This is a genomic window from Sphingobacterium sp. ML3W, from assembly GCF_029542085.1.
Classification (GTDB): Bacteria; Bacteroidota; Bacteroidia; order Sphingobacteriales; family Sphingobacteriaceae; genus Sphingobacterium.
Genome location: NZ_CP107036.1, coordinates 5,593,051 through 6,054,423 on the forward strand (window position 1 = coordinate 5,593,051; position 461,373 = coordinate 6,054,423).

At 40.5% G+C, this 461,373-nt stretch carries 362 protein-coding genes, 9 tRNA genes, 3 rRNA genes and 1 other RNA gene (2 of these 375 cut by a window edge); 182 read left to right on the top strand and 193 right to left on the bottom strand.

Translation table 11 applies throughout. The features are described 5' to 3' along the window. The 7 genes in view from OGI71_RS23140 to OGI71_RS23170 are tightly spaced (at most 58 nt apart) and all read left to right on the top strand, a layout consistent with a single transcriptional unit that may run on beyond the window. Positions 1-1,091: the 3' portion of a tetratricopeptide repeat protein gene (locus OGI71_RS23140; RefSeq protein WP_282252293.1), read on the top strand. Its footprint begins 1,948 nt before the window's first position; 1,091 of the gene's 3,039 nt are visible here — the last part of the coding sequence; its start codon lies off the left edge, out of view; the stop codon is at positions 1,089-1,091. 6 nt (positions 1,092-1,097) lie between these two features. Further along, complete coding sequence (locus OGI71_RS23145; protein ID WP_282252295.1) at positions 1,098-2,849, top strand: TonB-dependent receptor; 1,752 nt, start codon at positions 1,098-1,100, stop codon at positions 2,847-2,849. 40 nt (positions 2,850-2,889) lie between these two features. Beyond that, positions 2,890-4,308: an SPOR domain-containing protein gene (locus tag OGI71_RS23150; protein ID WP_282252297.1), complete on the top strand. Its 1,419-nt coding sequence runs from the start codon at positions 2,890-2,892 to the stop codon at positions 4,306-4,308. A 25-nt stretch (positions 4,309-4,333) separates the two neighbouring features. Then, complete coding sequence (locus tag OGI71_RS23155; protein WP_120260062.1) at positions 4,334-5,041, top strand: MotA/TolQ/ExbB proton channel family protein; 708 nt, start codon at positions 4,334-4,336, stop codon at positions 5,039-5,041. Continuing rightward, a complete protein-coding gene (locus tag OGI71_RS23160; protein WP_282252298.1) occupies positions 5,041-5,451 on the top strand; it encodes a biopolymer transporter ExbD in 411 nt (136 codons plus the stop codon). Before OGI71_RS23155 ends, OGI71_RS23160 begins: the two co-directional genes overlap by 1 nt. Before the next feature lie 58 nt (positions 5,452-5,509). Further along, a complete protein-coding gene (locus OGI71_RS23165; protein ID WP_120260060.1) occupies positions 5,510-6,337 on the top strand; it encodes an energy transducer TonB in 828 nt (275 codons plus the stop codon). A gap of 11 nt (positions 6,338-6,348) precedes the next feature. Further along, positions 6,349-7,656 (top strand): folylpolyglutamate synthase/dihydrofolate synthase family protein, encoded by a 1,308-nt coding sequence (locus OGI71_RS23170; protein ID WP_282252299.1) that lies wholly within the window; start codon positions 6,349-6,351, stop codon positions 7,654-7,656. 246 nt (positions 7,657-7,902) lie between these two features. On the opposite strand, the gene OGI71_RS23175 is transcribed toward OGI71_RS23170, so the two are convergent. Together OGI71_RS23175 and OGI71_RS23180 are read right to left on the bottom strand one after the other, a co-directional pair. Further along, on the bottom strand, positions 7,903-8,922 hold the full coding sequence (locus tag OGI71_RS23175; protein ID WP_282252300.1) for a type I asparaginase: 1,020 nt from the start codon (positions 8,920-8,922) through the stop codon (positions 7,903-7,905). A gap of 13 nt (positions 8,923-8,935) precedes the next feature. Continuing rightward, entirely contained in the window at positions 8,936-9,703 is a 768-nt protein-coding gene (locus tag OGI71_RS23180) for a TatD family hydrolase (protein ID WP_282252301.1), read from the bottom strand. A 321-nt stretch (positions 9,704-10,024) separates the two neighbouring features. On the opposite strand from OGI71_RS23180, the gene OGI71_RS23185 reads away from it, so the two are divergent. From OGI71_RS23185 to OGI71_RS23195, 3 genes are read left to right on the top strand one after another with little or no spacing between them, the layout of a single operon-like run. Further along, a complete protein-coding gene (locus tag OGI71_RS23185) occupies positions 10,025-11,419 on the top strand; it encodes a TolC family protein (RefSeq protein WP_282252304.1) in 1,395 nt (464 codons plus the stop codon). A 1-nt stretch (position 11,420) separates the two neighbouring features. Continuing rightward, positions 11,421-12,377, top strand: a complete 957-nt coding sequence (locus OGI71_RS23190) for a biotin/lipoyl-binding protein (RefSeq protein WP_282252306.1) — start codon at positions 11,421-11,423, stop codon at positions 12,375-12,377. Between the two features lie 11 nt (positions 12,378-12,388). Beyond that, positions 12,389-13,567 (top strand): ABC transporter permease, encoded by a 1,179-nt coding sequence (locus OGI71_RS23195; RefSeq protein ID WP_282252308.1) that lies wholly within the window; start codon positions 12,389-12,391, stop codon positions 13,565-13,567. A 78-nt stretch (positions 13,568-13,645) separates the two neighbouring features. Here OGI71_RS23195 and OGI71_RS23200 read toward each other — a convergent pair whose 3' ends face one another. From OGI71_RS23200 to OGI71_RS23210, 3 genes are all read right to left on the bottom strand, one after another. Further along, entirely contained in the window at positions 13,646-14,656 is a 1,011-nt protein-coding gene (locus tag OGI71_RS23200; protein WP_282252310.1) for an FKBP-type peptidyl-prolyl cis-trans isomerase, read from the bottom strand. Positions 14,657-14,679: 23 nt separating this feature from the next. After that, positions 14,680-15,690: a DHH family phosphoesterase gene (locus OGI71_RS23205; protein ID WP_282256160.1), complete on the bottom strand. Its 1,011-nt coding sequence runs from the start codon at positions 15,688-15,690 to the stop codon at positions 14,680-14,682. A gap of 117 nt (positions 15,691-15,807) precedes the next feature. Next, positions 15,808-18,447: a hypothetical protein gene (locus OGI71_RS23210; RefSeq protein ID WP_282252311.1), complete on the bottom strand. Its 2,640-nt coding sequence runs from the start codon at positions 18,445-18,447 to the stop codon at positions 15,808-15,810. A 269-nt stretch (positions 18,448-18,716) separates the two neighbouring features. Here OGI71_RS23210 and OGI71_RS23215 point away from each other — a divergent pair, with 269 nt between their 5' ends. The 5 genes from OGI71_RS23215 to OGI71_RS23235 all read left to right on the top strand — a co-directional run bounded on the left by OGI71_RS23215 (position 18,717) and on the right by OGI71_RS23235 (position 25,109). Continuing rightward, positions 18,717-19,106, top strand: coding sequence for a DUF423 domain-containing protein (locus tag OGI71_RS23215; RefSeq protein ID WP_120260053.1), 390 nt, complete (start codon positions 18,717-18,719; stop codon positions 19,104-19,106). A 151-nt stretch (positions 19,107-19,257) separates the two neighbouring features. After that, positions 19,258-21,741 carry a primosomal protein N' gene (gene priA, locus OGI71_RS23220; RefSeq protein ID WP_282252314.1) on the top strand — a complete coding sequence of 828 codons (2,484 nt, stop codon included), beginning with the start codon at positions 19,258-19,260 and terminating at the stop codon, positions 21,739-21,741. A gap of 224 nt (positions 21,742-21,965) precedes the next feature. Beyond that, positions 21,966-22,622 carry a protein-L-isoaspartate(D-aspartate) O-methyltransferase gene (locus tag OGI71_RS23225; RefSeq protein ID WP_120260051.1) on the top strand — a complete coding sequence of 219 codons (657 nt, stop codon included), beginning with the start codon at positions 21,966-21,968 and terminating at the stop codon, positions 22,620-22,622. 193 nt (positions 22,623-22,815) lie between these two features. Next, positions 22,816-24,639, top strand: coding sequence for a DNA mismatch repair protein MutS (locus tag OGI71_RS23230; protein ID WP_282252316.1), 1,824 nt, complete (start codon positions 22,816-22,818; stop codon positions 24,637-24,639). Positions 24,640-24,707: 68 nt separating this feature from the next. Next, the gene (locus OGI71_RS23235) at positions 24,708-25,109 is read left to right on the top strand and encodes an acyl-CoA thioesterase (protein WP_104383990.1); all 402 of its coding nucleotides are present in this window, start codon (positions 24,708-24,710) and stop codon (positions 25,107-25,109) included. Between the two features lie 73 nt (positions 25,110-25,182). Here OGI71_RS23235 and OGI71_RS23240 read toward each other — a convergent pair whose 3' ends face one another. Beyond that, a complete protein-coding gene (locus OGI71_RS23240) occupies positions 25,183-25,557 on the bottom strand; it encodes a DUF779 domain-containing protein (RefSeq protein ID WP_282252319.1) in 375 nt (124 codons plus the stop codon). Positions 25,558-25,620: 63 nt separating this feature from the next. Further along, positions 25,621-27,123, bottom strand: coding sequence for an aldehyde dehydrogenase family protein (locus tag OGI71_RS23245; RefSeq protein WP_282252320.1), 1,503 nt, complete (start codon positions 27,121-27,123; stop codon positions 25,621-25,623). A gap of 199 nt (positions 27,124-27,322) precedes the next feature. Between OGI71_RS23245 and OGI71_RS23250 the strand changes: the two genes are divergently transcribed. Continuing rightward, positions 27,323-28,225: an AraC family transcriptional regulator gene (locus tag OGI71_RS23250; protein WP_282252321.1), complete on the top strand. Its 903-nt coding sequence runs from the start codon at positions 27,323-27,325 to the stop codon at positions 28,223-28,225. A 5-nt stretch (positions 28,226-28,230) separates the two neighbouring features. Here OGI71_RS23250 and smpB read toward each other — a convergent pair whose 3' ends face one another. Beyond that, the gene (gene smpB, locus OGI71_RS23255) at positions 28,231-28,686 is read right to left on the bottom strand and encodes an SsrA-binding protein SmpB (protein ID WP_223582125.1); all 456 of its coding nucleotides are present in this window, start codon (positions 28,684-28,686) and stop codon (positions 28,231-28,233) included. A 409-nt stretch (positions 28,687-29,095) separates the two neighbouring features. Between smpB and OGI71_RS23260 the strand changes: the two genes are divergently transcribed. The 5 genes from OGI71_RS23260 to OGI71_RS23280 are packed head-to-tail and all read left to right on the top strand — an operon-like array spanning position 29,096 to position 33,517. Further along, positions 29,096-30,295 carry a pyridoxal phosphate-dependent aminotransferase family protein gene (locus OGI71_RS23260; RefSeq protein ID WP_108635089.1) on the top strand — a complete coding sequence of 400 codons (1,200 nt, stop codon included), beginning with the start codon at positions 29,096-29,098 and terminating at the stop codon, positions 30,293-30,295. A gap of 11 nt (positions 30,296-30,306) precedes the next feature. Beyond that, complete coding sequence (locus OGI71_RS23265) at positions 30,307-31,428, top strand: hypothetical protein (protein WP_282252324.1); 1,122 nt, start codon at positions 30,307-30,309, stop codon at positions 31,426-31,428. Beyond that, complete coding sequence (locus OGI71_RS23270; RefSeq protein WP_282252325.1) at positions 31,425-32,417, top strand: NAD-dependent epimerase/dehydratase family protein; 993 nt, start codon at positions 31,425-31,427, stop codon at positions 32,415-32,417. Before OGI71_RS23265 ends, OGI71_RS23270 begins: the two co-directional genes overlap by 4 nt. A gap of 9 nt (positions 32,418-32,426) precedes the next feature. After that, positions 32,427-33,119 carry a CDP-alcohol phosphatidyltransferase family protein gene (locus OGI71_RS23275; RefSeq protein WP_282252327.1) on the top strand — a complete coding sequence of 231 codons (693 nt, stop codon included), beginning with the start codon at positions 32,427-32,429 and terminating at the stop codon, positions 33,117-33,119. A gap of 14 nt (positions 33,120-33,133) precedes the next feature. Next, a complete protein-coding gene (locus OGI71_RS23280) occupies positions 33,134-33,517 on the top strand; it encodes a GtrA family protein (protein ID WP_282252329.1) in 384 nt (127 codons plus the stop codon). Between the two features lie 579 nt (positions 33,518-34,096). Here the strand turns inward: OGI71_RS23280 and OGI71_RS23285 are convergent. Next, positions 34,097-34,279, bottom strand: coding sequence for a hypothetical protein (locus OGI71_RS23285; protein WP_282252330.1), 183 nt, complete (start codon positions 34,277-34,279; stop codon positions 34,097-34,099). A gap of 568 nt (positions 34,280-34,847) precedes the next feature. Here OGI71_RS23285 and OGI71_RS23290 point away from each other — a divergent pair. The 6 genes from OGI71_RS23290 to OGI71_RS23315 all read left to right on the top strand — a co-directional run bounded on the left by OGI71_RS23290 (position 34,848) and on the right by OGI71_RS23315 (position 41,390). Next, positions 34,848-36,377 (top strand): 16S ribosomal RNA (locus OGI71_RS23290). A 123-nt stretch (positions 36,378-36,500) separates the two neighbouring features. Then, positions 36,501-36,577 (top strand) — tRNA-Ile (locus OGI71_RS23295). A gap of 97 nt (positions 36,578-36,674) precedes the next feature. After that, positions 36,675-36,748 (top strand) — tRNA-Ala (locus OGI71_RS23300). Positions 36,749-36,978: 230 nt separating this feature from the next. After that, positions 36,979-39,860, top strand: a 23S ribosomal RNA gene (locus tag OGI71_RS23305). Between the two features lie 146 nt (positions 39,861-40,006). Beyond that, a 5S ribosomal RNA gene (gene rrf, locus OGI71_RS23310) occupies positions 40,007-40,118 on the top strand. Together the 16S, 23S and 5S rRNA genes with 2 tRNA genes alongside form the textbook arrangement of a ribosomal RNA operon. Positions 40,119-40,448: 330 nt before the next feature. After that, the gene (locus OGI71_RS23315) at positions 40,449-41,390 is read left to right on the top strand and encodes a TIGR01212 family radical SAM protein (RefSeq protein ID WP_282252331.1); all 942 of its coding nucleotides are present in this window, start codon (positions 40,449-40,451) and stop codon (positions 41,388-41,390) included. Positions 41,391-41,526: 136 nt separating this feature from the next. Here the strand turns inward: OGI71_RS23315 and OGI71_RS23320 are convergent, their stop codons facing one another. Together OGI71_RS23320 and OGI71_RS23325 are read right to left on the bottom strand one after the other, a co-directional pair. Then, positions 41,527-41,994 carry a nucleoside triphosphate pyrophosphohydrolase family protein gene (locus tag OGI71_RS23320; RefSeq protein WP_120262186.1) on the bottom strand — a complete coding sequence of 156 codons (468 nt, stop codon included), beginning with the start codon at positions 41,992-41,994 and terminating at the stop codon, positions 41,527-41,529. 105 nt (positions 41,995-42,099) lie between these two features. Further along, the gene (locus OGI71_RS23325) at positions 42,100-43,824 is read right to left on the bottom strand and encodes a pseudouridine synthase (RefSeq protein WP_282252334.1); all 1,725 of its coding nucleotides are present in this window, start codon (positions 43,822-43,824) and stop codon (positions 42,100-42,102) included. A gap of 242 nt (positions 43,825-44,066) precedes the next feature. On the opposite strand from OGI71_RS23325, the gene OGI71_RS23330 reads away from it, so the two are divergent. After that, positions 44,067-44,879 carry a lytic transglycosylase domain-containing protein gene (locus tag OGI71_RS23330; protein WP_282252336.1) on the top strand — a complete coding sequence of 271 codons (813 nt, stop codon included), beginning with the start codon at positions 44,067-44,069 and terminating at the stop codon, positions 44,877-44,879. Between the two features lie 98 nt (positions 44,880-44,977). Here OGI71_RS23330 and OGI71_RS23335 read toward each other — a convergent pair whose 3' ends face one another. Both OGI71_RS23335 and OGI71_RS23340 read right to left on the bottom strand, forming a co-directional pair. Then, positions 44,978-45,628, bottom strand: a complete 651-nt coding sequence (locus tag OGI71_RS23335; RefSeq protein WP_282252338.1) for an outer membrane lipoprotein carrier protein LolA — start codon at positions 45,626-45,628, stop codon at positions 44,978-44,980. Between the two features lies 1 nt (position 45,629). Beyond that, positions 45,630-48,365: a DNA translocase FtsK gene (locus OGI71_RS23340; RefSeq protein ID WP_282252340.1), complete on the bottom strand. Its 2,736-nt coding sequence runs from the start codon at positions 48,363-48,365 to the stop codon at positions 45,630-45,632. Positions 48,366-48,638: 273 nt separating this feature from the next. Here OGI71_RS23340 and OGI71_RS23345 point away from each other — a divergent pair, with 273 nt between their 5' ends. Beyond that, entirely contained in the window at positions 48,639-49,148 is a 510-nt protein-coding gene (locus tag OGI71_RS23345; RefSeq protein WP_282252343.1) for a GNAT family N-acetyltransferase, read from the top strand. Between the two features lie 139 nt (positions 49,149-49,287). Here the strand turns inward: OGI71_RS23345 and tyrS are convergent, their stop codons facing one another. Next, on the bottom strand, positions 49,288-50,568 hold the full coding sequence (gene tyrS, locus OGI71_RS23350; protein WP_282252344.1) for a tyrosine--tRNA ligase: 1,281 nt from the start codon (positions 50,566-50,568) through the stop codon (positions 49,288-49,290). Between the two features lie 103 nt (positions 50,569-50,671). On the opposite strand from tyrS, the gene OGI71_RS23355 reads away from it, so the two are divergent. Continuing rightward, complete coding sequence (locus OGI71_RS23355; protein WP_282252346.1) at positions 50,672-51,355, top strand: hypothetical protein; 684 nt, start codon at positions 50,672-50,674, stop codon at positions 51,353-51,355. A gap of 79 nt (positions 51,356-51,434) precedes the next feature. Continuing rightward, positions 51,435-53,135, top strand: coding sequence for an amino acid permease (locus OGI71_RS23360; RefSeq protein WP_282252348.1), 1,701 nt, complete (start codon positions 51,435-51,437; stop codon positions 53,133-53,135). 74 nt (positions 53,136-53,209) lie between these two features. On the opposite strand, the gene rlmF is transcribed toward OGI71_RS23360, so the two are convergent. Both rlmF and OGI71_RS23370 read right to left on the bottom strand, forming a co-directional pair. Then, on the bottom strand, positions 53,210-54,121 hold the full coding sequence (gene rlmF / locus OGI71_RS23365) for a 23S rRNA (adenine(1618)-N(6))-methyltransferase RlmF (RefSeq protein WP_223581191.1): 912 nt from the start codon (positions 54,119-54,121) through the stop codon (positions 53,210-53,212). 76 nt (positions 54,122-54,197) lie between these two features. Further along, complete coding sequence (locus OGI71_RS23370) at positions 54,198-56,144, bottom strand: KUP/HAK/KT family potassium transporter (protein ID WP_120262196.1); 1,947 nt, start codon at positions 56,142-56,144, stop codon at positions 54,198-54,200. Between the two features lie 259 nt (positions 56,145-56,403). On the opposite strand from OGI71_RS23370, the gene OGI71_RS23375 reads away from it, so the two are divergent. Continuing rightward, on the top strand, positions 56,404-56,835 hold the full coding sequence (locus tag OGI71_RS23375; protein ID WP_282252354.1) for a T9SS type A sorting domain-containing protein: 432 nt from the start codon (positions 56,404-56,406) through the stop codon (positions 56,833-56,835). 92 nt (positions 56,836-56,927) lie between these two features. On the opposite strand, the gene ispG is transcribed toward OGI71_RS23375, so the two are convergent. Beyond that, positions 56,928-58,934: a (E)-4-hydroxy-3-methylbut-2-enyl-diphosphate synthase gene (ispG, locus tag OGI71_RS23380; protein ID WP_282252355.1), complete on the bottom strand. Its 2,007-nt coding sequence runs from the start codon at positions 58,932-58,934 to the stop codon at positions 56,928-56,930. 45 nt (positions 58,935-58,979) lie between these two features. Further along, positions 58,980-59,927 (bottom strand): DUF5668 domain-containing protein, encoded by a 948-nt coding sequence (locus tag OGI71_RS23385; RefSeq protein WP_282252356.1) that lies wholly within the window; start codon positions 59,925-59,927, stop codon positions 58,980-58,982. 244 nt (positions 59,928-60,171) lie between these two features. Between OGI71_RS23385 and OGI71_RS23390 the strand changes: the two genes are divergently transcribed. From OGI71_RS23390 to OGI71_RS23400, 3 genes are all read left to right on the top strand, one after another. Beyond that, on the top strand, positions 60,172-60,906 hold the full coding sequence (locus OGI71_RS23390; protein ID WP_120262200.1) for an ABC transporter permease: 735 nt from the start codon (positions 60,172-60,174) through the stop codon (positions 60,904-60,906). Positions 60,907-60,915: 9 nt separating this feature from the next. Next, entirely contained in the window at positions 60,916-61,674 is a 759-nt protein-coding gene (locus tag OGI71_RS23395) for an ATP-binding cassette domain-containing protein (RefSeq protein WP_282252358.1), read from the top strand. A 185-nt stretch (positions 61,675-61,859) separates the two neighbouring features. Beyond that, positions 61,860-62,765 carry a class I SAM-dependent methyltransferase gene (locus OGI71_RS23400; protein ID WP_282252359.1) on the top strand — a complete coding sequence of 302 codons (906 nt, stop codon included), beginning with the start codon at positions 61,860-61,862 and terminating at the stop codon, positions 62,763-62,765. Positions 62,766-62,862: 97 nt separating this feature from the next. On the opposite strand, the gene OGI71_RS23405 is transcribed toward OGI71_RS23400, so the two are convergent. The 3 genes from OGI71_RS23405 to OGI71_RS23415 all read right to left on the bottom strand — a co-directional run bounded on the left by OGI71_RS23405 (position 62,863) and on the right by OGI71_RS23415 (position 67,459). Next, positions 62,863-64,641, bottom strand: coding sequence for a hypothetical protein (locus tag OGI71_RS23405; RefSeq protein WP_282252360.1), 1,779 nt, complete (start codon positions 64,639-64,641; stop codon positions 62,863-62,865). A gap of 84 nt (positions 64,642-64,725) precedes the next feature. Further along, on the bottom strand, positions 64,726-65,568 hold the full coding sequence (gene purU / locus OGI71_RS23410; protein ID WP_282252362.1) for a formyltetrahydrofolate deformylase: 843 nt from the start codon (positions 65,566-65,568) through the stop codon (positions 64,726-64,728). Between the two features lie 37 nt (positions 65,569-65,605). Continuing rightward, complete coding sequence (locus tag OGI71_RS23415; RefSeq protein ID WP_120262205.1) at positions 65,606-67,459, bottom strand: DNA topoisomerase IV subunit B; 1,854 nt, start codon at positions 67,457-67,459, stop codon at positions 65,606-65,608. A gap of 166 nt (positions 67,460-67,625) precedes the next feature. On the opposite strand from OGI71_RS23415, the gene OGI71_RS23420 reads away from it, so the two are divergent. Next, complete coding sequence (locus tag OGI71_RS23420; protein WP_282252363.1) at positions 67,626-68,777, top strand: SPFH domain-containing protein; 1,152 nt, start codon at positions 67,626-67,628, stop codon at positions 68,775-68,777. A 22-nt stretch (positions 68,778-68,799) separates the two neighbouring features. Further along, complete coding sequence (locus OGI71_RS23425; RefSeq protein WP_282252365.1) at positions 68,800-69,909, top strand: hypothetical protein; 1,110 nt, start codon at positions 68,800-68,802, stop codon at positions 69,907-69,909. 73 nt (positions 69,910-69,982) lie between these two features. Here the strand turns inward: OGI71_RS23425 and OGI71_RS23430 are convergent, their stop codons facing one another. From OGI71_RS23430 to OGI71_RS23445, 4 genes are all read right to left on the bottom strand, one after another. Next, positions 69,983-70,975 (bottom strand): hypothetical protein, encoded by a 993-nt coding sequence (locus OGI71_RS23430; protein WP_282252367.1) that lies wholly within the window; start codon positions 70,973-70,975, stop codon positions 69,983-69,985. Between the two features lie 31 nt (positions 70,976-71,006). Further along, the gene (locus tag OGI71_RS23435) at positions 71,007-72,116 is read right to left on the bottom strand and encodes a hypothetical protein (protein WP_282252369.1); all 1,110 of its coding nucleotides are present in this window, start codon (positions 72,114-72,116) and stop codon (positions 71,007-71,009) included. Positions 72,117-72,126: 10 nt separating this feature from the next. Beyond that, positions 72,127-72,870, bottom strand: a complete 744-nt coding sequence (locus OGI71_RS23440) for a hypothetical protein (RefSeq protein WP_282252373.1) — start codon at positions 72,868-72,870, stop codon at positions 72,127-72,129. Between the two features lie 267 nt (positions 72,871-73,137). Then, positions 73,138-73,635, bottom strand: a complete 498-nt coding sequence (locus OGI71_RS23445; RefSeq protein ID WP_104385737.1) for a cupin domain-containing protein — start codon at positions 73,633-73,635, stop codon at positions 73,138-73,140. Positions 73,636-73,834: 199 nt separating this feature from the next. Between OGI71_RS23445 and OGI71_RS23450 the strand changes: the two genes are divergently transcribed. The 11 genes from OGI71_RS23450 (at position 73,835) to OGI71_RS23500 (ending at position 83,203) form a co-directional block, all read left to right on the top strand. Beyond that, the gene (locus tag OGI71_RS23450) at positions 73,835-76,060 is read left to right on the top strand and encodes a helix-turn-helix domain-containing protein (RefSeq protein WP_282252375.1); all 2,226 of its coding nucleotides are present in this window, start codon (positions 73,835-73,837) and stop codon (positions 76,058-76,060) included. 49 nt (positions 76,061-76,109) lie between these two features. Beyond that, positions 76,110-76,337: an AtpZ/AtpI family protein gene (locus OGI71_RS23455; protein ID WP_233789610.1), complete on the top strand. Its 228-nt coding sequence runs from the start codon at positions 76,110-76,112 to the stop codon at positions 76,335-76,337. Then, a complete protein-coding gene (locus OGI71_RS23460; protein WP_282252379.1) occupies positions 76,330-76,728 on the top strand; it encodes a hypothetical protein in 399 nt (132 codons plus the stop codon). The genes OGI71_RS23455 and OGI71_RS23460 overlap by 8 nt, the downstream gene beginning before the upstream one ends. Before the next feature lie 94 nt (positions 76,729-76,822). Then, the gene (gene atpB, locus OGI71_RS23465) at positions 76,823-77,911 is read left to right on the top strand and encodes a F0F1 ATP synthase subunit A (RefSeq protein WP_282252380.1); all 1,089 of its coding nucleotides are present in this window, start codon (positions 76,823-76,825) and stop codon (positions 77,909-77,911) included. A 36-nt stretch (positions 77,912-77,947) separates the two neighbouring features. After that, on the top strand, positions 77,948-78,136 hold the full coding sequence (gene atpE, locus OGI71_RS23470) for an ATP synthase F0 subunit C (protein ID WP_028070619.1): 189 nt from the start codon (positions 77,948-77,950) through the stop codon (positions 78,134-78,136). Positions 78,137-78,246: 110 nt separating this feature from the next. Beyond that, a complete protein-coding gene (locus tag OGI71_RS23475; RefSeq protein ID WP_282252383.1) occupies positions 78,247-78,747 on the top strand; it encodes a F0F1 ATP synthase subunit B in 501 nt (166 codons plus the stop codon). A gap of 29 nt (positions 78,748-78,776) precedes the next feature. Further along, positions 78,777-79,319, top strand: coding sequence for a F0F1 ATP synthase subunit delta (locus OGI71_RS23480; protein ID WP_120262216.1), 543 nt, complete (start codon positions 78,777-78,779; stop codon positions 79,317-79,319). A 54-nt stretch (positions 79,320-79,373) separates the two neighbouring features. Then, positions 79,374-80,948, top strand: coding sequence for a F0F1 ATP synthase subunit alpha (gene atpA / locus OGI71_RS23485; protein WP_282252384.1), 1,575 nt, complete (start codon positions 79,374-79,376; stop codon positions 80,946-80,948). A 78-nt stretch (positions 80,949-81,026) separates the two neighbouring features. Then, the gene (atpG, locus tag OGI71_RS23490) at positions 81,027-81,929 is read left to right on the top strand and encodes an ATP synthase F1 subunit gamma (RefSeq protein ID WP_282252386.1); all 903 of its coding nucleotides are present in this window, start codon (positions 81,027-81,029) and stop codon (positions 81,927-81,929) included. Positions 81,930-82,161: 232 nt separating this feature from the next. After that, positions 82,162-82,839, top strand: a complete 678-nt coding sequence (locus tag OGI71_RS23495; RefSeq protein WP_282252387.1) for a DUF4919 domain-containing protein — start codon at positions 82,162-82,164, stop codon at positions 82,837-82,839. Beyond that, a complete protein-coding gene (locus OGI71_RS23500) occupies positions 82,805-83,203 on the top strand; it encodes a hypothetical protein (RefSeq protein ID WP_282252388.1) in 399 nt (132 codons plus the stop codon). The genes OGI71_RS23495 and OGI71_RS23500 overlap by 35 nt, the downstream gene beginning before the upstream one ends. A 5-nt stretch (positions 83,204-83,208) precedes the next feature. Here the strand turns inward: OGI71_RS23500 and OGI71_RS23505 are convergent, their stop codons facing one another. Next, the gene (locus OGI71_RS23505) at positions 83,209-84,255 is read right to left on the bottom strand and encodes a beta-ketoacyl-ACP synthase III (RefSeq protein ID WP_282252389.1); all 1,047 of its coding nucleotides are present in this window, start codon (positions 84,253-84,255) and stop codon (positions 83,209-83,211) included. 77 nt (positions 84,256-84,332) lie between these two features. Between OGI71_RS23505 and OGI71_RS23510 the strand changes: the two genes are divergently transcribed. The 3 genes from OGI71_RS23510 to OGI71_RS23520 all read left to right on the top strand — a co-directional run bounded on the left by OGI71_RS23510 (position 84,333) and on the right by OGI71_RS23520 (position 88,039). Then, a complete protein-coding gene (locus OGI71_RS23510; protein ID WP_077437687.1) occupies positions 84,333-84,614 on the top strand; it encodes an ATP-dependent Clp protease adaptor ClpS in 282 nt (93 codons plus the stop codon). Between the two features lie 103 nt (positions 84,615-84,717). Then, a complete protein-coding gene (locus OGI71_RS23515) occupies positions 84,718-87,162 on the top strand; it encodes a TonB-dependent receptor (RefSeq protein WP_282252390.1) in 2,445 nt (814 codons plus the stop codon). A gap of 67 nt (positions 87,163-87,229) precedes the next feature. Beyond that, positions 87,230-88,039, top strand: a complete 810-nt coding sequence (locus tag OGI71_RS23520; RefSeq protein WP_282252391.1) for a DUF1080 domain-containing protein — start codon at positions 87,230-87,232, stop codon at positions 88,037-88,039. Positions 88,040-88,151: 112 nt separating this feature from the next. Here the strand turns inward: OGI71_RS23520 and OGI71_RS23525 are convergent, their stop codons facing one another. Continuing rightward, positions 88,152-88,856: a YjjG family noncanonical pyrimidine nucleotidase gene (locus tag OGI71_RS23525; RefSeq protein ID WP_282256161.1), complete on the bottom strand. Its 705-nt coding sequence runs from the start codon at positions 88,854-88,856 to the stop codon at positions 88,152-88,154. A 118-nt stretch (positions 88,857-88,974) separates the two neighbouring features. Here OGI71_RS23525 and OGI71_RS23530 point away from each other — a divergent pair, with 118 nt between their 5' ends. From OGI71_RS23530 to OGI71_RS23590, 13 genes are all read left to right on the top strand, one after another. Continuing rightward, positions 88,975-89,850, top strand: a complete 876-nt coding sequence (locus tag OGI71_RS23530) for a HAMP domain-containing sensor histidine kinase (protein WP_120262223.1) — start codon at positions 88,975-88,977, stop codon at positions 89,848-89,850. Then, positions 89,840-90,547: a response regulator transcription factor gene (locus OGI71_RS23535; RefSeq protein WP_120262224.1), complete on the top strand. Its 708-nt coding sequence runs from the start codon at positions 89,840-89,842 to the stop codon at positions 90,545-90,547. The genes OGI71_RS23530 and OGI71_RS23535 overlap by 11 nt, the downstream gene beginning before the upstream one ends. Before the next feature lie 10 nt (positions 90,548-90,557). Further along, a complete protein-coding gene (locus OGI71_RS23540; protein ID WP_282252392.1) occupies positions 90,558-91,076 on the top strand; it encodes a hypothetical protein in 519 nt (172 codons plus the stop codon). Continuing rightward, positions 91,076-92,113, top strand: a complete 1,038-nt coding sequence (hemE, locus tag OGI71_RS23545; protein WP_282252393.1) for a uroporphyrinogen decarboxylase — start codon at positions 91,076-91,078, stop codon at positions 92,111-92,113. Before OGI71_RS23540 ends, hemE begins: the two co-directional genes overlap by 1 nt. Before the next feature lie 276 nt (positions 92,114-92,389). Continuing rightward, entirely contained in the window at positions 92,390-92,986 is a 597-nt protein-coding gene (locus OGI71_RS23550; RefSeq protein WP_282252394.1) for an RNA polymerase sigma-70 factor, read from the top strand. A gap of 75 nt (positions 92,987-93,061) precedes the next feature. Continuing rightward, complete coding sequence (locus tag OGI71_RS23555) at positions 93,062-94,078, top strand: FecR family protein (protein WP_282252395.1); 1,017 nt, start codon at positions 93,062-93,064, stop codon at positions 94,076-94,078. Between the two features lie 48 nt (positions 94,079-94,126). Continuing rightward, the gene (locus OGI71_RS23560; RefSeq protein WP_282252397.1) at positions 94,127-97,489 is read left to right on the top strand and encodes a TonB-dependent receptor; all 3,363 of its coding nucleotides are present in this window, start codon (positions 94,127-94,129) and stop codon (positions 97,487-97,489) included. Positions 97,490-97,530: 41 nt separating this feature from the next. After that, a complete protein-coding gene (locus tag OGI71_RS23565; RefSeq protein WP_282252398.1) occupies positions 97,531-99,054 on the top strand; it encodes a RagB/SusD family nutrient uptake outer membrane protein in 1,524 nt (507 codons plus the stop codon). Between the two features lie 5 nt (positions 99,055-99,059). Then, on the top strand, positions 99,060-99,335 hold the full coding sequence (locus OGI71_RS23570; protein ID WP_282252399.1) for a LysO family transporter: 276 nt from the start codon (positions 99,060-99,062) through the stop codon (positions 99,333-99,335). Next, complete coding sequence (locus OGI71_RS23575) at positions 99,325-99,927, top strand: lysine exporter LysO family protein (protein WP_282252401.1); 603 nt, start codon at positions 99,325-99,327, stop codon at positions 99,925-99,927. The genes OGI71_RS23570 and OGI71_RS23575 overlap by 11 nt, the downstream gene beginning before the upstream one ends. After that, positions 99,924-101,834, top strand: coding sequence for a trehalase family glycosidase (locus tag OGI71_RS23580; protein ID WP_282252402.1), 1,911 nt, complete (start codon positions 99,924-99,926; stop codon positions 101,832-101,834). Before OGI71_RS23575 ends, OGI71_RS23580 begins: the two co-directional genes overlap by 4 nt. A gap of 214 nt (positions 101,835-102,048) precedes the next feature. After that, the gene (locus OGI71_RS23585) at positions 102,049-102,609 is read left to right on the top strand and encodes a CopD family protein (RefSeq protein WP_282252404.1); all 561 of its coding nucleotides are present in this window, start codon (positions 102,049-102,051) and stop codon (positions 102,607-102,609) included. A 56-nt stretch (positions 102,610-102,665) separates the two neighbouring features. Further along, complete coding sequence (locus OGI71_RS23590; RefSeq protein WP_282252406.1) at positions 102,666-103,472, top strand: DUF4476 domain-containing protein; 807 nt, start codon at positions 102,666-102,668, stop codon at positions 103,470-103,472. 165 nt (positions 103,473-103,637) lie between these two features. Here the strand turns inward: OGI71_RS23590 and OGI71_RS23595 are convergent, their stop codons facing one another. The 4 genes from OGI71_RS23595 to OGI71_RS23610 all read right to left on the bottom strand — a co-directional run bounded on the left by OGI71_RS23595 (position 103,638) and on the right by OGI71_RS23610 (position 109,135). Then, positions 103,638-105,068: an NAD-dependent succinate-semialdehyde dehydrogenase gene (locus OGI71_RS23595; protein ID WP_282252408.1), complete on the bottom strand. Its 1,431-nt coding sequence runs from the start codon at positions 105,066-105,068 to the stop codon at positions 103,638-103,640. Between the two features lie 816 nt (positions 105,069-105,884). Continuing rightward, positions 105,885-107,099: a bifunctional 3,4-dihydroxy-2-butanone-4-phosphate synthase/GTP cyclohydrolase II gene (locus tag OGI71_RS23600; protein ID WP_282252409.1), complete on the bottom strand. Its 1,215-nt coding sequence runs from the start codon at positions 107,097-107,099 to the stop codon at positions 105,885-105,887. A gap of 72 nt (positions 107,100-107,171) precedes the next feature. After that, the gene (locus OGI71_RS23605; protein WP_120262236.1) at positions 107,172-108,656 is read right to left on the bottom strand and encodes an LptF/LptG family permease; all 1,485 of its coding nucleotides are present in this window, start codon (positions 108,654-108,656) and stop codon (positions 107,172-107,174) included. A 101-nt stretch (positions 108,657-108,757) separates the two neighbouring features. Beyond that, positions 108,758-109,135 carry an START-like domain-containing protein gene (locus tag OGI71_RS23610; RefSeq protein ID WP_223581119.1) on the bottom strand — a complete coding sequence of 126 codons (378 nt, stop codon included), beginning with the start codon at positions 109,133-109,135 and terminating at the stop codon, positions 108,758-108,760. A 65-nt stretch (positions 109,136-109,200) separates the two neighbouring features. Here OGI71_RS23610 and OGI71_RS23615 point away from each other — a divergent pair. The 3 genes from OGI71_RS23615 (at position 109,201) to OGI71_RS23625 (ending at position 111,919) form a co-directional block, all read left to right on the top strand. Then, positions 109,201-109,274 (top strand) — tRNA-Met (locus OGI71_RS23615). A gap of 292 nt (positions 109,275-109,566) precedes the next feature. Continuing rightward, a tRNA-Met gene (locus tag OGI71_RS23620) sits at positions 109,567-109,640 on the top strand. A gap of 362 nt (positions 109,641-110,002) precedes the next feature. Further along, on the top strand, positions 110,003-111,919 hold the full coding sequence (locus tag OGI71_RS23625; RefSeq protein WP_282252411.1) for a peptide-N-glycosidase F-related protein: 1,917 nt from the start codon (positions 110,003-110,005) through the stop codon (positions 111,917-111,919). A gap of 52 nt (positions 111,920-111,971) precedes the next feature. Here the strand turns inward: OGI71_RS23625 and OGI71_RS23630 are convergent, their stop codons facing one another. The 3 genes from OGI71_RS23630 to OGI71_RS23640 form a co-directional block, all read right to left on the bottom strand. Next, positions 111,972-113,651, bottom strand: coding sequence for a hypothetical protein (locus tag OGI71_RS23630; RefSeq protein WP_282252413.1), 1,680 nt, complete (start codon positions 113,649-113,651; stop codon positions 111,972-111,974). A 1-nt stretch (position 113,652) separates the two neighbouring features. Continuing rightward, the gene (locus tag OGI71_RS23635; protein WP_282252414.1) at positions 113,653-114,429 is read right to left on the bottom strand and encodes an ABC transporter ATP-binding protein; all 777 of its coding nucleotides are present in this window, start codon (positions 114,427-114,429) and stop codon (positions 113,653-113,655) included. 112 nt (positions 114,430-114,541) lie between these two features. Beyond that, on the bottom strand, positions 114,542-114,931 hold the full coding sequence (locus OGI71_RS23640) for a hypothetical protein (RefSeq protein ID WP_282252415.1): 390 nt from the start codon (positions 114,929-114,931) through the stop codon (positions 114,542-114,544). A gap of 206 nt (positions 114,932-115,137) precedes the next feature. On the opposite strand from OGI71_RS23640, the gene OGI71_RS23645 reads away from it, so the two are divergent. Next, entirely contained in the window at positions 115,138-115,398 is a 261-nt protein-coding gene (locus OGI71_RS23645) for a hypothetical protein (protein ID WP_282252416.1), read from the top strand. Here OGI71_RS23645 and OGI71_RS23650 read toward each other — a convergent pair. The 6 genes from OGI71_RS23650 to rplM all read right to left on the bottom strand — a co-directional run bounded on the left by OGI71_RS23650 (position 115,395) and on the right by rplM (position 120,218). Continuing rightward, complete coding sequence (locus OGI71_RS23650; protein WP_282252419.1) at positions 115,395-116,219, bottom strand: AraC family transcriptional regulator; 825 nt, start codon at positions 116,217-116,219, stop codon at positions 115,395-115,397. The two genes, OGI71_RS23645 and OGI71_RS23650, sit on opposite strands and share 4 nt — an antisense overlap. Before the next feature lie 124 nt (positions 116,220-116,343). Beyond that, positions 116,344-117,207, bottom strand: a complete 864-nt coding sequence (locus OGI71_RS23655; RefSeq protein ID WP_282256162.1) for an SDR family oxidoreductase — start codon at positions 117,205-117,207, stop codon at positions 116,344-116,346. 319 nt (positions 117,208-117,526) lie between these two features. Continuing rightward, positions 117,527-118,363: a translation elongation factor Ts gene (gene tsf / locus OGI71_RS23660; RefSeq protein WP_120262244.1), complete on the bottom strand. Its 837-nt coding sequence runs from the start codon at positions 118,361-118,363 to the stop codon at positions 117,527-117,529. Between the two features lie 197 nt (positions 118,364-118,560). Then, entirely contained in the window at positions 118,561-119,358 is a 798-nt protein-coding gene (gene rpsB, locus OGI71_RS23665; protein WP_104385702.1) for a 30S ribosomal protein S2, read from the bottom strand. Between the two features lie 18 nt (positions 119,359-119,376). Beyond that, positions 119,377-119,763: a 30S ribosomal protein S9 gene (gene rpsI / locus OGI71_RS23670; protein ID WP_077437656.1), complete on the bottom strand. Its 387-nt coding sequence runs from the start codon at positions 119,761-119,763 to the stop codon at positions 119,377-119,379. A gap of 11 nt (positions 119,764-119,774) precedes the next feature. Further along, a complete protein-coding gene (gene rplM, locus OGI71_RS23675; RefSeq protein WP_120262245.1) occupies positions 119,775-120,218 on the bottom strand; it encodes a 50S ribosomal protein L13 in 444 nt (147 codons plus the stop codon). Positions 120,219-120,453: 235 nt separating this feature from the next. On the opposite strand from rplM, the gene OGI71_RS23680 reads away from it, so the two are divergent. The 5 genes from OGI71_RS23680 to OGI71_RS23700 all read left to right on the top strand — a co-directional run bounded on the left by OGI71_RS23680 (position 120,454) and on the right by OGI71_RS23700 (position 126,330). Further along, entirely contained in the window at positions 120,454-122,175 is a 1,722-nt protein-coding gene (locus OGI71_RS23680; RefSeq protein ID WP_282252432.1) for a hypothetical protein, read from the top strand. After that, complete coding sequence (locus tag OGI71_RS23685; RefSeq protein ID WP_282252434.1) at positions 122,165-122,968, top strand: DUF4292 domain-containing protein; 804 nt, start codon at positions 122,165-122,167, stop codon at positions 122,966-122,968. Before OGI71_RS23680 ends, OGI71_RS23685 begins: the two co-directional genes overlap by 11 nt. Before the next feature lie 108 nt (positions 122,969-123,076). Then, positions 123,077-124,390 carry a peptidoglycan DD-metalloendopeptidase family protein gene (locus tag OGI71_RS23690; RefSeq protein WP_282252435.1) on the top strand — a complete coding sequence of 438 codons (1,314 nt, stop codon included), beginning with the start codon at positions 123,077-123,079 and terminating at the stop codon, positions 124,388-124,390. A gap of 93 nt (positions 124,391-124,483) precedes the next feature. Beyond that, positions 124,484-124,681, top strand: coding sequence for a twin-arginine translocase TatA/TatE family subunit (gene tatA / locus OGI71_RS23695; RefSeq protein WP_208642640.1), 198 nt, complete (start codon positions 124,484-124,486; stop codon positions 124,679-124,681). A 182-nt stretch (positions 124,682-124,863) separates the two neighbouring features. Next, positions 124,864-126,330: a LysM peptidoglycan-binding domain-containing protein gene (locus OGI71_RS23700; RefSeq protein WP_282252437.1), complete on the top strand. Its 1,467-nt coding sequence runs from the start codon at positions 124,864-124,866 to the stop codon at positions 126,328-126,330. An 8-nt stretch (positions 126,331-126,338) separates the two neighbouring features. Here OGI71_RS23700 and OGI71_RS23705 read toward each other — a convergent pair whose 3' ends face one another. Then, positions 126,339-126,851, bottom strand: coding sequence for a phosphoribosyltransferase family protein (locus tag OGI71_RS23705; RefSeq protein ID WP_120262251.1), 513 nt, complete (start codon positions 126,849-126,851; stop codon positions 126,339-126,341). A gap of 105 nt (positions 126,852-126,956) precedes the next feature. Then, a complete protein-coding gene (locus OGI71_RS23710; protein ID WP_120262252.1) occupies positions 126,957-127,538 on the bottom strand; it encodes an NlpC/P60 family protein in 582 nt (193 codons plus the stop codon). A gap of 529 nt (positions 127,539-128,067) precedes the next feature. On the opposite strand from OGI71_RS23710, the gene thrA reads away from it, so the two are divergent. The 5 genes from thrA (at position 128,068) to OGI71_RS23735 (ending at position 135,651) form a co-directional block, all read left to right on the top strand. Then, positions 128,068-130,515, top strand: a complete 2,448-nt coding sequence (gene thrA, locus OGI71_RS23715; RefSeq protein ID WP_282252438.1) for a bifunctional aspartate kinase/homoserine dehydrogenase I — start codon at positions 128,068-128,070, stop codon at positions 130,513-130,515. An 88-nt stretch (positions 130,516-130,603) separates the two neighbouring features. Continuing rightward, positions 130,604-131,542, top strand: coding sequence for a homoserine kinase (locus OGI71_RS23720; RefSeq protein ID WP_282256163.1), 939 nt, complete (start codon positions 130,604-130,606; stop codon positions 131,540-131,542). A gap of 127 nt (positions 131,543-131,669) precedes the next feature. Beyond that, positions 131,670-132,977 (top strand): threonine synthase, encoded by a 1,308-nt coding sequence (gene thrC, locus OGI71_RS23725; protein WP_282252439.1) that lies wholly within the window; start codon positions 131,670-131,672, stop codon positions 132,975-132,977. Between the two features lie 229 nt (positions 132,978-133,206). Continuing rightward, complete coding sequence (locus tag OGI71_RS23730) at positions 133,207-134,394, top strand: class I SAM-dependent rRNA methyltransferase (RefSeq protein WP_282252440.1); 1,188 nt, start codon at positions 133,207-133,209, stop codon at positions 134,392-134,394. 60 nt (positions 134,395-134,454) lie between these two features. Next, on the top strand, positions 134,455-135,651 hold the full coding sequence (locus OGI71_RS23735; protein ID WP_262903043.1) for an MFS transporter: 1,197 nt from the start codon (positions 134,455-134,457) through the stop codon (positions 135,649-135,651). A gap of 145 nt (positions 135,652-135,796) precedes the next feature. Here OGI71_RS23735 and OGI71_RS23740 read toward each other — a convergent pair whose 3' ends face one another. The 7 genes from OGI71_RS23740 to OGI71_RS23770 all read right to left on the bottom strand — a co-directional run bounded on the left by OGI71_RS23740 (position 135,797) and on the right by OGI71_RS23770 (position 141,724). Next, a complete protein-coding gene (locus OGI71_RS23740; protein WP_282252441.1) occupies positions 135,797-136,558 on the bottom strand; it encodes an SGNH/GDSL hydrolase family protein in 762 nt (253 codons plus the stop codon). 34 nt (positions 136,559-136,592) lie between these two features. Next, positions 136,593-137,780, bottom strand: a complete 1,188-nt coding sequence (locus OGI71_RS23745) for an aspartate aminotransferase family protein (protein WP_282252443.1) — start codon at positions 137,778-137,780, stop codon at positions 136,593-136,595. Between the two features lie 61 nt (positions 137,781-137,841). Then, positions 137,842-138,261, bottom strand: a complete 420-nt coding sequence (locus OGI71_RS23750; RefSeq protein WP_259184299.1) for a hypothetical protein — start codon at positions 138,259-138,261, stop codon at positions 137,842-137,844. Next, positions 138,261-139,319: a hypothetical protein gene (locus tag OGI71_RS23755; protein WP_282252446.1), complete on the bottom strand. Its 1,059-nt coding sequence runs from the start codon at positions 139,317-139,319 to the stop codon at positions 138,261-138,263. Before OGI71_RS23755 ends, OGI71_RS23750 begins: the two co-directional genes overlap by 1 nt. A gap of 33 nt (positions 139,320-139,352) precedes the next feature. Then, positions 139,353-139,898 carry an RNA polymerase sigma factor gene (locus OGI71_RS23760; RefSeq protein ID WP_282252448.1) on the bottom strand — a complete coding sequence of 182 codons (546 nt, stop codon included), beginning with the start codon at positions 139,896-139,898 and terminating at the stop codon, positions 139,353-139,355. A gap of 21 nt (positions 139,899-139,919) precedes the next feature. Then, entirely contained in the window at positions 139,920-140,873 is a 954-nt protein-coding gene (locus OGI71_RS23765; protein ID WP_077437638.1) for a transketolase C-terminal domain-containing protein, read from the bottom strand. A 2-nt stretch (positions 140,874-140,875) separates the two neighbouring features. Then, a complete protein-coding gene (locus tag OGI71_RS23770) occupies positions 140,876-141,724 on the bottom strand; it encodes a transketolase (protein WP_104385684.1) in 849 nt (282 codons plus the stop codon). A 225-nt stretch (positions 141,725-141,949) separates the two neighbouring features. On the opposite strand from OGI71_RS23770, the gene OGI71_RS23775 reads away from it, so the two are divergent. Continuing rightward, positions 141,950-144,370 carry a glycoside hydrolase family 3 N-terminal domain-containing protein gene (locus OGI71_RS23775; RefSeq protein ID WP_282252450.1) on the top strand — a complete coding sequence of 807 codons (2,421 nt, stop codon included), beginning with the start codon at positions 141,950-141,952 and terminating at the stop codon, positions 144,368-144,370. A gap of 137 nt (positions 144,371-144,507) precedes the next feature. Here OGI71_RS23775 and OGI71_RS23780 read toward each other — a convergent pair whose 3' ends face one another. The 4 genes from OGI71_RS23780 to OGI71_RS23795 form a co-directional block, all read right to left on the bottom strand. Further along, positions 144,508-145,062, bottom strand: a complete 555-nt coding sequence (locus OGI71_RS23780; RefSeq protein ID WP_120262262.1) for a NifU family protein — start codon at positions 145,060-145,062, stop codon at positions 144,508-144,510. Between the two features lie 72 nt (positions 145,063-145,134). Further along, positions 145,135-146,484 (bottom strand): adenylosuccinate lyase, encoded by a 1,350-nt coding sequence (gene purB / locus OGI71_RS23785; protein WP_223581076.1) that lies wholly within the window; start codon positions 146,482-146,484, stop codon positions 145,135-145,137. 128 nt (positions 146,485-146,612) lie between these two features. Beyond that, entirely contained in the window at positions 146,613-146,834 is a 222-nt protein-coding gene (locus OGI71_RS23790; protein ID WP_120262264.1) for a hypothetical protein, read from the bottom strand. A 151-nt stretch (positions 146,835-146,985) separates the two neighbouring features. Beyond that, complete coding sequence (locus tag OGI71_RS23795; protein ID WP_282252454.1) at positions 146,986-147,210, bottom strand: hypothetical protein; 225 nt, start codon at positions 147,208-147,210, stop codon at positions 146,986-146,988. Positions 147,211-147,553: 343 nt separating this feature from the next. On the opposite strand from OGI71_RS23795, the gene OGI71_RS23800 reads away from it, so the two are divergent. Then, on the top strand, positions 147,554-148,903 hold the full coding sequence (locus OGI71_RS23800; RefSeq protein ID WP_282252455.1) for an acyl-CoA dehydrogenase family protein: 1,350 nt from the start codon (positions 147,554-147,556) through the stop codon (positions 148,901-148,903). Between the two features lie 86 nt (positions 148,904-148,989). Here OGI71_RS23800 and OGI71_RS23805 read toward each other — a convergent pair whose 3' ends face one another. The 5 genes from OGI71_RS23805 to rplS all read right to left on the bottom strand — a co-directional run bounded on the left by OGI71_RS23805 (position 148,990) and on the right by rplS (position 155,259). Beyond that, positions 148,990-149,772, bottom strand: a complete 783-nt coding sequence (locus OGI71_RS23805) for an META domain-containing protein (protein ID WP_282252456.1) — start codon at positions 149,770-149,772, stop codon at positions 148,990-148,992. 121 nt (positions 149,773-149,893) lie between these two features. After that, complete coding sequence (gene yidC / locus OGI71_RS23810; protein ID WP_282252458.1) at positions 149,894-151,717, bottom strand: membrane protein insertase YidC; 1,824 nt, start codon at positions 151,715-151,717, stop codon at positions 149,894-149,896. A 39-nt stretch (positions 151,718-151,756) separates the two neighbouring features. Next, on the bottom strand, positions 151,757-153,367 hold the full coding sequence (locus OGI71_RS23815; RefSeq protein ID WP_282252459.1) for a CTP synthase: 1,611 nt from the start codon (positions 153,365-153,367) through the stop codon (positions 151,757-151,759). Positions 153,368-153,491: 124 nt separating this feature from the next. After that, positions 153,492-154,577, bottom strand: coding sequence for a carbohydrate-binding family 9-like protein (locus OGI71_RS23820; RefSeq protein WP_282252461.1), 1,086 nt, complete (start codon positions 154,575-154,577; stop codon positions 153,492-153,494). Between the two features lie 334 nt (positions 154,578-154,911). Continuing rightward, entirely contained in the window at positions 154,912-155,259 is a 348-nt protein-coding gene (rplS, locus tag OGI71_RS23825) for a 50S ribosomal protein L19 (protein ID WP_077437627.1), read from the bottom strand. A gap of 342 nt (positions 155,260-155,601) precedes the next feature. Between rplS and OGI71_RS23830 the strand changes: the two genes are divergently transcribed. Both OGI71_RS23830 and OGI71_RS23835 read left to right on the top strand, forming a co-directional pair. After that, positions 155,602-155,675, top strand: a tRNA-Pro gene (locus OGI71_RS23830). Between the two features lie 283 nt (positions 155,676-155,958). After that, entirely contained in the window at positions 155,959-158,499 is a 2,541-nt protein-coding gene (locus tag OGI71_RS23835) for a tetratricopeptide repeat protein (protein ID WP_282256164.1), read from the top strand. A 187-nt stretch (positions 158,500-158,686) separates the two neighbouring features. Here the strand turns inward: OGI71_RS23835 and OGI71_RS23840 are convergent, their stop codons facing one another. From OGI71_RS23840 to OGI71_RS23875, 8 genes are read right to left on the bottom strand one after another with little or no spacing between them, the layout of a single operon-like run. Further along, positions 158,687-159,229 carry a hypothetical protein gene (locus tag OGI71_RS23840; protein ID WP_282252464.1) on the bottom strand — a complete coding sequence of 181 codons (543 nt, stop codon included), beginning with the start codon at positions 159,227-159,229 and terminating at the stop codon, positions 158,687-158,689. 8 nt (positions 159,230-159,237) lie between these two features. Beyond that, a complete protein-coding gene (locus OGI71_RS23845; protein ID WP_282252465.1) occupies positions 159,238-160,491 on the bottom strand; it encodes a condensation domain-containing protein in 1,254 nt (417 codons plus the stop codon). After that, entirely contained in the window at positions 160,488-161,759 is a 1,272-nt protein-coding gene (locus OGI71_RS23850; protein ID WP_282252467.1) for a condensation domain-containing protein, read from the bottom strand. Before OGI71_RS23850 ends, OGI71_RS23845 begins: the two co-directional genes overlap by 4 nt. A gap of 3 nt (positions 161,760-161,762) precedes the next feature. Beyond that, positions 161,763-164,168 (bottom strand): nucleotide disphospho-sugar-binding domain-containing protein, encoded by a 2,406-nt coding sequence (locus OGI71_RS23855; protein ID WP_282252469.1) that lies wholly within the window; start codon positions 164,166-164,168, stop codon positions 161,763-161,765. Beyond that, positions 164,161-164,943, bottom strand: a complete 783-nt coding sequence (locus OGI71_RS23860; protein ID WP_282252470.1) for an alpha/beta hydrolase — start codon at positions 164,941-164,943, stop codon at positions 164,161-164,163. Before OGI71_RS23860 ends, OGI71_RS23855 begins: the two co-directional genes overlap by 8 nt. Next, on the bottom strand, positions 164,934-165,233 hold the full coding sequence (locus OGI71_RS23865) for a phosphopantetheine-binding protein (RefSeq protein ID WP_104385668.1): 300 nt from the start codon (positions 165,231-165,233) through the stop codon (positions 164,934-164,936). Before OGI71_RS23865 ends, OGI71_RS23860 begins: the two co-directional genes overlap by 10 nt. Then, complete coding sequence (locus tag OGI71_RS23870; RefSeq protein WP_282252473.1) at positions 165,221-169,465, bottom strand: beta-ketoacyl synthase N-terminal-like domain-containing protein; 4,245 nt, start codon at positions 169,463-169,465, stop codon at positions 165,221-165,223. Before OGI71_RS23870 ends, OGI71_RS23865 begins: the two co-directional genes overlap by 13 nt. Before the next feature lie 19 nt (positions 169,466-169,484). Next, positions 169,485-176,465: a type I polyketide synthase gene (locus OGI71_RS23875; protein WP_282252475.1), complete on the bottom strand. Its 6,981-nt coding sequence runs from the start codon at positions 176,463-176,465 to the stop codon at positions 169,485-169,487. 585 nt (positions 176,466-177,050) lie between these two features. Between OGI71_RS23875 and OGI71_RS23880 the strand changes: the two genes are divergently transcribed. After that, positions 177,051-177,124: transfer RNA gene (locus OGI71_RS23880), tRNA-Pro, on the top strand. 387 nt (positions 177,125-177,511) lie between these two features. Here the strand turns inward: OGI71_RS23880 and OGI71_RS23885 are convergent. From OGI71_RS23885 to OGI71_RS23905, 5 genes are all read right to left on the bottom strand, one after another. Next, positions 177,512-177,931 carry a hypothetical protein gene (locus OGI71_RS23885; protein ID WP_282252476.1) on the bottom strand — a complete coding sequence of 140 codons (420 nt, stop codon included), beginning with the start codon at positions 177,929-177,931 and terminating at the stop codon, positions 177,512-177,514. A gap of 8 nt (positions 177,932-177,939) precedes the next feature. After that, complete coding sequence (locus OGI71_RS23890; RefSeq protein ID WP_282252478.1) at positions 177,940-179,034, bottom strand: efflux RND transporter periplasmic adaptor subunit; 1,095 nt, start codon at positions 179,032-179,034, stop codon at positions 177,940-177,942. A 6-nt stretch (positions 179,035-179,040) separates the two neighbouring features. Next, positions 179,041-182,199, bottom strand: a complete 3,159-nt coding sequence (locus tag OGI71_RS23895; RefSeq protein WP_282252480.1) for an efflux RND transporter permease subunit — start codon at positions 182,197-182,199, stop codon at positions 179,041-179,043. An 11-nt stretch (positions 182,200-182,210) separates the two neighbouring features. After that, a complete protein-coding gene (locus tag OGI71_RS23900; RefSeq protein ID WP_282252482.1) occupies positions 182,211-183,599 on the bottom strand; it encodes a TolC family protein in 1,389 nt (462 codons plus the stop codon). Positions 183,600-183,681: 82 nt separating this feature from the next. After that, positions 183,682-184,110 carry a hypothetical protein gene (locus OGI71_RS23905; RefSeq protein ID WP_282252483.1) on the bottom strand — a complete coding sequence of 143 codons (429 nt, stop codon included), beginning with the start codon at positions 184,108-184,110 and terminating at the stop codon, positions 183,682-183,684. A 246-nt stretch (positions 184,111-184,356) separates the two neighbouring features. Between OGI71_RS23905 and OGI71_RS23910 the strand changes: the two genes are divergently transcribed. Continuing rightward, entirely contained in the window at positions 184,357-184,791 is a 435-nt protein-coding gene (locus OGI71_RS23910; RefSeq protein ID WP_158656154.1) for a hypothetical protein, read from the top strand. Between the two features lie 210 nt (positions 184,792-185,001). Further along, a tRNA-Pro gene (locus OGI71_RS23915) sits at positions 185,002-185,075 on the top strand. A 366-nt stretch (positions 185,076-185,441) separates the two neighbouring features. On the opposite strand, the gene OGI71_RS23920 is transcribed toward OGI71_RS23915, so the two are convergent. Then, a complete protein-coding gene (locus tag OGI71_RS23920; RefSeq protein ID WP_282252484.1) occupies positions 185,442-186,452 on the bottom strand; it encodes a substrate-binding domain-containing protein in 1,011 nt (336 codons plus the stop codon). Positions 186,453-186,700: 248 nt separating this feature from the next. Between OGI71_RS23920 and OGI71_RS23925 the strand changes: the two genes are divergently transcribed. The 10 genes from OGI71_RS23925 (at position 186,701) to OGI71_RS23970 (ending at position 203,918) form a co-directional block, all read left to right on the top strand. Further along, positions 186,701-189,838, top strand: coding sequence for a TonB-dependent receptor (locus OGI71_RS23925; protein ID WP_282252486.1), 3,138 nt, complete (start codon positions 186,701-186,703; stop codon positions 189,836-189,838). Between the two features lie 17 nt (positions 189,839-189,855). Next, a complete protein-coding gene (locus OGI71_RS23930) occupies positions 189,856-191,421 on the top strand; it encodes a RagB/SusD family nutrient uptake outer membrane protein (protein ID WP_282252488.1) in 1,566 nt (521 codons plus the stop codon). Between the two features lie 31 nt (positions 191,422-191,452). Then, positions 191,453-192,337 (top strand): DUF5017 domain-containing protein, encoded by an 885-nt coding sequence (locus OGI71_RS23935; protein ID WP_282252490.1) that lies wholly within the window; start codon positions 191,453-191,455, stop codon positions 192,335-192,337. Next, positions 192,334-194,985, top strand: coding sequence for a glycerophosphoryl diester phosphodiesterase (locus OGI71_RS23940; protein WP_282252491.1), 2,652 nt, complete (start codon positions 192,334-192,336; stop codon positions 194,983-194,985). The genes OGI71_RS23935 and OGI71_RS23940 overlap by 4 nt, the downstream gene beginning before the upstream one ends. 22 nt (positions 194,986-195,007) lie before the next feature. Next, positions 195,008-196,453: a hypothetical protein gene (locus OGI71_RS23945; protein ID WP_282252493.1), complete on the top strand. Its 1,446-nt coding sequence runs from the start codon at positions 195,008-195,010 to the stop codon at positions 196,451-196,453. Further along, positions 196,453-197,919 carry an SGNH/GDSL hydrolase family protein gene (locus OGI71_RS23950; RefSeq protein WP_282252494.1) on the top strand — a complete coding sequence of 489 codons (1,467 nt, stop codon included), beginning with the start codon at positions 196,453-196,455 and terminating at the stop codon, positions 197,917-197,919. The genes OGI71_RS23945 and OGI71_RS23950 overlap by 1 nt, the downstream gene beginning before the upstream one ends. A 140-nt stretch (positions 197,920-198,059) precedes the next feature. Beyond that, positions 198,060-198,737, top strand: a complete 678-nt coding sequence (locus OGI71_RS23955; RefSeq protein ID WP_282252495.1) for a GDSL-type esterase/lipase family protein — start codon at positions 198,060-198,062, stop codon at positions 198,735-198,737. A gap of 65 nt (positions 198,738-198,802) precedes the next feature. Further along, positions 198,803-201,085, top strand: coding sequence for an FAD-dependent oxidoreductase (locus OGI71_RS23960; RefSeq protein ID WP_282252497.1), 2,283 nt, complete (start codon positions 198,803-198,805; stop codon positions 201,083-201,085). 44 nt (positions 201,086-201,129) lie between these two features. Then, the gene (locus tag OGI71_RS23965; RefSeq protein ID WP_282252499.1) at positions 201,130-202,812 is read left to right on the top strand and encodes a sodium:solute symporter family protein; all 1,683 of its coding nucleotides are present in this window, start codon (positions 201,130-201,132) and stop codon (positions 202,810-202,812) included. A gap of 125 nt (positions 202,813-202,937) precedes the next feature. Next, the gene (locus OGI71_RS23970; RefSeq protein ID WP_282252500.1) at positions 202,938-203,918 is read left to right on the top strand and encodes a DUF1080 domain-containing protein; all 981 of its coding nucleotides are present in this window, start codon (positions 202,938-202,940) and stop codon (positions 203,916-203,918) included. 44 nt (positions 203,919-203,962) lie between these two features. On the opposite strand, the gene OGI71_RS23975 is transcribed toward OGI71_RS23970, so the two are convergent. Together OGI71_RS23975 and OGI71_RS23980 are read right to left on the bottom strand one after the other, a co-directional pair. After that, positions 203,963-204,256, bottom strand: a complete 294-nt coding sequence (locus OGI71_RS23975) for a hypothetical protein (RefSeq protein WP_282252502.1) — start codon at positions 204,254-204,256, stop codon at positions 203,963-203,965. 45 nt (positions 204,257-204,301) lie between these two features. Next, on the bottom strand, positions 204,302-204,721 hold the full coding sequence (locus OGI71_RS23980) for a hypothetical protein (RefSeq protein ID WP_282252503.1): 420 nt from the start codon (positions 204,719-204,721) through the stop codon (positions 204,302-204,304). A gap of 295 nt (positions 204,722-205,016) precedes the next feature. Here OGI71_RS23980 and OGI71_RS23985 point away from each other — a divergent pair, with 295 nt between their 5' ends. Beyond that, positions 205,017-205,763, top strand: coding sequence for a copper homeostasis protein CutC (locus OGI71_RS23985; protein WP_282252504.1), 747 nt, complete (start codon positions 205,017-205,019; stop codon positions 205,761-205,763). 34 nt (positions 205,764-205,797) lie between these two features. On the opposite strand, the gene OGI71_RS23990 is transcribed toward OGI71_RS23985, so the two are convergent. Continuing rightward, the gene (locus OGI71_RS23990; protein WP_120262149.1) at positions 205,798-205,968 is read right to left on the bottom strand and encodes a spore protein; all 171 of its coding nucleotides are present in this window, start codon (positions 205,966-205,968) and stop codon (positions 205,798-205,800) included. 32 nt (positions 205,969-206,000) lie between these two features. Then, positions 206,001-206,071: transfer RNA gene (locus tag OGI71_RS23995), tRNA-Cys, on the bottom strand. A gap of 379 nt (positions 206,072-206,450) precedes the next feature. Between OGI71_RS23995 and OGI71_RS24000 the strand changes: the two genes are divergently transcribed. The 3 genes from OGI71_RS24000 (at position 206,451) to OGI71_RS24010 (ending at position 208,986) form a co-directional block, all read left to right on the top strand. Beyond that, entirely contained in the window at positions 206,451-207,059 is a 609-nt protein-coding gene (locus OGI71_RS24000; protein WP_282252505.1) for a porin family protein, read from the top strand. Positions 207,060-207,174: 115 nt separating this feature from the next. After that, positions 207,175-208,305: an AI-2E family transporter gene (locus tag OGI71_RS24005; protein ID WP_282252507.1), complete on the top strand. Its 1,131-nt coding sequence runs from the start codon at positions 207,175-207,177 to the stop codon at positions 208,303-208,305. Positions 208,306-208,728: 423 nt separating this feature from the next. Next, on the top strand, positions 208,729-208,986 hold the full coding sequence (locus OGI71_RS24010; RefSeq protein ID WP_282252509.1) for an outer membrane beta-barrel protein: 258 nt from the start codon (positions 208,729-208,731) through the stop codon (positions 208,984-208,986). Between the two features lie 73 nt (positions 208,987-209,059). Here OGI71_RS24010 and rpsJ read toward each other — a convergent pair whose 3' ends face one another. The 4 genes from rpsJ to rpsL all read right to left on the bottom strand — a co-directional run bounded on the left by rpsJ (position 209,060) and on the right by rpsL (position 212,651). Then, on the bottom strand, positions 209,060-209,365 hold the full coding sequence (rpsJ, locus tag OGI71_RS24015; protein WP_028070501.1) for a 30S ribosomal protein S10: 306 nt from the start codon (positions 209,363-209,365) through the stop codon (positions 209,060-209,062). A 128-nt stretch (positions 209,366-209,493) separates the two neighbouring features. Continuing rightward, complete coding sequence (fusA, locus tag OGI71_RS24020) at positions 209,494-211,617, bottom strand: elongation factor G (protein WP_223580996.1); 2,124 nt, start codon at positions 211,615-211,617, stop codon at positions 209,494-209,496. A gap of 133 nt (positions 211,618-211,750) precedes the next feature. Further along, positions 211,751-212,218 carry a 30S ribosomal protein S7 gene (gene rpsG / locus OGI71_RS24025; RefSeq protein ID WP_046671863.1) on the bottom strand — a complete coding sequence of 156 codons (468 nt, stop codon included), beginning with the start codon at positions 212,216-212,218 and terminating at the stop codon, positions 211,751-211,753. Between the two features lie 19 nt (positions 212,219-212,237). Beyond that, positions 212,238-212,651, bottom strand: coding sequence for a 30S ribosomal protein S12 (rpsL, locus tag OGI71_RS24030; protein ID WP_073405808.1), 414 nt, complete (start codon positions 212,649-212,651; stop codon positions 212,238-212,240). An 858-nt stretch (positions 212,652-213,509) separates the two neighbouring features. On the opposite strand from rpsL, the gene OGI71_RS24035 reads away from it, so the two are divergent. Both OGI71_RS24035 and OGI71_RS24040 read left to right on the top strand, forming a co-directional pair. Continuing rightward, on the top strand, positions 213,510-213,974 hold the full coding sequence (locus tag OGI71_RS24035; protein ID WP_282252543.1) for a hypothetical protein: 465 nt from the start codon (positions 213,510-213,512) through the stop codon (positions 213,972-213,974). Positions 213,975-214,479: 505 nt separating this feature from the next. Continuing rightward, positions 214,480-216,066, top strand: coding sequence for a hypothetical protein (locus OGI71_RS24040; protein ID WP_282252544.1), 1,587 nt, complete (start codon positions 214,480-214,482; stop codon positions 216,064-216,066). Positions 216,067-216,176: 110 nt separating this feature from the next. Here the strand turns inward: OGI71_RS24040 and OGI71_RS24045 are convergent, their stop codons facing one another. The 4 genes from OGI71_RS24045 to fsa form a co-directional block, all read right to left on the bottom strand. Next, positions 216,177-217,394, bottom strand: a complete 1,218-nt coding sequence (locus OGI71_RS24045; RefSeq protein WP_282252545.1) for an IS256 family transposase — start codon at positions 217,392-217,394, stop codon at positions 216,177-216,179. Then, positions 217,395-219,527, bottom strand: coding sequence for a ribonuclease R (rnr, locus tag OGI71_RS24050; RefSeq protein ID WP_282252547.1), 2,133 nt, complete (start codon positions 219,525-219,527; stop codon positions 217,395-217,397). Positions 219,528-219,787: 260 nt separating this feature from the next. Beyond that, positions 219,788-220,216 (bottom strand): transcriptional repressor, encoded by a 429-nt coding sequence (locus tag OGI71_RS24055; protein ID WP_120262141.1) that lies wholly within the window; start codon positions 220,214-220,216, stop codon positions 219,788-219,790. A gap of 130 nt (positions 220,217-220,346) precedes the next feature. Further along, positions 220,347-221,006 (bottom strand): fructose-6-phosphate aldolase, encoded by a 660-nt coding sequence (gene fsa / locus OGI71_RS24060; protein ID WP_120262140.1) that lies wholly within the window; start codon positions 221,004-221,006, stop codon positions 220,347-220,349. A 179-nt stretch (positions 221,007-221,185) separates the two neighbouring features. On the opposite strand from fsa, the gene OGI71_RS24065 reads away from it, so the two are divergent. Beyond that, on the top strand, positions 221,186-222,406 hold the full coding sequence (locus OGI71_RS24065; protein WP_282252550.1) for an MFS transporter: 1,221 nt from the start codon (positions 221,186-221,188) through the stop codon (positions 222,404-222,406). A 52-nt stretch (positions 222,407-222,458) separates the two neighbouring features. Here OGI71_RS24065 and OGI71_RS24070 read toward each other — a convergent pair whose 3' ends face one another. The 7 genes from OGI71_RS24070 to OGI71_RS24100 form a co-directional block, all read right to left on the bottom strand. Continuing rightward, positions 222,459-222,914, bottom strand: coding sequence for a retropepsin-like aspartic protease (locus OGI71_RS24070; RefSeq protein WP_282252552.1), 456 nt, complete (start codon positions 222,912-222,914; stop codon positions 222,459-222,461). A gap of 128 nt (positions 222,915-223,042) precedes the next feature. Further along, positions 223,043-223,981 carry a malate dehydrogenase gene (locus OGI71_RS24075; protein ID WP_120262138.1) on the bottom strand — a complete coding sequence of 313 codons (939 nt, stop codon included), beginning with the start codon at positions 223,979-223,981 and terminating at the stop codon, positions 223,043-223,045. 398 nt (positions 223,982-224,379) lie between these two features. After that, positions 224,380-226,710, bottom strand: coding sequence for a BamA/TamA family outer membrane protein (locus OGI71_RS24080; RefSeq protein ID WP_282252554.1), 2,331 nt, complete (start codon positions 226,708-226,710; stop codon positions 224,380-224,382). Then, complete coding sequence (locus tag OGI71_RS24085; protein ID WP_282252557.1) at positions 226,676-231,961, bottom strand: translocation/assembly module TamB domain-containing protein; 5,286 nt, start codon at positions 231,959-231,961, stop codon at positions 226,676-226,678. The genes OGI71_RS24080 and OGI71_RS24085 overlap by 35 nt, the downstream gene beginning before the upstream one ends. A 320-nt stretch (positions 231,962-232,281) precedes the next feature. Then, the gene (locus OGI71_RS24090; RefSeq protein WP_223580977.1) at positions 232,282-232,656 is read right to left on the bottom strand and encodes a DoxX family membrane protein; all 375 of its coding nucleotides are present in this window, start codon (positions 232,654-232,656) and stop codon (positions 232,282-232,284) included. Between the two features lie 22 nt (positions 232,657-232,678). After that, complete coding sequence (locus OGI71_RS24095) at positions 232,679-233,020, bottom strand: DUF4342 domain-containing protein (protein ID WP_282252561.1); 342 nt, start codon at positions 233,018-233,020, stop codon at positions 232,679-232,681. Between the two features lie 185 nt (positions 233,021-233,205). Next, positions 233,206-235,842: a valine--tRNA ligase gene (locus tag OGI71_RS24100; RefSeq protein WP_282252563.1), complete on the bottom strand. Its 2,637-nt coding sequence runs from the start codon at positions 235,840-235,842 to the stop codon at positions 233,206-233,208. Positions 235,843-236,530: 688 nt separating this feature from the next. On the opposite strand from OGI71_RS24100, the gene OGI71_RS24105 reads away from it, so the two are divergent. Next, positions 236,531-238,117 carry an LTA synthase family protein gene (locus tag OGI71_RS24105; RefSeq protein WP_282252567.1) on the top strand — a complete coding sequence of 529 codons (1,587 nt, stop codon included), beginning with the start codon at positions 236,531-236,533 and terminating at the stop codon, positions 238,115-238,117. A gap of 4 nt (positions 238,118-238,121) precedes the next feature. Then, positions 238,122-240,047: a sulfatase-like hydrolase/transferase gene (locus OGI71_RS24110; RefSeq protein ID WP_282252569.1), complete on the top strand. Its 1,926-nt coding sequence runs from the start codon at positions 238,122-238,124 to the stop codon at positions 240,045-240,047. 6 nt (positions 240,048-240,053) lie between these two features. On the opposite strand, the gene OGI71_RS24115 is transcribed toward OGI71_RS24110, so the two are convergent. From OGI71_RS24115 to OGI71_RS24130, 4 genes are all read right to left on the bottom strand, one after another. Then, the gene (locus OGI71_RS24115) at positions 240,054-241,130 is read right to left on the bottom strand and encodes a hypothetical protein (RefSeq protein WP_282252571.1); all 1,077 of its coding nucleotides are present in this window, start codon (positions 241,128-241,130) and stop codon (positions 240,054-240,056) included. Positions 241,131-241,456: 326 nt separating this feature from the next. Continuing rightward, positions 241,457-242,698: a 2-oxoglutarate dehydrogenase complex dihydrolipoyllysine-residue succinyltransferase gene (odhB, locus tag OGI71_RS24120; protein ID WP_282252573.1), complete on the bottom strand. Its 1,242-nt coding sequence runs from the start codon at positions 242,696-242,698 to the stop codon at positions 241,457-241,459. Positions 242,699-242,761: 63 nt separating this feature from the next. After that, positions 242,762-245,503: a 2-oxoglutarate dehydrogenase E1 component gene (locus tag OGI71_RS24125; RefSeq protein ID WP_282252575.1), complete on the bottom strand. Its 2,742-nt coding sequence runs from the start codon at positions 245,501-245,503 to the stop codon at positions 242,762-242,764. A gap of 181 nt (positions 245,504-245,684) precedes the next feature. Beyond that, positions 245,685-246,959: a deoxyribodipyrimidine photo-lyase gene (locus OGI71_RS24130; protein WP_282252576.1), complete on the bottom strand. Its 1,275-nt coding sequence runs from the start codon at positions 246,957-246,959 to the stop codon at positions 245,685-245,687. A gap of 517 nt (positions 246,960-247,476) precedes the next feature. On the opposite strand from OGI71_RS24130, the gene OGI71_RS24135 reads away from it, so the two are divergent. The 3 genes from OGI71_RS24135 to OGI71_RS24145 all read left to right on the top strand — a co-directional run bounded on the left by OGI71_RS24135 (position 247,477) and on the right by OGI71_RS24145 (position 250,815). After that, positions 247,477-248,346 carry a hypothetical protein gene (locus OGI71_RS24135; RefSeq protein ID WP_282252578.1) on the top strand — a complete coding sequence of 290 codons (870 nt, stop codon included), beginning with the start codon at positions 247,477-247,479 and terminating at the stop codon, positions 248,344-248,346. Positions 248,347-248,567: 221 nt separating this feature from the next. Beyond that, positions 248,568-250,406 carry a UbiD family decarboxylase gene (locus tag OGI71_RS24140; RefSeq protein ID WP_282252580.1) on the top strand — a complete coding sequence of 613 codons (1,839 nt, stop codon included), beginning with the start codon at positions 248,568-248,570 and terminating at the stop codon, positions 250,404-250,406. Positions 250,407-250,479: 73 nt separating this feature from the next. Continuing rightward, positions 250,480-250,815: a HopJ type III effector protein gene (locus tag OGI71_RS24145; protein ID WP_282252581.1), complete on the top strand. Its 336-nt coding sequence runs from the start codon at positions 250,480-250,482 to the stop codon at positions 250,813-250,815. A 141-nt stretch (positions 250,816-250,956) separates the two neighbouring features. Here the strand turns inward: OGI71_RS24145 and OGI71_RS24150 are convergent, their stop codons facing one another. Continuing rightward, on the bottom strand, positions 250,957-251,418 hold the full coding sequence (locus tag OGI71_RS24150; protein WP_282252582.1) for a VOC family protein: 462 nt from the start codon (positions 251,416-251,418) through the stop codon (positions 250,957-250,959). Positions 251,419-251,640: 222 nt separating this feature from the next. Next, positions 251,641-252,216 carry a Crp/Fnr family transcriptional regulator gene (locus OGI71_RS24155; RefSeq protein ID WP_282252583.1) on the bottom strand — a complete coding sequence of 192 codons (576 nt, stop codon included), beginning with the start codon at positions 252,214-252,216 and terminating at the stop codon, positions 251,641-251,643. 237 nt (positions 252,217-252,453) lie between these two features. Between OGI71_RS24155 and asnB the strand changes: the two genes are divergently transcribed. Then, positions 252,454-254,142: an asparagine synthase B gene (gene asnB, locus OGI71_RS24160; RefSeq protein WP_282252584.1), complete on the top strand. Its 1,689-nt coding sequence runs from the start codon at positions 252,454-252,456 to the stop codon at positions 254,140-254,142. A gap of 150 nt (positions 254,143-254,292) precedes the next feature. Further along, positions 254,293-255,858, top strand: a complete 1,566-nt coding sequence (locus tag OGI71_RS24165; RefSeq protein ID WP_282252585.1) for a M20/M25/M40 family metallo-hydrolase — start codon at positions 254,293-254,295, stop codon at positions 255,856-255,858. Positions 255,859-255,941: 83 nt separating this feature from the next. Here the strand turns inward: OGI71_RS24165 and OGI71_RS24170 are convergent, their stop codons facing one another. Both OGI71_RS24170 and OGI71_RS24175 read right to left on the bottom strand, forming a co-directional pair. After that, on the bottom strand, positions 255,942-258,119 hold the full coding sequence (locus tag OGI71_RS24170; RefSeq protein ID WP_282252586.1) for a S9 family peptidase: 2,178 nt from the start codon (positions 258,117-258,119) through the stop codon (positions 255,942-255,944). Positions 258,120-258,277: 158 nt separating this feature from the next. Next, entirely contained in the window at positions 258,278-259,006 is a 729-nt protein-coding gene (locus OGI71_RS24175) for a DUF1080 domain-containing protein (protein ID WP_282252587.1), read from the bottom strand. Between the two features lie 183 nt (positions 259,007-259,189). On the opposite strand from OGI71_RS24175, the gene OGI71_RS24180 reads away from it, so the two are divergent. The 3 genes from OGI71_RS24180 (at position 259,190) to OGI71_RS24190 (ending at position 261,091) form a co-directional block, all read left to right on the top strand. Further along, complete coding sequence (locus OGI71_RS24180) at positions 259,190-259,558, top strand: dihydroneopterin aldolase (protein WP_282252589.1); 369 nt, start codon at positions 259,190-259,192, stop codon at positions 259,556-259,558. Positions 259,559-259,638: 80 nt separating this feature from the next. Continuing rightward, on the top strand, positions 259,639-260,364 hold the full coding sequence (locus OGI71_RS24185) for an ATP-binding protein (RefSeq protein WP_282252591.1): 726 nt from the start codon (positions 259,639-259,641) through the stop codon (positions 260,362-260,364). A 283-nt stretch (positions 260,365-260,647) separates the two neighbouring features. Next, complete coding sequence (locus tag OGI71_RS24190; RefSeq protein ID WP_282252592.1) at positions 260,648-261,091, top strand: Hsp20/alpha crystallin family protein; 444 nt, start codon at positions 260,648-260,650, stop codon at positions 261,089-261,091. A gap of 141 nt (positions 261,092-261,232) precedes the next feature. On the opposite strand, the gene OGI71_RS24195 is transcribed toward OGI71_RS24190, so the two are convergent. Further along, positions 261,233-261,670 (bottom strand): thioesterase family protein, encoded by a 438-nt coding sequence (locus tag OGI71_RS24195; protein ID WP_282252594.1) that lies wholly within the window; start codon positions 261,668-261,670, stop codon positions 261,233-261,235. Between the two features lie 75 nt (positions 261,671-261,745). Here OGI71_RS24195 and OGI71_RS24200 point away from each other — a divergent pair, with 75 nt between their 5' ends. The 4 genes from OGI71_RS24200 (at position 261,746) to OGI71_RS24215 (ending at position 265,531) form a co-directional block, all read left to right on the top strand. Beyond that, positions 261,746-262,294 carry a sigma-70 family RNA polymerase sigma factor gene (locus OGI71_RS24200; RefSeq protein ID WP_282252596.1) on the top strand — a complete coding sequence of 183 codons (549 nt, stop codon included), beginning with the start codon at positions 261,746-261,748 and terminating at the stop codon, positions 262,292-262,294. Then, complete coding sequence (locus OGI71_RS24205; protein ID WP_282252597.1) at positions 262,284-262,925, top strand: hypothetical protein; 642 nt, start codon at positions 262,284-262,286, stop codon at positions 262,923-262,925. The genes OGI71_RS24200 and OGI71_RS24205 overlap by 11 nt, the downstream gene beginning before the upstream one ends. 81 nt (positions 262,926-263,006) lie before the next feature. Then, positions 263,007-264,662 (top strand): AarF/UbiB family protein, encoded by a 1,656-nt coding sequence (locus OGI71_RS24210; RefSeq protein WP_282252598.1) that lies wholly within the window; start codon positions 263,007-263,009, stop codon positions 264,660-264,662. A gap of 83 nt (positions 264,663-264,745) precedes the next feature. Continuing rightward, on the top strand, positions 264,746-265,531 hold the full coding sequence (locus OGI71_RS24215; protein ID WP_282252601.1) for an SDR family oxidoreductase: 786 nt from the start codon (positions 264,746-264,748) through the stop codon (positions 265,529-265,531). 125 nt (positions 265,532-265,656) lie between these two features. Here OGI71_RS24215 and OGI71_RS24220 read toward each other — a convergent pair whose 3' ends face one another. Next, a complete protein-coding gene (locus tag OGI71_RS24220; protein ID WP_282252603.1) occupies positions 265,657-266,250 on the bottom strand; it encodes a YceI family protein in 594 nt (197 codons plus the stop codon). Positions 266,251-266,357: 107 nt separating this feature from the next. Further along, positions 266,358-266,945: a Crp/Fnr family transcriptional regulator gene (locus OGI71_RS24225; protein WP_282252606.1), complete on the bottom strand. Its 588-nt coding sequence runs from the start codon at positions 266,943-266,945 to the stop codon at positions 266,358-266,360. Positions 266,946-267,301: 356 nt separating this feature from the next. Here OGI71_RS24225 and OGI71_RS24230 point away from each other — a divergent pair, with 356 nt between their 5' ends. Next, positions 267,302-267,841, top strand: a complete 540-nt coding sequence (locus OGI71_RS24230) for a GNAT family N-acetyltransferase (protein ID WP_282252607.1) — start codon at positions 267,302-267,304, stop codon at positions 267,839-267,841. A 21-nt stretch (positions 267,842-267,862) separates the two neighbouring features. On the opposite strand, the gene OGI71_RS24235 is transcribed toward OGI71_RS24230, so the two are convergent. From OGI71_RS24235 to OGI71_RS24265, 7 genes are all read right to left on the bottom strand, one after another. Next, on the bottom strand, positions 267,863-268,264 hold the full coding sequence (locus OGI71_RS24235; protein ID WP_282252608.1) for a DUF1634 domain-containing protein: 402 nt from the start codon (positions 268,262-268,264) through the stop codon (positions 267,863-267,865). Positions 268,265-268,408: 144 nt separating this feature from the next. Continuing rightward, the gene (locus OGI71_RS24240) at positions 268,409-269,242 is read right to left on the bottom strand and encodes a sulfite exporter TauE/SafE family protein (RefSeq protein WP_282252609.1); all 834 of its coding nucleotides are present in this window, start codon (positions 269,240-269,242) and stop codon (positions 268,409-268,411) included. A gap of 189 nt (positions 269,243-269,431) precedes the next feature. Beyond that, positions 269,432-272,539: a CusA/CzcA family heavy metal efflux RND transporter gene (locus tag OGI71_RS24245; protein WP_282252610.1), complete on the bottom strand. Its 3,108-nt coding sequence runs from the start codon at positions 272,537-272,539 to the stop codon at positions 269,432-269,434. A gap of 22 nt (positions 272,540-272,561) precedes the next feature. Continuing rightward, complete coding sequence (locus OGI71_RS24250) at positions 272,562-273,653, bottom strand: efflux RND transporter periplasmic adaptor subunit (protein WP_282252611.1); 1,092 nt, start codon at positions 273,651-273,653, stop codon at positions 272,562-272,564. Further along, complete coding sequence (locus OGI71_RS24255) at positions 273,643-275,001, bottom strand: TolC family protein (RefSeq protein WP_282252613.1); 1,359 nt, start codon at positions 274,999-275,001, stop codon at positions 273,643-273,645. Before OGI71_RS24255 ends, OGI71_RS24250 begins: the two co-directional genes overlap by 11 nt. A 100-nt stretch (positions 275,002-275,101) precedes the next feature. Next, complete coding sequence (locus OGI71_RS24260) at positions 275,102-276,499, bottom strand: HAMP domain-containing sensor histidine kinase (RefSeq protein ID WP_282252615.1); 1,398 nt, start codon at positions 276,497-276,499, stop codon at positions 275,102-275,104. Continuing rightward, a complete protein-coding gene (locus OGI71_RS24265; RefSeq protein WP_282252616.1) occupies positions 276,496-277,194 on the bottom strand; it encodes a response regulator transcription factor in 699 nt (232 codons plus the stop codon). The genes OGI71_RS24260 and OGI71_RS24265 overlap by 4 nt, the downstream gene beginning before the upstream one ends. Before the next feature lie 161 nt (positions 277,195-277,355). On the opposite strand from OGI71_RS24265, the gene OGI71_RS24270 reads away from it, so the two are divergent. After that, a complete protein-coding gene (locus OGI71_RS24270) occupies positions 277,356-279,869 on the top strand; it encodes a phospholipase C, phosphocholine-specific (protein WP_282252617.1) in 2,514 nt (837 codons plus the stop codon). Between the two features lie 289 nt (positions 279,870-280,158). Here the strand turns inward: OGI71_RS24270 and bioD are convergent, their stop codons facing one another. The 6 genes from bioD to bioB all read right to left on the bottom strand — a co-directional run bounded on the left by bioD (position 280,159) and on the right by bioB (position 286,141). Next, positions 280,159-280,791, bottom strand: a complete 633-nt coding sequence (bioD, locus tag OGI71_RS24275) for a dethiobiotin synthase (RefSeq protein WP_282252619.1) — start codon at positions 280,789-280,791, stop codon at positions 280,159-280,161. Between the two features lie 186 nt (positions 280,792-280,977). Further along, complete coding sequence (gene bioC, locus OGI71_RS24280) at positions 280,978-281,784, bottom strand: malonyl-ACP O-methyltransferase BioC (protein WP_282252620.1); 807 nt, start codon at positions 281,782-281,784, stop codon at positions 280,978-280,980. Position 281,785: 1 nt separating this feature from the next. Next, entirely contained in the window at positions 281,786-282,493 is a 708-nt protein-coding gene (locus OGI71_RS24285; protein WP_282252621.1) for a pimeloyl-ACP methyl esterase BioG family protein, read from the bottom strand. Next, on the bottom strand, positions 282,490-283,647 hold the full coding sequence (locus OGI71_RS24290) for an 8-amino-7-oxononanoate synthase (protein ID WP_282252623.1): 1,158 nt from the start codon (positions 283,645-283,647) through the stop codon (positions 282,490-282,492). Before OGI71_RS24290 ends, OGI71_RS24285 begins: the two co-directional genes overlap by 4 nt. An 85-nt stretch (positions 283,648-283,732) precedes the next feature. Beyond that, a complete protein-coding gene (gene bioA, locus OGI71_RS24295; protein WP_282252624.1) occupies positions 283,733-285,019 on the bottom strand; it encodes an adenosylmethionine--8-amino-7-oxononanoate transaminase in 1,287 nt (428 codons plus the stop codon). 39 nt (positions 285,020-285,058) lie between these two features. Next, positions 285,059-286,141 (bottom strand): biotin synthase BioB, encoded by a 1,083-nt coding sequence (bioB, locus tag OGI71_RS24300; protein ID WP_282252625.1) that lies wholly within the window; start codon positions 286,139-286,141, stop codon positions 285,059-285,061. 142 nt (positions 286,142-286,283) lie between these two features. On the opposite strand from bioB, the gene OGI71_RS24305 reads away from it, so the two are divergent. Next, positions 286,284-287,765, top strand: coding sequence for a PLP-dependent aminotransferase family protein (locus OGI71_RS24305; RefSeq protein WP_282252626.1), 1,482 nt, complete (start codon positions 286,284-286,286; stop codon positions 287,763-287,765). A 102-nt stretch (positions 287,766-287,867) separates the two neighbouring features. Here OGI71_RS24305 and OGI71_RS24310 read toward each other — a convergent pair whose 3' ends face one another. The 4 genes from OGI71_RS24310 to OGI71_RS24325 all read right to left on the bottom strand — a co-directional run bounded on the left by OGI71_RS24310 (position 287,868) and on the right by OGI71_RS24325 (position 293,004). After that, a complete protein-coding gene (locus OGI71_RS24310) occupies positions 287,868-288,356 on the bottom strand; it encodes a MepB family protein (protein WP_282252627.1) in 489 nt (162 codons plus the stop codon). A gap of 593 nt (positions 288,357-288,949) precedes the next feature. Beyond that, on the bottom strand, positions 288,950-290,920 hold the full coding sequence (locus OGI71_RS24315; protein ID WP_282252628.1) for a transglutaminase domain-containing protein: 1,971 nt from the start codon (positions 290,918-290,920) through the stop codon (positions 288,950-288,952). Between the two features lie 250 nt (positions 290,921-291,170). Next, positions 291,171-292,439, bottom strand: a complete 1,269-nt coding sequence (locus tag OGI71_RS24320; protein WP_282252629.1) for a carboxypeptidase-like regulatory domain-containing protein — start codon at positions 292,437-292,439, stop codon at positions 291,171-291,173. Next, positions 292,426-293,004 (bottom strand): sigma-70 family RNA polymerase sigma factor, encoded by a 579-nt coding sequence (locus OGI71_RS24325; RefSeq protein WP_282252630.1) that lies wholly within the window; start codon positions 293,002-293,004, stop codon positions 292,426-292,428. Before OGI71_RS24325 ends, OGI71_RS24320 begins: the two co-directional genes overlap by 14 nt. 81 nt (positions 293,005-293,085) lie before the next feature. On the opposite strand from OGI71_RS24325, the gene OGI71_RS24330 reads away from it, so the two are divergent. Continuing rightward, on the top strand, positions 293,086-294,951 hold the full coding sequence (locus OGI71_RS24330; protein ID WP_282252631.1) for a von Willebrand factor type A domain-containing protein: 1,866 nt from the start codon (positions 293,086-293,088) through the stop codon (positions 294,949-294,951). Between the two features lie 303 nt (positions 294,952-295,254). Continuing rightward, on the top strand, positions 295,255-295,665 hold the full coding sequence (locus tag OGI71_RS24335) for a hypothetical protein (RefSeq protein ID WP_282252632.1): 411 nt from the start codon (positions 295,255-295,257) through the stop codon (positions 295,663-295,665). Between the two features lie 124 nt (positions 295,666-295,789). On the opposite strand, the gene pstB is transcribed toward OGI71_RS24335, so the two are convergent. The 4 genes from pstB to OGI71_RS24355 are packed head-to-tail and all read right to left on the bottom strand — an operon-like array spanning position 295,790 to position 299,121. Continuing rightward, complete coding sequence (pstB, locus tag OGI71_RS24340) at positions 295,790-296,536, bottom strand: phosphate ABC transporter ATP-binding protein PstB (RefSeq protein ID WP_282252633.1); 747 nt, start codon at positions 296,534-296,536, stop codon at positions 295,790-295,792. Beyond that, positions 296,526-297,383, bottom strand: coding sequence for a phosphate ABC transporter permease PstA (pstA, locus tag OGI71_RS24345; RefSeq protein WP_282252634.1), 858 nt, complete (start codon positions 297,381-297,383; stop codon positions 296,526-296,528). Before pstA ends, pstB begins: the two co-directional genes overlap by 11 nt. Then, positions 297,373-298,263: a phosphate ABC transporter permease subunit PstC gene (pstC, locus tag OGI71_RS24350; RefSeq protein WP_282252635.1), complete on the bottom strand. Its 891-nt coding sequence runs from the start codon at positions 298,261-298,263 to the stop codon at positions 297,373-297,375. Before pstC ends, pstA begins: the two co-directional genes overlap by 11 nt. A 6-nt stretch (positions 298,264-298,269) precedes the next feature. Further along, positions 298,270-299,121 carry a PstS family phosphate ABC transporter substrate-binding protein gene (locus OGI71_RS24355; RefSeq protein ID WP_282252636.1) on the bottom strand — a complete coding sequence of 284 codons (852 nt, stop codon included), beginning with the start codon at positions 299,119-299,121 and terminating at the stop codon, positions 298,270-298,272. Between the two features lie 300 nt (positions 299,122-299,421). Between OGI71_RS24355 and OGI71_RS24360 the strand changes: the two genes are divergently transcribed. After that, positions 299,422-300,201 (top strand): hypothetical protein, encoded by a 780-nt coding sequence (locus tag OGI71_RS24360; protein ID WP_282252638.1) that lies wholly within the window; start codon positions 299,422-299,424, stop codon positions 300,199-300,201. 26 nt (positions 300,202-300,227) lie between these two features. On the opposite strand, the gene OGI71_RS24365 is transcribed toward OGI71_RS24360, so the two are convergent. The 7 genes from OGI71_RS24365 to OGI71_RS24395 all read right to left on the bottom strand — a co-directional run bounded on the left by OGI71_RS24365 (position 300,228) and on the right by OGI71_RS24395 (position 311,063). Beyond that, a complete protein-coding gene (locus OGI71_RS24365; RefSeq protein ID WP_282252640.1) occupies positions 300,228-300,890 on the bottom strand; it encodes a DUF6266 family protein in 663 nt (220 codons plus the stop codon). A 344-nt stretch (positions 300,891-301,234) separates the two neighbouring features. Then, positions 301,235-303,127 (bottom strand): alpha-L-fucosidase, encoded by a 1,893-nt coding sequence (locus OGI71_RS24370; RefSeq protein WP_282252642.1) that lies wholly within the window; start codon positions 303,125-303,127, stop codon positions 301,235-301,237. A 42-nt stretch (positions 303,128-303,169) separates the two neighbouring features. Continuing rightward, positions 303,170-304,867 carry a RagB/SusD family nutrient uptake outer membrane protein gene (locus OGI71_RS24375; protein ID WP_282252644.1) on the bottom strand — a complete coding sequence of 566 codons (1,698 nt, stop codon included), beginning with the start codon at positions 304,865-304,867 and terminating at the stop codon, positions 303,170-303,172. A gap of 2 nt (positions 304,868-304,869) precedes the next feature. After that, positions 304,870-308,283, bottom strand: coding sequence for a TonB-dependent receptor (locus OGI71_RS24380; protein ID WP_282252646.1), 3,414 nt, complete (start codon positions 308,281-308,283; stop codon positions 304,870-304,872). A 204-nt stretch (positions 308,284-308,487) separates the two neighbouring features. Further along, positions 308,488-309,660, bottom strand: a complete 1,173-nt coding sequence (locus OGI71_RS24385) for a FecR family protein (protein ID WP_282252650.1) — start codon at positions 309,658-309,660, stop codon at positions 308,488-308,490. A gap of 64 nt (positions 309,661-309,724) precedes the next feature. Continuing rightward, the gene (locus OGI71_RS24390; RefSeq protein WP_282252652.1) at positions 309,725-310,261 is read right to left on the bottom strand and encodes an RNA polymerase sigma-70 factor; all 537 of its coding nucleotides are present in this window, start codon (positions 310,259-310,261) and stop codon (positions 309,725-309,727) included. Between the two features lie 307 nt (positions 310,262-310,568). Then, complete coding sequence (locus OGI71_RS24395) at positions 310,569-311,063, bottom strand: hypothetical protein (protein ID WP_282252654.1); 495 nt, start codon at positions 311,061-311,063, stop codon at positions 310,569-310,571. Positions 311,064-311,240: 177 nt separating this feature from the next. Between OGI71_RS24395 and OGI71_RS24400 the strand changes: the two genes are divergently transcribed. Beyond that, entirely contained in the window at positions 311,241-312,287 is a 1,047-nt protein-coding gene (locus OGI71_RS24400; protein ID WP_282252656.1) for a fatty acid desaturase, read from the top strand. On the opposite strand, the gene OGI71_RS24405 is transcribed toward OGI71_RS24400, so the two are convergent. The 3 genes from OGI71_RS24405 to OGI71_RS24415 form a co-directional block, all read right to left on the bottom strand. Then, complete coding sequence (locus OGI71_RS24405; protein WP_282252658.1) at positions 312,259-312,762, bottom strand: helix-turn-helix transcriptional regulator; 504 nt, start codon at positions 312,760-312,762, stop codon at positions 312,259-312,261. The genes OGI71_RS24400 and OGI71_RS24405 overlap by 29 nt on opposite strands. Positions 312,763-313,201: 439 nt before the next feature. Further along, positions 313,202-313,816 carry a DUF417 family protein gene (locus tag OGI71_RS24410; protein WP_282252660.1) on the bottom strand — a complete coding sequence of 205 codons (615 nt, stop codon included), beginning with the start codon at positions 313,814-313,816 and terminating at the stop codon, positions 313,202-313,204. 71 nt (positions 313,817-313,887) lie between these two features. Further along, complete coding sequence (locus OGI71_RS24415) at positions 313,888-314,763, bottom strand: helix-turn-helix domain-containing protein (protein ID WP_282252662.1); 876 nt, start codon at positions 314,761-314,763, stop codon at positions 313,888-313,890. 262 nt (positions 314,764-315,025) lie between these two features. On the opposite strand from OGI71_RS24415, the gene OGI71_RS24420 reads away from it, so the two are divergent. Continuing rightward, complete coding sequence (locus OGI71_RS24420; protein WP_282252663.1) at positions 315,026-315,766, top strand: hypothetical protein; 741 nt, start codon at positions 315,026-315,028, stop codon at positions 315,764-315,766. Positions 315,767-316,121: 355 nt separating this feature from the next. Here the strand turns inward: OGI71_RS24420 and OGI71_RS24425 are convergent, their stop codons facing one another. Next, positions 316,122-316,304, bottom strand: a complete 183-nt coding sequence (locus tag OGI71_RS24425; RefSeq protein WP_282252664.1) for a hypothetical protein — start codon at positions 316,302-316,304, stop codon at positions 316,122-316,124. Between the two features lie 261 nt (positions 316,305-316,565). On the opposite strand from OGI71_RS24425, the gene OGI71_RS24430 reads away from it, so the two are divergent. Then, positions 316,566-317,453 carry a sugar phosphate isomerase/epimerase gene (locus OGI71_RS24430; protein ID WP_282252665.1) on the top strand — a complete coding sequence of 296 codons (888 nt, stop codon included), beginning with the start codon at positions 316,566-316,568 and terminating at the stop codon, positions 317,451-317,453. 119 nt (positions 317,454-317,572) lie between these two features. Then, entirely contained in the window at positions 317,573-318,391 is an 819-nt protein-coding gene (locus OGI71_RS24435; protein ID WP_282252667.1) for a universal stress protein, read from the top strand. Positions 318,392-318,646: 255 nt separating this feature from the next. Here OGI71_RS24435 and OGI71_RS24440 read toward each other — a convergent pair whose 3' ends face one another. Both OGI71_RS24440 and OGI71_RS24445 read right to left on the bottom strand, forming a co-directional pair. Further along, positions 318,647-319,084: a hypothetical protein gene (locus tag OGI71_RS24440; protein WP_282252668.1), complete on the bottom strand. Its 438-nt coding sequence runs from the start codon at positions 319,082-319,084 to the stop codon at positions 318,647-318,649. A 72-nt stretch (positions 319,085-319,156) separates the two neighbouring features. After that, positions 319,157-319,657, bottom strand: a complete 501-nt coding sequence (locus OGI71_RS24445; RefSeq protein ID WP_282252669.1) for a GNAT family N-acetyltransferase — start codon at positions 319,655-319,657, stop codon at positions 319,157-319,159. A 514-nt stretch (positions 319,658-320,171) separates the two neighbouring features. Between OGI71_RS24445 and OGI71_RS24450 the strand changes: the two genes are divergently transcribed. After that, positions 320,172-321,365, top strand: a complete 1,194-nt coding sequence (locus OGI71_RS24450) for a DUF5009 domain-containing protein (protein WP_282252671.1) — start codon at positions 320,172-320,174, stop codon at positions 321,363-321,365. 110 nt (positions 321,366-321,475) lie between these two features. Then, complete coding sequence (locus OGI71_RS24455; protein WP_282252672.1) at positions 321,476-322,522, top strand: glycoside hydrolase family 18 protein; 1,047 nt, start codon at positions 321,476-321,478, stop codon at positions 322,520-322,522. A 140-nt stretch (positions 322,523-322,662) separates the two neighbouring features. On the opposite strand, the gene OGI71_RS24460 is transcribed toward OGI71_RS24455, so the two are convergent. From OGI71_RS24460 to OGI71_RS24475, 4 genes are all read right to left on the bottom strand, one after another. Beyond that, positions 322,663-323,814, bottom strand: a complete 1,152-nt coding sequence (locus OGI71_RS24460; RefSeq protein WP_282252674.1) for a Gfo/Idh/MocA family oxidoreductase — start codon at positions 323,812-323,814, stop codon at positions 322,663-322,665. 20 nt (positions 323,815-323,834) lie between these two features. Further along, the gene (locus tag OGI71_RS24465; protein ID WP_282252676.1) at positions 323,835-324,893 is read right to left on the bottom strand and encodes a sugar phosphate isomerase/epimerase; all 1,059 of its coding nucleotides are present in this window, start codon (positions 324,891-324,893) and stop codon (positions 323,835-323,837) included. Positions 324,894-324,954: 61 nt separating this feature from the next. Next, positions 324,955-325,527 (bottom strand): gluconate 2-dehydrogenase subunit 3 family protein, encoded by a 573-nt coding sequence (locus OGI71_RS24470; RefSeq protein WP_282252677.1) that lies wholly within the window; start codon positions 325,525-325,527, stop codon positions 324,955-324,957. 4 nt (positions 325,528-325,531) lie between these two features. Next, positions 325,532-327,211, bottom strand: a complete 1,680-nt coding sequence (locus OGI71_RS24475; protein ID WP_282252678.1) for a GMC family oxidoreductase — start codon at positions 327,209-327,211, stop codon at positions 325,532-325,534. A 229-nt stretch (positions 327,212-327,440) separates the two neighbouring features. On the opposite strand from OGI71_RS24475, the gene OGI71_RS24480 reads away from it, so the two are divergent. Then, the gene (locus tag OGI71_RS24480; RefSeq protein WP_282252679.1) at positions 327,441-328,289 is read left to right on the top strand and encodes an AraC family transcriptional regulator; all 849 of its coding nucleotides are present in this window, start codon (positions 327,441-327,443) and stop codon (positions 328,287-328,289) included. Positions 328,290-328,329: 40 nt separating this feature from the next. Here the strand turns inward: OGI71_RS24480 and ssrA are convergent. The 3 genes from ssrA to OGI71_RS24495 all read right to left on the bottom strand — a co-directional run bounded on the left by ssrA (position 328,330) and on the right by OGI71_RS24495 (position 331,841). After that, positions 328,330-328,697: a transfer-messenger RNA gene (ssrA, locus tag OGI71_RS24485) on the bottom strand. A 198-nt stretch (positions 328,698-328,895) separates the two neighbouring features. Beyond that, positions 328,896-329,378, bottom strand: coding sequence for a hypothetical protein (locus OGI71_RS24490; protein WP_282252680.1), 483 nt, complete (start codon positions 329,376-329,378; stop codon positions 328,896-328,898). A 432-nt stretch (positions 329,379-329,810) separates the two neighbouring features. Then, positions 329,811-331,841 (bottom strand): M3 family metallopeptidase, encoded by a 2,031-nt coding sequence (locus OGI71_RS24495; RefSeq protein WP_282252682.1) that lies wholly within the window; start codon positions 331,839-331,841, stop codon positions 329,811-329,813. Positions 331,842-331,936: 95 nt separating this feature from the next. Between OGI71_RS24495 and OGI71_RS24500 the strand changes: the two genes are divergently transcribed. Further along, positions 331,937-332,464 carry a hypothetical protein gene (locus OGI71_RS24500; RefSeq protein WP_282252684.1) on the top strand — a complete coding sequence of 176 codons (528 nt, stop codon included), beginning with the start codon at positions 331,937-331,939 and terminating at the stop codon, positions 332,462-332,464. A gap of 103 nt (positions 332,465-332,567) precedes the next feature. Here OGI71_RS24500 and OGI71_RS24505 read toward each other — a convergent pair whose 3' ends face one another. After that, positions 332,568-333,773, bottom strand: a complete 1,206-nt coding sequence (locus OGI71_RS24505; RefSeq protein WP_282252685.1) for a pyridoxal phosphate-dependent aminotransferase — start codon at positions 333,771-333,773, stop codon at positions 332,568-332,570. A gap of 212 nt (positions 333,774-333,985) precedes the next feature. Between OGI71_RS24505 and OGI71_RS24510 the strand changes: the two genes are divergently transcribed. The 4 genes from OGI71_RS24510 (at position 333,986) to OGI71_RS24525 (ending at position 338,474) form a co-directional block, all read left to right on the top strand. Further along, the gene (locus OGI71_RS24510) at positions 333,986-334,975 is read left to right on the top strand and encodes a cation diffusion facilitator family transporter (RefSeq protein WP_282252687.1); all 990 of its coding nucleotides are present in this window, start codon (positions 333,986-333,988) and stop codon (positions 334,973-334,975) included. 80 nt (positions 334,976-335,055) lie between these two features. After that, positions 335,056-336,846: a translation elongation factor 4 gene (gene lepA / locus OGI71_RS24515; protein WP_282252688.1), complete on the top strand. Its 1,791-nt coding sequence runs from the start codon at positions 335,056-335,058 to the stop codon at positions 336,844-336,846. 68 nt (positions 336,847-336,914) lie between these two features. Next, positions 336,915-337,802 (top strand): tetrahydrofolate dehydrogenase/cyclohydrolase catalytic domain-containing protein, encoded by an 888-nt coding sequence (locus tag OGI71_RS24520; RefSeq protein WP_282252690.1) that lies wholly within the window; start codon positions 336,915-336,917, stop codon positions 337,800-337,802. Between the two features lie 150 nt (positions 337,803-337,952). Further along, complete coding sequence (locus tag OGI71_RS24525) at positions 337,953-338,474, top strand: hypothetical protein (protein ID WP_282252692.1); 522 nt, start codon at positions 337,953-337,955, stop codon at positions 338,472-338,474. A 338-nt stretch (positions 338,475-338,812) separates the two neighbouring features. Here the strand turns inward: OGI71_RS24525 and OGI71_RS24530 are convergent, their stop codons facing one another. Beyond that, complete coding sequence (locus OGI71_RS24530; RefSeq protein ID WP_282252694.1) at positions 338,813-339,685, bottom strand: serine hydrolase; 873 nt, start codon at positions 339,683-339,685, stop codon at positions 338,813-338,815. A gap of 83 nt (positions 339,686-339,768) precedes the next feature. Here OGI71_RS24530 and OGI71_RS24535 point away from each other — a divergent pair, with 83 nt between their 5' ends. Continuing rightward, complete coding sequence (locus tag OGI71_RS24535; RefSeq protein ID WP_282252695.1) at positions 339,769-340,383, top strand: DUF1543 domain-containing protein; 615 nt, start codon at positions 339,769-339,771, stop codon at positions 340,381-340,383. Between the two features lie 118 nt (positions 340,384-340,501). Here OGI71_RS24535 and OGI71_RS24540 read toward each other — a convergent pair whose 3' ends face one another. From OGI71_RS24540 to OGI71_RS24565, 6 genes are all read right to left on the bottom strand, one after another. Then, positions 340,502-341,986, bottom strand: a complete 1,485-nt coding sequence (locus tag OGI71_RS24540; RefSeq protein WP_120262017.1) for an amino acid permease — start codon at positions 341,984-341,986, stop codon at positions 340,502-340,504. A gap of 145 nt (positions 341,987-342,131) precedes the next feature. Next, positions 342,132-342,779, bottom strand: coding sequence for an NAD(P)H-binding protein (locus OGI71_RS24545; RefSeq protein WP_282252697.1), 648 nt, complete (start codon positions 342,777-342,779; stop codon positions 342,132-342,134). An 8-nt stretch (positions 342,780-342,787) separates the two neighbouring features. Continuing rightward, positions 342,788-343,201 (bottom strand): Rrf2 family transcriptional regulator, encoded by a 414-nt coding sequence (locus OGI71_RS24550; RefSeq protein ID WP_282252698.1) that lies wholly within the window; start codon positions 343,199-343,201, stop codon positions 342,788-342,790. Positions 343,202-343,320: 119 nt separating this feature from the next. Then, positions 343,321-344,007, bottom strand: a complete 687-nt coding sequence (locus OGI71_RS24555; RefSeq protein ID WP_282252699.1) for a hypothetical protein — start codon at positions 344,005-344,007, stop codon at positions 343,321-343,323. A 153-nt stretch (positions 344,008-344,160) separates the two neighbouring features. Continuing rightward, a complete protein-coding gene (locus tag OGI71_RS24560; RefSeq protein ID WP_282252701.1) occupies positions 344,161-346,107 on the bottom strand; it encodes a M1 family metallopeptidase in 1,947 nt (648 codons plus the stop codon). A 93-nt stretch (positions 346,108-346,200) separates the two neighbouring features. Beyond that, positions 346,201-346,548, bottom strand: a complete 348-nt coding sequence (locus OGI71_RS24565) for an ArsC family reductase (protein WP_282252703.1) — start codon at positions 346,546-346,548, stop codon at positions 346,201-346,203. A gap of 331 nt (positions 346,549-346,879) precedes the next feature. Between OGI71_RS24565 and fbaA the strand changes: the two genes are divergently transcribed. From fbaA to OGI71_RS24595, 6 genes are all read left to right on the top strand, one after another. Beyond that, on the top strand, positions 346,880-347,959 hold the full coding sequence (gene fbaA, locus OGI71_RS24570) for a class II fructose-bisphosphate aldolase (RefSeq protein ID WP_120262012.1): 1,080 nt from the start codon (positions 346,880-346,882) through the stop codon (positions 347,957-347,959). Positions 347,960-348,179: 220 nt separating this feature from the next. After that, the gene (locus OGI71_RS24575) at positions 348,180-348,854 is read left to right on the top strand and encodes a head GIN domain-containing protein (RefSeq protein WP_282252705.1); all 675 of its coding nucleotides are present in this window, start codon (positions 348,180-348,182) and stop codon (positions 348,852-348,854) included. Positions 348,855-349,087: 233 nt separating this feature from the next. Next, positions 349,088-349,756: a sterol desaturase family protein gene (locus OGI71_RS24580; RefSeq protein ID WP_223580800.1), complete on the top strand. Its 669-nt coding sequence runs from the start codon at positions 349,088-349,090 to the stop codon at positions 349,754-349,756. 231 nt (positions 349,757-349,987) lie between these two features. Continuing rightward, entirely contained in the window at positions 349,988-350,164 is a 177-nt protein-coding gene (locus OGI71_RS24585) for a hypothetical protein (protein WP_223580798.1), read from the top strand. Further along, positions 350,154-350,603 (top strand): tetratricopeptide repeat protein, encoded by a 450-nt coding sequence (locus OGI71_RS24590; RefSeq protein ID WP_282252712.1) that lies wholly within the window; start codon positions 350,154-350,156, stop codon positions 350,601-350,603. The genes OGI71_RS24585 and OGI71_RS24590 overlap by 11 nt, the downstream gene beginning before the upstream one ends. 207 nt (positions 350,604-350,810) lie before the next feature. Then, a complete protein-coding gene (locus OGI71_RS24595) occupies positions 350,811-351,401 on the top strand; it encodes a 2,3-bisphosphoglycerate-dependent phosphoglycerate mutase (protein ID WP_282252714.1) in 591 nt (196 codons plus the stop codon). A 94-nt stretch (positions 351,402-351,495) separates the two neighbouring features. Here OGI71_RS24595 and OGI71_RS24600 read toward each other — a convergent pair whose 3' ends face one another. The 4 genes from OGI71_RS24600 to OGI71_RS24615 all read right to left on the bottom strand — a co-directional run bounded on the left by OGI71_RS24600 (position 351,496) and on the right by OGI71_RS24615 (position 354,780). Next, positions 351,496-352,692: a nucleoside recognition domain-containing protein gene (locus OGI71_RS24600; RefSeq protein WP_282252716.1), complete on the bottom strand. Its 1,197-nt coding sequence runs from the start codon at positions 352,690-352,692 to the stop codon at positions 351,496-351,498. An 18-nt stretch (positions 352,693-352,710) separates the two neighbouring features. Continuing rightward, entirely contained in the window at positions 352,711-353,670 is a 960-nt protein-coding gene (locus OGI71_RS24605; protein WP_282252717.1) for a FeoB small GTPase domain-containing protein, read from the bottom strand. A gap of 6 nt (positions 353,671-353,676) precedes the next feature. Beyond that, complete coding sequence (locus tag OGI71_RS24610; protein WP_282252719.1) at positions 353,677-353,925, bottom strand: FeoA family protein; 249 nt, start codon at positions 353,923-353,925, stop codon at positions 353,677-353,679. A 195-nt stretch (positions 353,926-354,120) separates the two neighbouring features. Then, a complete protein-coding gene (locus OGI71_RS24615; RefSeq protein ID WP_282252721.1) occupies positions 354,121-354,780 on the bottom strand; it encodes a metal-dependent transcriptional regulator in 660 nt (219 codons plus the stop codon). A gap of 117 nt (positions 354,781-354,897) precedes the next feature. Here OGI71_RS24615 and OGI71_RS24620 point away from each other — a divergent pair, with 117 nt between their 5' ends. Together OGI71_RS24620 and OGI71_RS24625 are read left to right on the top strand one after the other, a co-directional pair. Next, on the top strand, positions 354,898-357,213 hold the full coding sequence (locus OGI71_RS24620) for a TonB-dependent receptor (RefSeq protein WP_282252722.1): 2,316 nt from the start codon (positions 354,898-354,900) through the stop codon (positions 357,211-357,213). A gap of 118 nt (positions 357,214-357,331) precedes the next feature. Next, positions 357,332-358,420: a S41 family peptidase gene (locus tag OGI71_RS24625; protein WP_282252723.1), complete on the top strand. Its 1,089-nt coding sequence runs from the start codon at positions 357,332-357,334 to the stop codon at positions 358,418-358,420. A 142-nt stretch (positions 358,421-358,562) separates the two neighbouring features. Here the strand turns inward: OGI71_RS24625 and OGI71_RS24630 are convergent, their stop codons facing one another. Next, complete coding sequence (locus OGI71_RS24630) at positions 358,563-359,087, bottom strand: hypothetical protein (RefSeq protein WP_223580784.1); 525 nt, start codon at positions 359,085-359,087, stop codon at positions 358,563-358,565. A gap of 326 nt (positions 359,088-359,413) precedes the next feature. Between OGI71_RS24630 and OGI71_RS24635 the strand changes: the two genes are divergently transcribed. Next, entirely contained in the window at positions 359,414-359,614 is a 201-nt protein-coding gene (locus OGI71_RS24635) for a hypothetical protein (protein WP_282252724.1), read from the top strand. A 6-nt stretch (positions 359,615-359,620) separates the two neighbouring features. Further along, the gene (locus OGI71_RS24640; RefSeq protein ID WP_282252725.1) at positions 359,621-359,917 is read left to right on the top strand and encodes a hypothetical protein; all 297 of its coding nucleotides are present in this window, start codon (positions 359,621-359,623) and stop codon (positions 359,915-359,917) included. Between the two features lie 55 nt (positions 359,918-359,972). Here OGI71_RS24640 and OGI71_RS24645 read toward each other — a convergent pair whose 3' ends face one another. Next, positions 359,973-361,232, bottom strand: coding sequence for a hypothetical protein (locus tag OGI71_RS24645; RefSeq protein WP_282252726.1), 1,260 nt, complete (start codon positions 361,230-361,232; stop codon positions 359,973-359,975). 163 nt (positions 361,233-361,395) lie between these two features. Between OGI71_RS24645 and OGI71_RS24650 the strand changes: the two genes are divergently transcribed. After that, entirely contained in the window at positions 361,396-363,144 is a 1,749-nt protein-coding gene (locus OGI71_RS24650) for an alkaline phosphatase D family protein (protein ID WP_282252727.1), read from the top strand. A 93-nt stretch (positions 363,145-363,237) separates the two neighbouring features. Here OGI71_RS24650 and OGI71_RS24655 read toward each other — a convergent pair whose 3' ends face one another. The 3 genes from OGI71_RS24655 to OGI71_RS24665 form a co-directional block, all read right to left on the bottom strand. Next, positions 363,238-363,510, bottom strand: a complete 273-nt coding sequence (locus OGI71_RS24655; protein WP_282252729.1) for a hypothetical protein — start codon at positions 363,508-363,510, stop codon at positions 363,238-363,240. 101 nt (positions 363,511-363,611) lie between these two features. Next, entirely contained in the window at positions 363,612-364,853 is a 1,242-nt protein-coding gene (locus tag OGI71_RS24660; protein ID WP_282252731.1) for a hypothetical protein, read from the bottom strand. Between the two features lie 11 nt (positions 364,854-364,864). Beyond that, positions 364,865-367,711, bottom strand: coding sequence for a TonB-dependent receptor (locus OGI71_RS24665; protein WP_282252733.1), 2,847 nt, complete (start codon positions 367,709-367,711; stop codon positions 364,865-364,867). 508 nt (positions 367,712-368,219) lie between these two features. On the opposite strand from OGI71_RS24665, the gene OGI71_RS24670 reads away from it, so the two are divergent. From OGI71_RS24670 to OGI71_RS24700, 7 genes are all read left to right on the top strand, one after another. Beyond that, on the top strand, positions 368,220-368,786 hold the full coding sequence (locus OGI71_RS24670) for a sigma-70 family RNA polymerase sigma factor (protein WP_282252734.1): 567 nt from the start codon (positions 368,220-368,222) through the stop codon (positions 368,784-368,786). A 69-nt stretch (positions 368,787-368,855) separates the two neighbouring features. Further along, positions 368,856-369,974 carry a FecR family protein gene (locus OGI71_RS24675; RefSeq protein WP_282252735.1) on the top strand — a complete coding sequence of 373 codons (1,119 nt, stop codon included), beginning with the start codon at positions 368,856-368,858 and terminating at the stop codon, positions 369,972-369,974. Between the two features lie 30 nt (positions 369,975-370,004). Then, entirely contained in the window at positions 370,005-373,412 is a 3,408-nt protein-coding gene (locus OGI71_RS24680) for a SusC/RagA family TonB-linked outer membrane protein (protein ID WP_282252736.1), read from the top strand. Positions 373,413-373,415: 3 nt separating this feature from the next. Continuing rightward, positions 373,416-374,903: a RagB/SusD family nutrient uptake outer membrane protein gene (locus OGI71_RS24685; RefSeq protein WP_282252738.1), complete on the top strand. Its 1,488-nt coding sequence runs from the start codon at positions 373,416-373,418 to the stop codon at positions 374,901-374,903. Between the two features lie 5 nt (positions 374,904-374,908). After that, a complete protein-coding gene (locus OGI71_RS24690) occupies positions 374,909-375,679 on the top strand; it encodes a DUF4843 domain-containing protein (protein WP_282252739.1) in 771 nt (256 codons plus the stop codon). 11 nt (positions 375,680-375,690) lie between these two features. Continuing rightward, positions 375,691-377,160, top strand: coding sequence for a PKD-like family lipoprotein (locus OGI71_RS24695; RefSeq protein WP_282252741.1), 1,470 nt, complete (start codon positions 375,691-375,693; stop codon positions 377,158-377,160). Positions 377,161-377,223: 63 nt separating this feature from the next. After that, a complete protein-coding gene (locus tag OGI71_RS24700; RefSeq protein ID WP_282252742.1) occupies positions 377,224-378,696 on the top strand; it encodes a TlpA disulfide reductase family protein in 1,473 nt (490 codons plus the stop codon). Positions 378,697-378,821: 125 nt separating this feature from the next. On the opposite strand, the gene OGI71_RS24705 is transcribed toward OGI71_RS24700, so the two are convergent. From OGI71_RS24705 to OGI71_RS24720, 4 genes are read right to left on the bottom strand one after another with little or no spacing between them, the layout of a single operon-like run. Next, entirely contained in the window at positions 378,822-379,763 is a 942-nt protein-coding gene (locus OGI71_RS24705; protein WP_282252743.1) for a glycerophosphodiester phosphodiesterase family protein, read from the bottom strand. A 17-nt stretch (positions 379,764-379,780) separates the two neighbouring features. Further along, positions 379,781-380,296 (bottom strand): shikimate kinase, encoded by a 516-nt coding sequence (locus OGI71_RS24710; RefSeq protein WP_282252745.1) that lies wholly within the window; start codon positions 380,294-380,296, stop codon positions 379,781-379,783. Between the two features lie 6 nt (positions 380,297-380,302). After that, a complete protein-coding gene (locus OGI71_RS24715) occupies positions 380,303-381,487 on the bottom strand; it encodes a BT_3928 family protein (protein ID WP_282252746.1) in 1,185 nt (394 codons plus the stop codon). A gap of 7 nt (positions 381,488-381,494) precedes the next feature. Further along, a complete protein-coding gene (locus tag OGI71_RS24720) occupies positions 381,495-382,037 on the bottom strand; it encodes a DUF1599 domain-containing protein (RefSeq protein ID WP_259187495.1) in 543 nt (180 codons plus the stop codon). 230 nt (positions 382,038-382,267) lie between these two features. Between OGI71_RS24720 and OGI71_RS24725 the strand changes: the two genes are divergently transcribed. The 4 genes from OGI71_RS24725 to cysM all read left to right on the top strand — a co-directional run bounded on the left by OGI71_RS24725 (position 382,268) and on the right by cysM (position 385,318). Next, the gene (locus OGI71_RS24725; RefSeq protein ID WP_282252750.1) at positions 382,268-383,065 is read left to right on the top strand and encodes a HipA family kinase; all 798 of its coding nucleotides are present in this window, start codon (positions 382,268-382,270) and stop codon (positions 383,063-383,065) included. Further along, a complete protein-coding gene (locus tag OGI71_RS24730; protein WP_120259515.1) occupies positions 383,043-383,426 on the top strand; it encodes a DUF3037 domain-containing protein in 384 nt (127 codons plus the stop codon). Before OGI71_RS24725 ends, OGI71_RS24730 begins: the two co-directional genes overlap by 23 nt. 201 nt (positions 383,427-383,627) lie before the next feature. Further along, entirely contained in the window at positions 383,628-384,437 is an 810-nt protein-coding gene (locus tag OGI71_RS24735) for a serine acetyltransferase (RefSeq protein ID WP_282252752.1), read from the top strand. Between the two features lie 8 nt (positions 384,438-384,445). Then, complete coding sequence (cysM, locus tag OGI71_RS24740; protein ID WP_282252754.1) at positions 384,446-385,318, top strand: cysteine synthase CysM; 873 nt, start codon at positions 384,446-384,448, stop codon at positions 385,316-385,318. A 199-nt stretch (positions 385,319-385,517) separates the two neighbouring features. Here the strand turns inward: cysM and OGI71_RS24745 are convergent, their stop codons facing one another. Beyond that, the gene (locus tag OGI71_RS24745) at positions 385,518-385,877 is read right to left on the bottom strand and encodes a VOC family protein (protein ID WP_282252756.1); all 360 of its coding nucleotides are present in this window, start codon (positions 385,875-385,877) and stop codon (positions 385,518-385,520) included. A 320-nt stretch (positions 385,878-386,197) separates the two neighbouring features. Here OGI71_RS24745 and OGI71_RS24750 point away from each other — a divergent pair, with 320 nt between their 5' ends. Beyond that, on the top strand, positions 386,198-387,172 hold the full coding sequence (locus OGI71_RS24750) for a putative sulfate exporter family transporter (RefSeq protein WP_282252757.1): 975 nt from the start codon (positions 386,198-386,200) through the stop codon (positions 387,170-387,172). 50 nt (positions 387,173-387,222) lie between these two features. Here the strand turns inward: OGI71_RS24750 and OGI71_RS24755 are convergent, their stop codons facing one another. The 3 genes from OGI71_RS24755 to OGI71_RS24765 all read right to left on the bottom strand — a co-directional run bounded on the left by OGI71_RS24755 (position 387,223) and on the right by OGI71_RS24765 (position 388,802). Further along, a complete protein-coding gene (locus tag OGI71_RS24755; protein WP_282252759.1) occupies positions 387,223-387,684 on the bottom strand; it encodes a GNAT family N-acetyltransferase in 462 nt (153 codons plus the stop codon). Positions 387,685-387,732: 48 nt separating this feature from the next. Next, a complete protein-coding gene (locus tag OGI71_RS24760; RefSeq protein WP_282252761.1) occupies positions 387,733-388,191 on the bottom strand; it encodes a MaoC family dehydratase in 459 nt (152 codons plus the stop codon). 185 nt (positions 388,192-388,376) lie between these two features. After that, the gene (locus tag OGI71_RS24765; RefSeq protein WP_282252762.1) at positions 388,377-388,802 is read right to left on the bottom strand and encodes an SRPBCC family protein; all 426 of its coding nucleotides are present in this window, start codon (positions 388,800-388,802) and stop codon (positions 388,377-388,379) included. A gap of 231 nt (positions 388,803-389,033) precedes the next feature. Between OGI71_RS24765 and OGI71_RS24770 the strand changes: the two genes are divergently transcribed. The 7 genes from OGI71_RS24770 (at position 389,034) to OGI71_RS24800 (ending at position 395,575) form a co-directional block, all read left to right on the top strand. Next, a complete protein-coding gene (locus OGI71_RS24770; protein WP_282252763.1) occupies positions 389,034-389,840 on the top strand; it encodes an alpha/beta hydrolase in 807 nt (268 codons plus the stop codon). Between the two features lie 203 nt (positions 389,841-390,043). Further along, positions 390,044-390,496 (top strand): hypothetical protein, encoded by a 453-nt coding sequence (locus tag OGI71_RS24775; RefSeq protein ID WP_282252764.1) that lies wholly within the window; start codon positions 390,044-390,046, stop codon positions 390,494-390,496. A 317-nt stretch (positions 390,497-390,813) separates the two neighbouring features. Next, positions 390,814-391,707, top strand: a complete 894-nt coding sequence (locus OGI71_RS24780) for a DUF3347 domain-containing protein (protein ID WP_282252765.1) — start codon at positions 390,814-390,816, stop codon at positions 391,705-391,707. A 12-nt stretch (positions 391,708-391,719) separates the two neighbouring features. Next, positions 391,720-392,151, top strand: a complete 432-nt coding sequence (locus tag OGI71_RS24785; RefSeq protein WP_282252767.1) for a hypothetical protein — start codon at positions 391,720-391,722, stop codon at positions 392,149-392,151. Between the two features lie 11 nt (positions 392,152-392,162). Next, positions 392,163-392,819, top strand: coding sequence for a DUF3347 domain-containing protein (locus OGI71_RS24790; RefSeq protein WP_282252769.1), 657 nt, complete (start codon positions 392,163-392,165; stop codon positions 392,817-392,819). A gap of 4 nt (positions 392,820-392,823) precedes the next feature. Continuing rightward, complete coding sequence (locus OGI71_RS24795) at positions 392,824-393,288, top strand: DUF2231 domain-containing protein (RefSeq protein ID WP_282252772.1); 465 nt, start codon at positions 392,824-392,826, stop codon at positions 393,286-393,288. A gap of 10 nt (positions 393,289-393,298) precedes the next feature. Further along, positions 393,299-395,575 (top strand): multicopper oxidase domain-containing protein, encoded by a 2,277-nt coding sequence (locus OGI71_RS24800; RefSeq protein WP_282252774.1) that lies wholly within the window; start codon positions 393,299-393,301, stop codon positions 395,573-395,575. Between the two features lie 379 nt (positions 395,576-395,954). Here the strand turns inward: OGI71_RS24800 and OGI71_RS24805 are convergent, their stop codons facing one another. Both OGI71_RS24805 and OGI71_RS24810 read right to left on the bottom strand, forming a co-directional pair. Then, positions 395,955-396,953, bottom strand: a complete 999-nt coding sequence (locus tag OGI71_RS24805; RefSeq protein WP_282252776.1) for a beta-ketoacyl-ACP synthase III — start codon at positions 396,951-396,953, stop codon at positions 395,955-395,957. 305 nt (positions 396,954-397,258) lie between these two features. After that, on the bottom strand, positions 397,259-398,698 hold the full coding sequence (locus OGI71_RS24810) for a PLP-dependent aminotransferase family protein (protein WP_282252778.1): 1,440 nt from the start codon (positions 398,696-398,698) through the stop codon (positions 397,259-397,261). 221 nt (positions 398,699-398,919) lie between these two features. On the opposite strand from OGI71_RS24810, the gene OGI71_RS24815 reads away from it, so the two are divergent. Continuing rightward, complete coding sequence (locus OGI71_RS24815; RefSeq protein ID WP_282252779.1) at positions 398,920-400,086, top strand: aminotransferase class III-fold pyridoxal phosphate-dependent enzyme; 1,167 nt, start codon at positions 398,920-398,922, stop codon at positions 400,084-400,086. Positions 400,087-400,313: 227 nt separating this feature from the next. Further along, positions 400,314-400,730 (top strand): NUDIX domain-containing protein, encoded by a 417-nt coding sequence (locus tag OGI71_RS24820; RefSeq protein WP_282252780.1) that lies wholly within the window; start codon positions 400,314-400,316, stop codon positions 400,728-400,730. Positions 400,731-400,750: 20 nt separating this feature from the next. Here OGI71_RS24820 and OGI71_RS24825 read toward each other — a convergent pair whose 3' ends face one another. The 3 genes from OGI71_RS24825 to OGI71_RS24835 all read right to left on the bottom strand — a co-directional run bounded on the left by OGI71_RS24825 (position 400,751) and on the right by OGI71_RS24835 (position 406,053). After that, positions 400,751-401,284, bottom strand: coding sequence for a hypothetical protein (locus tag OGI71_RS24825; protein WP_282252781.1), 534 nt, complete (start codon positions 401,282-401,284; stop codon positions 400,751-400,753). Between the two features lie 98 nt (positions 401,285-401,382). Continuing rightward, entirely contained in the window at positions 401,383-402,627 is a 1,245-nt protein-coding gene (locus OGI71_RS24830; RefSeq protein WP_282252782.1) for a hypothetical protein, read from the bottom strand. Positions 402,628-402,882: 255 nt separating this feature from the next. Next, complete coding sequence (locus tag OGI71_RS24835) at positions 402,883-406,053, bottom strand: AsmA-like C-terminal region-containing protein (RefSeq protein ID WP_282252783.1); 3,171 nt, start codon at positions 406,051-406,053, stop codon at positions 402,883-402,885. A 178-nt stretch (positions 406,054-406,231) separates the two neighbouring features. Between OGI71_RS24835 and OGI71_RS24840 the strand changes: the two genes are divergently transcribed. The 7 genes from OGI71_RS24840 to OGI71_RS24870 all read left to right on the top strand — a co-directional run bounded on the left by OGI71_RS24840 (position 406,232) and on the right by OGI71_RS24870 (position 420,904). Next, positions 406,232-407,581: a histidine kinase gene (locus tag OGI71_RS24840; RefSeq protein WP_282252784.1), complete on the top strand. Its 1,350-nt coding sequence runs from the start codon at positions 406,232-406,234 to the stop codon at positions 407,579-407,581. Between the two features lie 310 nt (positions 407,582-407,891). Next, positions 407,892-410,495 (top strand): zinc-dependent metalloprotease, encoded by a 2,604-nt coding sequence (locus OGI71_RS24845; RefSeq protein ID WP_282252785.1) that lies wholly within the window; start codon positions 407,892-407,894, stop codon positions 410,493-410,495. A 34-nt stretch (positions 410,496-410,529) separates the two neighbouring features. Further along, positions 410,530-413,868 (top strand): SusC/RagA family TonB-linked outer membrane protein, encoded by a 3,339-nt coding sequence (locus tag OGI71_RS24850; RefSeq protein WP_282252786.1) that lies wholly within the window; start codon positions 410,530-410,532, stop codon positions 413,866-413,868. 20 nt (positions 413,869-413,888) lie between these two features. After that, positions 413,889-415,208 (top strand): RagB/SusD family nutrient uptake outer membrane protein, encoded by a 1,320-nt coding sequence (locus OGI71_RS24855; protein WP_282252787.1) that lies wholly within the window; start codon positions 413,889-413,891, stop codon positions 415,206-415,208. A gap of 76 nt (positions 415,209-415,284) precedes the next feature. Further along, the gene (locus OGI71_RS24860; RefSeq protein WP_282252788.1) at positions 415,285-416,010 is read left to right on the top strand and encodes a response regulator transcription factor; all 726 of its coding nucleotides are present in this window, start codon (positions 415,285-415,287) and stop codon (positions 416,008-416,010) included. A gap of 262 nt (positions 416,011-416,272) precedes the next feature. Then, the gene (locus OGI71_RS24865; protein WP_282252789.1) at positions 416,273-419,380 is read left to right on the top strand and encodes a TonB-dependent receptor; all 3,108 of its coding nucleotides are present in this window, start codon (positions 416,273-416,275) and stop codon (positions 419,378-419,380) included. Positions 419,381-419,410: 30 nt separating this feature from the next. Then, positions 419,411-420,904, top strand: coding sequence for a RagB/SusD family nutrient uptake outer membrane protein (locus OGI71_RS24870; protein WP_282252790.1), 1,494 nt, complete (start codon positions 419,411-419,413; stop codon positions 420,902-420,904). Between the two features lie 206 nt (positions 420,905-421,110). Here the strand turns inward: OGI71_RS24870 and OGI71_RS24875 are convergent, their stop codons facing one another. Then, positions 421,111-422,292 carry a PepSY-associated TM helix domain-containing protein gene (locus tag OGI71_RS24875; RefSeq protein ID WP_282252791.1) on the bottom strand — a complete coding sequence of 394 codons (1,182 nt, stop codon included), beginning with the start codon at positions 422,290-422,292 and terminating at the stop codon, positions 421,111-421,113. Beyond that, entirely contained in the window at positions 422,293-424,623 is a 2,331-nt protein-coding gene (locus OGI71_RS24880) for a TonB-dependent receptor (RefSeq protein WP_282252792.1), read from the bottom strand. It lies immediately after the preceding gene. A gap of 352 nt (positions 424,624-424,975) precedes the next feature. Here OGI71_RS24880 and OGI71_RS24885 point away from each other — a divergent pair, with 352 nt between their 5' ends. Next, positions 424,976-425,881, top strand: coding sequence for a glycerophosphodiester phosphodiesterase family protein (locus tag OGI71_RS24885; RefSeq protein ID WP_282252793.1), 906 nt, complete (start codon positions 424,976-424,978; stop codon positions 425,879-425,881). Here OGI71_RS24885 and OGI71_RS24890 read toward each other — a convergent pair. The 8 genes from OGI71_RS24890 to OGI71_RS24925 form a co-directional block, all read right to left on the bottom strand. Then, the gene (locus OGI71_RS24890) at positions 425,878-426,303 is read right to left on the bottom strand and encodes a tetratricopeptide repeat protein (protein ID WP_282252794.1); all 426 of its coding nucleotides are present in this window, start codon (positions 426,301-426,303) and stop codon (positions 425,878-425,880) included. The genes OGI71_RS24885 and OGI71_RS24890 overlap by 4 nt on opposite strands. Positions 426,304-426,403: 100 nt before the next feature. Then, complete coding sequence (locus tag OGI71_RS24895; protein ID WP_282252795.1) at positions 426,404-427,951, bottom strand: SusD/RagB family nutrient-binding outer membrane lipoprotein; 1,548 nt, start codon at positions 427,949-427,951, stop codon at positions 426,404-426,406. 3 nt (positions 427,952-427,954) lie between these two features. Beyond that, complete coding sequence (locus OGI71_RS24900; protein ID WP_282252796.1) at positions 427,955-431,137, bottom strand: SusC/RagA family TonB-linked outer membrane protein; 3,183 nt, start codon at positions 431,135-431,137, stop codon at positions 427,955-427,957. A 595-nt stretch (positions 431,138-431,732) separates the two neighbouring features. Continuing rightward, positions 431,733-433,244 carry a sulfatase gene (locus tag OGI71_RS24905; RefSeq protein WP_282252797.1) on the bottom strand — a complete coding sequence of 504 codons (1,512 nt, stop codon included), beginning with the start codon at positions 433,242-433,244 and terminating at the stop codon, positions 431,733-431,735. A gap of 489 nt (positions 433,245-433,733) precedes the next feature. Continuing rightward, positions 433,734-434,009, bottom strand: a complete 276-nt coding sequence (locus OGI71_RS24910) for a hypothetical protein (protein WP_282252798.1) — start codon at positions 434,007-434,009, stop codon at positions 433,734-433,736. Continuing rightward, on the bottom strand, positions 434,006-434,713 hold the full coding sequence (locus OGI71_RS24915; protein ID WP_282252799.1) for a hypothetical protein: 708 nt from the start codon (positions 434,711-434,713) through the stop codon (positions 434,006-434,008). The genes OGI71_RS24910 and OGI71_RS24915 overlap by 4 nt, the downstream gene beginning before the upstream one ends. A gap of 130 nt (positions 434,714-434,843) precedes the next feature. Beyond that, entirely contained in the window at positions 434,844-437,081 is a 2,238-nt protein-coding gene (locus OGI71_RS24920; protein ID WP_282252800.1) for a Tex family protein, read from the bottom strand. An 86-nt stretch (positions 437,082-437,167) separates the two neighbouring features. Continuing rightward, complete coding sequence (locus OGI71_RS24925) at positions 437,168-437,686, bottom strand: twin-arginine translocase TatA/TatE family subunit (protein WP_282252801.1); 519 nt, start codon at positions 437,684-437,686, stop codon at positions 437,168-437,170. 240 nt (positions 437,687-437,926) lie between these two features. Between OGI71_RS24925 and OGI71_RS24930 the strand changes: the two genes are divergently transcribed. Beyond that, the gene (locus OGI71_RS24930; protein WP_282252802.1) at positions 437,927-439,300 is read left to right on the top strand and encodes an MATE family efflux transporter; all 1,374 of its coding nucleotides are present in this window, start codon (positions 437,927-437,929) and stop codon (positions 439,298-439,300) included. A 126-nt stretch (positions 439,301-439,426) separates the two neighbouring features. On the opposite strand, the gene OGI71_RS24935 is transcribed toward OGI71_RS24930, so the two are convergent. The 3 genes from OGI71_RS24935 to OGI71_RS24945 all read right to left on the bottom strand — a co-directional run bounded on the left by OGI71_RS24935 (position 439,427) and on the right by OGI71_RS24945 (position 444,924). Continuing rightward, on the bottom strand, positions 439,427-440,776 hold the full coding sequence (locus OGI71_RS24935) for a dihydrolipoamide acetyltransferase family protein (protein ID WP_282252803.1): 1,350 nt from the start codon (positions 440,774-440,776) through the stop codon (positions 439,427-439,429). Positions 440,777-440,888: 112 nt separating this feature from the next. Further along, positions 440,889-442,148 (bottom strand): competence/damage-inducible protein A, encoded by a 1,260-nt coding sequence (locus OGI71_RS24940; RefSeq protein ID WP_282252804.1) that lies wholly within the window; start codon positions 442,146-442,148, stop codon positions 440,889-440,891. A gap of 145 nt (positions 442,149-442,293) precedes the next feature. Further along, positions 442,294-444,924, bottom strand: coding sequence for a putative LPS assembly protein LptD (locus OGI71_RS24945; RefSeq protein WP_282252805.1), 2,631 nt, complete (start codon positions 444,922-444,924; stop codon positions 442,294-442,296). 201 nt (positions 444,925-445,125) lie between these two features. Here OGI71_RS24945 and OGI71_RS24950 point away from each other — a divergent pair, with 201 nt between their 5' ends. Next, positions 445,126-445,926: an N-acetylmuramoyl-L-alanine amidase gene (locus OGI71_RS24950; protein ID WP_282252806.1), complete on the top strand. Its 801-nt coding sequence runs from the start codon at positions 445,126-445,128 to the stop codon at positions 445,924-445,926. Positions 445,927-445,988: 62 nt separating this feature from the next. After that, positions 445,989-446,936, top strand: a complete 948-nt coding sequence (locus OGI71_RS24955; protein WP_282252807.1) for an MlaD family protein — start codon at positions 445,989-445,991, stop codon at positions 446,934-446,936. Between the two features lie 531 nt (positions 446,937-447,467). Here OGI71_RS24955 and OGI71_RS24960 read toward each other — a convergent pair. The 5 genes from OGI71_RS24960 to OGI71_RS24980 all read right to left on the bottom strand — a co-directional run bounded on the left by OGI71_RS24960 (position 447,468) and on the right by OGI71_RS24980 (position 452,846). Then, complete coding sequence (locus tag OGI71_RS24960) at positions 447,468-449,549, bottom strand: S9 family peptidase (RefSeq protein ID WP_282252809.1); 2,082 nt, start codon at positions 449,547-449,549, stop codon at positions 447,468-447,470. Positions 449,550-449,902: 353 nt separating this feature from the next. Further along, a complete protein-coding gene (gene creD / locus OGI71_RS24965; RefSeq protein WP_282252810.1) occupies positions 449,903-451,387 on the bottom strand; it encodes a cell envelope integrity protein CreD in 1,485 nt (494 codons plus the stop codon). A gap of 4 nt (positions 451,388-451,391) precedes the next feature. Next, on the bottom strand, positions 451,392-451,883 hold the full coding sequence (locus OGI71_RS24970; protein WP_282252811.1) for a Coq4 family protein: 492 nt from the start codon (positions 451,881-451,883) through the stop codon (positions 451,392-451,394). A gap of 52 nt (positions 451,884-451,935) precedes the next feature. Then, positions 451,936-452,238 (bottom strand): transcriptional regulator, encoded by a 303-nt coding sequence (locus OGI71_RS24975; protein ID WP_282252812.1) that lies wholly within the window; start codon positions 452,236-452,238, stop codon positions 451,936-451,938. After that, positions 452,235-452,846 carry a hypothetical protein gene (locus tag OGI71_RS24980; protein WP_282252813.1) on the bottom strand — a complete coding sequence of 204 codons (612 nt, stop codon included), beginning with the start codon at positions 452,844-452,846 and terminating at the stop codon, positions 452,235-452,237. Before OGI71_RS24980 ends, OGI71_RS24975 begins: the two co-directional genes overlap by 4 nt. A 149-nt stretch (positions 452,847-452,995) precedes the next feature. Between OGI71_RS24980 and OGI71_RS24985 the strand changes: the two genes are divergently transcribed. Continuing rightward, positions 452,996-453,077: transfer RNA gene (locus tag OGI71_RS24985), tRNA-Leu, on the top strand. Between the two features lie 68 nt (positions 453,078-453,145). Then, on the top strand, positions 453,146-454,471 hold the full coding sequence (locus OGI71_RS24990) for a trigger factor (protein ID WP_282252815.1): 1,326 nt from the start codon (positions 453,146-453,148) through the stop codon (positions 454,469-454,471). A 229-nt stretch (positions 454,472-454,700) separates the two neighbouring features. On the opposite strand, the gene OGI71_RS24995 is transcribed toward OGI71_RS24990, so the two are convergent. Next, entirely contained in the window at positions 454,701-459,086 is a 4,386-nt protein-coding gene (locus OGI71_RS24995; protein ID WP_282252817.1) for a translocation/assembly module TamB domain-containing protein, read from the bottom strand. A 51-nt stretch (positions 459,087-459,137) separates the two neighbouring features. On the opposite strand from OGI71_RS24995, the gene tsaD reads away from it, so the two are divergent. Then, the gene (gene tsaD / locus OGI71_RS25000; RefSeq protein WP_282252818.1) at positions 459,138-460,139 is read left to right on the top strand and encodes a tRNA (adenosine(37)-N6)-threonylcarbamoyltransferase complex transferase subunit TsaD; all 1,002 of its coding nucleotides are present in this window, start codon (positions 459,138-459,140) and stop codon (positions 460,137-460,139) included. A gap of 54 nt (positions 460,140-460,193) precedes the next feature. Here the strand turns inward: tsaD and OGI71_RS25005 are convergent, their stop codons facing one another. Continuing rightward, a complete protein-coding gene (locus tag OGI71_RS25005; RefSeq protein ID WP_282252820.1) occupies positions 460,194-461,015 on the bottom strand; it encodes a hypothetical protein in 822 nt (273 codons plus the stop codon). 72 nt (positions 461,016-461,087) lie between these two features. Here OGI71_RS25005 and OGI71_RS25010 point away from each other — a divergent pair, with 72 nt between their 5' ends. Beyond that, positions 461,088-461,373, top strand: partial view of an energy transducer TonB gene (locus OGI71_RS25010; protein ID WP_282252822.1) — the 5' end (the start) only. The gene runs 623 nt beyond the window's last position; only the first 286 of its 909 coding nucleotides appear in the window; the start codon lies at positions 461,088-461,090; its stop codon lies beyond the right edge, outside the window.

Consider the following 461,373-nt stretch of genomic DNA (forward strand, 5'->3'; position numbering starts at 1 on the left):
TTCAATCGATGGTGGAAAAATATCCACGAAGCAGTTATGTGCCACGTGCTTTGGTAACGATTGGTTTGGTTCAATATAACCAGGATAATAATGATGCTGCTCTAGCAACATTCCAACGTGTTGTTGACCAATATGCATCTACAGACGAAGCGAGACAGGCCATGCGTTCGATCGAGAATATCTATCTGGATAAAGGGGATGCGACGGGATATATCAAATACGCAACCGGAACCAACTTGGGCGATCTTTCTAAATCGGAACAAGATTCACGAACATTCTCAACAGCAACAACCTTATTCTCCCGTGGAAATTACCAAGGCGCTGTAGAAGCTGTAAATGCATATTTCGATAAATTCCCTAAACCAAATCAAGAGAAATATGCACGTTTCGTACGTGCAGAAAGTAATGCCGCTTTAGGTCATACAGAAGACGCGTTGCATGATTACAACATTATCTTGAACGACTGGACCTCACCATATACGGAGCGTACATTGATTTCGGTCTCTAACCTTTACTTGAAACAAAAGAAATATAATGAAGCTACGCAGTTGTTGAAAAAACTTGAGCTGACTTCTGAATATAAGTCTAATTATGGTTTTGCGATCAATAACCTGATGGTTTCTTATTATGAAATCGGTGATTATAAAGAAGCATTAAACTATACCAACGCAGTGAAAAACTACGAGAAATCTTCCGAAGAGGAGATTGCAAATGCGTTTTTATATGCTGGTAAATGTTATGTCAAGCAGAACAAAAAAGCGGAAGCCATGAAAGAGTTTAGCTTAGCAGCTTTGAAGAGCCGTACCGTATTTGGTGCTGAAGCGAAATACAATGTTGCTGTCATTCAATTAGAAAACAAACAATACGATGCTTGTATAAAAACAGCAATGGACTTGTCTGACAATTTCTCTTCTTATGAATATTGGGTGGCAAAAAGCTTTATCACAATGGCAGATGCTTATGCTGGTAAAGGCGATGCATTCCAGGCGAAAGCAACACTTGAATCAATTGTGGATAATTACGATGCGAAAGATGATATTTTGCCTGCAGCAAAAGAGCGTCTAAATAAATTGAACAACAAAAAGAAATAGGATACAATGAAGAAGTTGCAAAATAGAAATGTGAAGAAATATACCTTAGCAGCGCTTTTGATGGGCGTGGGATTGAATTCTTTTGCACAAGAAACAGGCAAGAAGAACGATCCTGAAAAACCGGTCACTATTGATTCTTTTGATGTTGTTCGTGATTACAAACCGATTCTTGCAGATGCTGTAAAAATCCGTCGTAGTCCTGATATGACCAACAAACGGGAATATCAGCCAAAATTAAACTATGGTAATATTATTGATAAAAAATTAGATATCAATACAGGTCTGAAACAACTGAATGTGCAGGAGATACCATTTGCACAGCCTTTTGAACACAGCAGTAACTATGTCAAATTTGGTGTAGGTAATTATAATACCATTTTAGGCGAAGCGTATTTAGCTTCCGAGCAGTTTGAAAATACACGTTTTGGGTTATTTGCGAAACATTTAAGCCAAAAAGGTAATATTGATGGTCAGAAATTCAGTACACAGGATGTTGGTATTTTTGGACGTCGTGTATTGGATGCCGTGACTGTAAAAGGAACAATCGGTTACAATAGATATGGTACGAATTTCTACGGTCAAACATTTGACCAACCAGGGACAACATTATTGAATACATCACCAGACAAACAAACATTTACCGATATTTATTTAAACGGTGAGCTAGCGAGTAATGTTGATCCGAAGAATGAGCAGTCAATGAGCTACTCCGCTAAAGTAGATGGTTACCTATTCAAGGATGCTTATAAAGCCAAGGAAAATTCCTTTGCCCTATCGGGATATTTGAATAAACGCATGAGTGCTTTCAATGTTGGAGCCAATGTGAGCGTGACCATGAACGATGTCAAAAACGAAAATGACACGGCAAATGTGAAAAATAATTTGTTTTTGATCAATCCATACATTCGATTTAAAGGAGATAACTATAACGTAACTTTGGGAGCCAACCTGACTTCGGAATTTGGTGACGAATCCCGTTTCAATGTTTTCCCATCGGTGGAAGCCGATTTTTCTTTGGCTCCAGAATATATCTCTTTATTTGCCGGTGTTAACGGAAATGTGAGACAGGGTTCATTCCGCAACTTTGCGAAGGAAAATCCTTATTTGGCACCAAATGTTGGAATCGCCAATTCCATTGAAAAATTGAATGTATATGGTGGTTTAAAAGGGAATGCTGGTGCAACATTTGGCTATAAAGTAAAGGTATTTTACAAGCAGATCGAAGGACTACCTTTGTTTAAGAATAGTGCATTTGGCAATGGCCAGGATGGTTATATTCCTTGGGCTTTTGATGTGGTCTATGATGGTCAGATCAATAAAGCTAAGCATATGGGATTGGAAGGGGAAATTAATGTACGCTTATCACAATTGGTTAACCTAGGCGGTAAAGTATTTATTGATGACTATAATCTGAGCGATGAAGAAGAGGCATGGGGCTTACCTAAATTTAGGTTGCAAGCCAATGCACGTTTCAATATCTCGGATAAATTCTTTGTGGATGCAGAGCTTTCTAGCCAAGGTAATACTTATGCGTATGTTTACGATTATAGCACCGATGGAAACCGCATAGCAGATAGTGGTCATAAGGTTACCATTGCTTCCTTTGCGGATTTAAATGCTGGTGCTGAATACCGAATTAAAAAACAATTTGGTGTTTTCGTGAAAGCAAATAATATCTTTGGAAAGGAATATCAGCGTTACATGTATTATCCAAGATTGGGATTCAATGTAATTGGTGGTCTTAATTATTCGTTTTAACGAATTAAGATTATAAATTTGCATTTTAAATCATAGAACAATGAATCTAGGCAAAAACATCAATAGTTTATTAAGACGCTATGCGGAAGTATACGTGCCCGGAATAGGTGTGTTCAAAAGAATTCATTCTCCGGCTCAATTTGATAAACAGAATAATGTGTTTTTGCCACCTATATCCTATGTCGAACTGGACTATTCTGCACAACATGGATTCAATATCGTGCATTATATTCAACAACAGGAAAACTTAAGTTTGGGGCAGGCGCAGCAAATTCTGGATGATACCGTGGGCACGTTAAGAAATGACTTAGGGCAATTTGGTCAGGTAAAGCTGGATGATCTCGGTCTATTGATTAGCTACGGTTCAAGTTTGGTATTTAAGCCTTTAGATTTATCTGGCTTTAATTTTCAACCTGTTGTCAATCTCGTTGGTCCTGAAATTGAAACCGTTATTCCGGTACGGGAGGATGAACATGGACTTGCTGAATCGGAGGAAGCCCTAGTGTCAGAACCTAATGAAGAATTGGTTAATGAGCCTAATGCTGTTGTTGACAACAATGTTGAAGCCGAAGAGAAAACTGTAAACGAACAGCGAGAGCCGCTAGATTTAGAAAATGATGACAATTTTACACCGACTGAATCCGTAACAGAATTGGTCGAACCTATCGCTCCGGTCGTGGAGGAGGATAGCATAGCGGAAAATACTGTGGAGGAGGATGCCAAGGTTGAAGCTGAACTTTTAGATACTGCAGCTGTTTCAACACTGATAGACGAGAACGATAACCAGGCAGTTGCTGAAGATGAGAAAATCGCGGAAAAAGAAGTTGGTGCTATTGCTGCTGCAAATTCTGCTTATGCGCCCAATATCTATGAGGAGGAACCGCGCAATTCAAATGCAATCTGGTATTGGATAACAGCGGCCATTGTATTGGTCATGATTGCAGTGGGTGTTTTATATACAAATCCGGGGCTGAAAAATTCGCTGTTTGGTGGGACACAACCGGCCCTAAAACCTGCTGGTGATACAATTGTTCAGAAAAATAATTTACCGATCAATGATACAATATCCAACACATTAGTGGCGGACAGTTTAAAGAAAGCGGATTCTCTAGCAAAAATAGCTCCTGATTCATTAAAAGGTACAGCCGTGACTGGCGGAAAGAAGACATCTGCACAAGCTCCGGTTTTGCAGGCAGATCCAGTTATCAAGGAATCTATTCCTGTTGCACAACCAAAGTATCAGCTCGTTATTGGTTCTGCACGTACAATGGCACAGGCGGAGGAGGAGGCAAAACGTCTTCGGGCGCTAGGTTATAAGACCGCGCGTGCTGTGGAAGGGAAGTTTAAAAAGAATAGAAAGAAAGTCATCTTGAATACCTACATGACAAAAGCGGAGGCCGACCTCGCTCAAAAATCTGTAGAGAAAAAAATTGAAGGTGCTTGGGTAGAAACATTATAGAAACTATATAAAACTATTAATAATTATGTCATTAGTGCAAGATACAGCAAGGGCTGCTGTAGATACGTTTAATCAAGCTGCGCAACAACCGTTACCTGCTGCCGCTAGTACAGAAAACATGAGTTTGATCGATATGATGATCAAAGGGGGATGGATAATGGTTCCAATCCTATTACTGTTCTTTATTGGATTGGTTATCTTTTTTGAACGCTATCTGACTATTCGCAGAGCAGCCAAATACGATAATAGTTTGATGTCTCAAGTGAAAGCAAATGTATTGTCGGGAAATTTAGACTCAGCGTTGGCTGTATGTCGTTCCAGTAACTCGGCCTTAGGACGTATGTTGCAGAAGGGACTATTACGAGTCGGCAGACCAATCAAAGATATTGAAGGTGCGATTGAAAACGTGGGTAAATTGGAAGTTGCCAAATTGGAGAAAAATATCAATATCCTTGGTATTATCGCGGGTATAGCACCAATGCTTGGTTTCGTTGGTACTATCTTTGGAGTAATCCGGATTTTCCATGAGGTAGAATTGGCGGGTGGTATTGACATCGCATCCGTATCCGGTGGTCTATATGTGAAAATGGTGTCTTCAGCTTCGGGTCTTGCTGTCGGTATCTTGGCTTATTTAGGCTATCATATTTTAAATATGATGGTTGAACGATTGATTTTACGTATGGAAACCGATGCAGTAGAATTTATTGATTTATTGGATGAACCAGGAAGATAATGAACTTACGAAGTAGAAAAAATAAACCATCTGCCGAAGTCCATACTTCAGCGTTAAACGACATCATGTTTTTCCTGATGTTGTTTTTCCTGTTGGCATCGGCGGTTTCGAATCCGCAAGTGGTCAAGCTATTGTTGCCAAAGTCGAGTGCAGGTGAGCAATCTGTTGCGAAAAAGACGCTTACAATATCCATCACAAAGGAATTGGGCTATTTCATTGATAAAAATCCGGTCCCTGTAGAGGGGTTGGAGGCGGCTATCCAGTCGCAAATGGCTAGTGGAGAAGAATTGACGATTATGCTTTACGTCGATAATACTGTTCCTATCCAAAATGTCATTTCGGTTATGGATGTAGCCAATCGTCTGAAAGTGAAGGTAGTCTTGGCAACGGAACCAAAAAAAGATAAGTAGGAACAATTAAACTTTTTCGAAGTTTATTGCTCATATGTTAATATAGGAGATTTATACAATGAGATATCATCTTCAACATGAAGAAAATAATTTCCCCAAAGCTTTGGGGATATCTACATTGGTCATGGCATCGTTGCTGTTGATTGGTTTCTTTGTGGTTTTTAAAGCACAAGCACCGGATGAGTATGGTATGGGCGGTATGATCGTCAACTATGGTACCTCTCCTGAAGGGATGGGGGATGATTACATGAGTGTGGAGGAACCTTCTGTGGATCCCAACGCAAATAATGAGCGTCCAGATCGTATAGACCCTGTGGAGACACCTACGCCAACGCCTACACAACAAGTTGCTGAAAAGGCAGTTGTCACGCAGGATCTGGAAGAGGCACCTGCTGTGACAAAAACAGAAAAGAAAGTGGTGTCAAAGGCGCCTGAAACGACCAAAGAAACGAAAGCAGTGGCACCACAGGCAAATGCAAAAGCGCTTTTCAAAGGGAATAAAAATAATGGTAAGGGCGCTGGTGATGGTACAGGTACAACACCCGGAAATCAAGGTTCTAAATTAGGGGATCCTTTGGCCAGCAATTATGGTGAAGGAGGATCAGGCAATGGCAACATGATGTTGTCCATTGAAAACCGTAGTTTTACACAACGACCAAGCATTGATGATAATGGCCAACAAGCTGGAAAGGTTGCTGTGGAATTCAGAGTGAATAAGCAGGGCGTTATTACCTATGCCCGTGCTGGTGTAAAAGGTACGACGATCACAGATCCTTCTTTATTGGAGAAATGTGAACGTGCCGTTAGAGGGGCGCGACTAAATCAATTGCCTAATGCCCCTGATACCCAAACAGGGCGGATTGTATTCAATTTTAGATTAAGATAAAAATCATTCAGATGAATGCTTATAAGGAGGTAATCGAGTATCTATATACTCGATTACCTATGTTTACAAGGGATGGCGCCTCGGCCTTCAAAAAAGACCTTGACAATACCATCAAACTTTGCAACGCGCTAGACAACCCGCAGCAAAAATTCAACACCTTACACATCGCTGGTACCAATGGAAAGGGATCTACTTCCCATATGCTTGCGGCTATATTGAGCGAAGCAGGCTATAAGACCGGGCTCTATACTTCACCACATTTACTGGATTTCAGAGAACGTATCCGTGTCGATGGTATGATGTGTGAACAGGAATTTGTTACGGATTTTGTTCAAACACACAAGGCTTTGATAGAAGAGGTAAATCCTTCTTTTTTTGAAATTACAGTAGCGATGGCTTTTGATTATTTTGAGAAGAGTAAAGTCGATATAGCTGTTATTGAAGTAGGACTCGGCGGACGATTGGACAGTACGAATATTATCCAGCCATTACTGTCTGTAATCACCAACATCGGTTTTGACCACATGAATATGCTTGGAAATACATTAGCTGAGATTGCTGGTGAGAAAGCAGGTATTATTAAAAGAAATACACCAGTGGTGATTTCTGAATATGCTTCTGAAACAGCATCTGTTTTCTTGGATAAAGCACATGTAGAACAGGCACCTATCCGATTTGCTTCCCAGGTATATCAAACAAGGATGCTAAGTGTAGACCAGGATTACCTGCATATTGAAGCTATTGATGAAAATGATGCTGAAGAACTTTATCAACTTGACCTTAAAGGGTCATATCAGGTGAAGAACCTTGCTGGTGTTCTTTTGGCGGTCGACGAATTACGTAAACAAGGATTTCAAATCAGTCGCCTTCATGTGCATGAAGCCTTGAAAAAGGTGCAATCTACTACAGGTATTCAGGGGCGTTGGCAACAGTTATCCAAAGATCCTTTTATAATCTGTGATACGGGACACAATGAAGATGGAATTCATGAGGTTATAAAAAATCTGAACAGCACCAGCTATAACAAATTACACTTTGTCATTGGTGCTATGCGGGATAAAGATCTATCGCACATGTTACCCTATCTGCCCAAAGATGCCGTTTATTATTTCTCAGCGCCGGATATGCCAAGAGCAATGCCTTCGGATTTGCTCCGAGAGGAGGCTGTGGTATTTGATTTGTATGGGGGAAACTACCCCTCTGTACAGGAAGCTTTTGTGGCTGCTAAAGCTGCTTATGAAGATGGCGACTTAATTTTTGTGGGTGGTAGTAATTTTGTGGTGGCTGAAGTCTTGGTCGCAATAGATAAGGGATTATAGTGTAAAGGATAAGGATCAGAGATACTGGGTTTGTCAGCCTAAGCTAATCTACACAGTCTATGATCCTTTTTCCTTGATTTTTACGCAGCATTTTCTTTTTGAATTATCTGTTTTTATTGATTTGTTTTTTTTTCTTTAAGGTATCAATGAATCTGCTACGTTCGGCTTATTGGCCAGAAAGAACCTTCAATCGATTTTCATAGCAGTTGGTGCTTGTGAAAGTATGAAGGTTTTTATTCCTTTTTTCTAATCATTAACAGTCAATTCTCCGCGAATATCTTTTTCGGCCCAGTAGGCAACTTCTTTTTGATCTTCGAGTTCGCCCTGAAGATACATCAACTTGGTGACAGCAGCTTCAAATGTAAGGTCATATCCATTGAGTACACCAATGGCTTTCAGACCTTGTGAGGTTTCATATCGCCCCAATTCAACCGAGCCAACCTTACATTGCGAAATATTAAGGATATTCTTTCCCTGTTCTATAGCTTCTTTTAATAAATCCAGAAACCAGCTGTCTGTCGTGGTATTGCCCGATCCAAAAGTTTCCATCACAATAGATCTTACATCCGAATCAAGAACCGATTTGATTGTCTGTGCAGATATTCCAGGAAAAAGTTTCAATACAGCAACTCGGTTGTCTAACTTGGTATGTAGGGTAAATTCTTTATCAATGTTATTCAATAAAGCATCCGTATTGTATTTAAGGTGGATGCCAGCCTCCACGAGTACGGGGTAATTTGGCGATCTAAATGCTTCAAATTTAGCTGAGTTATATTTGAAAGAGCGATTTCCACGGAATAACTTGTTATCAAAAAGGATACATACTTCCTGGATAATGGAAACACCATCTTGTTTTGCGGAAGCAATTTCAAGTGCCGTCATCATATTCTCGCGCGCATCGGTACGGATTTCTCCAATAGGCAATTGTGAACCAGAAAGGATTACTGGTTTTTGAAGGCCCTCTAACATAAAACTCAATACAGAAGCTGTGAATGCCATTGTATCCGAACCATGTAAAATAACAAAGCCATCGTAGTTGGCATAATTATCCTTTATGATTTGGGCCATTTCTATCCAGATCTCTGGCTTCATGTTGGAAGAATCGATGATCGGTTCGAAAGAGTGTACGGTCAATTTATAATCCAGACGGCTTAAATCAGGAAGATTACGCTTGATCAGTTCAAAATCGAAGGGTACAAAAGTGCCTGTTTCGTCTTTGACCATTCCAATGGTTCCGCCAGTGTAGATAATAAAGATATTGTGCATGGGATTCTATAGATTATATACCAAAAATACGTTTTGAATTTGCTGTTGTAATTTCTGCCACCTGTTCAATGGACACCGCATGTAGATCGGCTACTTTTTGTGCAATATAGACTAGATAGCTACTTTCGTTTTCTTTGCCACGGTAGGGAACAGGAGCAAGGTAAGGAGCGTCTGTTTCCAATACGATATGTTTTAAATCGATCTCTTTGACGACGTTGTCCAATCCTGCCTTTTTAAAGGTGACAACACCACCTATACCAAGCGCAAAACCTAAGTCAATAGCATGCTGGGCTTGCTCCAATGTCCCGGTGAAGCAATGAAGTATGCCAAACAACTTTTCGTCATGAAGTTCTTCCAGCAACTCGAATAATTCAGTGAAGGCTTCACGGCAATGAATGTCGATGGGTAAATTAAGGTCTTTAGCCCATTGCACTTGTGTTCGAAAAGCATCTTTTTGAATTTCCAATGTGCTTTTATCCCAATAAAGATCCAAACCAATTTCACCTATGGCATGGACTTTGTTGTTCTCCAAGCTCTTTTGGATATTGTTTAATTCGTCTACATAGTTTTCCTTAACATCGCAAGGGTGTAGTCCTAGCATAGGAAAACAGTGTTCCGGGTAAGCTGCAACCGTATCGAATACAGGTTTGATAGAAGCACTATTTACGTTTGGTAAAAAGAGTCTTTCTATATGGTTGTCTAAACAACGTTGTAAGTGTTCTTGCAGTTTATTGGTACCGGCGTGGTAGTAAATGTGTGTATGTGTATCAGTAAGCAACATAGTTTTCTGCGTGGAGGCAAAAGCGGATTAGGGTAAAAACTTCTTTTTATTATAATCGAATAAAGAGGTAGGCTTCATTACCAAAATTTCAATTCGTTCTCCAAAGATAACTTATTAATTAACAAAATGAAAATTAATAACGGATTCTCTTACTGCTTGATAATTGAGCTAGAAAAATCGAAAAGGAAAATTTGAGTCATATATGGGCTATACTTTTTTTCTTATCTTGGAAAAAATAGCATGTGGTAAAACATACTTTATTATTTGCTGTTAAACAGAAGAACGGTTGTTGCCCTATTTTTTAAAGAATAAATGAATCATATGATGAATAAGAAACTATGCATAGGGTTGTTTGCCTTTGTGTCAGTTGTGTGTTTAAATAAGCTGCATGCGCAGTCGCTGGTCGACCCATCGGTAAAAGATATTATTCAAAAAGCCTTTCAAACAAATAAGGAATTAAAACTAAAGGCATATGAAGTTGACAAAGCGCGATTGGAGGCAGAGGGTGTAAAAGCGAACAGGCTACCACATGTATCGGCCTTGGGATTATACGGATATGTGCATAGCAACGGTAGCGTAGATATTCCTACCGTGAATGTTCCACTCTTGAATTTGGGGCTTTTTGAGGGGGCTACTGGATTTAGCATGCATGGACAGGCGGCATATGCGGGTGTTTCGGTGAAACAAATTATCTTTTCAGGATTACAAATACCTAATGGAATAAAGGCCTTAAAAGAGAAGGCCGTTGCACAGCAATATCTGGAATCTGCGAGCCGTGAGACGCTGTCAAAAGATATTATTGCTTCCTTTGATCAGCTCATGCTCCTGGACGAGGTCGATAAGCTTATTGTAGATTCGGAGAAAAGATTAAAAAAAGAACAAGAAAAGGTCAATAAAGCAATTCAACATGGCTTGGCTATTCCTTATGACCGTGATAAACTCAAATTGGCTCTGCTGGAACTGGAAGAAAAAAAAGTTGAGGTAGCTGGAAATCGGGATCTCCTCTGTCAAAAAATTCAACAGGAAGCCGGTGTTCCTTTTCAGGAAGTCAATGGGATTCACTATGGACTGAAACCGATATTTTTGTCGGAGATCCCCAACGATGTTGAGCAACGATCAGAACTTAAGGCATTGGAGGCTTCATCAAAAGCCTATGAATACCTCTACAAAAAGGAAAAAGGGGGCGCTCTTCCAGCGGTTTTTGCCTTTGGATCGGCAAACTACTTAAATGTATTCAATTCAAAATTGAGTGTCAAAGACCAACCGTTATTGGGAACGGTGAACCTTCCATTAAATTCAATCAAGGGAAGTCCAAATCTCTTGGTTGGACTCGGAGTAAAATGGGATCTTTATACTGGAGGGGAGCATCATAACAAGATTAAACAGGTCAAACTTGATCAAACCATTAATGCTACAAAGAAGGAAGATACGGAGGAAAAACTAAATCTGTTATTGCGTAAAAATAGCGTTAGCTATAGTACGGGAAATCAAAAGCTGAAAGTAGGCGAACAACAACTGAAGGTTGCTGAAAACAACTTATCTATGGCCGTAAAGCAATATCAGGCGGGATTGATTGATGTGACAGAATTGTTGGCTGCCGAAAACGACTGGTATAAGGTCAATTTGGGCTATTTTAATAACGTTTTGCAACAACGAAATGCTGCAGTTGAATTATTACACACATCTGGAAAATTATTACAAACTATACATGAGTAACATGAAAAATTTATATGGGATATTAGCCTTGTCTATTTTTGTTTCCTGTACAAATCAAGTGAAAGAAAAGCCTATTGAGGGAAAAGTGGAGCGCGAACAGGTGACTGTGGTTACGAAAGTGCCCGGTAAAATTGCGAAGATCTTTGTTGCAGAGGGGGATTTTGTACATGCTGGTGATACTTTGGCTATTTTGAGCATTCCTGAAGTGGACGCAAAGGAAGAACAGGCGAAAGGGGCACTACAGTCTGCTGATGCACAATATAATATGGCTGTCAAAGGCGCGACCAAAGGGCAACTGGTTCAACTGCAGGCAAAGGTAGATGGTCTGAAGGAGCAATATGAGTTCGCAAAGAAATCAATTGGTAGACTTGAGGCGCTATTGCAGGATAGTCTGATTCCTCAGCAAAAGTATGATGAGACTTATGCAAAGTATCAAGGTGCTAAAAACCAATATCTTGCTGCACAGGCAGAAATGGCCGAAGCTAGGGCTGGTGCCCGACAAGAACAACAAGTGATGGCATTGGGGCAAAAAGAAAGAGCACTTGGAGCTGTGTCTGAGGTTAATGTTGCTGCACAGGAAAAATACGTGATTGCACCACAGGATATGAGCGTGGAGACAATCAATCTAAAAGTTGGTGAACTGGCGATGGCTGGCTATCCAATTGTTAACGGATACCTTGATCGTTCTACTTATTTTAGATTTACACTGCCTGAAAATCAGATCGGAAAATTACAAAAAGGTGTTACCGTAACGGTTGAAATACCTTATTTGAACCATAAAAAGGTGCCGGCTAAGATCGTTAGTGTTAAAGCATTGAATTCCTATGCCAATATTGCATCGGCTTACCCAGATTTTGATCCGCAGCAGGCTGTATTTGAATTAAAGATCGTACCTGAGGATATCGCTGGAACAAAAGATTTGTTAACAAAAACGCTCGTGGTTCTCCATGCGAATTAAAGTGAATGGATGTGAAAAGATTTCTAGAATTAATCCAACGAGAGTTTAAGCTCTTTTTTAATAATAAGGTACTGCTGATGCTCTTTTTAGGAGCACCTGTACTATATGGTATTTTGGTAGGACATGTTTATCAACAGGGCAAGGTGACCGAAATGCCTGTTATCGTAGTGGATGAAGATAACAGCCCTTTAAGCAGTTCATTTATAGATATGCTTTCGGACAATGAGAGCATTCAGGTTGCGAAGGTATTGCCATCCTTGTTTGATTCTAAGGATGTCGCTATTCAATATGATGCAACGACAATTGTTCATATCCCAAGGGGATTTGCTTCTGGTGTACAACAGAGCCGTTTGCCGGAGGTGACCGTGTTTGTTGATGGGGCGAATACATTAACCTCAAATACAGCTTTAATGGCTGTCAATGTCTGTGCGATGACGCTCAAGGCTGGTATACAGATTCAATCGCAAATGAAGCGTGGAGTACCGGCAAAGGTGGCGGCCCAACAGTATGAACCTTTTAAGACAACAATAGTCAAACAAAATATTCGAAGTGGAAATTATCTCTATTTTATGCTGCCGGGGGTACTCATTACCGTATTGCAACAGGTATTGTTATTGGGCTTGGCCCTATCTTTTTCCTCAGAATTTGAGGGAAATACGTTCGCTGATCTTGTCAAGAAAGTTTCCAATCCGATTGGACTTATTCTCGTAAAGATATTACCTTATGTTTTGATGTCTATCGGGATATTGGTATTATATTGGGCTTTTGGTAAGTACTATCGAATGCCACTCCAAGCGGACTTTGGCCGTTTTGTGCTTTGTACCTTGGTCTTTCTGTTGGCTGTATGTTTTATAGGTGTGCTTGTGAGTATGGTTTTGCCGTCCCAACTGAAATCAACAGAAGTGTTAATGGTAGTCGCGACACCAGCTTTTATCTTGAGTGGTTTTACTTGGCCTTCGAGCCTAATGCCGGGCTGGGTACAGGCTATTGCTAACGTTATCCCTTCTACACATTATCTTCGGATTTTTAGATTGCTATTTATCCAGCATGCTGAAAACTATCATACCAACAAACCGTTAATTGCATTGACTATTATTATGATTATCAGTTTTGTGCTGGCAGTTGCTGTACTTTGGTGGAAGATAAGAAAATTAAAGCAGGCTGATAAAAAGCAACAGGTGAAGGTTTAAAAAACAATGTTTAAACAAAAGAGCCGTTCCAAAACATGGAACGGCTCTTTTGTTTTTTAGCCGAATTTATCTGGCAAATTATTTTTTTGCTGCTGGAGCTTTTGCCGTAGGGGCAGTAGCAGTTGGAGCAACTACACCTGGCATTGTTGCCGCTGGTGTTGGAGCTGGAACTTTTCCTGGTTTGATATCCAATACCTCAACTTCAAATACCAATGGTGCATATGGCGGAATTTTACCTTGAGGACGATCGCCATAAGCCAATGAAGAAGGGATTACTAAAGTTGCTTTAGTGCCTTTGTTAAACAATTGGAATGCTTCAGTCCATCCTGGGATAACACCATCAACACCTAATTGGAATTTCAATGCTTCGTAAGGACGTTGTGGCATGAAAATTCCTTCTTTCTTTGCGATATCCGGAAGGTTCGTATCAAATACTTTTCCAGTAGTCAATGAACCTACATAATTAACATGGAGAGAATCACCTACTTTAGCATTTGCTCCTGTTCCAGGTTTAGTAATTACGTATTGAAGTCCTGAAGCTGTTTTTGTTGTTTTTAAGCTTTTATCTTTGATATATTTATCCAATTTTGCAGGCTCAGCAGCTTTGTGTTTGTTCAATTCTTCTTCAAAGTATTTTTGAACTTGTTCACCTAATTGTTGATCTGTTAATTTTCCTTTTTTGAAGTGTTTTTTGACTTTAATTGAGAAAACTAAAAACTTGTCAGCAAATTCTGGTTTAGGTTGATGTGTTTTTGCAGCCATGGAATCCAAATTAATTTTGAATACCAAGCTATCACCTTCACCAACATATTTGAATAGACCTGTAGGGTCTCCAGGATTTTTTGCAATAACACTATCTGGATATAATTGAACGATCTGAGGAATACCCATTTCGTAAGTGCTGCTCATTACAGAGTCTCTATCTGTCGATTGTACAATGTCAATTGCTAATAAATCGCCTGATACTGCTTTCTCTTTTGCATTATCATCCACGATTTTATACTCAAGACCACCTTCAGCCTTTTTGAATTTTTGGCATGACGTCATCAAAAGACCGGCAGCCGCGAAAAATAGAATTGCTTTCTTCATTTTCTAATGTATGTTACGATATCTTATTTTGTTAATATTTCTTTATAATTTGGTAAAATCGATTTGAATTTGGCGATCACAACAGCTAGGCTATCTTTCGAATTTCCGCCTGATGCATTAAGATGACCTCCCCCGTTGAAATACAATTTACAGATTTCATTACAAGGAACTTCTCCAATCGATCGCAAAGATAGTTTAATTTGTTCATTTCTGTCAATAATTAACGCAGCTAATCTAATTCCTTTAATGGAAAGTGCGTAATTGACCAAACCTTCTGTATCTCCAGTGATGACCTGAAATTGATTGAGGTCTTCTTTGGTGACATGAATGACTGCCGTATTATACTCATGAATAACTTCAAGACGGTTGAGAAGGCAAAACCCAAGGAACTTGAGACGAGTTTCCGAAGAGCTATTGTATATTTCTTCGTGGATCGCCCAATTTTGTGCGCCACAATCAATGAGAGTTGCGATGATACGGTGAATTTCTGAAGTGGTAGAACGAAAACGAAAAGATCCTGTATCAGTCATAATCCCAGTATATAAACAAGTAGCCATATCAGCGCTAATGTTGTCCGCATCTTGCATCTCATTCACCAAAAAGCGGTAGATCAATTGTGCAGTCGCAGCAGCAGATGGATCCCAAAATGCATAATCTTCAAACCCTTCTGGATCCAAATGATGATCGATCATGCATTTGATCCCTTTTGCTTGGCGAATAGGATCACCCATCTCATGAATGCGAGCCAGCCCATTGAAGTCCAAACAGAATAATAAATCTGCAGCTTCAATCTGTTGATTATGTAGGTTGATATTTTGCGTATAAATCTGTATATTTTCTAAACCGGGTAACCAGTCCAAAAAAGCAGGAAAATCTGATGGTACGATTAGATTGACATGGTGTCCTTTTGCGGTTAACCAAAAATACAATCCCAACGATGAACCCAATGCATCGCCGTCAGGTTTGTAATGCGTGGTGATTACAATGTGCTTTGGTTCAGCCAATAATTCTTTTAATTCTTCCGATTTTAGCATAGTCATATTAAGTCTGCAAACCTACTATAAAAAATTTAGATTAGACAAATTTTTTATAAACATCTTTCGCGTCTTATTGTGTTTTGTTTTGGAGTTAAAAAAATGATTTTCAGTTATTTAGAATTTGTAGGTGTAAACCTTAAAATCCTTTTTCATACAAATCAAATAATTAGCATTGTCGCCATAGTTAATTGGGCCATAATAGAATTTTGAAAATCCTTCGATAGGGAATCCATCCTGTACTAAACCATCTGAGCCGAAAAGATAAATCATCCGATTGTCTGTACCGACTCCCAAGACGTCGGATTTTCCAATCCGCTTAAAGAATAAAGGTCTGTTGCTTGCATCTTCGATAAATTTATATTCGAAATAGGATGAGGAGTCTCTGCTGCTATAAGCATTCAATTTATTGTTGGCCAAAATGATAAAGTCTCTGTCTGCACCGCCACTGATATCTTCAAAATTAAAGAAAGCATCTTTCCCCCAGCTGCCTAATTTAATTTTTTTTGCTTCACCTTCAAAAGGAACTTTGAAAATACTGCCTTTATTATCGGCAACATAGACAAACGAATTTTTTTCATCTGAGGCTGCTACTAAACCAATCGGATTCCGAACGCTTTCGCCGTCTGTATCTAAGCTTTGTTTGCGAATGATCTTACCATTTTCATTGAAAAAATAAACAGAAGCTGTGCTTGTACCCGCTATAATGTAATTGGTTTGCCCCAGTGTGGTTATTTTTAGATCAAAAAGTATACGGCTGTCTACCGTATTATTTTCAAATCCCTCTACTCTTTTGCCATCTAACGTATAGGCTAAGATCCGATCTGTTGCAGGAATATAGATACGTTGTTCTTTATTGAAGTTAGATACTGTGGCCCCATAGCTAGCCGTAGAAGGTAATTCGACAGAAAAACCATTCATATTCTTTCCGTCAGGCCTGATCCGATATAGTCTGCTTTTGGTGACAATAATGATGCTGAGATCTTGCAATTGAATTGGTTCACCCAAAATCTCGCCTTGAAATAAATTTTGCCAAAGTTCTTTTCCGTCTGGTGAAAATGCATGGACAGTATGATCCTGCTCCTGGATCATTATAAATTTGTTTTTGCCATCCTGATCCAAAACCCAAGGTTTGTTGATGATGCGGCTTTCGAGCTGAACAGTCCATTCAGGTTTTCCTCCAAGTCGTGTATCACTTTTATAAAGAGCGTATAAGTTGGACGAGAATGTCCCTTGATTACCACTTAATTGATAGGACCATGAGTAGAAATTTTGAAAACCAAACTGCTCTTCATCTTTGAAATTCTTGGCATAATCAGATTTTAAATTATCTAAGATATTGCTTTTGCCAGCTTTGGGTTCTAAATAGAAGGTTACATTGCTACGGCTATTTTGTAAAGCGGCGTGATTTTTGAAAATTGCTGTTCCCGATAGAAATTGCTTTTCACGGAAAGATTCACGATAATCTCTCAGGATGCCTGTTCGATTTGCGACAACCATTATACCATCAACGATGGTAAAGTATGGCCTTGTAAAGCTTTTGAACGGCTCTCCGAAGGAGGCATATAATAGCTGGGAATATTTAAATTGATAGATCGAGTCACCGACAGATGAACTGAATTTTTTGAAGTTATTTGCAAATAAGCTCGAATCGGATATGCTGATCAGGCCAAGTACATCTTGATTGTCTAATTCAGCCAACGCAAATTCATCATTAAAAAGAGGGGCGATGACACTATCGAATGATACCTTTGTATCGTCCTCAAGATTTTTAATGCTTTTGCTTACGCGATCGTACTCTTTTTGCTGAATCAATAGTTCTTTGAGCCCCGAACGGAAGCTATGTGGATCGGAAATACTGAAATCAATATATGATGCTGCATTTTTTGGTAAGTAGTTTCCTAATGCCTGCACTTGAGCGGTTTGATTGGCAAACAATTGTAAATAGCTGTTTTTACTTCCTGTTAGATCAGTTACGCCCTTGAAGATAAGCGCATCCTGTTTGAAATTCATATTCCAGGAAGTTTGTCCCTTGAGAGAATCAATTAAATTAAGGTAATTGCCAAATTTGGATTTCATCAATATTCGGGCAACCTGCGCTAACTGTTCATTGAAAAAATATAAACTGAGCGGTGTATTCTTATTGTTGTGATTGACGAAGAATTCAATTTGCTTTGTGTTTATTTTTTTTACATTCTTATCGAAAATTTGCGCAAGTACCTGTTTTGAATAGCTGGCAAAAATAATTTCATGGGAATAAGCGCAATAGAGCGTACTGTCTTTTATTCCTTTATTGAGTCCAAAGAATCGTTGGCCCAGTGTATCAAAGGGTTGAACTTTATAATTTTCTCCGATCTGCCCGATAAGGGTTGCCAGCGCGTTATTGTCAAGGCTCTGCCCAACTTGTACACTATAAAGAGGTGTTATCTGATCTTTTTCTTGATGAAAAGACAGTAATATCTGTTGCCCAGAGACGAAAGGTGTCAATTGTTCACTTTGCAATAACTCTGTTTTTAATCGCTCGAGATTACTAAAATTTCCCTGTCCTATAATGGCTTTAAATAATTCGTAATCCTTAAATATCGTGTCTACGGTCTCGTTATTGGCAAAGGATGTTATGGCCAGCGTATTTTCAGGAAGGTATTGTAAGGCCTTGGAATCCTGTTTATTATTTTTGTTGAAATCTCCGAAAAGATAAATCGTTGCCGCAATGACAGCGATGAACAATAGAATAGTGATGATTATTGTTTTTTTCATCAGAATATATATTTATGAGTGCTCATCTTCAATGGTATAGATGAACACGTTTCAGTCAATTTGTTTTTTATAGTAATGAAGCTATCAACCTGAATAAACTTATGATGGTTTCATCAGTAAAACAAACCTAACAAAAATATGCGGGAAGCGCTAGAAAATCATCTCAATAATGGGGCTTTGTAATATAAATTTAACAAAATATTCCTTATTTTGTTCGGTTTTTAATACATTTATCGGAGAAACACGTTTTCAGCATTCACTTTATAATAATGAATAAGAGAATCATTTTAGCCGCTTCGCTATTGGGAGCATTAGCTGTAATATTAGGTGCATTTGGCGCTCACGGTCTAGAAGGAAAGGTAAGTGCATATCATATCGAAACTTGGAAAACTGCAAATCAGTATCATTTCTATCATACCTTTGCATTGTTATTTTTATCGACTTTTTCGCGTGCGAAAACCTACTCAATCAAGGTGTCCTTTATTGCTTTTATTGTTGGTATTTTGTTCTTTTCAGGATCCTTATATATCCTTAGCATCAGGGAAATAACTGGTTTCGGAAATCCGGCTATCTTAGGTCCCATAACACCTTTAGGTGGCTTGTCATTGATTATCGGTTGGATAGCCTTATTTGTAGCGGCACTAAAAAATAAATCGTAATCCTACTGTTTAAATAGAATAAAGCTTGCTAGCTTTTTAGATAAAGAGCCTTCCAACGATTAAAAATCTAGGAGGGCTTTTATTTTGAGAGAGGTCACTCACGTATTCTTTCTGTCGCTTTTTTTGTATTTTTATCCCATAATAAGAAATTATGTCCAATCCGCAGTCTTCGATTTTTAGTGAAAGAGATACCTTGTTTATTGATGTGGTTCTACCGTTAGCTCTAGCACGAACATATACTTATCGTATTCCGGCTGACTGGAATGATCGGGTACAGATTGGGGTTCGGGTCATTGTGCAATTTGGACGAAACAAGATTTATTCGGCGGTCGTGAAATCGATCAGCAAAGAAGCTCCACTGAAATACGAAGCAAAGTATATTTTAGATATCATTGATGATAAACCTATCGTCAACCTTGCCCAGTTTAAGTTGTGGGATTGGTTGGCAGATTACTATATGTGCAGTTTGGGCGAAGTCATGCAGGCCGCACTTCCAGCAGCTTTAAAACTGGCAAGTGAAACCAAAGTGATCTCTTCTATAACAGAAGAATTTGATCGTTCGACACTCTCGGATAAAGAATACCTGATTATTGAGGCCCTGGAGGTGGCAGGGGAACTTAAAGTCAATGATATCGTGAAGTTATTGGGCCAGAAAACCGTATTTCCGATATTGAAGCAATTGTTTGACAAAGGGGTCGTACTTATCTCCGAGGAAATAACAGAAAGATATAAACCCAAAACAAAAGTATTCTTACGTTTTGGCCCTGACTTTAGAAATGAGGATGCCAAACGAGAATTATTGGATAGTCTCAATCGTGCTCCCAAACAGCAAGATGCAGTTTTGGCATTTATGCAACTTGTTAAAAAGACTGAAGAGATTACACGTCCGATGTTGGCAGAAGCTTCAGGTTGCGGTAATGGTGCTATCACGGCATTGATCGACAAAGGTGTATTTGAAGTGAAGGAGAAGGTCGTATCGAGATTTCAGGGAGAGGATATAGAACTAGATGCTAATTTTCAATTCAATGAAAATCAACAGCGTGCCTATAATGAGATCCAACAGTCTTTTGAGGAAAAAGAGGTAACACTATTGCATGGGGTAACTGCTTCAGGGAAAACTCAGCTCTATATACGACTTATCGAACAGGCAATAGCTGAAGGAAAATCAGCTTTGTATCTTCTGCCTGAGATCGCATTGACAGCACAGATTACTGCGCGATTAAAACTGCATTTTGGTGATAAGCTTGGTGTTTATCATTCGAAATTCAATGATAATGAACGTGCAGAGGTATGGCATAAGGTGATGAAAAATGAGTTTCAAGTTGTTATTGGTGCCCGTTCTTCTGTATTTCTTCCGTTTCAGGATTTGGGAATTATTATTGTCGATGAGGAACATGAAAGCTCATACAAACAATTTGATCCAGCACCGCGCTACCATGCGCGGGATACAGCCATTTATCTCGGCTTTTTACATCAGACTAAAGTGCTTTTGGGATCCGCAACACCATCGTTGGAAAGTTATTATAATGCTAAAGCAAAGAAGTATGGCTTTGTGCAATTATTGGAGCGGTATGGCAATGCGCAGTTGCCGAGTGTTGAGCTAGTCAATATTCCTGAAGAAGGACGAAAGGAAAATATGTTCTCCTATTTCTCCGGAACACTGTTAAAAGCTATTGAAGAAGCTGTTAAGAATAAGGAACAGGTTATTCTGTTTCAGAATAGACGCGGACACACCACCATGATCCAGTGTAATACCTGTGGTTTTGTTGCCAAATGCGTGAATTGCGATGTCAGTTTGACCTATCATAAAAGTTCCAATATGATGCATTGTCATTACTGTGGGCATGTTGAGCCACCGCTTCGGGTCTGTCCAGCTTGTGGAATGCCACATATTGAAAGTAAGGGCTTTGGAACAGAGCGGGTGGAAGAAGAACTTGAATTGCTGATGCCCGAGATCCGGATAGGCCGATTGGATCTGGATTCGACAAAAGGAAAATATGGCTTTGATAAGATTATTACGGCTTTCGATGAGCATGAGTTTGATGTGCTGATTGGGACACAAATGGTGGCCAAAGGACTGGATTTTGGACGTGTTAGTTTAATCGGTGTTGTGAATGCGGATACCATTATTAATTTTCCTGATTTTCGTGCCTATGAGCGTTCCTTCTCGCTCTTTTCCCAAGTTGCAGGCCGAGCCGGTCGTCGGGAAGCAGGTGGACGAGTGATTATTCAAAGTTATACGACAAATCATAGAGTCTTAGAGCAAGTCGTTAACAATGATTATGAAGGGATGTTTATGACGGAAATTACTGAGCGTAAGAATTACCTTTACCCACCTTTTTACCGACTTATTCGCATTGATATTAAGCATACGGATTTTCAAAAATGCTATGATGCCGCGAATCGTTTTGCAGCTGCTTTACGACCACAGCTCGGAGCTAGGGTATTGGGACCCGAACCACCGCTGGTCTCCCGTGTCCGAAATAATTTTATTCAGACGATTACGTTGAAGATTGAACGCACAAATATTAGTATCGCTAAGGTAAAGGAGTTGATTCGTTCGGTTTTATTGGATTTTGAGATTGATAAGACCAATAGCGGCGTTCGTGTTCAGGTCGATGTTGACCCTTATTAACGACATGTTTTTTATGTTCTCGTAGCGTCGGATCATGTGCTAACTGATCTGAACTTTTTGTAATGAAATTTCTGTAACTTTTTGATAATGTTACAGATATGATTTTTTTATTTGATTGTGATTTGTTGTGTGGTCTACGTTTAGTATTGTATATTGCTTTGATATTAAGTGATTTGTGAATAGTTCGGCTAAATATCCCTTTTTAAAGGTAAATTTGAAACATCATGGCGTATAAGTTTATTGATAATTATCGGGAGAGAGGTGCACGTAAGAAATTGGTTGAGCATCTAAAAGGAAGAGGTATTGAAGACCAAAAAGTATTGGAAGCCATTGGGAAGGTACCACGTCATTTCTTTTTTGATGAAACCTTTTGGAATCAGGCTTATCGAGACATTGCTTTTCCAATCGGTGACGGACAAACGATCTCCCAACCATACACTGTCGCTTATCAATCCGAATTGCTCCACGTGAAAAAAGGAGATAAAGTACTGGAAATTGGAACAGGATCAGGGTATCAAACTTGTATTTTGCTCGAACTTGGGGCCGATGTATATACGATAGAACGCCAAGAGAACCTTTATCAACGAACAATTCAGGTATTACCCTATATGGGATATAAGGCTAATTTCTTTTTGGGAGATGGCTCCAAAGGTATTGAAAAACATGCTCCTTACGATAAGATTATTGTAACTGCTGGGGCGCCATTCGTGCCTGAAATCATGTTGAAGCAGCTAAAGATAGGTGGGATTTTTGTGATTCCGGTGGGGGATGAGAAGTCTCAGAAAATGATGACAATAATTCGTGTAGGTGAAAATGATTTTGATCGCATTGAATTGGATACTTTTCGTTTTGTACCCTTGGTGGGTGACCAGGCCTGGTAATTTACATTGTCTCGAAAAAATTAAGGATGCTTCGAGCCCTTATTCGCTTTTTTGACAAGATAAGTAAATGAAAATATATTGTTTTCTATTTACTCCTGTGAATGCTCTCAGTTTAAAAGTTGTAGTTTGTTACAGATATGATTTTGGATAGGATGCATTTCGTCCAACTGATGGAATAAAAAATTATTTAAGAATGAATCCAATAACGACATTATACGACCAAAAGCATCAAGAAATTGCCTCCACGGTCTTAAAATTAAATAAGCAGGTGAATACCCTGAGTTTAACCCGGCTCTTTGTAATTCTTGGTGGGGGAGCCTTGCTATTTTATACTTTTCAGTTGGAAAGTCTTCCATTGGTTTTCTTTTGTTTCTTTGCCTTATTGTTTCTATTTGCGTATTTGGTACGCAGACAAAGTCAGTTGGAACTTCAGAAAAACTATTTTGAAGCCTATCTGAAGGTTTTGTCCAATGAGCAAAACATCATTGATGGAAAAGCAAATATGTATGCCCATGGAGAGAACTTTGAGGATGGTAATCATCCTTATAGCTCAGATATGGACGTGTTCGGCGCATATTCGTTATTTGCCCAATTGAATCGGTCAACAACAAAACAGGGGATTGATTTGCTGGCATCTTGGCTAAATGCACCTCTGGATAAAGAGCAAATCCAACGGAATCAGGAAGCGTCAAAGGAATTGGAGAGTGAATCGGAATGGATATGGGATTTTCAGGCGAAACTGCTGGCAAATCTGAATCATAAACTCGATATTAAGACTTTTTTGTCCAATTATTTTCAAAACCGAAATTTTAGTTTTGGAAATGCTTTCATGCGTATGTATGTCAAAGTTGGTCCAATTTTATTTGTGCTAGCGCTTGTTGGAAGCTTTTTTATTTCCAAATTTGCGGCAGTCGCAACGTTATTAGGTTTGTTTCATATTCTCTGGGCTTTCGCCAAAGCGGGTAGTGTTGGTTTATTTTCATCAAGGATAGACAAAATTGGTGGAATACTGGGTTCTTATGCCGATGCGATACAAGCGATAGAAAACCATGTATGGAAATCCGTTTCCTTACAAGAAATGGCTAATGAATTAAAGCAGGGAGGGCATGCTGAACCTATTTCAAAAGCATTTAAAAAACTAGCAGTTCTTATCAATAATCTGGATGCACGAAATAATGTGTTTGTTGGGTTATTTCTGAATCTCTTTTTGTTATGGGATTTTAGACAGGTATTGGCGATTATCGATTGGAAAAATAAGTATGAACAAGAAATCCTGAATTCATTTGATACGTTGGCAAAAGTTGAAGCTGTGAATAGTCTCGCAATTTGGAAAAGAAATCATCCGACTTATGTCTATCCGGTCATCTTGGTCAATCCAGAGGAGGATAAAATTGAGGCACAAGGTATTTATCATCCGCTTATTCCGAATGAGTTAGTGGTTGCCAACAATTATACCAGCAACGATCATCGGGTTGCATTGGTAACAGGATCCAATATGGCTGGCAAAAGCACATTCTTACGTACCATTGGTGTCAATGCAATTTTAGCTTATGCTGGAGCGAGTGTTGCGGCCTCATCATTTCAACTACCGATCTATAAACTTATATCCTATATGCGTATTAGAGACAATCTGAACGAAAGTACTTCCACTTTCAAGGCAGAACTCAATCGGATGAAATTTATACTGGATACTGTAGCTTCACATACGGATAGTTTTTTTCTGATTGATGAAATGTTACGTGGAACAAACTCGGTTGACAAATATTTGGGCTCACGCGCGATTATTAAGCAGTTGGTTCGCTTGGATGGTAAAGGTATGGTGGCAACGCACGATCTGCAACTGTCTAGTTTGGAACAGGAATTTCCAAAAGATATCAAAAATTATCACTTCGATATCCAGGTTGATGAAGGGCAGATGCTGTTTGACTATAAACTGAAGACAGGGGAGTGTAAGATCTTCAACGCTTCTTTGTTATTAAAGGGGATAGGGGTTGATATCGAGGAAAATATTGGATAAAAATGACTCAACTGTTTTTGGATAGCCTTACATTTGTGCTCTCTTGAATCCATTAAAAATAACAATAAATGACTTTACAAGAACGTATTGATTTATCAGAAACGCATGTATGTACAACAGTATTCCCGTTTTTGACAAATCATCACGATACCTTATTCGGCGGTAAGGCGATGTCTATCATGGACGAAGTGTCTTTTATGGCCGCAACGAGATTCTGCCGCAAAACTTTAGTGACAGTATCGACAGATCGTATTGATTTTAATAAAGCAATTCCTTCCGGGAGTATTATAGAGGCAATTGCGCGTGTCCAAAATGTCGGGCGTACGAGCTTAAAGGTGAAAGTAGAAATATTCCTGGAGCATATGTATAAAGAGGGACGGGAACTTGCGATCGAAGGGGTATTTACTTTTGTTGCTTTGGACGAAAACAAACAGCCAATTCCTGTTTTAGAAGGTTTGGATATTGAATAATCAACCTAATTTGACTGGGGAGAGATGACAAAAATTTACAAAAACGGGTGGATTATTCCACCCGTTTTTGTGTTTATTCACTACGTTTGATTGGGCTAAGTTCTTTCAATTCTTCGTCTGTAAAGAGCCGGTAATGTACCTTAAAGGTTTTTCCAAGTGGTGTTTCCAACGAAAAGCCACCAGGGCCAAAGCCCTCCAGTACATCAAGTGTGAAATGGGCATGTTTCCAATACTCAAACAGATCCCGGTCTACCCAAAACTCGTATCCTTCAACCAATCCGATCATGGCGTCATTCATGCGGGGAAAATAACCCCCTTTTTCAAAACATTGGGGCTGAGTCCCTTCACAGCAGCCTCCTGCCTGGTAAAACATCAATGCACCGTGTTTTGCTTCAAGGGTATGAATGAGCTCTTTGGCTTTGTCTGTACTATCTATTCTGTTGACCATTGCTGAAAGGATTGATAAATGAAGAATAAAGCATTCTTCATTGTGTTTTTAATTTACAGCGTATTAAAAGAACCCTAGCTTTTCCTTGCTGTATGAAATTAACATATTTTTTGCCTGACGATAATGGGCAAGCATCATCTTGTGATTTTCTCGGCCAATTCCGGATTGTTTATATCCTCCAAATGGAGCGCCAGCTGGATAAGAGTGATATTGATTAACCCAAACACGGCCTGCCTGGATGGCGCGTGGAACTTGATAAAGTTGATGTGCATCTCTGGTCCATACACCGGCGCCGAGACCATACATAGTGTCATTGGCAATAGTAATAGCTTCTTGTTCATCTTTGAAAGTTGTTACAGCCAAGACTGGGCCGAAAATCTCTTCTTGAAAGATCCGCATCTTATTATTTCCTTTGAATAGCGTTGGTTTGATGTAGTAACCTTCTTCAAAACCTGCGCCGACATTATTTTCGTCTCCCCCAGTCAGCACTTCGGCTCCTTCTTGTTTGCCTAGTGTGATATAAGACATAATTTTGTCTTTTTGAATTTTGGAAGCTTGGGCCCCCATCATTGTTGTCGGATCCAACGGGTCACCAACTTTGATCTGATTGACCCGATCGATGACTCTGGTAATAAACTTATCATAGATATCCTCCTGCACTAATAACCGTGAAGGACAAGTGCATATTTCGCCTTGATTGAGGGCAAATAAAACGGCACCTTCGATTGCTTTGTCCAAGAATGCATCGTCAGCATCCATGACAGAACTGAAGAATATGTTGGGGGATTTTCCACCCAATTCCAGTGTTACCGGTATAATATTTTCTGTAGCATATTGCATGACTAATCGCCCTGTTGCAGTTGATCCTGTAAAGGCTGCCTTCGCTACTTTAGGATTCGTTACCAAGGCCCGGCCTAGTTCTGAGCCAAACCCATTCACAATATTTATCACACCCGCCGGTATCAGATCGCCAATAATTTCCATCAAGACAAGGATTGATGCCGGTGTGCTTTCTGCTGGTTTTAAAACAACGGTATTTCCGGCAGCAAGCGCTGGAGCAAGTTTCCAGACCGCCATTAAAATAGGGAAATTCCACGGAATGATCTGTGCAATAACGCCGATTGGTTCGTGTACAATTAAGGAAACGGTATTGCTGTCTAATTCAGTTATCGATCCTTCTTCGGCGCGGATTACTCCGGCAAAGTATCTAAAATGATCAATAGCAAGCGGGATATCTGCATTTAGCGTTTCACGTACTGCTTTTCCGTTATCTATGGTTTCTACTGCGGCAATATATTCCAGATTAGCCTCGATGCGGTCTGCAATTTTATTGAGAATAATGCTGCGTTCGGTTGCTGATGTTTTCCCCCAGGTCTCAAAGGCTTTGGACGCGGTATCTACCGCCAGATCGAGATCTTCTTTCGTTGAATGTGCTACCTGGGTATATACTTTACCATCTACGGGCGAGATATTGTCAAAATATTTTCCTTGGATTGGGGCTACAAATTTGCCGCCGATGTAATTGTCGTATCGTTCTTTGAACGATGGTCTTTTAATTGCGCTCATATGATTTATTATTACTTATTTTTAATCCCTTCTTATCAAAGTTAGCCAGCAATTATGCAATACCGTAGCATTATTGAGGCAAAGGGTAGCATCATTGTTGCAGTATAGTTTAGGATATTATTCTGGGATAGCCCAAAACAAATGCTTGGATTTTTTTGTTATATTTGATTGATTTCCAATTATATTTAGTTGATGCGATATGAGTGATAGGACACTGATTCATACATTACCATTTTCTCAGGGAAGGGAACTCAGTACGCTGGTGGAAAACCGACGCGCGTTTACATTGGATAGCCTAGAACTGAATATATATGAGACATACCGTGTGTCGGAATATGTACCCCTGCAGTTTGATGACCTGGTGATGATCAATATGATTCAGGGGAAGAAAATTATGCACCTTGAACATATGAAAGCTTTTGATTATCTACCCGGGCAGATGATCGTATTGCCAGCGATGGTTGATATGCATATTGACTTTCCGGAAGCTACACTGGAGCGACCTACGCAATGTTCGGCCCTCACCATCCGGAAGGAAAAAATAGAAGCTGTATTGGATTATTTAAATGAATTTTATCCAAAGGAACAGTTGGGCCGCTGGCATATTGATCCTGAGCTTTTTCATCTTTACAATTCCAACGAGCTGGCCGAACTGGTTAATAAATTATTTCAGATTATAATAAGCGATAATCCGCTTAAGGATGTTTTGGCAGATCTGACATTTAAGGAGCTCACGATTCGATTGCTGCAGTCGCAGTCTCTTATGGCATTGAAGGTGGGGAAATCGCCCAACAAAGTACTTGTTCATTTACAGGAGTTTATCCGTAGGAATATTACCGAGAAGATATCCATAGATTTGCTGGAGAAAGCTGCTCACATGAGCAAGGCGAGTTTGACCCGGATGTTCAAACGGGAGCTAGGGCTGAGCCCAATGGAATATGTGATTCAGCAACGTATTGGTAAAGCAAAGCAGCTTTTGCTCTTGACCCGAAATGTAAAGGAATCCTGTTTTGGGGCAGGCTTCAACGATGTCAATTATTTCGTTCGCCTGTTTAAAAATAGGGTAGGCATTACGCCAGGAGCATTTGTCTTGGCGCAATGATAGAGTTAGAATTTCATGACGCGATCAAGTTCACGTTTGACATCTCTTTCCTTTATATTTTCCCGTTTATCAAAATCTTTTTTACCTTGTGCTAAAGCAATTTCAACTTTTGCAAAGCCGCGTGAGCTGATAAATATGCGCAAAGGAACAATTGTAAAACCACGTTCCTCGCCTTTTTCTTTTAATTTTTTCAATTCTCTTTTTGTCAGCAAAAGCTGACGGTCGCGTTTTGCTTCATGGTTATAAAATGAGCCCATGGAATATTCGGCAATATGCATGTTACGAATGTAAAGACCGTCATTAAAGAAACTGCAGAAACTATCGTTGATATTTGCTTTTCCCTCACGTATTGATTTTATTTCTGTGCCTAGTAGTCGAATTCCAGCGACGTATTTGTCCAGCAGATGATACTCAAAAGAAGCTTTTTTATTTTTTATATTGATATCTGAAGATAAAGCCATATATTGTTGTATATTAGTAAGTCTATACCATTGCTAGTGCAATGAACCTAAATGTAACTAATTATAGGATAATTTATAGTTCGCAAATATAATTATTAAAATTGTCTTATTTTATAGTAGAATTGTGTGGGGAGATGTTAGCGGAGTATTAAAATAAAATTAACTGTTTTGGGCGATGTGTTAAAAATATGACTAAATTTAAGTGAAAGTCAGATTATGTTTTCGTATGTTTGCAACGTTTTTTGGAATTATTGTGAATATATACAACGTAGAATTTTAACTTACATTGTGAGTAGAGCAGATTTTATTCGAAGACAGAGTTTTTTATATAAAAGTCCAATTCGAGAATTTTGTTTGTTACAATAACATCTAAAAGTTAGAAATAGTTTTAGAAATACCTTTTTATCGCATGAGTAAAGGAAAGTTAGGCGAAAAAATATCGCAATTTAAGATTGTAGAGGAGTTAAAAGCTAAAGGCTTATATGCCTATTTTAGACCTATTCAATCAAAGCAAGATACCGAGGTAAAAATCGATGGTAGACGTGTATTGATGTTCGGTTCTAACTCTTATTTAGGGTTAACGACTGATATACGTATTATAAAAGCAGCGCAAGATGCTTTGGAAAAGTATGGTACTGGATGTGCTGGATCGCGTTTCTTAAACGGTACGTTGGATATTCACGTAGAACTGGAAGAAAAACTATCTGCTTATGTGGGTAAAGAGGCCGCGATTCTGTTTAGTACAGGTTTCCAGTCAAATCTTGGACCATTGTCTTGTCTGATGGGACGTAATGATTATATTTTGCTGGATGAGCGTGATCATGCATCAATTATTGATGGTAGCCGTTTGTCATTTGCGAAAGTGATCAAATACGGTCACAATAATATGGATGATTTGCGTGCTAAATTATCTAGATTACCTGAGGAAAGTGCAAAATTAATTTGTACGGACGGTATTTTTAGTATGGAAGGTGATATTGTTAACTTACCGGAACTTACTACGATAGCTAATGAGTTTGATGCTGCTGTTATGGTTGACGATGCGCATAGCTTAGGTGTTATTGGGCACAAAGGGGCTGGTACAGCCTCACATTTTGGGCTTAATGACGATGTAGATTTGATCATGGGTACGTTTAGTAAATCATTAGCTTCTTTAGGTGGATTCGTAGCGGGTGATGCTGATGTGATTGATTTCTTGAAACACAATGCACGTTCGGTAATGTTTAGTGCGTCAATGACGCCAGCATCTGTTGCTTCTACACTGAAGGCGTTAGAGATCATTCAAAATGAACCTGAACACATCGAAAAATTGTGGAAAAATACGGATTATGCCAAAGCACAATTATTAGATCATGGCTTTGATCTAGGTGCTACGGAAAGCCCAATTTTGCCAATATTTATTCGTAGCAATGAAAAAACTTTCTGGGTGACTAAAATGCTCCAAGATGATGGTGTATTTGTTAATCCAGTTGTTTCTCCAGCAGTTCCTGCGGAGGAGTCTTTGATTCGTTTTTCATTGATGGCGACACATACTTATGACCAAATCGATGAAGCAATTGAGAAGATGGTTAAAGTATTCAAACAAGCTGAAGTTGAAACATTAATATAAAATCTAATCGTATGATTCAGATTGTACCCGTTGAAACAAAGAAACAAAGACGGCTGTTTATAGATTTCCCTCATAGCCTCTATGAGGGAAATCCTAATTATGTACCTGCCTTATTTCTCGAACAAGAAGACCTGCTCTCTCCTGATAAGCATCCTTTCTATAAACATTCCCAAGCACAACCTTTTTTAGCTTATCGTGATGATAAGATCGTTGGTCGAATCTGTGCGATTTGGAACAACAACCACAATGCCTTTAATCATGTCAATGAAGGGCAATGGGGATTTTTTGATTGCATCGATGATCAGGAGGTGGCCAATGCTTTGTTTGAAACTGCTGAGAAATGGGTGAAAGCAAAAGGGGGGGATACTATTGTAGGGCCTATCAATTTATCAACCAATGATACTGTTGGTTTATTGGTTGAAGGTTTTGATAAGCCTCCTGTTGCCATGATGCCTTATAATTCACCCTATTACATTGATTTGATTACCAATGGTGGATACAGTCATAAAGTAGACCTTAGGGCTTATTTGGTCATGGAAAAGACTGCGGATAAGCGTTCTGTTAAACTTTTGGAAAAGTTGGAAGAACGCTTAAAAAGGTCGGGGATTACGCTTCGTCAATTTAATGTAAAGGATTTTAAAAACGAAGCTGCGAAGGTTCGTGATATCTATAATAGAGCTTGGGATAAGAATTCAGGATTCGTTCCGATGACGGAAGATGAATTTAACTATACGGCTAAAGATCTGAAAATGATCCTTGATCCACGTTTTGCTATTGTAGCTGAAAAAGATGGTGAGCTCGTTGGTTTTGGTCTTGGTATTCCGGATATTAACCAAATCCTCATTAAGATGAAGAAAGGTCGTTTGCTTCCTACAGGTATTTTCAAACTGTTGTTTGGGAAGAAAAAGATCAATTTGCTTCGGGTGTTGATGTTGGGCGTATTAGAAGATTATCGCAAGCTTGGTATTGAAGCCTGTTTGTATGGCCGAATTATTAGAGAATCAAAAGATTCTAATATAAAAGGGGCCGAATGTTCATGGATGTTGGAGCATAATTATATGATGAACCATGCCATTGAACAAATGAATGGAGAATTGTACAAACGTTATCGTTTGTATCAAAAATCATTATGATAGAAAAAATATTAATCACTGGAGCGAGTGGTTTTGTGGGTTATCATTTGACAAGGGCGGCGAAGGAAGCAGGAATGGAAGTTCATGCTGCCGTTAGAAAGTCAAGTGATGTTTCAGAAATTCGTTCTGTTGTGGATAAATTTGTTTATCCTGATTTCACTGATGAAGCTTCTATCAAAGCTTTATTAGAATCGGAAAACTATACCTATGTCGTACATGCGGCGGCAATGACGCGTGCCAAACGCGAAGAAGATTTAGAAAAGGTCAATGTTGGTTATACCAAAAACTTGGCGTCGGCTTGTTTTTCATTGGAAAACCCAATCCGCAGATTTGTATTTGTAAGTAGTCTTGCAGCAATAGGACCTGTCCCTTATGCATCCAATTTAATTGATGAACACAATCCCTACTGCCCAGTGACAGCTTATGGTCGAAGTAAAAGGAAGGCTGAACTCGTATTGAGTGAGTTTGAGGGTCAACCAGTGACAATTTTACGGCCTACAGCAGTATATGGGCCCAGAGAGAAAGATATTTTTATTCTTTTCAAGACAATGAACGGTGGGATGGATGCCTATGTCGGAAGATCTCCTCAAAAGCTAAGCTTTATTTATGTGACGGATCTAGTTCAAGCGATTTTAAACGCTTGCCGTTTCGATCAAGGAGGGAAAAGAGTATACAATCTGAGTGATGGTCAGGTCTATGACAGATATGAAATGGCAAAATTTTTCAAAGAGTTCACACAAAAGAAAATGATCCGAATGCATATTCCATTGGGGGTCGTAAAAGCTGTAGCAGTAATCTTTGAACGTGCATATAAAAATTCAAAAACAATACCTGTACTATATCCAGAGCGATTGAATGAACTTACAGCAGAAAATTGGGGCTGTGATATTTCATTGGCTCAAAGCCAAATACAATACCAACCTAAATACAATTTGAAAGCGGGCTTAATGGAGGCACTGGCTTGGTATAAAGAAAATAAATGGTTATAATCACAGATAATGAGTGAGTTTAAAATAAATAAAAAGCTTTTTCAAGATCGAAAAAGAACAAATATCCTGAGTGAACCCGAACAAAAGTTGATTACATACCTTGTGCCTAGGGTTCCTAATTGGATTACTTCGGATGGCCTTACAGCGATCGGTTTTTTTGGCTCGTTAATGGTTTTAGGGAGCTTTATACTTGCGGAATATGTGGATATCCGATATTTACTTTTGGGCATACCCGGTTTTTTTGTTCAATGGTTTGGTGATTCATTAGATGGGCGTATAGCTTTTTATCGGAATAAATCTCGCCGTTGGTATGGATTTGCGTTGGATATCGTAATGGATTGGATTAGTACAGTCTTTATTGGATTAGGGTATGTGCTTTATACGACTGGTGACTATAAGTATCTGGGCTTTACTTTAGTGTCGTTATATGGATGGGCAATGATTATATCACAACTTAGGTATAGAATTACGGATAAATATACGATAGATGCGGGGATACTTGGCCCAACAGAAATACGTGTCATTATCGCTTTAGTGATGTTATTAGAGGTTTTGATGCCTGGTTCTATTAATTGGTGTGTATTCGTCATTTGCATCTTACTTTTTATTATTAATGCAAATGATACACGTCTTTTGTTGAAACTAGGCGATGCAAAGGATAAGGAAGACAAATTAAAAAAACAGCAAGAGGAGGTGGGATAAATATGTCTTCAAAGGTGATTACTTTTTTAAAAGCACAACTTTCCGCCTTTTTAGGCGGATTGTTTGATTTTGGGGTATATTCTGCCTGTTATAAATTGCTACATATTAGCGCTCCTTTTTCTAATGCAATCAGTGGCAGTCTAGGTGCTGTCGTAAATTTCTTGATCAATCGGTATTGGTCTTTTGGTAGCACACAAAATTCTGTCGGTAGTCAGTTATGGAAGTTTGTGATTGTGGTTTGTGGAAGTATTTTACTTAAATCTACGGGTATACACTTTCTGGTGGACGTATACCATTTTAACTTTTTGTTTTCAAAGCTACTTGTTGAGTTGCTTGTTTCTTTAGGCTTTAATTATACGCTTCAGCGTTTCTGGGTCTTTAAAGACGAAGGGAAGTAATTTGTTTCTCTTTTCTTGTCGATTGAACGATGCCGTTCAGCTTAATGCTGTTTTTTCTGTACAACTGCTCCTAATCCATTTTTTAAATTTTAAATTGGTGAAATTGCAATCTGTATTGATAACTCCAGATTATTTGCAGATCGTTTCAGTGCTATTTTAATTTTGGTTGCCGGCGTTTGCCTTTTAGATTATCATCGATAACCATAGCGTTAACAGTTATATTCTTTTAATTAAAGCTAAGGCTATTTGGTTATAATACTATTTGTTCTTTATTGATTATATCTTAGTTTAGGAATAATCTAGATTTAAGTTAGCAATCCATTAGGTATAGTTTAGCTTTTACCTAAACTATACCTAACTAATACCTAAACTAAACCTAAACAAACCCTAACTAAATGATGAATTTCTGCTGACCTTGATGGCTCCGCTTTTGCATTATCTTTCTGCAGTCTCCGCGGTTTGTTTCCGGTTACGGTTTTTATGCCTGCCCACATTCGATCTTTCCAATCCCGGGTTCTTATTCTAGGGTATCCTTAATTTTTTCTATTAGCTAGTGCTGTGCTTTTTGGCTAAAAACCGTTAAGGAGTCAGTACCCCAATCAAAAGAATAAGCGAAAGCTGCCCTGGAAGCCGCCTCATTCCCGGCCTTTCTGCTCCAGATTTCTCTCCCGGAGCTGTTTTGCTGCCTTCGCATTTATCCTGCTTTGCCAGCTCGGAGGCTCCTGGTTGCACGGAGTAGCAGGCAGGCACCCTGTGAGCCATTCCGACGTTTCGCGTATCGTTTGTCCGCTTTGCCTGCCCGGAAGCCTACCCCCTAAGGCCCTGAGGTTAGCTTCCGATAAAAACAATCCACCAAGTTTCCAGCGAGTTACAGACATATTTAAATAAAATAAAACAAAAGGCTTGGAACTTTGTTAGTAAACTCCCTATCTTTGCACCACTCCGCAAGGGAGGGACGGTTACTCCGGAAGGGGATACCAGTGAAAAAAGAAGGGTTTAACGGAAGTTAGGCGCGGAAATCGGAAAAAAGGAAGAGAAAAAAAACTTCAAAAGTTTTTTGGAAGTTCGGAAAAGATTTCTACCTTTGCAGTCCCAACGGAAACGGAGGGAAACAGAAAAAGATAAAGACGGCGCAATGCCATCGGAATATAGCGGATACGGAAGTTGAAGCGAGAGAAGTTCTTTAAGAAAACACAATCATGTAAGCGTGACGAGTAGACAAAACGAAAGTCATGAACAAATTCAAGAATTAGTTCAATTCGATCCAAGATCAGAGATATAAAAAAAGAATTCTGATTATGTAAATAGTTGGAATCAAAAACTTCATTTTACAATGGAGAGTTTGATCCTGGCTCAGGATGAACGCTAGCGGCAGGCCTAATACATGCAAGTCGGACGGGATTGGAACCAGAGCTTGCTCTGATTCCATGAGAGTGGCGCACGGGTGCGTAACGCGTGAGCAACCTACCTCTATCAGGGGGATAGCCTCTCGAAAGAGAGATTAAGACCGCATAATATAATTTTCCGGCATCGGGAGATTATTAAATATTTATAGGATAGAGATGGGCTCGCGTGACATTAGCTAGTTGGTAGGGTAACGGCCTACCAAGGCGACGATGTCTAGGGGCTCTGAGAGGAGAATCCCCCACACTGGTACTGAGACACGGACCAGACTCCTACGGGAGGCAGCAGTAAGGAATATTGGTCAATGGGCGGAAGCCTGAACCAGCCATGCCGCGTGCAGGATGACTGCCCTATGGGTTGTAAACTGCTTTTGTCCAGGAATAAACCTCTTTACGTGTAGAGAGCTGAATGTACTGGAAGAATAAGGATCGGCTAACTCCGTGCCAGCAGCCGCGGTAATACGGAGGATCCGAGCGTTATCCGGATTTATTGGGTTTAAAGGGTGCGTAGGCGGCCTATTAAGTCAGGGGTGAAATACGGTGGCTCAACCATCGCAGTGCCTTTGATACTGATGGGCTTGAATCCATTTGAAGTGGGCGGAATAAGACAAGTAGCGGTGAAATGCATAGATATGTCTTAGAACTCCGATTGCGAAGGCAGCTCACTAAGCTGGTATTGACGCTGATGCACGAAAGCGTGGGGATCGAACAGGATTAGATACCCTGGTAGTCCACGCCCTAAACGATGATAACTCGATGTTGGCGATAGACAGCCAGCGTCTTAGCGAAAGCGTTAAGTTATCCACCTGGGGAGTACGCCCGCAAGGGTGAAACTCAAAGGAATTGACGGGGGCCCGCACAAGCGGAGGAGCATGTGGTTTAATTCGATGATACGCGAGGAACCTTACCCGGGCTTGAAAGTTAGTGAAGAGATCAGAGACGGTCTCGTCCTTCGGGACACGAAACTAGGTGCTGCATGGCTGTCGTCAGCTCGTGCCGTGAGGTGTTGGGTTAAGTCCCGCAACGAGCGCAACCCCTATGTTTAGTTGCCAGCATGTAATGGTGGGGACTCTAAACAGACTGCCTGTGCAAACAGCGAGGAAGGTGGGGACGACGTCAAGTCATCATGGCCCTTACGTCCGGGGCTACACACGTGCTACAATGGATGGTACAGCGGGCAGCTACATAGCAATATGATGCTAATCTCTAAAAGCCATTCACAGTTCGGATTGGGGTCTGCAACTCGACCCCATGAAGTTGGATTCGCTAGTAATCGCGTATCAGCAATGACGCGGTGAATACGTTCCCGGGCCTTGTACACACCGCCCGTCAAGCCATGAAAGTTGGGGGTACCTAAAGCATGTGACCGCAAGGAGCGTGTTAGGGTAAAACCGATAATTGGGGCTAAGTCGTAACAAGGTAGCCGTACCGGAAGGTGCGGCTGGAATACCTCCTTTCTAGAGTATCGCGGATCGGTACTCGTCACGTTACATATGATTGAAAAAGAAGAAAAAACATCAGAAGAAAGTGCCCGCCCCTATAAGGAGCGGTCCCTGAGAGAAGAGATGAACAGAATAGCTAGTCCCGTAGCTCAGTTGGTTAGAGCACTACACTGATAATGTAGGGGTCAGCAGTTCAAATCTGCTCGGGACTACCAGATAGTAATGAGTATTTAGTATCTAGTATTTAGACAAATGGATGGCGACATACAGGGATCTAAGGACTAATGTCTAACATCTCAGGTCTAACAAAAAGGGGAATTAGCTCAGCTGGCTAGAGCACCTGCCTTGCACGCAGGGGGTCAACGGTTCGAATCCGTTATTCTCCACGTCTCCGGGGATATGCATCACAGATACATATCATATAAACCGGAAAAAGAGTTCTTTGACATATTGAAAGAGAAAAAAAATTACAAGAGAAGACAACAGTATAGAGACAATACTTGTATGTGTTTGATGTAGGGAGGAGACCCTCGGTCGAAGGCCGAACGAATCTTTACGTAGCATACGGGTATATATATCACAAGCAGCCGCATAGTAGCAAAAGGCTATGCCGGTGAAGAAAGTAAATAAGGGCACACGGGGGATGCCTAGGCTCTCAGAGGCGAAGAAGGACGTGATAAGCTGCGATAAGCTTTGGGGATTGGCAAATGCGACTTGATCCAGAGATTTCCGAATGGGGCAACCTGACTATTTGAAGAATAGTCGTATAATACGCGAACGCGCTGAACTGAAACATCTAAGTAGGCGTAGGAGAAGAAAATAACAATGATTTCCCAAGTAGTGGCGAGCGAACGGGAAAGAGCCCAAACCGATTATGTTACGGCATAGTCGGGGTTGTAGGACCACGATATTGTACAATGCTATGAACTGGAAGCAGGTGGGAAACTGCGCGATAAGGGTGAGAGCCCCGTACAGGTAAAGAATATTGGCATAGTGGTATCCTGAGTACCGCGGGACCGGAGAAATCCTGTGGGAATCCACCAGCACCATCTGGTAAGGCTAAATACTCCTGAGAGACCGATAGTGAACCAGTACCGTGAGGGAAAGGTGAAAAGAACCCCGAACAGGGGAGTGAAAAGAACCTGAAACCGTGTGCTTACAAGCGGTTGGAGCAGACAAGTTCTGTGACAGCGTGCCTTTTGCATAATGAGCCTACGAGTTACTCTTGTCTGGCAAGGTTAAGTCCTTCAGGGACGCAGCCGAAGCGAAAGCGAGTCTTAATAGGGCGCATAGTCAGATGAGGTAGACGCGAAACCTTGTGATCTACCCTTGGGCAGGTTGAAGTTGCAGTAACATGTAATGGAGGACCGAACCGATAAACGTTGAAAAGTTTCCGGATGACCTGAGGGTAGGGGTGAAAGGCCAATCAAACTGGGAAATAGCTCGTACTCCCCGAAATGTTTTTAGGAACAGCGTCGGCATCGAGTTTAATAGAGGTAGAGCTACCGATTGGGTGCGGGGGAGTCAAATCCTACCAAATCCAGACGAACTCCGAATGCTATTAAATATGGCCGGCAGTGAGGCTTTGGGTGCTAAGGTCCAAGGCCGAGAGGGAAAGAACCCAGACCATCAGCTAAGGTCCCCAAATTCGTTCTAAGTTGAACTAACGAGGTCCGGTTGCCCAGACAGCTAGGATGTTGGCTTGGAAGCAGCCATTCATTTAAAGAGTGCGTAACAGCTCACTAGTCGAGCGGCCGGGCGTGGATAATAAACGGGCATCAAGAACGGTACCGAAGCTATGGATTTGCATTGAAAGATATGCATCTGGTAGGGGAGCATTCCATATGGGGCGAAGATATCTGGTAATGGGTGTTGGACCGTATGGAAAAGCAAATGTAGGCATAAGTAACGATAAGGCGGGTGGGAAACCCGCCCACCGAAAGACCAAGGTTTCCTGATCAACGTTAATCGGATCAGGGTCAGTCGGGACCTAAGGCGCACCCGAAGGGGGCAAGCCGATGGACAACTGGTTAATATTCCAGTACTCTTCATAACTGCGATGTGGTGACGGAGTAGTGACACTGCCGCGAACTGACGGAATAGTTCGTTGAAAGGCGTAGGTATAGGGACGGTAGGCAAATCCGCCGACCCTGCTGAACCCCAATAGTACAGCAAAGCTCCGGTGGCGCTGATAGAGCAGGTAAACAGACTTCCAAGAAAACCCGCTAAGCTTCAGGTTATGAAGACCCGTACCGCAAACCGACACAGGTGGTCGAGGAGAGAATCCTAAGGTGCTCGAGTGAGTCATGGCTAAGGAACTCGGCAAAATGGCCCTGTAACTTCGGGAGAAGGGGCGCTGTCTCGTAAGAGCAGCCGCAGTGAAAAGGCCCAGGCGACTGTTTAACAAAAACATATGGCTTTGCAAAATCGCAAGATGAGGTATAAGGCCTGACACCTGCCCGGTGCTGGAAGGTTAAGAGGGGATGTCATCGTAAGAGAAGCATTGAATCGAAGCCCCAGTAAACGGCGGCCGTAACTATAACGGTCCTAAGGTAGCGAAATTCCTTGTCGGGTAAGTTCCGACCTGCACGAATGGTGTAACGATCTGGGCGCTGTCTCAGCCATGAGCTCGGTGAAATTGTGGTATCGGTGAAGACGCCGATTACCCGCAACGGGACGGAAAGACCCCATGCACCTTCACTATAGCTTAACATTGAGATTGGGTACAGGATGTGTAGGATAGGCGGGAGATGTTGAAGCGGCTTCGCCAGGAGTCGTGGAATCAACCTTGAAATACCGCCCTTTCTGTATTCGGTTTCTAACTCCTTTATGAGGAGGACATTGTTTGGTGGGTAGTTTGACTGGGGTGGTCGCCTCCAAAAAGGTAACGGAGGCTTTCAAAGGTAAGCTCAGTACGCTTGGTAACCGTACGTGGAGTGCAATGGCATAAGCTTGCTTGACTGTGAGACCAACAAGTCGAACAGGGTCGAAAGACGGACATAGTGATCCGGTGGTTCTGTATGGAAGGGCCATCGCTCAAAGGATAAAAGGTACGCTGGGGATAACAGGCTGATCTCCCCCAAGAGCTCATATCGACGGGGAGGTTTGGCACCTCGATGTCGGCTCGTCACATCCTGGGGCTGGAGAAGGTCCCAAGGGTTGGGCTGTTCGCCCATTAAAGTGGCACGCGAGCTGGGTTCAGAACGTCGCGAGACAGTTCGGTCCCTATCTGTTGTGGGCGTTGGAAGTTTGAGTGGATCTGACCTTAGTACGAGAGGACCGGGTTGGACAGACCTCTGGTGAACCTGTTATGCCGCCAGGTGTACGGCAGGGTAGCTACGTCTGGAATAGATAAGCGCTGAAAGCATCTAAGTGCGAAACTAGCCACGAGATGAGACTTCCTTATAGGGTCGTAGGAGATGACTACGTTGATAGGCCATAGGTGTAAAGGTTGAGAGACCAAAGCCAAGTGGTACTAATAGCCCGAAGCTTTCTCAAGCAGACAGACACTGTTGTCTTCCTCTTTAATTTTTGAATTAATCTTTCAATATATATGTCATTATGGTTTAAGCTATAAGATGGGTATAAACTTTCACATGAAAGTCTACATACTGCTATCTAAAACTTGATACTATACAAGATCTTTAGGTGCCTATATCGGCGGTGTCTACCTCTTCCCATTCCGAACAGAGCAGTCAAGCCCGCCAGAGCCGATGGTATTGCCGTAACAGGTGGGAGAGTAGGTCGGTGCCTTTTTTTACACGGAAGCCCTTGCTGGAAACAGTCAAGGGCTTCTTTCGTTTACAGACTTCCCAAAAGATTCCAGAGAAAAGTGGTGCCGCTCCCAAAAGTTACAGAGGGATCCACTCCTAAAAGCCACATGGGGATAAGGCTCCTCAACCGTACTATCCGGTACAGATCTGTATGGCCCTGATCTAAAGTACTGTGCTATTATCCCGTTTATATATTTCCCAGCGATTACTGGCCCCGCCAAAACGAAAATGACAGAAGAATGGACGATGTTATAGCGCTTTGTTCCTGAGTAGTAATCTATTTATGGTTTTTATTGAGTAACTTTGCGGCGCAATGGGTACATTATTGGATAACGGAATTAAGCCGTATAATCATTACGGCGCTTATTTAAAGCAAAAATATAACGGACAGAAAGTATTTAAAGTGATTGTCGATGGCAATTTCACTTGTCCCAATAGAGATGGTAGCAAGGGCTATGGTGGGTGTACTTACTGTAATGTAGATTCTTTTACGCCCGATACTGCGCGAAAAATTCCTTCTATACGTGAGCAGGTAGAATCAGGAATTGAACGCGCTCGTAACAGCTATGGCGCAGAAAAATTTATTATTTATTTCCAACCCAATACCAATACGTACGCACCAACACATTTACTGAAAATGATGTACGACGAAGCGTTAAGCATAGATCCCGACAATACACTAGGTCTTTCTGTGGGTACACGTCCAGATTGTTTGGACTTTGAAAAAATTGCTTTGTTGGAATCTTATACCGATCGTTATGATGTAGATTTGGAAATGGGAATGGAATCGATTTACAATGATACCTTGGAAAAGATCAATAGAGGTTGCTCGCACGATGAATTCATTAAGGCTATGGATATGTTAAAGGATACACCTTTAGAGCTTTGTGTGCATACTATTTTCGGATTTCCATGGGAGACGGAGGAGATGATGTTAAAATACGCTGATGAGATTAATCGGTTTCCACAAATTAAGTTTGTTAAATTGCACCATTTACATATTGTGGAAGGTTCAATTATGGGCGTAAAATATAAGCGTGAACCTTTTGAATTGTTCTCTATAGAAGGTTATACGGACTTCCTTTCAAAATTTATTCCGCGTTTGCGTTCTGATTTGATTATCCAACGTATTTTTGGTATCGCAGACAAAGAGCTATTGATAGCGCCAAATTGGGGATTGCCTAAGTCGGGGATTCAAACCTATATTGACAAAGGTCTGGAAGCTCGAAAAGTCGTGCAGGGTAGTCTCTGTTAACTTTATGAATAGACTTCAGATTGAAAAAGATTGTTCATTTCTACAATTCTATAAGACTAATAGAATTGATATAGTATAAATAAATACGGCTTCCTTTTGGAAGCCGTATTTATTTTATGTTGTACTGTAAGTCAAATTATCCTTCGACAATGGATTTCAGATCTGCTGGAGAATAATTGATAGACTTTAGTGTTTTATTGTCAGCCGTTCTAAAAACCAGAAATTTTCCATCAACTTCTTTATAGTAAGATTCTACTCCTTTAAGTTTGTAATGCTCTTGAGTAGCGATTGCCTCAGCTTCGTCATTGCACGCCTTACTCATATTTGAACGTTGCACTTCATCAAAAAGTGCTGAAAATTTATCTTTTAAACCAAATTCAAGAACCGCTCCAGCGAGGACGTATTGAATGTCACATAAGGCATCTGCAATTTCCACAAGATCTTTATCTTGGATAGCTTCTTCTAGTTCTTTTAATTCCTCAGCTATCAACGAAACCCGTAGTGCACATCTTTGTTCAGAAGGAATTGTTGGTGTATCCAGGATCGGATGTTGGAATGTTTTATGGAATTCCGCTACGGATGAAAGTGTTTTTGGATCAGTCATATTCTTTTATTTTTTATACTCTTCTTATCTCAGGAGCAAATATAAAAAATAAAGGACGGTTAACTGAATGACCGCCCTTTATTTTATTTCTCAAATGAAATTTGATTAGATCAAATGTTTCAATTGAACAATTTCTCTCTCTTCTAAATATCTCCAACGTCCGCGTGGTAAATCCTTTTTCGTCAAGTTAGCATATACGACACGATCTAACTTGACAACGTCATAACCAAGAGATTCGAAAATACGACGTACGATACGATTTTTACCAGAGTGGATCTGAATCCCTATCTCTCTTTTAGAACCTCCTTGTACATAGCTTAAATCATCTGGTTTGATTACGCCATCTTCTAATTCAATACCAAAATTTATCTTGTTGAAATCTCCTTGAGTAAGACTTTTATTAAGTTCAACATTGTATATTTTGCTGATGCTATTACGTGGGTGGGAAAGTTTTTCCGCAAGATTGCCATCGTTTGTCATCAAAAGTAATCCGGTTGTATTTCTGTCAAGACGACCAACTGGATAGATGCGTTCTTTGGTTGCTTTGGAGACAAGTTCCATTACAGTATGACGTTCCTGAGGATCATCTGTCGTTGTGATGTAGTCTTTTGGTTTATTGAGTAAAACATAAACCATTTTCTCACGCTTTAAACGCTCGTTGTTGTAACGGATTTCGTCTGTAGCTGGATCAACTTTGGTACCCAATTCAGTAACAGCCTCACCATTTACCCATATGACACCTGCAGCGATTAATTCGTCTGCTTTACGTCTTGAGCAAATACCTGCATTGGCAATATAACGGTTTAAACGTATTAAGCCATCATCTTCTGCTGACGTTTCGGTTTTCTTCTTAGGACGTTTGATGTATTGTTTATCGTCAAAACTCTTGTTTTCATCAAAGTTTCTGCTTCTATCCCCATCGAATTTTCTGTTAGATGGTTTATCAAAGCTTCTGCTGCGATTGTTTGATGAACGGTCATCCTTATCGAAACGCTTGAATGAGTCTCTTTTCTCAAAAGAGCCTTCTTTTCTGTCAAAAGATCTTGATGAATCATTTCTGTCGGAGCGTTTGAAACTATCTCTTTTCTCAAAAGAACCTTCTTTTCTGTCGAAAGATCTTGATGAATCATTTCTGTCAGAGCGTTTGAAACTATCTCTTTTCTCAAATGAACCTTCTTTTCTGTCGAAAGATCTCGAAGAATCATTTCTATCGGAACGCTTGAAGCTATCTCTTTTATCAAATGAACCTTCTTTTCTGTCGAAAGATCTCGAAGAATCATTTCTATCGGAACGCTTGAAGCTATCTCTTTTATCAAATGAACCTTCTCTTTTGTCGAAAGATCGAGAAGAGTCGTTTCTATCGGAACGCTTGAAGCTATCTCTTTTATCGAATGAACCTTCTCTTTTGTCGAAAGATCGAGAAGAGTCGTTTCTGTCAGAACGTTTGAAATTATCTTTTTTATCAAAAGAACGCTCAGATTTATCAAATTTGTTGAATGAATCTCTTTTGTCAAAAGATCTAGAAGAATCATTTTTATCAAATGAACGGCCACCTCTGTTGAAAGGCTTTTCTGAATTGTCTTTTGAACGGAAGGAGTTGTTTTCTCCTCTAAAGGATGGTTTGTCTGCGTATTTATTAGATCCAAATGATCTATTCTCGCGGTTGTCATCTTTTCTGAAAGAACCTCTTTCAGATTGATCCTTTGAACCAAAGGACGATTTTTTACCGAAACTATTATTCTTGTCGCCTCTAGATTTGAAGCTATCTGAGTTGCCCCGTGACTTTCTGGAGTTGTCATCACGACTGTTCCTTTTATTGCTGAATGGCATTGTGTTTTGCTAAAATGTGAACTGCAAAGTTAGGTATAATTTTGGGTTTTGCGAAAAAATCCTTATCTTTTTGTCTTTTCTTGCATTTGGACAATTTGAACGTGAAAAAATACCCTTTAAAATAGCTGTAACGTAACTATTTGTTTTTTAAATAAATACTGTTTATCTTTGTCCCCTCGAATTTGAACCAAGCTATTTTTTGATCGATTTGACTCGTGGATAGGATAGCATTAAGGGAGTGAATGATAAGAAAAAAAGTATTATGTAGTAGTTTGATTTTGTTTGCTTTATTGCTTTCAAAATTATACTCAACCCCACACAACAACACTTCTGGCAGCGATAAGATCGCAGCAGCGAAGTTAGTCGAAATTCCAACTCATCATGGAGGCGACGAAGAGAAAAAAGAAAAAAGCAATTCTTTTGAATCTTACCTGAGTTCATTGACATTTGCTGAAGATTCATTACCAATGGATCGTCCATTAGTGGAAAGCAAATTGCGCAAGTTCTTCAGTAGATTTTCATTTAAAAAAACAGGATCATATGATATGCATAAAAAGGCAAAGACCTATTTGCCTATGATCGCCAAGATCCTGAAATCACATGGTATTCCCGAAGATTTTAAGTACATCCCACTGGTTGAAAGTGGCCTGAGTAAAGCTGTCGTTTCGACAAAAGGGGCGGGTGGTTATTGGCAATTTATGCCAGCAACAGCTCGTTTGTATGGCTTAAGGGTCAATGGCGCAGTAGATGATCGAAAAGATCTAGTGAAATCCACTCATGCAGCAGCACGCTATTTAAAATACCTTTATGCTCAGTTTGGTAATTGGACTTTAGTGGCCGCGGCATACAATGTTGGTGATGGTAGTTTAAAAGGTTCAATAAGAAGACAGAAGAAGGATGATTATTTTGCTTTGAAGCTGAACAATGAGACTGGATCTTACGTGTATAAATTGGTTTCAATGAAGGAGATTATCGAACATCCGCAGAAACACGGTTATTCGCGTTATGCGGACAAAGAGACTGAGACGCTGGATAGAGAACCTAATATGCTCTAGATAAAGAACAAACAAAATAAAAAAGGATTTCCCATTGGGAAATCCTTTTTTTGTTAGTCTTATTTGGCCGGAGAGTCGATCTATCCGAACGGTAGATCTTATCTTAGGTCGACAATGTCAAATCCGCTGTAGTTGCTTTTATTAAAGGTAAAAAAGCTGGATGCAATGGACTTGTTTCCTTCTTGTGAACTCAAGGTATATGTGTAGCGATTACCACTCTTATCAAAAATAGTCGTATCGTAGATCAAATTATTCGCTTTATTGATCCGCAACTTAATTTTGGAATAGTTCTTTTTGCTATCAATTGGTGTTAATTCCACAACACTCAAACTTATTCCTTTTACTTTTTCCGTAGCTGCTAACGCATATTTAAAGCCTGAGGTATAGAATGAAAAGATATTTGTCGGGTTGATCTCATTCGTTGAGTTACTCGCCTCGGATATCTCGACTTCTTTTTCTGATTTCATAATATTCCATTGTGTTTTGGAATCTGAAATTAGAATTTGATTTTTGGTATTGACATGGTATTTATTATTTGCCTTGTCAAGATACAAGGTGCCCGCATCTGAATGTGAACTTCCATTTGCTTGTTTTATGTCTAAGGTAAAACCGGCTTGTATAGTCTTATATCCGTTATACTTTTGACTTACTTTGTTAAGTAATGCTTTTGCGGCATCATTTTGCGCATAGCTGTGTTGACTCATTGTGAGAAGCAACAGGCTTAGCACTAACCATAGTTGTTTTTTCATGTTAATTGTTTCTTAATGTCTCCAAATACTGTTCTAACGAATATTCATCTGGATAAAGAACTTCACGTGCTTTACTTCCTTCAAATGGGCCTACAATTCCGGCGGCTTCCAATTGATCGATGATTCGTCCAGCTCTATTATAACCCAGTTTCAATTTACGTTGGATTAAAGATGTAGAACCTTGTTGATGCATGACAATCAAACGAGCAGCGTCTTCAAACAATTGATCGCGATCTTTTGGATCAAAATCTACGCTACCTGAACCCTCTCCGTTTTCATCTACATATTCTGGGAGCATAAATGCCGATGGATAACCACGTTGTGCTCCGATATAATCGGAGATCTGTTCAACTTCTGGTGTATCGACAAATGCACACTGAATACGTATCAAATCACTTCCAGTAGCCAGAAGCATATCCCCGCGACCAATTAACTGATCTGCTCCGCCGGTATCTAAGATAGTTCGCGAATCTACTTTTGATAACACCCGGAAAGCAAGACGTGCCGGAAAGTTGGCTTTGATTGTACCTGTAATGATATTGACTGAAGGACGTTGGGTTGCAATAACCAAGTGAATTCCTACGGCACGGGCCAATTGGGCCAGTCGTGCAATAGGGGTTTCTACTTCTTTTCCGGCAGTCATCATCAAATCGGCAAACTCATCAACAATAAGAACGATATATGGTAAGAATCGGTGACCCTCCTCAGGGTTTAATCTGCGATTGATAAATTTTGCATTATATTCCTTTAAATTACGAACCTGTGCATTTTTTAACAGGTCATAACGCTGATCCATCTCTATACAAAGTGAGTTTAATGTGTTGATAACCTTTTTTGTATCGGTAATGATCGCTTCCTCCTCATCGGGTAATTTGGCCAAGAAATGACGTTCAACTTTTTTGAATAGGGAAAGTTCAACTTTTTTTGGATCGACAAGCACAAATTTGAGTTCAGCAGGATGCTTTTTATACAATAAAGATGTCAAAATCGCATTGATACCAACGGATTTACCCTGACCTGTGGCACCCGCAACCAGAAGGTGGGGCATCTTTGCTAAATCGGCAATATAGACCTCATTAGAAATTGTTTTTCCCAATGCGATTGGCAGATCCATATCTGTTTTTTGGAACTTTTCAGTAGCCAAAACAGATCGCATGGATACCATTTCGGGACTCGAATTCGGTACTTCAATACCGATGGTTCCTTTACCCGGCATTGGTGCTATAATCCGAATTCCAAGCGCCGCAAGGCTTAAGGCAATGTCGTCTTCCAGATTTTTGATTTTTGATATCCGTACGCCGGGTTTAGGTATAATCTCGTATAGGGTAACTGTAGGGCCAATTGTGGCTTTTATACTTTCAATCTCAATGCTATAGTTTCTAAGTGTATCAACAATTTTGTTTTTGTTTGCTTCAAGTTCATGCTGATTGATGGTAATTTTACCAGATCCATAATCTCGCAATAGGTCGAGCGTAGGGTGTTGATAGCCCGATAAGTCCAATTTAGGGTCATATTGACCAAATTGGGCAACTAGATCGCTCGCTGTAATTTCTTTTTCTTCTTTAATATCCTCGACAACCAAACCCGGTACTATGGCAACTTCAACAGGGAGCTCTGGCTCGGGTTGAGGGATAATTGTTATAGCGGGACTATAGTTTTCCTGAATACTTGGGCTATTTAGTTCTTCCGTATCTTCATCTGGTTGATCAATGGTGAAGCTAATGGAAGGCGTACTCTCCGTACGTTCCAAAGGGCTCCCATCAAAGGTGAGTACAACCTTGTCCTTCGGATCTATTTGTATCTCTGGTATGGGGTGATGTGTAAATGCAGGGCGCTCAAGCTCTTCTTGCGCATCTTTCTCCCGACTGGATTGAAATCTTTCATTTATTGAAGTTGGTCGTTGGAAAGATTCTCTAACAGATTGTATAGAATCATCCTCTACATGCACTTTGGTTCTTAGGTTATTCCCAGTATAGGAATCTTCGCTGTCTTCATCTTCAAGCTCCTCGGATAAAGATTTGGGATTTCGATTGCTGAACAATACAAATTTGAAATCTAAGTTGTATAGTAGTATCAATGTTGTCAGGTACGCAAATGCTAAAATACACCCCACACCCACAATACCAACCTGTGCTTCCAGCAGCTTATTGGTCCAAAAACCAAATTTGCCTTCCAGCATATGCGGTGTATCTGCCATAAATCCATGTAAGAACCCCAATGTTACAGAAATAAAGACAATTGCTACAAATGAGTAAACAACAGTACGGTATAATGGAAGCAAGGATTTTTTGAATAATAGACGATAGCCCAAAATGAATAATACCGGAATAAAAAGGAAAGAGGCAACGCCAAACCATTCATACATAAATTGATTGGCAAGTAATGCGCCGAATTTCCCTAATTTATTGTCAACGACAGGTAATTCGACAGCCTCATCGTGAATTTCTTCGGAAGAACTAAAAAGGGTTCCCCAACCGCCATTTGTTTTGGCGATATAACTTTGGTCATCTTCCCATGTAAAAAGATAAGAGACAAAAGCAGTGGCAAAAGCCAACGAAAGTACAAGCAACAAAATCCCTAGAATTTTGACAGTCTTCTGTTGCGCATCTGAGTAATCCCTAGGGACGCTGGTTGTTTGACTTTTTTCTTTTTTAAATGTTGCCGATTCTTTTGACGGGGCACGCTTGCCAGAAACTGAATTTCCTGCCTGCCTAAATGTATTTCCTTTATTTGACATTGAAAAGCTCACAATTATACTGCTTACAAACTTAGTTATTTTGATAGTATTTTGAAGATCATGAACAAATTATTTTAAGTTTGTAATTTTTTCATAAACGAATAATTTCAGATAGGCTATTAAATGAATAATAGCAATTATAACTAGCAAATACTATGCCCTGAGAATAGATTTGTTGTAAAGATTGACCTAAGCGGAAAAGAATATGGTGGTTTTGTCTGTCTTTTACAGTTAAAGTAAATTATGTAGTTTTACTGATCAAATTAAGGCATTATGAATAAGTTTCAGATACGAAAAGCAGAACAGGCGGATAAAGGAAGGATTTGGGAAATTATACAACAGGCAATCGCATTACGAAAGGAGCAGGGCAGCAGGCAATGGCAAGATGGTTATCCAAATGAAGATGTGGTACAGTCAGATATAGACAAAGGGTATGGGCATGTTGTGGAAGTTGATGGTAAAATCATCGGTTACGTTGCTATTATTTTCGATATCGAACCTGCTTATAATGATATTGATGGCAAATGGCTTAGTGATGGGGAATATGTAGGTATTCATCGCTTGGCTTCAGCTCAGGATCCACATGTAAAAGGCGTTGGTACCGCCATCATGCAAGGAGTGGAGGAAATAGCGGTAAATAATGGAATATATAGTATCAAAGTGGACACGAATTTTGATAATGGGGGGATGTTGCACGTATTTGATAAGCTAGGGTATCAATATTGTGGAGAAGTACATTTTCGAGGTGCTGCTCGTCGGGCTTTTGAAAAACTATTGAAATAAGTGACTATAGCACCAGGATCGAGCGAACATGAGTTAAAATAAGATTGGTTTTGTGACAGACTTTAATGACTAGCTATAAAAAATAAAAAATCCCTTTTTACGCTGTAAAAAGGGATTTTTTATTTCGTAAAACGTAGTTTTATGCAATAATCAAATAGTAATTTTTCTTACCTCTCTGTGCAATAATATATTTATTGTTCACCAAATTGCTTTCGGTGATCACTTGTTCAATATCTGTTGCTTTTTCACGGTTGATAGACACACCACCACCTTGGAGCATTTTACGGGCTTCGCCTTTTGACGGGAAAACTTGCGTATTGACAGCCAACAGATCGAGGATATTGATTCCTGCTTCTAGATCTTCTCTTGCTACCTGAAATTGTGGGATACCTTCAAATACTTCAAGGACAGCTTCGTGATCTAAATCGTTTAGAAATTCCAATGAGCCGTTGCCAAAAAGAAAATCAGAGGTTTTAATAGCAGTCTCATAAGCTTCTTCAGAATGCGTGCGAATCGTGATATCTTTTGCTAATGCTTTTTGGACAATGCGCAAATGTGGTGCGGCATCGTGCTCGGCGATGATCGCCTCGATTTCTGCCTGCGGCTTAAGTGTAAAGATCTTAATCCAGCTTTTGGCATCGTCATCTGAGGTGTTTAACCAAAATTGATAATATTTATAGGGCGAAGTTTTCTTTGGATCTAACCAGACTGCCCCAGATTCTGTCTTTCCGAATTTTTGGCCGTCTGCTTTTTTAATCAATTGTGTCGTAATGGCATAAGCTGTTCCCTGATCTTGACGACGAATCATTTCACTTCCTGTGACAATATTACCCCATTGATCAGATCCACCCATTTGTATTTTACAATTGTGGTGTTTCCACAGATAATAGAAATCGTAACCTTGAATCAATTGATAGGTGAATTCTGTAAATGATAGACCATTGTCTCCTTCTAAACGTTTTTTTACAGAATCCTTTGCCATCATATAGTTGACGGTAATCATTTTACCGATATCACGGATAAAGTCCAAAAAACTGAAATCTTTGAACCAATCGTAATTATTAACCATCTGGGCATCATTTTCGCCTTCTCCAAATTCAAGAAATTTGCCTAACTGTTTTTTTAGACAAGCAACATTATGTTGTAAGGTTGCTTCGTCAAGTAAGTTACGCTCTGCAGATTTGAAAGAAGGGTCTCCAATCATTCCTGTTGCGCCACCCACCAATGCTACTGGTTTATGCCCCGCATTTTGGAAATGGATTAAGGTCATGATTTGAGTTAAGTGTCCTACGTGTAGAGAGTCTCCTGTGGGATCAAAGCCGATATAGCCAGCGACTTTTTCTTTATTCAGTAAGTCTTCAGTTCCAGGCATAATATCTTGCAGCATGCCTCTCCAACGTAATTCTTCTACAAAGCTCATTGTTAAATGGATTTAATTTTTTAATTTACAAGATGCAAAGATAGGAGATTAAGCGTATATTGAGCGAATAATTCCATATAAAAGCACACGCTAATAAGCTAATATGAATTTTTTATCACATTTTTATTTTGAGCGGTTTGCGACCAATCCCGAGCGAATTGTTGGCGGGTTGTTACCTGATCTGTTAAAAAATGCCGATAAAACTTTTGTGCTCAAACCCAGGCAATATGAAGATGAATTGCTGGATAACCCATTGTTGGAACAACTTTATATCGGTTGGAACCGTCATATAGAGGTTGATCGTCTCTTTCATAATTCAACTTATTTTTTTCATCACACACATCAACTAAAGTTACAGATACAGTCAAGTCTAAAGGAACTGCCTATTCGCCCTTCCTTTATGGCACATATTGCTTTAGAGTTGTTACTGGATCATATCCTGACACAGCAAAAAGCGGTGTCTATAGATAAGTTCTATGCGGCAATGTCGCAGGTGAACGAAGATGCTGTGCGGAAATTTTTGAAAATAAACCAATTAAGTGATATTCCTAAGTTTGATAAATTTTACCATCAATTTATTGACTGGAAATATATCTATGATTATGCGCATGTTGAAAAAATTGCGGGTGCGCTTTTCAATATCTGTAAGCGCTTATGGCAATTTGAAGTTCAGGAGCATCAGCGTGAGTTATTGACGGAACAATTGATTTCTTATTTACAGCATCATATGGCGGACTATCAAGAGATTTATCAATATATTCATTATGAGTTGGTCGACTTTAAATAGTCTATCCAAAAAATACCAATAGTATAAGACCTTGAAAATATTTATTTTCGCATAATTTTACGTATAAAACTAATATTACATGTCACATAGACTTTTTCGGAAGAAAAGTGTTGATCAGATCCTACTGGATACCCAAAAGGAGGGTGGAACTGGCCTCGCGAAGGTTTTGGGGGTAACCGATCTGGTTTCATTGGGTATAGCCGCTATTGTGGGCGCTGGAATCTTTAGCACCATCGGATTAGCGAGTTATGAAGGTGGGCCAGCCGTTTCTCTTCTATTTATTTTTACTGCTTTTGCTTGCGTGTTTACAGCACTTGCATATGCACAGTTTGCCAGTACCGTACCTGTCTCGGGATCAGCTTATACGTATGCCTATGTGGCTTTTGGTGAGCTGTTTGCTTGGATTATTGGCTGGGCGTTGGTATTAGAATATGCGGTTTCAAATACGGTAATAGCTATTTCCTGGTCGCAATATTTTGTTTCTATGCTGGAAGGGTTTGGGCTGCACATGCCTGCTTGGCTTTCGATGGCACCAGGGTATGCATATGATGCTGTGGATAAAATGAATCAGCATGGGATGTCAAGTCTTACGGCTATTGATCAGCATGGACTTGCTGCATTTAACAGTGCGCCACGGATCGGAGGAATGCCTATTATATTTGACTTACCAGCAGGGGTAATTACCTTTTTGGTTACTTGGCTCGTTTATATAGGTATTAAGGAATCCCAAAAAGCAAGCATGATTATGGTTATGATCAAGGTCGGGATAATCTTGGCGGTAATTTTTGGTGGAATCTTTTACGTGAAGCCCGAAAATTGGACTCCTTTTGCACCAAATGGCCTACAGGGGGTACTTGGAAGTGTGGCGGCCGTATTCTTTGCTTTTATCGGATTTGATTCGATCTCAACAACTGCCGAGGAATGTAAAAATCCACAACGTGATCTACCTAAAGCAATGATTTATTGTTTATTGATTTGCACAGTACTCTATGTGGCTATTACTTTGGTGTTGACAGGGATGGTAAATTATACTGAACTTAATGTAAAGGATCCTTTGGCTTTTGTGTTTAAGTATGTTGGATTTGACCATATGGCTGGGGTTATATCAGTAACATCTGTTATTGCTATTACCAGTGCCCTTCTGGTCTATCAATTGGCTCAACCAAGGATTTGGATGACAATGAGTAGGGATGGATTATTATGGAAGAAATTTGCGACTATTCACCCGAAATATAAAACACCTTCCTTTGCGACAATTGTAACAGGTCTTGTCGTAGCGATTCCTTCTTTATTTTTCAAGATGGACTTCTTTGTTGATTTGACGAGCGTTGGTACGTTCTTCGCGTTTATTTTAGTCTGCGCGGGTGTACTGTATATGGATTATTCGGGATTATCGGCCAAATCCAAATTTAAGGTTCCCTACATCAATGGTAAATACGTTGTTGGAGCAGGACTCATCATCGCGACTGTCTTGATAGGAATCTATGGAAAAGATACATTGGACGAATGGAAGAAGCTTTCCATTTTGGAAATAGTAGAACATAAAATGTTAGTGATCATTTTTTGGCTAACATGGTTGGGTCTGGGTATTTATAGTTTTAAAATGAATTTTTCGCTTTTACCTGTTATCGGGATATTGATTAATCTTTATCTGATGACGGAGCTTGGTGCAAGTAACTGGATTATTTTTGTGATTTGGTTGGTCATTGGTTTAGGTGTGTATTTTATGTATGGCTATAAACATTCTAAGCTCAATAAATCAGTATCTATTGAGGGATAGCGTCCCCTATTTTTAAAAGGAAAAGGAGCTGTTGTTTTGCAATAGCTCCTTTTCCTTTTAAAAATTTTTACCGATTAAAATCTCCACAAAAGGATTCGGCTTACTTTGTTACCTTGTTCCATGCGGATAACTTCGGACTCTTTTACATTGATTTTCTTTAACTTATGCTGTAGAAAACGGACGTCTTCACGATGGGCAACCAATGAGGAGAACCATTTAACCTGATCTTTGTAGAATTGGCTCTCAAATATCATGCGTGTCAAAAAGGCTTTCTCGCCGCCATCACACCAAAGTTCACTTCCTTGTCCTGAGAACGTTTGGACAACGGTATTCTCATCTAATTTAGCATTTTTTATACCTGTAGCTTTACGTACGGATTGTTGTAATGCTTCTGTCTGCGAACTAAAGAAAGGTGGATTGCAGATGATCATGTCAAATTTTTCATCTGGGAGGATGATATCTTTGAAAATCGCTTTTGGATTGTTCTGTAATCGTATTTGGATGTTCTTTTTTAAGCTCACATTTGTACGTGTAATTTCAATCGCGTTTTTATATGCTTTTTTTATGATTTCTGAACCAACAAAACTCCATCCATATTCTTGGTGACCAATAATGGGATAGATACAACTGGCTCCCACACCAATATCTAGCACCCGTACCTTTCCTCCTTTTGGAATTTCACCGTTATTATCTCTGGCAAGAACATCCGCAACATAATGGATGTAATCTGCTCTACCTGGAATAGGAGGGCATAGATTTTCCTTTGGGATATCCCAATGTTGGATGTGGTAGTATTTTTTTAGAAGTGCTTGATTTAAAACCTTAACAGCATCGGGGTTGTTAAAATCAATTGTTTTGAGCTTATAAGCATTTACTGTAACAAAATCTTTTAAGGAAGGTTCGATTTTGCTAAGTTCGTCAAAATTGTAATTATCGAGATGTCTATTTCGAGGGTGTAATTTCTTTGTTGGATTAGCGTCTGCCATGATATAATATTTGCAACAAAAGTAATGCAATTCTATTGAATAAAAAAGGTGATGCTTCTGCACCACCTTTTAAGACTTAATCTTTTCGTATGAGATGAACCTCCGATGTCTGGGGGAAATTCAGTGGAACTCGTTCAATCGTGACGAAACTGGAATCTAGACCAAATCCCTTTTCTTCGGATAAACTCATTTTTTTCAGGTATCCATAAATGTCCATAATCACTTTTTCGATCCATGACATCTGGTTGGTTTTGGATAATACCTTTTCCAGTACAACAAATTTGAAATCTCCTGGAATATTATGTTTACGGAGTGTATCGTATTGACTTGTGATGTCAATTTCACCTTTTTTTACCATTTCTTCAACTACTTTTCTGAAGAGTAGGCTAATACGCTGTTCTTCTCTAAAACCCAATTTGAAGTCAATCCGTATAAGTTTTCCAGGGATCAGTTGATCAATGGAATATTCCCTGGTGTGGGGATGATCCATAACATCTACGTGTACCAGCCAGTAAACGTCAGCGCGTTTAGGTTTTTTATTAATGATGGAGTAAATAATTTTGGCTTCAATTTCAGATTTGAAATTTGCACTGGTCAGGTATACCAAATGTGACGCAAAGGGTGGAACGGACTTGTCTTCGCTCAATTCCGATATAATCGGATAATATTTATTGATATTGATAAAGTTAACAAAACGATTTTTAATCTTGCGCGCGGTATACCAGCAGTACATTGTACCAAACAAGGCAATCGCTAATAAAAGTGTCAACCAACCGCCATGGGCAATTTTTACACCATTACCGATCAGGAATGTCAATTCTATCACAAAATACGCTACTAGGAAAATCCCAATGAGTACGCGGTTGACTTTTTTCATGGCTAGGAAATAACCCATTAAAACGGTTGTCATCAGTACTGTTAGGTTGATGGCAAGACCATAGGCCGCATCCATTTTGCTTGATTCTTCGAAAACCCAGATAACGATCATACAACCGATCCAAAGAATAAGGTTGATTGACGGGACATATAATTGACCTTTATGCTCACTAGGATAGCGGATAGCAACTTTGGGCCAGATGTTTAAACGTACAGCTTCTGAAATTAAGGTGTAGGATCCCGAGATCATGGCCTGACTGGCGATCACGGCTGCAATAGTTGCGATAGCAATACCATAACCGATAAACCAATCTGGCATAATGGAGTAAAACGGATTTGCTCCGCCTAAGACACGACCTTCCTGTGTTAATAACCAGGCTCCTTGACCAAAATAGTTTAATATCAGTGTGATCTTAACATAAATCCAGCTAATGCGAATATTTGCCTTACCACAATGTCCCATATCTGAATATAGGGCTTCAGCACCTGTTGTACAAAGGAATACAGCACCGATCAAGAGTAGAGAGTGTGGGTAGGTTATTAAGATATGAAAGGCATAATACGGATTAATTGCTTTCATTACTTCTGGGGCCAAATGGATATGGGACAGACCAAGAACTCCAATAATCGTGAACCATATTGTCATTAACGGGCCGAATACTTTTCCGACAACAGAAGTGCCAAATCGTTGAATAATAAAAAGTAAAGAAATAATCGTTACAACAATTGGTACCGTTGGAAGACCTGGAAATTTGATATCCAAACCTTCTATCGCAGAGGATATTGTGATAGCGGGTGTAATCATCCCATCAGCTAGCAATGTGGCTGCACCTATCATTGCTGGGAAAATCAACCATGGTGCTCGTTTACGAACCAAAGAGTAAAGTGAAAGAATTCCACCTTCGCCTTTATTGTCCGCACGTAAGGTGATCCAGACATATTTGATGGTTGTTTGCAGGGTAAGTGTCCAAAAGACGCAGGAGAGGCCTCCCAAAACAAGATCTTTTTGAATGGCACCTTGTCCCATGATTGCTTTGAAAACATATAGCGGCGAGGTGCCGATATCTCCAAACACGATTCCTAAACTGATCAATAATCCGGCGACACTCACCTTATTGATACTGTTGTGATGACTGTTATCTGTCATTTAATTATTATTTTATTTCAAAATATAATGCAAAAATAGACTTTTTGTCCGTACTTTAAGCAGGTACATTTGCTGCGCCAAATTTTAGCATTTCATTTGACATGCGCAATAGCTGTTAAAATTTGTTAAAAGAATCTATCGATCCCTACTTTACCTCAAAAAATTTTAAACAAAATACTAACTTTGTTGTTGATAATTCAAATAGTTAGCGTTATATTTGATTAAACCGTAACCAATATTTGAAGTCTAATTTAACACTATGGGGAGAAATCTACTTAAAGCAGCTTATTTAACACTTATTACCACACTGACCTTGTGCAGCGGGGTAGGTCGAGTGTATGCGAAGTCTCCTGATGACCATACTTTTTTGCAAGCTACTTGGAACGGTAATGAGGGATTTGGAGATAACAATATTAAGGATACTGAGAAACTGATCAATAACGTTAAAGTATTTTATAATCCGATTGCAGAACAAGTCAATCTTTCCTTTAAATTGGCAAAGTCATCTAGTGTGTCTATTAAAGTCATGGATGCTTTAGGTAATGAAATTCTACAACTGATGAATGGAAATCTTGACGCTGGTGTTCAGAATCTTTCTTTTGAACATGGTGGCAAATTGACAACTGGATTTTATTTTGTGCGTGTTGTTGCTGGATCTGAGACTGTGGTAAAAAGATTTTCTGTCCGCTAAGTATGACGAGAAGACTCAATTGATAAAAAAATTGAATTTACAATATAATAAGGAAGGGGATCATTTGATCCCCTTCCTTATTATATTATCGCTTATTCTTGTACTTCATCAATCCATAGCCCATCATCTTGGATGATCTTGATCAATTCGTCCAATGCCTGTGCTGAACTGACATTCTTTTTGACGACTTCTTGGCCTCTATATAAGGTTACCTTATCAGGACCAGCTCCTACATATCCATAATCTGCATCAGCCATCTCACCGGGGCCATTCACGATACAACCCATAATGCCAATTTTCAAGCCTTTGAGGTGATTGGTGCGACTCCGAATCATTTGAGTGGTTTCCTGAAGATCAAACAATGTTCTTCCACAGCTTGGGCAAGAGATATATTCTGTTTTTGATATTCTTGAGCGGGTTGCTTGCAATATTCCGAAGGAAAGAGACGCAATGTTCTCTAACGGGGTCGCCGGAGAATCAATCCATATGCCCGAACCTAAACCATCAATTAACAATGCACCCATGTCTGTGGAAGCATATAACTGTATTTTCGAGATAGGTTCCTCAGGGTTCATAAACTCGCCCATAGGACCTGAAAAATCCTCTTTACGATAGGATCTTTTGATAATGACAGGATTATCAATACCGATTTCTTGCAGATTTCGGAAAAATTGCCGCTGATCCGCCATTCCGTGTGTATGGTCGGTTTCTAATATAAATACAACAGTCTTGTCTAACGGTAATGATTCAAATAACGAGCTCGTTAAATCCGTATTATGAATTTTTACCATATTCAACACACTATCCTTATTGTCTACATGTACAAACTCTTCCAGCGTATAGAGTGGATGGATATTTGTCTTGTCTTTAAGGTTGGACCATGTCTCAAAATTATATACCTGTTTTAAATTTGCGGGCATATTAAATGAAGGCAAATGATCCCCTAGATAAACAAAATCTACGGATTGCTCACCCATATGATATTTATCCAAAAGGATATCATAACGGTAACCAACTTTTGTAAGAATTTGGGCGTCTTTCAGATTTTCATTCGAGATATCTGTTATGATTCTGGGAACGAGGGAACCGCCGATGAAGGTATTGACCTCTTGGCTCTGATATGGAACAGTTGGGCTATCTGGTGAGAGTTGTATGATTTCTTCTTTCGGTTGATTGGCCAGAGTGGTTTTTCGCTGACTATACCTATTGACCAACGCTATTGCTACTGGGGCTTCGCGTTCAGGCTCTTCCGTAAGAGAAACCCTTACAGTATCTCCAAGCCCGTCTTCTAGAAGTGTACCTATTCCTACTGCAGATTTCACACGACCATCCTCTCCATCACCAGCTTCTGTCACGCCAAGATGTAGCGGATAGTTCATGTTTTCAGAAACCATCTTTTCAACCAGCAAGCGGTAGGCCTTGACCATTACTTGCGGATTGGAAGATTTCATTGAAATACATAGATTATAGAAATTAAGATCTTCGCACATCCGGATAAATTCCATGGCGGATTCTACCATTCCTTCAGGAGTATCCCCATAATGACTCATGATCCGATCTGAAAGAGAACCATGGTTTGTGCCAATCCGCATAGCAGTACCATACTCTTTGCAAATGTTTACCAGTGGAGCAAACTTCGTGTAGATACGTTCTAGTTCTAATTTATATTCTGCTTCAGTATATGACAACAGATCAAATTTCTTCTTATCGGCATAATTGCCTGGGTTTACCCGAACTTTCTCAACGATTCGGGCGGCAACTTCAGCAGCATTTGGTGTAAAGTGGATATCTGCTACTAAGGGTACGTTATAACCTCTTTTTCGAAGTTCACTTTTTATATTTGCAAGATTCTGAGCTTCTTTTATACTTGGCGCAGTGATACGAACATATTCACAACCTGCTTCTACCATTCGAATAGTCTGTTCTACAGAGCCCAGTGTATCCATTGTATCCACAGTAGTCATACTTTGAATGCGGATCGGGTTGTCTCCACCCATAGGGATATCACCGATCTGAATTTCCCTTGTTTTCCATCTCGAATATTCTACCTTGGAATTGCAATAGATCCCTGGTAAAGTCAACATATTACTTGTGTTCATATATAACACAAAGTTAGCTTTTCTTGACTAAAAAATCACTGTCAATTAATATCTTCTAATTTTTATTGAAGCAATTCCACCATTGATGTCAAAATCAAATTTTTCAGTCGCTGCATCATAATTTGTTGATTTTACCATACCATCCATTTTTAAGAAATCGCCTTCATAAGAAGTAGATGATAAGGCATTATCACTGGTGATACGACATGCTGCATTTTTTGGAATCGCAATTTCGATCGAAGATGCACCAGCATCCATGGATATTTTTGTTGTTGCTAAAGGTTGTCCAAGTTTTAATTTTAGACTTGTCGCCCCGGCATCAATATCCAATACTTCAATTTTATACGGTGAAAGATCTAATTTGGCATCAATTGCACCAATATCAAAGTTTAGCTTCCATACGATATTTGGATTGAGTGCAATGTAGGTATTGTTATTTTTGCTATTAAAATCTTTGTCTTTGAATTTACCTTTTAAGTTAATATCAATTTTATCTGAAGATTCACCATGTGTAGTCATACCCAAAAGATATTCACTAGAGGTATTGTATGCGGTGAAAATTGATGATGTAGTTGCAGTATCGTTTTTTAAGGATGTAGCTCCTAAATCGATGTTTAAATTTGCGCTTTTGATTTTATCATTTAGAGGGACTTGTAGTTTTTGTGCTGTATAGTTGGTCTTATCATTTGGATCGTCCATATCGATCTGTACCCCCTTGTTTTTTAGTAATTGCGTCAAAAGAGGTTCTTTTGGGGTAGATAGTCCGATATATGTAAGAAAGCCCAGGATAACTACAGTAGCACCGATAGCAATAAACTGTCCTATTTGTTGATCCTTAGGGACCAGCATACGGATTCCAGCGAGGACAATAAATAATGGCCAATATCTGAAAATTCCTACCCAATTAAAGGAAATACTGTTAAGTTGGGATAATAATAAGACAATCCCTATAAAAAGAATTGTAATTCCAGTTGTTATACGTTGTGTGTTCATGACTAATTCCGTTTGTTATATATCCCAAAAGTAAATCGCTTTGTTAGACACTGCACGAAAGATTAGGCTATTATACATAAAAATTCGGTAAATGTGAGTAATTGATCGGTAAGTAATTTTGTTTTTCTCCTACTTTTTAGGTTTTCGCTTGTTTATATATTTGTTGGAATTAAGTACCTTTAATGGATACACGCACCAAACATCAAGATTGGTGTGTATAATATATAGAATTTAAATTAATAATATGATTTTTCATCACATTGGTGCATATCTAATACTCCTTAAGTCAGTCTTTAAAAGGCCGGAGAAGGGGCGTATCTATTGGAAAGAGACCATGCTGACAATGACTGATATCGGTATAGGATCTTTAGGACTTATTGTGATCATTTCCACGTTTATTGGAGCAGTAATGACCATGCAGATCGCTTTTCAGATGGTTTCCGATCTAATTCCCAATTCAATTATTGGTTCCATCAATAGGGATTCAAATATTTTGGAGCTAGGACCTACGATTTCAGGATTGGTACTGATGGGGAAAATTGGCTCATCGATTTCTTCCCAAATCGGTTCAATGCGCGTGACTGAGCAGATTGATGCTTTGGAGATTATGGGGATAAATGCTCCGGGTTATCTCATATTGCCTAAAATATTGGCAGGAGTGACTATGATTCCGATGCTGGTTATTATCGCCATAGTCTGTGCATTAGTAGGTGGTCTATTAGGAGGCTCTCTTTCCGGAGCTGTAACTCCAGCGGATTATATTTTAGGTATTCAAGATAATTTTAATGGATTTACAGTGACCGTAGCACTTGTAAAAGCTGTTGTATTTGGCTTTATTATTACTTCCGTATCGGCATATAAAGGCTATAAAGTGAAGGGAGGGGCCTTAGAAGTAGGACAAGCGAGCACTGAAGCTGTTGTAGTTGGATGTATCACTATTCTGGCGGCAGACTATGTGATTACAGCATTAATGCTTTAAAAAGATCATATGATTCAAATTGAAAATATTAATAAGTCTTTCGGTGATAACCATGTTTTAAAGGGGATCAGTGCAAATTTTGAACCTGGAAAAGTGAGTTTAATTATTGGTGGATCTGGTTCGGGAAAAAGTACCTTACTAAAATGTATCGTCGGATTACATCATCCGGAAAAAGGAAAAGTGTTGTTTGACCAAACGGACTTCACGCGGATGAATTTTGAGGAACGCGTGCCCATCCGGAAAGAAATAGGTATGCTGTTCCAAAATTCGGCCTTATTCGATTCAATGACAGTCGAGCAGAATATTATGTTCTCTCTAGATATGTTCACAGATATGTCTAAATCTGAGAAATTGGACCGTGCGAACCATTGTTTGGAACAAGTTAATTTAGAGGGACGCAACAAGTTGTTCCCCGCGGAGTTATCCGGAGGGATGAAAAAACGGGTAGGCATTGCGCGTGCAATCAGTATGAATCCCAAATATCTTTTTTGTGATGAACCCAACTCAGGTTTAGATCCTGAAACCTCTATCGTAATCGACGAGCTGGTTCTTAAAATTACGCAAGAATTAAAGTGTACGACAGTCGTTGTGACCCATGATATGAATTCGGTTATGGGAATTGGTGAATATATTTTGTTTTTATATCAAGGGCAGAAATTCTGGGAGGGATCCAATAAAGATATGATGCGGTCAGATGTAGAAGAATTAAATAATTTTGTGTTTGCAAGCCCGTTGATGAAAAGTGCAAAGGCCTCTATGGGACTATAAATACTAAAAAGGGAAGCCTATGATTGAAATCTATAATCAATAGCTGTTTTTTGTACAGATTGTGTCTTTATTGATTTACATGGAATTTTTATATGTTTTAATCTTACGAATGTTATTTTTAAGTAAGATGGGCGAACGCTAAATTTCAATATAAAAGAAATTTAGCTTAGTTTTGTCGGAAAATTTTGATTTTGGCAACAACGAATATACAACTATTGACCCCACAACATTGGAAGGACTATGAGCTCATTGACTGTGGTGATTTTGAAAAATTAGAACGTTTTGGAGATCTTATATTAATCAGACCCGAACCACAAGCTGTATGGCCTAAGGCTTTGAGCGATGCAGAATGGAACAAACGTTATCATATCAAGTTCAAGGGGCGTTCAGCTACCTCTGGAGAATGGTTGAAAAAAAATCCGAAGATTCAAGATCGTTGGCATATCCAATATAAAAACGATGATGTAGCGATCAAGTTTAGGTTGGGCCTTACTTCGTTCAAGCATGTTGGGATATTTCCTGAACAGGCTGTCAATTGGGATTATATTTCGGAATCTGTTCGTTCTTTCAAGACTGAAAAGCCTAAAGTTTTAAATCTTTTTGCTTATACCGGAGGTGCTTCATTAATAGCTAAGGCTGCAGGAGCAGATACAACACACGTTGATTCCATTAAGCAGGTTGTGACCTGGGCCAATGAAAATATGGAGATTTCCAATCTCGACAATATTCGTTGGATGGTTGAGGACGCATTGAAGTTTGTCAAGCGTGAGCTAAAACGTGGAAATACTTACAATGGTATCATATTGGATCCACCAGCATATGGACATGGACCAAAAGGAGAGAAATGGAAGCTTGAAGATCATATCATGGAGATGATGACTGAGGTTGTCCAATTGCTGGATCCTACGGAGCATTTCTTGATCTTAAATACCTATTCATTAGGTTTCTCTTCTGTTATTGTTGAGAATCTAATAAAAACTGCATTTCCGAAAGTAGAGAATTTAGAGATTGGAGAACTTTTTCTACAGGCTACTGCAGGGCCGAAATTACCGCTGGGCGTTTTTGGGAAATTTCGTAAAATTGCAAAGTAGATCTTGCTGTTGAATAAACGCAAGTACTTAATGACATAAAACGCGGCAGGTCTACAAGACCTGCCGCGTTTATTTTTAGCATGAATAGATATGGTACCTAAATACGAACATTATTTAAACGGATCATAGCAAGTTCCAATTGTAATGGTATGGCTTCCAGGGTATTTTTAGGGATACAAAGGAGTTTATTTTGTAGATTATGATAGTAATCTATCCCTAGCTGTAATTGCGCCTTGAACTTAGTGATATATTTTATTTTTTTGTCATTGAGGAAGTCTTTATTGTCCTCGACGTACTTTTGAATATGATCGATGTAAAGGTCTAATTCATTGATTAGCACAAATGGTCTATCTGAATGCTCTAGGATAGAACCCCGACCATAAATATGATCAACCATCTGTTTTAAAGAATACTGTCTTTTGAACCAAACCAGATTCGGTCCGGGGCAAATAGAAACAGCAGCCTGTTCTTTATTTTGTTGGATGCCGTATTTGAGATAGGCAGGAGCCGCCAGACCTTCACAGAGACAGGTTTTTTCGGTGATGGTATCGAATGACCTATTATATTCTTCAACGGTAAGTTCTTGCGCCTGCAGTTCTTGGATCTTTTGATGCTGATAAGCGCGCGAAGCGGTACAAATCGGTTTTTCTCCGAACTCACGATTAGCGATAAGATATTCCTTCTTGCAGGGGCTACCCGGTCTCCCTTTTTTGATGCGTTCCAATCGTAACTTTTCGGCACTGCTTGGTCTAAAATTATTAAATGGTACTCCTAAAGGCGATGCTCCACTGCAATAGAAATCTGATTTCTCAGCTTCCTCTAGTGCTTTCAGTGTTTCATTGTCGACAGTTGTAGCTTCTGGAACCATTAGAAATGGAGAACCCCAACCTACGGCATCAAATTCATAGTAATCCAGTAGAAACCGGTGTTCCATAGCTGTCCCTACTCCGCCTTGTACAGTGTACCTAATTGGAGGCAAAACCGTTAATAGTACACCTTGGGATGCCCAATAATCCTGATAAATTGTAAAGAGTTCAATTTTTAAGTTTTCTTTTTTCTCTTTGAATTCCTCAAGAATGGGACCTAATAAAAAACCATCAGTAGCGAATGCATGCCCACCACAATTCAATCCAGACTCTACCCGGAATTCAGATACCCAAACACCTTTTTTTGCTAGATATTTTGCCTGGATAAGCGATGATCTAAAGTCGCTGACTTTCAAAACAACCTTTTTGTCAAACGTGCTGTCAGCTTTTGGAAAGAATGCTGGTAATTCGGCCAAATAGGCGTATAAATGAGGATTCATTCCCGCAGATAGGATAACAGCAGAATGTAATGAGGAATTGGCGAATCCACGTAGTGCAGCTGATGCATCTGAATATTTTTGATCTAAGGCAGTATTATTTCTGAAATTCAGTTTATCCACTTTGGACATAATATTGACATCGATTTCACCGGGGTTTACATAGCCGACCAATAGTTCTTGTAACTGCCGCTTGATACTGGTATTGGTCTCAATTTCCATGGCATGATAGATTGGTCTAGCAGGATGAGATTCCGGCAATAACTGAAAATATTTTGTTAGATCAGAATCCTTTGTAAAAGTTTGCTGCTTTAGCGTTTCCATCTGCTGTTCTACTAAAGTCTTGACCAACTCAAGATAAGCGGTGATTCGACTGGCCCTATAATCTTCTTCGTGCTTATAAATGGGGTTATAGGCTAGTTGGTTAAGTTTGCAGTAATATGCCCGGATGCGCTCTATGAGCTCATCGTCTACAATAGACATGACCGTGGAGATGCCATAGCGGGCAACTTTGATTGCTGAGTCTATTGAAAAAGCAAGTCCTAATACAGGGATATGGAAAGTGTGCGTCATTCTTAAATAGTTCTTTTACGAAATAATCAAGAATAACGCGATAAAAAAATAATGACTATACGTGTAAAGTGGTGATTGTGATCACTATTCAAATACAATCGTTTTGTAATCGTTGAGCATCACACGGTCTTCACTCAATAAGCGGATCGCTCTACTTAAAACTGCTTTTTCAATCTCCTTCCCAGCAGTAACCATATCTTTGACTGTATAGGTATGATTTACATGACGAATATCTTGAACTATGATAGGGCCTTCATCAAGCTGGTCCGTGACAAAGTGTGCTGTCGCGCCAATGATTTTTACACCTCGAGAATGTGCCTGCTTGTAAGGGTTTGCCCCGATAAATGCAGGCAGAAATGAATGATGAATATTGACCAACTTATTTTCGAATGTTGCAACAAATAGGGGGGAGAGGATCCGCATAAATTTTGCGAGAATAATATAATCAAAATCGTATTGTTTGATTTGGGTAATCAATTGTGTCTCAAAATCTTCTTTCGATATACCTTCATGCGAAATATAATGGAATGGGATCTCAAATTTATCCGTAAACGAACGTAAAGTATCATAATTACCAATGACAGCCTGTATTTCTGCTCCCCAGGTTTCAAAATGTTGCCGGACAAGAATATCTGCTAAACAGTGGTGCTCTTTGGTTACGAGAACAACAATTTTCTTTCGATTGCTGGGGTTGACTTGAATCTGAGCTGAGGGAGGAAGTACGTTGGCTAGGGAATTGGCGAGCTGTGTTTGATCAGGAAAAAGACCATTGCAGACAACGCGGACAAAAAACTTGTTCGCCTCCTCATCAACATATTCCCGCATGGTAATGATGTTAAGCTGATACTGGGCCAGGGTGTTGGAAATATTGGCTACCAATCCAACGGCATCTTGACATTGGATCAGAATTAAGGTTTGGTTGTGCATGAAATATTGGTCGTAGGTCGCAAAAAAGCGGGTTAATTTAACCCGCTTTTTTTGTTAGTTCTTCTTCAAGGTCTACTTCTACACGTAGATTTTCGACAATATGTTTTTGTCGATCTGGTGTATTTTTGCCCATGTAATATTCTAATAGTTGTTGAATTTTATTGTCTTTTGATAAAATAACGGGGTCAAGACGGATATCTTTTCCGATAAAGAGTCCAAACTCAGAGGGCGATATTTCACCTAAACCTTTAAATCGCGTGATCTCAGGCTTAGCTCCTAGTTTTGCAATTGCTTTTTGTCTTTCTTCATCCGAGTAACAGTAGATCGTCTCTTTTTTGTTCCGAACCCTGAATAATGGTGTTTGGAGAATAGATACATGTCCCGCTTTGACCAAATCAGGGAAAAACTGTAAGAAAAAGGTCAATAACAGAAGACGGATGTGCATTCCATCGACATCAGCATCTGTAGCGATAACGATATTATTATAACGTAGTCCATCTAACCCATCTTCAATATTTAGGGCGTGCTGCAAGAGATTGAACTCTTCGTTTTCATAAACGATCTTTTTGGACATGCCATAAGAGTTCAACGGTTTTCCTTTTAAGCTGAAAACGGCTTGAGTCTGTACGTCACGTGATTTGGTGATCGAACCTGAAGCGGAGTCACCCTCTGTTATGAAAAGTGTCGTTTCTTGGTTACGCTCGTTTTTATCGCTGAAATGGACTTTACAGTCACGCAATTTGCGGTTGTGTAAAGAGGCCTTTTTAGCCCTTTCATTCGCTAGTTTTTTGATCCCTGCAATATCCTTCCGTTCTCTTTCAGATTGGAGAATACGCTTTTGAAGCGCATCGGCAGTACTTGGATTTTTATGTAGGTAATCATCCAATGCTTTTTTGAGAAAGTCATTGATAAACCCTCTTACAGTTGGGCCTTCTGGGCCTACACTCTGAGAGCCCAATTTTGTTTTTGTCTGGGATTCGAAAACCGGTTCCTGTACTTTTATGGCGATGGCACCAATAATCGAGGATCGAATATCTGATGCATCAAATTCTTTTTTGTAGAACTCGCGAATGGTTTTTACAAGTGCTTCGCGGAATGCTGCTTGATGTGTTCCCCCTTGTGTGGTATGCTGACCATTAACAAAGGAATAATATTCTTCTCCATATTGTTGACCATGGGTCATTGCAATCTCGATATCCTCCCCACGTAGGTGAATGATTGGATAGCGCATGGATTCTGCGTCAATATTCCTTTCTAATAGATCTTTTAATCCATTCTCAGAAATAAATCGCTGTCCATTGAAGTTGATCGTAAGACCTGAGTTCAGAAAAACATAATTCCAGATCATATTCTCTACAAATTCTGAACGGTATTTGTAGTTTCTGAAAATAGAATCATCTGGATAGAATGTTACCGATGTACCATTACGTTGGGTAGTGTCTTTCTGTTCGTCATTTACCAATTCCCCCTTGGAAAACTGCGCGATACGCGTTATATTTTGGCGGTAGGATTGTACCGTAAACTGGCTGGATAATGCATTGACGGCTTTTGTACCCACACCATTTAATCCAACGGATTTTTGGAAGGCCTTGCTGTCATATTTACCACCTGTATTGATTTTGGAAACTACATCTACGACAGAGCCAATCGGAATTCCACGGCCATAATCGCGTACTGAAACTTTGTTTTCGTTTACAGTAATATCAATGGTTTTACCGGCACCCATCACAAATTCGTCAATCGAGTTGTCGACAACTTCCTTCAATAAGACATAGATGCCATCATCGTAGGCCGAACCGTCCCCCAATTTTCCTATGTACATTCCCGGACGAAGGCGGATATGCTCTTTCCAATCCAGGGACCTAATACTGTCTTCGTTATATGTACTCATAAATTTATGTAGAACTTAGCTAACAAAAGTATAAAAAATAAAAACGATATATGGTATGGAAGACTAAATTTTTTAGATATCTATGGTTTCTGATATGATTGGTAAAATTGGCGATTTCCCAAGAAATGTTTACATTTAGTGTAAGTAATTGTAAAGAGAAAAATTTATGGGGTTATTTGATAAAATCAGGAATGAATTTATTGATATTATCGAGTGGGTCGATAATAGTACTGATACGATCGTATGGAAATTTCCTAGGTATCAGAATGAAATAAAAATGGGCGCACAACTTACTGTACGTGAGGGGCAGGCAGCGGTGTTTTTAAATGAGGGTGTGGTCGCCGATGTATTCCAACCCGGAAGATATGAATTGACGACACAAAACATGCCGATTATGACAACCATCAGAGGTTGGAAGTACGGCTTTAATAGCCCGTTTAAGGCTGATGTCTATTTTATTAACCTACGTCAGTTTGTCAATCAACGTTGGGGAACAAAAAATCCGATTATGTTGCGTGACCCTGAATTTGGACCGATACGTCTTCGTGCTTTTGGAAATTTTTCATTCCAAGTGAAAGATGTCCCTGTTTTTATGAAACAGCTGGTTGCGACGACTCCTGTATTTACTGTAGATGATATTACTGAGCAATTGCGCAATATTGCTGTGTCAAGAGGTATGGATGCTATTGCGGAATCAAAAATTCCAGCGTTGGATTTAGCCTCTAACTACGATGAAGTTTCCGCATTGATTCAACAAAAAATTACTGGAGATTTTGAGGAGATCGGATTGAGCTTGACCAAATTTCTGATTGAGAATATCTCATTTCCAGAAGAAGTGGAAAAAGCACTGGATAAAAGAAGTAGTATGGGCGTGGTTGGGAACCTTGGTGCTTATGCGCAATTTCAAGCAGCCAATTCGATGGAGAAAGCAGCGGAAAATCCAAGCAGTGGTGGTATTGTTGGCGCAGGCTTTGGTGCAGGTTTGGGTGCTGGGATGGTTGGACAAATGGGCAATGTATTCCAACCGAATAATTTTGACGGGAATAACCCTACTGGTGTTGCCAGTGCGGGAGCTGTTGCAGCAGGATCAGCTGGGCCACCGCCATTACCCAAGGCCGTTGCTTATTACCTGGCTATAAAAGGCAAGCAGGAGGGACCTTTCGATCAGGAACAATTACGTGGATTAGTGGGTGAAGGTACGCTTACCACATCAACGTTAGTATGGAAGGAAGGGCTAGATAACTGGACTGAGGCCGATAAAGTTGTAGAATTGAAGGATTTGTTTTCACAGACCCCGCCACCAATTCCTGGAGTTTAGAGATATAAGTGCTATCACGAGTATGAGTTTTGAAGAGAAAACCTCCGAAATAGATCGGAGGTTAAAATGCCAAGGTTGTGGTGCCGTTTTGACTTATCAACCCGGAACTTCCTATCTGGAATGTTCTTATTGTGGGACTAAAAATGAAATTGCGGATGAAATACCAGTAAGTGGCGAGATTGAAGCAACGGATTATAAGGTTTTTGGTAAAGCAATGGAAGGTGTAGCAGATGAACGTTATAGTTATCTAGCTGAGGTTGTTCATTGCAGCAACTGTGGCGCTAATTCAAGGTTGAATCCGCATGTTACCGCAGATGTTTGTGCCTTCTGTGCATCACCATTGGTTATTGATCATCAGCAAAGACGTATTGTCAGACCCCACGGACTTGTACCTTTTACAGTTGACTACAAACAGGCGTTTGGATTATTGACCCAATGGGCAGGGAAGGTCTGGTTTGCTCCCAATGATTTCAAAAAAATCTTTAATACGCGAAACGACCGTCTGAAGGGGGTATATATCCCATTTTGGTCCTATGACTCCGATGTAGATTCTTCTTATGAAGGATCCCGTGGGGAATATTATTATGTAACACGGACACGACGTAATTCAGACGGTGAAACGGAGGAATATGAAGAGCGCCGCACGAACTGGTATCCGGCTTCAGGAAGGATCTATAGTCGATTTAGAGATATTGTTATTTCTGGATCCACCTCACTACCCGAAAAGTTTTCGGACAAAATTGGTCCTTGGAATCTAGATTACCTGAAACCGTTTAATGAACAGTATTTAAGTGGTTTTATCGCGGAGACTTTCAGTGTTGATCATGTGGTGGCTGCCGGAACTGCCCGTGCTATTATGGATCGTGAAATTGTGCGACAGGTAGAAGATGATATTGGTGGGGATACACAGGACATTGATTCCATCGATAGCGATTTTAAGTCGATCAGATTGAAATATATTTTGTTGCCGGTCTGGCTCTCAGCTTATCAGTATAAGGGTAAGAGTTATCAAATTATGGTGAATGCTTTCAATGGCAAGGTTTATGGACAAAGACCGTATAGTGTCTGGAAAATAGTATCCCTGATCCTTTTGATTCTCTTAGTATTATATCTTTTGAGCTTTATGGGCTAAGGTTTGTAATGGTGATACAAAAAGAGCTGTACTTTTTTCAAAGTACAGCTCTTTTTGTTGCTGTAAAATGTAATTATTTATTCAATGAAAGCAAGAAGCCGATCGTGAAGTTTGCGTCCCAGTCAAATACAAAGGTATCGCAATTGGTAGCATCTTTAAGTGCTTTGTAGATGTTTACTCCGCTTTTGGTTTTTATTTTTTCTGCTTTATAAGAGGAAGGGTCGTTCAATACAGTAAACCGTTCTTCTCCTTGACGTGTCTGAGATGCTAATTCAAAAGGAACGCCACCGATGATAAAACATACTTCTCTTTTTCCAGTAGGTATTTTCTCGCCTAATTTTTTCACTTCCGCATAAACGGCATCGTCTTTTAGATCTTTTTCATAATATTTTGCCCCAGGTGCTTCCTCAGATTTGGTATCACCATCAATCCAGGAGATCTTGGTGTTACCCGAACCGATATCCACAACAAAAGAATTTTCTTCATAAGCCTTAGGAAGAACAGATTTAAGCGCTAGTTTTCCTTCTTGTTCGGCAGTCACTAAGTTAACAACAAACCCCATTTTTCTGAGTTCGGAACTAATCACCGTCGTCTTAGGTTCTTTCTGTGCGCCGGAGCTGATAACAAAGTGGATGTTTTTGGATTTTACACCCTTATCGAGCATCATGCCGATATAGTCTTTTAATCCTTTACGGATATCTTCGGTATTGGCTAAGCCTTCATAAGCAAAGGATTTACCAAAATCTTTGGAAATAATCTCCCAACGATTTTCTTTATCCATATTGACGACAAAGGAATTGAATCCTGAGGCGCCCACTTCTACAACACCCTTATACTCTCCATCAACCGGTTTTTCAGGTTGATAATTGAATGAACGTGCGCTTCCAGAGCTTGGGGTAGCTGCATCTGGTGCGTTGAAACTGGTTGTATCAGCTTTATTAACAGTTGGGGTAGTGTCGAATTTACCTGATTGCATCGCCCAATAGCCAATGGCAAGAATAGGTACCGCGATAATAATTGCTTTGATAGGCCATCTTAATCTGGCCCATGTCGATTTCTCTTCCATAATTTTGAATAATATGATATTGTTTTGTTAATTAATCTAGTAATGTAAAGCCTTTGTCGATTTTCTCCTCTGGCTTGAGCTCGTAGCTCGCATCAGACATCTGAGTGACATTGAGTACTTTCAAATTACGTTCGTCAACCTTACGGATAAATTCTTCCAGTTCTCCTTGTGAAGGGGCGCCACCGACCGTGATGTTGTTGTTTTGATCCAAGAAATCCAAGTTGGATCTAATCGAAGCAATGTTTTGACTGATAGCACCTGTAGCTGCATTCATTGCTTCCTGAAAAGCCCATCCATCTTTGATATTAAATACATCGGCAAGTCCATCCGTTGCATTTTTCATTTTTTGTGTTGCTTCTAACTTCTTGGAAATAATTGAAATACTGCTATCCAATGTGCTTACATAGATACGTGCTGCGCTTTCATTGTCTTTGAGGACTTCCAGTACTTTCGCAAACTGATTAGCGTATTGCACATAGCTACGTGCATTTTGTTCTTCTGATTCCCCTTCTTTACCTAGCAAAAAAGCTTTGGTACGTGTCTCTTTGGCATCTCTTGCATAAGCATTGGCTTTCTCTGCATTATTTTTGCTGGCTTCTTCTTTTGATTTTTCATCAAGATTAGCAGCTTCAGCTGTAAACCTTTTCGCATAAGTATACTTTTCTTCCGCAGTTTTTTGCGCTGTTTCACCGCTTTGAATCATATCAATGCGAACACCGTCGACATTACTGATCTTCTCCTTTACACGTTTTAATGTGTCTTTGGCATCACGGGACAGCAATTGTAAAGTCTCGATGGGATTATTTCTAATAATGGATTTTTCACCTTTGAACAGTAGTACGGTACCCAAGCGATGTAGTAGAGCGATGATCTTAGGAGCTAAAAGCAATAAGGTGATCAGGATAATACTGAAAATAACAAATAAAATGCTCTTTCCTGCGTATTCGAGCATAATGGGAAGGAATTTGAAAAAAGCAAATGCTCCGCCCAAAAGTAATGCCCAAAAGAAAACAGTAGAAGCAGTCTTTTTTGCTTCCGGAGATTTTAATTGTGCGGGTAAATGATCTCCCAAAACTTGAAATATGGGGAGTTGTGTCTTTATTTCAGCAGGAATATTGATGTATTGATCTTTTTTTTCCATTGATTTATAGTTATTTAATTGATTGATTAATCATATGCAATGCGTTGTTTATTTCGGTAATAACCTCACCAACAGCAGCATTGCCTATTGCTATTTTTTGTTCGATTTCTTTGATCTTTGGTTCGTACTTCTCATTAATCTGTCCCAGGGCGACCTGCTTTTTCTGTAGGTCATCTTGCAATTTGGTGATATTTTCCGTTAATGCTTTGATTTCACTGTTCAAATTCGCAATTTCCATTGTTCGGTCCTGTTCTGTCCTTTTCTTTTCCTCCTGTTTCTGGTCGGACTCTTTGGCTATGGTTTCTTTAAGCTTATTAGCATAATTTGTGCCAGTTGCCACAAGTTTTTCCTTCGATAGTGAACTATCGACAAACTTAAGTGAGGTATAGGCCGCTTTTAAGGTGTTTTCTTCTACTTTTCCCATTGCAGCAGCGGCATTCCAGACTTCAAAAAAATCGACACCCTGCTCATTGAGTTTTTCGAGGATGGCATAAACCTTTAGTTTCATTTCTTTGAGATCCGTGGACCCATCGTTGGCTGTAATAGGAATAGGCGGCGGAGTCTTGCCTGTTGCTACAGGCTGTGTTACCGACGTATATGTTGGTGTGGGAGTATTTAATTTTTCTTGTGTCGGAGCAGCAGGTGCTGAAGCCGGAGATTGAGGGGCAGAGCTCGTCTGATCATCTTCGAAAATTAATTTTTTAAGACTGTTTAATATTCCAGAACTTCTTTGGTTTTCGTTGTTGCTCATCATGTGACATTTTTGTTATTATGTATACTAAAATAGTAAAAATTAGGATTGTGACAGCTAATTTATTGGAACGAAATCATCATGAGGTTAATTAATGGTCAGAATGAGGCGAATAGACCTAGCTTATATTTTAATCTTAATAAAATACGGATGCAATAGATGAGACTTCAATATCTGAAAAAATGACGAATCTAGGGGGATAGCTATGAAAATGAAAAAGGGCTGTCATTTGTGGACAGCCCTTTTATGAAGAATAGATAGAAAGTACTTCTATCTTCCAAAGTCGTCTTGAACACGAACAATATCGTCTTCATCTGAGGGGTTGTTCGCATCGGTATGTTGCCAAATTTCTGCCAAAATACCAAAGCCATCCAAGCCAATTAGACGGTGACGTTGTCCCTGACGTAATCTGATCGTTTCACCTTCTTTCAAAGTAGATACCACTGACTCCTCATCTGTATCAGAAACCATAACACCTACGTTGCCTTGAATAACACGCCAGATTTCAGCGCGGCGGTGGTGGTATTGCCAAGAAAGTCTCTTGTCTGGAGCAACGATCAGAATTTTTGGGCTTAATTTTCCTGAAATTCTTAACTCCTGAACATCCAATCCACCAAAATACTCATTTGCGAACTCTTGTGCCTGGGATTCGTCGATGACAAAAAAGCCACCCCAAGGGCGCGCTGCATCCGACTTCTCAATGTTGAATCCTTTGGATGTCAACATCTCTTGCACTTTTTCAAATAATGCGGTTTTATCTATAGCCATCTTATAAAATTTCTAAAAATTTATTGATCATTAATTCAGCAGCTAAATATAGAAAAAAATCATTAATATTTTTAGTTAACCGTTTTAGCTTTACTAAAATCATCAATAAAATGTACTTTTTTATCAAATATACAATCTAACGATAGGATATGTTTTCAAAATGAAATACTTAGTTTTGTGGTCAATCTAATTTCAGGATATGTCAAATTTTCAAGTCGATCGAGAAAACACAGCATTTATGCAGGCTGTTGCATTTGTTAACCAAACCAATCAGAATGTATTTATTACAGGAAAAGCAGGTACGGGAAAGACGACTTTCTTGAAGTATATTCGTGAGCATAGCTATAAGAAAATGGCGATTACTGCGCCAACGGGAGTAGCTGCCATGAATGCTGGTGGGACGACACTTCACTCTTTATTTTGGCTTCCTTTCGGAACGTTTGTTGAAGATTATGAGTTGCGCTGGGATGAGCAGGATAGTCATATTTATAATAAATCGCGTTTGTTCAGTACAATAAAGCTAACGAAACAACGTCGGGCGATTTTACAGGAACTTGAGTTATTGATTATCGATGAGGTTTCGATGGTACGGGCAGATACATTGGATGCGATCAATGTGATATTACAATCTGTTCGTCGCGATATGCGTCCGTTCGGGGGATTACAGGTATTATTTATTGGCGATTTATATCAATTGCCTCCAGTGGTCAAAGATGCGGAATGGAATATTCTCCGCGATCATTATTCGTCTGTATTCTTCTTCAATGCGAAGATTCTAAGGGACAGCCCTTTGGTCATGCTAGAGCTTAATAAAATTTATCGTCAGCAGGATGAAGGGTTTATTTCAATATTGAATGCGATACGGAATAATCAATGTACCAGTGAAATGCTAACCACCTTAAATGGCTATTACCAACAGGATTTTGTGCCAAAAGAGGAGGAGCAATATATTACATTGACATCCCATAATCGGAATGCGGATGAGATCAACAGTGCAAAATTGGCTTCGTTGTCGGGAAAGATGCTTAATTTAAAAGCCGTTGTGAAGGATGACTTTGCGCAAGGATCTTATCCTGCCGAGGAAACGCTGTCCTTAAAAATAGGAGCACAGGTGATGTTCATTCGGAATGATTCTGGTGATGAGCGGAAGTATTACAATGGTAAGATCGGTACGGTAAAACATATTGATACAACACAAGGAACAGTATCAGTTACTTTTCCTGACGGTTCTGACGAGGTGACAGTCAAAAGAGAGACCTGGGAAAATATCCGTTATAATTATGATAAAGGGCAGGATCAAATCAAAGAAGAGATCTTGGGGACATTTTCTCAATTTCCTTTGCGACTGGCTTGGGCTATTACAATCCATAAGAGCCAGGGTCTGACTTTTCAGAAAGCAATTATTGATGCGGGTACCTCGTTTGCGGCCGGACAGGTCTATGTTGCGTTAAGCCGTTTGACGAGTTTGGACGGGCTTGTACTTAAATCCATTATTCCATCTTATGCCATTCGTACAGATTATCAGGTGGTCGAGTTTGCGCAACGAGCGCATTCCCAGTCCAGTATTAACGAAATATTGGAACAGTGCCAACGAAATTATCTGGGACAGATTTTGATGAATGGTTTTCGGTGGGATGGCCTTTTGGTGGAAACTTCGGAATTGCTGAAATCAATGGATGAACGCAATATCGATGGGAAAGAGCAGGCTGTTCAATTTTTTCAGGAGATCGTTAAACAGCTCCAGACACAGGAGAAGGTGGCCCACAAATTTATCGTTGTCCTTTATGATCTCCTTAGGGATAAGGATGCGATTGATTATGACCTGATTTGCGAGCGTTCTACTGCCGCTGTAAATTGGTTTTTACCACGGATGGATAAGGATCTTATTGCGGCCCTGACAAAGCATATTGAAGAATATCAGATCCGCAAGCGGACAAAGAAATATGTTGATGAATTGAAAGCAATATTGTTGGATTATAAGCGGAAACGTGAGCAGTTGCAACATTGTCTAATTATTGCCGAAACGCTATCCAAAAGAGAAGATTTTCAAACAGCTATGCTTGATGTAGCTGCTCAGGTCAAGACAAAAGAAAAAGATGAATTGGCCGCACAAAGCGCTGACGAAGAAGGAGCTAAAAAGCTGGATACAAAGGATATTTCGTTAGAAATGTTTAAAGAGGGGATGAGTATCGCTGATATTGCGAGCAAGCGTGGGATGGTCGCTGGTACAATCTATGGGCATCTGATTAATTTTGTAGGGACAGAGGTAGAGGCAACAGAATTAATTGATCAAGAAAAGCTTGACCGCATCCTTGATGTCATTCGTGCAAATCCAGACAAATCATCTTCTGAACTGAAGATGTTGTTGGGGGCAGATATCGATTATCCTGATATTAAAATTGGACAAAAAGTTTTAGGATTGTAGTGGGTAAGGATTTATGATGTATATTTGTCAACCTTTTATTATAAGCTAATTGAAAGAGGAGAAAACCAATAAGAAAATTAACAAATGGATTGTATTTACTTCCATGCCGATTCAGATGGGCGTGACAATATATTTATTTTATTGGGTCGGGAGTTGGTTAGATAATAAATATGCCATTGCGGGTGAATGGGGAATGAAGGGATTGACGTTGTTGGGAGTGGTTGTATCCTTGTATCAGTTCATCAGGCAGGCAAATCAAATTAATAAGAATGAATAGTTATTTGAAAAGCATACTTATACTGCTGATCGTCTTTGTGGCAAGTTTTACTGCACATTATTTAGTGATATCCGGAATGAACATGGAACAATACTGGGCCAAAACCTCCTACAGTCTTGTGGGGCTGTATACTTTTGGATTCTGTTCTTCGTTGCTGGTTGCGGTCTTGATATTTTTTGCAAATTGGTCTATGCCAGAGAAACTGGGGGTTATATTTCTGGGGCTGGTGCTCCTGAAAGGTGTTGCAGGATATATTTATATTAAAGACGGGTTAAAGATCTTTGAAAATAACTTTATCGAATATAACTTTTTGGTCGTATTTTTTATCTCTCTGTTTGTGGATGTCTATGTCGCTTTTAGTGCTTTAAATCAAGCAGATAAAAAGGTTTAAACTATTTTTGGAAAAAGTTTAAACAAATGGTGATTTATGCCAAATAAAATTGTATTTTTGCGCAAAATTTTTTATTATTCAATAGTAATCTGAAATGGTGAATCTTAAGAGAGCACTTTTATTATTTGCAGTAATTTTTCTTGCTGTCAATCCTTTTACCTTAAAAGCAGCTGAGGAAGCGCATGGGGATGCGCCTAAAACCCAAGCTGAGGAAATCAAAGAGTATAGTCAACATCACTTACAGGATGATCATTATTTTTCTTTGTTCTCCGATCAAAAAGCAGGAAAACATTATGGTTTTCCATTGCCAGTAATTCTTATTGATAATGGATTGTTTGTTTTTTCTTCTGGCGAGTTTCATCATGGCGAGTCTGTTGTGGAGAAAAACGGTCAATACTATACACTTTACCATGGCAAAATCTATAAAACGGACGCTGCAGGTACCTTAAACTTTGATGAAGCACATCACCCTACGAATGCAAAACCTTTAGATTTCTCGATTACAAAGAATGTGGTGGGCCTGTTATTGGCAGCATTCTTATTGTTCTGGGGTTTCATATGTCTGGCTAAAACATATAAGAAAGGTGTCAATAACCTTCCTAAAGGTGTTGGTCGTGTTTTAGAACCATTGGTTTTATATGTACGTGATGAGATGGCTGTTCCAAATATTGGTCATCGTTATAAAGAATTTATGCCTTATCTTTTATCTGTGTTTTTCTTGATCTTTGTTTTAAACTTGTTGGGTATGACTCCACTAGGTTTTAACGTGACGGGAAATATTACAGTCACTTTATGTTTGGCTTTATTCACTTTCTTTATTACCAACTTTAAGGCTAATAAAGATTATTGGAAACACATTTTTTGGATGCCAGGTGTTCCAGTTCCTTTCAAATTTATTTTGGCGCCAATTGAGGTGTTGGGTATGTTTACAAAACCTTTCTCCTTGATGTTGCGTTTGTTTGCGAATATTACTGCTGGTCACTCCGTTGTAATGGGTTTGATCGCAATCGTATATTTATTTCAACAACAGTTGACTGTCGGTGGTAGTATCGGGGTGTCGATGTTGTTGACATTAGTGTTGTTTTTCTTGGAGTTACTGGTTGCGTTTTTGCAGGCCTTTATCTTTACAATGTTGTCATCTTTATTTATCGGAATGGCTGTTGAAGAACACGCACATCATTAATTGAATTTTTTTGTTAAATTTTATAAAATAATTATTATGTACAACTTAATTGGAGCAGGTTTAATCGTAATCGGTGCAGGTTTAGGTTTAGGTAAAATCGGTGGTTCAGCTATGGAAGCTATCGCTCGTCAACCAGAAGCAGCATCTAAAATTCAAACTGCGATGATCATCATTGGTGCCTTAGTTGAAGGTTTAGCATTCGGTGCTTTAATCTTAGGTAAATAATCCAAGCTGATTAAAAGTTTACTAAATACAGTTTGCAACGGTTGGTTGCAGACTGTATTTAAACAAAAAAATACAAACAAAAGAAAATTATAATTTACAATTGTATATAAATGGAAGCATTAATTAATCAGTTCTCGTACGGTTTGTTCTTTTGGCAACTAATCATCTTATTGGTTGTGATCTTTTTATTGGGCAAGTTTGCTTGGAAACCTATCGTCAACGCTTTGGATGAACGTGAGCAAGGGATTGCGAATGCATTGGAAGCTGCTGAGAAGGCTAAATTAGAAATGGCTCGTTTGACAAATGAGAACGAACAATTGCTTAAAGAGGCTCGTGCGGAACGTGATGTTATCCTTAAAGAAGCAAAAGAGCTAAAAGAGAAAATCGTTGCTGAAGCAAGAACACAGGCACAATATGAAGGTGCTAAAATGATTGCTCAAGCGAAAGAGGAGATCGAAGAACAAAAGAATAAAGCTTTGGCTGAGGTAAAATCACAAGTTTCTTCTTTGTCTTTGGATATCGCTCGTAAAGTGTTAACAAAAGAATTTGAGGACCAAGGTAAGCAAGAAGCTTTAGTGGCAGATTTGCTGAATGATGTTAAATTGAACTAATCCGGTCACTCAAATTACGAAATAGAATTATGTCAGTATTTAAAGTAGCATCGAGATATGCAAAGTCATTAATTGACTTGGCTAGCGAGCAAGGCTCACTGGAGACCATCAAGACAGATATGGATTCGTTCATTGCTGTTTTAAAATCCAGTTCGGAATTGCAGGCTGTTTTGGCCAATCCTATTGTTCCTTTGGACAAGAAGAAAAACATATTGGATGCTTTATTTAAAGATAAGATCAATCCGAATATCTTGGCATTCTTTAAGATCATGATCAACAAAGGTCGTGGTACAATAGTATATGCTACTGCTCAGGAATTTGTCCGTGAGTATAACGAGGTAAAAGGTATTGTGAAAGCTACAGTTACATCTGCAGCGCCACTTTCTGAAGCTAATTTGGCAGCGATGAAAGATGTACTTGCAAAAGAAACCAACGCTCAGGTGATATTGAACAATAAAGTCGATAGCAGTTTGATCGGTGGATTTGTAGTCAATGTTGGCGACCGCCAGATTGATGCAAGTATTGCTGGTAAGTTGAATAAATTAGAAAGATATTTGAATCAGGGTAACTAAGTTATTCTGATACTTGAAGTAAAATAAATCAAAAAACCCCTTATAATAATTAAAATGATAGAGGTAAGACCAGATGAAGTTTCGGCAATTCTAAGAGAACAATTGTCGGGCTTTAAATCAGAAGCCGAACTAGAGGAAGTGGGTACCGTACTTGCTGTAGGTGACGGTATTGCTCGTATTTACGGCTTAACTAAAGTTCAGTCCGGTGAGTTGGTTGAATTTGATAACGGATTACAAGGTATTGTATTAAACTTAGAAGAAGACAACGTCGGTGTTGTACTTTTAGGTCCTTCTGACGAAATTAAAGAAGGAGATACTATTAAACGTACCAACCGTATTGCATCCATCAAAGTTGGAGAAGGTTTGTTGGGACGTGTTGTGAATACATTGGGTCAACCAATTGATGGTAAAGGGCCTATCCAAGGTGAATTGTATGAAATGCCTATTGAGCGTAAAGCTCCGGGTGTTATCTATCGTCAACCGGTAACTGAGCCATTACAAACAGGTATCAAAGCGATTGATGCGATGATTCCAGTAGGTCGTGGTCAACGTGAGTTGGTAATCGGTGACCGTCAAACAGGTAAAACTGCGGTTTGTATCGATACGATCTTAAACCAAAAAGAATTCTATGATGCAGGTCAACCTGTATTCTGTATCTACGTTGCTGTAGGTCAAAAGAATTCTACTGTAGCGAATATCGTTCGTACATTGGAGGAAAGAGGAGCAATGGCTTATACAGTTGTAGTCGCTGCTTCTGCGGCGGATCCTGCTCCACTTCAATTCTACGCGCCAATGGCGGGTGCTGCTATCGGTGAGTTCTTCCGTGATACAGGTCGTCCAGCGTTGATCGTTTATGATGATTTGTCTAAACAAGCTGTGGCTTACCGTGAGGTTTCTTTATTGTTACGTCGTCCTCCAGGCCGCGAAGCATACCCAGGTGACGTATTCTACTTACACAGCCGTTTATTAGAGCGTGCAGCGAAAATCAACTCTTCTGATGATATCGCTCGTAACATGAATGACCTTCCTGAGTCTATCAAGCATTTGGTTAAAGGTGGTGGTTCATTGACAGCTCTTCCGATCATTGAAACACAAGCAGGTGACGTTTCGGCATATATCCCTACCAACGTAATCTCTATTACAGATGGTCAGATCTTCTTGGAGTCTAACTTATTTAATGCTGGTATTCGTCCGGCGATCAACGTAGGTATTTCGGTATCTCGTGTGGGTGGTAACGCTCAGATCAAACCGATGAAAAAAGTATCAGGTACATTAAAGTTGGATCAAGCGCAGTACCGTGAATTGGAAGCTTTCGCGAAATTCGGTTCTGATCTAGATGCCGCTACTAAGGCTGTATTGGATAAAGGTGTTCGTAACGTTGAGATCTTGAAACAAGGTCAATACTCTCCAGTTTCTGTAGAGAAACAAGTTGCGATCATTTACATTGGAACGAAAGGTTTATTGCGTAATGTTCCAGTAAATAAAGTAAGAGAGTTTGAAGAAGAATTCTTGACACAGTTGGAACAACGTCATCCAGAAGTTTTGTCAGCGTTCAAAGCTGGTAAATTCTCTGATGAGTTGACTGCAGTATTAGAAAAAGTAGCTAAGGATTTAGCATCAAAATATTAATTAGTAATGAGTATTTGGTATTGAGTCTATTGACTAGGCTCAATACTCAATACTAGGTACTTGATACTTAAAACAAATATGGCAAATTTAAAAGAAGTAAGAAACCGGATTACCTCGGTATCATCAACACAGCAGATCACTAAAGCCATGAAAATGGTTTCGGCTGCTAAATTGAAGCGCGCTACTAACGCTATCTTACAATTGCGCCCATATGCGAATAAACTAAGAGATATTTTGGCTGATGTTTCTGCAAGTGTGGAGGGAAGTAATTCTCCTTTCACAGTAGATCGTGAGCCAAATAAGGTGTTGATCGTTGTTGTTTCTTCTAATAGAGGTTTGGCTGGGGCATTCAACGCGAATGCTATCAAGATGACTAATAACTTGATCGCTAACAAATATGCCGAGCAGCATGCGAAAGGCAATTTGAGTATCATCGCTATTGGTAAAAAAGGTTACGATTTCTATTCGAAGCGTAATTTCGATGTGATAGCTAACCACTCAGACTTGTTTTCTGATTTAAATTTTGGATCTGTTTCTGTAGTGACAGAATTTATCATGGAACAATTTAAGGAAGGTAATTTTGATCGTGTTGAAGTGGTGTATAACCAATTCAAAAACGCTGCAGTTCAAGAGTTGACAGCAGAGCAGATTTTGCCTTTATTACCACCTGCGGAGGAAAACACACAACACACGCATAAAGCAAAAATTGAAGCTGAAGTGGATTATATCATTGAACCTTCCAAAGAGAAGATTATCGAAGAATTAATTCCTAAAGCCATCAAGATTCAATTATACAAAGCTGTTTTAGATTCCAATGCTTCTGAGCATGGTGCGCGTATGACAGCAATGGATAAAGCAACTGAAAATGCTGGTGACTTAATAAAATCACTTAAGTTATCGTACAACCAGGCACGTCAGGCGGCAATTACAACAGAATTGACGGAGATTGTCTCTGGAGCGGCAGCTTTATCAAACGGATAATCCTGTAATCGGGAAAGCATAAAAAAGCGTTAATCGAAAGGTTAACGCTTTTTTTATGCGGTTTTAATTTGGAGCCTTTCTATTAATTGGCAGAATGGAAAAGTCGTTATACATAAAAATCCGGTTTATATTTAAGATGAGTTGAGACTGGAGAAAAATAAGCTGATTTCTTTAATTTTTTGTAGCTTTAATCAATTATTTAAACATTGAAAAATGTCAAATCCCTAATTTTATGAAATTATTGTTTTTGTTATTCGGTCTTTTTACTACTTCTTTGACTTTTGCCCAAGTACATTGGCAAAAACCCCAATATGATGAGATCAAGAAGGTAATCGCTGCGGAAAACTCCGAAAATAATTATAATAAATTATTAAAGAGATTCAATGATCTCGATACAACATTGAGTGATGAGCACTATTTTGTATTGTATTATGGTCAATATTTTCAGGATAACTATAGCCCAGCTGGTCGTGGAAATAATTTGATTAGCAAAATGGCTAGATCTGTCAATGACAAAACCTATCAAATATTTAAAGATTCATTATTTGCGATCAAACACCTATATCCGTTCGATTTGAGGGCACTCTCGGCAGGGAGCGCATTAGCGCATAAATTTGCTGACAACGAATTTGCCGCTAAGTTGGATAAGCAGTTTATTGGTATATTAAAAGCGATTTTCTCAACCGGTGACGGTAAATCGCTTGAAACGGCTTTGCACATATTGAATGTTTCTGACGAGTATGTTATCTGTGATGTATTGAATGTTTCGGTGACCGGTCAGCGGACAGTTAAAAACTGTGATTTGCTGACCACTGAAAATAACACTGTTTTTGATAAAGGTATTTATTTTAATATAGAAAAGATTTTTGAGGGATATGCAAAGATATTCGGGACGAAAAGCAATCCATAATGGAAAGCTATTCTTGAGGTTTATAATCATCTTTCCTGTTCTGATGTTATTCTCCTGTAATTATAAAATTGATAATAAAACAACAAAATTAGAGGTTGTTGAATCTTGTAAAGAGAAACTTTATGAGAGTATTCCAATATCTACTCCTGACTCGATCGTTACAGGATATTGTACTTGTTCTACTGAAAAGTTGCTGGAAAATTATACTATTTTGGAGATAGCGAAGTCTAACTGGGATGAAAGTAGTGGGGAGCGAAGAGAGATGATGAAATTGGTTGAACCCTGTCGCCAAGATTACATGAAAAAGCTCAAAAAACATTTTAAAGATCGGGGAGAAGATTTATTTATCGTCTCCCCTAAATAGGTAAGCTACCACCTGATTAAGGCGGATCCCCAAGTGAAGCCTGCGCCAAAGGCGGCTAAACAAATAAGATCACCCTCTTTAATTTTTCCGGCTTCCCAAGCCTCACATAGTGCGATCGGTATGGAGGCTGCTGTGGTATTACCATATTTTTGGATATTGTTGAAGACCTGATCCTCATTTAATCCTAAGGTTTTCTGCACAAACTGTGAAATACGAAGATTGGCCTGATGAGGGATCAACAGGTCAATGTCAGAAGTTTTAAGGTTGTTCTTTGTCAAAGCCTCATGAATAACTTCGGGGAACTTTACAACGGCCTTTTTGAAAACGGCCTGTCCGTCCATATTTGGGAACGCAGTTCCATCTTCAAGCATTTCTTTGGTCATCAATAATCCGCCCAATTCCTGTTCAGGCCAGTCTGGCATTTTATCTAACCAGATTCCACTGGATGCCCCCGGATAGTACATAGCGAGCTTTTCTGCCTCAGCCCCATCTGAATGTAAATGTGTACTCAAAATGCCTCTACCGGTTTCTGTTGTTGGCTGAACAACCACAGCTCCGGCACCATCACCGAAAATAACAGAAACAGCACGTCCTCTGGTGGAAAAGTCGAGTGCAAATGAATGTTTCTCGGAACCCACTACAAGTACATTTTTGTACATCCCCGTTTTGACAAATTGATCTGCTATGGACAGGGCATAGATGAAGCCCGAACATTGGTTTCTAATATCTAATGCGCCCACTTCGTTCATTTCCATTTCCCGTTGTAGTAATACCGCACAACCGGGAAAATAATAGTCGGGTGACAAGGTTGCGAAGATAATGAAATCGACATCTTCCTTACTGATATTGGCGCGTTCTATGGCTATCTTCGCAGCTTCAACCCCCATTGTGGTTGTTGTTTCTCCGATACGGTCGGCATAGCGACGCTCTTTGATCCCCGTTCTTTCCTGAATCCATTCATCGCTGGTATCCATGAAACGTGTTAAGTCATTGTTGGTATATACGTTTTTCGGAACGTAATAGCCAATTCCTGCGATTTTCGACTGAAACATAATAAATTCCTCTAATTGATTGTTTCTTCCCTTTTATATTGTCGTTAATTTAGAAAAAAATATTCTATTTTTGCAGCATGGGTACCCAAACTGCTGAAGAAACCTTTACGTTAGAAGAGATATTAGCGTCTGTTAAGGACTCTAATCGCCTGATTTTGTGGAATGACGAAACGAACACGTTCGACCATGTGATTCATTGTTTGATGTATCACCTTCAATATACCGAAAAGCAAGCTGAAAAAATTGCCTGGAAAGTACATACTGAAGGGAAGTGTGCCGTTTTGGAGGGTACTTTTACAGAGATGGAAATCTACCGTAAGATTTTGAAAGCAGAAGGCTTGACGGTCTCTGTGGAATAAATTTACTATCCTTTTTGTTACCGTAATAATGTGGTTACGCTTCAAGTTTGTCTCTAAGTTTTAGTTTTATTTGCACTGAACTATAAACTAAGCTGAAGCTCTCATGTTATTTAACGCTAAATCGTTTAAATTTTTATTACTTGTATTTCTTCTGCCGGTTGTGGCTTTTGCACAAACCGGTCAAATCAAAGCTATCTTGATCGATAGCAAAACATCCAAACCAATTTCATCTGCCAGTGCCGCACTTTTAGATGCCAGTAACAATAGTTATGTCAAAGGAGGGCAGTCCGTAGACCAAGGATTTCTTTTATTTTCCGATATTAAGCCGGGTAAATATAATGTTCGTATCAGCTACGTAGGTTATGAAACGCATACCATTGAAGGGGTAGATGTGGTTGCGTCCAAGAGCAAAGACCTTGGACGGGTTGGTTTAAATTCAACAGGTGAACTGCTGGAGGAGGTTGTAGTCGAAGGGAAAGTGCCTGCGATGCAGATTGGTATTGACCGCAAAACCTTTAACGTGGGCGAGAGCTTGGTCAGTGCGGGTGGAACAGCAACAGATGTGTTAGCCAATGTACCGACGCTTCAGGTGGATCAAGATGGATCGGTGAGCCTGCGTGGATCCAGCAGTGTCAAGATTCTAATAGATGGTCGCGAGTCAGCACTCGCAGGAAACGATGTCACATCTTTGCTTCAGAGTCTTCCGGCTAATTCCATAGAAAAGGTTGAGGTCATCACCAATCCCTCATCTAAATATGACGCGGAAGGGCAGACGGGGATTATCAATATCGTCTTAAAGAAAAATATTCGAACAGGGCTGAATGGATCAGTAAATACATCTGCTGGTTCCTATGATAATTATATGGCTGGTATAACATTGAATTATCGTGACCGGAAATTCAATTATTTCGGATCCTATAACTTCAATAAACGCAATATGGTTGGCAGTGGGAAAACGGACAATATCTTTTTAAGCGATACGACACGCAACTATAGTGAATCTGAATCGTCAAGGAAGGGAAATAGCCATACGGTCAAAGCCGGATTTGATTATAATATGTCTGATCGTACTTCATTGAGCTTTTCGGGTAATTTGAGCGTTCGAGATAATAAACGGATAGAGGATTTAGATTATCGGTTTTATAAATTATCTCAGGAGACTGGAACGAGCGTACGTAATTCCACTCAATTTGAAGACGACTTAGGGTATGAATTCAACGCCGATTTCAGACATCAATTTAAGCGACAAGGAGAGGAATTGACGGCGAATGCGAGCTACGGAAGAGACAAAGAGGATGGGACGAATGGCTTCTTGCAAAATTATACCGATGGACGGAGAAATACCCAACGAAATAATGTGACCTCTGAAGATGGGAAGAATATCAATCTTCAACTGGATTATGTGTTGCCTTTCTCTGAATCAAGCAAATTTGAGGCCGGCTACCGTTCCCAGATTAGAAAATCTTTTGATACACAAGTATCCGATACTTTGATCGTCGATGAAATTTATGGACGAGACTATAGGGTTAGCAATGATTTTGATTTTACCAGTGCTGTCCATGCGATCTATGCCAATTATCAAAATAAGCTGACGGATAAAATTGGTTATCAAATTGGATTACGGGGTGAACAATTTGAACTCAAATCCACTTATTTCTCCAAGGATCCGGATGCCGTAGAAAAAGAATCCAAAGCAAAGCAGAATTTTTTCAGATTATACCCGACATTGTTTTTGACCTATGATGTAGCTGATAACGGTGATAAAGTTCAGTTTAGCTATTCGCGTCGTGTGCAACGTGCACGTGGATGGCAGGTCAATCCATTTTTAAATGTATCCGATGATTTGAATTACCGTCAGGGAAATCCGAATTTGAAACCTGAAGATGTACATAGTTTAGAGTTGAGCTTTGCCAAAACTTTTGGAAAGGTCAATTTAATATCTTCGGCTTACTTTAATCATGCCAGTGAGGTTATACAGCCTTTTGTCTACAAAATAGAAGATGGAAGGACCTATAGTCGATGGGAAAACATGACGAGCCGTAATCTTTCAGGCTTTGAATTTATCTCAAAAGTCAATGCGACGAAGGATTTTGACTTTACATTTAATCTTAATTTGATTCACATTAAATATAATGCAAATCCGGACTACGATATAAAAGAGAGAAAGGACTTCGCTTATAATGCCAATTTAACGGCCAATTATCGTTTTACACCTACTTTCTCTGCTCAAATGAGAGGAGAATACAATTCGTCACGCGTCATGGCCCAAGGACAGATGAATGCGATGAAAGGGGTGGATGTGGCGTTGAAAAAAGATGTATTTAAGAAGAAAGCTTCGATTATGCTGAATGTTAGAGACCTGTTTAACTCACGGAAGATGAATGGTGTGACAGAGACTTCCCAACTTATATCTAATTTTGAGCACCGTTGGATGAAGAGAATGGTCACTTTATCGCTCTCTTATCGTTTTGGTAGTCAGGACCTAATTAAGTCGAAGAAGAAAGAAACACAGACAAATGAAATAAACGGTGGTGGAGAGGAATATTAAAAAATATTCCTCTTTTTAAGCCCAAATATGTAATTTTAATTTTGAAACAAACCTAAAACTAAAAAGAATGAAGTTATTAAAAACAGTTCTTGCGGTATCAGTGATGGCATTTTCTGCACATCTTAATACTGCCGTGGCGCAAGCAAAAAAAGAAGTTCCAGCTTACAAAATTTTGGATCTGCCACGTGTGGATATCAAGAAATTCAAAAAGAATAAGGCCGGAGCATATATTATTTTTGATGGTACTTCCATGGAAGGCTGGAGAGGATATGATAAAACTGTAGTTCCAAAAAAATGGGTAATCAATGAAGGCGCAATTAAATTTGATAGTGGAGCGAATGTAGGCAAGGACGAAGGTGGAGATTTGATTTTCGCGCATGACTTCAAAAACTTCGAATTGGAATTGGAATGGAAAGTAGCAAAAGGAGCAAATTCCGGAATTTTCTTTTTGGCTAAAGAAGTCGAAGGTCAGCCAATTTATATCTCATCACCCGAGTGTCAAGTTCTTGACAACGAAAACCATCCAGATGCTAAAATGGGCGTCGATGGGAATCGTAAGTCTACATCATTGTATGATATGATTCCTGCGAAACCACAAAATGGCAAACCTTATGGCGAATGGAACAAGGTGAAGATCCGCGTGAACAATGGTAAAGTTGAGCACTTCCAAAATGGTGTGAAAGTCGTTGAATATACCCTATGGGATAAATCTTGGGTTGACCTATTACAAAAAAGTAAATTCAGTCAAGAAAAATGGCCTTTGGCTTTTGAGTTGCTGAGCCATGTAGGTGGAGACAGCAAATCAGGAGTGATTGGTCTTCAAGATCATGGAAATGATGTTTGGTTTAAGAACATAACCGTTAAAGTTTTAAAATAGAAACCCGCAGGCTTTCGTAAATCTAAAAGCTCCGGAAGCGTATTGGAGTTATTTCTGCCGAATAAAAACAGAACTTTATAACAGAAAAGCAGCTTTTAAAGCTGCTTTTCTGTTATAATATTGCTTGCAATTCTTTCAGATCGACGATCATGTGTGGTACATCTTCAGGTTTTTCCGTACTGTTCGGATTAAAGAAGATCGCATCCATTCCGACATTCATTGCCCCACGTACATCCGCATCCAGATTATCTCCAATCATCAATGATTGTTGTACGTGTGCCCCCGTGGTTTCCAGTGCAAATTGAAAGATCTTTGGATCAGGTTTGTTCACTCCGACGACTTCAGAAATAAAGATATTTTTGAAATATTTGTTCAAATTGCTTTTTTCCAATTTGGTCTCACAAGCCTCTTTAAAACCATTGGAGATCAAATGCAGGTTGTATTTTTCGTCCAGATAAGCCAAGGTTTCATGCGCATGTGGAAATAAATTCGTCTTTTGAGGACAGATCGCGAGGTATTCCAGTTCAAATTCTTCCGGAAACAATTCGGGATCTACACCCAATTCGATAAATGTATCAGCAAATCGAGCCTTTCTTAACTCGGGTTTTGAAATCTTTCCATGATGGTATAATCCCCAAAGGCGATGATTGTTGATCGTATAAGTTTCTATGAAACGGGTAGGGGATTCCTTGTTAAACAAGTTGTCAAACTTGTATTTAAAATATAGTTCGTGGAGACTTTCTTCGGCATTTTTGTCAAAATCCCAGATGGTATGATCCAAATCAAAGAAAATATCCTTTTTCTCACGATTAAACATATACAAATATACCACCTCTGGGGAGATTTTATCTTATTGTGAATCGGCTAATTTTCTTCTTTGTGTCATAATCTTTAGGATATTTCCGAATGCCTTGGTGAATAGCTATTTTTGCTACATGAAGAAAGCGCTTTTACTCTTTTATTTCCTTTTGTTTTACGCGATCATGCAGTTGATATGGTGGGGGGTGATGTTCATCCGGTTTGATCCGAGCAAAAAGAACATGATTATAGGCGAAGGTATTTTCTTCTTGATCATTTTTTTATGGGGTGCGTGGCGGTTAAAGCGCTTGGTAGAGCGAGAACAGAAATTGTTGCAACAGCAGCAAAATTTCCTTTTGGCTATTACGCATGAGTTGAAATCTCCTTTGGCTTCAGTCAAACTCTATATTCAGACCATTTTGCGACGGGATCTGGATAAAGAGCAACAGCAGACTTTTTTAAGAAATTCCCTAAAAGATATTGAGCGATTGGATGATCTGGTAGAGAATGTCTTGATGACAACCAAATTGGATAGCCGCAATTACAGTATGCCCAAAGAGGATTTTAACTTTACTTCTTTGGTGGAGCAGATTGTCGATCGACTTCAAAAGAATTCATGCAGCTCACAGGTATTGAAACCTTACCTGGAGTCGGATATTATTATCCATGGTGACAAATTTGCGATAAGTAATGTCGTGACAAATCTCATTGAGAATGCTATTAAATATTCACCGGCCTGTGCCATGGTGGATGTCAAACTATATACGGAGAGCAGTAAAATAATTTTTTCTGTTGCTGACCATGGTATCGGTATCAGTGATGAAGAGAAAAAACTTATCTTTAATAAGTTTTATCGCGTGGGAAGTGAAGCGACACGGAAAACCAAAGGTACTGGTTTGGGGTTATATATCGTGAAAACCGTGTTGCAGAAGCACGATGCGACCATTAAAGTTAAAGATAACACTCCTAAAGGGAGTATTTTTGAAGTAACATTTGAAAGAAATGCAAAGTAAACAAAGAATATTACTTGTCGAAGATGAAGAACACTTGTTAGAAGCAATCAAGTTGAATCTCGAAATGGAAGGTTACCGTGTCACTACGGCTACTGACGGAAAAAAAGCATTGAAAGTTTTTAAAGAGGAACGTTTCAATCTCGTGATATTGGACGTTATGATCCCTGAAATTGACGGATTTCAAGTTGCAGAAACAATCCGACTACAGAATACAGAGGTTCCTATCATGTTTTTGACTGCCAAGAACAGTAGCGAAGACCGTATCACTGGACTAAAAAAAGGTGCCGATGATTATTTGGTAAAACCTTTCAATTTAGAAGAATTGATTCTCCGTGTAGGAAATTTGGTTCGTCGCGGTATGAAACCAGATGATCTTAAAGAATTGAATTCTTATCAAATCGGTGATAAAACCATCTATTTTAATTCTTACGAATTGCATCATGCAGATGGAACGATTACCTCATTGACAAAAAAAGAAACCATGCTATTGAAGCTGTTGATCGAACGTCGTAACGAAGCCGTTTCCCGTGAGCAGATTTTAGAAACTGTATGGAATTATGACGTCTATCCTTCGACGCGTACCATTGACAATTTCATTTTGACATTCCGGAAATATTTTGAGCCGGATCAAAAGCACCCAATCTATTTCCACTCTATCCGAGGTGTTGGTTATAAATTTACCGACAATAACGCATAGCAAATAAAAGATGATGACAATTAAGGCTAGAATAGCCGTTATTTTTATTGCTGCGTTATTTTTGGGCTATGGTTTATACCAAGGTCATTACCAGACAGCCGTATTGTTGGCTGGTGGAATTGGTTATCTAATTTGGAGCCATTTTCGGGAGGGGTCAGTTTTCTTGGCAACACAAGCTTTTCATCGGCAAGACTATGAAAAGACAAAAAACTTGTTATCCGAAATAAAAAATCCGGATACCCTTCGTAAAGGCCGTCGTAATTTTTATGAATTTATGATGGGAAATATAGCTCTAAAGGAGGAGCGTATCGATGAGGCTGAATATCATTTTCAGCTGGCTTCTCGTCTACCTTGGAAAAAAGATAATGAAAAAGGTATGGTAATGATCAATCTGGCTAATATCGCGCTGCGAAAAACGGATTATGAACGAGCAAGGGCGTATACAGATGTGGCTAACAAATTGCATTTAACTGCAAGACAGGTCAGTATTATTACAAAAATAGAAAACGAAATTTCAAAACATTTATAGTGAGTACTACTTTACAAAACGACTTATTGATTAGAGCTGCATTCTCGCAGCAAACGGAGAGACCTCCTGTGTGGATGATGCGTCAGGCTGGACGCTTTATGAAAGAATACTGGGATATCAAAAACAAGTATTCTTTTCTCGAAATGTGCAAAACACCAGAGATTGCAGCAGACGTAACGATGTTACCCGTGGATTTGTTGGGAATAGATGCGGCGATCTTGTTTTCGGATATCTTGGTTACAGCTGAGGCAATGGGTGGCGATCTGTCATTTGAACAGGGAGTAGGTCCTCGTTTTTCTAATCCAATTCGTTCTGTCAAAGATGCCGAGGCATTATCGGTTGACTGTCTGGATAAATTGCAATATGTTGCGGATGCCATAAAAGTAATTCAACAACGTCTTGATAATCGTATTCCATTGATCGGTTTTGCGGGAGCACCTTTTACCATTTTAAGTTATTTGGTTGAAGGCGGTTCCTCAAAGGATTTCAAGTTGACGAAGTTGATGTTAAACAATCAACCTGAATTGGCACATACAATCCTTCAAAAGATTGCTGATGTAACGGTAGAATATCTTAATATGCAGATTGCGGCAGGCGTAAATGCGATACAATTATTTGATAGCTGGGCTTTGGCTTTGTCTTGGAATGATTACCGTGATTTTTCACATTATTATAACAAACAGATCATCTCCAAATTGAACCGCAAGGATATTCCTGTAATATCTTTCTGTAAAGGATCATCTGTCTTTGCTCCAATGATGGTGGAGGCGCAGCCAGATGTGGTTTCGATCGACTGGAATGCAGATCTTAAAAATATGAAGCAATCTTTGCCTCAAGGAATAGCAGTTCAAGGGAATTTAGATCCGTTTGTACTCTATGCTGAAAAGCCTGTTATAAAAAGGAAAATTATAGAATTATTTGAGCGTATGCGCGGAGAGAATGGTTTTATATTCAATTTAGGACATGGTATTATGCCTGATATTCCTTTTGATAATGTAAAATATGCAATCGAGGTTGTGAAAGAATTTAGGTATTAAACTTTTGATTGGAAAGAGTTCTGAAAAAACGAAACAAGATTTTAGATAACATCCGATCAAGAAGAAAGAAGACTTGCTATAACTGGCAGGTCTTTTTTTTGAGTAAAAGAGGGCAGTTGGGAATAGTTAAAAAGCTTTTTTTAATGTATTTGTAATACATTAAATGCGGGTTATAATGGACATGGTGAAAATTCGTGCAAAATATGTTAAAATGAGCACACTTACTTTTTTTGTAAATCTTGTTTTATTTTATAGCTTAGTCGCAAAACCTAATAAATGAGTAAAAATACCTTGATGGATGGGCTGCTGATTAATGAAGAAGCACTGGAAGAAGTGTTTCATCATTATTTTGACGAGCTATGCCGTTTCTTAGGGTATTATACGCGTGATGTACAGTTGGTGGAGGACTGTTTGCAGGATGTATTTGTTAAACTATGGGAAGATCGGGATCAAATCCATATTTTCCATGTCAAGACTTATCTTTATCGGGCAGCCCGTAACCGTGTGCTCAATGCTTTACGTAATGAAAGTGCACGTACTGCTCATTTGGAACGTTGGTTTAGGGAGGAAATGACCCGCCAGGAAGCAGAGGAGTGTATCAATATGGAGGAGTTTTCCCTTGTTTATCAGGAAGCTATAGGCAAATTGCCTGAAAAATGTAAAATCGTCTATCAATACTGTAAGGAAGAACAGAAGACCTATCAGCAGGCAGCTCAGGAACTGCAAATATCTATCAAGACAGTCGAAAATCAGATGTCCATTGCGTCTAAAAAAATACGGGCACATATACTTGAACGCTATCAAATACTGTATCCAGATTCGATTTTATTGGTTTTAACGATGTGTGGTGCAGGCCTTTCCACACTCGTTTAAATATTTTAAAAAAAACACAAAATCTTTTAGGGGTTTTCTCCGCTCTAGGTGTCTATTTGTCGTAAACCCAAAATAATGAATAGCAGTTATAAGCCGTCACTGGAGCAATTAGTTCGATATCTAAAAAAAGAGAGTGATGTAAAGGAAAATGAAGCGATTGTAGCTTGGCTCGATTCAAGTGAACAAAATCGTCATTATCTTTTGCAGCTGGAAAACGAATGGATACATCTCAAAGAACTGCCACTGATCATCGATCGGGCAGATCGTCCACGGATATGGGACAAAATCCAAGATCGTATCCAACCTGTCGTAAAAACTATTGTTTTTGACCGTAACCGTTTTTGGTGGTTGGTTAGTGCTGCGGCGATTCTTATTTTTCTGTCAGGGACATTGGGAGCGTATTTTATTCAGCGTAATATTTCAATGAATAAATCTTCGCAGGATCAAACGATTGTTTATACGGCTTTAGGACAAAAGTCACAGGTTATATTACCTGATGGATCAAAAGCTTGGTTAAATGCGGGAACTAAGATGAGCTATTCGCATGCATTCAATCAACATGATCGTAAGATTACACTCGAAGGCGAGGCATTTTTTGATGTGGTAAAAAAAGAAAATATGCCTTTCACCGTGCAGACTTCCCATTTGGATGTTGTGGTGAAAGGAACTGCTTTCGATGTTTCAGCCTATGCGGATGATGCGAAGATAGAGGTATCCCTGCTGCGTGGAAAAGTTGCGATAAAAGATAAAAAAGGACAATTGATAGGAGAATTAAAACCTAATGATTGGATCCAACTGGATAAACGGACTGGTCGGTATACGCAAATACGACAATTGGACGCGGTACAATATAGCACCTGGAAATCAGAAGAACTTGTTTTTGAGAACGAATCTTTGGAAAGTGTTCTTAAGAAATTGGAACGTTGGTATGGTGTCAATATTACTTGGAGGGGAGCAGAGTCCGATAGACATTATACATTCAAAGTGAAAACTGAAAGTTTACGAGAAATTTTGGAATTGATCAATGTCATTACACCAATCCAATACACAATAGCAGGCAAATCTGTAGCTATAGTTTCAAAAAAACGATAACCAAAAATTGATGATGTAAACTACTTAAAACAAAATATACCATAAATTATGAAAAAGAAACCTATTCTGATGAGTCTTTTACTCCTCAGCCAGACCTTCTTTGCTGTAAACGCGCAGCAGATATCAGGCAAAAAGGAGTCTTCAAATCTTAAGTCACTTATCGAGATTGTTGAAAAAAAGTATGGTTATTCATTTATGTTCAGTAATTCGGATGTAGATGTCAAGACCCCACTTTTCTATGATAGTCAGGCAAGCAGCTTGGAAGCTCTGTTGAAAGATGCGCTACAAGAGAGCTCGATTACATACGACATTACGGGGAAACGGATTTTATTAAAACGTAAGGCTGCAAACAAACAGCAAACGGGGCAAGTAAAAGGGACTGTTGTAAATGAAAAAGGTGAACCATTACCCGGTGTGAGTATACATGCTTCGGGCAGTGGAAAGACCGTCGCTACAGATCTTTCAGGTACCTTTTCTCTAGAAGTCAATGCGAAGGACTTACTTCAGGTTAGCTATGTAGGTTACCAAAACCAACAAATTAATGTACAAGCGGGAAAAGATGTTGATATCACCTTAACTGGTGGAAATAGAGAACTTGACGAGGTCGTTGTGATTGGATACGGTACTTTAAAGAAGTCTGACGTCACGGGGGCAATAGCAAGCATTAGCACAAAAGATCTGGCAAAACGTGCAACGACAAACCCTGCTGAGGCATTACAAGGGGTGGCAGCTGGTGTCAATGTGCAAAAAAATAGCGGTATTGCTGGAGCGGGAGTGCAGGTCAAGATCCGTGGAGTCAATACCTTCGGCAGTAATGAACCACTGTATATCATAGATGGTTTCCCAGGTACAATCAGTAATGTCAACCCCAATGATATTGAGAGCATGGAGGTACTCAAAGATGGTGCCGCAGCCGCAATATATGGTTCTGTGGCTGCCAATGGTGTTGTTATCGTCACAACGAAAGCTGGTAAAGCCGGAAAAATTTTGGTAGACATCAATAGCTTTACGAATGTAACAGAAACGTCTAATCGACTAAAAGTACTCGATGCTGACGGTTATGTAAAAGTGCACCGTCAAATGTATGGGGAATACAATAAGTATGCCACGACGCCAGTCAAACTCCCTGACTACATCAACAAGCCGGGTACCAATAATACCGATTGGCAAGAGGAGGTGTTCCGTACCGGACTTTCTACAGCAAATAGTGTCGCCATCAGGGGCGGGCAAGACAATACCCGCTATTCCCTGTCCGCCAATTTAAGTAATGACAAAGGTGTCGTTATCGCGAACGATTTCAAAAAGGAAAATGTCCGTATGAAATTGGGAACCAAGAAAAATATCTTTACCGTGGAAGGGAATATGGCCTACACGAATTCGAAATATCATGGCCCCAACTTTAGTCTAAAAGAAGCCTATATGATTTCGCCTTTGGTACCAGTGTATGACTCCGCGGAAAAAGGTGGTTTTGGTTTGACAAATTGGGGTGGTATTCCCAATAATGTCAATGTGGTTGCCGATGAGCATTATAAAACGAGTTGGACAAAAAAACAGGATTTCGCCGGAAATGCTTTTGTTAGTATAGATATTATGAAAGGTTTAACCTTTAAAACAAGTTATGCCTTTAACGCGATTAATACACAGAACTATTTCCATTATCCACCATTTGCTTCTGATGAAAAGAACCCCTATGAATTTCCTTTTTATTCCGAAGGGCGTAGCTATTGGCAGGAGCAGGTCTTTGATAATCTCCTGAACTATAAAACAGAATTTGGAAAACATAGCTTAAACGCGCTTTTGGGTAGTTCGTTGAATATGCAGGAATCCAATTGGAATAATGTAGGGGTAGAAGGCAAAAAGATTGTCTATTCTGTTGAAAATGGAGGACTAGTGACTAAAGAAAGCGCAGAAGGGTTTCTAGATCCAAATTTTATGACGATCAGTTCGGGACAAGGTGGAACATTCTCCGCAGATGGTTCTAAATATGACTATAACCGTATATCTATCTTTGGTCGGGTCAATTACTCTTATGCTGATCGTTACCTTGTACAGTTAACCTTACGTCGTGATGGCTCATCTAAATTTGGAAAGGATAGTCGATATGGAAGTTTTCCTTCAATTGCATTGGGCTGGAAGATCGATGAGGAATCATTCTTCCCGAAAGAATCGTTTGTGTCTAATCTGAAATTAAGGGGAAGCTGGGGAAAACTCGGAAATGAGGTCGCTTTGGGGTACTACGACCACCAGGCGCTGATCAGTACTTACAATAATTTGTACATGGGATATGTGCGCGGAAGTGGAAATCCTTGGCCCGGTAGTACCGCAATGGGACTAGAGAATCGACTGTTGAGCTGGGAGACCACAGAATCTAAAAACATAGGTGCTGACTTTGGTCTATTCAATAATGTATTAAAAGGTTCGGTAAATTACTTTATTAAGACCACCAATGATCTTTTGATCACTAAGAAAGTTGCTCCATCTGCAGGTTTGGAAGATCCGACATTAAATGTTGGGAAGATCCGAAACTCTGGTTTTGAGCTTGAACTCAAGTATGCAAATCGAAAAAATGAGTTTCAATACGATATCGGCTTAAATCTTTCAACCCTCAAAAATAAGGTCGTCAGCCTCGCTAATGAAGACCAGATTCTTTTGGGAAATGGCCTAAAATTCGATACCGAACATTTTCCGAATCAGACACGTGTGGGATATCCGATTGGAGGATTCTTCCTTTACCAAACCGATGGTATCTTTCAGAGCATGGAAGAGGTAAACAAACATGTCAACAAGGATGGGAAATTACTACAAGAGAATGCCAAGCCGGGCGATATCCGTTTTGTTGATGTCGATGGTAGTGGTGTGATTGATGATGAAGATAAGAAATATAGTGGTACGGGGATTCCCAAATTGGAGGTGGGATTGAACCTTGGAGCCTCTTATAAAGGATTTGATTTTTCGGCATTGATCGGAAGCGGCTGGGGGCATAAACTCTATAATGGGAATCGGTACTTTTTCGAAGCCATGAGTTCGGGATCAAACTTTTTGAGTAGTACGTTAAATGCATGGACAGAAAATAACCGGAATACCGATGTTCCGCGTGCTGTATTACAAGATCCAAATGGAAACAGCCGTGAGTCCACACGCTTTTTGGAATCGGGTAACTTTATTAGACTACGTCAGCTGCAGATTGGGTATACTTTGCCTAAAAATCTGTTACATGCGATCCGTTCAGAAAATCTACGGTTTTATATCAGTGGACAGAATATGTATACCTGGACAAAATATAAAGGAATTGATCCTGAGTTTGCACCATCTGGAGTTAACAATAAGTCCGGCGTGTTGAATACAGGGGTAGACCGTTATATTTTTCCATTTACCAAGTCCTATTCCTTTGGAGTTCAATTTACATTTTAAGACCTGGGTATTTATTGTATCATAATTAAAGAAACTAGAAGATGAAAAAGAATAGAACAAATTATAGATGGATTCTTTGTATCGCTTGTGCACTAAGCACGACATTGTCCTGCAGCGATAAATTGGATTTAACATCACCGGACAAACTTACTTCAGATAACTTCTGGCGTAATGCCGAGGATGCTGAGTCTGGACTTTCTGCTGCCTATTCGCAGTTGGAAGCCGCAACTGATGTCTGGGAATTTGCGGAGGTAAAATTCCCGGTGGAGGCCTACCGTGAGGACGCTTGCGAAATCGGTAGTGATGCATTGAACTACCAAACCTGGGTAGAACTCTATAATTTTAGCTATACCAATGGTAACAGTCAGTTTACGGCCTATTGGAGCAAAGCCTATCGCGGTATTTCTTATGCAAATCAAGTTATCGAGAAGACCGCACCGATTGAAATGGATGCAAATAAGAAAAATCAGATTATTGCCGAAGCAAAGTTCTTGCGCGCCTATTACCATTTAAAACTATTGCTCAACTGGGAGAAGATCGTTGTCCGCGACCAATATATTACCAGTGAAGGAAAGATTAATAAGGCTTTGTCTACACGTGATGAGGCCTGGGCTTTTATTATAGGGGATCTGGAGGCGGCGGTTGGCAATTTGCCTGTGAAACAGGAGGCAGCCAATGTTGGTCGAGCGACCAGAGGGGCGGCGAATGCTTACCTTGGCTACAGCTATTTAACGTCGGCCTATGAAAATACAGCCAAGAAAGAGGAATTGCTCGGAAAAGCAGAACAGGCCTTTAAAGCCGTATCAGGATATAACCTGGAAAAAGATTTTCTCTCTATGTTTGACGGCACCAATAAAAATAGCTCAGAATCTATTTTTGAACTTCAATTTACTGATAATACCGCTAATTGTGCGAGTTACCGGACAGCACTGCATAAGTGGATCGCTGTAGGAGAGCTGGGCGGTTGGGATGAAATCTTACCGAGCAAGATGCTCTTAAACGAATTTAAAAAGGAGGGTAAGATCGCTACAACAGGACGTTATGACTCACGTATGTACCAGACGGTGTTCTGTAATGATCCTTACTTTAATGATTTAAAGAATGGGGGAGTTTATGGCTTTACCTACGATGAAATATTTGGGGCTGGATCTGACCGGGCAAGTTTCAGAAAGTATTTGCCACGAACAGCAGCGGATTTAGATAAGTCCCGCACAGCAGTCAATCTTCCATTGATGCGCTATGCTGATGTTTTATTATTATTGGCTGAAACCTTAAATGAACGTAACCGTCCTGCAGATGCTATTCCTTTGATCAATCAGGTACGCCAGCGGGCAGATATGCCAGCACTCCCTTTGAATTTGCCTGTTACCGAAGTTAAAAAACGCATTGAACATGAGCGTATCGTGGAGTTTGCCTTGGAAAATACCCGATTCTACGATATGAGAAGATGGGGGAAAGCGAAAGAAGCATTACAAGCTATCGGGCGAAATAGTTTCGATCCGGCTAAGCACAACTTTTATCCTGTCCCATTATTGGAGATCAAGTCAAATGATAAAATTAATTAAGGAGCATGTTTACCGTTTTTTTTATCATGCTTTTAGGTGTAGGAATAGGGATAGGACTTCGGTCCTTTCCTATTCTTAAACATACAGGTATTCTTGTCCGACTGGTCATATTTGCCTTACTGTTTCTTTTGGGACGAGAGGTCGGACAAAATCCAAAAATAGTAGACAATTTGGATACATTGGGGTTGCAAGCTATACTGATCACATTGGCTGGAGTAGCTGGAAGTGTTCTTTGCTCATGGTTCGTTTATCGTTTATTCTTTAGCAAACATGAAAGGTAGTTTGATCATTCTCGCATTTTTTATCGTGGGTGTTTTTGTCGGTTTCAAGGGAATTATTCCGGCTGAATTGTTGAAAGAAGAATGGAATACTTATGTCCTCTATGCATTGATGTTGTTGGTCGGGGTTACCATTGGTTATGATAGGGAACTCTTGGTATCTCTACGAAAAGTTAATTTAAGCATCGTGCTCGTTCCCCTGGCAACTATCGTTGGAACATTGTTAGGTACGTTTACCATCAGTTTCTTTATCCGCGACTGGAATGCCGCCGAGAGCATGGCTGTGGGATCTGGATTTGGTTACTACTCTTTATCAAGTATTTTTATTACACAATATAAGGGTGTCACATTGGGAACTATAGCGTTGATGTCGAATTTGATGCGTGAACTATTGGCGCTCTTGATGGCTCCATTAGCTCGAAAATGGTTTGGCCCATTGGCGCCGATTTCTGTCGCAGGAGCCACAAGTATGGATACTGCATTACCTATTATCACACAATACTCCGGCAAACAATATGTTCTCGTTGCGATCATCCATGGTATTTTGATTGACCTCAGTGTTCCCTTTCTAGTTACTTTTTTTTGTTATTTATGAGAAATAAGATCAAAACCTTATGGGTTACAATTAGCTTTTGTTTGATTTTGATAGGATGCAATACGGTCAAGTCTCCTAAAATGGATGGCTATGGTGGATTGTTAAGGGTCGAGCAGCAACCAGAAGGTTCCACTCGCCGAACAAATCCCTTTTATACTGACCGCGGGGCTTGGATCGGATTTGGCATTCACGAAAATAAGAACGTGACCGGTTTTTGTGGACCCTATGATCTGGATGCGCGTGCCTGGTTAAGTAGCGCATTGCTGCAGATTGGAACAGCTCCGACGGGAGAATTAAATCTCCTGAGCCTTGACAGCAGTTGTTATTATCCGGATCGCCTGTGGATGCGTCTGCGAGGAGAGGATATGGAAGTAGAACAAATCTTAAAACAGGTCTCATCAACAACAGCCATATTGCATATTAAAAACAGATCATCAAAGGTACTATGGATATATGGCAATCTCAATCAGGGGAAATGGACACTGATAGGCAATACCCTGTGGTCTAAACTTCCAAATGGAGAACTTCTTTTACTGTCTTTTAAGGCTGATGTGAAGGTAAACTGTGATCAGGGAAAATATGAAGCTTGTTTAGAAAAAGCAGATACAGAGATTGTCCTGACCCATTATGCCAACCCGATTACCTTAGAAAAAGCACTTGTGGCAACAAAAACTGCTGTTGAGCAAAGCAAGGCTTTGAGCATACAACATACAGCACGCTGGGCGAATTATATCAGCTCAAATACTCGTCCGGAACTCTCCATGGAGGAACATCGCATTATGGTGAAAAGTATGATGACGCTGATGAGCAATTGGCGGAGTGCAAAAAAGGAATTAAAACATGATGGTGTTGTTCCTTCGCATGTGGCCGATTACTTTGTTGGATTTTGGGCTTGGGATTCATGGAAGCATGCCGTTGCATTGGCACAGATAGATCCCGTGTTGGCGAAAGATCAGGTTCGCGCTATGTTTGACTTTCAAGATAGCGTCGGGATGATTGCCGATTGCATTTATACGGACCATCGTGAGAATAATTACCGTGATTCCAAACCACCATTGGCTGCCTGGGCCGTTAATGCTATCTATGAAGCCGACCATGACCTGTCTTTTGTGCGGGAGATGTATAATAAACTGGTCTTGTACCATGAATGGTGGTTTCGTTATCGGGATCATAATAAAAATGGTATCTGTGAGTACGGTGCTACAGATGGAACATTGGAAGCTGCTAAGTGGGAAAGCGGTATGGACAATGCTATTCGGTACGATAGTACCCAGATGTTATGGAATGAAAAAGGTGCCTGGAGTATGGATCAAGAGTCTGTGGAACTCAGCGCTTATCTTGAGTTGGAACGAAAATATCTGCTGCATTTTGCGGAATTGCTCGGTGTGCCATTTCGGGGAAAAAAAGAATCATACCTTGCCATGGATTACTTCTTCGATCAGGAGCGAGGTTATTATTTTGATCGCAAACTGAATGGAGCACTTATTCCATGTTTTGGTCCCGAAGGTTGGTCACCATTGTGGACTGGTTTAGCTACGGTGCCGCAAGCTGAAGCTGTAATTCGAGTGATGCAGGATACGGCTAAATTTGCCTCCTTTGTACCTTTTCCTACTGCGGCTCTAGACAACGCCAAATTCATGGATAGAGGATACTGGCGCGGGCCTATTTGGTTGGATCAAGTCTATTTTGCCATTTCTGGTTTAAGGAAATACGGTTATCAAAAGGAAGCCGATCTGTATACCAAACAAGTCTTTGCGCGATTGGAGGGATTATCCGATAATGGGCCAATTCATGAAAACTATGAGGCACGCACGGGTAAAAGACTCAAAGCACCCCATTTTAGCTGGTCTGCTGCTCACTTATTTTTGTTATATAAGGAACTGAAAACTTCTCAGCAGAAAAAATAGATAGGTTGAAAATAGTAGAGATAACAACACTTCGGATCTGGTAAGTTGTACGATCTATGCCGGATTTGAAGCGTTGTTTATTTAATATGCATTACTGAAAACTATAGTTATGTAATAGAGATGGACTTTTGTCTTTTTGTATACTATATGTAAGATTTATCTAATTGAAGCCTAGCTTTATTGATTGCCCCTAACTTTTCTTATTTTTGTACCCATGGTCTATTTATACGCAAAAGCAATTCATATTATCTTTGTGGTTTGTTGGATGGCTGGATTATTTTATATTGTTCGCTTATTCATTTACCATACCGAAGCTAAATCCAAATCTGCAGAAGAGTATGGGGTTTTGCATAAACAGTTTATACTGATGGAGAGTAAATTATGGTGGATCATCACAACACCAGCCATGTACCTTACTATTCTGGCGGCCCTCGTCATGCTGTATATTAATCCGGGATTGTTGACCATGGGCTGGATGCATGTCAAGCTCACCTTTGTATTGGGACTGATTCTTTATCATTTCGCCTGCCAACGTATTATGTTTCAATTAAAAGGAGAATCATCGACTTGGTCCTCGACCAAATTGCGTCTTTGGAATGAGCTGGCAACCGTTTTATTATTTGCAATCGTATTTACCGTTGTATTAAAGTCTGCTCTCAATTGGATATTTGGTGTTCTGGGACTTTTAATACTGTCGATCTCCCTGATGATGGCTGTGAAACTCTACAAAAAAATCAGAAATAAAAACAATTCAAATAATACGTTAAATTCTTAGTTTTCTTAATCCTTTTCTATTCTCGTTAGTCGAACGATTATAAATTGAAAAGGAATATGTACAAGAGACTTTTGACTGTAATTATGTTGCTTGCTATTGCAACTGGAGGATTCGCCCAACGTTATAGACCTTATGGCGGAACATTAAATATTTATTCGACTGATGCTCCCTTCTTTCTTTATATCAATAATGTTTTGTACAATAATAGACCGTCGATTGACCTTCGTGTGCCAAATTTGCAAAACCCGAGATATAATCTCCGTATCGTATTTGCAAACAGACAGCAGAGAACTTTAAACGGAAGGGGTGTGCAGCTTGTCAACCGAGATGGTCAATATATGGATGTTGTGTTTTCAGTAAGCAGCCGTGGTGGAAATCGGGGAATTGTACTTGAATCGATGAATCCTGTTGGTCGATATAACGATAATTATCGAAACGGTGATAACTACAATGACGATAATAATAATGAGGATAGATACGATCGGGATCAACAACAATACGAGCGATATGGCCAGTCTGAGGATGATAGAAGTAATAATCAACAATATCAGGAAGATCCGATCGACAATACTGGTTATCAGGATAAAAATGATGCGAACCAGTTGAATGATCTGCTCAATCAAAAAGAAAATGATCAAGATCGTTTGCAGGTCGCTGCGCAGGAATTGAAAAATAGGCGATTGCACAGTACCGAAATCATAGATCTCATGGAACTATTTATCAGAGACGATAATAAATTGGCTTTTGCTAAATACGCTTATCCAAGCTGTATGGACAAAGAGAACTACGATAAGGTAGGCGATGCATTGTCATTTAGTTCAACTCGGGAAAAATTGGCAGCATTTATTAAAACTCAACGTTAGCTGCGTGTAGGTTTGGATTGAAATTAGCCTTTTCAACTGCAATTGCCTATGAATGAAATTAAATAAGAATTGGCTGTATGAACAAAGGGGCTATTTGCGCCAAATTTCCACGAAACAATGGATTTTGTGGCATGAGTAGCCCCTTTAAGTTAAGCTAGATCGTATTTATTCGGCGAAACAGATGTACTTCCATTCCATGTATTCATCGATTCCATGTTTTGATCCCTCACGACCAACGCCAGATTGTTTTACCCCACCAAATGGAGCTGCAGCATTCGATATTAATCCTGTGTTAACGCCTACCATACCCGCCTCAAGCTGTTCTGCCACACGAAAGCAGCGATTGATATTGGTACTGTAGAAATAGGAGGCAAGACCAAATTCAGTCTGATTGGCCATGGCGATACCATCTTCTTCTGTTTTGAAACTGAATAATGCGCAGACTGGACCGAAAGTTTCCTCATGGAATATTAGGGCCTCTTTAGGGATATTGGTCACTACAGTTGGCTGGAAGAAGAGGTCTTTGATCACATTACCTCCTGTAGCCAGTTCTGCTCCATGCTTTAGAGCATCTTGGACGTGATGCTGTACTTTTTCCAAACCTTTGGCATTGATCAAAGGTCCAACTTGAACCCCCTTGTCTAAGCCGTTGCCCACCTTTAGTTGACTTACAGCTTGAGTGAGCTTTGTGGCGAAAGCATCGTATACGTCTTCCTGGACTAGGAAGCGGTTGATTGAAACGCAAGTTTGCCCAGCGTTTCGGAACTTACCAGCGATAGCACCTTCCACTGCGGCGTCGATATCTGCGTCATTAAATACAAGGAAAGGAGCATTTCCGCCGAGTTCCATGGAGACTTTCTTAATGTTTGAGGCTGATTGTTCGATCAATATCCTACCTACCTCAGTAGAGCCTGTAAAAGAAAGTTTACGTACAAGATCATTTGTGGCAAGTTCCTTTCCGATACCAGCGCTGTCCTTTCCGGTAATGACATTAAAGACACCTTTTGGCAGACCTGCCTCTTCGGCTAGTTTGACCAATGCGATCGCGGATAAAGGTGTTTGGGATGCGGGTTTGAGTACAACTGTACAACCTGCCACGAGTGCTGGAGCGACCTTTCGGGTGATCATGGCCAAAGGGAAATTCCAAGGCGTAATTGCCGCAACGACCCCGACACCTTGTCGGATGGTCATCATTCGTGTGCCTTTTTTCTGAGTGGGGATCGTTTCCCCATAAGCCCTCTTACCCTCTTCAGCAAACCATTCAACAAATGAATTCCCATAATCTACTTCTACTTTTGATTCATTGAGCGGTTTTCCACTCTCTAGTGTCATAATTTCAGCAAGCAGGTCTTTATTTTGTTGAATAAGATTATACCAATTGCGAACAATAGTACATCGTTCCGAAGTTGTTGTATTTTTCCAGCTTTTCCAAGCCTTATCTGCAGCTTGTATCGCTTTTGTGCAATCTGCTACCTTAAGATCCGGTAATGCTGCAATTGTCTTTCCAGTGGCGGGGTTGACAACATCAAACGTATTTTTTGATGTGATAAATTTTCCGTTTATATAAGCTCTGTTAATTAAAAGTGGATTTTTCATTGGAGTCATTATTTTTGTTTTTACAAGCCATTGCTGTTATTTGTGACCTGTACTTATTTATTCTTGCTGATGTATTACCTTGGCTGTTTGGTATATCAGCTGTTTTTGGAACAATATTCGTCTGCCTATTGTTTCGCAAACAGGCAATTTTATGGGAAGCTTTGCTTAGACGAATTTTCTCCGTTGCTGTGCGTTGGGAACCGCGCAATACTTATTTGTTCCAAACCATTTGTAGCGATTTTTTGCAAAATAGTCATAGCCCGCGTCTCGCCAATTTTTCGGTAGTATTTTGAGGAAATAGACGATTGAATAGGGAAGACCCAATGTTTTGCAGATGTTCAATATGGCTTCGCTTTTTAAATAAGTACCGCTAGGAGACATATAAACAATAGAATCTATATTTTTTGGAATAGTGTGTAAATTATTTTTAGCGAAGTCAGATTGTAAGGAACTAAAAAGAAGCCTATTATTGGAGTCTATTTTCAATAGAATTTGGACAAAACGATTACAAACTAAGCAATCACCGTCAAAAAAGATGATATGTTTCCCTTGCGTATTCATTAATATAAAGTTACTTCTATTTACTGAAAGAACTGCCATGATAACATCACATCTTTCATAAAACCTTCATGCTTTAACAAGAATCAACAACAATGAAAATCTATTGAAGGTTTTTTCTGGCCAATAAGCCGAGCGTAGCAAGCTCATTGATGCCCTAATGAAATCATCATGATTTATTCAATGAAAAACACTTTCATAAAAAAAGCGGTGTTTCTATGAAAAACACCACTTCTGAAATATTTTTTTTGATCTTTATTACAAGTTCTTCATAATGGTATGTCCCATACGATCCCTTTTTGTTCGCAGATACTCTTCGTTGTAAGGATTCGCGGTGATCTCAATAGGAACGTTTTCTACGATTTCCAGTCCATAGCCGACCAATCCTGCACGTTTTGTTGGGTTATTGGACATCAAGCGCATTTTTGTTACCCCTAGATTTCTAAGGATTTGTGCACCAACACCATAATCTCTCAAATCAGCTTTAAATCCAAGTTGAGCATTGGCATCAACGGTATCCAATCCATTCTCTTGTAATTTGTAGGCATGCAATTTATTAATCAGTCCAATACCACGGCCTTCCTGATTCATATAGACAATCACACCTTTTCCTTCGTTTTGGATCATCTCCATCGCTTTGTGAAGCTGAGGTCCACAATCACAACGGCAAGATCCGAAAATATCACCGGTCACACAGGAACTATGTACACGAACAAGAATAGGTTCATCTTCGTTCCATTCACCTTTATAAAGGGCAAGATGTTGTTCACCCGTATCTTTTTGTGTAAAGGCTTTCATTTGAAAATCACCATATTGTGTAGGCATATTGACAGTCACCTCTTCAGTAATTAATGAATCGTGTTTTAAGCGGTATTCAATAAGCTCCTCAATACTGATGATTTTTAAATCAAATTTTTTGGCTACTTCCATTAATTCCGGTAGTCTAGCCATTTCACCATCTTCTTTTAAGATCTCGACCAATACACCTGCAGGTTCAAAACCTGCCAAACGAGCAAGGTCAACAGTTGCTTCGGTATGTCCTGTACGACGTAGTACACCGCCATCTTTAGCTATCAATGGAAAGATATGACCAGGTCTACCCAACTCTTCGTAGTGAATATTTGGGTCTATCATCGCTTTGATTGTCTTTGAACGATCAGATGCAGAGATCCCTGTTGTACAACCGTATCCTTGTAAGTCAATAGAAACGGTGAAATTAGTCTCATAAACAGCTGTATTTTGTCCCACCATCAGGTCAAGATGCAAAGCATCTGCTCTCTCTTTGGTGATAGGAGCACATACTAAACCCCGACCATGGGTCGCCATAAAGTTGATAATTTCGGGAGTTGCGTTGCGAGCTGCGGTGATAAAATCACCTTCATTTTCACGATCTTCGTCATCTACGACGATAACTACTTTTCCTGCTTGTATATCAGCGATCGCTTCTTCGATCGTGTTTAATTTAAATTCCATTTAATTGTTATATTGTATTGATACAAAGTTAGTGTAGAATCTAATTTTATTTATAATAGCGCTGTCACAAATCTAATGTGACTCTTTTAATTTATTCTTTTTACCAAATTTCTCTTTGATCCATTTCCAGGCAGCTTCCGCTTTTAATTTGTACTGATCGATATCAAATAAAGCCGAATCTGTAGTCGATTTATACGTTAAAAATGCAGCGAGGGGAGTTAATATGATAATAGCCATCCACATACCTACAGCCGAAGATATAGCACCATCTTTAGCCGTTTTTTCCGACACTGTGGAGATGATATGATAGATTAAGAAGAAAATAATAGCCATAACGACCGGAAGTCCGAGACCTCCTTTTCTAATGATGGCACCTAGAGGTGCTCCGATAGCAAATAAAAGTAGACAAGATACGGCCAAAGTAAACTTTCTATGCCATTCGATGCGATAACGGATATCTTTTGTTTTGTAATCCTTAAATTCAAGGGTGCGACTGTTGAGATCCTCTTTTAAATAATTTAGTTGGCTCAATGCGTTCATGGTGATCTGTGTCCGTTGCTCCGGAGGTACAAGATCGGCTACTAAATCTTTATAAGGTTTGATCTTGGCTTCTTTAACCTTTGGCAGGCCAGGTTGATTTGCACTGAAATACTTCGAATAGATATTATACCGCGTATCAAGAGTTCTTGTAATTGCTTTACCCATACTGTCTATTTTAACATGGTTGGAGTCAATGTACATATCCAGTTGCCTAAGATTTAACATCGCATGGTGGCTTTTGAAAAGACTTTCATCTGTTTTACCTTGTTGAAAGCTACCCATGTCGAACTTCTGCTCCGTTTCCTTAAATTTAAAGCGTGTGAATTGCTGGCGTGGATCGTATGTTTTTGAGTTCTTTGTGCGCGACTCTTCATAGCGTATACCGTCCTTCAATTTGAGGATCATATAACTATTGTCCGGTGAATTATAAATGTATCCTTCTTTTGCCATTAGTACATTGTTGGCTGTATTGCCCCCTCGATGATCATAGATCATTAAGTCATAGAGAATCGTTCCTTCCCTATTTTTGCCTCTTGCACGAATGGAGTATCCTGGAATTGTATTGTTGAAAATACCGGGTTTGATCAGAAAGTCAGCCTTTTTATTCCGTACGTCTGTCAGCAAGGTTCCCATTTTTAGGTTGACCACAGGTAAAATGTAATCGGAAAATAGAAAGGAACTCGTAGCAAAAATCGCCACAAGTATAAATAGGGGAGTCATGGCTTTACGTAAAGATACGCCGGCTGCTTTAATGGCCACAAGCTCATAGCTTTCCCCCAGGTTTCCAAAGGTCATAATGGAAGACAATAACATGGATAAAGGCATTGCCATTTGAATTTGAACAATACATTGATACCCAATAAGTTCCATAATGGTGTACCATTCAAATCCTTTTCCAATCAAATCATCGATGTATTTAAATAGGAAAAGCATCAATAACACAAACATCACAATAAAAAATGTGACAATGAATGGTTTAATGAAAGCTTGAAGAATAAGTAAATGAACCTTTTTCATCCGTGACGCTAAGCAAATTGATGCCTTTACATTAAAGCATCTTCCAGCCAAGGAGCTCTTTTAGAGCCCTTGGTGAAAATATATTGCAAAGATAGGTTTTTTTATGCACCTATAACACTTTGAAGATAGACGATTGAATTTTTCCAGATTAATTTTCTATTTTCCAAGTCCTCTTCTTTAGCAAAATCTATTATTTTAAGTGCGACATCGTTTGTCAGCTCATCTTGATCGATCTCTAGATCGAAGTAATAAGGATCATCATCGAGCCACTTAAAACGCACTGATTTGTTTTCTTTTGATGCTACGATTTTTGCGCGATGCGGTTCATCGTCCCAAATGAAGGTATAAACAGTGTCTTTGTAGTTTACATCGTCTGCAAACCATTGTGCCAGTTCGTTTGGTTCTTGCAAATACGGAAATAAAATTCTAGGTGAAGAGTTGATGATATATTCTAGTTGGAATTTTATTTTATCTGCCATAAAAATGTTTTTTTAAATTTTAGTTTGTTTAAATCAAAAATAAGCTATATTTGCATTCCCAAAATGGCGGGGTAGCTCAGATGGTTAGAGCGTTGGATTCATAACCCAAAGGTCGGCAGTTCGATTCTGCTCCCCGCTACAAATCTCTTCCCATTTTGCTTTTTATTGCATAAACTTATTATTTGTAATAATACATATTTATTTTGTTATTGCAAGTTTTTTTGTGAAAAGTTGAAAGCTTTTTCGCAAATATTTGAATTTAAAATCGCCCAAATATTGTCCCGACTTTTTTCATGATTGAAACGTAATTTTACTTCGTTAAGAATGAGTTTGTTGTGTGGTATAATGATTTTTGAATAGGATAAATCGCTAAAAAAAATAAAAAAATCTTTTGAATTGACAGGCGAAGTGGTATATTTGCATACCGAAACGGCGGGGTAGCTCAGATGGTTAGAGCGCAGGATTCATAACCCTGAGGTCGGCAGTTCGATCCTGCTCCCCGCTACTTTTAAAAAGGAAAGTCTACTTACAGATTTTCCTTTTTTTTTAACCACTCTTGATTAACAAGCTATTTTTTTGGGATCAGTTTTTGGAAACTGTCTTTAGGAGTGTTTCTTGTTTAGGCTCCAACAACTTAGACGCTAAAAGATCCACTGTCTGATATCCTTTAAGGCTTTTGTGCTATCGACCCTATGTATATGCTAATGACTCGGTCCTAAAGGCCTAACAATATTCATGTGTTAGCGATCAAGCTTTGTTTTGTAGCACAATTTCCGTGTATGTTATGCCTGATGGCCCCTGATGATAGGTTGTGACGTTAAATTCATGTATATTTATGCGGTTTCTTACCTATTATTTTTTACTATAATGAACTTCAGGCCTATTCTTATTCTAGTGTGGCTTATCATCGGTTATCATGCTATTGCGCAAAAGAAAGCAGTAAGCCATGTTGTCACGCACAACCGTACTACTATTATTTGTGATGCTGCTAAAGGTGAAAACCCTTATCCAGCATGGGGGATATTTCCCAAGGCCGAATACCCTGTAAGAAAAATAACCATGCATGTTACTTTGGGAAGTCCTGATAGCTTGAACACTGCACATTGGGATTATCTGGATCATATCGTGTTGAGACGTAAAGGAGGAGCGAAGGGAGAGGCGCTTAACTATGAATTGGGCCGGATGCTTACCCCTTATGGGAGCATTTACAACAAAGGGTGGAACTGGAAGTGGCAGGTAGATGTGACTGACTTTGCTCCTTTTTTGCGGGATAGTGTCGAGATTGTATATGTACATTCGGGTTTTGAGGATAAAACAGTAGGTTGGGCACTTAGTATAGATTTTGAAATTCTATCGGGACCTCCAGTTGTTATACCTATGGGTATAACAACTTTGTGGAATAGGGGCTATAAATACGGCGATCCCAATGAGAAGATAGAAGAGAATTTATTGCCTGTAACCTACGAATCGCTGGAGCAAGCGGACTTAAGCCGTATACGTATTCAACATACGGGACATGGTATGGACAAGCCTCGTGGTTGCAGCGAGTTTTGTACACGATGGCGTGAACTCATGCTCGACGGAAAGGTCGTTGACTTGCGGGATATGTGGAAAAAGTGTGGCGATAACCCTTTATACCCACAAGGCGGGACATGGATCTTTGACCGGGCGTATTGGTGTCCCGGTGATCTGCAGCAACCTGATGTAATCGATGTATTCACAAAGCCGGGCCGCCATACTGCAGCATTGCGAATGGAACCCTATACGGCTTCAAGCAATATACAAGCTGTTGAAAATATCTCAGCTTACTTGTTTCATTATTCGAAACCCAAGCAAAAAATAGATGCGGCCGTTGAATCTATTATGGTACCAAACGACGAGCAACGTTTTTCGAGATTAAACCCAGCCAGTTCTGGCCCACGGATAGCTTTTAGAAACCTTGGGGCAGATCCGTTGCATTCGCTTACAATTGTGTATGGAACTAAGGGTTTTCCTTCCAAAACATTTCATTGGATGGGAAATCTCCCTTTTAATCAAGTGGCAGATGTAATGCTACCAGGGGAAATTCAGGAAAAAGACGGTGAAAATGCCTTTCATGTAGCGCTTATCAAACCGAATGGTAAGAAAGATGCTTGGTCAGAAGACAATGAAATGGAAGTTGTTTTTACAGCATCAGAGAAATTTCCGAATGAATTTGTTGTGAAATTTCTTACAAATAAAGCACCTCAAGACAATAGTATTTCTTTAATAAATGCTCAGCAGGATACCGTTTTTCAAAAGAAGGCAGCACAGTTGACTGCACTCACACTTTATACTGATACGATACGCCTTGCTGCAGGTAATTACTCCTTTCACCTAATAGATACCGCTGGAAATGGACTACAGTTTTGGGCACAACCCGAAAACGGAGATGGTTATCTTCGTATCTTCGACCTGAAAGGAAATCTTATTCATGCATTTGAAAGTGATTGTGGAGTGGGTGAAATGTTTAGTTTTAAGGCTGTTTCGGGTTTTGAAATGGATACAACAAAGGCTCAATATGCATTCTCCCTGTATCCAAGATCGGTGGTTGACCAAACGCAGTTAAATGTGGTATCCAATAAGCAGAGCGATATGACCGTGCGGATAACGGTTGATGGTGTGCTATGGCAAAAGCATGAATATAAAGCTGTTAAAAATGCGATATTCAACTATGATCTTAATCATCTTCCTAAAGGAAGGATAATTGTTGAAGCTTTTATGGATGGTATCAGTCGATTTAAAGGACGGATCAATAAAAAGTAGTCGTGAAATACACAGGTCCCATTTCTGGAGCCTGTGTATTCATAGCAATTTTTTAATTATCATCAAAGGCCAGACTTTTCCAATCCTCTTTTTGTAAATATTTGAGCATGATAAAAAATAATATCCAACCGAGTGTCGCCAGCACCCAAATCAATAGTTCATACTGAAAGATAACTTTATGAAAATAACCCAAAAGTCCGAGCAGACCTAAGATCAATAAATTGACCAGCGCTTTGGAACTTGATTGGCTCGCTTTGGAAAAAGGGTAGTTTTTTACAAGGAAGAGCATGATGAGGATACTTTCGATTCCACCAACAGCTGAGGAAAGCAATAAGTCATTTATGGAGCTGATACCGAATAAAGGAACACAAATGCAAAGAAATAGAACATAAAATGGTAGTACGTATTTAATAAGACATGCTTTAAGTACACCGGTCATAAATTGTCCCGGGCGATCTATTGGAGTGACATAATAGATCCAAGCGGCCTTATACTTATTGCTCTGTGTGATCAGTTGAAATACAGTTAATATGGTTAGTAGTGAGAGGTAAAACATAACGATATATAAGCCAGATTCCCCTAACTTAACCAGTTTTTCTCTTATCGGCAAGCCTTCACCAGTCCGTAAAAATAGAAATATAAAATAGATGGGTAAATAGGCCAAAGAGGGGTAAAGCTGCTGCTTAAATTCCCTTGTTTTTGAACTTATAAGCCATACGATACTAAACCCCGCCTCTTCAAGTGGAGATGAGCACAGCTTTGTTCCTAATTTTTTATATAACGGACGTTTTGTGAAGTTTTGCGAAATCACCTTTGTTGATTCAGGTAAAGGTGCATCTGCACTGGCTAGAGCGGCTATTTTTGCGTTAAAACCCCTAGAAAATAACTGTGTACAAGCGTAGATTCCAAAGAATGGAACAGCTATACCCAAAACAGAAAATAGGATGATCTGTAGACTATGGTCACCCAAAAGCAGAGATTGAAAAGAAGCAATCCAGGTACTGGGAAATAACCAAAGGAATTTGAGCTGTTCAATGGTCAATTGAGACTCGACGATCGTTTGAATCAGATTGGGGCCAAGGTAATAGGCTAAAAAAATGATCATTGAAAGCCCAATTTGTAGATAGGTAATAATATCTTTAAATTTTTGGATGGGTAGATATTTGATGCTTATTAGATAGAAGCCATTGACGAATACCAATGCAACAAGTGTGCTTAATAGCAGTTGTACAACCAGTAGAAAAATAGCGATAATATCCCAGTTGAAGAGGACATAGATCAAAAGTGGCAAGCATAATGCAATGACCTGATTGAAAAGTTTAATGGCAATAAATGTTATTCGCGATAATGCTATCGTTCGATCGTTGACCGGCTTGGGCATAATGATATATTGATCTCTGGTATCCAAAAGTATGGGTGAAAAGTCCGACACTAATGTAATGCTCAGCATGCTGATAAAACAAAGCAGCATAATTGCAAGAGCTAAGTAGCGATCCGGAATTAGAATTAGAATAACCATGAACATCAAGCCAATGACCATATACATGATAAACTGTATAATAGAGGACGAAGATGAAGACTTTCCTGTATTCCGTTTCTTAAATGTGATTGGCTTTCTGTTATCTAGGGTAACTTTAGTCTCTAGAATAATTTTAAACTGTGCAAAGTTTACCTCCAAATTTTCCCAGACTCCCCTAAATAGAAGAATAAATCGTAAGATATATCTTTCCATATTATTGAATAGCGGTGATGATGTCAGATGCATCCAGTGCATCGTTGTCGGTATTGGTTAATTTTGCAAATATGTGCTCAAGTGATTCGTTGGGATTTGACTTCAATTCGTCAATTGTTCCATCTGCAATAATACTCCCCTGACTGATCAGTAGGATTCGATCGGATACTTTTTCAACGACATCCATCATGTGTGAGCAGTAAAAAATAGTCTTACCTTCTTTGGCGAGTAACGATATGAGTTCCTTTACGAAGATTACCGCATTGGCATCTAGCCCAGACAGGGGCTCATCCAGGATGATGATCTGCGGATTATGGATAATACCGGATATAAGGAGCACCTTCTGACGCATACCTTTGGAAAAGGTGTCCATTCTATTATTAGCATTTACGGCTAGACCGAATGCGCTTAATAATTTGAGGGAACGTTCCTGGATAGTATGATCCTCCATACCATATAATTTTCCGACAAAATCTAGATATTCCATTGGGGTCAATACTTCGTAAAGCTCCGCATTTTCAGGAACATACCCGAGTTGAGATTTTATGGAAAGCGGATCCTTTTGAATATCGATGCCATTGATCTCAACTTTACCAGTGAAATCTTCAATCAATCCGGTCAATATTTTGACTGTAGTAGACTTTCCTGCGCCATTGGGACCTATATAGCCAATGACCTGACCTGGAAATATATCCAGATTGATCCCTTTTAAAATTTCTTTTGTTCCGTATGATTTTTTTAGGTCAACAATACGAATGAGCGGCAACATACCTTCCATATATTTAAATCTTTTAAGGTAAACTTACATAAAAATATAGAGTTGCGGGCTTTATTTATTCAGAAAAAAGGAGTCCTAAGACTCCTTTCAAAACTACTTTATAATTGGAAAACTAACTATCATTTTTTGGATATCCTTCTTCATCAAGATCATCTCTGAGATCCTCTTCATTTTGGGCCAGCTTTTTATCTAAAGGAGATAGCCTATTGTGCTTGAAACTTTCGATTCGCATATGTGCATCCTCTAGCGCATCTTCCTCTAAATCTTCGCGATCAGCGTATTCATCACCGACAAAAGGATTTGAATTATCATAAGTAGAGTCATCATCTATTGCACCTTCGGATAGTGTGTCATAATTTGCCGGATGATCGTAATCTGGATCATTATCGTCCACATCCATCTCATAACTGTCCATATCCTTGTTGTAAGCTAGATTTTGCTCCGAATCAGGGTAATCAGCTTCGACTTTTCCCTTCGTCTTTTTGTGTCCTGTGCTAGCCATAATTCTATGATTTATCTCCAAATAATACAACAGGCAGCAGCGTGAAAAGTTTTAGAAATTATCACAATACTAGTGATGGAGTACATTTTTTTTAGCAATTGATAAATTCGCTGAAATAGTGATCATAAAGGATAAAATTCTACCTGATAATGCAAACAAATTGAAAATATTATTGTTACTAATAGTAACAGTAAATCTTGCCCATTATGATTTTCAAGCGTTTAAATTATCAGACATTACAGAGTTTGCGCCTACAGGGGTATAATATCTTATTGACCATCGGGCGTTCAGAAGATGAGAACCCAATTTATTTCCCCATGAAATTGGAATCATTCAATTCGACACAGACAAATGCAAGTAGCGCACAAGAACGTACACTCCAGGGTCAGAAGATATTGATTCTTGACGAAGCGATCCAACGTTCGTTAAATAATGACCTCAATGGTGTCATTCAACTTGACAACTAGCTGACTGCTTTTCTAGATTTTTTATAAGTACTTGGGGTTATATTTCTCTTTTTCTTATAAAAGTTGGTCAGGTGACTTTCATCGTTAAAACCTAGTTCATCCACAATCTGTTTCATGGTGTATTGGCTCGATGCCAACCTTTCTTCGATAAGCTGGGTACGAATATCGTCTATATACAGTTTATAACTTTTCTGGTATTTTTTCTTAAAAAAGGCGCCAAAGTAATTGGCCGAAATCTGAAAATGATCAGCTATACTTTTTATTTGTAGCTTGTCAGGGAAATAAATGTTTTGTTGGATATAAACTTCTATTTCTTGGGACATGTCACGGGACTCATTGATTGGAAGATCCAGATCTTTTAATATATTTTCGATTAATGCGAAGAGTGACATCACTTGATGAAAGACAAAGGTAGAGGTCGCTGCATTTTCAGATTCTCCCTGTTGATAAATTAAGGAGATTACTTTTTCTATTAATTTTCTATTCTCCTTTTTAAGAGACAGGCTTTTATTGCGTAGTGTTTCCGAATTGAAAATATCCTGAGGATTGTAAGATAAGCAAAAATTTTGTTGTATATGATGCAGATCTTTAAAGTAATGGCTTGAAAAATATAAAATAAATACACTCGAATCTTTCTTACTTTCAAGTATTTCTGATGCGGTATTCAGGAAAAGTAGATTTTCTTTGAGAAATTTTGCACCATTGCTTTTTGATACCAACGTGCCTTCCGAAATATAAGCCAATGCAAAATCAAAACCTAGTTCGCCTAGATCAATCTTTTGTTTGTGTTTGATTTTTTCGGGGAGAAAGGATAAATTCATTGTGTAGTTGTAAATTTTGTTTTATCGAATGATAATCAATATGACAACCAAATATCGTTATTTTGATTATATCTTTTGACTTTTTAAAGAAAACAGTGTACTGTTGCAGGTCCCAGAAATAGGGCTAAGTACTTTTTGCGCTTCGCGTCATTTTTTCGATATTATCCCATTGTTCTTCGGGAATAATATCCAGACCGTTAAATTCTCCTGCGCCTTTTAACCACTCTCCACCGTCTATTGTTATGACATCGCCATTAATGTAGCTGGAAAAATCCGATACAAGATATGCCGCAAGATCAGCCAGCTCGTCTAATTGTCCTAAACGTCCTAGTGGGATCCGTTTTGTAGGAGATAGGAGCTCGCCCAATTCACCTGGTAGTAGACGTTCCATTGCACCTGAAGTCTGAAAGGGACCAGGGGCAATTGCATTTAGACGTATACCTTTTTTTCCCCATTCGACAGCAAGGGATCTTGTCATTGCTAATACACCAGCCTTGGCTGTCGCGGAAGGGACCACATAACCTGAACCTGTCCAGGCATAAGTCGTTACAATGCTAAGCACCGTTTTATTTTGGTCCTTATTTTCAATCCAACGTTTGCCCAATGCTAAGGTGTAATTTATGCTACCCTGAAGTACTATTCCGATGACAGACTCAAAAGCACGATGACTCAGCCGTTCGGTAGGAGATATAAAATTTCCTGCGGCATTGTTGATTAAGATGTCGATCCCGCCCAATTGTTCGTAGCCATAAGCTACTACACGCTCTACATCTTCATAATTACGCACATCACCAGCTATCGCCAGGCATGTGCCTTGGTGTTTTTCGGATAGTTCTTTTGCTGTATGTTGAATCACATCATCCTTTCGGCTGCTGATTAGGCAAGAGGCACCTAGTTCCAGGAAATAATCAGTCATCGCTTTTCCTAGCCCAGTACCGCCACCTGTAATTAAAATGCGTTTGCCTTTTAGTGCACCTTCTTTTAACATGCCCATATCTTGTTTCGTTTTTATGTATGATTAAGTTACATAAATTTGAATGAAAATAAAAGTGGTGAATGAAAGACAGGGGAGGTGAGGGGATTGTAGCAAATGATAGGGGTAGGCTAACAAATGATAGGCGAACATAGGGAAGATGAAGACAAATTATAGGGAAAGCGGGAATGATGGGGAAGGTAAGGATGTAACTAACAAATGATAGGAAAATAGAACTGTAAGGTCGACTGCCTATAAATAAAAAACAGGGACTATTGACAAAATAGTCCCTGTTTTTTATTTTTTCCGATCTATTACTAGAAAGGAAATATGCTTATGCGCCTAATTGTACGCGTTTGAAAGCAGTTACAGTTAATCCTTTAGAAACTGAGTCTAAGAATTGAGCGATATTTTTAGAAGAATCTTTTACAAATTCCTGGTTCAACAACGTAGTGTCTTTGAAGAATTTGTTCAATTTACCTTGAGCGATTTTCTCAGCCATCTCTGCTGGTTTACCTTCTGCAATGATTTGCTCTTTCGCAATAGCGATTTCACGCTCGATTGTGTTTTGATCAACACCATCTTTATCAATTGCGATAGGGTTCATAGCAGCGATTTGCATAGCAACATCCTTACCAGCTTCTTCAGCACCAGCTGCATCAGCGGAAAGACCTACCAATACACCTAAGCGGTAGTTACCGTGGATGTAAGCGATTACTTTCTCTGCAGTGATAGTTTCGTATTTAGAAACGTCAATTTTCTCACCGATTACACCAGTTTGCTCGATCAAAGCATCAGCGATTTTCTTGCCATCAATTTCCAAACCTTTCAATTCTTCCAAAGAAGCAGGTTTGTTGTTCAACGCTAGGTCTGCGATTTTTTCTGCGAAAGCTACGAAATCTGAGTTTTTAGCTACGAAGTCAGTTTCACAGTTTACTTCAACTACGATACCTGATTTACCATCAGCAGTTGCTTTAGCGATGATAACACCTTCGTTAGAGTCGCGATCTTGACGGCTAGCAGCTACTTTAGCGCCTTTTTTGCGCAAGTAATCTACAGCAGCTTCAAAGTCACCATTAGACTCAACCAAAGCTTTTTTACAATCCATCATACCAGCGCCAGTTTGTTGACGCAATTTGTTTACATCTGATGCAGAAATTTGTACTGACATGTTTATTTCTTTTTATTATTGTTTACTACTGAAAATTTTGTACAATATTAACTTAAAACATGTTAAGCTAATATGAAGTTTAACATTCCTTGATAATCGAGAGTTGTTAAACCAAAAAACCGGAGAGATAGGCTAGTTCAAGAAAAGTAATCTTTTCCAGAAACTAACGCTACGCTATCCGGTTTGGAATAAAAATATTATTCTCCGTCTTTCGCTTTGCGAGGACGTTTAGCTTCTGAAGCTTCACTATTGTCAACTTTTGCTTTTGCAGCAGCAGCATCTTTTTCAGCTTCTTCTTCTTTGTCGCGTTTGCGCTCGTCCAAACCTTCTTGGATTGCTTGACCAATGATGCTAGCGATTAAGCTAATAGATTTACTAGCGTCATCATTTGCAGGGATTGGGAAATCAATGTTTGAAGGGTCAGAGTTTGTATCTACCATCGCGAAAGTAGGGATGTTCAATTTCATTGCTTCAGAAACAGCGATGTGTTCTTTTTTCACATCGATGATGAATAAAGCAGCTGGCAAACGGTTCAAATCAGCGATACCTCCTAAAAGGTTTTCTAATTTGATACGCTCACGTTGAATCATCAACTTTTCTTTCTTAGACAATACATCATAAGTACCGTCTTTTTGCATTTTGTCGATGTTAGACATTTTTTTGATAGACTTACGAACTGTAGCGAAGTTTGTAAGCATACCACCTAACCAACGCTCAGTCACGAAAGGCATGTTAACCTCTTTAGCTTGTTGTGCGATGATTTCTTTTGCTTGTTTTTTCGTTGCTACGAATAAAACTTTGCGACCTGATTTTACTATTTGTTTGATAGCTGAAGCAGCTTCTTCTAATTTCGTAAGAGTTTTGTTCAAGTCAATGATGTGGATACCGTTGCGCTCCATGAAAATGTACTTAGCCATTTTCGGATCCCATTTACGTGTAAGGTGACCAAAGTGCACACCTGCATCCAATAAATCTTGATAAGTAGTTCTTGCCATTTTTTGATCCTCCTTTGATTAACGTTTACTGAATTGGAATCTTCTACGAGCTTTACGACGTCCTGGTTTCTTACGCTCAACCATACGGTCATCACGTGTTACTAAACCTTTAGCGCGTAATGCAGGTTTAACTTCTGGGTTAAGCTCAACCAAAGCTTTTGCGATCGCTAGGCGAACAGCTTCTGCTTGACCTTTAACACCACCTCCGTTAACGTTTACTTTTACATCAAAGTTTGCTAATTCACCAGCTACGCTCAATGATTGTGTAGCGATATATTGCAAAGGTAATGTTGGGAAATACTCTTTGTAGTCTTTACCGTTTATGATAATGTTTCCGCTACCAGCAGTTAAGTAAATGCGGGCAACAGCAGTTTTTCTTCTTCCTGAAGTGTTAGTTGTTGACATGTCGATGCTCCTTAAAATTTAACTGGTTTTGGACTTTGTGCTTCATGTTTGTGCTCAGTACCAGCATAAACGTAAAGGTTCTTAAACAATTGACGACCTAAACGGTTTTTAGGAAGCATACCACGAACAGCTTTCTCAATGATGCGCTCAGGGAATTTAGCCATTAACTCTTTAGGAGAAACGAAACGTTGACCACCTGGGTATCCAGTGTAGCGTACGTAAACTTTGTCGCCTAATTTGTTTCCTGTCAATCTAATTTTGTCTGCATTGATAACAATAACGTTATCTCCACAGTCTACGTGTGGGGTGAATGTAGGCTTGTGCTTACCACGAATTACTTTCGCGATGTTGCTCGCCAAACGCCCCAAAATCTCTCCTTCAGCGTCAACAACGATCCACTCTTTGTTAACGGTGTTCTTGTTGGCAGAGACAGTTTTGTAACTTAACGTATTCACTTGCTTTTGTTTAAATAATTTGTAAATTTTTATTTATCTTCCCCTTATCACAAGGGTCTGCAAAGGTACATCTATTATTCTATATTTTAAAATCTATTTCACTTATTTTATTGAAAACGAGCTAAGTTTCTAACTGGATGGGCCAATCTCAATATTTTTACAACTTCCTCGAATGAATATTGTTACATTAGTTAGTATATTGCAGGAAGAATTTTTAATTATTTAGTGGAAGTAGATGAGATTGAATTTTTTAGATAAACGAGTTGTTCTAAGTTTTGTTGGATTTCTTTTTGGTACAGTCAGCCTAGTGCAGGCTCAGTCAGTGGAGAAGAAGAGCAAGCCCTATGACGCGCGGCTCAAAAATGTACAAGAAATATTAAAGCAAGGGAAAATCGGTCCTGGTGTAGATTCTTTAGATGCCATATTAGCGGATTACCCAAAAGCAGATGAGATCTATTTCACGAAGGCTATCCTTTTCGCTCAAATGCGAAATCAAGATGCCGCAATAGATGCCATAAAGGCAGCCCTAGAAATCCAACAGAAGCCTGAGTATCTAAGTTTCGCAGTCGATGCTTTTAAAAGTAAAAATGATGCGGATAGTGCACTGATCTATCTGGATAAATTGATCAACATAGATGAAAATAACACAGCTTCATTGAAACGTGAACGTATCATGTTGCTTTTTAATGGGGGATATAAAGACATAGCGCTCGAATATTTTCTTAAAACAAAAGAAATCGAAACTCCTTCCGATACGCTTGATATGGTGGGTAGTGTGCTGTTGAATGACGCTGGCGACTATAATGCTGTAATCGGTCTCCTGAAACCTTGGGCTGATAAAGGTACTAAATTGGCTCAGGTATACGGACAATTGGCACAGGCTTATAATCTTTCTAAAAACTCAAAACTTGCATTGGAATATATAAATAAGGGAATTCAAACTTCGCAGGAGGACTTCCTTTATTTTGATTTAGCCGACCTGTACCGGATAGATAAGAAAAGCAAATTATCATTTGATGCATTAAAAAAAGGATTTCAATCTAAAAAAATTGATTTCGGAGACAAAAATAGAATTATCATGACCTTGTTGGGACCTAAGAGTCCCTATTCCAATGCGCAGCTTTTGGAATTAGCCAATATTTTAGTTGAGGTGCACCCGCGCATTGCAGAAAGCCATATGGCCAAAGGGCAGGTATTGTGGCTGAACGAAGATAAAACAGCAGCACAAAGCTCGCTGGCAGTAGCAGTAAGTATGAATCCTTATCAGATCGATGCGTGGCGGATGTTGATGAGCCTGGATATGGATAAAGGAGAATTTGATCAAGCTATAGCCCATGGGGGAGAAGCCCTACATTATGTGGCCAATAATTCTACCATACTCTATTTCACAAGTATGGCCTACCTGATGAAAAAAGATACAGAGAATAGCCGTAAGTTTATGGAGGCAGCCTTGAATAATGCGCAGGACGAAACTCCTTTTTTACAAGCGAATATCTATGGAGGACTGGGTGATATCTACAATACATTAAAGATGTATAAAGAATCGGATGCTGCCTATATGGAGGCGATTAGATTGGACAGCACAAATGTGACCGCCATGAACAATTTAGCGTACTATTTATCGTTAAGAAAAGAGCGGCTGGATGAAGCGACGAAATATGCAGCAATGGCTACTAAATTGCAGCCCAACAACGGAACATTTGAAGATACCTATGCTTGGGTTTTATTTGCCGACGGTAAATATGAAGATGCGCTGGTTTGGATTCAAAAAGCGATGAAAAATACAAATCCACCGACAGCAGTCTTACTTGAGCATTATGGTGATATTTTGGTCAAATTGGGTAAGACCGGTGAAGCGCTCAAACAATGGAATCTAGCACTGGAAAAAGGTCTGGATTCTGATGAAAGTAAACAGAAAATAAAAAAGAAGATTGAGACAAAAAGCTATGTGGAATAAAATTCTTTGGGTAGGTATTCTGGTGATTCTGCTTTCTTCTTGTAGCTCCAAAAAGAAACTATTGAAAGGAGCAGGTCTCAAATCAGAAAATGAACTGGTCATCAAAGATAATACACGTGAAGCAAAGAAAACCTCGCTGCGTAATCTTTTTTTGACCAATTTAAGCTATTCGACGTTTTCGGGAAAGGCGAAAATGCGTCTCGATCTGGGTAAGGATAAGTTTGACGTTACTTCTAATATCCGGATCGAAAAAGATAAAAGGATCTGGATATCGATTTCGGCGACCCTTGGGATCGAAGTTGCTCGCGTTTTAATTACGCCGGATAGCGTACAGATTCTGAATAAGTTTCAGAATGAGTATATGGTCAAACCATTTGACTATCTCTATCGTTTCGCAAGCCCTGATCTTACTTTTTCTAACCTGCAGGATTTACTTTTGGCGAATATATCCGTTAATCTTCTGTCAGATATCGATGCGGTGAATTTGAAACAGGATCCAAATTCTGTGCAGTTGGATGGAAAACTGAATGAACTTGATTTCTTATATAAATTGAACAACAATAATCGCCCCTACCAGTTCAGGCTGTCACAGTTGTCAAAAAAACAACTATTGGAAGCGAATTATGGGGAATATGCAATGGCTTCCGGTCAGGAATTTCCGATGCTGCTAAAAATGATTATTTCAGATGGACGTCAGGAGATAAAAACAGAGATTAATTTTAACAAAGTGACATTTAATGAACCTGTTGAAATGCCTTTTTCAGTGTCATCGCGATATAAAGTAATCCGATAAGAAGTTATCTATTTCCATTAGATTTATTACTTTCGCATTTAGTTTGCTATTGTAAATGAAAAAAATGGGGTTAGGAAAGTAGCAAACACTAAATAAATAGTACTGTAAATGAACTTTAAAAAGACGATATTTGGTATAGTAGCATTCATTTTGATGATTGGTATTTCTGCTGCTCAGACGAGAGCCGAGCTGGAAAAACAGCGGGAGAAACTTACTCGTGAAATTGCTGAATTGCAGAATACTGTGAAAGAAATAGCCAAGGAAAAATCGTTGACACAGCAACAGGTAACAGCCTTAAGTAAGCAGATCAACTTACGTGAACAAAAAATAAATACAATCACTTCTGAGGTAGCAGTCATCAATAAACATATTAATGCGAATACGACGGCAGTAAATAAATTGAAGGCTGAACTGGAAAAAATGAAACGTGATTATGAAAAGATGGTCATGTTTGCTTTTCGTAATCGCAATGCCTACAATAAATTGATGTTTATTTTTGCTTCGAAGGATTTTAATCAAGGATTTAGACGCGTAAAATATTTACAGCAATTTAATGATTCAAGGAAATTAAAGGCTGCGGATATCGAGAATACGAAGAAACAGATCGAGCAAAAAATTGCGCAATTGCAAGCCGATCGAAATAAGCAGGTGGCACTGATGAAAGAGCAAGAAACGGAGAAGAGAACGATCTCTCAACAACGCTCTGTTTACTCTGGGCAATTGAGTGACCTCATTGTTACAGAACGTGGTGTGAAGAAAGATATCACGCAAAAACAAAAAGAAGAGCGTCGCATCAATGCTGCCATCAAAGAAATCATTAGAAGAGAGATTGAAGCTGAGAGAAGACGTGCAGAAGCTGCTCGTCGTGCTGCCGAAGCAGCCGCAGAACGTAATCGGAAAGCAAATGAGTCTGCAAATGCTTCGAAAGGTAAAAGCAATACGACTACAAAAAGTAGTAATACCGCACGGAAATCAGATTCTGAGGTTTTACGTAGCACACCCGAAGCGATCAAACTTTCAAATGATTTTAGGTCTAATCGTGGTAGTTTGCCTTGGCCAGTTTCGAATGCGAAAGTTATGCAAGGTTTTGGTGGTGAAAGCGTCGGTAGAAATGTGAACTGGGATCATGAGTCTGTGAAAATACAAACGTCTAGTGGTGCCGCAGTTAAAGCTGTTTTTGCAGGCGAGGTAAGTAGCGTGTTGACGATGTATGGGCAACGTATTGTGATGATTAAACACGGGGAGTACTTTACAGTATATAATAACTTAGGTAGTGTAAGTGTTTCTAAGGGACAGAAGGTAAGTACAGGTCAAACAATCGGTACGGCAGATGTGGATTCAGATACAGGTGTACCAATGGTCGACTTCTCTGTTTATCAGGGATCAACACCATTGAATCCGATGTCATGGTTGGCTAGATAAGAAATAATTACTATATTTAATAATTATCACTACATTTGTAAAGAGGGAGAATAGATTTAGTTTAAAAGAATTGAAAAACAAGAAATTATAGATATGTCAACATCATTTTTAATCATGGGTTTGGGAGCGAATGAGATTATCCTCATTGTAATAGCATTGTTACTATTATTCGGAGGTAAGAAGATTCCTGAGTTGATGCGCGGATTGGGTAAGGGGGTGAAAGAATTCAAAGAAGGTCAAAAAGAAGATTCTTCGGCTGAAAAGAAATCTGAAGTAGAAGATAACAAATAAGGATAATTTTATCCCATATAGCATAAATACGATTTTGTGAGGAACAAAATCGTATTTTGTTTTATCCTGGACCTATAGCTGAATAGGCCAAACCATTTTTATACTAAAATCCATTTCTAAGCGTTTAAATTATTGTTGATTTTTTAAGAAGGAAAATCAGACCTGGATTTAACAGTAAATTTATGATCAGAAAACAGACGTTAATTTCAATACTAGGAGGGCTATGCTACGTGCTGCCTATCATGGCTCAGGAAAGCGCTGTAGAAGGTATGAGAGAGGCCACACATCAGGTTATTCAAGGAAGGATTGACAGAGAAAAGCAGGAGATTTATCAATATCTGGACAGTGTCAAATCTTCGGGAAATAATCGACAAGATGATTCCACCATTACCGAAGAAGAAATACAGCTCGTTCGCAAACTCAAAGCAATCGAACGAGAAGTGCCCTTAAATTACTCTCCACAGGTGAAAAACCTGATCTCCAAATACACCTCCAACAATTACAATCCTTATATGTGTAGAATGATGGGACTTGGACAATATTACTTTCCAATGTTTGATCGCATCATGGATGAGGTGGGGGTGCCTAGAGAACTGAAATATCTGAGTGTGGTCGAATCGTCTTTGAATCCGCGTGATATTTCAAGTGCTGGTGCTACCGGATTATGGCAGCTTATGTATTATGAGGCAAAGACTTACAACCTGACCGTAGATAGTTATACCGATCAGCGTATGGATCCCATCGCTTCCAGCTACGCGATCGCGAAAATCTTGAAAGAAGCTTATGACGAATATGGTGACTGGCTTTTGGCAATCGCATCATATAATGGCGGAAAAGGTGCTGTTGGACGGGCGATTCAACGTTCGGGTAAAGATAAACCTACTTTTTGGGATATCGCTCCCTATCTGACACAACAAACACAAAACTATATTCCCAAATTCATTGCTATGACTTATGCGATGAAGTATGCCGAGGAAAACGATATAAATGCCGCTGATACAGAGCTCTCTCTGAGAACCCAAGCATTAGACATCAATAAACGGATCTCGTTAAATCAGATAGCAGCAGCTTTAGATGTATCTAAAGAAACCCTCCGCGCACTAAATCCTAGCTTTAAGAAGAATATTTTAAATGGTACAGAGGAAGCTCCACTAAGATTAGTTTTGCCTGTATTGGATAAGAGAATAGCTACCGAGGAGCTATATGCTGCCCTTAATACACCTATACCCACTTCAGTGATGGCTAGTTCGGGTACTAACGAGCCTACCGAACTTTTAAAAGATGGAAAATATAAGGTGAAAGTCGGAGAAACATTTGCTTCAGTAGCTGAGAAATTTGAGGTTACTGTTCAGGATATAAAGTCTTGGAATAACCTACGCGGAAATAAAATCGTACCGGGGCAAAATCTATTGATCAAGAAGGAAGATAATTTTGTCAATGCGAAATTAGCGCATAATGCTGAAAAATCGGTTAAGAAGAGTCAACAACGAGCTGCTAGCCGTACAGCGTATTATGTGGTTAAAAGGGGTGATACCTTATCCCAAATTGCTGATAAAAATGGTGTATCTGTTAGCCGGTTAAAAAGTGATAATGATCTGAATGGAAGCCGGATCAAACCGGGAATGAAATTGAAAGTATCAAAGAAATAGCAACATGGTTATACTAACCATGCTGCATCTTCTTCGTTATCAAATTCCTCTAGGGTAACAGTGACATGCTCTTTTAGGATAGTAGACAATTTGGTGCCATAGTAGTCACTAAAGATTGGGAACTTGTGATGGCTCCGATCAATCAATACCGCTGTTCTCATCTTCCTTAATGGAACATTGAGAAACACACCCAAACCATAGGCCAGTGCTCGACCACTATTTAATACATCATCAACTAGGATGATTGTTTTGTCTTTTGCAATATCAACAGGTAAATCTGTACCAGCACTCAAAGACCGGCTTGTTTTCTTCATGGTAACTTTAATCAAAAGAATTTCCTTGTCTGAGATATCCTTTAATATCGCCTGCAGGCGTTGCGCAAATACATAACCCCGATCTGCAATCCCCACTAAAACAAGTGTTTCGTCTTCAAAATTGTCTTCTAGAATCTGATAGGCAATACGGATAGACTTCTGTTTTATTTGTTCTTTATTTAAGATGAGCGTTTTCTTTGAAGACATAATAGTATTTCAATGATTATAGGGTAAAAATAGGATATTAAATTGTATAAAAAAAGTCCAAAGCCGTTTAAAGCTTTGGACTTTTTTATGTCGATAACTGAATCCCTAGTTCAGTTTATTATCTTTTTCTGCTTTCAATATTTCGGCTGTAAGCGATTTATTGTCTTCCGGTAAACGTCCACCATTATAATAATAGCGTCTCCAGTAAGGTTCGTCTAAATTACTGATCATAACACCCTTGCTGGAAGAAGCATGAGCAAATTTATTATCACCAATATAAACACCCACATGTGTAATGCTTCTACTTCTGATTTTGAAGAATACCAAATCCCCCGCTTTCAACTCATTCTTCTCTACAGTCTTTACTTGCGAATACTGGTTACGACTATTGTAACCCAATGACGTGTTAAATACTTTGTCATATAATTCGTAAGAAAATTTAGAACAATCAATGCCTCGTTTTGAATCCCCACCCAAACGGTATGGAGTACCTAGCCATTCGTAAACAAATTGATAAAGTTTTGTGTTTGTTGTTGCCGAGACTGCAACACCCATAATTTGTGAGAAGTATTCTTTGGCAAGGTTATCAGGATCTGATTCAGGTTTGGAGTTTCTGTTGGTTTGTGCCTGCGACACTAGACATAAGCCGATAAATAGCATTGACGCTATAAATTTCTTTGTTTTCATTAAATCGCTTTTTTGTACAACATTTAACTTTTAAAATTCAATACTGTCATCTATTTTGGACAGCACTGTTGCGAATATAATACAATATCAGTTTAAGGTCAAATTTTTTTAAAGCTATTTAACGAAATTTTAACAATTTTAACATCTTCCTTAACGCTTTTTGGAGATATCGAAATTTAATCGGTCTATCGAACTTTTACTACAAGCAGGTGGTGGTTTCAGGCTCTCAAAAATAGCGGTGTTATGCTAGAATACTATTCTTTAAGGCTCGTTTTTGTGAAACTGAAAAAAAATATTAATTTTCTTTAGGAATGTGATAATATTTGTTCTATATTTACAATACATAAGCAAAAACAATGAACACAAACACAATTATTACAACGATTATTATTACCACCGGGATAAAACTCAGGAGGAAGTAGTTTCATTGTATATAATTGTAGACACAATATTTCGAAGCGCTTTCCTCAAAAGGGAAAGCGCTTTTTTTTGTCACATAAATCAAACTAAACAAACAGTATAGATCAGTATGAAAGTTTTAAAATTTGGAGGAACTTCAGTCGGAACAGTAGAAAGTCTGAAAGCAGTCTTAAGTATTGTTAAAAAATCCTACGACGCTAAGGAAAAGCCCCTTGTGGTATTATCCGCGATGTCGGGTGTAACAAATTTACTAACCCAATTGGCAGAAGACGCAGCTGAAGGGAAGTCCTTTTCGGATGGACTTAAATCTTTGGAAGATAAACATTTTGCAGTCGTGAAAGAACTTCTCGCAGTGAAGTTTCAAAATCCTGTTTTCACGAAACTTAAGTTATTTTTCAATGAGATCGAGGATCTTCTCCAGGGGATTTTTGCACTGAGAGAATTGAGCAATCAAAGCAAAGACTTAATTCTCAGCTATGGTGAGCGTTGCTCCAATTATATGGTTTCTAAGGTCATGGAACAGTACATACCGGAAGCTTTATTTATAGATGCCTCACACTATGTAAAGACTGATTCTAATTTCGGTAATGCCCATTTAAATGAGGCATTGACCGAGCAGCTTGTGAAATCAATGTATATCACCCATGGTGACAAACTGCTGTTTGTGACCGGCTTTATCGGTAGCAACGAGAATGGCCGCATTACCACCTTAGGACGAGGCGGATCGGACTATACAGCCGCTATCTTTGGGTCGATATTGGATGCTACGGCGATCGAAATATGGACTGATGTTAACGGAATGCTGACCGCTGATCCCAGGATCGTGAAAAAAGCATTCTCACTCCCCGTGCTTTCCTATACTGAAGCAATGGAGCTATCTTATTTTGGTGCTAAAGTCATCTACCCGCCCACCATGATCCCTGCATTTTTGAAAAAAATCCCAATTGTCATTCGTAATACTTTTGAACCTGATTTCTCAGGTACGGTGATCCAATTTGATAGTGGAAAGACCGCGCTACCAATCAAAGGAATTTCTTCTATTTCGGATATCTCTGTGATCAATCTAAGTGGATCAGGAATGATCGGCAAGTCAGGGTTTAGCGGACGTCTTTTTACACTGCTGGCTAGGGAGCAAATCAATGTTGTATTGATTACACAATCTTCTTCCGAACACAGTATCACCTTTGCAGTCAACCCATCGGATGCGAAACGCGCGATCCAGCTGATCGAAATGGAATTTGAATTAGAAATTCAGGCGAATAAATTAGTCATCCCCGCTATCGAGGAAAATCTATCTGTATTGGCCATTGTCGGTGAAAATATGAAACGTACTCCGGGAATGTCCGGTAGGTTATTTTCTGCACTTGGAAGGAATGGTATCAATGTCCGAGCAATAGCACAAGGCTCATCCGAATACAATATTTCGGTCATCATCGGCAAAGAAGATTTAGCTAAAGCACTTAATGCTGTTCATGATGCTTTTTTTGCGGAGTTGAAAAAGACTTTGCATGTGTTTAATATCGGTACAGGTAACATCGGTGCGACGCTATTTAAACAATTAGAGGATCAGCATGATTTTCTGCTCGATAAAAATGATATTGAGATCAAAGTTGTTGGAATTTCCAATAGCCGTAAAATGTTGTTCAATACCGAAGGTGTGGAACTAGATAATTGGTCAGCTGAACTCGAGAAAAATGGTTCCGAGGCAGATCTGGCTTTATTTATCGAAAAAATGAAAGCCCTGAACTTGCCAAACTGTGTTTTCATTGATAATACGGCTAGTAAATTGCCCGCAACATATTATGAAGATATCTTTAAATCCAATATCTCCATCGTAACCTGTAACAAAATCGCAAATTCTGGAAAATATGCGCAATATAAGACGCTTCGCGATACTGCACATAAACATGGAGTGGATTTCTTCTATGAAACAAATGTTGGGGCCGGATTGCCTATCGTAAGGGTTCTTAAAGACTTGATGCTCAGTGGTGACCGTATCTTAAAGATCGAGGCTATTCTTTCAGGTACTATATCTTACATCTTCAATAATTTCAAAGACGATGCTACTTTTTTCAATGTTGTAAAGCAAGCACAAGAATTGGGCTATACCGAACCGGATCCAAGGGACGATCTGGGGGGAATAGACTTTATGCGTAAAATGTTGATTTTAGCCAGAGACGCTGGTTATCCTGTTGAAGCGGAAGATGTAGATCTCGGGCCAATTCTTCCGGAAGCCTGCCTGAAAGCCGAGACTGTAGATTCCTTCTACACTGAACTACAAAAGGAGAATACCTATTTTGAAGAGATGAAAGCGCGCGCTGCCCGCGAGAACAAAGTAATCCGATATATCGGAAAACTGGAGAATGGAAAGGTTTCCATTGCGATCCAATTTGTGGATGAAAATCATCCTTTTTATGCGCTGTCTGGTAGTGATAATATTATTTCATTTACGACAGAACGGTATAAAGAGCGTCCTTTGGTTGTAAAAGGCCCAGGTGCTGGAGCGGAAGTGACTGCAGCAGGTGTTTTTGCAGATTTAGTTAACGTAGGTGCATAAAACTATTTTAGAGGAAATAACGACTGAAGTAATGGCCAATAATTTAAATGTAGAATATCTAAAAGGTAAAGTAATCGATTTAGACAAGATGTTACCCGAAGTTCGGGTATTTGCTCCCGCAACTGTAGCGAATATGATCTGTGGTTTTGATATACTGGGCTTTGCTGTGGAGCAGCCAGGAGATGAGGTGATCATGCGACGCAAGCAGCAACCCGGCGTGACTATAAAGCAAATTACAGGAGATGACGGTAGACTCCCGCTCGATCCGAGCAAAAATACCGTTTCGGCTTGTGTTCAGTACCTGTTGCAGGCGCTAAATATTGCTTCGAAAGTAGGTGTTGAAATTGAATTGCACAAGCACATGCCAATCGGATCTGGCTTGGGATCCAGTGCCGCGAGTACGGTGGCTGGGCTCTTTGCGATTAATGTTATGCTTGGTAATCCATTGACAAAAGAAGAACTTTTACCATTTTGTGTCGAGGGGGAACGGTTGGCCTGTGGCACCGGACATGCTGATAACGTTGCACCAGCGCTTTATGGTGGTATTACGTTGATCAGAGGAAACGAACCTTTAGATGTTATTTCAATTCCTTCACCGAAGGAGTTAGTGGCAGCCGTCGTATTTCCACAAGTAGATGTCCCTACACGTGATGCCCGACAATTAATTAAAGATAAAGTGCTATTAAAAGATGCTGTAACACAATGGGGCAATATTGCTGGGTTGGTCGCAGCATTATTTATGGAAGATTATGATTTGATTGCCCGAAGTATGAAAGATATCCTAATTGAGCCTACGCGCGCGATCCTGATTCCACAGTTTTATGAAATGAAGGAAATCGCTCTACAACATGGAGCCTTGAGTTTCGGGATATCCGGTTCAGGTCCCTCGGTAGTCGCGATCACACGGGATGAGCAGATCGCAAAAAGTATTGCAGACAGAATTCAGGCTCATCTCAAAGAAAATGAAATCGACAGCTTCGGTTATGTGTCAAAGGTAAATATCGAAGGACCAAGGGTGTTAAATTAGAGATTTTACTGTACCATGCGTGTAAAAACTAAGCAAGGTGCAAAGTATCTTACTGATTGCATAAAAATCGTATAATGTGCTCTTTTTGATTAATCAGAATAAATGTACATCAAATAAGTATTAAAAGATGAAATTTTACAGTACAAATAATAAGACATTAGCTGTTTCTTTTAAAGATGCAGTGTTTAATTCGCTGCCAGCGGATAAAGGGTTGTATATGCCCGAGCAAATTCCGCAATTGGATCCATTGTTTATCAAAAATATACAACAATATTCCCTACAGGAAATTGCTTTGGAGGTTGCTTCAACTCTTTTGGGCAATGATATTCCTAAACCAGATCTAAAGAAGATTGTTGATGAAGCGATTAATTTTGAGGCACCCGTAAAATTCCTGAACAACAGTACAGCTGTTTTGGAGCTATTTCACGGGCCTTCTTATGCCTTTAAGGATTTTGGAGCCCGGTTTATGAGCCGTATCATGGGGTATTTTTCTAAAGCCGACGATAAGTTGCTGGACGTACTTGTCGCAACTTCTGGTGATACAGGAGGGGCTGTAGCCTTAGGTTTCTTAGGGGTAGAGGGAACTCGCGTTACAATATTATACCCCAAAGGCAAAGTCTCCGAGGTGCAGGAGCTTCAGTTGACTACAAATGGGCAAAATATACGCGCATTAGAGGTAGATGGTACATTTGACGACTGTCAGGCACTTGTGAAGCAGGCTTTTAATGATGGGGAACTCAATCAGACTTTGCGGTTAACATCGGCCAATTCAATTAATATTGCCCGATTGATCCCACAGACCTTTTATTACTTTTATGCCTACGCGCAACTAAGATCCCAAGGGATCAATGAAGTCGTATTTACTGTGCCAAGTGGTAATTTTGGGAATATTGGGGCAGGTTTATTGGCTTACAAAATGGGGCTTCCTGTCAAACATTTTGTGGCAGCGACAAATGTCAACGATACAGTACCACGATTCCTTTCTTCGGGACAATATGAGCCTAAACCTTCTGTTCAGACATTGAGTAATGCTATGGATGTTGGAGACCCAAGCAACTGGGTACGGATTCAGGATCTTTTTGCAGCTAATCTAGCGGAGTTAAAAGCTATGCTCTCTTCTTATACCTTTACTGACGAGGAAACAAAAGTTGGGATGGATAAGCTTGTTAAAGATGCAAATTATATCGCCTGTCCTCATACTGCCATTGCTTGGTTGGGAGCACAAGCCTATGCGAAGGAATATCCAGGTACTTACGCTTCGGTATTCTTATCGACGGCACATCCTTGTAAATTTCCGGATGCAATAGATGCTGATGTATTTGCAAAAATTGTATTGCCGGACGGTGCAGAAGCGTTGCAGGGAAAAGAAAAATTAGCGGAACCTTTGGCGGTAAACTTCGAAGCGTTCAAAAGATATCTAATCAACCATAACTAAACCCGAAGGGGGCGATCTTTTTGAACGTCCCCCTTTTTCTCTATTCGTAACTCCTCCCATAATCTCTTTTCAAATCTTTAATTCTTTGAGGGGCTTTCACTTTTTGGATAGTGTTTTTATAAACTAGCTCTTATCGATGATGGCTTAGGTATTAGCTGTTTTTGTTGCTTATGCTATTTATATCGTATGTTTCATTTGGATGTCGAAATAATAAGTTAATTTTGCAGTAATGAAATCAGTTTATTTGAATAAGGGTAAGGATAAAGCTGCCTGGCAATTGCATCCTTGGGTATTTTCTGGAGCAATTAAATCATTGTCCGATAAGATTGAAGATGGCGAAATTGTAGGGGTTTACAATGCCGAGCGTGAGTTTATTGCGTATGGATTGTTTCACAATAGTTCGCGGGTGGCCATCCGTTTACTGGAATGGAATCCACAAGCTCAGATTGATGCGGATTGGTGGCGCACCCGTATTCAAAAGGCGGTGGCAGCTAGACAACATTTGCTGCAGGAAGGCATTACCAATACCGTTCGTTTGATTTTTGCCGAGGCAGACTTTCTTCCTGGATTAATTGCGGATAAGTATGCTGATTTTATTTCTATTCAGGTCCATTCTGTAGGAGTAGAAAAAGTTAAAGATATCATTATTGCGGAGCTAAATATGTTGCTAAATCCTACTGGAATTTATGAGCGGAGTGATCTGAAATCTCGTGAGCATGAGGGCCTACCAGATACAAATGGTCTTTTGTCGGGAGAGGTACCACCTGAATTTGTGGACGTCATCGAAAATGGCCTTCATTATAAGGTAAATATCATTGATGGGCAAAAATCAGGTTTCTATTGTGACCAACGTGAGAATAGGTTATTGACAGCGCAGTATGTTATCAATAAAAAGGTATTGGATTGTTTCTGTTATTCTGGTGGATTTACATTGAACAGCTTAAAAGCTGGTGCAAGTGAAGTTGTGTCCGTAGATAGCTCTGCGTTGGCGATTGAAACTCTTGAAAAAAATGTAGCCGAAAACGGATTTGAGCCAAGTCGGCATAAAGCGATATTGTCTGACGTCAATAAGCAATTGCGTAAGTTTGTAGATGAGGGTGAAAAATTCGATTTGATAGTCTTGGATCCTCCAAAGTATGCACCTTCCCGTTCAGCTTTGGAAAGAGCGTCACGGGCTTATAAAGATTTAAATCGTCGGGGTTTAATGCTGTTGAATAGCGGTGGGTTATTGGCGACATTCTCATGTTCTGGAGCGATGGATATGGACACCTTTAAACAGGTGCTTGCCTGGGCCGCATTGGACGCAGGTAAAGAGATACAGTTTATTCGACAATTCCATCAACCCGAAGATCATCCTGTTAGGGCCTCCTTTCCAGAGGGAGAATACCTCAAAGGACTGTTGGTACGCGTATTATAAATAAATGCAGATATATAGGTTGATTTGAATAAATCGACCTTTTTAATTTAAAGCGAAATCATGATCAAAGAAAAAGAAACTAGACCTATTTTTTCTATTTTGTTTGCCGTGAGTATGGTGCACCTGCTGAATGATCTTATTCAGGCTGTAATTCCTGCCACATACCCTTTATTAAAAGAAGAGCATCACTTGAGTTTTTCTCAGGTGGGGATGATTACATTAGTATATCAGATTGCCGCTTCAATTTTTCAGCCTGTTGTAGGCTCATTTACGGACAAACATCCTGTTCCATATTCACAGATTATCGGTATGTCCTTTTCGCTTGTAGGCATGTTGTTGTTTTCCCAGGCACATAGCTATGCATGGATATTGTTCTCCGTTTTTCTCGTTGGGATCGGATCCTCAATTTTCCATCCGGAGTCCTCACGTGTGGCTTACATGGCCTCAGGTGGCAGAAGGAGTATGGCACAGTCCATTTTTCAGATCGGTGGGAATGCAGGGACAGCTCTAGCACCTATTATAGTTGCTTTTCTGGTCTTACCTCGAGGGCAGCAGGCTATTGCTTGGATGTGCTTATTTACAATTGTTGGCCAGTTTATTTCCTATTATATCGGCACTTGGTATAAGCGTCGTCTTGCAAATGTTTCGAGATCAACAAAAAGGAATATTCGTGTTCCAGATCTTCCCAATTCACGTATTGTCGCAACTGTCATTATCCTATTGTTGTTAATCGTTTCTAAATATTTCTATATCGCAAGTATTACTAATTATTTTCAGTTTTACACGATGAAAAAATTTGGCATCAATGAGGTGGAGGCACAGGTTTACTTGTTTTATTTTCTGATCGCCGTTGCGGTTGGCACCTTATTAGGGGGAGCATTTGGGGATCGTTTTGGAAGGAAATATGTGATTTGGTTCTCCGTTTTAGGCGTAGCTCCCTTCGCTTTGGCCTTACCCTATGTTGGTCTTACAATGACCGGGATACTGATTGTGATCATCGGATTAATATTGTCATCCGCTTTTCCTGCAATTATTGTATATGCACAGGAGTTATTGCCTAAGAAGTTGGGTATGGTCTCTGGTTTGTTTTATGGATTTGCATTTGGCATGGGAGGGATCGGGTCTGCCGTACTCGGATGGCAGGCAGATCATACATCCATCGAATTTATTTACCATCTGTGTTCGTATTTACCCTTAATCGGTGTCGTCGCCTATTTTCTTCCTAATCTACAGAAAACGCCCTATAAAGAGATTTAGAATATGATATATTAAAAAGCGGGAGTGTCCAAAAAGGTTGGATACTCCCGCTTTTCTTTAGTATTATTCGTATCCCCTTAAAACCTCTTTTGAAGTAATCAATTCTCAGGGGGCTTTTACTTTTTGGGCAATTTTCTCTTTTATACTATTTGATACAGTCCATCCAGGCTGCTGCCATTAATTGTGCTCCAGCTAGAGTAGGGTGCACACCATCCGCTGCCCAATAGGCTCCTGGGGCAGTCTTTTGGGCATTATCAAAGATTTTTTGATAGGGAAGGAGTATCGCGTTGAATTCTTTCGCAACATTACGTGCAGTCTCTTGATAGGCTAAAAATTTGGGGTACCAAGCATCCGTGATATGGCCTACACCTTTTATAGCAAAAGGTTCTCCAATAATCAGTTTAACATTCGGAAGTTTTTGTAGTGTCTCATGCAACAATTGCTGGTACTGCGATTTATATTCTTCAACGGTCGTTTTGGCGCCGCGGTCTATCGTTCGCCAAAAATCATTTACGCCGATCAAGATACTTAATACTGTTGGTTTGAATGCCAATGTATCCTCCGCCCAACGTTTTTGAAGGTCGGGAACACGATTGCCACTAATCCCAGTATTATAGACCTTCAGTTTCTTTGCGGCATATTTATTCAATAATTCGCTTGTGGCCAACAAGGCATACCCCTGACCTAGGGCTTTGGTGTCATTGGGATTTCTGTTATTCCTATCGCGGCCTACATCCGTAATGGAATCCCCCTGAAATAGGATGACATCTTCGTCATTCAAACTTATTTTTGAAGATTTGAAACTATCTTCATGGGCATAAGCTTCGTTGCCCAATAAATTGGCTCCAGTCAAAAGACCGGCGCCAATGATACTTTTTTTGATAAATGATCTGCGGTTTGTGCTCATTATTAGGTTTTTGTTATGCTTAAAGTTACATACTTTAAGCATACTTTTCCAAACCTTTTATAATGATGTTACAGGCTTTTTCAATTTCAGCTTCCGTAATGGTCAATGGTGGAGCCACGCGAAGTGCTGTTTCACAGTGAAGATACCAGTCAATCATAACACCATGCTCTGCACAGTATTTACTGACGTTATAAACCTGCTCAAAGTTGTCCAATTGTAAGCACATCATAAGGCCTTGGCCCCGGATTTCTTTAATTGCTGGATGACTGAGCTTTTCCCTAAATAAGTTGGCCTTATGGGCTACCTGTTCAACCAGTTTTTCGGATTTGATCACTGCGAGCGATGCACGTGCGGCAGCACAGCTCACGGGATGTCCTCCGAATGTGGTGATATGACCCAACATTGGATTGTCTTTAATGACATCCATTACTTCTTTAGCGGCAACAAAGGCGCCCAATGGCATACCGCCACCAATGCCTTTGGCCAACATCAGTATATCAGGTACAATACCGAAATGTTCGAAGGCAAACAGTTTTCCTGTACGACCAAAACCAGTCTGGATTTCATCGAAAATTAAAAGGGTGCCAGTTTCGTCACAACGTTTTCTTACCGCTTGCATATAGGCTATATCTGGGACCCTGACACCAGCCTCTCCTTGAATAGCCTCTAGGATCACAGCGGCTGTTTCAGTTGTAATTTTCGTTAAGTCTTGCGGGTCATTAAACGTAATAAAGTCTATTTCTGGAAGGAGTGGGGCATAAGCCTTACGATAATCATCGTTTCCAATAAGGCTAAGTGCACCCTGTGTACTTCCATGGTAGGCCTTTTTTGCAGCGATAATCTGTCTCCGTCCAGTATATTTCTTGGCTATTTTCATAGACCCTTCGACAGCTTCCGCACCACTGTTGGTCAGGTATACTGATTGAAAATTTGTAGGTAATTCCGCAAGTAATTCTGTTGCAAACTGGACTTGAGGGGCTTGTACAAATTCACCATAAACAGTGACATGCAAATACTGATCGAGCTGAGCCTTTATTGCTTCGAGTACCTTGGGGTGACGATGTCCGATATTACTCACATTAAAACCGGAGACAAGATCCATATATTCTTCCCCATTTGGCCCATAAAGGTAGACACCCTCGGCCTTAACCACTTCAACCAACCTAGGTGAGCTAGAGGTTTGAGCAGTGTTCATCAAAAATAATTCTCTATTGCTTAGCATGATTTTACAAATGTCCGAAAATAAAAAAGAAGTCTTCAAGACTTCTTTTTTATTTTTGAGATTATTTCCGCCTATTTTGTAAAGATTTGTAGAGATGCTCCCTGAACTCCTGTTCTACTTCAAAAAACTGTGAAGCTCGGGCGTTGCCTATCACCTTGGCAAATTTTGCGCGGTACTCCTTTTTTATCTGTACTTCTTTGGCATCATATTGCAATACATCCCTCGATCCACCTCTAAAACTGTTTTTAGGGGCTCCATTCAGTTTCTCTTTCCGGATATCCCATAATGTTTGGCTATATTCATTATAGAGTGGAAAGAATTGCTGTGCTTCTTTGGGTGTTAAATCTAGTTCCTTAGTAATATAAGCTATCTTTTCATTTTCAATAGCTTGAAATCGATTTTTGTCTTGCGCAAAGCCCAAGGCAATAGAAAATATACTAAAGAACAATGTTATCCATATGTTTTTTTTGTTGAACATCATTATAAGGTATAGTTTAGATAATCTTCTATCTCTTGTTTAGATATGTTAGTACCAAATCCTTTCGTTGGAAGATTTGTTTCATCCGTATATTGGGACATATATATTATGTCATCACCTGAAGCCGATGCCGAAAGGTAATTAATAATTTCCTGCTTGGGTATTTCAGATAAATGTTGACTGAGCTGTTCTTCGGCTACATTATCTTGTACGATCGTATTTTGCTGCTGGAATTGATAGCCCCAATATCCACCTAGACCTAACATGGCTGTGAACGAAGCTGCTACTGCATATCGGGTATACCATTTTTTTGGTTTTCCTAAGCGACGGATCGGAGTTGAATCTCTTTCTTCTTTTATGTCCTGAATAGCCCCGATAATTTTGTCTGAAAGCGTATCAAAATAATGTGGTGGCAGGTCAAAACCTGTGACAGGAACCGTATCTTTTAATTTTTCTTCTGCAACACGAGCGAAAATAGCATCTTCAAGATCTGCATGATAATTTACAGGAAGAGCGAAACCATCCGTTGAGATAGCTTCCTTCAATTCTGCTTCTGCAATACGAGAAAAAATAGCATCTTCAAGATCTGCATGATAATTTACAGGAAGAGCGAAACTATCCGTTGAGATAACTTCCTTCAATTCTGCTTCTGCAATACGAGAGAAAATAGCATCTTCAAGATCCGCATGATAATCTACAGGAACAGCAAAGCCATCCGATTTGATTTTTTCTTTTAAGTTTTCTTCCGAAATTCGATGAAAAATGTCTCCTGTCAATTTATCCGAATACTGTTCAGGAATAGCGAAGCCATCTACAGTGACTTGAGCTTTGAGAGAGTCTGCTGCTATTTTGCTCAACACAACATCAGGGAGCGAATCAAAGTATCCTTCAGGAACCTCAAATACAGATTCATCTTTGCATTCTATCCATTTGACTTGCGCTATTATTTTAGATTCTAAATCACTGAAATAATTTTCAGGCACGCCAAAAGGATTTTCACGCAATGATTCTGGAAGATGATTAGATTCCAGCCCATCATGATATGTGCTATTTTCCTTCATAGTATTTGTTAGAACCGAATTTCGCTAAAAGGTTTAATCGTGGTTGTTAAAAAAAGCCTCTATTTTTTTTACTGCCAAATGATAAGATGCTTTTAATGCACCAACACTTGTGCCTAATACATTAGAAATCTCTTCATACTTCATGTCTTCAAAATATTTCATATTGAAAACTAATTTCTGTTTCTCTGGCAATGTTAATAAAGCCTGTTGCAATTTCATTTGAGCTTTGTCGCCATTAAAGTAATTGCCATCCGCAAGTGTTTCTGCTAAGTAAGCAGTCGTGTCGTCATCCAACGACACGTTCTGCTTTTGCTTTTTTTTATTTAAGAATGTAATACATTCGTTTGTTGCAATTCGATATAGCCAAGTATACAATTGTGAGTCTTCACGGAAGTTCCCGAGATTCTTCCATACTTTGACGAAAATATCCTGAACGACATCATCTGCATCATCATGATCGATTACCATTCTTCGCACATGCCAATAAATCTTTTGTTGATACTTTTTCAACAATAAACGGAAAGCTTCTTCTCGCGTACTTTCTTCGGCGAATTTTGCTATAATTAAAGCGTCATCCATATATTGACCTGTGTAGTTTTCTTATTTTCTTTTGATTACTTTCTGAGCCGCAGCAACGATCGCGTCAGCGTTCAAACCGTATTTTTCCATGAGTTGTGCTGGAGTACCTGATTCGCCAAAACTATCGTTTACCGCTACATATTCTTGCGGACTAGGCAATTCTTTGGCTAATACCTGTGCAACGCTGTCGCCCAATCCACCAAGACGGTTGTGCTCCTCAGCAGTCACGACACATTTCGTTTTAGCAACTGATTTCAAGATCGCTTCTTCGTCCAACGGTTTGATCGTATGGATATTGATGATTTCGGCGTTGATACCCAATTCTGCTAATTTTTCACCCGCTTGGATGGCTTCCCATACCAAGTGGCCCGTAGCGATGATGGTTACATCTGTACCTTCATTCAATAAGATTGCCTTTCCGATGACAAATTCTTGATCAGCTGGAGTAAAGTTAGGAACTACCGGACGACCAAAACGTAAATAAACCGGACCTTCAAATTTCGCTGCCGCAATAGTTGCGGCTTTTGTTTGGTTGAAGTCACAAGGGTTAATTACAGTCATTCCAGGTAACATTTTCATCAATCCGATATCTTCCAAAATTTGGTGTGTAGCACCATCTTCACCCAAGGTTAATCCTGCATGAGAAGCAGCAATTTTTACATTTTTACCCGAGTACGCAATAGATTGACGGATTTGGTCATAAACACGACCTGTAGAGAAGTTGGCAAATGTACCTGTGAAAGGAACTTTACCACCAATAGTAAGTCCTGCCGCGATGCCCATCATGTTTGCTTCAGCAATACCGATTTGGAAAAAGCGTTCTGGGAATTCTTTGATAAAATCGTTCATTTTCAATGAACCGATTAAATCAGCACATAATGCTACTACATTTTCATTTTGTTTTCCAGCTTCCAATAAGCCAGCTCCGAAACCTGAACGTGTATCTTTTGACTCTGTGTAAGTATATTTTTTCATTTCTAGTAATCTCCTAAAGTTTCAGTAAGTTGATTCAATGCCGACGCCAATTGTTCGTCATTTGGAGCAACACCGTGCCATTTATGAGAACCCATCATGAAATCAACACCTTTTCCCATCTCTGTGTGCAATAAGATAACCACTGGTTTACCTTTTCCGGTACGTGATTTTGCTTCTTCTAAGCCCGCAACTACTGAAGCCATATCATTTCCTTTAGTCACTTCCATCACATCCCAGCCAAAAGCTTCCCATTTTGCACGAAGATCGCCTAATGACAGCACCTGATCTGTCGATCCGTCTATCTGTGCATTATTATAATCAACAGTCGCAATCAAGTTGTCAATCTTGTTGTGTGGCGCATACATTGCAGCTTCCCAAACCTGGCCTTCCTGCAATTCACCATCACCCATTAATACATAAACTAGATTATTGTCTTTATTCAATCTTTTTGCCTGTGCGGCACCGATAGCAACGGATAATCCCTGACCCAAAGATCCTGACGCAATACGGATGCCTGGAAGACCTTCGTGTGTCGTTGGGTGACCCTGTAGTCTGGAATTGATTTTTCTGAATGTCGCCAATTCGCTTACTTCAAAATAACCCGCATGTGCCAATGTACTGTAAAATACAGGTGAAATGTGTCCGTTTGACAAGAAGAATAAATCCTCTCCTTTTCCATCCATATCAAAGGAAGGATTACGTTTCATTGCATTGAAATAAAGCGCCACAAAGTAATCTGTACAACCTAAAGAACCACCTGGGTGTCCTGATTGACAAGCGTGTACCATACGTACGATATCACGTCTTACTTGTGATGCAATTTGTTCTAGTTTGTTAATATCTGCACTCATTTTTTTTGTTGGTTTCACAATTGGTCGTAAAGTTAACTATTTTTAAGCTAGATGCTTGTTAAAAAGTGAATTTCTTTATTTAGTATGGCGTATGTGACGATTTCAGCGCTATTTTTTCGAATAAGTCCCTGGTTTGTGAATGGACGCCATTGCAATTTTAGACCTTTTAATGTTGACTTTTTTTGTACCTTGCTTTTAATTATAAAACCCACAATTTTCAAGACGATGCCTAATCAATCTAAACGTTTTCTGTTTGTTGCGACATTTTCCGTAATACACTTCTATTCTTTTGCTCAGGATAAATCCGTTTACCATAAAGATTGGATTGACTTCAACAAAAATGGTAAAAAGGATATTTATGAAGATCCCAAACAATCCATAGTAAGTCGGGTGGAAGATCTGTTGAGTCAGATGACAACGCAGGAAAAGGCCAATCAGACCGTTACACTCTATGGTTATGGAAGAGTATTGAAAGATGAACAGCCTACCGCAGCTTGGGACAACGACATTTGGAAACATGGATTGGCTAATATAGACGAAATGTTAAATAGTCTTGCCTATAATAAGTCCGCAAAAAGTTCTTTTTCTTATCCATTCAGCCGCCATGCTGTTGCATTGAATAATGTACAAAAGTGGTTTATCGAACATACCCGGTTGGGCATTCCAGTTGATTTTACCAATGAGGGAATACACGGTCTCAACCATGATCGGGCGACGCCATTACCGGCTCCGATTAATATTGGAAGCACCTGGAATACTAGATTGGTGAGAGATGCCGGTGAAATAGTGGGGAGAGAAGCGAAATATTTAGGATATACCAATGTCTATGCCCCGATTCTGGATGTCTCCCGAGATCCAAGATGGGGACGTGTTGTGGAAACTTATGGTGAAAATCCCTTTCATATCGCAGAAATGGGTAAACAGGCTGTATTGGGTATTCAGCAAAATGGTGTTGCGTCAACGTTGAAACATTATGCCGTCTATTCTGTACCTAAAGGAGGGCGAGATGGAAATGCGCGGACAGATCCGCATGTTGGTTTTCGTGAAATGCATGAACTTCATTTATACCCATTTAAACGGGTTGTCAAAGAGGCCAAACCAATGGGTATCATGAGTAGCTACAATGACTATGATGGTGTACCAGTCTCGTCAAGTAAATATTTTCTGCAAGATTTGCTACGGAAGGATTACGGGTTTGAAGGATATATCGTTTCGGATAGTGAGGCGTTGGAGTTTATCAGCAGTAAACATCATGTTGCTGCAGACTATAAAGATGCAATACGGCAAGCTTTAGAGGGAGGACTCAATGTCCGGACGAATTTCGATCCACCGAGTACGTACCTGACACCATTGATGGAACTTATCAACCAAGGCGGGCTTGATATGAACGTATTGGATCAACGTGTTCGAGAGGTATTGACTGTTAAGTTTAAATTAGGATTATTTGATCATCCGCTTATCGATAACACAACATTGGCTGACAAGAAAATCCATACACAGGCAGATGAAGATATTTCCCTACAAGTGAATAGAGAATCCATTGTTTTGCTTAAGAATGAGCAGCAGTTATTACCTATAGATGTCAGTAAGTATAAGCGGATTTTGGTGACAGGCCCTATGGCCGAAGCAACGAATTATACAACAAGTCGCTATGGTCCATCCAATAACCCAATTACAACCATTAAGGATGGTATTATCGAATATGCTAAAGGGAAAGCAGTTCAAGTAAACTACACAAAAGGGGTGGATGTTGTCGATAAGAACTGGCCCGAAAGTGAGATTATTCCAACAGACCTTTCTAAAGAGGAAATCGAAAACATGACTGCAGGTGTACGCCTAGGGAACGAGTCTGATTTGATTATTGCTGTCATGGGAGAGTCGGAACGTGAAGTTGGAGAAAGCCGGTCTCGCTCAGATCTCAATCTACCGGGTAAACAACGTGATTACCTAAGGAAGTTAAAAGAAACAGGAAAGCCCATCGTTCTGGTACTCGTTAATGGACGTCCATTGTCTGTCAATTGGGAAAATAAATACTTGCCTGCCATTGTCGAAACTTGGTTTCTAAGTGGTCAATCTGGACATGTTGTAGCAGATATGTTATTTGGTGAGTATAATCCGAGCGGAAAGCTTTCGATTTCATTTCCTAAATCTGTTGGACAGATCGAAATGAATTTCCCGACCAAGCCTGCGGCACAAGCGGGGCAACCCGGTGTTGGTCCCAATGGCTGGGGAAATAGTCGGGTTGTTGGATTTCTTTATCCGTTTGGTTATGGCTTAAGTTATACCGATTTTCAATTTTCAAATTTGCGTCTGAATAAAAAGCAGATTCGACCAACAGACTCGCTGACAGTTACCGTGGATGTACAGAATATCGGAAAAAGAAAAGGAGCAGAGGTCGTTCAACTTTATGTCAAGGATGTTGTTTCTTCTGTAACAACTTACGAGATGGATCTGCGCGGTTTCGAAAAAATCGAATTAAATCCCGGTGAGAAAAAGTCTGTCCAGTTTTCAATTTTACCGGCTCACCTTGAGTTGTTGGATCAATACAATAAATGGACTGTAGAGCCTGGGGAATTTGAAATCTTTATTGGAAATTCATCCGCTAACCTACCATTGAAAGATTCATTTGATGTGACTAAAGAGTAATGCTCATAGCGTCTGTTTGTGCAAAAGATATATCCCCTATGGGGCATACTAAATACAAATAGCTATAAAAAGAAAAAGGATTCAGCAAAATTTCATATTGCTGAATCCTTTTAAAAATTCTTATCGTATCTCTATGATTACATTGCTTCGGCAACAACTTCTGTCACACCTGGAACCATGCGTTTCAATAAACCTTCGATACCAGCTTTTAATGTGATCGTTGATGAAGGGCAGCCACTACAAGAGCCTTTTAGCTCAACAGTTACAATACCTTCGTTGAAAGATTTGTAATGAATAGCACCACCATCTTGTTCAACAGCAGGTCTTACATAATCATGTAATACTTGTTGTATTTTCACTTCTGTTTCTGTTCCCTCGAAGTTTACTTCCGTATCATGATGTACAGCTTTCACCGCAAGCTCAGATTCTACAGCACCTTTTACGAAGTCTTTCAATAAAGCTTCGATATCTTCCCATTCCGCATCTTCTGTTTTGGTAATGGTAACAAAATTGCTTGCAAAAAATACACCGTTTACGAAATTGAATTTGAACAATTCCAGCGCGAAAGGTGAATCTTGTGCAGCTTCTTTATTTGGGAAATCCACACTACCATTGATCAATAACTTATTGACCAAAAACTTCATAGTTGAAGGATTGGGAGTAGATTCTGTATATACGTTGATAGTAGCCATTTAAATTTTATTTTTATTCCTAACAAAGATAGATCAAAACAAGCGTTGTTAAGGTCATCTATAAGTCAAAGCTTATAAAGTGACACCTGTGTAATTAGAAGGGCTGATTGCCTTTAATTCCGCTTTTACCTCTTCAGATACGTTGAGATTATCTACAAACGTGGCAATGGTCTCTTTGGTCACATGCGTATTGGTACGTGTTAGATCTTTTAATGCTTCGTAAGGTTTTGGATAGCCTTCTCTGCGTAAGATCGTTTGTAACGCTTCGGCAACAACCGCCCAATTATTTTCAAGATCATTTGCAAGCGCCTGTTCATTTAAGATCAACTTACGTAAACCTCGCAATGTCGATTTGAAAGCAATTAGGGTATGTGCAAATGGAACCCCAATATTACGTAATACGGTCGAATCTGTAAGATCCCTCTGAAGACGTGAAATAGGTAATTTAGCTGCTAAATGTTCGAATATCGCATTGGCAATTCCTAAATTTCCTTCTGCATTTTCAAAATCAATAGGATTGACTTTGTGTGGCATTGCAGAAGATCCGATCTGACCAGCAGTGATTTTCTGCTTAAAGTATTCCATGGAGATATAAGTCCATACATCACGGCATAGGTCAATGATAATGTTATTGATTCGTTTTAATGCATCACAGCTTGCAGCAAAGTTGTCATAATGTTCAATTTGCGTCGTAGTTTGGGAACGATCCAATCCTAGAATATTATTAACGAAGTTATTACCGAAGGCAACCCAGTTGGTCTCTGGATATGCCACGTGATGGGCATTGAAATTACCTGTTGCCCCACCAAACTTAGCTGAATAAGGTACGGTATGTAAAAGTTGTAACTGACGTTCAATACGCTCGATAAAGACATAGAGTTCTTTACCTAGACGAGTCGGAGATGCTGGTTGTCCGTGTGTACGGGCAAGCATTGGAATGTCCGACCAAGAGGTTGCCAAAGACTTAAGCTCATGCAGCAATTCTTCAATGATCGGTGTATAGCTTTCTTTGATTGCCTCTTTCCATGAGAGAGGGATAGCGGTGTTGTTGATGTCCTGAGAAGTCAGACCAAAGTGAATAAATTCAAGATGATCCTGTAGTCCTAGTTTTTCAAATTGATCTTTTAAAAAATATTCAACGGCTTTAACATCATGATTGGTAACTTTTTCGGTGTTTTTGATCCAGATTGCATCTTCTTCGGAAAAGTTACGGTAGATATCTCGCAATTTTTCGTTCAATGTATTGTCAAAATGCTGCAATTGAGCTATACCCGATTCACTTAATGCAATAAAATATTCAACTTCAACACGAACTCGATATTTTATTAAAGCAAATTCGGAGAAAAAAGCCGAAAGTTCATTGGTGTTATTGTAATAGCGTCCGTCAATAGGCGTGACTGCTGTTAAGGATGATAAAGCCATAGATTGAATGATTTTTGGCAAAGGTAAAAAAATGCTTGGAGCTTAGCAATTTAATTGGGTGAGATATAAAAAAATGCCTCCCTATTGAGGAGGCATTTCTATACTGGTTGAAATTCTGTTTCGAAGAATTATTTTTTAGCAGCAGTATCAACTTTAGAAGCCGCTGAATCAACTTTTTGAGCAGCTGAATCAATTTTGTTAGCAGCTGAATCCAAAGTGTTAGCAGCTGAATCAACTAAAGCAGATGCAGAATCAACTGCATCAGTTGATTTTTTACCAGTTTCACCACATGAAGCGAAGGCTACAGTTAAAGCCAATCCTAAGAAACCTAATTTGAATGCGTTTTTCATTTTATTAAAATTAAAAGTAATTTCTAAATCTTGTTATTTAAGACTTAATACGGGGAAATTGAAAAGGTAACCCTGCTGCCCAATTTTTTTTAAAAAAAGAGAGGCTTCTCTTACGAAAAGCCTCTCCAAATACGTTATTCAGTTTCTAAAATTATTTTTTAGTAGCAGCAGAATCAACTTTAGTAGCAGCAGAATCAACTTTTTGAGCAGCTGAATCAACTTTATTAGCAGCTGAATCCAAAGTGTTAGCAGCAGAATCAACTAAAGCAGATGCTGAATCAGTAGCACCTTCAGCTTTTTTCTCTGTGTTGTTACAAGATGCGAAAGCTACAGTTAAAGCTAAACCTAAGAAACCGAATTTTAATGCGTTTTTCATTTTCTAATTTTCTAATTTAAATTGAAATATTTTCTTTTTCATCTCTTAATACACGGAACCCCAAAAGGTAACCCAAAAAAAATATATTTTTTTTAATTATGTATAATGTGTTTTAAATCAGCTGTTTATTTTGTTTGCTTGCTGCCGTTGTATTGAGCGAGATAGTTCATTTAATAGAAGAAATTAAAAAATAGGTGCAAACGATTTGATAGATAAAACTGTTTAGATAGCTATAGTACGGGGGAAACAGGCTTGAATAGATTGGCGTATCGGGGGTACACAAACAATTTTCAAATATTTTTATTATTTTAAGAGGAAACCCTGTAAAAAAGAAATTGCGATTATGTTTGATAAAGTTAAGAATATAATGGATTTGGCAAAATCAATTGACTTTGGCAAATTGGAGGAAATCTCGAAAAAAGTGGACCTAGGTGCTGTCATGGACGCGGTCTCAAAAATGGATGATAAACAGCTTCATGGTTTAATGAAAATGCTAAACCCAGGGAAAGAAAAAAAGGAATTACCGCCTATCAATGGGGATTTCTATGATATGGATAGCAAATTGAATGGATCAGATCGCGAACTCCAGTTGAAGGTGCGTGAGTTTATGGAGGTCGAAGTGAAGCCTATCGTCAATAAATATTGGTTAAGAGATGAATTCCCTTTTGAAATAGTACCCAAGCTAGCTGCTTTGAATATATGCGGATATACCTATGAGGGCTACGGATGTATGGGAGGAAGTTCGCTGATGGAAGGTATCATTGCTGCAGAGATTGCTCGGGTAGATGCATCCGTTGCTACTTTTTTTGGTGTACAGAGTGGTTTGGCCATGGGGTCGATTTATATCTGTGGATCGGAGGAACAAAAACAAGAATGGTTGCCAAGGATGCAGCAGATGGAGGTAATCGGTGCTTTTGGTCTAACCGAACCGGAAGTTGGTTCCGGAGCAGCAGGCGGATTGACAACCACCTGTAAGAAGACTGATGAAGGCTGGATTTTAAATGGTCAGAAGAAATGGATTGGTAACTCCACCTTTTCTGATATCACGATTGTGTGGGCCAGGGATCTTGACGATGGAGAAGTAAAAGGTTTTATTGTACGTAAAGATAATCCTGGATTCTCGGTTGAAAAGATTAAAGATAAGATGGCTTTACGGATTGTGCAAAATGGATTGATTACATTAGACAACTGTATCATTCCCGAAACAGATCGTTTGCAAAACGCGAATTCTTTCAAAGATACAGGTAAAGTCCTTCAAATGACACGAGCAGGTGTTGCATGGATGGCTGTGGGCTGCGCGCGAGGAGCCTATGAAAATGCCTTGGATTATACACGCAAAAGAAAACAGTTCGGCAAGCCTATTGCATCTTTTCAGTTGATTCAAAACCATTTGGTTGAAATGCTATCCAATCTAACGGCTATGCAAACGCTAGTTTTTCGATTATCTGAACTACAGGATGCTGGACAACTACGGGATGAACATGCTTCACTGGCAAAAGTGTTTTGTTCTTTACGGACAAGAGATATTGTGTCCAAGGCGAGGGAAGTCATGGGGGGGAATGGCATCTTGCTAGAGTATAATGTCGCCAGATTCCTTGCAGATGCTGAGGCGATTTATTCTTATGAAGGCACCAAGGAAATCAATTCGTTGATCGTTGGAAGAAGTATTACAGGATTTAGTGCCTTTGTCTAAAGCTTTTTTCCGAAATTCATTTAGTACGGACTATTGATAAAAAAGGATAGGATTTTGGTATCACTAAAATCCTATCCTTTTGTGTTTTACTTGCGCTGAAATCTCATCATGGCAATATCGCCCATGATAAAAGTGAGTGTATTCCCATTGACATCATAGCTGTTCACTTTTTCTAATGTGGAAAAGAACGTTGCTTCACCATTGCCTTCACAAGCCATTTTCGTAGACATGATAGGGCCGAAGCTAATTTGTTGATCGTTTGTCTTAAATGTAGCATTGTAATTGTTGCAACTGCTATTACCATTCACTTTTCCATCCTGTATGTTGAATGTTATCGTTGGTTTGCGGTTGGGATACAGACCTTCAAAAGCAATACGTGGTCCAGAGATGTAATCGAGCTCCCAAGTTCCGCTTAAATTTTGCTTTTCCTCCATTAACTTAAATTTTGCCAAAGGAGCCATCTTTGCTTTATTTAAACTTAGAATACCATTATTTAGGCTGTAGTTGTCTGCTGTGATTAATGCCTTAGATAATGCTTGCTCAATCGACATGTCAGGGCAAGCCATCATCGTTGACATCCCTTGCGCAAACTTAATTTTTCCATTGGTTGAAAAAATAAGTTCGCCACCTATTCCGTTGCAACCCCCATTGGCGCTATAACTTTTTTCTTCCAGTTTGAGAAAAGGAACCCGACCGTTGACCTGTCCGGAGACAGCCTTTCCACCGATTTCAATTAATTGCCATTTTTTTCCAACAATGGTAGCGGATGCATTATCCGAATCCCGTTTGCCTGAATTATTTTTTAGTGCTGAACAGCTCGCCAAAGCAAGGGCAGCCATCATCAATACCACAATGTTTCTAAATCTCATCTTTTAAATTTTTATATAAAACATCATTTCTAACGTTTGGTTTTACAAAGTGCTACAAAAGGCTATTAACAAAAGAAGGCTTCCCATTGGGAAGCCTTCTTTATCAGTTATATAAATAATACTATTTATTTTTGTTTTGTTGAGCTTGTTGTTGAGCACGCATCATTTCTTCCATTTTAGACTGGAAGCTTGATTTTTTCTCAACTTTTGGATTCTTTTTATTTTCTTCCAGTTTAGCTAAGATTTTATCATCATTTACCATCGTACGAATAACTAATTGCGTCAAAAATGTAAACAATGCACTTAGGAAGTAGTAATAGTTCAGACCAGCAGGGAAGCTGTTTAGGACAAAGAAGAAAATCAAAGGCATAATATAACCCATGTATTTCATTTGACCAGTTGCGCCCGAAGTCGCATTGTTATACCAAGTGGTCAACAACGTTGTTAGCGTCATCAATATACACATCAAAGAGATGTGGTTGAATGATCCAAAAATAGGTGCAAATGTAAACAAGGTATCATAGGTAGACATATCCTTCATAAACAAGAAGCTCTGTCCTCTCAATTCAAATAAATTTGGAAAGAAATAGAAGAAAGCAATTGTAAATGGCATTTGAAGTACAAGAGGTAGACAGCCTCCAAGTGGATTCACTCCGACCTGTTTATACAACTTCATCTGCTCCTGTTGCATCAACATCTGATTGTCTTCACCGACTTTCGCTTTGATCTCATCCAACTGCGGTTTTAACACCCGCATTTTAGCCATAGATACGTATGACTTGTAAGTCATTGGCGAAAGAACCAGTTTTAACAATAATGTAAGTAACAAGATGACAATACCATAGCTCATATGGAAACCATCCAAGAAGTTAAATGCAGGCACGGTGATCCATTGATTGATCCAGCGCATAGGCCCCCAGCCCATATTGATGATGGATTGGTAATCATTGCCTTCTGCTTTCAGTACATTGTATTGGTTTGGCCCGAAAAAGAAATTCAACGAATAATTGTTGTCTTTATGGTTGTCAAAAGCCAATTCAGCATTGGTGTTGTAAAATTTCACCACATCACCTTCCGTTGCATGCTTTACATCGATTTTCGCATTAACGAATCCATTTTTAGCATTTAGGATATTTGAAAAATAATGTTGTTTGAAAGCAATCCATTGCACTTTCTTTTCCAGTGCTTCATCATCGTCCTTCGATTCAGATAAATGGTCTACTTTATTATCTTCTTGGTAATAAAGGGTAGATTTTTGTCTTTCAGATTCAATATTCTGCTCTTTTTGTCTTAGAACAGTATTCCAGTTCAATGTCAATGTTTTTTGACTCTGTGGGATCAGGTTTTGAATACCTTTTGTATTAACATCTAGAGCTACGTTGTAACCTTTTCCAGCGATAGAATATACATATTCAATATATTGATCGGCACTGTAATTCAATTTTAATTTTACCGATTGTTTACCTTCACCCGAAACTTGGATATCAGAAGATTCTGTGTTAAAGAATAAATCGTTGGTGGAGATGTTTTGTCCCGCAGCATTGAATTGGAAACCAAACTTATTATCCTCACCTTCGAAAAGCATCAAAGGTTTTCCATTGAAATTCTTTTCACCTTTTAATTCGACCGATTTCACTTTACCACCTTTTGTGCTGATTTTGGCAATGATAGCATCATTTTCAAGGGTAATGATTTTTTCAGTTCCAAATTTTGACGCACCAAAGGGTTTTTTCAGTTCAGCTGAATCTGCAATCACTGCTGTTTGCGCTGTTTTAGCTTTCGCGATAGAGTCACTTGTTACAGGCAGTCCTTTTGCTGTCTGAGCTTTCGCCTCTTGTCGCGCTTGTTCTTGTTTGATTTCTGATTCTGAAGGCTTCATCAGGTAAAATGAACCAGTGATGATGGCAAACATCAGGACCAAACCAATTAGGGTATTTCTATCCATCTTTAATAACTAAACTTAATTAATTTTATCCTTCTAATACTACTTTGATTTCTTGTTGGCCAAAGCAGCGGCTACAAAGCTAACAAAAAGTGGGTGAGGATTTGCAACAGTTGACTTTAATTCTGGATGAAATTGTCCCGCAACGAAAAAAGGATGGTTTTTCAATTCGACAATTTCAACTAATCCCGTCTCCGGGTTGAATCCCGAAGCGATCATTCCTGCTGCTTCATATTGTTTTAAATAGTCATTGTTAAATTCATAACGGTGACGGTGTCTTTCGGAAATTTTTGTTTTTCCATAAATCGCAAAAGCTTTTGTTCCTTTTTTAATTTCACAATCGTAAGCACCTAAACGCATGGTACCACCCATATTAGTGATATTTTTTTGCTCCTCCATCAGATTGATGACCGGGTTGCTGGTATTCGCATCCATTTCGAAACTATTGGCATCTTTCAATCCCAATACATTTCTTCCGAATTCAATGACGGAGCACTGCATACCCAAACAGATACCAAAGAAAGGAATATTGTTTTCGCGCACATATTTGATTGCATTTAATTTTCCCTCCAGACCACGTTCGCCGAATCCAGGGGCAACCAACACGCCATCCATGCCTTTTAGCTTTTCAGCAACATTTTCTTTTGTAACACTTTCAGCAGCAATATAGCTTACCTTTACTTTGCATTCGTTTGTTGCACCAGCATGTATAAAGCCTTCAGTAATGGATTTATATGCATCTGGAAGTTCAACATATTTTCCGACCAAAGCGATGCAAACCTCATTTGTTGGGTTTTTGAGCTTGCCGAGGAAGTTTTTCCAGTTTTCTAGATCCGGTTCGTTTTTGTTGGAAAGTTTTAGTTTCGTTAACGCCGTTTTATCCAGGTTCTCTTTCAACATAAGTAAAGGAACATCATAGATTGTCGAGGCATCGATAGATTCAACAACAGCATTGATGTTAACGTTACAGAACTGTGCTAATTTTTTACGGATTTCCTGTGATAATTTGTGTTCTGTACGGCATACAAGGATATCAGGCTGTACACCATATTCCAGCAATGTTTTGACAGAGTGCTGTGTAGGTTTAGTTTTAAGTTCACCAGCTGCGGCCAAATAAGGAACCAAAGTTAAGTGGATAACCAATGAGTTATTTGCCCCCAGTTCCCAACGCAACTGCCTTACAGCCTCAACGAATGGAAGAGATTCGATATCGCCTACAGTTCCGCCAAGTTCGGTGATAATAATATCATATTCATTCGATTCACCTAGAAGCTGCATACGGCGTTTGATCTCATCGGTGATATGTGGAATTACCTGAACTGTTTTTCCTAAATATGCACCTTCACGCTCTTGTTGGATAACGTGTTGGTAGATACGACCGGTTGTTACATTATTCGCTTGTGAGGTAGGGACGTTCAAGAAACGCTCGTAGTGGCCCAGATCAAGGTCAGTTTCCGCTCCATCTTCAGTAACATAACATTCGCCATGCTCATACGGATTCAATGTTCCTGGGTCAATGTTAATGTAAGGATCGAATTTTTGAATGGTCACTTTGTAGCCACGTGCCTGGAGAAGTTTAGCAAGGGAGGCTGCAATAATACCTTTCCCTAACGACGAAGTAACGCCGCCCGTAACAAAAATATATTTAGTCATAACAATTAAAGGATTTTCAATTTTATGTGGTCAAAACGACCAATAATAGTTGCTCTATGTACGGGATACAAAGATAGCAAATTTTTATTCAATATTATAATTGAAGATCGACTGAATAAATAAATTAAAAATAGATGTTGCCCTGATTATCGATTGTAACCTTTAAATTGGACTGCGATTTTGACTTAATCTCAATGCGATAGAACTTATTGGCATTGGAAAAGACAAGGTGATAATGCTTGCTGATATGAATGATTTCAGGATATAATTTGCTCAATTCATCAAGAGATGTTGCATAGCGCTTATTCGCATTCCCGTAAATCTGTTGCAGGTAAAAAATATTCCAAGCTGTTTTTTCTAAGTCTAAAAATTGGTCATCTATGGAATGTTTACTATCCTGATCTACAAATTTGATATGTCCCCATCGTTCGGGATAATGCATATTGATCAGACCGATGGGCGACCATACCCAGTTTTCTTCCGCGAGTGTCTTGCCAGTATTATCCTTTCTTTTGATATAACCTTTTCCATTGACATCATAGTGCCATTGTACGCGGGAGAAATTTATCTTCCACACTTCATTTGCCTTGATTTGATTTCCTTCACCAAAGTATTTTAGACTTTTGACCGGAATCTTCATTTCGACGGTCCAAAAATTATCTTTATCGGTTGGGTTATTTATTGTTCCAGCATGGTAGACAGCACTCTGGATATCTTTGGTGTCCCAGTTTAAATTAGCTTTTCCACCGAAACGATAAGGTTTGGTCATCAGAAGGTCCATGATGGTGTTCAGTGCATTGACTTCGATTTCAATATATTCCGGAGATTGGAGATTGGGTTTTAAAAATACCTCAAAATCATTGTCATGATAAATAATGGTGTCTTTCTGTCTGAGATAGCCATTGATATGAGGTTCTTCCAGTTTAGCAAAGAGGTAGAGGTTTTCATTGTCCCAAAGCATTTTAATACGCGTGTCAAATGATGGGGTAGGTTTACTCGTGCCTTCGATATCTTTGAATGCGTTTGTCCATGGTGCTTTTTCCCAGGATATTTCGTCATCTTTACCGTCAATTTTAATAGGAGTTTGAGCTTTTTGGACATAGTAAGTCTCGGGCTTAGACTGTAATTGGAGAAAATCACCTACATTTCGCTGTGCAAAAGTGGTCATCGTCTGTAAAGTAAGAGCAAGTATAAAAAAAACAGTTTTCATCAAAATATTGTATGTCTATTAGCCGCCAAGAAATTTCTATGAGTGCAATCCTTACACTGTTTATCTAAAGTTTTAGCCTCCCGCTGATTTTTACACAGGGGAGATTGGCAGCGCTAAAAGTAAGTAAAATGTTTTAGCTAGACAAAGAGGTGTGATTCTTTTTGAGAAATGAGGTTCAATTGTCTTAATTTTATTACACGGGTTCTGATATTCCTATTCAAGTGATCGGGGAGGGAGCATATTTGTTTCAGGAAAAGCAGTGTTTGAGGGGATAGGAAATAAAAAAAGGCTTTGAAATTCATCAAAGCCTTTTTTTATGCCGAGGTAGTCGTAATTAGATTCTTTTCGATTTAATACGAGCAGCTTTACCAGTAAGGCCACGTAAATAGAATAATTTAGCGCGACGAACTTTACCGTAGCTGTTTACTACAATTTTTTCAATGTTTGGTGAGTTTACAGGGAAAATACGTTCAACACCTACACCGTTAGAGATTTTACGAACGGTAAAAGTAGCGTTAGCACCTTCGCTGTTTAATTGGATTACTACACCTTGGTACACCTGCACACGCTCTTTATTTCCTTCGCGAATTTTATAATGAACGCTGATGGTATCTCCGGCTTTGAAAGCGGGAATTTCATTTCTTACTACCGCTTGTTCTTCTACAAATTTTACTAAATCCATGATTTCGAGTAATTATTAACGATTTATATCCTGTAAAAATCGGAATGCAATATTACGACTTATTTTTTGAATATGAAAATACTTTTTGAAAAAACTATCGACCGACAGTCAAATCGGATGCAAAGATATGAAAATGAAATGGATAATCTAAAGTTATTTTAAATATTCCTATATAATACCAATCGACCGCGTTTTTGACCTCGATAATGGGGGGTTAAAATGTAACTGATAAAAATATTGTGCAATTAATCAGTGGTTTAGTGTGAAAAATGAGTTTAGGTCTTGACAAATTGAAAAATTGATTCGATATTTGTGCCACACAAAACAAAGGTGATACCTTTTCGGGGTGTAGCGTAGCCCGGTATCGCGCCACATTTGGGATGTGGAGGTCGTAGGTTCGAATCCTGCCACCCCGACTAAAAAGCTCTAACGAAAGTTAGGGCTTTTTTTGTTTCCAGGCAGGATGAGAGCCTGTGACCTCCTTCTTCCTATTTCTCTTCTTGGCTCCATTATTGTATCAATTCTTTGCCGATAGCGAGCAAAGGAGTCGGGTATCGTGGAAACGAGATGGATTTTTTCCTGGTAATTTACCTAATGTGGCCGGAATTTTTTAGTTTTGGCTATCTAATTAGTGAAAGATTAAACTATTGTCTCCTCGGCAAAGGAAAGGTTGGAAAAACTCAGAAATACGAACAAACAATGATATTGAAAGAAAGAATCGGCGACAATTACCTGAAATACCTGTTTACCGGGGTACTTTCAGCTTTGCTGGTTACGGGGTATGCGCAGGAAGTGGAAAAACAGCAGAAAGAAAAGGGACAACAGAATCAAAAAGGTATTGAAGGGCAAGTTCAAACAATGGATTCCATCGATGTTGTACGCGACTACCGACCGATGCTGGCCGATGCCGTCAAGGTGCGCCGGAGCCCGAATATGAAGCTTATCGACCGCGACGCGATCGAGACGGAACTGCGCCAGATCGCCACCAGCACCTATTTGGCACAACAAAAATACAAACAGGCATATTACCATGAGTTGATGAAACGTCATCCGGACGCTTCGCAAAGCAATATCGACAATTACCGCATTAGCTATCTGGCCTATGGGGCCGGCGAATACAAAAGAGCGAGCGGTATGATGGAATCAATGAAACCTTCGGATGCCTTTTATCAAGGAGCGATCATGACCTTGGGCCATATAGCCCTGGAAACGGGCGACAAGCAGGCGGCACGTAATGCCTTTGTCAAAGCGACGAAACTGGATCTCGATCGACAAGTGAAAGCCGATGCACTATTTAACTACGCCAAAGTCCTTCTTGCCATGGACTCCACCCAAGCCGCACAAAAAGTCCTCGAGAAATATATCGCCCAGGAAGATAAACCTGCTGATCCGGGGGCAAAAAAACAGGAAAGTCCGGAATCACTATCAGCTGAAATCTTGCGTGGGACGACCAACTTTCATGCTGGGGTCAGCCTACTGGAGTCGCTGAAGAAGCGAGGTCGGGAGGTCGATGCGATCTATCAAAAGGTAACCTATTACCGCGGACTGGAATTTTATAACGAGCGTGCTTTCGAAAATAGCATTTCCATGTTTATGCGTTCGGAAAAATTCCCGATCAATGCAGAAATGGCAGCCCTGGCTACCTATTGGAAAGCGGAAGCGATGTATGAAGTGCGCAAATTCGGGGAGGCCGTGGAAAATTTCTCCCATTTTCTGAGCTTATCCGCTGCAAGAGACAACGAGGTCTATAATTATGCTAATTATGGGCTGGCTTATGCTGCTTACCGAAATAACCGTTTCGCGCTGGCGGCCGATTATTTTGAGCGTTTTCTGAAGGCTGGAGGAAGTACAGTGGATGAAAATATACGGTATGACGTGATCGCACGTCTGGGCGATTCGTATCTGTGCCTGCGCGATTACGGCCGGGCCAATAGCTACTATGACAAACTGATCAACGGCAAAGCGCCTAATCAGGACTATGCCTACTTCCAGCGCGGTGTGATCTTTGGCCTACAGGGCGACAATGAAACCAAGCTTAGCACCTTGCGATCCGTTCTGAAACAATTTCCATCGTCCAACTATGCCGATGACGCGGCCTTTGAGATCCCTTACACCTATTTCACGATGGGCGATTATGAGAACGCGCTCAAAGGACTGCAAGGGATGATCGAGAAGTATCCGCGGAGCAGCTATGTCCCGCGTGCACTGATGACTATTGGACTCGTGCAGTACAATAATGATGAACCCGAACCGGCCAAAGCCACCTTCCAACAGGTGGTGGAGAAATATGCTCGAACTGCGGAGGCCGAACAGGCAATGCGTTTCATTGAAAACATCTACCTCGACCAGGGCGATGCCACAAGCTATATCCGCTATGCGATCGGTTCCAATGTCGGTAATTTGAGCCCTGCAGAGCAGGATGACCAGGCTTTCCAAGCAGCACAATCCCTCTTTGCTAGAGGAGAATACGGAGCAGCTGTGGAAGCGATCAACGCCTATTTTGATAAATTTCCGAAACCCAAACAAGAAAAATATGCACGTTACATCCGTGGGGTGAGTTCGTACAAGACCGGGCATCCGCAGGAAGCGCTGCACGATCTGAATATCATCCTGAACGACTGGACGAGTAAGTATACGGAGAATACCTTGCTGACGGTGGCTGCACTGTATCTGGAACTAAAGGAATACAACGAGGCTATTGTGCACCTCAAAAAATTGGAGCTAAATTCCGAATACAAGAAAAACTATGGCTACGCAGTAACCAACCTGATGATCTGTTATTTCGAACTCGGCGATATGGAGCAGATGGCCAAATATGTACAGTTTATAAAGGATTACGATGGTGCAACAGAGGAGGAAATTGCTAAGGCACACTTATATAGTGGCAGGGCCTTTCTGAAAGAAAAGAATATAGCGTCGGCCATGAAAGAACTCAATCTGGCTGCTCTGAAGAGCCAAACGGCGGTAGGTGCAGAGGCACGATACCGTGTGGGACAACTGCAGTATGATAACAAGGAATACGATAAAGCCCAAGAAACAGCTTTTGATGTGATCAACAACAGGGAAACCCAAGAATATTGGGTGGCCAAGAGCTTCGTATTGCTTGCAGATACCTATGCGCGTAAAGGCAATGCTTTCCAGGCGAAGAGTACGTTGAAAAGTGTGATTGAAAATTATGAAAAAGACGATGATATCGTCCCATCAGCAAAAGAGCGTTTACAGAAATTGAACAATAAGTAATAGCAATTTTTTGGCGATTGAAAAAGTGCCGTATCAAAATAGCTATTTTGATACGGCACTTTTTGTTTAATCCTAACAGTCAATAAAATCGAAGATCAAGACATTATAGCAGTTTTATTTCGAGAAAAAAGCATATACTGACTTTAGGTAGCAAATGCCAGAAGGACGAGCTTCCCATTAGGGGAAGCTAATTTCGTTCTATTTCCTGCATGACTAACGACGGTTCAGATAAATATTTTCTTAATTTCCTGATCGGTAAGTAGGTGAACAAAATCGATAATACACCTGCGAGCAGCGCATCTAAAATAGCCATTGCAGTCGCATTTAACTTGTAATGTGTAGATAGATTATGTTGTGCCAGTAGGAGACATAGGAATACCAATATACCCGTTACGAAGCCATGGATAATACACAGCTTCGTAATAAATTTATTCCTGTTCAGTTCACTGTCTACTGTTAATGCGATCGACTCCTGTTCTATGGCTGCGATCACCCGCTTGATAATATCCATTGTAAGAACAACAGGCAAAAATATTGCCATCGGTAGTGTCAGTCGAGCCAAACTTTGTGGGCCAGCAAAAAAGTGCGTATATCCCAGCTCCTGAAAGCTGGCGTAGGCAACTAGGAAATTGAAGAATACATTTGGCAGGATATAATAAATTGCGCGCTTCCTTAAAAAGCGCTTGAGCGTTGTTTTTTTTATTTTCTTTGATTCCGTAAACTTCGTCATGTGGAGTGCTATAGGGACAAGGTCATGATTGCGATCGCCTTATCTTTTATTTTAATCGCTTCTTCTTTTGGTAAAAAATCTTCATTGGACATAAACGTAAAATCCATTTGTTGATTGAACGTCGTTGCAACCAAGGTATTTGAATTCAACCAGGGGAAAGCCACTGTTGGACTGTATATGGTCTCCAGAACGAAGTTGTTGTACTTGTTTGGAATCTGGAGCTTACCCATATTGGATAGCGTGATGTCATGTCCTCCTGGGCTCGATTTTAACATAGAAATCATGCGCTCCACTAGCGGGTGCATCTGTTCCCCCATCCAGAGTAGCTCACCGGCTTGCATCTTTTCTATTTTTTGTGTGAGCGCCGTTTTGATATCTTTTGCAGTATCCACGACATTATCATTCCCCTTTTTTAGAGAAAGCTCCACCGTTGGTGCAAAAGCAAACATGTGGTCTTGTTTGATTTCTGGAATAAAGTGCCGGATATCAACAGGACTGATCACTTTATTTTTTGCAGCTTTACGTTGCACCTCCCGAAAAGCTTGCATAAATGCCGTGCATAGGAGTGCATGAACAGAAATGCTTTGGTCTTTACAGCTCTGGGTTATGGCAGCCGTTGTTTCTGCATCCAGTTTCCAGTGTATCGCATAGTTTTTTCCTAAATTTCTTTTTCTGCTCTTTCGTTGCAGGAAAAAGAAAAATCTTGCCAATAGCAAATAGAACTTGGCTTTGCGTGATTTTTTTTGAAGCTCAAAGCCCTGCGGCAGGAATTCATTAACCGATTCAAAGAGCTGGTAGGGCTCGAGTTCCCTATCGGGGTTATCCAATAGGCAAAGTAGCTCCCGCATCAATGTGACAATAGTGGTTCCATCACAGACACAATGTGGCAATACCCAAAGCAGTTCCGAAACGGAGTTACCTTTGATCCATACCAATTGGGCTAGCGGCTTATTATCCGCTTTAAAAGGGCGATACCATTCCCGTTCCGACTCCGTCAGCCAATCCATATCCGTTTGACGTTGGATAATATGGAGTGGAATAGATTCCATATCCTCTTTGACAGCAAACCGGGGCTGTTGCGCATCCTCTATGCAGATAGCCGATCGGAGCAATGGATGTTTTTGCTGAATTTTGGTGAGGGCATTCCGAAGATGTTCTTCGGCGATCTCCCCGTTGATCTTTGCAGCAAATACACAGTTTAAGGGTGTTTCGGTATCAACATACATGATCCGTTCCACCATCATTAGTTTTCTCTCGATCATGATGCTACCTGGTAATCTAATTGTTGTTTGATCTGATGGATGATCTCATCGCGGATGGCCAATGCTTCCGCCTGTGGTAAATAACCCTCACTTCCCATAAAGGAGAAATCCATTTGTCCACGAAAGGTAGAGGTGACCATGGTGGTTGTATTGCCCAAAGGACCAATGACCGAAGGACTGAAGATTGTTTCTAGGCTGAATGCCCGATATTGGTCCGGGATCTGTATGCGTCCCAGATTGGAGAACATACAGTCATTGGATGACTTGCCCCGTTTTAAGAGTCTGGTAAAGTTCTTTAGCGCATCGTGGGCAGATTCCATGACCATCATGGTGATATAAGGATTGAGCTTCGCTGTTTTGCGTTCCACTTCATCCTGCATCAACCGGAGGTTATCCAAAAAGCTCATTTTCTGGTTTGAAGACATGACAATCATTAATCCGAAAGCAAAAATATGGTCATCTTTTATCTGTGGTGCAAAACGCCTGATATCTACTGGACAGGAAACTTTATTGAATGCCGACGAGCCACGTACTTTCCGGAATGCCTCCAATACCGTTGCCCCCAGAAATGTATTGACGGTGACATCCAATGACTTGCAATGAGAAATAAGTTGCTTGCTGGTGGCTTGGTCAAACTTCCAATGAATTAAATAGTCCGTCTGCCGATCGACCGCTTTTCTGCCGACCGGAATACATTTAATAGCTAAAGCTGCTAATCGGCCAATTGTTTTTGCCTTAAATCGCTTCTTACCACTCTTTAAGATATGTTCGGGTACGACATCTTCAATACCAAGGATCGGATTTTCCAGTCCGATTTCTGCGGCCGGATTGTCCAGTACTTTTAGAAATTCATACAATAATGCCATGGCCGAGCCACCATCACATAAGCAATGATGGAAAACAAATAGCATATCTGAGACTTCTTCTCCCTTAATCCAGACAAATCGGATTAAAGGTTTCGTCTGATAATCGAAGGTCGAATGCCATTCTTTTTTGGATTCCTCTTGCCAGTCGACTTCACTTTTTCGGTTTACTAACCGTATCGGAATCGATACGGTTAGTTCCGGAACTTGAAACCAAGGTGTATTTTTCTCATCATGTTGGATAAGTGCCTGCAGCCAGGGATGTTTTTCCTGTAATCGGCTCAAGGCGTATTTGATATCTTCTTCGCTGAAAACACCACGTAGCCGAAAGGGAATGACGGCGTTGAAGGGTTCAGTTCCATCCCCCAACAGCATGCGCTCACCAAATAATAGTTTTCTTTTCATCGCCTACACCTGTGCCAATGTCAAACATTCTCGTTTCACAAAATCTTCCAATAGCGCTACCGCATGGTCGTTACCGCCAGCCGTTAGAAAGGTCTTCTGTACCTCCTTGGCGGCATTTCGATAGATGGGGTTTTCCAACAATTCAAACACGGTGTCCCGCAGCGCATCTATGCGCATACGTTTGTATCGGATGCTAAGCCCGCAACCCGCCTGCTCAATCAGTTTGGCTGTATGAAAATGATCATAGGCGATTGGTGTGATCAGCATGGGTAAACCATTTGTAAAAGTGTCGTTCACCGTATTGAAGCCCCCGTGGCAAATGACCATATCCATGTGTGGCATCAAAGCGGATTGGGGAACAAAGCCACTCACAATAAAATTGGAAGGCCATTCTTCAAATATTTCCGGCGGAGTAGCGGCAATAATTGTCACCGGCTGATCGGCAAAGGCCTCGATCAGTTTGCCGAAAAATGCTTTTCGAATATCTACGAGTAGAGTACCTAAGGATACAAATATTTTTGGAGTAGTACTGGCGGTCAAACGTTCCCAGTCAAAAGGGGTATTGTTTGGACGACCTTTGACCGGTCCGACAAATTTCATGTGTGGTGGTACCGTTTCAAAACCAGCAAAGGCTTGTGATGTAAATATCAGGTTGAGCTGATGAGAATGTATAAAGATTCCTTCATCATAAATTCCCACGACCTTTTGAAGGTCTTTGATCAGATTTTGCTGCCACTCAAATATCTTAGGAGCACTCTTCTCCGTGTCGCCCATGACATCCGGTGGAACGGGCGTTGTTGTCACACAAGGGATCTGATGTTTATGCGCGAATAGTGCGCCTCCAAAGGTGATACAGTCGTTTACGATCACATCAGGTTGCCAATGGCTGAGAAGACGTTCCAATCCCGGCATCATCATTTTTGCGATCGGGACATAGGTTTCTTCCAACGCCAGTTTCATGACTTCGGGACCCGAACAGGAGGGACCATCATCCTGACGTTTCAATAGCTGTTGGAGTTCCTCCTGAAAAGGTACTAGATCCGCTTCAGGATAGATATAACTTCCACCTTTAGGGATATGATGATCAGCTAATGGCGTTATGCCAAACCACCGGACTTCATGCCCACGGGCAAGGAGGCTTGCACCTACACTTAATGTTGGGCTGATGTGTCCAAAAAATGGTGGAACAACAAAGAGAAACTTAGCCGGTACATCCGCTCTTGAAGCGATAGGAGCGGCAGTTTGTTCCAAGAGATCTGCAGCGGTTTTCGTGCCACCCGCATCGACAAAAGATTGACGTACGGTATGTGCAGCTTCACGATAGGTTGGATTATTCAAGATGGTATGGACACTATCTTTTAAATGATGTGCTTTAAAGCGATTGAAATTCAGTCGTTCACCGGCGCCGGTACGCACTACGCGACCCGCGACATGCGACTGGTCGTAAGCGATCGGGATGACCACAAGTGGCAGACCCTGTGAAAGAGTTTCGGAAACCGTATTATGGCCACCGTGGCATACAACAGCATCCAGATATGGTAGCAGATCCAATTGTGGGATTTGTTGATAAATCATGAAGTTTTCAGGCCAGGCATCAAATAGCTGCGGATCTGAAACAACGACGACAGTCAGCTCTTCTCCCACAAATGCATCGATAACCTTTTGGAAAAATGATTTCTTATGGTCGTGATCAAAGGTAGTACCAATACTGACCAGGATTTTTTTTCGATTACTAGCATGTAGTTTATCCCAGTCAAATGCAGCCGATACCCGACGTTCAGCCAGGACAGGTCCTGTGAACTGATAGTTTGAGCTGAGATCCATCTCACCAAAGAAATAACGGGATGTTAAGACAAGCGTAAGCAAATCCGAGCAATCCAAAGATTTATTTCCCGTTACCCCGAGTTCCTGTTGTAAAGCAACGATCTGCTTTTCTTCCCATTCGTGTACCTTTGGAAGTTCACTGACAATTTTAATTGCTGCTGGAGCCGTGACAGTGGTCGCATAGCGGAGTCCCAGTTTTTTTGCAGCGATGGATGCCGCAAATAATTGATGGTCACCAATCACCAGATCCGGTGCAAATGTTTCTAATAAGGTAAGGATACCTTTATAGCAATGTCTATTTAAAGGGATAAGTACATCTTCATAAAGAAACTTGATGCTATCAATACCATAGACGATCTTTTTTGAAATGATATCGAGGTACTGTTCACTTTCTTTTTTTTCTTCATCCGTCTGGTCATATTGAATAAGCAAAAGCTTTCCGCCAGCTGGAAGTTTATCAGTTAAGTTTTTGTCAAGACTGATCCAGGCCACCTCATGTCCTCTTTCCAATAGTTCAGCACCAATGCTCAACGTCGGATTGACATGACCTGTCAGTGGGGGGACAACAAACACAAATTTAGCCATGGTTTTGTAATAAAGGGTTAGATAAAAAATCAACGATAGTTTCAGCTATCTGTGTAGGTTCTTGTATGGGGATATTGTGATCTCCCGGAATTAGTTCAAGTTGAGCACCAGATATTTTTGTTTGCAGCCATTCCCCCGTTGGTTTACAGTTTGATGTTTCTCCATATAACAGTAAGGTGGACGGTGGCAATGCTGTTGCATCCATTTCATGGAGGAAATATTTTTCCTTAATCATATCAGCTTTGATGCTCGTCTGGTTGAATAAAAACTCGTAAAGGCGATGATTTTTTTCAAATTGTCGCTTACCCATTTTCATTTTTGTTGTATCGGTAAAATTGGCAATATAATGTTCCAAAAATTCCTTACTATACTCATCGATGATGTTACGTGCTTTCTCATCCTGTGGATCCGGAGCCTCCATAACGACGAGTCGTTCCACACGGGTTGGGACCTGCAATGCCGTTTTAAGCGCAATTAGTCCACCAAAACTGTAACCCAGCAGATGGACGTTTTGAAGTTGTAGACTATCCAACAAAGCAATCAGATCCGATGACATATTTTCAAGATCATAGCCTTCCGATACACGTTCACTCATGCCATGACTTTTGAGATCATACATGACCACGTGGAAATGCTGCGCTAGGATCGGAGCAATATTAAAATAGTAAATAGAGAGGTTGCTGAACATGCCGTGGATCAGTACCACGGTATGTTCAGCACCTTTATTTAGTTCTTGTATGTGAACCTTTCTGTTGTTGACCGTAATTATTGGCATTCGTAGATATAATTGATGATCATGCGGAGGTCAAGATTGATCAGTTGATCCAGGTCCATCGAAGATAACCAGCCTGTGAAATCAATCTGGTCACCAAAATGTGCTTTGATTTTCTCTGAAAAAGAAACAATTTCTATGCTGTCCATTTCAAGATCCTTTGTAAAGGAACTTTCTGGTGTGATATCCATCTCTTCTACAAATTCTTCGCCGATAACTTCTGTTATAAAGCCTTTTAATAAAGAGAATAATTCTTCGTGATTCAATTTTGATGTCGTGTTTACAGTGTCCATCCGATAATATAATTTTGGTGTTTGATCGTTTTTATTTCTATTTGATTGATCCAGAGATGATCTCCCTGGATGCGTTCTACTTCATATCTTTTTGGGTTGCCCTGTAGGCCAGTCCCCAGAAATTTTCCGTAAGCTTCTTTCGCTACCCAAAAGCGGGTTGTCCATTCGGCCTGTTCCCTGTCTTTTAGCAATTCCATTTCAGCATCGGTAAAGACAAGTGGGTAAAAACCTGCACTGCGCTCCTCGATGAGTTCCATGTCAATACCTACAGGTCTGTCTTGACGGGCGATAGCCACGGCATCTTTTCCCTTGTGGGCCAGTGAGACATGAATATCTTTAGTCGCATCGCCCAGTAGATAAGGTTTACCGACTTCATCCGAGCGGATCTCAAACGTAATGGGATAGCAGGGAAGGTTTTTCTGATGGTTCAGTAGCTGGCGTACAGCATCTTTTACCGCAACACGGCTCACCATCCAACTTTTTCTGCGGTTGGGCAACAATTGTTGGTAGTGCTGTTTTTCCGTTTGGTTGAAATAGCGTTTCAGGATAAAGTCCCAGGAAGCTACACGGGTATAGGCTTGGTGGAAAAAGAAAACAGCTGGTGCGATTTCCGCTGAGAGACGGTTGTGCAATGGCGACATGGAAACATTCCATAATGCTTCGTCGATTTCCAATCGTCTATTTTGCCAGCCCCTGATCGAGCACCATGCTTTCCCGTTTCGTTGGAGCGTTATATTTGCGATAGCAAATTCATCGTTCAGATCAGTCAACATACAGGTGCACTCGAATAGGCCATCTTGGTCACGCATATCGTCGAAAAACTCGATTTCTTTGATTTTAACAGGAAATGCAATGCGATCTTTTGTCAATGTAAGCTGAAGCCACAAACCGAATAATTGTCCCGCATTATCCAATAGCGAGCCCTTTCCACCATTGCCCTTGATCTTGCCAATGATACCTTTTTTACCTACAGCGGTTACCTCCATAATCCCTTGATAGGCTGTTCCATGGAACATATGCTTATCATAGATTTCTTCGGAAGTACGCGTGATGGGCAGGGGCTCACCTATGGAAAGATCAAACTCTGGTGCGACGGGATATGCCGTAGACAGCGCTACCTCTGCATTTGCAAAATTCTCGATATCCAGATAGGCAAGTTGAGCGGAACGCCATTCGCCATTGACCATTTTCTCAAAAGGTTTGGCTACATTCATCCATTGGAACACACTCACGTGCATGATCTTATGGATCTTGGTAGCACGTTGTTCTGCCTGAGCGATTTCGGCCAGCAATTCAAAAATCATGGTCATCGGGATCACCGGTTCCATGTCCGCTACTTCTGGCCATCCCTGTGGTTGTCGCAGCAGACTATGATCGATCAGGTAGGGATGGCTGTCCAAATTAACCTGCAGCATTTTTGAAAAATGTCTGTCTACAGGTTTTTCTACAACAAGAGGTTTGGCGACAGTTACTGCACTGCTAGGAGCAGGTCGGTTCTGAAAGAGTGTCAATACTTCTTCCTGCATCCGGATCATATCGGCGATATTCTCCTGAAATGCCTGTACCAATGGATGATTGCTCTTTACAGCTGTTCCCGAGGTCAGTTGTGGCTGTACAGTATCAAAAGATTTTCCTAAGCTCTTGACCGCGTCGAAATTACGGACGATAGGCGAACCGAGCTGTAACTTCATGCCTTTGTTTGTCGCCTTTTTTATATGGTTTTGTACCGCCAGAAAATCCAGTGCCACTGTTTTCCCTTCTACAAATAAAGCCGCAACGACACGTTGTAGCTGAGCAAGCGCCGAACGTGTTACCACACTGGATGCTAGGGTGCTGAAAGCTTTTCCCTTTAAGGTATCGTCAATAAAGCCGATCAGTCCACCAGTACCCACTTGGATAAAGAACCGGACTCCCTCGTCATAAAGCTTTTCCGTTAGCTCGCGGAAACGGACCGGTTGTACAAGGTGTTCGGCACTCAATTGGCGGATGGCCTGTTGATCCGATGGGTAGGGCATTAGCGTGGTGGCCGACCACAAAGGGATCTTGGTTGGCTGAAACTGTACTTTTTCCATTCCTGCTAGGATCAGATCGAGCTTGTCTGCCACAAAAGGTGAGTGAAAACCCGACTGGAATGGCAGGATCTGATGAAATATCTGTTTCGCTTTCAACTGAGGTACAAGCTCTTCTAGAGCGGTATTGCTGCCGCATAGAATGACCTGATGTGGACAGTTGTCATTGGAAACATAAATATTGGGAATGTTGGTAATCAAAGGTGTAATTTCCTTCAGCCCGGTTCCGATGGCAATAAATTTGGAATCCTTGAGTTCAAAAGTCTTTGGGTGAAGGACATCAATAAGATCCTTGACCGAACTTGCTTCAGCTAGTTCCGAAGAATAGCCCGCCAGCCATTCACCTAAACTATGCCCAGCATTCATGTCCGGATATACCCCCAGTTTTTTTAGTGAATTGTCCAAAATGCTGCAAGAATTGAAAATAGCCAATGCATCATTCAGCAGTCCTTCACCTTCGGTTTGTATAGGTGCTGTCAGTCCAAAATAACGGCTGACCGACTCTACCTCTCCCTTGGCTAAGCCATCTAAACCAGGGAAGACGAAGGCAACCTTGCCACCCTCTTGTAATAATGGGGTAGAGGTATACCAGATATCCTGCTTGTTGCGCCAGGCTTTATCTTTAGAGACGATTTTGATTGCCTTTTCAATCCTTTCTGGGGTGGGATCAAATAGGGCGAGACGATAATTGCCTTCACCCACTGTTGTGTCGTTATGCTGTAAGGCAGAAATTAATTCCGCATGTGTTGGTCGGGCAAGTAACAATACGGGATCTTTTTTAGGCATATCATAGCCTGTTAAAACTACGTGCGCGTTAATACCGCCGAAACCAAAAGCATTTACCGCGGCCACTTTGGGCAGACCTGTCTTTGACCAGCTTTTTGCTTCCTGTACTGGAGCAAATCGCGTTGTCTGCATATCAGCGGTCGGGTTTTCGCAATAAAGGGTTGGTGGTAGTGTATCGTGATGTAGCGCCAAACAGGTTTTTATCAGGCCCGCTATTCCTGCCGCAGGCATGGCATGACCAATATTGGATTTGACCGAACCGATCCCAGCAACTGGCGCAGCCTCTTCTTTACCGAAAAACTGCGACAGTGTCTGTAGTTCAGTTTTATCTCCAAGAGGTGTACCTGTACCGTGTGCTTCCAGATAACCGATCTGTTTTTCGTCCAGTTCAGCATTTATCCAAGCCTGTTGTAAAGCTTTTAATTGCCCTTTCACCGATGGACTCATGACACTGGTGCCATGACCATCGCTGCTCACGCCTACACCTTTGATGACAGCATAGATTTTATCCTGGTCACGTACAGCATCTTCGAGTCGCTTTAATACAACAAAACCACAGCCTTCACCGATGAGTAAGCCATCGGCGTCCATGCTGAAAGGTTTGATCTGCTGGTTGTGAGAAAGGGCACCCAATTGCGCAAAGATGCTCCAGAAAGCAGCATTTTGTCCCGTATGTACACCGCCCGCAATCATGATATCACTACGGCCACGCTGCAGTTCCTGTACAGCATGGTCTACAGCGATCAGGGCGCTGGCACAAGCAGCATCTACAGTAAAAGCCACACCGCCAAGATTGAAGCGGTTGGCAACAAGCGAAGCCACAAGATTAGGGATTAAGCCCATAGCCGTATCAGCGGCAAAGCGCCCCTTGCGTTCCTGGAATGCTTGCTTTACCTTTTCGATATCAGCCGCTGGCACCTGCGGTAAAAGTTCCTGTAAAAGGGAGGAAATCTGTTCGCCAGTACGTACGATTTCTATGGCGCGGGTAGCCCCTGGGCCAGTATAATTTCCTTTCCCGATGACAATTCCCGCTTTTTCCAGTGATACCTGTTTTTGAAATACGCCGGCATCTTCCAGTGCTTTCTGTACCAGATCAAGCGTTAACAGGTGATCCGGCTCAGTTCCCTCAACAGCAAGTGGTAAAATGCCAAATGCCGTTGGATCAAACACATAGTCTGGGATAAACCCGCCACGTTTGCAATAAAAGCGATCCACCGTTCCAGGACCATCGCTAAAATGGATTGGGTCAATGCGATCGGCTGGAGCAAATTCAGTGGAATCGACCTTATTGATGATATTTTGCCAGAACATATTGGCATCCTGTGCCCCCGGAAAGACACAAGATAAACCAACGATGGCAACATCTGTTTTCTTCATAATCAATAGATATGACGGTTTACCAATTGTTGCCTGACATAATTAACACTTGGCTTTCCGTACCATACCTGATCTCGTTAAGGAAAATTTCTTTCCCTTCATCCAATGGTATGAGCGAAATGCCTCGGCGTTCATATTCTGTTTCCAATGTCTGTGAAACCATACCTGCACCTTTCCATGGCCCCCAGTTGATCGAAATAACCTTTCCTTTCAAGCGTTTATTCAGTACATTGGCATAGTCATCCAACACACTGTTTGCTGCCGCATAATCTGTCTGACCTTTGTTGCCATAAACAGATGCTATACTTGAAAATAAGACAACGAACTGGCAGTCTGAACGTAGTTGTTCCGCCAATACGCGTAATGGTTTTACTTTGGTATCAAAGACACGTCCAAAAGAACTGGTCGTTTTTTGTTTGAACAGTTTATCTTCCAACAAACCTGCACCATGGATAACACCATCGAGCTGTCCATATTGTTCATAAATCTGGTGGAGCAAGGCCGTTAATCCAGCCTCATCACAGAGATCCAATGATTCATAAACGACAGTGTTTCCTAAACGTTCCATGTCGCGGATCGTCCGAAGGATCTGATTGTTCTTATAGATACGGAGGGTCTCTTTCTCAATTTGTGCTGGTGCATGGAATAGCCCTGATTGAATAAGATGAGCTCTGATCTGTTCCTTGGAGGTCATTGTTTCCAGTTCTTTCGAAATCGGGATGTCTTTTCTTGGATCTGCAGACCTGCCCACAAGGATGTAAGTACAAGGGTAGGAGGCCGACATGTGTTTTACCAATTCAGAGGTGATACCCTGTCCACCACCAAGTACAAGTACAACAGATTTTTGATCCAGTTGGATTTGCACTTCTTCGTTGCCTGTCGACAGTGGTGAAGGAATGATATCGACTGTATGACGTTGATCATTCTTGTAGATAACCTCTACGGTTTTATCGGTTGTCAAGATTTCTTTTAGTGCGATTTCAGCGATCTGATCTGTTTCCTGTGGTGTGCTTAAACTGATCAATCGACAGCTGGTCTGTTCAAACTCACGAGCTAGACTTTTAAACAGTCCAGGGTAACCCTGGTAATGGCGTAAGGCATGTGTATCATTTGTTTTTTCGACATGTGCCGGAATATCGGAGATTAAATAAACCCATTTGGCCCTGTCCAGATCCATTTTTTTGATTAGATCAACTTGATCTATAATATTATGTTGTACTGGTGCTGAAAATATGTCGGAGATAATTAGCCCGTCGAAGACAGCAAGATCATTTTCCGGATTGACCAGTTCAGCGATAGCACCATGTTTTTCGAGCATGGTTTTGATGGCCATCGTCTGTTGCCCATGATCCGGAGCAATGGCAAAACGTTTGCCTTGTAGAATTTCTGTATCTTGTGCCGTTGCATTATCTGCAGGTGTCAGGTCAAAACGAAGTCTGGACAAGAGGCTCTGTTCAGGAGCTGTATCGCTAACTTCGCTAATCCAGGATGCAAGACCGTTAAGGGTTTTAATCGCTGCTAAGGTTTCCATCAGATCTTCGGCATGTTCGAGATCTTCCCCAAAACCAATTTTGGTCTTCAGTTCAGCAATGATTTCCATTCGTTTGATCGAGTCTATGCTCAAATCTGCTTCCAAGTCCAAATCCAATCCCAACATTTCTTTGGGATAACCGGTTTTTTCACTGACGATATCCAGTATTGCTGTTTGTAATTCCGCAAGGGAGAGCATAGACTGATTTGCTGTTGTGGAGGTCGATACTGCTGTTTGAGCGCTTGTTGCTGGCACTGCTGTTGCACCGCTGAATTCTGTTAACCAGGAAACCAGGCCGTTTAAGGTTTTTATGGCAGCCAATTGTTCCATGATTGTATCTTCATTTGCATGATCGAACTTTAGTGTTCCAAGCTCTGTACGCAATGTTCCGATAATTTCGACCCGCTTGATTGAATCAATGCTGAGATCCGCTTCCAGATCCATTTCCATACCCAACATCTCATGTGGATAACCGGTCTTGTCGCTTACTACCTGTAATAATAAAGTTTTAATGTCTTTAGTTGCTGTTTGTACAGCTGTTGCGACAGCGGAATTTTCACTTAGCGTGGGTTGAACGATAATCGGGGTTGACCGATCTGCAGTCACATTTGGTGTGGGACTTGAATAGACCGGCATAGGTGCTACTTGTTGGTTTTGCCCCAAAAAGGAAAGCATGACATCACGTTGCGCCTGGATTAGCATTTTCATGCTGTTTAAATATTCTTGCAGCATACGCTCAGCAGCAGGTTGTGGTTCTGTCGTTGGAGCTATAGGGTTGTTAAGGTTGCTCATTTTAATAGGGCTCACTATTGGCAATGCGCCATTGACAGGTAGCGTTCCTGTCGTTGGATGTGCGGTCTGTCCATTGACACGCCAGATAGTAGGGTTTTTCTTATATAAGTTTGGTTGATCTAGCTGGATTGGTTGAATCTGACGGCCTTCAAAAAGTTTATCAATAGCGAAATTGCGACCAGTTCCCAAATATTGTGCAAGCATACAGAGCAGATGCGTCAATTTGTTACGGTTACTATCTTCTACGTACAGGGTCAGTTGATCTTGTTCAAGACAAGATTTGGTCAGGCCCGTCAGCACTTTACCTGGACCTACCTCAATAAATATCCGTGCGCCATCTGCATACATGGCCTGAAGCTCCTCCACAAAGCGGACAGGTTGAACCAGATGATCAGTCAGTCTTGCTTTTATTTCGGATACCGAAGTAGGATATAAGCTTGTTGTTGTGTTTGACCAGACCGGTAGTTGCATTTCTTGGAAAGGGACATCCTTCAATACATTCGCATAAAGCTCTTTTGATTTAGCGACTAAAGGACTGTGGAAAGCACAGGCAACTTCTAGCTTTTTAGCAGAGACACGTTCCTGTTTTAACAGATCCATAAGTTTCCCGATAGCTTCTGTGTTACCAGCAACAACACATTGTGTCGGAGAATTGTAATTCACCGGATAACAGCCTTCCACACGATTGAGGAGTGCCTTCAACTGTTCCGCATTTGCGTTAATAGCAACCATGGTGCCGGGATCTCCATTTTCTACCGAATCCAGGATGGATTGAGCACGCTTGCTGCTCAGTTCGACTAATTGTTCTTCGTCAAATACACCAGCGAAACACAATGCCGGTAATTCACCGTAGCTATGGCCGGCCAGCATATCCGGGACGATACCCAGTGATTGAAGGAACTTAGCTAAGGCTAAATCAACAATACCCAAAAGAGGTTGTGCGAGACGTGTATCTTTGATGGTTTCCTTTTGTTGTTTTAAAGAATCGGCATCAAACGTAGTTGAAGGAAAGACCACTTTTTCCAGTTCAGGATACTGGGCGATCAGCTTTCGCATTGCTGGAAATACGACAAAGAGATCACGGGCCATATTGATACGTTGACTACCTTGTCCCGGAAATAAGAATGCTGTTTTACCTTCGCGTTTATTGACTATAAAGGTGTCTTTACTTTCAATGCCAGATAACACCAATTCAATTTTCATCATCAGGTCTTCGGCTGTATCGGCAACAATGCTGAGTTGGATCGCTTTTTCAGAAGCAACAGCTAAGCTGTAGGCGATATCTTTTAGCGGGAGACTATCATTGATATCTAAAAGTGCTTTTACCTGACCCAATTGACCCTTAGCTTCGTCGTAGCTGTCGCCACGGAAAACGAATAGTTCTGATGGCCAAGATTGCAATGCGATTGTATTCTCTTCCTGCGGATGATTCGCAATAACAGCGTGGAAATTTGTTCCGCCAAAACCAAAGGCGCTGATGCCAGCATAACGTCTTTTTTCTCCCCATAAACCAGTTTCGGCGTGGAAAGCGAAAGGACTTGTTTGGGCATTATAATATGCATTCGGCTGTTGGAGATGAAGTGTTGGAGGTTTAACACCATGAAATACAGCCAGGGAAGCTTTGATCAAGCCTGCCAATCCTGCAGCACATTTTGTGTGGCCGATCTGGGTTTTGACCGAACCTAAATGCGTTTGTGCCGGTAAGGCACCTGAACGGCTGAATAAATTCGTCAACGCACTCAGTTCTGTTTTATCACCAACCACTGTTCCTGTACCATGCGCTTCAACTAGACCAACGGATGCTGCGCTGATACCCGCTTGGTTATAGGCACGTTCCAGTGCGCGTACCTGACCGATTTTTCGGGGAGCGGTGAGGCCTAGGGCTTTACCATCACTGGACCCACCAACGCCTTTGATAACCGAGTAGATGCGGTCGCCATCGCGTACAGCATCTTCGTAGCGTTTGAGTACCAATATCGCTACCCCCTCACCAAGGGCAATCCCATCCGCGTCGCTGTCAAATGTGGCGCATCGTCCTTTACGTGAGAGTGCATGTGTGCTGGAAAACATCAGGTAATCGTTGATTCCATTATGGAGATCCGCTCCACCCGCAAGCACCATATCCGATTTACCCAGAATAAGCTCCTGACAGGCGAGATCAATCGCAGCAAGGGATGAGGCGCAAGCTGCATCCACCGTGAAATTTCGACCACCAAGATCCAACCTGTTTGTGATCCGACCAGCGATAACATTGGCCAGAATACCTGGGAACGAATCTTCTGTGGTATGAGGTAATGCCTCTTTCACTTCCTCATGAAGTTCTCCAAATACCTGTTTGTAGTATCCTCTAAAGCTATAGCTGTTGGCAAGGTCGTTGCCACCTTCTGCACCGATAATAACGGAAATGTTCTCGCGGTTGATTTGTTTTTCGCCATAACCAGCGTCTTCCATGGCACGCTTTGCTACCAATAGCGTCAACAATTGTGTCGGTTCAATAGCTGCGAGCGATTGCGGTGGAATACCAAAAGCTAAGGGATCAAAATCAATTTTTGGAATAAAACCACCCCATTTTGAGTGTGATACATCTGGACCATCTGCATCGGGTTTGTAATAAATAGCTTTGTTCCACCGTTCGTCAGGAACTTCGGTAACGCTATCTTTTCCAAGGATAATATTGCGCCAAAATTCTTCCAGATTTTTGGCTCCCGGAAAAATACACTCCATTCCGACAATGGCGACATCCAACGGTTTTTCGCTGGAAAGTGGTTCTTCCGGTAATATTGCTTCATGGATATACTGCTGATTGTCGACGCCGACATGTTGATGCAGAGCATCCAGGGAGATCACCTTGTTCTGCATGGTTGCAATCTGGCCGATCATATACATGCCTAGGTCCAGTTGTTCACTTTTAGGGATGTTGACCAGTTTATCTCCTTGACGGTCAATGCCTTTTGCTGCAATACGCAGGCGACCGACGTTTAATTTTTCGAGTTTTTCCCAGACTTCCTTCTTATCTACACCCGCAGTCAATAGCTTGGACTTTTCTCGATTGAAATGTTGTGCAAAAGCGGTATTCAAACAACGGGTTTCGTGCCCCGGTGCTGTCTCCAGGAGGACAGTATCCCTAGCTTGCATGGCTTGCAGCTGAAATTCTTCCTGAATTGCACCTGTACTTACAGCCTCTTGCGTATAAAGATAAGCTGTTCCCATCAATACACCGACTTTTACGCCCCGGGCAGCTAAGGGAGCTACCATGATAGAGACAAATGCTGTTGAGAAAGCATTGTGTATGCCGCCGGCAAAGAAAACGCTGATCTGTTCTGGATGATCCTCTTTTAAGATGCGTTCGATCTGTTTTTCCCAGAGCACGGTACTCGAAAGTGGTCCTACGTGGCCACCGCATTCGCGACCTTCGAAAATGAAATTTTTTGCACCCTCCTTTAGAAACATGTCAAGTAGGGCAGGAGATGGTACGTGTAGAAACGTGGTTATGCCTGCTTTTTCAAATACCTTAGCCTGTGCAGGTCGGCCACCGGCAATCAGGACAACGGGAGGTTTAGCTTCCAGGATATAAGCCGTCTGTTCTTCACGCAATTCCTGTGGGGCAAAGCCTAAGATACCCACTCCCCAAGTCTTGTTTCCGGCAAGCTGTTTGGTTTCCATAACCAAGGTTTTGGCCTGTTCACCACGCAGCAGGGACAGGGCAACAAATGGGAGTGCTCCAGCTTCCGCTACGGCATTAGCAAAAGCAGGGACATCACTGACACGGGTCATGGGACCCTGTGCGATCGGATAACGCAGGCCTAGTTGTTTCGCTAATACATTGTCACGGTCAATCGGTTGTAATGCTTTTGCCTGCTTTAAATGGCCGTACATGGCTTCCTTAAATCCGAAAATAAGCTTTTTCAGTGTCCTGAAATCTTCATAAAGATCGATGGCCAAGGAAATATCTTGTCCCATTGGGATATAACTCGTAGCAGGATTCAGGTCAGTAAAATGCGTTCGGAGTTCGGTCGTGTCAACCTGATCCGATAACACCGGCGAGTTTGGTCGCACCAAGACGCGATGGTTGGCAATGATCTTGGTTTCCGTCCCGTTTAATTTTCCACAGAGCGTTTTGAAGTCCTGGGGAACCGCACTTTCTGGAAACAGCGCAAGTTGGCTATCCAAAACAATTCCAGTAGCACCGAGGGATTTTGCAGCAGCAGCGGTATGCAGACCTATGCCGCCCTGTACCCAAACAGGTATGGACTGAATTTCTTTGATAATTCGTTGGAAGAGTACAAACGTGGATTCATATCCAACGCGTCCTCCAGCTTCATTTCCTTTTATGATAATTCCTTTTGCGTTAAGCTGTTCTGCTTGTATGGCTTCTTCCAGACTGCTTACTTGATACACAATGGACAGGTGCGGAGCCGTGGGTGCTGGGGTACCAAAAGGAAGAATGACGACACTTACTTTCTCCGGAATTTCAAGGGATAGCAGTTTATCATTTGGAAAATAAATTCCATAAGTAAATATAGCAATCTGATCAAGTTGATTCAGTGCTTCCTGAGCGTTGGCTAAGTCGTGTCCCAAACTTAACACGGGAAATGCACCCGCTTGATGGAGTTTGGGCATGAGATTGACGTCAGGCTTTTCAAAAGGCGTTAATCCAATAATGGTTAAATTTTTCATGCATTGATGATCTTGAAAATATAATAGCAGGAGATCCCATAACAAACATCAAAATCGTAGTGGTTCTGATAGGAGGGTTGTTATGGTGGAATAAAAGTAGTTAATTTCTATTATATTTTTAACAATAAAGGTAATTTGATAATGATTTTTTAACAAAAAAGTAGTAAATGCTTGAGTATTATTAACCAAGAGGCTACAAATTTATTTAAATTCAGTTGTGTGTCGTTTTTTAGGTCTGTGTTTCGAAAAAAATAAATATTTCCTTTATGTTTGAATAACTAAAGGGATAATTTTATCTCATAAAGCTTTTTTGGTTGTGTTTTATAATAATAGGTTGTCGTTTTCGATTTCTATATTTATTTGTGTGCGATCCTTCTCGGCCGTTGTGAAGTGAATATAGCGTATGAGCGCTTTGATTATCTTGCTTCCCGCACTACTTTTATATTTAACTATTTAATTAAATATGAATAATAGGTAATATCTTTCAATAGATCAGCTGATTAGTTTTATTTTTACATTTATGCTTGGAAGGAATGCCTAATAAGCGTATATTTGTGCCACACAAAACAAAGGTGATACCTTTTTCGGGGTGTAGCGTAGCCCGGTATCGCGCCACATTTGGGATGTGGAGGTCGTAGGTTCGAATCCTGCCACCCCGACTGAAAAGCTCTAACGAAAGTTAGGGCTTTTTTTGTTTCAAGGCAGGACGAGATCCTGCGTCTTAAGGAGCTATAAGGTTCGATCCAAAGGGTTTAGGGTAGTCTTTGGGCAAGGGGGGACTGAGCCAATACTGCCACCTGACTGAAAAAGTGTGATGTACATAACTTTTTTTCATAGTCAACAACCAATATAATTTTCCATCTTGTTGAACAATACATAATCCACACCGTAGGTTACGAGATTTCACCTTTGGGTGAGCGGTTTATTCAACTGTTAGAAGCCGAGGAATAGCAATTAAAGCTGAAATAAAATAGACCGTTGCGCGATCTTTAATAATGAGGCTGCCTAGATGCAGCCCCATCGTTTTGATCTTCTTTTCTGTAATGCTATAAGGCCTTATTCTGTTTTAGGAACAACTTATAGTTGTCCTGATCTTCGAAATAGGCAACCTGACCTTCATTTCCGATAAGGACGATGTAGGCCTTTGCTTTATCTACTTTTGATCCCGTATGCGGATCTATGGCATAGCGTACGTTCTCATCTTTTGGGATTCTCTCTTTGCAATTTTCGCAACAACCGTAATAGATCTTTCCATCCAAAGGCACTGCCAGTTGCTTTTTGCCCATAAATTCGTCATTGACCATACAGACCATATCCTGTGGGACCTGCTGTCCTTTTTCATAACTAAATTGCTTTTGCGTTGCAACTGGTTCAGCCGGATTGTTGTTTGTGTTTTCAGGACTGCCACAGCTTATTGTCAACATAATTAATAACGCTGAAAATAGCATTGATCTTAAAATTTTCATATATTTTTCTACTTAATAGGTGTTCCTTCTGTGATTTCTTCGTTGGCCATTTTTATCAGCTGGTCGCCCTCCATGAGTTCGCCAAAAACTTCAATTTTATCATTGAGTATTCTTCCCTTTTTTACCGGGATAAACTTTGCGCTTCCAGCGGCGTTTTTGATGACATAGATTCCCATGTTGCCTTCGACTAACGTCGAACGTGGAATAAAGAAAGTTGCTTTGTTATTTTTAAGCTGAACCTTTGCTTCGGCGACCATAAAAGGTTTGAGATCCGGATCGTTATTGACAAAGTCCGCTTCAAACTTTTCAGATCGTAACTTCAGATCCAGCGTACCACTTTTTCGGGTTATTGTTGCTTGGAAGTTTTTCTCAGGAAGTGCCCTTACCGTGAAGTTGACTGTGTCACCTATGGCTACATAAGGAACATGTGCTTCCGGAACAGATAGGTTTAAACGGAGCTTAGACGAATTTTGGACGACAAGCAAAGGTGTTCCACCCAGGGGGCCTACATAGGCGCCGATATCTGTATTTCGTGATGTAATGATGCCACTGAAGGGTGCACGGATAATTAAATACTGATTGATATCCTGTATTTCTGTATAGGCGGCCCGAGCTGCTTTTACACTGGCTTCGTCCGAAAGTTTTTGTGCGGTAATCTGATCCAGAGCATCGCGGGCAATAGCGCCCTTGGTCTGGTTTGCCCGAAACATACGATCGTAATTGGCTTTTGTTGCGGTGTAAATCGCCTCTTGCGAAAGTATCTTGGCTTTTGCATTGACTATTTGAGCCTGCAATTCGGGTGCTTCCAGTACCATTAGTATCTGCCCTTTGCTGACCTGCGAACCAATATCTACATGGATCGTCTTGACATAGCTCTGCACCTTTGCAAATAATGCTGTCTCCTGATCAGGTTTTAGTTCGCCCGCCAGTTGTAGCGGAACAGTAGGATTCATTTTGGCAATCGGGATGGTCATCAAAGGCATGGATCCCATTTTCGCGGCTTTTGGGTTCTCTTTTGCGGCACCGTTGTTCTCTTTTGTATCTTGGTTACATGCGCTAAATAATAGCGCAATTGCTGGTAATATGATTGACTTAAATTTCATAAAGAATTAGATTTTTGTTTTAACAAAATGAATGCTTTCCTCATCTTCAGGATCCAAAGAAGGTGAGATTGTTGTTGCTTTGTGCTGTATCCATACAAATACCAGCGGGAGGACGATCAGTACGGAGAAGGTTGAAAAAAGAAGACCTCCGATAACAGCGCGGCCCAAGGGTGAGACTTGGTCTCCACCTTCACCAAAACCGATAGCCATAGGTAACATCCCCGCAACCATGGCAATAGTTGTCATGATAATGGGCCGGATCCGGAGCTTGGCTGCCTCAATAGCGGAGGTTAATGCATTCTGGTTTTTCAGTCGTATCGATTCCGCATTATTGATTAATAAAACTGCATTGGCGATCGAAACACCAACAGACATAATGAGTCCCATGTAAGACTGTAAGTTGAGTGTCGAACCGGTTAATTTTAATAGCACCAAAGCTCCTAAGATCACAAACGGAACCGTAGAGAGAATAACGAGTGATATCCGAAAGGACTGAAAAGTTGCTGTAAGCATCAAAAAGATAACCACAACGGCAATCAATAGACCTGTGGCGAGATTACTCATCGTCTCATTCAATACAGGTGCCATCCCTGCGACTTCAATATTGATACCTTTTGGTAGCTCGCCCAAAGATGCAATGGCGGTTTGAATGTCCTGTGAAGCCTGTCCCAGATCTTTTTTATGTAGATTTGCGGCAACCGTGGTGTAACCCATTGTTCCTAAATTATAACTTTCACCAAGTTCTTTGGTTGCTGTGATGGTTGCGACATCGCCCAGAACGGGACGGTCTGCATTCTTAGAAAGTGTTAGATTCTCCAGTTCTTCTTTACTGTTTAATATATTTTGTGGTGTTTGAACTTGCACATCGTAGGCAATTCCCATCATTCCACCAACCCAAAAATTCTTATTGGTATAGCGAGTGGATGCGGTAGCGGCTACCAGTGATTTTGCGATATCCTGTGCATCGAGTCCCAGTTGTGCCGCTCTTGTCCGGTCGATATTAATCTGTAAGGCCGGATAATCCATGGATTGGGGGATCTGCTGGTCGCGCAGGTAGTCGATCTCCTTTAGCTTTCCGAGAAGTTTCTGCGCATACATGCGATTCATCTTTTTCATCATCCCTGAGATCCGGATCTCGATAGGTGTATTGGTGCCCTGACTTAGTATTTTCTCGGTAAGTTCAATGGGTTCGAAAGAGAGCTGTATTTCCGGCATCTTTTCATGAAAGTACTTTCTGAGTTCATCCTTTAGTTCATCCGAATTACCATTGAGTTTCTTCAATGCCACCTGCATCAGGGCCTCGTGTGGCCCAGCATTGTATAAATAAATTGGGCTAACGGCGAAAGTGGAAGGGTGCTGACCGATAAAAACCGATGATATGGCGATATTATCAGAGCCGACTTTATCTTTTAAAAGGGTTAGAAATTGTTTTACTTTCCCTTCGGTTACTTCGATACGCGTTCCTTCAGGGGCTTTTATTCGTACCTGAAACTGACGGGAATTGACTGTAGGTAATACATCCTTACCAATTCCTTGATATAAGAAAAAGCATGCTATAAATGTAAAAATCAAACTTAAGCTTACAATTATCTTGTGTTTGGCGACCAAATTTGACAATAGACGCAGGAAGCGCTCACGAAAACGATCAAACCAGTTTTTCTTATGTGCGGGATTATGACATGTTTCGGGATCATGTTTCATCATCCAATTGGCCATCACCGGTACAAAAGTCTGCGACAATAAAAACGAAACAATCATCGAAAATCCGATTGCCAGTGCAAGAGGCATAAACAATGCACCGGGAATACCGGTCATCATAAAGGCAGGAGCAAATACGGCAAGAATACAGAGCATAATCAAAAGTTTCGGAAATGCAATTTCCTTACAAGCATCCCAGATTGCTTGCGCACGTGTTTTCCCGAGGGCAAAATGCTGATGGATATTCTCTATGGTCACTGTACTTTCATCGACCAATATTCCGATGGCCAATGCCAGTCCCGATAAGGACATAATATTGAGGGTCTGTCCAAATAGCTTCAAAAATAAAACGCCAGAAATAATCGAAATGGGAATGGTCATAATTACAATCAGTGCTGCCCTGCGGTCGTTCAGAAATAGAAGCACCATCAGACCGGTCAGGACAGCGCCCAGAATTCCTTCGATAACCAGGCTTTTCAGGGCATTGCTGATATAGACCGACTGGTCAAATTCATACGAAATGCTGACATCGTCAGGCATATTTCGCTGGATTTCGGGCAAGCGTTCTTTAAGTTTATTGACAACATCCAGGGTCGAAGCATTTCCTGCTTTAGCGATGTTAATATAAACCGATCTTTTTCCATCAATCAGGGCATAACCCGTGGCGATATCAGCACCATCTTTTATGGTCGCCACATCACGGATGTATACATTGTCTACCGTGCTTTTAAAGATTGGAATTTCCCCCAGTTCTTCTATTTTCTTTACCGTATTGTTTGTCGGTGTTAGATAGTTTTTGTCACCGATATACACATTTCCGGAAGGCGAGGTGATGTTATTTCTACTGATGGCTTCAACAACCTGCTCCGGCGACAGGTTGTGCGCCCGCAGTTTGTAAGGATCTATGTTTACCTCTATTGTCCGAGGACTTCCGCCAAAAGGTGGCGCTGTCGTCAGTCCGGGTATCTTTATTAAGAATGGTCGGGCACTGAAGTTTGCGATATCCTGTAGTTGATTGTTGGTTTTCGTGTTACTGCGGAAGACCAACTGGCCGACAGGCTGGGAGGAAGCATCAAAACGAATGATGAACGGTGGTGGCGCTCCTGGAGGTAAAAATACCTGGGAACGATTGGATAATGCATTGATGGTTGCGATTGCTTCTCCCATATCAATACCCTCGTAGAAAACAATTTTCATGAGGGTCAATCCCTGGGTATTCTTTGATTCTATACTCTTAATACCATTGGTAAACAGGAGCATGTTGACGTACATTTTGGTGAAATAACCTTCCATCTGCTGTGGGGTATAGCCGTTGAAAGAGTGGGCTACATAAACGACCGGCAGATCCATTTCGGGTAGGATATCTACTTTGACATCTTTGGTCGCTTTGATACCAAAGAATAACAGGCCAATGACAATAACCATGATGGAAATTGGTTTTTGCAAGGCAAATTTGATGATATTCATAAAGGATAGATTTAAGAATGATGAAGGAAAATATTGAAATCACCCTGTGCGGCGGCCAGCAATAGTAATGCCTGCCAAACATTATTCTGCGCAATTTCATAATCGATCTCAGCTCTATTTAAACTATATAATGCCTGGGTATAATCAACCAAGGTTGTCAGGCCATTTTCATACAATGCATTATGCTGTTTGTAAGCAAGACTAGCAGCAGACAATTGAATTTCGGTCTCCTTGAAATTGTCAATGGCATTTTTCAGCTGAGAATCGGCGAGGAGAGACTGCGCCATAAAATCTTTTTTATGTTTTTCATATTCTCTTTGGATCGCCTGGGTATACAATTTTTGCTCCCTGTTCCTGGTATCGAAACGGAAGATATTAGTCAGATTCCAGCTTAACGAAGCTCCAAGCAAATAGTTCGCTCGGTTTATACCGACTCCTTTAAAATAATTTGAAGAGTATGCTGAGTTATCCTGCATATAGTTCCAGTCGAAACCGGTGCCGCGTCCTTGCAGTACGCCGAAAGCGGAAACAGCGGGCATGCGATTGGATTTCAGGATCGCCTCGGTTTGTAAGCTCTCATTGATTTTGCTGTTTTGGAATAGCAGGAATGGATGTTTTTCTACGGAAGCTTCAGGTAGTACTACTGTACTGTTCGGGATGCTGGTATTATAGGTCGTATCGAGTTGATATGTTTTAAAATCATCATTTAACAAGATGGCGAGTTGTTTTGAGTACTCCAGTTCCTTGTCATACGATTTGATCTGTAGGGATTTTGCATTGGAAACTTCCGCTTTGGCCAATTGGGCGTCCACTTCGGCGATTAACCCACTTTCTGCTCGAGCGGTAGTCATTTCATAAAATACCTGTGCGCGGTCCAGATTTTTTTCCTGGACATATTTTATCCGTTGGCTCGCCAGTAGATTCAGATAGGCAGCACTTGTTTTTATTTTGTGCTGAAAGATTTCCTGCACAAGATCGGCCTCGGTTGTCTGTTCCTTTATTGAGCCGAGGAGTACCTGATTTTTGATCCTTCCAAAGGTGTATACATTCCAGTTGATATTGGCAAAATAGAGTGATCCAAATGCGGCATTCCAATTTTGCTCCGCTAGGGGCATGGATGTTGCGCCCGATGCAAGACCGCTATAGGCATACATAGGACCATGTTGGGCATTTATTGTTCCAAAGCTCTGCTGTGCTGCTAAAGTGAGATCTGGGAGATATTGTTGTTTTTGAAAGACAGTATGCTGTTTTGCTGCCGATGCAACAAATTGCTTTGATTTTATCTGGTCATACTGTTCAACGGCACGTGTGAGGGCATCTTTGAGTTTTAAGGTCTGTGAAAAGCCATGTAGACTCATTCCCCAGATTACACCCAATGATGCAATGAGTTTTAATTTCATCGAAAATAAAATTTGTTAGTAGACATCAAGAATTAAGGTGGTACCTGTTTAGGTACCACAAGCTTTTACAAGATGTGTGCTATCAAATTCGATAAGTACAATGCAGGATATAGAGCGGATTGCTCCAGATGGGACTTTTTAAGGATAGATAAGTAAGGTGACTGTCGTTATCGCTATTGACAAAGGATATATCAAATAAGGCTCCCAACAGTTGGTTGGGTATGGCCGAACCCCAAAATTTTACCGAAAAGTCAAAGTGAGATTGCTTTTTTATGCTGTCGTTGAGTTTGACCAGTTTGGACTGATGTTTACAGCAGTCTTTCTTTTTTTCGTTTAATTTCTTGTCCTTTGAAGAACAGATCGGGCAAGGTTTATTGTTGTCAGGGTTTTCTGTATTCGTCCAGCTGTACAGTTTTACAGCTGTTCCTTTGCAAATATGCTGGTACTGTGTAAGACCTAAGGCCAATACCGAATATATTATGGAAAGAAAGATGACGACTAATTTTTTCACCTGTTTTAATTTATCTGTTGAATTGCCTGCAAATTCGTCTGCGTCATAGGTTGCTTGACAAATCGCAATGGCTTCATGTATCAGTGATGCAAATATATTTTTTCTTTTAAAGGGTTATTTGTACAATTTCATCAAAGTTTTATAACATTTCTCCAAGACTAATGCGAGGCAAATTTATCGGAGGTAACTATAGGGGGTGTTAGAGTTTGGTATAATACTTGTAAATGTACCCCAAAAAAATAAATTATGAGCACATTAAAAATGAGTTTTAAGAATTGGATGCTGCTATTGCTTGGAGTAATTGCGGTGGGAATGACTTCTTGCAGTAAGGAAACCGTTGATAATATTGGAAGGGATGCTGCACTGAATATAATCCGGACCGGGAATTGGGAACGCTGGACTAAAACCGTTTCAGGAAATAGTGTTGCTGAGTTAAATGTGACCCGTGAAATGATGGAGCAGGGGGAGACACTTAATTTTGATAAAGATGGTGCATGGCATAAGAAAAAAGATAAATCTGCGGTAGCTTATGACTACAGTATGCCTGATTCAAAAACAATGATTTTTGATGGTGTTGAATATAAAATTCAGGAAAATATTGTTTCTACAGTATCGAAGCTCACACTGGTTAATCAGCAGGGGGCGATTAAAACCACGATGGTAATTAAAAGAAGTTGGTAATCTAGACGAGATCAGATGGTCAGTAGCTAAATCTAAAATCTGCTGACCATTTATTTAAGGACATTTCGTTTGTAAATATATTGTTTATTGGTCTTTTTTAAATTATTTGTCAATATATCAGTTGGTTAAGCGTGTCGTTGAAAATAATTTTGAAAACAACATATTTTTAGTGTACTTTTGTGCCACACAAAACAAAGGTGATACCTTTTTCGGGGTGTAGCGTAGCCCGGTATCGCGCCACATTTGGGATGTGGAGGTCGTAGGTTCGAATCCTGCCACCCCGACTGAGAAGCTCTAACGAAAGTTAGAGCTTTTTTTGTTTCTAGCCGTGGAGAGATTCTGCGACCTCTTAAGTTGATATGAGGTTCGATCCGAAGGAGGCTCAGGGTTGGTGTTTGGGCATTGTGTGGCTGAGCCAATCCTGCCACCCCGACTGAGAAGCTCTAACGAAAGTTAGAGCTTTTTTTGTTTCTAGCCGTGGAGAGATCCTGCGACCTCTTAAGTTGACATGAGGTTCGATCCGGAGGAGGCTCAGGGTCGTGTTTGGGCATTGTGTGGCTGAGCCAATCCTGCCACCCCGACTGAGAAGCTCTAACGAAAGTTAGGTTTTTTTTTGTTTTTAGCTAGGATGAGCCTGCGACCTCGCAGTGTTAAAGAGATTTCCGAATGATAACTTGAGTAGGATTGCGTTCGTTTAAAGTTTTCTTTTGAAGTACAGCCTTAGCTGCCGCTTTTCCCATTGCCCGGAAATCGGTAGATATTACCGTAATTCCCCCCTCAAGGATCTCTTTGACGTCAGTATCATTATAGGAAATAAGGCCTATATCCTCGCCCAATGTAAATCCATGTTTCTTTGCCAATTTGATCAAGGAAACATCATCCGAATCGTAGCGACTAAAGGTGATAAAGGCCGTATGCTTCTTAAAATTTGTCTCATCTACGTCTGGGATAATGTCATAATCGATGCTTGACTCCTCACAGTACCGGACGAAACCTTTGATGACATGTTCGGCATGTAAAGCTTCAGGATGTGCGATCAATATAATTCTTTGATACTTTTGAATATTATTCTGCAATAAGGAAAGGCTATTATAAATATCGTATTCATAGTCCTGATAGATAGCCGTATAATTTCCGGAGAGTCCCAATTGATTGTAGTCGATAATAATCCGTTTGTTCGGAGGGATGAGATTGATGATCGGAGCTGGGTCATCTTTCAGGAATGTAACAATAACAAAATGCGTATAGTTGTTGATGTTTTCGGTGATAATATTGCGAAAGACATTAAAGTTGTGATGATGAAAATAGACGTCGATCGCTGCGGTCCCTTTGGTCTCAACTAATAAAGATTGATAAATCTGTTCGCGCATGGTATTCATTTTATCCAGAAGTAACAGGATGCGATAAGAATGCTCCACCTGTTTTTTCTTTACATAATATCCTTTGCGATAGACAGACTCAATTATCCCTTTTTCGAGTAGATAATTAAGACCTTTCAAGACTGTCTCTTTGCTCATGCCGAGTTGATCCTGCAATTGATTTAAAGAGGGAATACGGTCTCCAATATGTAGGTCATTCTTTTCGATCAATGTATGAATGTGATCTACTAATTGAAGATACTTCATGCGAGACCCGTTGCCTGTTTCGTTTGTAGTGGACATGTGATGAATAGTCATTTACGATAATAGAGTCAAACTTAGATAAACTTGTTTTTATATGCAAGTCTTGATATTATTCAGATAACGGAATAAGTTTGATGATTTTCTCCCCCCTTGAAGATATTCTCAAGAAGAAACTACATCTTTTTTTATTTTTTTTTTGCAGGGGCAAATATAATTTATACTTTTATAAAAACAAACCAGTCTAGACCAGACTAGATTGCAACGGATAACTAATTATAAATACTATTATGACTCTATTTCATTTAAAGGCGGCTCTGCTTTTATTGGGGATTTTTTTTCTAACGTTGTCCTCCTTTGGACAACAGCCCACTTCTGTCAAAGGAAGAGTGATGGATGTAGAAGGGCTTCCTTTGGTCGGAGTTACAGTATCTAATCAGTATAAAACTGTAACAACTTCCACAGACTCATTGGGAAATTTTTCTATATCGCCCATCTCTCAAGGTGAATTATTACTTTTTTCAATGGTTGGCTATGTTACTGTGAAACATGCGGCCAAATTGGATCGTTCCCAGAATATCCAGCTTTCACGAAGCGAACAGATACTCGATGATGTTGTTGTCATCGGCTATGGGACAACAACCAAACGCGATCTAACAGGAGCTGTAGGTCAAGCTAATTTGACAGATATGCGTAAAGCCCCTGTTGCCAATTTCGAGGAAGCCTTAGCCGGTCGGGTGGCAGGTGTTAAGGTAAGTTCAAATGATGGACAGCCAGGAGCGGAACTCAGTATCGTTATTCGGGGTAATAACTCGGTCACACAAGATAACTCTCCACTCTATGTCGTTGATGGATTTCCGGTCGAAACATCTGTTGGGAATACCATTAATCCCGAAGAGATTGAATCTTTGGAGGTGTTGAAGGACGCTTCGGCAACAGCGATTTACGGCGCTAGAGGAGCCAACGGGGTGATTCTTATTACAACCAAAAAAGGTAAAGTTGGAACCCCGGTCATTAACTACAACGGTTGGGTAGGACTCAATCAGATCCTAAAAACGCAAGAACTGCTAAATCCATACGAATTTGTGAAATATCAATTGGAACAGAATCTCACCCTGTATACAAATATATACCTAAAGGATGGTAAAACTCTTGAAGATTATCGCAATATGGAGGGAATCAATTGGCAGGACAAAGTTTTTAGAAAAGCTGTTACCCACAATCATTCTATAGCGATACGTGGGGGGACCGATCGTACACGATATGCAATCTCTGGATCATTATTGGATCAGGATGGGATAGTCCTAAACAGTGGATTTAATAAATATCAAGGAAGAATAGTGCTGGATCAGACTATAAATAACAAATTGAAAGTAGGCTTGAATCTAAACTATACGGCCTTTAAACGGTATGGTACCGTTGTGTCAGAATCTCAGCCTAGCCCGACTGCGAGCCTGATGTATGGGCTCTGGGGGTTTCGGCCAATCACTGGAAATGCGTTGACGGATGCTTCTTTGATAGACGATCTTTTTGATCCGGATATGGACCCGAGCTTAGGTACCGATTTACGGATCAATCCTTATCTAGCTGTGCAGAATGAGTATAATCCCCTGTTCAGTACAAATCTTGTTGCTAATGGTTATCTGGAATATAAATTGGGATCGGAGTTGACGTTTAGGGCAACTGGTGGCTATACCCGTATAAACCAACGACGGGAAGTATTCTTTAACTCAAAATCCAGAGCAGGACATCCCTTTTCAAACAATAAAGTAAATGGTTCTATTTGGAATAATGAAGTCACTAATCTATTAAATGAGAATACTCTGTCCTATGATAAGAAATTTAATGGGGGGCATCGGCTAAAGGCGGTCGTCGGGTTCACTGTGCAAGATGTCCGAAATTATACCAATGGATTTACGTCCATTTTGGTACCCAATGAATCATTAGGTATTAAAGGCCTGGACGAAGGACAGATTACGATGGCGCCAGTGACTGACGCATCCAATGGACTGATATCCTACCTGGGGCGGGTTGATTATAATTATCGATCAAAGTATTTGTTGACATTGTCTTTCAGAAGTGACGGTTCCTCCAAATTCCCGAAATCGAATAGATGGGCCTATTTCCCTTCGGGGTCTTTTGCATGGCGATTGAAAGAGGAAAACTTTTTGAAACCGATCAAGATTATCAGTGATGCGAAATTGCGCGTTGGCATAGGTTCTACCGGAAATAATCGTGTATCAGAGTATGCATCACTAACAGCCTTACAGATGAATCCCGCTTCAGGCTACAGTGTAGGTAACAGTGCCGGTCAGGGAATGGTACCGACGAATCTTGGAAATCCAAACTTAAAATGGGAGACCACCGTTCAAACCAATGTTGGTCTCGACCTCTCCATACTCAAGAATAGAGTGTCCCTTACAACAGATTATTATCACAAGGAGACACGTGACCTATTATTGAATGCAACCTTGGCTCCCAGTATGGGATTCCTGACAGGCTTCAAAAATATCGGTCGGGTATCTAACAGCGGAATCGAATTTACATTGGAGACCAAAAACGTGCAGACTCCAAATTTCTCATGGAGTTCAAGTTTTAATATTGCATTTAATAAAAATAAAGTCCTTGAACTCAATGAAGGAGAGCCGAGTTTGGCAACACGTGTCACCTGGGGAAATTTCAATAATGCATATCCCTATATCGCAATACCCGGACAGCCAATAGCCTTGTTTTATGGGTATCTTTTTGATGGTGTCTATCAGTACGCAGATTTTGATCTCGTCAACGGAAACTATCTGCTAAAAGCGGGGCAACCCAATAACGGAGTCCCCAGAGCAAGCATTAAACCAGGTGATATTCGCTTTAAGGATATCAATGGCGATGGGCAGGTTGACAATTATGACCTGACAATAATAGGCAATCCAAATCCAAAACATATCGGCGGATTTAATAATAACTTCAATTATAAAAACTTCGATCTGAATGTTTTTTTACAATGGAGCTATGGCGGGGATATCTTAAATGCCAATCGCATTGAGTTTGAAGGCGGAGATCCTGTCGCTCGTGGTTTTCTGAATATGTTTGCTTCTTTCGCTGATCGCTGGACGCCAGAAAACCAGACCAACGCACTATATCGTGTCGGCGGTCAGGGGCCAGCTGTTTATTCTTCCAGAACGATTGAGGATGGATCCTATTTGCGACTAAAGACCTTGTCTTTAGGATATACATTCAGTACTGATCAGCTCCGAAGATTACGAATGAAATCCATACGACTCTATGTGGCTGCACAAAATCTAGTTACATGGACAAAATATTCAGGGCTCGATCCCGAAGTGAGCACCCGTCCTGGAGCATTGACCCCTTCGTTTGACTGGTCGGCTTATCCGCGTCCTCGTACGATGACCGTAGGACTTGACATTAATTTTTAAACTAACCTTTGATCAAGATGAAACGCATTTTTATTTTTTCCATATGTATCGCTTGTCTAACCAGTTCATGTTCCAAATTGCTGGATAAAGAACCTGACTTTGTGACCACTGAAAAATATTTTCGAAATGAAAGCGAATTAATGAATAGCCTCAATGGGGTCTATAACAGACTGATCGATACCTATGGGCGGATGTACAGTCGTGGACTTTTCAGTTATCTTGTCGTTAGTGATGAGGCCTATTTCAAGAATATATCAATAAACAATATTCGAGTGATGGTCATGGACGCTGCCGATTTGGACATTACTAGACTATGGGAAACCTTATACGAAGGGATAAATAGGGCAAATCTATTATTGGAAAATGTTGATCGTGTTGAGATGGATATCACCAAAAGAAACGCCATCAAGGGCGAAGCACTCTTTATGCGCGGATATTACTATTATATACTGACCGATTTCTTTGGAAAAGTACCTTTAAAACTGTCCTCTACGCAGTCTCCCAACGACCCTTACCCAGCTCAGGCAACACTGGCGGCTTTGTATACGCAAATTGTGAAAGATATGCAGGAAGCCGAAAACCTGGTTCACGAAAGTGGAGTAGTGGCTAATGAAAGAGTGAGCAAAACAGCCGTCCAGGCCGTACTGGCCCGTGTGTTTTTAAAAATGGCAGGACAGCCTCTCAATGACCACGCTCGCTATCAAAATGTTATCGAATATACGGATAAAGTGATTGCTTCAGGAAAGCATCAGCTGAATCCCAATTATAAGCAAATATTTATCAACCATTCACAAGATATCAATGAACCGAAAGAATGTCTTTGGGAAGTTGGCATGTTTGGAAATAAGATCGGCAACATCGATCAGGCTGGTATGGTTGGTATTGAGAACGGTATAGAATGTCCCGATGAACGTATTGGATATTCGGGCGGAGCAATGCGGATTACAGCCAAATTATACGATTTGTTTGGTCAGAAAGATACGATGCGGCGCGATTGGAGTATTAGCCCCTACCGATTTGTGACTACTGCGGGAGTTACGCAAAAACAATATTATAGTGGAGCTCAACTTTATGATCGAAACCCTGGAAAATGGAGACGGGAATATGAGACTGGTACCAAAGTAAGAAGTGCCAATTCAACCAATTTTCCAATTATAAGGTATAGCGATGTATTACTGATGAAAGCTGAGGCAGAAAATGAGGTCAACGAATCCCCAACTACTGCCGCCTACCAAGCAATCAATCAAGTGCGTAGGAGAGCTTTTGTTAAGGCGTTAAATGAGGTTAATGGAGATAGTGATGCGCCTGGCGGAATGGATAAAATAGCCTTTCTGGACTATATAAAAGACGAGCGCCTGCGCGAATTTTGTTTCGAGGGTATCCGGAGACATGATCTAATTCGTTGGGGAATTTATATACCTACGATGAATGCCTTGGGACGCGATATTTCAGTCAATGCGCCCGCAGCACACCGGTATGGTGGTAATGCTGGCCTGAACACGACGGAGAGAAATGTGCTGTTTCCCATACCAAATACAGAGATAACAATTAATAAACAGATTGTCCAAAATCCAGGTTGGTAAATCTGGTGGATCACAAAATAAATAGACACAGATGAAAATATCGATGATGTATCTCATGCTGGCCGTATTGTGTGCCAGTTGTATGAAAGAGGATATTGCCAGTGCCGATATGGAGGTCAGGACGAATGCCTCAAGTTACAAGGTAGGTGATACCGTTGTATTCCGATTTGAAGGAACCCCTGACAATATTGTATTCTATTCTGGAGAGAACGGACACAACTATGACTTGAAAGATCGCCTTTATGCGGATAACGATTTACAGGTAGATTTCAAAACACTCGTACAATGGGGTGTTATTTATGACAATCTAAAACTATTCGTTTCCAATAATTTTAGCGGAATATACACTAGAGAAGAGGTTGACAAAGCCACTTGGACCGATATTTCAGACAAAGCCGTTTTCTCCACAGGGCAAGATAATACGCCTTCCGGAACCGTAAGTCTAAAATCGTATCTCAATCCGGTTGACACGGGATCAACATATTTGGCATTCCAGTACACTGACTTCCAAAAGCCGCAACAGAACAGATGGGTCATTCGCACTTTTAATGCGGTAAAGGTATCGCCAGAAGGCGTGCAGACTAATGTTGCTACGATATCCAATGCGGGCTGGAATGCCGTAAGTTTTCTAAATGACAGTAAGGTATGGACGATTTCCGCAACGCAGCTATTGATGTATGGCGGTGTTGCATCCGATACCGACAATGATGATTGGGTGATTACCAAAGGTTTTAAAGTAAAGGAGTCCATTGCGGACAAAGGAATAGCACTAAAAAACATCAGCTCAAACCTGCGGGAATACAAATATGTATACAAGACCCCAGGTGTCTATAAAGCTGTGTTTGAAACCTCCTCCGACTGGTACAGTGGTCGTAAAGCAGGGTACGCCGAAGTGACAATAACCATTACACCATGATCGATATGCAACGGTTAAATAGAGGATACAGTCATTGCGCTGGGGTATGGAGGACGATGATCATACTGCCATTTTTATGCTTCGCAAGTGTTTTCGCACAAAGCGAGGCTGATGTACGCCTAGAAAATAGTGTGATGCAACTGATCTGGCGTGAGGGTAAAAATGGCTATCAGCTTCAATCCCTCGCCTTGAAAGATGGAGCGGGAGGAAAAAAGCAGCTAACGATGGCGACACAGCAGCGAACGATCCTTTACGCTAAACATAAGCCGCTAGATAAATCTGCAACTGTTTATGATCATGATGGGAAGCTCATTCATTTTCCAGACTCTCAGTATCGCTATGTAATTCCAATCTGGTCACAAAGTTTATCGCCTGTGAGCCTGAATACTGCAGGAGAAATATTGCACTATCAACCGACTGCAGTGACTTCAACTTTACACTCGGGGTTGAGATTTCAATACGAAAACGAAAAAATTGCCCTGTCAGAAGAATGGAAACTTGATCCAGATCATACGCATGATATCCGTGTACAGATGATTTTAAAAGCGAAACAAAGCGGTTATTATTCCTTGTCATCGCCATCACTGGCGATTGGTGATCGCAAGCAGTTTCAGTGGGCGGTGATTCCGGGGTTATTCCAAGGAGCAGCGCTCAATCCTGACTTTGTGGATGCCTACGCTTACGGACATGGCATCCCTGATCGTCCGGTCATTGTCCGAGAACGTACAGCCTCTACATTAGCGGCGCTGTTAACGACACAATCTGGAGTGACCTTAGCGACCGTAGCTGAACCCGGAACTGCAAGGGATCCCTGGTTGAAAGACACAAAGACTCATGCGGACTGGAAACTTGGATTGTCATTGATGAATCGAAATAACGAGCTTACACCGACACTCTATCATCCAGTACTGGGTGAGGCTGGGTCTTACTTGAACGAAGGACAAGAGATAACATTTTCTTTTCGCTATACAATCCAGCAAACCTCGTGGTACAATGTTTTAGGGCATGTGATAAAAGATGTTTATAAGTTTAGTGATTTTTTAAAATTGAAAGAGACGAATCGTTCCTTAACGGATCGTCTTTACGCGATGTATGATTATGTCTTAGCAGATAGTACTTCCAAGTGGCGGACCGTAAATGATAAGAATACGGTGATTGGTGCTCAGGATTATCTGGGTGGCGTGTATGGATCTGCAAAAGATGCCATGAAAAACTCTGATTATGGTGCGATGTGGATGCTGGCTAGACTGACTGGAGATACCACACTCAAACAGCAACGACTCCCTGAAGCCCTAAACTTCAAGTTGCAGCAACAACAGCGGAAACCTGGGTTCTTTTATGGATCAGCTGCCGGGCAGTATTACCTATATCGCAGTCAACAGTTTACCGAAGAATGGGGGCCGTATAGCGAGCCCATTGGCACCAGCTATTACATGTTGATGGATATCGGCAATATATTACTTTTTGAACCAGATCGATCTGATCTTAAACAAGCCTTGCGTAAAGCCGCAGATTGGCTGTTGTCAAAAATGCATCCCGATGGGCATTGGGAGGTTGCATATGATAATAAGTCAGGCCGTCCCATGTTTGGGGACCTATCCGATCTCCGACCAACATTTTATGGACTATTGGTTGCGCATCAGTTGCTAAAGGACGAAAAATATCGAGCTGGCGCAATTAAGGCCGCAAACTGGTTTGTCGAACATGCAGCAAAAAAAGGATGGTTCCTGGGTGTCTGTGGTGATACGCGATTTGCACCTGATTTTGCAACAGCACAGTCTATACAGGCCCTCCTCGACATGTATACATTGACCAAGGATTCACGCTATCAAACAGCGGCTTATCAGGTAGCCAAATATTATACAACATCGATCTATACGCATCCCATCCCATCTCGGGAGCTCAAGCGCGTGAATGGGACTGCTCGTCAAGATTGGGAAATCAGTCAAGCGGGGCTGGGATTTGAACATGGAGGTATTATGGGCTCTGCAAATCATCATGGTCCTATTCTGCTATCGAGTCATGCGGGGTTGTTTGTAAGACTTTATGCGCAAACGAAAGACAGCCTATTGCTGGATATGGCAAGAGCAGCAGCCTGGGGACGGGATGCTTTTGTGGATGCCAATACCGGAGTCGCTTCCTATTACTGGGATGCGATGAATAAAGGGGCAGGACCATTTCCTCATCATGCCTGGTGGCAATTGGGATGGATTACCGATTATCTACTCTCCGAAGCAGCGGTTCGTTCCAATGGTAAAATCTCCTTTCCCAGTGGATTTATAACACCTAAAGTTGGGCCACACCGCAGCTACGGCTTTGATAAAGGGAGGATATTTGGAACTCCCGTTGATTTGAAAATGAAAAAGGAACTTATCAACCTTGATAATGCACAAATAGATTATATCCTGGCAACGAACAGCGATAATAAGCAGCTCTATATTGTTTTGCTGAACAATAGTGTGGATCAGCAGGAGATTCAGCTCAGGGTGGATAAAGGCCAATCCCAGCGTCTATTTGGATCAGGTCAGCTGGAGGCCTATCTTCTCAACGCCAATGGGGAACATGAAATAGAAATGCCAGCATCTGCGGTCTGGAAAATCACCCTGCCGGCAACGGGACTAAAAGTAATGAAAATCAACTATCAATAACCATTTAAAATCAACTAATAGTATGAATAGCAACATTAAAGACTTAAAAAACTTTTGGATTTTACCAGTATTCTTTGGACTAATGTTTACGGTTTTAAGTTGTACAGGGATCGAAAAGAGCTTACAGCAAAATGAACAGCAAAATCAACAACAAGTAGAGCATAAACTTGCACGAATGGCCTCTGCTGCCGGGCAATTGGATTCACCCATGGTGAAAAGTTTGGCTTATCAGGTTATCGTCAACAATGATACCTTGGACGTATGGCAAGAAACCTGCTATGATCTGGCCCAAAATGGTGGGCAGACGGATGTACATACCGCATTGTTTAATTATGTGCCAGGTACACAGGTCAAGATTATTTGTAACAGTGCATTCTCAAATTTTACGCTTTCGCCTAAAAGATTGAATATACCGGTTGTGAAGAATGGAAATGAATTGACATTTACCATCCCGGAATATTACAATTATGCGTTAGCTATCCCTGGTCGAGCACCCTTGCTATTATTTGGATCTCCCGATTACAGTGCCTATAAACCTGGGGCGGTTGTTTTTGCCAAGGGAATACATTATGGCGTAAACGGAGTTTTTAAACTTGAGTCTAATAAAACCTATTATTTAGAAGAGGGAGCAATTTTAAGAGGAAAGGTATTGATCGAAAATGTGTCTAATGTCAAATTGATCGGTCGAGGTTATATTGATGATCGTACTGCTCCTGTCGCTGGAAACTTTGTCAAAGTCTACCGTAGTCAAAATGTGGAACTTCGGGGATTTGGCGTTCGGCATGCCGCTTTAGGGTGGCAAGTGGATATGGTCAATTCGTCGAATGTCAACGTTTCCCATCTCAATCTATTGAGCTTTGGGCAGAACAATGATGGTTTGGATTTGGGTTCAGGATGTCAAGATGTGCATTTCTCCCACTGTTTTATTGGATCGGGGGATGATGGTTTTGGTTGGCACGCAACAAATGCGGCTGCAGATGGTGAAACCCCACTTTTAAATTGTAGCGCCCACGACTGTTTGATCTGGAAAAACCAGGTGGGCGTAGGTATTCGTATAGGTTCTTCCTTAGAAACCAGTAGTGTCGAACAGCTCACATTCAAAGATATTGATATAGCCAAAATGACTTGGGGAGGTCATTCTGTGGCGATACCACATTCGGATTGGGCTGATGTGAGGAATATCACCTTCGAAGGGATCCGTGATGAGACCATCGGAAATACACGATTCGTGCTGATGTATATTAAGCAGAACTCGAATTCAAATCCAGTCTATAGACCTGGAACCATTTCTAATATTCGATTTATTGATTGTGTCAGCAGTGCCACAGCGGCAACCTTCGAGGGTTATGATGCGGAGCACATGATTAAAGATGTGACCTTCAAAAACGTAAAGGTCGGGGGCAGGAATATGTTGCAATCTGATATCGTCGCGAATTCCTTTACTTCGAATATCACTGTTGTAGATTGATGTTAAAAATATTTTACGAGAACTTGTATTCAAATGGTATGCGTAGCTATCAATTAATCATAACGATCCTATTGCTTTTTTTTACAATGACTGATTTGAGTGCGCAGAATACCGGGGAGCTCGATAAGATTGCAGCTTCACAAGGTACCGCCTCGCATCTATTATTTTCTGTGGATCTCCATAAAGAGGAGCTTATTCATCCAAGTGATTTTGAGCGAGATGACGAGTGTATAGTCCGCGGTGGTATTCCTAATTTTCTTGCTAAAATTGCCAATGGTCAAGATGTGACCGTCGCATTTATCGGTGGTAGCCTGACACAAGCAAATTATTGTTACCGGATGCAGATTTCCACCTATTTGCAGGCACGTTATCCATCCACCCGATTTAAGTGGGTCAATGCTGGCGTATCTGGAACAGGTACGGATTTGGGAGCCTTTAGAGTTCAGGAGCAGGTATTAACACAGCACCCCGATCTGGTTATCATAGACTTTGCAGTCAATGGCGCCTATGCAGCAGGCATGGAAGGTATAGTCAGGCAGATTATCCAACATGATCAGCATACCGATATCTGTTTAATTTATGCCATCTTGGCTACACAAACCAAGGTATATAATAATGGAAAGATACCGTCACATATTGAAACTTTGGAAGCATTGGCTGATCATTATAGTATTCCTACAATACACTTGGGAATGGAGATTGCGCGCTTGGAATCTCAGGACAAGTTGTTGTGGAAGGGAGATGCAGGTTCTGCAGGAGAACGTATTTTATTTTCTACGGACGGAATCCACCCGCTGAAAGCAGGTGGTGATCTTTACGCTGCAGCCATTGCCCGTGGGATTGAGAAGATGAAAGGATGTTCACAAATGGATATACATCCATTGCCTCAACCGCTGATATCTGATGAATGGGATATCGCAGGGATGTACATGCCTACTGATATTGCTGATTTTGATACTAAATGGGCCGTCCTTCCTACAAAAGAATCCAAATTAAAGGCGTTCAATGGATGGTTTGACACGATGATGGTAGCTGGGGAAGAGGGAGCGCGATGTTCATTCACTTTTGAAGGCGATATATTTGGTCTGTTTGATATTGGCGGACCCGAGGTGGGGCAGCTTGAAGTATGGGTAGATGGTCATCAGGTAAAACTACAGAAATTACAGTCAGATAGTTTTCAGCCCTATGAAATGACAATAGGGGATAAGGGTGATACTCTGTTGAATCGTTTTAATGCCTACTGTAATAATCGATATCGAGGTCAATATGATTTGATCAAATTGCCAAAAGGGAGGCATGAAATCAGTTTTCGTATATCGCCATTGAAAGCCGATAAAAGGATAATTTTGGGACCATCTCAACAAGAAGATATTGTTCAATACCCCGAGAAATATGACGCATCTGTAATTTATTTAGGACGGATACTGTTACGCGGGAAACCAATTTTAAATATTGCTAGAAAATAAGAAGTATGAAATCATCATGATTTGAAAGCAGCGTGAACCGAGTAAACCGAACGATTGAGCTCATGAATGCTATTGAAAATAAATATTGATGAATAATGCCTTAAAGGGGAAAATCGAGTAATGAATAAAAAAATAATTAGATGAAAGCAATTCAATTAATAAAGCTATTCGGCTGTCTACTACTCAGTTTGAGTATATCTTTTACCTATGCCCAAGCTGTATTGACACAGCAGCAGAAATGGGAGGAAAAGATACAGCGCTATGAACGTCTGGATAAGCAAAATCCACCACCTGACAATGTCATCTTATTTGTTGGTAGTTCGACCATTGAAAATTGGAAAACGCTCAAGGACGATTTCGTTGGTCAGGCTGTACTGAATAGAGGGGTCTCCGGAACCAAGACAATAGATCTGTATACCTATAGAGACCGATTGATTACACCGTATAATGCAAAGCAAATTTTTATTTATGAAGGTGACAACGACATTGGGTTGCATTGGTCTACAGATCGTATTGTAGAGCAGTTTGCTGCCTTATTTAGTGAAATACGAAAAACCAAACCGCATGCTGAAATAATTTATATCTCCATCAAACCTTCACCGCGCCGATTGAAAGATAAAATACAGATCGAAGAGGTTAATGCGCGTATTAAACAGTTTTTAAAACAACAATCTGGGACTGCCTACGCGGATGTATATTCTAAAATGCTGGATGTTCACGGTGATTTAGTTCAGGCATACTATCGGGAGGATGGTCTGCACCTAACCGCCGAGGGATACACTATTTGGAAAGATGTGATTTCCGAATTTATAAAATAGACGAATTTACCCCAGTATAAGGGGTGTTGAATAAGATGATAAACTAGATAAAAAAGAAAGTATATATGATTTATAGCAAGGGAGGAACCTCCAGAACATTAAAGAATGAAGTTGTTACCGCCGATTTAGCGGTTGTGGGCGGTGGTATGTCTGGCGTGTGCGCTGCGATTACAGCAGCTAGGCAAGGTTTGCGTGTGGTGTTGGTACAGGATCGGTCTGTACTTGGGGGGAATGCCTCCAGTGAGGTTAGATTGTGGATATTGGGTGCCACTTCTCATATGGGGAACAACAATCGTTGGAGTCGAGAAGGTGGGGTTATTGACGAAATATTGGTTGAAAATGTGTATCGCAACCCCGAGGGTAATGCCGTTATATTGGATATGATTTTACTTGACAAGGTAAAACAAGAACCCAACATCCGATTGTTGCTTAATACCAGTGTCTATGAAGTCCACAAAGAAGCTGGTGAACGGATCAAATCATTAAGTGCTTTTTGCAGCCAGAATTCCACACAATATACCCTTGAATCATCTTTATTTTGTGATGCTTCTGGAGATGGTATAATCGGTTTTCTCTCTGGAGCGGCTTTCCGCATGGGCGCTGAAACACGGGAAGAATTTGATGAGGCTATGGCACCAGATATTTCCTATGGAGAGCTTTTGGGGCATACACTCTATTTCTATACCAAAGATGTCGGAAAATCAGTGTCTTATACTGCCCCTGCTTTTGCCATGGATGTTACCAAAGAAATACCACGGTTCAAAAATTTCAATGCCAAAGAGCATGGCTGTAAGTTATGGTGGGTGGAGTATGGTGGGCGTCTAGATACCGTGCACGATACCGAAGAGATCAAATGGGAACTTTGGAAAATCATCTATGGTGTGTGGGATTATATCAAAAATTCAGGACAATTTCCTGAAGCCGACACGCTGACGTTGGAGTGGGTTGGAATGGTTCCCGGAAAGCGAGAAAGCCGTCGGTTTGAAGGTGATTATATCCTGACACAAAAAGATGTGGTCGAGCAGCGTCAACATCAAGATGCCGTAGCCTATGGTGGCTGGTCCATCGATCTGCATCCTGCGGATGGTGTCTTTAGCGACCGTCAACCCTGCAACCAATGGCATAGTAAAGGTATTTTCCATATCCCTTATCGCTGTTTATATAGTCGTAATATTCAAAACCTCTTTTTGGCGGGTCGCCTGATCAGTGTATCCCATGTCGCATTTGGTGCAACTCGGGTAATGGCGACATGTGCTTATGTCGCACAGGCAGTAGCGATTGCTGCAAAACTATGTGTTCAGCATCAACTTGTACCACGGGAACTAGGTCAATCCTATTATATGACCGAATTGCAAAAAGAACTGCAACGAGCAGGTCAGTATATACCAGGTTTTCATTTGTCCGATAATAGCGATCTTGTACAGCAGGCAGAACTCACTTCTTCAAGCAATTTGGACTTTAAGGGATTCTCCAAAGAAAATATTTTGTGGAAAAATCTGGACATTTCCGCCGCACAACTTCTTCCTGTCGTTGCGGGTGCCTTGCCTATCTTTCTTTTGGAGATTGAAGCTATGCAGCCAACAATATTGGAAGTAGCGCTGAGAAGCAGTGAAAGGAAAGGTGGTTTTACGCCAGATCAGGAACTGGGAAAAATTAAAATTAGTGTAAAACCTGGTGTTCAGACAGTAACATTGGATTTTGGATTGAAGATACATGAGGATCAATATGTTTTCCTTACGTTTCTCCAAAACGAACATGTGCGATTGGCCTATACCTCTCAGCGAATATCTGGATTGCTTTCTGTTTTTAATGGAGTGAATAAAGCGGTTTCAAATAATGGTAAACAAGTAGCCCTGTCAGGATCTGGAGTGGATTCATTTGAATTTTGGACGCCACAACGTCGGCCCGAAGGACATAATCTCGCCATTCAGCTAACAGCGGGACTGTCTGTCTTTGGGATTGAAAATGTGCGTAATGGTATTGATCGGCCCACAATTCGTCCGAATGCCTGGGTCGCTGCAACTGACGATCAGCAGCCAATAATTTCGATTAAATGGAAGCAGAAGCAGCGCATAAGAAGGATAGAAATTAATTTTGATACCGACTGGGATCATGCGATGGAGTCCGTATTAATGACCCATCCTGAGACCGTTATGCCCTTCTGTGTGCGGAATTATAGCATTGAAGATGGAAATGGGAAGACTATTTATATGCAGCGGGGCAACTTTCAGACCAGAAATGTGATAGAACTTTCGGAACCTTGTGTTACAGACCAACTGATGATATCTCTTGAGCACCCTTCTCCAGATGTACCAGCTGCCGTTTTCGCTATCAGGTGTTATGCATAGTCTTATAGAATGATAATATTCAGTAATTTAATAGTTGATACAAGATGATAGATACAGTAGTTATAATCGTTTTTTCGGTATTCATCATGCTGGTTGGGATAAGCTTCTCACGAACCGGAAGAAATTTGAAGTCCTTTTTTGCTGGAGGAGAATCCGTGCCCTGGTTTATAGGGGGGATGTCCCTGTTTATGAGCTTTTTTTCAGCGGGTACTTTTGTCGCATGGGGTTCAATAGCGTATAGTCATGGCTGGGTAGCGATTACCATTCAGTGGACTATGTGTATAGGTGGGTTGATTACAGGTCTTTATCTGGCACCCAAATGGAAGGCCACAGGTAATCTTACTGCGGCCGAGTTTATTAAGGAGCGCTTGGGGAGTACAGTGCAGAAGTGTTACATCTATGTCTTCATGATTGTTTCGGTATTTCTCAAGGGCTCAGTGTTGTATTCTGTAGCCAAACTTGTTTCCGAATCATTGGACTATCCCTTGATTCCAGTTACCATTGTGCTGGGAATCCTAATGATTGCCTATACCGCCATCGGCGGTTTGTGGGCCGTAATGGTGACGGATATTCTACAGTTTGTCGTCCTGACAGCGGCGATTGTAATTGTCATTCCATTGGTTTTTGACGAAGTTGGTGGTGTACAGTCCTTCTTGGACAAAGTTCCAGATAATTTCTTCAACGTTGTAAACGGTGAGTATACCTGGGGTTTTATTTTAGCTTTTGCATTGTATCATATTTTTTATATCGGAGGCAACTGGACATTTGTACAACGGTATACCAGTGTTGATACACCACGATCGGCGTCCAAAGTTGCTTATTTATTTGCTGCGTTGTATATTGCTAGCCCGATTTTGTGGATGATCCCACCAATGGTTTACAAAGCGATCAATCCGGATTTGACCGGCTTGGCGACAGAGACGGCTTACATTATGGTTTGTAAGCAGGTGCTCCCTGCAGGATTGCTTGGATTGATGCTCACAGGAATGTATTTCTCTACATCGGCATCCGCAAATACGGCCTTAAATGTTGTATCAGCTGTTTTTACAAACGATATCTATAAGGGAACGTTAAACCCGCAAGCGTCAGAAAAAAAGCTGATGTTTATTGCTCGTGCATCATCTTGGTTTTTTGGATTTTTTATGATTATTGTTGCGCTGATCGTACCATTGATTGGTGGGATAGTCGAGTTCACCCTGAGTATAGGCGCCATTACAGGCGGGCCATTATTGGCGCCACCGATATGGGCGTTGTTTTCAAAGCGATTGACAGGAAAGGCTACTGTATATATAACTGCTGTCAGTTTAAGCATCAATCTGCTGTTTAAGATTATTTTTCCTTTGTTGATAAACTATAAACTTAGTCGAGCCAACGAGATGCTGCTTGGTGTTGTACTTCCCTTCGTTTTGTTGGTTTGTGTCGAACTGTATGCGAAATCACGCGGGAAGATAAGTGCAGAATACCTTGCACTCAAACAAACTAAAGCCGCACGTAAGGAAGCTGTACAGCAGATTGATAAAGAAGAGGAGATGGCACTGAAAAATCAGAATAAATTTGGATTGAAGATGATAGCATTTTCGCTCACCTTTATTGCGCTGTTGCTTTATGTACTGTGCTTTTTCTTTGCCGACCGTTCTCCATTAGTTGGTGGAATTGCTACGGTAATACTTATCAGTTCATTGATCCCATGGCGAGCAGCCCATCGAGTTTTTATGGATCGGATTTAAAATCCGGTTAACTTGCAAGGCATCGTATTCTTAGCGTTTTTTAACACGATACTCCTTGGATACCAGAAGCGAAACAGTTAAATTGCTGGAAATTTGTTGTCAATTAGAATATAAACATAAACAATATGAAAAGAAAAGCGGCATTTCTTTTAGGGCTTTTGGCTTCCGCTGCGCTACCGCAAGCAACTTTCGCTAAAGATTTAATAAAGGAATCAATTGTTCAAAACCAAGAAATTGAAGGAAAAGAACTGATCGGGCGATGGGATATCGAGGTAGACGTCAATGGTACCTCAGCACCTTCCTGGCTTGAAGTGAAATTGTCAGGTTATAAGACGCTAGTAGGTCACTATGTGAGTACTTCGGGGAGTGCAAGACCTGTTTCACAAGTTTTTTATGAAAATGGAAAGTTTAAATTTGCGATACCACCACAATGGGAAGGCGGAAAGATGAACTTAAGTGTGGAAGGTGAGATCCAAAATGGAACATTACAGGGTACAATAACGGAACCCGATGGAAAGACGCATCGCTTCAAAGGTGTACGTGCACCCGAATTAAAAAGAACGGCTGCCGTTAAATGGGGAAAACCGATCCAGCTTTTTAATGGAAAAGATCTTTCTGGTTGGAAAGCTACAGGTAAAACAAATCAATGGATTGTGAAAAATGGGATCTTGACCAGTCCACAGTCGGGTTCTAACCTTGTTTCGGAACAAAAATTTGAAGATTTTAAATTGCATGTTGAATTTAAAATTCCTTCGGGAAGCAATAGCGGTGTCTATCTAAGAGGGCGTTATGAGGTGCAGATTGAGGATAGCCCAAAAGATGCACATCCGAATGCTGTACTTTTTGCAGGGGTCTATGGCTTCCTGGCAGCAAATGAAATGATGAATAAAGGGGCTGGTGAATGGCAGACCTATGATATTACATTGGTGGGACGTCTGGTGACGGTTGTAGCGAATGGTAAAACAGTGATCAGCAACCAGGAGATTCCGGGGATTACCGGTGGTGCGTTGGATAGTAAGGAGGCCGAACCGGGACCATTGTATTTCCAAGGAGATCACGGACCTGTTGAGTTCCGTAAGGTCGTCGTTACACCTGCAATCAAATAATACAAAAGATTTATTGAAGAGACTGCCGCCGAGGTGGTCTCTTTTTAAACTCCAATGATGACAACGACAATGTCTTCATTTTGGTAAGAAGTATAGTACCGATCAATTGAACCACTTTCTTTATAGTCCTGTAATTCCTTAAATATCATTTTTTTTAAAGTACCTTTTCCTTTTCCGTGGATAAATTTGATTTCGTTCATTTCCCAATAAATGGCTGCGTCTAAGTTGGATCTCAGGAAATCAATGGATTCTAACATAAGTTCTTCAGCTGAGTAGTCTTCCCAATCTTCAAGGAAAGCATCAGCGTGTAGATCAACTATAGCGGGTGGTTTGCGCATGATTCAATATTTTACAGTGCCGCAAATGTAAAACAAAACAACGACTTAATAGCTGAGGTCCGCGAGGAAATAAACTGCATCGGCAAATTTTTCATGCCATTTTTTTATAATGGCTGCCATTTCATATTCTTCCTCTTCGGCATGAGTGAGCATCAATAGTTCGATCGCATCCAGTAATTGTTTGTGATCCAGAAAAAAACCATCATAGTCGCGGTAGGCTGAGACCGTTTCCTGAATAAGTTGTAGGCTATCGTGTCGAATCAGAATCATTGTATGACGGGAGGAAATACGGTCCAATAACCATTCCTTTTTGAAATCAGATGCGATATGCCTATTACATGCTTGGTTAAACAACATTTCGAATTCAACAATCTGACTTTTTAGACTATGTATAGCGGACTGGAGTTCCTCAAAAGTATTGATGATCCGTTCCTGTGTCTCCATATTTCTTGATATAATAGCCATGATATTTTACTTAAAGTTTATATGATGTTGGTTCTTAATGTTTTAAATAAAAGCATGTAAGGTATATACAAATAGTTTGGCGAAATGTTTTCCCAATTATGAATAATAATAGACTGGTGATCTGTCGAATGCGGCACAATATGAGTTAGAAGCCAACTACTTTTGTGAAAATTTGATACCATTTAAAGCTTATTCCAGAAAGAGTGGCTTTACTTTCTCAATAGTGGAAAATAGGTAATTTGCTTTTTTTTTACGTTATTCGCATAGCATAAAAACAGGTTAAAAATTGAATTGAATGAAGGAGAAAGCAATCGGAAATTATCAATTAGAAATATGTTCCAATTCAGTCGCTTCGGCGATCGAAGCTGAAAAAGGTGGAGCAACACGTATTGAATTTTGTCAAAACTTAGAGAATGGAGGAACAACACCCTCTTTTGGTCAATTGAAGTTGGTACGTGAGTTTGTGCATATCGGTATTCACGTGCTGATTAGGCCACGTGGAGGAGACTTTCTATATACAGAAGAAGAAGTGTTGGAAATGATCACCGATATCGAGCTGTGTAAGGAATTGGGCATGGATGGCGTTGTCATAGGTGTGTTGAATGCAGATGGTACCGTGGATAAGATCAATACTAAGCGTTTGGTTGATGCCGCACGTCCTATGCATGTGACATTTCATCGTGCTTTTGATCGTGTGGAAGATCCTTTTAGTGCATTGGAAGATATTATTGCTTTGGGTATTGATCGTATACTGACTTCAGGTTTGAGAAATTCAGCTTTATCGGGTGCGCCTTTACTGCAACAATTGATCGAGCAGGCAAATGGGCGTATTGTGATTATGCCGGGAGCTGGAGTGGACTCTTCCAATATCCAGACGATCTTAGCGGAGACCGGGGCTATTGCTATACACAGTTCGGCAAAAGAAAGCCAGCCTTCAAAGATGCAATTTGCACAGGATCAGGTCAAGGGAATGGATGAGGCACAGTGGATGAGCTCAAAAGAAAAAGTCCACCAAATGGTAGACTTATTAAAAAGCCTTTAAAGTATAACTTTAAAGGCTGCTAATTTCTTTTTGCTTACTTAGCTAATTGATTTAAGATAGCATCGTTTTTAACGATTTGGTTGTCAGCTTTCATTTTTGATCTTGAACCTAACTCAACGTTAGTTCCTAATTTCAAGAACTGAACTTCAACACGTGAAACAGTTTTATTTCTTCTATCTTTTCTTTTTAAACGTGTAACTCCCATTTTGATAATATTTTTATTGTTTAAATAAAACGAGGTCGGAAGCGGATTCGAACCGCTGTAGGAGGTTTTGCAGACCTCAGCCTAGCCACTCGGCCATCCGACCCTATTTTTTTCCTTTTGAAGGTCTGCAAAAATAAAACTTATAATTGGAATTAAAAAATCTTTGTGATAAAAGTTTTGTGTTTTTGAGCATTATTCTGAAAACCAGTCTGGTAGTTTTCGACTCGGTCATCACTTCGCATTCATAATTGTCTCGCCATTGCGTGCAAGCATATGGATAAAGTAACAATTTTGGCGATCCACTGTATCTTTTAGAGGACATTCAAAAAAAATCTGGCCCGACTTTTTTCGTTTGTTTTTGAGTGTATATGAGCAGATTATGGATTTTGGAATAGATATTGCAAATGAGACTGTCAGAAATCTCATACAAGAAATATATGAGAGTAAATGATAAAAGAACAAAGTAAATTAAATTAGGAAACATGAAAAAACTATTATTATCTGCAACAATTTTATTTGGTTCAATAGGAGCTTTTGCACAAGGTGGATTGGGATACGGACTACGTGCGGGTGTAAATATTCCTAAATATTCGACAAGTTTGGGAGATACTAAATCAAACACAGGTTTCTTTGTCACAGGTTATTTGGATGCGCCTGTGTCACCATATTTTTCGGTACAGCCAGGATTGTCATTACAGAATAAAGGTGCTAAATGGGTTGAGACTTCTAATGGAGAGCTTAAAGAAAGTGTAATGTCGCTGGACATTCCAGTAAATTTAGTGGCTAAATTACCTACAGGTGGATCTGGTAATTTCTTTATTGGTGCAGGTCCCTATGTGGGATTTGGTCTAAGTGGAAAACAAAAAGGAAATTTGGGTGATGCTAAGAGCGAAAGAGATTTAGAATTTGGTAGCGGTGAAGGAAAAGATTTAAAACGCACAGACTTTGGTGTAAACTTCTTAGCTGGTTATCAATTAACCAATGGTTTTCAGATCAATGCTGGTTATGGCCTGGGTTTAACTAACTTGGCGCCTAATAGCGGTTCAATCAAAAACCGCGTTTGGTCAGTCGGTATCGGTTTTGGACTATAAGAAATATAAGTATTTAAGCTTATTATGAGGAAGAAGTCCCTGCATTTGTAGGGACTTTTTTATTTCATAAACTTAAGTCAGCCGAAATTGTTATTTTTATTCAAAAGAATATTCAATGAAAAGATTCCTCTCTTTACCCTTCTATGTCAAGTTAGCCTGCGTATTAATTAGTATCCTGCTTCTGGGATATCTGGCCAAGATTGGTGATACCATTCTGATCCCGATGATTTTGGGCTTACTGTTTTCCCTACTTTTGATTCCATTGAGCAATTTTATGGAACGTAAGCTACGTTTTCCAAGGACATTGGCAGGAATACTCAGTGTGATTCTGTTTTTTGGGGTATTGGGCTACGGTCTTTTCCTGTTGGCCTCTCAGCTTACCTTGTTGAAAGAAGACTTTCCGGCATTTAAAGAACAGATCATGGATGGGGCAGGTAAATTGCAGAGCTGGGTCAGTCAACAGTTTGGGATACAGCATAAAGAACAGATGGAATTCATCAATAAGACGGCTTCAAAGTCGGTTGATTCAGGTACGCTGTTTTTGGGAACGGCACTGGTGTCACTCTCCTCCTTGTTTATTTTATTTGTTTTTACTTTCCTGTATACTTTCTTTCTACTGATTTATAGAGGTCATATCGTGAAGTTCCTTTTATTTGTCAATCGTGTCGAAGACCGGCCAATTGTTGTGGATGTGGTCAGACAGATTCAATATGTGGTTAAGAAATATTTGATCGGTCTGTTGATTCAGATGAGCTTGGTTTCCCTTTTAGTTTTTATTTGTCTCTCTTTAATTGGTGTAAAATACAGTCTGCTTTTAGCCTTGATTACAGGTGTATTCAACGTATTGCCTTATGTAGGTATTTTCTCCTCAATGCTTATCATAGCTATTCTGACCTTTGCAACAGCTTCGTTTACGCACGTGGTGCTGGTGATCTTGGCATTGATTATTGTGCACATGATTGACAGCAATTTTATTGTTCCCAAAATTGTGGGATCAAAGGTAAAGGTCAATTCCTTATTTGCCATGTTGTCCATTATTATCGGCGAGATGATATGGGGGATTTCAGGTATGTTTTTGGCTATTCCTATTTTGGCAATAGTCAAAATTGTAATGGACCGCATTAAAGAGCTTAAGCCCTGGGGATTTTTATTAGGGGAGGAGGACAGTAAAGATGAAGTATACAAAGATTTATTCGATTCTTTAAACCCTATCGAGAAGAAGATAATTGATGAGGGGAAAGAGTAGAGAAAAGTAAGGTGATAGGCGAATAAGGGGCGAAGCGTTTCCGAATGAGTTATGAAGAAACAATGAGCAAGTTGCAGCAGTGGTAATCGCACTAACTTCCTGCTTTCTTTGTCATTTTTCCTGGATTTCTTCGCTTGTTGTCCCACTTGTGGTCTACTATTGGCCTACAATCACCTTACTGTAGTAAGTCAATAGTAGGAAAACTGTAGGCCAATAGCAGGTGAAACTTAGAAGGATGTTAGGAAATAATAGGAAGAACGTGCTTATTTAATCGTATAGTACTTGGTTTAAATTTCTGGACAAAAAAATATTTTCGATATGGCTATGTAATTTCTTCTGTCGGGGCAGTTCAAACATATCTCTACGCTGTACAAAATTACTGATAAATCTGTCTTCCTTATTGTTAAGAAATTCTGGATTTAATTGCGCTTAGGTGCGGGGCCCTATGCTGGTGTCGGTATACATGCTAAAGCCACTCGGGGTAATGAAAGTGATAGTTTTAGCGACGCCGGTCTTAAAACCTTTGATGCTGGTTTAAACTTTCTCGCTGGGTTCAAATTAACAAACGGTTTCTTGATTAATGGAGGATATGGTCTAGGATTGACAAATATAGTGAAAGGAGCTGAGGATGGTTCTGCCAAAAACCGCGTATTCTCAGTCGGTGTTGGTTACCGGTTCTAAGTAAAAAGTATAACAAACGAAAAAAGGGCTTTTCTTACGAAAGGCCCTTTTTGTTTTCAGTGACTGAAATCTATCACACTTTGATTTCTACTTCAACACCTGAAGGTAATTCAAGTTTCATCAATGCGTCAACAGTTTTAGCGTTTGATGAATAGATATCCAACAATCTTTTGTAAGCACACAATTGGAATTGCTCACGTGCTTTTTTGTTAACGTGTGGCGAACGTAATACCGTGTAGATTTTTTTCTCAGTAGGCAATGGAATAGGACCACTAACAACTGCACCTGTAGGTTTTACTGTTTTTACGATTTTTTCAGCTGACTTGTCAACCAAATTGTAATCGTAAGATTTCAATTTAATTCTGATTCTTTGGCTCATTTTTATTTATTTAAAATGATTGCTAATTAGAGCTATTCACAACTAGCAACCGGTGTGTATTTTTTGATTAAAGAACAAAGATAAAAGCTTGTAGTCTTTCATCTTTGTTCCTTTATTTTTGAGTTCTATTATTCTACAGAACCTTTGATTTTACCTTTTGATTTTGCAATCACGTCATCAGCAACGTTACGAGGAGCTTCAGCAAAGTGATCAAATTCCATTGTAGATGTTGCACGACCTGAAGTGATTGTACGTAATTGAGTTACGTAACCGAACATTTCAGAAAGTGGAACCAATGCTTTGATTACTTGTGCACCGTTACGTGAATCCAAACCTTGCATTTGACCACGACGACGGTTTAAGTCACCCATTACATCACCCATGTTTTCTTCTGGTGTTAAAACCTCTATTTTCATAATTGGTTCCATTAACACAGGAGAACATTTAGGCAATCCTTCACGGTATGCTTGACGAGCAGCTAATTCGAAAGACAATGAATCTGAATCGACAGCGTGGAATGAACCATCAATCAAACGAACTTTCATTCCTGATAATGGGAATCCTGCTAATACACCATTTTTCATTGAAGTTTCAAATCCTTTTTGAACAGATGGGATAAATTCTTTAGGAATTTTACCACCCACGATTTCATTCACGAATTGAAGCGGTGATTTAGTTAAATCGAAATCCTCGTCTGCTGGAGAAATAACAACTTTAATGTCCGCGAATTTACCACGACCACCTGATTGTTTTTTGAATACCTCACGGTGCTCAGTAGTACCGTTGATAGACTCTTTGTATGATACTTGAGGAGCACCTTGGTTAACCTCAACTTTGAATTCACGTTTCAAACGGTCGATCAAGATCTCTAAGTGAAGCTCACCCATACCAGAGATAACTGTTTGACCAGTTTCTTCGTCAGTTTTAACAACGAATGTAGGATCTTCTTCAGCTAATTTACCAAGACCAATACCTAATCTATCTACGTCAGCTTGAGTTTTAGGCTCAATCGCTAAACCAATTACTGGCTCAGGGAAAGTCATAGACTCTAATACAATAGGTGCTTTTTCGTCACAAAGTGTATCACCAGTTTTGATGTCTTTGAAACCTACAACTGCACCGATATCACCAGCCTCAATAAAAGGAATAGGGTTTTGTTTGTTCGCGTGCATTTGGAAGATACGAGAGATACGCTCTTTGTTTCCTGAACGAGTGTTCAATACATAAGAACCAGCATCTAACTTACCAGAATAAGCACGGATGAAACACAAACGACCTACGAATGGGTCAGTCGCAATTTTGAAACCTAAAGCTGCGAAAGGCTCGTTAACAGATGGTTTACGCTCGATTTCTTCGCCAGTGTCAGGGTTAGTACCTTTTACAGCCTCTACATCAAGAGGTGAAGGCAATAATTCCATTACTAGATCCAACATGGTTTGAACACCTTTGTTTTTGAAAGATGAACCACATACCATAGGAACGATAGCATTATCTAATACTGCTTTACGTAAAGCATCTAAGATTTCGCGCTCAGTTAATGAATTTGGATCTTCGAAGAATTTCTCCATCAAAGTCTCATCATAACCAGCTACTGCTTCTAATAATTTCTCACGGTATTCAGCAACTTCATCCACCATATCTGCAGGAATAGGAACTTCTGTAAACGTCATACCTTTATCATGCTCATTCCATACGATACCGCGGTTGTTAATTAAATCAACAACACCAGTGAATGTATCTTCAGCGCCGATAGGTAATTGTAAAGCGACAGCGTCAGAACCTAACATTGATTTTACTTGACCAACAACTTTCAAGAAGTCAGCTCCTGAACGGTCCATTTTATTAACGAAACCGATACGTGGAACCTTATAGTTATCCGCCAATCTCCAGTTAGTCTCTGATTGAGGCTCAACACCATCAACCGCAGAGAATAAGAATACTAATCCGTCTAATACACGTAATGAACGGTTTACCTCAACCGTGAAATCCACGTGTCCAGGTGTATCGATTACGTTTACTTGGTATTTATTACCACGGTATTGCCAGAAAACTGTAGTAGCAGCAGAAGTGATTGTAATCCCGCGCTCAGCCTCTTGCTCCATCCAGTCCATTGTTGAAGCACCTTCGTGAACTTCACCAATTTTATGGTTTACACCTGAGTAGTAAAGGATACGCTCAGTTGTTGTAGTTTTACCAGCATCGATGTGAGCAGCGATACCGATATTTCTAGTGAATTTTAAATCTCTTGCCATAATATTTTTAAGCAGCTGGCCTTATGGGCCTTATGTGTTTAAATGTAATGTTAAATAAGTACACCGACCTTGATAAAAGATTGTTCGTTTATCGGAGGTCGGTGTAATCATATTTTTTTGAATGTCTTCAAAATTAGAATCTGAAGTGTGAGAACGCTTTGTTAGCTTCCGCCATTTTGTGCGTATCTTCTTTCTTCTTAACAGCAGCACCTTCACCTTTAGAAGCTGAAATGATTTCTCCTGCTAATTTTTCAAACATTGTTTTTTCACCACGTTTGCGAGCGTATGAAATTAACCATTTCATACCCAAAGCGATTTTACGGTCTGGACGAACTTCCATAGGAACTTGGAAGTTAGCACCACCTACACGACGTGATTTAACTTCAACAGCAGGCATAACGTTGTTCAAAGCTTTTTTCCAAGCTTCTAAACCGCTTTCTTGTGTTTTTTGTTCTACTAATTCTACTGCATCGTAAAAAATAGAATAAGCGATAGATTTTTTACCATCTACCATCATATTGTTTACGAAACGTGTTACCTGAACGTCGTTAAACTTTGGATCAGGTAAAATGATTCTCTTTTTCGGTTTTGATTTTCTCATTTTTCTTTCCTCCGTTTAATTATTTCTTTTTACCTTTTGTTGGAGCTGCAGCTACTTGTCCTGGTTTAGGACGCTTAGTTCCGTATTTAGAACGACGTTGGTTACGACCTGCTACACCTGAAGTATCTAATGCACCACGGATGATGTGGTAACGCACACCTGGTAAATCCTTAACACGACCACCACGGATCAATACGATCGAGTGCTCTTGTAAGTTGTGACCTTCTCCAGGGATGTAAGCGTTGACCTCTTTACCGTTTGTTAAACGTACACGAGCTACTTTACGCATTGCTGAGTTTGGTTTTTTAGGGGTAGTAGTATATACACGTGTACATACACCTCTTCGCTGTGGACATGAGTCCAACGCTGGTGACTTACTCTTATCAACCAGAGCTACTCTACCTTTTCTAACTAATTGTTGAATAGTAGGCATTTACCTGTTTTTGTTTATAAATTTGATACCTAAATTATTTTAAGTTCGCAAAGATACTGATTTCGTTTTGAATATTAAATAGTTAGTATATAAAATTTAGATTATTTTTTCGAAATGGAAGCTCTCTTTTCCCTGGAGCGAAGCCATTTTCCCAGGTGGGCTAACAAGTTCGCGCTCCTTCTTCTGTATATTCTCCTAGGTCTAGATGATTTAGTCGGTGGGATTTTTCGTTTACTCACCTGTCGAAATCATTTCGACACACGACTAAGTCATTTTTCCCTGCAACGAAATAGTTTTGTCGGGCGTCGGAATGATTTATTCATCCATCTGTTTCGTTTTCTCCATGGTTTAGATGATTTCGCCGAGTGGAATTTTCATTTCCCCACATGGAAAAATGACTCCGACACTGGTTTGGCTCATTCCGACATGGCGCAGAATCGATATTTTACTCGGCGAAATGGAGTAAACACAGTGCGGAATGTTTCCTTTTCTGAGATAGCGTAATAATATGTGAGATTTGCTGTGATAATAATGGTGCCCCTCGTTTAGTGCTTGTACAATCCGATATTGCGCTTACAAGTTTAACAGCTGCTACTGGTTAATATTATGTTGTCAAATAAGGACAATAATAATGACGTTGTTTAGCCTTGGAGCGGAAAAAAACGAGATTTTATGTTTGACTCATAAAAATCTTTATTGTCTTGAATATTAGTTGCTCTGTGTTTTTCTGTAAAAATATTCTTCTACTGGTTTCTGAGTATATTTTATCTTTTTGCATGTTTATGCTTCTTTTTGGCAAGACGTTTGTAAAACACGGACGGATAATTAACAGTAAAAACAAATTAAAATATGCAAATTATGAAAATCAAATCGATGTATTTAATGGTATTAACGCTTGTGACGCTTGCGTTTGTGGGATGTTCGAAGGATGATGATAACACGGTGCCAACAGAGAATAAAGGCGCTCTTAAAGTTACAGTAACAACTTCTTCATCTTTTAGTGTTGACGGTGGAGAGGTGTCTGTATCTTGTGGGTCTATGGGTAGCAATGCAAAGCCACAAACATGGACTGTTAATGGAGCTGCGGGGACAGCTGGTCAAGTTTTATATTCAGTCGAAAAAGAGTATTTTCAAGCAGGTAAAACTGCTGTTTTGGAATCGCCAGCCAATTATTTGACCGCTAGTGTAAATATTTCTGCATTTTCAATTAAGCAACCATTCACACTTACATACAAAGTTGAACAAGGTGGTAAAGTAATTGTTGAGAAATCTCAAGAGATTAAATCTGGAGTCACTCCTATCTCAGTCTCATTAACATATTAGTAAAATGGGATATTTGAGATGTGTCTGTAAAAACTGAGCAGTCATAATTTCTGAGATAGTACAAGCTTCTATTTTCTGCAATCGTTGCATTATCTATAGTTAAGTTGTATAGATTATATCTCAAAAAAATCTTAAAAAAAAGAGCGTCTATTTTGAAAATTAACGCTCTTTTTTATTTTACGACAACAACTTAGAATCTATTACCGTTTATCCAGATCGACTTTCTTCATGCAGATCTGAACCCACATCACCCAGTTGGAATTTCTTTTTCTTCCGCTGGCCAATGATCGCATAGCTAGGTATTCAGCCTGTTTGTATTTGATGGATACATGTCATTATACCCAAATTCTAGACTTATTATAATAAATCATATTAGGATCAATCTACTGGTTTTTGAGTATTTTGGATATTTTCTTGTTTTATTTTTCCCTTTAAAGGGAAATTTCATATATTGAATAAAGATTTTTTAGTGAAAAGAATAAATTAAAATGTTTAAAAGAAAATTATGAAAAGAAAATTTATTGCAATCGCTGTGTTTTCGATCTGTTTGCAGTCTTGTGTAAAGGACGAAATAAAATCGTCTAAAATCGATCAAGTAGAGAGTTTTGCTAATGAAAATTTAGCTAAGGAGAAATTCGCTATTATTTTGTCTAAGGCGATTAGTTCAAATCAGTCAATGAGAAACTTTATTCAAGAAGAGGCCCTTAAAATGATGGATAACGATTATGATGTTTTCTATCCATTTATAAAGGATGAAATTTTGGATAATAATTTGAGTTTTCGGGATAACTTATTAAAAGTTACAGATCAAGAAACATTAAATAGGGTTGAAGGTCAGTTACCTTTGCTAACGATTTACGTGCCTACTCTTCCTAGTGGTTTTTCTCCTGAAACTTGGAGTCCTAAGGATGAAATTCCAGCTGTAGTTGCGGAAGGAAATTATAAAAATAATGAGCTGGCATTTTTTCAGAATGGCGAAGAGAAAATAAAGATAAAAGCTAACCAAATACCGGGTTTTCCAACTCTGGTCGTAAAAAGTAATGAGAGGATCGCGGTAAAGAATAAAGGGTTGTTAGCAAGTTCTGGATCCGGTCGAAATGTTAAAGGTAACTATCAATTTATATCCAGTGAATTCGAAAATAAAGAGATCGGGAGTGGAGTAACTAAAGGAGCTAATAAAAGAGATTTGAATATTTCAAAAAAAGCCAGTTCCACTTCATTGTCTGGTGTGAATTGGGGAGAACATAAGACAATAATTGAGCTAAATTTAATGGAGATTTCAAAAGCGGGTATAAGTGATGCTGTAACTGCGTTTGAAACTTTCAAATGGAAACCCGATGAAGCTTGGCAAAGAGATTACGTTTATTATAATCTTTTGCCTGCATCTTATCCACCAGCGCCTAATGCTGGACAGTTCAATAAGAGAGCCCAGTTTAAGGAGTTTATTCATTATATTTCTATCTCTGAATCAGGTTTTAATTTAATGACAAATACAAATTCTGATCCCGACGATCCAATTTTATCTCCATCAAAAGCTCTTTCTCCTAATTTTTGGTCGGATGGTTATTTTGAAATAAGATTTGACGTAATATCCAATGCTAAAGATGGCGTGGGGGAGCGTTTTACGGATATTAGATCTGTAAAACCACAAGATTTATTCGATATAGAATACAGCTCAACATCTGGAGGCTTAATTTATGTGGTTAATAAAATAGTCCCGAAATTTGCCAAAGTAGATGTTCCATTGCAAGCATGGGATCTAGCGAATTTAACTTATGGATGGAAAATTTCGGTTTCGGAACTCGATCAAGCCAGTACATCTACTGTAAGTACCACGAATACTTCAAAATTCGCAACTAATTTTGGCCTTGATAAAACGAAAATTGGTTTAAAGTTTGGAGCAAGTGTTGAAATAAGTTCTTCCAAAACACATACATATACCGTTCAGAATGTGACCGATGAATTGGGGGATATATTGGTCCATTTTGGAGATAAAATTGTAAAAGACGAAGGAATGAACGCAAGTTATATCTTTAATACAGCATACAATTCAAATATTTCTATGTTAATAGCTCCAAAGAAAATAGAATAAAAAGAAAGTGTCAATGCTAAAATTGTACAAGAAGGACCAATTTTATTACAGTTGGTTGGGACTGTCCCACTAGGTGTGTAAATAGAAAATGCGGAGTTCAGTTATGTTCCTTATAACTGGACTCTTTTTTCAAATAAAGTTAAGAACTGATTTATGATAATGCCCCAATTATGAATAGGCATAGTCCACTTTTTAGAGATTTCTCTCAAAGCCAAATATACAGATTTCAGTACGGCATCATCGCTGGGAAATGACAGTTTATTCTTTGTGTATTTATGGATCTTCCCATTCATGTTTTCGATGATATTGGTCGTATAGATAATTCTGCGGATCTCAAGTGGAAAGTCGTAAAAGACGGTCAGTTCGTCCCAGTTCTCCCTCCATGATCTTACAGCATAAGGATATTTGGATTCCCATCTATCGGCAAAATCAGCCAGCGCGGCCTGTGCAGCCTGTTTATTGGGGGTATCATAGATAGGCTTCATATCCGCTGTAAAGGCCTTTTTATCCTTCCATACAACATATCTGCACGCATTTCTGATCTGATGGACGACACAGACCTGGGTACTACACTCAGGAAAAACACTCCGTATAGTAGGGGAGAAACCATTGAGATTATCGGTCGCTGTAATCAGCATATCCTCTACGCCCCGGGATTTCAGGTCTGTCAGGATTCCCATCCAAAAACTGGCACTTTCATTCTTGCCCAGCCACATACCCAGAACTTCTTTATAGCCATCCCTGTTCAGGCCCACGGCAAGATAAATGGTCTTATTGACTACTTTGGAGTTCTCCCTGACCTTAAAAACAATACCATCCATCCAGACAATCAGATATACGTTGTCCAGCGGGCGGTTTTGCCAGGCGATCACATCACACGCCACACGGTCGGTAATCCGGAAAATCGTCGATTCAGAAAGGTCAAATCCATACACATCCCGCATCATATTTTCTATATCCGAAACACTCATGCCTTTGGCATACAGCGAAACGATCACGTTCTCAACTCCATCAATCATGTTTTTGCGTTTAGGAACAATGATCGGATTGAATGAACCATCGCGATCTCGGGGAACCTGAATTTCCAGATCTCCCTGATCTCCACGGACTTTTTTGCTCGTATGTCCATTGCGGGAATTGCCCTGACCACTGCGCTCATGCTTTTCATAGCCAAGGTGGCTGTCCATTTCTCCTTCAAGCATTTGCGATACTGCACGTGCCTGTAACTCGCGGAAAAACGATTGCAGCTCCAAGCCGTCCTTAGAACTCTTTAATAACTCTTTGTCAATCATACTCTTATAAAGTGTCGATTGGTCCTTCTTGTACAATTATGACAACAACGTAAAATCTATCTGCCTCTTATCCAGATCCACTTTCTTCACGCGGATTTGAACCTCATCACCCAGCTGGAATTTCTTTTTCTTCCGCTGGCCAATAATCGCATAGTTCTTCTCATCCAGTACATAGAAATCATCCGTGATATCACGCAAGCGTACCATACCCTCACACTTGTTCTCCTGAATCTCCACATACATGCCCCATTCGGTCACACCCGATACAATACCCGTGTATTCGGTACCAATTTGGTCTTGTAGGAATTCCGCCTGTTTGTATTTAATAGATGCACGTTCAGCTTCAGCTGCCTTTTTCTCCATTTGTGAAGAGTGCTCCGACATTTTCTCGTAGTGCTCGGCATTGACTTTTGTACCACCATCCAGGTAGAACTGCAAAAGACGGTGTACCATCACATCCGGATATCGACGGATAGGGGAGGTGAAATGGGTATAATAGTCAAATGCCAAGCCATAATGGCTTGTTTTCTTCGTTGTATAGATTGCCTTGGCCATGGAGCGCACCGCCAGGGAGGTCAGCATATTTTGCTCCTTGCTGCCTTCGATCTTCGTCATGATAGCATTGAGGGATTTCGCTGTTTCCTTGTCTGTTTTAATGGTCAATTTGTGGCCAAAACGTGCAGCAAATTGCGAAAATGTAGTCAAAGTCTCAGGGTTCGGAACATCGTGGTAACGGTATACAAATGTTAATTTGTTTTTACCACGGCCTTGCTTACCGATATACTCAGCCACTTTACGGTTGGCCAACAACATAAAGTCTTCGATCAGCTTGTGGGCATCTTTACGTACTTTGGTATATACGCCCGTAGGCTTGCCATTTTCATCCAAGGTGAATTTAACCTCTTCACTTTCAAAGGCAATCGCACCATTTTTAAACTTACGTTCACGAAGGATATAAGCGAGCTCATTTAATTTCAATAGCTCATGGCTGAAATCACCGGATTTCGTCTCAATAACTTCCTGTGCTTCTTCATAGCTAAACCGTCTGTCCGAATGGATAATCGTACGGCCGAACCATTGCTCATGAATAGTCGCTTTTTCATCCATTTCGAATACTGCCGAAAAACAAAGTTTGTCTTCATGTGGGCGTAATGAACATACGCCATTGGACAAACGCTCCGGAAGCATTGGAATGACTCGGTCTACCAAATAGACTGATGTCGCACGGTTAAAAGCTTCTTTATCCAACTCGGTATCTGGAATCACAAAATGCGATACGTCTGCAATATGTACACCGATCTCGTAATTGCCATTCTCCAGCTTTTGGAAAGATATGGCATCGTCAAAATCTTTAGCATCTGCAGGGTCAATCGTAAATGTGGTAACGCCCCTGAAATCACGTCTTTTGGCAATCTCTTCCTTGCTGATTTTCTCCGTGATTTTATTAGCCTCATCTTCTACCTTCTTCGGGAATTCCAATGGGAAGCCGTAGTCTGCCAAGATCGCATTCATCTCGGTGTTGTTTTCACCCTTGACGCCCAAGACATGTTTGACCGTTCCTACCGGATTCTTACTGCCACTTGGCCAGTCAATGATCGAGACCACGACTTTCTCTTTGTCATTGGCACCATTCAGATTGTCCAGTGGAATAAAGATATCGTGCAACATCTTGCGATCATCGGCGATAAAAAATGCGAAATTATTTGAAATGCTGATCGTTCCGGTAAAGTCGGTTTTGGCCCGTTGTAGGATTTCAATAACTTCACCTTCTTTTTTGCGGCCACCTTTTCTTTTCTCAAAAGTGTGTACTTTGACAATATCGCCATGCAGGGCTTGTCTTAGTTTACGCGGCGCAATATAAATATCGTTTTCAAATTCATCCTCAGGAATAATATAGGCGGAACCATCTGCCGTCATATCCACTTTTCCGGTGACATATACTTTAATTTGTTTCAGGTTAAATTTTCCGCGTTCTACTTCTACAAAAAGTCCGCTTCGCACATTTTCCTGTAAAATATCGGCAATGGCAACTTTGGAATCGTTGTCCGTCAGATTCAATTTGGAAGAAACTTGTTTATAGTTGAGTGGCTTGTTTCCTGATTTTTCGAAAATATCGATGATCAGTTGTGTTAATACCTCTTTATAGGGATTATCTTTTCTTGTCTTCATTCGTTTTATTATTTACTCATTCGTATTAGCCACCAAGTCATTTGTATGATCGCTAGTGTGTAAAACAGTGGTTATTAGACCCGCAGGTACAATAAACCAACTCTATGCGCAATCATTCTTCAGTATGATTATGGTGTTGATACAAGGTACAAAAAAAATCAGCATTCACCTGCACAATAGCCGATCCAATCGGAGCGAATCCAATTCTCAAACTATAGACAGATCAAGCGAAAAATTGTTTTGAAGCTCTACGTTGTGATTTATTTTTTACAATGATTACATACACCGAGCGCGTTTACGGCAATCGCCTCCAAACTAAATCCATCGGGGATAGACACTTTTGGCAATGTAATTTCGTCCAGACAATAGACCGAGTTGCATACCCGACAGATGAAATGCACATGTTGGTCATGATGGTCATGTTCGGAGCAGTTGGTGGAACACATGGCATAGGTAGCGGTCCCGTGTAGATCAAAGATCTTATGGATAATACCCTTTTCCTCAAAACTGGCCAATACACGATACAATGTCACACGGTCAATATCCTTACCCAATAATTTCTCCAGTTCCGGCTGGGAAATAGCCGAATCTTTCGTTGAAATAATTTCAAGCACCTTTAACCGGGGTTGGGTGATTTTTAAACTATTTCGTTTCAGAATTTCTGGATATACAGTATTGGATTGTTCCATGGACTTATTCGTTAAATCTTAGATCAGTTACAAAAATACGGAATTTATCCGCATAAGAAAACCGATAAAGTTAAGATTATTGTCATCTTCCCCTTATCGGTTCAAAACCTATACCGAAGTATAGTCTATTTTATTTACCTGCAGCTTTAGCGTGGTCAGCCAAGAATGTCGCTAAACCGCTATCTGTCAATGGGTGTTTTAATAATGCTAACATTGCTGATAATGGACCTGTCATTACATCTGCACCGATTTTAGCACAACCTAAGATGTGTGCACTATGGCGCACAGAAGCTGCTAAGATCTGGGTTGGGTATTGGTAGTTATCGTAGATCAAACGGATATCTTCGATCAATGCCAATCCATCTGTAGAGATATCATCCAAACGGCCAATAAAAGGAGATACATAAGTAGCACCTGCTTTGGCCGCCAATAGCGCTTGACCAGCAGTGAATACCAATGTACAGTTTGTTTTAATGCCTTTTTTGCTGAAATATTTAATTGCTTTCACGCCATCTTTGATCATAGGAACTTTTACCACGATCTTGCTGTCAAGAGCTGCTAATGCTTCTCCTTCTTTGATCATTTCTTCGTAAGTTGTAGAAATAACCTCAGCACTCACGTCGCCGTCAACAATTGCACAGATTGCTTTGTAGTGGTTGATTACGTTCTCATCACCGCTGATACCTTCTTTAGCCATTAAACTTGGATTGGTCGTTACACCGTCTAATACGCCTAAGTCTTGGGCTTCCTTGATTTGCTCTAGGTTCGCTGTGTCAATAAAAAATTTCATTGTGTATGTTATTGAATGATAATTATTTGATTATTTAAATGTTCAAAATAATAGGTGCAAAGTTATTGATTATATTCCAGTATTACACATCTATTTCGATGAATTATAGCATTATTTTTGCAAAATAGAATCTCTTCCCGTTCTTTTTTGTTATACTTTTATAAGTATTATCTTTATATATGCAGGTTTTTAGGTCTCTCCATTATAGAAACTTCCGTTTACATGTAATAGGACAAGCAATTTCCCTAATGGGGACTTGGATGCAGCGGATAGCAATCAGCTGGCTGGTCTATGAACTGACAGGTTCGGTCTTCTGGTTGGGTTTCGTTCAGTTTATTTCCTTATTACCCTCCCTGGTCTTGTCTCCTTTTATCGGAAGTTTTGTTGATAAACATAAGAAGTATAAACTGGTGTTATTGACGCAGATCGGCCTGATGATACAGGCAGGTATGCTTACGTTGCTGGTTTACCTCAAATTGGAGACTGTGCTGTGGCTCTCGGTTCTTGGTCTGATACAAGGGGTCATCAACTCCTTCGATGTGCTCGGTCGACAGTCCTTGATGATGTATCTGGTTGGCGACCGCAAGGATCTGCCCAATGCCATTGCACTCAATTCGACCATCTTTAACGGTGCACGGATGCTGGGACCCGCCATCGGAGGGATCTTACTCAGTACCTATGGTGAATTGGTCTGTTTTGCATTGAATTTTATCAGTTTTGTGCCCGTTATCATTACATTGTTGATGATGAAGGTGGATGAAACCAAAGTGCAACTAAGTAAAGGTAGCAACTGGGAGGGGCTGGTCGAAGGTTTTCGCTACCTCAAACGTTCGCCGCATATCTCTTCCTTGATTATTATCATGACTTTTTCCAGTTTGATCGTCATTCCTTACACCTCACTCTTGCCTGCTATAGCAAAAGAAATGTTTCATGGGGATGAGCGTATATTTTCCTGGTTTGAAAGTGCTGCTGGATTGGGGGCCATGATCGGTGCATTTAACATGGCTCGACTGAAATCGGGAACGAATCTGCGCTATCAGGTGATGGGAGCGGCTGCACTGATGGGGCTAGCGTTGTTATTCCTAGCACATTCAAGTATGTTACAGATGGCTTTAGTCTATGTGATGCTGGTTTCCTTTGCTATGATGATGCAGAACTCCAGTATCAATACCTATATTCAGACACATGCCATACCGATCTATCGGGCACGGGCTATTTCGTATTATGTCATGGCCTTTCAGGGTATATTTCCAATAGGTACACTCATGATTGGTTCCCTCGCAAGTTACTGTGGTCTCCGAACTACCTTATATCTGATGGGTGGACTGGGAATAGTTATTGCGCTGCTCTATTATACCTACCTGCGGATGCATATCCATAAGCGGCTTTTTAAACTGTAGTATTGAGTAGTTAATATTGCGCATTGAGATTTTCGGAGTACCAACCGAGGACTTACTTACTCTTTATTTTTCGGTCCCGCAAGCGTAATGTTTGTTTCGCATAATCAATGACGGCGCCATAGTCGGCAAAAATATCACCCCCTAATACCCCAATGACCGGGTCAAGTTCCATTTGCCCGTAGGCATAATTGATGGAACTAAGGTCCAATACTGCGGTTTTTAATTTATTGATTCGCCATGTGCCGATATGCAGGCTGGGGATTTCCATTGTAAAACTCTCCATGGAGTTGGTGCCGAGACCAGTTGATAGGGTTTCCGATGGTTCCAACAGCAACTGATCTTCCAGAAGATGCGCCATTTGGGTTTTATCAAATACGGTTTTAGATGCTCCCGTATCGATGACCATTTTAAAGCTGCGTTCATATAGTGTTACATCAACGAGAATATGTGTTCCTTGCCCCTGAAGATCTAAGATTTGAAAAGGTACTGTTGTCATATTCCCAAACATAACCAAAAATTTAATTAAAAAAAAAGTTTGGGTAGCCTTATCTTCCTGTGAAAGTAAAATCTTTTTTGCAACATGAAAAAAGGCCGTTATTTAGAATAACAGCCTTTCCTCTCGTTAGTTTATGTTGATTACAATACCTTTATCTCTTTCAATACATTATTCATGGTACGTACGGCATCAGCACTTTTGCTGAATTTTTCCTTATCTTCCTCATCCAGTTGTAATGGAATAATACGGTCCCAGCCTTTTTTGTTAATGACAACCGGAACACCGAGATTAATATCCTCCTGACCAAATTCACCTTCGAGGTAAACAGAAGCGGTAAATAATTTACCTTGATCACGTACAATACTTTCTACCACTGCGGCAGTAGCGGCACCAGGAGCATACCAGGCCGACGTACCGATGAGGCTCGTTAATGTTGCTCCACCTACCATGGTCTTATGGACAATCTCTGCCTGCTCCTCAGCTGTAAGAAAATTACTGACTGGAATGCTGTTCCACGTGGAGTGCTTTATCAGTGGAATCATAGTTGTATCACCGTGGCCACCAATGACAATGGCATTGAGATCTGCGGCCGATGCATTTAATTTTTCACTCAGTTGATATTTGAAGCGTGCTGAATCCAATGTGCCTCCCATTCCGATAATCCTATTTTTAGGCAAACCACTTGATTTGAGCGCGAGGTAGGTCATCGTATCCATTGGGTTGGAGACAATGACAATAATGATATCCGGAGAGTGTTTTACTAAATTCTCTACAACCGATTTGACAATATTTGCATTTGTCCCGATCAATTCCTCGCGGGTCATTCCCGGTTTGCGGGGAATACCCGAGGTGATGACAGCAACAGTAGAGCCCGCGGTGGACAGATAATCATTGGTTACACCTTTGATTTTGGATTCAAAACCCAGTAGGGCTGCGGTTTGAGCCATATCTTGCGCTTTTCCTTCTGCAAATCCTTCCTTGATATCCAATAATACAATCTCCTCGGCGACATTTCGACGGATTAAATTGTCTGCTGTAGTTGCTCCTACAGCTCCAGCACCAACAATAGTTACTTTCATATGTAAATTATTTGTTTGTTTATGGCCATATGGAATATCCAGTCCATTTTCACTAATGCTTGTACTGTTTTTTGACATGGATATTTCATGAGCATTTATGTGGATTAGTAAATAATGCTTGAATTTAACGAATTATTGTCAGTTAATCAATCAATTTCACTGGAATAACTTGTTTTTAAAAAGATCATAGAAGCGCCCATACGGATTTTGCTAATCGTGATGCCCTTCAGGCATTATGGGTGGTATAATCTTTTATTGCCTACTAATGGATGCAAATGCTTATAGAACCAAAAAGCAAAAAAAGACTGTCCTAAAAGACAGTCTTTTTTATGTTTGAGGTAAATTTTAGAATGAAAATTTACTGATTTCAAATTTCATCCCAATAGTATGACTCAGTTCTAGAACGGATATCCAATAGCCAGATTGAACATCAAGTTATCTTTACGCCATTGCGAACTGCCAAAATCTATATCCTTAAATACCCAACGTTCCCCTTTAGGTAAGTAGGGGATACGGAATGGAATTGAAAAATCTGTCCGGATGATCAGGAAGGTAAAGTCGAAGCGCAAGCCGGCTCCGCCACCTACGGCAAGTTCATTCAAAAAGTTTTTGCTGAACTTAGCCCCGGGCTTGTTTACATCTTCTCGTTGTAACCAGACGTTACCTGCATCAATAAATGCTGCCCAATGTACAAAACCAGCCAGTTTAGAACGATATTCTGTGTTCAGTTCCAATTTGATATCACCGGTCTGGTCAGCATAAAATAACCCATTGCTCAATTTCTCCGGAGCAACGGTTCCCGGACCTATAGCGCGCGCACCAAAGGCACGGATGCTGTTTGGCCCACCGACATAGTATTGTTTCAAATAGGGAAGTGATCGGGAGTTTCCATAGGAATAACTCAATCCGAGACTCACTCGGGAAGCCAATTGTGAATTCTCAGACAGTTTCATATAATGCCTTCCGTCGCCGCTTAATTTAATATACTGAGAGAAGTAGGCATCGAATAATTTAAACGTCTTGCCCTTATTGAAGTCTGCCCCTTTGATTAAACCAAGGATATTGCCCGAAAGATCCAAATTTCCTTTGAAATAGAAGGTATTCTTCAATTGCTGCTTCATCGTATTCTGGAACGTGAAGTTGTAGTTTGGTCCGATCGTAAACTGTGGGTCAATGGCATGTCGCAAAGCAGGAATCGTATCCATCTGCCTTTGATAATTCTCCGAAATACCTTTAGGCTGAACATAGGTAATTTCCAACAGGGCAAGGTCATGCTGCTTTTCCTCCGATTCTTGCCAGATATAACCATAATCTAGGGCGATCGAATTGAGCGTATAGGCCTTACGACGATTTAAGAATTCATAACGTCCCTTGACATAGGTTTTAGGGATAAAACGACGTGAGGGATTAATGCTGCCAAAAGGAGACAGGATCCGGGGAAATGTCAGGGTTGCTTCCATTCCGTAACGGTAATAGCTGGAATTCAGATCCGCATTTCCTCCGGTTTGGGTTTCATATCCTCCAAACACATTAAAGCTCAATTGCTCGGCACCCTTAAATGCATTGCGCAGGGTCCAGTTGACGTTGACTTCCGTACCATTATAGACCGATGCCATTTTTCCCAGTAGTTCTACCCGTAAGGATTTTTTTGGTAGTGGTGTGAGATAGTAATAGACATCCAGTGCATTGGGCACCTCCTTACTATCCACAAAGTTGTTCTTTACAAACTTCCAGCTGTTCAGATTGACCAAATGGCTGATCGTCTGGTTGTGCGCTGTACGGTTGTACGTATCTCCGGGATGAAAGAAGATATGTTTTGCGATAACGGGTTTGCGGAATGTACGATTACGGTCAATAAAATAGTAGCTGCTGTCAAATAATTCTGCATTTCGGGTCGACCGTTGGTAGCCCGAACTGGTCTCCGTGTAATTCGGAAAAATATAGATCTTATTGATTTTGGACGGAACCTTCGCTTGCGGCGGTGTCTCTTTCTTCACGGTTACGTACATGTCAACCCTGTTGTTTCGATGCGAACTGTCGACTTCAACCAAAATATAATCTGGACTAAAATAGTAATAACCTTTGTTTTTAAGATCATTATCAATGCGGTCACGTTCATTCAGCACAACATCAAGACTGTAATGTTTACCTACCTGCAAAAGACTCTTGTCTGAGGATGATCGGATATCCCGACCCAATTGGCTTGTGCTATCGATATCAAATTTGACCGACTGGATTTTGTAAATGATATTTGGTTTAGCGGTATAATTTACGGTTGCTTTTTTTTCTTCCACCAGCGTGTCGGATTTTACCTCAGCATTGAAAAAACCAATGTTCTCCATACGGTTCCGCAGCAGATTCTCATTGTATTCACGGTTGACATCACTCAACAAAACGGGTTCTTCACCAATTTTCTTGAAGAATCTCTTGATCATGTTTTTATTGGCAGAATCACCGGCCATATTATTAAAATAAAGCTTAAACGGAACACCCGCCAGACGTTTATTGGGTTTGGGCATCAATGCCGACTGAAGATAGGTTGCAAGCTTTTCCTTATTCTCCTTTGAAATGGTATCTGAGTCTATAATTACATTGCCTTTGACATACAGACTTTCCCCCTCTTTCAAATTCTTGGTGGAAGAACAGGAGGCTATTATTGTGCCCAGTGTCAATATTCCGATAGCAAATTTCAGTTTAGCTCGCATGATAACTCCTTTCCTCATCTTCATTTTTAATCGCTGTCGTTCTGATCGTATCTAAATTTGTTTTTGGACTGGGATTTTTTGGTGCATTTTTGCTTGAGTCCAATTGTTGTTTACGTTTTTCTTTTTCACGCTCTTCAATACGTTTTCTATATTCTGGACTATGGAGCATCAAACTGTCTCTAATGACTGTACGTACGCTGTCCCGATAGACGGAATCCGTTTCCATCCGCTCCACATTAAAGCGTTTTCTAAATCCTTTGCTATCGGTATCATAATATTCCTTAAGTTTTTTGGAACTCATCCAGATCTCTTTAAACTTATTATAGTCCATATTGATAATAAACCCGATACCTGTTTCAACATATTGTCCCTGAAGGGTCACCTGATATTGATTTTTGCGATAAACACGGGCGAAATAACGGCCGTCCTGGGATAATTGATAATCCAGTTGGATATCGCCCGCAATATTATTGGCGGTCTCCCCAGGCCTTGTATTGCCCTCAACCTCGAAATTAGAGCCTACGGTGATTTTCAGGCGGTCATTCAAGAGCATTTTTGATACACCAATATTTAAATCTGTTCGGGTCTGTCCAGCTCCGGTCGCGTAATCCTGTTCAGAGGTTAGGTTGAAATCCAGTTCTACACCGGTGATCAACTCTGAAGCCAAACGGTTCAACTGTCCGCTCAGGAACGAACTGATACTATTTCGGACAATGGCCTCTGTACCACCACCACCAGATAAACTTTCAAATGGATTGGTCGACATAAATCGTCCCAATACAATCAGTGAGAATACCTGTTTATTGAGCTCTGATGGATTTTCACGGAGTGTCGTCAGCGCATTGTTTACTTTGCTGACCACATCTTGAGAGACAATAGAGTTGTTCTCATCCAAGTCGATATCAAAGCCCAACTGTGGCTGGAAGAGTTTGTCAGTAATTTTTAGCAACACATTAAATGGTACACGTTGTTTGTACAGATTGGCATTTTCTGATCCCAATTGCGTCGCCACCAGTTCCAAGGTAGGCGCTTTGGTCGTATATGCTGCCGTAATATTAAGTCGCGCATCCAATGGGTCTCCATTCCAGGTGATGGTACTTCCTTTTTGGAAGGTGAAATCTTTTTTCACAGGGCCAAAACTAAACGAGTAGCTTCCTTTGTCTACGGTAAATGTTCCCGACAAGGTAATTTTACTGCTGGCATCTATACCTGCATTTAATTCTGCCTGACCCTGAATATTGAGTGCATCCTGTGAACCAGCATCTAGGAGAATCTTAAATTTAGCCTCTTTATCCGTTTGTAGGTTTAGATCCACATCCATACCGGTCAATTTAGTAACAGTCATCGAATCTAACTTTGCAAATATATTTGCACGTGTGGTATCACTCTTATCAACAAATTCGACCACACCTTTACGATCAGCCATACCCGGGTTCTCATTCGGCATAACAAAGGTGAAATCGGTATCACCAAGGACCTTGATTGTTCCATCGACAACAGGTTTGTCCAGATTTCCTCTGATCCGTAGGTTGGATGTCAGGTACATCTTACCATAAAACATGTCGTTGTCCGTCTGGGTGGAGTTTAACACCTCAAAATTGTCGGTATTCACATTCAGATTAAAATCAAAATCAGTATAGGTTTTTGTATCGATCGAACCAGTAACTTTGGCAATATTTCCTTTCTTATCCTCCAAGGCGAATTTCGTGAAATTGATTCCGCTATTATCAAAATGCACGGTCTCATCCTTTGCTTTGAAAAGGGCGTTCAACATGGCGATATTGAACTGTGCATCTTTAAACTTGACATCGCCATCTATTAGGGGTTTTGAAGGAGACCCGGTAATTTTCAGTTGACCTTCAAGGTTTCCTTTTGAATCTTTCAAATAGCCCAAACTAAATGCTTGCACAGTCTGCATCGTCAATGGCTGAATATCCAATGTGAAATCCAGACTTGATTCACCTTTAGGTGGGCTAATATAGTCTCCACTTAAAACGACATTATTGCCATTTTCGCTGATGCTGACACGAGCATTATAGGTGTTTTCTTTTTCATTGTTGACTTTAATATTCACATTTCCTACGGTATCTTTTCCGACATAGAATTTGTCGATGACCAGATCCGAAACAAATACAGGGTTGCTTTCTAGACGTGATATTGTCGCCTGCCCATTGATACCACCGCCTAGATCCACGATATCACTCTCCAGCATCTTACTTAGGGTCTCAATACGGAAGTTCTTAAAGGAAATATTTACTGGTGAATTCAATATACTGTCCTGCGAGGATATACTCAATTCTTGCCCCTTACTGCTCAGAACAAAATCTTTTGCCTGAATACCCGTACTTCCAAATTTAAGTACATTGGCAGGATTTACATTCCATTTGTCGTAGTTCAGCATTAAGCCGTCTTGATGAAGACTGAAAACAAAAGCTCCATTGTCGACAGCCATATCTCCACCCAAATGGTACTGCTCCTTCTCTTTTCTATCTTTTATCCACAACCCAAAATCCAGGTTATTCTGAATGACGGAACCACTAAATACAGTATTGACAAGTTCAATGTTGCTGACCTTGATTTTATTGATCAGAGCCGAATAGTAAAGGGTGCTATCCAAGGTGTTAATATCCAAGGTAACATTGTTTATCTCTGTCCCACTATAGACTATTTTTGGTGCATCCAATTTGGCCAATATTGTTTTTGTTTCACTGTTAAACATCCCATCCAGCGTGATATCTTTCATTTCTGTCAGTTCTGGGACAAAGTCCTGGACAAATTTGGTACGGGTCAACTGTGCCGAAAACTCGATGCTTTGCGGCTCATATTTAGGTACCTTAACAGGTTGTCCGGGTTGGTAATACACTTGCAAAATATCCTGAATCGCATTTTGCAGTTCCAGAATTTTGTACTTTCCGACCAAGTGGGCATTGAAAAAAGCGGATTTTAAAAGCAGTAAATTTCTGGTTGTATCCGATTTTGCAATCAGGGAAATACTATCCAGGGAATAATAGGCGTCGTTGTACGCAATAGAAGAGTTGGTGATATGGGCCTCCCCATTCAAAAAGTTTGGATCTGCTGAAGTAAAATGCCCGACCATCTTACCGTGGTATTTGAAATCATCCGCCATTAGCTTCAGATTTTTGAGGTTGATGGTGTCAACCATCAATTCAAAATCCACTTGTGGATATTTAGATTTCATATTGGCCGAGGCATCCAGCTTTAATTTAATATTGGGGTCAGGACTCACCACGGAAGCTTTAATATCTCCTTTGTCTGCAGTGAGGTTCATATCTATATTCTGGTAACGATAACCCATAGCATCCATACGGTTTACTTTGCCGTCGAAATTGGCGACAAGTTTTTTGGGATCCGTTCCGTGTCCTTTTATTTTCCCCTCAAATGAAAGTATACCCAGGGTGCTATCCATTTTCATGATCTGGCCAATATCAAAATCACGGATGCTAACAAAAGCATCGTAGGTCGTATCTCTGCCCGCCATGCTCACTTTCCCATTAACTTTGGCTGTTCCTTTTTCGGTCACCAGTGAGAGGTTGGTGTCAAAGGCAGTCATTCCCCCCTTAAAGGTTCCGGTTAGTCCGATTGTATTGGGCAGCTGAAGACCTGTTGGCAACATGGTTTTGGCGACAAGTTTTTCAATATCTGAGCGACCTGTTGTTAATTTTTTCAGATTAAGGTCCATCGACATCTTATCTACATCCGGCAGCCCCTTTAGGCGCAGACTTGCAATAACCCGTGTATTGGACAAGGTCTGGAAATCAATACTGGGAATATTTAGATCATTTAGTTTGCCCACCACGCGACCATCGATATTGAACTTTTTGTCCATCAACGGCTTCATAACCTGCATCGTGTCAAGGAACGGTGCAAAGAAATAAATGTCGCGCATATCGACATGGCTCTTTTTGATCGTCGCATTCACGTAAATCAATTCTGGTTTTTTGGTAATAATATCCAGTGAAGGGTAGCTTACTTTTAGGTAGTCCCGAATGAGTGTACGTGGTGTTTCCGCATAGAGGTTCTTAATTTCTGCCCCTGTATTGGTATATTTAAAGTCCCCTTTAAGCTGTTTGATAACAAGGCCTGAGTGATCGGATGCGGTCAATTCATGCAATGATCCACTGATCGAATCCTCACTATAATATAAATCCGTCAGATTTGTTTTTATTCCCGGAATCTTGATGTTGAAATAATCAAAGCCTTTCATACGGACTTGATTGTCATCACGGTAAGCTAGACTTGTATTATCGATATTGATATCTTTGGCCGAGACAACCCATTTGATTTTTGTAGTATCAGCAGTTGTATTACCTTTTTCTGGAGTTTTCTTGGCTATTTTACCAAAGAGTATATCATTGTCGGAACCGTCCAAGTGGATAGTTTGGATATCGACCAGTTCCTTATTTAAATCAATCTTGTTGATATCCGCACGGAGATTTTTAATGTTAAACTTGGTTTTCAACGCACTGGATTGATCCTCATAGCGGACAAGGATATTGGCCAGGTCGGCAATTTGTATCCCCAAATCCGGAAGCAGGGTTGTTGTCTGTGCCGTCTTGTCTGTGATACCAAAGTCTTTGACTGTTGGGGCCGTGCCTTCAACGACCGGTTTCCATTGTTTTACGGTCGCATTTAAACCATCTATTTTTACCTTCGGTAGGTTGAAGGCCATGTTTTTTGTCAGGTCAAATTTCTTGATATTGGTGTTTAGTGTACCTAAATAGACGTCAGCACTTGTTCCGATAACGTCATCAGCGTAAACGATATGAAATTTATCAAGCTTTATTTTATCGAGATTGAACAGCAGGGCAGAGGTGGTATCGGCCGTAGGCTTGCTTTCCTTTTCGGATGCAAATGCTTTGACGATATAATCAAAATTAAAGGAACTGTCCGGTAGTGTTCTGCGAATTTTTGCGGTAATTCCTTTCGCTTCGATACTTTGGATCTCGACGGTGTTTTTCAATAGCTTGAGCATATTGATGTCTACAGCTATACGCTCTCCAGCGACCAGGGTATCTTTGCTCTGATCTTCTAGATAGATATCCTGTAACACTAATTTTTTTGGAAAATCAATGTTTATATAACCGATTTTTACCGGCGTACCTATTTTTCCTTCGACATAATGAGTTACTTTTCCTGCAATATAGTTCTGAACGGAGGGTATTCGGATTAAAAATACAACTAGAATAACCAGCGCAATTATTACTCCAATAATCCACAATATTGTTTTGAAAGCAATTCGGGTAAATCTGTTCAACGTATAATTTGATTTAAGTATCTACTAATAAAAATTAAAACGGAAAAAAGTTTGCAAAGTTTTTCAGATATATAACTTATATCACCGCCATTTCAGCAAACTAAGATAAATTTGCTTGTATATGCAAGTTTAATTTGTACTACATATGTATGCAAATATTAGACAATTCCCCATTTTCCCCCTAAAAGTTGTGTTATTGAGAGGATCACATATAAAACACATCAAATAATTGACCAAACCATTTTTGGAGTATAAAGTTTTTTGTTTTTTAATTTTATGTTAACAAAAGCATGTGATATCGATCAATTTGTTAAAAGAGATTACTCCATGAGCTTTTTGTATTTTCCCCAATTTTCAAAAATCACCCATAACCAGATAATGAAAAGTACAGCCCAGATAATTAATCCCATTTGGCTATAAAAAATCATGTTATGTGTAAAAATGCCGATGAGTATTGGAAAGATGACCAATGCGCCTAAGGTTCTCGTCTTGGGGAGGATAAACAATAAGCCCCCCAGAATTTCGATGATTGCAACGAGCGGCATCAACCATTTTATCGTGACAAAAGCCTGAAATACCTTTTGCATATCCATGTCCATAGGTGGAACAGGCATATAATGAAAGATTTTATCTAAGCCCGCATTAATAAAAAGAAGGCCAAACAAGACACAAAGGATATTCTTTATGATGTTCATGATCGTAAAATTTAAGGACCAATTATTTAACAGTAATTGTTGTTGGAGGTTCCGCAGAATCATCCGGCTTTTCCTCTTCTTTCTTTTCGCTGTTTCGTTCCACAGTGATTGTACATTCGGTGAGCAGCGCAGCTACTGCACCAATAGCAGCAAATACAGGTGCTAAGATCAGCCCTAGTGCGCCAACAGTAATTGGAAAACTCATGATTTCTTTGCCATGTTTGTCCGAAATACTGATTTTATTTACATTACCCTCTGCAATGATTTCTTTGATCTTTTGTAAAAGGTTTTCACCGTTGATTTGAAATGTTTCCTTGAATCCCATAATGTTATAATTTAAGTTCGCTCTTATAAAGTTATTCATTTTTTTACAGGAATTCTTATAAAGTTAAAAATCAACAGAAAGGCGATAACACAAAATTTTTGTCATTCTATGGAATCATATATGGGCATGAGAGTAAATGAAGGGAACGCAGCCCGAAAAGTAAAGGCAAATCAAAAAAAAGTCCCGCGAAACTCGCGGGACTTTGAAAAATATTGTTGATCGTTTTAACCTAAAGTGGTCAAGCTATCTTGAAGAATCTTGATTTTAGCTTCTGCATCAGCTTTCTTGCTTTTTTCGTTTTCAACGATTTCTGGTTTTGCATTTTGTACAAAACGTTCGTTTGAAAGCTTTTTGTCTACCGACACCAAGAATCCTCTCAGGTAGTCTAGTTCTTTTTCGATACGTTCGCGCTCTGCATCTACATCAATATTGTTTTCCAGAAGCACATAACACTCATCCTTACCCGCCAAGAAACTTGTTGCACCAGCTACTTTTTCCGTAACAAATGTGACAGCTTCTAGGTTAGCAATTTTCGTGATGATTGCAATATACTGTGCCAGATCAATGTCAGACTGCTGGTTGATCGCCAGAGGTAATGCTACTTTTGGTGAGATACCTTTCGAATTCCGGATATTACGAACTTCGGAAATGATCTGTTGTGCTACAGCAAAATCTTTAATCACCTGCTCGTCAAAAGCACTTACTTTTGGGAATTCAGCGACAATGATACAGTCTTTTTCCTCTTTTATACCAAACAGTTCATCGTGCCACAGTTCTTCCGTTAGGAAAGGCATAAACGGATGCACCAAAGTCAATATACGTTGGAAGAAGGATTTTACCATTTCCAAAGTTTCTGAAGCAATTGGTGAGCCATAAGTTGGTTTCACCAGTTCAAGGTACCAGGCACAGAAGTCGTCCCATACCAATTTATAAGTTGTCATCAAGGCATCTGATAAACGGTAATGCTTGAAGTTTTCTTCAATTTCAGTCAATGCTTGGTTGAATCGTGCATCAAACCATGCAGCTGATATTTTGTCCGACGCTGAAGCTGGAGCATCGATGATTTCTAAGCCTTTCACCAAACGGAAGGCATTCCAGATTTTATTGGCAAAATTACGACCCTGTACACACAGCTCAACATCAAAAGGTAAGTCATTTCCAGCAGGAGCTGTCAATAACATGCCCATGCGCGTTGCGTCAGCACCATATTCGTTCATCAAATCAATAGGATCAGGTGAATTACCCAAAGATTTTGACATCTTGCGACCTAATTTGTCGCGTACAATACCTGTAAAATAAACATTTTCAAAAGGGAGCTGTCCACGGAATTCATAGCCTGATACAATCATGCGTGCTACCCAGAAGAAAATAATATCCGGTGCAGTGACTAGATCCTGTGTTGGGTAGTAATAGTTGATCTCTTCATTTTCAGGTTCATTGATACCATTGAATACCGAAATTGGCCATAACCAAGCTGAAAACCAAGTGTCAAGCACATCTTCGTCCTGACGTAGATCTGCAAGCGTTAGACCCGCATTGCCCGATTTTTGCTGTGCCAGTGAAAGCGCTTCTTCGGCGGTCTGTGCAACGACAAAATCATCGTTACCATCACCATAGAAGTAAGCAGGTATTTGATGTCCCCACCACAATTGTCTTGAAATGTTCCAATCTGTTACATTTTCCATCCAGTTGCGATAGCTATTTTTGAATTTCGTTGGATGGAATTTAATGGTATCATCCATGACATTATCCAAGGCAGGTTTTCCCAGGTCTTCCATTTTCAGGAACCATTGGTTAGAGATCTTAGGTTCAATAACAGCACCGGTTCTTTCAGATGTTCCGACATTATTGGTGTAGTTTTCTACTTTTTCCAGCAATCCTTTTTCTTCCAGTTCTTTTTCGATCTCTTTACGTACTTTGAAGCGATCCATACCAGCATAATGTAAGCCGTTGTCGTTTAATTTCGCTTCATCGGTGAAGATATCCACAAATTCCAGATCATGCTTTTTACCTAGTTCGTAGTCATTGATATCGTGTGCTGGAGTTACCTTAAGACAGCCTGTACCAAATTCAAGATCCACATATTCATCTTCAATGATATTCACTTTACGTCCGACGATTGGTACGATCACTTGTTTTCCTTTTAACCAAGTGTAGCGTTCGTCGTTTGGATTGATACATACTGCTGTATCACCAAAGATTGTTTCTGGACGGGTTGTGGCAACGACAATATATTTGTCCGTTCCTTCAACCTGATATTTCAGATGGTATAATTTACCGTTCTTTTCCTTGTAAACAACTTCTTCGTCGGAAATATTGGTTTTTGCTTCTGGATCCCAGTTAACCATGCGGTAACCACGATAGATTAATCCTTTATTGTAAAGGTCAACAAATACACGGATCACCGATTGATACAATTCAGGATCCATGGTAAAACGGGTACGATCCCAATCACAGGAAGCGCCTAGTTTTTCCAGTTGCTTTAAGATAATGCCACCGTACTTTTCTTTCCATTCCCAAGCATGCTTTAAAAAATCCTCACGAGATAGGGATCTTTTGTCAATGCCTTGCTCCTTTAACATAGCGACGACCTTAGCTTCAGTGGCGATGGAGGCGTGGTCTGTCCCTGGTACCCAACAAGCGTTTTTACCCTGCATGCGTGCGCGGCGAATCAAAACGTCTTGAATAGTATTGTTCAGCATATGACCCATGTGCAATACGCCAGTGACATTCGGTGGCGGCATTACAATCGTATAAGGTTCACGTTCGTCAGGAGTAGACCGGAAAAATCCGTTCGCTTTCCAATAGCTGTACCATTTTTCTTCAGCTTCTTTTGGATTGTAAGTTTTCGCTATGCTCATTTTAAATTCTATATTCAATTTTTTAAGGAATACAAAAGTAAGGAATTCTATGTTATTTTCCTTGTTATCATTGATCTTGTTATTGATTGTAGATCAAAGACCAAGGATAAGGGGTGAAGGATCAACGTTAAGGAGCAATGATTAAAGATCAGAGCTGAAGGATGACAAGGGGGCGAGCATTAAAGATCGAAGAGAATGTACAAAGAGGCAAAAATTAAAAAGTCGGAACCATTCAAATAAACCGAAGGCTTGTACAAGTAGAATCTCAATACTCACTACTAACTACTCAAACCTTAATACTTTTTTAATCTTTTCTTCATATTACTAGTCGATTAGCCTAGTTTTAACGTAAATTAATGTAAATTTGCCTGTTTTATTTTTACACGAAGGGATGCAACGATTTGCGAACGAACTTAGGGCGTTAACACAATATTTTTTGTTTTGGCTAATTATCTGTTTTATAGATAGATTTATTTTTATTTCTGCTTTTTTTGAGAAAATAGGAACAGCTCATTTCACTGAGGTTTTTAGAATTTATTTTCATGGATTAAGCCTTGATTTTTCAGCCGTATCCTATATCTGTACCATTCCCTTTCTTGTTTATTGTATACTTGGATTTTTTCCAAAGGCCCAGCCGAAACGCATCATCCTTGATATTTACACAATTGTCGTACTGGTTTTATTTTTTGTGACCAGTTTTATCAATGTTAATATCTATCGAGAATGGGGCGATAAAATATCAAAACGAGCTATAGATGCTTTCCTGGCATCACCATCCGGAGCGGTAGCTTCTGCGGAGTCTACACCTGTTTTTCTTCCGATCCTCGGAATGTTAGTGGGGATATTTTGCGGGTATTTTCTCTACCGTTGGATGTTTAAAAAAGTACATTTTTATAATGTTAAATCACCGATTGGCAACTTTGTAAAACTGGCTGTCGGCATTTTTGTTCTCTTTACCTTTATCCGCGGGGGGTATGGCCGTGCGACACTAAACCCTAGTAAAGCTTATTATTCTGAGGTTACCTTTTATAATCATGCGGCTGTGAATACACAATGGTCGCTTTTGCGCGACTTTTTTACCAAGAGTACAAAACTGAAAAGTCCTTATGATTTCTATGGTTCGGATCAACAAGGTCTTCAAGAGCACTTGAAGCCTGCGTTCCAGAGTCAGCCTGATTCCGCTGTCGAAGTTTTATCTACCACACGTCCCAATGTTGTTATCATCATGTTGGAAAGTTTTGTCGGTGATCTCATCCAGTCTTTGGGTGGTGAAAAAGGCATTACACCACATATGGAAGAATTGATCAAAGGTGGAATTTTATTTGATCACATCTATTCCGCTGCCGATCGTTCGGATAAGGGGATGGTTGCTATACTCAGTGGATTTCCAGCACAGGGACCGGAAAGTATTATTAAGTATATTGACAAACACGAAAATATGCCTGCCATTGGTCAGGAATTTGACCATGCAGGTTATGAAACTTCATTTTATCATGGTGGACAAAGTGAATTTTATAATTTCAAGTCCTACATGTTGACACATGGTATTTCCAGAGTGATTGATAACGCCAATTTTGGTTTGGATGCCGAGCGCGCTTCCTGGGGAGTCTACGATCATGTGGTGTTCAACCAGATGATTCATGATTTTAGAAAGGAGAAACAACCCTTTTTCTCGACGATATTTACATTGATCAATCACGAACCATTTGAATTAAAGCACGGTTATAAATTTGGTAGTACCAATAACGCCGATAAGTTCAGAAGCACGGCGAATTATACGGACTCGGCTGTTTTCGATTTTATTGGTAAAGCCAAGAAAGAAGCCTGGTACAAAAATACACTTTTTGTGATTGTCGCGGATCACGGCCATCGTTTGCCATCGGAAAAATGGGAACTTTTCCATCCCAATAGATTCCATATCCCACTGCTGTTTTTTGGGGATGTCATCAAGCCGGAATACCGGGGTAAAATCTTCAATCGCATCGGAAACCAAACAGATTTGGCAACGACACTGTTGACGCAGTTGAAACTTCCGACCAATAGATATCATTGGAGCCGTGATTTACTTAATCCGACGACACCACAGATCGCTTTCTATAATTCCAAAGATGCCTTTGGTGCCGTTACACCAGAACAGGCAGTATCTTTTGATAATGTTGGCCGAATCATCAACTATAGATCCAATAAAGAATATCCTGCTGCCAAAACCGATAGTATATTGAATATTGCCAAAGCGTATTATCAGCAGGTCTATCGTGAATTTCTAAAATATTAACCTGATGAAGTTAAGAGGAATATTAGCACCCTATTTTGCAGTCGCCATTCGCTTTGCCTTTCTTTTAATCGTTTATGCCCTGCTCAGATGGGGGTTTTATCTGCTGAATGCCTCATTATTTCCTAACGTAAATGCAGGAAAACTGTTTGTAATGTTTGGCGGAGGTGTGCGTTTTGATACAGTAGCTTTGCTCTATCTGAATATTCTTTACATTGTTATGCAGACGGTCCCTGGACCATTCACTTATAATCCGACCTATCAACGGATTTCCAAATGGATCTTTGTCGTAGTTAATTCGCTAGGGATCGCCTTGAACCTGATAGACTATGCCTATTATCCTTTTACACTAAAGCGGACCACTGGTACAGTATTGAGCCAGTTTTCAAATGAATCCAACTTGTTTAAATTGGCATTTGACTTTTGTCTTGATTACTGGTATCTCCTGCTGGTATTTGCATTACTCGTCTATGGACTATCGAAATCTTATCAGTTGATCCAACTGGAAAAACCAAAACGTTATTCCTGGAAACCTTTCCTCGTTCAGGTTCCTTTCTTTTTATTGACTGCTTTTCTTTTTATAGGTGGTGTTCGTGGCGGCTGGGCACACAGTACCCGTCCGATTACATTGAGCAATGCGGGTGACTATGTGGACACCCCCGAAGAAATGAATATTGTACTGAATACGCCATTTAGTATATTGAAAACCTTAAAAGCTGTTAGTCTCAAGCCGGTGAACTATTATCCAGAGCAGGAGCTGAACAAGTTGTATGATCCGATCCATCTTCCACAAACAGACAAACCCTTCAATAAAAAGAATGTTGTTGTATTGATTTTGGAAAGTTTTGCAAAGGAACATTTTGGTGAACTGAATAAAGATATTCAAGATGGAAAATATAAAGGTTATACTCCTTTTCTAGATTCTTTGATTCGCAACGGCTATACCTTTACAGATACCTATGCTAATGGTCGCAAATCCATCGATGCCTTACCTTCGGTGATTACAGGTATCCCTTCCATAGGCGAACCCTTTGTGCTTTCAGTGTATTCTGGTAATGAGACCACTAGTTTGGCTAAACTCTTGGGAAAAAAAGGATATGAAACTGCATTTTTCCATGGTGCTCCGAATGGAAGTATGGGTTTCTCAGCCTATATGAAGTTAGCAGGAATTCAACATTATTTTGGTAAAAACGAATATAACAATGATCAGGATTTTGATGGTATCTGGGGAATCTGGGATGAACCTTTTCTACAGTTTACCGCTAATAAAATCAATACGTTAAAACAACCGTTTTTTGCAAGCTTCTTTTCGCTGTCCTCACACCATCCTTTTAAGGTGCCAGAAAAGTATCAGGGCAAATTTCCGAAAGGACCGCTACCGGTGCAGGAACCAATCGGCTATACCGACAATGCACTTCGCGAATTCTTTGCGACTGCATCTAAAATGCCTTGGTTTAACAATACCTTATTTGTGATCTGCGCTGATCACGCAACTGTAAGTTACCTTCCCGAGTATCAGACTACAGCTGGAGGCTTTCAGATCCCGATTATATTTTATGCTCCAGGCGAAGGATTGGTCGGTAAGGCGGATAAACTGGTGCAACAGATCGATATTATGCCCACCGTTTTAAATTATCTCCATTACGATGAACCCTATTTTGCGTTCGGTTCGGATGCGTTTAAACCAGGAAGGGATAATTTTGTCCTGAACAATAATGCTGGGAGCTACAATTTTTACTACAAAGACTATATGATGTCTTACGATGGCTTAAAGCCGGTATCCCTTTATAATATGAAACAGGATCGGTTGATGAAGCAGGACCTGATAAAACAACATCCGGCAGTCTTGGATACGATGGAAACTAAGATGAAAGCCTTTATTCAACAATATAACAATCGGATGATTGAAAATAAGTTGACCTATAAAAAGTAGGTCAACTTAATTCATTTGCTGTTTTTGAAATTTGATCCGGATGCTCCTGTCTATAACAAAAAGAACCAAATCATAAATGATATAGATGAATGGCAAGGTAACAATGACCAATAGGATAAAACCTCGACTGTTATCTGTAAAAATACCATTGACCAGGTAATTTGCCAAACTGGTCCAAAACCAACAAAATCCATAGAATGAACCTGGTACGATCAGGTTTCCAATGAGTAGTGCATAACGATACCGGCCTATTTTGTACTTTTTATAGATATACTTGATGTGTAAATAGAATAGTATAATGGATCCGATCAATGCAAGGAGTTCAGGATGGATCCAGAGAATTGCGCTTGCTAAAAATGAGGTCTTTTCCCCAACTTCGATTTTAAAACTTTCTTGTTTTCCGACAGACGCAATAGTCCAATGAACGAGCGTGTCAGTTTGCTGTTTAGGAGCGCCCAAATTCTGCGCATAAGCCTTCATCTTATTTCCCGTATGCAGGTACAGATCAATTGGTCCAAAAGAAGACCAGTACTTCGAAGGAAATAGGAGATATTCAATTTCATATTTTGTGAGGATATCCCGACGGTCATAACCCATCAAAGCACGGTACTGAATTTTAATACTGTTTTCACCCTTATGAAGTTTGGCTGTAAAATAAAAGGCATCATTTAGGTTAATTCGCTCCCATTCCGCATTTCCATAGCTGATCTCATAGTAACCATCTTTGAACCGTAAAAACGGTAATTTAGGATTTTTTTGATCTAATGGAATAGATTTAATCTCTTTTTGGTTAACAGTCACGTTTTCTAATCCATCTAAATTGAGCGCAAGAAACACCAAGGGAAAGTCCATGTTTTCCTCGGCATGGATGATATATTCTATATTGAATTGGCTCTGATAATCATAATCTACCGTGTCGCGCACAAGGTGTATATCAATTCGTTCGCGAAGTACTTTTGCTTTACTCGAAGGAACCAATTGGGCCGTAATGCTATGGGGACCAAATGGATTGGCCATGTTGGCTGAGAGTGCCAACACCGAAAGCAAAAGAATAATCGTTAGACCTATTATCTTACTGTTCATAATTGTTTATTTAATGCATCTTCCATTCCGCTGGCTATAAATGAACCTCGCAGGCTTATTTAATTCGCTGATAGCTTCTTAGCAAACAAATATCTACAGGTGAAAGTATAAATTAAAAAGAAGAAATTAAAACCTTGATTTAGATTCGCAGGCAGAAACCTCACAAAAGCCGCAGGAGGTGAGCAAGGGGGAGGATAGACATTCTGTCCAATCCATATTCGTAGAATACCTAAGGAAATCAAGCCGAGAGAAGGGGAGGCAAAGTATAATAAAAAAGACCTGTACGATTCGTACAGGTCTTTTTTATGTTATAATTTTGGTAACAATTATACCCCCAACAATAAACGAGCTGGATCTTCTAATAATTGTTTTACACGAACCAAGAAGCTTACTGACTCACGACCGTCAATAATACGGTGATCGTAAGAAAGTGCAATGTACATCATCGGACGGATAACAACCTGACCGTTCTCAGCGATCGGACGTTGGATAATGTTGTGCATACCCAAGATTGCTGATTGTGGTGCGTTGATGATAGGCGTTGACATCATGGATCCAAATACACCACCATTAGTGATTGTAAATGTACCACCAGTCATCTCGTCGATCGTTAACTTGTTGTCACGTGCTTTACCCGCCAATGTAGCAATCGCTTTTTCGATTTGCTCCAATGACATCGCATCTGCGTTACGGATAATAGGAACAACTAGCCCTTTAGGAGCGGAAACTGCAATTGAAATATCTGCAAAATCAGAATACACGATTTCATTTTCTTCGATACGAGCATTCACTGCTGGCCATTCTGCCAATGCTGTAGTTACTGCTTTTGTAAAGAAAGACATGAAACCAAGACCGATACCAAATTTCTCTTTGAACGTATCTTTATATTTAGCACGTAGATCCATGATCGGCTGCATATTGACTTCGTTGAAAGTTGTCAACATGGCTGTTTCGTTTTTAACAGCTACTAAACGTTTTGCGATAGTTTTACGTAAAGAGGATAATTTCTCACGACGCTCGTTTCTTGAACCAGCAACTGGTGCAACAGTAGTTGTAGCAGCAGGAGCAGCAGGTTTCGCAGCTGGAGCTGCAGCTTTTGCAACAGGTTGAGCCTTGTCAGCATCTTCTTTTGTGATGCGGCCATCTTTACCTGTTCCTTTTATAGTTGAAGGATCAATTCCTTTTTCTCTCAAAATTTTTGCGGCAGCAGGAGAGGCTGTACCAGCAGCGTAGCTATCTGGATCTTCGTCTTTTGCAGCAGCAGCTGGAGCTGCAGTTGATGATGCCTCAGCAGCAGGTGCAGCAGCAGGAGCTGAACCACCAGCAGGAGCTTGACCTTCTTCAATTGTACAAACGACAGCACCGATTTCTAAAGTATCACCTTCTTGTGCAATGATTCTTAAGATACCTGCTTTTTCAGCTGGTAATTCAAACGTCGCTTTGTCTGACTCCAGTTCGGCGATGTTTTCATCCATCTCCACATAATCGCCATCTTGTTTCAACCATTGTGATAAGGTTACCTCCGTGATAGATTCACCTACGGTTGGTACTTTAATTTCTAAGCTCATATATAATGTTCTTTATTAACAATTGCGTCCTATACATAAGACGCAATTGATTTTAAATTGTTTTTATTCGAATGATTTATTTAAGATCGCTGCTTGTTGAGCAACGTGTTGCTTCATATAACCTGTTGCTGTACTTCCGCTTTCTTTACGTGCTACGAAACCTGTAAATGCAATCTCAGTACCCATCAGTTTGCGGCAGTAGTAAGACCATGCACCCATGTTCTCATTTTCCTCTTGTACCCATACAAACTCTTTGGCTTTGTTGTATTTTTTACGGATCGCTTTCAACTGCTCAGCAGGGATTGGGAACAATTGCTCGATGCGAACGATTGCTACATCCTTACGTTTGTCAGCTTCTTGTTTTTCCAATAAGTCATAATAAACTTTACCAGAACAGAACAATACACGTTTTACATCTTTTGCAGCTACATTTGCATCATCGATGACCTCTTGGAATACGCCTTCTGTGAAGTCTTTCAATGGAGAAACAACTTTCGGGTGACGCAACAATGATTTCGGTGTAAAGATCACCAATGGTTTACGGAATTCGCGTACCAATTGACGACGTAACAAGTGGAAGTAATTGGCGGGTACTGTACAGTTTGCCAAGATCATGTTCTCATCTGCACATAATTCCAAGAATCTTTCGATACGTGCCGAAGAGTGCTCAGGACCCTGTCCTTCCATACCATGTGGAAGCATCATCACTAAGCCGTTTGAACGTCTCCATTTTGTTTCCGCACTCGATAGATATTGATCTACGATGATTTGAGCACCATTGTAGAAATCACCGAATTGTGCTTCCCAAATTGTTAACGAGTTTGGATTAGAAGATGCATAACCATATTCAAAACCTAAAACAGCATATTCTGAAAGTAAGGAGTTGTAGATCGAGAATTTGTCGCCACCTTTGATATTTGCCAATGGAATATATTTCTCTTCAGAATCTTCTAAAGTCAATACCGCATGACGATGCGAGAATGTACCACGTTGTACATCTTGACCCGAGATACGAACACGGTTGCCTTGATCCAATAAAGTCGCATAAGCCATTAGCTCACCCATTGCCCAATCGTATGCATCATTGCTGATCATTTTTGCACGATCTTCAAACAGACGAGTGATCTTACGGAAGAATTTTTTGTCCGAAGGTAAAGTCGTGATCTCTTTCGCCAATTTCAAGAAAAGATCTTTTGCAACTTTAGTTTTATCCGTAGTTGTCGATACTTCTCCTTTTTTGGCCGGACGTAACCCTTCCCAGGCACCTTTAAACATCGGAAGATCTTCAGTCAATACTTCAATAGTTTTCGCTTCTTCAAGTTTAGTCTGCAATTCCGCCTTAAATTCTTTTTCTATATTTTTTGAATACGCTTCATCAATACTTCCTTCGGAGATTAATTTTTTCGCGTATACTTCTTTTGGATTCGGATGTTTTTCAATGATTTTGTACAACAAAGGTTGTGTGAACTTAGGCTCATCAGCCTCATTGTGACCAAATCTTCTGTAACATAATAAGTCGATAAATACGTCTGTTTTGTATTTTTGACGGTATTCAACAGCCAAATTAATCGCATAAACTACAGCTTCTGCATCATCTCCATTGACATGGAATACAGGCGAAGAAGTGATTTTTGCAACATCGGTACAATATGTTCCAGAACGTGCATCTTTATAGTTTGTTGTAAATCCGATTTGGTTATTGATAACGATATGTACTGTACCGCCAGTTTTGTAACCATCTAGTTTGGACATTTGAGTTACTTCATAAACTACGCCCTGACCAGCAATTGCAGCATCACCATGGATAATGATCGGTGCAATTTTTGATGAATCACCATCGTATTTGAAGTCGATTTTAGAACGTACCATACCTTCTACAATTGGATCTACTGTTTCCAAATGGGAAGGGTTTGGCGCCAAACTCAAGTGAACGGATTTGCCATCGTTGGTTTTGACTTCAGAAGAGAAACCCAAATGGTATTTTACGTCACCACCGAAGTTTACCTCTGGATCGTCTGCATAGGTTTTACCTTCAAATTCCGAGAAGATGGATTTGTAAGATTTACCCATGATATTGGTCAATACGTTCAAACGACCACGGTGAGCCATACCGATTACAAACTCTTGGATGCCAATTTCCGAACCTTTTTCGATAACTGAGTCCAATGCAGGGATTAAGCTTTCTGCACCTTCCAAAGAGAAACGTTTTTGACCTAAAAACTTAGTACCTAAAAAGTTCTCAAACACAACAGCATGGTTCAGTTTGTTCAGGATTCTCTTTTTGGTATCCAAAGAGAATTTTGGCATATTACGATCCGCTTCCATGCGGTCCTGCAACCATTTTATCTTTTCTGGATTACGGATATATTTGAATTCTGCACCAATAGAACGGCAATAGGTATCTTCAACCAGTTGACGGATATCTTTTAATGTTGCTGGACCTAAGCCAACTTCTACACCTGCATTGAAAACTGTGCTCATGTCTGCCTCAGCAAGACCAAACGTTTCCAATTCCTTTCCAGGGTAGTACTTACGTCTTTCGCGAACAGGGTTGGTGTGAGTGAAGAGGTGGCCACGGTCACGGTAACCGTTGATCATGTTCAGCACATTGATTTCTTTCAATACGTGCTCAGGAGTTGCCTCGCCTACTGAACTTGTTGTTCCACCAGCATTTTGACCGAAATCAAAACCTTCAAAGAATTTTTGCCATCCGAAATCTACCGATTGGGGATCTTGCTTGTACGATTGATATAAGCCATCGACATAAGCCGAATCAGCATTACTCAAATATGTCAGATTGTCCATTTACAATTAAAACTATGAAATTTGTCAAAGTTATGAATAAAAAAAGAGTTTCTAATACTGAAATTGAATAATTTAATCAATAAATCTATCCAATTCTTAACATTTTTAGCATGATTTAAAAGCGCCCTACAGGGCCCTACAAATTTCTTTTGTTTTGAAATTATTTATTTCTGCCGAAGATTTATTTAGCGAATAATTCATCCAATTTTGGAAGACCATTTGGGAAGTTGGTTTTGATCAATTTCTGCCAATCCAAAGCTTTGTTGTCCTTTTCACTTGTGCCTACGCCAGCGACATGGGACCATTGCCCGTATACGGTGGCTGGAGAATAGTCCAAAAGCTGTTCTTCAAACCAGGATGCTCCCTTTAACCAATTGACCTGATACTCATGCACCAGATAACTGGCGGCGATCAATCCCGCCTGATAGGGGATATAACCCGTCTTTTTCAACTGTATCATGGTGCTATTGATAAAATCATCCGCTGTCTGACCGGATTTCCATTTTTCGAATAGATCCTCATTCACCGTTAACGCCGGGATATCTACCGTAGTACTGTTTTTTGAACCCAGCGGTTTGAAAAATACATTTGGATATTTTTTGAGCATAAAACGGAAATAATCCCGCCAAAGTAAGATGTCTATTATTTTTTCGAATCGTTTATCTTTTTTTCCTTCGCCCAATTTCTTAATGTTGTTGTAAAGAAGGATTGGGGATAAAGCTCCAGCAGCGATAAAAGGACCCAATATGACAGGATCCTGCTCCGTTTCTGGATAAGTGGACAATACCGAATGCATAATACTCAATGCAGTATCTTCTCCTCCCAATATATAGATGTCATCAACAGATTTGATCTCCTCATCTGAATAGCCTAGGTCCTTCAACGTGGGGATCTTGGTGTCTTCCAGATGTGGGGGAGTCAGGAAATTTGAGGGGAAAGGAATCGGTTGGCGTACCGTACTCTCACGTTCCACCTTTTTCTTGAAAACGGAAAATCCATTCGGAATATCTTTGATCGGAAAAGGGAGATCTTCTTTATGGTAAAGTGTGTGTCCAATAAAATGGCGGAGGTTGATTTTGCTATTCCAGAGCTCACTCTCTACTTTTTCGGAAATAGAGGTCTCGCGCAGTGCAACTTCCCGATGGTGATAGACTTCATTGACCTGATATTTTTGGGCAATACGAGGGATAATATCCTCCGGTTTGCCAATATAGGTCAGTAGGTCACTTCCGTGGCTTTTTAATTTTTCTTTTAAGGCAGTGACGGCTTCGATCACAAATGCTGCACGCAGTACACCAGTATTTAAATTACCAAATTGATTGCGGTCAAAATAACGGGGATCAAAACAATAGACAGGAATGATGAAGGAACTCTTCTCAGAGGCTTGATAAAATACCTCATTGTCATGAAGTCTTAAATCATTTCTAAACCAGATCATTGTAGCCCTTTTGTCCATAGAGGTGAAGATAAATACTTTTTAGTGCAGCCTATTTTCAGAAGATTTACAAATATATAAGGATATTGTGTTTGTGAAAATATTTAGGCGTGAATTGACATAAAAAGGACAAAGAAGTGGTTTTAGACAAAATTGCTGTATGTAATAAATTTCTGACAACAGCTTCATTTGCTTAAGTCATACGTGGAAAATAGCCTAAACGATCGATGATTGCTCCTATATCGACAGAAAACAAGTTGTTCTAATTATAAAAATAAAAATAGTGTTAAACTTATTTGAGGTTTCTCTGTTCTAAAATTAGGAAATTATGATCGTAGTTAGTCAAAGTATTTGAAGAGAAAACCATCATGGGCTTTTGCAATCTATAGGACAGTTAAAATGAGATCCAGCTTATTGTTTGGTTAATCGTTAAAACCACAGAAGGTAGTTGTATGACCGCCTTAAGAAGAAGAATAAAAAAAGCTGTAATTAGCACATTTATACCATTGAAAGCGAGTGCTCAGAAATAATTATAAGAATGAAAAAGGTTTTAATTAGTGGGCTAAATACCTATTTGGGACGACGGGCGTCATGTTATTTACAAACGAAGGATTTTGATGTTATAGGTTTGGTGCGAAACTTATCTATTTTTAATAAAATCGTGAAGGAGAAAGTGACAGCGAAGCTTTTTGAACTTGATTTGTTGCGAAAAGGACCCGCTTATGATAATTTTAAGATCAGTGATGTGAACTTTGGGATTTATTTTACACAGGTTCCTACCCTGGATAACGATATTCAGCTTCAGCTGGAACTGCTAGGTCTTCGTAATTTTGTTGAAATCTGTAAGCGGGCGGGTAATAACCGCGTGATCTATGTGGCCAGGCTGATGGATGAGCATTTTTTAGAGCCTGTTCGGAATCTATTGGAAGCTTTACGTGTACAGTATACCATTGTGGTAAAAAGCAGTGTCATCGGAAAGGAAAGTGTACTGAACCGAATTTTTAGCAAGTTGGCCAAACGGCAGACCATATTCTATTGGAATTGGGTGGCCTCGCTTAAATTTCATCCCTTACCTTTATTGGATGTCTACCGCTGGCTTCGGGAAATGCCCTGGGAAGGCAACTTTATATCTGAGGTGATTTACCTTGGTGGACATGAAGAGGTAACGTTTAGAAGCTTGTTTTATCAATTTCTCAATTATACTTCCGATACACAAAAGCGCGAGATTGGCGTAAATAAATTTTTTGCGAAGCTATTGCTGAGCCGGTTCAACGATATCAATAAGGAAGATATTGATGAGTTTAGACGGGTGCTCTATTATGAAAAAAATGTGGACAATTCAACCTGGCAGAAAGTCCAGGCCTTTGAATTTACACCGCTGAAAGCCTATGTCAGTATGGATACCTAATTTTTTTCTGAAGGGTCTAACAGCCAGCGGAAACCTGTAATATGCTTATCCTTTCAATGCTTTTTGTGCCTGTCGGTAATGGAGTTTTTTTGGTTTGTGAACTTTTGATATTTATCTAAAGCATTTATAGTCCCAATGGAGATAAACAGGGGTGAATAATTATTTACTTCTAAATTATTCTGTTAAATTTGTGGATTAACGCGTTGATACAGATTTAATATATGGGATACAATAGTCTAGCAGCATGTGTTGCGGATCTTGAAAAACATGGCCATTTAATCCGGATTAAAGAGGAAGTCGATCCTTACCTCGAAATGGCTGCAATTCATATGCGGGTGTTTGATGTCGAGGGACCAGCATTGTATTTTGAAAATATCAAAGGTTCAGAATTTCCCGCTGTATCTAATCTCTTTGGTACATTGGACCGTTCGAAGTTTATGTTTCGTGATTCGTTGGATCATCTTAAAAAATTGGTGGATGTCAAGATGAATCCGGCTGCTGTGCTAAAAAATCCATTTCAATATATCGGTTCATCCATGACTGCTTTAGGTGCCTTACCTTGGAAAAAGAAGTCTGGCGCTCCGATTCTACATGGTAAAACAAGCATCAGCAAGCTTCCTCAAATCGTCAATTGGCCAATGGATGGCGGTGCTTTTGTCACCATGCCACAGGTCTATACGGAAGATGTAAATAAACCTGGAATTATGCATGCCAACTTGGGGATGTACCGGATTCAGCTTTCAGGCAACGATTATATCCCAGACCGAGAAATAGGATTGCATTACCAGCTGCACCGCGGAATCGGTATTCATCAGACAAAGGCCAATGAACTTGGTGTGCCACTTAAGGTAAGTATTTTTGTGGGTGGCCCGCCGGCGCATCCCTTGTCTGCGGTCATGCCTCTGCCAGAAGGCCTTTCTGAAATGATCTTCGCTGGGGCTTTAGGCAATAGAAGGTTCCGTTATTTTTACGATGAGGAAGGTTTTTGTATTTCGGCGGATGCGGATTTTGTGATCACGGGGACTGTTTATCCCAATGAGAATAAACCGGAGGGACCTTTTGGTGATCATATAGGCTATTATAGTCTTACACATCCATTTCCGTTGATGAAGGTGCATAATGTATACCATAAGAAAGATCCGATCTGGTCATTTACAGTAGTTGGGAGACCACCACAGGAAGATACTAGCTTTGGAGCACTTATTCACGAAATCACAGGGGCCGCAATTCCTCAGGAAATCTCCGGTCTGCATGCCGTCAATGCGGTGGACGCGGCAGGAGTGCATCCCTTATTGTTTGCGATAGGATCAGAGCGCTACACACCTTATCAACGAGTGGACCGCCCGCAGGAGATTTTAACCATTGCCAATCAGATTCTTGGAAAAAACCAACTGAGTTTGGCCAAATATCTTTTTATTTCGGCATATGAAGATAATCCCAAGTTGGATATTTATAATATTCCAGCATTTTTAGGACATATTCTGGAACGAATCGATCCTGCGCGAGATCTTCATTTTCAGACAAATACGACCATAGATACCCTAGATTACTCAGGTGATGGATTAAATGCGGGTTCGAAGGTCGTATTTGCAGCTGCGGGAACAAAGAAAAGGGAGCTTGCGCGGGAGTTGCCTGCAAATTTTGATCTGCCAAGGCCTTTCAACCAAGCGAAGTTTGTGATGCCGGGTGTATTGGCTATCGATGGAAAGGCTTTTACGTCCTATGGAGATGAAGCTGCGATAATCCAAGAGTGGTGCCGTGCGGCTGAAGGGTTGGCATGGGAAGGTTTTCCGCTGCTGGTACTGTGCGACGATGCCAGTTTTACAGCCGAGACAGTCAATAACTTCGTCTGGACAACCTTTACGCGGAGTAACCCAGCATTTGATATCTATGGAATCAAAAGCTTTACTACGTTCAAACATTGGGGCTGTGAAGGACCGATTATTATTGACGCACGCACTAAACAGCATCATGCACCAGCATTGATTAAAGATGAAGCTGTTGAAAAACGGGTTGATCAATTGGGAGCAAAAGGTGGCTCGCTCCATGGAATTATTTAGAAATTCAGTAGGAAGGGCTAAATACAAGGAACTTTAATAAACAATTAGCATAAAGCATATACAATTTAATCTGATGAAAACAGAAGAATTATTAGCGAAATCAAAGGGAAGCCAGCTTCAGTTTCAGGAAGTTTTGGATCATATCGCAGAACAGTACACGTATAATCCGACGTCGTTTCAAAATGGAAACCTGAAAAACTCGGCAACGGAAAATCAGGGGAGTGCGAAAGTATTGTATTTCGCTAAACTAAATGATCTTTCTGTCGCAGATACCTTGGTTTTGTTTGCGGAGCATTATCAGAATGTATTGGATAGCCCCGCGGGTGAGGGACATCAAAATATCCGCCAGTTTATGGAAAATGGCTGGGATGGGGTTGTTTTTGAGGCTGATGTACTGACCGATAAATAAGTCGGGAATGTTATGATTCATTTAAGTCAAATATAAGCCAACAGCATTGAAGGATTTGTACAGGATCCGATCAAATATATAGGGGCCTCGAAAGAAGCCCCTATTTTTGTAAACTAATTTGTAGTACAGCGCACCTGTCTATTAACCTTTGCTTTCGCAATCTTCGTCTTTGCTGCCTCCGAAATAGACCATCCAGCAGATGCCAAATTGATCTTGGAATGAACTGTACAGTTCCGCAAAAAAGGTCTCTCCTAAAGGCATTTCCACTACTTTTGCATTGACACTTAAAGCCGTATGTAGGTTTTTTGCTTCTTCAGCATTGTCACACATCAACATCACATAAGTATTATTGCCCTGTACGTACTGCTGGCCAAAAGCTGGAACGACATCGGTGCCCATAAGCATGCTCTCGCCATTGATGGAAATTGCGGTATGACAGATTTTGTTTTTGGCCTCATCTGGAATTGCTGGCATTTGTGGATCTGCGGGGATATCACCATAACGCATGTATCCCGGATTTTTTGTTTGAAAGACCTTCTCATAAAATGTAAAAGCCTCTTCACAGTTACCATCGAAATTTAAATAAGCGTGTAATTTTGCCATGATTTCTAATTTTTGAATATATTGATTATTTCTTGATGCGTATCTTTTTACATTCATGCTGATAAAAGATCCGCGTTATCTTATCTTGTCAAATGTTTCTCCAATGGACAGTAAACCAGGGGACTGTCTGTGGAAGTGAAGATAAAATTAAGCTGAAGTTTTGATAAAAATCTTGCCCTAGGGCAAGATTTGAAAATAGACCGTCGCTGATAAGAAAAATCTTTAATTGCCGTGAACAATTTCTTTTCGGATACGGCTCAATGAGGTATCTGTGATGCCGAGATAAGAGGCGATATGTTTTAAAGGGGCCTGCTGGATCAGGATTGGTTTTTCTTTGATCAAACGCAGGTATCGGCTGGTCGCGGGTTCGGTGATCATGGCAATAGCCCTATTTTTGCTGTGGACCAGTTCTGCTGCCATCCATGAACGCCCCCATTCCCTAAATTCAGGAATACGATGAAATAATTCCTGATGATCTTCAAATCGTATTTTCCAAAGCTTGGTGTCCGCAAGCGCCTGAATATTTTCCACCGTTGGCGTACGTTGAAAAAAAGAAGCAACTTCAATAACGACATCGTTGTCGCTGCAAAAGCCGATCGTGACCTCGTTGCCTTCGTAGTCGTGCAAAAAAGATCGTGTAAGGCCATATTCTATTAAAAAGTAGGCATTTGAAACCTGCCCTTTGTGTAGTATAAAATCACCTTTTTTCATCGTAATGGCCTCGTGTTTCTCTTTTATGGAATTCAGTTCATCGGGCGTAAGTGCCAGGTCACTGTAAAAAGTTCCTATTAGATCCATGTCCTTGGTTTATTTGATTACTAAGTGAATTTAATGATAAATCTTTAAATGTGTTGTTAATCCATTGTGTAATTATTGTAAACAAATAGGTGTTTTGTTGCTAATTTTATTTGTTTGAATTATGTTTTTTAGTAAAAACATAATAAAAATTAAAAATTATTATGAAATTAGTTTTTAATTGTTTTACTTTGTGTCAAGAACATAATGTAAAAACGAAATATTTAAAATTTTCATAATATGTGTGGAATTATTGGCGCTTTTGAATTGAAGCAACCTGCAGACTCATTGAGATCCCAAGTATTGGAAATGTCAAAACGTATTCGTCACCGTGGTCCAGATTGGTCTGGCATATTTACGGGCGAAAAAGCTTTATTGGCCCATGAGCGACTAGCCATTGTTGATCCGAAATCAGGTAGTCAACCTTTGTACAGTCCAGATGGCAAAGTTGTATTGGCTGTAAATGGCGAAATCTATAACCACCATGAATTAAGGAATAGCCTTCCGGATTATGCGTTCGCAACACAGAGCGATTCGGAGGTAATATTGGCATTGTATTTAGCCAAGGGGCCATCGTTTGTTGATGAGTTGAACGGTATCTTTGGTTTTGCGTTATATGATTCACGTGATGACTCATTTTTTGTGGCCCGTGATCACATGGGGATTATCCCATTGTATTATGGAAAAGATGCACAGGGGCAACTGTTTGTCGCTTCTGAATTAAAGTCTTTGGAAGGTTTCTGTGAGACGATCGAACAATTTCCTCCGGGGCATTATTTATATAGTAAAGAAGGTACAACACCACAGCGCTGGTACCAACGCGATTGGGAAAGCTATGATACGGTGAAAGATAATGAGACTGATATCGCTGTATTGCGTAAAGCATTGGAAGATGCAGTACATCGCCAATTGATGTCAGATGTTCCCTATGGTGTATTGCTTTCGGGAGGTCTTGACTCTTCCGTGATTGCGGCGGTGACCAAAAAATTTGCATCCAAACGTATCGAAACCGATGATAAAGAAGACGCATGGTATCCACAATTACATTCTTTTGCTGTTGGCTTGAAAGGTGCACCAGATTTAATCGCAGCACAAAAGGCGGCTGATCATATTGGAACAATCCACCATGAGATCAACTTCACTATTCAGGAAGGCTTGGACGCCATCCGCGATGTAATCTATCACCTGGAGACCTACGATGTGACGACTATTCGTGCTTCGACTCCGATGTACTTACTGGCACGTGTGATCAAATCCATGGGCATCAAAATGGTGTTGTCTGGTGAGGGGTCGGATGAGCTTTTTGGTGGCTATTTATATTTTCACAAGGCACCTAATGCGCAGGAGTTTCATGAAGAAACAGTTCGTAAACTGAAAAAACTGTACCTCTATGACTGTCTACGTGCAAATAAATCGCTAGCAGCCTGGGGTGTCGAAGGACGTGTACCTTTCCTGGATAAAGAATTTATGGATATTGCCATGCGTATTAATCCATCCGATAAAATGATCCGTGAGGGTAAAATGGAGAAATGGGTCGTACGTAAGGCTTTCGAGGATTACCTTCCGGAAAGCATTGCCTGGCGTCAAAAAGAACAGTTCTCGGATGGTGTCGGCTATAGCTGGATAGATACCTTAAAAGAACAGGCAGAAAGCAAGATTTCTGATCAGGAGTTTGCTGCAGCAGCCGAACGTTTCCCAATCAATACACCAAAGAACAAGGAGGAGTTTTTGTATAGAACAATCTTCGAATCGCATTTTCCTTCTGCTGCTGCTGCACAGACCGTTCCATCGGTAAAGTCTGTGGCTTGTAGCACACCAGAAGCCCTTGCTTGGGATGCTTCTTTCCAAAATCTGAATGATCCATCTGGAAGAGCAGTAGCCTCTGTGCATCAGGAGAGCTACGAAAAATCCAAAGTGGAAGCTGTTTAGATAATCAACCGACCATATACTAATGTTGTAATAGGGGTATCCAAGGATACCCTTATTTTTTTTGAATATGTTTTTTGAATTATCTTTAGTAATTTTCGAAAAAAACCAACCCTGCCGAACCTACAGGATGGTGAACTAATTAAATTACAAATGAAACGATATACTAAACAAAGAAATTTGAAGTCTTTTGGGCTGATACTTATGCTATTGAGTAGCTCAGCAATTTTTGCACAAAATAAAGATGCTGTTGTTGCGGCTATTGTCCAGGAAGCCCAGGCAAATTCCCAGCTCGAAAACTATGCTTTTGAACTTGTTGATATGATCGGTCCACGTTTGGTTGGGAGTCCACAGATGCAGCAGGCACATGACTGGGTAGTCAAACAATACACCGCACTTGGTGCGGATGCACGAAATGAACCTTATGGAGAATGGCGTTCCTGGGAAAGAGGGATCTCAGCGGTGACGATGACCTACCCTCGGATTAAATCTCTCGAAGGCACGCAATTAGCCTTTAGTCCGATGACAAAGGAAAAAGGTGTAGAAGCAGAAGTGGTGGCGATGCCTTTGTTTAGTTCTCAGGCTGATTTCCAGTCCTGGCTAAAAACGGTAAAAGGTAAAATTGTCCTGATCGGCATGAACCCGATCTCGGGTCGTTCGGATGCCAACTGGAAGGAATCTGCCTCTGCCCAAAGCTATGAAAAATATCTGGCCTTAAAGAATGGGCAGCTCAAGCAATGGGAACTTAGTATGACCTACACCGGAAGTACACGACGTACGCTGCCATTGGTATTGGAAAACGCTGGAGCAGTAGGTGTGATTGATTCTTACTGGACCGAACTTCCGGGGCTTACACGGATTTTTGATGCGAAATCGAAGCAGATTCCTGTTTTTAATATCGCTTTGGAGGATTATGGCCTCCTTCACCGTATGGCTGTGCGTGGCGTCAAACCTCGTATACTCTTGCAGGGTAAATCCAATGAACTTGGTACAGCGAAGACTTATAATAGCATTGCTGAGATCAAAGGAAAAGAGAAGCCCAATGAGTATGTAGTTCTGTCGGCACATTTAGATTCATGGGATGGGGCTTCGGGTGCGACAGACAATGCAACGGGAGTGATTACGATGATGGAAGCGGTTCGCATCCTGCGGAAAGTATATCCCGAAAATAAAAGAACGATCCTGGTCGGCAACTGGGGAAGTGAGGAACAAGGCTTGAACGGCTCATCGGCTTTTGTGGAAGATCATCCCGATATTGCCAAAAATATACAGGTCGTCTGGAATCAGGATAATGGAACGGGACGTATTGTGCGTATAGGTGGCAGTGGTTTTGAAAAGGCGTATGAATATATCGGTCGTTGGTTACAGTATCTACCCGAAGAATTTCGCAACGAGATCCAGAGCAGCTTTCCGGGAATGCCGGGAACAGGTGGAAGTGACCACTCTTCTTTTGTACAAAAAGGGATTCCGGCCTTTGGCCTTTCTTCCACTTCTTGGGATTATGGAAAAGTAACCTGGCATACGAATCGGGATACCTACGATAAAATTGTCTTCGATGAGGTCAAGCAGAATGCGATTATTGTAGCGATATTAACTTACCTCGCTTGTGAGGAGCCGGAATTGGTGTCAAGAGAGAAAATCGTATTACCTGTGGATAAAACTGGTAAACAAATGGAATGGCCAACAAATTTACAGTCCAAAAGGACAAGTGGTAATTAATGGACTATTAAACAGGTTATTCTTAATAACACAAAGGCGCCAATCAGAAAAGAAAGGCGCCTTTGTATGATAGCTGTTACTGCTTATTTTTTTAGATGCTGATTAAAATAATCCGCAATTTTCTCGTACATATGGATACGATCTTTGCCCATCACATTATGTTCGTGAGTAGGGTATAAGAAATAATCGACTTGTTTCCCGGCCTTAATACAGGCTTCCAAAAACTCCATGCTGTTTTGTTGTACCACTACTGGGTCTTGCGCGCCATGGATGATCAACAACCGTCCTTTTAGCTGATCGGCCTTATTTAATAAGGATGTCAGTTTATATCCTTCAGGGTTTTCCTGAGGTGTGTCCATATAACGCTCACCATACATTACTTCATAAAACTTCCAGTCAATAACTGGACCTCCAGCGACTGCGGCTTTAAAAATATCATTATGATGTAACATAAATGAAGTCGTCATAAATCCACCGAAGCTCCATCCGAAGATCCCCATGCGTTGTTGATCGACAAAGGATTTTGATTTTAGGAATTCAATTCCTTTAAGCTGATCGGCCATTTCATTTTGGCCAAGGTTACGGTGGGTAGCGGTATAAAAATCACGGCCTCGGTAATTGGTACCGCGATTGTCCATCGTAAAAACGATATATCCCTGTTGGGCCATGTAGAGATCAAAGTAACCTGCTCCACCCAACCATTTGTTGGAAACCAATTGCGAATGAGAACCGCCATACAGATAATACATGACCGGATATTTCTTCGCAGGGTCAAAATCATTTGGATAGATGATACGGCCGGTCAGTGGATATTTGCCATCAGCCGAAGTCAGTTGGACAAATTCTATTTTTGGATTATTAATTTTTCCACTGAATGGATTGTCAGCTTTAACCAGGACAGTTCCCTTGCCTGATTTGACCTCCTTGATCTGGATCATGTTTGGCGTTTTCAGGTCACTATATTGGTCATAGATATACTTGCCATCACCACTCAAAGATGCCTGGTGTATGCCCGATTCATTTGTTAGCTGTACTGTTTTTCCGGATTTGAGGTTTACCTCAAATAATTGACGGTCCATACCATTATTGGTGACACCAATATAGCTTATTTTGTTTCCATCAGCCGAGAATTCCAAGAGGTTTTCCAATACAATATCCTTGAAACCTAATTTTTTAATCAGTTTTCCCTCCGTATTGTAGAGGTAAAGCTGGTTGTAGCCATCTTTGTCGGATTGGTAAAGAAATTGATCCGCTGTGTTTGGTAAGAAGGTTAGTGGATTTTCTGGCTCTACCCAAGTTGTTGCGGTTTCCTCAAACAATGTTTTAACCAATGCTCCAGTTTCAGCATTGTATTTATTGAACTTGAGGTCATTTTGACCGCGGTTGAGAACGCCTACATAAATGAATTTGCCTGAAGGATCCCAGTTTACACTGGTCAGGTATTGTTCGCTATGATCTCCGGTCTGTAAGGTTACTTTTTGTCCAGTGACACTGTTGTAGACAACCAGTGTTACCTCCTCCGACTTTTGCCCTGTCATGGGATATTTTATCCATTTGATTTCGGCAACTTTCGGACTCCATTGGGGGAGTGGGTAGTTGGCGACCATGGTTTCATTTTTGCGGTAGTAGAGCAGCTTGTCATTTTGAGCATTCCACCACATGCCTTTTTTTATGCCGAATTCCTGCCGGTGGGTATAATCACTACCATTTACAATACCTTTGTCGCTGTCGTTGGTTACTGCCGTTACTTTTCCGTTTTTGTCAACGATGGCGATATTATTGTCTACCAAATAAGCAACTTTAGAAAGGTCTGTGCTTAGTTCGCGGTTAGCGCCTTGGCTATCGTTGCCGATAAAACTTTCGATATTTTTGGACTTGACATTATAGACGACTGTATATACCTTGTCTTTGCCATCTACCTGGAGCAAGAGTGAATTGCCATCACGCCATTTATAGTCGTAAGGAAACATGCGTAAGCTAAATGTTTCGTTTGGAATTGCAGCTTTTAAAGCTGTTTCGAGCTCAGTTTTAGACAACAAGCCCGTCTCTGTCCAATTGGTTGCTGCACTTTTGGAGAGTAGATTTTGATACGATTTATCGAGGTAAGAGAGGCTGTTTGATTTCGGTATCCAGGAAGCTGCGGTAATCGATGTTGGCGCATAGGTGCGCGGTCCGAATACCGTTTCTTCCAAATTAAGGTTTCGTTGGGCATGGCTGGTTAAGGCACTTGCCAACAAGAAGAATAGCGCAATTCTTTTCATTAGAATAATTTATTTTTAATGATGCTGAGCCGACCATAAGTGTTTTTTGTCCTTATGATGGAGTTTGCTTTTAAATTTTATAGGGCTAAATTAGGGAAATAGCCCTATAAAACCTAGTACAGAATTGTTGCTTGTCTAACTGAAATTGTTGTGTCGATCTATAGTTTGCGGAGCCAGATATTTCTAAACTGGACCAGATCACCATGATCTTGCAGGATAATGGGGCCGGGACCATGGCTCAGTTGTTTCGGAAGTCCTATGTACTCTGTTGTGCCATCAATCTGGGTGTTATTCTGGACAAGGACGCCATTATGGAGAACAGTGACTGTGCCTTTGCTGATCAATAGACTGTCTTTGTTAAACTGGGGAGCCTTGTAGATGATATCGTACACATGCCATTTGTCCGTTACGATGACCTGAGCCAACGGCGGACGTTGTTTGTAAAGACTTCCCGCACCACCATTAACATAGGTCGGATTGTTATTGTTGTCCAATACCTGGATTTCATAGAGCCCCTGCAGGAAAATGCCACTATTCCCTCTGCCTTGTCCTTCACCCTTGATTAGCTCGGGACTCTTCCATTCAATATGGAGTTGAAAGTCACCGAAATGTTCGGTTGTCTCGATATTTCCAGTTCCAGGTTTTACTTCAAGCGTATTGTTGGCTACTGTCCAATTTGCATTTCCCTTTTCGCTCTTCCATTTGCTCAGATCCTTACCGTCAAAAAGAACAATGGCATCACTTGGGATTCCCTTGTTAAGTGTTACTGTTGGCGGAACAGGTTTGTAATATTCTGTATCGCTGGGTTTCATATTTGTTTGGGCATGGATTGCGCTGGAACCGCATAAGATCGCCAGGCTTAGTGCCGAAGATAAAGAAAAGTTCATCTGTTGGGTTTTTGGTGTATTTAAACTTAGGAAAATTTGCTTTTATATACAATTATAATTTTAAAATAGGATCTATTTAAGTGTCTGCTTTTGGCTGGACGAGATTTTTGCTCTGGTCTGATGCTATTGAATTCGTTGAAAGTGTAGGTTTTTTGATTTGGAACAATTTGCTTAGGTTTGTGCATGGCAACCATTTTACAGACAGTCTCATTGAAAGAAGCGCGTTTTTATGCGCCAATTGGCTATTACGAGGAAGAACAGATTCTCGGGAATGAATTTTTTGTGTCTATTGATGTCTCTTTCCCTTTTCATAATACAGAAACCGAAGATTTGCGTAATACGCTAAACTATGAAGAACTATACCAGATCACTGCACGTGTGATGCAGCCCAAACGGAAACTGCTGGAATCTGCAGCTGCGGAAATATTGGAACAGATTCGGTTAGGGGTGCCGCATGCCGAAATGATCGAGGTTGTCATTCGCAAATCGAATCCACCTTTTGGCGGCGATTTATCCTATTCGCAGGTTGGTTTGAAATACCTGAATGATTAATTTTCAAACTGGACCAGCGAAAGTTTGAAATACCAGCCTAAATTTGTGGATCCATTGTATAAAAGTGTCAAATTGTTAAGATGAATATTTACGATCTTGTTATAGCCGATAAGGAAAAGATAGCATTAGAAGATGTTTTTTTAGCGGAAGATAGTCGGCAGAAACTGCAACAGTTGATTAAGGAACATCGCTATATTCAAGAGCTCTCGCAATATGGTCTGCCTGTAAGCAACAAGATTCTATTGCACGGTTATTCAGGTTGCGGAAAAACAACGACGGCAAAAGCGCTGGCGACAGCACTCGACAAACCGATCTATATCTTGAATCTGAGTAACTTGATCTCATCCCGCATCGGTGAGACTTCACAGCATATCAAGCAGGTCTTTGACAAGGCTGGACGTGAAAAAGCTGTACTGTTTCTCGATGAATTTGACCAGATCGGAAAAGCGCGGATCAGTGAAGAGAAAGATGTAGGAGAGATGCGCCGCCTGGTGAACACGATTATCCAACTAATCGACTATTTTCCCAACGAAGCTGTATTGATTGCGGCAACCAACCATCCCGAGATATTGGATACAGCAATTATTCGGCGATTTCAACTTCGCCTGGCTTTTGAATTACCCACTCATGCGCAGCTGGATGCTTATTATGCTAAACTATTTTCCCCCTTTCCCCAATATGATGCTTTGGTATCACGGATTTATGATGTTTCCTATGCAGAGGCAAAAGATTATATCTACGATGCTGTTAAGTTTTTGCTGATTAGCGCACTGGAACAACAAGAAAGACCAGAACCAGAAGGGTAAAGCTCCAAGGTTAATGTTTTGTAAAATTAAATCCGCCTGAAAACAGTTTGCCTACTGCTACGTTAATGCTATATCGGATAGAGGGATCTTGGTTTCCTCACAATGACAATGTCGCCCCCTTTTTTGGGAGGGTTTTAAATAAGGTATGTCAAAATGACGTTTTAAATTATCCAAAAATGACATTTTGTCTCTGTTTTGCGACTGGTACGTGAATTGAATATCCCCTAGAAAAGAGTTAGAAAATAAAGCTTAACAAAAAATAAAAAAATTAGGAGGACAAAAAATGGCATTAATTAAATTCCCTACAAAAAGTTTGAATACCGACGCAGTAAACCCATTTGTAAATACTGTATTTGACAATCTATTTAATGATAATTTTATTTCAGATCGTTTAGTTTCACGTGTTCCTGCGGTGAATATTTCGGAGTCTGAAAAATCATTTAAGATCGAAATGGCAGCTCCAGGATTGGATAAATCAGATTTTAGAATCAATGTAGATAAAAATCTGATCACTATTTCAGCAGAGAAAAAAGAAGAGCAAGTAAGTGAAGAAAAACTATATAGCAAGAAGGAATTCAATTATAGTTCATTTTCAAGATCATTTACCTTGCCTGAAACGGTTGACTATAGCAATATTGAAGCAGCCTATGAGGGTGGAATATTGATTTTAACTGTTGGCAAGAAAGAAGACGCCATTATTGCAAAGCGTTTGATCGAAGTAAAATAGTTCATGCTGCTCATATGATAAATATAAAGATCATATGATAAGCTCATCCTGACCGATGGTCAGTTTACTCAAATAAGATAGTTTTTTAGGTTAGTTTATGTTTTGATCCCTCGGAATACAAAAATATTCCGAGGGATTTTTTTATCCAATCTCTTCATATCCCACTGCACGCGGTACTTTGGCTAGATAGGGCTCCATTTCTTCCGGTAACTTGGTCAATTTTCGCAGCTTTAAGTCAAGCCAGGCACCATCAACGTTTACTGTACAGCATAATATGCCATCCTTGCGATAGACCTTATGAACAAAAGAAAATCGACTATTGATTTTATTGTATTTGGTCAGTTCCACTTTTACCTGAACGTATTCATCCAGATGAACCTCCTTCGCGTAGATCAATTCTTCCCGAAATAGGATCGGTCCGATATGAAACTGGGCGAACTTGTCCAAAGAAAAGCCCATTTTGTTCAACATATTACTCCGTGCCTGCGCACAGATATCGGCATAGGCAGAATGGCGCATGTGCCGATTGGCATCTATTTGTGCCCAGATGACCTGTCCCTCATAAAATATATTTTCCATAATTATTATTGTAATTTGCCTCCTTTTTATGAACAATTTACATATTTTTAAATTAAGCTGTAACACTTTGTTTGTTTGCTATACTTATTACCTGAAAAGATCTTAAAAGAAAATTTACCATTGGCTCATTCGGAAACAGAATTTCTTCAGTTGATTGACGAAAATAAAGGAATTATCGTCAAGGTGAGCCGTATGTATATGGATGACCATGATGGACGGCAAGATCTTTATCAGGAAATTGTGTATCAGCTCTGGAAATCCTACGCAACGTTTAAGCAGCAAAGTAAATTTTCAACATGGATGTATCGTGTTGCATTGAATACCGCGATGGTATTTTTAAAGAAAGAGAAAAAACATCAGATTTACGATAGCCTGGAAGAACGGCATGATTTTCCCGACGAATCTTATAATCCGGATAAAGACGAACAGCTAAAAATATTCTATCAGGCGGTGCATGAACTGAATGCTGTAGAAAAAGCATTGATCTTTTTGTTTTTGGAAGGTCAGAGCCATCGTGAAATTGCGGCGCATCTTGGTATATCTGAAGTCAATGCACGGGTCAAATTAAATCGTACAAAAGAACGGATTCAACAAATCATTAAAAAATACAATTATGAATTTTGATGAATTAAAAAAATCTTGGCAGGAACAGCCAACAGATGAGGATCTACAAAATCCAAATCTCAAACATTATAAGGAGGTCGGCAATATCATGGCCAAACTGAGACGCAATATCAAACGTGAATTTGTTTCCTGGGTGGTGTGCATGTTTTTTCTGATTGCTGTACCCATGCTACCTATTTATAAAATCTCGGGGTATGCAGCTTTTGCGTATTACTTTTTTATTGTGCAGATCTCGCTGTCGAGCCTGCTATATTACCGTAGGTTCTATTACCTGATCAAAAGTGCCAAGCAGATTGATCTTCTGGCATCCCGTGAGCATCTTCTCAAGCTTTATTATGATCTCAAATATGCCGTGGAGACGTATCGTATCGTTGCCTATGTGATGATTCCGCAAGCCTTGTTTCTTTACCTCATTATGATTGGCCAAAATAGAGCAATCACCTGGTTTGAGAAATTATATCACTTCAGACAGACCCTCCAGCAAGATCCCAATTTTATACTATGGATGATCCTTTCTGCACTTATTTCGATCGTTATTATCGTGTTGATTACCGAATTTATGATCCGTGCCTATTATGGGGATTATGTCAAACAGATCAGAGAAAACCTGGATCAGATGGAAGCGGAATAGGGGTGTTGATGCGAAAAAGGTAAAGTCTTTGTGTTTTTTGAACTTGGATATTTCGTATCTTGTTATCGAAAATCCTTGTCCATGATGTACAATCCGACCAAGAAGTTACAACGTAGTTCCCAAATCTTAAGCATATTAGCAAAATATGGTTTCAAAGATGCCATTGCCCGTTTGCCATGGAAAGGGGCAAGAGCGAGCTTAGAGCGTAATATAGATGTTGATAAAATCAGTGTATATACGCGTATCCGTATGGCTTTGGAAGAGCTCGGGCCGGCCTTTATCAAGTTGGGGCAATCGGCTTCCACCCGCGAAGGTTTGCTCCCCAAAGATCTTGTCGAGGAACTCAAAAAGCTCGAAGATAATGTCCCACCCTTTGAAGTCGACATTCAGGAATATCTCGCTGAAGAACTCGGATTAGATATCACCGAACAATTTGAGACCATCGCGTCGGAGCCCTTTGCCGCAGCGTCTATTGCTCAAGTCTATCGGGCGACATTAAAAGACGGCACAAATGTTGTCTTAAAAGTCCGTCGACCGGGAATAGATGAGGTCATGCGTGTAGATCTTGCGCTCATGCGTGATATCGCCAAGATTCTGACCATGTACAATGACGCACTGGAAAATCTCAACCTTTCCCTGATTGTAGAGTCTTTTGCAATGACCCTGCAAGAGGAAATGTCTTTGGTCATTGAGCGCCATAACATCGAACGCTTTGCTAAAAATTTTAAAGGCAACAAACTGATCAAGGTGCCCAAAGTTTACCCTGATCTCTCCTCTGATCGCGTGCTCTGTATGGAGTATCTGGATGGTTTCAAAGTGACAGATGTTGTGGAAATTAAACGACGGGGAATGGATGTGGAAACCTTGGTGAAAAATGGGACCAATCTGTATCTGGAACAGGTGATTATCCACGGTTTTTTTCACGGTGATCCGCACCCTGGTAATATGATGGTAATGCCCGATGGGCGTATTGCCTTTCTGGACTTTGGCAACATGGGTAAATTGCTCGGAATTGACCGACGACAGCTTGAGGAGTTTATCCAATCAGCGATTTCCGAGGATGCAGTCCGACTGGCCGATGTCATTGAGGACGTGGCTGTAGTGAGTCATATCCCTGACCGAAATCAGTTTGAACGATCCCTATATGAAATATTTGACATGATCGATAATGTTTCCCTAGGTGATCTCAGCCTCGATCTGCTGTTCAATAAACTCTGGAAGATCATTGGTGACAATCGCTTGTATTTCCCGGAATATATCTATCAGCTCATGCGAGGTATTTCTTTGATGGAGGGAATCGGTCGCCAACTTTATCCTGATCTGAATATCATGGAGAGTATTAAGCCTTTTGCCCGACGGATCATGATGGAACGGTTATCGCCAGAAGCTATTTTCAAGAAGGGAAAACATAAGATAGAATCTTTCGCCCGGGATGTCGAAAAACTTCCGGAGGATATGCGGGCTTTAGTACGGCTATTCCGTACGGGAAATTTCACCTTGAATCATCGTCTGATCAGTGCCCGTTCCTTCAATGCCATACTCCGTAAAGGGGTCAACCGTATTGTGATCGGAATCATGTTTATGTCACTCAATTTATTGGGGGGAATGGTAATTGTCGCACGTATTGAACCGCAATGGTGGGGCATTCCCGTTTTTGCCTGGATATGCCTGGGCTCGGCATGGGTCTTTGCGGTCTATTTATTTATTGCCATGATCCGGGCAAAAGATAATGATTAAATGACCTTCCCTAGTTTATCTATATTTTTGAATCATACACACAACGAATTAGCTGGTATAAGTTAATAGCATACGAAATAGTTATGGAAATCAATCTAATTGGAAAAAAAGCCCTGATTGGCGCAAGTTCTGCCGGCATCGGTGCCGGGATTGCCAAAGTTTTGGCATCCTGTGGTGTCTCGGTTACCCTAGCATCACGTAGTGAGGAGAAATTGAAGCATACTTTGGAAAGCCTGGACAGCTCAAAAGGGCAGGTACATCAATATATTCTGGTCGATTACAATGATCATGAAGACTATAAAGTACAAATAGATCGTTATTTTGAATCAAACAAGGTGGATATCCTGGTCAATAATTCCAACGGACCACAAGCGGGAACGATTGATCAGAAAAATCTGGCGGACTACCAGCATGCCTTTGAACTTTTATTTCAGAATCATTGTTATACGACTTCTTGTGCCTTACCTTATATGTTGGCAAATGGTTATGGACGCATTATCAATGTATCGTCTTCCACTGTAAAAGAGCCCGTATCTAATCTGGTTTTATCAAATACCATCCGCACCGCCCTGATAAGCTGGAGCAAATCGCTTTCAGATGATGTAGCAAAGGAAGGCGTGACTGTCAATAGTATATTAACAGGGCTGTTTGATACCGAAAGAATTCAGTCTTTGACCAATATGGATGCACAGCGCTTGGGTATATCCTATGAGGAGGCTTTGCAATTGCGCTTAAAACAGGTGCCGGCGGCTCGTTTGGGTGAGCCTGAGGAATATGGGTACCTGGTCGCTTTTATTTGCTCGACCTACGCCAACTATCTTACCGGAGCCAATATTCCGCTGGATGGTGGTCTATTGAAAGGCTTGTAAGGTAAAAAGAAATTCGCCCGAGAATGAGAACGGCAAGCTTATGGCTGAGTAGTAGTAAGCCAAAAAAAGTGGCTATCCAAATATTGGGTAGCCACTTTCAGGTTGTGTGATTTAAAAATCTTTACCTAGTTCAAAACCAATTCGGTATTGACAGTAATGTCCACATCAGAAGCAACTGCTTCTACACCTGAAGGTAATTTATCATTGTATTTGATGCCAAAATCCTGACGGTTAATTTTTGTTTTTGCTGTAAAGCCTGCACGTGTTTTTCCCCAAGGATCGGTAATAACACCACCATTTTGAGTGACATCAAAAGTTACTTTTTTAGTTACGTCGCGGATGGTCAGATCTGCCACCATAATATATTTACCTTTCACTTTCGCATTTTTGAAGGTGACAGATTTTAAGGTCATTTTAGGAAATTTGTCTGCAGCGAAGAAATCATCTGTTTTTAAATGATTATCACGTGCTTCAATACGTGTATCAACACTATTGACATCAATGGAAAAGTTTACTTTTGCATTGTTGAAACTTGTAGCGGTTGCAGTTTCCACTGTTCCCTCCACTTTGGTAAATTGACCATCGACAAAACTGATACCAAGGTGTTTTACATCAAATCTTGCATTGGTATGTCCCGGATCAGCAGACCATTTTACCTGCGCTACAGCAACATTAACCATTAACGCTGCCACTGCTAAAAATTGGAAAAATCTATTCATGTTGTTTTCTATTTGTTTATTTATCAAACGTTTAATTGTTCAAAATGTTTGTTTGAACAAGCTTCTGCAAAGGTGGGATAAACCTGAATAGAAAAAATTGATGTAGGTCAAGAATTTCGATTAGGCTTTAAAATTTGTCTTTTTAAGCGGCTCAAAAACTCCTGCGTCACCCCAAGGTAGGAGGCCAGCTGCATATTGGATATTCTGGGATATATTTTAGGATAGCGCTTGATAAAATCCAGATAGCGTTCCTGAGCCGTAAAACCTATACTGGAGATAATACGGTGCTGGGATGCGATCTGTGCACGCTGGGCCATAATTCTGGAAAGCTTTTCATAAATCGGATGGTCTTCGTAAAGTTTATCCTTATCTGTTTTCGACAGTGTGAGTACAACTGAATCTTCGAGTGCCTGAATATTTTGTAAAGCCGGTTCCTGATAGTTGAAACTGGCAATATCACCCACCCACCAGTCTTCTATGGCAAATTGAAGGATATGTTCTATCCCATCAGCCGTGACATAGAATGACTTAAACAGCCCACTGACAACATAAGCTTCATAATGACAGACTTCACCTGCCCTTAAAAAATATTCCTTCTTCTTGATTTTTTTGACATGATAACGTGATACAATATCATTTAATTCTTCTTCGCTGACATTGATGCGTTGTTTTACAAATTCCTTGAACTGTTCCATTAGGGTGTAAAATACGAAAAATTGCGCTTTATAAAGTAGAATTAGCAGTTAGAAGGATACAATTTTACGAAACTTATACCCAAGTCGAATTTGTATCTCCAGTGGTGATACAATTACAAAATGATGAAAATCAAAAAAACTAGACATCTTTTATCCATTGTATCGTTCGTTGTTCATTGTCGGTAAAGCTGTTATCGATGGTAATATTAAAGATATGTTATCCTAATCTGTCAATTGGACATTTTGGTGTAATATTTGAATAACAGGAAACGTAATTCAACTTAGTTTCATCAATAATTGGTATCTTTTAATGAAATTTAAAATTTTGGTAGAAGTCCAACGTTAAACATGTTCTAATGAAGTTTGTAGCACCGAATAAACTTGAAAATGATAAGGTCGTATTAAAGTTGATAGACCCCAGTGATTTTGATACGCTTTATCAAGTAGCTAAAGATCCATTAATATGGGAGCAGCATCCCAACAAAGACCGCTGGAAAGAGGAGGTTTTTCGGTCTTTTTTTGATGCTGCATTGGAGAGCAAAGCAGCTTATCTTATTTTGGATAAAACGACGGGGGAATGCATTGGAAGCACGCGATATTATGGTTTAAATGAGGTCGAAAAATCTATTTTTGTTGGCTTTACCTTCTATGCAAGGGCTTATTGGGGGGCGGGTATCAATCCTTTGGTCAAAGAAATGATGTTTGACTTTGCCTTTAATTTTGTGGATAAGATCTATTTACACGTAGGTGCCGAAAATTTCCGTTCGCAGAAAGCTGTCGAACGTCTAGGGGCAAGTAAAGTCGCCGAAAAAATGGTGTCTTATGTCAACGAACCCGAACGGAAGAATTTTGAATATGCACTGGAGAAATCGACCTGGCTTAGAGCCAAGAGATAAGGGAGTGAAATCCGAACTGTATTATCCCTTGACTCCGCTCAATATACTGCCTATAATAACCGTTAACACAATCAATGTGATGACGATATAGAGCTTATCTTTTTCGATAACGAAACCAAAAAGGGAGCCGATCACCCGTACAATCGGTGTGCAGATCAAAAGCAAAACCCCGAGTTGTATAATTTGGGGAATATTTTTGTTGAATGCTCCCACGATAATACCGCTAATAGTTGTATTGGATTTGCCCTCACCGACGAAATCTTTATAGTTGGGTACTGCATCCTGTCCGTGGACGATCAAATACCAGATCCCACCGATCACTAACACGGAGGAGGCCAGGATAACACCTGTCCGTAAAATCTGTCCGACCAAAAGTGAGATGTCCTTATCGCTCCAATAGTTTTTTGAAAATACCTGTTTCATCTGCAAATAATTATTTATTAAATGTCTATTGCCAAGGGCATAAACGAGCGTATTAATTTTTCTGTACAATTGAGCTTACATTGTTCAAAACTGATATTCGACTGTGTGATACTGGCGAATATCAAATGTGTAAAGCTTATTCGCCTAAAATTTATGTTGAAATCCATTAAAAATCATTTCCAGTGCGACCAATGTGATGGCGACGGCAAAAATAATACGTAGGGTCTTGGGATTCATTCTTTTCAAAAGCTTTGAACCCGTAATAGCACCACAAAGTACACCCAGAATGACTGGAAAGGCAATCCCCGGATCCATATAGCCCCGTTGTAGATAGACCACAGCTGAGGCTGCGGCTGTCACTCCGATCATAAAATTACTCGTGGTGGTACTGACTTTAAAGGGAATTTTCATCATGCTATCCATGGCGAGTACTTTCAGGGAGCCCGAACCGATACCCAACAAACCTGATAGAATACCTGCGGCACCCATCAATGAAAATCCACCGACCACATTGGTCAATTTATAGGAAACAAGTTTGCCATCCAATGGATAAGTACTGTTCAATTTTAGCTTTTCGGCTAAAGCTGAACCGCCGGAAAAGGCATGTTCATTTTTCTTGCGCACGGTCATTGCGGCTGAAAAGATCAGTACCACACCAAAGATAATAGCAATCGTATTGGTAGGCATATAGATTGCAATAACGGCACCGATGACAGCACCGATTGTGGTCGCAATTTCCAAAAACATGCCGAGCCGGATATTGGTAATCCCTTCTTTGACATAGGCTGTAGCAGCCCCCGATGAGGTGGCAATGGAAGCCAGCAATGCGGCCCCAATGGCATAACGGATATCGACATGAAATAAAAGGGTCAGCAATGGAATGACGACGACCCCTCCTCCCAAGCCTGTCAGCGATCCTAAGAGTCCCGCAACAAAAGCACCCAAAAGGAGGATGAGTGTAAAGGTGAGAATAGTCATATATTTTGTTTATTGATCCAGTATGGAATAATACCAACTGGACGATAATTTGTTGTAAAATTAAGGGCTTTTTGTTGTTTTTGAAACTTTATGCCCTGAATAGATACAAATGTTACACCAACATGTATCTCGAAAAGAAATACTGCCTTACACCTCACGGTGTAAGCAGTATCGATAACCGTTAACGGTCTAAACCCCGACTCTTCGTTGTACTTTTTCAGTCCGATTGAAGATATCATAGATGATTGGGAACACGAGCAAAGTCAAGATGGTGGCGGATATCAGTCCACCGATAATGACGATCGCTAGCGGTTTTTGCGATTCCGAACCTATACCCGTAGAGAGTGCGGCTGGCAACAATCCAATTGAAGCCATTAATGCCGTCATGACCACAGGCCGGGTACGTGATTTGACCCCTTTGTAAATAGATTGATCGTTGGGCAGGCCATCTTTTTTGTTCTGATGGAATTCGGAAATCAGGATAACACCATTTTGGATACATATCCCGAATAAAGCAATCATGCCCACACCCGCGGAGATCCCGAAATTCATGCCGGTCACATGCAGCGCAATAATTCCGCCGATCAGTGCAAAAGGAACGTTGGCTAGAACGAGCAAAGAATCTTTGATATTGCCGAATAAGATAAACAATAAGAAGAAGATCAAAACCAAGCTGATCGGCACCACCTGCGCCAGGCGATGTGTCGCCCGTTGCTGATTCTCGAACTGACCGGTCCAGCCGATAGAATAACCATCGGGTAATTTGATCTTGCTGACTTTCTGCTGTGCTTCGGCAATGGTACTCCCCAGGTCACGATCCCGGATGGAAAATTTAATACCGATATAGCGTTTGATATTATCCCGATAAATAAAGGCTGCACCATTGTCCTTTTCTATTGTTGCGATACTTTTTAGGGGGATCAAGGTACCATCACCACAGGGAACCATCAGCTGAGCAATATCTTTTTCTGTCTTCCGGTATTCTGGTGCATAACGCAGGCGAATGTTAAACTTGCGCTCCCCATCGTATAATACTGAAGCAGTCTTTCCTCCAAAAGCCATTTCCAATACCGCCTGGGCATCGGCCGGTAGCACATTAAATGCCGCCATGCGTGTTCTGTCCAGGATAACACTGACCTCCGGCTGACCAATATTCAGGATAATACCGGGCTCCTTGATCCCTTGTATATCCTTGATCTGTGCAAAGACCTCTTTCGATAGGCGGTCCAGTGTAGCGAGGTTGTCACCAAAGATCTTAATCCCATTCTCGGCCTTAAATCCTGCGACAGCTTCCGCGACATTGTCCGAAATGGGCTGTGAATAGTTGTAGGTGATGCCCTGATACTGCTTGAGCTTATGATCCATTTCTTCGATCAGTTGATCCATGTTAATCTTTCGTGTCCATTCTTCCTTAGGTTTCAGTGCTACAGCAAATTGCACAAAACCGAAACCATTTGGATCTGTTCCATCGTTGCTCCGTCCGGTTTGCGATAATACACCTGTTACTTCTGGAAAGGATTCCAATGTCGTTTTTAATACTTTGGTCGTTTTGATGGATTCCTTTAGGGAAGTACTCATCGGCATTTCGGCGGTCACCCAAAGTGAACCCTCATTCAATGTAGGCAGGAACTCAGTTCCTAGAAATTTAGCAGAAAATAGCACCGTGCCCAGTATGACCAGTGATACAATTAAACTCAGACGTTTATTTCTAAAGGTAAAACCAAAACTTTTGGCTACGATTCTGTTCCAAAACTCCACAAAGGGATTACGCCGTTCTTTGACATTTTTGTTTAACAGGATATGGGATAGTGCCGGCACCAGGGTCAGTGTAAATAACAGTGCACCTAATAGGGCAAAACCGAGGGTAAATGCGAGAGGAGAGAACATCTTGCCTTCCACCTTTTGGAAGGAAAATATAGGGATCAAGGAGGTGATGATAATTAGTTTGGAGAAGAAAATGGCTTTTCCCAACCCGGTACCGGTCTGTTTGATCCATCCTGCCTTGGCCATTTTGTTGAATTTTTCCATCCCCAGTTTATGGGCCTTATGATCCAACATCACAAATATACCCTCGACCATGACTACGGCACCATCGATAATAATTCCGAAATCCACAGCCCCCAAAGAGAGCAGATTGGCGCTCATACCCGCCAGTTTAAGACATAGAAATGCGAATAACAAGGCAAGCGGAATGACGATGGAAACGATTACTGTCGTCCGCCAGTCGGCCATAAAAAGCAATACCATCAGGGTGACCAGTACAATACCCTCGATCAAATTGTGCATGACCGTGTGGGTTGTGAAATCCATCAGGTTGTCGCGGTCATAGAAGGTTTGCATTTTGACGTCCTTGGGCAATATCTTGTCGTTGAGTTCCGCAATTTTTGCTTTTACGGCAGTCAGTACCTCCCTGGGGTTTTCTCCTTTACGCATCACCACCGTACCGGCAACAACATCATCGCTTTTGCCAAAACCGGCTTGCCCTACCCGGGGCATGGAACTTTCTTTGACCTCCGCTACATTTTTGACGAATACAGGGTTTCCACGTTCGTTGATCACCGTAATGTTTTCGATGTCATTGATGGAGTTGACCAAACCGATACCACGTACGACATAGGACTGTCCACTTTTTTCAATTACATCACCACCGACATTGAGGTTACTCTTGCTGACTGCATCGTAAACCTGTAGGGGCGTAAGATTATATTTGTCCAATTTGATGGGATCGGTACTGATCTCATAAACGAGATCCTGGCCACCGAACACATTGATGTCGGCAACCCCTGGAACACCTCTCAATGCCCGGTCAATAACCCAAGTTTGTAATGTCAATAGATCCCTGGAATTTCGTTGGTCGCTATGCAAGGTATACCGGAATATTTCTCCTGTCGGACCGTATGGCGGTTGCACCTCAGGGTCTATATCTTCAGGGAGACTGACCGAACGCAGCAAGTTGTTGACCTGATTGCGCGCAAAAGTATCATCTACCCCGTCATCAAAGATGATTTTGACAATGGAAAGCCCAAACATGGTCGTACTGCGGATACTGGTTCTCTTCTGAACGGGACTCATGCCCAATTCAATAGGAGTGGTCACAAAGCGTTCTACCTCTTCAGCACTTCGGCCATTCCATTGGGTGATGATGGTAATCTGTGTATTGGTTACATCTGGAAATGCCTCAATAGGCATACTTTTGAAACTAATAAAGCCAGCAATAGCCAAAATACCAACCCAAATAAAGGTGAACGCTTTATTTTTTATGGAAAAGGCAATGATATTTTTAATGAATTTGTTCATTCTCGTAAAAAGCTAACACGGGTTAATTATTCAATGCTCTATAGATCAAAAGCTTGTTGTTGACAATCACTTGCTCTCCCTCCTGCAACCCAGTACTAACATAGGTGGTTTCTACATTTTGTTTCATGGGTTGGATCTCGTGGATCTTGATGTCATTCTGTGATTTGTAGATTAACACGAAATACTTGTTCTGATCAAAAATGACCGCATCCGAAGGGATGGCCAGTGCCTGTGTATTGGAGTGATGGAGTAGCTTGATCGTGGCTTTACTATCCGGAATAAGTAGGCCATCTTTGTTATCCAGGACGACGCGCGCCTGCATGGCGTTGGTTTGTGGATCAATGATTTTAAAGATTTTGTCGATACTTCCCTCGAATTTTTTGTCGGGATAGCTCAATGTGGAGACAACGGCAGGCATGCCCATGCTAATCTTTTCGATATCCGTTTCATTGACATTGAGTATTGCCCAGACGTCTTTGGTGTTGGCGACATCAAAGATATTGTCGCTGCGGTCACTACGCAATTGCATATCTTTATTGATGTTTTTTTGGACGATATATCCGTCAATAGGGGATACAACGGAGTAAATATTACCCATACGAACATTGTAAATCTGACTGACGGCCTCTGAACGGCGCAGTTGCTCCTTGGCTTTGGTCAATTGCCCTTTAGCCTCAAGCATATCTTTGTCAGTACTCAATTTACCGTTATACATATCCTCTGCAACACGGTAATTCTTTTCGGCAAGCAGCACATCCGTTTTCGCATCGGATAGATCTTTTTGTATGCCCGCAACCTCTGTACTTCTGATTGTTGCGAGTACCTGACCTTTATGTACATAATCACCCAAGGATACATTGACGGATACAACATTCCCTCCAACGAGTGGAAAGATGTCAATGTAATTGTTCTGATCGGCTGATATCTTACCGAAGAAATTTAGTTCCTCCGTTACATTTTCTTTTTTTACCGTGGCAAAACTTGTCGATTTGAGCATCGTTTCGCTGATTTCAAAACCTTTGACAATCGCTGAATTGTCGGTTTTTTTATGATTCTGGCAGGCGTATAAGCATACGATGGCCACAGTGCTTAGGAGAAGTTGTTTAGTTGACATGGCTTGAATTGAATATAGGGGTTTGCGCCAAGTAGTTAAGCTGCTCGGCATTGAGGATAATTTCTTTTTTCATATCATAAAGTTTGAGGATAGATATCCGATAACTATCCATAAAATCGGTGAACTCAACTAGCGAGATATTTCCTTTTCTGAAATTGCTGAACACACCATCGTAGACTACAGCAATATTGTGTAGGTCGTCAGCCGTAATAGTGAAATATTGGTTGTATTGATTTTCCCAAGACTGATAGTTGGAACGGATCTGCGATTCCAATAGCTGTCGCTGTACTTCGATATTCTTTTTGGCTTCTTCTTCGGCATATTTGGCCTTGATGATATTTCCCTTGTTTTGTTTCCATAGTGGAAGTGGAATCGCTGCTTTGAGATTCAGTTCATTGTGAAATGTTCCTCCGTTTTGGCTGTATTCTATGCCTAGATTGATATCGGGTGTATTCAGGGATTTTTGCCATTTGGTAAAAAGCTGTGAGCTTTCGGCAGTTTTTAACGCAAATTGATAGTCGGCATTATTTTCAAGTGCGAGGTCAAACATCTTGTCCATGCTCATTGTAGGTCTGATTGCCAATTCCCGATCTGCCTCCGTATCCGATAGATTGGGGAGCACATCTTCCTGATTGGAGAGCAGTACCCTTAATTGTTGTTGCATACCGATAATTGTATTGGTGGCACTCGTTTTTTCGTTGGTGAGATCGATGGCCATGGTTTGCAGACGAACTTGGTCCCGAAGTGAAACGTTTCCCTTTTTGCCTTCTTCCTTATAGGCTGTCAACAGGCTGTTGAGGTAATCCAATTGCACATTGATGTCTGCCAGTTTATGCTGTTCGAAATAAAGAGAATAGAATGTTGTCCTTAGTTGTGCCCGTAGACTGGCCAGCAACTGGCTGAATTGAAGTTTTGAAAGCTCGACATTTGATTTGGCAAACTCAACCTCATTTTTCTTTTTTCCACCTAGATAAAGCAATTGGGATACGCTGGCATCTTTTGATCCCCCCACATGGAATGCCTTTTTATTTTGTGGATCATAAGCATTGACGGCGACTTCCAATTGCGGAAGCTCCCAGATTTTGGCCTGAATGACATCTGCTTCGGCCTGACTGATATCATATTGTTGCGCCAATAAGGAGAGGTTGTTTTTTCGGAAGGCTTCTTCACATTCAAGAAGCGTCATTTTCCGGCCAGAAGACTGCTGTATTGTTTTGCCAGTTGTATTTTCAGAACGGGCAGTTGTATTTTCCGAATGCATAGCATCGTAGGTTATCGCAGGTTGCTGTTGCGCGAATGCAACGGAATTTAAAAACAGCAAAAATAGCAAGGATTTCTTTGTCATCATGATCGAATCTTATGCAACAAAGAACGCGGGCACAGATTAAAAGTCCCTTAATAAATACTTAAAAAAAGCTTAAAATGTGATCTTTCTTTACCTCAGCTGCCTATTGGAGGGGTAGGAAATCGCTGTTTTCGGTGGTTGACTTAGGGAATCGGAGTGTAAATGTATGAGCCGGCTGCTGTGTATTGGCTTTGTATTCGACGCTGGCCTGATGTGAATCCATAATGCGTTTGACGATCCGCAGCCCTAAGCCCGATCCGGTGGTTTCTGAGGCATTCTCGCCACGGCTGAACGCATCGAAAATACGCTTTTGATCAGTGGTGCTCAGCGCAGCTCCATGATTGGTTACCAATACTTTCAGTTGCGTCGGAGATTCATGGATAACAACACTTACTTCAGGGTGATAGGAATACAGCGCTGCATTTTTGAATAGATTGACAAAAGCGATTTCAATCAACTGCGCCGAACAAACGAGGGTCAATTTAGGATCTGCGATGCCTTTAATAGAAAAATCAAGCTGCAGATCAGGGAAGGCTTTTGCGACCTTTTCGTATGCCGTAAAAATGATCTCGTCAATCCGTTCTTCCTGATAAGTGGTTTGGAGTGTGGCCGAATCAAATTTTGAAAGGAGCATTAGCGAGCTTGTGACTTCAGAAAGATGCTGTGTTTCTTTTGCGATATTGTCAAGTACGTGGCTGACATCTTCATCAAGCTGTTGTTGATGCCGGAGGTTTTCCAATTGGAATGACATTCTGGCCAGTGGTGTGCGCAGCTCATGGGAAGCACTCGAGTTAAATTCTTTTTGGGATTCAAAAGCACTGGACAGCCGTTTCAGCATAGTATTGAATGCTTGGGTTAATACCGCGATCTCATCCGTATTTCCGGCATATTTAACCGGGTTGGTCAACTTACTGGCATTGATTTGGGTGATGTCTTTTTTGAGTCTATCCAAAGGATGTAATAAACGAAGAATAAGATTGTAGCTAAAGATCCAGATTAGCAAAGTGCTCAGTAAGAATAAGATCGTTAAGACGATGGCCAGGTGATCTAGTTTCTCGTTCCCAGAATAATCCTGGGCTTTAACCAAAAGGTAGTAAGTCTGTTTGTTGATCAGGTAGTATTTGCCCAATATTTCATATTGGTCCTGTTTGTAGAAGATTCGTTTTTCATTGTCCAGACGATTAATAATCGCCTGATTCCAGGTAATTGTTTTGTCTTTTACCGTGCTGAAAATAAGTTTTTTATGCTTGTCCAGAATAATGACATCCTCATAAAAGAGTCCATCTTCAATATCCTGAAAATAAGTTTTGTACGATTCGCGGTCAAAAGAAGGGGTATTTGCGATATAATGTGAAATATAATCCAGTTTATCGATCAGACGCTGGCGGAATTGATCATTTCTGAAATCAACGCTGGCATAATAGATAATGAGCATCGCGATTCCGAATAGGATGGAGAACGCAATACTAAAACTGATCGCTATTTTCTTTTTTAAAGTCATTTATCCGCAGCGAGGTAATAGCCAAATCCAGGTCTGGTGTGGATAAGCTTATTTTCAAAATTCTTATCAATTTTTTTACGTAAAAAATTGATGTAAACTTCGATGGTATTTTGTGTTGTCTGAAATTGATTCTGCCATACTTCTTCGGAAATATGCTGTTTGGATAAGGTACGTCCATTGGCCTGTGCCAATATCAACAGCAACTGAAATTCCTTTTGCGTCAGGTTGATTTCTTCATTTGACCGCAGTACCCTGGCCTCTTCAGGATAAATAATCAGATCATCGATGACCAATGTCTTGGGGCTATTGCTCTCATTGTGCTGATGTCGGCGAAGAAGTGAATTGATGCGCATCAACAACTCATCCAACACAAAAGGCTTGACTAAATAATCATCTGCGGCACGGAGAAAAGCTTCCTTTTTGTCGTCGATGTCATCATAGGCGGAGAGAATGATAATCGGGGTAAGCGCATCATGACTTCGTATTTTCTTGCAGATTTCTAAACCGTTTATCTTGGGAACATTGATGTCTAGCAGGTAAAAGCCGTATTTTTTTTGATGCGTCCGTGCCAAAAATTCAATGCCATCAAAGGCCTGGTCACAAGAGAAGTCCTGACTTAGTAAAAAGGATTTGATTTCAGTAGAAAGAACCCTGTCATCTTCGAGTAGCAAAATGTCCACCATAAATGTATGCATTGTCGTTTTGTAAATGTAAGCAAATTTTGCAAACCTCATCAATGGGACCCTTTTGGGCTGTTCTTTTGGTGGAAATAATTTAGTAACACAAGATTTACACGAAGAAATGTGAAACAAAAAGAAATCTAAGTAGATTCAAATCGAAATTATAGATAAACATTATGGAAAGCAGAAGAGAATTTCTTCGAAAAACCTTGTTATTTTCTGGAGCTGCTGGTATTGCTAGTTTTATGCCGGCCTCCATTCAAAAAGCCTTTGCAATAGATCCGGTGCCGGGAAGCAGTTTTCTGGATGCAGAACATATCGTGATCCTGATGCAGGAAAATCGTTCCTTTGATCATACGTTGGGGAGTCTTTCCGGTGTACGTGGTTTCAATGATCCACGTGCGGTGCGGTTACCCAACGACCTGCCGGTATGGTATCAGACAGATAAGGCGGGGAAGGTATTTGCTCCTTTTCGGCTAAATCTCAAAGAGAGCAAGGTGACTTGGATGGGCTCACTTCCCCATAGCAGAGCGAGTCAGGTGGACGCCTATAACCAGGGGAAATACGACCAATGGTTGACCGCGAAGCAATCGGGTAACAAGCAATATGCGGCGATGCCGCTGACCTTGGGTTATTTCACACGTGAAGATTTGCCTTTCCACTATGCGCTGGCGGATGCTTTTACCGTATGTGATCAGAATTTCTGCTCGGGCATGACCAGCACAACTCCCAATCGTTCTTTCTTTTGGACCGGTAAGATCACCGAAATAAAAGATGGATTGCAGAAGGTCAATATTCGTAACGATGATTTTGGCTATGGCAAAATGACCTGGGAAACCTTTCCGGAGTTGTTGGAAAAGAATAATATAGACTGGCGTTTTTATCAAAATGAAACAAGCTGTGGTGGAGGCCTATCGGGTGAAGAGCGCGCTTGGTTGTCCAATTTTGGCTGTAATCTATTGGAATTTTTTCAGGCCTATCAGGTCAAATTTAAAGATACCTATGTCAGCAACCTCGCAACACAGGTACGTGATCTGCCGGGACAGATTTCCAAGCTCGAAGAGCGTTCGCCGGAATCCGAGGAGCAGGCCGAGAAAATTCGTGTTGACATCCGTAAGAAAAGTGAAGCCCTTGAGCGGGCTGAAGCTGAATTGAAAGCGTTCAATGCCGACAATTATAATCAACTGTCTGATCTTACGAAATCTTTACATCAACGCGCCTTTACGATCAATAAAGGGGATAATAATTACCGTAAGCTGGAGACATTGCAATTTAAGGAACAGGGTAAAAAGCGGACTTTGGAAGTACCTAAAGGGGATGTGCTGGATCAGTTTCGAAAAGATGTCGACGGCGGTAAATTACCCGCGGTATCCTGGCTGGCGGGTCCCAAAAATTTCTCGGATCATCCTAGCGCCCCTTGGTATGGGGCCTGGTATGTGTCGGAAGTATTGGATATCCTGACCAAAAATCCGGAGGTCTGGAAAAAGACCATTTTTATCATCACTTACGATGAGAATGATGGCTATTACGACCATGTGAAACCTTTTCTCGTACCGGATCTGATGCGGAAAGATACAGGGGCCTGTTCGGCGGGAATTGATAGCGAAGTGGAAATGGTACGTCTGGACAATGAGCTCAAACAGGGGATTCCAAAGAAACAGGCCCGTGAGGGAGCGGTTGGGTTGGGATTCCGTGTGCCGATGTATATCGCATCGCCTTGGTCAAGGGGAGGAAAAGTCTGCTCCCAAGTGTTTGACCATACGTCGACTTTACAGTTCCTGGAATACTTCTTTAACCATAAATACAACAAAAATATTCATCTGGATCATATCAGTGCCTGGCGGAGGACGATCTGCGGTAATCTGACAGCAGCTTTCACACCTTTTGTCCAAGCGCAGGAGCAGCTCCCTTTTCTAGATCGAAACCAATATATCGAAACCATATACAATGCTCAATTCAAGGATAATCCGGGCGGGTTTATTGAAATTACTGACCTGAATCAGGCTAAGCAGCAGGTTTGGACCTCGAAATTCAATCGTGTTCAGGAAAAAGGAACCCGTAAATCACCAGCCTTGCCCTATGGACATGATGCCGTTGGCTATGTGCAGAATGGTCAATTTAACCTGAATATGCAGGTGGATACAGCCATATTTGGTGAAAAAACGAATGGAGTGCCTTTCAATGTCTATAGTCCACTTGCCTATACAGACGAAGAGGGCCAAATCGAAACCTATCGAAACTGGAATTTTGCGGTAAAGGCGGGAGATCGTCTCAACTATCAATGGGATCTACAGAAATTTGAAGGACAGCAATATGCCTTTGAGCTGCATGGACCAAATGGTTTCTACCGAAAGTTTGCCGGACAAAAAAATGCGGCAACGTTGTTGGCCGCGGTGTCTCCAGAACTTAAATCACTGACCAAAGCACCAACAGGTAAACTGCAACTCACACTCAAAAATCTGGATGCAAAGACTGTTCAGGTGGAGGTGAAAAGTTTGAATTATCAGCATTATACAGCGACAAAGGAAATTGGAGCTGGTAAAGAACTTATCCTGACCTTAGATATTGCCGCGCAGGGCAATTGGTACGATCTTGTCATCAAGGGACTGGGCAATGCTAATTTTGAACTACAGCTTGCGGGACGATTGGAGACTGGAGTGGAAACCACGACTGATCCTTTATTGGCCTAGTGTTTTGCAAGCAAGGCTGTCTGTATTAGCAGTCTGACTGTGACAGTGGGTTCGAGCTTTTACTGAAGGATTTAGGCAATACAGTAATTTGACTGGTGCAGCTTAACTAGCGTTATTTGAAACTGCAATTAGACGTTCTTCCCATTGCAGCTATTTCGCTTACAATGAGAAGAACGCACTAGTTTGGATCTATTGTGAGCTGAAATAAGGTCGGAGGTTCACTTACTAAACTTGATTTAGTGACCTACACACAATAGGCACCTAAAGATCATGATTTGCCTAAACGCGTTTATAGGGTGATAAATTTGGTCTCGGGAAAATGCTTTTGAATGTAAATGCGGAGATAACGCTGTGTTTCTGTACTGATGGTGCTGTCTTCAAGTACGGGGAACGTGTTGTAAATTACCGTATGTAGATTGATCCCGCGTGCGGCAATGGCTTCCATGCTTAATAGGGTATGATTGATACTGCCCAATTTGCCGGAGGTTACAAAAAGCAAAGGATAACCCATTTCTTTGATATAATCTATGATCAGGTAATCCTCGGTGAGTGGCACCATAAGGCCACCGGCACCTTCTACCAATACAGCATCATAGCGCTGGCTTAACTCGGCTGTTGCCTGCCTGATTTTTTCGAAGTCTATTTCACGTTTATCTATTTGTGCCGCCAGGTGCGGTGATGCGGGGTAGCTGAAAATTTCAGGCATGGTTGTTTTCTCCTGGTCATCTTGGGTGAAAGGGATGTCCATCAGTTCACGGTGTAAGATAATATCTTCGGAAATAGCTGCATTTCCGGTTTGTACCAGTTTCTGAGTTATTGTACGTATACCTTTTGCATTCCATTGCTTTGCAATAAGACCAGTCGCGTAACTTTTGCCTATTCCGGTATCTATGCCAGATACAAAATAAATGTTGTTTTTCATTTCTATGTTTTTTTGCTGCTTATTCGATTGCCAATTCAGTGCGATGTGCTGTTGAGATTTTCCAAAGATCTGTCTCCGTTGTGGTGTTTCGGCAATTTTATGCTTATTAGTTTGTGACCTTAGGTTTGCTTTGCGTTAGAGGAGGCGTACAAGTGCACTTCCCGATTTGTGTTCTTGTTTAGTTATTCATTTTTTCTTTGCAATGATATAGATGGGGTGATAGGTTAACGGAACCTGTGTGCCAACGGCATAGCGATCTATATATTCGGTACAATAGGCCTGAAGTTTGCTTTTTGTCCAGCGATGATTTTTTATACCTGTCACCCCAGTTTTTTTCAGGTGGGTGAGCACCTGTAAAGGGCTTTCAAAGGTTAAACTCAAGAGTTCTTCTTCGACCAGGAGAATTTCATAGTCCAATGCCAACAGTTCCGCTACCAGTGCCGATTGGGTAGGATAGGTTAAGCCGACTCCTGTTGTGCTGCTAATCTCGCGCATATTTTCTTCGCCAAATGTGCTGAATGCTAGGATACCATTTGCATGAAGTGCGGTATGGCAGCGCGCAAAGAAGGTGCTAGGGTCTTCAAACCATTGAATAGTGGAACAGGAGGTAATGAGATCCAGTCCGTCAGGTAAGTTACAGGTTTCGGCATCGGCGCTGATAAAGCTGTAATGTTGCGGATCATGCAGCGCCGAACTATACGCTGTCAAGGACTGCTGCGACAAGACAATACTCTTCACACTTTTGATCATTTCTGGACAGATATCGTTGAAGATCGTATGCTTCGGAGAAAGGTACTGGAGCAACAAACGGGAAAAAAGTCCGGTTCCACAGCCTATTTCGAGCAGCCTATCTGGTCTGATGAGAAAAATATTCCTGAGCAGGTTAATCATTTTTTCGGCAATTTGACCCTGCACAACCGCCGCTACGTGGTAACTCTGTGCGGCTTTCGAAAAGCGGGATTTGATCCGTTGTTTGTCTATGATGTTAAGCATTTTAGATCTCCTGCAAAAGCTGTTTAAATAATTTTTCGGGATAGTGGGCTGTATCGACAAATTTATGTGGGGTGTGTGCCCATGCCCGTTGTTGGTTTTCCAGACTAAAAATGCGGTCATCCTTTCCGATATAGGCCTCATCCCATTGAAAAGCTGTTGTTGATTGTACTGTCACCTGCTCTTCAATTGCAGTTAGTTCTTTTTGAAGACTCGCTATGTCCCGCCTGGGGGCTTTAGCAAGAAAATGGTTTAATATCTCTCTTGAGCCGCACATCCGTAGTCTGAATTTATCAAGCGTTTTTTCGCTTAACGTGTTCAAGGTGGCCCTGAATACCTGGACTGGAATTCCTCTGCTGTCATCAATCGGAAATGGCGTGCCATTGATTGCTGTACAGGTACCGATCGGATAATGCTGCATCTGCAGTTTCGGTAATACCTGTGAGGCTGCCCATACGCCCATGGACCAAGCGAAAACCTGGATTTCTTCGTAGCCCCTTAGGAGGTTTTCGTCCAGTGTTAAGGAAGAATAGTCGTAGGCGACAATCAGATCCTGTCCGGATCGGGCATAACCCGAAAACAGATGCTCATCCATTCCCCATCCCGCAAAGAATAAAACAAGTTTTTTGTTGGATGGTATCGGATTATTCAGTGGTACCGAATTATTGGGGTTAGCGGCATGACATGCGGGCGTAATTTTTTTGAATATCATAGGCTTGCTACAAGTTGATGAATCAGGGATGTTGGGATCCCTGCTGTTAATGAAATACGTATTCTCGAAGTTCCTTCCGGTACAGTAGGTGGACGGATCGGAAGGACATAAAATCCTTTTCGCTGCAGGTCTTCTGCTTTCAGTACTGCCGCGTTACTATCGCCTATTATAAGGGGTAGAATATGGCTTTGTGAGCAGCATTCGTAACCCTTTGCGATGATCTGTTGTTTGAGCCACGCACTGTTTTCGCGCAATTGCTGACGTCGATCTGAAAAACTGTCCAAGCGTTCCAGAATAAATAAACTCCAGCGGAGGTTGATCGGCGGGAGTGCAGTTGTGAATAGCAATGTCCGCATTTTATTGATCAAGTAATCGCGGATCGGCTGTCGACAGACGAGGTAGCCGCCTAGGGATGCCAGTGCTTTTCCAAAAGTACCTGTTAGAAAATCAATAGCAGTAATGCATCCCTGCTCTTCTGCGCAACCAAGTCCTCTTTCGCCACGTACGCCCACCGCATGGGCCTCATCCACATACAACATGACATTGGAATAACGGCGTTTGAGACGAACCAGGTAACGGAGGTCTGTACAATCCCCATCCATGCTGAAAATGCTTTCAGTGACGATAATGACGCGTTCAAAACGGGACGCGTGTTTTGCCAGTAATTCTTCCAGATGGGCATAGTCGGCATGTCGATACCGGAAATGCTGTGCTGCTGAAAGCCGGATGCCATCAATCAGACTGGCGTGCACCCATTTATCGGCCAGGATGAGGGTACGCCCATGACAGATGGCTGGAAGTATACCTGTGTTCATGTGATAACCACTGTTAAAGACCAGGGCACTTTCGGTACCGAACATGTAGCTTAGCTGGTTTTCCAGTTGCGTGTACAATAGATGATTTCCAGTTAAGAGACGTGAAGACGAAGCGCTGAAAAGCGCGTTATCGCTGTTGACCGATTGTAAAAATTCTTCACGCAATGTCAGGTCCGTAGCCAGATCCAGATAATCATTTGAGGAGAGGTTATAGCCTTTTTTCTCTTTGTATTGGATGCGGTTTCCTTGCTGGGTAATCAGGGGGAGTGTTCTGCTATTTCCTTGTTTTTCGAGTTTGTGAAGCTCATCCACAAAACTGTCGAGTAAATTGTTTTCCATTAGTAGATCTTTTTAACGACCTTGAGTAGAGCTCGTTCTAACCTTCTGATTTCAGCCACAAAGCTATGGTGTAGACTGCTCCCCATTAATTGATTTCTTTGATGACCTTGAGTAGAGCCTGTGTCAGTTTGTTTAACTCTTCAGTACCAATGATAAAAGGTGGCATGATATAAACCAATTTGCCAAAAGGTCTGATCCATACACCTTCTTCAACAAATCGTTTTTGTATACTGGCCATGGATACTGGATTCTTCATCTCGATGACAGCAATGGCTCCCAAAATCCGGACATCTTCTACCTGCGGGTAGTCTTTTGCTGGGGCAAGTGCTTGTGTCAGTTGCTCTTCAATAGATTTTACCTTTGCTTTCCAGTCCGTTGACAATAATAATTTGATCGAGGCAAGCGCTACGGCACAGGCCAGCGGGTTTGCCATAAAAGTCGGGCCGTGCATAAACATACCTGGGCTGCCATTGGAAATCGTTTCTGCGACAGCAGTGGAAGTGATTACTGCAGATAAGGTCATGTATCCGCCTGTTAAGGCCTTACCAAGGCATAGAATATCTGGCGCTACATCCGCATGTTCACAGGCGAAAAGCTTACCTGTGCGGCCGAATCCAGTAGCGATTTCGTCAGAAATCAGTAAGATGTTATTCTCCTTACAGAGTTGTGCCGCCTGACGAAGGTATTCGGGATGATAAAAGCGCATTCCTCCGGCTCCCTGAACGATAGGTTCAAGGATCAGACCCGCCAATTCGTCCTGATGTGTTCTGATAAGTGCGGCCAGTGGAGCAATGTCGTTGGGATCCCATTCTTCATCAAACCCAATTTGAGGGGCCGCTGCGAAGTAACGAAGGGGGAGGGTATTGCCGAAAATACGGTGCATACCGGTCACAGGATCGCATACAGACATGGCATTCCAAGTGTCACCGTGGTATCCCGAACGAACGGTAACAAAGTTGGTCTTGTTGACCTTCTTTTGTGCCACCCAGTATTGTACAGCCATTTTGAGTGCCACTTCCACTGCAACGGAACCGGAATCGGCATAAAATATTTTGTTGAGTGAAGGCGGTGTGATTTCAAGGAGCATTTTGCCAAGAGCAATTGCCGGTTCGTGTGTCAAACCACCAAACATCACATGCGACATCTTGTCGAGCTGCTCCTTTACCGCAGCATTTAATACAGGATGGTTATACCCATGGATGGTACACCACCAGGACGACATGCCGTCGATCAGCTGCTGCCCATTTTCCAGTTCAATCATACAACCGTCCGCCCGCGTCACTTTGTAGGCTGGCAGCGGGTCGCTGATGCTGGTATAGGGGTGCCATAGGTGCTGTCTGTCGAAATCGTCGATCGTATGCTGCGCTGTCATAATGTTATTTTTTTCAATCCCTGATTTTCTGTCCCTGATCTATTTTCCCTGCTGCTGTTTGTCCAGATTGCGTTGAATTTTGTGGTCAGGTCGCGACCATTGTGGTTTTTCACCCAGTGCCTGGTATTGACTATCCTCCATTGCGATGGTTTCAGGTTGGCTTTTTTTCTCAAAAGGCTGTTGGGGTATCAGCCCCAACGTTTTGAAAAGCTCCATATCCTCATTTATAGCTGGGTTGGGCGTTGTCAGTAGCTTATCGCCTGCAAAAATGGAATTTGCGCCAGCAAAAAAGCATAATGCTTGTCCCTCGCGACTCATATTGCTGCGACCCGCTGATAAGCGAACTTGTGTTTGTGGTAATAAAATTCGCGCGGTGGCAACCATGCGCACCATTTCCCAGATGGATACTGTTTCCATCGCTTCCATCGGGGTGCCTGCGACCGGAACCAGTGCATTGATCGGTACCGACTCAGGTTGTGGAATGAGCGAAGCGAGTGTAATCAGCATATCCGCCCGGTTGGCTATGCTTTCCCCCATACCAATAATACCGCCACTGCATACCGTGATATTTGTCTTACGTACATTTTCGATGGTCTGCAAGCGGTCATCGTAACTTCTGGTTGAGATAATTTCTTCATAATATTCAGCTGAGGAGTCCAGGTTGTGATTATAGGCATAGAGACCTGCCTCGGATAATCGGAGTGCTTGATTTTCGGTCAGCATACCCAAGGTGCAGCAGACTTCCATATCGAGTCTGTTCAGTGTACGGACCATATCCAATACTTGGTCAAACTCTGGTCCGTCTTTGACATTGCGCCAGGCGGCACCCATGCATATCCGTGAACTGCCGCCAGCCTTGGCTGCCAAAGCCTGCGCTTTTACCTGTTCTACACTCATCAGTCGTTCGGCCTTAACGTCAGTATGATAGCGTGCTGCTTGCGGACAGTAGGCGCAATCTTCGGGACATCCACCAGTTTTTATGGAAATCAAGGTAGATACCTGTACTTTATTGGGATCATGATAAGTACGGTGAACTGTAGCCGCTTCGTACAACAGTTCCATGATCGGTTTGTTATATAAGGCAACAACTTCTGCCTGTGTCCAATTCTTTTCTGTGCTCATATTCTTTGTGTTTGATCGTTTGGAAATCAGGTCTCTATCACAGAAAATGCGGTAGATGTCAAATTTCCATGCGCCTGTTTTTTCAGTTGAATTGCAAAGATTACAGTTTAAACCCTAACTTTGGTAGTCCGAAATAAACATAATGAGTAGTCCGGTTAGTATAGGTTTTCATTCGATTATCAAGATAGACCGCCGCAAGGAGGATGCTGTTTATATACAGATCGTCTATCAATTTATCAATGCTGTCAAGCGCAACCTGCTGGAGGATGGAGACCTTCTTCCTGGAAGCCGAAAGATCGCGACGGAATTGAAAGTGCACCGAAAAACAGTGGTCGCCGCGCTAGCGGAACTACAGGAGCAAGGCTGGGTGGAGATTCTACCAAATAGGGGTACCTTTGTGAAAAATCCCGAACGTGTGACTACTGTGGTTTCGGCAATCGAAGCTTTTCGGCAACCACCGGATCGGGCTCCGTATCATTTTAGAAAGGAATTGATCCTGGATACGCCAGTATTTGAAATTCTGGAAAAGTATTATTTTACGGATGGTAGCCCAGACTACCGTATTATCGAGACGGAAGAGCTGGTACGTTTTTATGCCTCAATGGTAAAACGGAAAAAGAAGAGTGATGAATTTCCGGCTACGACTGATGGAAATCTATTTTTTAGGGATCAATTGAGCTATTATCTCAATTTGACACGTGGTTTCCATCTCTCCCGGAACTTTCTATTGCCCATTGCCAGCCGTGAGCAGATCTTTTCTATTTTATCACGCTTATTGATTCAACAAGGGGATATTGTACTGGTCGAAAATCTAAGCTATTTTTTGCCGAACATGATCTTTAGCCAAGCCGGAGCCAAACTGAAAACGGTTCCTGTAGATGCGATGGGAATGGATATTGATTATATCGCAGATCATTTTGCGCCTGGTGAGATCAGGTGTGTTTACATCAATACAAAATGCCAATATCCTACTACAGTAAGCCTTTCTGAAAAAAGGAAAATACAGCTGTTACAACTGGCCGAACAGTATAATTTTATTGTGATCGAAGATGATGTTGATTTTGAGTCTTCGCTGGTCAAAGACAAGGGGGAATCTCTTTTTCGTAAAAATGCGGGGAATAGGGTGATCTATACAGGGACATTTGGTCGTTTTTTGGATCCTGGTTTTCAGATGAATTTTTTGATTGCTCCTCAAGATCTCCTGGAGGAGGGAAAAAAATACCTAAATCTCTTTGGTAAGCCCAATTTTATGATCGAAAAAACATTGGGTGAAATTATCCATCAGGGCGATATTTTTCGGTATCAGCGGAAGTTTCACAAAATAGTTGCTGAACGGAAAGATTTATTTGCGCAATTGCTGCATACCAATTTTGAAAACAAGATCACATTTGATGTTCCAGTTTCAGGGTTAGCTTTTTGGGTCCGATTCAATTTCAGCTTTTCACTGACCATCTTACAGGAAAAAGCAAAAGAAAAGGGAGTGTTACTGCCGAGTAACTGCCTTTACCAGAATAGAACTGTGACAGCCTTGCGCTTGGGTTTTGCTCATTTCGATGAGAAAGATATGTGTGATGCAGTCCGTTTGTTGCATGAAGCCTATCAAGAGACTGTCGGTGCTAAGTAGTGCTATGACAGCCTTGCGCTTGGGTTTTGCCGATCTCGAAGAGAAAGATAGGTGTGATCCGTCTGCAGCCTATGATCTTTTAGGATATGGTCGGAATTGTGGTCAACTAATCTGCAGGATAGTTGTCAATTTTTCCTTTATCTCCTGAGAGGGAATCCTAAGGTCAATAAAGTACTGTCCCTGCCAACTTTTGCTTTGTGCTGCCTGCTTGCTTTCTGTGATACTCCAGTCTGGATATACACGAAACCCACGTTTGCCCTCCTTTTGCGCTGTTGTTAAGATTTGTCTGTCGATCAGAACCTGTTTTGGGAAAACAAAGAAACCAGCATGTGGTTCCTGTTCCGCAGCAATAATGTAATAGTCAATAGCATCATCGGCTGTAAATGCTGTCGTTTGACCCCGAGCGTCACGTTTCCAGAGGGTGACGAATTGTCCGACCTTTGTGGGCGTTATTTTGGCTTTTCGAAATTTGATATTTCGCTCATCAAGTTGAAAATTAAAGCCGAAATAGCCAGCACATTCTAGATCATCAGTCAGGTTCGTTATACTTTTGGATAGGATCTCTCCCAGTTGTTTTAGTTCTTTAATCATATATGCTAATACTTTTTCTCTTTTTTTGAATTTATGGTTGTCACGAAACGCCTAACAAGACTATATCCTAGCGGCTATTTTGGTACTGGCTAGTAGTTTCTATTTTGTGTCAGCGTTGTAGATTAACTGTACGACACCTGATTTGAAAGCCCTGCTTTCCATAAGTTTTAAATGCAATCGTTCAGATAGATTTTCGAATAGTGGTTTTCCCTTACCCAAACCCTATAATAATTTGTCGTGCGGATTTTGGGCAGGAGTGGTGAATTATGGGGGATCCCTGTGTTTTTAAGGATGCCCAAATATAGTTAAATTAAAAAATATAGACAAAAGAAAAGAAAAAGCCCGGAGAGGAATCAACCGGGCTTAGAGATTATATAAGGGGAATAATACTTGCAAAAAAAAGTGAAGACTTAGTCTTCATCGGTGATAATGTCATCACCATCTAACTCGAAACCTTCACCAAGGAAGGTATGCTCTAGTTCGAATAATTCTGAATCTTTAATCATTTTATTTATTATTTTTTGATATTCAAATTTATCATCCCTATTTAAGTTTATCGTCAATATAACATGAAGTTTTTGTTAAGGCGACGATTATATTTTTTTTAGGGAAATATCCAGTTTTTGCGCCTGGATAATCCGGCTAAAAAACTCTTTTAGATCAAAATACTCTTCGGGTAGAAACAGCGGTTTATTAAATTGTGTTGCGCTCTCAATAAGTAGAATGTTTGGATCTGAATTGCTGACTTTAAAAATATAGCGGGCTGCCCGCTCGGGTAGTGCCATACTGATATTTTTTAATTTTGTCTCGGGGGCGTACGTATACCCTTTTGGCAATTTGATTTCCATATAGCTTTCTTCCTGGATCAAGGATCCAAAATCAATTGGGTAATTTCGTTCGGTCAGATTAAAAGGATTTTTGGTGGTTTTGCTTTCAATGTAAGGATTGAAAGCGAGTTGGTCGTTTTGTAGGTTGGCAAAATTTTCAATCTCGATTTCAAACTCTTCGGCGAGTGGTTTGTCTAAGGAGTCCCTGTTGGAAACCTTAAAGCTATTGATTTTGATACGGTTGTTTTCTTCATCCCATTTTTCGTAAAATTCCTCTTCTGAATTGCTACCCTGTAAACGTTCGCGCATTCTTGATGCAAGATAGCCATTGCGGGAGGTTACCCATTTTCCTTTTAATGTACCGTTTTCCATGAGTTCACCAAAGAAGAAATTACTTTGTGAAGAGGGGAGTTTTGACTCGAGTTTCACCCAGTCAGACTCACCAATTAAGGGAATAGAACGGCCTTGATAGTTGACGCATTTTAAAGGAATGTTGCCGAAGGGTTCATAGGGAGAGGTTGCATCCAACAAATAGTATTCCTCACCAAGTTTTACCTGAGCAACAACATGGTTGAATTCCGATATCGCAGGGGCGTACAGTCCAGCATAACCATTGTCGCGTGTCGATAAAATAACAGGAATAGCCTCTAATTGGGCATAACGTAGTGCATTGACCAATCCGAGATTGATGTCGGCACTATTGCCTGTTCTTTTTTCAAGCGCTTCTTTGATATTTTTCGCATAGATCGAGTGCTTATTGTTCCATTTGATCCGTTTCTGAAAATAAGCATAGAGGCGGGAGGCTTTTGTGATATCATTATTTGCCCCTTGTAGTACAGGTTCGATAAATTCTTTTAAGGCTCCTTTTCGCTTGACCTGACCACCAAAACTTTCATCTGCGACCAATTTTTCCCGTACGTTCTCCCAGGTTAGGGAGAAGTCATTTGTGGGGCCCATAGGGACACTGTACCGTCCGAGTTCAAAAAAGAGAATGGACCGAAAGTTTTTAGAGGAGGTCATATAGTCTTCACTGTGGAAGGCCGGAATATTCTCCATGATATAGGTCGTTTTGCTGCCCAGAATATCACCGATTGAACTTTGTAGCCCAGTGTTGTAATTATCAGTTTTGCGATCTTTGATGGGAAATCCCCCCTTTAAATTGGACTTATAATGACAGATTTCCGGTATGCGCGTGACATACTCACTATAGAGCTTGGGGAGTTCTTCCTGAAATTCCCAAGCATTGAGGTTGAAAATAAAAGGCGATTCCGTTTTGTAGCGATATTCAATAATTGTTCCCTCCTGAACCTGCGGAATGGCAGCCTTGGTTAAGGAGATATTTTCCGAAGAGTTTTCGTTAAAGATGTTTGCCTTTGTCATTTCAGTTTCGACGACTTTATCCCCCTGGAGGTGATAGGAAGCTCCTTTGATGTCGGTGACAACCTCGCGTTCATTTCCGCTTTTGTAAAGTGGAATGGTGAAGTTTGCATGGTTGTAGCCTTCCTTGTTCAATATTTTGATCCGAACATGTTTGACGAACTCGACGACCAGGCCGGTATGTTTGGTATAGTTGACCTGTGCAGAGCCGTATTCCCGAATGACAAATGCGTTGGCTGCAGTGTCCAATTTGCCAATATCGATCGCGAAATCCTCTTTTTTTACTTTACCGAATGAAAAATCTTGGGCATGAGCCCAAAAACTGCCGAGAATAAGCAGGCTGGTGAAAAAACCTTTCATAAAAAGTCACTATATGGTTAAGAATTATAGTGCTAATGTATGAAATAATATTAAATTTTATAAGTAAAAAAAAATCCGTTTAAGTTGTTGTTGAACGGCCCTTACATGGGTTATTACGTAGTCTTTAATTTTTTAAATACTTGCTGAACTTAGTCAAGCTGATCGAAGTGTGGAATCTAGCCATGTGTTTTGACACCATGATCTCAAAAAGAGTGTTTTTTAGCGAGTTAAAGCCCTTTTTTGATGGGTTTTAATACGTGAAATCAAAGGTCAGCGTTACATATCGGTTGTCCTCACCCTTCCATTTTGGTCCGGAAAGTAAAATCTCCTTGGCCTTGTTGTCCAGATAATCATTGGCACTTTGTAAGATATTGATATTGGACGGGAAACCATCTTTATCGATATAGAAATTCAAACGTACAGCACCTTCGTATCGACTGTTAGCTGTTTTCTTTTTAACGTAATTATTAAATGACTTCCATCCCCAAACGGGTTCAGCACTTTTTGTTTTCCGGGAGGACATGGTTGTAACTACTACCTCGTCAAGTGTCGCACTGGAAGGTTGTAATTTTATATTCAGGTTTTTGTTGCGACGCATATTTAATGCAACTGTGTTATAACCTACAGCCATGATATCAACCAGGGAGTCTACTGTGCTCGGTTGGATGGTGGCCTTACCTTGAACATCTGTATTTGTTGCCAGCTTGCTATTGGGTTGCATGATGGTAACACCTGATATCGGTAAGCCAGTTTCTTTGTCACGTACAGTCACCTGTAAAGGACTACCAAAGGTCTGTGGGGTCACATTGACGCCAGCTATCCTGCCAGCGAGCGCATTGCTTTGATTGACCTGTTGACCTCGGATCACAACTGAACTTCCGGTGATACTCTTTTTCGCTTGGGGGGTATAACCAAATACCTCCACACTGTCTAACATTTTTGAATCAGCTATAGCTCGGTCCCTGTGGATGCCATTATTCATTTTTTCAATCGGAGCTATGCGTGTCGATGGCTCCTGATGTGCTGGCACTGTCTCCTCATTATATTGACCAAGATTGGAAGATTTACTGTTGTCCGCCAAGCGAGGACTGTCCTGCTCTTTTATACTAGGGTCAATGGTAGATGAGGCCGCTGTGTCATGTTGAGGAATCGATTTTGACGAAGGGACATCAGCCGGCATAGCGGCATCTGCTGTACGCTTTGCCTCCGAAGGGCTTTTCTGTTGCTGGAAATAGAGAATCCCCGCACTTAAAACCGCGACTACTGTAGCGGCAATGGCCAGTCTTTTCCAGTCAAAGACTTTTATTTTAGCTTCTTTTTTATGTTCGATGCGTTGTGCGATACGCGCGTTGAGTTCGGAAGGAACAGTACGGTTTTGATCCATTTCTATACCCATAAGAATATCCGCCAACATGGGATCACGTTGGGCCTCACGTTCAATGGCGTACATCTCTTTGGGAGAAAGTTGGCCATTGACGTATTTCTTTAAGTACGCTATGTCATAATTACTGTCGCTCATTCCAAGCCTCCATGCAATTTTTTAAATTCCGCTTCCCATTTTGGATGTAACTTTTAACTTCATTTAAGCTATATCCTGTCGAGTCGCTGATCTCTTTGTAACATTTTTCCTCCAGAAAAAAGAGTTTGACGGACTGTTGCTGTTTGTCCGGTAGTTTTTCCAGACAGCCTTCCATTGCAGTCAATTGTTCCTCTTTTTCATCCTGTTGTTCATACTGATGCAGATCTTCGGGATATTTCACAAATTCATCCAAAGAAATTTGTGATTTGTTCTTTTGTGACCTTAAATACATCAGGCAATGATTTTTGCTCAACACATAGAGCCATCTCGGAAAGTCTTTGATTTCTTGCTTATTAACTTTGTAGATGAGCTCTTCAAAAATATTCATCACGGCATCTTTACTCAATTCTGGATCTTGAAGATACCGTAAGCAGACATAATAGACCATTTCGGTATGTCGTTGATAAAGGTTCCCCAATACCTTGAGATCAGATACCTCCTGATATTGTTGCAAGAGCCCCTGGTCTTGCGTTGAATCCTTTTTTGACGACTTGAATGCGAACATTTTATTTGCTAAAAATATTTTTTTTTTCTGGTTTATGGAAATTTAATATTTGCTGCATCCCTTGACAAAAATTTGAACGATATGAGAACAATACTTTTTTTAATGAGCATGTTGCTATCTCTTGGTGGATATGCCGGCCAGCAATACGAAGTGAAAGGGAAGGTGACGGATGCAAAGACCAAATTAGCGTTAAGCGGTGTGGTGGTAACAAATGTGCAGACCAACGAACGCAAATCCACTGACCGTGATGGAAATTATCAGATCAAGGTCACTCCCGGTAAGACAACTTTGGAATTCAGTTACCTCGGTTATATTACACAGCGTGTCGAGGTAAAAAGAAAGGGTAAAGTCGATGTCGCAATGGTACAGGATAACCGTACACTTGATGAAGTTGTCATTATGGGCTATACTCCAAAAGCGAAGCAGAGTGTGGTCGGTTCAGCACAAATCGTAGCAGCATTGTCTGGACAGGTTGCGAATGCAAACATAAGGAGAATGCCTTATATATCCGATCAAAATCAGGAATCATATCAGAAAATCAAGGAAAACAAGTTTATCAATCCAATGAAGGAGCCGTTGTCAACATTTGCTGCAGATGTGGATGCTGCTTCATATAGCAATATCCGTCGGTTTATCAATGCGGGCAATTTACCCGATAAGGATGCCATACGTGTTGAGGAGATGATCAATTATTTTCAGTATAAGGTAGCAGGACCAAAAAATGGCGAACCAGTGAATATCGTAACCGAATTAACTAAAGCACCGTGGAACGATGCGCATCAATTGATGCGGGTGACGTTAAAAGCCAAAGATATCCCGACGGACAAACTCAAAGCCTCCAACCTGGTTTTTTTGATCGATGTCTCAGGATCGATGATGGGGCCAGGGCGATTGCCTTTGGTGAAATCTTCCTTGAAAATGTTGGTGGATCAGCTGCGTGATATTGACCGTGTTGCTATTGTAACCTATGCAGGTTCGGCCGGAGTGAAATTGGAGAGTACAAGCGGTAGTCAGAAAATGAAAATAAAAACAGCCATAGATGAACTTGAGGCTGGAGGAAGTACTGCCGGTGCTGCAGGGATCAAAAAAGCCTATGCCATTGCCCGCCAAAATTTGGTTAAGGGTGGAAACAATCGGATTATCTTGGCTTCCGATGGGGATTTCAATGTAGGCGAGAGTAGCGATGAGTCTATGGAGGAACTGATCAGTAAAGAGAGTAAATCTGGTGTTTTTTTGACCGTGCTTGGCTATGGTATGGGAAATTTGAAAGATAGTAAGATGGAGATCCTAGCAGATAAAGGGCATGGTAACTACGCATATATCGACAATATTTCCGAGGCTCGGAAAGCCATGGTCACCGAATTTGGAGGAACATTATTTACAGTGGCTAAAGATGTGAAGATTCAGGTAGAGTTCAATCCGAATTATGTACAGGCCTACCGCTTGGTCGGCTATGAAAACCGTTTGCTTGAAGCGGAAGATTTCAACAACGACCAAAAGATGGGCGGCGATATGGGCGTAGGTCATGTTGTTACCGCGCTGTATGAGATCGTCCCTGTCGGTGTCAACTCGACGATGGTGGGGACAGTCGATCCGTTGAAATACCAGCAGAACTCAACCAAAAATAGCGCGGTCAAAGGAAATGGGGACCTGGCAACAGTCAAATTCCGTTACAAAGAACCTGATGGTGAAAAAAGTAAATTGCAGCAACAGGTGGTACAGGCTAAGGTAACCGAGTTGAATCAGGTCAGTGAAGATTTACGCTTTGCAACTGCTGTGGCCGAACTGGGGCTGTTACTTCGTGATTCGGACTTTAAACAGGAGGCTAATTTTGATCGTTTGATCGTCCGAGCGAAGGCTGCAAAGGGAGCAGATGATGAGGGCTATCGTGCCGAATTTATCCGAATGGCAGAAAATGCACGGGACTTATCGAAAACGAAAATGTAGGGAGCTTAAAATACAAGCTAAGTCGCATTGACATTCAAGTGTTGGGGAAAAGGTGGAGAAACAGCTTGGGGCAGTTGATAAAAAAAATCGCTGTTCCAGGTTGTTTTATTTTTATGGCTTATTTCGAAATAACACTTGTCGTTTGGTTGGTATTAAGTTTGAATAAATAGATTTTGGAAAATAGACAACTGAAAATCATAAATAAATAGATATTTTTAGGGACAAATAATTGCTTATTGTGCTGTGTGCCAAAATTGATGCTGGTGCAGGCTAATAAAGAATAGACAAATAATACAATTTTGAATGAAAAATTTCCTTTTATGTTGTTTTCTTTTAATAGGAATAGGGATACAGTCACAAGGTCAGAATAAGGCGCTCAACAAACAGCAGACAATAGCTTATATCAACAAGCTGTATAAGGTTGCCTATCGTTATAAAGAAACCAAAATTGACACAGTTACAGTGGATGGAAAGACCCTGACTGTTTTTCTGTCAACGGGTCAGCATTATCGAAGTGATATCTCGAAATCTGAACCCCTTATCATTGCACGAGTAAAATCCGGTTATCAGATTCGATATAAATCCGCGGCCAATACGGAGGAAATTTTGTGGGCCATCCAAACCGAAGATGATGCCAAACGTTTACAAAACGCGCTACAGCATTTGATCGGTTTACTAAAAACAGAAAAGAAGACTGATCCTTTTGGAAGTTAACATCGCCTTTTCGTACTTGAGCTAAACTTTTTTCAGCAATAATGTTCGGCAAGACACGAACTCGCCGAACATAAGAGAAAGTCTGGGGCATACACAGGATGTGCGATTCGGATTGCTGAAGGGGTTAACCAAAATGCCCGCTGATATAATTACGCGTGGTTTCGTGTTGTGGATTGTTAAAAATCTGATGCGTATCGCCTTGTTCAATAATCTCCCCAAGATACATAAAGACGGTTTTGTCGGCGACACGTTGTGCCTGTTGCATATTATGGGTGACAATAACTATTGTATATTTTTTTTTCAGATGGTGAATAAGTTCCTCGATCTTTAGGGTACTCACAGGGTCCAATGCCGAGCAAGGTTCATCCATCAAAATAATTTCGGGACGCAAGGCTACCGCACGGGCGATACAGAGCCTTTGTTGCTGTCCCCCGGAAAGTCGGGTAGCTGGTTTTTTCAGATCATCTTTTACCTCCTCCCAGATATATGCTTCTTCCAATGCCTTTTGTACGGTTGTCTTATCTGCTATTAGATTGTTGATCTTGAGACCATAGCTGATGTTTTCGTATATACTTTTGGGAAATGGATTGGCTTTTTGGAATACCATACCCACACGCTTACGTAGATCCGTAACCTCGATATCTTTTTGATAGATCTCGCGACCATCCAATTTGATATGTCCCTCTATTTTGGCTTCCGGATAGAGATCATGCATACGGTTAAAACTTCGCAAAAGGGTACTTTTGCCACATCCTGATGGTCCGATCAGCGCCGTAACTTTATTTTCCTCAAATTCGATATTGATATTTTTCAACACCTGTTTGCTCCCAAACCATAGGTTGAGATTTTCAGTGACCAATTTACTTTTCATTATTTCTAAACTTATATCGAATATAGAAAGCTGTTAAATTCATGAGGAAGACCACAATGATAAGCACCAATGCTGTTCCGTATGCAATAGGTCTGACCTCCTCAATCGACTGATGCTGCGTTGATAACATGTATAGGTGATAGGGCAGTGCCATAAACTCCTGATTGAGGTTACCAAAGGAATTCGTGATATAGAATGCGGCTCCTGTAAATAGTATGGGTGCTGTTTCGCCGGCCGCTCGGGAAAGCGTCAGGACGATACCTGTGAGTATCCCCGGTAGAGAGGCGGGCAGTACCACATCTTTGATCGATTCGAATTTAGTGGCCCCTACAGCTAGTGCTGCCTCCCGCATGCTTCGTGGAATACGGAGCAGAGCCTCCTCCGTTGTGGTAATGATATAGGGAAGGGACAGCAAGCCCAAGGTCAGTCCGGCAGACAAAATCGACGTGCCGAAATTCAGGGCCTGAACAAAGAGTGCCAGACCAAACAGGCCATAGATAATCGAGGGAACACCGGATAAATTACGGATGGAAGCTCGGATCGTGCGGGTCAGCCAGGTATTCTCTGCGTATTCGTTGAGGTAAATGGCACAACATATTCCAAAAGGAATGGAAAATAATGCTGTTATCAAGGTCAGAAATACCGTACCTATAATCGGCGTAAGAATACCTCCCCGTGTCATACCATCGGAAGGTAGTTTGGCGATGAAATCCCAGGATAGCACATGTGAGCCTTTCGTAAAAATATCGTATAGGATTACGCACAAAAAGAAGCATACAAGTCCTGTGGAAAGGAGAAGTGTGCCCCATTCGACGATCGGTGCCAGTTTTTTAAATTTATGCAGCATGATATTTTCTAAAACGGTTAATAAAATATTCACCAATTAGATTGGCCACCAAGGTCATAAAGAATAAGACAATCGCTATGGCAAACAAAGCATAGTAATGTGTGGTCTGATAGGGGACTTCACCCATTTCGATCGCAATTGTTGCGGTAATGGTTTTGACAGAGTCAAAAAATCCTTTAGGAAATATCGCGGCATTCCCCGTGGCCATCAATACAGTCATGGTTTCACCGATGGCTCTTCCCAGTCCAAGCATAACGGCGGCAATGATTCCTGGTGCTGCAGCAGGAATCGTAATCTTGCGCAGCGTTTGCCAACGAGATGCACCAAGACCATAACTCGCTTCACGGTAAGTTTGCGGTACAGCATGGATGGCGTCTTCGGAAATTGTAATGATGGTGGGAAGGGCCATAATGGCCAGTAAGATTGCTCCATTTAATGCATTAAGCCCATTGGGGAGGTTGTTTAGATCTGCTATTCCGGGACCAACCAATACGATTCCCAAAAAGCCGATCACGACTGAAGGAATTGCTGCAAGCATCTCAATGGCTGGTTTTAAGATCGTCTTGAGTTTGGGACTCGCATATTCGGAAATAAAAGCTGCGGTACCCACACCCAGTGGAATGGCAATCAGCATCGCACCCAATGAAACAATTGAGGTACTTACGATTAATGGCAGAATGCCGTAGGCTGGTTCTGCTGCTGTGGGATTCCATTGGCTTCCGGTGATAAAATCCAATGGCGAAACATCCAGAAAGAAGGCAATTGCATTGTAAAGCAGCATGAAGAAAATACCGCCCAAAAGTGCAAGAACCAGATATCCGGTAGACTTGAATATAATTTTAGCGATCTTATCGATGGCGACTCGTTTTTTGTACTGCATGTTATTTTATTGAATAAGGTAATAACCTGAGTTTTCGATGATCTTGGTCCCTTCTCCTTTGGTTTCAAATTGGATAAATGACAGCACTTTGGCCCATGATTTTTCGGGAATAAACTGATAGAGGGGACGTTGAAAAAAATATAATCTATTTTTTATTGCTGTAGGATCTAAGGGCGATATGGCATTGGAATCTGCATCATTTTTAATTTTCAATACTTTGATACCTTTGTTATCCTGAATCTTTTTGGAAATATAACCGGCACCGACATAACCAATACCAGACTTGTCAATTTTAATGGCTTCCAGTATTTGTGCATTTCCGGTCATTTCTTTTGCCTTTTGGCTATAGGCTATTTTTAGCTTCTTGCGAATAAACGAATAGGTTCCCGAACTGCTCTGTCTACCATAGATATTGATTGGAACATCCTGTCCAGAAACAGATTTCCAGTTTTCTACCTGACCACTCATAATTTTTGATAGCGTTTTCACATCGATTTCCGTGATCGGATTGTCGCTGTGGACAACAAAAGCAGTGGCATCTTCGGCAAAGACAACGGTTTTCAGGAGCATGTTCTTCTTTTTGAAGAGAGCCTGTTCTTCTTCGGTCAATGGACGCGATGAGTTGGCGATATCTGCCTGCCCATTCAATAGGGAAGTAATACCAAGTCCCGAACCCCCGCCGGAGATAGCCATACTGAATGTAGGGTCTGTCTTATTGTACGCTTCGGCTAGATTAACAGCAAGATTCACTTCGGTATCCGAACCTTTCATTTTGATCGTATGATCGGTATTACCGCAGGACCATAACAGGATACTGAAACCAAGAAGGACAGTAGAAATAAGACGATTGAAAGCCATATCATTCATTCTTACTAAGTTAAACACAAGAGGAATGATTTTGTGTTAGGTTTGTGTTATCTTATTGTGAATTAATATTTTGTAAACACATTACCTCGTATCGACTTTAATCTATTTGGATAATCCATCCAGCAGACAGCTAAATAGTGTTAAAGCGTTTTTATAAACTGAAATGATTTGATAGATTGTGGTAATTTTTACAAAGGACAATTATTAGTGTTTCGAGCGAATTAGCGAGATAATAACAGTTTATTTCTTATCTCATATGCGTATATTTTCGGTTCTTATAATAACCTTGTTATGAGCGTTTCTGTTAAGTTTTTATTGCTGTTAATCATTATTTGTTTATTTAGCTACTTGCGTCCAGTTTATGGCCAAAAAGGAAATGAATATAGGGGGATAATTTTGTCTGCTGATACCATGTTGTTCCTCCGGGGAATTAACCTTTTAAATTTGAATTCAAAAAACCATACTGTTTCGGATGTTTATGGGAATCTTGTCCTTGACTATAGATTCGGTGATACCATTGAATTCAGACATGATCACTGGGAAACGAAGCTGGTTTATGGAGACAAGCTAAAGGATTCTGTCTTTCTAAAGAAACGGTCTATCGTTCTCGATGAAATTGTGATAACAAGGAACCGACATAACAACGAAATAAATGATTTAAAAGAAATAGAAAAGGAGAAGAACAGGAAGGGCGGTATCTATTATGGTGGAAAGCCACCTATTGCACTACTGAATCCCTTTGGAGGGAAACCGATCACTTTCTTCTACGAGCTTTTTAGCAAGAATGGAAAACGAGCTAGAGCAATGGAGAAAGATATCCAACATACGATATTGGAAAACAAGGTTGATAGCACCTTTAATAGGCATACGATCAAAATAGTCACAGCTATAAAAGATGAAGAAATTTTATCTTTATGGAGAGCTATAGACCCACTGCCGAGCAGGTACAATCCTGGAATACTTATGATCTGTACCTTTATATACAAAGAAGCTATGAATCATTTACTGCGAAACGAGAATAGCAAATCTGTTTATTGTCTAAGGTATTGGGCATATAGTACCAGCAGTTAGAAAAGGAATGCTTCCTGTTTCAGAAATTATTCTTTTTCTAGTGTTACTATACCCAGATAAACGCTATCCATGCTGCGATTGCTGCCATCTGTTGCTGCGAAACCAAGATAGAGGTGAAACATGGAACTGCTATTGACTTTAGGCAGTTCAATTATCTGGGATCGCTGTTCGATGCTGTTTCCCAACAGCAGTCCGGCGGATGTGTGCATCGGATCTTCCGGTAATAAGAGCACCATGGTTCTAAAGTCAATTAACTCATGGTTCAGCAATTCCTTGGTCACTTTGGGCTCCCATTTTATTTCGAGTTTGTCGTCTACGATCTCGGTGGATGTGGAAATGATCATGTTTTCCAGTCCTCTGCTAATAGCAAATTTTTCATAGTTGATTGCAGGTCCCTGTTCACCGAGGAGGACTGCATGTTCAAGATGATAAGACATCGCCGCATTAAATGCGGTCATATTTTCCTTATATCGCTGAAAACCTAAGCGGAAAAATTTGGTGAACTGACCCAGAAAAGTTTGTGTAAAGGCAAATTTACTTCTGTTTTTATTCTCAATGTCAGATAGTTTTCTTCCTTTCTTGACTTTAGGAAGCGAACGTACATAGGTGATATCCTTCCATTTGCAAAACACGACAGCGCCAACCTTTCCGGATGGAGCACCATTTGCTCCATTATTTACTCGTGCCATAATTTTTTATAATTGGTTTGATTCTTTTAACAGACAAGTAGGGGAAAAGTTTGCCTCAAGCAGTATACTAATTGTAAATTAATTGATACAAGACAGGGATATAATAGGAAGATTATACGTGTTCATCCGAATGAGGTCCGTATAAAGTCCGAATGAGGTCCGTACGAAGTCCCTATTAAATGAGAAGAAATCCCCTAGTTAAATCCTAGTTGAAGGCCAGTTTTTGTATTGAATGGAAGAGGCCCGCTGTTTGTGATTACTGCAAAAAAAAACAGGCATTTCGCCTGTTTTTTAGGATATGGTAAATAGAAAACGTTTTATTTCCATACTGTTTCGTGCAGCAACTATTTGTATAAGCTAAATTCTGCTACAGAAAAAGATTTTCCGACGGTTTCTTTGGGTGTAAATCGAATAAACTTTGCACTAGTGGGGGTACTTAGACGAATGGTCTGTTCAATTGGGTTTGCCTGGATATTGGAAAATTCTCCTGTATGGAGGATAGCCCATTTGTTGCCGTCATCGCTGGTGGCTACTTCATACTTGAGTACCATTCCATCGGACTTTCCATCCTGACGGGGAAGATAACCGATCGCCGTTACGGGTTGTTTCGATTCAAACACAATGGCATTCTTAACTCCGTTAACCACCTCTATCGTCATAGGGTCTGCATCGATGCTCTTCGGTAGTTTGGTATTGATTTTAAAATCATTCCTTGTCAATTTCGTATAATTGGCCGAAGTATTTTCAAAAGCAAATGGTTCCACAAATTCCTTGAATAAGCCGAAGTCACTCAATGTAGGCGCAACTGGGGCATAAAGCCGAATTTTTAGTTTTGTCGCTGTTACCGGATGCGGTAGTTTAATCAGTCGATTGCCACCGATACTGGTCGCTGTAGCCAAATGCTCCCATTTGCCATTAACCTCTGCTTGGACGACCACGCTATCCAGTCGCTGGCCTAATTTAATATTTTCACGCAGCCGGATCAGATCAAACTCTTTTGATCCTGCGAGACCGACCTCCAGTTCAGGATTCAGAACTTCGTCATCAGAAGCATAATAACTGTATCTATCTTCATCCAGAATGAGGTTAGGTGTAAATTTTTTCGAGTTGGCGCGTAGATTGGAAGCGTTGACTGTCGCCCCATTGGCAAGATTAGTACCGAAGGTTTCTTTCAGTTTTTTTCCGAAAGCCTGTAATGATTTGACATCATTCGGATGTAATTGTCCAGCCGGCATAGGGGCTAAGCCAAGATCCAATGCTGCACCCCGACCTACTGATTTCAAATAGATCGAAAACAATTGATCCGGTGTTTTTACTTTGCTGTCTTCTTCTTTATGGTAAAACCAGCCGTGCCGCAAGGGTACATCACATTCCGCTGGAATCCAATGCGCGCCATTTCTTGTTCCTGATGGTGCCTCTTTGTAATCAGCTTGTCCCGGTACTGCTGGATGACCGTCTATACCTTTGGGTGAAAAAGTAGCCCAGCTTGTCTCATCGGCAAATCCACTTTCATTGCCAACCCAACGGATATCCGGTCCAATATCCGAAAATATCACTGCCAAAGGCTGCTTTTCTCGGACAATAGGCCATGTTTTTTCATGCCAGGCATAGTAAGTTGCCCTGTCGATTTTGCGCTTCTCATTCTTACCGCCATAGTATCCGTCCCCGCCATTTGCACCATCATGCCAAGAAGTGAATAGTTCGCCGTAATTACTCATTAGCTCGGTCAGTTGTGCCCGGTAAGCATCCGCGTAAGCTGGAGTACCATAGCGTGTGTCATGTCTGTCCCAGGCCGAGAGGTAGAGGCCAAACTTTAACCCCTTTTGGTGGGTCGCCTGCATAAATTCCTTTACCATATCTCCTTTGCCACCTTTCCATAGAGCGCTTTTGACACTATATTGTGTTGTTGAGGTCGGCCATAGGCAAAAACCATCGTGGTGTTTTGCGACGGAAATAATCCCTTTAAATCCACCCGCTGCGGCTGCGTCTACAATCTGTTGGGCATCGAACTTGGTCGGATTAAAAATTGCCGGATCGGCATCCCCAAATCCCCATTCTTTATTTTGGAATGTTGTTGGCGTGTAATGAATCAAACAGTACATTTCCATTTCCTGCCATAGCAATTGCCGTTCCGTGGGAAGCACCCCATAGGGTTTGGGCGCATCCTGGGCAGACAATACCGATGGTATGATCAGGCTGAGGAAATACCCCAGTATTCTTTTATTTCGTGTATTCATTGTCTTTAAATTTATGAACATGTCAATGACTGATTATTATCCTTATTGCCAGCCTGGATTCTGTTTATATGCTCCGGGTTTGCCCTGTGTCAATGTTATCTGATCCAGTGGTAATGGTAAATAATAATACTTATCGTTCCATTGACGGCCATTGGTAAAATTGGTATTGACAATAATCAACGCATTGTTGTCGGTAGTAATTTTGCTTACATCGTAAGTATATTGGCTCCGGAGACTGGCATTGAGTTTCATACCTCGCACAGTTTTAATACCCTCAATCAACTTGCCTGCTTTCCATCGTTTGATATCGTTGAAACGAAATCCCTCACCGATCAGTTCCACGCGCCGCTCTCTTCGTATTTCATAGAGTAAAGGGGCCACGGCATAGCCGTAATTCACTGCATTGGGATCCGCCTGCACCGCAGTGGTTAGCTTTGGCATACCAACGCGACTACGCAATAGATTGATGCTTTTGTCAAGATCCATTTGTGTAATAGTACCCCCCAATTCATATTTTGCTTCTGCAAAATTCAGTAGGACTTCAGCATAACGAAAGATAAATGAATCAATATCGGATTGGTTGGCGACAATTTGTGCCGGATCGCTTGAACGGCCTTTGATCAGCCAGTAACCGCTTGAGGTCTGGGATGTTCCGATATTGGGTAAACCATAGGTTAGCACGGGATTGGTGTTATATACAAATCCGGGTGTTGCTATAGACTGGATATACCTTGGATCTCTATTTTTTACCTCATTAGCTGGAGAAGCATCGTCATAAGCATAGGACGTTAACCCAATGGGTTTGCCATCTTTGAAGAGATAGGAGTCGAGGAGATCTTTTGTTGCTCCAGTATTACTTTCCCCTGATTGGCGGGTGTAATTTTGCGTTGTTGTCCCAATGATATAGGCCCAATGCATAATCGTTTCGGGATTGCTTTTGAGATCCTGCTGGATAAATAAATTGAAGTAGTCTTGATCTGGAGCACCTGTTGTATATAATTTATACTTGCCGGCATTGATAAGCGCTTCGGATGCGGCCAGTGATTTTTGCAGCACCGGAATTTCATTGCCAAGCTGATGGTATTTTCGAAACGTTCCTTCCCATAAGGCAATCCGTGACAGGAGTGCATTGGCAATATCTTTATTGAGGCGTCCTGTCTCCTCACTGCCTTTATTGGGCAAATTTTGTACGGCGAATTCCAGGTCCAAGATGACCTGATCCATGACAAGGTTGCGGTTGACACGGGGGCCATAGAGCTCTTCGGAGGTATCCTCCAGGTCAGTGAGTACCAACGGAACATCGCCAAAATCGCTTACCTTTTGCCAATAGAACAGTGCCCGGAAAAAGCGAACCTCAGCGGCATAGAGTGCCTGGTTATTGGTTTGTGCATTTTCGTAGCGTTTGAGAAAATAGTTGCAACGGCGTATATTCAACCAGCTGTCCGCATTCCATCCCCCGCCGGAAGCAGGGACGGCATAGGTGCCTGATAAAAGTGGGTCCGATGAAGACGGCAGCATGTTATCCGAATTATTATCAGACCTATAGTCATTTACCTGGGGTAGATTATTGTAAAAGGTGTTTGCATAAAGCTTCAAGTCGTTTTCTGTTTTAAAGAATGTTGGTTCACTGAATTCACTCTTTGGAAAACGGTCCAGAAAGCTGTCATTTTTGCAACTATATAAAACGATCGAAGCGCCAAAAACAAGCGATATATGGAGTATGTTAGTTATTTTTTTCATGATCAAAATCTGATTTGTGCACCAAATGAAATGTTTTTGCTAAGTGGATATGAAGTTCGATCCAATTGTTCCGGATCAAAATTTCCGAACATCTTCGTAAATGTCAGGATATTCTCTGCGGAGAAGAAAAAGCGTACCTGCTGTACTTTTATTCTTTCAGTTAGGGAGGACGGCAGCGTATACCCTAAGGTGGCATTCTTAAGACGCAGATAAGCCGCATTCTGCAGGTAACGCGTCGAGTTTACACCAAAGCCACCGTTACCAAAGCGTACCCGTGGGAAATAGGCGTCCGTATTTTCAGGGGTCCAGTAGTCCAGCTGATTTTTTGTTGGAACATCCCATTCGCTGCCGCCGAAGGCATAAAAGTAGGACCCGGACAAATTCGCATCCCGCTTGCCTACACCTTGCAGAAATAAGGTAAGATCGAAATTTTTGTACTCCCCACCCAGACGTATCCCGTAGGAATAACGCGCTGTCCTATTGCCGATAATGCGCTGATCACCGGGATCCGCTAGTGTGTTGCTTCCATTGCTAATCTTTTTGTCGCCATTGATATCTTCAAATTTGATATCTCCGGCAAGCCATGTCCCCTGAAATAAACGCGATTTATCCAGACCATCATTGGCCTCGGCATCACTTTGATAGAGTCCATTGGAGGTATAGCCCCAGATTTCATCGATCTTCTGTCCGACGTAACGGTCGGCAAGCTGCCCTGTTGGGTTCAGGTCATATCTGGTAATTTCTGCGCTGTTGTCGGCCAGATTAAAACTTGCAAAATATTTGAAGTCGTTTTTATAATTACTGTATTTAATTTCAAATTCCCAACCAGTTGTTTTAAGATCGGCAGCATTGCGTCTGGGGGCGCCAACGCCGAGAATAGCCGGTAGAGGCTGACCCGGTACAAGCATGTCTTTGGTATCGCGTCGATAAAGATCGAAGGAACCGCTCAGCTGGTTGTTGAAAAGAACAAAATCCAAACCTAAATTCTTCGAGGTCACTTTTTCCCAGGTAAACAGGGAACTGACTAGGCCCGGGGCAGTTACATAGGCCTGCGTTGCAGAACCAAAAATGTAAGAGGTCAGACCCTTCGGCATAGTGGCGATATAGGGGTACAGGTTCCCAATAGAGGGATTGTCCGCTTCAATAACCTGATTGGGTAGTGTGCCGTATGAAGCCCTAATTTTTAATTCATTGACCACAGGTTTTGCAAAGCTCATAAAACTTTCGTTTGATAAGCGCCATGCGACACTGGCCGATGGACTAAAAACATAGCGATCTTTTGCAGCGAAACGGGAGGATCCGTCATAGCGACCATTGACTTCGATCAGGTAACGGTCATCGAAAATATAATTGAGCCGGAAAAACTGTCCGATCAATGCCCAGTCCAACGGTGTTGAATTGACAATGGGTTTGTCGTCGTTGTTTAAACCCAGGTAAGGGAAATCCTGGTTGATCAAATTTTTCGCCTGTGCTGAAAAAGAACTGTAGGACTTAGATTCCTGGTTATAGCCTACCATTGCTTTTAAATAGTGTTTTTGGGCAAAAGTGTTTTCATATTCAGCATATATATTGATGGCCGAATAAATATCCTTCGAATTTCCTTCATAGACAAAAGGAGTCTTGTTGTGCGGGTAAGGACCTAACAAAATAGCATTATCGGGGTTGGTCATATCCTTTCCCTCTGGGACCGCACCATACTCGGAAAATGACTTAATATTGATCTTATTGTTATAATGATAAGCGTTCCAGGTCAAGTCACCGACTACTTTAAAATTTTTGATCGGGGCGATCTTAAAACCGCCTGTTAGCCAGATATCGTCAGCGCTATAGGTATTACGCCCATTGAACTCATTCATTGCAAAAGGATTGGTAAAGTTTCCTTGTCCGGCATAGTGACCATCGGGATGCCGGATTGGCATAATCGGTCTTAAATCTGCAGAAATGCGGTCGCCGTAGATACCACTGATTGCCGCGGATGGGGCTGGTTTATCATCCTCTTTGCGATTAAAGCGAAGTTTTGTGTTTAAATCCAACCAGGATGTCACTTTGGCTTCCAGGCCCAAATTGGCATTGTAGCGTTCAAATTTCTGATTTGCTGCTTTAAATAATCCTTTTTGTCCCAGATAACCTAGTGATGTATTGTAACGGATCTTCTCACTGCCACCGGTGAAATTTAAATCGTGTTGATTGAGTGGAGCCCATCCTGGGAACATTTCTTTCCACCAGTTGGTATTGCCTGTATAACGATAACGTGATGGATTGGTCGGATCGATATACACGGCATTTTCGGGAATCGGGTTTTCCATATACCGCTTAATTCCTTCGATGTCCCGATCTGTCCATACGTCCGACCCCCGGGCACTACCCGAAAGATTGCCACTGCGATCGGCATAGTTATAGGCCTCAACATATTCCAGCGAATTGACCGTATTGGGAATGATCGTCGGTCTGGAGAATGCCTGGTTAAACGAATACGTAAAAGCTGTTTTGCTATTGAACTTGCCCGACTTGGTTGTAATCAGTACAACACCATAAGCCGCGCGTCCACCGTAGATTGCTGCTGCGGCGGCATCTTTTAATACGGTTACACTTTCGACATCTTGGGGGTTCAACTGATTGGGATCCATCTGTACTCCATCGATCAATACCAGTGGACCACCACCACTTAATGATGTGTACCCACGAATATTAAAGGAGGCACCAGATCCAGGCCTGCCATCGCCCAGGCCAATATTGAGGTTGGGAATGGCTCCCTGTAAACCCGCACCGACACTGGTAATCATTCTATTCTCAAAGACATCTGATCCGACTGTGCTCACAGCACCGGTCAGGTTAATTTTCTTTTGAGAACCGTAACCAACGACAACGACCTCGTCCATGATACTTTGGCTAGCGACCAATGAAATGGTCACAGCGGAACTTGAATAGGAAACAATCTGGCTGGTATAGCCCAAGCTGTTGAAACGGATTTTGGCGGTATTACTGGATACTTTCAACAAGAAATCCCCGTTTTCATCCGTTTGCGTGACACTGGATGCCCCGACTTCCTGTACAGTTACATTGACTATAGGCACTCCTTTTTCGTCAACAACTTTGCCTTTGAAGGTTAAGTTCTGCATAGCATCAGAAACATTTCCTTTAATGACGACTGTCTCTCCGTGAATAACGTATGAATAGCTGCTATTGCCAAACAACTTGTCCAGTGAAGTATTTAAGGTCGCATTTGCGACCTGTAAGTTTGCTTTTTGGTTTTTTAAAAGACCATCTGCATAGACAAAACGTACCCCGGTCTGTTTGGTGATGTTTTTGAGTACATTTTCTAGCTGTTCATTCCGTGCGTTGACGGTTACCTGAGCGATAGAGGATGCGGATGCACCTAAAGTAGAAGCCGCAATGAGAAATCCAGTTAATTTCATCTTAATCAGGTTTTTTAAAAATCTATTCCCATCCGCTGGGCACAGAAAGTTTTTTGAATAAAAATTTTTATTCATAATTTGGTAAAGAATTAATGGTTGACAAAGTGTTAATTCAATCTTAAAAGCGGAGGTATTTGCAGTACCTCTGCTTTCATATACTATAATTGGTTGTGTATTTTTTATTTCATTTTATTTCCTCCATTTTCAGGTTTTATTGATTATTAATATGTTGCTGTCAATTTTAAAGTTATAACCTGTCAAGTCTTTTAGGGTACTGCAGATCTGTGCTAAAGATGCATTTTTATTGATCCCACCTTCGTATTGTTTGTCATCCAGTATACAGTCTATTTGCAATTGAACACCATACCAGCGGCTGATTTCATCCATGATCTGTCTCATGTCTTTATTTTTAAAAGAGAAGAATCCATCCTTCCAGGAGCTTGCTTCTTCAGGATTCGGAAGTGGTAATGCAGCAAGTCCCTGTGCTTGTAGTAAAATCTGGTGACCTGCGTCAATAGTCATATCTTTTCCTTTGCCCTTTACCTTTATTTTTCCTTCAGTCAATTGGACGAGCGGATTAGCGCCACCGTAAGATCGGATATTAAACTGTGTGCCAAGTGCTTTCACTTCCATTCCATTGCTTTCGACAAAGAATGGCCTATTGAGATCTTTGGCAATGACAAAGAAGGCCTCTCCCTGCAGTTTGACTCTTCTTTCTCCTGCACTAAAATTTGCATCATAATCAAGGCGGGAGTCTGGTTTTAGCCAAACTTTTGTGCCATCACTCAATTCAACTTGATAAGTGGCCCGTTTAGGGACAATCAAGCTATGTTTTGTTCGTGTTGAAGCCGCCGGATTTGTTTTTTTGTAGATCAAGAAATTGTTAGCGATGGATAAGTCAGTTTGCAATTGTTGTTCAGGATCTACGGATAAAAAGAGGGTATCCTGACCCTCAATAGCCAATTTTGCAAATGTATTGCCTGCCAATACATCATTCTTTTGTCCATAACTGTCATCTTTAACGATATAATCTGCTGTACCTGAGGTTTGAGTCCATTTTATTCCTATGACGAGCAGTAATGATGCGGCGACGAAAGTCCCTGTCCATAGATATACCTTTTTAGATCGGTACCAGGGTAAACGCTGTGGTGGAAATGATGCCTGGAAACGTGCCAGCTCATCCTCCATTTTGATCTTACGGATATCAAATGGAGTCTCTATTGTTCCATTGTTAAGAATTTCTTCGATAAGCGTCTTGGATACCGGATATTTTTCCAATAGCTGTGCGATCTCCTCTTCCTGCTTTTGAGAAAGGACGATACCTTTAGCCTTGAGCGCTATTAGCTCTGCCAATACGATTTTATCGGATTCTATCATAATTTAAATGCTAAGTAACTTAACTGAGAAAAAAGGGTGGGTGAAAAAAGGTGAAATTTATTTTTTATTTATAAAGAGTTGTAAGTAAGCTTAATAAGCTTATGATCGATAAAGAAGTGAACTTCTCACGCAGCATTTTTAGTGCGAGCTTCCGTTGTGATTTTACGGTGTTGACAGAGATGTTTAGCTCCTTAGCGACCTCTTCGTATTTCTTACCTTCCAGGTAAATCAAACGGCAGACATGCTGGCAGCCGCTCGGTAACCGTTCCAATTCCCTATGCAATTCACTGATCACTTCGGCTTTTATAATTGAAGTAAGGAGGTCTGTGTCATCTAGCTCGTCATGATTTGACAACATCGTGTATTTATTAATGACTTTGGCCCTGCGCAGGTGGTTCATAGCCATATTTTTGACCGTGCTGTATAAGAAGCTTTTCTGTACAGCTGCATCCTTGCTGAGCAGCTCAGGGAGATCCAATAACACGACAAAAGCGTCATGCACAATATCTTTTGCCAGTTCTTCAGAACTGACCATCGGATAAACAAACACACAAAGACGGACAAAATAGTCTGTAAAAAGTTGTTCAAAGGATGACTTCATTGCTTTGGATTATATCATAGGTTTTCAAATTGGTTTCCTTTCAGTACAAATGTCGTATTTTATTTTGGCTCTCTATTCGAAAACTGGATATCTTATAACATAACGACATCAATATAATAAAGACGACCGAAAACCACAAATGTCCGGGAGAACTAAGAATATGATTTCTTGTTGTTCATTGCTGGGCACGATAGATCTCTTTTTGCATTCGTCCGGTATGATTCAGAATCAATTGCAGTAGGCAAAAAAAAACAGGCTAAATGCCTGTTTATGTGGTATGATATGGAAATGAATCTCCTGAGGATGCTTAAAATAAAAGTATTGTGAAGATTGGAATAAGTGCGACCATCGAATACATCACCGCGACTCTTTTTTGGAGATATAGACTGATTGATAGTAATAGCTCACTGTTTTCAATGCTTTCTATTGTTCCTCCATTGCCCATAACAGAGGGACTTACTTCAACAATTTGTCCTTGTTCATCCTCAATTTTCCAGGCTGACATCCACATATTCCGTGTGCTCCACTTGTATTTTTTGTCAATTAGACTAATGGTTGCCCCTCCTGTCCAGTTGTTGTATTCGATATCACCGATCAGCTCACCGTGTTTATTGCGTATTTCCGTATAAGGGTTGAAAAGCCCTTTGTTTTTAAAACTATATTGATCTGAGCGGATAGAGACGTTGGCGTCCAGAGTCCAGTCATTGGATTCCAATGAACCGATCAGGGTATCGTTGTTGTACAACTTTGATTTGTTTCCCAATAAGTTGTTTTTCCAGTTGTAAATAGATCTCTTTTCCATAATGGTCTAGTTTAATATGTTTATTTTTCAAATTAGTATGAGGTCAGGGAAGTATGTTACAGATTTTTGAAAAAAAATAGAATAAATATTTTTTGTGCCCCTTCCTATTGTAACAGGAAGGGTAGCAGGTACATCTAATAAAAAAATCAGTACTTTTGCATACAAAATCACATTACATTGACACATCAGCAAAAGTCGAGTCAGATCAGAAAGGAGATAAATCTTTCCTATCAACAGCTTAAAAGGGCTTATCCTCTATTAAAACTTCAGAATAGTATCGGATTGGCTATATTTTTAATTGCTATTATTGCTATCCTTGCTGTATCGATAGGTTGGTACAAAACACTTGTTCCTACCTGGTTGATGATTGTTGCGAATGCTTTTTTTATGGGGGTTCTTCATGAAATCGAGCATGATCTTATTCATTGGCTTTATTTTAAAAAGCAGAAGACTGTGCATCATCTTATGCTTTTCACCGTTTGGATCTTACGTCCGCTGACAGTCAACCCTTGGATCCGACGTACCTTACACCACCATCATCATAAATTTTCAGGGACATTACATGATGTGGAGGAGCGTAGTGTGACCAATGGCGAACGTTGGACAATTAAACGTCTGTTGACAACGCCTGATGTAGTTTTGGGTGGACTACTGCGTTTACATCGTATGTTTAGTGATATGGATCGGGAAGTCAAGAATGGAAACCTGAAAGTGGAGACATCGTCAAAATTGAAACAGATCATGTTTTTGAGTATTGTACCTGTGACGATTTTTGCACATGCCATCTTATATTTCTTCTTTGTGGATGCGTTATTGGATTGGTTGAATGGATATTCTGTCGTGGATTTGAGTTTTCCACACTATGTGGATAACATGTTGATAAGTCTAAATGTGATTATTTATACGATCCTGTTGCCTAATTTACTGCGGCAGTTCTGCTTGCATTTTATCACTTCCAATATACATTATTTCGGTGATGTGGAAGAGGGGAATGTGATCGAGCAGGCGCAGGTTCTGAACATCTGGTGGACATATCCGATGCAATTATTCTGTTTCTTTTTTGGCTGGACACATAGTATTCATCACTTTGTCGTCAATGAAACCTTCTATGTGCGACATATCGGTCGCAAGAAAGCACAGGAAGTGCTGAAAAAGTACGGTGTTCGATTTAATGATCTGGGCACTTTTAAAAGGGCTAACCGTTTTCGGGAATTTTCCAAGTAACGTCACCTTTCTTTCGGTATTCTTTATAGTTGCCTTGTTGTTCATATGTAAGTGCACCTTCTTCGCAATAAGCGGAAAGATATACGGAGAACTTGTTGCTTTGACTTTTGTCAACCCCCAATTCATTTAGAACCTCCGCTACGCGTTTGGGATGATGAAAGAAATCAGAGTGGTAAACCAGCTGATCTAGTTTCTTATTGATCGAGATTCTTTCTTGCACGTCAGGAGAGAGTGAATAAGGCGGATTGAATGTAATATCGTCCTGAAAGAAAACTTTGGGTTGGATCTCAAGACTATGACAAAGTAGGAGGAAGTTGGTCATGGTGAGATCTCGGCCCTTTTCTATGCCATTTAACGTCCCAGTGGAAATTCCTGTCAGGTTTGATACATCTCTCAAAGAATAATAGAGTTCATTACGCCTTGTGCGAAAGCGTAAACCAATCCATTCCAGTCTGTGTTTGTTATTATCCGTCATGAAACGAATTGAACAACAATTTGCGCAAAAAATAGATTATTATTTTGTTTAAAAATTTGCTTTTATATTTTTTTTGTTTATATTCGTTATAATATAGCATTAAAAGAGTATGTCATGTTTTAATTTATCTTATATATTATTTAATCTTTATGTTTATATAAGTATTTGTTCTTTAAGTGATGTTTTATTGATGTTGTGATTTCTTTAGAGATATGTTTAAAAAATTGCAAAATAGCCCTATATTCAAGTTCTAGTGGTGATCTAGAGCATACCAATGAAAAATAAATAAGATAGAAGTCGACTTGCCCGGCTTCGGTTTTCCACAGAATCCGACAAGTTCCGCCGAGGCTGCGGTAAGTTACTTTTTTCTCTTTTAGTAATGCTTATAATTTTCTTATTTTTCGTATTCAAGTGTTCCTTTTACGCCAGAACCATCAAGTTAGAAGGTGGATTTATTGGCCAGTATGCGCTTTGCGCTATCGGAAGCAATGAGTATCCCTGTTGCTAGCATAATAACATCTTTTATTACCAAACGGCCTGCTGCGGATAGGTAAGGAAAGCCAACATTTGGTGAAGGGAAATCACCATCTAGTTTTGGTACAAAGGTCTCAGGTGTGGTTATGAGAAAAGTTAGTGTCACGATGGACATCCCTATCGTAAAAATGGCGCCCCATAAACCTATTTTTGGAAACCAGATTCCCAATAAAGTCATCGAACTGATAACAACAATCACAAAACCCAACAAATAAGCAAAGGTATATGTCCCATTTTGCTGATGCCAGCTCATGTTTTTCTTCACCATCAAGCCTTCTGGATTTTTGAATAGCTGATATTCAGGAACCAGTTTTCCATTTTTATCCTCGGCATATTTTCCGGTGTTGTGGTAAAAGAAATTCATAAAGGGACTATTGATGACAAATGGTACAATACCATCTGCTTCGTATTGATACACTTTTAAACCACCTATCCAGGCCATGACGATAAATATCGCGATGCGGGCAAAATTGATAAAGCTGTTTTGGCTTCTCGCGAACATGTTTATTATTTTTTCCATCTTACTTTGTCTGATTAAAGGATAAAGCAAAATTAGACAGGAATAGGTAGTCAAAACATGGACAAATAAGGTTATAACATAGACTTTTTGGCAACAATAGATACTCCGACCTGTTCGCGAAAGACCTTAGGAGATACACCAGTCATCTTTTTGAAAAATCTACTGAAATAAAACTCATCAAGGTACTGTAGTTCGGCCGCAATTTCTTTGATGCTCTTTGTGGTCAAGTGGAGAAGCCTTTTGCTTTCAAGCACAATACGTTCCTGAATAAGTGTGGAGGGGGATTTACCCCATTTCTGTTTCACTTTTTTCGTGAAAGCGGCAGAACTCAGATTATAGTATTCAGCGTAAAAAGAGACACTTTTATGTTTTTTGTACTCATTTTCCAAAAGCTGTTCAAAACCATCGATGGGATCCTTACGTGATGTGGTTGGTAAGGATCGTTTGTTGGTCAATATCTTCTGTTTGCTTGCAATGGCGAGGATAAGCTGCAGGTAGGTCTTTGTAATAGCTTGATCAAAGGAAGCGGACGAATATTTTAAATGATCTATTTTGTATATAATCGCAGCAATCTCCTGAAATGCCTCTTGCGTCAATGCGACATGTGGTTGCTGGTAAATATTGTTGAATAATAAACCATTACAAGCTACCTCATCCTTATGATACTCGATGCAATAGAAATCGCCATGAAATTTTAAAACCTTCGTATGTTCAGGTAATTTTTCTTGAACTGAAAACAGTTGAAAAGGAGATAGAAATAAAATACTTTTTGCAGTAGATTGATAAGGCACCAGATCTATCGAAAAATGAAGTTCCTGTTCCATCAAAATAATGAAGTAGAATGGTTCTGTCAATTCCAACTGTGTTGACAGGATCTCCGGGATTCCAACGTGAATAAGTGAAGACGTCATTGCAGTAAAATACAAAATTTTTTTTAGGGGCTTCATGTTGTATAGTCGTCATTATGTAATATTCATAAATTCGATGCCTCCGTTTGTTTATAAATAGCTGAGCTGTAAAAGGTATTCAACATATCGAATGAATATTCCTTTAAAACGAATTATAAATAGGGATTGTCGAATATAAAATGAAGCATTATACATGTTAGAAAAAAACTAGATTTAAGATGGATTTATGCTTTGAATGCAAAAAATAAGAAATATTGATGAGTTGATCTACGATTTAATAAACTATCCAATAAAATAACGAATGAAAAAGATACGTCTATTGCTGTTCCTAGTTTTTATCGTGCAATCCTGTGAAAACAGCGTGCAAAAAATAATCGTGAACGGAGCACAAAAAAAGTTGAAAGCCGGAAACAGACAAGTTCAAAAGGATAGCGGTTATAAAAAAATAGAAATGGACGAAGAAAGAATAAAGGATGAGGAAATCGCAGGATGCTTATCATCGAAATTTGATGATGATACTATTCCTGATTATTTCAAAATCGTAAAAAATGAACATGAAATCGTCCAATCTGTTCTTTCAGCTAATCTATCCGCGATAAAAAGAGAAGTCAATATAAATATTCTGAATAATAGTATTTTATATAATAGAGAGGGTGTCGATTATTGGACCTTTTTTAAATTTATAAACAATAAGATCCTTGAAATAAGAGTTGAATATCCAGATCAGAAATCAGTGCCGAATATATCTGGAGAAAGGAAAGATTTGATTGAAAGAATAAAATATAGATTTAATATTGAAAACCGTAGGATTCAAATCATAGGCTATGATCTGAGTTATCGGAAAGACGCAGTCTTCATTACAAAATCTATCAATTTCATTACCGGAAAATATATCGTTAGCCGGAAAGAAAAAGGGGAGGAAGACGTTGTTACAGATGGCTGGTCCGCAGAATTTGAAAATAATATCTATATCGAGGACTGGAATTTGCCATTTTTGCGAGATCAGATCTTTTGGGTAGGGAACGAAATGGAACCAAGTTAGAATCAATTTATTGAATAGCAATAGATCTCAAATTCATAAGTTATAAAAAAGCTATCCTCTTTTTATTTTCAACATTTGATTGGTGGTAATTTCGATGTCTGGGACATATCCTTAGACACGACCGATTTCTGTTGGGATCATTCATAAGTAATAATGGTAGTGTATTTGTGCAAAAAATTGTATTTAGTTTAATAAATATACTTGTGTTTGTATTTTTTTAAAATTATCGGTGTAATAACTATGTCCGATAACTAAATATAATAATTGTTTCAGTTTTATCAGTCCGTAGAATGATAAAACTGAATTATTCCAGTTGGATAACTGTCAATTTGATAATTTATGTACTTCCTGCCAATTAATGTGCACTCATAAAATAATAGATCAAATAAAATACGATCAGCACACAAACGGCAATAATAATCGTTCGTTTGATATTGCGACCGGCAGGTGCATCATCTTTTTCTTCAACGGCTATAGGGGGTAATTTTTCCTCCTGCTTCTCATTGCTATGCTCTGGGGTGTTGAATTGATTTTCCATCTTTTTAATTGTTGTCTCTACCAATAGAACAAGTTTGAACTGCAAATCGTTTAAAATGTTCGATTTTCGAGTTGAAAGAAGACTTCCGATAACCTTCAAAAACGAAGGAATGTGAATAAATAAAAAACCAAAACGTTGTGTTTTTTAATGGATTTGCATACATTGCAGCTGCACTTAACACGAACAAACCTAAACAACCCGTAAACTGATGTTTACCATAGCTTTCGTGTTGGGTAGGTCTGTATGAGTAAATAAAAACATATGAAAAGAAGAACACTTATCGGATCTTTAATGGCCGGCTGCATGCTATTGGCCGTCAATCCGACTTTTGCGCAACAAAAAGCCGCAAAAAAAGAAATTGGTCTACAGTTGTACTCTGTACGTGAAGAAATCAGCAAAAACCCGAATTTCGATCAAATTCTGCAAAAGATCGCTTCACTCGGTTATACAGGCGTAGAAGCTGCTGGCTATAAAGATGGTAAACTGTACAACCTAAGCCCACAGGAATTTAAAGCCAAAGTGGAAAAAACAGGAATGAAGGTTTTGTCTTCACATGCGACAAAAACATTGTCTGCGCAGGAACTTGCTTCCGGCGATTTCTCCGAGTCCTTGAAATGGTGGGACGAATGTATCGCTGCACACAAAGCCGCTGGTATGAAATACATTGTAACGCCTTGGATGGATGTGCCTAAGACGCTCAAAGATCTTGAAACGCAATGCCGCTATTTGGACGCTGTGGGTGCAAAATGCCGCCAACAGGGAATATTGTATGGATATCACAATCACGCACACGAATTTAAAAAGGTGGAGGATAAAGTGATGTTCGATTACATGTTGGAGCATACCAATCCTGAAAATGTGTTTTTTGAAATGGATGTTTACTGGGCAGTAATCGGAGATGTAAGCCCTGTGGATTATTTTAACAAGTACGCTGGCAGATTTAAAGCTTTACATATCAAAGACCACCGTGAAATCGGTCAAAGTGGAATGGTCGGATTTGATGCTATCTTTAACAATGCTAAAACAGGTGGACTGAAATATCTGTTCGTTGAATTGGAAGATACACGCAATGATATTTATACTGGTCTTGAGCAAAGCATTGACTACCTGAAAAAGGCTTCTTTTGTAAAAGATAGCTATTCAAAATAGTTGTAAAATCGGGAGAAAATTGACGATGCTGAGACAATTGTCCGGTTGACAAATTTATTATTTTTCGGTAACTTGATCGTATTAATAAGGAATTGTTTAATCGTATTAAATCGGATCATATGAAACGGATTATTGTTGCTACAGACTACGCTGAAGAGGCAGAACATGCCTTGAATTTTATATTGGAAGTTTTTGCAGGTAAAGAATATGAGATTGTCTTATTTTCTCTCCAGAACCCTTCCATCCATGCGATGAATGCACGTCTTTCTCCCGATTCTATGTTCAAAATTTTTGAACATCAAAACAAGATTTTAAAACATAAAGCGGAAGCTATTACCCAGCAGAGTGGGGTGCCCACGGTCCCTTATCTGGCTACGGGTTTGTTCTATGATCAAATTACAAAATGTATTCAGGAAACAGATGCCGATCTATTGGTCATGGGTATGGCCAAACGTTCGTTTGACCAGGATATGTTGGGCAATACGACGACCGCAGCCATCAGTAGACTAAAAATTCCTATTCTCTCCGTACCATTGGGAGCACAATTTACTGGCCTAAAACATATTCTATTTGCCTGCGACATTGTTCGTGGTGTTCAAAAGGAAATTCTAGAAAAAGTTAAAGATTTTGCAGCTGACTTTAATGCTGTCTTAGAGGTGCTCAATATCCGTAAAACCGTCGAACAGCTAAACGAGGAAAAAGGTACCGCAACCCGCGAAGCCATCAATGATGTGATGGGGATCGTCAGCTATTACTATAAAAATGTAACTTCAAATGAGGTGGTGAAGGCCATTCGTGATGAGGTCAAAGAAAGCCATACGGATCTATTGGTTATGATTCCTTATAAGTATGGTTTCTGGAGCTCATTGACACATCGTAGCAAAACGCGGATGATGGCCTCTGGTCTCGATGTTCCATTGCTAACAATATCAATATAGCTCAATACCGGGCGATTACTTATAGTGGCTGTAAAATTTATTGTAGAAGCACCCTTTGATTATCTGTTTCTCCCCATTTGGTTTTGAGTAGATGGATAATGAGGAATGCAAAAAGCACTAAAAGAATAAGTAAGATTAGAAATGAATAACGTTTGTTTTTTTTGGTTATACACATGGTTGCTGCTCAATTTAAGAATGTGAACTATCACAAGGATAATTCACTGCCAAAATAATATAAATATATTATAAGCTTTATTACAGCAGCGGTAAAATTTTATCCCAGATCTGCTGATAGATTTTATCATCCTGGAGGAGGCCTTTGTCATCGTAGTAATAATTTTCAGCATTACCGCTTCCAACTGTACGCCGTTCGAACAGAAATATATTGAGAATGATTTTGGACCTTCGATCCGGGAGTGAGACAACTAAGAAATTGAAGATTCTTTTATCACCATCACGACCAAATATTGATTTACTTTTTAGAGATACACTGGTTTGAATAAAACCTGAAGGACGGTCTAGTTTAGTAATATTGTAACCACTTTCTTGAAGTGCTTGTACGACTTTTGTATAGGCTGAATCTGCGGAAATTGTGATGGTCTTTATCCGTTCTGGATCTTGTGCCGTTGCAACATTGATCCAAAACAACATAGAAAGAGTCAATAATAGCAGTGTGTGTGGTCGTGGATTCATACCTGTGGCTTTAAGAGTTTAAAATAATTACTTAAAGCTAATGATTTTTCTTTTGAAAGACAATGCTGAGGCCTAATTCAATCTTTTCCCAAGTATTTTTAGACTTCGTTCTACCCCATCTAGCGTAGCGATATTGGGAAGGTTGGCCCATTCCTGGAATCCCATTTTTTCAAATAAGGTGATACTAGGGACATTGTGTGCAAAGATGAAGCCTAATAGGGTATTTACGCCAAGGCTTGGGGCTTTGTCTATGCAGTATTGGAGAATTTGCTTCCCCAGTCCCCGGCCTCGCTGCTGTTCATCCAGATAGATGCTGATCTCTACTGTAGCATCGTATGCTGGTCGACCGTAAAAAGACTGGAAGCTGACCCAGCCGAGGATATTATTTTTTTCCTCTACCAACCATAATGGTCTCTTTGACGGGCTGTGTTCATCAAACCATTTCTGTCTGCTTTCTACGGTTACAGGACTGGTGTCTGCTGTGACCATTCTTGAAGCAATGGTGGTATTGTATATGGCTACGATACGAGGTAAATCTTCTTGTCTAGCGTCACGAAATACTAACTGGCTCATGTTTTATCTGTTGTTTTAGAACTAGGATCAAAAATATTAGTTTTATACTATAGTTGATGCTTTTTGATCAAGTTTTTCCACGTTTTATTCGGTTTCAGCTTTTTGCATTAACTCGATTGTTTTTATGCAACAGCGGATATACCACATCGGACTCCCCGCCATTGGCAAAAAGGGGCTAAATGGAATGTACAGCAAGCAATGTACTTTTCAATAGGTATAAGATAAAGCCATAATTCCAAGAAACCTGTATGATAAAAGCAAAAATTACACTAATTTGAACAATTATTTCTCTTGAATATGATATAATATGCTCATCTTAGGGTAAGCAAATAGTTGTTCTGTTTGCTAAAAATTATAAACCTGAATGCAAACGGAATCGTGTACGCGTATTTTAAGCGACCGAGCCCTTCATTTTATAATTCCTTAAAGTAGCTGAGTAGTCCGTGGCAGAATTGAGTAAACGGGACGTTTTTGGGCTATGACAGCTGATTTTCTTTGGATTTATCGTATCATTATGGATCAACAACAACCTAAACAATCAATTCGAATTCGCTCAATGGATGTCATGCGGGGTATGACTCTATTTCTCATGTTATTTGTCAACGATTTATTTGCACCCGGTGTTCCAGAATGGCTGTTGCATACCAAAGCGGAAGTCGATGGCATGGGGCTGGCGGATTGGGTTTTTCCGGGATTCCTTTTTATGGTCGGCATGGCTGTGCCCTATGCTATTGCTGCCCGAGAGAAACTGGGGGAATCTACTTGTCTGATTTTTGCGCATATTGTCACCCGTACAGCGAGTTTGATCCTGATTGGTATCTTGATTCTGAACGGTGGACGTGTGGATGCTTCATTGACGGGTATGTCTAGTTTTTGGTGGCTAGGATTGTTGTATCTCTGCGTATTTCTGATCTGGAATAGGTATCCTACTACATCCGGCAATCAAACTTTATTTAAAAGTATGCGTCTTCTTGGAGTCTTGGGGATCTGTTATTTGGTTTATTGCTTTAAAGCTGCGGAAGGTAAAGGCTTGGAGATTGGTTGGTGGGGAATCTTGGGCTTGATCGGATGGGGTTATTTTGCAGCAGCTACTACTTTTGTGTTAAGTCGGGGAAGGCTCGCTATTGTAGCATGCTTTTGGCTATTGTTTCTTCTCCTGAATATCCTCTCTCAAACGGAATACAAATTGCATATTCCAATTGTTGGGAGCTACCTGAATGTGCTGTTATCGGGTAATGTACCTTGCATTGTATTGGCCGGGACAATCATTGGTCTATTGATCAAACGGTATGCCGCTACACCGAAGCTACTTTTAGGTTGGATGCTAATTATTGGAATACTATGGTTAGTGGGCGGGTTTGCACTGCGTCCTTGGTTTATATTGTCCAAAATTCATGGCACGCCGAGCTGGGCATTGCTCTGTTGTGGTATCAGCCTGCTCTTACTGCTTGTTATCTACTATGTAATAGATATTCGGAAATATCATAAAGGAATATTCGTCTTCGAGGAAGCCGGAAAGAATTCTTTGACGACCTATCTCGCACCGGATTTAATTTATTTCATCTGTTGGGGATTGCAGATTCCTTTGTTTTTCTATAAACAATCGGGTAACATGCTCCTTGCTGTTGCTGGTTCGCTGCTATGGGCTTTCGCCATGCTGTGGTATGCTATTTTACTGAAAAAGATAAATATCTATTTAAAACTTTAATAGAAGACGGATCGTTGTCCGCTTGTTATATGGCTCAATAGAGAACGGAATTTAGTCAAGCGACTTTGGATCAGTTCAGTTTAATTCGAATCTTTAATATTATGATGTGTATGAAATCTAAAAATAGTATAAATCCCCTCAAGTTAATAACCCTTGGCTTTACAGCGATAGCCTTATTGTTAATGACAGGTAGTCCACAACGGAGTTGTGCACAGGGAAAAAATAAAAAAGTGGTGATTGCCTACGTTACATCCTGGTCAACAGTGATGCCGGATCCGACTTACCTGACCCATATCAATTATGCATTCGGGCATGTAAATGACAATTTTGACGGCGTGCGTATCGACAATGAAGCAAGATTAAAAAGTATTATTGAGTTGAAGAAGGCACATCCTCATTTGAAGGTATTGTTATCCATTGGTGGATGGGGAAGTGGTCGCTTTAGTGAAATGGCTGCTAATGTCGTTAATCGGGAAAAATTTGCCAAGGATTGTGAACGGGTTGTAAAAGAGTTTAAACTTGACGGTATTGATATTGATTGGGAATATCCAACCAACTCTTCTGCCGGTATTTCTGCGGCGGAATCGGATACCGAGAATTTTACCTTATTGATGCGGGATATCCGGAAAACTATTGGTAGGAAAAAACTATTGACACTTGCTTCGGTATCAAGTGGTCAGTATATTGCTTTTGATCAGATTAAAAACGATGTAGACTTTGTGAACATCATGACTTACGACTCGGGCAATCCACCGTATCACCATGCGAGTTTGCATCGTTCTCCCTTATCGGGGCGCACGACTTGTGCTGAAGCTGTCAAGGCGCATATTGCCGCTGGAATGCCTGCCGAAAAATTGGTGCTCGGTATTCCGTTTTACGGACGGGGAAATAAAACGGACATCAAGGGGTTTATAGACTATAAGGATCTTCTGAATTTACAGGGCTTTGAACAGAAATGGGACAATGAAGCGAAGGCCCACTATCTGGTCAATGCACAGGGAGAATTGGTGCTGACTTTTGAAACTCCAGAATCCATTGCCTTGAAATGTGATTATGTGTATGCACAGGGCTTATTGGGAGCAATGTATTGGGAATATGCCGGTGATACCGAAGGTGGGGTGTTACGGGATGCAGTGTATAAGGGAATTGTACGTTGATATAGGGCATTCCAATATAAAGCCTTCCAAAAAAGAACCTAAAATACCGAAATTACTGAGCTGTCACGAGACTCCTACTTGATGACGTAGTAATTTCGGGTATTGAATCTTTTTTCATGCCGATGTCCTTATAGGCTTGATCATAGTGGAGTCCACTTTTGACTGGACTGCCCAGAAGCTATTACCGTTTCGATAAATTTCATGCCCCTAGTTCCATCTGCGACGGTGGGGAAATCCAACATGGCCTCGGAGGGACTGGTGCCGTTTATTTTTGCAAGAATTGTAGCTGAAAAATTCCGATAGATATTGGCAAATGCTTCGATGTAGCCTTCCGGATGCCCAGCGGGTAAGCGACTGTTGTGTTGAGCCAGAGGACTGAGATATTGCTGTCCTGCACGGAACAGTTGTGCCGGTTCGTTAAGCGGTTTCAGCAGGAGGCTATTGGGCTCTTGCTGGTTCCATTCTAAACCGGCTTTTTCTCCATATATCCTTATTTTTAAAGCATTCTCTTCGCCTGCCGCTACCTGTGAAGCCGAGAGTACGCCTGTTGCATCATTTTCAAATCCCAGCAGGACATTACCGTCATCTTCCAGTCGCCTTCCTGCTACGACCGTACGAAGATCAGCACATACTTTGGTGATTTTTAAATCGGAAATATATTCAGCCAGATGAGCGGCATGTGTTCCGATATCGCCCATACAGCTGCTTAGTCCACCTCTTTCAGGGTCTGTCCGCCAGGCGGCAAGTGGCGATTCGTTTTCGATCAATGTACTGAGCCAGCCCTGTGGATATTCGACCATGATTTTACGGATATTGCCGAGCTTGCCTTCACGGACCAGCTGGCGTGCTTGTTTGACCATCGGATAGGCCGAATAGGTATAGGTGACGCAAAGTAGCAATCCCGATTCATTGACTTTCTGCTGTAATAATTGGGCCTCTTGCAGGGAGAAGGTCATGGGTTTTTCCAGAAGTACATGAAATCCATGTTCAAGTGCAAGCATGGCGGGTTCAAAATGGGCAACATTGGGAGTGACAATACTAACAAAATGCATCCGTTCGTCAGGGGGCAACTGACTTTCGCGCAGGATCATTTCCCGGAAATTTGTATAGATTCGATCCGTAGGGAGTGAAAGCAGCTCTCCGGACTCCTGTGCTTTAAGGGGGTCAGAACTTAATGCGCCGCAGCATAGTTCGACCTGTCCATCTATCCCTGCAGCCATACGGTGCACAGCACCAATAAAGGCATTCTTGCCACCGCCTATCATGCCCATTCTGATTTTTCTGATTTCCATAATAACTTTATTTTAGGCTATTATTCTGATAAACCGATCAATTTTCTATTCAAGTCATCATCGCTACCAGCAGCAGCAAAATTGTCGAATGCGCGATCGCTTACCCGGATAATGTACTCTTTGATATGCTGTGCACCCTCGCGAGCGCCATCCTCAGAATTCTTAAATGCACATTCCCATTCGAGGACTGCCCAGCCCTGAAAATTATATTGTGTCAACTTGGTGAAAATTGCTTTGAAATTGACCTGTCCATCACCAATAGAGCGAAAACGACCAGCTCTTGCTTGCCAATCTTGGTATCCACCATAAACACCTTGACGACCAGATGGGTTGAATTCAGCATCTTTTACATGGAACATTTTGATCCGTTCGTGATAGATGTCGATGAATTCCAGGTAATCGAGGCACTGCAGAACGAAATGTGATGGATCGTATAGAATATTTGCCCGTTTATGGTAATTTACTTTTTCTAAAAACAGATCAAAAGTAACGCCATCATGTAGATCTTCACCCGGATGAAGCTCATAGCAAAGATCGACATCGCACTGTTCACAGGTATCCAATATGGGGAGCCACATTTTGGCGAGTTCAGCGAACCCTGTTTCGATCAGATTTGCGGGACGTTGTGGCCAGGGGTAAACATAAGGCCAGAGAAATGCACCGCTAAAGGTTGCGAGGGCTTTTAAGCCAAGATTGTGAGAGGCTTTAATCGCATAGTGGAGCTGCTGTACGGCCCATTGTTGTCGCTCTTTGGGATTATTATGCAGCTCTTGTGGCGCAAATGCATCAAATAATGGGTCAAAAGACGGATGTACAGCGATCAGTTGCCCTTGTAGATGTGTTGATAATTCGGTGATCTCCAGTCCATAGGATTGTACAGTAGACTGGAGCTGCTGTGCATAAGCTTTGTCTTCAGCAGCTCTTTGAAGATCTATTAAGCGCGCATCCCAAGTAGGTATCTGGATACCTTTGTAGCTGAGGGAAGCTGCCCATTGGCAGATACCTTCCAAGGTATTGTAAGGTGCATTGTCACCGGCAAATTGCGCTAAAAAAATAGCAGGTCCTTTAATTGTTGTCATAAATCTTTTTTTAGGTGAAAGGGTTCCTTTTGTGGAACCTTATATCCGTAAGTTCGTTATTTTAAGCCCAGGAACGATCCCCTTTTTTATAAGGCACATCTCCTTCGTATCGACCTGGTACCTGGTTGTATCGCAACGCCTGTTTATGGCCAATTTCCGAAGAGAAATAGCCTAGGAGTGTCAATTGCTTAAACATGGTATAGTAATGGTTGGGTAAATCTCCTTTTTTGGACATATACTCTTTTGCCTCTTTATCGATTGCTGTGAGTAGGCTAAGCCTTTGCTCAGCCGTGGCTTCCACGAATCCCAACTTATGCATTTTATTACAGGCTGCATCCAAGTTGTCCATTCCTTCAAGAAAGATCTGTTGATCCGGAGCTTCATAGCAATCGTTCACCATAACCTTCATAAACGAACCCACTTTGGCTGCTTTGGCACCCGGGCTTTTTGGGGTAGTTGGAAGTATGGTGTCTGCTACTTCGTCCAGGAATGCAATTTGCTCGGGAGTTAAATTGAGGCGTTCCTTGAGGTCGCTTTCTTTGCTGGAACTGCATCCCGTCAAAAAAGCATTGCCACCAATCACGGCTCCACCAGTAAGCAGGGCAATCATCTTTAAAAGTGTTCTTCTTTCCATGGGCTTAGCTATTATTTTTTTTGAGTTCATTGACAGCATGGTCAACCGCCCGTGCCGTCAGCGCCATATAGGTCAATGATGGATTTTGGCAACCCGATGAGGTCATGCAGGCGCCATCGGTAACATATACGTTGGGACAATCCCAAACCTGATTCCACTTGTTGAGCACCGAGGTTTTGGGATCGTGTCCCATTCTCGCGGTTCCCATTTCATGGATACCATGTCCCATGGCATGGCCACTGTCCCAGGTGCTTATATTTTTTACACCAGCGATAGTAAGCATTGCTTTCATCTCTTCCTGCATATCCTTTCGCATCTTCAACTCATTATCTTTCAGTTCAGCGTCCATGGCTAATACAGGCAATCCCCATTTGTCCTTGCGATCTTTATCCAGTGAGATTTTATTTTCGTGATATGGGAGTATCTCTCCAAAGCCTGTTGCACCGATAGTCCACTGACCGGGCTCCGTAAGTGCATCTTTAAAATCACCACCTATATTGAGTTCGGCAACCTCCTTGCCCCAGCCTTCACGGCTGGCACCGCCCTGATAGCCGAAGCCACGTAGGTAGTCTCTTTTGTCACTGCCAATATTGACAAATCGGGGAATATAAAACCCATTGGCCCTCTTGCCGAATATATAGCGGTCTTCGTAGCCTTCAACTATTCCAGAAGCACCGATGTTGTAATGATGGTCCATTACATTATGGCCCAACTCGCCACTGCTGCTCCCCAAACCTTCGGGCCAAATGTCCGTTGCGGAGTTAAATAAGACCCAAGTGCTGTTGAGGGCCGAAGCACATAGAAAAACCACTTTACTCTTGAACTCATAGGTTTGGTTGGTCTCGGTATCTAAGACCTCAACACCAGTGGCCTTTTTGGTGTTTTTGTCATAGAGTATCTGCCGAACCAGCGAATAAGGCCTGACAGTTAAGTTGCCTGTTTTCATTGCGGCAGGGAGGGTAGAGGACTGGGTGCTGAAATAGCCTCCAAAAGGACATCCTTCCCAGCATCGGTTCCGAAATTGACATTTTGAGCGCCCAGGGATCAGGACTGTAAGGTTTGCAACCCGCCCAATGATCAGGTGCCGCTTGTCCCCATATTCTTGTTTAATGCGTTTGGCTACATCTTTTTCTACGCAGTTCAACTCCATGGGCGGCAAGAACTGTCCATCCGGAAGATGTGCAATATTTTCTAGGGATCCGCTGATTCCGGCAAATTTTTCGACATGGTCATACCAAGGGGCGATATCATTGTAACCTATGGGCCATGGTACGGCAACCCCATCTCGTTCATTGGCTTCGAAGTCCATTTGGCTTAGCCTATAGGATTGTCTACCCCATAAGGTGGATCGTCCTCCCATCCGGTAGCTGCGCCACCACGTAAAGGGTTTCAATTCGGTATAGGGGCAATCTTCTTCATTTGCCCAACCATCCATGACTGCTTCGGAGGCTGCCCAGCCACGGTGGATAACGGGATATTTCTTTTTCTGTTCTACAGTCGTGCGTCCGCGGTGTGGGAGATCCCAGGGTTCGCGTAAGGCAGATTTATAATCTTTGACATGCTCGTAGGGGCTACCGCGTTCCAGCATCAGAACCTTTAAGCCCTTTTCACAAAGCTCTTTTGCGGCCCATCCGCCACTGATGCCAGAGCCAACAACGATGGCATCATAGGTATTACTTTCCATACTTGGTTATCGTTGAAATTGAGTTCATAATTTTATTTCGGTTTATTTTTATGCGATAGCCGCATACATCTACATGTGGTTCCCTTGTCGTAAGATAAATTTACAGCATCAGTTGCGCATCTTTCAACTGCTATTTGGGTGAAAAAATATGCTATCTTGCTATTTGTTGTGTTTATAATCGTATATTATGTGTTCAGATAGCAGATGTATTCGCTAGCAATAATTTATCATGAAAACACTGATCCAGAAAATACATGTCGAAGAACAGTATTCTTTCGCCTGTCGAACGTACAGGACGCCCACTTTTGAAACGGCTTGGCATAGGCATCCCGAGTGTGAGCTGATTGTGATCACGGAAGGTAATGGAACAGCGCTTATTGGCGATTATATCGGCGATTATAAGCAGGGAGATGTGTTCTTCCTCGGTTCGGATCTGCCACATTGGTTCCGTAAGTCCAAGCAGGATGCGGTTGGTAGTGCTATTGTTGTTCATTTCCTCAAGGACTTTTGGGGGGCGGGATTTCTGGCGCTGCCAGAGATGCATGTGATCGCTGGTTTGTTGAAAAATGACAGCACAGGAATCCAGCTTATGGGAAATCTTTCAGCGGAAATTGATTTCATGATCCGCAAAATAGAAAACACAGAGGGGCTTGAACGTATTCAGTTATTACTGAACTGTATGGAACGGATTGGGTCGTCCGAAGAGCAAAAGGTGATTACGATGGCTTTTGATACGATTGCCGGTAGAGAAGAAAACATTGTTATAGAAGCCATAATAGACTATTCTTTTAAGAATTTTTTAAATCCGATTTCACTCGAAGAGGTTGCTTCCAGCACCAATATGTCTGTTTCGGCATTTTGTCGTTTTTTCAAAAAGAACATAAAAAAGAGTTATTTTGATTTTATCAAAGAACTGCGGATCGCACATGCCTGCAAATTATTACGCGATACAGATCGGCCTATTTTGGACATCTGCTATAATAGTGGCTATAACAGCTGGGCACATTTTAGCAAACAATTTAAGGTGGTGACAAAGGCATCCCCGCTAAAATATAGGAAACAGTTTCGTACGGGATAGCGGCTGAAAACAAGAAAAGCTCAACGATTGCTGAGCTTTTTTGTGGAGCTGGAGAGATTCGAACTCTCGTCCAGTCATGGTACTGTATACGCTTTCTACATGTTTAGCTTCTCTTTGATTGTCGAGCGAGGGAAGGTGAGTAGCTTACCTATACCGTACGCCGTAGTTGCTGTTTCTCACAAGTGCTTAGCAACATCACACTTGCCAGTTCTATCGTTCGATGCCCCGAATGTTAAACCAAAGAACAGGATCTAACGGGACAAATAGCTATGTTAAGTCTAACTTAAGCAGCTAAGGCGTAGTTTTCTTCGCCAGTTGTAATTCTGAAAGTTCAGATTAAAGTGCTCTACTAACAACGCACTACATGCTTACATAACCGTCTCCATCCTGTCAATTCCGGTCAACCCCAATTATGTCTTACAAAGATACGGCTTTTTTGATGATAAATCAATACAGGCAGCTTTTATTTGTGGAATCTTCTGTTAAAAATAGCTCAATGGTGTCGTGTACTCAAACTGTAGCAGGAATAATGGACTGTACTGAGACTTCAAACCTATTTATTGTTTAATGATAAATTTGATGTTATAGAGCCTGCTACTGCAAAATTTAAAATGAAATATTGATCTTATTTTCGCCTTGGACTGGGTCGTCTTCTTTCGTTGTGAATTTGCTTAAGGTTATTTTCTTTCCACCAATATTACAGACAAATGTATCTGTCCCATCATCAATTATCTTTCCTTTTTCTTGATAGAATGCTTTTACCTTTTCAAAAGAATCGGGTGTAAACAGAAATAGATCTCCGGCTGGATTATTGGTTTGATCGGTGGAAAAGTTGTAGTAGGTGATTTTACCATTAGGATACATGGGAATCAGTTTGCACAATACATCCGGAGCGGTTTCGGTAACGGCGTCCCTAAAGTAATAGTCCATCCCACCTTTGGCGTTCGGAGTACCTTTGGCAGCTGAACTATCTTCCATATAATTGATCAATAATGCCAGACCGATCAATAGGGGGAGACCGATTAAAATGCATTTGAAGAAAAATTTGCGCCGGTTTTTATCGCGTAATAAGAAGTTGATTTCACTCATGATATGAGGCTGTTTGGATTGATCCCTAATTTCTATCTTTTTGAAGAATTAATAAATGGTGAATATAGCAAATTCTTTACGATTTTTTGTAGTCAGATAGGTCAATATTATTGAGGTGAAAAGGGATCTTTTAGGAACAAAGTAGGGGGTATTGGAGCAGATTTGTGTAGTTTGTCATTTGGCTGGACTAGAATTCGGAAATAATGTTCAATATTGTTTGATGTTTTTAAATTTTATGATTATCAAAAAATGGCATGGAAAATCTTTGATTACAAATCAAAAGCAAATTGGAAGGTACTCCATATTCCCTGTGATTAGAAAAGAATAAGGCCCAAATTCGTAATCGAACTTGGGCCTTATATAATCATTGTAGGGAGTTTCAAAAAATTATTATTGACGTCAATCACAAAGATTGACTTTTGATACCGCCTTTTATTTTAGTAATCCTGCTCGTTTGAGTAGGGGTTCAACAGACGGCTCCTGCCCTCTAAATCGCTTATAGAGCACCATTGGATGTTCTGTTCCCCCTTTGGATAAGATATTGTTCTGAAATTTATGGGCAATATCGGTGTTGAAAATGCCATTTTGTTTGAAATAATCAAACGCATCTGCATCCAATACTTCGGCCCATTTGTAACTGTAGTAGCCTGATGAGTAGCCGCCATTGAAAATATGGGAAAAGGCTGTGCTCATCGCATTCTCTTTCACATCGGGATACAACTTGGTGGATGCGAATTGCTCATCTTCAAATGCTTTCAGGTCAGCAATGGCACTTGGGTCTTGTCCGTGCCAGCCCATATCCAACAGACCAAAGCTTAATTGGCGCATCGTGGCCATTCCTTCTAGGAAAGATGCACTCTCACGGATTTTTTCCACCAACTCCATTGGGATCACTTCACCTGTTTCATAATGTTTGGCAAACAATTCCAAGGCTTCTTTTTCGTAACACCAGTTTTCCATGACTTGACTTGGTAACTCAACAAAATCCCAATAGACAGATGTACCGGATAGCGTCGGATAGATGGTATCCGCTAACATGCCATGTAGGGCGTGACCGAATTCATGAAATAGGGTTGTTACTTCCTGAAAGGTTAATAGGGAAGGCTTAGTCGCTGTTGGACGGGTGAAATTGCATACGATAGCTACATGCGGACGTTCTTGTTTGCCATCTTGCACATACTGTGGCTTGAAAGATGTCATCCAAGCACCATTTCGCTTCCCTTTACGTGGAAAGAAATCGGCGTAGAAGATCGCTACCAATTCACCATTATCTTTTGTGACCTCAAAAGTCTGAACCTCTTCGTGATAGGTTTCAATGTCGTTGACTTCTTTGAAATTGATACCAAATAGTCGGTGGGCAACCTCAAATGCACCATGCAACACATTCTCGAGCTTAAAATAGGGCTTCAGCTTTTCGTCATCTAGATTAAACCGTTCCTGTTTTAACTTCTCTGCATAGTAAGCGCCATCCCATTTCTCAAGCTGCTCGATACCGTCCAGTTTCTTGGCGAAAGCACCTAATTCAGCAAACTCATGCTGTGCTGCCGGTTTTGCTTTTCCAAGCAGATCTTTCAGAAATTCTGTTACTTTTGTTGGATTTTGCGCCATACGCTCGGCCAACACAAAATCTGCATGGGTGGCATAACCTAATAATTTAGCACGTTCAAAACGTAGTTTTACGATTTTCAACACGTTTTGAACATTGTTGTATTCATTGTCTTGAAAGGCCTTGCGCCCTGCTGCCAGTGTGATCTCTCGACGCAATTCGCGGTTATCGGCATAGGTGACGAAGGGCAGATAACTTGGGAAATCCAGAGTAAATAACCAGCCCTCTTTTTCGTTGGCTTTAGCTAATGCCTGGGCTGCCTCAATGGCTCCCTCTGGAAGTCCCGCCAGATCTTTTTCTTCGCTAACCAGGAGCTGGTAGGCATTGGTCTCTGCAAGAACATTCTCACCGAATTTTAATTTTAAAAGCGATAGTTCGGAATCAATCGCACGCAACTGTTCTTTCTGTTCATCGTTCAACAGTGCTCCATTGCGGACAAAATCTTTGTAGGATTTTTCCAATAACGTTGTTTGCTCTGTGGTAAGTGACAGTTGATCTTTCTGATCGTAAACTGCTTTTACGCGTTTGAACAAGTCAAAGTTTAGTGTAATGTCATTGCCTAAAGCGGACAATTTAGGGGCAACATCCTGTGCTATCGTTTCGAGTTCATCATTGGTGTCCGCAGAATGGAGGTTGAAAAAGATACTGGACAACCTGTCTAAGGTCTGTCCGGAATAGGACATCGCTGCAATGGTATTGTCAAATGTCGCTGCGCCAGGATTGTTGACAATGGCGTCAACTTCATCTTTTGTCTTTTGGATTGCTGCATCAAATGCAGGGATATAATCTTCGTTTTTTATCTGTGAAAACGGAGCGGTATCGTGCTTCGTTTTGAATTTTTCTGTTAAAATACTCATAAAGGTAAATGTAATAAATATTTGGCTGAAGCGCCAAAATCATTGTGAATTATGTGCTATGGATGATATTTCCCAAAAATGGGTATCTTCGAAGCATGAAATTGAAATCTATTTATCTGCGGATATTAGCAATTGGACTAGTCCTGATCATGACACTGGAACTGCATGCGCAGCAGAACTGTGACTCCCTGAAAGGGGAGGTGCCGGCCTTCTGTAGGCTTCTGGATGATGATGCGCGGAGGGAGTTCCCAAAAGACTATGCTAAAATAGCTACCTGTATGGAGATTGATTCTGTCACGGAGATGCTGTTAGGTTACGATATCGTAAAGATGAAAGCTTTACAATTGCAAAAGGAAAAAAGCAGGCTTTTCACTTACGGTGACTGGATCGATATGGTGGTGGAACTGAAAACAAGTAAGGAATACCGCAATGCCGTCCAGATGATGGAATTAGTTCAGCATAGGATCAATCGTGCGGACTGGGAGCAATTGCGGAAATTGATGAAAGAGAGTTTGTTGCCCGATCATTTAGAGGCTCTTGAACTCGATAAGGTAGAAAAAATGCTTTTTGACCCGAAGAATATGGGTAAGAAATTTATCGAGGTGATGGAGCTTATTAAATAAAAGAGCGTATCTGCTTAGACCACGGTGGAGAATACAGAGGGCTTGATAAAAAAATGGGCTATCCAATTTTCTTGGATAGCCCATTCAGTATACTGTGTATTGATTATGCTAATTTGCCTAATGCTTCTTTGATTCGCTTTAATGCTTCGATCAGACTTTCGTCAGAAGCAGCATAAGATAAACGAATGTAGTTGTCATTACCGAAAGAGTCACCACCTACTGTTGCGACGTGACCAACATTCAATAAATATAAAGCTAGATCAGATGAATTTTTAATGATATTGCCATCTTGGTCTTTTTTGCCAAAGAAGGATGAAATTTCAGGGAAGAAATAGAATGCACCTTCTGGAAGGTTGGTGCGTACCCCCGGGATATCGCTCAATAGATCAAAGACCAATTGACGACGACGCGCAAAGGCTTCTTTCATCTTGTTGACTGACGCTAATCCTTGTTCGTATGCAACAATACCTGCACGTTGTGAAATCGAGCAAGTTCCTGATGTTGTCTGGCCCTGCAATTTATCATTTGCTGCCGCAATAGTTTTGTTGGCTGCAATATAGCCCAAACGCCAACCCGTCATCGCAAAGGCTTTTGAGAAACCATTGATGATAATAACACGATCTTTGATGCTGTCAAACTGTGCAATGGATTCGTGTTTGTCCACAAAGTTGATGTGCTCATAGATCTCATCAGATAGAATGAATATCTGTGGATGCTTCTCGAAAACTTCAGCCAATGCAGCTAGCTCATCTTTACTATAAACTGTTCCAGTTGGATTGTTTGGTGAAGAGAACATAAAAAGTTTGGTTTTTGGCGTAATAGCCGCTTCCAATTGTGCAGGTGTAATCTTAAAGTTATTTTCGATCTCGGTATTGATAAATACTGATTTTCCTTCTGCTAAAACAACCATCTCTGAGTAGGACACCCAATATGGTGTAGGAATAACTACTTCATCACCTGGATTGATCAATGTTAAGATCACATTAGACAGAGATTGTTTTGCACCTGTTGAAACAACGATCTGCGAAATATCATAGTCCAGATTATTCTCTGTCTTCAATTTATTCACAATCGCCTGACGCAATTCAGGGTATCCGGGTACTGGCGAATAACGTGTCCAGTTTTCATCCAGGGCCTTCTTTGCTGCATCTTTTACATGTTCAGGCGTGTTAAAATCAGGTTCACCTACGCTAAGGCTAATTACATTAACGCCTTTTGCTGCTAATTCGCGGCCCAACTTGGTCATTTTAAGTGTAGCCGATTCGGACAAATTATTTATCCTGTCTGATAAGTATGATGATGTGCTCATGGTAAGACAAAGATATTATATACGTTGCAAATAATTGTCTTTATTTTTGAAAATTTACAAAGAAAACGGCTGTTTTTATTGGTGCTTTGGTAACAAAAAGCGCTTGAAGCGATTTAGCCTACAAATATTGACATCTTTGTGCTATTGATGTGTAAAACTAATCAATTTGATTTGGCGTTATATCTTTACCTTTGCCCTACAAAATACAGGTCATGTCGAGACAAACAAGATTGGTTTTATTATCGTTGTTTACGGGAATAGGCTTAATGATCATTAAGTTTGTTGCCTATTTTTTAACAGATTCCAGCGCCATCTTTACAGATGCTGCCGAGAGTATCGTCAATGTTGTGGCCTCAGGTTTCGCATTTTATAGCATCTATCTTGCTGCGCAACCTAAAGATGAAAACCATCCTTATGGACATGGTAAAGTTGAGTTTTTCTCTGTTTTCCTTGAGGGCGGGCTGATCTTTATCGCTGGTGCGATTATTTTGGCCAAAGCCTGTTACAATATCTTTTTCCCAGCAGAAATTACGCATCTCGAACAAGGGATCTATTTGATTGGAATTACCTCGCTGATCAATTTTGCTGTGGGACTTTATATCATGAAAAGAGGGCGTGCCTTGGGATCCATTACTTTGGTGGCGGATGGCAAACACCTGCAGGTGGATGCTTACAGTACAATCGGCTTGATATTGGGCTTAATTCTGATGAAGCTAACGGGATTCCAATGGATCGACGTGGTAATCTCTATTATATTGGGACTTTTTATCTTATTCAATGGCTACAAATTGCTTCGGCAGTCTATCGGTGGCCTGATGGATGAATCGGATACCGAACTTGTGCAGGATGTGGTGGGTATTTTGGAACGTAACCGTAAAGCGGAGTGGATTGATGTGCATAATCTTCGGGTGCAGCGCTATGGCAACGAACTGCATGTGGATTGCCATCTGACCTTGCCCAGTTACCTTGATTTAGTGAAGGTACACGATGAAATTTCGGCTGTCGATAAGATTGTCAATAAGGAAATGTCTGTTCGCACTGAGTTTTTTGTACATGCGGACCCTTGTCTCCCACAATGTTGCCGTTATTGCCAGGTGACGGACTGTCCAATACGTTCGGAACAATTTAAAGGTAAGATCGCCTGGAATATGGATAAGGTGACCCGCAACCAAAAGCATTTTTCCTACGCAGTGGCGGATTAAAAATGAAATATACTTGATTCTATAAATATGTATAAAAAAAGGTATCTTTGCCTTTTAGCAAAAGAGTTTAAAAATCCTATATGAAGCACATTCGTAATTTCTGTATTATTGCGCATATTGACCATGGCAAAAGTACTTTGGCAGATCGCCTTTTAGAGTATACCAATACCATCAGTCAACGCGAAGCACAGGCACAATTACTTGATAATATGGATTTGGAACGTGAACGTGGTATTACGATCAAGAGTCACGCCATCCAAATGAATTATACAAAAGATGGCCAGGAATATATCTTGAATCTAATTGATACTCCTGGGCACGTCGATTTTTCCTATGAAGTATCCCGTTCTATCGCAGCCTGTGAAGGGGCGTTGTTAATTGTGGATGCATCACAGGGGATTCAGGCGCAAACAATCTCAAACTTATATTTGGCTTTAGAGCATGACTTGGAAATCATCCCGATCTTAAATAAGATGGATCTTCCGGGCGCGATGCCTGAAGAGGTAAAAGATCAGATCGTCGATTTGATCGGTGGTGAACGTGATGCAATTATTCCTGCTTCTGGAAAGACAGGCCTTGGGGTTCCAGATATCCTGGAAGCTATTGTTGCACGGATTCCACACCCTGTAGGTGATGCTGATGCACCGCTACAAGCGTTGATCTTTGACTCTGTATTCAACTCATTCCGTGGTATCATGGCCTATTTCAAAGTTGAAAATGGCGAAATCCGTAAAGGGGACAGAGTAAAATTCGTAGCGACTGGCAAAGAGTATTTTGCGGATGAGATCGGTACGTTGAAGCTCAATCAAGTGCCAAAAGAAGTCATCAAGACAGGGGATGTAGGCTATATTATTTCTGGTATCAAGGAAGCTCGTGAGGTGAAAGTAGGGGATACCATTACCCATAAAGACCGCCCTTGCGGTGCGGCTATCCAAGGATTTGAAGAGGTGAAACCAATGGTCTTTGCTGGTATCTATCCTGTGGATACAGAAGACTACGAGGAATTGCGTGAATCCATGCACCGTCTGCAACTGAATGATGCTTCTTTGGTATTCGAACCGGAATCTTCAGCAGCTTTAGGTTTTGGTTTCCGTTGTGGTTTCTTGGGTATGCTCCACATGGAGATTATTCAGGAGCGCTTGGAAAGAGAGTTTGATATGACGGTAATTACTACCGTGCCCAACGTATCTTATAAAGCCTATATGACAAAGGATAAGGAAGAAGTGATCGTACACAATCCTTCAGACTTGCCTGATCCAAGTAAATTGGATTCAATTGAAGAACCTTATATCAAAGCAAATATTATTACGAAATCGGATTTCGTGGGGCCGATCATGTCTTTGTGTATTCAAAAACGTGGTACAATCATGAATCAGCATTACCTGACTTCGGATCGTGTGGAGTTGGTTTTTGAAATGCCAATGGGCGAGATTGTATTTGACTTCTATGACAAGTTGAAAACTATTTCCAAAGGTTACGCTTCATTTGACTATCATCAGATCGGTTACCGTACTTCGGATCTGGTTAAATTGGATATCCGATTGAACGATGAACCTGTGGATGCCTTGTCTTCCTTGATTCACCGTAGCAATGCCTACGATTTTGGTAAGAAAATCTGTGAGAAACTGAAAGAACTTCTACCTCGCCAGCAATTTGAGATCCGTATCCAGGCTTCTATCGGGGCGAAGATCATCGCACGTGAAACGATCTCCGCTTTGCGTAAGGATGTAACCGCCAAATGTTATGGTGGTGATATCTCACGTAAACGTAAATTGTTGGAAAAACAGAAAAAAGGTAAAAAACGCATGCGTCAGGTTGGGAACGTAGAAATTCCGCAATCTGCATTTATGGCGGTATTGAAATTGGATTAATAACATTTAAATTATATAAAATAAAGGAGCTCTTGGGCTCCTTTTAAATACAATCAAATCTCCTAAACATGAATCTATTAGATGGTAAACTAGTTTCCGAAAAAATCAAAGAACAGATTGCGCTGGACGCAGCCGAATTTACAACACAAACTGGCCGTAAACCGCATTTGGTGGCTATCCTTGTCGGTAATGATGGTGGTAGTGAGACCTACGTGGCCAGCAAAATGCGCAATTGTCAATTGGTCGGCTTTGAATCTACAAATATCCGTTACGATGAAAGTATCAGCGAAGAAGAATTGATCGCTAAGGTCAAAGAAATCAACAAAGATGATACGATCGACGGTCTGATCGTTCAATTGCCTTTACCAAAACATATTGATCCGGACAAAGTTACCGAAGCAATTGATTACCGCAAAGATGTGGATGGATTTCACCCGATCAACTTGGGGCGTATGCAACGTAATCTTCCTTGTTTTATCCCAGCGACACCTTATGGTATTATGCTGATGCTTGATTATTACAAAATTGAGACAGCGGGTAAACATGCTGTGGTTGTAGGTCGTAGCAATATTGTTGGTTCGCCGATAAGCATCTTATTGGCTCGCAATGCCAATCCTGGAAACTGTACTGTCACGTTAACACATAGCCGTACTAAAGATCTTAAAACTGAGGTCTTGCGTGGTGATATCGTCGTGGCGGCTATCGGTAGAAAGAATTTTGTTACTGCGAATATGGTCAAAGAGGGGGCAGTGGTAATTGATGTGGGTATCAATAGAGAAACCTCTACTGAAACAAAATCTGGATTTAAATTATATGGTGACGTGGACTTTGAACATGTAGCACCTAAAGCTTCCTGGATTACTCCGGTACCGGGTGGTGTTGGTTTGATGACTATCGTTGGATTATTGAAAAATACATTGGAAGCGGCGAAGGGAACAATTTACCCAAAACAATAAGTTTTTCTATTTGGCATAGAAGTTGTAAATTGAAGATTAGTTAATCATATCATTACAAACTTACATGAAAACATCATGCAGTTGATAGATTCCAAAATGGATAAATATAAGCTCTTGATGACTTCTTGCCATTAAAAAACAAATATTCTAATGAAAAAAATTGCACTTTTAGCAGTAGTAGCGGGAGCATTGGTAATGTCTTCTTGCAACAATTCAGAAAAAAAAGCATCAGATACAACAGATACTGCACAAACAGTAGGTGAACATGTAGATGCAGCAATAGCAGACTTAAAGAACGCGGAAGAAACTGCGCGTTTGAAAGCTGAGGAAGCTAAGAAAGCTTTAGATGAAGCAATTGCCAAAGGTGATAAGGCTGCAGAAGAGAAAGCTCGTGCGGCTTCGGAAGAGGCTAACACAGCTTGGGAGAAAACTAAAACTGCATTGCGTGATGCTGGTCAGGACGTAAAAGAAGGTTTGAAAGACGCGAAAGATGCTACGGTAGATGCAGCGAATAAAGCTGCTGACAAAACGAAAGATGTGGCTAAAGATGTAGCGGACGGTACTAAAAAAGTAGCCAATGATGTTGCTGATAAAACCAAGGATGTAGCGAAAGATGTTGCTTCCGGTACAAAAGAGGCTGCAAAAGATGTGAAAGATGCTTTTAAAAAGTAAATGACATAGCGGCCGCAAAACCAAAAATATTGATGAAGCGTTTAAAAACTAATTCGCTTATTTAAAAACATAAAGAACGGAGACTGAATCAGTCTCCGTTCTTTATGTTCTTTGGGCTCAATATCACCGATGTATCGTAGGAGGAGGGTTCATCAACATTACAGCAGGATACTCAATATCATTCTAGGTGGTTTACATGCTGAATGCACTAATCTGCATGGAAATAGAAACAGCAATCGGCCTACAGGTATGCTCTCATTTGGATACGATTTAACGCTAACGAATGACTATATCATCGTTGTGCTGCGGGCGGGCTAAATCCAATCGCAGCGAACAAATTATTTGTTGTAGTAATCCCATAGTAATTTGGAGAGATTGCGTGTCAACACTTCCGCAGCATTGGTTTTACCCCAGCTCTTATCCTGATTGTTTTTGGTGAATATACTGAATACATAGTCACCCTTAGGTGCATTGACCAAAATTACTTCGTTACGTACATCATCCAGGGAGCCAGTTTTAGAGGCTGCCTTGACTGTAGCTGGAATCTGGGAAAGCCCTCTTTCATCATAGAACATATTGCCCAGAAAACGATACATCCGATCAGAAGATTTTACGGAGACTACTTTTCCCTGACGGATCAAGGTTAGGAGATCTGCCATCTCTTTGGGTGTGGTCTGTCCCCAACCGTATTTTTCCCAATCAGCTTTTCTTCCTTCCGTTTGTGAATTGACACGGGTATGCTGTAATTGAAGGTCGCTCATCAACTTGTTGATTGCTATTCCACCACCAGCGAGCTTTTGATTCCAGATGCTTGTTACATTGTCACTATAGGAGAGCATGAGAGCGACAAGTGTTTTGAGATCAACTTTGCTACTGTCCTTAAAAAATTGCATCAGACCCGAGCCACCATACTTTTGACTTTCACGATAGACATACTCTTGGTCCAATTGCAGCTGTCCTTTTTCAATTTTATCAAAGACGCCCACTAAAATTGGGATCTTGACAACACTTGCTGTAGGAAAGATACTATCGGCTCCGATGTTAACTTCCTTGTGTTTCTTGAGGTCATGTACATAGATGCCTACTTCTCCCTGAAAATCCTGAATAAGCTGTTTTATCTGTTTTTCAAGTTTTTTATCTGTACTTCGTTTTTGCCCGAAAGAACACAAAGACAGGAATAGTAACGTAAATGATAGGAAAATTTTACTCATAGTCAGGTCTTTATCTGTATTAAATGTGGTGGATAATCGTTATTTTTATTGTTTAATGGGCTTAAGTTATGAATTATCCATGATTGGAAAGCACAAACATTGATGAAAATAACCTGGATATTCCATATAGCCTTTCAAAGACAGATTATTTGCATATGAAATTATTTATGATTTTGATCGGTTGTAAACCGAAAAATAGGCGTACAGAACAGCATGATATCTTTTTTGGAATCGGTAATGAACTGAAGGATTTTATAGAGCCAATTAAAGATTTCTGGCCTGATGCCGATGGTAAAATTCATATTGATGCTTACCGAGTGGTTAATAAGATCGGAGAGTATGAAATTAAGGTGGTAGAAAAAAATAATTCTATGGTGCCGGATACTGAGTTAAAATTATTTTTTGTCAACCTGGGAGGTTATAAGCCGAATGAGTTTGATGAATTTCATTACAAGGAACTGATTGTTGCCCCCAATTTGGCTAAAGCAACAGAGAAGGCCAAGCGCACAGTTTTTTGGAAGCACCATAGTACAGCTCACATTGATGATAAATATGGGTTGGATGTGGATGATATTTATGAAATAGAAGATCTGTTGCTTGATGCGGATAAAGTAAAATATCATATTCAGATTGTTCCCAAAACCGGGTTGAAAGAAGATGTAGTTGCAAATGGCTATTTTAAGTTGAGCGCATTATAGTTTAATTTGGCGGGCGAACTCAAAAATATATACTTAGATATAAACAAATCGGGCTTCTTTTTTAGGAAGCCCGATTTGTTTATATGGAAACAAGTATCAATAGATCGTGTTTTCTCTATTATTCTATACCTTGTTGATCTCGGTGTTGTTTGCGGATAACACTATGCTTTTTACCGTACACAAAGTAAATCAATAGACCTAGGGCTAACCAGATTGCCAGACGTTCCCAGCTTTCGATAGGTAGTGAGGCCATCATCAGTACACAGACAATGATACCCATAACTGGAACAAAAGGCACTAAAGGTGTTTTGAATGGACGTTCTAGATTGGGATCGGTTTTGCGGAGGACCAATATACCTACACAAACCAATGTAAAGGCAAATAAGGTACCGATACTCACCATGTGACCAAGGTCGGAGACAGGAACAAATCCAGCGAAGATACTTACGAATACCATAAAGATTGCATTTGTTTTCCAAGGGGTCTGTCTTTTGGAAAGATCAGAAAATATTTTTGGAAGCAAGCCATCTTTACTCATGGAGTAGAATACCCGGCTTTGTCCAAGTAACATGACAAGAATAACAGATGTATAACCTGCAATAATCGTAATAATTAATGCTGTATTCAGAAAATGATATCCTGTTTTCGCAAATGCTGTGGCTACTGGTTTGGCGTCGCCTTTAAACATGGTATAATTTTCAATACCTGTCATTACATAGGAGAACAATACATAAAGAAGGGTACAGATAATCAATGATCCGATGATACCAATTGGCATTCCTTTTTTCGGATTTTTCGCCTCTTGGGCAGCCGTACTTACAGCATCAAAACCAATGAAAGCAAAGAATACAACACCCGCCGCACGCAATACACCGCTGATTCCAAAATGACCGAAGTCATCGCTCTTTAGAAAAGCCCAAAAGCCTTGCTGTCCATTTTTGACCATTTCCTCACCAGCATTTACCGGGATAAAAGGATCGTGGTTTGCAGGGTTGATAAAGCTCCATCCCAATGCAATAAAAATCAATACAACGCCTACCTTTAAGATTACTAGGATATTGTTTACACGCGATGATTCCTGTGTTCCACGCATTAATAGCAGAGAAAGCAAACATACAATAATGATGGCTGGTAAATTAACCATACCACCTTCCCAGGGGCCTTTTAGCAGCGCGTCGGGTAGATGGATGTGGAAAATCATCAGGAGCTGATTAAAGTATTGCGACCAACTGACGGCTACAGTAGCACCCGCTAGTGCGTACTCCAATACAAGATCCCATCCGATGATCCAGGCAACGAATTCACCCATCGTTGCGTAAGAATAGGTGTAGGCGCTTCCAGCGACCGGAATCATGGATGCAAATTCGGCGTAACAGAGACCTGCAAAAGCACAACCAACGGCAGCGATAATAAAAGATAGGATAACAGCGGGACCAGCATTCTCTGCAGCAGCAATTCCGGTTAGGGAAAATAGTCCTGCTCCAATGATAGCTCCAACGCCTAGCGCAATTAATCCGCCACTTGTTAATGTTCGTTTCAGTGTATGTTCACCATTTTCATTTGCCTCAGCAATCAGTTTAGGAATCGATTTTTTAAATAGCATAGGATTAATTCTTTTTCGATTATTTAGCTTTTTAATTGTTTAATTAATGTCAAATATAAATGATATCAACGACAAAAGGGAAGATTGCGCTTCCCTTTTGTAATAAAATTTTGTATAAAATCTAAATCAAACGATTGTAGCGCTATTAGTAGGCAGCTGTAAAACGTTTGTTTGTAAACTGTTTGTTCTCGATCTCGTCCACGATGGCGACGGCAAGATCTTCAACTGATAGTCTCGAGCGCCCTTCTTGATCAAATACTGGTGCATCCAACCCCGTGCGATAATTGCCCGTGCGTGTACCGCCAGCATGCGGATTCATCTCGATGGCAGGGCTGATCATGGTCCAGTTTAGTTGTTCTTCCTTGCGAATGGTATCAAGATAATCTGCGGCAGCCAAAGCTCCGGGTTTGATTTCCTGAGGGAAATCTGGTGAATCGACCAGACGATTGCCATCAATTAATAAGCTTCCAGCTCCACCAACAACAATAAATCGTTTAATGCCTGCATCCTTAACGGCTTGTTGAATTGCTAAAGCGCCCTTGGTAAAATCTTCGTAAAGGTTAGGGTTAGTCCAGCCCGCATTAAACGCGGAAATAACTACATCGGCGCCTGTTAAAGCATTTACCAACTGTTCATGATTGTTGATGTCAACTTGTACTTTCGTTATTTTGTCGTTTGATGGAATGCTATCTGTATGACGAGCAAGTGCTACGACTTGGTAGTTGCGGTCAACCAATTCTTTGACAAGATGTGTTCCTACGTATCCTGTGGATCCAATTACTGCTACTTTCATGTGTGTTTTTAATTAAATGTTTTACTAAAATCTACCAGCGTCATTTTTCCCAAACGCGCTACAATATCAGTGTCGACTTCCTGATAAAGATCCTGCAATTTGGCATTGATGTTTTTACCTACAATACAAGCTGGATTGGGATTGTTGAATTTACCCAATAGCTCATTTTGTTTTGTACTTTGATAGATGTCTGCAAGGCTGATGCGCTCTTTTTCCTTGTTTATGCGAATCCCTCCGCCTTTGCCCTCTTTACTGACTAGTAAAGCTGCTGCTTTCAGCGAAGCGATCTCCTTGCGGACTACAACAGCATTTACCTGGATGCTTGACGCGATGTATTCGGAAGAGAGCCACTGTTCGGACTCCTCCAATTGTGCTAAGACCATAATATGTAAAGCTGTTGCAAATCTCAAGTTGTGTAACATCCTGTTGCTGATTTTTTTAATTTTGATAACACAAAGGTAATGCAAAAGGTTTTAAACTGAAATAAAAAATATTACAGTTTAAAACCTTCTGACAATCACATGATAAAAAGTATCGTTTTTTATTTTTTCTCGTTAAATTTCTTGTAACTATCCATGATATAGACCCGCAGTGTTTCTATGCTGCTGTTTTGGATAAACTGATATGAAGGTCTAAATCTTTCTTTAAATAATGCTAGTTCGGAAGCGTTCAGAGGCGTCAGCTCTTTGATGAGATTATCAGTAAACTTCCGGTCAACGGCTCTTTTTTCCATTTCCGCTACGAGAAGTTTGTAGTTTGAGCGTGCTTGTTTACCTTCCTTGCTAAATATGCGACTGGGAGAGATGCGGATCCCGCCGCGGTTTTTGCTAGCATCCGAATATTTTCCGGCTTCTTTTTCCCGTTGAATTTCAGCTGCAAGTCTACTGTCAGTCATCCGTTCGACGATAACCTGGCTCAATTCGATAGGGGTATTTATCCTGTTCAAATAGACTCTCCGTAGACTTGTATCATAAATAAATACAGTATCTTGTTCATACCCGTTCGCTTTGATCAATAAGAGATCATTGATATCGGCATCGATGGCAAATGATCCATCCCTGTTGGTCTGAACTTCTACTTTGCTCCTTAAATTCTGGATCTGCGCAGCTTCTATCTTTTCTCCGCTGACAAGCTCCATAATAATACCTTTGGTTTTTTCCTGTGCAAATAGTTGTCCGGAGACCAATGTAATCAATAAGCAGCTTAGAATCGTTTGTATTACTTTCATGGGGATATATATTATATACATAAATGAGCTTGTTACCTTCCGTTTTTATTCGTTTATCGCAATAAAACCATTATGAACAGTTTTTTGATCACAATGGTTTCATAACATAGCATTTCCTTATCAAAAATAACGAATAGATTTTGAATTATCGCGCTAATTTGCCTTCCATGTATTATTGTCCGGATTCTTGTCTGGCATCACATCATCGGGATCTAATTGGACAGACTGTAAAGCTTCGTTTGTTGCAATTTTAAATTGCCATACATTGTTTCTTTCCCAGATTTCCACGGGTAGTTTTTTTCTTATTTTTTTACCCGATACGGTGGTTGCCTCAACAATAATAGGCATTGGCAATTTTTCCAGATTCTCCACAGTAACCAGTGCGCCAAGCATAGGCTGATTGTTGACATAGGAAACAGCCTTGATCGCTTGATCCATTTGCCAGTTGTTGACAAACCATCCCCGCCAAAACCAATTGAGGTTTTCACCGGTTCCGTTTTCGATCGCTTTAAAGAAATCTTCTGGTGTCGGGTGTTTAAAAGCCCACTCCTGGATGTATTTTTTAAAGGCGTAATCGAAGCGCTCTTTGCCAATAATCTCATTGCGCAATAATTTTAGTCCATAGGCTGGTTTGTAATACACAAGAGCACCGATATTACGCTCTTTCATATTTTGCGGTGTACTCATAATTGGCTCGAGATTCTGTGATGTGAAAATATACGAGCGGCTAGCCTGAGGACGATGATATTCACCTTTATTAAATTCTTGTGTCGCTAACTCATTGATAAAAGTATTGAACCCTTCATCCATCCAGCCATGTTCACGTTCGTTGGACGCGACAATCATTGGGAACCAGTTGTGGCCAAACTCGTGATTGGTCACCCCCCAGAGTGAGCCTGCCTTGGCTTGATTGCCACAGAATGAAAGGGCTGGATATTCCATACCGCCTACGTTGGATGCAACATTTACGGCTACAGGATAGGGGTATTCAAACCAGTTTTTGGAATAAATTTCGATGGCAGCTTTGGTGTATTCTGTTGAACGCTCCCAAGCATTGTTGCTATTACTTTCTACAGGATAAGCCGACAGCGCAAGGGCTTTTTTGCCACTTGGTAGATTGATCTTGGCGCCGTCTAATATAAAGGCAGTAGAGGATGCCCATGCAATATCCTGTGCATTGTTGAGCTGATATTTCCAGGTCAACGCTTTTTTGCTTGGTCTGGAACTTTTTGCGGTCACTTCTTCCGCTGAGCGAATCAATACCGTTTCATCACTGCGCAACGCCAGTTGATATCTTTTGAATTGGTCTGCTGTAAATACCTCCTGTGGATTTAAGAGCTCACCTCCTAGAACAACGATATGATTAGCAGGTGCTGTGATTTCTACCTGATAATTGCCAAATTCGCGATAGAATTCTCCGGGTCCTGTATAAGGCAATGTATTCCATCCTCTAATGTCATCATATACACAAAGTCGGGGAAACCATTGCGCAATAGCATAGATTTTTCCATTTTTGGTGTCAAGGATACCCGTACGGTCAGCACCATATTGTGGCACGGTATATTGGTAAGTAATCTTGAATGTAATTTTTCCACCCTTACTTTTCAGCGCGGCCGGTAGTCGCAGCTGCATACGTGTATCATCAATAATATGCTCTATGGTTTTTCCGTTGACATCGGTGACAGACTGGATCTGGTAACCGCCATCAAATTTGGAGTTTCCATCGCCATATCGGCTATTGGTCAATGGGGAAATCAACTGGCCACGGCCATGTTGTGAAAACATGTTTTGGTCTAATTGAAGCCAAAGGTAATCCATATTGTCAGGACTATTGTTACTATAGGTAATCTCCACTGCACCAGTTACCTGATCATTTTGGTCGTTTAGTGATGCCTGTATCTTGTAGTCCGCAGCATTTTGCCAATATCCGGGCCCGGGCTTACCGGCCGCAGAACGATAATCATTTCCATTGTTATTGAAAAACAAGGGTGCAAAAGCTTCAGTATAACTATAGTTGGATGTTTTTTCCTGGGAAAAGGACGGCAAAGCATAGCTTAAGGCAACAAGGCTCAAAGAAGCCAATGCAAGTCTTTTCATCATATCTGTTCGTATTAAATTATGTTTATTGGTCACAATATACAATGAAAAGTACATAAGGCAAAAAAAAGCTCCTTTTTAGGGAGCTTGTAACAATTATTTTAAGTTGCTGTTGTAATCGTCTTCACTGAATCCGAGTAAAATACCCTTACCATGTTCGATCACAGGACGTTTGATCATACTGGTATTTGCTTTTAATACATTATTGGCACTGTTTGCGTCAATGACCCCTGCTTGTTCTTCTGCGGTCAGTTTTTTCCAGGTAGTACCCTTTTTGTTGACCAGTGATTGCCAGTCAACCTTTTTCTCCCATTCTTGTAGTTTTTCATCACTGACACCTTCTTTTTTGAAGTCATGAAATTGATAGGCAATCTGATTGTCTTCTAACCATGTCAAGGCTTTTTTTACTGTGTTACAATTTTTGATACCGTATACCTGTAGCATAATGATTACAATATTAGTGAGCTCAAATTTAAATAATCCATGATGCATTTCACGCCTTATCAGACCAGTTTTTTTGTTGAATAGTTAGACAGTTTAGGGCGTTTGTGAGCGTTTGCATGTCAATCTATCTGATTTGGCTTGAATTTGCCTTGCTGGATAAACTACATATTGGATGACGAAAGCTGTCTGCTTTATTACCGTACAAGGATTATGGTAACAAATAATTGATAGTGTATTTAGTACACTTTAAAAATTAGGAAGTGATAATTATTTTTAATAATTTAGTAGCTTCAAGAGTTAATAAAGATTAAAATAAATCAATAACAGTAATATGAGCCTAAAAGATTTTAAAGGTGTATTGACGGGAGATCAAGTACAAGAGTTGTTTGAAGTTGCAAAGAAACACAAATTTGCTTTGCCTGCGGTAAACATTATCGGAACAAATTCTATCAATGCGGTAATGGAAACTGCTAAAGCAGTAAACTCTCCTGTAATTATTCAATTGTCAAATGGTGGTGCACAATTCTATGCGGGTAAAACATTAAATAATGACAACTTGCAAGCTTGTGTATTGGGTGCGGTATCTGCAGCACAACACGTGCATTTATTGGCAGAGCACTACGGTGTTGCGGTAATTTTGCACACCGATCACGCTGCTAAAAAACTTTTACCTTGGATCGACGGTTTGTTGGACGCTGGTGAGAAATTCTTTGCACAACACGGTAAACCATTGTTCTCTTCACATATGTTGGATCTATCTGAAGAACCAATCGAAGAGAATATCGAAATTTCTGCAAAATACTTAGCACGTATGAAACCACTAGGTATGACTGTAGAGATCGAATTAGGTGTTACAGGGGGAGAAGAAGATGGTGTTGACAACTCAGATGTGGACAGCTCTAAATTATACACACAACCAGAAGAGGTTGCTTACGCATACGAAGAATTGTCTAAAGTATCTGACAAATTTACAGTTGCTGCAGCATTCGGTAACGTACATGGTGTCTACAAACCAGGTAATGTAAAATTACAACCGGTGATCTTACACAATTCTCAAGAATATATCCGCGAAAAATACAAGCTTGCTGCTGAAAAACCAGTGAACTTTGTATTCCACGGTGGATCTGGTTCTTCTCCAGAGGAAATTGCTGAGGCAATCTCTTATGGTGCGATCAAAATGAACATCGATACAGATATGCAATGGGCATTTTGGGATGGTGTAAGAGGTTACGAAGCTAAAAACCACGATTATTTGCAAGGACAGATCGGAAACCCTGAAGGTGCAGATTCTCCAAACAAGAAATATTACGATCCACGTGTATGGTTGCGTAAAGGTGAAGAAACATTTGTTGCTCGCTTGAAAGAAGCATTTGCTGATTTGAATGCAGTAGACGTAAACAGCAAATTGTAAGCTGAAAAAAATATATGATAAATATGAGGTGTCCTGGATTATAGGACACCTTTTTTTGTCAAAATAGGTTAAAAAAGGGGCTTAATAGTCATGATTGGCGTGTTTTTTGACATTAAGAAATTCGAATAAGTCAGGATGAATATGCAATCCCTGTGGACAATATAAGTCGCGATACGGCAGAGAAGTATATCAAAAAGGTGAAAATATAGATAAAACAGCTATGAAATTTTTAGGCATCAGTGCATTTCTTTTATTAATGACCCAAGTCGGTTTCGGACAGGCGAAACAAAATGTAGGCGATTTTAGTTCAGTTGTTGCTACAGATAAAATACAGGTAGAACTGATCAAATCCAATGAATCTCTGGTGACCTTTGAAGGGCAGAACCACGAGAATGTAAAGGTAGTCAATACAAATGGTGCCTTGGTCCTAAAAATGAATACCTTGAATATGTTGCAAGGGGGCAATATCTCTGTAAAAGTGTATTATAAAAGCTTGAAAAATATTGAGGCTAAAAAAGGAGCTAAGGTATTTGCCACATCAAATAATGTCGTGTCATCTGAGCAGCTAAAACTCTATGCATCAGAGGGTGGGTTGTTGGACCTTTATGCTGATGTAAAAAATGCTGAAGTGAAAGTGACCTCAGGAGCAACGATAGCACTCTATGGTAAAGCAGATAGACAGGAAATTATTTCTAATTTTGGGGGTAAATATGAAGGGAAAGATTTTAAAACTAAAACCACTATAGTAACAGTGAACGGCGGCGGAAAAGCTGAAGTCAATGTGGTCGATTCTATCGAAACAAAAACGCGTGGTGGTGGTACAATAGATGTATATGGCAAGCCAGAACAGCGTGTAGAAAAGAAAATGGCGGGTGGAACAGTCAACTTCAAATAAGAAACTGTCTTGATTTTGTCAATTTTGATCGTGCGTATTTTTGATCAAAATTGACAAAATTTAAAGAAAGTTTAAGTTAAAAGATCAAATAAAAGGTTTTAGACTAAGATTTTCCTAACTATGTGTTTAACCTTTTTGTTGAAAAGGTCAAATATTTTGTTTTTCTAGTCTTGAACCTTCTTCATTTGTGCTTAAAATACGTATTTTTGTGAGGGAATAATAAAAATAGTATTATGGCAAAGCGTAATTATGTTTCAAATTCTACGGAATCTACGCGCATGTTCAAAAATGACTTTTTGGAGTCTTTGACGAAAGTGCACTGGAGTGTACCTTTGATTTTCTATGTACCCGTAGTTGTTTTCTTTTCGTATAAAGCTCTGGTTTGGGGAGAGATTTCCCTAATGACATATCTTGGGTACTTTGTTTTTGGTTTGGCATTTTGGACAGCATTTGAATATGCACTCCACCGCTGGGTATTCCACTTTCATCCGACCTCAGAGTGGGGGAAACGGATCGCTTTCATTTTTCACGGTGTACATCATGACTATCCCAGAGACCGGATGCGCTTGGTAATGCCTTTATCGGCAAGTATCCCTTTGGCAGCGCTGGTATATTTTGGATTTACATTGTTCTTTTCAAATGAGTTTATCCTGGCTTGCTTTTTCTCCGGATTTATGATTGGATACCTGATCTATGATGAATGTCACTATGCCATGCACCATGCTAACTTTAAGAGTGGAATTTTCAAACGCATTAAACAGCATCATATGTTACATCACTATTCGGATCCTGAAAAAGGATTTGGTGTGAGCTCGTCATTATGGGATGAAATATTACGTTCAGGTTTCGAAGAAAAAGAGCCCAAAAAAGAAACATCGACACTAAAAGAAGAAAAAGCATAACGCTTTTCTATTGATTATAAAAAAGCCTTTGGAATAATTCCAGAGGCTTTTTTTGTGGGCAATATTTATTGGTGGGCGAATTTGAATTTTTAAAATGCCAACTAAAAGAGAACGCTTTTTGATCGTGTTTAATCCCTCCTCTAAATTGTTTTTGTAATGTTATTTATTGTTAATAATTTTGTTAGATAAAACTAACTTATTATTTTTATTTGTAAAATAACAAAAACAATAATGGAATATGTGATCATACTATTGGAGGAAAATAGAAAAAGGCTAGAACGTCATGTTCGTGATACCAATCTCATGAAGGCTGATATTCAATTGGCAACCAAAGAAATGCAGCAGATTGGTCAATTGAAACGAGCGATAAAAATTTTAAAACAGAAAGCAAAAAGCTATGGTCAATAGTGATCTACGCGCTATAGAGCAGTATTGGCAAACCTTAACACTTTCAAGCAATGTGCTTTATAATGCTGATAAATTTGAGGAGGCCTTATCAAGCTATCAGTGTGCTTTGGCTAGTGCGGAGCTATTGAATAACCATCTTACAGACTGTATTTGCGTGGAAGTTCCCGTTATGCAGGTCTATATTATCTCATGCAATAATCTCGCAAATACTTATATTGCTTTAGGCGATTTCGAGCAGGCTGATCGTATGTTTAAGCGTGTGTTATATTATTTGTTACATCTTGTTGTTCATGCTCAACTCGATCAGAATGAGATTCAATCCGAACTGAAAAGAGCGACATCAGCCTATCAGCAATTTGCTGAAAAAACAAATATGGAGAAGCATAAGAGAGCACTTTTTTTTGATTTATTCAAGGAACAATTATTTGAATGCGAATAATCAATTAAATTTAGGTTATACAGCGTAGATTAGCTATCCCTTTAAAACAAAATACCGCAAAGCATTATTTTGTCTATGGAGAGCTACAAATAGATATGATAGGTGATTATTTATGCAGTACTCCTTCAATAAATCTCATCGATGTGGTGTGCTGGTTCTAAGTTCGCTTCGGGTAGCTATCCGCTAAAACAATAAATAATACGAGTAATGGCAAAATTATTTTTAGTCCGTCACGGACAATCGCAATGGAATCTTGAGAATCGTTTTACCGGCTGGCAAAATATTGATATTACAGCCTTGGGACAACAAGAAGCGCGACAAGCTGGGAAAGCGTTAATGAATGAATCAATCGATATCGTATTTACCTCTACATTGATCCGGGCCCAACATACTTTGCAGATCATTCTCGACGAAATCGGAAAGCCTAATATTCCGATTATCATTGATGCTGCACTGAATGAGCGGAGTTACGGAAACTTAGAAGGACTAAATAAGGATGAAACCGCTGAAAAATATGGTGTGGAACAAGTCCATATCTGGCGAAGATCTTTTGATGTAGCTCCTCCTGGAGGTGAAAGCTTAAAAGATACCTACGATCGGGTGATACCGTATTTTGAAAATTTCATACAGCCAACCTTGGACGCAGGTAAAAATGTTCTTATTGTTGCACACGGTAACAGTCTAAGAGCGCTCATTATGTATCTGGAACATCTCAACCCGGTACAGATCCTTGAGCGGGAAATAGCAACCGGAGATCCCATTACATATCAATGGGATCACAATAATAAAATCATATAATAGTCGGATTTTGTAGCTAAGGTTTAGTTCGAATAGACTTAACTGTTTGCAAACAATCAGCACGGTATATGGACAGGCATCATAGGTCAAAACATTAGGCAAAAAAGTACCAAACTTTTGTTATCAGGAAGCATACAATCAGGCCATAAAATACGGGTAGCAATGTCGCTACTGCGGTCCATTTGCGACTTCCTGTTTCCTTATAAATAGTGTATATTGTCGTGCTGCAGGGATTGTGTAGGAGACTGAACGGCATCAAATTAATGGCGGTCAATGTTGTCCACCCACCCGCATGTAATAGGGTGGACACCTCATTTGCTGAGCCTTCAAACAATACACCCGTACCTGCTCCGGTACTCCCTACCGTGAGCGCAGTTAACATGAGTATGGTCGGGATAACAATTTCATTCGCTGGAATGGCAACGATATAAGCCAATAAAATAACACCATTTAGACCTATAAATAAGCCCATCGGGTCGAGGCCATGAATGAGCCAGAGCGCTATATTTTGATCAGCGATATGAATGTTGCAGATCAACCAAATAATGGCACCAGCGGGTGCAGCAAAGATGATCGCACGCCATAAAACGATCAATGTGCGATCGATAAATGAGCTGTATAATGTCTGAAAGAATCTCGGTGGCCGATAAGGGGGCAGTTCCAGTGTAAAGAAGGAGGATTCTCCCTTGAGCAATGTTTTTGACAAGAGCCAAGAGGTGAAAAATGTAAATGCAATACCAAGTATTGCAATGAAAATTACAGCTAACATGGCGACGGAACCAGACCATTTGGCAGGAACTAAAATACCTAAAAAAAGACTGGCGATCAAAATCTGTGTGGGCCATCTTCCATTACACAGTGAGAAGTTATTGGTGATAATAGCAATCAATTTTTCGCGGGGGCTGTTAATGATCCTTGTCGCAACAACACCTGCAGCATTGCAGCCAAAACCCATACTCATGGTCAGTGCCTGTTTGCCATGAGCACCGGCTTTTTTGAATATCCGGTCTAGATTGAATGCAACCCTAGGGAGATAACCAAAATCCTCCAACAATGTAAATAATGGAAAGAAGATCGCCATGGGTGGGAGCATGACCGATATGACCCAGGCAGTAGCCAGATAGATCCCGTCAATAAGAAAACCACTGAGCCAAATAGGGGTACCAATGTCTATTGACCTTTCCTTTAAAAACGGATAAACATCATCCAACAATAGTGTTGATAATATTTGTGATGGATAATTTGCCCCTGTGATAGTGAGCCACAGGATCAATCCGAGCAGCATGAACATAATCGGAAATCCCCAGATTCAGTGGGTGACGATATGGTCAATACTGCGGTCCAGTCGAAACGAGTAGCTGCTCGAATCTGTAGAAACATGGTCTTTTACCAGTTTGCTTGCTTTTGCATAGATGGCTTCAACCAGCTCATTTCGATAATTATTTCCTAATTTAAACTGATATGCTGTGGCGCGATGCAATATGGGGGTTAAGTTCTCTCTGTCAATGGCGGAGGATAATTGCCCCTTTTGTAAGGCATCAATAATATGTTTATCATCTTCGATCAGGCGCATAACCAGCCAATTTATAGGGGTTAGCTTAGTGTCCAGTGCATGGAGATCTTTAGCTATTGTCGCAACTGCGGTGCCGGTTTGCTTTGTCAACTGAAAAGAGGTCGTTTTTGTGGGGAGGAAACTACCGTCAGCGACTTGATGGATGGCCGCCAAAAGGTCGGAAAGGCCTTCTTTGGTACGGGCGCTGGTAGCGATAACGGGAATGCCGAGATCCTTTGACAGGGTTCGTACATCAATCGCTATCCGATGACGCCGTGCCTCATCCATCAGGTTAAGACATAGAACCGCTTTGTTGCTAATTTCGAGGATTTGCAGAACTAGACTGAAATTGCGTAGCAACCTGCTGGCATCGACGACAATGACCGTGACATCGGGTTGGCCAAATAGGATAAAATCTCGAGCGACCTCTTCATCTTCGGATGTAGAAAGTAAGGAGTAGGTGCCGGGGAGATCAATGATTTTAAATTTATCGCCTTTATGCGAATAACTTCCTTCTGCTCGTGTAACAGTTTTGCCCGGCCAGTTTCCCGTATGCTGTTTTAATCCAGTTAGTGCGTTAAAAATAGAACTCTTGCCTGTATTTGGATTTCCGGCTAAAGCTATGGTGTAGGTGGAATTTCCCAAATTTGTTCCCCATTGTTTTAGATCTGAAATGGGATTCAGCTGGCAGGTTTCGCATGCTGTATGGTTTTTCATTATCATCTATTTATGGGTAATCAATACATGTAAGGCATCTTCTTTGCGAAGTGAAATCTGGGTACCGTGTATATTATAGGCGATCGGATCACCTAGCGGACTTATATTCTGGATGCTTATTTCAGCGCCTTTGACGAAGCCTAGATCAAGTAATCGCTGCCGGATTTCCTGGCGACAGTCTGTCGCTATTCCAGCGATGCTTGCAAGCTCTCCTTTTTTTAATAACCCCAATGTGATCACCTGATTGTTTATCATTACTTATTTTGTTTTTAGTTTTACTAAATTATAAAATTAGATTAGACTAACAAAATGTAGCGTTATATTTTAATCAAAAGATGCAAATGGGTGATGTGCCGAAGAGGTTTTAGGGCTATTAAAAAAAATGGGAGTCCTATGTTCAGACTCCTGGCAAGTATGGATGAGGGACCCGAAAATACGGAAGCGTTATTATTACGAACTGGGGCGCACAAGTAGTGTAGCGGTTACTTTACTACTGAGTACTTCTGAAGTTCGATCGCCATAACTGACTGTTAAACTGTTGTCGAAGGGCTCAATGGAAAAGATGGTTAATGTTGTGCCCAATTCGAGATCTTTGGCGCTCAGGTATTGTAACAATTCTTTGGAAGAGGGTTGTACAGCCATTAACGTCACTACATCTCCAGTTTTGCATGTATCGAGAAAGATATAGCTTTCCGAACGCATTACGCCGTTATGGTCAGGGATTGGTGAGCCATGGGGGTCTACTGTGGGGTAACCCAATAATTGATCCATCTTGGTGAAAAATTCTGGCGAATGGATGTGCTCGATCTGTTCCGCAATCTGGTGAACTTCGTCCCATGCAAAACCCATTTTTTCAACGAGATACATTTCGGTAAGTCGATGCTTGCGAATGATAAGCGCAGCTTCTTTCTTTCCTTCTTCTGTGAGCTTGAGAGGTTTATAGCTTTCGTAATGGACAAAACCTTTTTCGGATAGCTTTTTCATCATACTATTTACCGTTGGCATTTTGATGTCCAGTCGTTTACTGATCTCATTGACACTGGCCTCGCCTTTGAGGTAGGTCAGATTGTATAATGCTTTTAGATAGTTCTCTTCAGTCTGTGATATCATAGTTCAAATTTACCAAATATTAGTTGTGTCTAATAGCAATGTTAGAAATTATTTTGTTAGTATAATCTAACTTATTAGATTTGTAATTCTAAATTTATAATTAATCAAAACAAAACAATGATGACGGGATCCAGAGTTCTCTTAACAACAGTATTCATGCTGATCGGATTTATTTCCTTTGGGCAGACAGGTAAGGTAGTAGGTAAAATTTATGATAGCAATGGACTTCCGCTGAAGTCGGTATCTGTGGCTATCCCTCTTCTTAAGATGAGCACCAAATCCAATGAGCTTGGAAAATTCGCATTGGAAAAGATTCCCTATGGTACTTGGGAAGTAGAAGTGAAGCATATTGGTTTTAATACTTATCGCGATTCGATCAGGATCGAGCATGTATCTGAGACCAGGGATATCCGTTTAAATGGTTCCATCTTTTTACTGGATGAAATTGTGGTCACTGGAACGAAGACATTTAAACGAAAAACTGAAAGTCCGGTGATCGTCAATATTTTGGATAGTAAAACCCTGGACAACCTACAGGTATGTAATCTTTCGGAGGGACTGAAATTTCAACCGGGCTTGCGGGTGGAAACAGACTGTCAGACCTGTAACTACACTCAATTGCGGATGAATGGACTCCAGGGGGGATATTCGCAGATACTGATCAATGGGCGACCTATTTTCAGTCCTTTGATGGGACTTTATGGGATGGAGCAACTGCCTGTCAATATGATCGAAAAGATTGAGGTGGTTCGAGGCGGTGGTTCTTCATTATATGGTTCAAGTGCAATAGGGGGGACTGTCAATGTGATCACCAAATTACCGAAGCAGAGTGGTTATGAAGTCAATTCTTTCTATCAAAGTATTGATGGAAAAACAAGTGATTTTAATCTTGGCGGAAATGCCACCTTGGTCAATGAAAAGGGGAACGCAGGAACATCCTTTTTCTTCAATAAGCGCGATCGCGGCTTTTACGATGCAAATGGTGATAATTTTTCGGAAATACCTAAAATTGAAAATACCTCCTTCGGTATCAACTCATTCTATCGGTTTTCAGACAATCAAAAATTGGAAGTCTCCTTGAGCAATCTGAACGAATATAGATTTGGGGGGGAGATGACGAAAAAGCCCGCCTACCTTACACTTCAGTCCGAAGAACGTACCCATAAAATATGGATGGGAAGCGCGGATTATCAAATTAATTTTAATCAGGATAAATCTTCATTGATCTTCTATACCGCTTTTCAAAACACCAATAGGAAGCACTATACCGGAATATTCCCGGATAGTCCAGAAGAGATTGAAAATCATCTCAAAAATCCACCTTATGGCGATTCAAAGACAACAACATTACAGGGCGGTTTTCAATTGAACCACGAAATCAGCAACTTTTTGAACCATCGGAATGTGCTGACGATTGGATCTGAATATGTGTCCGATAAGGTTTACGATGAAATTCCAAGTTATAACTATTTGGTGGATCAGCATACGAAAGATTGGGGGAGTTTTTTTCAGAGTGACTGGGACTTTGCGGAGAAATTTAACTTGCTATCTGGTGTTCGTGTGGATAAACATAATCTATTGGACAAAGTGATCGTCAGTCCACGTGTGGCACTGTTATATAAACATGCGGCTAATACGCAGTTTCGCCTAAGCTATGGAACCGGTTTTCGGGCGCCACAGGCTTTTGATACAGATCTTCATATTGCTTTTGCGGGTGGAGGTGTTTCACGTGTTCAATTAGCTCCAGATCTTCGGGCGGAACGATCAAAAAGTTTCAGCGGCTCGGTAAACTATGATAAAACCACGGAGAAATGGATTGCGGGTTTTACATTGGAGGGATTCTATACACAACTGAAAAATGCCTTTGTACTTGAGGAAATCGGTACGGACGACTTTGGTAAGGTGTTTGAAAAACGTAATGGGAATAATGCGAAGGTAGCAGGGACTACACTTGAATTGCGTGCCAATTATAATAAAAAGGTGCAACTGGAGACCGGCTTTACCTTGCAACAGAGCAAATATGAAAATCCTGTATCTTACCTGGAGGGTATAGAAGCTACCAGATCATTCTTGAGAACACCAGATGAATATGGTTTTGCGAACCTCAATATTACACCGGATAAACGTTGGACAATCAATCTGAATTATGTGTATACAGGTAAGATGAAGATCGCTCATGCCGGTGGTGCGGACAATTTTCCGGAAGATCAAATGGTTCATACAAAAGCATTTTCAGAGGTAAATAGTAAAGTGTCACATACTTTTAGTCTGTCAAAATTTAAAAATGTGATCGAAGTCTATGGTGGGGTGAAGAATATTTTTAACGCTTACCAGCATGATTTTGATACAGGTAAAAATAGGGATAGCAATTACATTTACGGTCCTAATATGCCCCGAACTTTCTTTGTTGGGTTAAAGATAAAGACACCTTAAGTAGATTGATAAGAGTGTAATATTGGATCTGTGCAAAATATTTCAATCTAGTTACGCTTAAAGAAATATTTTTAATCTAATTTAGTGCTATCTCATTAGAGGGATAATTATTAACCAGATGCAAAAGAAAATAGTCCTTTTTTTACTGATTTTAACCGGTTTTTTTGTCCGGTCCTATGCCCAGGTCTCATCGGTGAGTCAACTTGCCAATGCATTTTTAGATACTGTCCAGCGGCATGCATATAATGGGGCGTTGATCAAATGGGATTCTATTCGGCCCCTTTTTATTGAACAGACAAAGATAATGTCGGATATTAATGCATTGGAACCTCATTTTAAAAAGATCTTAAGTCAATTAAAGGATGGTCATTCCGATCTTTATTTTGAGAAAGTTGATCAAAATCAGGAGGCTGAACAGGAATTATTTGTAAGAATGGCGGGCATGACCGATAAGGACGCCGGTTTTCCACCCAAAGTTTTCAGTCACTTTATGACGAAAGACCAATATGCTTATATTCGGATCCCAGGGGTACTTTACGAACAACGGAAATATGTGGATACGATTGGAGCACAGCTAAAAATATTGGACGCGCAGCAGCCAAAAGGTTGGATCATCGATCTGAGAGAAAACGATGGAGGGAGCATTTTTCCGATGATCTGGCACTTTGCGGATTTGATCGATGTCGACAGCACTTATTCGGTTGTGGATAGAGCGGGTGTTGAATCCAAACAAAATGTACGAATGAATAATCTGAATGATCACGATCAAAAATGGGCCAAGTTATTTGACCTGGAATATGATAAGGTGCCACCGATTGCTATAAAAAATAAAAATGTACCTATTGTTTTATTGGTCAGTAGGTTTACATCGAGTTCGGGCGAGTTTTTTGCGGCTCATTTTAAAGGCCAGAAAAATGCGGCTATTATGGGTCATAAGACAAATGGTCGGACTTCCGGTAATGATCAGTTTGCTGTTGGAAATAACTACATGATCAATTTGACAACCAGTGTCATTAAAGACCGTACAGGAAAGCTCTACGGAATAGGAGAAGGTATCAAACCCGATGTTCCTTTGGTGATTGATTTTGCCAAAGTCTTGGGAATCCCGGAGATCATTACTTTCGACCAGCTTAGCCAAGCTGTAAAAGAAGCAACTTCAGTATATATCCAACTGGCTACTGATTATATGAAAAAACAGACGATGTAAAAAATGAATCTTCTTGTGTTATCGTTGCAGATAAACGCAGGGTAGATTGTGAGTGGAGAAGTATAGGTCGAAGTACCTTAAAAATAAAAATCCTGCATGGACGTAGTGCCTGCAGGATTTTTTGTTTCTGAATATCCTATTTTTATTTTAAAACGAATTTGAATCCCAATGAGAAACGGGAAGCCTCGAAATTCGATCCATGAGATAAGTTCCACCAAGGTTTCCAGTCAAAATGCATTGCCAAAGGTGCTGAAGGAATTCTAAACTCTAAACCCAAAGCTGGACGGATTGCAAAATGAGTGTGTGTGTTTCCGTCTTTCCAATGGTAGTCATCATCCCAGTCGCCATGCCATTTGCCATAGTCGATAAACGATGCCTGAGGACCTACGCCAACATACCACGATAGGCCACGGGTTCCCCGTATACGTTCGTTGTACGAATAGTCTACACCTACAACTGTAATGTTATCTCCGAATAATACTTGTGCATTTACGGCGTCATTTCTGCCAAAACTGTGTTTTATCTGTGGACCAAATAGTGTCTGGCCATCGCCAAGGTCTATACCGAGACCAAGAGCTGTACGATAAGGTGTTTGTGCATTTGCCTCTCCATTGATGACAAATAAGAATGTAAAAAGTGTCAGAATAGGTAGAAGTACTTTTTTCATGATATTTTAAAAAATGTTAGTGTTAAGTTTTCGATTTGAAAACTTTCGCTGTTATAACAAATACTTTGCCAAGTGGCGGTTTTTCATTGGTTAAAAATGGTTTTTTTTATTAACTATTTTATTATAAGTGAATTATTTTTGTTTTATGCTGCTCTTAATCCTTGATGATAATATTTAGGCTCCTTATTATATTAAAATCGAATTCTTGGGGATTCAACCTAACTTGGTAAAACGATATCCGCTTGAATATTGTTCATTTGATAAATACAGGATTGAAGAACTTATTGGAAACATATTTACGATAGCATAAGCTTAAATATTTTACTATGGAACATACTCAAATCAATAGAAAGAAAATAGAGCAATGGTTGGCAGAAGGCTATGATGTCTTGCAGGATGGGAAGCTTTTAAAAGTCGAAGGAGATCTACCGGAGTTCTTGGAGCAATTCGCTGACGAGACCGAGCCGAAGACCTATCTGCTAAAGGAGTTAATTACTTGGCCGGAAGCGGAGCTTAAAAAATTGTAAAGGAAAATGAAACAAATGAGAATAGCGCAAGAAAAGATCGTTCCGATCGATTATGAGGCGCCAAAACTGCCCAAAGAAATCAGGGAGTTGCGTCCCGTGGTATTCATTGAAGAAACGTCTTATTGGTGCTTATTAGGGCCAGATCCGCATCAGGGTGTTTTTGGAAATGGTGAATCACCCGCTGAGGCATTGGAAGATTGGTTAGTAAACCTTCGGAAACGGTTAAAGCAGTCGGATGAAAATGATGAAGTACTAAACTACATCAGAGATAGCCTAAATACTTCTGGTCGAGATGTTTGGTGATTTCGGGTAGTCGATAATCTCAAAATGATTGAAGGAAAGTAGGAGCTTATTAGCACTAACAATTATAATAAGCTTCAGGTATTGAGACTTTTTTATGCGTCCAATTTTCCAATGTGATTGCATAAGGATCCAGTTCGTAGGTATCGGTTTCAAAAATATAGTTATAGCTACCATTGATTAAGTTCGCACGCAGTATGGCATAGCCAGGACCTTTTGCAGGTAGGGCATTCTCAATTTCGAAGAAATCAATATCTTCGATATCGTAAATTAAGCTTGTTTTCCTTCCAGCAAAACCAATTTTATTATTTTTCTTGTCCAACCAGATGCCACTTGACTTTCCTAGTTGTTGTGTTATGCTTGTGGGAATATTTTTTACAGCAGTATTTTTGCGGGAATCCTCCTTAATGTCCCATTTGTTTTTCAGTGTGACAAGTTCGGTCACCTCAATGAGTTGATCGTATACTGTGTTTTCCAAAAGAGAAGGATAATCGCGCTGGTTGTAAAAATGGAGCGAGGTGCCGCCATCGTCGTAGTTGCTCTCATCATCGTAGGTATAACAGATGGAGGAGGAGATGTGATCGCCAAAATCAAAAGATAAATAGCATTGGTCTTCTCTTTCATAGCCATAATCCTCCACGTCATAGTCTTCATCATCTAACCATAGATCGCGGAGGTCTTTGTAGCTTTTATCTGTATTAGACTCGTCATAAATGGTCGTAAAATATTCTTGAATAGGTACATGCGGTGGGATCTCATCGCAGTAAATTTCCAGTTCTTTCAGCCATAGGTTACCAATACGAACCGGGTAATCTATTTTGAAATAGATTGTCCCATATTCGCTTGCATATTGGTGTCCAATACCGAGTTTTTCGATGTCGGCATAGCAGATATCCCAAGAAATAAATTGCGTTGGTTGGGTATAAACTTCAAAACCAATATGGTCATCTTCAAAGTCACCGGATAGAATATTATAGTTGCGGGTTTGTTGCTGGATCCAGATTTTGGCCTTGCAATCCTGTTTTTGCTTAATGGTATGGAAGAATAATGTATCATCAAATCCAAATTGTTCGGACAACTTGGGATAGACCTTCGAAAAACCTTGCGAACTTACGGGAATATAATGCTGATGATCGTCAAATAGAAATAAGTAGGGATCTCTAGCCAATAATTGAACGTATGCATAGCGCAATTGAGATAAGTTGACCTCTTCTTCGTTACCATGATCAAGGTAGTGTAAGCGATCGCTATCCAGCCAGATGCGGTCTTTATCATTTTCTTTTGGGAAATTGGAGCTATTCTTAAAAAAATTAAGCATGTCAATTATTATTTTCGATACGCTAATTTAAGATTTTAAATTCAGCTAAAACAGAGCCTGTATAATGTATCTGTTTGTATATAATTAGAAACATAAAGAATAAATAAAATTCGCTTAACACGTAGTTTCCGGTGGCGCCGTATTTTCACCTAAAAAAATAGAGATGAAAAACAACGAGCAAATCAACCGGAGGAGATTCCTTAAAAATTCATTAATTGCAGCGGGAGGGGTTTTTATAGCACCGCTTATTGAAAGCTGTTCGGATGACCCCACAGATATTGATAGTGCACCAGACAACCTTAAAAATGGTGGATTTGAATCTGGTGTTGCAAGCTTTGATCCCTCGGCAACCGGAATAATCATCTGGACGAGATATTCTGTAGAGACAGATGCTGAAATTACCTGGGAAATAAGTAAAGAGAATAGCTTTTCAGAGATTCTTCGAAGGGGACAGGTGAAGGCTGATGCTACCAATGATTTTACTTTAGCCATTGATGTTCAGAATATAGCTTCCAATACAAAATATTACTATAGATTTTATAATGCCAAGACTAAGGAAGCAAGTGTTGTTGGTGAAACATTGACGCTTCCTGCTAAAACAGATAATGTCAATGAAGTAAAAATGGCTGTGGTATCTTGCTCTAATTTTCCAGCTGGACTTTTCAACGTATATGGAGCGATTGCAAAATCAGAGGCTGATGTTGTTGTACACCTCGGAGACTACATTTATGAGTATGCTCCTGGTCAATATGGTACCAATCCTTATACCAATGAACTCGGTAGAGCGCACAAGCCTTCTAAAGAGATCGTAAACCTCGCAGATTACAGAGAAAGATACAGACAATATAGAAGTGACAAAAATTTGCAGCTTCTTCATCAGAAAAAACCATTTATCTGTGTGTGGGATGATCATGAACTTGCCGATAATGCATACCGATCTGGCGCTGAAAATCATCAGCCAGAGGAGGGAAGCTTTGATACCCGTAAAATGGCCGCTTTTCAAGCCTATAGTGAATATATTCCCCTAAAGACAGGCAAGGACCAACGTATTTATAGGAGTTTTACCTTTGGTAATCTTATCTCACTCTATATGCTGGATACCCGGATAATCGCACGGGATAAACAATTGGATTACACAAACTATATAGATGGAAGCGGAAACTTTAAACAAACACAATTTCAGACTGATCTGCTCAGTAACAATAGAAAGTTGATTGGCAATGAACAAATGACTTGGTTAGGGACTCAGATTAACGCTGATACGACAACATGGAAAGTATTGGGGCAACAGATCCTGATGACCAAGATGCTGATTCCTGCGGAACTCTTAATGTTGCTGAACCGAGTGATGACTGAAATAGCACATTTTGGGAATGCTCAGCCATCTACAATGGCTGCACTTTCAGCTGCGATTGGACAGTTGGTTATCCTAAAAACGAGATACCTGCAAAAAAATCCTACACTGACACAGCAGGACATTGCAAGAATTACAACGGTTCTGCCCTATAATCTAGATGCATGGGATGGCTATTTTATGGAAAGAGAACGTTTGTATTCTATTTTAGCAGGTAAGAAAGTCGTAGTATTGGCTGGCGATACACACAATGCATGGCTGGGAAAATTGACAGATGCTCAGGGTAGATCTATAGGAACAGAATTGGCCTGTAGTTCGGTCTCGTCACCTGGATTAGAGAGCTACTTGGGAATTACCACAGATACTAAAAAAGCAATGGAACTTGCTCAGGCTTTTTCTGTATTAATTGATGACCTAGAATATGCCAATCTTTACAAGAGAGGATATCTACATGTGAAATTTACGGCTGCCGCGTCGCATGCAGAATGGAGATTTGTGGATAATGTCATTTCAGATAACTATACCGTTACGACAGAAAAGACGCATACTATTTCCTAGTAAGAGCCTCAATAATAAGCAGTCTCAGACACGATAGTTCAACCCCTCAACGAAATGGGCTAAGTGTTTGGAGACTGTCTATATACATGATGTTTATTTCGTTTTTAGCACCACAATACCATGAGGCGGAATACGTAATGTTTTGATGTCGCCCAGTCTCCCCAAATTCTTCTTTATCCAAAGATCACGTACCTTGATATTTGGCGAAATTTGAAACTTTTTACTGTCCAGATGATAATCCACAGCTTTATCCGATCTGTTCAGCATAGCGATAACGGTATTTCTCCCCCCCTGTAATTGCTTTTTCCAAAGATCAACCGTACCATTATTTCCCATAAATGTTAAAGGCCGTGTAGAATATCTCATTCTCACGGCCTTTTCGTTTTTTGGTTTTGCTAAAGCCGATGTACCAACGATGGCACAGATTTAAGTGCAATTCGGATATGATCTACCTGGGAAGGATGATCTTAAAACTGTGTTTCAATTTCGGGTATACCAATCCATTGCCATTTGCGCTGGGTGAAACCTGGACTGACATCACCATCAATTTTAAACCTTCTCAGATCGATGATACGTGTACCACGCCAGGATAAAAATATCCGGCGGACAACAACGATGTCATTCAGCGTTAGGGTTGTGGATGGCGTATAATTGGATGCTCCGGAGGCATCATATTTTGAAATAACCGAATTAACAAGTTCCACGGCATTACCCGGAATCAGTCCGCGAACAATCAATTCGGCACGGATCAATTGCATTTCATCAAAATCGCTAACAAGCAAGGGATCTCTTTCCTTAAACAAGGTCAGTGACCAATGTCCTTTGACGGCTTTTACAACCGGAATACGGGCTTTGTCAGCTGTTGTTTTTGATGCGGCAACCAAACTTGGATCAACGGCCGCATCTCTTGAGTTGATATTTAACGCATTAAAGAAACCGTTGCTTACATTTCCTACCGTATTAAGAAAGCTGAAGTTTTCCGTTGCAGTAAACGACTGGTTGATATGCTGCACAGCCAGTGCATAATTGCCAGTATGGATTCCCAGCTTTGTCAGTAGGGCGTGAAGCAATCGTTTCTCGGTATCGCTGGCAGCAGGAAGTGCCTGTTGCCAGTATGTCTGTGCTTTGGTATAGGCTTCCTGATGGCTGACCTCTTTGTGGTCAGCATAGACAGAATGGCTGCTATTGCTGACACTGAAATAATCTGCCATCAATAACCAGGCATAACCGGCATGTAGCCTTGCATTGACCAAAGCCGCTTGTTTGATCTTGATGCCATCTTCATCCGTTGGATTTAAAGATTCTGCGTTGGCAATAGCATCTTCGGCACGGGCACGGTAGTTTTGCACATTGGACCATACACTAAAGAGTGAAGTGTTGTCCGGGGTTAATTTATCTTCATCCAATTCCTTGTAAAAAGGAGAGTTTGGAACTGCGGTAGGGACTATTTCATCCACAATAGCACCGGAAGCGACCAACAGGTCTGACGCGGATGTTGCACCCGCGCGCCATACACCGGCGATGACAGGACCATAGACATAAGCACCTTTTTCGATACGGCCAAGCATAGCGATGTTGTTTAGCTGTGATTCATCAATGGTGTTGTCCGGCAACTTGGTGTCGTTCACCCACTTGTCACAGGAGGAAAGGGAAACTACTGCCATACAGACGAATCCTGCTTTCCAAATATCTTTTATTTTGATAGACATAATTATCATTTTTAAAAACCAATATTTACACTCATGGCATAGCTACGTGGAGCCGGCACCGCAGTCCAGTCGGATGATAGATAGCTGATGCCACGCGTACGTTTGCTACCGCCCTGTGAATCTATTTGTGGTTCGATACCTCCATAGTTGGTCGTTAGCCACAGGTTGTTTCCTGTTAATGATAGCACGCAGCTTTTGAATAGGCCATTGGTTTGTTTCTTGGCCCAGGCACCTAAATCATAGGAGATGGTGACATTGCTCAAACGGATGAAATCGGCTTTCTCAATAAAATTACCACGAGGGCCAGCATATTGGGCAAGTTCATTTGCTGTCGCAATATACTCCGGCGTGCCTGGTGTCTGCGTGGCAAGCAGTGCTTTGAGATCCTCGCCTGCCTTGAAGTTATTCCCTTGGCTGGCAACATTTCTATTGGAGATATTATAGACTTTAGCGCCTTTTGAATAGTTAAACAAAGATTGGATTCGGAGGTTATTGACCAATTGAAGATTGAACCCAAATGATCCATTATAGGTAGGGAAAGGTTTACCCAATACCTGTGGTGCGCTTTCTTTAGGCCCTGTATAAACGCCGTTGCTATTGAAATTGGCACCTTCGGATACACCTGTATAGAACGAGAATGCTGGGAGTCCCGGACGGATCAGATTGACCGTGTTGATAATGTCATTTCCACCTGAGCTGATTACTTTATTGGACTGGTGATTGAAAATCACGAAGAGATCCAGACTGTTTTTCTGATTACTGCTGGTAAATACACGGCTGTTATAAGTTACTTCAATCCCTTTACCACGAATTTTACCCACATTTTCGGGATAGTCTCCACTCAAACTGGAGGGCCAGCCCAAAGAAGGCAATAATGTGGTATATACAATCGCATCGCGTGTGTTTTGCATATAGTAGGTAAAGCCCAAACGTTGTTTGAAAAAGCTGATATCAGTACCAATCTCAAACTCACCGGTGCGCTCAGGTTTGATATCAGGATTGCCTTTACGCAATGGTCTGACCAAGGTGCCAAACGAAGAGTTTTCAATAAGATAAGCCGTTTGCGCATCGTTTGGATAAGGTAAACGACCAGACTCGCCATAAGCGGCTCTTATCTTCCATTCATCGATCTTACCTTGCATAAATTCAAACGGTTTCACATTGTAGGCAACACTCACTGTGGGGTACCAGATACTGGCTACATTCCGACCGATCATATTAGATACGTCTCTTCTGACCCCGGTATTGATAAACAACTGATTGTTGTAGCTTAAAAATGCCTCACCATAGATACCATGGGTACGTTTTTCGAAATAAGTATCGGTTGTACCTAAAATTTCAGCTGCCGAGGAGATGTTACTAATCCCCGGTACAGCAAAATTACGTACGCTGATACCGCTGACAGTTTCGGTAGATTTCGTCAACTGTGATAATAGTGCCAGATTCAGCTGCCATTTATCCGCTAGGGCGAAGTTGCGCGACAACTTGACATCCCAGTTGATATTCTGGTTTTTACGGTCACTGACCTGTTTGGCACCGGTACTGTTTGTGCCCTGTAGGTAACCATAGGGAAGATAGTTCAACCCATCGATCCGATTGAGGTCAAGCCCCACAAGACTTTCCAGCTTAATATTAAAAGGAAGCGTATAGTTTAATTTGACACTTCCTGTAAAGCGGTCATTGGAATAACTTTTCTCAATAGCACGCCAGGTTTCTTCGGAAATAAAAGGCCAGGGCGTCTGATCGCGCATCAGATTCCAGATGGCATCATCACGTCCTGAGGCAGACTGTGGGATGTTCAGTTTTCCTTTGACATAGCCAGCGGTGAAACCCAGTTTGAAGTTGTCTTTAGTAAAATCGTATCCGGCACGAAAGGTCTGTCTATTGTCTTTGTTGCCCGGGATAATACCTGAAGTGGTATTGGAGTTGGCCGAAAAGAACACACTGTTTGCCTGATCAAACTGTGCCGATAAATTGGCATAGAACTGATTTTGATGACCGCGATCAAAGAAGTTGTTCAGGGCATCGTTGTTGACATATTTTGTGTATTTATTGGCGAGTTCGCTGAAACCGCCGGTATATTTTACATTGACAGCCATGCCTTTTTTACCGCTCAGGCCACGTTTGGTCTGGATAATAACGACACCGTTAGCTGCCTCTGCACCATACGAAGCTGCTGCTGCAGGTCCTTTGATCACATCGATAGAAGCAATATCGTTCATCGGTAAGTCATTCAGCGCACTCATAGCTTCCTGTGAGGAGTTTACATCAGCAGTATTACTGCTACCGTAACGTACCCCATCGATAAAGATCAGGGGATCACGTTCCATACTGAAGGTTGCTGCTGAACGAATATCAAAACGGATGGGCATACCCACTTTTCCATTGGTATTGTATACCTGAGCACCGCTAATTCTTCCGTTTACCAGTTCCGCTAGAGAAGAGGGATTACTTTTAGCGACAATATCTGCAGCATCAATATGATCGACATTGGTACCAATTGCCCGTTTGCTCCGTGAATTGGCCAAACTTGCTGTGACTAATACTTCGTCCAGTGCAACTCCCGATTCAAGGTTAATCTCAATTTGCTGTCCGTCCTGTACTTTTGAAAAATAACGTTCGAAGCTTTTATAACCAACCATTTTAACCCGCAAGGTCTCCCCATTGTGAAGAACAAGATTAAATTTTCCGTTAGCGTCGGCGACGGTTCCGCTTTGTGGTCGCTCCTTGATGATTATACTCGCTCCCGGTACGATCGTACCCGTGCTCTTGTCATGCACGATACCCTGGATATTTTGTGCTTGAAGGGCAAAACAGGAAAGCAAAGTGATGCTCAAAAAAGTAAAAAATTGATACATATGATTTTTATAGACTGTTTTTCTTTATTTAGTTTTGATCTAAATAAGGTAAAATTTTGCGCAAAGGTAATCATATCCTAAGAATTGACAAATTGGTTTTTAACTTTTTTTAACAAAAGAGACCAAGTTAATTCCTTCATTGGGAATGAATTATTCAAGTAATAATAAGTAGTTTTTGATTAACAAGTATACTTAAATCAAGTCTTAATAGGCTTAATGTTTAAAGACAAGCTGAACCCACACTTCGTGTTACTCTACCGCTTAAATAAAAAATCTACTTAATTAGTAGTCTTTGTTGTGATTTTACTATTTTTGCTGAACTGTTATCAGATTACATATTAGAGGAAGTAATGCGTGTGAGGCGTTTACAATAATAAAAAGTTACATAAGATATTTATAAAGAATTAAAATAGTCAGGGATGCTTTTCGAGGAATTGCGGTTTTCACATCGTGCGATCTTTTTGGATACAAAAATTCTAAAAACTATCTTTGTCCAAATCAATACATCATGCCTAAGTTGGAAAGTTTGAGTGATGAGGAACTACTCCTTTTGGTTTCCAAGAACCAAGACGGGGCATTTCATATGCTGTATGAAAGATATAAAGCAGCTCTGCTCGTTTACGCGATCAAACGGGTCGGCGAAGAAGCTGGTGAAGATCTGGTACAGGATGTGTTTATTCGCACCTGGAACAACAGGTACTCCATCGACTACCAAAATGATTTTAAGGCTTATCTTTTTACGGCACTCCGACGTCGTATTATAGATTATTTTGCAAAGGAAAATAACGCACAGGGTTATTTGGAGGATCTTAGATCCTATGCCAGTGAATTCGCATTTGACGAGGCTGATGCGCATATCCGCGCGCAGTCCTTTCGTGATTCCATCTTCGCTGTACTTCATAGCTATGGTCCGCAATATCAAGCGGTTCTAAAATTGCGCTTGCAAGGTTATTCCAATCCCGAAATAGCAGTTATGCTAGGGCTTTCTGAAAAGACTGTACGCAATCAATATTCATCTACTTTAAAAATCATACGCTCTAATTTTTCGTCTTTTTTACTTTTTTTATTTTTTTGAGGGACAATCGTCTGGGAGCGCCGTTTACCTTAGTATAGCTGCATTAGAGCTGAACTAACAATTATTACTATGAAGATCGACGATTCACTTTTCGCAAAGTATCAAGCTGGGGAATGTTCTACGGAGGAAATAGCTTTGGTTGAGCGTTGGTTGGATCAGTTGGATCGTTTTCCTGAACCACAGGATCGAAAGATGTTAATGCTTTTGGAAAATCTGGACAACAAAATGCCTTTTATCAAAAAACGCAAAAAACAATCCAGATGGAAGTGGCTGGCTGCTGCAAGTATCCTTATTTTGTTGTCAACAACGGTCTCTATATATTGGAGCAAACGGGCTGCTCATTTCCAGTATGCAAACATTGAAGATATCAAGGCACCTATAAAATCCAATGCCATTGTCGTACTGGAAAATAATACGGAATACGACTTGGATAAGTTAAAACGTAATGACACCTTAAATGCCGGCGGCTACCGCATCGTGCGGACGAATGACGATCAGATTATCTATTTAACTGATCCTGCCCAGAAATCAAAAATCGTGTACAATACAATTCGTACGAAAACAGGCGGGACGGCCCATGTACAACTCGCCGACGGCACTAAAGTCTGGCTAAATACCAATAGTGAACTGCGATATCCGATTTGTTTTACAGGTGATATTCGAGAGGTAGCGTTACGGGGTGAGGGTTATTTTGAAGTTGCCAAACAAGAGCGAACGGGTAGAAGAGTTCCATTTTTTGTACGTGGTAATAAGCAGACAATCCAAGTATTGGGAACGAAATTCAATGCGGATTTTACAATTAACAATGAAACGGCATTGCTTGAAGGTGCAGTGGCTTTCTCCAATCAGGGATCAAGTTTGGAACAGCGCAGAAAGGACCAGTTTTCCGTACGAATCAGGCCTAATCAGGTATACGATGGAAAGAAGATTATCGAGGCCAGTGATATTACCCGTTATATCGACTGGAAAGAGGGGTATTTTGATCTGAACGACCTGAATGTAGAGCAGCTGTCCCGAAAATTAAGCGCCTGGTATGGGGTGGAGATCAAGGTAGACAATAGTTTGGCACAAGTACAGCTTTTCGGACGTGTGCGACGTGACAAAAGTCTTAAAGAGGTGTTGGACCTGATGGGACAGGTACGTCCTATGAACTATACTATGAAAAATAATTACATATACATCAAATAGAGGAACGACGAACTAACAAAAACTAACCTTATGAAAATGAAAGTTTACCATTTTGAAAAAAGAATGGCGGCTACCGGTTTGCCCAAAGATGTCGGTAAATGTTTGTCGAGATTGATGCTGAGCGGATTACTTTTATCGGGCTTTGTGGGGACGGCCGTGGCGCAGCGTATTACACTCAAAGAAAGCAAAAGCTCCATGTATTCGGTCCTAGAGAAGATCCGGAAACAGGCGAATGTAGATCTGATCGGTGATTTGGCCTCACTTAAAGGCAGTAAGCCGATCAGTATTCAGGTGAAAGACAAAGATATCGAGCAGGTGTTACGGGAAATTGCTGCAGGGCAGGATGTCGATTTAATTTTTCGCAACAATACCATTTTGGTACGTAGGAAAGAATCATTGCCAAATAAAACAAACAATGACCAGTACGGCAAACACAGACATCAAGCAACAGAACAGCGTCAGATACGGGTAGAAGGGCGTGTACGGGATGCGGGGGGGAAGCCTTTGGCCGGGGTCTCCATTAAAATTTTGGGAGGTACGCGTAATGGTGTTTTATCTGGAGAAAATGGCCAGTTTTATGTTGTTGTCAATGAACCGCTGGAACTGATATTTTCGATGATAGGCTATGAAACTCAGCAGGTCAAAGTAGCATCGGGTGCGCCGCTACAAGTGATTATGCGTCAGGTCGAGAATAAAATTGATGAAACGGTAGTGACGGGATACACGCGGGTGCGCCGCGATAATTTTACAGGAGCGGCGACGATGGTGACCCGACAGGAACTGGAAAAGTTCAATTCCACAAACATCTTTACGGTACTGCAGGCTTTGGATCCTTCTTTTAAGGTAGACGAACGGGTAAATGCGGGTTCCAATCCCAACGTGATGCCACAGATTAATATTCGGGGGGTCTCCAGTGTAGGGGAATATGCCGTCAATGCACCATTGATTATCATGGATGGTTTTGAAGTGCCGATTACTACTTTGTACGACATTGATGTTAACCGCATTGAAACAATTTCCATTTTAAAGGATGCGAGTTCCACGAGTTTGTATGGCTCCCGTGGTGGGAATGGGGTGGTTGTTATTGAAACCAGATTGCCCAAAGACGGTAAATTTACCGTGACTTATGATATGAAACCATCAGTGTCCATGGTCGACCTTTCGGATTATAACCTCATGAATGCCGCGGAGAAACTGCAGTATGAAAAGCTGGCGGATTTATATACATCAAAAAGCGGCGATGCAGCATGGGACCTGATTCAGCAGGAGCATTATAATAATCTACTGACCAAACGTGAACAGGACGTGTTGGGCGGAGTGAATACCTATTGGTTGAAGCAGCCGGTGCGAAATACACTCTCCATCAATCATAGCCTGCGGATGGAAGGCGGGGGAAATGGCGTGCGTTATAGCCTTGAAGGTGGTTATTTTGATAACAAAGGCGTTATGAAAGAGTCGGGGAGAACACGTGGAAATGCGGGTTTTACGCTGATTTATCGGATACCAAATGTCATTACGTTCCGCAATGTGGCTACTTATCTTTATACGAAAGCATACGATAGTCCGTACGGGAATTTCGATACCTACACCAAACTCAATCCCTATGAGAAAATTTATGATGAGCAGGGAAAGTACAACATCCGCTTTGGGGAACTGGGGCGGTGGTATAGTTGGGGGGAAACAATGTTTAACCCGCTCTATAACGCGGGGCTTGGTTTCCGCAGTGATCAAGTAAGCCAAACCTTGCAGAACAATATGTCTATTGAATGGTTTGCGTTGCCCAAATTGATTGTGAGGGCTTCTGGGACTATTGTCAGGATAAGCGCCGATATAGACAAGTATAAATCACCATTTCATACGGATTACACCAATATTACAGATGCTAATCTGAAAGGTGCCTATACTTTTGGAAACCAGAATTTCACCAAATACGAAGGAAAAGTAGATCTGCAATATTCCAATAAATTCGGCAAACATCAATTGGTGGCCAATGCCGTCGCTGAGATTCGAAAGCAGAATACCGTCGGAAATCTGAATACAGTGACAGGCTATGTGGATGATCGTTTTATGACGCCGCAAATGGCTTTGCAATATGCGACCGGGTCACTGCCTGAGTCAACGTCGTTGCCTGTGCGGTCTGTCGGATTTTTGGGTTCCTTGTTCTATACATACGACAATAAATATAATGTCAGTGGTACACTGCGTTCAGATGGTGCCTCGATCTATGGCAGTCAAAATCGTTTTGGAACTTTTTGGAGCGCAGGATTTTCCTATAATATGCATAACGAGGAATGGTTTAAAAATGATTTTTTGACAAGATTACGCTGGTATCTGAATGCGGGTACCTCGAGTACAGTCAGTGATTTTAATGTAGGCATGGTGAGCACATCGTACAACTTTTTGTCGGGTCGTAATTATTACAATCAATATGCCGCAATCTATAGCGGTCAGGGAAATCCGGCAGTTCGTTGGCCTGAACAGCAGCAAAGGAGCGTAGGGGCGGAATTTGGCATCAAAGGTGATTTTCTGAAAATTGATGTTTCATTTTATGACCGGGTTACCAACCGGATGATTTCCACGGTCAACGTGGCCCCTTCTTTCGGGTTCTATCAGAATAAATTTTTTCAGAACCTCGGAAAGGTACAGAACAAAGGTTTTGAGGTCATGGCCAACATGCGGCTACTCAGTAATCCTGCAAAAGATTTTAGCTGGTACCTTTCGCTCGGCGCTGTACAGAATAGGAGTAAATTGAAAGAAATATCCAACGAACTGCGCACACTTAATGAGTCGTTGGTCAAGAAAGACGGCAAAGGAAACGTCATACAGCCGTCGCAATATTATCAGCAAGGACAGTCCCTCGGCGTTATCCGTGCGGTACCTTCCCTAGGGATAGATCCGGCCAATGGACGTGAATTGTACCGGGATCGGAATGGTAATGTTACCTATGTTTGGGATGCCAATAATCAACAGGTCGTTGGTAATACCGAGGCAACCTTATACGGTAATGTTGGTACTTCGGTCAACTTCAAAGGACTATCAGTGCAAATTATTGGTAACTATTCCTTAGGCGGGGATATTTACAATCAGACACTGATGGATAAGATCGAAAATAATATCGCTTATCAAAATGCGGACCGCCGTGTATTGGAAGAACGATGGAAACAGCCTGGTGATCTGACGAAATACAAGGCTATTGGTGATCAGTCTTTTACACAGCCTTCCAGCCGTTTTATACAGACGGAGTCTTACCTCCGGTTTTCGACGATCAATATCAATTATTCATTCAGTAATGAAATCCTCAAGCGGTATAAGTTGGAGAGGCTAAGGCTGAACTTCTCCATGAACGATATGTTTCGCTGGAGCACGGTACGCATGGAACGGGGTATAAGCTATCCCTATGCCCGTGAATTTAATTTTGGTGTAATGGTTCAATTTTAAAGTATGAAAAAGTTACTAATTGCCATCGTGATGCTCGGCATATTGTCAAGCTGCGAAAAGTTCTTAAATGTAAACCCTACGGATAAGGCCTATGAAGAAGATCTGCTCACTGATCGTTCAGGTTTCAATGCGGCGCTGGCGGGTGTATACGAAACATTAAATACGGATACGCTGTATGGTCGGGAGATGAAATATGGTTTTATGGAAAGTCTGGTGGGATCATATAATGTGACCAATTCGGCCCATAAATATTATCGACCCTTTCGTTATGAGTATAATTACGATGAGCCCAAGAAAATGATCGATAACATCTGGGCGAGATTTTATCAGTGTATCAATCAGACGAATATTATTCTGGGAAATGTAGACCGTATAAAAAATGACAGCTACTACAACCTCGTGCGTGGTGAGGCTATTGGACTGCGGGCCTTCTGTCATTTTCAGCTGTTAAAATTGTTTGGACCATCCATTCCGAGTGAAGGGGTTGAGGCGAAAGCGATTCCTTATCGGACTGCGGTCGTCTATTCGGCTACTAAATTTTCTTCCGCAGCAGAGGTGATCGCTTTATTGGAAAAAGATCTGTCCGAGGCCCGTGCTTTACTGGATAAAGATCCTATTCGGTCAAATGCGCGTGATGCCAATTTAAACCAATTTGCCTATGAGCAATACAATAGTCTGATTGATTACAGGGGGATCCGAATGAATTATTACGCTATTGTTGCGTTACAGTCCATGGTGGCACAGTGGAAAGGTGATCTGGTCAGCGCCGGAAAATATGCGGAAGAGATTATTACTGAACTGAAGACAACACAAAGTATTCGAATGGCACTCTCTGGTGAAATTGGATCTGTAGGAAATACACGTATGCCCATGGAAAATATTTTTGCCTTGTTCTCCAGTAGGTTAGGTGCGAAGGTGAGCACTGTTTTTGCTCAGGCGGACGCGACAACAACAAGCTCAACTTCACCGCTTTTATTTCCCAACTATACTTGGTTGCGAACAAATCTCTACAATAGTACAGTCCATGGCTCATTGAACGATGCACGTCTCGCAGGCTGGTTTGTACAACCCAATACATCCTATCCCTGGAAGTTGTCCAAGTACCTATTTGATCAGACTAAGCTGCCTTCAGATGCGAATTACAGACCTTTGTATGAAAGCAAAGTAATCGGCTTACATACAATCTATATGATCGCCGCTGAAAACTATGCTTCAACTAGCCCAGCCAAAGCAATGGAATATCTAAACCTTGTTCGTAACACAAGAAATATTACCACGGATCTTGCACTGAGCGCGGATATGACCACACAAAAGATTAGGGATCTATTGTTTGACGAAATGCGTAAGGAAAATATTGGCGAGGGATATTTATTTACAGAGTATAAACGTCTCTTTCGGCCGATAGATCGAGCCACATTGGTGCAGCCTAAAAATGAAATTTTCAGACTACCGATCCCAGCGGATGAATTGTTGTATAATCCTCAAAATTAATCAAGATGAAAAGATATATTTTGCTTTTTTGTGCTACTGTGATCTTGAGTGCATGTAACAAAAATGACAACATGCTTCAGTTTGATGCTAAGCAGAGCTATATTTATTTTGCCTATCCAAATGCCAATACCCGGGCGGCAGAAAAATACATTGACAGTATTTATTATGGTTTTGCGCTGGATGCCGATCTGCAGCGTAAGGAAAAAACAATTGCGGTGCCTATTGCTGTGGGCGGGGAGTCAAGCTCCAATAACCGTACCTATGCTTACATCGTGGAAGACTCTTCCAGCTATGAACCCAATACGGTGAAATTCTCTTCCCCAGTGATTAATGCAAATAACTTTGTGGATACACTGTTTATCACATTCCAGCGCTCCATTAAGATGAAGACCAAACCTACAGTACTCTATTTGCGGTTGGCGGGAAATAATGAATTTGTTCCGGGTAACCTGTACAATCAGAAAATAAAAGTTGTCGTTGATGACATTCTGAATGAGCCTAAATGGTGGAATACCTGGAAGAATTATTTCGGACCCTATCAAAAAGAAATATTTCAGCAATGGATGCAGATCTACTATCTCGGAGCGGATCCATCACCAGACCTTACTACGGCAGCACCGGGACCAATATATTATTGGAACAATATGCCTACCTCGGCTTATGCCAGTTGGTATCCAGTGACATTTAACTATATCCAGGTGCTCAAGCAGTATTTTATCGACCATCAGGTTTATCCGGATGGCGATATTACGAAAGAACGAATTCAATTACCTTAACGCTCAAGCAGATGAACTTAAAAAATCTAACCTATATTCTATTCCTGGCGATTCTTCTATTTGAAGGCTGCTCCAAGGATTTGGGCAATTATGATTACAAAGATGTGAACACCATTGCGATCGCCGGTTTATTGGATAATAGTCATCCTACGGGACGGATCTATGAAGTTCCTTTTAACGATACCGTTCGATTGAATCCTACGGTCTCGGGCTCATTATCAGGCAATGATACCAGTGCACTGATTTTTGAATGGAAGGTAGATTCCGTAACGGTGAGCAAGACGAAAAATCTTTTCTATGTAGCGAACAAACGCTATGGGAAGATTTCAGCCGAGTTTCATGTCACAGATAAATCAACGGGTACCACAACAAGCTACAATTGCTTTTTGAATATTGTGAACCCCTATAAATGGGGCTACTATGTTTTGACACAGAATAAAGCGAAAGATGCTTCGCTCTATTGCCTATCCAGTATTACTAAAAAATCCTCGTTTGATCAGGTCCTATTGTCCAAATTGGATAAGTTGGGAAAAAATCCTTTGTCCATCAGCGGAACGAAAAAATACGGTGCCTCGTCTTCGGATTTCTATAATGTATTGACTATTGGTATTCAGGATGCAGTCAATCCCGTGGTGGTCATTGATTCCCGCGAGTTTGTTCCCACTTTATTGTACAATTCGTCAAGTTATGTGGGGGGTGGGGATTTTGTGTTCCGCCCCACTCAGGTACAGACGGATCTATATAATGAGGTGGTCTACGCGGTCAATAAAGGTAAATTCCATGTGTTAAGGAAAGGTACAATCGCGCTTCCGGCATTTATCAATGATCCCACGGATTATAAAATAGCTCCAAATGGGGTTGCTACACCGCTTGGGAACGGCAGTTATTTTATGAGTATATACGACGAAAATAATAAAAGAGTGCGTGTATGGGATAATGGGGTGACCGGGAATGAATATGCTTATGTAAATGACTATAAGGAAATCGCGGGTCAGGAATTGATGAACGGGAAAACATTCCTGGCCTGTAGCTATGCCAACATCCCGTCGATCAACCATATTTATCTCTTCAGACAGGATAATCAATTGTATTCCTATCGTTTGGATTATGGTGCGGATTATAAACCAAAAGCTTTCAGTCAGTTGGGAACTGCCGCAGTGCCCACATCCAGTCAAATCGGTTATGTTTATTTTGACGGGCGTACAAGCCGATGGTATATGGCGGCGGGCAAGACGATTTATATGGCCTCTTACCTGGGTGTAGAATTCCAAAAATATGTGCAACTGCCATCGGATGCAAGTGGGAATATCGTCAAGTTTAAGATCCTGGATGGGAAATTAATGATTGCTACAAACGATCCAGCTGCTGATAAACCTGGCTCGATCTACATCTACAATGCCAATACCATGGTATTGGAACAGGCTCACAAGCATGTTATTGATGAAATCGTCGATCTGCATTTAGGCATACTGGTAGAATAATGAGTTAAAGGGCAAAATATAAGTCCCTATATAATGGATAAAAAACAAATAAATCAAAAAAATATGAACATAAAGTTAATAACAATGGCGATTCCCCTGTTGCTTTTGGGAAGTCAAGCTACTTTCGGACAACTGGCAGCAAAAAAGGGGATTACGCAGGACGAACTGTACAAACATCTGAATGAATTATTCCAAAAGAATACAGAGGAGTCGAAAGCAGAGGTTTTGAAAGAGGCCGATTTTTTAGCGAAATCGAAACAGGAAGAAGACCAGCTGCTCGCTGGACGAATCTATACTGGCCTGGAAAAAAATGATAAGGCAGAAGCCATAAAAAAAGGCATCAACAAAAAATTTCCCAAAGGAATAACGGCCCGAAACGAAGCCTTTGGCAAGCTGTTTGAAAAAAATGAACTGACAGCTGCGCAAGCAGAGGCGGAGTATATTCGTTTAAGCAAGCAATTTCCCGAAAGCAGTTACGATGAGAAAAACAGGGGAGTATACGGATTTGCCATGGGGACCGTCGCTCAGCAGTATGCAAAGGAGAAAAACCTTGATAAGGTGAACAGTTACTTAGATCAGCTGAAATCCACATCCAATTATACAAATGCTGTTTTCGCCATTGGCCGAGAGTTAAACCAGCAAAAGGAATATGCCTTCGCGCAAAAAACACTGGAACCAGTTTATCTTAATCTCAGCCAACAAAAAACTGAAGGTCAAAAAGGAAATACAGGACGGCAATATCTGGGTGGTATTAGTCTACAATATGCGGAGGCCTTGTTAGGCAATCAACAAGTGGACAGAGCGCTGGAGATATTGGCGAAAGTGCAGCGAGAATTACCATCGGAAACGGCGGCCATAGCTTATGCCAAAGCTTTGGCCGCGAAAGGAAGGTCTTTAGATGCTTTTCAGCTCCTGGAGACCGAAGTTATTAAGAATGGAAAAGAACCTGAATTAATGGCCGAATTGCTGCCCTTGTATAGCAAATTGAACAATAGCCTATCGGATACGACTACTTATCTTAGAGACTTAAACGGGCGCATTGATGAAATGCTGGTTTCAAAATTGAAATCTGAGATGGTCAAAAAAGAGGCCGCACAATTCTCACTTGTAGATCGTTCTGGTAAAGAAGTTTCCTTGGCAAGTATGAAAGGTAAGGTTGTAGTACTTGATTTCTGGGCAACCTGGTGTGGTCCTTGCAAAATGTCCTTTCCTGGAATGCAAGCTGCGGTAGACAAATATGCAAATGATCCTGATGTAGCCTTTTTATTTATCAACACATGGCAGAAAGAGGAGAACTATAAAGAGTTGGTCAATAATTTTATCAGCGAAAATAAATATAGTTTCCATGTTTTATTTGATGAAATGAAAGAGCGGGATAAGTCTGTTGTTACCACATATGGCGTCAAAGGTATCCCTACTAAGGTTATTATCGATAAAGACGGTTTCATCCGTTTTCAATCTTCGGGTGGAGGAGCTGACGTGGAAAAAATTGTTCATGAAATCTCAACGAAGATCGAACTCGCAAGAAAGGGATAATTGCTCCAAGACAATAGCATAAATCTACGATAAAAGCGTAAATCTAATGAAATCCGTAGCTTTCTTCTTCAATAGATGGCTGCGGATTTTTTTTAGAAAGGTGTCTTATTTGAGAGTAACCTGATTTATTGCACAAATTTGGAAGTTATTCCTCTTTTTTTGATATAGAAATTTAATGCCCGTCCAGCCTCCTTTGGCTGGTCGGTACTCAGGATATCTGCACCACGTTCAATAAAACTGGCATACAGTTGAAATCCTTTCTTAGCGGCTTGTTTGTCAAGGTTACCTTGGGTGCCCAGGATACACATAATCCCATGATCATGCAATACTTTGGTCAGCTGTGGATCGGCTTCACGTGTGCCCACGAAGGCTAACAGCTTATTGTCAGGGATATCTTTTTCGTTGAGGCGGGCGAGGTCATCGAGGTTCTTCACAGAAGCGGATATCATTAGATCCCCGGCTAGGTTATGCACTTTGCCAGCCTGACCAGCACTATAAGTGATGATAACAACACTGGATTCGGCACGTTGCTGACGGATGACATTGATCACCGATTCGTAGGGAACATCATTTTTTATGTCTAGCGTAAAAATGACCTTTCCTTTTCCCCAAGCGAGTGCTTCGTCAAGTGTGGGGATCTTGTAAGGTGTTATTTTCTTGTTGTTGTCTACCAAACGCAGTTTTTTGAGCTCGGCTAATGTGCGTTCACTGACAGATCCACGGCCTGTGGTGGTGCGGTTGAGCGTATTGTCATGCATGAGTACCAGTGCAGAATCTTTGCTCAATCGAACATCACACTCCACGATAACGGGTTGTAGACCGGCATTGTAAGCAAAGGTCTCTAATGCATTTTCTGGATAACCGGAAGTGGGGCCACCACGATGCAGGCTGACTAATGGATAACGATTATCATCATAAGTCAGAAATTGATAGAGATCTTCTACGGTCGTCAGCTGAATGCGCTTGCCCACAGGTAAGCCTTCGGTATCACCGCTGTGTCGAAAACAGCTGCTGACAAGTAGTATACAGCTCAAGAGTGAAAAAAAGAAGTATGGGCGTATGCTCATTATTAACTATTGTACGATTAGGTATTATGCTGATTGATCAGGGCAACTAAAGTCTCTACTGTTGTGTTGAGCTGATCTATTGTCAAATGGGCTTGGTTGTAGTAGGGCTCGCGTTCTGTTAATTTCTCTTCGATAAAAACCCGTAGTTCTTCCGGTGATTTGCCGATTAGAATAGGTCTTTTGTGTAATTTTGATTGCGACAGACGATCAAATAAGGCTTTGGGGCTCATTTGCAGATATACCGCATAGCCATTGGCTTTGATCCAATCCATGTTGTCAAAAAAACATGGAGCGCCACCACCCGTGGATATCACGGCATAGTTGTCTGCAAATTTACGGATCTGCTCACGCTCAAGTTCTCGAAAGGCTGCTTCACCATGTTCGCCGAAATATTCGGTAATGCTCATGCCGATCTGCTTCACGATTTCTTCGTCAGTGTCGATAAAAGGTAAATCTAATTTGTTGGCCAACTTTTTTCCCAGTGTGGTCTTTCCACTGCCCATATAGCCAATCAAAAATATAGGTTTAGGCATATTATTCTATTTGTCCTTACTTAAAAAATTGTCTTCAATCGTTTTTGCATCCGGGAAATTATTGTAATGCCATTTGCCTATTACATTTCCACCTTTTAATAAGATCACCCCCGGATTGGCTCTAACCATGCTTTTTAATGGAATTAAATCCGCATAGTATATTTCAGCAATCAATTGCATCTTGTCACTCAGGTATTGTGCATCTTTGGATGCAGAGGCAGTCAGTAGGACAACACGAAGACCATTGTAATCTTTGGTCATCTGTGTCACTGTCTGATTGATTCTCTGGAGAGCATCTATATTTGTAGACGAAAGATCCTTCGCGACGATGATAACATTATAATAGGGGTTGGCGATGATCTCCTGTGTATGATCAGCACCGTCGGCGTCTGTGATCAATAAGTCGGGAATAGGAATATCATATCCTTTTTTGACAAGTCTACTTTCCGGCTCGCCAATGATTTCCCATGATTCGTCCTCCCATAGCTTATCCGCCATATAGATTTTGTCATTGACTTTCTTGGTCTCACCTGTCTTTTTGTTTTTCATGGTATAGAGCTGCTCAAAGACATCAGCTTCTTTTCCCTCTGGAAGAACCATCAGCGAAGGGAGGTTATTACCAATTTTATAGGGTAAGAAATCTATAAAAGGAAGATAGTTGACCGTATATACTCCGATACCCAAGGAAACAACAGCTGTAATTAATGTGACGACAAATTGATTGCCGGAACCTTTGATAATAGGCCGGATCTGTTTGCGATAAAAAAAGATGATCAGAATCAAGACCAATAACACCAGATCTTTGGAAAAAGATTGCCAAGGGGTCAGTGGAATGGCGTCGCCGAAACATCCACAGGAGGTGACAACTTCGAAAAACGCGGAATAAAATGTCAAAAAGGTGAAAAATAGGATCAATAACAGCAATCCCCAAGCCACTAAATTGGCATAGACACCAAACAACAATAGGGCACCTAAAAGGATTTCAAAACCACAGATCACTACAGCAATAGCGGTCGCGTATTCATTGAACGCAGTCAAGTGGAATACCTCAAAATATTCCTGCAGTTTATAGCCGAAACCAGTAGGGTCATTGGCTTTGATAAATCCAGAGAAAATAAAAAGAAGTCCAGTGAAAATGCGGCAAAAACCTAAAAGGTAATTTGTCTTTGTTGTCTGTTGTGCTGCTGTCATTATCCGATTATTGTTGTGCTAGTCCTAATTTAATTAACGCAAAAACTGCGTAGTTGAGCATATCCTGGTAATTGGCGTGAATGCCTTCGGATACAATTGTTTGGCCATCATTGTCCTCGATCTGTTTAACCCGATGAATTTTCATTAGGATCAAATCTGTCATTGAAGAAACACGCATATCACGCCAAGCCTCACCGTAATCATGATTTTTGGCCAGCATGAGGTCTCTGGTTTCCGTTACTTTTTCGGTATATTTTTGATTGACAAAGGTGGGATCAAGGTTTTCCTCCCCATCTTCACCCAGATCAATCTGGATCATAGCCATAATACAATAATTAATAATACCGATGTATTCGTCCACGACACCCTCTCCAACCTTGGATACTTTTTTGACCTCGAGCGTACGTATGCGTTGTGCCTTGATATAAATCTGATCGGTAATGGAAGACAGACGCATGATCCGCCATGCTGTGCCATAATCTTTTGTTTTTTTTATAAATAAATCTTGACAGTGCTTGATCACACTGTTATATTCCTGAATAGTATCCATATCGCTTTTGAAAAGAACTTGATTAAACAAGTCGAGATTATAGGACAAATATAATTAGAAAATAGTACTTCTGATGGTCAAATGAATGTACAATTTGCGTTATTTTGCTGAAATTTAAATAAATATTTGAGAATTTTCGGCCATTAAAGGTTTTAAAACTAACTTTATTTTAATTTGATATTATGCGCAGAGTTGATTGCCAACTTTGAATAGCAAGAAAATAGAAATTCATGAATTTTCAACAACCTATTATTCGCGAGGTAGAGATTACCCGATATGTTCAGCCATTTCGGGAAGGTGGATCTTTGCCGGCGCTAGTCGATGCTGATGATGGCTTTAGTTATGTCATCAAATTTAGAGGAGCAGGACAAGGGCGGAAGGCACTGATTGCTGAACTGATCGGTGGTGAACTAGCCAGACTGTTAAAATTAAGAGTGCCTGAAATCGTCTTTGCACATCTGGATGAATCTTTTGGGCGCTCAGAACCAGATGAAGAAATACAAGATCTACTCAAATTTAGTGTGGGAAAAAACCTTGGGCTCCATTTTCTGAGTGGGGCGATTACTTTTGATGCCAATGTTGATGTGATCGGTGCGGAAGAGGCTTCGAAGATTGTGTGGCTGGATGCCTTGTTGATGAATGTTGACCGCACAGTCCGGAATACCAATATGTTGATCTGGCACAAAGAACTGTGGTTGATCGACCATGGCGCGTCCTTGTATTTTCACCACAGCTGGGACAATTGGGAAGAACAATCGGTCAAACCTTTTGTGCAGATTAAAGATCATGTATTGTTAAAAAATGCGACCATTGTCGAAAAAATAGATGCTGAATTTAGCCCTATTTTTACGGAGGAAGTTTTTCGTAAGATATTGGCCGTTGTGCCAGACGAATGGTTGGTTGATTCCGAACGTGAATTGTCAGCGGCGGATGCGAGAGAAGTGTACGTTTCATTCTTGAAACAACGTGTGGCGAGTTCGTCAATTTTTGTAAAACAGATAGAAGATGCCAGAAAGAACCTTATATGAATATGCTGTGGTACGACTGGTGCCGCGTGTAGAGCGTGAGGAATTTATCAATGTTGGTATTGCGCTCTACTGTCGTAAATATCGCTTTGCCAAGATGGTCTATGCCATTGACGAGCAAAAAGTGCGTGCGCTCTGTCCTAAAATTGAATTGGAACTAATCGAAAATCACTTGTCTTCCTTTCAACGGATCTGTAATGGCGATAAAGATGCCGGAAAACTAGCAGCACTGGATATCACGGAGCGTTTTCGTTGGCTTACAGCTAAACGGAGCACGGTCATCCAGTGTTCGGCTTCACATCCCGGACTCTGTGAAGATCCCGAAGCAACATTGCAAAATCTGTTTGAGCGCCTGGTGCTTTAGTAGACATTGTCAGGCCGCCAAATGGAACTTGTGCCAAAAAGATGAAAAATGCTTGTTGCAACGATGTCTTAGGTAATAAGTTTGGGGCGGGGCTGGAACTCAAATAGAAAGAAAAAAATGATTTAATCGTAGCCTTATTGGTAATAAGGCTTAATCTATCAATATTGTATAGTATATTTGTTTTAATATTTACTTTTGAAGATGCATGATTTTTATCAACATATCTATGAGCAGCAATTAGCTGTTTTAGAAATGCCTTCCAATAAGAAGATCTGCGGCTGGGCAACCAAAATTTTGGATGTGCTTTTTCCGGAGCGAAATTCTGGCGAAATGAAATCGGTAGAAGATGTAAAACTTGCTTTTGAACAATTTGAACTGGAGTTGGAACAGCTTCTGAGCAAGTCAAAAGCCTGTGGTCATTGCAACCATGCACAAGTGGCCCATCAGTTTTTTGAACGTATTCCGGCGCTCTACGAGTTGATGTGTTGGGATGCTAATGCGTTGATGGATGGAGATCCGGCTGCGCAGAATAAGCGTGAGGTTGTACGCACCTATCCCGGTTTTTTTGCGATTTGTATTTTCAGGATGGCAAATGAGCTTCACCGGCTAGGTGTGCCTCTGATTCCAAGGATATTGACTGAACATGCCCATTCCAAGACAGGTATTGATATTCATCCGGGGGCGACCATTGGTCATCATCTTCACATAGATCATGGTACAGGATTAGTCATCGGAGAGACTTGTACGATCGGTAATTACGTTAAACTCTATCAAGGTGTTACGTTGGGCGCCTTGAGTGTGGACAAGGTCTTTTCGAATGTCAAACGCCATCCAACGATCGAGGACCATGTCATCATCTATTCCGGAGCGACTATTTTGGGTGGTGAGACGCGTATAGGTCATCATTCGGTTATTGGTGGTAATGTTTGGCTGACGAGTTCGGTCGAACCTTATACTACAGTATACCACCAGGCGACTGCAAAATTTATAGATTCAAAACCAATCATATAGATACATTTATGGGAAATATTATAGATACCATAGGCAATACACCCCTGGTGGAGATCACCCAATTTCATGCGAATCCCAGGGTACGGATCTTTGCAAAGATGGAGGGGAATAATCCTGCCGGCTCAGTCAAAGATCGCGCGGCGTTAAATATGATACGCTCGGCGATGGAGCGTGGTGAAATTTCGAAGGAAAGCAAGCTTATTGAAGCGACAAGTGGCAATACAGGCATAGCCCTGGCAATGATTGCCGGAATATATGGTTTAAGTTTGGAACTAGTTATGCCCGCATCGTCTACCCGCGAGCGAACGTTGACCATGGAGGCTTATGGCGCGAAGGTTACGCTCTTAGAATCTATGGAAATATGTCGTGACTATGCAGAGGAGAAAGCGTTGAAAGAAGGCTATTATATCTTAAACCAATTTGCCAATCCGGATAACTATAAAGCCCATATCAAAACAACCGGGCCAGAAATATGGCGCGATACGGATGGGAAAATTACCCATTTTGTGAGTGCAATGGGGACAACGGGAACGATTATGGGGAATTCCATTTACCTTAAGGAGAAAAATCCAGAGATACAGATCGTCGGTTGTCAACCTACACCCGAGTCATCTATACCCGGAATCAGACGCTGGCCAGAAGCCTATCTGCCAAAGATATTTGATCCGAGCCGTGTGGATCGTGTGATTGATATTTCACAACAGGAAGCCACCGAATTGGCGCGCGAACTGGTGAAACGCGAAGGGGTATTTGCAGGTATGAGTACAGGCGGAGCATTTGCTGGCGCGCTGAAAATTGCTAGCGAAATTGAGGAAGGTATCATTGTCTTTATCGCATGCGATAGGGGCGACCGTTACTTAAGCTCAGACCTTTTTGGTTAGTCTAAGCCAAGTCAAATAGACTCGTAATATAAACTATAGAGCCTGTCTTTGTTATACTTGGTTTTAGTATAACAAAGACAGGCTTTTTGTAATAAAGACTACCTTCTTTATTGCAATTTTCTTATCGAATCTGACTGACCTACGTCTATCAACACTCACTTTAGCGACAAGATCTGCTTTTATATACAAACTTTCGGTGCTATACCCCCTCTCCAAACGTCAACAGGTTATTGTCGGGATCCAGAATCGAAAACTCACGTTGTCCCCAGGGTTTGGTCTCCAGTTTACCATTGGGATGGATCGCAATATTTTTTTCTAAAAATGATTGATAAAGTTGTTCAATAGCATCGGTACGGATATAGACCATACCATAGTTTTCTTCAGGAGGTAAATCTTTAAATTCAAAAAAATGGATTTCAATCTGATCTTTTTTGACCATCAGGTAACCTTCGTAATCTTCGGTTCCACATAGAATAAAACCAAGATGACCGATGTAAAAGTCGCTTGTGATAACTTTATCACGCATGGGTAATTTGGGATGTATTGCAGTTAGTCTCATCGTTTATTTATTTTATTTGAATCTTATTGAAATATAGTGATTTATCCTTGTTCTTTATAACGCATATTCCTGTTGTTTTTCCAGTACGATACCCATACTTAAATAAGGATTGATCTTTATTCTTCATATTTGATCCACATATTCTTTAAGCAAATACCGCTGAAGCATTTGATCCGGATATCTATGCAATCTACAATTACAGGTTGAACTCTTCTGCAATAGTTTATTATGTATAATGTATGGTTATGACTTATTAGTTTTTGTAGTTTTATTGATAAATAAAAGTTATTCAATTTTGTACCAGATCAAAACAGAAAATCATGTACAAAAAAGTGACTCCCATCATGCGATACAAGCATATACTCAACAAAAAGATTACTATTCGGGAAATCATCTTTATCCTCTTGCTTATTTTATGTCTGACACCAGTCGTATCAGCTCCTTTGGCGCTGCTGCTAGGGATTATTGTTGCCCAATGGATCGGGCACCCCTTTTTGGCTGTTAATCACAAAGCCACACAAATTCTTTTACAGCTTTCTGTTGTTGGTTTGGGATTCGGTATGCATATTGACTCCGCTATTCAGACAGGCAAAGACGGTTTTTTACTGACCGTTATTTCTATTATTGGGACATTGTCCCTGGGGTATATATTGGGAAAATTATTAAAACTGGAAAAATTGACAGCTTATCTCATCACCGTAGGAACGGCCATCTGCGGCGGGAGTGCAATTGCGGCGGTTTCGCCCACAGTCAAAGCCAATGAAAAACAGATCAGTGTCGCTCTGGGTACCATTTTTGTCTTGAATGCGATAGCCTTGTTTGTATTCCCGGTTATCGGTCGTTTCCTGGATCTCTCACAGACACAATTTGGACTATGGTGTGCAGTTGCGATACAGGATACGAGTTCTGTGGTAGGTGCGGCAAGTAAATACGGCGCAGAGGCCCTCCAGGTAGCAACGACTGTTAAATTAACGCGGGCGCTATGGATTATTCCTATTTCTTTGCTGAGTGCGCTTGCTTTTAATACCAAGGGAACACGGATTAAAATTCCTTATTTTATCGGATTATTTATACTGGCTATCATCTTGAATAGTTATGTTCCATTTTTCCAAGGGATAGGAACTTATGTAGTTCATATCTCCAAAGTTGGCCTTACATTGACGCTCTTTTTAATCGGAGCTAGTCTTTCAAGAGATGTGTTACTGTCGGTAGGTTATAAAGCGATTCTACAAGGGCTGTTATTGTGGTTGTGCCTTGCAATCCCTGTGTTACTCTATATTTATTTCTGTCTATAAAAAAACGTGCTGTATCAAATAGCAATAGTGGCCTACTGTTGCTAGGGGAGTTAGGGGTGATATTTCAGTAAAACCATATCTCTTAACAATTGACCGTTTTCATAGATAGGCTGTTCGTAATTGTCTATAAAAAAATTCGCACGGACACCATATTGAACAAATCCATTACGTTCATAAAATCGGATCTGATCTAAGCCGCAATCCGCAGTGCCAACAATCAGATTGGGATATTGTACACGATAAGTCTCCTGGATATATTGTAATATTTCGCTCCCAAGTCCTTTGTTCTGATGTGAAGCAGCGACGGCAATATTTTTGATCTCCAGCGTCTCGCTGTCGATGGGATATAAGCAAAATACCGCAATGGGCTGTTGCTGTTCGTGGACAACAAAGACATTGGAATCAAAAAGGTACTTATTGATTGCGGCGACAGTCTCGTCGGCTAGAAGCAACAAATCATAAGGATAGTCCTTATGATTTGTGATCTGTTTTATTTCGAATTCAGCTAACATGTAAATAGCCTTTTTGAAGTTGTTAAAATGAATCCTATTCGGATTGGTTTAATTGAAGTGGTATAAAAAGATAACATCCCCAACATAAGCAGGTTTGACACTATCCTTAATTTTTAAAGTCGCTTCAATGGTTACTTTGATCACTCCCCTGAGATTGGCAACCGATTTAACATGGGTATGTAATTGTACTTCATTATCGACCAGGACCGGTTGTGCAAAACGTAGATTTTCGATGCCATAATTGATTTCCATTTTGACATTCCTTACTTCTGCAATCTGCTTCCACAGATAAGGAATAAGGGATAAGGTCAGATAGCCATGTGCAATGGTCGATTTAAATGGACTCTCTGTTTTGGCTTTTTCGCTATCGAGATGGATCCACTGATGATCTAAGGTTGCATCGGCAAACAGGTTAATCTGTTTTTGGTCGATTGTATGCCATTGAGATTCGCCTAATGACTTTCCTTCAAAGGCTTTGTACTCTTCATAATTGTTAATTATTGTCATATGTTATGTCTTTATCGCTTTTTGTTGGAATTTGCTCCGTAGGTTACATACAGGAATATCAAATTTTGGCTAAAGATAACCATTGTCGTTAGCAATCCAAGTATGTCTGTTATAATATGTGTACTATTTTAACGGATTGTTTTCAGCTAAATATGCTGCAATTACCGCATTTAAAGGATGTGTCTCTATGATGAGGTACCATATGTCTTTTCTACATAAGCTTTGAAATTGTCTAGAATGGCTTGCCATCCCTGACGTTGCATCTCTACAGGGTTTTCGAATTCAGCATCAAAAATAACGGTAATCTCAGTCGTGGATTTTTTCGAGTTGAAATTTATGGTGACCTGACGGCCATCAGGCATAGTATAGGCTATTTTTTTGAAAGGTTCAAGTGCTGTATAGGTTCCTATAAAGTCAAAGCCCATGGAGCCGTCTTTCGCCTCCATCCGATTTTTGAATTTTCCCCCAATACGTAAATCATTGATTGCACCTGTACAATGCCAGTCATCAGAAGCTTGATTCCATTGCATAATATCTTCTGCTGAGGTATATGCATTCCAGATGATCTCCACACGCACATCAATATGCGCTTGTATTTTTATCTGCTCCATATTACGTTAATAATTTTTTCTAATGTAATTACAGTTTCCTTAATAATAACAGGAAAATTTATCTTTTGTTATGTCCCTTGTAAGATAATTATTCATATTCTCCTAAATAGATTATTAAGGGATGTCAGCTTGGTGGGTTGTTCTTGGGGAAAGACAATTTTGCGTTAAGAGGCTGGGAATTCGTGGGCTTTTTGTTAACTTTATGAATGTGAATACTTAAACCAATTTATTATGTCTCCGAAACTCCTCATTATATTCTTTTTATTGATTTCTTCGAACAGGATCCTTGCACAAAAATACCGCAATATAGCAGATATCAGTTATTGTAAAAATACCGATACCGATGCGTATAAAAAGGAACGATGCAAGCTGGATCTTTATATTCCGACCGACCGAAAAGATTTTTCCACGATTGTTTGGTTTCATGGTGGTGGATTGGAAGGGGGAAACAAATTTATTCCATTGGAGCTTAAAGAGAAAGGCGTGGCTGTGGTCGCGGTTAATTATCGGTTGAGCCCTAAGGAGGAAGCACCGGGTTATATTGACGATGCCGCAGAAGCTGTTGCCTGGGCATTCTCCCATATTGCTTCCTATGGTGGCGATCCGACAAAAATCTATGTGTCAGGGCACTCCGCTGGGGGGTATCTCGCTTTAATGGTGGGACTGGATAGCAGCTATCTACACAAATACGGTGTCGATGCGAATCGGATAAAAGGCCTGGCGCCCATCAGTGGTCAGACCAATACACATTACACCATTAAAAAGGAACAGGGACAGTCCATGGTCATCCCACAAATCGATCGCTATGCGCCAATAACCTTTGCTCGGAAGGATGCGCCACCTATTGTATTGATCACAGGTGATGCGCGATTGGAGCTGCCCGCGCGATATGAAGAGAATGCGCATCTTGCAGCAATATTAAAGCAGGTTGGTCATGCAAAAACCTCTTTATACCAATTACAGGGCTTTGATCATGGGGCCGTCTATGCACCAGGCTGCTTGCTGCTGCTTAACTGGATCAAGGAATTGGAAAAATGAAACTAGACCTTTACAAAAATAGAGCAATAGCGTTAAGGCATGAACTGACTGAATTCCCAGTCAAAAATTTTATAAAATAAAGTGAAAATATTACAACAACGGTTTGGGAAATAGTAACGATCTTTATCCCGTTATATATACATACAGGGGTGTTTCCTGTAAATTAAGGTATCATAGCGTAAACAATATAAATTGCAATCCGTATGTGGGCAAAAGTCAACATCTTGTTGGTCATCTGTATTTTGGGGCTATTTTTAGCACCAAGTCTGGGTTTTGCCTGCCATTTAGCACCCGAAAAACCGAAGCAGGAGGAGAAATCCTGTTGTACGGAAAAAGGTGCAGATGTAAAGGATAGCGATCAAGATCCAAAGCATACTGACAAAGCGCAAGATGTGAGGGATACCGATACGAAAGATTGCTGTAAAGATAAAAAGCAGGATTCAGGAACTTCAAGTGATCACGGCGATGACTGTGGTAAACACTGTGCCGAAAAATCATGTCGTACTTCTATGCAATGTAATCCGATGATCTCTTTTTCTGAAGTAGATCTTATTTTGCCATCAGATACAGATCATCTCAAATTGTATACGTTGTACAAGCAACCTTTTTGCTCGGATGCTTATTTTTCGATCTGGCAGCCTCCCAAAATAGCCTAATCATCGATGGTAGCCCATGCTACGTCTTTTTGGATCGCCATCGGCGTTCAAAACCCCTTTTATTGCGTGAAATGAAAACACCCATTGGATAACATGATCTAGTGATGGTCTACAGTTTTTAGTGATGAATAGCTGGCTGCTGACGAAGTTTTTATTATCATTTATTTAAAATTTATTCGTTATAAAATATGCTTATTTGAAAAGTATAAATACGAATCAAATTTTAGGGGGATATCCTATAGTTATTAAAATATAAACCGAGTGTAACGAGTTCATTGAGACCAATGAAAACAAACACTATCAATAAATATTTATAGATGAAATCCATTTCAATAATTGGCTTAGTAACCCTAGTATTACTGACCAATAGCACTATACAGGCACAGATCAAAAATGCGAAAACAGCAACTGTAAAAGTTTTCGGAAATACCCCCGCGGCAAAAACTGTCATCGAGCAGGAAGGCAGGGCCGGAAAGACCGCCCAAGTAGACTGGAATCAGGAAACTAAAATCGCGACGATCACTTATGATGCTTCAAAAACAAGCGAATATGAGGTTTTAAAACGTATTGCCTTAGCAGGATTTGACAGTGAGAAGTTTCTGGCACCTGACGATGCTTATGCCAAATTGCCCAAAGCAGATCAATACACAAGAACATTAAAACCTGTTTCAAAATCGCAGACTGCAACAACTATAGAACATGGGGGACAACTTCAGTCAGGGCAAACAAACCATTCAGCTCATCAAAATACTACAGCTGCTGTTGCGGTAACCGGAAAAGTTACACAATTGACAAATGTGGTCGATCAATACTTTGCTTTAAAAGATGCGCTGGTCAAGACAGATGCCCAGGCAGCAGCGACCAAGGCCGCTGCATTGCAGGAAGCGATCAAGGCCGTGGATATGAATAAGCTTGTATCCGCTGAACATACTGTCTGGATGAAGGTGATGAACAATTTGACTGCTGATGCTGCAACCATTGCGAAGAGTAAGGATCTGACCAAACAACGTGTGGCATTTGCCTCGCTTTCGACGAAGCTTTATGAACTGGTCAAAGTGGGGTCTTTCGGAAGTCCTGTCTACTATCAACATTGTCCGATGTTTAACGAGGGGAAAGGTGCAAATTGGTTGAGCAAGGAAAAGGCCGTTAAAAATCCATTCTACGGATCGCAAATGATTACTTGTGGAAGTACAGTTGAAACGCTTAATTAAATAGCAAGCCCAATGAAATATTTAGTTGCTATTATAGCGGTGTTTGTCCTCATATTGACGGCATGCACCAATCCACAAAGCAATTCAAAAGCAGCGCTTACGAGTTCAGAAAGGGATACAACGAGGTATGTGGCGGCTGCTGCAAAGCAGTACAAAAAAGGAGATCTCGTACCTACTGAAGAGGTATGTATGGTCAACGATGCTTTTATGGCCAAGAAACAACTGCTGGTCAAACATGAGGGCAAGGCTTATTATGGCTGCTGTGAAATGTGTAAGGAACGAATCCCTAAAGAAGCCGCTGTTCGTGTTGCTATTGATCCCTGGTCCAAGAAAGAGGTTGATAAGGCCAATGCAGCTATTGCCATAACGGGTGATCAGGGTGAGGTTTCTTATTTTGAAAACGAAGAAAATTATCGGAAATACGTCGAAAATATAAACCAATAAATAGACTTAAAATGAAAAGAATGATACTGATTGTAGTTGCAGCAATGACACTTGCAGCTTGCAACAACTCAAAATCGAATCATACACATGCCGCAGATACGGCAAAGGAAGCAGAGGAGACGGGGGCTGCTATAGATAAAGCGAAAGAGGATACAGCTGGGATAGCAGATACAATAGCAAAAGCCGAGGTTACTGAAACTGCTGCTAAGACAAAGGCCGATGCTCCAGTCGCAAAAGACAGGTCTCTTGATGAGGTCTACAGTGCTTACTTTGAATTAAAAGATGCGCTGGCGAGAGATAATGGACAGACGGCGCAGCAGGCTGCAAAAAAGATGAAGGCTGTGGTTGCGAAGATCGATGCCGCCAAGCTGGAGACCGCTACTGCTGCTGCCTGGAAACAGTATCAACGGAAATTGGCCTTTGATACAGAACATATCGCGGGGATTGATGAAAATGGACATCAACGTGAGCACTTCGTGACGCTATCCAAAAATATGTACGCATTGCTAAAAGTAGTGCGGCCGGATGCTCCGATCTATTACCAGCATTGCCCGATGTATAATGAGGGTAAAGGTGCGCATTGGTTGAGCAAACAAAAGGCAATCGACAATCCTTATCTGGGTAAATCAATGCCTACCTGTGGATCTACTGTAGAGACTATTCAATAGAGTGATGGAAAAGTTGTTTGAAGGATTTCCCAACTTGCATCCTTTGGTGGTTCATTTCCCTATAGTGCTGCTGCTTTTAGCCTTACTCAGTCAGGTGGTGGCCGTATGCTATAGTCGATATCGGCTGGAGCTAAATATCTTGACTTTTATTCTGTTGTTTTTGGGAACAATAGGGGCTTTTGCAGCAATTCAGACAGCATCCCATATTTCGGGGGATGCCGATGAAGAAGTCTTTGCCGTTTTTGATATCCACCAACGTTATGCCTGGATCAGCTTCTGGCTGGCGGGGATAACCACCGTTGTACGTTTGGTAGCACTGCGATGGAGTAAAGTCATCTGGACAAACTATTTGATCGTGGTTTTGTTGATAAGTTTGTCTGTGACACTATTTATCACAGGACACCATGGCGCACGGCTGGTCTATCAGTATGGTGTGGGACCTAAAAATAATGGAGTTTTAATGAAGTAATCGCATGAAAATGAGTAATAAGAGAAATATATTAATAATTGTTTTACTATTGATGACCCAGGCCGCAGTATTTGCACAGAAGGTGGTGCGTCACGAACTGTATGTTCGGGATACCATTGTGAATTATGCAGGCAAAGCAAAACGGGCCATTTCCGTAAATGGGCAGATTCCTATGCCGACGTTGACATTTACCGAAGGAGATACAGCAGAAATTGTGGTTCACAATGAACTGAAAGAAAGTACATCACTGCACTGGCATGGTATCTTTCTTCCGAACAAAGAGGATGGTGTACCGCATCTGACGCAGGAGCCGATTAAGCCGAACTCGACTTATACCTATCGTTTCCCAATTATTCAACATGGAACTCACTGGTATCATTCGCACTCAGGCTTGCAGGAACAGATCGGTATGTACGGCAGCCTTATTTTGAACAAACGTGCGGATGATAAGACTTTTCGCAAAGGAATAGATGATTTACCTACCATTCCGTTAATCATAAGTGAATGGACAAATTACAATCCGGATAATATCCAGCGGATGTTACATACGGGAAATGACTGGGCCGCCATTAAAAAAGGGGCTACCCAATCTTATGCGGAGGCGATCAAAGAGGGCAAGTTTGGAACGAAAATCACCAATGAATGGAAGCGTCAGCTCGCCATGGATGTCAGTGATGTGTATTACGACAAGATACTGTTGAACGGTGCTCATTCTACGGATTTAAAAGAGGTGGATGGGAAAAAATTGAAAGCGGGAGATAAGGTACGTTTACGGATTTCCAATGGTGGTGCTTCATCTTATTTTTGGCTACGCTATGCGGGTGGGAAAATTACCGTGGTTGCTAATGACGGTAATGATGTGCTACCTGTGGAAGTGGATAGGCTGATGATCGCTGTATCGGAGACCTACGATGTGGTCGTGACGATTCCGAATGAAGGAACAGCCTACGAGTTTATGGCGACAACGGAGGATCGGACGCAATCGGCAAGTTATTTTGTTGGTAATGGCATCAAGCAATTGATTTCTCCACTCCCTCGTCTCAAATATTTTGAGGGAATGAAGATGATGAATGACATGATGAAGATGGACGGTAATCTGAATGATATGGGCATGAATATGAGCCTGAATCAGATGGATATGAATGTCGTCATGTATTCTGAAATCACCGGAGATGGAAAGAAAAAGGAAGATCACAGCAAGCATAGTGGTATGGATAACGGGAAGATGAAGGCCGATGAGGATCCAAACCGTTACAATGCGAATGCACTGGCTGATATCGTCACATTGAATTATGCGATGCTGGAATCTCCCCATGAGACCGAATTGCCGAAGAACGCTCCTGTGCGGGATCTTAAATTTACCCTTACAGGAAATATGAGCCGCTATGTGTGGAGCATGGATAATAAAATTCTTTCGGAGACCGATAAGATTCCGGTGAAGAAAGGGGAAGTGCTACGGATTACTATCTACAACAACTCAATGATGCGCCACCCGATTCATTTACATGGCTTTGACTTTAGACTGCTGAATGGCAAAGGAGCAAAAGCTCCATTGAAAAATGTGGTCGATATCATGCCAATGGAAACAGATACCATTGAGTTTTTGGCAAATGAAGAAGGTGATTGGTTTTTTCATTGCCATATTTTATACCATATGATGGCCGGAATGAACCGGGTGTTTGCTGTGGATGACTATAAAAATCCATATCTACCCGATAAAGCCAAAGCATATAAGGAGCTGCAACATGAAAGCAATATGACACATTTTATGGCGCAGAATGATTTTGCGACCAACGGAAATGATGGCCAGGCGATGTTCCAGAATGCACGCTGGCAACTGGGATCGGAATGGCGATTGGGGTACAACGACATGCATGGTTACGAGGTGGAGACACACTTGGGACGATTTTTCGGAAAGATGCAGTGGTTTATGCCTTTTGTAGGTTTTGATTACCGTTACCGCCGAATGGGCGACGATGAACATGAAAAGAATATCTTCGGTCAGGCAAATAAAAAAGATAGCCGCAAAGCGGTGAGTCTGGGTTTTATGTATACGCTACCGATGCTGGTGAATTTTCAGGCCGAAGTGTATCATGACGGTATTGTCCGATTGCAAATGATGCGGGAGGATATCCCGATTTCACGAAGAATACGTGGCGATTTTATGGTCAACTCGGATCTTGAGTATATGGCCGGACTGAATTATATCATCACGAAGAATATGGCCTTCAGAACACATTACGATAGTGATATGGGAATTGGTGTGGGACTATCGTTGAATTATTAACGAACGGAATTTCTTAATGCGGTGTGCAAATAATCTCACCCATGGATTTTATTTTTCTCTGTTACGGGTTAATAAGGGGCAGGTTGGGACTATTTCCTTAAATAATATAGATCTGATTGTTAAATTATTCGGATTTTACACGGACTTTATACGCTTTTATCCGAATGAGATCCGTATGAGGTCCGGATAATGTCCCTATTAGTTCGCTATTAATATACTTGTTGATATGAATTTGTAGGCCCTTTGTTTTCTGGAAATCCCATGTTTTTAAGCAGATTTTCTCTATCGTGGACAGCACAAAAGAAAGCGCCAGAAATCGTTAAATTTCTGGCGCTTTTTTATATTTTCCGGTTCTTTTAACAGACCAGGTTTTGATCGTTTAAATCATCCATTTAAATAGACTCGCTCCCCAAGAGAATCCTGCCCCAAAAGCAGTCAGCATCACTAAGTCACCGGTATTTAGTTTTTTAATGTTCTGCCAGATACACAAAGGGATCGTCGCTGCAATGGTATTACCTAGATATTCGATATTACTAAGTGCCCTATCTTCAGGAATATTGAGGCTACGACCAACTGCGTCGATGATACGTTGATTGGCTTGATGTGGAATTAACCAGTTGATATCTTCAATCTGTAAGTTATTGCGCTGTAAAACGGTATTGCAGGCATCACTCATCGATTGAACAGCGTGTTTGAAGACTGTTTTACCATCTTGTTTGAGAAAACGGTTGTCATTTATTGGAAGGCTGCTGTCGATCGGGTAGAGGGAACCTCCGGCTTCGATCTTCAAAAATTCACGTCCAGCACCATTGCTACGCAAGTAGGCATCCATAACGCCACCTTCAATTGAAGGTTCGAGCCAAATTACGCCAGCGCCATCTCCGAATAGAATATTAGTGGAACGATCTTTTAGATCGACATAGGTACTGATGTTATCTGCACCGACAACAAGCACATTTTTGTAACGTTGTGTCTCCACAAGCGACGAAGCCATATCCAAAGCATAGAGGAAACCTGAACAAGCGGCATTGACATCAAATGCCCATACATTGGTCAGTCCTAATTTTTCGAGAATAATATTAGCCGTTGCTGGCATGGGCATATCTGGTGTAGATGTTGCTACGATAAGCGCATCTACTTCCCGCAAATCTTTATTATATTGTTTTGCTAAATCCTGAATGGCTTTGACGGCCATGTCCGATGTGGCAAGATTTTCATCCAATATCCTTCGCTCTTTAATTCCCGTACGTTTGATAATCCATTCATCGGAGGTCTCGCAAAACTGCTCTAAATCGGTGTTGGATCTTCTGTTTGGTGGGATATATCCACCAACCCCAGTTATTGCTGCATACGGCCTGCTCGGTATTCTTTCAGTCATAAAATAATGTACTCTTTTCTCTCTTTTTCTACAGCCAAATCTTACAAATTAGTCAAGTTGTGATTTTGCGCCGTAAAACTACGGTTAATTTGTACAACTAAACGCTGAAAAGATAGGTTTTTGACAAAATAATTACGTTTTTGAATAAAATTAACCGTTTTTAACTTTTATCCTATACTATTCTTTTAATCGGTCTTGATCAGGCGAAATTATATGCTGTTGGCAGTGTATTTGTCGAAATTTTAATCTTTTCTGTCTTTTCAAAAGGTCAAAACGGTCTAGTAATTTTTGGCGTATTAGAGCACTTATTCGGAAATCCGTGCAAATTTGAGCAGCTCTGCCAGGGTCCTGATTCCCTCTTCGATCAGCTCTTCGGAAATGGACCCATAGCCTAGGCGCAAGCCGTCGTAACTATTGTCTTTATGATAGTTATCGGGATGTGGAATATGGATTGATTTTTCTTTCAGTTTTTTGAAGAGCAATGTCCAGTCTACTTGATGTTTGAAAGCAAGCCAGACCGCTAATCCACCTTGGGGACAATGGTAACTTACATGCTCTGCTAAATGGAGATCTAGTTGCTTGATCATAAAGTCACGCTTGCTTCGATAATAGTTGGTTGCTTTGCGTATATGTCTTCTTACTGTGCCGTCCTGAATAAGTTCCAAAACAGCCTGCTCCATAATATTATCGCCTTGTATATCGATGAGGTAACGTAGTTGGGCAATAGCTTGCAATAAATGTTCATTTTTGCTGACAAGATAGCCTATACGAAGTGCAGGAGCTACGACTTTGCTCAATGTTCCGATGTAGATCGAATGTTGTAATTCGGCAGCCGAAGCCAGTGGATGGTATGGTGTGTGGTCGAAATGAAATTCGTAGTCATAGTCATCCTCAATAATCGTGAATCCATATTCATTGGATAATTGGATCAGCTCTGACCTGCGGGCGGGGCTTAACGTAGCCGTTGTTGGATATTGTCGGTGCGGTGTAATGTAAAGAGCTTTGATATTTTTTTTATCCTTTAGATGGGATATCATTTCTTCGACAATGATACCCTCAATATCAACAGGGATTTGTATAAGTTTTGATCCGGTATGCTCGAATATCTTCCAGGCAGAGTGGTAGCCGGGAGACTCAACGAAAATATAGTCATCCTTTTCCAGTAGACATTGAGCAATAAGATACATAGCCATTTGGCTTCCTCTACTGATACATAAGTTGTCCAAGGTGATATTCATATTGCGTTCCAGGTTGAGCATGTCGGCGATGGCTTGCCTAAAATCAATATGTCCCCTTGGGTCGGCGTAGCCCATCATCTTCCAACGGGCACTCCGTTTGAAAATCTGTCGATAGGCGCGTCCGAGCTGGTCGATCGGAGCAATCTTGCTGTCTGGATTACCATCATCAAAGATAATGCGCAATGGTGCCTGAAGAGTCGATACGGCTATACTTTGGGTGGAACTTTCAGCTTTGGAAAGCAACGGCGGAAGCTGCTGGGCCACAAAAATCCCACGACGCTGTTGGCTCACGACCCATCCTTCGCTCAGGAGCTGTTGGATAGCTTCAACAACCGTATTACGGTTTAGCTTCAACTGTGTGGCAAGCACTCTACTGCTCGGTAAGGCAGTACCACGGGCTAGTCTGCCCGACTGTATATCAGCGGCAATACTATCGGCTAGTTGTAAATAAATCGCTTTTGTGGAAGATCGGTCTATCTCCATTGTCAAATTCCAGGGTCTGAGCATGGGTCAATTTTATTGGGTAATCCACCCAAAGATACAATTGTTCTTTTGGATTGAAACCCTTTACGATGATTCGATTAGATTTGCTTTCCGGGTATTGGGTTTGAGATGAGTGGTTTACTTCTACCGATGGTAGCTGGACTATTTGCTTTAAATTGATCCTGGACTACCTGTAAGGCAGTATTTTATCCGATTTTTGGGTTTAACTAAATCTCGACCATTTGATGAAACCATTTCCTGTATTTGAAAAATTAGATATCCAGATTGAACGTGCGGCTGGCTGTTTCGTATATGACCATCAGCAAGAGGCCTATTTGGATATGTATGGCGGACATGCTGTTGTCGCTGTGGGACATACACATCCGCATGTTGTCAATAGCACCTTGCAGCAACTGAACAACATTGGCTTCTATTCGAATACGATATTTAATGATTTGCAGCATCAACTGGCGCATCAATTGGGCCTGATGAGCGGATACACCGACTATGCGGTGTTTTTTTCGAATTCTGGTGCCGAAGCAAATGAAAATGCCCTGAAGCTAGCCTCGTTTTTCACTGGTAGAAAACGGGTGCTATCGTTATCTAATGCCTTTCATGGCAGAACCTCTGGTGCCGTATCAGCGACTGATAACACAAAGCTCCAAGCTGCTGTAAATGACAATAGTCATTACTTTTTCAGCCCCTTCAATGAGTTGTCCAGTTTGAGAAAACAGCTCGAAACCGAGGCATATTGTGCAGTGATTATGGAACCGATCCAAGGAGTAGGCGGAATTCAGGTAGCAACAGATGAATTTCTACAGGAAGTCAGAGCGATCTGTACAAACACAGGTACATTGCTTATTCTCGATGAAATCCAATCGGGATATGGCCGCACCGGAAAGTTTTTTGCGCACCAGCATGCCGGAATAAAGGGAGATCTGATTACCGTGGCGAAGGGAATAGCCAACGGTTTCCCCATGGCTGCGACTATTATTTCTCCTGCTGTCAATCCACACATGGGGCAATTGGGGACGACTTTTGGTGGTAATCATCTGGCCTGCGCTACTGCAATAGCGGTATTGGAGGTTATCCGCGATGAAAAGCTGATTGATAATGCGGCGCAGGTAGGTGGTTTTTTAATGCGTGAATTGAAGGATATCGCTGCTGTGGCTGAGGTTAGGGGTAAAGGGTTGATGATCGGTGTAGAGTTTGATGCCGATATACAACAACTGCGACAGGAGCTGCTATTTGACGAGAAGATCTTTACTGGGTATGCCGGTGCTTATACATTAAGGCTGCTGCCACCGTTAAGCTTTACAATGGAACATGCACAGATTTTTTTAAGGAGCTTAAAGAAATTGCTTGAAAAAAATAGCCGTTATTTCCAAAACCGTTCTTATCACATGGGATAGTTAATGAAGAACTGTATACTGTAGCCTTTTATGCGAATAAAGGAAATTGCCTATCAGTTGTAATTCGTGAAGAACTGCATGTCGCATTCCAGGTCGGTATTCTATTAATGAATCGTGTCTGAGGGGATATTTTTTGAATGAGTGAGTTTAGCTTTTTTCTTGTATTAATGACGTCAAAAAAGTAATTTCACAACAGATACTTTAATTAGATAGATACACGGAAACAGATGTCGACAATTACAAAGGGTTTACCAACAGCCGGATTGATTAGTATAGCGGACAACAAAATATTACTGGCCTATAGTAATAATAAAAAAGCTTGGTACCTGCCAGGTGGTAAAATAGATGCGGGGGAGGATTCTTTACAATCACTCCGTCGTGAGATTTCAGAGGAATTGAACATAGATCTTGACCCCCAAAAGATTTCGTACTATTGCCATATTACTGCTCCAGCCTATGGTATGATCCCTGAGGTGATCATGGAGCAGGATTGTTTTCTATATCCACTTACGGAAACGATACAACCAAGTAACGAAATAGGAGAAGTGAAGTACTTCTCCCATGAAGATTATTTACGCGAACCTATTCAGGTTATCGGTGTGTTGCATGTTTTTGATAGGTTGAAAACAGATGGCCTGATTTAAGTTAAAGGTCATAACTATGCTTAAATACCATAGCCCTCATTGGCACAATTGATTGTTTTGGTATTTTGTATTGGATCTATCTTTCCAGTCTTGGTATTCAATCGCCAAGCTTTGAGGATCTTGTTGAAATATTCTTTGTCCTCCTCGACAACGCTAATAGCAACGATTTCGCTGTCAAATTTGTTGCCTATCCTACAGTTGCAAAGGCTAAGTTGTTCGTTGGCTTTGAGCTTACGAATATTGATTGTATCCAAGATCTTATATTTCACCTGGCCCTTTCCATTCTCCTTGTCATCAAGCAGTTCATTTAAAATACAGATCCCGTTTTTATCGCTGGTATAATATCCCGCAGCAAAGCGATAGTCACCACTTGCACTTTTGTTTGCGTCTATTACTGCACCTGATGCATGGGCATAGCTGGCCAATCCCGGAATTTCATTAATCTCCCGAAATATTTTTCCATATAATGGATTTTTCTGATTTTGAACCGTGTTAAAACTTGACCAACTGCAGATGGCCAATAATGCAAATAGTATACTTGTTAAATAACGCATAGCTTCGATTGATTTAATTACAGTATTAAAGATAATAAATCTCGTTACATTCTTAAATTACGATATTTATATTTTGCTCATCAACCTGTTAAGATGGACTATTCATACTTGGAAAAATCTACGGCAAATATACAGCGATTGACTTGACTGCCATTCTGTGCCCCGGCATTGGGTTCAAATTCGGTCAGACTCCAGAGATAACCATAAGTTGCTTCATAATATAGGGATTCGGCACCATAGGGCCATCTGTAACGGACGGTGTCATCTGCGCCATCGCTGTAGCGTGCCAATCTTGCATTGGATCCGTAGGAATTGCTCGGAGATCCTGTGCAGGATAGCCATGTCCGGTTTCCTTTTCGGAATACCCCTTGGATTCCATGTGCATGATTATCAGTAAATAGGCTGTTTTTTGGTGTGACTGTAACAATCCCTGAATTTTGGAGCTTACCATCCGCATCAATGGGAAAGCCAAAAACTTGGGGTACGATTGCGGCATCAGCGCTGCCGGCATAGTATTGCCCAGTCCAAAATTGGGTTCCTTCATCATTGACTTGAATAGTTGAAAAGGGACTGGCATTATTGATCTTTTGATATCCTATTTGTGGTAGTATATACCGATAGTTGAATGCATATAAATTGCCATTGGCATCTTTTCCGCATTTTTCACTGGTATTATCACCCGTGTTGACTTCAATAATTTTATCAAGATCGAACACCCTGACGCCCAGATTTGTGCTACTCAGGTATATTTTCCCTTTGAAGTAGGCGATTCCACCGGCATGTACTTTAAGTGGAGCATAAGTGCCATATTGTGTATGGCTTGTCGTTCCGCTAGGAATATCGGGTTGAACCAGAAGGATATGGCGGTAGGTCAGATAGGTACTCGAACTTGGGCTAATGTCGATCAGGGTAATGCGGGAACCTTTGTGCTCAGCATTATTCCGAGCATACCAGCTGACCAAAAGATAACGGACTCCATCTTTTGTGAATCCGGCAATCCCTTGTGGCCGCCAGATGGATGTGGTTTCATCGTCACTATTCCACCGGATGCCCCGAACCCGATTTTCTTCGGGAATATTGAACCCATATACCTCGGTGTAAGCACTCCCACCAATGGCCTGACGGTTTTTGTTTACCTGGGAAGGATTTAGAAAACTGAATCCTGAATTGATATAGGTACTGGTATTGACATAATTGTTGACACTGACAGCTGCAGCAGTTGTGCTCGCTTTAAGTTTCGAAGTTGTTTCAGTTTGTATGGGCGCTGGAGCTATTTCATTTTTCTGACAGCCGCTTGTCACTGCAAGCATAAAAATCAATCCAAGTGTTTGTCTTTGAACCATCGTTGTAGGTTTATGTAATCGTATACAATCCGAATAGCAAATAGTTTGTATGCTAATTGCGAAACTAAATGATTCAACTATTATTTGGATAAACGTAATATTAAATCTGTATTACGTTTGTTGTCTTTTTGTTTATAGTCTTTATTTTATGAGCCTTAGTGTTCCAACCTTCTGTAAATGCGTAGCCCCCTATCACTGATATTATTTCATTAAACAAGATCAGTGATAGGGGGCTATATTTATCCGAAGCGCAACTTATTTTGAAGCCTCTGTTTTTTCTTTTTGGGATTCTTTGTATACTTTGCTATCCTCATCGTCCATGTCCATATCGAGGTCCTCCTCTTTGTATTTTCCCATTTTAAGTTGAAAATTATCGGCAGTACCGGTGATGCGCATCGGTATTCCGAAGATTCCAAATGGAGGCAGTCCAAGTCTGAACCCTAGATTCATCCGTCCATCTAATGTAACCTGGCCTTCAAATCGTGGTCTGAATCCCATCATCTTCATTTTGGTACGCTCGATGGTCATGACATTGTTCTTGATATGGGATTTGATGACGACTTTTTTCACTTCGCCGTCTTTCAGTTTTTCTTTTGAGGTGGATTCGCTGATGCCATTCAGTAATTTGAATCCCCTGAATTTAATCTGGTTCAATGTCAGGCTACCCTCACCGACTATGGAGGGCATGACAGGCTGCATATTACCATTTAATAAACCGCCTAATTTATAATCCAGTGATACAAGGCCATGTGCGTTTTTGGCGGCAGTGACCATCTCTCTGAACATTGGAATTTCTTTATAGGCACGTTGAATATCAAAGCTGTCCGCTTTTACAGCATAGTCGAATGTGGCTCTACGGGGATTTATTGGTCTATAACTTCCATTCATAGCTGCTTTTAATCCTGCGAGTTCAAATGTGGTGCTGTGGAGCTCCAGTTTACCTTCTTTGAAACGTAGATCTCCTTTGAAATCTTTGATGTTCATATTGTTGTAAGAAACATTGTTGACTAAGCCCAGTACCTGTACATCCAGATTTTTGGGCAAAAGGACTACACCAGACTCAGAAGAAGAGGGTGCTGCGGAAGGATTATCCGCAAAAACCATGAAATCGTCTACAGTGATTTTTTTACTATTGAGCGTGAACTGTCCTTGTAAAGCTGCATTGTTATTCGTTAGGTAGTTAATAATATTATTCATGTAACCTTTTATGGAGATCGAATTTCTACCATAGTTGACCAGGAATCTGTCAAAGTTCATTTTCTCCTGATGGAAACTAAAGTCACCACTCTTGATCGCAATAGGTTGAGGGAGTAGATCTGTCTGTACCTGGATCTTGCCGATGTTGATGCGTCCACTATTGTGGAGTCTGGCATAACGGCCACTTGTCGCATCGCTCTGGAGACCTTTGAGACTGAAATCTGTATGGATAAAACCATCGACGTTGGTTCCGTCCAAAGCAAAAAACTTATAGATAGGACCAAGGCTGAGTTTTCCTTTGGACTGAATATTATAGTTGATGTTATTGAAATTGCGCAGATCTGCATTCAGGAAAAATGGTTCCCCGGCGAAGGTAAATGAAACGGGGAGTATCTTGACGCTCAAATCACGTAAAGATCCTTTCTCGCTATTTACGAATGCTTCAATATGTATATTTTCCATGGGAATAGGATACTCCTTGGATTTGATAAACCCATCTTTCATCACAATGGAGGTATTGGTCTCTGGAAAAATATTCCGTTTGAGATCAACATAACCTTTTGCATTGAGGTTTACATCGATCAGCCCTGCCAGTTCGATATCTTTGATCGGGTAGAAGCTTTTGATATCGGCCAAATTGAATAAGGCTTTGAGATCAGACTGTACCGCAATTTTGTTGAAATCTGTTATCGAAACATAACCTTTAATATAGTTGCTGAGTGCTTGAATCGAGATATCGTGAATAGAAATGGACGCACTTTTCATTTTTCCATCCGGATCTTTTGCTTCAAGACGATAAGCGATCTTTTCAAGTCCTTTTGGGAGATCAGCTAGTTTGAAATGGCCGTCTGTTAGGGTGTTTTTAATATCAAATGTCGGTATGGAAGCAATATATTCCTCTTCGCGTTTTTGAAGTCCGACCTTGCGTGTTGCTTTGGCATAGGTTCCGTCGATCTTTGCGTCAAGATTCCATCGTCCGCCCAAAGTGAAACCCGGGAATTGTAAGGAAGAATAGAGTATGCCCAGGTCGAGGTCGCTTTTCATGTCAGCATGTACAGTCACAGGGTGCAGTCCTGCGATTTGTCCTTTTGCGTTGAAGTAACCTGATGCGACTTTAAAGTCAAATTGTTTCAGGTCAATCCGGAGCGAGTCGGGATTTAATGCCGGAAGATCAATCTTTAATTTTGCGTTCCAGTCAGTCAATGGATTATTGGATTGTTTATAGGCCATATATCCGTTGTTGATGGTCAATCCCAGGGATAAATCGGGCATCTCATTATTGTCAACAATATAGTCACCAACTAAATTCACAAATACTTCGGAAGTGCCCTTAACCGATAGATCTTTTATCCATGATGCATAACTATTGGGAACCAGTGACAACAATTCACTCAGGGTACTCTCCTGGGATTTTAACTTGAAGTCCAGGTGGTAACCGTGCGATATAAAGGATAATAAGCCCCGGAATCTTACTGGTAGTTGGTTAATCTTGATATCATTTCGTTCGAAGATAAATGATAAGTTATCGGTGTTGATACGCGTCAATAAGTTGGCATCAATTGATTTTTTGTCGACATAGAGTTCATTGTCAAAAGAAAAAGAAAAAGCGGCAATCTTGGCTCTGGTATTCAAATCAAAGATATTCGACATCAGATCACCTTTACCCTCGTAGTCCAGATCTTTTGCATCAATCCACAGTGGAATAGATTGGTCTTCGTAATGCAGATTGGTCTTTTCAAATTTAATCAGCTGAAAGGCCAGTGCACTGCTCTCGGAATTATCTTTTGCCTTCGTGGAATCTGTTGGTGTAGACTTGTATATGTTGTAGTTGGCGTTACCTAAGGAATCAACCAAAATATTGATCTTCCCCTGGTTAATGATAAACTTGTCAATAATGATTTTTGATTTGAGCAAGCTCATGAGGTCAATTCCAAAGCTTACTTGTTTGGCGGCAAGCAAGGTGTCTTTTTTGAATGGCTCAGAGCCCTTTAACAACACGTCATCCATCGACGCTGTCAATAGTGGGAATTGATCAAAGAAGGTCAATCTGACCTTTGTATAGTTGAGTTCCCCATTGATATGCTCGTTTGCCAACGACTTAACTTTGTCGTTTACTTCTTTTTCGAAGATGTAGGGAATGGATAATATACAAAGAATGAATAGTGCTATGAAGCTTACTAACCCGATAGAGATTCGTTTGGCAAGCTTTAGAAATGTTGCTTTTGACACAGTGTTGTTTTTTTGTGGCTACAAAAGTCCGAAAATTATTGCTAAAGTCCATTGATAGACTGATTTATTTTGATACTACTAAAGAAATATGTGATTTTTTATTGACAAATGAGTGGGCAAAGTCCTTTCTTATCAGGTAGTTTTGTATTGCTCGAAAATTTTCCTGTATTTTTGCAGGGTGAATTTTCGATTTAAAAATGCGGAACAGAAAAACAGTACCATCCTCATTTTCTGTTTGCTTTTGTTGCTGTTGATAGGTGGGGGGCTGCTCGGTATTATCCACCATAAAATAGATCGACTGAATAAAAGAATATTGGTAGATTTTGCCGATGAAAACATGTTGCTGGTGAATAAGCAGCTGGAATTGTTACAACAGGAGCTATACACGTCTGAGAAAAGATTGGTTGATGCCGTACCATCAGGGGATATCCGTCGCGATTCCTTACTTATCCTCATTCCGGCTAGTCACTTGGACCGTGTCGATAATAGGATGTGGATACTGCTTAAAACGCGTACAATACAACATCGTTTATACCATGTCTATGTCGATATTGAAAAATTAAATGCTTATTTCGCCAATCTCTATTTTGGAAGAAGGGCTTATTTTGAAATATATAGTGATAAGGGGATCTGCATTGTTTCACCTGAAAATCGAAAATGGGGGCGCCCGAAGGATAGTGATATTATTACACAGGGCAAGATCGTCAAGTCAGATTACCTAAAGCTGGATGTGATGGTTACTTCCTACCCCTGTTCCATTATTTTTGTGGGTGGTGAAATTCGGGTAAGCGTCTTGTTATTGACTATTGAGGAGGAAGTCCAGGAGGTGATGACCTATAGTATTTTACTTGGTGTTGGTTTGATGCTTGTAGCAATAGCACTTATCTATTTTAATGTGTTGGAGCGGCGCAAAATTCAGCAGCTCAAATTAATGGCTTTACAGCAGGAAAATGAATATACGCAGATGCGTCTAGTTCAATTGCGGCAACAGATCAATCCACATTTTTTGTTCAACACGTTTGGTTCACTTCAATATCTCATCGGTAAAGATAATGATCTGGCCAAGTCATTCGTTGGCAAGATGACAAAGGTCTATCGTAAAATGCTGCGTACGGACGAGTCGGACTGGTCTTCGCTACAAGAGGAACTGGAACTGGCAAAAGCTTATTTCTTTTTGCAGCAGGTGCGTTTTGGAATAGCGTTGAAGGATATGGAGATCTCCATTCCAATGGATGTGATGGGAGCGAAGCTACCACGTCTGGCCCTGCAGATGCTGGTTGAAAATGCGATCAAACATACACGGATTTCGACGGAAAATCCACTTCAGATCCATATTGTTTATCTATCGGATGCCAATATCATCAAAGTAAGCAACAATTGGCAGGCACGACAGGGGACGGAGGTGGAAGGTGAAGGATATGGGCTTAACTACTTGGTATCTATGTATGCCCACTATACGTTGGATGGCTTTGACTTTGGAACAGAAGAAGGATATTTTTTTGTCAACTTACCCTTGTTGGATCGTTAAAATAGCATAGGGACAAGTCTGTTAAGCACGTGTTCATAGTTTCGATGCACGTGTTCATACGTTAGAAATGCGGGCTCGTCCCTTTCGGGGTGATTCTGTACAATATTTTTAACAAATTTGGCTCCTGATCTAGGAATTTAATTGCAAGATTAACCTAATCTTATTCGGATGAAATGATCTTCAGCTCAATAGCGCTTGACAAGAGACCTATCATGAGTAGATGATCGCTTCGATGCCATTGAAAAACACACGGGGTGCAACAAATGCATGTATGCTATTGAAAAACAGCACTCAAAAATAATTATTCTAAATGAACAACACTTATACCAAGCTAGCCCTTAGCCTCTTGTTTTCAGCAGGCCTCATGCAATCTTGTTCTGTATTGCAAACTGTAGGTTTACGAAAAAAAGAGACTGTTACCTCTGCGAAAGATTCTACCGCCAAGAAAGATACGACGATTGCCTATGACAAACTGTTTAAAGACGCGCGCGTAGATAGCGGCATGTTTGGTGTGATCCGAAAGGAAAATAGTTATTACTTTGAAATTCCATTGAAAAAAATGGGACAGGACATTCTCCTGATCCAAAAATTGTCTTCCGTTCCTTTGGCGCTGAATGAGGCTGGTGTAAATAAGGGAATGAACTATGAAAATAAAGTCATTCGATTTACCCTGCGCAAAGAGAAGAAAGAAGTATGGGTTTCGGAGATTAAACCTCAGGTAGAAGTGCCTAAAGCTGATGCGATTGCCGCATCAGTCTACGATAATTATCGTCCTTCTTACATCGAATCGTTTAAAGTCGAGAGTTATTCAAAAGACTCAAGTGCTGTGGTGATCAAAGTCAATAAAGTGTTTGACGGATCGGAAAAGAGCTTTACAGATGTTTTCACCTCTTTGGGTTTAGGTACTTCTCCTAAAACCAGTATATCCGCGATCGAAGAAATTAAATCGTATTCCAATAATATTGTTGTGAAGTCGGTGTTGTCAACAAAAGTAACGGAAGGAAATGAATCGGTGCCGGTTTCATTAGAGGTTACAAGTAACCTTTATGAGCTGCCTGAAACGCCTATGGTGGCGCGTTTTGCGGATCCCCGTATTGGCTTTTTTACATCGCCACGTTGGTACTTTAACGACAAACAACAGGAACTGGATAAAAAAAATCTGGTTAACCGTTGGCGACTGGAACCGAAAGATGAGGACAAAGCTCGTTACCTGAAAGGTGAATTGGTAGAACCGAAGAAACCTATTGTTTTTTATCTGGATCCGGCCACGCCAAAACAATGGCGACAAGCCATCATCGATGGGGTTCATGACTGGCAGGAAGCATTTGAGGTAGCAGGTTTTAAAAACGCGATTTTGGCAAAACAACAACCGGATAGTATCAAATTTGATCCAGATGATGCAAATGTATCTTCTATTGTATACGCTGCGTCAGCGCAGGCCAATGCAATGGGACCATCTGTAGTGGATCCTCGCTCCGGAGAAATTTTGGAGGCGGATGTTATCTGGTGGCATAACGTGATGACGATCCTAAATAGCTGGATGCGGATACAAACAGGTATCGTGGATACTTCAGTGCGATCGAATGTATTCTCGGACGAAAAAATGGCCCATGCTATTCGTTTTGTTTCTTCGCATGAGATTGGACATACTTTGGGTCTGATGCACAATATGGGTTCGTCGGCAAGTTTTCCGGTAGATTCACTCCGTAGCAAAAGCTTTACCGCAAAAATGGGCGGTACGGCACCATCGATCATGGATTATGCGCGCTTCAACTACGTGGCGCAACCTGAAGATGGTGTTGAACAGATTACACCCGTGATCGGAACCTATGACAAATATGCTATTGGATGGGCTTACCGCTGGTACGGCAAGCCGCAGCCTTGGGATGAAATACCTTTGTTGCGGAAAGAAATTGATGCCCATGTACATGACCCGATTTATCATTACGGTGAACAACAAGATTCCAAAAATATTGTGGACCCAAGGGCACAATCCGAAGATCTGGGTGATGATGCAATGAAAGCTGGTGAATATGGGATGAAAAATTTGCGTCGCATGATGCCGAATATCATCAACTGGACCACAAATACGGGGGATGACTATTATCGTGCCGGTAAATTATACATGGGTGTCGTTGGTCAATGGTATGCTTACGCTGACCATGTGCTCAATAATATTGGTGGTATTTATCTTGAAAATGCTGTTTTGGGCGACCAAAAAAATGCATATAGCCCAGTACCCAAAGAGAAACAGGTAGCTGCGCTGGAATATTTAAAGAAAAATGTGTTTTATATGCCGGAGTGGTTATTTGTTCCGGAACTGATGGCGAAAACTTTCCCTTTAAGAGATTCACCTATGGGACCGTTTGAATATGCACCTTATAATCTACAGCGCGAATTTCAATATGCCATGCTCTACAAATTGGTCAACGATGAGCGTCTATTGCGTATGGTCGAAATGGAGAACCTCTTTGGCGACAAGAAGGCCTGGAGTGCACCTGCATTTTTGGCATCGGTACGCAAAGAGATTTTTGCAAAAACGCTCAGTGGACAGGCGTTGGATCTTAAAACACGCATGTTGCAACAGAATTACGTGGATGTACTGATGGTTTCTACGAATAAGTCCATGGAAAAATTAAATGCCAAGAAATTAGCAGGTGTCGAACAATTGATCGAAGGAACTCAGCCTAATTTGTGCTTGCATCCGCATCATACAGCTTCTGCTCAAACGGGTTTACGTAATGTACATGTAACGGGAATGATCCGTACATCGGATATGCTGACGTATAAACGTGCTGAATTGTATGAGATATACCAATTGTTGAAACAGAAACAACGGACTGGAGACGCCACAACAAAAGCACACTATATGGATCTGCAATTGCGTATTGCAAATACCCTAGAATTGAACTAATATATTAACATCTATTATATCAACATCTACCAAAATGAATAAGTTTTTAATACCGCTGACCTTCATGTGTGTGCAGATGGCACATGCACAGGAATCCAAGGAGCTGAAAGGAAAGGTACTGGATGCGGTCACATTAAAGCCAGTCGTGGGGGCGACGGTTGTAGTCGAAAGTTCGGCAGTAGCCGAAGACATCGGTGTACCCAATCAGGTGCAACAGTCTGCATTGGGTTCATTAACTGATGCATCAGGCGAATTTCGCCTAAAAATTCCGGGAAACTTAAAATACGTAACCATTAGTTATGTGGGATACCAACGTATTCAAGTACCGGTATTTCAGGATCACAAGACGATTTTGCTGCAACCGAGTGGTGAATCACTGGATGAAGTAATCGTAACAGGGTATACCGACATCAAAAAACGTAAAAATACAACAGCATATAATAAAATTAATGTCGCTGACATCAAGCAGACAGGTGTTGCATCTATTGATGAAATGCTGGCGGGGCAGGTGGCTGGTCTACAGTTGAGTAATTTTAACGGTGGCCCCAATAGTGCTCCGCAGATCCGTATCCGCGGTACGGTATCACTCAATGGTACACAGGATCCATTGTGGGTTATTGATGGATTACCCATAGAAGGGACAGAATTGCCGAATCGAATTGATAAGGATAACCTGAATAGTCTGAATAATCTTCCGATCGCAGGAATCAATCCCGATGATATTGCAGATATCACCGTATTAAAAGATGCAGCAGCAACTTCGATTTATGGTGCACGTGCTGCAAATGGTGTCATCGTTATTACAACAAAACGTGGTAAACCCGGACCGGCAAAATTGCAGGTCTCAGCGAATACCTTTGTGACGGAACGCCCTGATTTTAGTCATCTCAACCTGATGAATGCCAATGAGAAAGTAGACTTTGAGCTGCTGATGGCTAACCGGACCGATTTAAATTACCGGACGGACAAGGGAGCGGTGATGCGTATCCTGGACAAAGCAAACGCACTGGATGCTTATCGCTCCGGTGGATTAGCTGCTTTATCGCCAGAGATACAGCAATCCATCAATCAATTGCGTTTACAGCAAACGGACTGGGGAAAAGAACTTTATCGGCAGGCCCTAAACCAACAGTATTCAGCATCAATCTCCGGGGGAAATGATGGGCATCGTTACTACTTGTCAAGTGGATTTTACGATGAGAAAGGAGCAACAAAAGGAACGGATCTACGTCGTTATTCATTGACGCTAAATAATGATTTCAATATCAATGACCGGTTTAAAGCGGGAATCAATCTATTGGGGTCAGTTTCAAATAGACAGAATCCGATCCAGGATGATGACGCATTTACCAATCCAAGTAACTATATGCGCTTGGTCAATCCTTATTTGACCGTACGTGACCAATCGGGTAAGTATAATTATGATCCGGATATCGAAGGCTATGAAAAAGATACTTATATTCCTTTTAACGCCGTAGAAGAACGGGAAAATACCAGATATGCATTAACAAACAAAGCTTTAAAGGCCATTGGTTACCTGGAGTATACCATTATTCCGCAATTGTCTTTACGCAGCGAATTTGGCTTGCAGTTTGACGAAAATAGCACGGAAAGATTTGCCGATCAGGAAAGCTATAATACCCGTAAATTGCGCGCTGCAACAAGGTATTATGATTCGACAACGAAAACGTACAAATACTTTTTGCCAACAGGAGGTAAGATCGAAAATACAAACAACAGTGTCTTCCAATACAACTGGAAAACTTACCTCAAGTACGCTAAAACCTGGAATGATAAGCATGAGCTGGAACTGATGGGCGGAACAGAACTGCGTCGCAGTACAAATAAAATGACCGCGACCAAAGGTTTTGGATATAATCCGGCAACGTTGACAACACAGAATATTGTTTTTCCGAACAGCAACTATCAGGATGACGCTAGATTTGTGCAATATAAAAAAGGATTGATCGAAAACTCCTACGCCTCCTTCTACGGGAATGCGACCTATACATTTGACCGCAAGTACAATGTGTACGGTAGCATACGTTATGATGGGTCCAATATGTTCGGGGTAGATCCGAAGTATCGTTTCTTGCCGATCTGGTCTTTGTCTGGATCATGGAATGTGCTGGAGGAGGAATTCATCAAGGGAAAAACAGTCTTGTCTGATCTCCGTGTGCGTGCCTCGTATGGTATTCAGGGGAATGTGGATCGCAATACCTATCCGTTTATTGTTGGAAAGTACGAAAATTCGACTATACTTCCAGGTTATCCTGAAGGCTCAGTTGTGGTTGATATGCCTGCAAATGATAAATTACGCTGGGAACGCACAAAATCTTATAATGCGGGGATTGACTTAGGTCTATGGAAAAATCGACTGAATATCACGGTTGATTACTACAATAGAACAAGCACAGACCTTATTGCAAATAGCGCATTACCTATGGAAAATGGCTTCCAGGACGTTCAGGTCAACTGGGCTTCAGCGCGAAATCAGGGAGTGGAGTTGACGATCTCGAGCCGTCAGATTCAGACCGAAAAATTCTCCTGGTCGACGGATTTTAATATTGCACACAATAATAATAAATTATTGAAGGTCATGAATAATCCCAAAGCCTATGCGCCAGATACACAGGAAGGCCGTCCGATCAATGGGCTATATGTACTGGAAACGGCGGGATTGGATAAAGACGGTGTGATGCAGTTCAGAAATCAGGATGGATCAGTTTCGAGCTTTGAAGAATTTTACGGCTTATATGATCCTTGGGCAGATTTCTTGCCAGGATATATGTCTCAAACAGACATGACAGCTGCCACCTATCGTTCCAAATTTAAATATTTGGGCAGCAAGGATCCGAAGTTTATTGGTGGTATGACCAACCGTTTCCGGTATGCGAATTTTGATCTGGCAATTTCAGCTGTGTTCAATTTAGAGCGTTGGGTAAGCCGTACACCGACTTATAATCCAGCTAAAGTAGATCGTGGGCAAAATTATACGAAGGATCTGTTGGCGGCCCTACAGGGCAAAGCTGCGTTGCCGGCATTGGGAAGTATCAGTTCGGAATTAAATGAGCGTTGGATGGCCTATGGCTGGATGGAAAGCAATGACCCAATCAATTCATTTAATCAGTATGATATCTGGGCCAAGAAAATGAGTTATGTCCGTATTAATAGCATTCGTTTAGGTTATACGCTCCCGGCAGCGGTGAGTAAAAAAATTGGCGCAAGTAATTTGCGTTTCAACGTTGAAGGACGCAACCTATTTGTTTTCGGCGCGAATTACGAAGGATACTTTGACCCGGAGACCTACGGCGGCTATTATGCACAACCAATCAGCAAATCTTTTGCCTTTGGTCTTTCAGCAAGTTTTTAATTCTTTTAATTGACTATAACATGAGAAAAATAATTTATTTTGGAATGATCATGACTGCTAGTGCATTGACATCCTGCAATAAATATTTAGATATAAAACCTGTAGGTACTGTGATCCCAGCTTCGGAAAGTGATTTTAGAGGCTTAATGACAAGCAGCTATACTGGTTTCCCTGCCCATAAATCTTATCTGTCCTTACGTACGGATGAATTACTTCTGGACGAAAGTTCGACCGATGCGGCGAGGACCAAAGATATCTACCTGTGGAATGACCAGAATCCCGATCCAACAACTACCGCGTATCCTTATCTGGCTTTTTACAAGAGTATTTTTTATACCAATCAGATCATCAGTACCATCGATGAGAAATTGACAAGCAACGCAACGGTGGATCAGATTAAAGGGGAAGCCTATCTCATGCGCGCTTATGCACATTTTGAACTGTTAAATCTCTATAGCGAGGTCTATGCCGCAAGCAATGTGGGGCTCCGTGGTGTTCCGTTGTCCACGAAAATTGATCTGGAACAACGGTTTGTTCCTGCAACCCTAGGTGAATCGTATGCGCAGGTGTTATCAGATATGGAAAAGGGAACGGCACTGCTTACGGTAGAGGATCAGGCCAAGGGTGTCAATTACCGCTTTAGCAAACGTGGTGCTTACGCGATGGAATCGCGTCTCCATTTGTATCGTGGCGAATGGCAAGTGGCAGCTGAAGCTGCTCAAAAAGCGTTGGCGATAAATAATAAATTAGTTGACCTAAACGCTACAGGAAGTAAGTTGCCGAATGATTTTGAATCAGAAGAGACGATTATGGCGCTGGAGAAAGTATCCATTCCAGAAGTACGTTCAAGTTCATTTATTTCGCCCGCTTTATTATCGTCTTATTCAGAAGGTGATTTGAGAAAGGGTCGTTACTTCCAAAAAAGGGGTGCTGACTATGTTTCCCTTAAAGGTGGAGAAAACCGTTTCAACGTGAGCTTCAGAAATGCAGATCTTTATCTGACCGTGGCTGAATGTTATGCTCGTCTGGGCAATACAGCGGAAGCTTTAAAATATCTGACCGCACTAAAGAAAAACAGGTTTACGGTCGATGCTTACGCCAAAGAAACCAAAGCTGACGCGAGTTTGTCCAAAGAACAATTGCTGGATGCAGTGTTGCTTGAACGCAAACGTGAACTTGCGCTGGAGGGTTTACGTTGGTATGATTTAAAGCGTACGACAAGACCAGCCATAACACATACTAGTTTTGGGAGAACAATGACTTTGCAGCAAAACGATCCGCGGTATGTGATCCGTTATCCACAGGAAGCGATCAATAATAACCCCGATCTATTGAAATAAGGTCAATTTTTTTTAATCCTTTATATATTAATCCATTTTCTTTCTTAGGAAATGGATTTTTTATTACATTCAACCCATGGGATGGAATATATTGATTGTCGAAGACGAAGATTGGGCTTTTGTAGGCTTAAAGGAGATGTTGACAGACCTTTATGGGGACAGCACATTGACCTTTACCAATGCAAAGGAGATTCAAGAAGCGGTGAAGGCCATCAATAAACATCATTTTGACCTGATTTTTATGGATATCCATCTGATGGATGGACTGAGTTTCGAAATATTTAAGCAGGTGTCTATTGATGTACCACTTATTTTTACGACGGCTTACGAACAATATGCCTTGGAAGCTTTCCAGAATCAAGGTTATGCCTATCTGTTAAAACCTTTCGATAGCGAAGAGTTGGCACAAGCCATGAAACGTATCGAGCCGCTGTTGCCCAAAACAGAGTTGCGTCTAAAGCAGCGCTTTCTGGTGAAGTATGGCAACTTCTTAAAGTCCTTGGCGATTACTGATATTGCCTACTTTATGGCAGAAGATAAAGAACTGTATGCGGTGGAAAAAGAGTCAGGTGTAGCCTATATTATTGAAGATAGTCTTATCCACTTGGTGACTCAGGTAGATCCATTCGTTTTTTTTCAAATTAATCGGAAATTTCTTATTCGTGTTGATTCCATTCAGTCTATGTTAAAAATAAGTCGGAATAGAATTAAATTGGAACTAATTCCCCAAACTCCAAAGGGGATTGATGTTATAGTTAGCGAAGAGCGTTCTCCAAATTTTCAGCGTTGGCTGGATCAATAGCTGTTTGTTAGCTTGCTTACTATCAACTTATTGTCATGAGTTGTTTTTGTAATTGGTTGATTTTCATTAATTTATTTTTTTATAAAAATGTATAGTAAATTAGTATAGATTGTATTATATTTGCGATCTAATAAAATCTATCAATTTAGTAGATTTTTAAACACGGTAAGTTTTACCACCTTTTTTGGTAAAATAATTACATTTAATTTATTTATTTTCTATATATTTATTATACTTAACTCATTTATTAAATATCCTTCATATGCACTCAACATTCAAATACATTCCTATTGTAGCATTAGCGCTGTCTAGTGCCAGTATGAATAAACTGTATGCACAGCAACGTTCCATTCAGGGGAAAGTGACCGATGCCAATACCGGGCAGGTACTTCCTGGCGTTAGTGTGCGGGTATCTGATCAAAATAAATCGACGCTGACTAACGCTAACGGGGAGTTTACGATCAGTATCACAGGTAAAGATGACCCGTTCCTGGAGTTTTCTTTTATAGGCTACGAATCGCAACAACTGAGAGCCACGGGAAGTACAATCTCTTTGGCTTTGAAACCATCAAGTACAGATTTGGAAGAGGTGGTCGTAGTGGCGTATGGTACTTCTAAACGTACAAATATCACGGGGTCAGTAAGTACGGTCAGCAGTAAAGCAATAGAGAATAGACAGGTGTCAAGTATTTCGAAAGCGTTAGAGGGGCAAGTTCCGGGGTTGCAATCTGTTGCTTCATCTGGTCAGCCCGGAACAGATGCAACAATACGTATTCGTGGGATTGGTTCTATTAATGCATCAAGTTCACCACTGATTGTTTTGGATGGTAATCCTTACGCAGGGGATATCAATTCTATTAATCCGAACGATATTCAGTCCATATCGGTACTAAAGGATGCCGCTTCCAGTGCGCTTTATGGATCCAGAGGAGCGAATGGTGTAATTATTATTACAACCAAATCTGGTAAAACATCAGGTGATACAAAGATCAACCTCAATTTTACACAGGGTTATTCAGGTCGTGCTGTTAAGGATTATGAACAAGTAACGACAGACGAATACTTCCAGTTGTATTGGGAGGCATTGCGTAATAAAAATTTAAGCAATGGCTTGAATGCTGCGCAGGCTGCTACGAATGCAAGCAGGACTTTGCTGGTTGATTTGAAGAAAAATCCTTATGGTAGCCAATTTCCACAACCAGTGGGTGTGGATGGTAAGCTGGTTTCAGGTGCTAAAACCTTATGGGATGATCCCTGGAAAGATGTGTTGCAGCGAACTGGTGTACGTACACAAGGGGATTTGAGCTTTAGTGGTGGAAGTGAAAAAAGTACCTATTATATTTCGGGCGGATATCTTAATGATCAGGGCATGGCTATTGAATCGGGATTTAAACGATATAATTTGCGGGCGAATATCGATAGTAAAGTCAAGTCCTGGCTAAACGCCGGTGTTAATGTTGGCGGAAGTAGTACATTTCAAAAATATCCACAATCAGAAGATAGCAATACCGCTAATATCATTAATTTTTCACGGTTGGTTCCCTCTTTTTATCCCTATTATGAACGTAATGATGATGGATCTTATGTAGAGGAAAATGGGAAAAGAGTGTATGATTTTGGTGCGTATAGACCAAGTGCGGCTTCTCCCCGTAATAATTTAGCGGCAACTTTGCCCTTGGATAAAAATGATATTCGTAGAGAGAATATTTCGGCACGCGCGTATTTGGAAGCTTTGCTGACAACGAATCTGAAACTGAAATCTACATACAGTCTTGATTATATCAATTCCAATACGCATGACTATGAGAACCCTCTCTTGGGATTTAGCGCTGAAACCTTTGGTACAGTAGCACGGTCGAGTGTACGGACAGTGGGACAGACATGGAATAATATATTAACTTATGAAAAGCAATTTGGCTTGCATCATCTTAATGTATTAGCTGGGCAGGAATACTATGCTTTTAATAGTAGCAATATCAGTGGTAACCGGAGTTATTTTGTATTGCCGGGATTCTACGAACCGGTTGCTGCGTCGCAGCTTGATGGTTTTACAGGTTCGAGTGTTGATTATAAACTATTGAGCTTTCTGGGGCGCTTAGAATATAATTACGACAATAAATATTATTTCTCCGGATCATTACGGACAGATGGGTCATCCCGATTTAGCCCAGATAAACGCTGGGGAACATTTTGGTCCGTTGGTGGCTCTTGGAAATTGAAACAGGAAGATTTCTTAAAGGATAACAGTGTGCTTAGTCAGCTGACACTTCGGGCGAGTTATGGTGGCCAAGGAAATGATAATCTGGGAACTTATTTTGCGTACCAGGGGCTGTATACGATTGCCAATAGTCTTGGGAAAGGCGGTACATATACTGGTAGATTGGCTACTCCAGATTTAAAATGGGAAACTAATCTGAATTTAAATGTGGGTGTGGACGTTTCGGCTTTCCAGGACCGCGTCTCGTTAACAGTGGAGTATTTTGATAGAAGAAGTAAAGATTTGTTATTTACAATGCCAATGGCAGCATCTACCGGTTATATTGGTTATGATGCAAATATAGGAGCAGTGAAAAATACAGGTATCGACGTGGATATCCGTACTGTTCCTGTTAAAAATGATAATTTTAAATGGAATTTGGATATCAATTTCTCCCATTACAAAAACAAAATAACCTCTCTTCCTGATAATACCAAATCAATTATAAGTGGAACAAAAATTCTACGCGTTGGGGGCAGTGTATTTGATTTTTATATGCCAGAATGGGCAGGTGTGAATCCGGAAAATGGTTTGCCGCAGTGGTATATTGCTGATAAAGATGGAAATAATACGGGGCAGAAAACTTCCAAGTATAGTGATGCAGGTAGCTTTGTCGCAGGTAGTTCGCTTCCGGATCTTGTAGGCGGGGTGCAGAATAGTTTTACTTATAAGAATTTTGACCTGTCCGCGTTGCTTAGCTTTAGCCTTGGAGGACAAATACTGGATAATGATTATATTCAATTGATGCACAATGGTAATAATGTCGGTCGCGCCTGGTCAAAGGAGATATTGAACCGTTGGACACCTGAGAATACGCAGACAGATGTGCCTAAACTAACAACAGATGTCACTAACTGGACTTCGGCGTCTACACGCTTTTTGTATAGTGGAACCTATGCGCGGATTAAAAATGTGAGCTTGGGCTACAGTCTTCCTTCGACTTTATTGCAGCGTATCCATATCGATAAAATACGCGTTTTTGCTACAGCTGAGAATCTATTGACATTTTATGGACACAAGGGTATGGACCCTGAGCAGACAGTAAATGGTACGACATATTTCCGTTATCCGGCAATGCGTACAATTTCAGGTGGTGTACAGCTTGTGTTTTAAATCAGTCGAATATTTAAAGTAAATAATAATATGAAAATTACGAAAATAAAACTTATTTATATTCTTTTAGGGCTTTCCTCCGTCACTACTTCCTGTAAGGATAAACTAGATACTGTCCCTACGACATCAGTGACAGAAGAACAGATTTATAAAGATACACGTGGTGTTGCAACGGTTGTAAATGGTACCTGGAAATATTTAAATGATACCTATTTTACCTTTGCAAATCCAGGTTATACATCTGTAATGCGTACAAGTGATGCCATGGGAAGCGATGTGGCAGTGACAACCAAATACGGTTATCGCGACGCCTATGGTTTTACAGAGTTAGATAACCGCCGGTCTTACCGGGTATCATCTTTTTGGACCTTATTTTATAAAGTAATTGATAATACCAATAATGTAATCGCGAAAGTGGATGGGGTAACTGGCGATATCGCGGATAAAAACTTTCTGAAAGGACAGGCAAAAGCATTGCGTGCATTTATTTATCTTAATCTGGCTTCATTCTATCAATTTAGCTATTTAAAAGACAAGAATGCGAAGGCTGTCCCGATTTATATCGAACCTAGCACCCTGCAAACGAAAGGTAAACCAAGAGCTAGTTTAGAGGAGTTGTACCAGCTTATTGTGAAAGATCTAAAAGATAGCGAAGTTTTATTGGCATCGGCAACTAAAGTGGAAAAATATCAGATTAGTATAGATGTTGTTTATGGTCTTCTCGCCAGGACATATCTACAGATCGGGGAATGGAAATTAGCTGCCGAATATGCAACTAAAGCGGGAGCTGCGCATAATCTAATGAGCGCTTCGGATTATCAGGCTGGGTTTAATGACGCACAAAATTCAGAATGGCTCTGGGGACATCTGCAAACTACTGAGCAGAATACAGCTAGTTATACGTTTCATTATATAGATGTTTCTTCTTCAGCCTCTTATTATTATAGTTTTATGGCTGATCCATATTTTAAGGATCTATTTGATAAAGATGATGTCCGCTATGCCTTGTTTGAATGGGATGGTTTAAAAGGCCGTGAAGGATTTTTGCGCTACAAGAAGTTTAAAATGAAGACGAATCAAATAGGGGATATTGTGTATATGCGTTCGGCTGAAATGTTGCTGATTGCAGCAGAGGCTTATGCACGTGCAGGTGAGGTTGATAAAGCAGTAGCTGCGCTGAATAAATTGCGAAAGGCACGTAACGCCAAGTTATTTGAAGGGAGAGATGGTGCAACACTAATTGCAGAAATTCTAGTAGAACGTAGAAAAGAGCTTTGGGGCGAGGGGTTTGCATTATCTGATATTATTCGTACCCAAGGTAAGGTTACACGAAAGGCTTTTTTAAATGATAAAGGAGAACCGATACAGGTGCAGGTTGTTGACGAAGAAGGGAAAACAAAATTGGTCGATGGACAAGGCCATCGGGTGATCAAATTCTCTGACGGTTCTAACTTTGTGAATAATAGTCCATATTATCTATTTGCTATTCCCAATACAGAATACGAACAGAATCCAAATTTGTAAGAAGTTAACTCATTGTTGGATTATTCATAAAAAAACAGGCATATAAAGATATGCCTGTTTTTTTATGAATAAATTTCGGAGTATCTATTTGGAGCCGTTATAGAAGCGTTTTGTTCTTTTACAAATAGTAAAGTCCTTTGTGCTTACTTTTCCACATTATGTTAATAACTGTGTTAATAACATGTTTAGGATAAAAGATGCTGTTATTAACAGTACTTATTAACATTATGTTGATAACCCTTCTTTTTCTTTGCCTTCTTGCTTTTGTTCACCCAGATAATATAACCTGTGATTGGCAGGGAAGCACAAAAAAGACTGGCGATAAAAGCAATAATCTTTGTTCCAAAGCCACCAATACTGCCGGTGTGGATGTCATAATTGAGCGATCCAAGTTTATCTCCAAACCGTAAGTTGTCACCGGTTTTGATTTGTTTTAAACTGGCCTCTTTTCTGTCAAAATATAGCCAGTTAAAGACACCGCTTCGTTTTTCGTACCTTCTGATTTGAATATCGACTTCTTGCTCTGTTTCTTTTTTCAACCGGATGGAAAGCATTTCGGCCTGCGGATAATTTTTGAGACTATAGTGCAGTGCATTGTCCTGAAATTTTTCATAAGCCAAGGGGATTGGTGTTGGGACCAGTAGAGCTGTAGATGCCGCTTCCTGTTGAAAAAGATTAAATGTAGCGATATAGGTCTTTTTGAATCCCGGAAATGCAAATGCCAAACCTGTAATCGCAAAAGCCAGTGCAATAAAAAGGCTATAGAAGCCAATCACATTGTGCAGATCGTGATTTAACCGTTTCCATTTAACCTTCGTGTCTATCCAAAAGCTCCTGCGGAGATTTTTTCCCTTCCATTGTTTCGGCCACCACAATACGATCCCGCTCAATAGAATGACAATAAATAGGGCCGTAGACCAACTGACTAAGGCATGACCATATTTTTTCCCCAGCAACAAATTGAGATGGAGTTGTAATACCAGTTGAAAAAATTCTGTCTTTGTGTTTTCAACCTGTTGCACCTTACCGGTATAAGGATTAATGAACACCCTTTTATAATAGCGAAAGTAATTCCAATGGCCAAAGGCTGTCTCATCTGTTTTCATGGCACGAAATACCCAGGTTCGATCTTTTGCTGGATAGAGGTCTACACGAGAGATTTTCTGCCCGTTTTCCAGGTTACTTTGCGCATTGTTTAGTAAGGTGCTTAAAGGGAGTGGATCTAAGGAGCTGTCAACAGGCGCTATAAAATACTTTTCGGGATAAGCCCATAGTTTGAGCTCATCCTGAAAGGTATATATACATCCTGTTATACTTAAAATGAGTACAATGACACCGGTGATTATCCCGAGCCATTTATGTAGCCAAAGTATGCTCGACTTGATCATCTAAAATTTGTAATTGATATTAAAGGAAGCCATCATTCCCTGACCTCTTACATATTCCTCATTTAGTGCACGGTATTGACTTACAACCGGATAGTAGTTCTTATTGAAAAGATTTTCGACGCCTAGTCCCAATGACCATTGTTTGTTGATCTGATAATTGCCATTCAAGTTAAAAAGATCTACTGGTCTAACAGGTCCCTCGCTATTTTTATAAACACCTTTTTCGTTAGGCAGGAAACGATCGCGCGTGCCCGTATGCACCCAGAATAATTGAAAGGTCAATGGTTTGATCGGCGTATAATAGATATATCCCGTCGCTTTGATTGGAGCGATACGTGAGCCATTGAGGTAGGATTTCGTGCCGTCTTCTTTTTTCGATTTTCCCTCGACATATGCATAAGTTCCTCCTACAGTCAGTTGCGGGCTAATATTTGCACTGAGGGCTATTTCATATCCATAGACATCTTCTGGTAGGCGTTGCGGCATTAGGTAACCACCAATGTCGACCAGTTCTACCCCCATTTTTGAAGTACTATAATAGTAGGAGCCAGATAATTGGAAAATACTGTAGTTGCTAGAAAACCCTATTTCATAGTTATTGGTGATGATGGGATCTGTTTTTAGACTATCCAGGTCGTTGTCGGTTGCCCTGCGGACAATACGGCCAAGTTCATTGATAGCAAATCCTTGTGAAAAGCTTATGAAGGGGTTAAAGAACGAATATTTGTTATAACGGAGACCGGCATTGAATGTAGCCCCTTTATAAGGTATTTCGCCGCCTTTAACAGCGATGCTACCCGCGTTTTCCGGTCCAGTAGCAATGGTGTTGAAATCTTTTATTTTGACGGTTGCGTTTTCATAGCGGACTCCACCTTTGAAAATTAGATTTTCTAGGAAATCAATCTTTACTTGTGCATAAGGTGCCACATTGAGCATATTCATATAAGGAATATAGACCCTACCGTCCGTCAGGTTTTGATCCGTGACGTCATTCAGGAGATCAAGTCCATAAGTGACATCCGCGTTAGAGCCAAATACTTGAAAAGGCGTGTTGAGATTGATACGCAATCCTTTTTTTTCAGAGTTGATCTGTGTTTGACCAGGACCATACCATGCCGATGCTTTTTCAACATAACGATTCATGGATCGAAAGGTGTTGTAATAAGCCGATGCAACGAGAGAAGTGGAGGCAAAAAGATTATTTTTCGTATAAGTCAGCATCGCATTGTGGTTGTATGGCGTACCGGCAGGTTTGCCAGGGTCATCTCCTTTTACTCCGATGGTCGGGGATTGTCCGTAGATACCCGTCTGACTGATGTATCTGTTGTGCTGGTTGCTTCGATAAAAATTATATACAGCGGACAGATTGGAGCTGTTATCGATGGCGTAACCAAGTTTGAAGAATGCATTGTATTGATAGGTATTTGAAAGACCATCCGTCTGACCAAGCGCTGTTCCATTACCATCGCGTTGAAGCCCCACATAATCCGCCGATCCGCTGACGGTGTAATCCCAGTTGTTTTTTCGGCCATATAGTGTTTGGGCGGCACGATAGCCCAATGTTCCGGCACTGTTTATAGGATTGAAGGTTGTCCTCAAGCTGGTAATTCCTTGGATAGGAGCTGAATCTTTTGCTGGATTGCGCGTGATGTAGTTGATAATCCCGCCAGCTGAGCCATTTCCATAGATGGAGGTTGCTCCTTTAATAACTTCCACGCGTTCAATAACACTTGGATCGATGGTGCGTAGATCGCGCTGTCCATTCATTAATGGTGTAGATTGTGGGATCCCATCTATTAAAACCAGTACAGATCGCCCGCGTAAAGTCTGACCTGAATTGGTTGCTTTATTGGTAGCTGTACCCAGTCCTGGAATTGTATTGCCAAGTATGGTTGAAAGATTAGTGCTGATCTGGCTCTGTGCTTCGATCTCTTTTGTTGTTAAAATAGATACCGACGAAGGCACTGTAGAGATACTTTCAGCTTTACGACCAGCGGTAACAATAATTTCGTCTAAAGTCTGTGCTGGATTTAATTGAAATAGGATAGGACCGCTGACTGTGTCTAAACTCACCATTTTTTCAAGGGCTGAGAAACCGGTATATGAAACACGAAATTGAAGCAGGGTATTTGTCGGTGCTTTAGGGAGATTAAATTGCCCCTGCTGATTTGAGTAACCAATGTTTTTCCCATTGAGTTTGATATTGGCTTGAGCCACAGGTTGATTTTCTGTGTTTTTTACGAGGATAGATAACTCTTGTGCATGTAACTGAGTCCCGAGAAGGACAAGGGTTCCTGCTGCGAACATCATATATCGTGTTCTATTCTTCATGGTAGTTTATTTAGATCAAATATAAATTGATGCAAATATAGAATATTTAATTTTTCTTCATCAAAAAGAACTGCTATTTTTTTCGCTTAATATGCTCATATAGCGGTTGTCTCATTCAAAAAATCACCAACTATAAATAGGAATACAATTTGGAGGGGGCTTTCTTGATCACCATGAATATTAAGGAATAGAGGAATGTTTTGCCATCGTATAGGGGCTGTAACAGAAAATCTATTCGATGTTGTTAAGCTACTCGTTTTATTTTCTTTATTTTGAGTACATATTTTGTTTACGATTTATTGATATAGGAATGCTATTTTAGCAACTCATATTTCTATAATAAAATAAGTAGATGGCTGCTTCAGATCACAATGCTATACGGTTGAAAACGATTTCTGTATTTCTATTATTATTTTTCTCAAGTTTATTATATGCGAAAGTTTTTGCCCAGAGCAATCAGAGGCTGAAGTTTGAATCTGTGGAAGCCATGCGCGCATACTTTAAGTATGCTGAAGGAAAGAAAATCATAAGCGGTCACCGTGGGACGATAGAAGATGGTCTTCCTGAAAATTCTATTGCGGCTTTTGAGGCTGTGTTACGTAAAACTCAAGCAATTTTTGAAATAGATCCACGCTATACGAAAGATAGTGTTGCGGTATTACTTCATGATGCAAACTTGGAGCGTGTGACAAATGGGGTTGGTCGGGTATCGGATTATACCTGGGCTGAATTGCGTAAACTTCGTCTGAAAGACCATGCTGGAAATGTCACCGAATATCCTATAAATACCCTTGATGAAGTGATTGAATGGGCAAAAGGGAAAACCATTTTAAATCTTGATAAGAAAGATTTACCGCTGTCAGCGACCGCAGCTATATTGCGAAAGCATAATGCATATAGCTGGGTTTGGGTAACCGTACATAACGTTGAGCAGGCAGCCTACTATTTAACACAAAATCCAGATCAGTATATGTCTATGCATATCAAAGATCAGGAAGCCTTAGCTAAATTTAAGGCTTCGGGATTGCCCTATGATCGAATGATTGTCTATATTGGTCCTGATTTAAGAGAATCGAATGCAGAAATGTATCGCTTTTTTAATAAAAAGGGGGTGATGTGTATGATTTCGTCAGCGCCAACTTATGACAAGCTAACAAAGAAAGAAGAAAGAAAGGAAAAATATAGGGCGATATTCGCACAGGGGGCATCTATTCTCGAATCTGATTTACCCATGGAAGTCGCAGATGCAATAGATTAATCCAATTCGACGTTATCAGCCAGAAAATTAAAATAGTTTGGTGATTCCTCTTCAAAAATCTCTTTTCCTTCCATCATATAGGCGCGAAGAAGGTATTCTTGTGCAGACTCTGTATTGGCTGTTTCCAGATAACACTGTCCTAATCGCAGCATGATAAATGGATTTTCATAGGCATTCTCGATGATATTGCCTTTGGCATTTTCAAAGTGTGGAAGTGCGTTTTCGAAGTCGTCCTCTAAGAAATAAGCATCCCCAATGGAGGCTTCCAGCCAAAGACTTTCAGCGTGGACATTTTGCGGGCTAGGGATTAAATTGAGCGCCTCAGTCCAAACCCTAATTGCTTCGCGAAAGTTCTCTTCATCACAATAAGCATTTCCCTCTTCACTCAGTTGGTCGATTTTATCTAATATTTGATCATCCATGGCATTCTTTCTTAATGGTCTTTACGAAGTTATGAAATAATTGAAAAAAAACACCTGAAATCTTAAACTTCAGGTGTTCAAATGCGTAGAAAATACTTTTTTATTTATTCCACCATATTTTGGTGTTGATCACATCATCTCCTTGTTGTGCAAGGGCTGCTTGATAATTTGATTTATTTGTACTTTGTTCTTTCAATGGATACACCAAACGACTTGGTATGGCATCGCCAACTTCGGGATTAAAGGTATAGGTGACGGGTTTGCCATCGATAGTGCCACTCCAGGTAACATCTCCTTTTTTGATGAGAAATAGTGGATAGCCCGTTCTTCTGATTTCTGACCAAGCTTCTATACTCTGATTGAAAAGTGCCAGATATTTTTGAGAAAGCACATGTTCTTTATTGGCAGCTGGTAGTTTGCTGATATAGCTGTTTAGATCTTCTTGTGATACCCCCCATTTTTCCAGCGAAGCGCGGGTTCCTTTCTCATAGTTAGTTTGATCCCAATTGTTATTTTCCGACAGAAGAAATGCTACTTCGGCATATTCTAAGAGTACTTCGCCATAATCTGCAGCATTAATAATATCGCTCGGGAGTGAGATTTTAGCTACAGGAAAGAGATTGCCGGCGGCTAAGGGAAGCCCATACGGCTGGCCGAAATAGGCATTTCCTGAGGATGTTGGTTTTGCGAATTTAGACAAGCGAGGGTCTACAGTTTTAAAGGGACCACGTGTGCCTTGTAGAGCTTCGATAAGCACATTTGAAATGGCGAAATCTTGCCGTTTGGCTGTCACAGTGGCTCGGAATAGTGGAGCCTCATTGGGTGGAGTTTTAGAATATTTAAATACGGCATTGTCGCTGTTGGTGGTAAATATGCCTTTCTTTATCGCATCGGCAATATGGGTCGCTGCCAATGCGGCATCTTTGGCTTTCATGCGATTGGCCACACGCAAACGTAGTGAATTGGCGAATTTTGCCCAACTGGCATTGGATCCTTGGTAGATAATATCCGAAGATCCAAAAGTCCTGACAGTTGGATATTTAAGAAGTGTATCTGCCGCTTGTTGCAGTTCGTTTAGAATATCTTTATAGATTTTCTCCTGACTTGCATATTTAGGCGTTAAGTTGTCTGGGTCCTGTTGCAGGGCTTCAAAATCAGCATCTTTATTGCCATAGGACTCATAGGGAATATTACCAAAAACATCGGTTAATGACTGAAAAGCATAAGATTTAAGAATTCTCACTATAGCAATCTGATTCGCGTTGGTGCCAGCCGTTCCAGCTGCTGCGATCGCTTTGGTGCTTTCATTGGTATTGAGTTTGATAATATCATTTAAGTTATTCAATGCTTTGTAAGTTGCCGTCCAGTAGTTGTCGGAATAACTCGTTGGTATTTGATAACGTGATTGATCAGTGTAAATATTTTGGGCAAAATATTGTGAAAATAATTGTGCTCCACGTAAGCTGACCTCTTCGCTTCGTAAGGCATTAACCAATTGCTTTTCGGCAGTTACCAAGATTGTTGGAGTTGTGACGGTGGCGGGACGATTGGGATCGGTATTAATATCAGCAAACTTGGACTTGGAGCATGAAGATGCGACAAAGGAAATACCGATTACTGTTGTATATAGTATATTTAATATTTTCATTTTTTAGAATTTAAGATTGACATTAAAACCATAGGTAACAGGCAATGGAATAGCACCGCCTTCGATACCCTGTACATTACCGCCACTGGAGGTGAATTCAGGATCAATGTATTTACTCTTGGTATAGATATTCCAAAGATTACGGCCATAGACATTGACCCCAATATTTTTAATGACTTTGGCATTGGCTAATTTGAAATTATAACCCAGTGTCACTTCTCTCAGTTTAACATAAGTGGCATCAAAAATGGAAAAAGTAGTCGGACCATTGTACTCATTGCGCGCCCATTGCTGTGCTGTAATATTGGTGGTATTTTGTTCGACGTTTTTCACCTCATAACTTCCGTCACTATGGAACGTAACATTTCCTTTGACACCATCCAAAATAACACCCGTTTCACGGATATTATTAGCCGCTGTTTTGTCCAGGATGCCTGAATACATACCAACTTTATAGGTTTGGGAGAAGAAGTTACCACCGACACGACCTGATACTAAAAATCCCAAGCTAAAGTTTTTGTAGCGGAAGCTATTTTGAAAGCCAAAAGTGAAATCAGGTAGAATTGATCCTAGTGGAACTAATTGGGAGGTCTTCATATAAGTTCCATCTGCTTGTATAACGCGTTGTCCATCTTTAGTATACACAAAATCATAGCCTAAAAATTGTCCATAAGATTCACCTTCACGTGCGACTAATTCAACTAACGAATTACTTAGACTCAATGTATTTACCTGATCGTCTAATTTGATCACTTTGTTTTTGTTTTTGGCCCAGTTAATTGTAGCGTCCCAAGTAAAGTTTTCATTTTTGATTGGCGTACCATTAAGAACAATTTCGAGACCTTTGTTATTAATTTTCCCCGCATTAAATACTTTGCTTGCGTATCCAAAAGATGAAGAAACAGGAACAGGAAGGATTTGATTTCTAGAATTATTGTTGTAGTAGGTTATATCAAATCCTAAGCGATTTTTGAACAATTGCACGTTCAGACCTGTTTCCCAAGAACTGGTAATTTCTGGTTTTAAATTAGCATTTGGTTTAATACTCGGGAGGCCATAGGAAGCTTGCCCTTCATATGATTGCTCAGGTTCATAGACCTTATACAGTTGATAAGGATCTGTGTCATTTCCGACTTGCGCCCATCCTAAACGTATTTTTCCGAAACTTAGCCAATCCAATTGTTTGAATGCTTCTAATTGACTAAAAACAAAACTACCTGTTAAGGAAGGATATATAAATGAGTTGTTATCTGTTGGTAATGTTGAAGACCAGTCATTGCGCACTGTTCCATCTAGGTATAGCAAATCATTATAGCCCAAGGAAAAACTTCCATAAACAGATGCGATGCGTCTATGATATTTATAGTTTTTAATTTCGACTGAATTGGCATTTCTTAAATTATAATAATTTGGAATAATTAGACCGCCCTGCGTAATGGCATAATCTTGCTTGCGCTGCTGGTCACGAAGATTGGCTCCGATATTTCCAATAAGTGAGAATTTATCCCAGTTTTTTTTGGCTGTAGCTAAAAATTCATAATTATATTCGTTTAGTTTATTACTTGTCTCTTCATATTGTGAAGCGCTTCGAGAGTATACAGCGATACGGTCCTGAGATTGGAATGAATAAATATCGCCATGTACTTTAGCTCCTAAGGAAAGCCAGCTATTTAAGTCATATTGTAAGCCAATATTTCCATAAAAGCGGTCCCTATTATCTTCCATATAAGACTCGTAAGCTGACCAATAAGGATTGTCTATGAATTTTGTTGCTTCGTCCGTGGGTGTATTTTGCCAACCGCTACGGTTCCATGCTAATGGAGTTCCATCCTCACGTTTATAATTTTCCAATATCTTGTAATCCACTTGTACTGCTCCCCATTGGAATGCCTCGAGGATAATATTTCTGTTGGATGCACCTGTCCATGGGCGGCCTACGGATGCGTTGCGGATGTAGTTGAAATTAGAATTGATTTTCAATTTGCCCAGCTGTGTTCCTCCCGAAAAGTTAAACGTATTACGACCTAAACTAGAATTTGGAGTTGTTCCTTTTACATTTTTGTTGGTGTAGGAAAATCGGTAATTTGTATTTCCACTATTGCCGGCGATAGCAAAATTATTGGTATTGGCTACACCAGTCCGAAAGAAATAACTGACATCATTTTTTGGATAAAGCCATGGCGACGGATTCAGGTAATTGGATTCGTCTTCAGGGTTTAAATTATACCACTGTAAGACAGGTGTACCATCGAGTTTAGGACCCCAGCTTTCATCTGCAGCATAATCTACGATTTTGTAGTCTGTACCATTGATATTTTGCGTTTGAAAAGCAGTAGAGTAACCCTGACCGTATAAATGTTGTCTTTTTGGAAGTCGGACAATATTCTCAAAATCAACGCCAGTGTTTAACGAAATATCTATCTTTTCCCCCTTTGATGCACGCTTTGTGGTAATTAATATAACACCATTAGCGGCTCTAGAACCATACAAGGCAGCAGCCGACGGACCTTTTAATACGGAGATGTTATCGATATCGTCAGGATTGATATCTTGTATCATATTACCAACGTCTTTGCCTGCGCTTCCGTTTATTGTAGATGAGGAGTTTAAATCGGTGTTATCAATTGGAGTACCATCAATAACATATAACGGTTGGTTATTTCCCGCAATTGAATTGATACCCCGAAGCAAAACGTGGGAGGATCCCCCCATATTGCCTCCTGAAGTAGTCACCTGAAGACCTGCTACTTTCCCGGAAAGCGCACTGAGCGCGTTAGTGGGACGTGTTTGAAGTTCAACAGATTTGACTTCTTGGACTGCATATCCTAATGATTTCTTTTCGCGCGAAATACCCAAGGCGGTTATTACAACTTCATCCAATTGGGAACTCGTTGGTGAAAGCTGGATTGTTGTGAGTCCGCCGGGATTGGTTTGGACAGTTTTGGAATCAAAACCAATATATTGAACCTGGATACTGATGGAATTACCATTTGATGGTAATTCGAATAGGCCATTTGCATCCGTTTGCACCTGTTTTTTGCTTATTATTTCTGTAATCGTTGCACCTTGAATAGGGGCGTTGTTGTTGTCGACTACTTTTCCTTTTATGGTAGATTGAGCGTATAGCGTGCCCGTGCTTAAGCAAAGCGCTGCCAGTACGACAAAATCTATATTGTTTTTTGCCATATTAATTTAATGATAATGAGTGGATTTTTTTGTTTGTGGTTATAGGAGATCGTTTGAATCGAACTGGAAAACATCTCCTAGAAGCATTCGTTTTACAGGTATATGTATTGCACTGATTTTCATGTGTTAAAAAATGTTAATGCAAATATATAAAATCCATCTAATAACTATACTTTATTTTTTGTTTTTTTCGTAAATACGATGTCAGAATGTTCATAATAAACTCGCTGGCTAGCTGAGACTACCATTGTAACTTCAATGGAATACTGAGCGATATCTTTGCCATAAAATATACTTGTTGGCTCGATGCAATTACTCTTATAGTACTAATGGAATACCAACAAGGCACCTTTGTCTTATAGATACAGTATAGTTTAAGTATTCATAACGTATGAATGAAGTGTCGCTATGGGTATATAAGCTAATGTTTAGCTAGTAACTTATTTTTGCCGGAAGAGTGTTTATAAGATGGAGACTATGGCTAATTTATGGAAAAATACATTGGAAGAGGGGATTTCCTTGCGGATTAACAAGAATGGGATGAAGGTCTGAAATAAAACAGGGTATCTCGGTTATGGATGCCCTGTTTTTTGTTTTAATGGTCAATGTTTACTTTATAGATTGTCTCGGCTTCCCTATCATCAAATTGTCGGATTTGCGCAATGAGTTTTTGTTTCATCTTAGTGACGACGGGCTGATAGGTTGGGTCTTTATAAACATTTCGAAGTTCATTTGGATCTTTTTGGAGGTCGAAAAGCTCCCAGTTTTCAATACGTTTATAATAACGAATCAGCTTGTAGCGATCATCTCTGACACCAAAATGAGGACTCACAGCATGCTCTCCATTTTCGAAATAATGATAATATAGGTCTTTGCGATGCTCTTCTTTTGTGTTTTTTAGGACATGGACAAAGGATTTTCCCTGCATGTCAACAGGCGTTTTGATTGCCGCCAACTCGAGTAGGGTGGGAGCGATATCAGCATTCACCAATTTTGCTTCGATTTTTGTCGCAGGTTTAATCATTGGGGGATAACGCATTAACATCGGTGTCCGGAATGACTCTTCGTACATCCATCGTTTATCAAACCAACCGTGTTCGCCCATATAGAATCCCTGATCTGAAAGATAGATCACGATGGTATTTTGGCGGAGAGATCTCTGGTCCAAGTAGTCTAGTACTCTACCTATATTGCGATCCATAGATTGAGCGGTATTGAGGTAATCAATCATATACCTGTTATATTTCCACTTTGCAAGATCTTTTTGACTCAGATTGGATTGCTTTAACTGTTCATAAATTGGTCGATAATAGGCGATATACTTGTTTTTCTGATCTTGGTTCATTCGTTTGAAATTACCATCATTCATCATTTCTTCTAATGAGTTGAACATTTTGAGGTCATAGCCCATCTTCATATCCTTGTCGATTGACATTTCTTGTAGCTTGGCTGCGTCGCGACTGTCATAGTTGTCATAGAAAGTAGGCGGTATATCAAATCTGATACTGTCATAACTGCCGAAATCCTTCGGGTCGGGCATCCATGTTCGATGGGTTGCTTTATGACCGATGACTAAACAAAATGGATCTTTTTTATCCAGGTTGTCCAACCAGTTTATAGCCTTATCGGTGACGATATCCGATACATATCCCTCCGTATTCCTCCGTCCTTCTTTACTGATGAAATCTGGATTAAAATAAGTGCCCTGTCCTACTAATATATCATAGTAATTAAAACCCTGTAATTTATCACCTAAGTGTATTTTACCTACCCAAGCCGTTTGATATCCCACCTGTTGCAGCTGTTTGACGAATAAATCCTGATTGAAATCAAATTCAGAGGTTTCATTGTCCTTGAAACCATTTTTATGGCTGTATTTTCCGGTTAATAAAGTCGCGCGGGAAGGACCGCAAATGGAATTGTTGACGTATGCATGGTTGAAAATCGCACCTTCGGAAGCAATACGATCAATTTGCGGCGTTTTTCCATACTTTGAACCATAGGCCCCAATGGTTTGATAAGCGTGATCATCTGATATGATGATAACCACATTGGGCTTATTTTGCGCAAGGGCCTGACTATACATTCCCAGTAAAACTAGTCCCATAGTGATAAATCTGAACTTCATAATAAAAAAAGATGTTTGGTTTATTGAATCAGGAATAAATATAGCCTTTATTTAGTTGATGTGTTCATCGGTAGGAGATAAAAAAAACACCTGAAGTGGGGAACCTCAGGTGTTTAACCTAACCAATTATTAACCTAAATTTATGAAAAGTATACTTTTTGAAGTATAGAAAATTATATTCAATATTCATGCCATTTTGCGTTCAGGTCTACTGCTGTTTTTCTTTTGTGTTATTTTTGTTACTCAAATAGCGTCTTCAATTTGTCCTGGCAATATGAATATACTATACTTTGTTGTTTTGTGATAATTAATAGAATATTTTGGTTTACCTCCGTAAACCAGCTGCAAATAAAATTCATGTCAAACAGAATTGGAGTATTTTAGAAAGAAGGGTTTATAAGAGCGGGAAGAACTTCGGACTAAAAAATAAATCCCTGTTTAATAAAAAAACAAGGATGGTTAGATTGGTTAGAAATATAATCGAAACAATTCGTTCCATTCGGCATCTAGACTGCCTGTATATACAGTCTGTCGAGCTCGATTATACCAATAGCGGGCATTCCAGGGATCCCCTTCCTTACGGTGAAGATAAGCATGTACGTGAGCTGCTTCAACACCATCTAACTGATCGATGAGATCGTGTGCGGTTTTCCAATCTCCTTTTTTGTCATACCACAATGATTTTTGTACAGCGGACCAGTGATGAATTGGATGATCTAACAATTGAAATTCTTCTATTGTCATTTTGTTAATTCTTTGCTCCAGATTTCATAAATATCATCACCTTTTGAGCTTTTTCCACTGTGATGCCATTTGTTATCTTCCAGCTTCCCGTTAAAATTGAGTTCTTGCCCCACCTTATTATTGTCTCTTGAAAAGAATTGTATTGTCTCAGTGTAACGATTGTTTTTGTAACTGTAGCGTCCGCCACCGGTTCCATAAAATCCTTTTTGGGCCGGATTAATGGCAATCCATTGGAAGTAACCGTCGACCAGAATCTTTATTGTTTTACGATCTGCTTTCGGGATTTCGTGCATCTTTGCATCTTGTTGTCTACCCGTAATTCTCCACAAAGCATCTAAATCTTGGGTGATGGTTTTCTGTTTGACAAAAATCTTGTTGGAATCAGGCAACTTTATTTGGATGGCACCTTTTTCGTTTTTAACATACAAACTGGTTGATTTTCCGATATCAGTACTATCTTTCGTATCATATTCGATAACTACACTGATCCCGTCGTCTTTCTGTCGGATTGCGCCACCCCAAGTAGAACCAAAATGCTTATTGGTATCATCATACTGTATGAAAGAGAGGTAGTGATCCTTGATCAAAATTAGGTTTTTGGTAGTGCCTGCCGTGGAAATATATGCGCCATCAGCGAGTTGTGCCTTAGCTTGGAAATGTACAGCTACAAGCGATAAGCACAATAGTAAAATACAGTTTCTCATAACAAATCAAAGCATGTTGTCTTTTAAAGATACAAAATAAAAATGTTGAATAGTATACTGGGGATTGTAGACTAATAAAAAAAGCTGATTCTTTATTAAAGAATCAGCTTTTTTAACGGTATAATATGATTTATTTGAATTTACTAGCTAATGCAGCAAGTTTACTTGCCATATCTGTTTCCGGTTCTGGCTGTCTTTTGCCCTCATTTCTTTTATTCTTTGGAAGAACAGGTTTTTCATCTGTTTTCATAGATAAAGCGATGCGGTTACGTTTCTCATCCACCTCTGTAACCGTGACTGTAACATGTTGTTGTACTTTGACCACCTCATGTGGGTCGGAGATATAACGGTTGGACAGTTGGCTTAGGTGTACTAAGCCATCTTGATGTACACCAATATCAACAAAAGCGCCAAAGTTGGTTATGTTGGTCACAATACCGGGAAGTTTCATTCCAATACGTAAATCGCCAATGCTATTGACACCTTCAGTGAATGAAAAGGCTTCGAACTTTTCCCTTGGGTCAAGACCAGGTTTGGCTAGTTCATTAAGAATATCATTTAAAGTTGGTAGGCCTACTTCCGCAGAGATATAATTTTTTAACGGGATGGATTTTCTTAATTCAGCATCTTTGAGTAAATCTTCTACTTTTTTACCCAGATCTTTTGCCATTTGCTCGACCAATGCATAACGCTCGGGGTGTACAGCAGAGGAATCCAATGGATTGGCAGCATGTCTTATCCGAAGGAAACCTGCAGCTTGTTCATATGCTTTGTCTCCAAGTCGAGGTACTTTTTTCAATTCTCGGCGTGAGGAAAATGGGCCGTTTTCATTTCTATATTTAATGATCTGCTGCGCTAGAGATGGTCCTAATCCAGAGACGTATGATAATATCTGTTTTGAGGCGGTATTCAGTTCTACACCTACCGCATTTACACAGCTGATGACGGTATCATCCAACGATGTTTGTAACTTGTTTTGGTCTACATCATGTTGATATTGGCCAACACCAATTGATTTTGGGTCAATTTTAACTAACTCGGCCAATGGGTCCATTAATCTTCTTCCGATCGATACTGCACCACGTACGGTGATATCGTGATCCGGAAACTCTTCGCGTGCTGTTTCTGATGCAGAATAGATCGAAGCGCCACTTTCATTGACCATAACGATAGTCACGTTGTTGAGGCCTAGTTTTTTTATAAAGTCTTCAGTTTCACGACCTGCCGTTCCATTACCAATCGCAATGGCCTGAATATCGTGTTTTGAGACTAAATATGTAATCGTTTTTTGTGCTTCGGCAAGTCCATTTGCTCCATTATGTGGGAAAATTGCCGTATTTTCTTTCAGCTGGCCTTGCTCGTCCAATACAACAGTTTTACATCCAGTTCGGAAACCGGGGTCTATTGCAAGTAATCTTTTTTGTCCCAATGGAGCTGCTAAAAGTAGCTGACGAACATTGTCCGCAAAAACTTTGATTGCCTCCTCATCCGCTTTTTGACGGGTCAATACACGGATTTCTGTTTCCATAGAAGGTTTCAATAATCGCTTATAGCTATCTGTCAAGGCCAATTTCACTTGTGCGGCAGCATCGTTGGATGCTTTGATATAAAGTGATTCAATGGTCGGAAGGATATTTTCTTCATTGATGTCGATATCCAGATAAAGTAATTCTTCTTTTTCGCCACGACGCATTGCTAAAACGCGGTGCGAGGGGGCGTCTTTTAGCGACTCGGACCATTCGTAATAATCTTTGTATTTAATAGCGGCTTCTTCCTTTCCCGGAATCACTCTGGACACGAATTCAGCCTTTTCTAGGAATATCGCTCTTGATTTGGATCGTACTGTCGCGTCTTCGGCAATGATTTCAGCAATGATGTCTCTTGCTCCGGCTAGAGCTTCGTCGCTCGTATTGACTCCTTTTTCTGCATCTATTAACGAACTTGCAAGTTCCAGATAATCTGTTTTGTCCTGCGCTAAAAGAAGATCTGCTAGTGGCTGCAATCCTTTTTCACGTGCAACACTAGCTCTTGTTTTACGTTTGGGTTTGTAAGGCAGATAGATGTCTTCCAGATTCGCCATCGTCTCGGCTGTCATGATCTGTTGTTCAAGTTCAGGTGTCAATTTACCCTGATCATTGATGGATTTTAAAACAGCTTCTTTACGTTTATCCAGATCCTTCAGTTGTTGAGAACGATCTCTGATATTTGTAATCTGGACCTCATCCAGACTCCCTGTCATTTCTTTCCGGTAACGGGAGATAAATGGAACAGTAGCGCCCTCTTCTAATAGTTGGATTGTCGTGCGAACCTGTTTTTCGCTTATGGATAGCTCGTTAGCAATAGTAATTTCGTGTGATAATAAGCTCATTGTAGATTTTACTTTAAAAAGGAAAGCTGTTGAATAACCATTCAACAGCTCTATGAAATATCTAATTATAAATTAATGCAATGGAGTTACGCAGGTTTGTTTGTGTTTTCCTCTTTTTCTGTAGGTTTCTTTTCTTCTCCTTCGTTGTTTTTGGCCTCAGCAAAGTGGTCATTGTATCCGTAAGTGATATGAGAAGGTTCCTCTCCGTAATCTAATTGCTTATGTGGATTGTGTTCCACGACTCCCGCAGGAGTTGTAAATTCATATTTTTTCTTCGCTGGTTCAGATTCTGAGCTTTCGGCAGTTTCTACTGACGGGGATTCTTGCTCAGCTTTGGCTTGTTCTTCCGCAACTTTTACATCATTTGGAACGGTTTCCTCTTTGACTTCTGTCTTAACGTCTATGTCTTTTTCAAAATTATTGATCTGATCTGAAATCTCACGCTTGATGCCTTCGGATGCATCTTTGAATTCTCGTATCCCTCTTCCTAAACCTCTTGCCAATTCGGGAAGCTTCTTGCCACCAAAAAGTAGCAAGATCGCAAACACGATTAAAATCATCTCCTGTGTTCCGATGTTTAGAAATGCTATTACTGGATTGTACATACTCTTTTCCTCTTCTTTTGATTACTAACTAGATGCTAAGTTACACTTATATTTCTATAGTTCTTAGACTAACAGGTAAATTTAAGATAATTTTAAGGTATTTGAAACATAAAAATTACTTAACAAAGAAGCTGTATTTGGTGAGTAAATTTTGTTATATTTTTGCTAAATATTTTTTAATATGACGATAGAGCGGAAATATCTTTGTATTTTTGTGCCTATTTTTTTGAGGAATTGATTATGTTGGGAAAATTTAAAACATTCAAGCCGTATTATAAAAGTACGATCGTATTGGCCGGTCCAGTTGTTATTTCACAATTGGGACATACATTGGTACATACAGCGGATAGCGTTATAGTCGGACATTTTGCTGGAACGATTCCATTGGCCGCGGTGTCTTTGGTGAACGCTGTATTTATGATCGTTATGGTGGTCGGATTGGGAATTGCCTATGGGATCACACCATTGATCGCACAGGAAAATGGTCGCGATAATAAGGAGGAGTGCGCTGTATTATTATCGAATAGCTTTTGGTTGAACATCATTACAGGCATATTGTTGTTCTGCTTGGTCTATTTTGGTTCTATGCTTGCAATTGATCATCTGAATCAGGATCCGGCTGTTGTAAAGGAGGCGAAACCTTATTTACTGATTTTAAGTCTTTCTATGTTACCGCTGATGGTATTCAGTACATTTAAGCAATTTGCCGAAGGTCTGGGCTTTACCAAGCAAGCGATGAATGTAACCATCTGGGGAAACGTACTCAATATTATATTGGCAATTATATTTGTCAAGGGGATGTTCGGAATTACGCCGATGGGTGTAAAAGGGGTTGGATATAGTACGCTGATTGACCGTATCTTGATGATGGCGGTGATGATGACCTATGTGTTGCGATCGCAAAAGTTTAAGGGCTATATACAACATTTTAAAATTACAGTAATAGACAAGGTAAGGCTAGGGAAAATATTGCGGATCGGCGCACCTGTTGCAATGCAATATGTTTTTGAAATTGGTGCGTTTGCCGGGGCATCTTTACTGGCCGGAACGATCAGCGCTACGGCACAAGCTTCCCATCAGGTAGCGATCCAATTGGCAGCCATGACCTATATGATGGCTAGTGGTATTGCCGCAGCAGCAACGATTAAAGTAGGCAATAGCTATGGAAATAGAAACCTGTTCCGCTTGGAGCGTTTTGCCATAACTTCCTATCAGTTGGTTTTGATCTTTATGTTGATTACGGCGTCATTGTTTGCGATTTTCAATAATTATCTGCCTTATATTTTTACTTCTGATAAGGCGGTGGTCGTTATTGCTGCTCAATTATTGATCATTGCGGGTCTTTTTCAATTATTTGATGGCACACAGGTCGTTGGACTAGGCGTTTTGAGAGGTATGGGTGATGTGAATATCCCTACAATCATCACTTTTATTGCTTATTGGATTATCGGGCTGCCAAGTGGTTATGTGATGGGAATACTTTTTGATTGGGGTATTAAAGGAATCTGGTACGGCTTGACCCTGGGTTTATTGACTTCATCGGTGCTGCTCTATTTACGGTTCCAATTAGTGATCAAAAGAAAGAAGCTTCAATTTGAAAATAGCATATTATAAGAGCTGTGGAAGATAAACACACCTTAATATAGCTGAAAGTATATTCCCGTGAGAATATATATGGAGTTAAATAAAAAAGTTGCTGTCCTTTTGGACAGCAACTTTTTTATAACTATACTGTTGCCGTTAAATTTCTCTGTTGCTATCCCAGTTTTCGAGATAGTCTGCAACCCGTTTCAAGAATGTACCGCCTAGGGCGCCATCTATTGCACGGTGATCGTAGGACAGGGACAGATACATCATATGTCGGATTCCGATCATATCACCGTATTCTGTTTCGATTACTGCGGGTTTCTTTGTTATTGTACCGACTGCCAATATCGCCGCTTGGGGCTGATTGATAATAGGGGTTCCCATAATATTACCAAAAGCACCAATGTTGGTGAATGTGAATGTCCCATCTTGGGTATCATCGGGTTTTAATTTATTTGCCCGTGAACGCTGTGCAAGGTCGTTCACTGATTTGCTTAGCCCTACTAGACTCAACTGATCAGCATTCTTTATTACCGGTACGATGAGATTGCCGTTTGGCAGCGCTGCGGCCATACCGATATTGATATTTTTCTTTTTAATAATATTATAACCATCTATTGATATATTAACCAAAGGAAAGTCTTTTAAAGCCTTGGTAATGGCCTCTATAAATAGTGGTGTGAACGTAATATTTTCCCCTTCACGTTTCTTATACGCATCTTTTACTTTATTGCGCCATAGAACTAGGTTGGTTACATCTGCTTCCACAAAAGAACAAACATGCGGGGATACTTGGACACTCTTGACCATATGATCTGAAATCAAGCGTCGCATACGATCCATTTCAATAATTTCGTCGCTACCATTTACAACGGTGTGGACTGTTGGAGTCGGCGTAACTTGAGTAGGTTCATTTTTGATCATTGGAACATTTGTCGGTTTCGCATGATCTGTGTTTTGCTGAGTACCTCTATTGGCTACGTACAACAGGATGTCCTCTTTCGTAACTCTACCCTCGGCTCCTGTGCCTTGGATACGATCAAGTTCTTCCTGAGATAATCCCTCATGACGTGCGATGTTTTTTACTAGCGGCGAATAAAAGCGGACACCTTGTTCGTAATGTGTATGTGTTGTTTCTTCGACCGGACTACTCAATTGCGCTATACCTGGTATTTCGAGATTGGTAGTTTCACTTGAAAATTTAGGTTGATCAGCTAGGCTCTCCTGCGATTGAACAGTGGGTTCGCTTGTTTCGGTATCTCCTTCTATTTCTATAATTGCAACAACATCACCAACCTGAACGATTTGGTCTGCAGTATAAAGTTGTTCCTTCAAAATTCCCTTTACAGGAGAAGGTACCTCTGAATCAACTTTATCTGTTGCGATTTCCAATAAAGTGTCATCTTCTTCAATCAGGTCACCAGGTTGTTTCAACCATTTGGTAATTGTTGCCTCCGATACACTTTCTCCCATTTTTGGAAGTAAGAGTTTATATAAAGCCATATTTTTTAGCAATCTCGTTATAGAAAAACGAAGTTAATTAAATTGTGGTTTACTTTCAACAATTTGAAATATTATTCCTTAAAAAACGATTTTATTAAAATTTTATTTTAAGTTACTCGAATTTTGACCCTTCTTCTTTTACCAGTAGTTTCCAGAGCAGGAGAAGCGCATTCATGCGCGTACGTTCGATGTTTATGCGCCTATCATTGTTGAATTGAAACTTCTTTGTGATCACTTCTTTTTTTCCAGCTACCGCCACCCAGACTGTCCCGACAGGTTTCTCAACAGAACCGCCGCCCGGGCCGGCTATTCCTGTTGTCGCAATGGCATAGTCCGTGTTAAATTTTGCTTTTGCACCTGCAGCCATTTCTATGGCCGTCTGCTCACTGACAGCGCCAAATTGCTCCAACGTTGTTTCATTGACGTTTAGCAATTGCTGTTTTAGTCTATTGGAGTAGGGGATTGTTCCTCCGACGAAGATTTCGCTACTTCCGGGATTTGCTGTTAATGAAGCCGCCAGACTTCCGCCTGTACAGCTTTCAGCTGTAGTCAAGGTAAGTCGCTGTTGAGTAAACTGCTTAATTAAATATGCTTCAATAGTGGTGTCGTAATCAGCAATTACATAATTTTTTAAGCGGTTCAAAAGTTTGCTCTTAAAGAGCTTTACTTCTTGAATAATATCAGCTTTGTTTTTACTTTTTCCGGAAAGCCGTAGGCGAATAAAAGCTAATGTGGGTAAATAGGCCAATTTAATAGTTGAAGGAAGTTCTTCTTCAATATCCTTTATTTCTTCAGCAAGATAAGACTCTCCAATGCCACCTACAAGTAAGGTTTCGTGGTGGATGAAGATATCTTTATTTTGTTGTTCGATCAAAGGGAAGACACGCTGTTCCATTAGATGCTTCATTTCAAATGGTACACCGGGCATAAAAATATAGTGTTTTTGTGCATCGGAAACCAACATACCTGGAGCTGTACCATAATCGTTGAATAATATTTCACAGTTTGCCAAAACATCGGCTTGCTGTCGATTAATCTCTAGCATTTCCATATTGCGGGATTCAAAGAAACTTGTTACATGTTGAAGCACTTTTTCATCACGGATTAATGTAGTGCCAAAATATTTTGCCGCGGTTTTTTTTGTAACATCGTCTTTAGTTGGACCAAGCCCTCCGGTAATTAAAATTAAATCGGCTCTCGTGGATGCGTCTTTTAAAGTATTGAAAATAGCTTCCTCCGTGTCGGGAATGGATGTCATCTGGACAATATCTATCTCGAATTTTCCTAATTGTTGTGCAATCCAGCCGGAGTTGGTATCGATAATCTGGCCTATCAGAATCTCATCTCCAATCGTAATAATTTCTGCTTTCATAGTATAAACTTACATAAAATTACGGATCAACTATACGCTAAAATTGTTTTGATTAAAAGAATTTAAAGATGGTCCTTTTCGCGTAGTAACCGGGTTTGAATTTTTGGGTGTATACGGGATTAATTATATAAAAAAAGCAGTTATTTTAAAAATAACTGCCTCCAGAACTTGCTCTTTTTGTCAATTTGAGATCTTGCAATATTGATGCCTTTGCTCGAATGGTGACATTATAACTTCGATATCGTCCAAATGGCATCCATCCAAAGGACATATCCCAGCAGTGTAAATCTCGATAAATATTGAAGGAAGTCATGACAACTTCTTTTTGTTTGAAATCGTAGCCAGATTGAAATGTTACTTTCCATTTAGGCGTAACACTAAAATCCCCATGTAAATTCAGCGTACTAGTAATCTGATTGTCCATGCGTCGTGTACTCGTATTAAAGAACTTGGACATATTAAAACTGAACGAAGCCGCTAGGTTCCAGGGAATATTAAAGTCTACAAAAGCATTGGGGTCTGAACTGATTCGGGCTAAAGCTTGTGCTTGCTCTGGGGTCATTCCAGCATTGGACATTTGCTTTCTTAGTGAATCGATGTTGTCACCCCGCGATTTGGCCGCTTTCGGATTTAGGCTATAGTCAAAGGATAAACCAAAATTTGTCAGACGGGCCAAACTTCCATCTTTAATCGCATATCTGTTGACGCGGACACCATTCTCATTTACCGAATAAGGGTCAAATGTACCGTTGAAGTTTACATTCATCTTCTGGTCGAAAAATGCTGTCCGACCGGAGAAAGTTATCGGTGATAGTTTTAATGAATCTGCAACAAAATTGTAATTTCCACTGAAGGTTAAACCTTGAAGAATTGGTATCTTTTTGAAGCCACCGTCGGTAGTGTCAGATTTGCTCTTCACCTTGGCCTCGATATTGTTGTCAATTGAGAAGCCTATGCCTGCAGATTTTCCTGCAGAAGGTGAGCCATATACTCCCTGCGAAAAGATGGAGTATACGTTACGATTGCCATATTGATCATTATATTGTTGATAGAACCCATAACGTGGGTCTGAGAAATCTGGTCTGTAGTTAAAATTGATTGATGGAGTAACCACATGTCTGATCGCTTCGATCTTTCCGATCTTTGGATACATACCGTATATCTTGGTCGAAAGACCAGTAGATACAGAATAATCGTAAGCACGATTAAATCCCTGTAGTGTATCAAGCCGTTGTTTATAACCTGCCGGTGTGTTATCAATACGTTGTCTGGTACTTTGTAAGTACCAACGTTCGGTGTAGTTTACACTGGTATTGAATTGGAAGTATTTAAATGCGTTAAGAGATAAGCTGATCGGAATGTTATGCTGGAAACCATTCTGGAACCTTTTGAAACCTCCAGAACTAAATAACAAGCTGTCTTTGGTATTGACTGTATTTTGTGCCTGAAAACTATAACCAACATTGATACGTTGATACCATTTTTGTTCGCCTACACGATCTTTGCTGTCAAAGGGGTTGAACGAAGAAACGTTTAAGCTAATATTGGGTAAGCTTAACTGAATACTTCTGTCAGCCATATTCTGACTATGGGTTAAACTTGCTGTTAGATTTACTTTTCCATCGGCAAACACTTTCCCATAACTGATAGATGACCCCATTCTGTTCTGGGCAAGATTTTCATAGGTGGTTAGGTTGCTTCCTGTACCTGTATTGCGGAAATAGGAGGCGGTACCAAAGTTTACACTAGCAGAAAAAGATGTTCCCGGGTTAGCTTCTTGACGTTGGGTATGATTCCAGGTTACATTGAAGTCTTTATTGGATCCGTAATCTTTCGTTCCTTCCACTCCTGTTTTCGTATTTGCATAACGTATATTAAATCCACCGTTGAATTTATAATTAACGGTATAACGTGTATTCATGGAGACTTCCCATGAACCTTTTGAATACAATGACCCCCTAATTTCACTATCCCAGTAATCGTTGAAAGCGAGATACCAACCAATGTCACGCATGGAGAAACCTCGCGTATAATCTTCACCAAAAGATGGGAAAAGAAATCCCGAGGCTCTTTTATCAGGTTTAGGGAAAAATGCAAAAGGAAAGGCTACAGGCATAGGGACACCCATCACGACTAAATAGGCAGGACCGGAAATGATCTGATTTTTAGTTACAATCCCTTTGGATATATGTATACCAAAATGGGTGTGTGGCTCTGGTAAATTACAAGTACTATAGAGTCCCTTGTAGATTGACATCTCATCATAGATATTCTTTCGGACGATATTGGCTTGGATAAAGCCTCCATCTACCTCGGTCATAATACCATAGGTATTCCCTTCCTGCTTTTCGTAATCATAATAGAGGGAATCTACTGTTTTAGGAGATTCACCATTTCCCATAATAACAATAGGACGACCTACATATTTGCCGCTTTTATCATAGATGCCTGATGCAAAAATCTTTTTTTGATTGCGGTCGAGTCGGATGTAATCAGCGGAAAGTTCAAAATCCTGATACTTTACTTTTGCACCACGATATAAATGGCTAATATTCTTTGCTACTTCCGATTTTTGGGAATCGACGGCGATAATGCTGACTTCGGCCTGCAATCCACTGCCTTTTTTCTTAGTGGTATCCTGTCTGGATTTAGTGGAATCAGCAGGTTTTATTTTTGTTGTATCCTGCAGTTTACTGGTCGCCGAGACAGGGTCCTTACTTTGAAGTCCGTTCTGTTTTAATGGAATATTGCTCTGAGCGAATGTTGAATTGCCCATTGCAAGAATGATAAATAGTGTTAAAATGTTGATTAACGACTTCAAAATTAAAGACAAATGTTATTTTTGTGAAATAATGTTAAACTTCGAAGGACAAAATTAGTCAAAAAACAAATAGAAAATATGTTAAATATCGTTATCTATTAAAGAAATAATATTGACTCATTTTGTATCGTTTATAGTAGAGCAAATAATTATTCAATGAAATCAGATTTAAGAATTAGAAAATGGTGTAGCATTATGTTTGCTACTTTGGGATTTTTTTTATTGAATTCTTTCAAATTAAACAACGGCCAACCCGAACCACCCGACTATCAGATTAAAACCATCGTTATTGATGCTGGGCATGGTGGAAAAGATACCGGTGCACAGGGCCGTCGATCCCTAGAAAAGAATGTAGCGTTGGACGTGGCGTTAAAGCTCGGACGACAAATTCAAAAAGATATTCCGGGAGTTAAGATTATCTACACACGGACTTCTGATGAATTTGTGGAATTGTATAAACGTATTCGTTTGGCGAATGCTAACAAAGCGGATTTATTTATTTCCATTCACTGTAATTCAGGTGGTTCTAGTGCCCATGGTACGGAAAGCTTGGTTTCTGGTTCGCATCGTTTAGGGCAACAGGATGCTGCTGTCCGCGAGAATGCATCGTTATTGCTCGAATCAAATTATAAAGAAAATTACCAGGGATTTGATCCTAAAGACCCCGAAAGTGCCATTATTTTTTCATTGATGAAAAACAGATTCCGTGAAAAGAGTATTCGTTTGGCGCAGATGATTGAAGGAGAGTACGTGAAATCCGGAAGACATAGCCGTGGGTTCTGGGAAAAAGGATTAGCTGTACTAGCAGAAGCGGGAATGCCAGCTGTTTTGACAGAAATAGGATTTATCAGCAATAGGGAAGAGGAAAGCTATCTTTTATCAGATGAAGGGCAACAAGAAATTGTCAATAATCTGGTTTCGGCTTTAAAAATTTATAAAAATTCTGTTGAACGCTAAACAGATTTGCTTTTATGCTGTTTTAAAGTTATATTAATGATGCATTACAAAAAAAATGATTTGTGAAAATATCAAATGAAACAAAAGTCGGCATATTAGCAACAGTTGCAATTGCTCTATTATTTATAGGGTATAGTTTTTTAAAAGGAAACGACGTCTTCAGCAGCGATAATACATTTTATACCACTTACCATACAGTCGACGGTTTGACTTCTTCTAAACCGGTTTTAGTTAACGGTTATCAGATTGGACGGGTATCAAAAATGATCTTACAACCGGATGGTAAAATAAAAACGGAATTTAAGATCCATTCCCATTATAAAATCCCTAAAAATACTATTGCTCGGATTTCGAGTACAGATTTGTTGGGTAGCAAGGCAATTGTTTTTGAGATGGGCAATAGCACGGAAATGGCTAAAGATGGCGATTTTCTAAATTCAGGTATCCAAGCGAATATTATGGATAAAGTTGAACCAATCCAAAAGCGTATTGAAACTATTACGATCAAATTGGATTCTACATTGACAGTGGTTAATACGGTACTAGATAAGCAATTTCAAGATGATTTTAAGAATAGTATCCATAGCATATCGACTTCCCTGAAAAATGTTGAGGGAATCACAAAAGATGTAGAAGGACTTGTGGGAAATGAAAAGGGAAGGCTAAATAGAATTATGGCCAATCTGGAATCGATTACATCCAATTTCTCACAAAATGGTGAGAAAATCAACGCTATAATGTCCAATCTAAACAATATAACGGATAAAGCGGCACGATTGGATTTTGAACAAACCATGAACAAGGTAAATGCGGCAATGTCCGATTTTCAAAATATTACGAGTAAGATCAATAGTGGTAAGGGGTCAATTGGTTTATTGCTTAATGATGAAGAATTATACCGTAATCTGAATAATGCATCTAAAGAAATGGATAATCTGATGAAGGATGTCAAGGAGAAACCCGGTAAATATATCAAGCTTTCTATTTTTGGAAAAAAAGGTGAAAAATAGATTTCGTTTATTGGATATAGTTAATAATACAAAAAGCCTGCAATTTGCAGGCTTTTTGTATTTAAGACTTCTTTAGCGACTGAAGTTGGCTCGCTCTGCCGGTAGTTAACTTATTACCAGATTGATACCATTTCCAATATTAAAACGATATTAACACTCTTTTTATAGGGTATTAACAGAGGATTAATAGGGATATACCCCTGTTAACCCCCTGTTATACCCTTGTTAATACCATGTAATCCCCCTTTTAATACATAAGCAGGTATTAAGCAATAGTTAACTTGCTCTTTTATTGTCTGAAATGATCGAAAAAGATGGAATGAAATAGATTACATCCCCTGCGGATGGTCAATTTGCAAGGGAAATCAATAATCCTGAATCCGGAAATATCGGGTTTACTTTATAGTCAGCCATTAAACCAAAATTAACGCCACTCAATAAGTGGCGTTAATTTTGGTAATTGCAATATTTTACTAGCGATTTTATCAGTAGTGTAAGTATATTATCTCACTATCTAATTTTATAGCGGTTTTATAAGGTTTCTTTAAGCCATGTAAAGAATTCTCTTTGCCAGACCTGAGCATTGTGCCCTGATAGTACCCAATGGTTTTCATCAGGGAGATAAACAAGTCTGCTTTTTATTTTCTTCAACTGAGCAAGTTGAAAGGCTGCTAAACCCTGTCCTATGGGAACCCGATAATCTTTTCCGCCTTGAAAAATCAGAATAGGCGTATGCCAGTTGTTTGCTTTTTCAATCGGATTAAACTGGGTATATGATTTTTCGTTTTTGCTATCCCAATAGGCACCCCCCAATTCATGATTGGCAAAGAACAATTCTTCCGTCGTACCATACCAACTTCTCATATCGAATAAGCCGTTATGTGCAATGAATGTTTTGAAACGATTTTGATGGACTCCGGCTAACTGATAAACGGAATAACCACCATAGCTAGCACCAATTGCTGCCCGACGCGCTGTGTCGACATATGTTTCTTTGGATATGTCATCTATAGCAGACAAGTAATCTTTGATCGGTTGTCCGCCCCAATCTTGGGAAATCGCCTCATTCCATTTTACCCCCCAACCGGGCATGCCTCTACGATTTGGTGCGATCACAATGTAACCTTGTGAAGCAATTAACTGAAGGTTCCAACGGAAAGAATAAAACTGCGTGAGCGCAGATTGTGGACCACCTTCACAGTAGAGTATAGTTGGGTATTTTTTTGCAGGATCAAAATTTGGAGGGTAAATTACCCATGAAAATAAATCAGCACCGTCGGAGGCTTTTGTAATACGTCTTTCAATTTTATTTTCCGCAATTGCTGCATACTTGCCGTCATTGACCTTGGTGACTGCTGTCAAAGATTTGTTTTTGAGATCAAAGCTAAAGACTTCAGTCGCACGCGTGAATTTGGTCAAAGTAACAATCAGCTTATCTCCGGTTTGACCAACAATACCCGTAATATCAAAGTCCCCTGTTGAAATTTGTTGGATCTTTGGAAGACTTTTTGACTTTATATTCGAAGGTACCTCTAATTCAAATAGCTGCACAGTACCTTTTGTGGCAGCAGTAAAGTATATTTTGCGATTATCATTGCTCCAGATAAAACTGTTGACGGTACCATCCCAGTGTGCTGTTAAATTTAATCGAATTGAACTGCTTTTATCAAATAGGATGATGTCATTTTTGTCGGACTCATAACCATCGGTTTTCATACTGAGCCAAGTTAAGCTTTTACCATCTGGAGAATAAGCTGGTGCGATGTCATAGCCTTTCATGCCTTCGGTCAGATTGGTGGTCGTACCAGAAGATAATTCATAACGATAAATATCTGTGTTGGTACTCACGGCATAATCTGTCCCGAATTTTTTCTTGCAAACATATAATATCGCCTTGCTATCGGGAGACCAAATGAAATCTTCTGCACCACCAAAAGGTGCCTGTGGACTGTAGTAAGGTTGATCCTTCAGCAGATCAACAGGATCTCCTATTTTTCCATTACTATAGCTGGCAACAAAAGGGTGATTGAATTTTCCATCATTGAATGTATCCCAATGTCTGTAATCTAAGTTGTCATAAATATAGGCATCTGATTTCGGCAATTCTGGATATTTATCTGTGCTATGGTATTTTTTGATTAATACGGATTGGCTAAAAAGGATATGTGTTCCGTCGGGAGAAAATTTGACATTTTCCAAAGCCATCTCACCGGATGTCAGCTGAGTTGCCTCTCCCTTTGTCAGATTTTTTTTCCACAAGTGACCTTTCGATAAATAAATCACATCACCATTTTGTTCGATCTGGACTACTGCTTCGCCTCCTTTTTGATCCGTAAATTGACCACCGGCACCATTGGCCAATGAGATGGTATAAAGATTCTTCTCACTCGTATTGCTTTCTAAGTTGTAATTAGAAACACCATACAGCAATGTTTTACCATCTGAAGAAAGTCCTTCAGCCGATACACGTCCGAGATCCCAAAGGGTGCTGGGGCTAATCGGTTGTGGTGTTTCCGTAACCATCTTAAAACTGGATTTTCCACCTTTGCTTTCTTGCGCATTGCTGAGGTTGCATGCCATAATCGCTAATGTAAATATTGTAAGTTTTTTCATCCGCATAAATTTGTTTATTCATTATTGCATTTTCCCTTTAAGGTATTCATGCTGCCTTCGTCGGTTTCAATTGTGATGAAGCTATCAGATTTATTCATCGAGTGTATGTTTTAAGCGGCATTCATGAACTCGCTTTGCTCGGTTATTCACTCTTCAGTGTGATTGAATAAATCATGATGGTTTCATATATATAATACTGAAAAATGTCGCTGCAAGTTACAGATTTTGCTGCTAAAAGCTGAGCAAAGGATGAAAATAGCCGTCTTATTTAGCAAAAAGACGGCTATCTGCTCGGATAAGTTTATTTCTTTAGCAATATGCCGATAATTACCCAATAGATTTTGAGATGTTGCTTATTGATCAGCATGATTGTTGTCAAATTGATACCAATTGATTTTTGTGGAAACACGCATCAGGATTGCCAAGATGATAAAGATACCGATCGTTCCGGCAATGAGAGAGTAATCTCTAAGTTGCATGAGTACATAGATGAATAAATAGAATGTACCTAAAATTGCCCCAAGTAAGAGCGCAGATTTAAGATCTTTTGTAATCGCTTTTATAAAACTTCCGATGAGGATTAAGGTGGCAACTGAAGCGATTAAATAGGCTGTATTAAATCCGATATGTTCTGATAATGCTAATAACAATGTATAAAAAAGTACCATGGCTGCTCCGATTAGTACATATTGGATAATATGGATTCTTTTTTTCTTGATAATCTCAGTGAATAAGAGTGAAGTGAATGTCAAGAGGATGATCAAAATACCATATTTAGCAACCCGCCTCGTTTTTTGATAGTTATTGATGTCTGGCAGGAAATTGATGGTGATCATATCCGAGTTGACTAACATGTCACTGGATACGTTTGAGTCTGATGCAGCACGGGCTGTAGGCTGCGGAGGCTCAGATTCATCTGTCAGGTTGCCCCTGTTTTTTTCGAAGAGATAGATTGGATAAATATCTCCTGACCATTGTTGGGGCAGCTTGCGGCTAAAGGAAGGGATCTCCCAAGATGCTGAAAAATTGGCATTGTCGACTGTTCGTTTACTTGGTAAGAATGCACCGGCAAAACTCGGATTAGCCCAATTTCCTTTTGCAGAAATATTCGTTTGATCACCGAGCGGGACAAAATTTAATGATTTTGAACCTTTTAGGTCTAATGTGATTTTGAAAATGTTTTCGCTTTGGGGATTGATAGAAATGGGACAGACTAGATTTTGATTGAATAGTTTGAGGTTGTTAAAATCGGGATCGAAAGTTGATTCTATACCATTCCATTTGAGAACAGGGCGTTTGCCCAGTCCCTTAAAATCTTGTATACCAAATACTAATCGACTTCCTTTCCAATCAATCTTCTCAATTGGAATTTCCAGCTTTGTTAGATCGATTTTATTAAAGCTACCTTCGATAGAGATATGACTATTATATACCACAGTATTATAGATCCCCCTGGAAAGATGCTGTGGGCTGATGTCTGTGTTGATATTCGAGCTTTGAGGCAGAATAAAAATCCACTTTGTTTGTCTGTATTCTAATGTTGCTGAGTTTTTACTTTTTTCAGCGGACTTCTGAATAATTTCGCTGTATGGGATTGCTACGACTGGACCGGAGATAACCTGCTCCTGGCCCCAATTAAGCGCAATACCTTCGGATACGTTTTGCTCGCGAGTTTTACGTTCTTCAATTAGATCACTGATTAATGTCAGTGGTATGAGCAATAGTAGTGAAAGAAATAAGATGACAAATAATTTTAGGACTGTTGAGTTGCTAATTTTGTCAAAGAGCGAATACTGTTCCGCTGCAAATGAGCTTTTGGGTGTATTTTGGTTTTCCATGATTTCATTTGTTTAAATCAACCTGAATATTTTTACTGTATAATGCAATTTGGAGTTCGGTAAGCTGGTAATGAAGTATCTCTTTGAATTCTATATGATGGAACTTCTGCAGGGATCGACCTTTCTGAAAGGTTTTCTTGTAATATTTAAAATGTTCTGGAAAAAGGATGCCACCAATCGCGATCATTCCCATTAAATACAGACTGACTTTTCCGTTGCCCAACAAAAGGTATTGCATGGCAATTTCATCTTGGATTTCGGTTCCTGTTCCTGTTATAATATGGAAGACATCATGATTTTCCAATTTTGGCATAACATCAAATCCCTTACTTGCGTAAAAGAGACCCAAACTATGGCCAATGCTCCCAACTGGGTAGGTTAAAAATTCCTCTTTGCTAATTCCCCATGCTTTTTTGTTCCATTTGAAAATATCCGCATATACTTTGGAAGACCAATTGTAGAGATGGAGCATGAGTTTTAATCGAATTCCTTTCATATTTTTGTGATTTTAAAAGTACTTTGAATTTCAAAGTATGTAGATAAAAAAATTATTTATATTGTTGTTTTATTAAATTTTCTAATGCAATAAGGTGATTTTCAAATGCTTTTAATCCTTTTGTCGTCCTTTTATATTTGGTGTTGGGTTTGCGGTTGACAAAACTTTTTTCCACGACAATATATTCTTCTTTCTCCAATGTTTTGAGGTTGGACGCTAGATTTCCATCGGTTACTTCCAATACTTCTTTGAACGAATTGAAATCATATTCTTCATTCACTGCAAGGACGCTCATAATTTGTAAGCGGACTCTATTTTCGAATATTTTGTCATATAAAGAAAGATCTAATTTCACGATTCGTACTTTTTGTAAACGATAAAACCATAGATGATATGTAACACACCAAATCCTAATCCCCATAACATCAGTCCGTGGTCTGGAAGACATACTGCCATTAAACCTAAGCATATTTCTAGTATGCCTAACCATTTCACCTCTGTGAAGGTATAAATGCTACCAGCAGCTAAAGCCGAACCATAGAAAATTAGCAGTATCCCAGCAATCAAATGATAATAACCTTGAGAAAGTAGGACTAATGCTAAAACTCCTCCAGTTATCAAAGGAATTGAAACTGCAAATAAAAGAGATTTGCTGGTAATGTTCCAAATCGACTGCTTATTTTTCTTTGCTTTCTTGCGAGCCATTAACCATCCGGTCAATAATGAGAGCGTTAGAATCAATATAGCAACTATTAAAAAGAGTGTAGGAATAGCCAGACCAGACGCGAACCGATTGATCGCAGTGTCGGGAATTGCTATCGTATAGTAGCCAAATAAAGTTCCTAATAACGCATAGCAGCCAATAAGAACACCTGATAAACCGCTTATCGAAACAAATTTGGAGGATTTCTCCATCAATAATCTGATCTCTCCAAGCTCTTTAAATAAATCTTTTTGTTCCATAAAAGTACTTTGATATTCAAAGTAAATGAATAATAATGAATTATGCAAGAGGTAGAAAGAATATTGAAAAAAAATAAAAAAAAGAGTAAAAAATACTTGCAAGATATAGGTTTGGTTTCTATCTTTGTGGCATCAAAAGAAATCCTAATGCGGAAGTGGCGTAATTGGTAGCCGCACCAGACTTAGGATCTGGCGCCGCAAGGCGTGGGGGTTCGAGTCCCTTCTTCCGCACTTGATGTCCTCCCGAACTTAAAACCTCGGGAGGATTTTTTTATGAATGCGATATAGCTAAAAAGAGTATGAATATTTCACACGAGAATGTAGATGCAATCAATGCGGTCGTCAACGTCGCATTAGCACCTGAAGATTATAATCCTCAAGTCGACAAAGAGATTAAAGCGCAAGCTAAAAAGGCAAAATTACCAGGTTTCCGTCCGGGTCAGGTTCCAGTGGGACATATCAGACGTACTTATGGTAAATCTATCTTATTTGATGAGATCAATAAATTGGTGAACGATAAAATCACGAATTATATTTCAGAAAATAAATTAGAAGTTTTAGGTCAGCCACTTCCTTTGGAAGATGACGCACAATATAGCTGGGATTATAAAGACAATTTCAATTTTAAATATGAGATTGGTTTAGCTCCTGCTTTTGAATTGCCTTTTACTGCTGAGACTGAGTTTGCTGTTTACGATATCAAAGCTGATCAAGAGACCTTGGCAGATCGTATCAAAAACTTGCGTCGTAGCTATGGAAAGATGACTAATCCAGAAGTATCAGAAGAAGGTGATGTATTGTATGCTACCTTGAAACAAGATAAAGAGGAAGGTCTTGAGAAAACAACTTCGATCCGTACGGATATCGTTGAAGATGCAAAAATCAAGAAATCTTTAGTAGGTCTTAAAAAAGACGATGCTGTTAAAATCGATGTTAAGAAAGCTTTCAAAACAGAAGATTTAGCACGTATCTTAGGTATCACTGAAGAAGAAGCTACAGCTTTGGATGTTACAAAATTCGAATTGACTGTTAAAAACATCAACCGTTTAGAGGAAGCTGACCTTAACCAAGAATTTTTCGATAAATTGTTTGCAGAAGGTGAAGTAACTGAAGAAGCTCAATTTACTGAAAAAGTAAAAGAAGAAGTGGAAAACTTGTTCAAGCAAAACTCGGATCAAAAATTACGTAACGATATGTATACTTTTGGTATGGATAAAGTTGACGTAAAATTCCCTGAGGAGTTCTTGAAAAGATGGTTGAAAGCTACGAATCCTAGCATTTCTGAAGAGGAGCTTAACGAAGGCTTTGCTGATTTCTTGAACAACTTGAAATGGACAATCATCGAAAACCGTGTCGTTACTGAAAACGGTCTTGAAGTTAAATATGATGAGGTAATCAATTTAGCGAAAGAACGTATCTACGCACAAATCAAAATGTACAATATCAACGAAGAGCCTTCTGATGAGCAATTGAATCAGTTTGCAATTCAATTGTTACAAGACAGAGAGCAAGGTAACCGTTTGTTCGAAGAAGCTAAAGCTTTGAAAGTATTTGATCACTTAAAAGGTTTGGTTAAATTGAACAGTAGTGATATTGAATTTAAAGAATTCGAAAAATTAGCGTAAGCGGTTTTTAACATTATTATAAGAAGGCCTTCCAAATATCTTGGAAGGTTTTTTTTATGCCTTCTATGAAGCCACCTGTGCTATTGATCGTTTTTGCTTTATATAAGCTGTCTTTAATAGCATGTACCTTGTTTTGATCTTACCATTTGGTAATCATTGGTTCATTCAGCTTTTTTGATTGTGATAGGATAGCTGGACTAGCTTTTACTATTATTTTAGTAGCCTATCGTTAATTGGGTTGACTTTTCTTTGCGTCTGTTTGGGCTGGAATAAAGAAATTCTTCTTCTTTCCTAATGGAAATAACCTTTTCAGAAATTCAGAGAAGGTGTTAAACTCTTGCCGATATAATAATCCAAAGGCGCTGATATATTCCCCATCGTTTGGACTAAGAAGGAAATTTCTTGTGTTTAGACGGTTAGAGGCCCTGAGTACAAGACGGCCATCTTTACGCAAGTAGAATAGCGCTTCCGCATCGGTTGAAACACGATCTGAGAATACATTCAGGTCAGTTAAAGCCTGATTCCGACGATCCGAAATACCGCCTGTGAGAACCAACCTATCATTAAATAAACGAAGGGATGCAGAGGCGTCATTAAGTGATTTGATATTGATATCAAAGAAATTGATATTAAGTGATTGCGCGATTATATTGTTGATCTGATTGAAAGCAATTTCGGTGCCTGCTGATAGCAATGTATTATTAACTTCTTTCCCAAAATCGCTTTGTGTTCCGGGGGTGAAGCTACGTCTGACAATTAAACTGAGCGCTTGCTGGTTGACATTGTTGGCATCAGAGAAATACCCTTGCAGTTCGTCCTTAACACCTGGATTCTGCGGGAAATTGATGTCAAATGTAATATCGGGCTGGCTCAACTGACCTTTTAAAATCATGTCTGCTTGTGCTAATACACGCTCAGGGTTTTCCTCTCTTCCAGCGGCATTGTACAGTGGAGCTAAGCTTGTTCTTTGTTGGTAGATTGCGTTGATATTGATATTGGCTTCAGTCGGATTTCCAGCCCATCGTACAGTTCCACCTTCCTTTAAGTCAAATATTTTGTTGATATAATCCTGTGCAGTGAAATTAAACTTGCCACTGTTAACAATGAAATCACCGAACATTTCAAAATCTCCCAGTGAAGATATTCGCATATTCAGGTTACTATTTCCTTTGCCCGATAGTTCCCCCATACTTGAAAAAAGGTTGATTTCAGCATTTGGTGTGATCAGTAGATCCATATTCATCGTCAAACCATTAAAATCCCGTTTCTTTTGATTTTTCTTGATTTTGGTGGAATCTTTTTCTATAAAGTAGATGAAATCACTATCGGAAATTGTACTTGCGCTATTAAAGGGTATATTGATGACTGTGTTTTCTTCTGATTTAGCGCGTATATTGATATTCATTGCTGATGTCAATCCCTTGAACTGAAAGGTTCCAGAAGCATAAGCGGTACCGTAATAGGTATTATTATCTTTTATTGTTGTATTCAATACCATGAAATTTTTCGCTTCGGCTGTCACATCTATATCGGGGTCACTTAACTTGTTGAGATCGACAATACCATCGATTGTCGCTACATTGTTTTTTTGATCGTATATTTTGAGACCAGTAAGGAAAATTCTATTGTTGGTCACGTTGACTTCTTCGGAAAGACGATAGGGAGTTTTGAGGTAATTGATAACCATGGAAGCGTTGTCAAGCTTTCCTGATCCACTAATTTTGGGGTTTAGGATATCACCTTCAATGTCCAGATCTGCATTTACCTTACCTTTAATGTTAGAAACTAGACTTCGCAGAAACGGTTGAAAAACAAATACATCTGTATTCACTAAAGTTGCCCTAAGGTTGAGCTTGTTGCTTTCACTTAGGTGGTTGTAAGAACCTCTTAACTGAATTAATTTATCACCTTCTTCTATTTTACTGTCTAATTTTACCAATTGGTTTTCAGGATCATAATTGGCACTAAGCGCTAATGATCCTATAGGAATATTATTATAAAGGATAGGAGATGTCTTGATATTCGCAACGATAAAAGGAGACTTAAAAACAGAATTGACCTCGATCTGTCCATTTAAGTTTCCTAACAAATTGATTCCGTGTGGTTTTGTGATACCATTGAGCGAGCTGAGATTAAAATCTTGGAATCTTAAATTGATTTGATCTGAAAGGTCATTTGATAATATGCCATCAATATGCACTTTCTGCTCTGCATGACTCAATGTGAGTTTCTCAAAATACCATTTGCCCTTTGAAATTTTTAATTGTGCATCATTGTTGACAAGCCACTGTTCTTTGTTGATAAGTATATTGGACGGGTAAAAATTGATGAAAGCTGGCTTTGCGTGGGCAAAACGGATAACCCCATTGAGATCTAAGCTATTGCTGGCTTCCAGTTCTGACATTTTGATGTTGAACTGTAGGCTGTCGTTGACTAAGGTATTTGAAATATTTACATTCTTGATGTAAGTGCTATCCGTAAAATTGATCTGGTCTATGGAAGTCTGTAGTTCCATATTTTTAAGATTGGCATTTTGGTCAATAATCAAATGGGTGAGACGTATGCCATTGTATTTGAATTCAGGCGCATAAAAATTAAAATTTGCTGTCTGCTTTTCGCTGGCAAATTTTGCATTCAATGTTGCTCCACTATCCAGGGCGATGTCTTTTCTAAAGAACGTTGCGATAGGTCTGAATGATTTTATATTGATATTGAGGTCAAAGTCCTGACGGTTAAAGTCATTCTTTTCAAATCCAATTGCAGGGGCGTAACGCATCGCGAGGGCCTTAAAATAGGGGACAATCGTGTTTAGATCAATTCTTCCTTTGAGGTCAATATGGCCAATAGCGGACTGCAGTGTTAACGACCGAGCTTCTTGATCTCCTTCTGCGAGGAAATTGATATTTTTGATCACAAACTTTCCTTTGGAGGAAGTAAAACTTACACTATCAGATTTAAATTCCCCTGTGATATTATTGATGTTATCTCCAATTAAGCTCGTATGTAATTTAGTGTCTATAATATTGATTGAGTCACCTTGAAAGAAATTGAGCTTTTTTAAATTTGCCTGTTGTATGTCAGCATCCAAGTGGTAGTTGGGGCGAGAGGACCAGTCTACATCTGTTGTAAACTGTAACCGAAGATTTGGGTCATGTATTATTCCCGAACCAAGAAATAATTGTTTGTCTATATCCCCTTTAACCTGAATTTGCTGATAGGTATATTGTTTAAAACTGAAATTAGTTAGATTGCCTGCTATATTGAGCTTTAAATACTTGGGATCAGTACCTATTCCATCGAGCTGTAGATCGAATCCAGAACTGCCCAAATCTTTTAATTTGGTAGCTTTACCAAGATCAAATTTTTTAGACTGAAATCTACCGGCATATTTTATCTCTTTTCGCAAGTCTAGTGTTCCATCAGCTTCTACGTTACCAATATCAGTGTCGAAGGCACCAATGGTTTTAAACTTATTGTACTGTCCAAGTAAACTGCCTTTGAATGTGAATTTATTGAAGAGTGTGACAATCTCCGGAAGTTTGAAGTTTTTTAAATTGCCAAGTTCACTAATAATATTTTTGAGATCGCTATGTTCAGAGGAAATAAAAACATGGGGAACAATAAAGTTTGTCTTGTCTATATCAGGTAGACCTATAATTTTTAGATCACCCGCTAATTCGGTGTTTTTTCCGATGGTCAGATCTACTTGTGAAGCATTGATGGCTGCTACTGTACCTCTCAGATTTGATTTTTTGATCTTTACATCAAACCTGACCTGGTGCATTGGGGATGAAAAGAGGGCAATATCTTCGGAGTGTATGCGCGAATCGCGTGCACGTATCTCGACATTGACTTTATGGATAAAGTCTGAAAAATCTGAAAAATTATTGTAGCTTAATTTTATATAATTTTTGACTGTGGAACGATTGGTTGTGAGCATGAGATCTGTCAGTTCAATGCTTTTGTTACTTACTGAAGCATGGGCGAGGAGTCCCTTAATAACCAATCCTTTTTTCTCATTAAGATTGAAACCTTTGATGTCTGCTGAGATACGATTGGAGTCAATTTTAATATTACTAAAGTGTGCATTTAATTTTGATATGCCTAAATCGCCAAAATCAACAACTTTGTTATAGTGTTTTTGCCTGTGATTAACATAGTTGAATGAGTTGTTGTTGATAATAAGTTCTTTAATATCAAAGATTATTTTTTTTGAACTTTTCTTTTTCTCTTTCTTTGGCGGGTTGAAATATCGGATTAAAAATGAGATATTGCTGCTATCCTTAAATTGTTCGAAATTACTTTCCGTATTTTCAATCTTCAACTTATTAATGACAACCCTGTTCAATTCTATGAGTTGGGATAGATCTACAGTTGCCTCTATTTTTTCGGATTTTATGATTTTTTGACCTTCTGGGGTATAAATTTCGAAGCCCTCTATAACAACAGATTTAAAGGGTTTAAAATAAATACTTTTTAAACTGATTTTGGTGTCCAACTCCTTGGATAAATACTTGATGGCCTTTTGTGCGACAAAATTTTGTACAGGTTTCAGCTGTAGCGATAATGCCAATGCAAGCAGTATAATGAATATACTACCCAGGACTATTGACATTATTTTTATTATTTTTTTGATACTTTTGTATTCTAATTTATAACTCCAGCTATGGCTATTATTTTAGGGATTGAATCCTCTTGTGATGAAACCTCCGCTTCTATTTGTATTAACGGTGAAATTCATTCAAATGTTATTGCTACTCAGGCAATCCACGCAAAATATGGTGGAGTTGTTCCCGAGTTAGCCTCACGTGCTCATCAACAAAATATTATTCCTACGGTGGACGAAGCCATTCGTCAAGCAAAAATAAGCAAAAATCAAATAGATGCAGTGAGTTTTACGCGCGGACCTGGATTATTAGGTGCTCTTTTGGTCGGAACTTCTTTTGCAAAATCATTTGCACTTGCTCAGAATATTCCGTTAATCGATATAAATCATATGCAGGCGCATATTTTGGCCCATTTTATTGAAGAACCGAAGCCGAATTTTCCTTTTTTATGTCTAACTGTTTCAGGTGGGCATACACAAATTGTCCTGGTAAAAGATTACTTCGAAATGGAATTATTGGGTGAAACTCTGGACGATGCTGCAGGGGAAGCCTTTGATAAGACGGCTAAGATCCTCAATCTGCCTTACCCCGGTGGACCGCTTATTGATAAATATGCAAGTCAGGGTAATTCCAATACGTACAAATTACCAGAACCTCAAATTCCGGGACTTAATTTTAGCTTTTCAGGGTTAAAGACAGCAATACTCTACCTTGTTCAAGATCAGTTAAAGCAGAATCCTGATTTCTTGACAGAAAATATCGCAGATCTCTGTGCTAGTGTGCAATCCCGTATTGTCTCTATCTTATTAAATAAATTGAAGAAAGCCGCAAAGCAAACGGGTGTGAAAGATATCGCGATTGCGGGCGGTGTTTCTGCGAATTCTGGACTAAGAAAGGGATTGATTGAAATGGGGGAGCAATACCATTGGAATGTCTTTATTCCTAAATTCGAATATTGTACAGATAATGCAGCGATGATCGCCATTGCTGGATATCATAAATATTTAAAAGGGGACTTTGTTGGTCAGGATGTAGCTCCGATGGCGAGAATGCATTTATAAAATATTATTAAAGAACGTTTCCCTAATAATCTAACTAGGGAAACGATAATTTCCTTATAAAGGAGAACTGTAACCGTAGGCCTGTGCTGCTGAAGTAAACTTATCTTTTTTAGGCTGATAGAAGTTCAATTCATAACCTTCTGCTCCCCAAAAAATGCTAACAAAACTAATTCCTGCTTCCGAACGCAGTACAGTGAGAACCTGGAATGCCTCATTGTCAAATTGACCACCATCATCGACTCGCCAAGTACTAATATCATCATAGGTGGCCGGAAAATCCAAATTAATTAATTGGTCTTCTTTGATATACGAAAAAACCGCCAGTGCCGAATCTTGTTGGTTTTCAAAAACTGTGAGATTGAATTCAGCTTGATCTTTTAGGACAGCGACTGTAGTGCTTTTGTTTATTTTCCTTTTATATTTTTTTTCCAGTTTTTCCTTTACCTCCTGAGTTGTCTCGCGCTGAACTTTTGTAAAAGATTCTATTTTATATTGATTTAAGAATGCCTGATTGACTAACATTCCAAAATCTCCGGATTTAATTTCATTCTTTATTGTAAACAATGAGCCTTCGCTATTGGCAAAGTTTTGTGCTGTCTGCCTTCCGTTGCTTTCCTTATTGTCTGTTTTATTCTGTATAAATCCCAATGGGCTAACTTGATTTTCTATAATGACATAGTTGTATTTTTCGGGACTCTCCATGGCCTGATCCATTGGAAGGGCAATTAATGAATCTTTTTGCTGATTCAAAAAGCCAAAATAAGGTGAAATTAATTGCTCTTTATTTTCACTCTTAACCGGAGGTTTGGATTGATTTTGACTGTTGTCACAACCGTATAATGTAAGTAGAAGAATAGCTAAAAAAAGTGATTTCATAAGAGTGCGTAAAATTTTTATGAAATATAAGGCTTTCGCGCATCATAATGAAAAGATTTAAACTTTAATGTTATGATGAACTCAAAATTGAATATCTATCGCAAGGAATGGCTGGATGTTATCTTTGCAGGTCGCAACAAGATGTATGGTGCATATGAGTTGCGGAATTTGTCAAATAAAGCAACAAATGTGGGGCTAGCTATTGTTGTTTCCCTTGCTTTCCTTTTGATCGTGGGTTCTTATGGGTATAATAGATATTTTAAGAAAGCTGTACCTGTAGTGACCACTACGATTGCGGATATGATGCCTGAGGATCTAGACGCGATTCAGAAAGAAGCTGAGAAAAAAGATGAGGTGA

What these genes read in the sequence shown, in the direction of transcription:
- OGI71_RS23145 (WP_282252295.1), top strand. Translation starts at nt 1,098, where the DNA reads ATGAAGAAGTTGCAAAATAGAAATGTGAAGAAATATACCTTAGCAGCG.
- OGI71_RS23150 (WP_282252297.1), top strand. Translation starts at nt 2,890, where the DNA reads ATGAATCTAGGCAAAAACATCAATAGTTTATTAAGACGCTATGCGGAA.
- OGI71_RS23155 (WP_120260062.1), top strand. Translation starts at nt 4,334, where the DNA reads ATGTCATTAGTGCAAGATACAGCAAGGGCTGCTGTAGATACGTTTAAT.
- OGI71_RS23160 (WP_282252298.1), top strand. Translation starts at nt 5,041, where the DNA reads ATGAACTTACGAAGTAGAAAAAATAAACCATCTGCCGAAGTCCATACT.
- OGI71_RS23165 (WP_120260060.1), top strand. Translation starts at nt 5,510, where the DNA reads ATGAGATATCATCTTCAACATGAAGAAAATAATTTCCCCAAAGCTTTG.
- OGI71_RS23170 (WP_282252299.1), top strand. Translation starts at nt 6,349, where the DNA reads ATGAATGCTTATAAGGAGGTAATCGAGTATCTATATACTCGATTACCT.
- OGI71_RS23175 (WP_282252300.1), bottom strand. Translation starts at nt 8,922, where the DNA reads ATGCACAATATCTTTATTATCTACACTGGCGGAACCATTGGAATGGTC.
- OGI71_RS23180 (WP_282252301.1), bottom strand. Translation starts at nt 9,703, where the DNA reads ATGTTGCTTACTGATACACATACACACATTTACTACCACGCCGGTACC.
- OGI71_RS23185 (WP_282252304.1), top strand. Translation starts at nt 10,025, where the DNA reads ATGATGAATAAGAAACTATGCATAGGGTTGTTTGCCTTTGTGTCAGTT.
- OGI71_RS23190 (WP_282252306.1), top strand. Translation starts at nt 11,421, where the DNA reads ATGAAAAATTTATATGGGATATTAGCCTTGTCTATTTTTGTTTCCTGT.
- OGI71_RS23200 (WP_282252310.1), bottom strand. Translation starts at nt 14,656, where the DNA reads ATGAAGAAAGCAATTCTATTTTTCGCGGCTGCCGGTCTTTTGATGACG.
- OGI71_RS23205 (WP_282256160.1), bottom strand. Translation starts at nt 15,690, where the DNA reads ATGCTAAAATCGGAAGAATTAAAAGAATTATTGGCTGAACCAAAGCAC.
- OGI71_RS23210 (WP_282252311.1), bottom strand. Translation starts at nt 18,447, where the DNA reads ATGAAAAAAACAATAATCATCACTATTCTATTGTTCATCGCTGTCATT.
- OGI71_RS23215 (WP_120260053.1), top strand. Translation starts at nt 18,717, where the DNA reads ATGAATAAGAGAATCATTTTAGCCGCTTCGCTATTGGGAGCATTAGCT.
- priA (WP_282252314.1), top strand. Translation starts at nt 19,258, where the DNA reads ATGTCCAATCCGCAGTCTTCGATTTTTAGTGAAAGAGATACCTTGTTT.
- OGI71_RS23225 (WP_120260051.1), top strand. Translation starts at nt 21,966, where the DNA reads ATGGCGTATAAGTTTATTGATAATTATCGGGAGAGAGGTGCACGTAAG.
- OGI71_RS23230 (WP_282252316.1), top strand. Translation starts at nt 22,816, where the DNA reads ATGAATCCAATAACGACATTATACGACCAAAAGCATCAAGAAATTGCC.
- OGI71_RS23235 (WP_104383990.1), top strand. Translation starts at nt 24,708, where the DNA reads ATGACTTTACAAGAACGTATTGATTTATCAGAAACGCATGTATGTACA.
- OGI71_RS23240 (WP_282252319.1), bottom strand. Translation starts at nt 25,557, where the DNA reads ATGGTCAACAGAATAGATAGTACAGACAAAGCCAAAGAGCTCATTCAT.
- OGI71_RS23245 (WP_282252320.1), bottom strand. Translation starts at nt 27,123, where the DNA reads ATGAGCGCAATTAAAAGACCATCGTTCAAAGAACGATACGACAATTAC.
- OGI71_RS23250 (WP_282252321.1), top strand. Translation starts at nt 27,323, where the DNA reads ATGAGTGATAGGACACTGATTCATACATTACCATTTTCTCAGGGAAGG.
- smpB (WP_223582125.1), bottom strand. Translation starts at nt 28,686, where the DNA reads ATGGCTTTATCTTCAGATATCAATATAAAAAATAAAAAAGCTTCTTTT.
- OGI71_RS23260 (WP_108635089.1), top strand. Translation starts at nt 29,096, where the DNA reads ATGAGTAAAGGAAAGTTAGGCGAAAAAATATCGCAATTTAAGATTGTA.
- OGI71_RS23265 (WP_282252324.1), top strand. Translation starts at nt 30,307, where the DNA reads ATGATTCAGATTGTACCCGTTGAAACAAAGAAACAAAGACGGCTGTTT.
- OGI71_RS23270 (WP_282252325.1), top strand. Translation starts at nt 31,425, where the DNA reads ATGATAGAAAAAATATTAATCACTGGAGCGAGTGGTTTTGTGGGTTAT.
- OGI71_RS23275 (WP_282252327.1), top strand. Translation starts at nt 32,427, where the DNA reads ATGAGTGAGTTTAAAATAAATAAAAAGCTTTTTCAAGATCGAAAAAGA.
- OGI71_RS23285 (WP_282252330.1), bottom strand. Translation starts at nt 34,279, where the DNA reads ATGGCTCACAGGGTGCCTGCCTGCTACTCCGTGCAACCAGGAGCCTCC.
- OGI71_RS23315 (WP_282252331.1), top strand. Translation starts at nt 40,449, where the DNA reads ATGGGTACATTATTGGATAACGGAATTAAGCCGTATAATCATTACGGC.
- OGI71_RS23320 (WP_120262186.1), bottom strand. Translation starts at nt 41,994, where the DNA reads ATGACTGATCCAAAAACACTTTCATCCGTAGCGGAATTCCATAAAACA.
- OGI71_RS23325 (WP_282252334.1), bottom strand. Translation starts at nt 43,824, where the DNA reads ATGCCATTCAGCAATAAAAGGAACAGTCGTGATGACAACTCCAGAAAG.
- OGI71_RS23330 (WP_282252336.1), top strand. Translation starts at nt 44,067, where the DNA reads ATGATAAGAAAAAAAGTATTATGTAGTAGTTTGATTTTGTTTGCTTTA.
- OGI71_RS23335 (WP_282252338.1), bottom strand. Translation starts at nt 45,628, where the DNA reads ATGAAAAAACAACTATGGTTAGTGCTAAGCCTGTTGCTTCTCACAATG.
- OGI71_RS23340 (WP_282252340.1), bottom strand. Translation starts at nt 48,365, where the DNA reads ATGTCAAATAAAGGAAATACATTTAGGCAGGCAGGAAATTCAGTTTCT.
- OGI71_RS23345 (WP_282252343.1), top strand. Translation starts at nt 48,639, where the DNA reads ATGAATAAGTTTCAGATACGAAAAGCAGAACAGGCGGATAAAGGAAGG.
- tyrS (WP_282252344.1), bottom strand. Translation starts at nt 50,568, where the DNA reads ATGAGCTTTGTAGAAGAATTACGTTGGAGAGGCATGCTGCAAGATATT.
- OGI71_RS23355 (WP_282252346.1), top strand. Translation starts at nt 50,672, where the DNA reads ATGAATTTTTTATCACATTTTTATTTTGAGCGGTTTGCGACCAATCCC.
- OGI71_RS23360 (WP_282252348.1), top strand. Translation starts at nt 51,435, where the DNA reads ATGTCACATAGACTTTTTCGGAAGAAAAGTGTTGATCAGATCCTACTG.
- rlmF (WP_223581191.1), bottom strand. Translation starts at nt 54,121, where the DNA reads ATGGCAGACGCTAATCCAACAAAGAAATTACACCCTCGAAATAGACAT.
- OGI71_RS23370 (WP_120262196.1), bottom strand. Translation starts at nt 56,144, where the DNA reads ATGACAGATAACAGTCATCACAACAGTATCAATAAGGTGAGTGTCGCC.
- OGI71_RS23375 (WP_282252354.1), top strand. Translation starts at nt 56,404, where the DNA reads ATGGGGAGAAATCTACTTAAAGCAGCTTATTTAACACTTATTACCACA.
- ispG (WP_282252355.1), bottom strand. Translation starts at nt 58,934, where the DNA reads ATGAACACAAGTAATATGTTGACTTTACCAGGGATCTATTGCAATTCC.
- OGI71_RS23385 (WP_282252356.1), bottom strand. Translation starts at nt 59,927, where the DNA reads ATGAACACACAACGTATAACAACTGGAATTACAATTCTTTTTATAGGG.
- OGI71_RS23390 (WP_120262200.1), top strand. Translation starts at nt 60,172, where the DNA reads ATGATTTTTCATCACATTGGTGCATATCTAATACTCCTTAAGTCAGTC.
- OGI71_RS23395 (WP_282252358.1), top strand. Translation starts at nt 60,916, where the DNA reads ATGATTCAAATTGAAAATATTAATAAGTCTTTCGGTGATAACCATGTT.
- OGI71_RS23405 (WP_282252360.1), bottom strand. Translation starts at nt 64,641, where the DNA reads ATGACGCACACTTTCCATATCCCTGTATTAGGACTTGCTTTTTCAATA.
- purU (WP_282252362.1), bottom strand. Translation starts at nt 65,568, where the DNA reads ATGCACAACCAAACCTTAATTCTGATCCAATGTCAAGATGCCGTTGGA.
- OGI71_RS23415 (WP_120262205.1), bottom strand. Translation starts at nt 67,459, where the DNA reads ATGAGTACATATAACGAAGACAGTATTAGGTCCCTGGATTGGAAAGAG.
- OGI71_RS23420 (WP_282252363.1), top strand. Translation starts at nt 67,626, where the DNA reads ATGGGGTTATTTGATAAAATCAGGAATGAATTTATTGATATTATCGAG.
- OGI71_RS23425 (WP_282252365.1), top strand. Translation starts at nt 68,800, where the DNA reads ATGAGTTTTGAAGAGAAAACCTCCGAAATAGATCGGAGGTTAAAATGC.
- OGI71_RS23430 (WP_282252367.1), bottom strand. Translation starts at nt 70,975, where the DNA reads ATGGAAGAGAAATCGACATGGGCCAGATTAAGATGGCCTATCAAAGCA.
- OGI71_RS23435 (WP_282252369.1), bottom strand. Translation starts at nt 72,116, where the DNA reads ATGGAAAAAAAAGATCAATACATCAATATTCCTGCTGAAATAAAGACA.
- OGI71_RS23440 (WP_282252373.1), bottom strand. Translation starts at nt 72,870, where the DNA reads ATGATGAGCAACAACGAAAACCAAAGAAGTTCTGGAATATTAAACAGT.
- OGI71_RS23445 (WP_104385737.1), bottom strand. Translation starts at nt 73,635, where the DNA reads ATGGCTATAGATAAAACCGCATTATTTGAAAAAGTGCAAGAGATGTTG.
- OGI71_RS23450 (WP_282252375.1), top strand. Translation starts at nt 73,835, where the DNA reads ATGTCAAATTTTCAAGTCGATCGAGAAAACACAGCATTTATGCAGGCT.
- OGI71_RS23460 (WP_282252379.1), top strand. Translation starts at nt 76,330, where the DNA reads ATGAATAGTTATTTGAAAAGCATACTTATACTGCTGATCGTCTTTGTG.
- atpB (WP_282252380.1), top strand. Translation starts at nt 76,823, where the DNA reads ATGGTGAATCTTAAGAGAGCACTTTTATTATTTGCAGTAATTTTTCTT.
- atpE (WP_028070619.1), top strand. Translation starts at nt 77,948, where the DNA reads ATGTACAACTTAATTGGAGCAGGTTTAATCGTAATCGGTGCAGGTTTA.
- OGI71_RS23475 (WP_282252383.1), top strand. Translation starts at nt 78,247, where the DNA reads ATGGAAGCATTAATTAATCAGTTCTCGTACGGTTTGTTCTTTTGGCAA.
- OGI71_RS23480 (WP_120262216.1), top strand. Translation starts at nt 78,777, where the DNA reads ATGTCAGTATTTAAAGTAGCATCGAGATATGCAAAGTCATTAATTGAC.
- atpA (WP_282252384.1), top strand. Translation starts at nt 79,374, where the DNA reads ATGATAGAGGTAAGACCAGATGAAGTTTCGGCAATTCTAAGAGAACAA.
- atpG (WP_282252386.1), top strand. Translation starts at nt 81,027, where the DNA reads ATGGCAAATTTAAAAGAAGTAAGAAACCGGATTACCTCGGTATCATCA.
- OGI71_RS23495 (WP_282252387.1), top strand. Translation starts at nt 82,162, where the DNA reads ATGAAATTATTGTTTTTGTTATTCGGTCTTTTTACTACTTCTTTGACT.
- OGI71_RS23500 (WP_282252388.1), top strand. Translation starts at nt 82,805, where the DNA reads ATGCAAAGATATTCGGGACGAAAAGCAATCCATAATGGAAAGCTATTC.
- OGI71_RS23505 (WP_282252389.1), bottom strand. Translation starts at nt 84,255, where the DNA reads ATGTTTCAGTCGAAAATCGCAGGAATTGGCTATTACGTTCCGAAAAAC.
- OGI71_RS23510 (WP_077437687.1), top strand. Translation starts at nt 84,333, where the DNA reads ATGGGTACCCAAACTGCTGAAGAAACCTTTACGTTAGAAGAGATATTA.
- OGI71_RS23515 (WP_282252390.1), top strand. Translation starts at nt 84,718, where the DNA reads ATGTTATTTAACGCTAAATCGTTTAAATTTTTATTACTTGTATTTCTT.
- OGI71_RS23520 (WP_282252391.1), top strand. Translation starts at nt 87,230, where the DNA reads ATGAAGTTATTAAAAACAGTTCTTGCGGTATCAGTGATGGCATTTTCT.
- OGI71_RS23525 (WP_282256161.1), bottom strand. Translation starts at nt 88,856, where the DNA reads ATGTTTAATCGTGAGAAAAAGGATATTTTCTTTGATTTGGATCATACC.
- OGI71_RS23530 (WP_120262223.1), top strand. Translation starts at nt 88,975, where the DNA reads ATGAAGAAAGCGCTTTTACTCTTTTATTTCCTTTTGTTTTACGCGATC.
- OGI71_RS23535 (WP_120262224.1), top strand. Translation starts at nt 89,840, where the DNA reads ATGCAAAGTAAACAAAGAATATTACTTGTCGAAGATGAAGAACACTTG.
- OGI71_RS23540 (WP_282252392.1), top strand. Translation starts at nt 90,558, where the DNA reads ATGATGACAATTAAGGCTAGAATAGCCGTTATTTTTATTGCTGCGTTA.
- OGI71_RS23550 (WP_282252394.1), top strand. Translation starts at nt 92,390, where the DNA reads ATGAGTAAAAATACCTTGATGGATGGGCTGCTGATTAATGAAGAAGCA.
- OGI71_RS23555 (WP_282252395.1), top strand. Translation starts at nt 93,062, where the DNA reads ATGAATAGCAGTTATAAGCCGTCACTGGAGCAATTAGTTCGATATCTA.
- OGI71_RS23560 (WP_282252397.1), top strand. Translation starts at nt 94,127, where the DNA reads ATGAAAAAGAAACCTATTCTGATGAGTCTTTTACTCCTCAGCCAGACC.
- OGI71_RS23565 (WP_282252398.1), top strand. Translation starts at nt 97,531, where the DNA reads ATGAAAAAGAATAGAACAAATTATAGATGGATTCTTTGTATCGCTTGT.
- OGI71_RS23570 (WP_282252399.1), top strand. Translation starts at nt 99,060, where the DNA reads ATGTTTACCGTTTTTTTTATCATGCTTTTAGGTGTAGGAATAGGGATA.
- OGI71_RS23575 (WP_282252401.1), top strand. Translation starts at nt 99,325, where the DNA reads ATGAAAGGTAGTTTGATCATTCTCGCATTTTTTATCGTGGGTGTTTTT.
- OGI71_RS23580 (WP_282252402.1), top strand. Translation starts at nt 99,924, where the DNA reads ATGAGAAATAAGATCAAAACCTTATGGGTTACAATTAGCTTTTGTTTG.
- OGI71_RS23585 (WP_282252404.1), top strand. Translation starts at nt 102,049, where the DNA reads ATGGTCTATTTATACGCAAAAGCAATTCATATTATCTTTGTGGTTTGT.
- OGI71_RS23590 (WP_282252406.1), top strand. Translation starts at nt 102,666, where the DNA reads ATGTACAAGAGACTTTTGACTGTAATTATGTTGCTTGCTATTGCAACT.
- OGI71_RS23595 (WP_282252408.1), bottom strand. Translation starts at nt 105,068, where the DNA reads ATGAAAAATCCACTTTTAATTAACAGAGCTTATATAAACGGAAAATTT.
- OGI71_RS23600 (WP_282252409.1), bottom strand. Translation starts at nt 107,099, where the DNA reads ATGGAATTTAAATTAAACACGATCGAAGAAGCGATCGCTGATATACAA.
- OGI71_RS23605 (WP_120262236.1), bottom strand. Translation starts at nt 108,656, where the DNA reads ATGAAAAAGGTTCATTTACTTATTCTTCAAGCTTTCATTAAACCATTC.
- OGI71_RS23610 (WP_223581119.1), bottom strand. Translation starts at nt 109,135, where the DNA reads ATGGCAGATAAAATAAAATTCCAACTAGAATATATCATCAACTCTTCA.
- OGI71_RS23625 (WP_282252411.1), top strand. Translation starts at nt 110,003, where the DNA reads ATGAACTTCAGGCCTATTCTTATTCTAGTGTGGCTTATCATCGGTTAT.
- OGI71_RS23630 (WP_282252413.1), bottom strand. Translation starts at nt 113,651, where the DNA reads ATGGAAAGATATATCTTACGATTTATTCTTCTATTTAGGGGAGTCTGG.
- OGI71_RS23635 (WP_282252414.1), bottom strand. Translation starts at nt 114,429, where the DNA reads ATGGAAGGTATGTTGCCGCTCATTCGTATTGTTGACCTAAAAAAATCA.
- OGI71_RS23640 (WP_282252415.1), bottom strand. Translation starts at nt 114,931, where the DNA reads ATGGCTAGCACAGGACACAAAAAGACGAAGGGAAAAGTCGAAGCTGAT.
- OGI71_RS23645 (WP_282252416.1), top strand. Translation starts at nt 115,138, where the DNA reads ATGATTTTCAAGCGTTTAAATTATCAGACATTACAGAGTTTGCGCCTA.
- OGI71_RS23650 (WP_282252419.1), bottom strand. Translation starts at nt 116,219, where the DNA reads ATGAATTTATCCTTTCTCCCCGAAAAAATCAAACACAAACAAAAGATT.
- OGI71_RS23655 (WP_282256162.1), bottom strand. Translation starts at nt 117,207, where the DNA reads ATGTTAAAAGAAGGTGCACTAAAAGGCAAACGCATTTTAATTACAGGT.
- tsf (WP_120262244.1), bottom strand. Translation starts at nt 118,363, where the DNA reads ATGTCAGTACAAATTTCTGCATCAGATGTAAACAAATTGCGTCAACAA.
- rpsB (WP_104385702.1), bottom strand. Translation starts at nt 119,358, where the DNA reads ATGGCAAGAACTACTTATCAAGATTTATTGGATGCAGGTGTGCACTTT.
- rpsI (WP_077437656.1), bottom strand. Translation starts at nt 119,763, where the DNA reads ATGTCAACAACTAACACTTCAGGAAGAAGAAAAACTGCTGTTGCCCGC.
- OGI71_RS23680 (WP_282252432.1), top strand. Translation starts at nt 120,454, where the DNA reads ATGAGATTGAATTTTTTAGATAAACGAGTTGTTCTAAGTTTTGTTGGA.
- OGI71_RS23685 (WP_282252434.1), top strand. Translation starts at nt 122,165, where the DNA reads ATGTGGAATAAAATTCTTTGGGTAGGTATTCTGGTGATTCTGCTTTCT.
- OGI71_RS23690 (WP_282252435.1), top strand. Translation starts at nt 123,077, where the DNA reads ATGAACTTTAAAAAGACGATATTTGGTATAGTAGCATTCATTTTGATG.
- tatA (WP_208642640.1), top strand. Translation starts at nt 124,484, where the DNA reads ATGTCAACATCATTTTTAATCATGGGTTTGGGAGCGAATGAGATTATC.
- OGI71_RS23700 (WP_282252437.1), top strand. Translation starts at nt 124,864, where the DNA reads ATGATCAGAAAACAGACGTTAATTTCAATACTAGGAGGGCTATGCTAC.
- OGI71_RS23705 (WP_120262251.1), bottom strand. Translation starts at nt 126,851, where the DNA reads ATGTCTTCAAAGAAAACGCTCATCTTAAATAAAGAACAAATAAAACAG.
- OGI71_RS23710 (WP_120262252.1), bottom strand. Translation starts at nt 127,538, where the DNA reads ATGAAAACAAAGAAATTTATAGCGTCAATGCTATTTATCGGCTTATGT.
- thrA (WP_282252438.1), top strand. Translation starts at nt 128,068, where the DNA reads ATGAAAGTTTTAAAATTTGGAGGAACTTCAGTCGGAACAGTAGAAAGT.
- OGI71_RS23720 (WP_282256163.1), top strand. Translation starts at nt 130,604, where the DNA reads ATGTTACCCGAAGTTCGGGTATTTGCTCCCGCAACTGTAGCGAATATG.
- thrC (WP_282252439.1), top strand. Translation starts at nt 131,670, where the DNA reads ATGAAATTTTACAGTACAAATAATAAGACATTAGCTGTTTCTTTTAAA.
- OGI71_RS23730 (WP_282252440.1), top strand. Translation starts at nt 133,207, where the DNA reads ATGAAATCAGTTTATTTGAATAAGGGTAAGGATAAAGCTGCCTGGCAA.
- OGI71_RS23735 (WP_262903043.1), top strand. Translation starts at nt 134,455, where the DNA reads ATGATCAAAGAAAAAGAAACTAGACCTATTTTTTCTATTTTGTTTGCC.
- OGI71_RS23740 (WP_282252441.1), bottom strand. Translation starts at nt 136,558, where the DNA reads ATGAGCACAAACCGCAGATCATTTATCAAAAAAAGTATCATTGGCGCC.
- OGI71_RS23745 (WP_282252443.1), bottom strand. Translation starts at nt 137,780, where the DNA reads ATGCTAAGCAATAGAGAATTATTTTTGATGAACACTGCTCAAACCTCT.
- OGI71_RS23750 (WP_259184299.1), bottom strand. Translation starts at nt 138,261, where the DNA reads ATGATGTTCAACAAAAAAAACATATGGATAACATTGTTCTTTAGTATA.
- OGI71_RS23755 (WP_282252446.1), bottom strand. Translation starts at nt 139,319, where the DNA reads ATGAAGGAAAATAGCACATATCATGATGGGCTGGAATCTAATCATCTT.
- OGI71_RS23760 (WP_282252448.1), bottom strand. Translation starts at nt 139,898, where the DNA reads ATGGATGACGCTTTAATTATAGCAAAATTCGCCGAAGAAAGTACGCGA.
- OGI71_RS23765 (WP_077437638.1), bottom strand. Translation starts at nt 140,873, where the DNA reads ATGAAAAAATATACTTACACAGAGTCAAAAGATACACGTTCAGGTTTC.
- OGI71_RS23770 (WP_104385684.1), bottom strand. Translation starts at nt 141,724, where the DNA reads ATGAGTGCAGATATTAACAAACTAGAACAAATTGCATCACAAGTAAGA.
- OGI71_RS23775 (WP_282252450.1), top strand. Translation starts at nt 141,950, where the DNA reads ATGCCTAATCAATCTAAACGTTTTCTGTTTGTTGCGACATTTTCCGTA.
- OGI71_RS23780 (WP_120262262.1), bottom strand. Translation starts at nt 145,062, where the DNA reads ATGGCTACTATCAACGTATATACAGAATCTACTCCCAATCCTTCAACT.
- purB (WP_223581076.1), bottom strand. Translation starts at nt 146,484, where the DNA reads ATGGCTTTATCATCCTTAACAGCAGTCACGCCTATTGACGGACGCTAT.
- OGI71_RS23790 (WP_120262264.1), bottom strand. Translation starts at nt 146,834, where the DNA reads ATGAAAAACGCATTCAAATTAGGTTTCTTAGGATTGGCTTTAACTGTA.
- OGI71_RS23795 (WP_282252454.1), bottom strand. Translation starts at nt 147,210, where the DNA reads ATGAAAAACGCATTAAAATTCGGTTTCTTAGGTTTAGCTTTAACTGTA.
- OGI71_RS23800 (WP_282252455.1), top strand. Translation starts at nt 147,554, where the DNA reads ATGTTTGATAAAGTTAAGAATATAATGGATTTGGCAAAATCAATTGAC.
- OGI71_RS23805 (WP_282252456.1), bottom strand. Translation starts at nt 149,772, where the DNA reads ATGAGATTTAGAAACATTGTGGTATTGATGATGGCTGCCCTTGCTTTG.
- yidC (WP_282252458.1), bottom strand. Translation starts at nt 151,717, where the DNA reads ATGGATAGAAATACCCTAATTGGTTTGGTCCTGATGTTTGCCATCATC.
- OGI71_RS23815 (WP_282252459.1), bottom strand. Translation starts at nt 153,367, where the DNA reads ATGACTAAATATATTTTTGTTACGGGCGGCGTTACTTCGTCGTTAGGG.
- OGI71_RS23820 (WP_282252461.1), bottom strand. Translation starts at nt 154,577, where the DNA reads ATGAAAACTGTTTTTTTTATACTTGCTCTTACTTTACAGACGATGACC.
- rplS (WP_077437627.1), bottom strand. Translation starts at nt 155,259, where the DNA reads ATGGATTTAGTAAAATTTGTAGAAGAACAAGCGGTAGTAAGAAATGAA.
- OGI71_RS23835 (WP_282256164.1), top strand. Translation starts at nt 155,959, where the DNA reads ATGATATTGAAAGAAAGAATCGGCGACAATTACCTGAAATACCTGTTT.
- OGI71_RS23840 (WP_282252464.1), bottom strand. Translation starts at nt 159,229, where the DNA reads ATGACGAAGTTTACGGAATCAAAGAAAATAAAAAAAACAACGCTCAAG.
- OGI71_RS23845 (WP_282252465.1), bottom strand. Translation starts at nt 160,491, where the DNA reads ATGATCGAGAGAAAACTAATGATGGTGGAACGGATCATGTATGTTGAT.
- OGI71_RS23850 (WP_282252467.1), bottom strand. Translation starts at nt 161,759, where the DNA reads ATGAAAAGAAAACTATTATTTGGTGAGCGCATGCTGTTGGGGGATGGA.
- OGI71_RS23855 (WP_282252469.1), bottom strand. Translation starts at nt 164,168, where the DNA reads ATGGCTAAATTTGTGTTTGTTGTCCCCCCACTGACAGGTCATGTCAAT.
- OGI71_RS23860 (WP_282252470.1), bottom strand. Translation starts at nt 164,943, where the DNA reads ATGCCAATAATTACGGTCAACAACAGAAAGGTTCACATACAAGAACTA.
- OGI71_RS23865 (WP_104385668.1), bottom strand. Translation starts at nt 165,233, where the DNA reads ATGGACACTGTAAACACGACATCAAAATTGAATCACGAAGAATTATTC.
- OGI71_RS23870 (WP_282252473.1), bottom strand. Translation starts at nt 169,465, where the DNA reads ATGAAGAAAACAGATGTTGCCATCGTTGGTTTATCTTGTGTCTTTCCG.
- OGI71_RS23875 (WP_282252475.1), bottom strand. Translation starts at nt 176,465, where the DNA reads ATGAAAAATTTAACCATTATTGGATTAACGCCTTTTGAAAAGCCTGAC.
- OGI71_RS23885 (WP_282252476.1), bottom strand. Translation starts at nt 177,931, where the DNA reads ATGAAAATTTTAAGATCAATGCTATTTTCAGCGTTATTAATTATGTTG.
- OGI71_RS23890 (WP_282252478.1), bottom strand. Translation starts at nt 179,034, where the DNA reads ATGAAATTTAAGTCAATCATATTACCAGCAATTGCGCTATTATTTAGC.
- OGI71_RS23895 (WP_282252480.1), bottom strand. Translation starts at nt 182,199, where the DNA reads ATGAATATCATCAAATTTGCCTTGCAAAAACCAATTTCCATCATGGTT.
- OGI71_RS23900 (WP_282252482.1), bottom strand. Translation starts at nt 183,599, where the DNA reads ATGAAATTAAAACTCATTGCATCATTGGGTGTAATCTGGGGAATGAGT.
- OGI71_RS23910 (WP_158656154.1), top strand. Translation starts at nt 184,357, where the DNA reads ATGAGCACATTAAAAATGAGTTTTAAGAATTGGATGCTGCTATTGCTT.
- OGI71_RS23920 (WP_282252484.1), bottom strand. Translation starts at nt 186,452, where the DNA reads ATGTCCACTACAAACGAAACAGGCAACGGGTCTCGCATGAAGTATCTT.
- OGI71_RS23925 (WP_282252486.1), top strand. Translation starts at nt 186,701, where the DNA reads ATGACTCTATTTCATTTAAAGGCGGCTCTGCTTTTATTGGGGATTTTT.
- OGI71_RS23930 (WP_282252488.1), top strand. Translation starts at nt 189,856, where the DNA reads ATGAAACGCATTTTTATTTTTTCCATATGTATCGCTTGTCTAACCAGT.
- OGI71_RS23935 (WP_282252490.1), top strand. Translation starts at nt 191,453, where the DNA reads ATGAAAATATCGATGATGTATCTCATGCTGGCCGTATTGTGTGCCAGT.
- OGI71_RS23940 (WP_282252491.1), top strand. Translation starts at nt 192,334, where the DNA reads ATGATCGATATGCAACGGTTAAATAGAGGATACAGTCATTGCGCTGGG.
- OGI71_RS23945 (WP_282252493.1), top strand. Translation starts at nt 195,008, where the DNA reads ATGAATAGCAACATTAAAGACTTAAAAAACTTTTGGATTTTACCAGTA.
- OGI71_RS23950 (WP_282252494.1), top strand. Translation starts at nt 196,453, where the DNA reads ATGTTAAAAATATTTTACGAGAACTTGTATTCAAATGGTATGCGTAGC.
- OGI71_RS23955 (WP_282252495.1), top strand. Translation starts at nt 198,060, where the DNA reads ATGAAAGCAATTCAATTAATAAAGCTATTCGGCTGTCTACTACTCAGT.
- OGI71_RS23960 (WP_282252497.1), top strand. Translation starts at nt 198,803, where the DNA reads ATGATTTATAGCAAGGGAGGAACCTCCAGAACATTAAAGAATGAAGTT.
- OGI71_RS23965 (WP_282252499.1), top strand. Translation starts at nt 201,130, where the DNA reads ATGATAGATACAGTAGTTATAATCGTTTTTTCGGTATTCATCATGCTG.
- OGI71_RS23970 (WP_282252500.1), top strand. Translation starts at nt 202,938, where the DNA reads ATGAAAAGAAAAGCGGCATTTCTTTTAGGGCTTTTGGCTTCCGCTGCG.
- OGI71_RS23975 (WP_282252502.1), bottom strand. Translation starts at nt 204,256, where the DNA reads ATGCGCAAACCACCCGCTATAGTTGATCTACACGCTGATGCTTTCCTT.
- OGI71_RS23980 (WP_282252503.1), bottom strand. Translation starts at nt 204,721, where the DNA reads ATGGCTATTATATCAAGAAATATGGAGACACAGGAACGGATCATCAAT.
- OGI71_RS23985 (WP_282252504.1), top strand. Translation starts at nt 205,017, where the DNA reads ATGAAGGAGAAAGCAATCGGAAATTATCAATTAGAAATATGTTCCAAT.
- OGI71_RS23990 (WP_120262149.1), bottom strand. Translation starts at nt 205,968, where the DNA reads ATGGGAGTTACACGTTTAAAAAGAAAAGATAGAAGAAATAAAACTGTT.
- OGI71_RS24000 (WP_282252505.1), top strand. Translation starts at nt 206,451, where the DNA reads ATGAAAAAACTATTATTATCTGCAACAATTTTATTTGGTTCAATAGGA.
- OGI71_RS24005 (WP_282252507.1), top strand. Translation starts at nt 207,175, where the DNA reads ATGAAAAGATTCCTCTCTTTACCCTTCTATGTCAAGTTAGCCTGCGTA.
- rpsJ (WP_028070501.1), bottom strand. Translation starts at nt 209,365, where the DNA reads ATGAGCCAAAGAATCAGAATTAAATTGAAATCTTACGATTACAATTTG.
- fusA (WP_223580996.1), bottom strand. Translation starts at nt 211,617, where the DNA reads ATGGCAAGAGATTTAAAATTCACTAGAAATATCGGTATCGCTGCTCAC.
- rpsG (WP_046671863.1), bottom strand. Translation starts at nt 212,218, where the DNA reads ATGAGAAAATCAAAACCGAAAAAGAGAATCATTTTACCTGATCCAAAG.
- rpsL (WP_073405808.1), bottom strand. Translation starts at nt 212,651, where the DNA reads ATGCCTACTATTCAACAATTAGTTAGAAAAGGTAGAGTAGCTCTGGTT.
- OGI71_RS24035 (WP_282252543.1), top strand. Translation starts at nt 213,510, where the DNA reads ATGAAAATCAAATCGATGTATTTAATGGTATTAACGCTTGTGACGCTT.
- OGI71_RS24040 (WP_282252544.1), top strand. Translation starts at nt 214,480, where the DNA reads ATGAAAAGAAAATTTATTGCAATCGCTGTGTTTTCGATCTGTTTGCAG.
- rnr (WP_282252547.1), bottom strand. Translation starts at nt 219,527, where the DNA reads ATGAAGACAAGAAAAGATAATCCCTATAAAGAGGTATTAACACAACTG.
- OGI71_RS24055 (WP_120262141.1), bottom strand. Translation starts at nt 220,216, where the DNA reads ATGGAACAATCCAATACTGTATATCCAGAAATTCTGAAACGAAATAGT.
- fsa (WP_120262140.1), bottom strand. Translation starts at nt 221,006, where the DNA reads ATGAAATTTTTTATTGACACAGCGAACCTAGAGCAAATCAAGGAAGCC.
- OGI71_RS24065 (WP_282252550.1), top strand. Translation starts at nt 221,186, where the DNA reads ATGCAGGTTTTTAGGTCTCTCCATTATAGAAACTTCCGTTTACATGTA.
- OGI71_RS24070 (WP_282252552.1), bottom strand. Translation starts at nt 222,914, where the DNA reads ATGTTTGGGAATATGACAACAGTACCTTTTCAAATCTTAGATCTTCAG.
- OGI71_RS24075 (WP_120262138.1), bottom strand. Translation starts at nt 223,981, where the DNA reads ATGAAAGTAACTATTGTTGGTGCTGGAGCTGTAGGAGCAACTACAGCA.
- OGI71_RS24080 (WP_282252554.1), bottom strand. Translation starts at nt 226,710, where the DNA reads ATGAAGATGAGGAAAGGAGTTATCATGCGAGCTAAACTGAAATTTGCT.
- OGI71_RS24090 (WP_223580977.1), bottom strand. Translation starts at nt 232,656, where the DNA reads ATGAACATCATAAAGAATATCCTTTGTGTCTTGTTTGGCCTTCTTTTT.
- OGI71_RS24095 (WP_282252561.1), bottom strand. Translation starts at nt 233,020, where the DNA reads ATGAATAACTTTATAAGAGCGAACTTAAATTATAACATTATGGGATTC.
- OGI71_RS24100 (WP_282252563.1), bottom strand. Translation starts at nt 235,842, where the DNA reads ATGAGCATAGCGAAAACTTACAATCCAAAAGAAGCTGAAGAAAAATGG.
- OGI71_RS24110 (WP_282252569.1), top strand. Translation starts at nt 238,122, where the DNA reads ATGAAGTTAAGAGGAATATTAGCACCCTATTTTGCAGTCGCCATTCGC.
- OGI71_RS24115 (WP_282252571.1), bottom strand. Translation starts at nt 241,130, where the DNA reads ATGAACAGTAAGATAATAGGTCTAACGATTATTCTTTTGCTTTCGGTG.
- odhB (WP_282252573.1), bottom strand. Translation starts at nt 242,698, where the DNA reads ATGAGCTTAGAAATTAAAGTACCAACCGTAGGTGAATCTATCACGGAG.
- OGI71_RS24125 (WP_282252575.1), bottom strand. Translation starts at nt 245,503, where the DNA reads ATGGACAATCTGACATATTTGAGTAATGCTGATTCGGCTTATGTCGAT.
- OGI71_RS24130 (WP_282252576.1), bottom strand. Translation starts at nt 246,959, where the DNA reads ATGGACAAAAGGGCTACAATGATCTGGTTTAGAAATGATTTAAGACTT.
- OGI71_RS24135 (WP_282252578.1), top strand. Translation starts at nt 247,477, where the DNA reads ATGAAAAAGGTTTTAATTAGTGGGCTAAATACCTATTTGGGACGACGG.
- OGI71_RS24140 (WP_282252580.1), top strand. Translation starts at nt 248,568, where the DNA reads ATGGGATACAATAGTCTAGCAGCATGTGTTGCGGATCTTGAAAAACAT.
- OGI71_RS24145 (WP_282252581.1), top strand. Translation starts at nt 250,480, where the DNA reads ATGAAAACAGAAGAATTATTAGCGAAATCAAAGGGAAGCCAGCTTCAG.
- OGI71_RS24150 (WP_282252582.1), bottom strand. Translation starts at nt 251,418, where the DNA reads ATGGCAAAATTACACGCTTATTTAAATTTCGATGGTAACTGTGAAGAG.
- OGI71_RS24155 (WP_282252583.1), bottom strand. Translation starts at nt 252,216, where the DNA reads ATGGATCTAATAGGAACTTTTTACAGTGACCTGGCACTTACGCCCGAT.
- asnB (WP_282252584.1), top strand. Translation starts at nt 252,454, where the DNA reads ATGTGTGGAATTATTGGCGCTTTTGAATTGAAGCAACCTGCAGACTCA.
- OGI71_RS24165 (WP_282252585.1), top strand. Translation starts at nt 254,293, where the DNA reads ATGAAACGATATACTAAACAAAGAAATTTGAAGTCTTTTGGGCTGATA.
- OGI71_RS24170 (WP_282252586.1), bottom strand. Translation starts at nt 258,119, where the DNA reads ATGAAAAGAATTGCGCTATTCTTCTTGTTGGCAAGTGCCTTAACCAGC.
- OGI71_RS24175 (WP_282252587.1), bottom strand. Translation starts at nt 259,006, where the DNA reads ATGAACTTTTCTTTATCTTCGGCACTAAGCCTGGCGATCTTATGCGGT.
- OGI71_RS24180 (WP_282252589.1), top strand. Translation starts at nt 259,190, where the DNA reads ATGGCAACCATTTTACAGACAGTCTCATTGAAAGAAGCGCGTTTTTAT.
- OGI71_RS24185 (WP_282252591.1), top strand. Translation starts at nt 259,639, where the DNA reads ATGAATATTTACGATCTTGTTATAGCCGATAAGGAAAAGATAGCATTA.
- OGI71_RS24190 (WP_282252592.1), top strand. Translation starts at nt 260,648, where the DNA reads ATGGCATTAATTAAATTCCCTACAAAAAGTTTGAATACCGACGCAGTA.
- OGI71_RS24195 (WP_282252594.1), bottom strand. Translation starts at nt 261,670, where the DNA reads ATGGAAAATATATTTTATGAGGGACAGGTCATCTGGGCACAAATAGAT.
- OGI71_RS24205 (WP_282252597.1), top strand. Translation starts at nt 262,284, where the DNA reads ATGAATTTTGATGAATTAAAAAAATCTTGGCAGGAACAGCCAACAGAT.
- OGI71_RS24210 (WP_282252598.1), top strand. Translation starts at nt 263,007, where the DNA reads ATGATGTACAATCCGACCAAGAAGTTACAACGTAGTTCCCAAATCTTA.
- OGI71_RS24215 (WP_282252601.1), top strand. Translation starts at nt 264,746, where the DNA reads ATGGAAATCAATCTAATTGGAAAAAAAGCCCTGATTGGCGCAAGTTCT.
- OGI71_RS24220 (WP_282252603.1), bottom strand. Translation starts at nt 266,250, where the DNA reads ATGAATAGATTTTTCCAATTTTTAGCAGTGGCAGCGTTAATGGTTAAT.
- OGI71_RS24225 (WP_282252606.1), bottom strand. Translation starts at nt 266,945, where the DNA reads ATGGAACAGTTCAAGGAATTTGTAAAACAACGCATCAATGTCAGCGAA.
- OGI71_RS24230 (WP_282252607.1), top strand. Translation starts at nt 267,302, where the DNA reads ATGAAGTTTGTAGCACCGAATAAACTTGAAAATGATAAGGTCGTATTA.
- OGI71_RS24235 (WP_282252608.1), bottom strand. Translation starts at nt 268,264, where the DNA reads ATGAAACAGGTATTTTCAAAAAACTATTGGAGCGATAAGGACATCTCA.
- OGI71_RS24240 (WP_282252609.1), bottom strand. Translation starts at nt 269,242, where the DNA reads ATGACTATTCTCACCTTTACACTCATCCTCCTTTTGGGTGCTTTTGTT.
- OGI71_RS24245 (WP_282252610.1), bottom strand. Translation starts at nt 272,539, where the DNA reads ATGAACAAATTCATTAAAAATATCATTGCCTTTTCCATAAAAAATAAA.
- OGI71_RS24250 (WP_282252611.1), bottom strand. Translation starts at nt 273,653, where the DNA reads ATGTCAACTAAACAACTTCTCCTAAGCACTGTGGCCATCGTATGCTTA.
- OGI71_RS24255 (WP_282252613.1), bottom strand. Translation starts at nt 275,001, where the DNA reads ATGATGACAAAGAAATCCTTGCTATTTTTGCTGTTTTTAAATTCCGTT.
- OGI71_RS24260 (WP_282252615.1), bottom strand. Translation starts at nt 276,499, where the DNA reads ATGACTTTAAAAAAGAAAATAGCGATCAGTTTTAGTATTGCGTTCTCC.
- OGI71_RS24265 (WP_282252616.1), bottom strand. Translation starts at nt 277,194, where the DNA reads ATGCATACATTTATGGTGGACATTTTGCTACTCGAAGATGACAGGGTT.
- OGI71_RS24270 (WP_282252617.1), top strand. Translation starts at nt 277,356, where the DNA reads ATGGAAAGCAGAAGAGAATTTCTTCGAAAAACCTTGTTATTTTCTGGA.
- bioD (WP_282252619.1), bottom strand. Translation starts at nt 280,791, where the DNA reads ATGAAAAACAACATTTATTTTGTATCTGGCATAGATACCGGAATAGGC.
- bioC (WP_282252620.1), bottom strand. Translation starts at nt 281,784, where the DNA reads ATGCTTAACATCATAGACAAACAACGGATCAAATCCCGCTTTTCGAAA.
- OGI71_RS24285 (WP_282252621.1), bottom strand. Translation starts at nt 282,493, where the DNA reads ATGATATTCAAAAAAATTACGCCCGCATGTCATGCCGCTAACCCCAAT.
- OGI71_RS24290 (WP_282252623.1), bottom strand. Translation starts at nt 283,647, where the DNA reads ATGGAAAACAATTTACTCGACAGTTTTGTGGATGAGCTTCACAAACTC.
- bioA (WP_282252624.1), bottom strand. Translation starts at nt 285,019, where the DNA reads ATGACAGCGCAGCATACGATCGACGATTTCGACAGACAGCACCTATGG.
- bioB (WP_282252625.1), bottom strand. Translation starts at nt 286,141, where the DNA reads ATGAGCACAGAAAAGAATTGGACACAGGCAGAAGTTGTTGCCTTATAT.
- OGI71_RS24305 (WP_282252626.1), top strand. Translation starts at nt 286,284, where the DNA reads ATGAGTAGTCCGGTTAGTATAGGTTTTCATTCGATTATCAAGATAGAC.
- OGI71_RS24310 (WP_282252627.1), bottom strand. Translation starts at nt 288,356, where the DNA reads ATGATTAAAGAACTAAAACAACTGGGAGAGATCCTATCCAAAAGTATA.
- OGI71_RS24315 (WP_282252628.1), bottom strand. Translation starts at nt 290,920, where the DNA reads ATGAAAGGTTTTTTCACCAGCCTGCTTATTCTCGGCAGTTTTTGGGCT.
- OGI71_RS24320 (WP_282252629.1), bottom strand. Translation starts at nt 292,439, where the DNA reads ATGAGCGACAGTAATTATGACATAGCGTACTTAAAGAAATACGTCAAT.
- OGI71_RS24325 (WP_282252630.1), bottom strand. Translation starts at nt 293,004, where the DNA reads ATGTTCGCATTCAAGTCGTCAAAAAAGGATTCAACGCAAGACCAGGGG.
- OGI71_RS24330 (WP_282252631.1), top strand. Translation starts at nt 293,086, where the DNA reads ATGAGAACAATACTTTTTTTAATGAGCATGTTGCTATCTCTTGGTGGA.
- OGI71_RS24335 (WP_282252632.1), top strand. Translation starts at nt 295,255, where the DNA reads ATGAAAAATTTCCTTTTATGTTGTTTTCTTTTAATAGGAATAGGGATA.
- pstB (WP_282252633.1), bottom strand. Translation starts at nt 296,536, where the DNA reads ATGAAAAGTAAATTGGTCACTGAAAATCTCAACCTATGGTTTGGGAGC.
- pstA (WP_282252634.1), bottom strand. Translation starts at nt 297,383, where the DNA reads ATGCTGCATAAATTTAAAAAACTGGCACCGATCGTCGAATGGGGCACA.
- pstC (WP_282252635.1), bottom strand. Translation starts at nt 298,263, where the DNA reads ATGCAGTACAAAAAACGAGTCGCCATCGATAAGATCGCTAAAATTATA.
- OGI71_RS24355 (WP_282252636.1), bottom strand. Translation starts at nt 299,121, where the DNA reads ATGGCTTTCAATCGTCTTATTTCTACTGTCCTTCTTGGTTTCAGTATC.
- OGI71_RS24360 (WP_282252638.1), top strand. Translation starts at nt 299,422, where the DNA reads ATGAGCGTTTCTGTTAAGTTTTTATTGCTGTTAATCATTATTTGTTTA.
- OGI71_RS24365 (WP_282252640.1), bottom strand. Translation starts at nt 300,890, where the DNA reads ATGGCACGAGTAAATAATGGAGCAAATGGTGCTCCATCCGGAAAGGTT.
- OGI71_RS24370 (WP_282252642.1), bottom strand. Translation starts at nt 303,127, where the DNA reads ATGAATACACGAAATAAAAGAATACTGGGGTATTTCCTCAGCCTGATC.
- OGI71_RS24375 (WP_282252644.1), bottom strand. Translation starts at nt 304,867, where the DNA reads ATGAAAAAAATAACTAACATACTCCATATATCGCTTGTTTTTGGCGCT.
- OGI71_RS24380 (WP_282252646.1), bottom strand. Translation starts at nt 308,283, where the DNA reads ATGAAATTAACTGGATTTCTCATTGCGGCTTCTACTTTAGGTGCATCC.
- OGI71_RS24385 (WP_282252650.1), bottom strand. Translation starts at nt 309,660, where the DNA reads ATGATAGAATCCGATAAAATCGTATTGGCAGAGCTAATAGCGCTCAAG.
- OGI71_RS24390 (WP_282252652.1), bottom strand. Translation starts at nt 310,261, where the DNA reads ATGAAGTCATCCTTTGAACAACTTTTTACAGACTATTTTGTCCGTCTT.
- OGI71_RS24395 (WP_282252654.1), bottom strand. Translation starts at nt 311,063, where the DNA reads ATGGAAAAGAGATCTATTTACAACTGGAAAAACAACTTATTGGGAAAC.
- OGI71_RS24405 (WP_282252658.1), bottom strand. Translation starts at nt 312,762, where the DNA reads ATGACGGATAATAACAAACACAGACTGGAATGGATTGGTTTACGCTTT.
- OGI71_RS24410 (WP_282252660.1), bottom strand. Translation starts at nt 313,816, where the DNA reads ATGGAAAAAATAATAAACATGTTCGCGAGAAGCCAAAACAGCTTTATC.
- OGI71_RS24415 (WP_282252662.1), bottom strand. Translation starts at nt 314,763, where the DNA reads ATGAAGCCCCTAAAAAAAATTTTGTATTTTACTGCAATGACGTCTTCA.
- OGI71_RS24420 (WP_282252663.1), top strand. Translation starts at nt 315,026, where the DNA reads ATGAAAAAGATACGTCTATTGCTGTTCCTAGTTTTTATCGTGCAATCC.
- OGI71_RS24425 (WP_282252664.1), bottom strand. Translation starts at nt 316,304, where the DNA reads ATGGAAAATCAATTCAACACCCCAGAGCATAGCAATGAGAAGCAGGAG.
- OGI71_RS24430 (WP_282252665.1), top strand. Translation starts at nt 316,566, where the DNA reads ATGAAAAGAAGAACACTTATCGGATCTTTAATGGCCGGCTGCATGCTA.
- OGI71_RS24435 (WP_282252667.1), top strand. Translation starts at nt 317,573, where the DNA reads ATGAAACGGATTATTGTTGCTACAGACTACGCTGAAGAGGCAGAACAT.
- OGI71_RS24440 (WP_282252668.1), bottom strand. Translation starts at nt 319,084, where the DNA reads ATGAATCCACGACCACACACACTGCTATTATTGACTCTTTCTATGTTG.
- OGI71_RS24445 (WP_282252669.1), bottom strand. Translation starts at nt 319,657, where the DNA reads ATGAGCCAGTTAGTATTTCGTGACGCTAGACAAGAAGATTTACCTCGT.
- OGI71_RS24450 (WP_282252671.1), top strand. Translation starts at nt 320,172, where the DNA reads ATGGATCAACAACAACCTAAACAATCAATTCGAATTCGCTCAATGGAT.
- OGI71_RS24455 (WP_282252672.1), top strand. Translation starts at nt 321,476, where the DNA reads ATGAAATCTAAAAATAGTATAAATCCCCTCAAGTTAATAACCCTTGGC.
- OGI71_RS24460 (WP_282252674.1), bottom strand. Translation starts at nt 323,814, where the DNA reads ATGGAAATCAGAAAAATCAGAATGGGCATGATAGGCGGTGGCAAGAAT.
- OGI71_RS24465 (WP_282252676.1), bottom strand. Translation starts at nt 324,893, where the DNA reads ATGACAACAATTAAAGGACCTGCTATTTTTTTAGCGCAATTTGCCGGT.
- OGI71_RS24470 (WP_282252677.1), bottom strand. Translation starts at nt 325,527, where the DNA reads ATGGAAAGAAGAACACTTTTAAAGATGATTGCCCTGCTTACTGGTGGA.
- OGI71_RS24475 (WP_282252678.1), bottom strand. Translation starts at nt 327,211, where the DNA reads ATGGAAAGTAATACCTATGATGCCATCGTTGTTGGCTCTGGCATCAGT.
- OGI71_RS24480 (WP_282252679.1), top strand. Translation starts at nt 327,441, where the DNA reads ATGAAAACACTGATCCAGAAAATACATGTCGAAGAACAGTATTCTTTC.
- OGI71_RS24490 (WP_282252680.1), bottom strand. Translation starts at nt 329,378, where the DNA reads ATGAGTGAAATCAACTTCTTATTACGCGATAAAAACCGGCGCAAATTT.
- OGI71_RS24495 (WP_282252682.1), bottom strand. Translation starts at nt 331,841, where the DNA reads ATGAGTATTTTAACAGAAAAATTCAAAACGAAGCACGATACCGCTCCG.
- OGI71_RS24500 (WP_282252684.1), top strand. Translation starts at nt 331,937, where the DNA reads ATGAAATTGAAATCTATTTATCTGCGGATATTAGCAATTGGACTAGTC.
- OGI71_RS24505 (WP_282252685.1), bottom strand. Translation starts at nt 333,773, where the DNA reads ATGAGCACATCATCATACTTATCAGACAGGATAAATAATTTGTCCGAA.
- OGI71_RS24510 (WP_282252687.1), top strand. Translation starts at nt 333,986, where the DNA reads ATGTCGAGACAAACAAGATTGGTTTTATTATCGTTGTTTACGGGAATA.
- lepA (WP_282252688.1), top strand. Translation starts at nt 335,056, where the DNA reads ATGAAGCACATTCGTAATTTCTGTATTATTGCGCATATTGACCATGGC.
- OGI71_RS24520 (WP_282252690.1), top strand. Translation starts at nt 336,915, where the DNA reads ATGAATCTATTAGATGGTAAACTAGTTTCCGAAAAAATCAAAGAACAG.
- OGI71_RS24525 (WP_282252692.1), top strand. Translation starts at nt 337,953, where the DNA reads ATGAAAAAAATTGCACTTTTAGCAGTAGTAGCGGGAGCATTGGTAATG.
- OGI71_RS24530 (WP_282252694.1), bottom strand. Translation starts at nt 339,685, where the DNA reads ATGAGTAAAATTTTCCTATCATTTACGTTACTATTCCTGTCTTTGTGT.
- OGI71_RS24540 (WP_120262017.1), bottom strand. Translation starts at nt 341,986, where the DNA reads ATGCTATTTAAAAAATCGATTCCTAAACTGATTGCTGAGGCAAATGAA.
- OGI71_RS24545 (WP_282252697.1), bottom strand. Translation starts at nt 342,779, where the DNA reads ATGAAAGTAGCAGTAATTGGATCCACAGGATACGTAGGAACACATCTT.
- OGI71_RS24550 (WP_282252698.1), bottom strand. Translation starts at nt 343,201, where the DNA reads ATGTTACACAACTTGAGATTTGCAACAGCTTTACATATTATGGTCTTA.
- OGI71_RS24555 (WP_282252699.1), bottom strand. Translation starts at nt 344,007, where the DNA reads ATGAAAGTAATACAAACGATTCTAAGCTGCTTATTGATTACATTGGTC.
- OGI71_RS24560 (WP_282252701.1), bottom strand. Translation starts at nt 346,107, where the DNA reads ATGATGAAAAGACTTGCATTGGCTTCTTTGAGCCTTGTTGCCTTAAGC.
- OGI71_RS24565 (WP_282252703.1), bottom strand. Translation starts at nt 346,548, where the DNA reads ATGCTACAGGTATACGGTATCAAAAATTGTAACACAGTAAAAAAAGCC.
- fbaA (WP_120262012.1), top strand. Translation starts at nt 346,880, where the DNA reads ATGAGCCTAAAAGATTTTAAAGGTGTATTGACGGGAGATCAAGTACAA.
- OGI71_RS24575 (WP_282252705.1), top strand. Translation starts at nt 348,180, where the DNA reads ATGAAATTTTTAGGCATCAGTGCATTTCTTTTATTAATGACCCAAGTC.
- OGI71_RS24580 (WP_223580800.1), top strand. Translation starts at nt 349,088, where the DNA reads ATGGCAAAGCGTAATTATGTTTCAAATTCTACGGAATCTACGCGCATG.
- OGI71_RS24585 (WP_223580798.1), top strand. Translation starts at nt 349,988, where the DNA reads ATGGAATATGTGATCATACTATTGGAGGAAAATAGAAAAAGGCTAGAA.
- OGI71_RS24590 (WP_282252712.1), top strand. Translation starts at nt 350,154, where the DNA reads ATGGTCAATAGTGATCTACGCGCTATAGAGCAGTATTGGCAAACCTTA.
- OGI71_RS24595 (WP_282252714.1), top strand. Translation starts at nt 350,811, where the DNA reads ATGGCAAAATTATTTTTAGTCCGTCACGGACAATCGCAATGGAATCTT.
- OGI71_RS24600 (WP_282252716.1), bottom strand. Translation starts at nt 352,692, where the DNA reads ATGTTCATGCTGCTCGGATTGATCCTGTGGCTCACTATCACAGGGGCA.
- OGI71_RS24605 (WP_282252717.1), bottom strand. Translation starts at nt 353,670, where the DNA reads ATGAAAAACCATACAGCATGCGAAACCTGCCAGCTGAATCCCATTTCA.
- OGI71_RS24610 (WP_282252719.1), bottom strand. Translation starts at nt 353,925, where the DNA reads ATGATAAACAATCAGGTGATCACATTGGGGTTATTAAAAAAAGGAGAG.
- OGI71_RS24615 (WP_282252721.1), bottom strand. Translation starts at nt 354,780, where the DNA reads ATGATATCACAGACTGAAGAGAACTATCTAAAAGCATTATACAATCTG.
- OGI71_RS24620 (WP_282252722.1), top strand. Translation starts at nt 354,898, where the DNA reads ATGATGACGGGATCCAGAGTTCTCTTAACAACAGTATTCATGCTGATC.
- OGI71_RS24625 (WP_282252723.1), top strand. Translation starts at nt 357,332, where the DNA reads ATGCAAAAGAAAATAGTCCTTTTTTTACTGATTTTAACCGGTTTTTTT.
- OGI71_RS24630 (WP_223580784.1), bottom strand. Translation starts at nt 359,087, where the DNA reads ATGAAAAAAGTACTTCTACCTATTCTGACACTTTTTACATTCTTATTT.
- OGI71_RS24635 (WP_282252724.1), top strand. Translation starts at nt 359,414, where the DNA reads ATGGAACATACTCAAATCAATAGAAAGAAAATAGAGCAATGGTTGGCA.
- OGI71_RS24640 (WP_282252725.1), top strand. Translation starts at nt 359,621, where the DNA reads ATGAAACAAATGAGAATAGCGCAAGAAAAGATCGTTCCGATCGATTAT.
- OGI71_RS24645 (WP_282252726.1), bottom strand. Translation starts at nt 361,232, where the DNA reads ATGCTTAATTTTTTTAAGAATAGCTCCAATTTCCCAAAAGAAAATGAT.
- OGI71_RS24650 (WP_282252727.1), top strand. Translation starts at nt 361,396, where the DNA reads ATGAAAAACAACGAGCAAATCAACCGGAGGAGATTCCTTAAAAATTCA.
- OGI71_RS24655 (WP_282252729.1), bottom strand. Translation starts at nt 363,510, where the DNA reads ATGAGATATTCTACACGGCCTTTAACATTTATGGGAAATAATGGTACG.
- OGI71_RS24660 (WP_282252731.1), bottom strand. Translation starts at nt 364,853, where the DNA reads ATGTCTATCAAAATAAAAGATATTTGGAAAGCAGGATTCGTCTGTATG.
- OGI71_RS24665 (WP_282252733.1), bottom strand. Translation starts at nt 367,711, where the DNA reads ATGTATCAATTTTTTACTTTTTTGAGCATCACTTTGCTTTCCTGTTTT.
- OGI71_RS24670 (WP_282252734.1), top strand. Translation starts at nt 368,220, where the DNA reads ATGCCTAAGTTGGAAAGTTTGAGTGATGAGGAACTACTCCTTTTGGTT.
- OGI71_RS24675 (WP_282252735.1), top strand. Translation starts at nt 368,856, where the DNA reads ATGAAGATCGACGATTCACTTTTCGCAAAGTATCAAGCTGGGGAATGT.
- OGI71_RS24680 (WP_282252736.1), top strand. Translation starts at nt 370,005, where the DNA reads ATGAAAATGAAAGTTTACCATTTTGAAAAAAGAATGGCGGCTACCGGT.
- OGI71_RS24685 (WP_282252738.1), top strand. Translation starts at nt 373,416, where the DNA reads ATGAAAAAGTTACTAATTGCCATCGTGATGCTCGGCATATTGTCAAGC.
- OGI71_RS24690 (WP_282252739.1), top strand. Translation starts at nt 374,909, where the DNA reads ATGAAAAGATATATTTTGCTTTTTTGTGCTACTGTGATCTTGAGTGCA.
- OGI71_RS24695 (WP_282252741.1), top strand. Translation starts at nt 375,691, where the DNA reads ATGAACTTAAAAAATCTAACCTATATTCTATTCCTGGCGATTCTTCTA.
- OGI71_RS24700 (WP_282252742.1), top strand. Translation starts at nt 377,224, where the DNA reads ATGAACATAAAGTTAATAACAATGGCGATTCCCCTGTTGCTTTTGGGA.
- OGI71_RS24705 (WP_282252743.1), bottom strand. Translation starts at nt 379,763, where the DNA reads ATGAGCATACGCCCATACTTCTTTTTTTCACTCTTGAGCTGTATACTA.
- OGI71_RS24710 (WP_282252745.1), bottom strand. Translation starts at nt 380,296, where the DNA reads ATGCCTAAACCTATATTTTTGATTGGCTATATGGGCAGTGGAAAGACC.
- OGI71_RS24715 (WP_282252746.1), bottom strand. Translation starts at nt 381,487, where the DNA reads ATGACAGCAGCACAACAGACAACAAAGACAAATTACCTTTTAGGTTTT.
- OGI71_RS24720 (WP_259187495.1), bottom strand. Translation starts at nt 382,037, where the DNA reads ATGGATACTATTCAGGAATATAACAGTGTGATCAAGCACTGTCAAGAT.
- OGI71_RS24725 (WP_282252750.1), top strand. Translation starts at nt 382,268, where the DNA reads ATGAATTTTCAACAACCTATTATTCGCGAGGTAGAGATTACCCGATAT.
- OGI71_RS24730 (WP_120259515.1), top strand. Translation starts at nt 383,043, where the DNA reads ATGCCAGAAAGAACCTTATATGAATATGCTGTGGTACGACTGGTGCCG.
- OGI71_RS24735 (WP_282252752.1), top strand. Translation starts at nt 383,628, where the DNA reads ATGCATGATTTTTATCAACATATCTATGAGCAGCAATTAGCTGTTTTA.
- cysM (WP_282252754.1), top strand. Translation starts at nt 384,446, where the DNA reads ATGGGAAATATTATAGATACCATAGGCAATACACCCCTGGTGGAGATC.
- OGI71_RS24745 (WP_282252756.1), bottom strand. Translation starts at nt 385,877, where the DNA reads ATGAGACTAACTGCAATACATCCCAAATTACCCATGCGTGATAAAGTT.
- OGI71_RS24750 (WP_282252757.1), top strand. Translation starts at nt 386,198, where the DNA reads ATGTACAAAAAAGTGACTCCCATCATGCGATACAAGCATATACTCAAC.
- OGI71_RS24755 (WP_282252759.1), bottom strand. Translation starts at nt 387,684, where the DNA reads ATGTTAGCTGAATTCGAAATAAAACAGATCACAAATCATAAGGACTAT.
- OGI71_RS24760 (WP_282252761.1), bottom strand. Translation starts at nt 388,191, where the DNA reads ATGACAATAATTAACAATTATGAAGAGTACAAAGCCTTTGAAGGAAAG.
- OGI71_RS24765 (WP_282252762.1), bottom strand. Translation starts at nt 388,802, where the DNA reads ATGGAGCAGATAAAAATACAAGCGCATATTGATGTGCGTGTGGAGATC.
- OGI71_RS24770 (WP_282252763.1), top strand. Translation starts at nt 389,034, where the DNA reads ATGTCTCCGAAACTCCTCATTATATTCTTTTTATTGATTTCTTCGAAC.
- OGI71_RS24775 (WP_282252764.1), top strand. Translation starts at nt 390,044, where the DNA reads ATGTGGGCAAAAGTCAACATCTTGTTGGTCATCTGTATTTTGGGGCTA.
- OGI71_RS24780 (WP_282252765.1), top strand. Translation starts at nt 390,814, where the DNA reads ATGAAATCCATTTCAATAATTGGCTTAGTAACCCTAGTATTACTGACC.
- OGI71_RS24785 (WP_282252767.1), top strand. Translation starts at nt 391,720, where the DNA reads ATGAAATATTTAGTTGCTATTATAGCGGTGTTTGTCCTCATATTGACG.
- OGI71_RS24790 (WP_282252769.1), top strand. Translation starts at nt 392,163, where the DNA reads ATGAAAAGAATGATACTGATTGTAGTTGCAGCAATGACACTTGCAGCT.
- OGI71_RS24795 (WP_282252772.1), top strand. Translation starts at nt 392,824, where the DNA reads ATGGAAAAGTTGTTTGAAGGATTTCCCAACTTGCATCCTTTGGTGGTT.
- OGI71_RS24800 (WP_282252774.1), top strand. Translation starts at nt 393,299, where the DNA reads ATGAGTAATAAGAGAAATATATTAATAATTGTTTTACTATTGATGACC.
- OGI71_RS24805 (WP_282252776.1), bottom strand. Translation starts at nt 396,953, where the DNA reads ATGACTGAAAGAATACCGAGCAGGCCGTATGCAGCAATAACTGGGGTT.
- OGI71_RS24810 (WP_282252778.1), bottom strand. Translation starts at nt 398,698, where the DNA reads ATGCTCAGACCCTGGAATTTGACAATGGAGATAGACCGATCTTCCACA.
- OGI71_RS24815 (WP_282252779.1), top strand. Translation starts at nt 398,920, where the DNA reads ATGAAACCATTTCCTGTATTTGAAAAATTAGATATCCAGATTGAACGT.
- OGI71_RS24820 (WP_282252780.1), top strand. Translation starts at nt 400,314, where the DNA reads ATGTCGACAATTACAAAGGGTTTACCAACAGCCGGATTGATTAGTATA.
- OGI71_RS24825 (WP_282252781.1), bottom strand. Translation starts at nt 401,284, where the DNA reads ATGCGTTATTTAACAAGTATACTATTTGCATTATTGGCCATCTGCAGT.
- OGI71_RS24830 (WP_282252782.1), bottom strand. Translation starts at nt 402,627, where the DNA reads ATGGTTCAAAGACAAACACTTGGATTGATTTTTATGCTTGCAGTGACA.
- OGI71_RS24845 (WP_282252785.1), top strand. Translation starts at nt 407,892, where the DNA reads ATGAACAACACTTATACCAAGCTAGCCCTTAGCCTCTTGTTTTCAGCA.
- OGI71_RS24850 (WP_282252786.1), top strand. Translation starts at nt 410,530, where the DNA reads ATGAATAAGTTTTTAATACCGCTGACCTTCATGTGTGTGCAGATGGCA.
- OGI71_RS24855 (WP_282252787.1), top strand. Translation starts at nt 413,889, where the DNA reads ATGAGAAAAATAATTTATTTTGGAATGATCATGACTGCTAGTGCATTG.
- OGI71_RS24860 (WP_282252788.1), top strand. Translation starts at nt 415,285, where the DNA reads ATGGGATGGAATATATTGATTGTCGAAGACGAAGATTGGGCTTTTGTA.
- OGI71_RS24865 (WP_282252789.1), top strand. Translation starts at nt 416,273, where the DNA reads ATGCACTCAACATTCAAATACATTCCTATTGTAGCATTAGCGCTGTCT.
- OGI71_RS24870 (WP_282252790.1), top strand. Translation starts at nt 419,411, where the DNA reads ATGAAAATTACGAAAATAAAACTTATTTATATTCTTTTAGGGCTTTCC.
- OGI71_RS24875 (WP_282252791.1), bottom strand. Translation starts at nt 422,292, where the DNA reads ATGATCAAGTCGAGCATACTTTGGCTACATAAATGGCTCGGGATAATC.
- OGI71_RS24880 (WP_282252792.1), bottom strand. Translation starts at nt 424,623, where the DNA reads ATGAAGAATAGAACACGATATATGATGTTCGCAGCAGGAACCCTTGTC.
- OGI71_RS24885 (WP_282252793.1), top strand. Translation starts at nt 424,976, where the DNA reads ATGGCTGCTTCAGATCACAATGCTATACGGTTGAAAACGATTTCTGTA.
- OGI71_RS24890 (WP_282252794.1), bottom strand. Translation starts at nt 426,303, where the DNA reads ATGGATGATCAAATATTAGATAAAATCGACCAACTGAGTGAAGAGGGA.
- OGI71_RS24895 (WP_282252795.1), bottom strand. Translation starts at nt 427,951, where the DNA reads ATGAAAATATTAAATATACTATATACAACAGTAATCGGTATTTCCTTT.
- OGI71_RS24900 (WP_282252796.1), bottom strand. Translation starts at nt 431,137, where the DNA reads ATGGCAAAAAACAATATAGATTTTGTCGTACTGGCAGCGCTTTGCTTA.
- OGI71_RS24905 (WP_282252797.1), bottom strand. Translation starts at nt 433,244, where the DNA reads ATGGGACTAGTTTTACTGGGAATGTATAGTCAGGCCCTTGCGCAAAAT.
- OGI71_RS24910 (WP_282252798.1), bottom strand. Translation starts at nt 434,009, where the DNA reads ATGACAATAGAAGAATTTCAATTGTTAGATCATCCAATTCATCACTGG.
- OGI71_RS24915 (WP_282252799.1), bottom strand. Translation starts at nt 434,713, where the DNA reads ATGAGAAACTGTATTTTACTATTGTGCTTATCGCTTGTAGCTGTACAT.
- OGI71_RS24920 (WP_282252800.1), bottom strand. Translation starts at nt 437,081, where the DNA reads ATGAGCTTATTATCACACGAAATTACTATTGCTAACGAGCTATCCATA.
- OGI71_RS24925 (WP_282252801.1), bottom strand. Translation starts at nt 437,686, where the DNA reads ATGTACAATCCAGTAATAGCATTTCTAAACATCGGAACACAGGAGATG.
- OGI71_RS24930 (WP_282252802.1), top strand. Translation starts at nt 437,927, where the DNA reads ATGTTGGGAAAATTTAAAACATTCAAGCCGTATTATAAAAGTACGATC.
- OGI71_RS24935 (WP_282252803.1), bottom strand. Translation starts at nt 440,776, where the DNA reads ATGGCTTTATATAAACTCTTACTTCCAAAAATGGGAGAAAGTGTATCG.
- OGI71_RS24940 (WP_282252804.1), bottom strand. Translation starts at nt 442,148, where the DNA reads ATGAAAGCAGAAATTATTACGATTGGAGATGAGATTCTGATAGGCCAG.
- OGI71_RS24945 (WP_282252805.1), bottom strand. Translation starts at nt 444,924, where the DNA reads ATGGGCAATTCAACATTCGCTCAGAGCAATATTCCATTAAAACAGAAC.
- OGI71_RS24950 (WP_282252806.1), top strand. Translation starts at nt 445,126, where the DNA reads ATGAAATCAGATTTAAGAATTAGAAAATGGTGTAGCATTATGTTTGCT.
- OGI71_RS24960 (WP_282252809.1), bottom strand. Translation starts at nt 449,549, where the DNA reads ATGAAAAAACTTACAATATTTACATTAGCGATTATGGCATGCAACCTC.
- creD (WP_282252810.1), bottom strand. Translation starts at nt 451,387, where the DNA reads ATGGAAAACCAAAATACACCCAAAAGCTCATTTGCAGCGGAACAGTAT.
- OGI71_RS24970 (WP_282252811.1), bottom strand. Translation starts at nt 451,883, where the DNA reads ATGAAAGGAATTCGATTAAAACTCATGCTCCATCTCTACAATTGGTCT.
- OGI71_RS24980 (WP_282252813.1), bottom strand. Translation starts at nt 452,846, where the DNA reads ATGGAACAAAAAGATTTATTTAAAGAGCTTGGAGAGATCAGATTATTG.
- OGI71_RS24990 (WP_282252815.1), top strand. Translation starts at nt 453,146, where the DNA reads ATGAATATTTCACACGAGAATGTAGATGCAATCAATGCGGTCGTCAAC.
- OGI71_RS24995 (WP_282252817.1), bottom strand. Translation starts at nt 459,086, where the DNA reads ATGTCAATAGTCCTGGGTAGTATATTCATTATACTGCTTGCATTGGCA.
- tsaD (WP_282252818.1), top strand. Translation starts at nt 459,138, where the DNA reads ATGGCTATTATTTTAGGGATTGAATCCTCTTGTGATGAAACCTCCGCT.
- OGI71_RS25005 (WP_282252820.1), bottom strand. Translation starts at nt 461,015, where the DNA reads ATGAAATCACTTTTTTTAGCTATTCTTCTACTTACATTATACGGTTGT.